The following is a 455,763-nucleotide window of genomic DNA, read 5'->3' on the forward strand; positions in this document are numbered from 1 at the left end:
TGTGCGTTCCGGAGTGCGCCTGGCGCGCCCCCCGCCGGTACTCGCGGTCGACGAGGCTGGTCGCCGGGGCGCCGACACCGACCTCGCCGCTGCGGACGAGGACCTTGTGGCTGATGAGGCCCTTCACCGGCTTCTGGACGTCCAGCACGTCGAGCTCGTAGCCGGGCCCGACGATGGTGCCCGCGTCGGCGTCCTGACCGCCCGACTCGGCATAGAGCGCGGTCGCTCCGAGGATGATCTCGGCGACCTGCCCCTCCGTCGCCTTTCCGACCGACTGCCCGTCGACGATCAGGCCGAGCACGCTCGACTCGGTCTCGAGTTCGGTGTAGCCGGTGAAGACCGTCTCGCCCTGCGACCGGAACGCGCTGTAGACCGAGAGATCGGCCAGAGCGGTCTTCTTCGCCTTCGCGTCAGCCTTGGCCCGGGCGCGCTGGTCGGCCATGAGCCGGTCGAAGGCGGTGCGATCGACGCTGAGGCCGGCCTCCTCCGCCATCTCGAGCGTCAGGTCGATGGGGAAGCCGTAGGTGTCGTGGAGCAGGAAGGCGGTGTCGCCCGCGAGCTCCTTCCGCCCCTCCTTCTGCGTGTTCGCGACGGCCGTGTCGAGGATGCTCGTGCCCGCGGTGAGCGTGCGGAGGAAGGTCTCCTCCTCCGCGTAGGCGAGCTGCGAGATCCGCTCGAACTCGGTCTCGACCTCGGGGTACGCCGCCTTCATCGCATCACGCGAGACCGGGAAGAGCTCGGGGAAGGTCGCGGTCTCGACGCCCAGGAGGCGCATCGCGCGCACTGTGCGGCGCAGCAGCCGGCGGAGGACGTACCCGCGGCCTTCGTTGGACGGCGTGACACCGTCGGCCATCAGCATCAGCGCGCTGCGGACGTGGTCGGCGACGACGCGCAGCCGCACGTCGTCGTCGTGCGCCTCGTTGCCGTAGGGCTTCTCGGCCAGCTCCGCCGCCCGGTCGAGCACCGGGCGCACCTGGTCGATCTCGTACATGTTGTCGACGCCCTGCTTGATGAAGGCGACGCGCTCGAGGCCCATACCGGTGTCGATGTTCTTCTTCGGCAGGTCGCCGAGGATCTCGAAGTCCTTCTTGCCGGTTCCCTCGCCGCGGAGGTACTGCATGAAGACGAGGTTCCAGATCTCGACATAGCGGTCGTCGTCGGTGGCGGGGCCGCCGTCGGCGCCGTACGCCGGGCCGCGGTCGAAGAAGATCTCCGAGCACGGGCCGGCGGGACCGGGCTGTCCGGTCGACCAGTAGTTGGTGTCCTTGCCGAGACCCTGGATGCGCTCGTCGGGGAGGCCCGAGACGCGACGCCAGATCTCACGCGCCTCGTCGTCCTCCTCGTAGACCGTCACCCAGAGGTCCGCCGGGTCGAACCCGAGGCCGCCGTCGTCCTCGGAGGTGGTGAGCAGATCCCAGGCGAAGGTGATCGCCTGCTCCTTGAAGTAGTCGCCGAAGGAGAAGTTGCCGCACATCTGGAAGAACGTGCCGTGCCGGGGCGTCTTGCCGACCTCGTCGATGTCGAGCGTCCGGATGCACTTCTGCACGCTCGTCGCCCGCGGGAAGGGCGCGGGCACGACCCCGGTCAGGTACGGCACGAACGGGACCATGCCGGCGACGGTGAAGAGAAGGGAGGGGTCGTCGCTGACGAGGGAGGCGGAGGGGACGACGGTGTGACCGCGCCGGGCGAAGAAGTCGAGCCAGCGGCGGTGGATTTCAGCAGTCTGCATGGGTTCCGGTCGGATCGTGGTGCGGGGGGTGTGCGGTGATCGGGGCGGACGCGAGGGGCGTCACTCGCCGTCGATGGCGGAACGGAGCTCCGCCTCGCGCTGGCGGTAGCCGTCGGAGACGGCGTCGGTGAAGTCGCGCGCCTTCCTGTCGAGCGAACTGAAGAACTCGCGACCCTTGGGCGTCTCGTTCACCTGGTGCGCGACGACGAAGCCGATGGCGACGCCGACGACGAGCCACAGGAAGCTCTTCATGCTGGTTCTCCCTCTCTGGATGACGTGCGCGCAGGTCCCGGCGCCGAGGCTCTCGGAGGGGGCGGCGCATTGATCGGCCGCGCCTCCTCGATCACCTCGGCAAGTCTAGTGCGGCGACCTTGAGCCCTTCCGGGACTTCGCCGACCGTCGGTCGCGAGCGCCCTTCGCCGGTGCGGCGGCGGCGAAGGCCGCTCTCACGGCGGCGCTGAAGCCGGCCAGTTTGATCAGAGGGCCCCCGACGGTCGCCGCGAACAGCGCGACCAGTGCGGAGACGTTGCCGGTGACGTCTGCCACGTTCCGCGTGATGACGTCGACCCGTGCGAGCTGCTTGTTCGTCTCCTGCAGGGTCGTCGCGGTCTCGTCGAGGATCGGCGTGATACCGTCGCTCGCCTCTTTGATCGCCTGGCGGGTCTGGTCGAGCACGCGCCCGAGTTTGAGCAGCGGGACGGCGATGAAGCCGACGAGGACGGCGAACACGGCCGCCGCGATCAGTCCCGCGATGTCTCCTCCGGACACGTCCGTCTCCCTTCATTCCGCCTTGGGCATACTCCGACCAGCGTAGCCCCGACGGGCGACCCCCGCGCGGCGCGCTCGCCCGGGTCGGCCCGGACATGCGAAACGGGGCCGCGGCCGAAGCCACGACCCCGTCCCGGAGTCTCGCGAGACCTCAGCGGGCCGCGTAGTACTCGACGACCAGCTGCACCTCACAGGTCACGGGGACCTCGGCGCGCTTGGGGCGACGGACCAGGCGGGCCTGGAGCTTGTCGAGCTCGACGTCGAGGTAGCCCGGGGTCTTCGGCAGGACGTCGACGTGACCGCCGGCCGCCGCGACCTGGAAGGGCTCGGTGCCCTCGGAGCGGGCCTTGACGTGGATGAGCTGGCCCGGCTTCACGCGGAAGGACGGACGGTCGACGAGCTTGCCGTCGACGAGGATATGACGGTGCACGACGAACTGGCGCGCCTGCGTGATGGTGCGGGCGAAGCCGGCACGGAGCACGAGGGCGTCGAGACGCATCTCGAGGAGCTCGACCAGGTTCTCACCGGTCAGGCCCTGGGTGCGGCGGGCCTCCTCGAAGGCGATGCGGAGCTGCTTCTCGCGGATGCCGTACTGGGCGCGCAGGCGCTGCTTCTCGCGCAGACGCACCGCGTAGTCGGAGTCGGCCTTGCGCTTGGTGCGGCCGTGCTCACCGGGGGCGTACGGGCGCTTCTCCATGTAGCGCGCGGCCTTCGGGGTGAGCGGGATGCCCAGGGCCCGCGACTCGCGGGTCTTGCTGCGGGAACGTGAAGACACGGTTTCCTTTCGGTGTTCTCTCTATCGGTCAGGGATGCGGGCACACGTGTTCGCCCGCAGAGAGAGGGATTGGTGCCGGGGACACCCGGCTACAGGGCTGGTCCCGTCGAGAGCGTGGTCACGGCAGCCGCACCACGAACACGCTTCTAGGCCCGTCGATTCTAGCAGATCGCGGTCAGCGCCCGCGCACGATGCGGCGCAGCTTGGCCAGGCGCGCGGAGACGTCGCGTTCGTTGCCGTGCTCGGTCGGCTCGTAGTAGGTCGCACCGGCCAGTTCGTCGGGAAGGTACTGCTGTTCCAGCACGCCGAGCGCGTCGTCGTGCGGGTACTTGTAGCCCTTGCCGTGCCCGAGCCGCTTGGCTCCCGCGTAGTGGGCGTCGCGCAGGTGCTTGGGCACCCGCCCGATCCTCCCGGCGCGGACGTCGGCGATCGCGGCGTCGAGCGCCCGGTAGGAGGCGTTCGACTTCGGCGCCGTGGCCAGGTGGACGACCGCCTGAGCCAGCGGGATCCGCCCCTCCGGCATGCCGATGTACTGCACGGCGTCGGCGGCGGCGATGGCGACGACCAGGGCCTGCGGGTCGGCCATGCCGATGTCCTCGGAGGCCAGGACGATGATCCGCCGGGCGATGAACCGCGGGTCCTCCCCCGCCTCGATCATGCGCGCGAGGTAGTGGAGGGAGGCGTCGACGTCGGAGCCGCGGACCGACTTGATGAACGCGCTGATGACGTCGTAGTGCTCGTCGCCGTTGCGGTCGTAGCGCAGCAGCGCTCGATCCACCGCCTGCGCCACGAGCTCGGCCGTGATCAGCGGCTTCTTATTCGAGGTGGCCGGCGTCGACGAGTCCGCCGTCACCGAGGCGGCCTCGAGCGCGGTCAGGGCCCGCCGGGCGTCGCCGCTGGCCAGTCGGATCAGAGCGGCCCGCGCCTCCGGATCGAGCTGGAAGCGGCCCGCGAGTCCGCGCTCGTCCGCCACCGCCCGATCGATGACGGTGCCGAGATCGTCGTCGCTGAGCGTCTCGAGCGTGAGGAGCAGGCTCCGCGACAGCAGGGGGGAGATCACCGAGAAGGACGGGTTCTCGGTCGTCGCCGCGACGAGGATCACCCAGCCGTTCTCGACGCCGGGGAGGAGCGCATCCTGCTGGGCCTTGGTGAAGCGGTGGATCTCGTCGAGGAAGAGCACCGTGGAGATGCCGTAGAGGTCTCGCGTCGAGAGCGCCTCCTCCATGACGAGCCGGACGTCCTTGACGCCGGCCGTGACGGCCGAGAGCTCGACGAAGCGGCGCCCCGACGAATGCGCGATCGCCTGGGCGAGCGTCGTCTTGCCGGTGCCCGGCGGGCCCCACAGGATGACGGACACCGATCCCGACTGCCCGGATTGGTCGGAGGCGAGAGCCACGAGCGGGGACCCCGGCTTCAGCAGGTGGCGCTGACCGGCGACCTCGTCGAGCGACTTCGGGCGCATGCGCACCGCGAGCGGAGTCGCTCCCGTCCGGAGCCCTGGTTGCACGTCGACCACGCGACAAGGCTAGTCGCAGCCGCTGACATCCCTCGGGAGAGCATGGCGCGGGAACGCCCGGCGCGACTTGGAACGCCAGGGACGCGGCCGATAGGGTTCTCCAAGATCCGCGGGTGCGTCCCCGCGCGACTCCCCCGCACGAACCGCCCGGAGGACATCGGTGGCACCCAGCAGGCAGAACGATCGCGAAGCCCGGCAGGCCCGGGAGCGGCTCCGCGCCTACCAGGCACGGCAGACGGTCCACGAGCGCAAGCTGCAGCGCCGGCGCCGCGACAACTGGATCGCCGGCATCGCGACGGTCGTGATCGTGGCGCTGGCCGTGGCGACGCAGCTCCTCTACTTCTCGGCCGGGCCGGGTGCCGCGAAGGCGTCGTCGTCCGCCTCCCCGTCCGCGACCCCGTCGTCCTCCCCCACGCCCTCGCCCGCGGCCACGGGGGCGAACTCGGGCAACGTGCCGTCGAAGACCATCGCGGGCGACCGCACCTGGTCCGGCACGCTCACGATCAACGGCATCCCGCTCGCGGTGTCCCTCGACGGCAAGGCCGCTCCTCAGGCGGTGTCGTCCACCATCGCGCTCACGCAGAAGAAGTTTTACGACGGCCTCAGCTGCCACCGGCTGACCACCGACGGCATCTGGGTGCTCCAGTGCGGCGACCCGGAGGGCGACGGCTCGGGCGGCCCCGGGTACTCCTACGGCCCGGTCGAGAACGCCCCGGCGAACGGGACCTACCCGGCCGGCACGCTCGCAATGGCCCGTCAGCCGAACAACGGGTACAGCCAGGGCAGCCAATTCTTCATCGTCTACAAGGACAGCCCCATCCCCTCGGACCCGGCCGGCGGGTACACCGTCATCGGGAGGGTGACGAGCGGGCTCGACAAGCTCGTCAGCACGGTCGCCGACAAGGGCGTCCAGGGAGGCGGGACCGACGGCAAGCCCGCGGTGAGCACCCGGATCGACAGCTTCACGCTGCAGTGATCGCGGGCTGTGCAATAGGCTGATCCCCGACGCCGGGCGCCCATCCCGCCCGGCCAGCGCAGCAGCAAGGTGAGGCTCTTGGCTACTTCTGATCAGCACCCCTGGGGTCGTGTCGACGAGACCGGGACCGTGTTCGTCCGCGAGGGCGACGGCGAGCGCGCCGTCGGCCAGTACCCCGATGGGACCCCGGAGGAGGCGATCGCCTACTTCGAGCGCAAGTACACGGATCTCGCGGGTCAGGTCTCCCTCCTCGAGCAGCGGGCCCGCCGCGGCGCCCCCGCGCAGGATGTCGCCAAGTCGGTCGCCAACCTCCGCAGCGCCGTCGAGGGCGCGAACGCCGTCGGCGATCTCGCGTCCCTCCTCAAGCGGCTCGACGCGCTCGGGGGCACGGTCGAGGAGCTCACGGAGCAGCAGAGCGCCGAGGCCCGTGCGGCTCTCGAGCAGGCTGTCGCGGAGCGCACCGCGATCGTGGAGGAGGCGGAGGCCCTCGCCGCCCAGGACCCGGCCCGGACCCAGTGGAAGCAGACGAGCGCTCAGCTCGACGCGCTCTTCGCGCGTTGGCAGTCGCACCAGCACGACGGCCCGCGGCTGCCCAAGAACGAGGCCAACGAGCTCTGGAAGCGCTTCCGCGCGGCGCGGTCGACGATCGAGCACAACCGCAAGGCGTTCTTCGCCGAGCTCGACAGCCAGCACCGCGACGTGCGCACACGCAAGACTCAGCTCATCGAGGAGGCCGAAGCGCTGATCCCGCGCGGCGCCGACGGGGTTCCCGAGTACCGCCGCTTGCTCGACCAGTGGAAGCTCGCCGGACGCGCCGGCAAGAAGAACGACGACGCCCTGTGGGCTCGTTTCAAGGCCGCCGGCGACGCGATCTACTCGGCCAAGGCCGAGGTCGACGCCCGCGACAACGAGGAGTACGAGGCCAACCTCACGGCCAAGCTCGCCCTTCTCGAGGAGGCGGAGCCGCTGCTCAAGGCCACGGACCGCGAGTCCGCCCGGGCGCAGCTCCTGTCCATCCAGGAGCGATGGGACGCGATCGGGCGTGTTCCGCGCGACCAGGTGCGGCCGATCGAGGACCGCCTGCGCCGGGTGGAGGCCGCCGTGCGTCGTCTGGACGAGGAGCACTGGGAGAAGAACAACCCCGAGAAGAAGGCACGCTCGGAGGGTCTGGCGAGCCAGCTCAACGCCGCGATCGCCAAGCTCGAGCAGGAGCTCGAGGAGGCGAAGGCGAGCGGTGACGCCCGCAAGGTGAAAGAGGCGCAGGAGGCGCTCGACGCCCGGCGCGTGTGGCTCGACGCCCTGCGCTGATCCGCGACTGAGGGCCTCACTGCCCCACAGCCCGCTGACCGTTCCCGGTTCTCCACCGGTCGTCCGGCCGGCTCCCACCGGAGCGCCGGCGGTCCGAGGCTGGAGGCATGACCACCGCTGCACTGCATCCGCCCCTCCTCGACAGCCACGCCATCCCGCTCGCCGAGCTGCTCTCCATGTGGCTCGACGGCGACGTCTACCGCGTCGGGGAACGGTTCTCGCCCCTCGACCTGCCCGAGACCGCCGAGATCCGCGCAGCGGCCTTCGCCGCTGACGCGCTGCACGAGGTCGTAGCCGATCGCGCCTCGGCCTCGTGGATCCACGGTGCGCGACCGACCTCGCCGCGCCGGTGGCAGGTGTGCGTGCTGCCCGGCCGGCGAGGTGGGCGCCTCCCTCCCTGGTACGACTCCCGGCAGCGCAATCTCGCCGCCGACGATGTCACTCAGGTCGCCGGCATCGCGGTCACCACTCCCCTGCGCACCGCCTTCGATCTCCTCGTCGACGCCGACCGGTTCGGCCGGAGCGAGTCGTGGGAGGTGCGGTGGCTGCTGCACCTCGACGACGCGACCCCGTTCACGCTCCGCCGGCTGCTCGGGCGCAGCCGCGTTCCCGGCATCGAGCGAGCGCGCGCGAGACTGGACCAGGTGGAGCTGGCACGGCTGCCCGGAGGCTCGGACCTCTCGGAGCGTCAGCCGCCGTTGACGCGATACACGTCGTAGACCGCGTCGATGCGCCGCACCGCGTTCAGGACGCGGTCCAGGTGCGTGGTGTCGCCCATCTCGAAGACGAAGCGGCTCAGCGCGAGTCGATCGCTCGACGTCGTCACCGTCGCAGACAGGATGTTCACGTGGTGCTCCGAGAGCACGCGGGTGACGTCGGAGAGCAGGCCGGACCGGTCGAGCGCCTCCACCTGGATCTGGACAAGGAAGACGCTCTTGGAGCTCGGAGCCCACTCGACCTCGATCATGCGATCGGGCTCCTGGAGCAGCGACTGGACGTTGTGGCAGTTCGCCTGGTGCACGGAGACTCCCTGTCCGCGCGTGATGAACCCCACGATCGGATCGCCCGGGACCGGCGTGCAGCACTTGGCCAGCTTGACCAGGATGTCGGGGGCTCCTCGCACCAGCACCCCCGAGTCGCTGTTCCGGAGCTGCTTGCGGGCCTTGACCGGGAATTCGATCTCGCCGTCCGACTCCACCTCGGTCTGCAGCGAGGCGACGATCTTCTCGATCACCGACTGGGTGGAGATGTGCCCCTCGCCGACGGCCGCGTACAGGGCGGAGACGTCGGGGTGCTTCAGCGACGAGGCGACCTCGACGAGCGCATCCTGGGTCATCAGCTTCTGCAGCGGGAGGTTCTGCTTGCGCATCGCGCGCGCGATCGCGTCCTTGCCCTGCTCGATGGCCTCGTCGCGCCGCTCCTTCGTGAACCACTGGCGGATCTTGTTCCGCGCGCGGGGGCTCTTGACGAAGTTCAACCAGTCCTGGCTGGGGCCCGAGTCCGGGTTCTTGGAGGTGAAGATCTCGACCACGTCGCCGGTCGACAGCGTGCTCTCGAGCGGGACGAGGCGTCCGTTGACCTTGGCGCCCATCGTCCGGTGGCCGACCTCGGTGTGCACAGCGTAGGCGAAGTCGACCGGCGTGGCGCCCGCCGGAAGGCCGATCACCCGGCCCTTCGGGGTGAAGACGTAGACCTCTTTGGCGCCGATCTCGAATCGGAGGGAGTCGAGGAACTCGCTCGGGTCGGCGGTCTCGGCCTGCCAGTCGGAGATGTGCGCGAGCCACGCGAGGTCGGTGTCCGTGTTCGACGGGCCGCCGGAGCTCTTTCCGGTCGTCTGCTCCTTGTACTTCCAGTGCGCCGCGACACCGAACTCGGCGCGCTGATGCATCTCCTCCGTCCGGATCTGGATCTCGACGGGCCGGCCCTGGGGGCCGATGACGGTCGTGTGGAGGGACTGGTACAGATTGAACTTCGGGGTCGCGATGTAGTCCTTGAAGCGCCCCGGCATCGGTGTCCAGCGGGCATGGATCTGGCCCAGGACCGCGTAGCAGTCGCGCACGGTGTTCACCAGCACCCGGATGCCCACGAGGTCGTAGATGTCGTCGAACTCGCGGCCGCGGACCACCATCTTCTGGTAGATCGAGTAGTACTGCTTCGGCCGGCCCACCACCTTGCCACGGATCTTGGCCGACTTGAGGTCGTCGTTGATGGCGTCGATCACCTGCTGCACGAGCCGTTCGCGCTCGGGCGTGCGCTGCTTCACGAGGCTCTCGATCTCGGCGTACAGCTTGGGGTACAGAACGGCGAACGACAGGTCCTCGAGTTCCCACTTGATCGCCTGGATGCCGAGGCGATGAGCGAGCGGCGCGTAGATCTCGAGGGTCTCCGTCGCCTTGCGGGTCGCCGACTCGGCGGGCACGAATCCCCAGGTCCGGGCGTTGTGGAGGCGGTCGGCCAGCTTGATGATCAGGACGCGGATGTCCTTCGACATCGCCACGATCATCTTCCGCACGGTCTCGGCCTGCGCGCTGTCCCCGTACTTGACCTTGTCGAGCTTGGTGACGCCGTCGACCAGCATGGCGATCTCGTCACCGAACTGGTCGCGCAGCTCGTCGAGCGTGTAAGCGGTGTCCTCGACGGTGTCGTGGAGGAGCGCCGCTGCGATGGTCTTGGCTCCGATGCCGAGGTCGGCGATGATCTGCGCGACCGCCACGGGGTGCGTGATGTAGGGCTCCCCCGACCGGCGCTTCTGGCCGGCGTGCGCCTTCTCGGCGACGGCGTACGCCCGCTCGATCAGCGAGAGATCCGCCTTCGGGTGGTGCATCCGCACGGTACGGATCAGCGTGTCGACGGCTCCCGCCGGCTGAGCGCGGGAGAAGATCCGGGGCACGAGGCGGCGCAGCGAGGCCGACTGCGGTGTCGTCGTGTCAACCATCTGCGCCTCCTGTCGTCTATTATCACCGTTCCCGATCACCGTTCGGTCACGGCGACGGCAAGCGGGCTAGACGATCGCTCCTGGCGTACCGTCGTCGCGGACGACCGGTGCGCCGATCGACTGCCAGGCGGCCATCCCGCCCGCGACGTTCGCGGCCGGATAGTCGGCCCGCGAGAGCGCATCGGTGACGAGGCGGGATCGGCCGCCGACGTGACACACGACGAGGATCTGCGCGTCCTCCGGCAGCTCGTCCTTGCGGAGCTCGAGTTCCCCGAGCGGGATGTGATGCGCACCGGGCGCATGCCCCGCCTGCCACTCGTGCGGCTCCCGCACGTCGAGCAGCCAGGCCTCTCCGGCCTCGACGAGCTCCCGGGCACGCGCGGCCGTGACCTCGTCCTCCGCCAGATAGGGGCTCATGCTCGGCCGGTCCCGCGTCCGCCTACTCGGCGGTCACGGCCTCCGGCTTCTGCACGGCGGCCTTGGGCCGGAGCGAGAGCACCTTCTGGTCGTGCTTGCGGATGGCGGCCTCACCCTCCCGGAACTGGGAGTACATCGGAGCCGCCAGGAAGATCGTCGAGTACGTGCCGACGATGATGCCGATCAGCAGGGCGAGAGAGATGTCGCGCAGCGTGGCCGCACCGAGCGCGTACGCCCCGATGAACAGGATGGAGGCGACGGGCAGCACGGCGACGACGGCGGTGTTGATCGACCGGACCAGCGTCTGGTTGACGGCGAGGTTCACGGCCTCCGGGAAGGTGCGGCGCGTGAGCTCGAGCTCCTCCCGGGTGTTCTCGCGGATCTTGTCGAACACCACGACGGTGTCGTAGAGCGAGTACCCGAGGATGGTGAGGAATCCGATCATCGTCGCCGGCGAGACCTCGAACCCGACGAGCGCGTAGATGCCCGCGGTGATGATGAGGTCGTGGAACAGCGAGACGATCGCCGCCGCCGACATCTTCCAGGTGCGGAAGTACAGTGCCATCGCGATGAACGCCAGCAGGAGGAACACCACGAGACCCTGGATCGACTGCTGGGTCACGTCCGCGCCCCACGAGGGGCCGATGAACGTCGAGGACACGTCGGACGACGAGACGCCGTAGGCCGAGGCGAGCGCGTCGCCGACGGACTTGGTCTGCGCCTCCGACAGCTGGTCCGTCTGGACCTGCACCGCATTGCTGCCCACGACGCTGACGTGCGAGACCGCATTCGGGACGACGCTCGTGACAGCGCCCTGCGCCTTGCCGGTGTCGGTGCTCGACACGTTGGTCACCTGGAACTGGGAACCGCCGCGGAACTCGATCGAGAAGTTGAACCCGCCCCGGACGATGGGGACCAGGATCGAGAGCGCGACCATGACGATCGCGATCGTGTACCAGATCTTCCGCTTGCCGACGAAGTCGAACGAGCGTGCGCCGGTGTAGAGGTCGTTACCGAACTTCGTGAGACGGCTGGCCATCAGGAGTCCTTCCCGTCGGAGGAGCGATCCGACGACGCGCTCGCGCCGGCCATCTCGGCGGCCTTGCGCTCGGCGATGGTCTGGCGGCGGACCGCCTCCTTGCCGCTCCGGGCCGCCTTGCCGGCGGGGACGGCCGCGGGGGTGGGAGCCCGGAAGCGCGCCGCGCCGCGATACACGGCGCCGAGCGCCTGCGGATCGAGACCGGACCACGGGCTGCCCGAGCTGAAGAAGCGCGTGCGTGCCAGGAGCTGGAGCGTCGGGTGGGTGAACAGCAGCACGACGATGACGTCGATGATCGTCGTGAGGCCGAGCGTGAAGGCGAAGCCGCGGACGTTCGCTGCCGCCAGCACGTAGAGCACGACCGCCGCGAGCAGGTTGGTGGCCTTGGAGGCGTAGATCGTGCGCCGCGCACGCGCCCAGCCCGCCTCGACGGCGGACTCCAGCCCTCGCCCGTCGCGCAACTCATCCCTGATCCGTTCGAAGTACACGATGAACGAGTCGGCCGTGAAGCCGATCGCGACGATCAGGCCGGCCACGCCCGCGAGCGACAGGCGGTAGTCGTAGTGCCATGACAGCAGCGAGATGGTCAGCCAGGTGAGGACACCCGCCACGACCAGCGAGAAGATCGTGACCAGACCGAGCAGGCGGTACTGGAAGAACGTGTAGATGGCGACGAGGATGAGGCCGATCAGGCCGGCGATCAGGCCGCTGAGGAGCTGCGACGTGCCCAGGGTGGCCGAGATGGTGTCCTGGCTCTGGACCTTGAAGCTGAACGGCAGCGCGCCGAACTTGAGCTGGTCGGCGAGGGCCTTCGCGCTCGCCTCGGTGAAGTTGCCGGTGATCTGCGGGCGGCCGTCGGTGATGGCGGCCTGCGTGGTGGGCGCCGAGATGACCTTGCCGTCGAGCACGATCGCGAACTGGTTCTGCGAGCCCTTCAGCGCGACGAGCCGGGTCGTCACATCGGCGAACTGCTTGGTGCCGGTGCCGTCGAAGATGATGTTGACGGCCCACTGGCCGGTCGTGACGCCCTGCGAGCTCTGCACGAGTCCCGCGTTGGCGTCCTTGATGTTCTGACCCTTGACCTCGACCGGACCGAGCAGGTACTTGGCGGTGCCGGCGTCGTCGCACGTGATGAGCGGCTTGTCGGTCGGCGCCGCGTTGGTGTTCTTGGCCGCGTCCGACTTGCACGAGAACGCGTCGAACTCCGCCTGCAGGGCGGGCGTCACCCAGGCCAGGTCGCTGCCGTTCGTGGGCTTGGTCGACGGCGTCGACGGGAGGCCGGGCGCCGGCGTCGGCGCGGGGGTCGACTTGCCGTCGGCGCCCACGACCTCGTTCGTCGGACCGCCGGAGATGAGCACGGGCCGGAAGTCTAGGCGCGCGCTCGACTTCACGCGGTCGAGCGTCGCCTGGTCCGGCTTACCGGGCAGCGACACGACGATGTTGCGCGAGCCCTCGGTGGAGATCTGCGCCTCGGAGACGCCCGAGGCGTCGATGCGCTGCCGGATGATCGAGACCGCCTGGTCGAGCTGCTGCTGCTGCACGCTCGCCCCGTTCTCCACCTGCGGAGCGAGGATGATCTGCGTGCCGCCTTCGAGGTCGAGGGCGAGCTTGGGCAGCCAGGTCGCGTTGCTGAACAGGACGCCGGCCGTGAGGGTGCCGAGGAGCACCACCACGATGACGCCGAGCCAGGTCAGCGAACGCCAGGCCTTCTTGACCGGAGTGGACTTTGCCACGAGGGACTCAGCTTTCTACGAGCGCGCGGGCGCGACAGGGCGCCTGAGCACAGGGGAACGGGTCAGTCGTCGCTCTTCGCGCCGGGCTTGGGCGAGGTCTCGTCGATCCGCTCGCCGTACTCGGGGTCGCCGTGGCGGATCGCGTGATCCTCGTTGAGCTCCGGGGCAGCCGGCGCGGCCTCGACCGCGGGCTCGGTGGACGTCTCGGCGACGGTCGGCTCGACGACGCGGGCGAGCACCTGACGGTGCACCTTGATGATGCTGCCCGGGCTCGTCTCGATCTCGGCGGTGTTGTCGTCCTCGTTGACGGACACCAGCGTGCCGTAGAGACCGAAGTTCGTCATGACCTCGGCGCCGGGGACCATCTTCGAGCGGGTCTCCTCCTGCTCCTTCCGGCGCTTCCGGCCGTTCCGCCACATGAAGAAGATGAGGGCCGCCAGGATGACGACCATCACAATGGTCAACGGATCAATCATGAAGTCTTGGAACCTTCCGGAGGGAGCTTGACGGGCCGAACGGCCTGTTGGATTATATGTCATCCAACAGGGACGGAGGCTGTGAGCCGGCCACCTGGGGGCTGTGCATCCCGAAGTGCCTCCAGGCCGCGGAGGTCGCGACCCGGCCGCGCGGCGTCCGCGTGAGCAGGCCGATCCGGACGAGGAACGGCTCCACGACCGACTCGATGGTCTCCGCCTCCTCGCCGACCGAGACCGCGAGGGTGTTGAGCCCGACCGGGCCGCCGCCGAAGCGCTCGAGGATCGCGTGCAGGACCGCGCGATCGAGGCGGTCGAGGCCGAGCGCGTCGACGTCGTACAGCTCGAGCGCGGCGCGAACCGCGTCGACGTCGGCGGCGCCGCCGTGGACCAGCGCGTAATCGCGCACTCGGCGGAGGAGACGGTTGGCGATGCGCGGGGTTCCGCGGCAGCGGCCGGCGATCTCGGCCAGCGCCTCCCGGTCGACGTCGAACTCGAGCATCGCCGCCGCCCGGGTCAGGACCTGGGTCAGCTCGCTCTCGTCGTAGAACTCCAGGTGCGCGGTGAAGCCGAACCGGTCGCGCAGCGGGTTCGGGAGGAGTCCCGAGCGCGTCGTCGCCCCGACCAGCGTGAACGGGGCCAGGTCGAGCGGGATGGAGGTGGCGCCCGCGCCCTTCCCGACCATGATGTCGATCCGGAAGTCCTCCATGGCGAGGTACAGCATCTCCTCCGCGGAGCGCGCCATGCGGTGGATCTCGTCGATGAAAAGCACCTCGCCGGGCGTCAGGGACGACAGCAGCGCCGCGAGATCGCCGGCGTGCTGGATCGCCGGGCCGCTCGACATGCGGAGGGCTCGTCCGCTCTCGTGAGCGACGATCATCGCCAGAGTCGTCTTGCCGAGACCGGGAGGACCGGAGAGGAGGATGTGGTCGGCCGTGCGGTCCTGCATCCGGGCGGCGGTCAGGAGGAGCTGCAGCTGACCGCGCACCTTCGCCTGCCCGACGAACTCCGACAGCGTGCGCGGGCGGAGTGCGCCCTCGAAGGCGAGCTCCGACTCGGACTCCAGCTCGGGAGCGGTGAGATCTTCGCCGGCGGCGCTCATCGGGCCGCCCCCTGCGCAGCCGGCCCGAGTCGCGCGAGCGTCAGCCGGAGGAGCGCCTGAACGGTGTCGCGGGAGCTCTCGTCGGTCTCGGCCACGACATCGGCCAGCGCCTCGGCGGCCACCTTCTCGGGCCAGCCGAGCCCGACGAGGGCGACGAGCACACTGTCGGGCACCGAGGAGCGGCCGCCTGTGGCCTTCTGCGCGCGAGCCGGCGAGCGGCGCGCGGTCGCGGCGAGCTTGCCCGCCAGCTGCACGACGATGAGCTTCGCCGTCTTCGGCCCGATGCCGGAGACCTTGCGGAACGGTGCGTCGTCGTCGGCGCCCACGGCCTCGGCGATCTGATCCGGGCTCAGGACCGACAGCACCCCGAGAGCCGACTTGGGGCCCACCCCGGAGACACCGGTGAGGAGCTCGAAGACCTGAAGCTGCTCGGCATCGGCGAAGCCGTAGAGCTGGAGGGAGTCCTCCCGGACGATCAACGAGGTGTGGAGGAACGCCTCATCTCCGACTCGGAGGGAGAGCACATGGTCGGGCGTCAGCTGGACGGCGAAGCCGACCCCGCCGACCTCGATCACGGCGGTGCCGCCGATCGCCGAGAGGACGGTGCCGCGCAGGGAGGAGATCACCGGCCTAGCCTACGGGGCGCCCCCGACGTCCGGCTGGAGCGCTCGGCGGCGCGCCACGCGGCCTGGGCGGGGGTCAGCGAGACGGGGCCGTCCGCGGCCTCCGGCCCCGGGGCGCCGGGCGGGGCCCCCCTCCACGCGTGGCAGATGGCGATCGCGAGAGCGTCGGCGGCGTCCGCGGGCTTGGGCGCCTCGGCCAGGCCGAGGATGCGCGCGACCATCGCCTGCACCTGCCTCTTGTCGGCCGAGCCGTACCCCGTGATGGCGGCCTTGACCTCGCTCGGCGTATGCAGGGCGACGCCGATCCCGCGGCGCGCGGCCGCGTGAAGCGCGACCCCGCTGACCTGCGCAACGCCCATCACCGTTCGCAGATTGTGCTGCGCGAACACGCGCTCGATGGCGACAGCGGAGGGACGGTGCTCGTCGAGCAGCTCGTCGATGCCGGTGCCGACGGCCAGGAGGCGCTGCTCGAGCGGCATCGACGGGGGCGTCCGGATGACCGTGACCGCGACGAGCACCGCGCGGCGGTCGGGGCGGACGTCGACGACTCCGACGCCGCAGCGCGTGAGACCCGGGTCGATGCCGAGCACCCGGATCGTCATGGCCGGTCGCCCGTTACTCGTCGTCTTCGTCGAGCTGCGCCTGGACCTCGGGAGAGATGTCGAGATTGGTGTAGACGTTCTGGACGTCGTCGGAGTCCTCGAGAGCGTCGATGAGCCGGAACACCTTGCGAGCGACTTCGGCGTCCGCCTCCACGTTGACGGTGGCGACGAACTCGGCGTCGGCCGAGTCGTAGTCGATGCCGGCCTCCTGCAGCGCGGTGCGCGCGGCCACGAGGTCGCTGGCCTCGGTCAGCACCTCGAAGCTCTCGCCACGGTCGGTGACCTCCTCGGCGCCGGCGTCGAGCACGGCCGCGAGGACGGTGTCCTCGTCGACGCCGTCGGCGTGGGGAACCACGATGACGCCCTTGCGGTGGAAGTTGTAGGCGACGCTCCCGGGGTCTGCCATCGTGCCGCCGTTGCGCGTCATCGCCGTTCGGACCTCGGCGGCGGCGCGGTTCTTGTTCTCGGTGAGGCACTCGATCAGGAGGGCGACGCCGCCCGGGCCGTAGCCCTCATACATGATGGTCGTGTAGTCGATCGACTCACCGGTCAGGCCGGCGCCGCGCTTGATGGCGCGGTCGATGTTGTCGTTCGGGACCGACGTCTTCTTGGCCTTCTGCACCGCGTCGACGAGCGTGGGGTTGCCCGACAGATCGGCGCCGCCCGTCTTGGCCGCCACCTCGATGTTTTTGATCAGCTTCGCGAACGACTTCGCGCGGCGCGCGTCGATGACGGCCTTCTTGTGCTTGGTCGTGGCCCACTTGGAATGCCCGGACACTGGTACTCCCTCGAGTTACGTCGTGAAAACTTGTCTATTGTACGCGCGCGGCCTCGCGGACCTTGGACAGGAAGTACTCGTGGAACCGGGTGTCGCCCGTGATCTCGGGGTGGAACGAGGTGCCCACGAGGTTGCCCTGCTCGACGGCGACCACCCGGCCGTGGACCGTGGCGAGCGGCGTGGCCCGCTCCCCCACCCGCTCCACGATCGGCGCCCGGATGAAGACGGCGTGGACCGGCGCGTCGCCGACGGCGGGGATGTCGAGGTCGGTCTCGAAGGAGTCGACCTGCGAGCCGAAGGCGTTCCTTCTGACCTCGACGTCGAGGCCGCCCAGCGTCTGCTGGCCGGCGATGCCGTCGAGAACCGTGTCCGCCAGCATGATGAGGCCGGCGCACGTGCCGTAGACCGGCAGGCCACCCGCGATCGCCTCGCGCAGCGGGGCCGCCAGGCCGAAAGCCCGCGAGAGCTTGTCCATCACGCTCGACTCGCCGCCCGGGATCACGAGACCGTCGATCTCGTCGAGTTCCCCGGGGCGGCGCACCGGCACGGCCTCGGCGCCGAGCCCGATCAGGACCGCGAGGTGCTCACGGAAGTCGCCCTGGAGGGCCAGCACGCCGACTCTCGGCGCCCGGCCCTCCACGACGGCGGCGTCGTGCCCGCTCACCAACCGCGCTCGGCGAGGCGGTGCGGCGCCGGGAGATCGGCGACGTTGATGCCGACCATGGCCTCGCCCAGCCCGCGCGACACCTCGGCGATGACGGACGGGTCGTCGTAGAAGGTGGTCGCCTTGACGATCGCGGCCGCGCGCTGCTCCGGGTTGCCGGACTTGAAGATGCCCGAGCCGACGAAGACGCCGTCGGCGCCCAGCTGCATCATCATCGCGGCGTCGGCCGGCGTGGCCACACCGCCCGCCGTGAAGAGGACGACCGGGAGCTTGCCGGTCTCGGCGACCTCGGCGACGAGCTCGTACGGCGCCTGCAGCTCCTTCGCGGCGACGTACAGCTCGTCCTTCGTCATGGAGCTGAGCGTGTTGATCTCGGAGGTGATCTTGCGGATGTGCTTCGTCGCCTCCGACACGTCGCCGGTACCGGCCTCGCCCTTCGAGCGGATCATCGCCGCGCCCTCGTTGATGCGGCGGAGCGCCTCACCGAGGTTCGTCGCACCGCACACGAACGGCACGGTGAACCGCCACTTGTCGATGTGGTTCACGTAGTCGGCGGGCGAGAGCACCTCGGACTCGTCGATGTAGTCGACGTCGAGGGCCTGCAGCACCTGGGCCTCGACGAAGTGGCCGATGCGCGCCTTCGCCATGACCGGGATGGAGACCTCGGCGATGATCGCCTCGATCAGGTCGGGGTCGCTCATCCGGGCGACGCCGCCCTGTGCGCGGATGTCCGCGGGCACGCGCTCGAGCGCCATCACGGCGACCGCGCCGGCGTCCTCGGCGATGCGGGCCTGCTCGGGTGTGACGACGTCCATGATGACGCCGCCCTTCAGCATCTCGGCCAGGCCCCGCTTGACCCGGCTCGAGCCGGTGGTGCCCTGTCCTGAATCCGTCATCGTCGTCCCTCTCGTCTGAACAGAAGTCTGTTTTGGCCTATGCCGAAGATAGCACCTCCCCGGATGGTCGCTAGACTCGGCCTCGATGGACCAGCCGAGCATCACGGGAACCACCGCTTCAGAGATCGCCGCGAGCGTGCGGGCGCTGCGGGAGCGCGGCGAGCTGACCCCGGGTGACGCCCTTCCGCCGGTCCGCGAGCTCGCCGTCCGGCTCGGCGTGAACCGGAACACCGCCGTGGCGGCGTACCGGCTGCTCTCCCAGGCGGGGCTCGTCATCGCCCGCGGCCGCGCCGGCACCGTCGTGGCGGGGAGGGAGACGGTCGCGCAGGAGGGGTTCTCCGCCGGCACCGTGCTGCGCGACATCGGCACGGGCAACCCGGACCCGCGACGCATCCCCGACCTCTCCCCCGCCCTGGCGCACGCGATCGGGCGCCCCGTGCTCTACGGAGAGCCGGTGATCGACCCCGCCCTCGAGGAGCGGGCGCTGAGCTGGGTCGGCGATGACCTCCCCGCTCGGCAGGTGCGGATCACCGTCACGAACGGCGCCGTCGACGCGGTCGAGCGACTCCTCGCGCAGGCGCTGCTCCGCGACGACGCGGTCGCGCTGGAGGACCCGTGCTTCCTGGCCAGCATCCACACCGTCCGCCTGGGCGGCTACCGCGCCGTCCCGGTTCCGGTGGACGCGGAAGGGATGACCGTCGACGGCCTGCGTGCCGCCCTCGACGCGGGCGTCCGCGCGATCATCTGCACGCCGCGTGCGCAGAACCCGACCGGCGCGTCGCTGTCGCCCGCGCGCGCCGCTGCGCTGCGCGCGCTGCTGGCCGACCACCCCTACGTTCTCATCATCGAGGACGACCACTTCTCCATGCTGTCGCGGCGCGGCTACGAGACGCTCATCGGCCCGGCCCACCGCCGCTTCGCACTGGTGCGGTCGGTGTCGAAGTCGCTCGGTCCGGACATGTGCCTCGCCGTCGCGGCCACCGATCCGGAGACGGCCGACCGCCTGGCGTTCCGGCTGAGCCCCGGAACGACGTGGGTGAGCCACATCCTGCAGCGGCTGGTGCTGGCGCAGCTGTCCGACGAGGCGGTGCTCGGCGAGGTGGAGGCGGCGGGCCGGCACTACGCCGAGCGGAACGCCTCCTTCGCGGCGCGGCTGACGAGCCTCGGGCTGCCGACCGAGCCGCGCGACGGGCTCAACCTCTGGGTCGAGCTCCCGGTGGAGGCGCGGCTCGTCGCCGACCGGCTCATGCGCCGCGGGTGGCTGGCCCGCACCGGCGACGAGTTTGTCCTCGGCGAGCACCGGTCCCCCTCCCGGCACCTCCGGCTGACCGTCCACGATCTCTCCGCGGAGGAGAGCGAGCGGCTCCTCGACGATCTCGCCGCGGCCGCCCTGGGCGGGTGATCCGGCCGCGGAATGAGAGGATCGAGGGATGAAGATCCTCTCGATCCAGTCCGCGGTCGCCTACGGTCACGTCGGCAACTCCGCCGCCGTCTTCCCGCTTCAGCGCATCGGCGTCGAGGTCCTGCCGGTCTACACGGTGAACTTCTCGAATCACACCGGGTACGGGGCCTGGCGCGGCCCGCTGATCGCGCCCGACGACGTGCGGGAGGTCATCACCGGCATCGAGGAGCGCGGGGTGCTCGGCGACATCGATGCCGTCCTGTCGGGCTACCAGGGCAGCGAGGGGATCGGCGACGTCATCGTCGAGGCCGTGGAGCGGGTGAAGGCGGCCAACCCGGACGCCGTCTACGCGTGCGACCCGGTGATGGGGAACGCGAAGTCGGGGTGCTTCGTGGCTCCCGCCATCCCGGTGCTCCTGCGCGAGCGGGTCGTCCCGATCGCCGACATCATCACGCCGAACCAGTTCGAGCTCGGCTTCCTCACCGAGACCTCGCCGGACACGCTCGAGTCGACCCTCGCGTCGGCCGACGCAGCGCGGGCGATGGGCCCGCGGACGGTCCTCGTCACGAGCGTCGAGCGCCCGGACGCGCCCGCCGACACCATCGAGATGCTGGCGGTCGACGACGCGGGCGCCTGGATCGTGCGGACACCGCGCCTCCCCATGAAGGCCAACGGCTCGGGGGATGTGACCGCGGCGCTCTTCACCGCCCACTACCTGGCCGACGGACAGGCCGAGTCCGCGCTCCGGAAGACCGTGTCGAGCGTGTGGGACCTCCTGGCGCGCACGCTCGAATCGGGCGAGCGCGAGCTGCAGCTCGTCGAATCGCAGGAGTTCTACGCCGCCCCGCGCGAGCAGTTCGCGGTCACGCAGGTGCGCTGACGCGGGAACCGTCGCTGCCGGGCTGCCGCGCTGTCGCGCCTCCGGCGCCTTGGGCGCTGCCGCGCCTCCCGCGCCTCCCGCGCCTCCCGCTCCTCCCGCGCCTCCCGCGTCTCCCTCCTCCTCGGCACATTCGTGCCGAATGTCGCCGTTGCGCCCGTCTTGGCCCACATTCAGCACGAATCTCGCGTCGATGTCCCTCGTCCCGCGCTGACGCGTCCAGACATTCGTGCCGAATGTTGCGCTCGCGCCCCGCTTCGTCGACATTCGGCACGAATCTCGTTCCCGTGAATCGGCGAGATTCGGCACGAATGTTGTGCTCGAGGCGGGGTTACGCCACATTCAGCACGAATGTCGCCCCGGGCGCGGCAGCACCACGGCGCGGCAGCACCACGGCGCGGCAGCACCACGGCGCGGCAGCGCTAAGCGGGGCGCGGCCAGGCTCCGGCGATGGAGGCGCGCACGTCGCCGAGAAGCTGCGGCAGCGCCTTCGTCTTGGCGATGATCGGGAGGAAGTTCGCGTCCTGGTTCCACCGGGGCACGATGTGCTGGTGGAGGTGCGCCGCGATCCCGGCTCCGGCGACCGCGCCCTGGTTCATGCCGATGTTGAAGCCGTCGTTGTTCGACACCTCCCGGATCACGCGCATCGCGGTCTGGGTGATCGAACCGATCTCGGCCACCTCCTCGGGCGTCGCCTCGTCGTAGGTGGCGATGTGGCGGTACGGGCAGACGAGCACGTGACCGCTGTTGTACGGGAAGAGGTTGAGCAGCGCGTAGGCGAGCTCGCCGCGGTGCACGATGAGGGCGTCCTCGTCGCTCAGGCTCGGTGCGACGCAGAACGGGCAGTCGTGCTTCGGGATCTGCTTGTCGGCCTCGATGTACACCATCCGGTGCGGTGTCCACAGGCGCTGGAACTCGTCCGGCACACCGACCAGGTACGACGGGTCGTCGACCCGCACGCCGGCCCCGGGCCCGTCGCCGTCGGCGCGGTGCCCGGGGTCGCCGTCGTAGCTGTCGAGGCTCAGGCGGGCCATGCCGTGTCGACGAGCTCGTGGCTGCGGATGCTCTCGACGATCCGCTCGATGGCCTCGTCGACGGTCACGCCGTTGCGCTGCGTCCCGTCGCGGAAGCGGAAGCTGACCGTTCCGGCAGAGGCGTCCTCCTCGCCGACGATGAGCTGGAACGGCACCTTCGCCTTCGTGTGGGTGCGGATCTTCTTCTGCATGCGGTCGCCCGAGTGGTCGACCTCGGCCCGGACACCCCGCGCGCGGAGGCGCGAGATCACGTCGTCGAGGAAGGTCCCGTACGCGTCGGCGACGGGGATGCCGACCACCTGGACGGGCGACAGCCACACCGGGAAGGCTCCGGCGTAGTGCTCGAGAAGGATAGCGAAGAACCGCTCGATCGACCCGAGCAGCGCCCGGTGGATCATGGCCGGCTGCTTGCGCGTGCCGTCGGCGGCGTTGTACTCGAGCTCGAACAGCTCCGGCTGGTTGAAGTCGAGCTGGACGGTCGAGAGCTGCCACGTGCGCCCGATCGCGTCGCGCGCCTGCACGGAGATCTTCGGACCGTAGAAGGCCGCGCCTCCCGGGTCGTCGACGAGCTCGAGGCCCGACTCGACGGCGACCTCGCGGAGGGTCTCGGTCGCGGTCTCCCAGCTCTCGTCGCTGCCGACGTACTTGTCGGGGTCCTTGGTGGAGAGCTCGAGGTAGAAGTCGGTCAGTCCGTAGCCGCGGAGGGTCTCGAGCACGAACTCGAGCTGACGGGCGACCTCGTCCCTGATCTGGTCGTCGGTCACGTAGATGTGGGCGTCGTCCTGCGTCAGCCCGCGCACACGGGTGAGGCCGGACAGCGTGCCCGACTTCTCGTACCGGTACACGGTGCCGAACTCGGCGAGGCGGAGCGGGAGCTCCCGGTAGCTGCGCCCGCGCGCGCGGAAGATCAGGTTGTGCATCGGGCAGTTCATCGGCTTGAGGTAGTAGTCCTGCCCCTGCCGGGTGATGTTGCCGTCGGCGTCGCGCTCCTCGTCGAGGTGCATGGGCGGGAACATGCCGTCCTTGTACCAGTTGAGGTGCTGACTGATCTCGTACAGGTGCGCCTTGGTGATGTGCGGCGTGTTCACCATCTCGTACCCGTTGGCGATGAGGCGCTCGCGCATGTAGTCCTCGATCTCCTTGCGGATGATCCCGCCCTTCGGGTGGAACACCGCGAGACCGGACCCGATCTCGTCCGGGAAGCTGAACAGGTCGAGCTCTGCGCCGAGCTTCCGGTGGTCGCGCTTGGCCGCCTCCTCCATGCGCACCTGATAGGCGCGGAGCTCGTCCTTCGTGGGCCACGCGGTGCCGTAGATGCGCTGCAGCTGCGGGTTCTTCTCGGAGCCGCGCCAATATGCGGCGGCGACGCGGGTGAGCGCCCAGCCGTTGCCGATCATGCGGGTGTTCGGGAGGTGCGGACCGCGGCAGAGGTCCTTCCACACCGTCTCGCCGGTCTTGGGGTCGACGTTGTCGTAGATCGTCAACTCGCCGGAGCTGACCTCGACGCTCTCATTGTCGCCTCCGTCGGATGCGGCGCCCTTGAGGCCGATGAGCTCGAGCTTGTACGGCTCGCCGGCCAGCTCGGCGCGGGCCTCGTCGTCGGTGACGACGCGGCGGACGAAGCGCTGGCCCGCGCGCACGATGCGCGCCATCTCCTTGTCGAGCACCTTCAGGTCTTCCGGCGTGAAGGCTTCGGCGACGTCGAAGTCGTAGTAGAAGCCGTCGGCGATCGGCGGACCGATGCCGAGCTTCGCCTCCGGGTTCACCGCTTGCACGGCCTGCGCGAGGACGTGGGCGGTGGAGTGGCGGAGGATGTTCAGCCCGTCGGGCGAGTCGATGGTGACCGGCTCGACGACGTCGGCGGTGGTGACGGTCGTCGCGAGGTCCTTCAGCTCGCCGTTGACGCGCATGGCGACAACGGAACGGTCGGTGAAGAGCTCGAAGCCGTCGGGCACCTGTCCACTCCTTGAGTCGTGACGGAAAAGGGATGGCTCAACTCTAGTCGGCGCGACGCCGGATGCCCGCCGCAGCGCGGGTCCACGACACTGTGGAGGGGCGCGAACCGCTGAGTCCCGAGCGGCGCTACGATTCCCGCACGGGTGCGCCTCGCGCACCGCCTCGTCCGAGCGAAGGAGCACCGATGAGCACCTCAGCCGCCACTCCGTCCCGCGGGCTCGAAGTCCGCTCCATCGACTACGTCCCGCTCTCCGAGCGCCACGGCAAGGTCTCGCACATCGGTCCGCTCTGGTTCATGAGCAACGCGCAGATCGCGACCCTTGCCACCGGGCTCATCAGCATCACGAGCGGCGGGAACCTGATCTGGTCGTTCATCGCGATCGTCCTCGGTATCCTCATCGGCACCTTCTTCATGGCCGCGCACTCGTCCCAGGGACCGCAGCTCGGCCTCCCACAGATGATCCAGTCGCGCCCCCAGTTCGGCTACGTGGGTGCTCTGCTCGTCTGGCTGTTCGCGTACATCCAGTACGCCGGTTTCAACATCTTCAACTCGGTGCTCGCTGGCGAGGCCGTCGGCGGCGCGATCAGCAAGGAACAGTCGACGAACCCGCTGTGGATCTGGGTCGTCACGATCGTCGCGGTCGTCATCGCGCTCGTCGGATACGACCTCATCCACACGTTCGAGCGCTATCTGATGTACGTGACGGTGGCGATGCTGATCCTGCTGACGATCTCGGCGATCGTGCACCTGCACATCCCGGCGTCGCAGTTCGACCTCTCCCACTTCAACGCGGTGGCGTTCTTCGGCCAGCTGGGTGTCGCCGCCGGCTACCAGATCTCGTGGGCGATCTATGTCTCGGACTACTCGCGGTACCTGCCGCCGACGACCTCCGCCAACAGAACCTTCCAGTGGACGTTCTGGGGCAGCGCGCTCGGCGGCATCTGGGTGATGTTCCTCGGCTCCTGGGTCGCCGTCTCAGCGAAGGACATCGGCACGAACACCGTCGAGGACCTCAAGCACGTGGCGGATCTGCTTTTTCCCGGCTTCGGCATCATCGCCCTGATCATCGCGGCCCTCGGCCTGGTGTCCGTCACCGCGCTGAACATGTACGGCGGGTCGCTCACGCTCATCTCGTCGATCGACAGCTTCGTGAAGGTGCGGCCCACGCTCACCATCCGGGTCATCACCCTCGCGGTGACGGCGGCGATCTCACTCGTTTTCGCGCTGTACGCGACCGAGAACTTCCTCGGCGACTTCAACGCATTCCTGTTGCTGATCCTCTACCTGTTCATCCCCTGGACGGCAGTGAACCTCACCGACTTCTTCATCGTCCGCAAGGGCCACTACGCGGTCGCCGAGATCTTCGAACCGAACGGCATCTACAAGCGCTGGGGATGGCCCGGAATCAGCGCCTACCTGCTCGGGTTCGTCGTCATGATCCCCTTCTTCGACGTCGCGGGCTTCTACGAGGGCCCGGTGTCCAAGGCTCTGGGCGGTGTCGACATCTCGCTCTTCATCGGGCTCCCGGTCGCTGCGGTCGCGTACTGGCTGATGACGCGGAACATCGACGTCGCCGCAGAGCAGGAGCTCGCCCGCAAGCAGGCGCGCGAGATCGAGGAGGCCGCGGCGCTGCACGAGCTGCCCTGACCCGCCCTGAGCCGCACTGCGGCCGCCAGATCATCTGACCCTCGCTCGACGGTCCCGCTCCCGAGCTCGCGTCCGGCGCGAGTCGAATCGCGGGTGGAAGCCACGCACCCATCACGGTATTGGGCATCGGCGAGCTGCCGAAGGTGCCAGAGCTGGTTGACAGGAGCGTAGGGAGTGTGATCGGGATCCTTCGGGACCTGCGTCCACAAATAACCAACGCGCGCAGTTGCGGTAGCCGTGTTCGGCGATCCGTCCGCATCCGGCCGTTACGCTGCAGCAATGACCGACAAGATCCGCGTCCACGTAGCCGACTCGCTCACCGATGACGACCTCGCCGCCATTGAGCGGCTCCTCCCGCAACTGTCGTCGACGGCGAGGTTCGACCGGGGCCGTGTCGAGTCGATGCTCAAGCACGACGGGACCGACCTCATCGTCGCCCGCGAGGGCGGCCGGATCGTCGGTATGACGACGCTTGCGTCGTTCCCGCTGCCGACCGGCGTCCGCGGCCATCTCGACGACGTCGTCGTGGACCGGGAGTTCCGCGGCCAAGGGATCGCACGGCTGCTGCTCGAGGCAGTGATCGACCTTGCACGGAAGCGAGGGCTGCGGACACTGGATCTCACGTCGCGACCTAGCCGCGCGTCCGCCATCCGGCTGTACGAGTCCGTCGGGTTCGAGCGACGAGATTCAATGCTGTTGCGGTACTCCGGCGAGCTGGCGTAGCCGAGCCCTACACTGACAACATCGCGCGAACGGGGGACAATGTCGCGGGCAATTTCGTGTGCAACGGCCACGGCGCTTCTCATTCTGCTCGCCCTGACAGCGTGTACCGGCACCGCCCACACCCCGATCTCCGTCCACAAGGTGATCCACCCGGCGTCGCCGACCGCGACGCCGCCCTTCACACCGACCGCAACACCCACGCCCGTCCCTACAGTTGCTGCGTGCCACGGCTGGGGATTCTGGGAACGCGACTACGAGAGCGAAGCGCAGCAGCCCGTGGACTGCGGTCCTATCCAGTACGCCACCGGAACGGTCCGTGTAGATGGCAAGGGTGTGCCGGTGGCGTACACCGTCGCACCCGGCGACATCTGGGAGTTCATCGCCAAGCGCTTCGATGTCGGCACGGCTTATCTGACCGCGATCAACGCGGTGCGGCGCGAGGACGTGACGCAGGTCTATGTCGGCGACACGATCAACCTCGACCCGGCGACGATCACGAGCGTCGGTGATGAGAACGGTGTCGTCTACCACCACCTCGACCGACTGCCCGATCCGCACGTGCCTCAGCAGTGAGAACGCAGCCGCACTCCGAGGCTGGAGGGCGGCTCGACTTCGCCGAGACCCTTAACCGGCTTTCACGCAGAGGATGTGATTTCCCGCGCGTTCACCCGGACCTGGCAGACTTCGCCGGACCGGCAGGAGACCGCTCCGGGGCGGAGCGTTCTGCTGATGGCCGACTCGTGATGGAGGCGGCACAGGCGTGACCGCCGGACCGAGCCGCTAGGGGGTGTGCCGCGGCGGTCACGTCCGCTACACACCGGCTTGCCTGTCGCCTGGCCGCGAATCGCCCGGACGACGAGACTCCCACTTCTCGGGAGACCATTCGGCGGAGGCTGGATCACGCGAGGGAGAACGATCCCGACACGCTGGGGCGCTCGGATGATGTGCTCCTACACTCGGCTCATGCAGACGCATGACGTGGTCGTGATCGGTGCCGGGTTGGCGGGCCTGCGGTGCGCTGTGGAACTAGCGGCCCGCGGCCGCGACGTGGTCGTGCTCGAGGCCGCGGATCGCGTCGGTGGGCGCCAACGAACCGACCGCGTCGACGGCTTCGCCCTTGACCGCGGGTTCCATGTCTTGAACACCGCGTATCCGGCCGTTCGCGCCGCAGTAGACGTCGACAGCCTCTCCGTCGCGGTGTTCCCGACCGCTGTCCGGGTGCGCCGCACGGACGGCTCGATGGCCGCGCTCGCGCATCCGCTCCGGCATCCCCGTCTACTCCCTGCCACGATCGCAAGCGGTCTTGTGACACCGCGTGACCTCGTGGGACTCGTCCGGTGGCTGGGGCCGATCGCCCTGCGGCCGCGCGCTGCGGTAGCTCGCCCCGACCGCACCATCGGCGAGGGCTGGGACGCCGCGGGCCTCACCGGAGCGCTGCGCACCGAGGTGCTGTCCCCCTTCTTCTCCGGAGTCCTCGCCGACTCGTCGGAATCGACGTCCGATACTTACGTGCGTCTGCTCGCCCGGTCATTCCTCCCCGCAGCTGCAGGACTGCCTCGAGAGGGCATCGCGGCGCTCCCGATCGCGCTCGCCTCGCGCGCACGCGCGGCGGGAGCCGACATCCGGCTCGGCCGCGCGGTGAGCCGGCTGCGGCGACGAGACGGTCACTGGGAGGTGGACGCCCACGGCGAAGGAGCTCTGCACGCGCGCGACGTCGTCGTGGCGGTGGGCGCGGAGGCGCTCGTGGGGCTCGTGAACGTGCGCGCCCCCTCCACCCGGGGATTGCAGACCTGGTGGTTCGCGACAGAGGAAGCCCCGGCGTCCGCGCTGCTGACGGTTGACGGCACTCGCGAAGGCCCGATCGTCAACGCACTGGCTGTCTCCGCCACGATCCCGGAGGCGGCACCCCGAGGCCGCCACCTGGTGCAGACCACCTGCCTGTGGGCACGCGACAGCGTGGCGAGCGAGGGCGACGTGCGCGCCCACCTCCTGCAGTTGTACGGGCCAGCGTCGGCGTCGTGGCAACTCCTCCGTCGCGATGACATCCCGCACGCTCTCCCCGCGCTGCCCCCGCCTCTGCGGCGCTCCTCCCCGGCTCGCATCGGTCCCGGACTGCATGTCGCGGGCGATCACCGCGAGTCACCGTCGATCCAGGGTGCGCTTCACTCGGGCCTGCGGGCGGCGAGATCAGTGCTGGCCGAGCCGCCGCGGGGTTGACGTGCCGACAGTCGACGGGCACGCCGCATGCGCGGTTTCACTCTTCTGACAGAGATGTCCGCGATTTCGAGCGGGCCAGCGGATGCCCTGGCATCATGATCGATTCACGCGCCCTGCTGTGTTCCCGTGAGTAACTCGCTGGTCATGATCCGCGCTGCGCGCCTCGCGGCGGCGATGATGGCATCGTCGGGCGCGTCCGTGGACGCCGCCGCTTGCACAGCGACGTTGATCGACAGCAGTGCCATGCGGAGCATCACGACAGCCTCAGCGGTGCGCGTCGGAAGAAGTTCACTCAGGAACTCTGCGATTTGAGACAAGCCGGCGCCGACGCGGGTCTCCTCGGGCCCGGCCAAGCCGGTCAGCAGACGAGGATTCGCGGCAAGGAATCGAATGCCCTGCAACTTCTCTTCGGTGAACGAATCCACCCAGCGCGCTACCGCGTCCGCCAGCAGATGAGGCGATGCTGGCTGCTCCCTGATCCAGGCAAGCAGTTCTTCTGCCTCGTTCCCGCGTTGGTCGAGGAGAGACTGCAAGATCGCCTCCTTGCCGTCGAAGTAGTAGTACAGCGACGCCTTATTGATACCCAGCTCATCCGCGATCTGCCGGAGCGACGTCGCCTCATATCCCTGCTCCGTGAACAGCCGCAAAGCCACCTGCTGCGCCGCCAGACGAGTCCGCGACCCGCGACCGCGCGCCCCGATCTGCTGTGTCTCGTTCATGGAGCCATTCTACCTACCAGCAGGTAGACAATCTACCAACCGGTAGGTACTCTACCGATGGCCGATGAAAGGGAGACCATGAGCGAGTACACCGTCATCCGCGACTACCCATACCCGACCGACGAAGTCTGGGCCGTTCTGACCGAGCCGGAGCAGGTCGCTCGATGGACCACGACCGGGCAGGGAGGACGAACCGAAGGCTTCGCGGCCGTTCCGGGCACGAAGTTCCGGTTCGTGGGAAAGCCGACCGTGGGCTGGGCGGGAGTGGTCTACTGCGAGGTGTTAGCCGTCGATGCCCCGCACTCCCTGCACTACACCTGGAAGGGCGACGAAGCCACCGGCGACCTCACCGACGTCACGTACCTCCTCGAAGAAACACGAGAGGGCACGAGGTTTACCTGGCATCACACCGGGTTCACCGGCGTCGGAGGCTTCGTGATGTCGAAGCTGCTCGCCAACGTGCGCAGGAAGATGCTCACCGACGGCGTGCCTCCCGTGCTGGAGACTTACCACCGGGCGCAAAAGCGACCGACGCGCTGAATGAAGCCCGCCACATGTCGGATTTGGGGCGACGCTCGGCGGGACATTCGCGCTATTGAACCCACCATCGGGCGGTCCAGTCCCACGTAGTCCGGTCCCGGGCGTCGATGCCACACTCTCTTCGACGGCGCACACGTACATGGAGGCGGCGAAGCGCAACGACTGCGGCATGACCCGCGCGCTTACGACATCTCACACGACGGCCTGGTGCGACGGCTCTAGGCTGCTTTCGTACACGTTCATTGGACGCTCCGGCGACGATGGCGTGGTTGTCCTCATCGGCGCGATTTCGCTAGCGGGCTGCGCCGCGTCCCCGGTCGCGGCCAAACCCAAGATCGATTCGCCGAGCGCGACTCCGACGCATCCCCCTGTGCTCTCAGACCCGCGCGATCGGATCGGTGAGAGCTGTGCCGTGCTCGCTATGGTTCAGACAGAGCTCGAAAACGCCTCCATGCAGCACGACAAGGGCACCCTCTCGGATGCTCAATTCGCTGCGATCGTCAACACCGCGCCTACGACGCTGAAGGCGCTGAGCATGCTTGCAACCCACGGGCTGGAGAGCCAGGTCGGCGGGCTCCTCGAGGACACGACAATCACGCCTCCAGTTGTGGAAGGAGCGGCGTTCAACCCGCACGGCGAGCCGTTCCAGCGCGACATGCTCCAGGCTGTCGCAGCCTGCAGCCAGAACGGAACGCCAATCGGCGTCCTTGAGGAGGGCAACGGTTAGTAGCGAGTTAGGCCGCGTTGTTGGCCCGGACGAGCGATCACAACATGCCGCAATGGAAAAACCCCCGGTCTCCCGGGGCTTTCTCTCTGTGGGCGATACTGGGATCGAACCAGTGACCTCTTCCGTGTCAGGGAAGCGCGCTACCGCTGCGCCAATCGCCCGAGCCTGATCGCGATGATCAGGATCGAGGTGGATACGGGATTCGAACCCGTGTATACGGCTTTGCAGGCCGCTGCCTCGCCTCTCGGCCAATCCACCGAACGCCACAACACGGATGCGTACCGTACCGTATTCGAGAAGCCCGGATCCGAAGATACCGGGCCCACTCGAGCGGATGACGAGACTCGAACTCGCGACCCTCACCTTGGCAAGGTGATGCGCTACCAACTGCGCTACATCCGCATTTCGCGCTGCAGTTCCCTGCGGCACTTGAACGACTTTAGCCGAAAGGATCGGCGATCACAAAACCGAACGGCGCATCCGGGTGTGTCGGCGCGCCTCCCCCTCACGATGTGCATTGGGCCCCTCCCGTCGGCTAGTATCGGAAGCCGCGGCCCGGTCTCCGGTCCGCAGGATGGGCGATTGGCGCAGTTGGTAGCGCGCTTCCTTCACACGGAAGAGGTCATCAGTTCGAGTCTGGTATCGCCCACCGCAGCCGGCCCCGGGTCTCCCGGGGCCTTTCCCTTTCCCCGGCGGTCGCCGAGTGCGCTTCGTCGGGACGTCTGCGGTTGCGCGCGCAGCCGCAGACGTCCCACAGCGACGCACTCGCGCACCGCACCGCACCGCACCGCACCGCCGCACTCGCAAGCGAACCTCGCTCGCCGACGCACGTCCTTCCACGGCGCCCACACGCATCACCGCCACCCGTACCGGGCCGCCAGCGCCTCCCGAACGACCGCGAACCGGCGTGCGTCGAGCGCCGCCGCCTCCCGGCGCATGCCGCTCTGCTGCACTCGGTAGACCCGGTCGAGGCGCACGAAGCTTGGCCGCGTCCTCCCGTCCCAGTCGCCCGAACCGATCGGCAGGTACTCGGGACGTCCCGGGTGCTCCTGACTCGTCAGCGCGACGGCGATCACGGAGCCGGCCGGTTCGGCGGCGACGACGAGAACGGGCCTGTCCTTGCCGCGGCCGTCGCCCTCTTCGTACGGGACCCACGTCCACACGATCTCCCCCGGATCCGCGTTCCCCCCGCGCCGCGGGCTGTACGACGTCCGGAGCCGACCCAGCCGACGCGGGTCGACCTGGACGGTCGCCCAGGTCCCGGAGCGCCCGGGCTCAACGAGGCCGGTCGGCCGCTGTCCGCCCCTGCGCCCGGGTCCCGGTCCGGCGACCCCGCGGCTGCGTCCGCGCCGGGGTGCCGGACGGAACAGGGCCGTCAGTGCTTGCAGGAATCCTCGAGCGCTCACCACGTCCGGAACGATAGCGGACACCGGTCAGCCCCACGGTGAACCGCAGCGCGAGAGCGAGCAGCGACGAGACGACGAAGGCGTAGAGCAGCACGGCGGTACCGGCGGTCCCCTGCGCGACGAACAGATCGAAGTTGCCGCTGTCGACCATGCCTCCTCCAGCGGCGAACAGGCCGATGTAGAGCAGCCCGACGAAACTGGCCGCGACGGTGATCACGCAGATCGTGAGCGCGGGACCGAATCGGGCGCGCGCCGCGAGGTCCACGAGCGTCGCACAGGCGAGGGCCGCGAGGGCGCCGAGGAGGAGCGACCAGCCCAGGGTGAGGACCCCCGAGGCCGGGGTGATCGCGACGAGACCCGAGAAGGCGCCGCAGAAGGCGCTGGCGACCGTCGGCCGCCGGAGGAGCACACGATCCACGAGCATCCACATGAGGGCGCCGCCCGCGGAGGCCAGGAACGCGTTGATGGCGATGAGCGGCGTGTACCGGTCCATCGCGCCCTCGGAGCCCACCACCAGCCCCAGCCAGCCGACCCACAGCAGGGCCCCGCCCACCGCCACGAGCGGGAGGCTGCGGATGCCTCCCGGCGCATGCTCGCCGCGCCCGCACGCCAGGACGACCCCGGCGGCCGACGCACCGGCCGCGATGACGGGAAGGGCGCCTCCGACGTCGACGACGCCGAGGACATCGACCGCCCAGCCGTCCGCCAGCGCGAACACGGCGTATGCGACGGGGAACAGCACGAGCACGCACCACAGTGCGACGAACAGCATCAGTGCGCGCAGAGTCAAGCGGGAGGCGAGGATGACGGCCACCACGGCCGCGACGAGCACACAGGCGGCGATGACATAGCCGGCGCGAGCTGCCGCGTAGGGATCGGCCGAGAGCGGGTGGAGGCCCGCAACGGTGGAGAGACCGGGGTCGGGCCGGCCGACGAGGTGCGGGATCAGTGGCGCGCCCGCGGCCATGCCGTAGCCGCCCAGCATGGCCAGCACGATCGTGACCGCCCCGCTCGCGAGGACAGCCCGGAACGACCGCCCGGCAGACTCCCGCCCGGCGAGGCCGCCCACGAACAGCGCGAGACCCAGGGCGGCGAGGATCGTCAGGGCGCCGCAGATGAACAGCAGCAGCGCGTCCATCTGGCTACCCGTCGCCGCACTCATGGCGCCTCCCCGCTCCGTCGCCCGGGCCGTCCGGCCGCCTGGGAGCCCGGAAGCCCGGGCCGTCGGATGCAAGCATCGCACGTGCCGGGCCCGCCACCCGGTTGCGACAGGAGGCGCGGCCGCCGCACGACGGGAGGGGCGCCGCCGCGGCGACGCCCCTCCCGGGAACCGTTGGACCGACCGACCGGTCAGACCGTCTCGAGCGAGTAGCCCTCCTCGCCGTGCACGACGGTGTCGACACCGGCCAGCTCGTCCTCGTTCTTGATGCGGAAGCCCATCGTCTTCTGGATGACCCAGCCGATGGCGTACGCCAGGACGAAGGAGTAGATCAGGACCGAGAAGGCGCCGATCGCCTGGACGCCGAGCTGCTGGAAGCTGCCGCCGTAGAGCAGGCTGGAGAACGCGCTCGTCGGCTCGCCCTTGCTGTTGTAGACGTGGGTGAAACCGAAGATGCCGATCCAGAGCGTGCCGATGATGCCGCCGACGAGGTGGATGCCGACCACGTCGAGCGAGTCGTCGAAGCCGAGCTTGAACTTGAGGTCGATGGCGAGGGCGCACACCGCACCGGCGACGAGGCCGAGGAGGATCGCGAAGCCGGGGGTCAGGATGTTACAGGCCGGCGTGATGGCGACGAGACCCGCGACCGCACCCGATGCGGCACCGATGGAGGTCGGCTTGCCGTCCTTGATCTTCTCGACGATCAGCCAGCCGATCGTCGCCGCGGCCGGGGCAGCGAGGGTGTTGATCCAGGCGATCGCCGCGACGCCGTCCACCGCGGCCTCGGAGCCGGCGTTGAATCCGAACCAGCCGAACCAGAGCAGGGCTGCGCCGAGGAGCGTCAGCGGCACGTTGTGCGGCTTCGACATGCCCTTCTGGAAGCCGACGCGCTTGCCGAGGACGAGGGCGAGAGCGAGGCCCGCGGCACCGGCGTTGATGTGCACCGCCGTGCCACCCGCGAAGTCGTTCACGTGGAGGACGGCCGGAGCCCAGCCGTCGGCGAGGTTGAACACCCAGTACGCGACCGGGAAGTAGACGATCGTCGCCCAGATCCCTGCGAAGACCATCCACGCGCCGAACTTGGCCCGGTCGGCGATGGCGCCCGAGATCAGGGCGACGGTGATGATGGCGAAGGTGGCCTGGAAGCCGGCGAAGGCGAGGCCGCCCAGATCCGGCGTGATCCCGTCCTTGCCCATGAGGCTCGAGAGGAACCAGTCTGGGGTTCCGAGCCAGTGCGGGATGGACGGCTTGCCGAAGGACAGGCCGTAGCCGTAGACGACCCAGAGGACGCCGATGAGCGCCATCGCGCCGAAGCTCATCATCATCATGGAGATGACGCTCTTCGCTCGGACCATGCCGCCGTAGAAGAAGGCGACGCCGGGAGTCATGAGAAGGACGAGGGCTGCGGCGACGAGGAGCCACAGGGCGTTGACCGTCCCTGTCGGCGCGTAGTCCGCTGCTGTGTGGAGCACCATGCGAATTGTCTACCTCTCTGTGCGGTCCCGGCTCCGGTGGCGACGACCGGTCGGGGGTCCGGGGGGTTCGGGGTGGAGCCAGTCTGATCGCGAGAGGTTTCGTCAGAACGATGCTCGTGTTTCACCCGTGTTACGCGTTCGCACGTCGTGTAAACACTGTGTTTCGCGGTGCCGGGAATGCGCGGCGCGAGTGATGTGCGCCTCCCTCGACCGGGGCTAGTCGTCGTGCGGCGGCAGTTCGCCCGCGGTCAGGGCGATCATGCGCGAGACGCTGCGGAGGTACTTCTTGCGGTAGCCGCCTCCGAGCATCTCCTCGTCGAAGACCTCGTTGAGGGGCACGCCGGTCTGCACGATCGGGATCTCGGCGTCGTACACGCGGTCGATGAAGGCGACGAGCCGCAGCGCAGCCATCTGGTCGTGGAGCACCTCCACGTCGGAGAGCCCGATGACGTCGATCCCGTCGAGCATCTTGATGTACCGCGACGGGTGGACGGTCGCGAGGTGGGCGATGAGGTCGCGGAAGGCATCGCTCGTCGCCGTCTCGCCGCGGTCCGCCAGCGCACGGAGGACGCGCTGGTACTCCGCCGGCTCGACCGTCAGCGCGCTGCCGGTCGTGTCGCGCCGCCGGTAGTCGAGCCCGTCGATGCGGATCGTCTGGAAGTGCGCGGACAGCGACTGGATCTCCCGCAGGAAGTCGCTCGCCGCGAAGCGCCCCTCCCCCAGCGCGTTCGGCGGCGTGTTCGACGTCGCGGCGATGCGGGTGCCGGAGGCGACGAGCTCGCCGAGCATCCGGGTCATCATCATGGTGTCGCCCGGGTCGTCGAGCTCGAACTCGTCGATGCAGATGAGGTCGGATCCGCGGAGCAGGTCGACGGCCCCCGCGTAGCCGAGCGCGCCGACGAGAGCGGTGTACTCGATGAACGTGCCGAAGTACTTGGTGCCCGGGGCCTCGTGCCACAGCGCGGCGAGGAGGTGCGTCTTGCCGACGCCGAACCCGCCGTCGAGGTACACGCCGGGCTTCATCGCCTCCACCTTGCGCCGGCTGCGGCTGAACAGGCCCGCCGGCCGCTGCGGCTCCCACGCCTTCGCGAACAGCTTGAGCGTGGCCACCGCCTCGGCCTGGGAGGGGTAATCGTGGTCGGGCCGGTACGACTCGAAGGTGGCGTGCTCGAACTGCGAAGGCGGGACCAGGCTGCCGGCGATCTCCGCCCCGGTGATCTGCGGGGAGCGGTCTGCCAGGCGCGGGAGGGCTCCGGTCTTCTCGATCGTCATAGCGGGGTGTGCACCTTTGTGTCGAAGTCTTAACCGGGCCGTTCTTCCCGTCTCGGGCTCCGCGTAGCCTGAGGAGGCGGCCCCGGAGTCGCAGGATTCCAGCCTATCCCGGAGGATGTAGAGCATGACCATCGCAGCTGATCCCTCACCCGACTTCGCCGCCTACGCCCACCCCGAACGACTCGTGAGCACCTCCTGGCTCGCCGACCACCTCGGCGAGCCCGGCCTCGTCGTCGTCGAGTCGGACGAGGACGTCCTGCTGTACGAAACCGGCCACATCCCCGGTTCCGTCAAGATCGACTGGCACACCGATCTCAACGACCCGGTCGTGCGCGACTACGTGAGCCCGGAGCGCTTCGCGGAGCTGCTCGGATCGAAGGGCATCGCGCGCGACACCACGGTCGTCATCTACGGCGACAAGAACAACTGGTGGGCGGCCTACGCGCTGTGGGTCTTCACGCTGTTCGGCCACGAGGACGTGCGCCTCCTCGACGGCGGCCGCGACAAGTGGATCGCGGAGGGACGCGAGCTGACCCGCGAGTCGCCGAGGCCGACGCCGGCCGACTATCCGGTGGTCGAGCGCGACGACCACACCGTGCGGGCGTTCAAGGAGGACGTGCTGGCCCACTTCGGGAAGCCGCTCATCGATGTCCGCTCGCCCGAGGAGTACAGCGGCGAGCGCACCGAGATCCCGGGCTACCCGACCGAGGGAGCGCTGCGGGCCGGGCACATCCCGTCGGCCGCGTCGGTGCCGTGGGCGCGGGCAGCCGCGCCGGATGCGACGTTCAAGCGCCGGCCGGAGCTCGAGGAGGTCTACCTGGGCGGTGCCGGACTCCGCCCCGGCGACGATGTGATCGCGTACTGCCGGATCGGAGAGCGGTCCAGCCACACCTGGTTCGTGCTGACGCACCTGCTCGGGTTCGAGAACGTGCGGAACTACGACGGCTCGTGGACCGAGTGGGGTTCGGCTGTCCGCGTGCCGATCGCCACGGGCACCGAGCCCGGGGAGGCGCCCGCCCCGCGCTGAGGCCGCCGGGGCGACGTAGGCTGGAGGGATGACCGACCTCACCGGCACGCTCGCCGAGATCCGCGACGATTTCCAGGCGCTGGAGCAGAACGACCGCCTCCAGCTCCTCCTGGAGTTCTCGGACGAGCTGCCGGAGCTCCCCGAGCGGTACCGGGAGCACCCGGACCTGTTCGAGCGCGTCGAGGAGTGCCAGGCGCCGGTGTTCATCTTCGTCGAGGTCGACGAGAACGACATTGTTCACCTGTTCGCGACCGCCCCGCGGGAGGCGCCGACGACTCGCGGTTTCGCGTCCATCCTGGTGCAGGGGCTCGACGGGCTGACGAGCGACGAGGTGCTGGCCGTCCCCGACGACTTCCCGCAGACGCTCGGGCTGACCGAGGCGGTCTCGCCGCTGCGGATCAGGGGCATGTCGGCCCTGCTGGGGCGGGCGAAGCGCCAGGTGCGAGAGAAGACAGCCGCCCGGGCGTAGTCCGGCCGTCAGCCGGCGGACGCGGGCTGCGCCGCCTCGGCGGGCACCGTGGCGTCGAGCCAGCTCCGGATGGCGGAGCGCCAGCCCGCCTCGTCGTAGTTCCAGAGCTTCGTGTGGAGCGCGACGGTGAAGGGCACGTAGGTGACGATGTCGCTGCGCACCTCGGCGAGCGCCCGGGAGGCGGCGTCCGGCACGAACCCGTCATCCGAGCTGTGGAGGAGGAGCGTCGGCCGATCGAGGTCGGCCGCGCGCGCCACGAAGTCCATGCTCTTCAGGTCGATGGGCGCGCCCTGGCCGGTGATCGGCCCGCTCCACGTGGCCTCGATGAGCCGCATGGCACCTCGCGTGATCGGGCTCGGGAGGCGCAGGAGGCCGGCCTGGAACTGCAGCGTGTCCACCCAGTCGATGACGGGCGACTCGAGCACGATGCCGGCCACGCTGTCGAGCCGCTCGGAGCGTGTGACGGTCTGCAGCACGACCGCGCCTCCCATCGACCAGCCCATGAGGACGATCCGGCGGGCGCCGTGCTCGAGCGCGTAGCCGATCGCGGCGTCGATGTCCCGCCACTCCGTGCCTCCCAGGCCGTAGCGCCGGTCGGCGCTGTCGGGAGCGTGCCCGTCGTTGCGGTACGACGCGAGGAGGGACGTGAACCCGGCGGCGTGGAACTCGGGGACGGCGCGCAGTCCCTCCTGCCGGGTGGCGCCCCACCCGTGCACCTGGATCGCCCAGCGTCCGTCGTCGGTGCCCTCGGGGGCCGGGAAGAGCCAGGCGGGCGCCTCTCCCAGGTCAGTCGGGACCGAGACGCTCGACACGGGGAGCCCGAGCTCCTCCGGGTCGAGGTGGTAGTAACCGCTGATCCGGGCGCGGCCGGGCCGGAGGTCTCCGTAGACGATCTCCTCCAGTTCCCGGGTGACGGTGCGCTCGCCGAGTTCCAGCAGGCCGCCCAGCCGCGCGTACCCGGTGTCGTGGCCGAAGAAGAGGCCGAACCGTCCGGGCATCGCCGCATCCGGCGTGCGCCGGAGCGTCACGGTGCCCGCGTCGCCGTCCACCCCGATGACGACCTGGTTCTGCGGACGGCGGCGCACCGGCGTGATCACGGTGCGCGCGACCCGTGCGGTCGCCCACGCGGTGCCCGCGGCCGCGGCGAGCGCGATCCCGGTGCCGACCAGGGCGGTGGTCGTGAAGGTCTTGCCGAGGGTCCGGCCGAGGGCCGCGCCGCTGTCAGTGGTCGCCATGATCGCATCGTAGCCGCGGCGCGGGGGGCCGCTCGTGGCGTCCTCAGGACATTCCCGGGCGGCGCGCCTTACATCCCGCTCACGTGAAAGGCTTCTAGTGTTCGTAGCGTGCCGACACCAACCTCCACCCCGCACCAGCCGGCGGTGTTCCGGTCGGCGCTGGAGTCGATCCGCGCCGCCGTCTCCCGCCCGGAGCTCGTGATCGAGGAGATCCCCGCGCCGGGCCAGCTGGCGCCCTACGCCGTCGCCCTCGCCGCGGACGTCCGGCCGGCGCGGCACGCCGCCGACTCCGACCTCGGCACGGGGCGCTTCGTGCTCCTGTACGACCCCGAGGAGCCCGAGGCCTGGGGCGGACCGTTCCGGGTCGTCTGCTTCGCCCAGGCGCCTCTGGAGACCGACATCGGGCTCGATCCATTCCTGGCCGACGTCGCCTGGTCGTGGCTCGTCGACGCGCTGGACGCCCGCGGGGCGCGGTACACCGCCGCGAGCGGCACGGCGACGAAGATCCTCTCCACCGGTTTCGGCGAGCTCGCCGCGCAGGGCGACGGCGCCCAGATCGAGCTCCGCGCCTCCTGGAGCCCGCAGGAGTCCGACCTCTCAGCCCACGTCGAGGGCTGGGGCGAGCTGCTGTGCATGCTGGCGGGGCTCCCGCCCGCAGAGGGGGTCAGCGTCCTCGGGAAACGGCCGGCGGCTCCCCAGGGGACGCCGCGTGCCTGAGCACACGGTCATCGACACGCGGGCGGGCTACCTCGCCGCCGTCGAGCGCATCGCGGGAGGCTCGGGTCCGGTCGCGGTCGACGCCGAGCGCGCAAGCGGCTTCAGGTACTCCCAGCGGGCGTACCTGATCCAGATGTTCCGGCGCGACGCGGGGACATTCCTGTTCGACCCTCCCGCGATCGGCCGCTTCGACGAGCTCGACGCCGCCATCCACGACGACGAGTGGGTGCTCCACGCCGCGACGCAGGACCTCACCTGCCTGCGGGAGGTCGGCCTCGACCCGGCGCGGATCTTCGACACCGAGCTCGCGGCCCGCCTCCTCGGGATGCCGCGCGTCGGCCTCGGCACCGTCGTCGAGGAGCTCCTCGGCATCCATCTCGCGAAGGAGCACAGCGCAGCCGACTGGTCGACGCGACCGCTGCCCGAGCCGTGGCTGAACTACGCCGCTCTCGATGTAGAGCTCCTGCCCGACCTCCGTGACGCCATGGAGGAGCTCCTCCAGCAGGCCGGGAAGGCCGAGATCGCCCGTCAGGAGTTCGCGGACGAGCTCACCCGGGAACTGGTCGTCGTCCGGAGCGAGCCGTGGCGGCGCCTCTCGGGCATCCACTCGATCCGCGGGCTGCGCAACCTCGCCGTCGCCCGCGAGCTCTGGCTCGCCCGCGATGCTCTCGCCCGGGAGCTCGACACCGCACCCGGTCGGCTCGTGCCCGACGCGTCGCTGACCGCCGCCGCGAAGGCCCTGCCGGATTCGAAGCGCGCGCTCGCCTCCCTCCGTGAGTTCACGGGTCGCGCCAGCCGCACCGAGCTCGACCGCTGGTGGGCGGCCATCGAGGCCGGCCGGAGCACCGACGACCTCCCCGTGCTGCGCGGCCCCGGGGACACGCTGCCGCCGCCGCGGTCGTGGTCCGACCGCAACCCGGAGGCCGACGCCCGGCTGAAGGCCGCCCGGGAGGCGATCTCGGCCCTGTCGGAAGAGCGCGCGATCCCCGTCGAGAACCTTCTGACCCCCGAGACGCTGCGCCGCGTTGCGTGGGCTCCCCCGGCCGAGGTCACCCCGGAGACGATCGCCCAAGCACTCCGCGCGCACGGCGCGAGACCCTGGCAGATTGAGGCAACCTCACAGGTGATCGCCCTCGCCTTTGTCGAAAGCACCCAAACGGCCGACGAGGCCCCGGAGGCCGCTTCGTAGGAAGGATCAAACGATTCCTTCCTTCACAGCCGTGTACCTAGGATCGTTCCCGACCTGATCACTGGGAGGCACTGTGGCCGATAAGACCGATGTCGTGTTCGTCGACGGAGTCCGCACTCCGTTCGGGCGGGCCGGCGAAAAAGGGCAGTACTGGAACACCCGAGCGGACGACCTCGCGGTCAAGGCCATCATCGGCCTGCTCGAGCGGAACCCGGCCGTGCCCAAGGAGCGGATCGACGACGTGGCCATCGCCGCCACGACGCAGCAGGGCGACCAGGGCCTGACCCTCGGGCGCACCGCGGCGCTGCTCGCCGGACTGCCCAAGTCGGTCCCCGGATTCGCCATCGACCGGATGTGCGCCGGGGCGATGACGAGCGTGACCACGCTCGGCTCCGGCATCGCGTTCGGCAGCTACGACCTCGTCATCGCGGGCGGCGTGGAGCACATGGGCCGTCACCCCATGGGCTTCGGGGCCGACCCCAACCCGCGCTTCCTGTCCGAGCGGATGGTCGCCGAGGACGCCCTCAACATGGGCATGACCGCGGAGCGCATCCACGACCGGTTCCCCGCCCTCACCAAGGAGCGCGCCGACCGGTTCGCGATGCGCAGCCAGCAGAAGGTCGCCGCCGCCTACGGCGAGAAGAAGCTCCAAGCAGACCTGGTGCCCGTCGCCATCCGCTCGGAGAACGGCTGGGGCCTCGCCACGCAGGACGAGGGCATGCGTCCGGAGACGACGATGGAGGGCCTCGCCACGCTGAAGACCCCGTTCCGCCCCCACGGCCGGGTCACCGCGGGCAACTCCTCCCCCCTCACCGACGGCGCGACCGCGAGCCTCCTCGCCTCCTCCGACGCCGTGAAGGAGTTCGGCCTGAAGCCGAAGATGCGCATGGTGAGCTTCGCGTTCGCCGGCGTCGAGCCGGAGATCATGGGCATCGGCCCGGTGCCCTCGACCGAGAAGGCGCTCCGCAAGGCCGGTCTGACCATCGACGACATCGGCCTGTTCGAGCTCAACGAGGCGTTCGCGATCCAGGTGCTGTCGTTCCTCGACCACTTCGGCATCGACGACGACGACCCTCGGGTCAACAAGTGGGGCGGAGCGATCGCCATCGGCCACCCGCTGGCCGCGAGCGGCGTGCGCCTCATGATCCAGCTCGCCCGCCAGTTCGAAGAGCACCCGGAGGTCCGCTACGGCGTCACCGCCATGTGCGTCGGCCTCGGCCAGGGCGGCACCGTGATCTGGGAGAACCCCAACTACGACAAGCGCGCCGCGCGGAAGGGCTGAACGACGTGACCGACTACAGCACCATCGACTTCAGCCCGCTCGAGGCGATCGCCGACGATGAGGTCGTCACGCACTCGCTCGTCAAGGACATCACCCTGCCGAGCGGCAAGACGCTCGCGCTCGTGACGCTCGACAACGGCCGAGACCACACACGACCCAACACGATGGGTCCCGCGACGCTGCTCGAGCTCGGCCGCACCTTCGACGAGCTCACAGCCCGCGCCAAGCGCGGCGAGATCGACGCGGTCGCCGTCACGGGCAAGCCTTTCATCCTCGCCGCGGGCGCGGACCTCAGCCGCGTGAACGAGATCCCGAGTCTGGAGGTCGCGAAGCTCCTCCCCCAGCTCGGCCACTACGTCCTGGGCAAGCTGGCGACGTTCGGCGTCCCGTCGTTCGTGTTCACGAACGGCCTCGCGCTGGGCGGTGGTGTCGAGATCGGCCTCAACGCCGACTACCGCACGATCGACCGCAACGCCGCTGCGTTCGCGCTGCCCGAGGTGTTCCTGGGGCTCATCCCGGGCTGGGGAGGCGCGACCATCCTCCCGAACCTGATCGGGATCGAGAACGCCCTCAAGGTCGTCGTCGAGAACCCGCTCAAGCAGAACCGGATGCTGAAGCCCCAGGAGGTCTTCGACCTCGGGATCGCCGACGCGATCTTCGACTCGGCCAACTTCCTCGAGGACTCGCTGCGCTGGGCCGACGGGGTCCTGACCGGCGACATCCAGGTCAAACGGCCCAACGAGCCCGGCAAGCTCGAGCGCATGGTCAAGTGGGACGCGGCCATCGGCATCGCCCGCAAGATGCTCGAGTCTCGCATCGGCACCGTCCCGAAGGCGCCGTACAAGGCGCTGGATCTCCTCAAGGCGGCGAAGTCCAACGACCGCGCGGCGTGCTTCGAGCTGGAGGACGAGGCGCTCGCCGAGCTCGTCTCCGGTGACCAGTTCCAGGCCTCCATCTACGCGTTCAACCTCGTGCAGAAGCGGGCCAAGCGACCCGCCGGCGCACCCGACAGGAAGCTCGCCAAGCGGGTCACGAAGATCGGCGTGATCGGCGCGGGGTACATGGCCAGCCAGTTCGCGCTGCTCTTCGTGCGCCGGCTCAAGGTCCCCGTGGTGATCACGGACCTCGACCAGGCCCACGTGGACAAGGGCGTGGCGTACATCCACGACGAGATCGGCAAGCTGCTCGAGAAGGGCCGCATCTCGCCCGACGAGTCCAACCGGCTCAAGGCCCTCGTCACCGGCACCACCGACAAGGCCGACTTCGCCGACTGCGACTGGGTCATCGAGGCCGTCTTCGAGGAGCTCGGCGTCAAGCAGGCCGTGTTCGAGGAGGTCGAGCAGTACCTCTCCGACGAGGCCGTCCTCGCTACCAACACCTCCTCGCTGTCCGTCGAGGAGATCGGGGCCCGGCTCAAGCACCCGGAGCGACTCGTGGGCTTCCACTTCTTCACCCCGGTCGCGGTCATGCCGCTCATCGAGGTCGTGAAGACGCCGAACACCGACGACGCGACGCTGTCCACGGCGATGGTGACCGCTGCGGCGCTCAAGAAGAACGCCGTGATCACGGCCGACACCCCCGGGTTCGTGGTCAACCGCGTGCTGGCGAAGATCCTCGGGGAGGCGATGCACGCCGTCGACGACGGAACCCCGTTCGAGACGGTGGACGAGGCCTTCCAGCCGCTGGGCCTGCCGATGGCGCCCTCGCAGCTGCTCGACCTGGTCGGGCTCACGGTCGGAGCGCACGTGCTCGACACGCATCACGCGGCGTTCCCCGACCGGTTCTATCGCAGCGAGAACCTCCACAAGCTCGCCGAATACGGCACGCTCCTCGAGAAGGACGCCAAGGGCAAGGTGAAGGGCCTCGACAAGGGAGCCGCGAAGATCGTCGCCGGTGGGAAGAATCCGTGGACCAAGGAGGAGATCCTCCGCAGCCTCGAGGACGGCCTCGCCGACGAGATCCACCGCATGCTGGTCGACGACCACGTCGTGGAGGCGCCCGAGGACATCGACCTCTGCATGATCCTCGGCGCCGGGTTCCCGTTCCAGATGGGCGGCATCACTCCCTACCTCGACCGGGTGGGAGCGTCGGAGCGCGTCTTCGGCGACACGTTCCACCACCCGCCGGTCAGGGGCGTGCGTCAGCCGTCGGAGGTCGCTGCTGCGCACTGACGCCGTCACCCGCTGACGCGACGACACGAATCCCCCGGGGCACGGCCCCCGGGGGATTCGTCGTCGAGCGGTGCGCCGGCTCAGCGGTTGAGCGGCGACATGTCGGCGTAGCGATCGCCGACGGGTGCCGCGACCTCATCCAGACGCTTCAGCTGCTCCGGGCTCAGCTCGAGCTCCGCCGCGGCCACGTTCTGCTCCAGGTTCTCGACCTTGGTCGTCCCCGGGATCGGCGCGATGTCGTCGCCCTTCGCCAGCAGCCACGCCAGGGCGACCTGACCGGGCTTCGCGCCCGCCTCCCGCGCCACGGCGTCCACCTGCTCGACGATGCGGATGTTCGCCTCCAGGTTGTCGCCCTCGAAGCGCGGGTTGAAGCGCCGGAAGTCGTCCTCGGAGAGCTGGTCGAGCGAGCGGATCGTGCCCGTGAGGAAACCGCGGCCGAGCGGCGAATACGGCACGAAGCCGATGCCGAGCTCGCGGACGGTCGGGAGGACCTGCGCCTCCGGGTCGCGCGTCCAGAGCGAGTACTCGGTCTGGACAGCCGTCACTGGGTGCACGGCGTCGGCCCGGCGGATGGTCGCGGGTGCCGCCTCCGAGAGGCCGTAGTGCCGGATCTTGCCCTCGTCGATCAGCTCCTTCAGCGCGCCGACGGTGTCCTCGATCGGCGTACCGGGGTCCATCCGGTGCTGGTAGTACAGGTCGATGTGGTCGGTCTGGAGGCGGCGGAGCGACCCCTCCACGGACAGGCGGACGTTCTCGGGCGACCCGTCGAGCCCGCGCTCGTCCTTCTGGCGGTGCAGGATCGTGCCGAACTTCGTCGCGATGACGACGCGGTCGCGGCGGCCACCGGCGAAGGCCTTGGCGAGCAGCTCCTCGTTCTTGTACGGGCCGTAGATCTCAGCGGTGTCGAAGAACGTGACACCGAGGTCCATGGCCCGGTGGATCGTCCGGATGGAGGCGGCGTCGTCCTGCCCGGCTCCGGTGTAGAAGGCGCTCATGCCCATGCAGCCGAGGCCGAGGCGCGAGACTTCGAGGTTCTCTTTTCCGAGGGTGATCGTTGTCAACGTCATACCGCCACGATATGCCCGTGCGCGGTCCGCCGCTCCCGCCCGCCCCTCCCCTGCACATTCGTGCCGAATGCTGTCCATCGCCCCCGCAGAGGCGACATTCGTGACGAATCTCGCCCAAGCCGGGGAGCGAGATTCGGCACGAATGCGGGGTATCGCTGCGGTGGAGGCGACATTCGGCACGAATGTCGGCTCACCGGGGGGAGGGAGAGAGTGGGTCAGGCGCCGCGCTTCTTGGCGTCGACGCCCTGGTCGGCGAGGTCGTCGGCGGGGAGGGGCCGGGCGATGGGGACCCGGCTGCCGAGCACCTGAGCAACGAGGTCGCGCGCGATCTTCTGGGGGGTCAGGCCGGCGTCCTCGAGGATCTCCGAGCGCGAAGCGTGGTCGATGAACTCGTCGGGCAGGCCGAGCTCGTCGACGGCGGTGTCGATGCCGGCGCCGCGGAGGTCTTGCCGGACCCGGGTGCCGATGCCGCCGACGCGGATGCCGTCCTCGATGGTGACCACGATGCGGTGCTCGGCGGCGAGATCGAGGATGCTGCGCGGGACGGGGACGACCCAGCGCGGGTCGACGACCGTCGCGCCGATGCCCTGCGCGGCGAGGCGCTCGGCGACCTTGAGGCCGAGCTCCGCCATCGGGCCGACGGTGACGAGGAGGACGTCCTTGCGGTCGTCCTCGTGGAGCACATCCACCCCGTCGTCCAGCCGTCGCACGGCGGGGATCTCGGGCTGCACCGCGCCCTTCGGGAAGCGGAGCACGGTGGGCCCGTCATCGACCGCGACAGCCTCCCCCAGCTCCTCGCGGAAGCGGGCGGCGTCGCGCGGCGCGGCGAGTCGGATCCCGGGGACCACCTGGAGGATCGCGAGATCCCAGATGCCGTGATGGCTCGGACCGTCCGGACCGGTCACGCCCGCCCGGTCGAGGACGAACGTCACGCCGGCCTTGTGCAGCGCCACGTCCATGAGGACCTGGTCGAACGCGCGGTTCATGAACGTCGCATAGATGGCGACGACCGGGTGGAGGCCGCCGAACGCCAGTCCCGCCGCGCTTGTCGCGGCGTGCTGCTCGGCGATGCCGACGTCGTGGACGCGGTCCGGGAACCGCTCGGCGAATTTGTGAAGCCCGGTCGGCCGCAGCATCGCGGCGGTGATGCCGACGATCTTCGGGTCCTTCTCGGCGAGCCGCACGATCTCGTCGGCGAAGACACCGGTCCAGGAGGGCTTGTGCGATTCCTCGAGCGGCTCCCCCGTCTCCGGGTCGATCTGGCCCACAGCGTGGAACTGGTCGGCCGCATCGCGGAGCGCCGGCTCGTACCCGCGGCCCTTCTGGGTGATCGCGTGGACGATCACGGGCGCGCCGTAGTTCTTCGCCTGCCGGAGTGCCTCCTCCATCGCTTCGATGTCGTGGCCGTGCACCGGACCGATGTACTTGATGTCGAGGTTCGAGTAGAGCGCCTCGTTGTTCGAGAAGCGGCTGAGGAATCCGTGCAGGCCGCCTCGCACGCCACGGTAGAAGGAGCGGCCCGGCGTCCCGAGCCGGTCGAACGCCCGCTGGCTCGACAGGTAGAGATTGCGATACGTGCGTCGCGTGCGAACCGTGTTGAGGAACCGGGCCATGCCGCCGATGGTCGGCGCGTAGGAGCGTCCGTTGTCATTCACGACGATGATCAACCGGCGGTTGTTGTCGTCGGTGATGTTGTTGAGGGCCTCCCACGTCATGCCGCCGGTGAGCGCACCGTCGCCGACCACGGCGATGACGTGGCGGTCGTTCTGGCCGGTCATCTGGAACGCCCGCGAGATCCCGTCGGCCCACGACAGCGAAGACGACGCGTGCGAGCTCTCGACGATGTCGTGCTCGGACTCGGAGCGCTGCGGGTAGCCGGCCAGGCCCCCGCGCTGGCGCAGCTGGGAGAAGTCCTGCCGGCCGGTCAGCAGCTTGTGCACGTACGACTGGTGACCCGTGTCGAACACCACCGCGTCGCGAGGCGAGTCGAAGACCCGGTGGATCGCGATCGTCGTCTCGACGACGCCGAGGTTCGGCCCCAGGTGGCCGCCCGTCTTCGCGACGTTGGCGACCAGGAAGGCACGCACCTCCGCGGCGAGCTGGACCAGTTCGCGGTCCGTCAGCCGGTCGAGGTCGCGGGGACCGTGGATGGTCTCGAGGATGCCCATAGCTTCGAGTGTAGGCGCGCTGCAATGAAGGGAGGCTCGGAACGTGCGGTTCCGAGCCTCCCCTTGACAGCCGCCTGCTTAGACGAGGCTCCGCAGCACGTACTGCAGGATGCCGCCGTTGCGGTAGTAGTCGGCCTCACCGGGTGTGTCGATGCGGACGACCGCGTCGAACTCGACGGTCTGCTTGCCGGCGGCCGAGTACTCGGTCGGTTCGGCGACGACGTGGACCGTCTTCGGCGTGGTCCCCTCGTTCAGCTGCTCGAGACCCGTGATCGAGAAGACCTCGGTGCCGTCGAGCCCGAGCGAGTCGGCCGACTCGCCGGCGGGGAACTGCAGCGGCACGACGCCCATGCCGATCAGGTTCGAGCGGTGGATGCGCTCGAAGCTCTCGGAGATCACCGCGCGGACACCGAGGAGGCTCGTGCCCTTCGCCGCCCAGTCGCGCGACGAGCCGGAGCCGTACTCCTTGCCGCCGAGGACGACGAGCGGGGTGCCCTGCGCCTGGTAGTTCTGGGAGGCGTCGTAGATGAAGGCCTGCGGCCCCTCCGGCTGCGTGAAGTCGCGGGTGTAGCCGCCCTCCACGCCGTCGAGCAGCTGGTTCCGGAGGCGGATGTTCGCAAAGGTCCCGCGGATCATGACCTCGTGGTTGCCGCGGCGCGAGCCGTAGGAGTTGAAGTCCTTGCGGTCGATCCCGTGCTCGGTCAGGTAGCGGCCGGCGGGGCTGTCGGCCTTGATCGAGCCGGCCGGCGAGATGTGGTCGGTCGTGACCGAGTCGCCGAGCTTGGCCAGCACGCGGGCGCCGGTGATGTCGGTGACCGGGTTCGGCTCGAGCGTCATGCCGTCGAAGTACGGGGGCTTCCGGACGTAGGTCGACTTCTCGTCCCACTCGAAGACCGAGCCGGTGGGCGTCGGGAGGGAGGTCCACCGCTCGTCGCCCTCGAACACGGAGGCGTACTCGTGGGTGAACATGCCCTCGTTGATCGACGAGTCGATGGTCTCCTGCACCTCGGTCGCGTCGGGCCAGATGTCCTTGAGGAAGACGTCGTTTCCGTCGGAGTCCTTGCCCAGCGGGTCCACCTCGAAGTCGAAGTTCATCGAACCGGCGAGCGCGTAGGCGATGACGAGCGGCGGGCTCGCCAGGTAGTTCATCTTCACGTCGGGGTTGATGCGGCCCTCGAAGTTGCGGTTGCCGGAGAGCACCGCGGTGACGGCCAGGTCGTTCTCGTTGACGGCCTGCGAGATCTCGTCGAGCAGCGGGCCCGAGTTGCCGATGCAGGTGGTGCAGCCGTAGCCGACCGTGTAGAAGCCGAGCGCCTCGAGGTCCTCGGTGAGGCCTGCCTTCTCGTAGTAGTCGGTCACGACCTTCGAGCCCGGGGCTAGCGTCGTCTTGACCCAGGGCTTCGCCTTCAGGCCCTTCGCCACGGCGTTCCGGGCGAGGAGGCCCGCCGCGAGCATCACGGACGGGTTCGAGGTGTTGGTGCACGACGTGATCGCCGCGATGGCGACGGCGCCGTGGTCGAGGACGAAGTCGCGCCCGTCGGCGAGCTTCACCTCGGTCGGGTTGGAGGCGGTCTTCGGCGCGTGGCTCCGGTGCGTGTGCACGTGGGTGCTGCGGGAGTCCTCCGGGGAGAGCTCGCCCGGGTCGGACGCGGGGAACGACTCCGAGATGGTCAGGTCGACGAGGTCGTGCGAGATGTCGGCGTAGTCGACGAGGTCCTGCTCGAACTGGTTCTTGGCGCGGCTCAGCTCGATGCGGTCCTGCGGGCGCTTCGGCCCCGCGATCGACGGGACGACGGTCGAGAGGTCGAGCTCGAGGTACTCGCTGAACTCCGGCTCGTGCTCCGGGTCGTGCCACAGCTTCTGAGCCTTGGAGTACTCCTCCACGAGCTTGACCTGCTCCTCGCTGCGGCCGGTGAGGCGCAGGTAGTCGAGGGTGACGTCGTCGATCGGGAACATCGCGGCCGTGGAGCCGAACTCGGGGCTCATGTTGCCGATGGTGGCGCGGTTGGCGAGCGGCACCTCCGCGACGCCGGCGCCGTAGAACTCGACGAACTTGCCGACGACGCCGTGCTTCCGGAGCATCTGAGTGATGGTCAGGACCACGTCGGTGGCGGTGACGCCGGCGGGGATCGCCCCGGTCAGCTTGAAGCCGACGACCTTCGGGATGAGCATCGACACGGGCTGGCCGAGCATCGCCGCCTCGGCCTCGATGCCGCCGACGCCCCAGCCGAGCACACCGAGGCCGTTGACCATGGTGGTGTGCGAGTCGGTGCCGACGCAGGTGTCGGGGTAGGCGAGCAGCTCGCCGCCCACCTCCCGGGTCATGGTGACCCGGGCGAGGTACTCGATGTTGACCTGGTGGACGATTCCGGTACCCGGCGGGACGACCTTGAAGTCGTCGAACGCGGTCTGGCCCCAGCGGAGGAACTGGTAGCGCTCCCCGTTGCGCTCGTACTCGATGTCCGTGTTGCGCTCGAGCGCGTCCGACCGGCCGAAGAGGTCGGCGATGACGGAGTGGTCGATGACCATCTCGGCCGGGGCCAGCGGGTTGATCTTGGCCGGGTCGCCGCCCAGGGCCGAGACCGCCTCGCGCATGGTGGCGAGGTCGACGATGCAGGGGACGCCGGTGAAGTCCTGCATGATGACGCGGGCCGGCGTGAACTGGATCTCGGTGTCGGGCTCGGCCGACGGGTCCCACGAGCCGAGCGCCTTGATGTGCTCGGCCGTGATGTTCGCGCCGTCCTCCGTGCGGAGCAGGTTCTCGAGGAGCACCTTCAGGCTGAACGGGAGCCTCCGGTACCCGTCGACGGAGTCGATCCGGAAGATCGTGTAGTCCTTCGACCCCACGCTGAGGGTGCTCTTCGCACCGAAGCTGTTCACTGCTGACACAATGCCCTCTCCTTCATCGGCAGGCGATGTTCGCGCACGCCTTGTCCATCCTCGTCGTCCGCCGGAGCGTTCTTCCAGCAAGGCAAGCCTAAGTCTTCCAGGCGGATATTTATCTCGACGTCAAGATAAATCTAGCACGGTCAGACCCGGTCGAAGACCAGTCCCCGCCGTTTCGCGAACCGGTAGAAGACCTCGATGCCGACCGCCCCCACGGCGCCCACCGCGATGCCCCAGAGAAGGGAGAGGTCGAGCTGCAGATGCATCATGAAGAACTCCGCCGTGGACGGCACGACGCACACCAGGGCGAAGACCCCGGCGACGGCGCCGAGGAGCGCCCAGCGCCAGGCGGTGAGCGGGCGCGTGAGCACGCCGAGGATCCAGAGCGACACGCAGAACAGGGCCACGGTCGTCACGCTGCGGGCCTCGTGCAGCGGGATCGACCGGTGCAGCGGGGCGTACGCCGCGATCGCCGTCGCCCCGGCGATGAGGCCCGTGGGGACCGAGTACCGGAGGATGCGGTGCAGCACGCCGGGCGTGTAGATGCGGCGGTTCGGCGCGAGCGCCAGGAAGAACGAGGGGATGCCGATGGCGAGCGTCGAGACGAGCGTCAGCTGGCGCGGCAGGAAGGGGAACGGCCACAGCAGGACTGCGCTCACGAGGGCGAGGAGGATCCCGTAGGTCGTCTTCGCCAGGAAGATGTTCGAGACGCGCTCCACGTTGGCGATCACGCGGCGTCCGGACGCGAGGACGTTCGGCAGCCGGTCGAACCGGTCGTCGAGGAGGACGACCCGCGAGACGGCCTTCGTGGCGGCCGTTCCGCTGCCCATGGCGATGCCGAGGTCGGCGTCCTTCACGGCCATCGCGTCGTTGACGCCGTCGCCCGTCATCGCGACGGTGCGGCCCGCCTCCTTGAGCAGTCGTACCGCCGCGCGCTTCTGGTCGGGGCTGACCCTCCCGAGCACGCTCGCCGAGGCCAGCGCTTCGGCGAGCTCCTCGTCGGTGTGCAGTGTCGACGCGTCGATGGTGGCACCCTCGAGCCCGAGCGAACCGGCGATGGCCGCGACGGTGACCGGGTTGTCGCCCGACATCACGACGACGCGGACGGACTGCTCGGCGAAGTACCGCAGGGTCTCCGGGGCCTCGGGACGCAGGTCCTCCCCCAGCACCACGAGGAGGGCCGGCTCGACGGGTGTCCCGCCGAGCGGCGCGTGAGCGCCCTCGGGGAGACCGCGCGGGGCCCGGCCGAGGGCGAGGACGCGCCTCCCGGTCGCGGCGATCGCCATCGCGCGCTCGAGCGGCTCCGGGTGTCCCTCGAGGACCCGCTCGGGTGCTCCGAGGACCCAGGAGGTCTCGGCACCGTCGACGGTCATCGTGAGGCCGCTGTACTTCGTGGCCGAGCTGAACGGGATGCGGCGGCCGACCCGGAACCGGTCGCTCCGGAACCGCGACCCGAGGATCCCCGAGGTGGCGTTGCCGGCGTCGTCGGCGCCGAAGGCGGCGAGCGCCGTCTCCGCGAGACGCGGGTCGACTCCCCCGGGGAGCTCCTCCACACCGTGGAGCGTCAGCTCGCCCGAGGTGAGGGTCCCGGTCTTGTCGAGGCACAGCACGTCGACGCGAGCCAGGACCTCCACGGCGGCCAGCTCCTGCACGAGGACCTTGCGCGAGGCGAGCTGGATCGCTGCGACGCCGAAGGCGAGGCTCGTGAGGAGGACCAGCCCCTCGGGGATCATGCCGACGACCGCGGCGACGGCATCGAGGAGGGCGCGCCGCCACCCGTCGCCCGCGAACAGCGTGGCGAACCCGCCGTAGGTGAAGACCCGCCCGACGAGCGTGATCAGGATGAGGGGACCGAGCAGCCACGAGAGGTAGACGAGGATGCGGTTGGTCGCCTCCCGGAGCTCGGAACGCACGAGCGAGTGCTTGCGGATCTCGCTGGTGAGACGGCTGGCGTACGAGTCGGCGCCGACCGCCGTCACGACGGCGAAGCCGGTTCCGCTCGCCACGTGCGAGCCCGACAGGAGGAGCGCCCCGTCGTCCTTGAAGACGGGGTCCGACTCGCCCGTCAGCATCGACTCGTCGAGGGACAGCCCGGTGCTCTCGACGACCGTGGCGTCCGCGGGGATCTGGTCGCCCGGGCGCAGGACGAGCAGGTCGTCGAGGACCACGTCCTCCAGGGCGACCGTGACCACCTCGCCGTCGCGCCGGACCCGGCTGTGCGGGGCCGCGAGCAGGGCGGCGCGGTCGAGCACGCGCTTCGCGCGGTACTCCTGCACGATGCCGATCAGCGCGTTGACGACGACGATTCCGAAGAAGAAGCCGTCGCGGAGGTCGCCGAGGAGGAGCACCACGACGAAGCACGCCGTCAGGATGCCGTTGAACAGCGTGAAGATGTTCTCGCGCAGGATGTCGGAGACCGACCGGGAGCTCGGCTGATGCTGGGTGTTGACCCGGCCGTCCTCACGGCGACGGGCGACCTCGGCGGTGCTCAGCCCCTCCCTGATCCCCTCGCTCAGCATCCGCCGTGACCCCGACTAGTCGCCGGCCCGGCCGGGGCCGGCCTCGGGTCTGGGCTTCGAACCCGGGTCCGGGAACTGCTGCTTCACGACGAACCAGGTCACGAGCAGCAGGGGCGCATAGAGCGGGACGCCCATCAGCAGCTTCGTGAGCGCGAGGGCGCTCGTCGCGGCGTCGGTGTGCGCGAGGTAGAGCGGAACCTGGACCAGCAGGCGCGCCGCGAAGAGCAGGAGCCAGAGGAAGGTCAGCGCCTGCATCACCCGGAACTTCGCGCGGATCGACCGCCATGCGACGCCGTCGCCCATGAGATACCCGGCTGCCAGTCCGATGATGGGCCAGCGGACGAGCATCGAGATGAGGAGCGCCGCGGCGTACGCCGCGTTCGTCCAGATGCCGAGGAGGAAGTTGTCCTCGCCGCGGCCCGTGATGAGCGCCAGGATGGCGGACAGCCCGACCCCGATGAGCCCGGCGATGGCCTGTGTCACCGGCGTGCGCCCGACGAGGCGCAGAGCGGTGAAGACCACCGCGACGAGCACGGACAGACCGATCGACAGCGGGACGCTCTGCGTGAACGTGAAGACGATGAGGAAGACGAGGCCCGGGAGGACCGTCTCGCAGAGCCCGCGGATGCCGCCGAGAGCGCCGAGGAGCGCCCGGCCCGTGGGGGCCTCGTCGCCGGCGAGCCGCCCCAGGGCGGAGCGACGGGCCGCGGCGGCGATGCTCTCGGAGAGACCTGCGGGAGGCACGCCCTCCGAGTCCCTCTGCGGCGGGGTCCGATCGTCCGTCATGGTGCGCCTCAGAGCGAGGAGTAGCCGCTGTCCGGACCGGTGGCCGGCGCCGCCGGCATGCGGAGCGGGATCAGATCGCGCGGAGGCATGGGCACCGACCCGCGGACGACGACGATGCTGCGGAACAGGTCCTCCACCAGGGCCGCCGCCTCCGGCTTCACGGCGGCGTCGCCCGCGATGACGCCGCGGAGGAACCAGCGCGGGCCGTCCACGCCGATGAACCGCGCGACACGGGTCTCGCCGGGGGCGCCCTGCGGTGCGGCGACCGGGATCTCGGCGACGAGTTCGGGGCCGAACGCGCCGTCGCGCTCGGTGACCCGGCCGCCCTGCCGCTGGACCTGGTCCGCGATCTGCTCGCGGATCTCATGCCAGAGACCGGTGGAGCGCGGCGCCGCGAACGGCTGGACCTGGAGGGTCGACCCGGCGTAGTCGAGCCCGACGGCCACCACCCGTTGCGACTCCTCCTCGACCTCGAGGCGGAGGTGCAGACCCTCGCGCGGCAGGATCTTGACGCCCCCGAGGTCGACGTACGGGCGGACCGCGTTGGCCTCGCTCTCGTCGAGCGGGCCCTCGGTGGCGCGGTCCTCGGGCGCCGACTTCTCGGTCGCTCCGGAGACGTCGCGTCCCTCCAGCTCGCCGGGGGTGGTGCTGTCGCTCACGCGTGTTCTCCTGACTGGGTCACTGTGTAGCCGGACGAGCCGAAGCCCGCGGTGCCGCGGTGGCTGTCCGGCAGGGCGTCGACGGGGATGAACCGGGCGCGCGTGACCGGCATGACGATCAGCTGGGCGATCCGGTCGCCGACGGCGATATCGTACGGCATCGACCTGTCCGTGTTCAGGAGGGTCACCCGGATCTCTCCGCGGTATCCCGCGTCGACCGTGCCCGGGGCGTTGACGATCGTGATGCCGTGCTTCATCGCCAGTCCGCTTCGCGGGACCACGAAGGCGGCGTACCCCTCCGGCAGCGCGATCGAGACGCCGGTCGGCATCGTGAAGCGCTCCCCCGGCCCGAGCGTGACGGCCTCGGCGGCACTCAGGTCGGCGCCGGCATCGCCCGGGTGGGCGTAGACGGGGAGGCGGGAGGCGATGATCGGCAGGTCGACGGAGTCGGTCACGTGTCGAGGCTAATGCAGAAGTCTGATCGAATAGGGGGCATGGACCTGTACCGCGAACGGCTCTGGGCGACTCCCTGGCTCTTCATCTCCACGCTGCTCGTCATCCCGGCGGTGATCCTGGTGTTCGCGCCGATCAACCTCGCGGTCGGGATCGTCCTCGGCATCGCGTTCTACGTCGCGTTCGTCGTCTTCCTGCTCGCCACCGCGCCGACGATCCGCGTGACGAAGGAGGAGCTCGTGGCGGGCCGTGCGAGCATCCCGCTCCGCTTCGTCGGGGAGCCTCGCGCCTTCCGCGGCGACGCCGCCGTGCTCGAGCGCGGCCAGCGGCTCGACGCCCGCGCGTGGCTCCTCATCCGCGGGTGGGTGAAGCCGGTCGTGAAGATCCCGGTCCTCGACGCGGACGACCCGACGCCGTACTGGCTCCTGTCAACAAGAAACCCGGACCGTCTGGTCCGGGTTCTCGATGAGGCCCGACTCGCGTCGTAGCCGTGCGGTGCTCGGGGTGCGCTGTTACGCGGCGCACTCCACGCAGATCGGTCCGAGCTTCGTCTCGTGGTCGATCTGGGAGCGGTGCTTGACCAGGAAGCAGTTCACGCAGGTGAACTCATCCGCCTGGGGGGGCAGCACGACGACGTCGAGGTCGAGGTCCGAGAGGTCGGCGCCGGGGAGCTCGTACCCGCCCGGGTTGTCGGCGTCCTCGACGTCGACCACCCCGGACATCTTGTCCGGAACTCGCTCCTTGAGGGCCTCGATCGACTCGGAGTCGTCCTCGGTCTTCCGCGGTGCGTCGTAATCCGTTGCCATGCCCATCCACTTCTCGTACGTAACGGCCGATTCTCGCAATCGGCGGCCATAGTTTGCATCAAGCGCACCCGAATAGCAAAACCATGGAGGTGCCTCTCAGCGACTGCTCGGTCATCAACTTCCGGCACGCCCTGCGTATTCCCCGTAAAGCCCCCTTTCTCGTGGCATCCTGACCGTCGTACGCACGAGCTCGGAAGGCATCCACATGCAGGATTTGAAGGTCATCGGGGTCGAGAACGGCGCGCTCGTCGCCGTCGGCGACGACGGTGAGCGATTCCGCATCGCCGTCGACGAGGCCTTGCAGTCGAAGGTCAGGCAGGTGAGGCAGCAGGCCTCCGCGCAGGGACCCAAGCTGTCCCCCCGCGAGATCCAGGCCCACATCCGCTCCGGCATGTCCGCGGAGGACGTCGCCGCGGTCACCGGCGCGCCGCTCGACTACGTTCAGCGCTTCGAGGGCCCGATCGTGGCCGAGCGCGAGCACATCGTCGCCAGCGCTCTCAGCGTGCCCGTCCACACTGCGGACAGCGTCGACCCGCTCGGCGAGGGCGACACGTTCGGCTCGGTCATCCGCGACCGCCTCGCCTCCCTGGGCGTCTCGGGAGAGCGGTGGGCGAGCTGGAAGGACAGCGAGACCGGCTGGATCGTCAAGCTCGAGTTCACCGCCGACACGATCGATCACGATGCGCGCTGGTCGTACGACGCGCGCAAGCACGCGCTCGCCCCGATCAACTCGGAGGCGACCACGCTCTCGCAGGCGGGTGAGCTGCGCGGAGGCGCCCTCATCCCGAGGCTGCGCGCCGTGCTCCCCCACGAGGGCGAGCCCGACACCTCCCGGTTCGACAGCGGCGCGTTCAGCTTCCCGGAGCCGATCGCCGACCTCGCCGGCCCCGAGATCACCATGCCCATCGAGCCACTGCCCCCGGCGCGACCGTTCTCCGGCAACAACTCGATCGCCCCGTCGGCCATCAAGCGCGCCGACGAGACGCCTCCGCGCGATCTGCACCAGACCGCCGACCTGCTGGAGGCGCTGCGCCGCCGCCGGGGCGAGCGGGAGGCGGCGAGCTACGAAGACGAGGCCGCACCGGCGCTGCACCCCTCCGCGCGTCCGGTCCGGATCCTGGATGAGCCGCTGACGCTGCCCGAACCCGAGGGCCGCCCTCAGCCGCCGCTCGACGAGCCGATCCTTCCGGCTCCCGCGCCCGCGGCCCCGCCGGCCACCCCGACATCGTCGCTCAACGATTCCGGACCGCAGCCGTCCAGCCGCAAGAAGGGCCGCGCGGCGATGCCGAGCTGGGACGAGATCGTGTTCGGCGCCCGGACGGACGACGACCTGGCCTGAGCCGCCCGCATTGCGTCAGGCGCTGCGCCTCAGGCCGCTGCGCCGAACCGCAGCAGGGGTACGCGCGTCTCCTCCGGGGTGAGCGAGCCGTGCTGCCCGATCATCGTGCGTCCGGTCCGCGCTGCGTCGCGGGAGTCGTAGTAGGCGATCCGCTTGCGCGCCGCCACCAGCACGTCGCCGATGCGCGGCCCGACCTCGGCGTCGATCACCGGGCCGAACCAGCCCGCCGCGATGGCCTCGGCGCGAGTGGCGACCCAGGAGCGGTCTCCCTCCACCTCGCGCCACCGGCCTGCGATGCGATCGACCTGCTCGGGTTGCTCGGCATAGAGATGGAGGAACCGGGGCTCGCCCGCGATCGCGGCCACCCCCTCCAGCAGGGACGGCGCGGTGTCGAACAGGACGTGCCCGCTCTCCGGCACGTCGACGATGCCGTGGTCGGCGGTGAGCAGTACAGCCTGCCTCGGGCCGAGCCCTCGAACGAAGGCCGCGACGAGCGAGTCCAGCGTCTCGAGCGCAGCGGTCCACTCGGGCGATTCCCATCCGCGGGCGTGCGCCAGCTGGTCGAGTTCGGCCACATAGAGATAGGTGAGCGCCGGCCCGCTCGTCCGCAGGACCTCGGCGCCGAGGTCGAAGCGATCCTGCATCGTCCGTCCGCCCGTGAACTCGGCTCCGCGCAGCACCGCGGCCGTGAATCCGGACCCCTCGTATTTCGGTAGCCCGATCGCCCGCGCGTGTACACCCTGCGCGGCCGCGTCCTCGAACACTGTCCGCGAGCGCTGCCAGCTCTCGGGCGGCATGAGGTCGTCCCAACCGCTCAGCTGGTTGGTCAGCCTGCCCGCGTCATCCCGGACGCGGTAGCCGACCATGCCGTGCCGGCCGGGGGAGGTGCCTGTCGTCAGGGTGGTGAGCGCCGCTGCGGTCGTGGTCGGGAAACCGGCGTCGATCGTCGTCGCCTTGCCGAGCAGCGGCGCCAAGGCGCGGGCATGGCCGGCGCGGGCCCTCAGGGCGGCCGCACCCAGGCCGTCGACCACGACGACGACGACGTGATCGAGCGCCGGGAGCCCCAGGTCGTTGCGCTCCCCGCTCAGAGCGGCGAGGGAGCTCGGCAGAACCGTGGCGAGGCTCACGGGCGTCGAGAACGCCGCCGGTAGCATGGAGGACATCCGGCCCAGTCTGTCACAGCCCCCTCTGTCGCAGCGGGGCCGGCCCTGCCGCCCCTCCCGAGAATGCACCCATGACACCACCAGACGACAAGGCCGCCGCAGGAACGACCGAGCGCATCGAGGACGTCGACGTCACGACCGAGATGCAGGGGTCCTTCCTCGAGTACGCCTACTCCGTCATCTACTCGCGCGCGCTCCCCGACGCCCGTGACGGACTGAAGCCGGTACAGCGCCGCATCCTCTACATGATGACCGAGATGGGCCTGCGCCCCGATCGCGGCCACGTGAAGTCGGCCCGCGTGACGGGCGAGGTCATGGGAAAGCTCCACCCCCACGGCGACAGTGCCATCTACGACGCGCTCGTCCGCATGGCGCAGGACTTCACCCTCCGCGTGCCCCTCGTCGACGGGCACGGCAACTTCGGCTCGCTCGACGACGGCCCGGCCGCCGCCCGCTACACGGAGGCACGCCTCGCGGCCGCAGCGCTCGCGCTCACCGAGGACCTCGACGAGGACGTCGTCGACTTCGTCCCGAACTACGACAACCAGCTGATGCAGCCGGACGTCCTCCCGGCCGCGTTCCCGAACCTCCTCGTCAACGGCGCGAGCGGCATCGCGGTGGGCATGGCGACCAACATGGCGCCCCACAACCTCATCGAGGTCGTCGGCGCTGCGCGGCACCTCCTCGAGAACCCCGAGGCGAGCCTGGACGACCTCATGGCCTACGTACCCGGGCCGGACCTCCCGAGCGGAGGGACCATCGTCGGCCTCGCGGGCGTCCGCGACGCCTACGCCACCGGCCGGGGCAGCTTCCGGATGCGCGCCAAGGTCTCCGTCGAGTCGATCACCGCGCGCAAGAGCGGCCTCGTGGTCACCGAGCTGCCGTACGGCGTCGGGCCCGAGCGCGTGATCGAGAAGATCAAGGACGGCGTCAACGGCAAGAAGCTCAGCGGCATCTCGGACGTCACCGACCTCTCCGACCGCCAGCACGGCCTGCGGCTCGTCATCGGCATCAAGACCGGCTTCAGCCCGGAGGCGGTGCTCGAGCAGCTCTACCGGCACACGCCGCTCGAAGAGGGGTTCGCGATCAACAACGTCGCGCTCGTCCAGGGCGGCCCGCAGACGCTCGGGCTGCGCGAGCTCCTGTCGGTCTACCTCGACCACCGCATCAGCGTCGTCACGCGGCGCTCGCAGTTCCGCCTCGCCCGCCGGAAGGAGCGCCTCCACCTGGTCGAGGGCCTCCTGATCGCCATCCTCGACATCGACGAGGTAATCCAGGTCATCCGGACCTCCGACGACACGGAGGCGGCGCGCACCCGCCTCATGCAGGTCTTCGACCTGAGCACGCTGCAGGCCGACTACATCCTCGAGCTGCGCCTGCGCCGCCTGACGCGGTTCTCGCGCATCGAGCTCGAGACGGAGCGCGACCAACTGCGCGCTGAGATCGCAGAACTGGAAGAGCTCCTCGGGAGCCGCAAGCGGATCGAACAGCTCGTCTCCGACGAGCTCGAGCAGGTCGCCCTGCGGTTCGGGACGCCCCGGCGAACCCTCCTGACCGAGGCGAAGCCCTCCATCGCCGGCACCTCGGCGCGCGCCAAGGCCGCGGCGGCGCAGCTGGAAGTGGCCGACGTCCCGACCCGGGTGTTCCTCTCGACGACCGGACGGATCCTGCGGGTCGACCTCCCGGCCGGGGCGGACGACGCCGCGCAGATCCCTGCGCCGGCGCGGCGGAGCAAGCACGACGCCGTCCTGTCGATCCTCGACACGACGAGCCGCGCCGAGATCGGCGCCGTCACGAGCAAGGGCCGCCTGATCCGGTTCTCGCCGGTCGACCTCCCGGCGGCACCGCCCAACTCCGTGCAGCTCGGGGCCGGTGTCCGCGTCGGCGACTACCTGGCGCTCGCCGACAAGAAGGAGCGGATCCTCGCCCTCGTCGCGCTCGACTCCGTGCGGACGATCGCCCTCGGCACCCGGCAGGGTGTCGTCAAGCGGGTCACGGCGGGCGACTGGGCGAACAAGCCCGAGTTCGAGATCATCTCGCTCAAGGCCGGCGACGAGGTCGTCGGGGCGACGACCGTGACCGACGACGACGAGCTCGTCTTCGTGGCCAGCGACTCGCAGCTCCTGCGGTTCGCCGCCTCCGCCGTGCGCCCGCAGGGTCGAGCCGCCGGCGGCATGGCCGGCATCAATCTCGCTGCGGGAGCGCGCGTGGTCTTCTTCGGGGCCGTCGCGCCGGGCGAGAAGGACGACGCCGTGGTGGTGACCATCGCGGTCAGCGACCAGACCCTCCCCGGGGCCGACCCCGGAAGCGGAAAGGTGAGCGACTTCGCCGAATTCCCGGCGAAGGGCCGCGCCACGGGCGGCGTCCGGTCGCAGCGCTTCCTCAAGGGCGAGGCCGAGCTGTCGCTCGCCTGGGCCGGCCCGGCACCGGCGCTGGCCGTGGGAGCGGACGGCGCCTCCCGCACCCTCCCCGAGGGGGGCAGCCGCCGCGACGGCTCGGGCACCCCGCTCGACATGGTGATCGGCTCCGTCGGACGCCGGATCGGCTGACCCCGTCCGCCGGATGCTGCGGCCGGCATCCGTCGCCTCCACCGGAGGAGAACTCGGCGCACCGGCACCCGGTCGTCCTCCCGAAGCCGCGGATACGGCTCATCGGGCGGGATTCTCCTCCCTGGGCCATGTCCGCTGCCGGCGCTCACCCGGCGCCCCTGCGCCGGTCTGCTGCGTGGGGAGCGGAGGACATCTCGCCCGACACGCGGGCGCGAAGCGCTTCGGGGAGGGAGTCCCGGCTCTCAGGGTGCAGAACCTCCTCCGTACGTGCGGGGCAGCGGGGTGGCCGTGCGGGGGTGCGGGAGTGGCGGAAGGGGCAAAGCCCCCACCGGGACGACCGGCGGCTCAGGCGTCGATGCGCGCCCGGCTGAGGTCGTCGGCTCCGGCGATGATGAACTCCTTGCGCGGCGCCACGTCGTTGCCCATCAGGAGCTCGAAAACGCGGTTGGCCGCCTCGGCGTCGGGCACCCGGACGCGCCGCAGGGTACGGTGCGCCCGGTCCATCGTGGTCGTCGCGAGCTGGTCCGCGTCCATCTCGCCGAGGCCCTTGTAGCGCTGGATCGGCTCCTGGTACTTCTTGCCGCGCTTCTTCAGGTCGGCGAGCACCGCCTGCAGCTCCGCCTCCGAGTACGTGTAGATCGTCTCGTTCGGCTTCGAGCCGGGGTTCTGCACGACGACGCGGTGGAGGGGCGGCACGGCGGCGAAGACCCGTCCCTCCTCGATCATCGGCCTCATGTACCGGAAGAAGAGCGTCAGCAGCAGGGTCCGGATGTGGGCGCCGTCGACGTCGGCGTCCGACATGATGATGACCTTGCCGTACCGCGCCGACGACAGGTCGAAGGTCCGGCCCGACCCCGCGCCGATCACCTGGATGATCGCGGCGCACTCGGCGTTGGAGAGCATGTCGGAGACGGACGCCTTCTGCACGTTCAGGATCTTCCCGCGGATCGGAAGCAGCGCCTGGTACTCGCTGTCGCGCGCCCGGCGCGCCGTGCCGAGGGCCGAGTCGCCCTCGACGATGAACAGCTCGCTGTTGGCTACGTCGCTCGAGCGGCAGTCGACGAGCTTGGCCGGGAGGGAGGAGGTCTCGAGCGCGTTCTTGCGGCGCTGCGTCTCCTTGTGGGCGCGCGCCGAGATCCGCGACTTCATCTCGGCGACCACCTTGTCGAGCACGAGCGCCGACTGCGCCTTGTCGTCGCGCTTCGGCGACCCGAAGCGCTCGGCCATCGACTTCTGCACGACCTGCGCGACGATGGCGCGCACCGCGGGCGTCCCGAGGATCTCCTTCGTCTGGCCCTCGAACTGCGGCTCCGGGAGGCGCACGGTCAGGACGGCGGTGAGGCCCGCCATCACGTCGTCCTTCTCGAGCTTGTCGGTTCCGACCTTGAGCCGTCGTGCGTTCTGCTCGACCTGCTGGCGCAGGAACTTCAGCATGCCCTGGTCGAAGCCGGCCTGGTGGCTGCCGCCCTTCGGGGTGGCGATGATGTTCACGAAGCTGCGCATGACGGTCTCATAACCGGTCCCCCAGCGCAGGGCGATGTCGACCTGGCACTGCCGCTCGAGCTCGGTGGGCAGCATCGCACCGCTCTCCGACAGGACGGGGACCGTCTCGGAGAACGTGCCCTCGCCGGTGAGCCTCCACGTCTCGGTGATGGGGCTGTCGGGGGCGAGGAAGTCGACGAACTCCGAGATGCCGCCCTCGTAGCGGAACGTCGTCGTGCCGGCGGGCTCGCCGCCCGCGACAGCGCGGCGGTCCTCGATGGTGATCGCGAGGCCGGGGACGAGGAACGCCGTCTGCCTAGCGCGCCCTATCAGGTCGTCGGTGGAGAACTCGGCGCCCTTGGTGAAGATCTGACGATCCGCCCAGTACCGGATGCGCGTGCCGGTCACGCCCTTGGCGACCTTCCCGACGACGCGGAGCTCGCTCCCGCTGACGAACGGCGTGAACGCCGCGTCGGGGCTGGGGCCGCCGGGGCCGTCGTCGAAGATGCCCGGCTCCCCCCGGTGGAACGACATCGCCCACGTCTTGCCGTCACGGTCGACCTCGACGTCGAGACGCTCGGACAGGGCGTTGACGACCGAGGCCCCGACGCCGTGGAGGCCGCCGGACGCGGCGTACGACCCGGAGCCGAACTTGCCGCCCGCGTGAAGCTTGGTGAAGACCACCTCGACGCCGCTCAGGCCGGTCTTGGGCTCGAGATCGACGGGGATGCCGCGGGCGCGGTCGCGCACCTCCACGCTGTCGTCCTCGTGCAGCACGACATCGATCGTCGTCCCGTGCCCGGCGAGCGCCTCATCGACCGAGTTGTCGATGATCTCCCAGAGGCAGTGCATGAGCCCGCGGGAGTCGGTAGAGCCGATGTACATGCCGGGACGCTTCCGGACGGCCTCGAGCCCCTCGAGCACCGAGAGGTGTCTTGCGGAATAGTCTGAGCTCGCCACGACTCAAGCGTAAGCGGCTCGGGCCGCACCCTCCGTCACGACACCCGACCGCCCCGCCCGGCTACGCGTTGAGCGAAATAGCAGCAAATGCGAGCCTGGTTGCCCGGATCCCGTGGTTCTATAGACGTACCGAGTTCACCGGTTGCGACTGAAAGGAGCATCACATGTCGACAGTAACCTCGGAGAACGGGGCCGTTGACGAGCTCGCATCGGGGCCGCAACTGACGGCCGCCGACCGCTGCGACAGCTGCGGCGCCCAGGCGTACATCCGCGTCGTGGTGAACAACGGCGAGCTCCTCTTCTGCGCGCACCACGGCAAGAAGCACCAGGAGAAGCTCTCCCAGATCGCCCACAGCTGGCACGACGAGACCGCTCGTCTCTTCGAAGAGCAGCGCGCGTAACGCGTCCGCGTCGCGAGAGGCGGGGCTGACCGGAGGATGACGACGAGCACAGGTGTGCGCAGGCACGCCCACATCGACCTGTCCGTCCTCCGCTCCGCCGCCTCCGCGTCGCTCCCCGACTGCGCCGCCGACCTCCGTGCCGACGCGTACGGGCACGGGCTCATCCCCGTCGCCCGTGCGCTGGCCGACGCGGGGGTCGGCGATTTCCTTGTCTCCCGCTTCGAGGACGCCGCGGCGATCGCCGACGAGGGCCTTCCTGCGGGGGTAGCCGTGGGACCCAGCCCGGACGCCACGCCGGTGCAGCGCCGGCTGATCGGTCCCGAACTCTTCGGCCTCGATCCCTCGCGTCCGTCTGCGCCCGTCATGCGACTGGAGGCGGAGGTGATCGCGGTGAAGCGCGTTCCCGCCCATCGCGGTGTCTCGTACGGGTACACCTACCGCACCTCGCGCCCCAGCACGCTCGTGCTCGTCGCGCTCGGCTATGCGGACGGGATCCTGCGCGTCGCGTCGAACCGAGCCCCCGTCAAGGTCGGCGAGACCATCGGCCGGATCACCGGCCGGATCGCGATGGACCAGTTCGTGGTCGACATCGGAGACGACTCGGCGCGCCCCGGCGACCCGGTCATCCTCTTCGGCGACCCCGCACGGGGCGAGCCCACCGTCCTCGACTGGGCCGACGCGCTCGGCGTCGCCGCCCCCGTAATCACCAGCCGCCTGGGCCGGCGCATCGAGAGGACGTACAGCGAGTGACCATCGTGGACGCCGTCGCCGAGCCGCTTCCCCGTGCGGTCGTCGATCTCGCCGCCATCCGGCACAACGTCGCGCACCTGGCGAAGCTCGTCGCTCCCGCGGAGACCATGTTCGCCGTGAAAGCCGATGCCTACGGTCACGGGCTCCTCCCGGTGGCCGAAGCCGGGCTCGCAGCCGGCGCGACCTCGCTCGCCGTCCTCGAGATCCCCGCGGGCCTGGTGCTGCGCGGCGCGGGCGTCACGGTGCCGATCCTGGCGTGGCTGCACGGCCAGGCCACCGATTGGCGCGCCGGAATCGAGGCCGACATCGAGCTCGGGATCTCAGCGGTGTGGCAGCTGGAGGCGATCGCCGCCTCCGGCGCGGACCGCCCGGCGGTCGTGCATCTCAAGGTCGACACCGGACTCAGCCGCAACGGGGCCACCCGGGAGGACTGGCCGGGCCTCGTGAGCAGAGCCCTGGAGCTCGAGCGCCAGGGCGTCATCCGGGTCCGCGCCGCCTGGTCGCATCTGGCAGACGCCTCCATCGCCGACGACGAGGCCGCGCTGGCCGAATTCCGCGACGCGGTGGCGGAGGCGGAGTCGCTCGGCGCGCGATTCGAGGCGCTTCACCTCGCCGCGAGTTCCGCCGGCATCCGGATGCCCGAGGCGAGATTCTCGTTCGTCCGGTTCGGGATCGCCGCCTACGGCTACTCCCCCTTCGACGACGTGTCCGGGGCCGAGCTGGGGCTCATCCCAGCCATGCGGCTCGAGGCCCCGGTCACCGACGTGCACGTCGGCGGGACGACGGCTGCCCGCATCGGCATCGGCTACGCGGACGGCGTCCCGACGCTGGGGCTGCCGAAGACGTGGGTGCTGCTGAACGGCCGGCGGGCCCGCGTCCTCGAGGTGGCCGCGGACCGCACGCTCGTCGACGTCGGCGAGCATCGCGTCGAGCTGGGCGATATCGCGATCCTGTTCGGTCCGGGGACCGACGGCGAGCCGACGGCCGAGCAGTATGCCGATTGGGCCGAGACGATCGCCGACGAGATGGTGACCGGTGTCGCCTCTCGGGTCCCCCGCGTCTACGTGAACTGAGGCGTCAGAGCGAGACGCCGAGGCGATCCGCGATCGCGCGTCGCGCATTGGTGGCGTAGCGGTCGACGCGCTCCGTCTGAGCCACCGGAGCGACCTCGCCACGCAGTGCCGTCGACAGGATGCGATCGGCCAGGACCGGGTTCATCGGGAGGATCGGCCCGTGCAGGTGCGTTCCGATCGATGATCCCACGCGTACGCCCTCGGTCGACCCGTCGTTGCCCGTGCCGCTGACGACGCGCCCGAGCGGGTCCGCACCGTCGAGCACGGTGCTGGCGGAGTGGTTCTCGAACCCGGCCAGCATCGTACCGTCGTCCATCCGCACCACCACCTCCCCGACATGCCGCTTCGATCCCAGCGCGGCGCGCGTGGGGAACACGCCGGCGCCCGCCAGCGTGTCGCCCTCGGGTGTCTCGATCTCGGCGCCGAGCAGCTGCCATCCCCCGGCGATCGCGAGGATCGGCACGCCCGCGTCGCGCCAGTCGCGCAGCCTCGGGGCGATCCGGAGGACGTCGGCGTGCACGGCGCGCTGCGACGACAGCGGTCCGGAGCCGATGTGGACGATGTCCACGCCGGCGGGCAGCTCGCCGCCCGGCGCGTACGGCACGACCTCCGCCTCGACGCCGCGCCAGCGGGCGCGCTCGGCGAGGGCCATGACGTTTCCCGCGTCGCCGTTGATCCCGAGCTCGCGCGGGTACAGGTGCAGGATGCGCAGCACGCTCATCGGTCGCCGCCCTCCAGGTCGAGGAACCCGAGGTGCTTCCGGATGAGCATCATCTGCTCGTAGTTGACGATCATCGTCTTCGTCCCGCTCGCGGGCTTGGGGAGGGCCAGGAAGGCCTGGAGAGCCGGCTTCAGCTCGGGCACCACCTGGTCGACCTCGATCCCGGCGTAGGCGAACCGGGTGGCGAACTGCCAGGCCTTCGTCCCCGAGACGACGTCGACGTGGGTGAGCTTCGACAGGTCGATGTCGTAGATCCACGACGGATCGGGCGTGCCCTCGTCGACGGCGACGAAGACCTGCTTGGGCGACTCGCTCAGGTAGTCGAGGTTGAGCTGGAGGCTGGGCGGATTCTTCATCATGATGATCTCGATGTCCTCATCGCCCACGCGCAGCGTCTCGCCGCGACCGTAGACGGTGCGCAGCGACCCCATGGCGGCCACCACGGCGGACGAGCGGAACCGGTCGCCCAGCAAGCGAGCGGCCATCGCCGTCGCACCCGCGGCGTCGACAGCGTAGTGCAGACCTCGAGCGGGCAGCCCGATGCGGACGCTCTCCTCCCCGATCGTGAGCTGGGCGCTCTGCACCTCGAGTTTGCTCACGACCACGGCCGGCGCGGGCAGCGAGCCCGCGGACGTCCCCGAGAGGTCCTTGACGTTGGCCAGGCCGTTCGGCGACGCCTCGATGATCGACGGCGCGACGGCGAAGGCGGTGACTTCTCGGCCCTGCGCGACGAGCTCGGCGCCGACTCGGGCCAGGCTGTCGTCGTCGGCGTTCACAACGACGAACTCACTGGAGCCCTCGGCGATCGACCGGAGCATCCCGATGACGCGGGTCGGCTCGAAGAACCGGTTGAGCTGGTCGATCTGAACGTTGAGCAGGAGGGAGGCGCGCGGCTTCAGAACGCGCGCGAGGTCCACCCCGTACGCCTCGTCGACCTCGATCACCCCGACGTCGCCGCGGACGAAGCCGTCGAGCGGGACATCGGCCAGGAGCGCCGACGCGATCCCCTGGGGGAGGTTGCCGCCGGACGGGTTGGTGAACACGTCCAGGCCGTGCTCGCGCAGGATCGCGGTGAGCATGTTCGTCGTGGTGGACTTGCCGTTGGACCCCGAGACGAACACGACACCGAGCGGCAGCCGGCTGACGGCGCGCTCGAGGAAGGCCGGGGCGATCGCGAGGGCCACCCTCCCGGGCACCGCCGAGCCGCCGCCGCGGAGCCGCAGCAGCCGGCGGGCGATACGGCCGGCGATGACCGCCAGTCGATACCGCACCGGGTTACTCGAGGTAGTCGCGGAGCGACTGCGAGCGGGACGGGTGGCGCAGCTTCGCCATCGTCTTCGACTCGATCTGGCGGATGCGCTCGCGGGTCACCCCGAACGTGTCGCCGATCTGGTCGAGCGTCTTCGGCATGCCGTCGCCGAGCCCGAAGCGCATCCGGATCACTCCGGCCTCGCGCTCCGAGAGCGAGTCGAGGAGGCTCTCCAGCTGCTTCTGCAGCATGGTGAAGCCCACGGCGTCGGCGGGGACGACCGCCTCGGTGTCCTCGATGAGGTCGCCGAACTCGCTGTCGCCGTCCTCGCCGAGCGGGGTGTGCAGCGAGATCGGCTCGCGGCCGTACTTCTGGACCTCGATGACCTTCTCCGGGGTCATGTCGAGTTCCTTCGACAGCTCCTCCGGGGTGGGCTCGCGGCCGAGGTCCTGCAGCATCTGCCGCTGGACACGGGCGAGCTTGTTGATGACCTCCACCATGTGCACGGGGATGCGGATGGTGCGGGCCTGGTCGGCCATGGCGCGGGTGATCGCCTGACGGATCCACCACGTCGCGTACGTCGAGAACTTGAAGCCCTTGGTGTAGTCGAACTTCTCCACCGCGCGGATCAGACCGAGGTTCCCCTCCTGGATCAGGTCGAGGAACTGCATGCCGCGGCCGGTGTAGCGCTTGGCGAGCGACACCACGAGCCGGAGGTTGGCGCCGAGGAGGTGGCTCTTGGCGCGCTGTCCGTCGCGCGCGACCCAGCGCAGCTCGCGCTCGAGCTCCTTGCTCAGGTTCGGCGTGTTCGCGAGCTTGTCCTCGGCGAAGAGGCCGGCCTCGATCCGCATGGCCAGCTCGACCTCCTCCGCCGCGTTCAGCAGCGGAACCTTGCCGATCTGCTTCAGGTAGTCCTTGACCGGGTCGGCCGTCGCACCGGTGATCGTGGTCGAGTAGACGGGGATGTCGTCGTCCTCATCGACCGCCCGCAGCACCAGCGCGTCCGTGGGGAGGGGCTCGGAGCCGGCGGCGACCGCCTCGACGGCGACCGGGGCCTTGCCGTCGGTTTCCGCGTCGTCGGAGTCCTCCGCGTCGGCGTCGTCGGCCTCGGCGTCCGCTTCGGTCTCGTCCTCGGCGACCGCGTCGTCGTCGACGACGACGTCCTCGTCGATCTCGACCTCGGCCTCGTCGTCGAGCACCTCGTCGTCCTCGGCGCCCTTCGCCTTCGTCGCGCCCTTGGCGGGCGCCTTCTTCGCGGCGGGGGCCTTCTTGGCCGCCGGCTTCTTCGCCGCCGGCCTCGTCGTCTTCGTCGTCGAGGTCTCCTCGACCTCGGCCGCCGCGACCTCCGCCTCGGGGGTCTTCGTTGCTGCACGGGTTGCCATGTGAACACCTTTCATACCAAGCGGCGGCCTTCAGATCCGGCGGCCCGGGCCTGGCTGAGGTTGCGTGCGGACATTACTAAGACCCATGTCAAGTCCTCGGGGGTTCGCCGGGCATCGTCGAATGCTCCGGCCCGAAGGACATGAACGGGTCCGGGTACCAATTATTGCACGTTCCGCGCGCACCCCCGACCAGTCGGCCGACCGCGGATCCGGCGGCGTGCCGCCCCCGGCGCCCGCTACTGCGCCCTGCGGCCGCCGCGCCTCCGCCACGTCTCCATGAGTGCAACCCAAGTCGGGGCCACCTCTATTCCCTCGTCCTCGCGCAGACGACGGCGGGTGCGCCTCCGCGCGTGGACGAGGAAGCCGACGCCGATGCCGATGATCACGTACTGGATCGCGAACGCCCAGCGGAAGTGGTCGAGGTCGTAGAGGGTCGCCGCGTCGCCTCCGCGGTTCTGGAGGTCGAGGGACACGCCGATGAGGAACATCATGACGAAGCTCGCGAGGAAGCCGCCGACGTTGACGATGCCGTTCGCCGATCCGAGGCTGTGGAGCGGGTTGAAGGTGCGGGCGAAGTCGAAGCCGATCAGCGACCCGGGGCCGCCGATCCCGATGGCGACGATGAGGACGATCACGAGCCACAGCGGCGGCGTGCCCGGCCAGAGGAGGACGACGGTCCAGACGACGCCCATCATGGCGACGATCCCGAGGACGAGGTTGCTCCGCCGCAGCGGGAATCGCGCCGTGAGGAGGCCCAGGATGGGACCCGCGATGAGACCGGCGACGACGAGCACGATGAGGAGGGACGCCGCCTCGGCCGGCTGGATGCCGAGCGCGAAGACGAGGAACGGGATGCCCCACATCAGGCTGAACACCGTCCCGGAGGACTGCGTGACGAAGTGCGACCAGAACCCGAGCTGGGTCCCGGGGCGCGCGAGGCTGATCCGCAGCTGCCGGATGGACTCGGCCCAGGTCGCGGGCCGCGGCCCCTCCGCCGAACCGGCCGGCCGGTCGGCGATCGACACGATGATGCCGACGAGCGCGAGCACCGAGAGGGAGGCGGCGGACAGGAACGCGGTCGTCCAGCCCGACTCGTGGAGGATGATCGCGAACGGCACGGCGGAGACCACCTGGCCGAGCTGGCCGATGTTGCCGATCCACTGGGACAGCTGGGGTACGAGCCTCCCCGTGAACCACGAGTTCGTGAGCCGCATGAGCGAGGTGAACACCGTCGCGTCGCCGGCTCCGACCAGGATGCGCCCGACGATCGCGACCGCGATCGTCGGCGAGAGCGCGACGGCGACCTGTCCGACGATCATGAGGGCCGTCCCGGCCACCATCAGGGCCCGCGAGCCGACCCGGTCGATCAGGACTCCGACCGGGATCTGCATCGCGGCGTAGACGATCAGCTGCACGACGGCCAGCGTCGAGAGCACGGAGGCCGACACGTGGAACCGGTCGGTGGCGGCGACGCCGGCCACACCGATCGTCGTCCGCTGCGTGACCGCGACGAGATAGGCGAAGACCCCGACCCCGAACACCACCCAGGATCGACGAGAATTCACTGATCGATCTTATGCCCCGGGCTCGGGATGCTCCCGACGGGCCGGCGTGGAGGTCGCGACGGCGGCGGCGCTCAGCGGTCGCCGCGCGGGTTCTCCTCGTCGCCGTGGCGCCGGAAGGCGAGGAAGTTCTCGAGCTCGGCGGCGATCTCGTCGGCCGAGGGGAGTTCGCCGTCGCTGTCGGTCAGCGGGGAGCGCAGCTGCGTGTCCTCCATGTAGGAGTCGTGCCGCTCCTCCAGCGTGCCGACCAGGCGGCCGAGTTCGGGGTTCCCCGCGACCTGCTCGTCGATGTTGGCGACGAACTCCCGGTCCTCCTGACGGAGACGGTCGGTCGGGAAGATGAGCCCCGTCGCGGCGCTGATGGAGTCGAGCGCTGCCACGGCGGCGGCCGGGTACTCGGTGTCGGCGAGATAGTGCGGCACGAGCAGGATGAACCCCGCCGTCGGATACGACAGCTGCTGGAGGCGGTACTCCAGGAGGTGCAGGGCGTTGGCCGGCACCTGCGTGTGCGGCTTCCAGATCGACATGCTCTCGATGAGGTCGCTGCGGTTGCCGCTCACCGTGACGCCGATGGGCCGGGTGTGGGGCACGGGCATGGGGATGGAGTGCACCCACGTCACCGTGCGGACCTTGAACCGCTCGATCAGGCCGAGCACCGCCTCCGTGAACGCCTCCCAGCGGAAGTCCGGCTCGAACCCGGAGAGGAAGAGGAACGGCTGGCGCAGCTCGTCGTAGGCGAGGTACAGCTTGAGCGTCTGCGGCTGGTAGTCGGTGAGGTGGTCCTGGTCGAAGTAGATGATGGGGCGCCGGGCGCGGTAGTCGAGCAGGATGTCGGCATCGAAGGTCGCGACCACCTCGTTGTCGAGGGTGCCGAGCAGATAGGTGCCGAGCTGGCTGACGCCGGAGCCGGCGTCCGCGAAGCCGGTCAGCCCCGCGACCAGGGGCAGTCCCTCGGGCACATGGAGTGCCGGTCCGAGCTCGAAAAGTTCCCCGGGGTCTCGCATACCTCAACTCTAAGACGGCGGCGCCGACGCGGGCTGACCTCGGCGCCCCGAACGGCACGCCCACAGCGAACACCCGGGGAGACCGAGCCGTTAGGGTCGGATCATGACCGTTCCCGCCCTCACGCTCTCCGCTTCTCTGCCCTCCTCGCCTGCTGCCGACGTGCTCGTGATCGCTGCGCGCGCCTCCCGCGGAGAGGCCGTGCCCGCCGCCTCGGCGGCGCTCTCCTCCGCGGCGCTCGAGGCCGTCGCCTCCGTGCTCGGGCAGATCGGTTTCGGGGGCGGGCGCGACGAGCTCGTCCGGCTGCCCGGAGGGGAGGCGCACCCACCGCTGGCCGTGATCGGCCTCTCCGAGGCGGTCGACGCCGACGCGTTCCGCTACGCCGCAGGAAGCGCGGTGCGCCAGCTGGCGGGCACCGGGAACGTCGCGATCGGACTGCCGGCCGGCAGCGAGGAGGAGCTCGGGGCCGTCCTCGAGGGTGCCGCGCTCGGCGCCTACGGCTACGCCGAGTACCGCGTGAAGAGCAAGGCCGGGGCGAAGACGCCCGTCGCCTCGATCACGGTGATCGGCACCTCCGCGGACGACGAGGCCCTCGTCGCCCGCGCTGTCGCGGTCGCCGAGGCGGCCTCGCTCGTCAAGGACCTCGTCAACATGCCGCCGCTCGACCTCTACCCGGCGACGTTCGCGGAGCGCGCCCGCACCGAAGCCGAGGCCGTCGGCGCGCGCGTCACTGTGTGGGACGAGGAGGAGCTGGCCGCCGACGGCTTCGGCGGCATCCTCGGCGTCGGCCAGGGGTCCACGCGGCCCCCGCGGCTGGTCAAGGTCGAATACGCGCCGACGGGCGCCTCCCGTCACCTGGCGCTCGTCGGGAAGGGCATCACCTTCGACTCCGGCGGCCTGTCGCTGAAGCCGGCGACCGGCATGGTGGGAATGAAGTACGACATGACGGGTGCGGCCACGGTCCTCGCCGTCGCGCTGGCGGCCGCGCGTCTCGCACTGCCCGTCCGCGTCACCGCGTGGCTCTGCCTGGCCGAGAACATGCCGTCCGGGTCCGCGATCCGCCCGAACGACGTGCTGCGGATCCGCGGCGGCCGCACGGTGGAGGTGCTCAACACCGATGCCGAAGGACGCCTCGTCATGGCCGACGGCCTCGTCGCGGCGAGCGAGGAGCGACCGGACGCGATCGTCGACGTCGCGACGCTGACCGGCGCCGCGATGGTGGCCCTCGGCACGCGCTACGCCGCCGTCATGGGGTCCGACGACCTCGTCGAGGACGTCATCGCGGCGGCGAAGGCCACGGGAGAGCTCCTCTGGCCCATGCCGCTGCCGGACGAGCTGCGCGCCACGATCGCCTCCGATGTGGCCGACATCGCCAATGCCAATCCGGGCAACACCGCTGGCGGCATGCTTCTCGCGGGCGTCTTCCTGCAGGAGTTCGTCGGGCGCACCGGGGAGGGCGACGACGCGCCCCGGATCCCGTGGGCGCACCTGGACATCGCCGGACCGGCCAAGGGACCGAACTCTCCCTACGGCTTCACGGGCAAGGGCCCGTCCGCGGTGAGCGTAAGGGCGCTCATCCGTTTGGCCGAGGACATTTCGCGGAAGTAGTAGGGTCGTATGGGCGAGAAATTCTCGTCCTGGGCGAGCAATCCTCGCCCGTCATCACCCTGCCGCGAGCCATCCCCTCGGGGCAGGAACGTGTCCTGAAGATGCGCGAGGGAGTTGCTGGGTGTCTGAGCAGAACTTTGACATTGTGGTGCTCGGCGGTGGGAGTGGAGGCTACGCAGCGGCGCTGCGTGCGGCCGAGCTCGGATTCACCGTCGGGATGGTCGAGAAGGACAAGGTCGGCGGCACCTGCCTGCACCGCGGCTGCGTCCCGACCAAGGCGCTGCTCCACGCGGCGGAGGTCGCGGACTACTCGCGCGAGTCGGCCAAGTACGGCATCGTGACGCAGCTGCAGGGCGTCGACATCAACGGCGTCTCCGAGTACCGCAAGGGCATCGTCGCGAAGAAGTACAAGGGCCTCCAGGGCCTCGTCAAGGCGCGCGGCATCACCGTCATCGAGGGCGAGGGGCGCCTCACCTCCCCCACCACCGTGCAGGTCGGCGACCAGACCGTCACGGGCAAGAACATCATCCTGGCGACCGGCTCCTACTCGCGCTCGCTGCCCGGCCTCGAGATCGGCGGCCGCGTGATCGCCAGCGAGCAGGCGCTCGAGCTCGACTTCGTTCCGCGCAAGGTGGCGGTGCTGGGCGGCGGCGTCATCGGCGTCGAGTTCGCCAGCGTCTGGAAGTCGTTCGGCGCCGAGGTCACGATCATCGAGGCCCTCCCCCACCTCGTCCCCAACGAGGACGAGTCGATCAGCAAGTCGCTCGAGCGCGCCTTCCGCCGCCGCGGCATCGACTACCGCCTGGGCGTCCGCTTCGCCGGCGTCACCCAGAACGAGAACGGCGTCGTCGTCTCGCTCGAGAACGGCGACACCGTCGAGGCCGAGCTGCTCCTCGTGGCCGTCGGCCGCGGCCCGCTGACCCAGAACCTCGGCTACGAGGAGGTCGGCGTCACCCTCGACCGCGGCTTCGTCATCACCGACGAGCGTCTCCGCACCTCCGTCCCGGGCGTCTACGCCGTCGGCGACATCGTCCCGGGCCTCCAGCTCGCGCACCGCGGCTTCCAGCAGGGCATCTTCGTCGCCGAGGAGATCGCGGGCCTCAACCCGATCGTCATCCCCGACGTCAACATCCCGAAGGTCACGTACTGCGACCCCGAGGTCGCGTCGATCGGCCTCACCGAGGCGAAGGCCGTCGAGCAGTACGGCGCCGACAAGGTCAAGAGCTACGACTACAGCCTGGCCGGGAACGCGAAGAGCGAGATCATCGGCACGAACGGGTCCGTCAAGGTCGTCCGCGTCGAGGACGGCCCCGTCGTCGGCGTGCACATGATCGGCGCCCGCGTCGGCGAGCTGATCGGCGAGGCGCAGCTCGCGGTCAACTGGGAGGCGTACCCGGAGGACATCGCCCCGCTCCTCCACGCGCACCCCACCCAGAACGAGTCGCTCGGCGAGGCCTTCCTGTACCTCTCCGGAAAGCCGCTCCACACCCTTTAGGTCGCAGCGGCCGCGCCCGACGGGCGCGGCCGCTCGTCCGACGGCCGCCTCCCCGTTCGCGGACGCGGCTGCAATAAGCTACTGAACGATCAGGTTTGAAGGAGAGAAGCTCATGAGCGAATCCGTCAGCCTCCCGGCGCTCGGCGAGAGCGTCACGGAAGGCACGGTCACCCGCTGGCTGAAGAACGTTGGCGACCGTGTCGAGGTGGACGAGCCCCTGCTCGAAGTCTCGACCGACAAGGTCGACACCGAGATCCCGTCGCCGATCGCCGGGGTCGTCGAGGCGATCCTGGTGCAGGAGGACGAGACGGTCGAGGTGGGCACCGCGCTCGTGACCATCGGCGACGGTTCCGGAGCCGGCGCCGAGGCGCCCGCTGCTCCCGCCGAGGAGGCGCCTGCCGCGCAGGAGGCCCCCGCCGCGCCCGCTGCTCCCGCTGCTCCCGCTCAGGAGGCTCCGGCCGCTCCCGCGCCCGCTCAGGAGGCGCCCGCCGCCACAGAGCCGGGCTACGCACCGCCCGCCGCTCCGGCACCCGCCGCACCCGCCCCGGCACCGCAGGCCGTGCCCGCTCAGGAAGCGCAGGCTCCGGCGCCCGCCGCTCCCGCTCCTGCGCCCGCCGCTCCCGCTCCTGCCGCTCCGGCCGCCGCTGCGCCCGCTCCCACGGCGCCCGCAGCTCCCGCCTCGTCGGGCGCGCACGCCGGCAACGCCGGCTACGTGACGCCGATCGTCCGCAAGCTCGCCCACGAGCAGGGCGTCGACCTCTCGACGGTCACCGGCACCGGCGTCGGCGGACGGATCCGCAAGGAGGACATCCTCTCCGCCGCGGCGCCCGCCCCGGCTGCTTCCGCTCCGGCCGTCTCCGCGGCCCCGAAGCTCGAGGTCTCGCCGCTGCGCGGGACGACGCAGCCGATGTCCCGCCTCCGCAAGGTCGTGGCCGAGCGCGCCGTCGTGTCGATGCAGTCGACCGCTCAGCTCACGACGGTCGTCGAGGTCGATGTCACGAAGGTGGCCGCGCTGCGCAACCGCGTGAAGGACGACTTCCAGGCGAAGACCGGCGTGAAGCTGTCCTTCCTGCCGTTCTTCGCGCTCGCGGCGGCCGAGGCGCTCAAGGCGTACCCGGTCATCAACGCGACCGTCGACGGCGACAGCATCGTCTACCCGGACCACGAGAACATCTCCATCGCGGTCGACACCGAGCGCGGCCTCCTCACCCCGGTCGTGCGGAACGCGTCCGACCTCGACGTGGCCGGTCTCGCCAAGGAGATCGCCGACCTCGCCGAGCGCACCCGCGACAACCGCCTGAAGCCGGACGAGCTCGCCGGCGGCACCTTCACCCTCACGAACACCGGTTCGCGGGGCGCCCTGTTCGACACCCCCGTGGTGTTCCTCCCCCAGGTCGCCATCCTCGGCACCGGCATCGTGACGAAGAAGCCCGTCGTCATCACCGCCGACGGAACCGACTCGATCGCCATCCGCTCGACCGTCTACCTGGCCCTGTCGTACGACCACCGCATCGTCGACGGCGCCGACGCCGCCCGCTTCCTCGTCGCGGTGAAGAACCGCCTCGAGAGCGGCGACTTCGAGGGCGACCTCGGTATCTGATCCCTCACGGGAAGATAGCGCGCACACGCCATCCGGCCTCGCTCCTCACCACGAGGAGCGAGGCCGGACCGCTTTTCGGCGTCCGCTCGCGGTCGGGAGCGACCGCGACGAGCGCCGCGTCCGCCCATCGGTCGACCAGGCTGATCGACGAGCCCGAGTAGTCGCGCGCGTCGGCGCCTCCCGGTTCTGTCAACTGCGCCGACTCCAGCGCGAGTGCTTCGCCGTCGTCGAGGAAGACCTCCGCCAGGCAGGACCGGTCCGGAGATCGCGCGGCGAAGCAGGCGTGCCGAGCTTGGAGAAGGGCCGCGGTCGCATCGACCGGGTCCGCGTCCGGTCCTGCGAGGTCGGTCCTTCCGTCGGACGGCCCGGGCCCGGGTGTGGCGTGCGGACTCGAGTCGCCGGGAACAGGGTCCGTCGATCGCGGCGTGGGAGGGCGGAAAGCGTCTGCGGATCCCGGAACGGATGATGCGGTCACAGCCGGCGAAGCCTCAGCCGCGGGCGGGCGGGAGGCATGTCCTCCGTCCGCTCGCTCGGACGGGACGAGCAACAGCACTGCGACGGCCCCGATGACCGGCACGGCGGCCGCGACCACGAGGCGCGGCCGTGCCTTGACCCACCCCGACACCCGGCTCCCGATCTGGGCTCCCGGGCGGCCGTCGAGGAACGCCAGGATGCGATTCGCACGGTCGCCCACCGGTGCGAGGGAGGCCGCGCTTCTCCGCCCCTCACGCCGCGGCGACGCCTGCTGGCCCGGCGCGGCCCGCGCTGCCGCCGTCTGCCCGTGCAGCGCCGCCGGCTCGGTCTGACCGAGCACCGCCTCCACGACCCGCTCCCAGGCGAGCGCGGGGGCCTCGATGCTCGAGAAGTCGGCGTCGAAACCCCATCCGGCGGCGACGAGGCCGCGCTCGACCGCCACGAGCAGCGTGCCTCCTCCTGAGCCGAGACCCGCGGCCGTCGCCTGCGCGCACAGCTCTCGCGCCAGGCTCCTGAAAGCCGAGACGTCGTCTGCCAGCGCGACCGGGTTCAGCGGGCGAAGGGCATCGCCGACGGCGATCGCCGGACAGCCGTTCTCTCGGAGATGGACCGTCCCGACCGCGGGAACCGCACCGCCCAGCCCCGCACCGTGGAGCGCGGCGAGCCCGCGCGCGACCCCGATCAGCACGGTGGCGACCTGGTCGGAGCGGATTCCCCCACGAATGAGGTCGTCCAGCCCGCCGCCCGCTGCGTACTCGGTTACGCGCGCACGAACGGCCGAATGGCCGCTGCGGGGTTCTTCGATCACGCCCAGCACGTGCTCGCTCCGAACGGCGGTCTGCTCAGGGGCCGCGCTTGGAGAACCACTCAGGCTCTCGCCTCCTTGCGGGCCGGGCGAAAGCTCGAGGAGGCTCGCGGCGTCGAGCCCAGCCCCCTCGACGAGCAGGCGCACACGCGACCGCGGGCACGGAAGCGGGCCGATGACGGTCCAGCCGCGCCGGCGGCACAGGGCGCGTGCGAGGCGATCGAGATTCGGGGATGACGCGGACACCCTCTGATCAGACCGCAGTGGCGGGCCGGAGCGGTCGACCTCGGCGAGATCTGTGCGATGCGGCCGCCGAACACGAGGTGTGGAGGCCGACTCGAATTAATAGACCGAGTACACATAAGCTGTGGGCATGACCATCTTCGACCAGAGCGGGCTCGGCGCAACCCCCGTGCCCTACCTCGACGGCCTCCGACGGCAGCGCGACCTGCACGCCGCCGTCGTCGCCGGCACCCGACCCGACACCGTGCTCCTCCTCGAGCACGAAGCCGTCTATACGGCCGGCAAGCGCACGGCGCCCGAGGAGCGCCCCACCGACGGCACCCCGGTGATCGACGTCGACCGCGGCGGGAAGATCACCTGGCACGGGCCGGGCCAGCTCGTCGGGTACCCGATCCTCCACCTCCGTGAGCCGATCGACGTCGTCGGGTACGTGCGCAGCCTCGAGGCCGTCCTGATCGACGCTCTCGGCGCGGTCGGCGTCCGCGGCGAACGCGTGGAGGGTCGCTCCGGAGTCTGGCTGCCGGCGTCGTCCACCGGTGCCGCGCAGGACGAGAAGATCGCCGCCATCGGCATCCGCGTGGCGGAGGGCGTGACCATGCACGGTTTCGCCCTCAACTGCTCGAACGACCTGGACGCCTACGACCGCATCGTCGCGTGCGGCATCCGCGACGCCGGAGTCACGACGATCTCCCGGGTGCTCGGGCGAACGGTGACGCCGGAGCAGATCGCTCCCCACGTCATCGCCGCCTTCGAGCGCGAGTTCGCTCCCGTCGGCGAGGGGGTGCCCGCATGAACGCCTCCGCGCCCGAGGGGCGCCGGATGCTCCGGCTCGAGGTCCGCAACGCCCAGACGCCGATCGAGCGCAAGCCCGAGTGGATCAAGACGAAGGCGAAGATGGGCCCCGAATACCGGCAGCTCCAGTCGCTCGTCAAGTCGGAGGACCTCCACACCGTGTGCCAGGAGGCCGGCTGCCCGAACATCTACGAGTGCTGGGAGGATCGCGAGGCCACCTTCCTCATCGGCGGCTCCCAGTGCACCCGCCGCTGCGACTTCTGCCAGATCGACACCGGCAAGCCGGCCGACCTCGACGTCGACGAGCCGCGGCGCGTCGGCGAATCCGTCCTCCGCATGGGACTGCGCTACGCCACCGTCACCGGCGTCGCCCGCGACGACCTGCCCGACGAGGGCTCCTGGCTCTACGCCGAGACGATCCGGGAGATCCACCGGCAGTCGCCGGGGACGGGCGTCGAGATCCTCGTCCCCGACTTCTCCGGGAACCCGGAGCACCTCGGTCGCGTGTTCGACGCCCGGCCGGAGGTCTTCGCCCACAACGTCGAGACGGTCCCGAGGATCTTCAAGCGCATCCGGCCGGCATTCCGCTACGAGCGCTCGCTGGACGTGATCACCCAGGGGCGCGAAGCCGGCCTGATCACGAAGTCGAACCTGATCCTCGGCATGGGCGAGGAGCGGGAGGAGATCAGCCAGGCCCTCCGGGATCTGCACGACGCCGGCTGCGACATCCTCACGATCACCCAGTACCTGAGGCCGAGCCCCCGGCACCTCCCGGTCGCTCGCTGGGTTCGCCCCGAGGAGTTCGTGGAGCTCAAGGAGGAGGCCGAGGAGGTCGGGTTCCTCGGCGTGCTGTCGGGGCCGCTGGTGCGGTCCTCCTACCGCGCCGGGCGTCTGTGGGCGCAGTCGATGCGGGCTAAGGGACGCCCGATCCCGGAGCACTTGCAGCAGCTGGCCGACGCCTCCCTGGGGTTCGCGCAAGCCGTGTCCTGACGCGGTCTAAGCACTCGGCTGGGCGGCCGCCCGGAGACCATGGATCGGTCCTCCCGGCGGCCGCCGAGCCGGTATCCTGGAGGCATGGCAAAGGACAAGTCCACCAAGGAGCCCGGCCGGCTGAAGCAGATGTGGCAGGTCTTCCAGATGACCCGCCGGTACGACGACCGCGCGCTCCTCTACATCCTCCTCGGACTGGTCCTGCCGATCATCGCCGGCGCCGTCGTCGCGGTGTTCCTGTCGGGCGGGAACGTCTTCACGATCGTGCTCTGGGTCCTCGCCGGAATCCTCGCGGGCGTGCTTCTCGCGCTCGTGATCCTCGGGCGCCGGGCCGAGCGCGCCGCCTACTCGCAGATCGAGGGCCAGCCGGGTGCCGTCGGCGCCGTGCTCCGTTCCTCCCTGCGACGCAGCTGGCGCGGCTCCGAGATGCCGGTCGCCGTCAACGGCAAGACGCAGGACGCCGTGTACCGCGCCACGGGCCGCGGCGGCGTCGTCCTCATCAGCGAGGGGCCGAAGTCGCGCACGAAGCGCATGCTCGACGAAGAGCGCCGCAAGGTCACGCGCGTGCTGCCGAACGTCCCGATCACGGTCATCAGCGTCGGCCCGGACGCCGACTCGGTCCCGCTGCACCGGATCCCGCGCACGCTCGCCAAGATCAAGCCGACGCTGACGAAGGCGGAGGTGCTCGCCATCAGCAACCGCCTCCAGTCGATGGAGAACCAGATGCCCATCCCGAAGGGCGTCGACCCGATGAAGGTGCGGGCTCAGCGGGCGCGCTGAACCCCCGTTTCTTCGCGCCCCCCGCGTCCCGTCAGGAGCGGATGAGCACCGTTCCGGCGATCTTGTCGTGGAAGCCGCGCTGGTCCGAATCCCAGACGAGGGCCGGGACGACCAGGCAGAGCAGCACGGTCCGCACCGCCGGGCGCCACACCCCGACCCATCCGCCCCGGAGCGCGACGACGCGCAAGCCGACGATGCGGTGCCCGACCGATCCGCCGATCGTCGGGATGAAGACGATCTGCATGAGGGCGAAGATCCCGATCGTCGCCCACGAGTCGTAGCGGAAGAACGCGAACGACAGGAACGACGCGATCGCCCAGTCGATCGCGATCGCCCCGGCGCGCCGGCCGAGCCGCCCCACCGAGCGCGGCCCCGCCTCCGGGAGCCCGAGCCGCTCACCCGGGTAGCGGCTGGGCGCGATGTCGCCGGAACGCGGTGAGGAGGGAGTCTGCGGCACGTCCCGAGTTTACCGGCGCCGGCTCCGGCCTCGCCGTGCGCTCCCGCATACGGGTCGGGGGGACCCGTAACATGCCGGAAACATTTGCGTCATGACCGGGAAACGGCCTCCCCCTACGGTGGAACCTGGGCCGCACGTGCAGTCCGTCACCCGCAAGCCATTGGGAGTCCTCCGTATGTTCCGTGATTCTTCCGAGGTGCTGAAGTTCATCAAGGACACCGACGTCAAGTTCCTTGATATCCGTTTCACCGATCTGCCCGGTGTTCAGCAGCACTTCAACATCCCCGCAGCGAGCGTCGACGAGGAGTTCTTCTCCGTCGGCCAGCTCTTCGACGGCTCGTCGATCCGCGGCTTCGCCTCCATCCACGAGTCGGACATGCAGCTGATCCCCGACGTGTCGACCGCGTACGTCGACCCGTTCCGGGCGGAGCGCACGCTCATCATGGTCTTCGACATCTACAACCCGCGGAACGGCGAGATCTACGCCAAGGACCCGCGCCAGGTCGCCAAGAAGGCGGAGAAGTACCTCGCCTCCACCGGCATCGCCGACACGGCCTTCTTCGCCCCGGAGGCGGAGTTCTACATCTTCGACGACGTGCGCTACGAGGTGAACCAGCACTCGAGCTTCTACTCGGTCGACTCGAGCGAGGGCGCCTGGAACAGCGGCCGCACCGAAGAGGGCGGCAACCTCGCCAACAAGACCCCGTACAAGGGCGGCTACTTCCCCGTCTCGCCGGTGGACCAGCACGCCGACCTGCGCGACGACATCGTGCTGAAGCTGATCGAGGCGGGCCTCGAGGTCGAGCGCTCGCACCACGAGGTCGGCACCGCCGGTCAGGGCGAGATCAACTACAAGTTCGACACGATGGTCCACGCCGCGGACGACATCCTCAAGTTCAAGTACATCGTCAAGAACACCGCTTCCGAGTGGGGCAAGACGGCGACCTTCATGCCGAAGCCGCTGTTCGGCGACAACGGCTCGGGCATGCACACCCACCAGTCGCTGTGGAACGACGGCAAGCCGCTGTTCTACGACGAGGCCGGCTACGGCGGCCTGTCGGACATCGCCCGCTGGTACATCGGCGGCCTCCTCAAGCACGCCCCGGCCGTCCTCGCCTTCACGAACCCGACGGTGAACTCCTTCCACCGCCTGGTCCCGGGCTTCGAGGCGCCGGTCAACCTGGTCTACTCGGCCGGCAACCGCTCCGCGTCGATCCGCATCCCGATCACGGGCTCCAACCCGAAGGCGAAGCGCATCGAGTTCCGCGCGCCCGACGCCTCCGGCAACCCGTACCTCGCGTTCGCCGCGCAGCTGATGGCGGGCCTCGACGGCATCAAGAACCGCATCGAGCCGCACGAGCCGGTCGACAAGGACCTCTACGAGCTCCCGCCGGAGGAGGCGAAGAACATCCCCCAGGTGCCGGCGTCGCTGTCGGAGGCCCTCGACGCGCTCGAGGCCGACCACGACTTCCTCACCGCGGGCGGCGTGTTCACCCCCGAGCTCATCGAGACCTGGATCGAGTACAAGCGCGAGAAGGAGATCAAGCCGCTCGCGCAGCGCCCGCACCCGTTCGAGTACGAGCTGTACTACGGCGTCTGATCGTCGGACTCCGTTCGCAAAGGGCCGCATCCCGCTGCGGGGTGCGGCCCTTCCGCGTCCCTCCCGAAGATTTTCTAGTCCGTGTCGATCTTTCCGTGCGCCGTTCGACACCATAGTGAGAGGGTGCTGACGGAGCACCCGCGGAGCTGAGGGAGCACCCCCATGAAGTACATGCTGATCATGCGAGGCACGGACGAGGCCAAGGCCGCCTACGAGGGGATGGACTTCACCGAAGTCATCGCCGCGATGGGCAAGTACAACGAGCAGCTCCTCGAGGCCGGGGTCCTGCTCTCCGGCGAGGGGCTCGCCGACGATGTCGAGACGACGGGCTTCGTCGTCGACTTCTCGACCACCCCTCCAGCCGTGACCGACGGACCCTACGGGGAGACGCACGAGTTGTTCAACGGCTTTTGGATCCTCGAGGTCAGCTCGAAGGATGAGGCGGCGGAGTGGGCGAGCCGCTGCCCGCTCGGCCCGGGGTCCAAGCTCGAGGTGCGCCGGGTCACCGATGAGAGCGACTTCGCGGCCTACGCCGACAACGAGTGGATCAAGAAGGAGGCCGAGTGGAGGGCGGCGGCCGAGAAGGCGTGAGGGGCGCCTCCCGGGGAGGGACGCTGCGATGACCGGGGTCTCGGCGAGGATCGACGCCGTGTGGCGGATCGACGGAGCGCGGGTGGTCGCCACCGTCGCCCGCGTGACCGGCGATGTCGGCCTCGCTGAGGATCTCGCCCAGGAGGCACTGGTCGAGGCACTCCGCACCTGGCCGTCGGCCGGCGTGCCGGACAACCCCGGAGCGTGGCTGACCGCGGTGGCGAAGCGCCGGGCGATCGACCACTGGCGACGCCGGGAGAGGCTGGACGAGCGCTACCGCGTTCTCGCGAGCGCACTGGTGGAGGCGGAGGAGGCTCCCTGGGAACCGATCGACGACGACGTGCTGCGCCTCGTCTTCACGGCCTGCCACCCCGCGCTGTCCCGCGAGGCGCAAGTGGCGCTGACCCTCCGCGTCGTCGCGGGTCTCAGCACCGAGGAGATCGCGCGGATGTTCCTCCTGCCGGTCGCCACGGTGCAACAGCGGATCGTGCGGGCCAAGAAGACCATCTCGGCGGCTCGCGTCCCTTTCTCGACGCCTGACCCGGCCGAGTGGAAGGAACGCCTGGCGGCCGTGCTGAGCGTCGTCTACCTCATCTTCACGGAGGGGTACTCCGCCACGACCGGAGCTGACTGGATGCGGACCGACCTCGCCCACGAGGCGCTGCGGCTCGGGCGGAAGGTGGCCGCGCTCCTCCCCCGCGAGCCGGAGGCCCACGGTCTCGTGGCGCTCATGGAGCTGCAGGCAGCACGCTTCGCCGCACGGACCCTGCCCGATGGAACTCCCGTCCTCCTCGCGGACCAGGACCGAGGGCGCTGGGACCGCTCGGGCATCGCGCGAGGTCGAGCGGCGCTCGCGCGCGCCGACCGGCTGGGCCGGGGGCGGGGGCCGTATTCGCTGCAGGCCGCGATCGCGGAGTGCCATGCGGTGGCGCCGAGCGTGGAGGCGACGGACTGGGCGAGGATCGTCGTGCTCTACGAAGCACTGGGGAGGATCGCCCCGAGCCCGGTCGTCGAACTCAACCGTGCCGCGGCGGTATCGATGGCGACCGGCCCGGCGAACGCGCTGCGGATCGTCGACGAGCTCGACGCGGCGGGCGCTCTGCGCGGATCGCACCTCCTGCCGAGCGTGCGGGGGGAGTTGCTGGCTCGTCTCGGGCGGACCACCGAGGCGGTCTCGGAGTTGACGACGGCCGCCTCCCTCGCGGGCAACGAGCGCGAGCGGGAGGTCCTGCTCGCGAAGGCGGAGGCACTCCGCGGCGACTGACCGCATGCGTGCGATCGCGCCCGTTCCCGCGGCGCATCGTCGGCGCTAGATTCGCCCCGTCGGAGCGAGGACGCTCCGCAAGCGAAGGAGTGGACCATGACGCGCTACCTGCTCATCTACCGGGGGGACCCGGAAGCACGAGCCTCGATGCCCCCGATGACGGAGGAGCAGATCGCCCAGGAGAACGCAGCCTGGAACGACTGGGCGGCGAAGGTGGGCTCGGGCATCATCGACTTCGGCACGCCGACCGAGGCCGTCTCGCCGGGAGCAGACCCTACGGTGGGCGGCTACAGCCTCATCGAGGCGGAGTCCGCGGAGCACGCCGACAGCCTCCTCGACGGGCACCCCCACCGCCTGCGCGGCGGCAGGATCGACGTCTACGAGTTGCAACCCGTCCCGGGCATGTGAGCGGGCCTCGCCGGCGCCGCGCGGCTTGACGTCAGCCGGTCGGCGCCGGCCGCTGCGGGAGACCGTAGAACGACCGCTCGAAGACGGCCCTGGCACGCCGCGTGACCGCGAGGTAGTCCTCCTCCAGCCGGCTCGCCGACCCCGGCGGGTACTCCATGAGGCGCGCGACGCCGTCGAGGGCGACGCGGTCGGAGGGCAGCACGTCGGCGGTCTTGGCGGTCCACAGCGTCATGGCCGAGCGCGTCCGCGACGCGAACACCCACGCGTCGCGCAGCTTGGCGGCGTCCTCAGCGCCGACGTAGCCGTGCGCCGCTGCCGCGGCGAGAGCGTCGAGCGTCGAGGGGGTGCGCAGCTCGGGCACGCCCGCCGCGTGCTCGAGCTGGATGAGCTGCACGAACCACTCGACGTCGCTGAGCGAGCCGCGGCCGAGCTTCAGGTGCCGCGAGGGGTCGGCGCCCTGAGGGAGGCGCTCGTTCTCGACGCGCGCCTTGATCCGCTTGACCTCGCGCACCTCCTGCTCGCCGATCGCCGCGGGGTAGCGCACCTCGTCGGCGAGCGTCCGGAAGTCGTCGAGCAGGGCGGTGTCGCCGGCCACTCCTCGCGCCCGGAGGAGCGCCTGCGCCTCCCAGGTCAACGACCAGCGCCGGTAGTAGGCGCGGTACGAGTCGAGGGACCGGGCCGGCGGTCCGTTCTTGCCCTCCGGCCGGAGCCCGATGTCGAGGTCGAGCGGCACGACGGGGTCCTCCGTGAGCCGGTTCAGCTCCGAGACGATGGCGAGCGCCGCGCGATTGGCCGCGTCGGGCTCCGCCTCGAGAGCGCGGAACACGTGCATGACGTCCGCGTCCGAGCCGAACCCGAGCTCGCGGCCCCCGAAGCGCCCCATCCCGATGACGGCGAACTCCAGGAGATGCGCGTCTCCGCGCGCGCCGCGGATGGCGGCGAGGACGCCCTCGATCGTGTTCTCGGTGACCGCCGTGAGCCCGTGCGCCAGCTCCTCGATGGAGGCGATGCCGAGGATCCCCGCGAAGGCCAGGCGGAGCACCTCCCGCCGCCGCATCGCGCGGATCGCGGACGCCGCGGTATCGGCCGACACATGGCGGGCGAGGATGGCGCTCGTCTCCTCCCTCAGGACCTCGAGGGTCCGCGGGCGGAGGTCGTCGTCGTCCTCGAGCCAGGCGACCGATTCCGGGATGCGTCCGAGCAGCTCGCCGGCGAAACGCGACCCGGACAGGACGCGGGTCAGGCGCTCGGCCGCGCCGGTCGAGTCGCGGAGCATGCGCAGGTACCAGTGGGTGGAGCCGAGGTCTTCGCTCAGGCGCCGGAAGGTGAGGAGGCCGTAGTCCGGGTCGGCGCCGTCGGCGAACCACTGCAGCATCACGGGCAGGAGGTGCCGCTGGATCGTGGCCCGCCGGGACACGCCCGCCGTCAACGCTCCGATGTGCGCGAGCGCTCCCCGCGGGTCGCGGAAGCCGATCGCTGCCAGTCGCGCTTCCGCCTGCGCGCTGGTGAGGGCGAAGTCCTCCGTGGGGGTCGCCGCCACGGCGCTCAGCAGGGGGCGGTAGAAGAGCCGCTCGTGCAACCCGCGGACGCGGTGCTTGATCTGGTTCCAGCGCTCGAGCAGCGCCTCGGCGCTCGTCGCGAGCCCCGTGGCGCGGGCGAGGATCCGCACGTCGCCCTCGGCGCGGGGCATGAGGTGCGTGCGCCGCAGGTGGCGCAGCTGGAGGCGGTGCTCCATGAGGCGCAGGGTGCGGTAGTCCTGCGAGAAGGAGGCGGCCTCCTCCCTCCCGATGTAGCCCTGAGCCGCCAGCGCGGCCAGTGCCGAAAGCGTGTCGCGCTGGCGCACCAGCTCATCGGTCTGCCCATGGACGAGCTGGAGCAGCTGGACGGTGAACTCGACGTCGCGGAGGCCGCCGGGACCGAGCTTCAGCTGATAGTGCACCTCATCGTCGGGGATGTGCTCCGAGACGCGCTCGCGCATGCGCTGGACCGACTCGACGAAGTTCTCGCGGGAGGCGCTGCTCCAGACCTTGGGCGAGAGGGCGCGGACGTACCGCTCGCCGAGCTCGAGATCGCCCGCGAGCGGTCGCGCCTTGAGCAGCGCCTGGAACTCCCAGCCCTTCGCCCACCGGTCGTAGTACGCGATGTGGGACTCGAGGGTCCGGACCAGTGCTCCGTCCTTGCCCTCGGGCCGCAGGTTGGGGTCGACCTCCCACAGGCCCGGCTCGAATGCCGGCTCGTGGATGCCGCGCATCGTCAGCATGGCGAGCCGCGTCGCGATGTCGACCGCCCGTCCGGCCTCGACCTGCCCCTCGACGCCCTCCGTGACGAAGATCACGTCGACATCGCTGACGTAGTTGAGCTCGCGGGCGCCGGCCTTGCCCATGCCGATCACCGAGAGGGGCGTCGCCCGCACCTCGTGCTCGGGGAAGCGCCCGGGGCCGGTGCCCATCGTCATCCGGCGCGCGACGGCGAGCGAGGCCTCGAGCGCTGCGGCCGCGAGGTCCGAGAGCGCCGCGGCGACGCCGTCGAACCCCGCCACCGGGTCGGGCTGCTCCAGGTCGAAACTGGCCAGCTGCACGAGGCGCCGCCGGTAGCGAACCCGCAGGGCCGTCCACTCGGCCTCGTCGCCGCGCTCGGCGACACCATCGACGGCTCCGACGGCGTCGAGCAGGTCCGCGCGCGCCTCGGCGGCGCTCGGGAGGGTCGTGATCGGGTAGTCGAGGGCGGCCAGCTCAGCCGGCTGCCGCAGGAAGAACTCCGCAGCACCCTCGGAGGCGCCGATCACCCGGAACAGCCGCTGAGCGTCGCGGCGCGACGGCACGTACCGCGAGGTCTGCACGGGCGCGTGACGCAGCAGACGGAGCGCCGACTGCAGCGCGGTGTCCGGATCGGCGGCGGCCGAGAGCGACGGGAGGAGCTCCTCCACCGCGAACCCGGTCAGTCCGGCGAGCTCGTCGAGCTCGGCGCGCACCGAGCTCAGCCCCACGAAGCCCGCCCGCGCCAGCGCGGTGAGGGAGAGTTGCTCGCGGGTCACGGGATCGGCGTCAGAGGATCTCGAGGTTGTTCCGGAGCTCGTACGGCGTCACCTGCGCGCGGTACTCCGCCCACTCCTTGCGCTTGTTGAGGAGCACGTAGTTGAACACCTGCTCCCCCAGCGTCTCGGCGACGAGCTCGGAGTCCTCCATGAGGGAGATGGCGTGGTCGAGGCTCGCGGGCAGCTGGCTGTAACCGAGCGCGCGGCGCTCCGCGTCGGACAGGGCCCAGACGTTGTCCTCGGCCTCCGGCGGCAGGTCGTACTGCCCCTCGATGCCCTTGAGGCCGGCCGCGAGCATGAGCGAGAACGCGAGATACGGGTTCGCGGCGGAGTCGATCGCACGGTACTCGACTCGCGAGCTCTGTCCCTTGTTGGGCTTATAGAGCGGGACGCGGACGAGAGCGGACCGGTTGTTGTGGCCCCAGCACACGAAGCTGGGCGCCTCGTCGCCGCCCCACAGGCGCTTGTACGAGTTGACGAACTGGTTGGTCACCGCGGTGATCTCGGGGGCGTGCCGCAGCAGCCCCGCGATGAAGTGCCGCCCGACCTTCGAGAGCTGGTACTGCGCGCCCGCCTCGAAGAAGGCGTTGGTGTCGCCCTCGAAGAGGGACATGTGGGTGTGCATCCCGCTGCCGGGGTGCCCGGAGAGGGGCTTCGGCATGAACGTCGCGTACACGCCCTGCTCGATCGCGACCTCTTTGATCACGGTGCGGAACGTCATGATGTTGTCCGCCGTCGTGAGCGCGTCCGCGTAGCGCAGATCGATCTCGTTCTGCCCGGGGCCGGCCTCATGGTGGCTGAACTCGACCGAGATGCCGAGGTCTTCGAGCATCCGCACCGAGCGGCGGCGGAAGTCGTGCGCCGTGCCGCCCGGGACGTTGTCGAAGTAGCCCGCCGAGTCGACCGGCTCCGGGCCATCCTCGCCGAACGCGGACGACTTCAGCAGGTAGAACTCGATCTCGGGGTGCGTGTAGAACGTGAATCCGCGGTCGGCGGCCTTCTCGAGCGTCCGCTTCAGGACGTTGCGCGGGTCGGAGACGGACGGCTGCCCGTCGGGCGTCGTGATGTCGCAGAACATGCGGGCGGTCGGGTCGACCTCGCCGCGCCACGGGAGGATCTGGAAGGTCGTGGGGTCCGGATGGGCGAGCAGGTCGGACTCGTAGGCGCGGGTCAGACCCTCGATGGCGGAGCCGTCGAAGCCGAGGCCCTCGCTGAACGCGCCCTCGACCTCCGCCGGCGCGATCGCGACCGACTTCAGAGTGCCGACGACGTCGGTGAACCACAGCCTCACGAACTTGACGCCACGCTCCTCGATCGTGCGAAGAACGAAGTCGCGCTGCTTGTCCATCCTGCCCCTTTCGTCAGCTCTCCCAGACTAGTGGCTGGAGGCGCGGGAACGTGGCCCGCGCCGCCGCGCTGCGCGGGCGGGCCGGCGCCGCCCGCGCGCCGAGCCGGGTCATAGACTGAGCCGCATGAGCGAGCAGTCACCGGTGCCCTCCGTCCACCCCGCGACGTCCTCGATGCAGGCGCTCAAGCGGGTCAGGACGCGCCACTTCCAGGCGGCGAAGGAGGAGGGGTCCCCGTTCACCGGCCTGACCAGCTACGACATGCTGACGGCGCAGATCTTCGACGAGGCCGGGATCGACTTCCTCCTGGTCGGCGACTCGGCCGGCAACAACGTCCTCGGGTACGACACGACCCTCCCCGTCACCGTCGACGACCTCATCCCGCTCACCCGCGCCGTGGCGAAGGCCGTCAAACGCGCCTTCGTCGTCGCCGACATGCCCTTCGGCTCGTACGAGACGGGCCCGCAGGAGGCGCTCCACACGGCCGTCCGCTTCATGAAGGAGACCGGCGCGCACGCGGTGAAGCTCGAGGGAGGCCGGCGCAGCGCCGAGCAGATCCGGCGGATCGTGGAGGCGGGCATCCCCGTCATGGCGCACATCGGCTTCACCCCGCAGAGCGAGCACGGCCTCGGAGGCCACCTCGTGCAGGGGCGCGGGGACGCCGCGGAGCAGGTCCTCGCCGACGCTCGTGCGGTGGAGGAAGCCGGCGCTTTCGCCGTCGTCCTCGAGATGGTGCCGGCCGAGGTCGCGAAGCGGGCGACCGAGGAGCTGCGCATCCCGACGATCGGGGTCGGCGCGGGCCCGCACGTGGACGGGCAGCTGCTCGTCTGGACCGACTGGGCCGGGTTCTCGACCGGCCGGATCCCCCGCTTCGTCAAGCAGTACGCCGATGTCAAGGGCGCCCTGTCGGAGGCCGCCCGCGCCTACAAGGCGGACGTGCAGGGCCGGGTGTTCCCCGGGCCCGAGCACAGCTTCTAGGAGCGGTCAGCGCCCTTCGGCGGCGTCCTCCTCCGCCCACTTCGCGCTGTTCTCGCGCAGCTTCTCGAGGGCGTGCTCGGCCTCGGCGCGGGTGTCGAACGGCCCGACGCGGTTCGGCGCGGGCGACAGAAAGCCCTGCTCGACCTCGCCGGTCTTCATGTTGTACCAGTACTTGTGCTCGGCGTCCTGAGTGATCCCGTAGTCGTTCTCGTCGGTCATAAGGTTGATCGTATGCCCAAGGATTCCGCCGGTCACCTGGTCCCCGGCCGCGTCACGCCCCAGCGCCCCGTGCCGGCCCGCATCCCGCGGCCGGAGTACGTCGGCCGCCCTGGCCCGGCGCCCTACACGCGCGGCGACGTGTACACCGCGGACGAGATCGAGCTCATCCGCGAGTCCGGCCGGATCGCCGCGCAGGCCATCGAGCTGGTCGGCCGGGCCGCGAAGCCGGGGGTGACCACCGAGGAGCTCGACGCGATCGGGCATCGGTTCCTCATCGACAACGACGCCTACCCCTCCACCCTCGGCTACCGGGGGTTCCCGAAGTCGATCTGCAGCTCCGTCAACGAGGTCGTCTGCCACGGCATCCCCGACGACACCGTGCTCGAGGACGGCGACATCGTGAACATCGACATCACCGCCTACAAGAACGGCTTCCACGGCGACAGCAACCAGACCTTCGTCGTCGGGACCGCCTCCGAGGAGGTTGCGCTCCTCGTCGAGCGGACTCGGGAGGCGCTCGGCCGCGGCATCAAGGCGGTCGCGCCCGGGCGTCAGGTCAACGTGATCGGCCGTGCCATCGAGTCGTACGCGAAGCGCTTCGGCTACGGGGTCGTCCGCGACTTCACGGGCCACGGCGTCGGCGCGGCGTTCCACACCGGCCTCATCATCCCCCACTACGACTCGGCGCCCGCGCACGACGACGTGATGGAGCCCGGGATGGTGTTCACGATCGAGCCGATGCTCACGCTCGGGACCCACGAGTGGGAGATGTGGGACGACGACTGGACGGTGGTCACGCGCGACCGGAGCATCACCGCCCAGTTCGAGCACACGCTCGTCGTCACCGAGCGCGGCGCGGAGGTCCTCACGCTGGCCTGACGCCGGGCCCGGGGTAGATTCGTGGCATGACTGCGCAGAAGCACGCGATCGGGATCGACATCGGCGGTACGGGCATCAAGGGGGCGCTGGTCGACCTCGCGACGGGCGAACTGGTCAGCGATCGCGTCAAGCTGCCCACTCCCGACGGCGGCGAACCCGACGACATCGTCGAGACCACGAAGGAGATCGTCGAGAAGCTCGCCGTCGAGGATGCGGACACGCCCGTGGGCATCTGCTTCCCGGCGATCGTCAGCCACGGCGTCACCCTCTCCGCGGCGAACATCTCGAAGAAGTGGATCGGCCTCGCGGCAGAGGCCCTGTTCGAGCACGCCCTCGCCCGCGACATCCACTTCGTGAACGACGCCGACGCCGCCGGCTACGCCGAGACGCGGTTCGGCGCGGCCAAGGGCCGGGACGGCCTCGTCATCATGACGACCCTCGGCACCGGCATCGGGTCGGCGCTCATCTACGACGGCGTCCTCATCCCGAACGCCGAACTCGGGCACATCGAGATCGAGGGTCATGACGCCGAGTCGCGCGCCGCCTACTCCGCGAAGGAGCGCGAGGACCTCAGCTGGGAGAAGTGGGCGAAGCGCCTCCAGAAGTACTACTCCGCCGTGGAGTTCCTGTTCACGCCCGACCTCTTCATCGTCGGCGGCGGCGTCTCCAAGAACTACGATCAGTTCCTCCCCCTGCTGAACCTCCGGACCCCGATCGTGCCGGCCGTGCACCGCAACAACGCCGGAATCCTGGGCGCCGCGGCTCTCGCGGTCCGCGGCGAGCGCCGCGATGCCGGCGAGCGCGGCCGGAGCGCGGAGGTCGGCACGCCGGACGACGCGCAGCCGGCGCCCGCGAGCTGAACGGTCGCCGCGTCAGCATCCCGCATGGATCACCGCCGGACGCGTTAGGGATGCGTTAGGACCGGCTTTCTCCCTCCCCGCGGGGTGTGGACTCTCTTCAGCCTCGGCCGACCGGTCGTGGCGTCCTGATGGTTGGAGAGAGTCGTGCTCGACATCGTCTACCTCCTCGTCGTGGCCGTGCTCGCGCTCGTCGTGGGCCTGGTCGGCCGGGGGGTCGAGAAGCTGTGATCGTCATCACCGTGATCGCCGCGCTGCTGGGGGTGGCCGCGATCGGCTATCTCGTGGTCGCGCTCGTGAAGCCGGAGCGGTTCTGATGGCGGGGTGGCTGTTCGTCGCCGAGTGCGCGACCCTCGTGCTCCTCCTCGCTCTCGCGTATCGTCCGCTCGGCGACTACATGGCCCGGGTGTTCACCTCGGAGCGGGACCTCGGCGTGGAGCGGGGCGTGTACCGGCTCATCGGCGTGGATCCGCGCTCGGAGCAGTCGTGGCCCGCCTACCTGCGCGGGGTGCTCGCCTTCTCGGTGGTCGGCGTGGTCGTCGTCTACGGGCTGCAGCGCCTCCAGCAGTTCCTCCCGTACGCGCTCGGGTTCCCGGCGGTGCCGGAGGGGACCGCGTTCAATACGGCCGTGTCGTTCGTGACCAACACGAACTGGCAGTCGTACTCCCCCGACGTCACGCTCGGCTATTCCGTCCAGGCGCTGGCCCTGGTGGTCCAGAACTTCGTGTCGGCAGCGGTGGGGATCGCGGTGGCTGTGGCGCTGGTGCGCGGGTTCGCGCGGAGGAACACCGGCACGATCGGCAATTTCTGGGTGGACCTCCTCCGCGCTGTGGTCCGCATCCTCCTGCCGCTGTCGGTCGTCGCCGCCATCGTGCTGATCGCGGGCGGCGCCATCCAGAACCTCAACGGGTTCACCCACCTGACCACCGTCGCCGGGTTGAAGCAGTCGATCCCCGGTGGCCCGGTCGCCTCCCAGGAGGCGATCAAGCTCCTCGGGACGAACGGCGGCGGGTTCTTCAACGTCAACTCGGCCCACCCGTTCGAGAACCCGACGGCGTGGACGAACCTGGTCGAGATCCTGCTCATCCTGCTCATCCCGTTCTCGCTCCCGCGGACCTTCGGCACGATGGTGGGCGACAAGCGCCAGGGCTACGCGATCCTGGCGACCATGGGCCTCCTGTTCACCGCCTCCCTCGTGGCCATGACGCTGTTCGAGGCCGCCGGCGGGTCGATGGAGGGCAAGGAGACCGTCTTCGGCATCTTCGGCTCGACGTTGTTCAACACGGCGAGCACCACCACCTCGACCGGTGCCGTCAACGCGATGCTCGACAGCTTCAGCCCGCTGGGCGGCATGATGGCGCTCATCAACATGATGCTCGGCGAGATCGTCCCGGGTGGCGTCGGCTCGGGTCTCTACGGGATCCTCGTCATCGCCGTCATCGCCGTGTTCATCGCCGGGCTCATGGTCGGGCGGACGCCCGAATACCTCGGGAAGAAGCTCGGGCCGCGCGAGATCAAGCTCGCCAGCCTGTACATCCTCACCACCCCCGCGCTCGTGCTGCTCGGGACGGGCCTCAGCTTCGCCCTCCCAGCGATCCGGGCGGACGTGGAGAAGACGTCCATCCTGAACCCCGGCCTGCACGGCTTCACGGAGGTGCTCTACGCCTTCACGTCCGCGGCCAACAACAACGGGTCGGCTTTCGCCGGGCTGACCGCCTCCACACCCTGGTTCAACACGGCGCTCGGGGTCGCGATGTTCCTCGGCCGCTTCGTCCCGATCGTGTTCGTGCTGGCGCTCGCCGGTTCGCTCGCACAGCAGGGACACGTGCCCGAGACGGCCGGGACGCTGCCCACCCACCGCCCACAGTTCGTCGGGCTCCTCGTCGGGACGATCATCCTCGTCTCCGCCCTCACCTACTTCCCCGTTCTCGCGCTGGGCCCCCTGGCGGAAGGACTGAACTGACATGACCACCACCACCCCGACCCTCCCCGAGCGGCAGGAGGCCGGCTCCAGCCGTGCCTTCAGCGGGCGACAGCTCGCCGCCGCCCTCCCCGGCGCCTTGCGCAAGCTCGACCCCCGCCAGATGTGGCGCAACCCCGTGATGTTCATCGTCGAGGTCGGCGCCGCGCTCACGACCGTCGTCGCCCTGGCCGAGCCCTTCCTGGGCGCGGGAGGCGCGGGCCCGGCAGGGCTCGGCTTCACCTGGAGCATCGCGATCTGGCTGTGGCTGACCGTCGTCTTCGCGAACCTCGCGGAATCCGTCGCGGAAGGCCGCGGGAAGGCGCAGGCCGCGACCCTCCGCAAGACCCGCTCGACGACGATCGCCCACCGCGTCACCGGTTACGACGAGAAGGGCGATCCGGACGCGCTGCAGGCGACGACATCGGAGGTCCCGTCGAGCGAGCTCCGGCTCGGCGACGTCGTCGTGGTGTCCGCGGGCGAGCCCATCCCGGGCGACGGCGACGTCATCCGCGGCATCGCGACCGTGGACGAGTCGGCGATCACCGGCGAGTCCGCGCCGGTCGTCCGGGAATCGGGCGGCGATCGGAGCGCCGTGACGGGCGGCACCCGGGTCCTGTCCGACCGCATCGTGGTCAAGATCACGAGCAAGCCCGGTGAGACCTTCGTGGACCGCATGATCAAGCTGGTGGAGGGGGCGGCCCGCCAGAAGACCCCGAACGAGATCGCGCTCAACATCCTCCTGGCGAGCCTGTCGATCATCTTCGTGATCGTCGTGCTCGTGCTCCAGCCGGTCGCCGGCTACTCGAACGCGTCGCCGACCGTCCCCGTGCTGATCGCGCTCCTCGTCTGCCTGATCCCCACGACGATCGGGGCGCTCATCTCGGCGATCGGCATCGCCGGCATGGACCGCCTGGTGCAGCACAACGTCCTGGCCATGTCCGGGCGGGCGGTGGAGGCGGCCGGCGACGTGTCCACGCTCCTCCTCGACAAGACCGGCACGATCACCTACGGCAACCGCCGCGCCAGCGAGTTCACGACCGTGGGACCGACCTCCAGCGACGAGCTGGTCCGTGCGGCGGCTCTCTCGTCGCTGAGCGACCCGACGCCCGAGGGCGTCTCGGTCGTCGAGCTGGCGCAGACGCTGGGCTACGAGCGCCCGGCGGCCGTCGCCGGCGAGATCGTGCCGTTCACGGCGCAGACGCGGATGAGCGGGCTCGACCTGCCGGACGGCTCGCAGGTGCGCAAGGGCGCGGCGAGCGCGGTCGTGACCTGGGTCCGCGAGCACACGGCGCCTCCGGCTGCAGCGCTCGGGCAGCTCGACGCCGAGGTCGAACGGATCTCCGAGTCCGGCGGCACCCCCCTCGCTGTAGCACTGCGGGACCCCGATGGCGCGGCACGCCTCCTCGGTGTCATCCACCTCAAGGACATCGTGAAGGAGGGGCTCGCCGACCGCTTCGCCGACCTCCGGCGGATGGGCATCCGCACGGTCATGGTGACCGGCGACAACCCGCTCACCGCCCGCGCCATCGCGGCGGAGGCCGGCGTCGACGACTTCCTGGCCGAGGCGAAGCCCGAGGACAAGCTCGAGCTCATCCGCCGGGAGCAGGAGGGCGGGCGCCTCGTCGCGATGACCGGGGACGGCACGAACGACGCGCCGGCCCTCGCGCAGGCGGACGTCGGGGTCGCCATGAACACCGGGACGTCGGCCGCGAAGGAGGCCGGCAACATGGTCGACCTCGACTCGGACCCGACGAAGCTCATCGACATCGTCCGCATCGGCAAGCAGCTGCTCATCACCCGAGGGGCGCTCACCACGTTCTCGATCGCGAACGACGTGGCGAAGTACTTCGCCATCATCCCGGCCATGTTCGTCGCGGTCTTCCCGGGCCTCGGGGCGCTGAACATCATGGGGCTGCACTCCCCCGCGTCCGCGATCCTGTCCGCCGTCATCTTCAACGCGATCATCATCGTGCTGCTCATCCCGCTCGCCCTGCGCGGAGTGCGCTACCGGCCGGCCGCCGCCTCCTCGTTGCTGAGCCGGAACCTCCTGATCTACGGACTCGGCGGGATCATCGCGCCGTTCATCGGCATCAAGCTGATCGACCTTCTCGTCTCCCTCATCCCGGGCTTCTGACCCGGCAGCGAAAGGATCCCCTCATGAACACGCTGCGAGGCGCCTGGCGGCAGTACTGGGTCGCCCTGCGGGCCCTGCTCGTCCTCACGGTCGCCCTCGGCATCGGCTACACGCTCGTCATCACGGGCGTCGGACAGCTCGCGCTCCCGGTCCAGGCCAACGGATCGCTGATCTCGTCGAGCGGAGCCCCCGCGTCCGCCGGGAAGGCCGTCGGCTCGGCGCTCATCGGACAGGCCTTCACCGACGCCAAGGGGCGTCCCCTTCCGCAGTGGTTCCAGTCGCGCCCCTCCGCGGCGACGACGGGCAGCGCGGCGGGATACGACGCGTCCGCCTCCTCGGGAAGCAACCTGGCCGCCTCCAACCCGGCCCAGGTGAAAGCCGTGAAGGAGCGCACGGCCGTGATCGAGAAGACCGACGGCGTGGCCGCGTCGGCCATCCCCGGTGACGCGGTGACCGCCTCCGGGTCGGGCCTCGACGCCCACATCTCGCCGGACTACGCGCTCCTGCAGGTGAAGCGGGTCGCCGACGCGCGCGGGCTCCCCGAGGCCACGGTCCGGAAGCTCGTCGAGTCTAGGATTCAGGGACGGGACCTCGGCTACCTCGGGGACCCGACCGTGAACGTACTCCAGCTGAACCTGGCCCTGGCCGGGCTGGACCGATAGAGCAGAGGGCGGCCAGATGCCTCGTGGTCACCTGCGGGTGATGCTCGGCGCCGCACCCGGCGTGGGGAAGACCTACGCCATGCTCGAGGAGGGCAAGCGGCTGAAGGCCCTCGGCAAGGACGTCGTCGTCGCGGTCGTCGAGACCCACGGGCGCGCCGCGACCGCGGCCATGCTCGAGGGACTCGACGTGGTCCCGCGGCGCGAGGTCGAGCACCGCGGGGTCACCCTCACCGAGCTCGACCTGGAGGCGGTTCTCGAGCGGGCGCCCGAGATCGCCCTCGTCGACGAGCTCGCCCACACGAACGCTCCCGGCTCCGAGCACGCGAAACGCTGGGAGGACGTCGACGCCATGCTGGCGGCCGGCATCGACGTCATGTCGACCGTCAACATCCAGCACATCGAGTCCCTCAACGACGTGGTCGAGCAGATCACGGGCGTCCAGCAGCGCGAGACCATCCCCGACGCCGTTCTCCGGCGCGCCGACCAGATCGAGGTGGTCGACCTCGCACCGCAGGCGCTGCGGGATCGGCTCGCCGAGGGTGTCGTCTACCCGGCCGCCCGGATCGACGCGGCGCTGTCGAACTACTTCCGGCTCGGCAACCTGACAGCCCTGCGCGAGCTCGCGCTCCTCTGGCTCGCGGACGAGGTCGACAGCGCTCTGCAGCAGTACCGCGCCGAGCACGGCATCGCCGGCAAGTGGGAGGCGCGCGAGCGCGTCGTCGTCGCGCTCACCGGCGGCCCGGAGGGCGAGACGCTCCTCCGCCGCGGCGCCCGGATCGCCGCCCGCAGCGCCGGGGGCGAACTCCTCGCGGTCCACGTCACCAACCAGGACGGCCTCCGCGAGGCGACGCCCGGAGCGCTGGCCGCCCAGCGGGCACTCGTCGAGCAGCTCGGCGGCAGCTACCACCAGGTGGTCGGCAGCGACGTGCCGCGTGCCCTCGTGGAGTTCGCGCGCGGGTCGAACGCCAGCCAGCTGGTCATCGGCGTCTCCCGCCGGAGCAGGCTCGCCGCCCTCCTGACCGGGCCCGGCATCGGCTCGACGGTCATCCGTGAGTCGGGCGACATCGACGTGCACATCGTCTCGCACGCCCGAGCGGGCGGCAGGTTCTCCCTCCCCCGGCCCCGTGGCGGCCTGACGGCCCGGCGCGTCGTCTACGGGTTCATCCTCGCGCTGGTCGGCGGGCCCCTCCTGACGCTGCTGCTCACCAGCGGACGGTCGCCGGAATCGATGACCGCCGACGTCCTCAGCTACCAGCTCCTCGTCGTCGTCGTGGCGCTCGTCGGCGGCATCTGGCCCGCTCTCTTCGCCGCGCTGCTCTCCGGCCTCACGCTCGACTTCTTCTTCGTGGAGCCGCTCTACACGATCACCGTTGGCCAGCCCCTCCACCTGGTCGCGCTCGTGCTGTACGTCGTGATCGCCGCTCTCGTCAGCCTGGTGGTCGACCAGGCGGCGAGACGTTCGAGAGCCGCCCAGCGCGCAGCCGCCGAGGCCGAACTGCTCGCCACGGTGGCGGGAGGCGTGATCCGCGGCGAGGACGCCCTGCAAGCGCTCGTGACCCGGACCCGGGAGGCGTTCGGCCTCACCGGCGTCCGCCTCCTCGACGGCGAGGAGGTGCTCTCGACCGACGGCGAGCCCGCCGACGCCGAGCGCACCCAGCGCGTCCCGGTCGGAACACGCGGGACCCTGGAGCTGTCGGGGCGCGACCTCGAGGCCGGGGACCGCCGGCTGCTCGCCGCGATCGTGGCCCAGCTCGACGCGGCGCTCGAGCACCGGGATCTGGCGGCGACCGCCTCCGAGCTCGGGCCGCTCGCGGAGGCCGACCGGGTCAGGAGCGCGCTGCTGGCCGCGGTCGGCCACGACCTCCGTCGCCCGCTCGCCGCGGCGACCGCCGCCGTGACCACGCTCCGCCAGGCCGACCTGCGCCTGAGTGACGACGACCGGGAGGCGCTCCTCGAGACCGCGGAGGAGAGCCTGGCGAACCTCGCCACCCTCGTCACGAACCTGCTCGACGTCAGCCGCGTGCAGGCGGGCGTCCTCGGGGTGTCGCTCGCGCCGACCGGGTTGGACGACGTGATCCCGCCGGCGCTCGACGAACTCGGCCTGGGACCCGCCGACGTGGAGCTCGATCTCAGCCCGGGTCTCCCGCCGCTCGTCGCCGACGGGGTGCTGCTCCAGCGCGTGATCGTGAACCTGCTCGGGAACGCCCTCCGGTTCAGCCCGGCCGGGAGCAGGCCCGTGATCGCGGCCAGCGAGTTCGGCGGAACCGTGCAGCTCCGCGTCATCGATCACGGCCCCGGCATCCCGGGCGACCGGCGGGAATCGGTCTTCGTGCCGTTCCAGCGCCTCGGGGACACGGACAACGACACCGGCATCGGACTCGGCCTCGCGCTCTCCAAGGGCTTCGTGGAGGGGATGGGCGGCACCCTGGAGGCGGAGGACACGCCGGGCGGCGGCCTCACGATGGTGGTGGCGCTCCCGGCAGCGCCCCACGACAGCGGGGATCGCGCCGAGGAGCAGGAGCAGCAGGAGCCGCAGAGGGAGCACGGATGAGGATCCTGATCGCCGACGACGACCAGCAGATCCTGCGCGCCCTGCGGATCCTGCTGACGGCCCGCGGGTACGAGGTGCTCACAGCCCGGACCGGCGCGGAGGCGCTCTCGCAGGCCGTCGAGCACCACCCCGACCTCGTCATGCTGGATCTGGGCATGCCCGAGCTCGACGGCATCGAGGTCATCGAGGGGCTGCGCGGCTGGTCCACCGTCCCCATCCTCGTGGTCTCGGGCCGGACGGGCTCCGCCGACAAGGTCGACGCGCTCGACGCGGGCGCCGACGACTATGTCACGAAGCCGTTCGCCGCCGACGAGCTGCTGGCCCGGATCCGCGCCCTCACGCGCCGCCAGGGCGGCCCCGCCGACGAACCGGCCGTGACGTTCGGGGACATCACCGTCGACCTCGCCGCGCACCAGGTGACGAGGCGTACCCCGGAAGGAACGGCGACCGTCCGGCTCACGCCGACCGAGTGGAGCATCCTCGAGGTGCTGGTCCGGAATCCCCGCCGGCTGGTGACGCGGCAGTCGCTCCTGACGGAGGTGTGGGGCCCGCAGTTCGTGGCCGACACCGGCTACCTGCGGCTCTACCTGGCGCAGCTGCGCAAGAAGCTCGAACCCGAGCCGTCGCGCCCGCGGTACCTCCTCACCGAGCCGGGCATGGGCTACCGGTTCAGCCCCGACGAGACCTAGCCGACGGCTGCGCGGCGGCCGAAGGGAATGGGCCGGCCGATACGCCGGGTTCTGTCCGGGTGCGTGTGGCACCGTGGACGGCCATCTATCTCGGGACGACGTTGCCGCCGCCCTCCAGCGGTCTACCCGGGAACTCGGCGAGCAGCCTCATCGTTCCCTGTCTGACCTTGCTCCGGGCGAGGTTTACCCAGCCGGCCGGGTCGCCCCGGCCGCTGGTGGTCTCTTACACCACCGTTTCACCCTTACCGGGGGCCGAAACCCCCGGCGGTCTACTCTCTGTTGCACTTTCTCGCGGGTTGCCCCGGGTGGGTGTTACCCACCGCCCTGCTCTGCGGAGCCCGGACGTTCCTCGGCGGCCCGCTCGCGCGGGCCGACGCGACCGTCTGGCCGACCCATTCCGGCCTCCACCCTAGCGCAGGGCGCTCCACGCCCTGCCGCCGGAGGCGTCGGTCAGAGCCCGGACTCCTCGTTGCGGATGAGGATCGCGCCGCTGTCCGGGCAGAGCACGACGTCGTCCGAGGCGGCTCGGCGGATGTCCGAGAGGTCCGACTCGGTGAGCTTCACGTTGGAGCCCATCGAGACACCGCGAAGGAGGAGCGCCGCGCCGACACCGTACCGAGCGCGCTGGCGCTCGTACAACGCGACGAGCTCAGCAGGGAGCGCAGCAGCGATCGTCTCCCGGTCTGTGGCGAGTGCCTTCCGCTGGGCGGCGACGCGGCCCGCCTCCTCATCGCGTGCCCGCTCGAGCGCGTCGATGCGCCCCGTCAGCTCCGACCGCTCGGCCTCCACGGCCGCGAGGGCCTCCTCGAGCTCCTCCACCCGCTCCATCACGGTCAGCTCGATCTCCTCGAGGTCGTCGCGCCGCTTCGCGAGCGAGGCGAGCTCGGACTCGAGAGCCTGGACGTCCTTCATCGAGGAGCTCTGCTGAACCCGGTCGGAGTCCCGCTTGATCCGGTTCTCGACGAGCTCGACGTCCGACTCGACGCGCTTCAGCTCGGCCCGGGCGTCCTCGAGCTCGCCGGTCGCCGTGATCCAGCGCGCCCGCAGAGCCTCCGCCTCCGGCGCGAGGCGGGAGAGCTCGGCCAGCTGCGGGAGATTCTTCGCGGTGTGGTCGAGCTGGGCGAGCCGGGTGTCGGCCGCCTGCAGGCGGAGGAGCTCGTTCTGGTCGGCGGGGCTGGCTTTCACGGTGTCTTCCTTCGGGGCGGACGGGCTAGTTGAGGACGGCGAAGTCCCACGGGTCGGTGCGCAGTTCGCTCACCGACACGGAGACTCCGGGAAGCGCGGCGCGGAGCTGGTCTGCGGCCACGTCGAGCCACAGCCACTCGCTCGCCCAGTGCGAGACGTCGAGGAGGGCCGGGCCGCCGCCGAGCAGCGCCTGCTCGCGCGCCTCCGAAGCCGGGTGGTGGCGCAGATCGGCGGTGATGTACACGTCGGCTCCCCGCACCGGATCGGTCGCCAAGAGGGAATCGCCGGCTCCGCCGCAGAGCGCGACGCGCGAGACGGGCTGGTGGAAGTCGCCCGAGGCCCGGACTCCGCCGGCCGTGGGAGGCAGCAGGTCGGCGAGTCGGCGAGCCAGCGCACCGAGCGTCACGGGCTGCGGCAGCGTCCCGACCCGGCCGATGCCGGTCACCCCGTCGGCCGCGGGCTGGATCGGCGTGGTGTCGGCCAGGCCCAGCTTGCCGGCGAGGACCGCGCTGGTGCCGTCGGCCACGACATCGGCGTTGGTGTGCGCCGCGTAGAGCGCGACATCGTGCTTGATCAGCCTGCTGAGCAGCGCCCCCTTGTAGCGGTCGGCAGCCACCGAGGTGATCCCGCGCAGGAGGAGCGGGTGGTGCGCCAGCAGCAGATCGGCGCGCGACTCCACCGCCTCGTCGACGGTCGCCGCGACGGCGTCGACCGCGAGCAGGATGCGCTCGACCGGGTGTTCCGGGTCGCCGGCGACGAGCCCGGGCGCGTCCCAGCTCTCGGACCCGGCGAGCGGCCAGAGCCGTTCGAGGGTCTCACGGACGGAATCGACGGTGTGCGGCACGGGATAGAGCCTACGTGAGTGCGTGCCCGGCCGCTCTCGTCCAGGCGCCGCCCGAGGACCGTTCGCCGCCGGTCAGCTTCGCGCGCGCTCCTGCCTGCGGACCGCGGGCAGCGCCGAGAGGAAAGCGGTCAGCAGCCCGAGCACGAGAGCCACGACGACGCCGATGTTGCTGGAGCCGATGCCCGAGCGCGGGTCGATCCCGGCGAACCGGAACAGGTAGCCCTCCCAGGCGAGCCAGGACAACGGCGAACTGACGAGCCCGAGCCCGATCGCGGACGCGACCACGAGCATGACGAGGTTCGGCCACCTCCAGTCCGGGTAGACGCCGCCGCGGCGCAGGAGCGACGGCTGATGGAACCGTCTCAGCCGCAGCATGGTCTCACCGGAGAAGATCCCGGCCCACGCGGCGACGGGCACGGCGAGCGCGGTCGGCACACCGCGGATGACGGTCGCGAGATCGGTCACGGTCAGCGCCAGGAGGATGCCGACGACGCCGATGGCCGCCGACGCGGTCGCGGTGCTCCAGCGCCTCCCGAGCCGGACACCCAGAGCATCGACGGTGAAGCCCGCAGAGTAGCTGGTCAGCACCAGGGCGGACACGAGGCTCAGCTCGACGGCGAGCAGGAGCGGGATCGGGTACCAGGCGGGAAGCCCCAGCCCCGCGATCGTGGCGACGGGGTCGCCGGCGAGGCGCCTGGCCAGGGACGGGTCGGAGGCAGCGAGCAGCCCCCCGTAGGAGACGAGCACGAACGGGGGCACGCCGGCCCCGAAGGTGGCCCACAGCATGGCGACGCCGCCCGAGGATCGCGGCCGCTGGTACCGCGCGACCTCGGCGCTGCTCATGGCCCACGCGAGCCCGACGTAGGTGAACACGAGCACGGCACCCGTGACGACATGGGTCCACAGCGAGTCGGGGACGGCGAGCGCCCGCGCCACGTCGACGTGCCTCCAGGTGGCGGCGATCATCAGTGCGATGAGCACCGCGGAGGCGATCGTCAGCACGAGCTGGACGCGGGCGACGAGCCCGTAGCCGAAGAAGGCGATCACTCCGGCGACGGCGATCGTCACGACGACGGCGACGATGGTGGCCGGGAGCCGGCCCGCGCCCCACCCCGCCGCGGCCCACACCGCGCCGGCGCCGGAACCCGCCAGCCAGAGCAGGAGTGCGCCCCAGAACAGCTTCGTGAGAAGGGCGAGGACGGCGGGCACGGCATTGCCCAGCAGACCGAATGTCGCGCGGGAGAGGACCATGGTCGGCTGGCCGCTCCATTTGCCCGCCAGGGTGCCGAGCCCGAGCGGGAGGAAGGACAGGCCGATCCCCACGAGAGTCGCGACGAGGAGCTGACGGAGACTCATCCCGAGCGAGAAGAGCGTCGCGCCGACACCGATGCTCACGAGCGACGAGGTCGCCGCGAACCACAGCCAGAACATCCGGGAGGCTCGCCCGACGCGCCGGTCGAGCGGTGTCGGCTCGAGATCGACCGTCTCTGCGACGAACACGGGAGGCGCGACCGCCTCGACGACCCGGGTGGCGCCCGTCGCGATCACCCGGCTGGTGGGCGCGGGGGCGCTCGACGCCGGTGCCGCCTCCTCCTCGGGCTGATCGTCGCGCTCAGCCTCGTCGTCGACGCGATGGCGCGGCTTGGCGGCGAGGAGGTCGTGGTCGTCGGCGACGGCGACGACCACGGGCTCCGCTTCGGGCGGTGTGACAGGCAGCTCGGGGAGCACCGGGATCGGCTCGCTGTCGCGGGGTGCGAGGTCAGCGGGAACGAGCCCGAGCGGCTCCGCCCGGGAGATCGGAGGGGCCTGCGGTTCCGGGTCCCGCTCCGGCTCGTCGTGCTCCTCCGGCTCGGCCGGCTTCTGGATCGGGATCGCGGCGGTGGCCACCCAGGGGCTGAACGTGGGCTCCGGACCGGAGGGGCGGCGGGGCACCGGGAGATCCTCCCAGCTGATGAGCTGGGTGGGCGGCCCCGGATCGGGCTCGTCGTCCTCCTCGAGCCGCGCCTCCGGCGCGGGCTCCGGCGATCCCTCCGCAGCCGCCTCGAGCCCGGTCTCCGCCGGGCGCGTGACGATGATCGGGATGGCCGACGTGATGCGGGCGACCTCCGCCTCGAGGGCGCTGGCGAGCTCGTCGTCGCTGTGCCGATCGTCGTCCCCGTGCCGGTCCATGACGCCAGCGTACGACGCGCGAACGAATCGGGCGTAGCGGGCGTCCGCCCGGTACCATCGACCTGATGAGCGAGACCATCCCCACCCCGTACGAGGATCTCCTGCGCGACGTCCTCGAGCATGGCGCCCACAAGTCCGACCGCACCGGGACGGGCACCCGGAGCGTCTTCGGTCGTCAGCTCCGCTTCGATCTCGCCGAGGGCTTCCCGCTCGTCACGACGAAGCGGGTGCATTTCAAGTCCATCGCCTACGAGCTGCTGTGGTTCCTCCGCGGTGAGGGCAACGTGCGCTGGCTGCAGGAGAACGGCGTGACCATCTGGGACGAGTGGGCCGACGAGAACGGCGACCTCGGGCCCGTCTACGGCGTCCAGTGGCGGTCGTGGCCGACGCCCGACGGGCGGCACATCGACCAGATCGAGCAGGTCATCGACACCCTCCGCACCGATCCCGACTCGCGACGGATCATCGTGTCCGCGTGGAATGTCGCGGACATCCCGGACATGGCGCTCGCTCCCTGCCACGCCTTCTTCCAGTTCTACGTGGCCGACGGCCGGCTCTCCTGCCAGCTGTACCAGCGCAGCGCCGACATGTTCCTCGGGGTGCCCTTCAACATCGCGAGCTACGCGCTGCTGACGCTGATGGTGGCACAGCAGGTCGGTCTCGAACCCGGCGAGTTCGTCTGGACGGGAGGCGACTGCCACATCTACGACAATCACCTCGACCAGGTCCGGGAGCAGCTGACCCGCGAGCCCTTCCCGTCGCCGACGCTGCGCATCCTCCGCCGGCCGGAGAGCATCTTCGACTACCGCTTCGAGGACTTCGAGGTCGAGGGGTACCGGCACCATCCGGCGATCCGCGCGGCCGTCGCCGTATGACGCCTGACGAGCGGGCCCGGTCTCAGCCGCGGCCCGCTGTCGCGCTCATCTGGGCGCAGGCGAAGGGACGCGTGATCGGTGCGGGCGGTGTCATGCCGTGGCACCTCCCCGAAGACCTCCGGCACTTCCGTCAGCTGACGGACGCGGAGCCGGTCGTCATGGGCCGCCGCACGTGGGAGTCCCTCCCGGACCGCTTCCGCCCCCTCCCGGGCCGTGTCAACATCGTGGTGACTAGGAAGCCGGATTGGGAGGCGCCCGGCGCCACGACCGCGCACTCCCTGCAGGCGGCACTCGACGCCGCCGCCCAGGCGGCCGGAAGCGCTACCGTCTGGGTCATGGGAGGCGCGGAGCTCTACTCCCAATCGCTCCCGCTGGCCGACCGCGTCGAACTCACCGAGATCGACCTCGTCGTGACCGGCGACACGTTCGCCCCCGAACTCGGCCCCGAGTGGTCCGCCGACCCGGCCCCGTGGCGGACCGCGGAGAGCGGCACGCGGTACCGGTTCCTCACCTACCGCCGGTGAGCGTCCTCAGCCGGTGAGGCCCGCCACCAGGTTCACCGTCGCAGCCACGATCACCGTGCCGAAGACGTACGACAACAGGGTGTGGTGGATGATCGTGCGGCGCAGGTGAGAGCTGGAGATGTCGGTGTCCGAGACCTGGAACGTCATGCCCAGGGTGAAGGACAGATAGGCGAAATCGCTGTACCGGGGCGGCTCCTTCTGGTTGAAGTCGATGCCGCCGTCCCGGCGGTAGTAGAGGCGTGCATACCGGAGCGTGTACACGGTGTGGACGAGCAGCCAGGAGAGAGCCACGCTGACGACCGCGAGAAGCGCCACGGCGAGCTGCTGGCCGCCCTTGAGATGGCGCGCGTCCACGAGCACGAAGACCACGGCGAGGACGCTCGCACCCGAGGCGAGGATGAGGATCAGGTCGGCGCCCCGGCGGCCCGGGTCCTCGCGGGTGGCATGCGTGCGGGTCTCGGCACTGTCGAGATTCCAGACGCTGGCCCAGACCCAGACGACATAGACGACGCACGCGGCCGCCCACCCGGCCACGAGGGCGCGGTGCAGGGCATCGAAGAACGCCGTGGTCACGCCGACGGCGATCCCGACGCCGAGGGCCACGTACATCCGGATCCAGGTTCGCGTCCGCCCGGGCTTCACTACGTCAGTCACAGGGGGGATGTTCGCACAGGCTGCAGCGCCGCACCCCGCACCGCGCCGGTACGATCGGAACGTGATCACGCCCGCCCAGCCTCTCGCCGACCTCGACACGGCCGCCCTGCGTGCCGCGCACGCCGACTTCTCCGCCGCCTACGACGAGCTGAAGGCCGCCGGCCTCGCGCTCGACATCACGCGCGGCAAGCCGTCCGCCGAGCAGCTCGACCTCTCGAACGACCTGCTCCGCCTGCCGGACGGCGAGTACCGGGACGCCGCGGGCACCGACCTCCGCAACTACGGCGGCCCGAACGGCTTGCCCGAGCTGCGCGCGATCTTCGCCGAGGCGCTCGGTGTCCCGGTGCCGCAGCTGCTCGCGCTCGGCAACTCGAGCCTGACCGTCATGCACGACACGATCGTCCAGGCGCTCCTCCACGGCGTCCCCGGCGGCGAGCTGCCGTGGGCGGGCCGCTCGATCGGCTTCCTCACGCCGGTGCCGGGCTACGACCGCCACTTCACCATCCTCGAGCGCTTCGGGATCCGGATGATACCGGTTCCGATGAACGACGACGGGCCCGACATCGAGACGGTCGCGTCCCTTCTCGCCGCCGACGACAGCATCAAGGGCATGTGGTGCGTGCCCGTCTACTCGAACCCCACCGGCGCGGTGTACAGCGAGGAGGTGGTGCGCGCTCTGGTGTCGCTGCCCGCCGCGCCGGACTTCCGCCTCTTCTGGGACAACGCCTACGTCGTGCACCACCTCTCGGATGAGCGCCCCGCGCCGATCGACGTGCTCGCGCTCGCGGCCGAGGCGGGCAACCCCGACCGCCCGCTCATCTTCGCCTCCACCTCGAAGGTGACCTTCCCCGGGTCCGGAGTGGCGTTCTTCGGCGCGTCCGAGACCAACGTCGCGTGGTTCCAGCACAACACCGCCGCCCAGAGCATCGGCCCCGACAAGATCAACCAGCTGCGGCACGTCCGCCTCCTGCGCGACCAGGAGGGGCTCGCCGCCCACATGGAGAGGCACCGCGCCATCCTGGAGCCGAAGTTCGCCGTGGTGGACGAGACGTTCCGCGAGCGACTGGCACCCTGGGAGGCCGGCAGCTGGAACGCGCCGAAGGGCGGCTACTTCGTCAGCCTCGACGTGCTCGACGGGTGCGCCAAGCGCGCCGTCCAGCTGGCCAAGGAGGCGGGCATCGCGGTCACCCCGGCGGGAGCCACCTTCCCCTACGGCGACGACCCCCGCGACGCGAACATCCGCATCGCGCCGACCTTCCCGCCGCTCGACGAGCTGCGCGCGGCGCTCCAAGGGCTCTGCACGGCCATCCTCCTCGCGGAGTCGGAGGCGCTCCTCGCCGAGCGCAACTGAGATGACGCCCGGCGCGGGCGCCGACTGGGTGGTGCGACCGAGCACCGAGGCGGACTGGATGGCTTACCGCGAGCTGCGATTCGAGATGCTCGCCGACACGCCGCTCGCCTACCTCGAGACGCTCGAGACGGCCCGGCGCCACGACGACGAGCACTGGAGGCGCCGAGCGGCCAACGCCTCGCCGTCGAGCCGGCTGTTCGCCGCCGTCGCCCCGGACGGCCGGTGGCTCGGCACCATGGGCGGCTATCACTCGGCGAGATCCCGCGAACCCCACCTCGTCGGCGTCTACGTCACGCCGTCCTTCCGCGGTCGCGAGCACGGCATGGCCGACGCGCTGCTCGACGCAGTGGTGGACTGGGCGAGCGAGAGGTCGGACCGGCTGATCCTCGAGGTGCACGAGCAGAACGCCGGCGCCATCCGGTACTACCAGCGGCGCGGTTTCTCCTTCACGGGACGCACGCTGCCGTACCCGCTCGATCGGAGCGCCCGCGAGCTCGAGATGGCGGTCGCGCTGCGCTGAGGTGCAGCGCCGGGAGCGAGCTCAGACCTCCCCGAAGCCCGTCTCCACGAGATCCGCGAGCGCGTCCACGGCGGACCGGCCAGCGGCGACGTCGTCGCTGGCGATCCGGGCGGTCGACCCGGCCGTGAGGCCGAGCGACATGATGCCGAGGAGGCTCTTGGCGTCCTTCCCGTTGACGGTCACGCGAGCCGGGAACGAGTTCGCCAGCTTGACGAACTCGGCGGCGGGCCGGGCGTGCAGACCCTCGGGGTTGCGCACGACGACCTCCCGCTCGTAGCCGCTCGAAGGGGACCCTGCCGGGGCGACGGGAGGTGCCGACGGTGCTCCGCCGCCCTCGCCCGACGCAGCAGCCGGCCGGCCCTCCGCGGGCACCCAGGCGTCGATCGCCCCGGCGGCCGCCGCGGCGACCTCGTCGAGCGAGGCGCCGGACTCGGCCGCCACCGCCGCTGCCACGCCGCCCTCCACGAAGGGGACGTCGAGCACGCGGACGCGGGCGCGCTGGTCGTCGTCCAGCATGTCGAGGACGGTCTCGGCGGTGAGCAGGGCGGAGCCGAGGTCGCTGACCACCGCGACACCGGCGCCCGCGTCCGCCTCCGACAGACCGGCCATCACCTTGGCGAAGCTGGTGCCGATGCCCCCGTCATCGGTCCCTCCCGCCGCGACCAGCCGGACCGACGACGCCATCTGGCCCGCGAGGGCGACGATGCCGGCGGCCAGCTGGTCGCTGTGCGAGACGAAGACGATCCCGACCCGCTCGGTCATCCCGCCGCCCCCGCCGCCGCGCGAAGCAGCAAGGCGGTGGACCGGGCGCCCGGGTCGAGGTGGCCGGCGGAACGCTCGCCGAGGTAGCTGGCGCGGCCCTTCCTGGCCACGAGCGGCACGGTGGCCTCGGCGCCGCGATCGGCCGCGTCTGCGGCGGCGGCGAGCACCTCCGCGTCGGCGGCGCCGGCGGACTCCGCCGCCGCCGCCGCCTCGACCGCCGGCGTCCAGGCGTCCACCATCGTCTTGTCGCCCAGTTCCGCCTTGCCGCGGGACACGATGCCGTCGCGTGCAGCCGTGAGCAGCGCCACCAGCGTCGACGCGTCGATCGCGGGGGCGTCGCCGACGGGCTCGGCGGCCTTCAGGAACGCCGTGCCGTAGAGCGGCCCGGAGGCGCCTCCCACGGTCGAGATCAGGGTCATCGCGACCGAACGCAGCACGGCGTTCGGCGTGGAGCCGTCGGGCAGCTTGCCGAGCGCCTCCACGGCGGCACGCAGGCCGCGATCCATGTTCTCGCCGTGGTCGCCGTCGCCGATCTCGCGATCGAGCGTGTTCAGCTCCTGCCGGTGCTCGGCGATGGAGTCCGCTGCCGCGGAGATCCACGACACCACCCAGTTCGTGTCCAGCGTCATCGACGCCTCCTTCCTGTCCTGTGACCGGTCGTTCAGATGCCCCAGCGGAGCGCGGCGGTGTGGACGGGGGCGTCCCACAGCTCCGTCAACTCGTCGTCCAGCTTGAGCAGCGAGATCGACGCCCCCTGCATCTCGAGCGACGTCACGTAGCTGCCCACCAGCGACCGCGACAGCGCGATGCCGCGCTCGTCGAGGATCTCCGCTGCGCGCCGGAACAGGATGTAGAGCTCCGACAGCGGCGTGCCGCCCATGCCGTTGACGAAGAGGAGCACGCTGTCGCCTGACGAGAACGGTAGGTCGGTGAGCACGGCCTCCATCATCCGGTCGACGAGACGGTCGGCGGGCTCGATCTTGATGCGCTCGCGTCCCGGCTCGCCGTGGATGCCGACGCCGAACTCGATCTCGTCCTCCGGCAGCACGAAGCCGGGCTGCCCGGCGTGCGGCACCGTGCCGTCGGTCAGCGCCAGACCGATCGAGCGGACGTTCGCGTTCACCCGCTCGGCGATCGCCGTGACCGCGTCGAGGTCGTCGCCGCGATCGGCGGCCGCGCCGGCGATCTTCTCGACGAGCACCGTTCCCGCCACGCCGCGCCTCCCGGCGGTGTACAGCGAGTCCTGGACGGCGACGTCGTCGTTCGTGACCACCGAGCGCACCGTGATGCCCTCGGCGCCTACCAGGTCGGCGGCCGTCTCGAAGTTCAAGACGTCGCCGGTGTAGTTCTTCACGATGTGCAGCACCCCGGCACCGCCGTCGGCCGCCTTGGTGGCCTCCACGATCGGCATCGGGGTCGGCGAGGTGAACACCTCGCCCGGGACCGCCGCGTCGAGCATCCCCTTGCCGACGAAACCGGCGTGCAGCGGCTCATGGCCGCTCCCCCCGCCGCTGACGAGGCCGACCTTGCCGCGGACCGGGCCATCGGCCCGGGAGACGAAGCGCGGATCCTGGGACACCGTGACGATGTCGGCGTGAGCTCGGCCGAAGCCCGCGAGGGACTCCGCCACGACGTCGGGAACGTCGTTGATGAGCTTCTTCATCGAAACCCTTCCTTCCACTTCTGTCAGTGCGTGGCCGCCACCCACTCGTCGAGCTTCGCGGCCGCAGCCCCGGAGTCGATCGCATCGGCGGCGACCGCCATGTGCGAGCGGAACCGATCCAGGATGGACACCTGGACCCTCGACGGGTCGGACGCGAGCTCGTACGAAACGAGCCCGGCCGCCGCGTTGAGCAACACGATGTCGCGCACGGGGCCCTCTTGGCCCGCGAGCACGGCACGCACGACTGCCGCGTTGTACGCGGCGTCCTTCCCGAGGAGATCGTCGATGCGTGCGCGGGGGATCCCCAGGTCGCGCGGGTCGATGTCGTGCTCGGTGACGAGGCCCCGTGAGACCTCCCAGACATGGCTGTGGCCGGTGGTCGACAGCTCGTCGAGCCCGTCGTCGCCCCGGAAGACGAGGGCGGTCGCCCCGCGCGTCTGGAACACGCCGACGATGAGCGGGATGCGGTCGAGGGTCGCTACCCCGACGGCCGACGCCTCCGGCCGCGCCGGGTTGCAGAGCGGCCCGAGATAGTTGAAGACGGTGGGCACCCCGAGCTGCGCGCGCACCGGGCCGGCGTTGCCGAACCCCGGATGGAACGCGCTTGCGAAGGCGAACGTGATCCCGGTCGACCGGAGCACCTCAGCCACACGCTCCGCGGGCAGAGTCAGGTCGATGCCGAGCGCCGCGAGCACGTCGGAGGAGCCCGACGACGAGCTCGCCGCGCGGTTGCCGTGCTTGATCACCGGCACCCCGGCCGACGCGGCCACGATGGAGGCGGTGGTCGACACGTTCACGGTGCCGAACCGGTCGCCGCCCGTGCCCACGATGTCGAGGGCCATCGGGTCCACGTCGAGCGGGACGGCGTGCTCCAGGATGGCGTCCCGGAAGCCGACGATCTCGTCGACGGTCTCGCCTTTCGCGCGCAGAGCGATGAGGAAGGCCGCCAGCTGGGCGTCGGTCGCCTCCCCCGTCATGACCTGGTCCATCGCCCAGGCGGCGTCCGCCACGCTCAGGTCGTCGCCGGCCAGCAGCGAGGTGAGCACGGCGGACCACGTGGGGGAATCGGTCATGACTCGATCCTACGGTGACCCGACACGCCACGGCGAGGGGCCTCCCGCGACGAAAATAAGGCTGACCTAACCGGAATCCGACGAGATTCGAGCCTCCTTGGTGAGAAAACCACGGGTTCTTTTCAGCCATAATGGGTTACGTGACGAGCACCTCCTTGAACCCTTCTGGTGGACTGGCCTCCGCGCCGAGCGCCCCGGCGATCAACCGGCCCAATGTGGTGGCCGTCGGCACGATCGTCTGGCTCGGCTCCGAGGTGATGTTCTTCGCGGGCCTCTTCGCGATCTACTTCACCCTCAAGTCCACCTCCCCCGCCCTCTGGGCCGCCGAGACCGCGCACCTCAACGTGCCCTATGCGGCGGTCAACACGACCGTCCTGGTGCTCAGCTCGGTCACCTGCCAGTTCGGTGTGTTCGCCGCCGAGCGGCTGCAGGCTCGTCGCGCCGGGGGCCTCTTCCAGTTCTGGAAGTGGGGCATGGTCGAGTGGTTCGCCCTGTCCTACATCATGGGCGCGATCTTCGTCTCCGGGCAGGTCCTCGAGTACGCCACCCTGGTCTCGGAGGGCATCTCGCTCAACGCCAACGCCTACGGGTCGGCGTTCTACCTCACCACCGGCTTCCACGCCCTCCACGTCACGGGCGGGCTCATCGCATTCCTCCTCGTCATCGGCCGCGCCTTCGCGGTCAAGTACTTCGGCCACAAGGAGGCGACGAGCGCCATCGTCGTCTCGTACTACTGGCACTTCGTCGACGTCGTGTGGATCGGACTGTTCGCGGTCATCTACATCATTCGCTAGAAACAGGAGCTGACCTCACCCCATGCGTCCCCGTTCCGGAACACACACCCGCAGCGCCGCGAAGAACCGCGCCAGGTCGTCGGCTGCCCGCACCAAGACGCCCCGCAAGACCGGCCGCCGCCACCCGCTGGCCACGATCGCCCTGCTGGCGGTCGGACTGGGCCTGACCGGAGGCGCGTACGCGACCTTCACGACGACCACGGCGTCCGCCGACCAGCCCCAGGCGCAGGTCGCCAGCCAGAGCTCGATCACCGAGGGCAACAAGCTCTTCCAGGCCAACTGCGCGACCTGCCACGGCCTGCAGGCGCAGGGGTCCTCCGTAGCGCCGAGCCTGATCGGCGTCGGCGCCGCGGCCGTCGACTTCCAGGTCGGCACCGGCCGCATGCCGATGCAGATGCAGGGCCCGCAGGCTCAGGAGAAGCCGGTCCAGTTCACCGACGCGGAGGTCAAGGCGCTCGCCGACTACGTCGCGTCGCTCGGCCCGGGCCCGTCGGTCCCCGAGCAGAAATACCTCGCCGGCGACGGCAACGCCGCCCGCGGCGCCGAGCTGTTCCGCGTCAACTGCGCCATGTGCCACAACGTGGCCGGCGCGGGCGGCGCGCTGACCGAGGGCAAGTACGCGCCGTCGCTCAAGGGCGTCAGCGCCAAGCACATCTACGAGGCCATGGTCACCGGCCCGCAGAACATGCCGGTGTTCAACGATCTGAACATCACGCCGCAGGGCAAGGCCGACATCATCACCTACCTCAAGTACATCCAGACCAACGCCTCCCCCGGCGGCTACGGCCTGGAGGACCTCGGCCCCGTCGCCGAGGGCCTGTTCCTCTGGATCTTCGGGCTGGGCGCCATCGTCGCCCTGACCGTCTGGATCACGGCCAAGTCCAACTGAGCCGGTACCGGGTAGAGACACAGCAAGAAGGAGAGCAATGGCACAGGACGACAACGGCGGGCACGAGCTGACGCCGGCCGGTTCGTCAGCCGTCGACGTGCACCGCACGGGCGACCCCGGCACCGCGGTGATCATCCGCGACGCCGTGGAGAACCCCGGCTTCCCGCCGCACCGCCCCCGGGTCACCGACCTCGACCCGCGCAAGGAGCGGCGCGCCGAGCGCACCGTCTACACGCTGTTCTACCTGTCCATCGCCGGGAGCGTCTGGGCGGTCGCCGCCTACATGGCGTTCCCGATCAACGACAGCGACCCGGGCTCCGTCCGGCTGAACAACCTGTTCATCGGCATCGGCATCGCCCTCGCGCTGCTCGCCATCGGCATCGGTGCGGTGCACTGGGGCAAGGCCCTCATGCACGAGAAGGAGGGCGTCGACCTCCGTCACCCGGTCCGGGGCAAGGAGGCGACGACCGAGCGCGCCGCCGAGATCTTCCGCCAGGCCGACGAGGAGTCCGGCTTCAGCCGCCGCACCCTCGTGCGCAACAGCCTCATCGGGGCGCTCATCGCGTTCCCGCTCCCCGCGGTCGTGCTCTTCCGCGGGCTGGCCCCGCAGGGCGAGGACCCGGCGGAGCTCCTCTCGAACACCTTCTGGAAGAAGGGCCTGCGGCTCACGCGCGATCCCTCCGGCACGCCGATCAAGGCGTCGGACGTCACGCTGGGCAGCGTCTTCCACGTCATCCCCGAAGGGCTCAACGAGTCCGAGAACAAACTGGAGGAGAAGGCCAAGGCCGCCGTGCTCCTCATGCGCCTCAAGCCCGAGGACCTGCACGTCTCCAAGGGTCGCGAGAACTGGAACTACGACGGGATCGTCGCCTACTCCAAGATCTGCACGCACGTCGGGTGCCCCGTGGCGCTCTACGAGCAGCAGACGCACCACCTGCTCTGCCCGTGCCACCAGTCGCAGTTCGACATCACGCATGAAGCGCAGGTCATCTTCGGACCGGCGAAGCGGCCTCTGCCGCAGCTGCCGATCACCGTCGACGCCGATGGCTACCTGGTCGCCCGCAGCGACTTCCACGAGCCCGTCGGCCCGAGCTTCTGGGAGCGTCATTGAGCACCACGACCGCCGCACCCGCGGCAACGACACCGGTCAAGAAGGGGGGGTTCACGGCAGCCGCCGCGAACTACCTCGAGGACCGCACCAGCATCTCGGGCGCCGTCAAGGAGTTCGGGCGCAAGATCTTCCCGGACCACTGGTCCTTCCTCCTCGGTGAGGTGGCGCTCTACAGCTTCGTCGTCATCCTGATCACTGGGACCTTCCTGACGTTCTTCTTCCAAGCGTCCATGGCCGAGGTCGTCTACAACGGCTCGTACGTCCCGCTCAAGGGCATCGAGATGTCCTCGGCGATGCAGTCCACGCTCAACATCTCCTTCGAGGTGCGCGGCGGCCTGCTCGTCCGTCAGATCCACCACTGGGCGGCGCTCCTCTTCGTGGCGGCCATCGGTCTCCACATGCTGCGCATCTTCTTCACGGGTGCGTTCCGGAAGCCGCGCGAGCTGAACTGGGTGATCGGCTTCGTGCTGTTCATCCTCGCGATGGGTGAGGGCTTCACCGGCTACTCCCTCCCCGACGACCTGCTGTCGGGCAACGGCCTCCGCATCATCGACGGTCTGATCAAGGGTCTTCCCGTCGTCGGCACCTGGATCTCGTTCCTCCTGTTCGGCGGCGAGTTCCCGGGCACCGCCATCGTGGGCCGCCTCTACACGCTGCACATCCTGCTGCTCCCGGCTCTCGTCGTCGCGTTCATCGCCCTGCACCTGATGTTCGTCGTGATCCACAAGCACACCCAGTACGCGGCCCCCGGTCGCACGCAGGGCAACGTGGTCGGCTACCCGGTCCTGCCGGTGTACGCCGCGAAGGCCGGCGGGTTCTTCTTCATCGTGTTCGGTGTCGTCGCGCTCATCGCGTCGCTCTTCACCATCAACCCGATCTGGAACTACGGGCCGTACGACCCCTCCCCGGTATCCGCCGGTACTCAGCCCGACTGGTACATCGGCTTCGCCGACGGCGCGCTCCGCCTGGTTCCGCCGGGCTGGGAGTTCGTCTGGCTGAACCGGACCTGGTCGTTCAACATCATCATCCCGGTCGCGATCCTCGGGCTGTTCATCCTCGTCGTCATGATCTACCCCTTCCTCGAGGCGTGGATCACCGGCGACAAGCGCGAGCACCACATCCTCGACCGTCCCCGCAACGCGGCCAACCGCACGGCCATCGGCGCCGCCGGCGTCACGTTCTACGCGGTCTTCTGGGCGGCGGCCAGCTCCGACCTGATGGCCACGCACTTCAAGCTGACCATGGAGGGTGTGATCCACACCCTTCAGGCGCTGCTCTTCGTCGGCCCGCTCGTGGCCTTCGTTGTCACCAAGCGCGTCTGCCTGGCGCTGCAGAAGAAGGACCGCTCGATCGCCCTCCACGGCTTCGAGACCGGCCGCATCGTCAAGCTCCCGGGCGGCGAGTTCATCGAGGTCCACGAGCAGCTCAGCGACTACGAGCGCTGGCGTCTGGTCTCGTACGAGGCATACGAGCCCCTGATGATCCGCCCGAATAAGCGCGGACGCATCACCGTCGGTAACCGTGTGCGTGCGGGTCTGTCGCGATGGTTCTTCGAGGACCGCATCGTCCCGCCCACCCGGGGCGAGCTCGAGTCGGGCCACGGCTCTCACTGAGTGTGACTCTCACAGAAGCGCCGGCGCGGATCATCGCGCCGGCGCTTCTGTGTTCCCCCCGCCCGCATCCCTCGGAGGACCCTGACCGTGGCCGCTGACCTCGACCGGCTCGCTGCATGGTTGCGCTGTCCGGTCTGCACGGCCGACCTCCGGCCCGTCGACCGGCTCACACTCGGCTGTGGCAACGGACACCGCCACGACGTCAACAAGCGCGGCTACGTCGCGCTCCTCGGCAGCGGAACGAGCCACGTCGGCGACACGGCGGACATGCTCGATGCACGCGAGCGCGTACTCGAGGGGGGCGCCTACTCCCCCATCGCCGCCGCAGTTTCTGCTGCCTGCTCGGGTGAGCACATCGTCGACGCAGGCGCCGGGACCGGCTACTACCTTCGTGCGGCCCTGCCAGGCCGACCGGGTGCTCACGGATTGGCGATGGACCTGTCCGCTCAGGCTGTGGCTCGTGCCGTGCGCTCCTCAGACCGCATCGACGGGCTCGTCGCCGACACGTGGCGCCCATTGCCGATACGCTCCGGCGTTGCCGATGTCGTGCTCGACGTGTTCGCCCCACGGAATCTTCCGGAGTTCCAGCGAGTTCTCCGGCCGGACGGTCGCCTCGTCGTCGTGGTGCCGCGCGCCGACCATCTCGGATCGCTGCGAGAGACGGGCACGATGCTCGACATCCCCTCCGACAAGGCAGATGACGTCATCCACGCCTCAGAGACGCTGTACGCCCTCCTCCGTCGCGAACACGTCGCCTACGACCTGCCGCTGACGGATGACCTCCGAACCGCTCTGATCGCCATGGGGCCGTCGGCTCGGCATGCTTCCCGACACACCGCGGAGCCCGTCACCGTGGGGAGCACGCGGGTCTCCGTCGACGTCCTGCTGTTCTCGCGGCGCTGACACGCATCGCTCCCGCCGCAGAAGAGTCCGCAGCGTTCCTTGTGCACAACGGCAAAGGGCCGCCTCCCGAGGGAGACGGCCCTGCAGTCGCTGGTGCGACTCAGCGAGCGAAGTAGCCGCGGTAGTACTCGTAGACCCAGCCCACGATGCAGACGACGCTGAACGCGACACCGATGAAGCAGATCCAGATCCCGACGGCGAGACCGAGCATCACGAGACCCGCGCCGAAGGCCAGAGAGACCGGCCACCAGCTCCACGGGCTGAAGTGACCCAGCTCCGGGTCGCCGTCGTCGATGTTGGCGTCGAGACGGTCCTCGGGCAGTTCGCCGCCCTGGGAGGCGTGCGAGCGGCCCACGTAGAACGCGATGAACGCGGCGAGAATCGCACTGAGGACGAGCGCCACCGTACCCACCCACTCCACGTTGCGGTGGAACGGGTCAATGAGGTTCCAGAGGGTGTAGACGATCGCAGACAGAACGAAGAACGCGGAGAGGATCCAGAAGAGGATCGCGTTGGTTCTCATCGGTTACCGCACCTCGTCATTCGCGATGTCGTGCACAGGAGCCTCCGGGGCGTCCTTCGCGGGACCGACGCCGATCGGGATGCCCGCCTCGGGGTGGTTGAGATCGAACGCCGGCGACTCCGAACGGATCCGGGGGATCGACGTGAAGTTGTGGCGGGGCGGCGGGCAGCTGGTGGCCCACTCGAGCGAGCGGCCGTAGCCCCACGGGTCGTTCACGGTGACCTTCGGCGCGTTGCGCGCTGTGAGGTACACGTTGACGAAGAACGGGATCATCGAGATCGCGAGGATGCCCGCGCCGATCGAGGAGACCTGGTTCATCCACGTGAAGCCGTCGCTCGGAAGGTAGGTGGCATAGCGTCGGGGCATGCCCACCACACCGAGCCAGTGCTGGATCAGGAAGGTGGTGTGGAACCCGATGAACAGCAGCCAGAAGTGCCACTTGCCGAGACGGTCGTTGAGCATCTTGCCCGTCCACTTCGGCCACCAGAAGTAGAAGCCGGCGAACATGGCGAACACCACGGTGCCGAAGACCACGTAGTGGAAGTGAGCGACCACGAAGTACGTGTCGGAGACGTGGAAGTCGAGCGGCGGGGAGGCGAGGATGACGCCGGTGAGACCGCCGAAGGTGAAGGTGATCAGGAAGCCGATCGACCAGAGCATCGGCGACTCGAAGGTCAGCGAGCCGCGCCACATCGTGCCGATCCAGTTGAAGATCTTCACACCGGTCGGAACCGCGATGAGCATCGTCATCAGGGAGAACCAGGGCAGCAGCACAGAGCCGGTCACATACATGTGGTGGGCCCAGACCGTGACGGACAGGGCCGCGATGGCGATCGTCGCGTAGATCAGCGTCTTGTACCCGAAGACCGGCTTGCGGCTGAAGACGGGGAAGATCTCCGAGACGATGCCGAAGAACGGCAGCGCGATGATGTACACCTCGGGGTGCCCGAAGAACCAGAAGAGGTGCTGCCAGAGCAGCGCGCCTCCGTTGGCCGCGTCGTAGACGTGCGCGTCGAAGACCCGGTCCGCCGCCAGCGCGAACAGTGCGGCCGCGAGGACGGGGAACGCCATGAGCACGAGGATCGAGGTGACCAGCGTGTTCCACGTGAAGATGGGCATGCGGAACATCGTCATGCCGGGGGCGCGCATCGTGATGATCGTCGTGATGAAGTTCACCGCGCCGAGGATCGTTCCGAAGCCGGAGAGACCGAGCCCGAGCACCCAGAGGTTGCCGCCGATGCCTGGAGAGAACGTCGTGCTCGAGAGCGGGGCGTAGGCGAACCAGCCGAACGATGCGGCTCCCTGCGGGGTGAGGAACCCGGCGACGGCGATCAGCGAGCCGAACGAGTAGAACCAGTAGGCGAGCGCGTTGAGCCGCGGAAACGCGACGTCGGGGGCCCCGATCTGCAGCGGCATGAGCACGTTGGCGAAACCGGCGAACAGCGGGGTCGCGAACATCAGCAGCATGATCGTGCCGTGCATGGTGAACAGCTGGTTGTACTGCTCCTTGGTCTGCACGACCTGCAGGCCCGGCTCGAACAGCTGCGCGCGGATGATCAGCGCCATCACGCCGCCGATCAGGAAGTACACGAACGACGAGATCAGGTACATGTACCCGATCGTCTTGTGGTCGGTCGAGGTGATGTAGTTGACGAAGATGTTGCCCTTGCGCTCGACACCGGAGGCGGTGAGGAACGAGGGCGCGGGCCGGGGGGCCGTCGTCGCGCCGGGTGCCGGTGCTGTTGTCGTCATCGCTGCGTCCTACTCGTTGCGCTGGTCACTTGCCGCCCTGCGGGGCGACCGTGCCGGGGAGGTTCTGGTTGCGGTCGTACTGCGAGCCGAGCTGCCCGTTGTAGCCCTGGTCGCGGAGGCTCTGGATGTGGGCGTCGTACTCCTGCTGCGACACGATCTTCACATTGAAGAGCATGGCCGAGTGGTACTCGCCGCAGAGCTCGGCGCACTTGCCGACGAAGGTCCCGGTGCGCCCGGTCGTCGAGAAGTACATGTAGTTGGTCTTGCCCGGGATGACGTCCTTCTTGTAGAGGAAGGCCGGAACCCAGAACGAGTGGATCACGTCGCGCGAGTCGAGCTGGATGGTGATCTTCTTGTTCTCGGGGAGGTAGAGGGTCGGGACCTTGCCCTCCTGGACCGCGCCGGGGGTCGCGCTGTTGTCGTCCGGCTGGACCTGGACACCCGGGTCGTACACGTTGTCGGAGACGTAGTTGAAGTCCCACGCCCACTGCTTGGCGTAGACCTGGATCTTGAGGTCGGGGTGGGCGTACGGCTGCTCGATCGCGTTCTGGTCGCGGGCGGTGAAGGCGAAGAAGCCCAGCACGAGGATCAGCGGGACGACCGTGTAGAAGATCTCGATCGGCATGTTGTACCGGAGCTGCACGGGGAGGCCGGTCTGGCCCTTGCGACGGCGGTAGACGATGACGGCCCAGAGCACGAGACCCCAGACGATGACGCCGACGATGAGCAGGACGATCCAGCTGGTCACCCACAGGCCGCTGATGCGCTCGGTGTGGTTCGTGACGGGCTGCTCGCCCTCGACGAAGCCCGGGAGGAATCCGTGCAGCTGGGCCTGCGTGCAGCCCGCGAGCGCCACGACGAGCGTCGCGGCGATCGGGATGGCAGCCCATCGGAGACGGCGATTGTGACGCACCGGTGACCTTTCGAGTGACTACTGGGACAGTTCACATCCAACTGTATGTGGCTGTCTCTACCCTACTCCGACTGACACCCGGTTCCGAACACAAAGGGCCGCCCCGAGAGGGGCGGCCCAGTGCGTCGGACTGTGTTATGGACGGGCTCAGTGGAAGCTGTCGCCGCAGGCGCAGGAACCGGTCGCGTTGGGGTTGTCGATCGTGAAGCCCTGCTTCTGGATGGTGTCCTCGAAGTCGATGGTGGCGCCGTCGAGATAGGGCACGCTCATCTTGTCGACGATGACCTCCACCCCGTCGAAGTCGACGGTCGCGTCCCCGTCGAGCATGCGCTCGTCGAAGTACAGCTGGTAGATCAGACCGGAGCATCCGCCGGGCTGGACGGCGACGCGGAGACGGAGGTCGTCGCGCCCCTCCTGCTCGAGCAGGCTCTTGACCTTGGCCGCCGCTTGGTCGGTCAGGCCGACGCCGTGAGCCTTGGTCGCGGTCAGCGTTGTGTCGGTCATGGGACTCCTCACAAGGAAATTCGTCGAGTCGGATCGGGATCCACTGACGATTGTACGTCGCGATCCCGCGAAATCGCTCAGGACAGCGTCCGCCCGTCCAGCCGCGCCAGGAGCAGTGCCTCGGCGAGCACCGCCCGCTTGAACACGCCGAGGTGGAGCGACTCGTTCGGGCTGTGCGCGCGCGTGTCCGGGTCCTCGACGCCCGTGACCAGGATCTGCGCTCCCGGGAACTCGCGGACGAGGTCGGCGATGAACGGGATCGAGCCGCCGATGCCGGTCTCGACCGCGTCCGCGCCCCACGCGTCGGCCATGGCCCGCTTCGCCTCGGTCGCCGCCCAACCCGCCGTGTCCACGAGGAAGGGGTCGCCGAGATCCACATCGTCGATGGCCACGTGGGCGCCGAAGGGCGCGTGGGCCCGGAGGTGCGCCTCCAGGGCCGCGTAGGCCTCGGCGGCCGGCTGGCCGGGGGCGATGCGGGCACTGACGCGCACGGCCACGCTGGGCAGGAGGGTGTTGGAGGCGTTGGCCACGCTCGGCGCGTCGATGCCGGTGACGGTCACCGTCGGCTTCGACCACAGCCGGGAGAGGATCGGGCCCGTGCCGATGCTCGAGACCCCGGGGAGCAGCGCGGCGTCCTCCCGCAGCTGCTCCTCGCCGAACTCGGGCGGCTCCGGAGCGTCGTCGTACGAGCTGAGGCCCTCGACGGCGACGGACCCCTCGTCGTCGTGGAGCGTCGCGAGGAGCTTCACCATCGCCAGCATGGCGTCCGGCGCCGCACCCCCGTACATGCCGGAGTGCGAGGCGTGCTCGAGGGTCGACACGGTCAGCTTGAAGGTCACGTTCCCGCGCAGGGACACGGTCAGGCCCGGGGTGTCGACATCCACGTTGTCGGAGTCGGCGACGATGATCACGTCGGCGGCGAGCGCCTCCTTGTTCTGCTCGAGGAACGCCGCGAAGGAGCGCGAGCCGAACTCCTCCTCGCCCTCGATGAAGACGGCGAGCCCCAGATCGAAGTCGGCGCCCAGCGCCTCGACGATCGCCCGCACGGAGGCGACGTGCGCCATCACTCCGGCCTTGTCGTCGGCCGCGCCCCGGCCGTACAGGCGGTCGCCGCGGACCGTGGGCTCGAACGGCGGCGTGTCCCAGCCCTCGTCCGCGCCCTGCGGCTGGACGTCGTGGTGGGCGTACAGCAGGACGGTCGGACGACCGCCTCGCGCCGGGCGGGAGGCGAGGACCGCGGGCTGGCCGAGCTCCTCCCCCGCGCCGATCGGCGCCCGCTTGATCTCGACCGAGTCGAACACCCCCGTCTCCTCGAGCAGCGCGGCGACCGCCTCGGCGCTCCTCACGACGTTCTGAGGGTCGAAGGCCGACCAGGACACCGAGGGGATCCGGACGAGACGGGACAGGTCGGCGATCGCCGACGGGAGTCCGGTCTCGACGGCCTCGCGGACGCGCGCGTCGACGGCCGCGGCCTCGGTGCCTTCGTGCTCGGAAAGGGTCTGCTGGGAGTCAGTCATGCGGGTAATCTTAAGCGGACCCCACGAACCGAAGGCTTGACGTTGGCGAAACGACAGAACCCGGCCGACGCGGCGCAGCCGCCCGTCGCCGAGACCCCGGAACAGACCGCTGCGCGGCTGTCGCAGGGCAAGGGCGCCCCCACGCCCTCGCGCCGCGAGCAGGAGGCCGCCCGCAAGCGGCCCCTGGTGCCGACCGACCGCAAGGAGGCGGCCCGCGCAGCGCGCCAGAAGCAGGCCGAGGCCCGTGAGAAGGCGCGCCTCGGCATGGCAGCCGGCGACGACCGCTACCTCACCGCTCGTGACCGCGGGCCGCAGCGCCGCTTCGTGCGCGACTACGTCGACGCGCGCTTCAGCATCGGCGAGTTCCTCATCCCGGTGATGCTCCTCGTCATCGTCCTGACGTTCCTCCCCTGGCAGGCCGTTCAGGTGTACGGCCTGTTCGCGCTCTGGGCGTTCTTCCTGATCGCGGTCATCGACTGCGTCCTGCTCGGCTTCCTCGTCACGCGCCGCGTCGGCGAGAAGTTCGGCAAGACGAAGGTCGAGCGCGGTCTCCGCTGGTATGCCGCGATGCGGGCGCTGCAGCTCCGGGTCATGCGCCTGCCCAAGCCGCAGGTCAAGCGCGGCCAGTACCCGAACTGACGTGGCGATCGTCGCCGCGGCCGACGGCTCCGCCCTCGGCAATCCCGGACCGGCCGGGTGGGCCTGGTTCGTCGACGACGCCCACTGGGCGGCCGGAGGCTGGCCCCACGGCACCAACAACCAGGGCGAGCTCATGGCGGTCATCGACCTCCTGGAGGCGACGGCCCATCTCGACGACGAGCTCCACATCTTCTGCGACAGCCAGTACGTCATCAACTCGGTGACGAAGTGGATGGCCGGCTGGAAGCGCAAGGGCTGGAGGAAGGCCGACGGCTCCCCCGTCCTCAACCGTGAGCTGCTCGAGCGGCTCGACCGCGAGCTGACCGGCCGCCGGTACCGGTTCGAGTGGGTCAAGGGCCACGCCGGGCACGAGCTCAACGAGGCAGCGGACCAGCGCGCCCGCGCGGTCGCGCTCGCCTACCAGAAGGGCGACCCGATCCCGATCGGACCGGGATGGCCCGGTGCCGCCCGCGCGGCGGTCGAGGACGCGGATGCGGCGGTCGGAGCCGGCGCACCAGCTGCCGCCACCACAGCTACCGCTGCCGACGCGACGCTGACCTTCGATCTGTTCGACGGCATCTCCGCGGACGAGAGCGACGAGGAGGTGGTCGCCCGGCTGGAGCGCGAGCTCCTCGACCCGGCCGTGCGGTCCGACGCGTCACGTCTCGCCGAGCTGCTCCACCCGGAGTTCGCGGAGATCGGCCGCTCCGGCCGTCTCTGGGGTCGCGACGCGATCATCGGCGAGCTGGCGGACGAGCCGCCCTCGGCCGTCGACCTCCAGGTCCTCGGCGTCGACCGGGTGTCGACCGACGCGCTCCTCCTGACCGCCCGCACCGTCGACCCGCGAGGCGGCGCGCTGCGCAGCTCGCTCTGGGTGCGGAACGGCAACCGGTGGCGGTTACGCTTCCACCAGGGCACGCCGGAGGCGTAGCAGCCCGCGGTTGATCTCCCTGGCCCAGAGCGGCCCGCGGTAGAGGAAGGCCGTGTAGCCCTGCACGAGCGTCGCACCCGCGTCGAGCCGTCGCTGGACGTCTTCCGCGGTCTCGACGCCCCCGACGGAGATGACGCAGAGCTCGGAAGGGACGTTCCGGCGGATCAGCGTCAGCACCTCGAGCGACCGCGCGGCGAGGGGCGCGCCCGAGAGGCCGCCCGCTCCAGCGGCCTCGACCACCGCGGGATCGGTGCGGAGACCGTCCCGCGAGATCGTCGTGTTGGTGGCGATGATGCCGGCGAGCCCGAGGCTCACGACGAGACGCGCGATCGCGACGACCTGCTCGTCGCTCAGGTCGGGCGCGATCTTGACCAGCAGCGGCGTGTCGCCCGCGGCGTCCTTGACGGCGGTCAGAAGGGGCGCGAGCAGCTCCTCCTCCTGGAGCCCGCGGAGGCCGGGAGTGTTCGGCGAGCTGACGTTCACGACCAGGTAGTCGGCGACGGGAGCCAGAGCGCGGGCGCTGGTCAGGTAGTCGGCCGTCGCGTCCTCCACGGCGACGACCCGACTCTTGCCGATGTTGACGCCGAGGACGGGGCGCAGCCTCGACCGGCGGACGGCGAGGAGGCGGTCGGCGGCTCGGCCCGCACCGCGGTTGTTGAAGCCCATGCGATTGATCACGGCGCGGTCGGGGATCAACCGGAACAGCCGGGGCTTGTCGTTGCCCGGCTGAGGGAGCGCCGTGATCGTGCCGACCTCCACGTGACCGAAGCCCAGCTCGCCCAGGCCGAGCACCGCCTCCCCGTCTTTGTCGAAGCCCGCCGCGACGCCGAACGGGGACGCGAACCGGAGACCGAGCGCCTCGACCGCCAGCGAGGGGTCGGGCGCGGTGAAGCGGCGAACGATGGCGCCGAGCCCGATCGCGGGGAGTGCGCGGATCACGAGGAACGCCAGATGGTGCGCCCGCTCGGGATCGAGCTTGGACAGGACGAGGGAGAAGAGTGCGCGATACATGCCGTGTCGAGAATACCGGGCGGGCGCCTCCCCATCCCATCATCGGGTCAGGACGGGGCGTCGACGGGCTCAGCCCGGTGCGCCACCCGCAGCGACTGGATCGCCTCCTCGAAGTCCTCGAGGGAATCGAACGCCTGGTAGACGCTGGCGAAACGCAGGTAGGCGACCTCGTCGAGCTCGCGGAGCTCGGGCAGGATCGCCAGGCCGATGTCGTTCGCCTCGATCTGGGAGGCGCCGGTCGACCGGATCGTCTCCTCCACCTTCTGCGCCAGCACGGCCAGGTCGGAGTCGGTCACCGGACGGCCCTGGCAGGCCTTCCGCACACCGAGGACGATCTTCTCGCGACTGAACGGCTCCACCACGCCGCTGCGCTTGATGACGCTGAGGCTCGCCGTCTCGGTCGTCGAAAAGCGCCTCCCGCACTCGGGGCACTGCCGGCGCCGCCGGATCGAGAGTCCGTCGTCGCTCGTCCGGGAGTCGATGACGCGGGAGTCGGGGTGGCGGCAGAACGGGCAGAACATGAGGGGATTCTACCGGCCGAGCCCGGATCTAGGCCGGGAAGCGGGCCGTGATCGCCTCGCCGTGCGCGGGGAGGTCCTCGGCGCTGGAGAGGGCGACGATCCGGTCGGCGACCTCACCCAGTGCCTCGCGGTCGTACCGGACCACCTGCTGCGGGCGGAGGAACGAGTAGGCGCCGAGACCGGGCGAGAATCTCGCCTGACCGCCGGTGGGGAGGACGTGGTTGGAGCCCGCGAGGTAATCGCCGAGGCTGACCGGCGAGGTCGGGCCGAGGAAGATGGCCCCCGCGTTGTGGATCAGGCCGAGCGTCGCATCCGGGTCCTCCGTCTGGATCTCGAGGTGCTCGGGACCGTAGGCGTCGCTGAACGCGGCGGCGGCCTCGAGGTCGTCGACCAGCACGAGCGCCGACTGGCGACCACCGAGAGCGGTCCGGACGCGTTCGGCATGCTTGGTGGCGGCGGCCACCGTCTCGAGCGCGGCCTCGACGCGGGACGCGAGCTCCGGGCTGTCGGTGACGAGCACGGAGGCGGCCGCCTCGTCGTGCTCGGCCTGGCTCACGAGATCGGCGGCCACGTAACCCGGGTCGGCCGAGGCATCGGCGATCACGAGGATCTCGGTCGTCCCGGCCTCCGAGTCGATCCCCGTCTGTCCGCGGACCACGCGCTTCGCCGCGGCGACATAGATGTTGCCCGGCCCGGTGATCACCTGGACCGGCTCGAGGCCCAGGTCTTCGACGCCGTACGCGAGCGCCCCGATCGCGCCCGCGCCGCCCATGGCGTAGACCTCGTCGATGCCGAGCAGACCGGCGGCGCCGAGGATCACGGGGTGCACCGCTCCCCCGAACTGGCGCTGCGGCGGGCTCGCCAGCGCGACCGAGGTCACGCCCGCGACCTGGGCCGGAACGGCGTTCATGACGACGCTCGACGGGTACACGGCCTTGCCGCCGGGCACGTACAACCCCGCCCGCTCGACCGGCTGCCAGCGCTGCACGATGGTCGCGCCCGGGCGGATGACCGTCTCCGCCGGAGGCGGCACCTGGACCGCGGTCGCGCGGCGGACCCGGTCGATCGCCTCCTCGAGGGCGGCGCGCACCGGGGCGGCCAGCGCCTCGACCGCGGCATCGATCTGCGACTGCGGAACGCGCACCGACTCGGGCACGACGCCGTCGAAGCGCCCTGCCTGCGCGGCCAGGGCGGACGCACCGCGTGCCCGGACGTCGTCGATCAGCTCGGCCGCGACGGCCATCGCCGCCCGCACGTCGACGACGGGACGGGGGACGAGGCGCTCGAAGGCCGCGCGAGTAGGCTGGACACCGCGGAGGTCGATGGTCTGGATCATCCCGACCAGCCTAACCGCTCCCGGAAACCCTCCCCCGAATGGTGTCACGGAACAGATGAACAGCGCAGCGCCGGACCGACCGACCGATCCCACGCCCGACCTCGCGGCCTTCCGGCAGGCGTTCCGCCGTCACGCCGCCGGCGTGGCGGTCATCACCGCTCAGGACGCCGCCGGCGCACCGGTCGGCTTCACGGCGACCTCACTCGCGTCGCTCGCCGCCGTGCCGCCGCTCGCGACGTTCAACATGGCGTTGTCCGCCTCCAGCTGGCCGGCGATCGCCGAGACCGAGCGCGTCGTCGTCCACATGCTCGGCGCCCGCAACAAGGCGGTCGCGGAGATCCTCTCGGCGGACAACACGCAGCGCTTCCTCGGAGACCACTGGTTCCGGGGTCCGCACGGGCTCCCCGTGCTGCGGGACGTCACCGCGTGGATGGTCGGCCGGATCGTCGAGCGCTTCCCGGTGCACAACAGCGCCGTCGTCGTCGTCCAGATCGAGCAGGGCGAGCTGGGACCCGAGGACGCGCCGCTCCTCTACCACGAGCGCCGCTACCACCGTCCCACCGAACTGGGCTGACGGGGACTGGGCTGACTCCGGACTGCGCTGCCGGCTAGACGAGGCAGTTCGGGCCGAGCAGTCCCTTGAGCTCGCCGTAGAGGTCGGGCGTCACGCGCACCTGGTGCCGAGGGAGCTCGTGCATGCGCATCACGCTGCCCTCGATGAGCCCCAGGCGCACCTCGCTGTCACCGCGGTGACGCAGGAAGATCTCATCGAGCTTGCGCACGACATCCGGCGTGGCCCGCTTGTTGGGCAGGGCGATCGTCAGGGTTCCGACATCGTCGACCTGACCGAGGTCGGGCGTCATGAGCGAGAAGGCGTGGAGGTTCATCCCGTCGTCTCGCAGGCTGACCCGCCCGCGCACCACCACGATCGCATCGCCCTGCAGCGCGTGGGAGTACTCCTGGTACGCCTTTCCCATGAACATCACGGTCAGTTCGCCGCCGAAGTCCTCGACCTGGATCATGCCGTACTGATTGCCGGAGGCCTTGGCCACCCGGTGCTGGACGCTCGTGACGAGCCCGGCGATGGTGACCGTCTCGCCGTCCTGGATGCTGTCCGACCCGACGAGGTCGGCGATGGAGGTGCTGGCCAGCTTCGCCAGGGCGAGCTCGAGACCCGCGAGCGGGTGGTCGGAGACGTACAGCCCGAGCATCTCCCGCTCGAAGGCGAGCTTGTCGCGCTTGGCCCACTCGGGTCGGTCGGGGATGTGATGCTGGGTCTGGCCCGGCTCGTCCTCGGCCCAGAGGCTGTCGAAGTCGAAGCCCACGTCCCCGTTGGCCTCGCTCCGCTTGATCTTGACGGCCGACTCGACCGCGTCTTCGTGGACCTCCACGAGGGCTCGGCGGGTGTGGCCGAGCGAGTCGAACGCACCCGCCTTGATCAGCGACTCGACCGTGCGCTTGTTCGCGGCGTGGATCGGGACCTTGGTGAGGAAGTCGTGGAACGACTCGAACCGGCCCTTGGCCTCGCGCGCCTCACGGACGCCCTCGACGACGTTCGCGCCCACGTTGCGGACGGCGCCCATGCCGAAGCGGATATCGGAGCCCACGGCGGCGAAGTAGAGGTTGGACTCGTTGACATCCGGCGGGAGCACCTTGATGCCCATCCGGCGGCACTCGTTGAGGTACAGCGCCATCTTGTCCTTCGAGTCGCCGACGCTCGTCAGGAGCGCCGCCATGTACTCGGCCGGGTAATGGGCCTTCAGGTAGGCCGTCCAGTACGAGATGACGCCATAGGCGGCCGAGTGCGCTTTGTTGAACGCGTAGTCGGAGAACGGGAGGAGGATCTCCCAGAGCTTGTTGACCGCCTCCATCGAGTAGCCGCGGTCGACCATGCCCTGCGAGAAGCCCTCGAACTGCTTGTCGAGCTCGGACTTCTTCTTCTTGCCCATCGCGCGGCGGAGGATGTCTGCTTGGCCCAGCGAGAACCCGGCGACCTTCTGCGCGATCGCCATCACCTGCTCCTGGTAGATGATGAGGCCGTAGCTGGTCGACAGGATCTCGGCCAGGGGCTCGGCGAGCTCCGGGTGGATGGGCGTGATCGCCTGCTGGCCGTTCTTGCGCAGCGCGTAGTTCGTGTGCGAGTTGGCGCCCATCGGACCCGGCCGGTAGAGCGCGATGAGGGCGGAGATGTCCTCGAAGTTGTCCGGCTTCATGAGGCGCAGCAGCGATCGCATGGGGCCGCCGTCGAGCTGGAACACGCCGAGCGTGTCGCCGCGGGACAGCAGCTCGTAGGCGGCGCGGTCATCGAGCTCGAGCTCTTCGAGGACGAGTTCCTCGCCCCGGTTGTCGCGGATGTTGTCGAGCGCGTCGTTGATGATCGTGAGGTTCCTGAGCCCCAGGAAGTCCATCTTGATCAGGCCGAGCGACTCGCATGCGGGATAGTCGAACTGCGTGACGATCTGGCCGTCCTGCTCCCGCTTCATGATCGGGATGACATCGATCAGCGGATCGGACGACATGATGACGCCCGCGGCGTGCACGCCCCACTGGCGCTTCAGGTTCTCGAGCCCGAGGGCGGTGTCGAAGACCGTCCGCGCCTCGGGGTCGCTCTCGACGACCGCGCGGATGTCGACGGCCTCCTTGTAGCGCGGGTGCTCCTTGTCGAAGATGCCCGTGAGCGGGATGTCCTTGCCCATGACGGGCGGCGGCATCGCCTTCGTCAGCTTCTCGCCCATCGAGAACGGGAACCCGAGGACGCGGCCGGAGTCTTTCAGAGCCTGCTTGGCCTTGATCGTGCCGTACGTGACGATCTGCGCGACCCGCTCCGAGCCGTACTTCTCGGTCACGTACTTGATGACCTCGCCCCGGCGGCGGTCGTCGAAGTCGACGTCGAAGTCGGGCATGGAGACGCGGTCGGGGTTGAGGAAGCGCTCGAAGATCAGACCGTGACGGAGGGGGTCGAGATCGGTGATCCGCATGGCGTACGCCGCCATGGACCCAGCGCCCGAGCCTCGGCCGGGCCCCACGCGGATGCCGTTGCGCTTCGACCAGTTGATGAAGTCGGCGACGACGAGGAAGTAGCCCGGGAAGCCCATCTGCGAGATGACGCCGATCTCGTAGTCGGCCTGCTTGCGGACCTCCTCCGTGATGCCGTTCGGGTAGCGCTCGGCGAGGCCCTTCTCGACCTCCTTGACGAACCACGTCTGCTCCGTCTCCCCCTCCGGCACGGGGAAGCGCGGCATGTAGTTCGCCGCGGTGTCGAACCGGACGTCGCACCGCTCCGCGATGGCGAGCGTGTTGTCGCAGGCCTCGGGATAGTCGCGGAAGAGCTGGCGCATCTGCTCCGGCGTCTTGAGGTAGAACTCGTCGGCGTCGAACTTGAAGCGGTTGGGGTCGTCGAGGGTCGAACCGGATTGCACGCAGAGCAGGGCGGCGTGGCTCTTCGCGTCGTCGGCGTGCGTGTAGTGGAGGTCGTTGGTCGCCACGAGAGGGAGGCCGAGATCCTTCGCCAGCCGGATCAGGTCGGTCATGACCCGGCGCTCGATGCCGAGCCCGTGATCCATGATCTCGGCGAAGAAGTTCTCTCGGCCGAAGATGTCGCGGTAGTCGGCGGCGGCCTGGCGCGCGAGCTCGTACTGGCCGAGGCGGAGCCTCGTCTGCACCTCACCCGAGGGGCAGCCGGTCGTGGCGATGATGCCCTTCGAGTACCGGCTCAGCAGGTCGCGATCCATCCGCGGCTTGAAGTAGTAGCCCTCGATGGAGGCGTACGACGAGAGCCGGAACAGGTTGTGCATGCCCTCGGTCGTGGCGGCGAGCAGCGTCATGTGGGTGTAAGCGCCCGAGCCGGAGACGTCGTCCTCGCCGCCGTCGCCCCAGCGGACGCGGGTCCGGTCGGTGCGGTGGGTGCCGGGGGTGAGGTAGGCCTCCGTGCCGATGATCGGCTTGATGCCCGCATCGGTGGCCGTCCGCCAGAAGTCGAACGCGCCGAACATGTTGCCGTGGTCGGTCACCGCGACGGCGGGCATGCCCTGCTGGACCGCCGCCTCGACCAGCGGTTTGACCCGCGCCGCGCCGTCGAGCATGGAGTACTCGCTGTGGACGTGGAGGTGGACGAACGAATCGGTCGAGGGCACTGCAACTCCGTGTTGTGGGTGTGGCTACCAGCCTACGTCGGACGGCCGACGCCGGTCGTCACGACGCCCGGAGGACGTCCAGTGCGTGCTGCAGATCGGCCGGGTAGCCGGTCGTGAACGTGACCCACTCCCCGGTCGCGGGGTGCTCGAACGCCAGCTGCACGGCGTGGAGCCACTGGCGGCTCAGTCCGAGGCGCGCCGAGAGCGTCGGATCGGCGCCGTACATGGCGTCGCCGACGCACGGGTGCCGCTGCGCCGCCATGTGCACCCGGATCTGGTGCGTGCGGCCGGTCTCCAGGTGGATCTCGAGGAGGCTCGCGGCGGGGAACGCCTCGATCGTCTCGTAATGCGTGACCGACGGCTTGCCCCCCGCGACGACCGCGAACTTCCAGTCGGAGCGGGGGTGCCTCCCGATCGGCGCGTCGATGGTGCCGCTCAGCGGGTCCGGGTGGCCCTGGACGACGGCATGATAGATCTTCTCCACCGTCCGGTCGTGGAACGCGCGTTTGAGCGCCGTGTACGCCCGCTCGGACTTCGCCACGACCATCAGCCCGCTGGTTCCGGCGTCGAGCCGGTGGACGATGCCCGCTCGTTCCGCGGCGCCGGATGTGGAGATGCGGAACCCGGCGGCCGCGAGAGCGCCGAGGACCGTCGGCCCTTCCCACCCGACGGACGGATGCGCGGCCACCCCGACCGGCTTGTCCACGACCACGATGTCATCGTCGTCGTGCACGATCGTGAGCTCGGGGACCGCGATCGGCACGATCTCGACATCGGCCTTCGGCTGCCACGACACCTCGAGCCACGACCCGGCGGTCAGGCGGTCGGACTTCCCGGCCTCGCGACCATCGACGAGGACGCCGCCGGCCTCCGCGACCTCGGCCGCGAAGGTCCGGGAGAACCCGAGGAGCTTGGCGAGGCCCGCGTCGACGCGCGCGCCGTCCAGCCCGTCAGGAATCGGGAGGGTGCGCGTCTGCATCTACGGCTTCGGGCTCTCGGGCCGCTCGGCGGCCTCGTCGGAGCGGGCGTCGTCGCCGTCATCGCCCGCACCGTCGTCGCCGTGGTCGTCGCCGTGCGTGCGGCTGCCGTCCAGCCCGACGCCGCGGATGGTGAGGATCAGGAACAGCGCCATGCTCGACACGATGGCGACGTCGGCGAGGTTGAAGATCGCCGGGAGGAGCGGGATCTGGAGGAAGTCGACGACATGCCCCACACCGAAACCGGGGGCCCGGAACAGCCGGTCCGTCAGGTTGCCGAGCAGGCCGCCGAGCAGGAGCCCGAACAGGATCGCCCACGCCGTGGAGCGGATGCGCGGCGCGTACCAGATGACGAACCCGAGCACACCCACGCCCACGATCGAGAAGATCCAGGTCGAGCCGCTGCCGATCGAGAAGGCGGCGCCGGCGTTCTTGACGAAGTGGAACTGGAGCAGCTGGCCGAGGACCTGGATCTGCTGGCCCTCGAACAGGTTCGACACGACCAGGACCTTGGCGATCTGGTCGACGAGGTACACGCAGAGCGCCACCACCGCCAGGATCACCAAGGCCCGGACGCTGACCTTGGACCGGGAGGGACTAGCCTCCAAAGCCGGGGAAGACCGGGGGCTGGCCCTGGCCCTGGGCGTTGCCGTCGTCGGAACCGCCGGCCGCGACCGGGGCCGGGACACCCGCGGCGGGACGCGCCTGCTGGCCCTGGCCGCCGAAGCCGGCCGGCTGCGACACCGGGGTGTCGAGCTCGCGCAGCTGGCCCTCGATGTAGCTCTTGAGACCCTTGCGGTAGTCGCGCTCGAAGGTGCGCAGCTCGTCGATGCGGCGCTCGAGCCCGGTGCGCTCCTGGTCGAGGGCGCTGATCTGGGCGCGCTGCTTCGACTCGGCCTCGGCGACGATGCGGGCGGCGGTGGCGTGGCCCTCGGCGATCAGCGCGTCGCGCTTCTCGACGCCCTCGCGCACGTGCTCCTCGTGGAGGCGGCGGGCGAGCTGGAGGAGGTTGTTGGTGGCGTTCGGGTCGTTCGGGTTGTCAGCGGGAGCCGCGTACGACGGAGCCGCCGCCTGCTGCGGCTGCTGCTTCGCCTCGGCGAGCTGCTGCTGCGTCTGCGAGAGTCGCTGCTTGAGCTCGTCGTTCTCGCGCTGAAGACGCTCGGTCTCGCCGTTGTCGGCCGGCGCGGTCGCGACGGCCGCGGGACCGGACTGACCGCCGCTGCGCTGCAACTCCGCGATGCGCGAGTCGGCCGCCACGAGCCGCTGCTTGAGCTCGTCGTTCTCCTGGCCCAGACGACGCAGTTCGACGACGACCTCGTCGAGGAAGTCGTCGACCTCGTCCTGGTCGTAGCCCTCGCGGAACTTCGTCGGCTGGAACCGCTTGTTGACTACATCTTCCGGAGTCAGCGCCATGGCAAGCCACCTTAGATCTTCTAAAACGAACAGAAAGTGCGTTCAGCCAACGCTAGCAAAGTGCGCACACTCCGCGCACTCCGCCGCACCTCGCGCGCCGGCTCTGCAACCCTATAACGGAGCGCCCAGCCGACACGCTCACGACTCTCAGCGGAATGCCAGTGTGATGTACAGGCCGATGATGACGGCGAGCATGGTGAGACTCCACCCGAAGTCGATCGCGACCGGGCCCATGGACAGCCGCGGGATGATCCGGCGGAAGAACCGGATCGGCGGGTCGGTCACGACATACGTCGACTCAGCGAGCACGAGACCGAACCCGCGGGGTCGCCACTGGCGCGCGAACACGCGGACGAGATCGAGCACGAACCGGGCCCAGAGCACGAAGAAGTAGATCAGGAGGAGGTAGTACGCGACGGTCGCGACGATCGAGACGACAAACACGATTCAAGTATGGACGAAAGCGCACTGCCCCCCGACGGGGACGGTGCGCTCACGGGGTTCCGGGGGCGGGCGCTCAGGCCTGAGCGAAGAAGGAGGCGTCGACCTCGGCGTCCTGGCCGCCGTGCTCGCCGGAGACGACGACGTGCGACGGGGAGAGGAGGAAGACCTTCGGGGTGACCCGCTCGATCTTGCCGTAGAGACCCTGCGAGAGGCCGCTGGCGAAGTCGATGAGGCGGCGGGCGTCGCCCTCGCTCATCTGAGAGAGGTTGATGATGACCGGGACACCCTCGCGGAACGACTCGGCGATCGCCTGGGCGTCGCGGTACTGGCGGGGGTGGACCGTGAGGATCTCGTTCATTTCCTGTACCGATGCATTCCGTGCGGTGGACGCCTTGCGCAGCGGCGTGACCGGAGCGCGGCCGGCCGCGGGAGCGACCGGGGCGGGGTGGGGGACGGCCTGGACCGGCGGCTGGGCGGGGGCCTCGCGGCGCGGCGCGTGCTGCACCGGCTCCTGAGGCTCCTCGTCGAACTCCAGCTCCTCGTCGGCGAGGCCGAGGTAGACCATCGTCTTCTTCAGCGGGTTGGCCATGCGCTTCCTCCGTCTTGACCAGTGCGCCGACGGGACGCCTCGCACTTCGGAACCTTGTTGGTTTCGAGATTAACGAGGTTGCGGCCGATTCCCGGTAATGGCGGTCCCGATCCGAAGGTGTGTCGCGCCCGCGGCGATCGCCTCGCGGTAGTCCTGGGACATTCCGGCGGAGATGGCCGTCGCCTCCGGGGCGATAGCGCGGACGCGCTCGCTTGCCGCGCGGACGCGCTCGAACGCGCGGGCGGGCTCCTCGTCGATGGGGGCGACGGCCATGAGACCGAGCAGGCGCAGCCCGGGCGTCGCGAGCACATGCTCGACGAGCGGTTCGAGGTCCCGGTCGGCCACGCCTCCCCTCGCGGGGTCGTCCGTGAGGTTGAGCTGGACGAACGCGTCGACCGTGCCCTCCTCGGAGCGGAGCGCGTCCACGAGGGACAGTCGGTCGACCGAGTGGATGACGCTCGCGTAGCGGCGCACCTGACGGGCCTTCTTGCTCTGCAGCTGCCCGACGAAGTGCCACGTCAGCGCGAGGTCGGCGAGCTCGGCAGCCTTCTCCTGCGCCTCCTGGTGCCGGTTCTCCCCCACGTCGCGCACCCCGAGCGCCGCGAGTTCGCGGACGAGCGATGCGGGGTGGAACTTCGTGACCACCACGCAGGTCACCTCCTCGGGCGAGCGGGCCGCCGCCCGTGCCGCGTCGGCGATGCCGGCACGGACGGCGGCGAGCCGCTCCGCGAGAGGGCTACTTGAGGAAGTCGGGGATGTCGAGGTCGTCATTCTCGTCGTCGAAAGCCGGGTCCTTCTGGGGTGCCGCTTCGGCGGCCGGGTGCTCCCCCGCGTGCCATGACTCGGTCTGGGGAGCCGCGACCTCGCCGGCCTCGACCGCGGCCGACGACTGCAGGGCCGCCTCCTCCGAGCCGGCCTCGACGAAGCTCGACCGGCGGCTGTCGTTCACCGCGGGACGGCTGTTCGGCTCGCCGCCGTCGAAGCCCGCCGCGATGACGGTCACGCGGACCTCGTCGCCCAGGGTGTCGTCGATGACCGCGCCGAAGATGATGTTCGCCTCCGGGTGCACCGCCTCCTGCACGAGCCGGGCGGCGTCGTTGATCTCGAAGATGCCGAGGTTCGATCCGCCCTGGATCGAGAGCAGGACGCCGTGCGCCCCGTCGATCGAGGCTTCGAGGAGGGGCGACGCCACCGCGAGCTCGGCCGCTTTGATGGCGCGGTCCGCGCCCCGGGACGAGCCGATGCCCATGAGAGCGCTGCCCGCGCCCTGCATGACCGACTTGACGTCGGCGAAGTCGAGGTTGATGAGACCGGGGGTCGTGATGAGGTCGGTGATGCCCTGGACACCGGCGAGGAGGACCTGGTCGGCGGTCGAGAACGCCTCCAGCATGCTGATGCCGCGATCGCTGATCTCGAGGAGACGGTCGTTCGGCACCACGATGAGGGTGTCGACCTCTTCCTTCAGCCGCTGCACGCCCGACTCGGCCTGCTGCTGGCGGCGCTTGCCCTCGAACGAGAACGGCTTGGTGACGACACCGATGGTCAGCGCGCCGATGGACTTCGCGATGCGGGCCACGACGGGTGCGCCGCCGGTTCCCGTGCCGCCGCCCTCTCCCGCGGTCACGAAGACCATGTCGGCGCCGGCGAGGGCCTCCTCGATCTCCTCGGCATGGTCCTCGGCGGCGCGGCGGCCGACCTCGGGATCGGCGCCGGCACCGAGGCCGCGGGTGATCTCGCGGCCGACGTCGAGCTTCACGTCGGCGTCGCTCATCAGCAGCGCCTGGGCGTCCGTGTTGATGGCGATGAACTCGACGCCGCGCAGGCCGAGCTCGATCATGCGGTTGACGGCGTTGACGCCGCCACCGCCGATGCCGACGACCTTGATCACGGCGAGGTAGTTCTGGTTTGCTGTCACGTCCGGCCTCCACGGGAACCTTCAACCTCAAGTCGAGGCTTAAAGTTATGCTGAGTATGCAATTCTCGATCTGACGGTATGCGCGCGGGCGCCCCCGCCGCGGCAGGCGCGGGGCGTGTCGGGAAACTGCACCGCATCGGGGTCATCCGGTCGTGACGCTGTGGGGCGAGGAGACGTCGTACCGGCTCGCCTTCGGGGCGCTCTTCAGCAGCGCTCCGAGGTCTGCCGCCTTGAGCTCGGAGTCCTCGGCACTCCCCCACACCACGGTCGCCGAGCGCCCTCGCAGCGTGAAGCTCACATCGTCCTTGGTCTTGGCGGTGATCGTGTCGACCTGCGAGAGCACGTCGGCGGGCAGCGCGCTCAGCACGCCGGCGGCCGCCGCGAACCCCGAGCCGGCGTTCGTCTCGGCCGACGCGCCCGAAGCCGCGATGAGGGGGTATCCCGCCGGCCGGCCGGCGCTGGAGGCGATCGGCACCTTCGCCGCGTCGACCAGGACGTACGCGCTCCCCTGCTGCACGACCCCGATCGCCTGACGCTCCACGACGCGGACCACGATCGAGTCCGGCGGCCGGCTCTCGATCGTGTAGCTGCGGATGAGCGGGAAGGCCGCGAGGTCCGCCGAGATCGCGGCCTGATCGAGCAGCGGCAGTGGAGTCCCGACCTGGTCGGAGAGCTTCTGCTCGATGGCGCCCGCGTCGAGCCGGGAGGTCCCCTCCACCCGGATGTGCCGGAGCGCGAGGAGCGGCGAGTACGCGATCAGGACGACACCGACCACGAGCGCGACCACGACACCGGCGGTGGCGAGCCACGCGATCCGGCGACGCCGCGACCGTCTCGTGAAGCGGCGCACCTCGCCGCGCTCGAGACGCCGGCGCTCCTTCCTGGCCGCCCGCAGGGCCCGCGCGATCTCCCGGTTGGTCGGCAGCTGCGGGATCTCGGCCGTGCCGTGACCGCGCGGCGGCGGGGCCGCGCCGGCATCGCGCGCCTCCTGCGGGATCGGGAGCGGGCCGGTCACCGTCTGCACCGCGCGGGGCGATGCGGCCGGCGGAGCGGGCGACGGCTCCTCCGCGCCCCCACGCCCGCCCGGCGCGGGCGAGGCCGCGGGCGACGGCGGAGGCGCCGGAGGCCGATCGAAACCCTGGGGACGCTTCACCGGCGCTGGTCCTACTCCGTGCGGGCCGCCGCACCGGCGTCGGCGGACGCGGCCGGCCCGGTGCGACGCAGCGAGTCGAGGAGCTGGGGGACGATCCGGTACACGTCGCCGCAGCCGAGAGTGATGACGAAGTCGCCCTCCCGGGCGATCCTCGCGGTGTGGTCGGCCGCCTCCTGCCAGTCGGCGATGAACGCGACGCGCTCGGGATGCTCGAACCGCTCGGCGACGAGGGCGCCGGTCACCCCGGGCTCCGGGTCCTCCCGGGCGCCGTAGACGTCGAGGACGACCGTCTCGTCGGCGTACCGCTCCAGCGTCTCCGCGAACTCCTTGGCGAACAGACGGGTCCGGCTGTAGAGGTGCGGCTGGTGGACGGCGATGATGCGGCCGTCGCCGACGACGGTCCGCGCGGCCGACAGGGCGGCGGCGACCTCGGTGGGGTGATGGGCGTAGTCGTCGTAGACGCTGACGCCGCCGATCGTGCCGTGCAGTTCGAAGCGGCGCTCGGTCCCTCCGAACTCGGCGATCGCGGCGAGCGAGCGCTCGGGATCGAAGCCGAGGCCCGTGAGCACAGCGAACGCGCCTCCCGCGTTGATCGCGTTGTGGCGGCCGGGGACCCGGAGTCGCGCGGCGTAGTCCTGGCCGTCGTAGCGGACGGCGAAGGAGACGGGGCCCTCGGTCACGATCGAGTGGACGCGCACGTCGGCGTTCTCGGCCTCGCCGAAGGTGATGATGCGCTTGTCCGGCGCCGCCTCGCGCAGGCGCCCGGTGACGTGGATCGCCCCCGGATCGTCCGACGAGACGGCGACGAAGTCGTCCGCCTCCCGGGCGAAAGTGACGAAGGCGTCCTCGAAGGCCTCCAGGGACCCGTAGTGATCGAGGTGGTCCGGGTCGACGTTCGTGATCAGCGCGACGGCCGTGTCGTAGAGGAGGAACGAGCCGTCCGACTCGTCGGCCTCGACGACGAACAGCTCTCCGCTGCCCGCCTGGGAGCTCTTCCCGAGGGAGGCGATGACGCCGCCGTTGACGAAGCTCGGGTCCTCGCCGAGGCCCAGGAGGCCGGTGATGATCATTCCCGTGGACGTGGTCTTGCCGTGCGCGCCGGCGACGGCCACGAGGCGCTTGCGGCTGATCAGCCAGGCGAGGGCCTGCGACCGGTGCAGCACCGGCAGCCCCTTGGCCAGAGCGAGCTGGTACTCGGGGTTGTCCTGCCAGAGGGCGCCGGTGACGACGAGGGTGTCGGCGTCGCCCACGTTGGCGGCGTCGTGCCCGATCGCGATCGTCGCGCCGAGCGCGCGGAGCGCGTCGATGTTGGAGGAGTGCCGGACGTCCGAGCCGGTGACCGGGTGGCCGGCCTCGAGGAAGAGCCGCGCGATCCCGCTCATGCCCGAACCGCCGATGCCCACGAAGTGCAGCCTCCCGAGCTCGTCGGGGAGGGGCATGCTGAGGTCGGGTTTGATCACGAGTACTGCTTTCGGTCGGGTGCGGGCTGCTCCATCAAGTATGACGCTACGCCCCGGTCAGGACGATCCGGCGAGGGCGCTCCGGATGAGGGCGACCATGCGGTCGGAGCCGTCGCGGACGCCCGCGGAAGCGGCGCGGCGCCCCATCTCGGCGACCCGGTCGCGGTCGGACAGCAAGGGCAGCAGGCCGGAGTCCACCCACCCGGGGAGGAACTCCGCGTCGTCGATCAGGAGGCCACCGCCCGCAGCCACGACGCCGGCGGCGTTGAAGCGCTGCTCGCCGTTGCCGATGGGGAACGGCACGTACACGGCCGGGATGCCGAGGGCGGCGAACTCGCTCACGGTCGCTGCTCCCGCTCGGGCGACCGCCAGATCGGTGAGCGCGAACGCCAGGTCCATGCGATCGCAATAGTCGATCAGGCGGTAGTGCTCCACGCCGGGGTCCGCCAGCTCGCCCCGGCCTCCTTGGATGTGCAGCACCTGCCAGCCCGCGGCCGTGAGCTCGGGGGCGCGGGCGGCGATCGTCTCGTTGATGCGCCGGGCACCCAGGGAGCCGCCGGTGACGAGCAGGGTCGGACGATCGCCGGCCAGCCCGAACTCGGCGAGGGCCGCGGGGCGCGCCGCGGACCGGTCGAGCTCCTCGATCTCCACGCGGAGGGGCATCCCGACGAAAGTGGCGTGCGGCAGGGGCGTTCCCTCGAACGCGACCCCGACCCAGCGGGTGTAGCGCGCACCGAGCCGGTTCGCGAGGCCCGGGCGCGCGTTCGCCTCGTGCTCGATCAGGGGCACGCCCTCCTTGCGCGCGGCCGAGTACGCCGGCGCGGAGGCGTAGCCGCCGAAGCCCACGACCGCGTCGATGCCCCTCTCGCGGATGAGCTGCCGGACCGTCGCCGTCGAGCGGCGGTACTCCCCCGGGAAGCGCAGCGCGGCGGCGTCGGGCCGGCGCGGGAACGGCAGCTTCGGGATCGTGGCGAGCTCGTAGCCGCGGGCGGGGACGAGCCGCGCCTCCAGCCCCTCCTTGGTGCCGAGGACGAGCACCTCCGAGGTCGGGTCGTCGCGGCGGAGCCGGTCGGCGACCGCGAGCAGGGGGTTCACGTGGCCGGCGGTGCCTCCGCCGGCGAGCAGATAGCGCGTCACCGCGCGACGCCCTTCGCGCGGCGCGCCTCCTTGGAACTGTGGCGGGCGAACGAGAGCACGATGCCGATGGCGACCATGGAGAAGATGATCGCAGTGCCTCCCCGGGAGATCAGTGGGAGCGGGACGCCGAGGACCGGGATCACGCCGAGGACCACCCCGATGTTCACGAACGCCTGGCCGATGATCCAGACCATGACCGCCGCCGTCGTCACGCGCGGGAACGGGTCGTCCGCGGCGTGGATGATGCGCAGGAACACGATCGCCAGGGTGACGAACAGGAGGAGCACCACGATCGCGCCGATGAGGCCGAGCTCCTCGCCGATGATCGCGAAGATGAAGTCGGTGTCGGCCGCGGGCAGCCACGACCACTTGGAGTGCGAGTTCCCGAGCCCGACGCCGAAGACTCCACCCGAGGCGAGGGCGTAGTAGCCGTTGTTGATCTGCCAATCGACGTCGGGGTTGGCGGCGCTGGTCCCGCCGAACATGGCGGCGATCCGGCCGAGGCGGCTTGCGCTCGAGATGGCCACGAAGAAGGCCAGGACCGCGACGCCCGAGAGCCCGACGACGAGGTAGCGGAGGCGCACGCCGGCGAAGTAGAGGCCGCCCAGCACGAACGCCGACATGATCATCGTCGTTCCGAGGTCGCCACCCAGGACCACCAGCCCGATCGCGGCGCCGGCGACCGGAACGACCGGCACCACGACGTGGCGCCAGTCGTGGAGCATGTCCCGCTTGCGGGAGAGCACGACACCGAGCCAGACGACGAGGGCGAGCTTGATCGCCTCCGACGGCTGGAGGGTCAGCGGTCCGACGCGGAGCCAGTTCCGGTTGCCGCCGATCTCCACGCCGAGGGGCGTGAGCAGGACGAGCACCTGGAGGAAGCAGGCCGCGCCGAGCAGGAACCACACCGTCCGCTGCCAGAACGCGAGGGAGAGCCGCGACACGAAGAGCATGAGCGGCAGGCCGATCAGCGCGAACGCCCCCTGCGACCAGAACGCGGCGAAGAAGTTGTTGCTGTCGTTGTGCGACTCCACCGCGGACGAGGAGAGGACCATCACGAGGCCGAACACGACGAGGAAGAGGGTCGTGCCGAGGAGCAGGAAGTAGTTGGCCGATTCGCTCGCCAGGGAGCGTCCCAGCGAGATCCGGGCGGTCAAGCCGGCCAGCCGGGAGGAGCGCGCCTCCGCGGATTCCGGCTCAGGCTCCGGAGCCGCCCTCCGGGTCCGTTCGGTCCGAGGCGGTGTCGCCGTCATCCGCCCCACCTCCCAAGAACTCGTTCACGGCCGCCTGGAACCTGCGCCCGCGTTCCGCATAGTCGGCGAACTGGTCCATCGATGCCGCGGCCGGGGCGAGCAGCACGGTGTCGCCCTCGCGGGCGAGGGCTCCGGCCAGCCGCACCGCCGTCGGCATGACCTCATCAGTCTCGTCGGCCTCGACCTCGCGAACGGGGAGCCCGGGGGCGTGTCGCTCGAATGCGGCCCGGAGGGCGGACCGGTCGGCGCCGATGATCACGGCGCCGCGGAGGCGCCCCACATGCTTGCTGACGAGCTCGTCGACGTCGACGCCCTTGAGGAGGCCACCGGCGACCCACACCACGGACGGATAGGCCCGGAGCGATGCGTCGGCCGCGTGGGGGTTCGTCGCCTTGGAGTCGTCGACCCAGCTGACGCCCGCCTCGACGCGGATCAGCTCGATCCGGTGCGCGTCGAGGCGGAACGCGGTGAGGACGTCCCGGATCACCTGCGGCGACACCCCGTAGGAACGGGCCAGTGCGCTCGCAGCGAGGATGTTGGCGACCACGTGGGGCGCCGCGAGCCCCGCCTCCTGGAGCTCGTCGAGCGTGGTCAGCTCGATGGCTGCGTGGGCGCGGTCCTCGAGGAACGCGCGGTCGCAGAGGATGCCGTCGACGATGCCGAAGTCGCTCGGACCCGGGACGTCGAGACCGAAGCCGATCGCGCGGGCGCCCTCGATGACCTCGGCCTCCTCGACCATGCGGAGGGTGTTGCGGTCGGCACGGTTGTAGACGCAGGCCACCTGGGTGTTCTCGTACACCTTCGCCTTCGCCGCGATATACGCCTCGAGCGAGCCGTGCCAGTCGAGGTGGTCGTCGGCGATGTTGAGGCACGCGGCGGAGTAGGGCGACAGCCGGCCGCCGGCGTTCCGTCCGACCCAGTGCAGCTGGTAGCTCGACAACTCGACCACGAGCACGTCGAACCCCTCGGGGTCGCGGATGGCGTCGAGGACGGGGACGCCGATGTTGCCGCAGGGCGCCACCCGGTATCCCGCCGCCAAGAGCATGGTCGCCGTGAGCTGGACGGTCGTCGTCTTGCCGTTGGTGCCTGTCACGCAGATCCAGTCGGCCGGATCGCCCACCTTGTCGCGCAGTCGCCAGGCGAGCTCGATGTCGCCCCACACGGCGACCTCCCGCTCGGCCGTCCAGAGGAGGAGGGGGTGATCCCAGTGGAATCCCGGTGAGACGACGACGAGCTCCGGCGAGAACTCGACCAGGCGCTCCGGCGGCGTGGACAGGTCCGGCGCGACGACGAGTTCGGCGCCGATCACCGACAGGAGCATCGTCCGCTCCTCGTCGGCACGCTCCGTCACCACGAGGACCTCGGCACCGAGCTCGGCCAGCGTGTCCGCGACCGCGAAACCCGTCACACCGAGCCCGTAGACCGCGACCCGGAGGCCTCGCCAGTCCGCGTGCCAGCTGGTCAGGGACCGGAGGCGCTCATCCGTCGCGGTCATGTCGCGAGCCATTCGAGGTAGAACGAGCCCACGCCCGCGGCGACCATGAGGCCGCCGATGATCCAGAACCGGACGACGACCGTCACCTCGGCCCACCCCTTCAGCTCGAAGTGGTGATGGATCGGGCTCATCAGGAAGATGCGCTTGCCGTGCGTGAGCTTGAAGTACGCGCGCTGCACGATGACCGAGCCGGCCTCGACGACGAAAAGGCCGCCGATGAGGACGAGGAGCAGCTCGGTCCGGCTGAGGATCGCCAGAGCCGCGACCGCGCCGCCGAGGGCGAGCGAGCCGGTGTCGCCGAGGAAGATCTGCGCCGGCGACGTGTTCCACCAGAGGAATCCGACGACCGCTCCGACGATCGCCGTGGCGACGATCGCGAGGTCGAACGGGTCGCGGACCTCGTAGCACTTCGCCACATTGGCCGGGTTGAGGCCGACGTTCGCACACGACTGGATCGACTGCCAGAAGCCGATGATGATGTAGGCGCCGATCGCGAGGATCGAGGCCCCGGACGCGAGGCCGTCGAGTCCGTCGGTCACGTTCACGCCGTTCGAGGTGGCGGCCACGATGAAGTTGATCCAGATGAGGTAGAGGCCGTAGCCCACGACCACCCCGATCAGCCCGAAGCGCGTGATGTCGCCGAAGTCGATCGGCAGGTCGCGGATGAACGAGACGCTCATCGTCGCCGGCGTGTAGCCGTTGCCGTTGGGGAACCGGATCGCGAGGAGCGCCCACACGGTCGCCACGACCACCTGACCGGCCACCTTGGCCCAGCCGGTGAGACCCAGACTGCGCTCGCGCCGCGTCTTCAGGAAGTCGTCGATGAAGCCGACGACACCGAGTCCGACCATGAGGAAGAGCACCAGCAGCGCGGAGACGCTCGTCTCGTCGCCGGTCAGGAGGAGCGCGGTGAAGTACCCGAACAGCGTCCCGAGGATGACGACGATGCCGCCCATCGTCGCGGTGCCGCGCTTCGCGTGGTGGCTCTGCGGACCGTCGTCGCGGATGAACTGGCCCCACTGGAGACGGCGGAACAACCGGATGAACAGCGGGGTCAGGAACAGCGTGAACGCCATGGACAGGGCACCGGAGGTCAGCAGCGCCCTCACGAGAAGGCCTCCCCCAACCGGTCGCCCAGGTGGCGCAGACCTGCGGAGTTCGAGGACTTCACCAGCACGATGTCGCCCGGGCGGAGCGCCCCGGAGAGGTGCTCGAACGCGGCGTCCTGGGTGTCGAAGTAGAGCGACTCGCCGTCCCACGAGCCTTCGTTGATGGCGGTGATGTGCATGCGGCGCGCCGACGGGCCGACCACCACGAGCTGGTCGATGCCCAGCCGGACGGCCAGCAGGCCGATGCGGTCGTGCTCCTCGCCCGAGAACTCGCCCAGCTCGCTCATCTCGCCGAGGACGGCGACGGTACGGCTCCCCGTGTCGGCGATCTGAGCCAGCGTCTTGAGCGCTGCGGCCATGGAATCGGGGCTCGCGTTGTACGCGTCGTTGATGACCGTGACCTCGTCGCCGCCCATGACCTCCATGCGCCACCGCTCGGCGGTGCGGACCGTCTGCAGAGCGGAGACGATGCGGTCGATGTCCACGCCGAGCGTGTGCGCGGCCGCCGCGGCGGCGAGGGCGTTCATGACGTGGTGCTCGCCGAGCACCTGGAAACGGACCGGGCGCGCCTCCCCGTCGGGCAGATGGAGCGTGAACGCCGTGCCGCGAGCGCCCGATACGACGTCCGTCGCCCGGACGTCTGCGCGCGGGTCGAGCCCGAACCACAGAACCCGGGCGACCGTCTTGTCGGCCATGGAGGCGACCCGCGGGTCGTCCCTGTTCAGCACGGCGACGTCGGACTCGAGCAGGTCGGCGACCATCTCGGTCTTGGCGCGCAGGGTCATCTCGATGCCGCCGAACTCACCGGCGTGCGCGAGGCCGACCTTGAGGACGATTCCGATGTCGGGCCGTGCCATCCGCACCAGGCGCGCGATCTCGCCGATGCCGCTCGCGCCCATCTCGGCGACGAGGAAGTCGGTCTCCTCGGTCACCTGGAGCATCGTCACGGGCGCACCGACCTCGTTGTTGAAGGAGGCGCGCGGCGCGATCGTCGAGCCGACCTGCTCGAGGATCGCACGGAGGAGGTTCTTGGTGGTCGTCTTGCCGTTCGACCCGGTCACGCCCACGACCTTGAGGCGGCCGAGCGCGCGGACGCGGGCGATGACCTCGGTGGCCAGGTCGCCGAGCGCGGTCACCGTGTCCTCGACGAGGAGCTGCGGAACCGGGAGGTCGAGAGCGTGGTCGACCACGATCAACGCGGCTCCCGCCTCCGCCGCCTGCGGCGCGAAGAGGTGCCCGTCGGTGAACTCGCCCGGCTTGGCGAAGAAGATGGTGCCCGGCTCCACCTCGCGCGAGTCGGTCGTGGAGAGGCCGCTCACGATCGTCTCCGGGGTCGCAGCGGTTCCGTCGAGCAGGAGCCGGCCGCGGGTCGCCGCGGCGATCTCGGCCAGGGTCAGCGCGATCACAGCCAGCCCGCCTCTCGGAGGGCGAGCTTGACGTCGTCGCGCGCCGAGTACGGGAGGCGCTCGCCGGCGACCTCCTGGTAGTTCTCGTGACCCGGCCCGGCGTAGAGGACGACGTCGCCCTCGCCGGCGAGCGACAGGGCCTTGCGGAACGCCGCACGCGGATCGGGGATCTCGTACAGCTCGAGCCCGGGGACCGCCGAACGGGCGCCCTCGAGGAGAGCCGCTCGGATCGCGGCAGGGTCTTCCCAGCGCGGGTGGAAGTCGGTGATGACGACGGCGTCCGAGCCGCGCGCGGCGATGGCGCCCATGTCGGTCCGCTTCGTGGTGTCGCGGTCGCCGTCCGCTCCGAACACCATGACGATGCGGCCGTCGGTCACCTTGCGGAGGGCGCTGAGCATCGACAGGAAGGCGTCGGGGCTGTGGCCGTAGTCGATGAACACGACCGGTCCGCGGTCGCCGGAGAGGCGCTCGGCACGGCCGGGGATGTACGCGTCGATCCCTCCGTCGCGCTCCAGGGCGGCGCCGATGGCGTCGAGGTCGTACCCCGACTCGACGAGCATCACGATCGCGAGGGCGGCGTTGGCGGCGTTGTAGGCGCCGAGCAGCGGGACGCTGGACTCGATCCGCCGTCCGTCCGGGCCCTCCAGCGAGAACGACGTGCGCGTGAGGGTCTCCTCCTGCACCGTCAGCCGCCACTCGGCGTCGGAAGCGGGCGAGCTCGACAGCGTCGCCACCGGGATGCGGGAGCGCTCGACGAGCGCGCGCCCCCAGTCGGAGTCGACGGTCACGACGCCGCGCCGGGCGCGGTCCGGCTGGAAGAGCTCGAGCTTCGCCGCGAAGTAGTCCTCCATGGCCGCGTAGTCGTCGAGATGGTCGTGGCTGAGGTTCGTGAAGCCGACGACGTCGAACACGATGCCGTCGACGCGGTGGCGGGTGAGGGCCTGCGCCGAGACCTCGATCGCGACGGCCCGGACGCCTCCCTCGCGCATGCGGGCGAGGAGCGCGTGGAGCTCGCTCGCCTCGGGCGTGGTGAGCTTGCTGGTGATCGCCGTGTCGCCGATGCGGCGCTCGGCGGTGGAGCTCAGGCCCGACACCACGCCGAGCTGGCCCAGGATCGCGTTCAGCAGGTAGACGACGCTCGTCTTGCCGTTGGTGCCGGTCACGCCGAACAGCGTCGCGGTGTTCTCGTCGGTGCGGTAGATCCAGCCGGAGACGGCCCCGAGAGCGGCGCGCGGGTCGGGCGTCACGATGACGGGGAGACTGGAGTCGGCAGCGAGGGCGGCTCCCTCCTCGTCGGTGAGCACGGCCACGGCGCCGTTCTCGGCGGCGGCGGACGCGTAACCGGCTCCGTGCGCGTTGCGCCCCGGCACGCCGACGTACAGGTCGCCGGGCTCGACCGCCGAGCTCGCAAGAGCCGCACCGGTCACCTCGACGCCGTCGAGGTCACCGCGCGCGTCGAGCCCGAACTCGGCGACCAGCTGGGCGAGCGGACGGGCGACGGGATGCTCGGGGCGCAGAGAGGAGGGCGCCGGTCCTGTCACGAGGCTCACTTTCCGTAGACGATGTCTCAGTAGTAGGGCGGATAGTCCGCCGGGCTCGACGTCGAAGGCTTCACCCGGTACGTCTTCAGCACCTGGCTCATGATCGTGTGGAACAGCGGAGCGGCGGCTGCCGACGAAGTAATGGTAGTCGGGTATCCGAGGTTGACCGAAACGACGTACTGGGGGTCGTCGACCGGGGCGACGCCCATCACGGACACGTAGTAGGAGGGCAGATACCCGCCTTTGCCGTCCGGCTGCTGGGCCGTTCCGGTCTTCGCCGCGACGCGGTAACCGGGGATCTGGAGCTGTTTCGCGAGCTCCCCCTTCGTCACCACGGACTCCATCATCCCGAGTGTCGTGGCGGCGGCCTGCGACGAGATCACCGGCACCGGAGTCGGCTTGGGGACCCCGGTCACGGTGCCGTCCGGCTGCTGGCACCCCTCGACGAGGCTGAGCGGGATACGGGTGCCCCCGTTGGCCAGCGCCTGGTACGCGTCGACCATCTGGAGCTGGGTGGCCGAGACGCCCTGCCCGAACATCGTGGCGTACTTGGTCTGGTCGTCCCACTCGGAGACGGGGTTGAGGATGCCCGAGGACTGACCCGGATACGGCAGGCCGGTCGCCTCGCCGATGCCGAACTTCTTCAGGAAGTCGTACCTCGTCTGGTCGCTCAGCGCGCGGCCCAGCTGCGACATGCCGGTGTTGGACGACATCATGAGCACCCCGGTCAGGGTGAGCGGCAGCGGTGCGTGGTAGCCCGAGTCGTGCAGGTCGGCGCCCTTGCCGGACTTCCACTCGTACGGCGCGAGGACCGGCGAGGCCGGTGTCGCCTTGCCCTGGTCGATGAGCATGGAGGCGGTGAGCGCCTTGAACGTGGAGCCCGGCTCGTAGGGCGTCGTGAACGGCAGGAGGCCCCAGTAGCCCGGATCGGTCGACGAGATGTCGTTCGGGTCGAGGGCGGGCCACTGCGCGATCGCCTTGATCTTCCCCGTCTTGGCCTCCGCCACCGTCACGAAGCCGAACTTCGAGCCCGTCGCGCCCACCTGCTGGGCGAGGGTCTGCTCGGCGAACCACTGGAGGTCGCCGTCGATCGTCAGCTTCAGCGTGCCGCCGTCCTTCGCCTCCTTCTGGACGACGGTGCTGCCGGGGATGGCGACGCCGTCGGCTCCGCGCTGGTACGTCTCGACGCCGTTCCGGCCCGCCAGGCAGCCGTTCTCGCTCTCCTCGAGGCCGGCATCGCCGCCCGAGGAGAGGAAGCCCAGCAGGTTCCCCGCGACGGCTCCGTTGGGATAGCTCCGCGCCTGCACCTTGCTGAAGGTCAGCCACGGGTACGGCAGCTTGTCGAGCCTGTCGAACGTGCCGACGTCCATGCCCGACTTGATGAGGACGTACTTCGACTTCGGGTCGGCCTTGAGCGCCCCGTCGATCAGCGCCGCGACGGCATCGCCGCCCTGGCCGGTGATCGCGCCGATCTTCGCGGCGGCCTCCAGCATCTTCGCGCGACCACCGGCGATCGCGTCGGACGGGGACGCCGCCGCCGTGTACTTGTAGATCGTCGTGGCGAGCACCGTGCCGTTCGCGTCGACGATGTCGCCGCGGTTACCGAGCAGCGGCGTCGAGACCTCCTTGGCGCGCACGGAGTCGTGCTGGAGCTCATCGGCGCGGACCACCTGGATGTCGACGAGTTTCGCACCGAGGATGCCGACGCTCGCGGCGACCGCCAGCACGGTCATGGCCGTCCGCCGCCGCAGCGTCTTCTTGGCGATCATGCCCGCATCCCGTCCGTCGTCAGTGCGTCACCGGGGTCGGCAGCGCTCCCTGCAACGGTACGGGCGCGGCGGTGGCGGGCGCGGTCGGCGCACCCGCGGTTGCGGAATTCTCAGCTTGGGATCCGGGTGTGGAGGAACCGTTCGCGGTGACGAGGGGGACTCCGGACAGCAACGCGTTGGGCACGAGATTGCCGGAACCGCCCGTGACGGGTCCGGCTGCACCGTTGGCGGCGATCGGGGCGCCGAGGACGGCGCCGTCGGACAGCCGCAGGTATGCCGGATTGCTGTTGCCCACCATTCCCAGCGCGTTGGCGTTCGCCGCGAGGTTCTGCGGCGACGAGACGCGGTTGAGGTCCTCCGACACGGCCTGGTACGAGCGCTGCAGCTGGGTCTGCTTCGCCTGCAGCGCGTCGAGCTGATACGCCCCCTGCGAGATGCCGATGCTCAGCAGGAGCTGCGCCACGACGACCGCGAGGATCGCCCCCACCGCGACGACTGCATAGAGCGCGCGAGGGCGGGCGCGGCGCTGTGCGCGCGACGGCACGACCTCGAGGTGCCCGCGCCGCGACTCCTCCCGCTCGATGGCGGGCGCGCCGGCGGCGGCCACGGCTGTCGCCGATCGTCCGCTCCACGCCGCGAGGGGCCTCCGTGGTGCCGTCGACTCCGCAAGACTCGTGCTCACGAGGCCCTCCTCACTCGTTCGGCGGCACGCAGGCGTACCGGGGTCGCGCGCGGGTTGCGCGCCTTCTCTTCGTCATCGGCCAGCTCGGCGCCCCTGATCAGCAGGGTCAGTTCCGGCTTGTGCTCGGGGAGTTCCACCGGGAGTCCGGCGGGTGCCGTGGAACTCGATCGCCGCGCCAGTTCCCGCTTCACGATGCGGTCTTCGAGCGACTGGTAGGACTCCACGACGATGCGGCCCCCGACGGCGAGGGCATCGATCGCTGCGGGGATGGCCCGCTCCAGAACCGCGAGCTCCTGGTTCACCTCGATGCGCAGTGCCTGGAACACGCGCTTCGCCGGGTGACCCTGCCGCTGAGCCGCCGCGGGCGTCGCCTTAGCGATGAGGTCGACGAGCTGTGCGGAGCGGGTCAGCGGTTCGTGCTGGCGCGCCTCCACGATGCGCCGGGCGTAGCGCGAGGCGAGCTTCTCCTCGCCGTAGTCGCGGAAGATCCGGCGCAGCTCGGCTTCGGAGTACTCGGCGAGGACCACCTCGGCGGTGAGCTCGCTCGTGCTGTCCATGCGCATGTCGAGCGGGGCGTCCTTCGAGTAGGAGAACCCCCGCTCCACCCGGTCGAGCTGGAGGGAGGAGACGCCGAGGTCGAACAGCACACCGTCCGCCTCGGCGAAGCCGAGGTCGTCGAGCGCCTCCCGGATGCCGTCGTACACGGTGTGGACGAGGTGCACCCGCTCGCCGAAGCGCGCCAGCCGCTCCCCCGCGATCGCCAGGGCCTCGGGGTCGCGGTCGAGGCCCACGAGCACCGCCTCCGGGAAGCGCTCGAGGACGCCGGCCGAGTGACCGCCCATGCCGAGAGTGGCGTCGACGAAGACGGCGCCGGGACGCCGGAGGGCGGGGGCGAGCAACTCGATGCAGCGCTCGAGGAGCACCGGGGTGTGGATGTCGTCGGTCATAGCCGTTCGGGATCCCGTCTCGCCTCCCTGATCCTGGATCCCCATCCATCCCGACCTGACACCGGGGAAGTGGTGTCAGGGCGTATGGCTGGGAGTCCGGGACCAGGGCTCGGCGCGACTAGAACAATCCCGGGATCACCTCCTCCTCCGTCGTGGCGAACGTGGCCTCCTGCTCCGCCAGGTAGGTCTCCCAGGCCTGTGCGTCCCAGATCTCCGCGCGGCTGCCCGCGCCGATCACGACGAGGTCGCGATCCAGTCCCGCGTACGAGCGCAGCGTCGGCGGGATGGTCACCCGGTTCTGCTTGTCCGGGACCTCCGCGCTCGCCCCCGAGAGGAACACGCGCAGGTAGTCGCGGGCCTGCTTGCTCGTCACCGGCGCCTGCCGGATCTTCTCGTGCAGTGCTTCGAACTCGCGCTGGGAGAAGACGTAGACGCAGTGCTCCTGGCCGCGGGTGAGGACGAGGCCGGAGGCGAGCTCATCCCGGAATTTGGCCGGCAGGATGATGCGCCCCTTGTCGTCGAGCTTGGGCGAATGGGTACCGAGGAACATCGGCTGCCACCCCCACTCTCCCGGCCCAGGTTGCGGTGTGCCTCCACTTTACTCCACTTTCATCCACAAAATCAGCCAGAGCGAGGCATTTGCCCCGAAAAGGGGTCAAAGAACCGCGAAAAGTCAGGGCGCAGCGCGGTGGAGGGAAATGGAGGAGGGAGTGCAGCGAGTGGAGTGCCCGAGGCAGCAAAAAAGGGCCGATCCGAAGATCGGCCCATCACGGGTGCCGGAGTGGAGAGAAGGGGAGGGCCCTCACGCGCCGCCGTCGGCGGCTCCGGCGTCAGCTCTGCTGGTCGTCGTTGCGCTTGTCCCACCGGTCGTTCATGCGGTCCATGAACCCGGACGGTCCGCGACCCGCCTTGGTGCGCCCCTGGGGCGCATCCGGGTCGACCGCGACCCGCTTGCCGGGAGCGATCGCGACGAGCACCCCGACGAACATGACCACGAATCCGAGGATGCCTACGAGCGGCTGCTGGACGAGCACGCCGGTCACGAGCACGCCGACGCCCACGACGGCGAGCAGGATGCCCAGCACGATCGAGCGATACGCGGGCCGCGCCCGCTTGCCTCCGACCTTCGCGACGAAGTCTGCGTCGTTCTGATAGAGGCTGCGCTCCATCTCTTCGAGGAGGCGCTGCTCATGTTCCGAAAGCGGCATCCGATTCCCCCTCTTTCTTGCGGGTAGAGGCGTTGGTGAAGCTGATTGTAGCCAAGGCACTCTGGCTAGGCTAGGCGTGTGTCTGAAAGCATCCGATTCGTCGACCTCATCCAGTCCAGAATCGATGGATTCTTCGATGCGCGTGCCTCCATTCTCGTCTCGATAGCAGACGAACTCTCGCCTGTGGCGGCTTTCTCAAGGGAATTTCTCAGCGGCGGCAAGCGATTCCGCGCCCTCTTCTGCTTCTGGGGCTGGCAGGCCGTGCGGAGCGACGACGACGCCGAGGACCAGCCCGTGGTGGCGGGCGGACCGCTCGACGCCGTGGTCTCGGCGGCGAGCGCGCTCGAGCTCTTCCACGCTGCGGCACTCGTGCACGACGACCTCATCGACAACTCGGACACCCGCCGCGGCGCCCCGTCGGCGCATCGCCGCTTCGAGCGGTTGCACGGAGACGAGGCCTGGCGGGGCTCCGGCGAGCAGTTCGGCCTCGGAGCCGCGACCCTCCTCGGCGACCTGCTCCTCATCCTCAGCGACGAGCTGTTCGACGAGGGGCTCGCCCAGGTCGTCAGCCCGGCCGCCCGGCGCGCGGCGCGGGCCGAGTTCAACCGCATGCGCCTGGAGGTGACGGCCGGCCAGTACCTCGACATCTTCGAGGAGATCGGGTGGGCCGCGCGCCCGGACGCGGAGCAGCTCCAGCAAGCGGAGCGCGTGATCGTCTACAAGTCGGCCAAGTACTCCATCGAGTCGCCCCTCCTGATCGGTGCGAGCCTCGCCGGGGCGAGCCCGGCGCAGCTCGAGGCCCTGCGCGGGTTCGGGCTCCCGCTCGGCGTCGCCTATCAGCTGCGGGACGACCTGCTCGGCGTCTTCGGGGACGCGGCGGTCACCGGCAAGCCCAGCGGAGACGATCTGCGCGAGGGGAAGCGCACCGTGCTGATCGCGCTCACGCGGGAGGCGCTCCCCTCCGGCGCGCGCGCCGCGCTCGACGAGCTGCTGGGCGATCCGGACCTCACCCCCGAGCAGATCCGCACGATGCAGGCGACGATCCGGGACTCCGGCGCCGTCGACCGCGTCGAGCGGATGATCGAGGAGAACGTGGAGCGCGCGCTCGCGGCACTGGACCGGGCGCCGATCGGCGCATCGGCCAAGGCGCAGCTGCGCTCGCTCGCGGTGACGGTCACCCGGCGCGCTGCCTGAACCGCACCGAGCTCAGGCGAGCGCCTGCGCCACCCTCCGGACCTCGGCCTTGCGGCCGGCGCGCAGCGCCTCGATGGGCGCGGTGCCGAGGCTCTCCTCCTCGGCCAGGAGCCAGTCGACGGCCTCCTCGTCGTCGAACCCGGAATCGGCGAGGACGACGAGGGTCCCGCGCAGCTCGCTCAGCGGCTGCCCGTCCTTGAGGAAGACGGCGGGGACCTTCAGCACGCCGTCGACGCGTTTGGCTCCGAGGTGCTTGTCCTCGATGAGACGGCGGACGCGGCTGACGCTGAGGCCGAGGAGGTCGACGAGGTCGGGGACGGTCAGCCACTTGGTGGTGGTCTGGAGGTGGTCGCTCACCCTTCCAGCGTGCCACGTCCGGCGGTCCCCGAGCGGAGAGGGCGATTGTTACGATCATGTAAACTCACGTCACATCGGTCACTTCCGTTGACTCCTCTCCCTCGGCGTGCGAGCGTGGAGTCGGTCGTGAGACTCGATTGGGGGTCGGAGATGGTCATCGTCGATGCAGGGTCGGCGCGGAGCCGGTCATCGGAGGGCCGCTCGCGCGCCCGGACGAGTCCCCTTCTCACGCTTCCCATCGCGGTGGTCGGAACCGTCGCCGTCGCGATGAACCTCGTGACACCGTCAGCCGCGGCTACCCGGGCGCCGGAGACGGAACGGAGCGACCGGACCGGTGACGCGGCGACCGCCGCTCCCTCCGAGATCACCTCGTCGATCGCGCGCACCGCGCAGACGAGCGCCGCCGAGACCGCGGTCGCTGCAGCACCGGCCCAGTACACCGTGCGACAGGGCGACACCGTCTCCGGTATCGCGGCGCGCTTCGGCCTGTCGACCGCGGGGATCCTGGCCGTCAACGGACTCAGCTGGAAGAGCCTCATCTTCCCCGGGCAGGTGCTGGCCCTGGCCGGCGCGTCGGCGCCGGCCACCACCGCGCCCGCCGCGCGTCCAGCCGCGGCCCAGGCTCCCGCCCCCGCTCCCGCCCCTTCGGGCACCGCCTACACGATCGTGCGCGGTGACACGGTCAGCGGGATCGCGGCGCGCTTCGGCGTTCCGGCCCGCGCCCTGCTCGCCGCCAACGGGCTGAGCAGCGGCAGCCTGATCTTCCCGGGCCAGCGACTCGCCATCCCGGGGATCACGACGGCGGCTGTGACCGTGGCTGCCCCGGTGTCCGCTCCGGCGCCTGCGCCCGCTCCCGCGCCCGCGGCGGCCGCTCCGGCGCCGCTGCCCGCGGCACCGCCCCCGGGCGCCGTGGTCACGCTGTCGGACGAGATGCGCGCCAACGCGCAGCTCATCGTCCGCGTCGCGCGACAGGAGGGGGTTCCCGACCAGGGCATCGTGGTCGCACTCGCCGCCGCAGCCCAGGAATCGGGCCTCCGGAACGTGCGCTACGGCGACCGCGACTCGCTCGGGTTGTTCCAGCAGCGGCCGAGCATGGGCTGGGGCACGCCGAAGCAGGTCCTCGACCCCATCCGCGCGACACAGGCCTTCTTCGGCGGTCCCGGCAACCCCAATCCGGGCCGCACGCGCGGACTCCTCGACATCGCCGGATGGCGCTCGATGAGCGTGACGCAGGCCGCTCAGGCCGTTCAGCGCTCGGCCTACCCCGACGCCTACGCCGCGTGGGAGGCCTCCGCGCGAGCCTGGCTCGGCCAGCTCGGCTGACCCCTGCCGACGCTCAGCGCGCCCCGCCCGGCGGCAGAAGATCACAGGCCGGTCACAGGCCGCGCGTCCACCGGTGTTTTGCAGGGATCGCGCACCCGCCCTTCCCTAGACTCGACACCGTGACCACCAGCCAGACCGACCCCATGATCGGCCGTCTCATCGACGGCCGGTACCAGGTGCGCTCGCGCATCGCCCGGGGCGGGATGGCGACCGTGTACCTCGCCACCGACCTCCGGCTCGAACGGCGGGTCGCGATCAAGATCATGCACGGCCACCTCGCCGACGACTCGACCTTCAAGAGCCGTTTCGTGCAGGAGGCCCGTTCGGCCGCCCGTCTCGCGCACCCCAACGTCGTCAACGTCTTCGACCAGGGCCAGGACTCCGACATGGCGTACCTCGTCATGGAGTACCTCCCGGGGATCACGCTGCGCGATCTCCTGAAGGACTACGGCAAGCTCACTCCCGAGCAGACCATCGACATCATGGAGGCGGTGCTCAGCGGCCTGGCCGCGGCGCACAAGGCGGGCATCGTGCACCGCGACCTCAAGCCCGAGAACGTGCTCCTCGCTGACGACGGCCGCATCAAGATCGGCGACTTCGGCCTCGCCCGCGCCGCGAGCGCGAATACCGCGACCGGTCAGGCGCTCCTCGGCACCATCGCCTACCTCTCCCCCGAGCTCGTCACGCGCGGCGTGGCGGACGCGCGCAGCGACATCTATGCCCTCGGCATCATGATGTTCGAGATGCTCACGGGCGAGCAGCCGTTCCAGGGCGAGCAGCCGATGCAGATCGCGTACCAGCACGCCAACGACGCGGTGCCGGCGCCGAGCAGTAAGAACCCCGCCGTCCCGGCCGAGCTGGACGAGCTGGTGCTCTGGGCGACCGAGAAGGATCCCGACCGCCGACCCCATGACGCCCGGGAGATGCTCGACCGGCTGATCGAGGCCGAGAAGGCCATCCGCGGTGAGGCGGTGCTCCAGCCGACCATGGTGCTGACTCCCGCGTTCGATCTCGACACCGGCGACACGCAGATCATCAACCCGGCCATCCGCCAGCAGGTGGCGGCCAGCACACCGACCGCCGCCGAGACCCTGGCCACCGCGGCCGGCCGCCGCCGGGCCAAGGGCTGGTGGCTCTTCGCGCTCGTGCTGGTGCTCGCGGCGGTCGCGGGAGGCACGGGGTGGTACTTCGGGTCGGGACCGGGATCCCTCGTCGACGTCCCGGCCCTCACCGGCAAGACCCCGGCCGCTGCTGCCGCGGAACTGACGCAGCTCGGACTGACGAGCAAGCAGGCCCCCGAGTACTCCGTCACGGTCCAGGCGGGCCTCGTCTCGAGCACCGATCCGGGTGCCGGCGTGCCCGCCGCCCGCGGCAGCGTGATCACCCTGCGCGTCTCCCAGGGCCCGAAGCCCGTCCAGATCCCTCCGCTCGCCGGCACACCGCTCGACACGGCGAAATCCGCGATCACGGGCGTGAACGCGAAGGTCGGCGACGTCGTCCAGCAGTTCGACGCCAAGGTGCCGAAGGACACGGTCATCTCGGCCACCAAGGCGAGCGACGGCAGCGACTTCTCGGGCGGAGGCCAGTACTTCGAGGGGTCCACCGTGAACCTCGTCGTGTCGGTCGGTCCGATCCCCGATGTCTCCGGCAAGTCGGTGGCCGACGCGACCAACACGCTCAAGAGCGTCGGCCTGCTCGCCGCCCCGGGACCGCAGAGCTATAGCGACTCCATCGACCAGGGCGACGTGATCTCTGCCCAGACGCAGCACACACCCGTCCGCCCTGGAGACACCCTCCTGCTCGAGACGTCGAAGGGCCCGGAGCCCGTGCCGGTGCCCGACGTGGTCGGCAAGACCTGGGATGTGGCCAAGAAGGCGTTGCAGGACGCCGGCTTCAAGCTCGACTACAACGCCATCGCCGACATCGCGCCATCGGCCTTCGTCGTCTCGAAGGTGACGCCGGGCGCCGGGACGTCCGCCCCCAAGGGGTCGAAGGTCACCGTCAACTTCCAGGGGTTCTGACGGCGGACGCCCCGGTCGCGTCAGGCGCGGCTGAGCTCCTCGGCGACGAGGAAGGCGAGCTCGAGCGACTGCATGTGGTTGAGCCGCGGGTCGCACAGCGACTCGTAGCGGGTCGCCAGCGTCTCCTCGTCGATGTGCTCGGAGCCGCCGAGGCACTCGGTCACGTCGTCGCCGGTGAGCTCGACGTGGATGCCGCCGGGGTTGGTGCCCGCGGCGCGGTGCGCCTCGAAGAACCCCTTAACCTCGTCGACGACGTCGTCGAAGCGACGCGTCTTGTACCCGGTCGGCGTGGTGAGACCGTTGCCGTGCATGGGGTCGGTCACCCACAGCGGCCGGGCGTCCGACGCCTTGATCGCCTCGAGCAGCGGCGGGAGCGCCTCCCGGATGGTGCCGGCGCCCATCCGCGTGATGAACGTGAGTCGGCCCGGTTCGCGCTCCGGGTCGAGCTTGTCGATGAGCCGGAGCATGTCGTCGCGCGACGTCGTCGGGCCGAGCTTCACGCCGATGGGGTTGCGCACGCGGGACAGGAAGTCGACGTGCGCGCCGTCGAGGTCGCGGGTCCGCTCGCCGATCCAGACGAAGTGGGCCGACGTGTTGTAGGGCGTGCCGGTCCGCGAGTCGATGCGCGTCATCGGCCGCTCGTAGTCCATGAGGAGCGCCTCATGGCTCGAGTAGAACTCGACGCGCTTCAGCTCGTCGAAGTCGGCGCCCGCCGCCTCCATGAATTTGATGGCGCGGTCGATCTCGCGCGCGAGGCCCTCGTACCGCTGGTTTGCCGGGTTGGCCGCGAAGCCGCGGTTCCAGCTGTGCACCTCGCGCAGGTCGGCGAAACCGCCCTGCGTGAACGCGCGGATGAGGTTCAGCGTGGAGGCGGCCGTGTGGTACCCCTTCACGAGGCGCCGCGGGTCGGCCTGGCGCGACTCGGGGGTGAAGTCGTAGCCGTTCACGATGTCGCCGCGGTACGCGGGCAGCGTCACCGAGCCGCGCGTCTCCGTCTCGCTGGAGCGCGGCTTGGCGAACTGACCGGCCATGCGGCCCATCTTGATGACGGGGACCGAGGCCCCGTACGTCAGAACGACGGCCATCTGGAGCACGGTCTTGACGCGATTGCGGATCTGGTCGGCCGTCGCCCCCGCGAAGGTCTCGGCGCAGTCACCGCCCTGGAGGAGGAACGCCTTGCCCTCGGCGGCCCGGGCGAGCCGGGTGCGGAGCTGGTCGACCTCGCCGGCGAACACCAGCGGGGGCAGCGTCGCGATCTCGGCCGAGGCCGCCGCGGCCGCCTCGGGGTCCGGCCACTGCGGCTGCTGCTTGATGGGGAGCGTGCGCCAATAGTCGAGACCCTCGATCACGGACTCGTCGGCGCGCACGACGCGCTCGCTGGTCTGTGGGAGCTGGGTCTCTAGCACTGGTCTTCCGCTCGTCTCGAGGCGCGCCGACACGTCGTCCGCGCGCCGGTGGATGGGATTCCGAGCCTACCGTGCCGGGACCCGAGGGGGTGACGGCGTTACGACGCGCGACCGGTCAGCTGCTGACGGCGGCGCGCTTCTCCTTGACGCTGCTCGCGTACACGTCCACGTACTCCTGCCGGCCGAGGCGGTGGAGCTCGTACATGATCTCGTCGGTGACGGAGCGGAGGATGAAGCGGTCGCCCTCCATGCCCGCGAAGCGGGAGAAGTCGAGCGGCTCGCCGATGATGATGCCGATGCGGCCGAGCTTCGGGAGGCGCCTCCCGATGGGCATGATCTCGGCCGTGTCGACCATGGCGACGGGGACGACCGGGACTCCGGCCTCGAGGATCATGCGCGCGACGCCCGTCCGGCCCCGGTAGAGCCTGCCGTCGGGGCTGCGGGTGCCCTCCGGATAGATGCCGAGGATCTCCCCGCGCGCGAGGACGGCGAGACCCGTGTTGAGCGACGCCTCCGAGGCCTTTCCGCCGGATCGGTCGATCGGCAGCTGCCCGGTCGCGTTCATGAAGGCCTTCGTGGCCCAGCCCTTCAGGCCCCGGCGGGTGAAGTAGTCGCTCTTGGCCAGGAACGACACGTGCCGGTCCACCTCGAGCGGGAGGAAGATCGAGTCGATGAAGGAGAGGTGGTTGCTGGCGAGGATCACGGCGCCGTCCCGCGGGACGTTCTCGAGCCCGACGACCCACGGCCGGAAGATGCCGCGGAGCAGCGGCCCCACGATCACGTACTTCATCAGCCAGTAGAACATCGTCTCGAAGCCTAACGCGCCGACAGCGTCAGAGGGAGGAGGAGTGCAGCCGGGCCAGGTCGGCGGCGCCGACCACCCCGGCGTCGTTCACGAGCTCGGCGATCGCGAACTCGGGCTCCGGGTGGAACCCTCGCGCCGGGAGGTTCTCGAGGAAGGCCTTCCGGATCGGGTCGAGGAGGAGCTCCCCCGCCTGGGCGACACCACCGCCGAAGACGAACAGCTGCGGGTCGAGGATGGCCCCGAGGCTGGCGCAGGCCTGGCCGAGCCAGTCGCCCAGCTGACGGAGCGCGGCAAGCGCGCCCGGATCGCCCTGGACGATCAGGGCGCTGATGTCGGCCCCGCTCAGTGTCCCTGTGGAGGCGCGGACGTCGGCGAGGTTCTGGCCGATGCCGCCGGCATCGGCCAGCTCGTTCGCCATGCGCTGCAGCGCACGGCCGGAGCCGTACTGCTCGATGCAGCCGTGCGCTCCGCAGCCGCAGGGCAGCCCGCCGGGGACGACGCGCATGTGACCGATCTCGGCGCCGGCGCCGAAGCCGCCCCGGAAGAGCCGGTCGCCGGTGACGATGGCACCCCCGACGCCGGTCCCGATCGTCAGGATCACCATGTCGGAGACGAGCCGACCCGCGCCGTAACGGAATTCGGCCCAGCCCGCGGCATTGGCGTCGTTCTCGATGAGGACGGGAAGGTCGAGACGCTTCTCGAGCTTCTCGCGGAACGGCTCGTGCCTCCAATTGATGTTCGGCGCGTAGTAGACGGTCGACTGGGCGGCGTCGATGAACCCCGCGGCCGCCACGCCCACACCGGCGATCTCCTCGGTGCCGGCGGCGAGCCGCTGCACCATCCCGACGACGGCGTTCTCGATCTCGGCCGGGCTGCTCGCGTCGGTCGGGACACGATCCTCGCGGACGATGCCGCCGAGCTCGTCGACCACCGCCCCCGCGATCTTGGTGCCGCCGATGTCGATCCCGATCGCGTGCACAGGCAGGCCTTTCCGGTGGGGAGGGGGTGGGTTGTCCGCGCCACGGCTGTCACGGGAGACCCCCGGCGAGACCATCTAGAGTGTAATCAACCGATCAGGCCGAAGCCATTCGGCCGCACCAGACCGCCGCCGGTACCGAGGGAGCTACCGTGAACCAGTTCGAGACACCAGCCGTCGTCCCCGCCGACCCCGACGCGAACGCGACCGATCTGCTCGTCGAGCGTGTCGCCGCCACTCCTGACCTGCCGCTGTTCAGCCTCCCCGAGGGAGACGGCTGGCGGGACGTCACGGCGGCCGAGTTCCACCGTCAGGTCGTGGCGCTCGCGAAGGGGCTCGTCGCCGCCGGCATCCAGCCCGGCGACAAGATCGGCCTCATGTCGAAGACGCGCTACGAGTGGACTCTGATCGACTTCGCGACCTGGTTCGCCGGCGCCGTGCTCGTGCCTGTGTACGAGACCTCATCGCCCGCGCAGATCCAGTGGAACCTGTCGGACTCGGGGGCCATCGCGGTGATCCTCGAAACCGCCGAGATGCACGCCCGGTTCGACGAGGTGCACCCCGATCTGCCGGAGATCCGGACGGTGTGGCAGCTGCACCTCGGCGACCTGGACAAGCTGGTCGCGGCCGGCGCCGGAGTACCGGACGAGGAGATCGAGCGCCGGCGGCGCATCGCCCGCGGCTCGGACATCGGCACGCTCATCTACACGTCGGGCTCGACCGGCCGCCCCAAGGGCTGCGTGCTCACGCACTCGAACTTCGTCGATCTCTCGCGCAACTCGGCTGTCGCCCTCGACGAGGTCGTGATGCAGCCGGGAGGCGCCTCCACCCTCCTCTTCATCACGACGGCGCACGTGTTCGCGCGGTTCATCGCGGTGCTCTGCGTGCACGGCGGCGTGAAGGTGGGGCATCAGGCCGACACCAAGCAGCTCCTCCCGGCGCTGGCGAGCTTCAAGCCCACGTTCCTCCTCGCCGTCCCGCGCGTGTTCGAGAAGGTGTACAACTCGGCCGAGCAGAAGGCCGAGTCGGGAGGCCGTGGGCGGATCTTCCGAGCGGCCGCCGAGGTCGCCGTCGAGCACTCGAAAGCCGTCGAGGCCGGGTCGGTGCCGTTCGGGCTCCGGCTCAAGTTCGCGCTCTACGACCGGCTCGTGTTCTCTAAGCTGCGCGCCGCGATGGGCGGCCGCGTCCGCTTCGCCGTCTCGGGGTCGGCGCCGCTCGGATCCCACCTCGGCCACTTCTTCCACAGCCTCGGCATCAAGGTGCTCGAGGGCTACGGACTGACGGAGACGACCGCGCCCGCCACGGTGAACCTGCCGGGCAAATTCAAGATCGGCACCGTCGGGCCGGCCCTGCCCGGCGTTGCGGTCCGGCTCGCCGACGACGGCGAGATCCAGATCAAGGGCATCGACGTCTTCAAGGAGTACTGGAACAACCCGGAGGCGACCGCTGCCGCTTTCGACGACGGCTGGTTCCGCACCGGCGACCTCGGCGCCTTCGACGCGGACGGCTTCCTCAGCATCACCGGCCGCAAGAAGGAGATCATCGTCACCGCCGGCGGCAAGAACGTCTCCCCCGCCGCTCTCGAGGACCCGATCCGCGCCAACCCGCTCGTCGGACAGGTGATCGTCGTCGGCGACCAGAAGCCGTTCATCTCGGCGCTCGTGACGCTCGACACCGAGATGCTGCCGACCTGGCTCGCCAACAACGGCGAGGACAAGGACATGACCCTCGCCGAGGCCTCCGTGAACCCCGCCGTGAACGCCGAGATCCAGAAGGCGATCGATGCCGCGAACGAGCGCGTCTCGCGGGCCGAGAGCATCCGCAAGTTCGTGATCCTCGCCACGGACCTCACCGAGGCGAGCGGGCACCTCACGCCGAAGCTCAGCATCAAGCGGAACGTCATCCTGTCGGACTTCGCCGACGTGATCGACGGTCTCTACAGCGGGAACGAGAAGACGCAGGGCATCTCGCTGGCTCACTGAGCGGCGCGTTCCCCGGCGGGTCGCTCGCTGATTCGTGCCGAATATCGGCGTGGCCGCCGCGACAGGCATGATTCGTGCCGAATGTCGGCGTGGCCGCCGCGACAGGCATGATTCGTGCCGAATGTCGGCCGCGCCACCCGTTGCGGCGGCCGCGATTCGTGCCGAATGTCGGCGTGGCCGTCGCTTCAGGCGACATTCGGCACGAATCTGCCCAGGCGCCTGAGGAAGGGAGCCCGATCGCCGAACAGGTCGGAAGCGGTGACGCGCACGACCCGCCAGCCCCGCTCCTCCAGGAGTTCGCGGCGTTCTATGTCGAGCCGCCACTGGCGGGCATCTGCGCGATGCCCGTCGCCCTCGTACTCGAACGCGAGCCGTCGGTCGGGAAGGGTCAGGTCCGGGTGGAGGGTCACCGTGCCGTCGCCGACGACGACAGGAGGATTGACCTCCAGCCCCTCCAACCCCAGGTCGCCGAGCAGGAGGCGCAGCAATGACTCAGGTCGGGAATCAGCGCCCCAGCGAATGCGCGACAGCGCCCACTCCCGGGAGCGCGCTCCCTTGGAATGACTGCACCGTTCCGACGCTGTCGCCAACTCGGCGACCGTTGCCAGTGCGGGCCGTCGCCGCGCACCGACGAGGTGGTCCCCCGCCGCGACGAGATCCTCGGGGCCGACGACCCCCGACAGCTGGACCCAGACCTCGGACGGTGCGCAGATCGGGAATCCACCCGCAGTAGCCCGCGACACCGCTTTGAGGCTGTGGCCCACGACCCCTCGTCCGCGCGGCGGACAGCGCGGGAACGGGACAGAAACGTGCAGGTCCTGCGCCTCCGTGGAGTGCGGGAGGGGCACACCGAGGAGCGCAGCAGCGGTCTGATGACTGAACAACGCCCCGCTCGGGAGCCGGTGCAGATACGCGCAGCACAGCTCGCTGACGCTCCGGGGCGCGACGGTGGAGTAGATGGCGTGGAATGGGCGGTGAAGGTCCGGAGCGCTGAGCCGCCAGGGGTCCACACCGGATTCCCGCGCCTGGGCGGAGGTGAATGGTGTGCCGATTAGGTGCGCCGGAAGGATCGATCGAGTCTGCATGGCATCATGGTCGGGGCATGCGCGTATTCGAGCCCCGAGCATCCCGCGAATTGTGGACAACCCGAGATTCCACAAGCAGCCGCTTCTCGACGCGTCGCACTTGCTTCGGGGCCCGCCCGCCGACATTCGGCACGAATGTCGCAAACCGATGCGACTACACCGACATTCGGCACGATTTTGGGTGAGGGCTGAGCGACCTCGGGGCGCGTCCGCGCCGACATTCGGCACGAATGTGGGCGAAGCGGAGTGCTAGCGCTACATTCGGCACGAATGCGCGGACTCGACTTCCGACCAGGGGGCCTGAGGCAAGGCGACATTCGGCACGAATGTCGGGCAAACGCCGCTCGCGGCCTGCATTCGGCACGAATGCAGGCCGAGGGGCGGCGCAGAGGGCGGCGCGGAGGGCGGCGCCGCCGCGTCAGCCCGCGTGGTCGCGCCAGGAGTGGTGCGGGTCGTACCCGAGCACGCGGCGCGCCTTGTCGATCGACAGGAGGGTGTCGTTGACCCCGAGGTCGCCCTTGAGCGGTACGCCGGGGAACACCTCCGCGACGAGTTCGGCGTTCGGGCGGGACATCACGGTGTCGGCGGCAGCGATGATGAAGCGATCGAAGCCGGTGGCGTCCCACTCGAGCGCGCGCTGGACGGCCTGAGCGCCGTCGCGTGCGTCGATGTATCCCCAGAGGTTCCACTTGCGCGCCCGCGGGTCGGCGTCGAAGCCGGGGAACTCGGCGTAGTCCTCCGGGTCCATGACGTTCGAGAACCGGAGCGCCACGATCTTGAGCGCCGGGTCCCAGCGGACGAGCTCGATCGCCATCGTCTCCTCGAGGTGCTTCACGAGCGAGTACGTCGACTCGGGACGCGCCGGGTAGTCCTCGTCCACGGGGATGTAGGGCGGTGGGACGTCGAACGGGAGGCCGAGGACCGTCTCGCTCGACGCGTAGACGATGTTGCGGATCCCCGCCCGCCGTGCAGCCTGGAACACGTTGTAGGTGACCCGGATGTTGTTGTGGAACGTCGCCACATCGCTCAGGATGCCGGGCGCCGGGATCGCCGCGAGATGGACGATCGCGTCGAAGCCCTCGTGCCGATCGTCGACGCCGAGGATCGCGTCGATCGTCTGCCCGAAGTCGGTGAGGTCGACGCGGATGAATCCCGGGCCCCGCTCCCCGGCCGCGTCGAGGGCGAGGACGTCGTGGCCCGCGGAGCGGAGCTCCCTGACGACCGTCCTGCCGAGTTTGCCTGATCCTCCGGTGACCGCGATGCGCATGCGGACCAGTGTACGGACGGCCGGCGATCCGTCCAGGGGGCGCCCCGGGAATCGGGGCGACCGCGTCAGAACCAGTCGGACTCGCGGACCTGCTTCATCGCCTCGCGGCGGGACTCCTTGTCGAGCCGGTCGAGGTACAGCCGCCCGTCCAGGTGGTCGGTCTCGTGCTGCAGCGCCTGGGCGAGCACGCCCGTACCGGACACCTCGACCTCGTTGCCGTCGAGGTCGATGCCGCGGACCTTCGCGAACGGGTACCGGGCCGTCTTGAACCACAGGCCCGGGACCGACAGGCAGCCCTCGTCCACCAGCTCCGGCTCGCCGGAGACCTCGACGAGCTCCGGGTTGATGACGTAGCCGACCTGACCGTCGACGTTGTAGCTGAACGCGCGCAGGTTCACCCCGATCTGCGGCGCCGCGACCCCGGCCCGCCCGGGAGGGAGCACACTGTCCACGAGGTCCTCGACGAGCCCGCGGACGCCCTCGTCGATCTCGCCGACGGGCTCGGACGGGGTCTTCAGCACGGGGTCGCCGAACAGGCGGATCTGGCGCTCGGTCACGGGGGAACTCCTCGGTGGTACGGGTGGTCGGGCGGGTCGGTATCGGGAGGCGCGGCTCAGTCGCGCTCGGCGGGCAGCCCCTCCACCACCAGCGCGGCGAGGGTCCGGGCCGAGAGCTTCGTCAACGGCTTGAGGTCCTTCCACGAGACGACGGAGCCCGCCGCGAGCTGCGGGTCGTACGGGACCCGCACGATCTCACGGACCCGGGAGCGGAAGTGCGCCTCGATCTCCTCGAGCTTCACGAGGTCGGTCGCGTGCGTCGCGGTGTTGAGGGCGACCACGGCGTTCCGGACGAGGTCGCCGTAGCCGTTCGCCTCGAGCCAGGTCAGCGTCTCGGAGGCGAGCCGCGCCTCGTCGACGCTGCCGCCCGAGACGATCACGATCTCGTCGGCGCGCTGGAGGGTCGCACGCATCACCGAGTGGACGATGCCGGTGCCGCAGTCCGTCAGGACGATCGAGTAGAACCTCGCGGCGAGGTCCGCCACGACGTTGTAATCGTTCTCGTCGAAAGCCTCGGAGAGCATCGGGTCGGTGTCGGAGGCCAGGATGTCGAGGCGGGTCTCGTCGCGCGACACGAGCGCGGAGAAGTCGGTGAACCCTCCGATGCTCGCAGCCTTGTGGACGACGTCGCGGACGGTCGAACGGGTCTGCCGGGGGACGCGCTCGCTGAGCGTTCCGCGGTCCGGGTTCGCGTCCATCGCGATGATGCGGTCCTCGCGGGCATCCGCGAGAGCCATGCCGAGCAACGTCGTGACCGTGGTCTTGCCGACGCCGCCTTTGCGGGTGAGCACCGGAACGAACCGGGCGCCTCCGTCGAGCGACCTCTGGATGCGGTGGTCGAGCTCCTTGCGCGCACGGACCTTCGCGGAGTCGCCGAGGTTGACCATCCGGAAGGTGGACCGGTAGACGAATCGCTGCCACGGCCCCTCGGGCGCCGGCCGCGTCTTGCGGTTGACCTCGAGGAGGCGGTCGGCCGTCAGCATCGCCGCCGGCTCGGGCTGCGTCGACGGTTCGCCGCGCAACCGGTCGCGGCGGGACCCGCCGAACGGCTCCGACACGGCCGAGCTCGCACCGGACGCACCCGACGCGCCCGACGCGCCCGACGCACCGCCCGTGCCGATCGGCCCGGTCGCCAGCCGCGAGGCGACGATCGCCACGGACGTGGTCGTCGGCTCCGTCGGCGACGCGACGAACCCGGGGTCGACCGGGACGTCGTCGATCGCGACGGCCGCCTCGTCGGCCGGGATCTCGGGCACCGGTGCGGGCGGGAGGTCGACGGCGATCGTCAGCGGGGTGTCCGGGTCGATCGTCGGGCGCGCCGGGCGGGGCGCCCCCGGGTCGTTCCGGGCGATACCGCCGCGGGCGTCGTCGCGCTCGTCCTCCGGCTGGTCTGACACGGTTCGGTTCTCCTTCGGGGACCGCCGCACGAGGGCGGCGGAGGCAGGCTAGGCGGGCGTGATCACGACGAGCAGGTCGCCGGCGTCGACCTGCTGGGTCTTCGGGATGGCGAGCCGTTCGATGGTACCGGCGATCGGAGCGGTGATCGCCGCCTCCATCTTCATGGCCTCGATCGACGCGACCGCCTGTCCGGCCGTGACGGTGTCGCCGGGTACGACGTGCAGCGTCACCACGCCGGAGAACGGCGCCGCGACCTGCCCCGGCTTCGCCGTGTCGGCCTTCTCGGCCGCCTTCGTCTCGACCACGATCCCGCGGTCGCGGACGAACACCGGGCGCAGCTGCCCGTTCAGCGTCGTCATGACGGTCCGCATGCCCTTGTCGTCGGCCTCGCCGATGGCCTCGAGACCGACATAGAGCCGGACGCCCTTGCTGAATTCGACCACGTGCTCGGCACCGGGCTTGAGCCCGTACAGGTAGTCGAGCGTGTCGACGACGGAGAGGTCGCCGAACAGCTCCCGGATCTGCTCCTGGATGCGCGTCGGCGCCGGGAACAGGAGGCGGTTGAGGGTCGCACGCCGCTCGGCGCTCGACCCCTCCAGGGCGGCGGCATCCGCAGCGGAGAGGTCCTCGACGCCGATCTTCACCGTCTTGCCGGCGAGCACCTTCGTGCGGAACGGCTCGGGCCACCCGCCCGGCAGCTCCCCGAGCTCGCCCGCCATGAAGCCGACGACCGAGTCCGGGATGTCGTAGTTCTGCGGGTTCTCGGCGAAGTCGTCCGGATCGGCGTGCACGGCGGCGAGGTGCAGGGCCAGGTCGCCGACGACCTTCGACGACGGCGTCACCTTCGGGATGCGCCCGAGGATGCGGTTGGCGGCCGCGTACATGTCCTCGACGAGCTCGAAGTCCTCGGCGAGGCCGAGCGCCTTCGCCTGCTGACGGAGGTTCGACAGCTGACCGCCCGGGATCTCGTGCTTGTACACGCGGCCGGTGGGCCCGGGGAGGCCGGACTCGAACGGGCGGTAGACCTGCCGCACAGCCTCCCAGTAGGGCTCGAGGTCCTCGACGGCGGCGAGCGAGATGCCCGTGTCGCGCTCGGTGTGCGCGAGCGCGGCGACGAGGGCCGAGGCGCTCGGCTGGCTGGTGGTGCCGGACATCGGCGCGCTGGCCACGTCGACGGCGTCGGCGCCGGCCCGGGAGGCCGCCAGCAGGGTGGCGAGCTGGCCGCCCGGGGTGTCGTGCGTGTGCACGTGCACCGGGAGGTCGAACCGCTCGCGGAACGCTCCGACCAGCTTCTCCGCGGCGCTGGGACGGAGCAGCCCGGCCATGTCCTTGATGGCGAGGATGTGCGCGCCCGAGTCCACGATCTGCTCAGCGAGGCGGAGGTAGTAGTCGAGGGTGTAGAGGTCCTCGGCGGGGTCGAGCAGGTCGCCCGTGTAGCAGACGGCGACCTCGGCGATCGCGGAGCCCGTGGCGAGCACCGACTCGATCGCCGGGCGCATCTGCGACACGTCGTTGAGCGCGTCGAAGATGCGGAAGATGTCGACGCCCGTCGCGGCGGCCTCACGCACGAACGCGTCGGTCACCTGGGTCGGGTACGGCGTGTACCCGACGGTGTTGCGCCCGCGCAGCAGCATCTGGATGTTGATGTTCGGCAGGGCCTCGCGCAGGGCGGCCAGCCGCTCCCACGGGTCCTCACCGAGGAAGCGGAGCGCGACGTCGTAGGTCGCGCCTCCCCACGCCTCCACCGAGAGCAGCTCCGGAGTCATCCGGGCGACGTACGGCGCGACCGCGAGCAGGTCGCGCGTGCGCACGCGCGTGGCCAGGAGGGACTGGTGGGCGTCGCGGAACGTCGTCTCGGTGACGGCCAGGGCCCTCTGCGCGCGCAGCGCCTCGGCGAAGCCCTTCGGACCGAGCTCGAGCAGACGCTGGCGCGAGCCGGCCGGAGCCGGGACCGACAGGTCGATCCGCGGCAGCTTCTCGGCCGGGTCGGCGGTCTCCGGGCGCGGGCCGTTCGGCTGGTTCACCGTCACGTCGGCGAGCCAGTTGAGCACCTTGGTGCCGCGGTCCTTGGAGGCGCGGCCCTTGAACAGCTCGGGGCGCTCCTCGATGAACGACGTCGAGACGTTGCCCGCGATGAAATCCGGGTCCTCCAGGACGGCCTGGAGGAACGGGATGTTCGTCGCGACACCGCGGACGCGGAACTCGGCCAGCGCACGCCGCGCACGCTGCACCGCCGACGGGAAGTCACGCCCGCGGCAGATGAGCTTCGCGAGCATGGAGTCGAAGTGCGGGCTGATCTGGGCGCCGGGGTTGATGGTCCCGCCGTCGAGGCGGATGCCGGCGCCGCCCGGCGACCGGTAGGTGGTGAGCTTGCCGGTGTCGGGGCGGAAGCCGGCGGTCGGGTCCTCGGTGGTGATGCGGCACTGGAGGGCCGCGCCGCGGATGTGGACGCTGTCCTGGCTGAGGCCGAGGTCGGCGAGGGTCTCGCCCGCGGCGATGCGCATCTGCGACTGCACGAGGTCGACGTCGGTGATCTCCTCGGTGACCGTGTGCTCGACCTGGATGCGCGGGTTCATCTCGATGAAGACGTGCTGGCCGGCGCGCTCGCCCGCCGTGTCGAGCAGGAACTCGACGGTGCCGGCGTTCTCGTAGCCGATCGACTTCGCGAAGGCGACCGCGTCGCGGTAGAGCGACTGCCGGATCTCCTCGGAGAGGTTGGGCGCCGGGGCGATCTCGACGACCTTCTGGTGACGGCGCTGGACGGAGCAGTCGCGCTCGAACAGGTGCATGGTCTCACCGGTCGAGTCGGCGAGGATCTGCACCTCGATGTGACGCGGACGGAGCACGGCCTGCTCCAGGAACATGGTGGGATCGCCGAAGGCGCTCCCCGCCTCGCGCATGGCCTCCTCGAGGGCGGGGCGCAGCTCCTCCTTGGTGGCGACCCGGCGCATGCCGCGTCCGCCGCCTCCCGCCACCGCCTTCGCGAAGATCGGGAAGCCGATCTCGTCGGCCTGCGCGAGCAGCTCGTCGATGTCCTGGGAGGGAGGGGTCGACTTCAGCACCGGGACGCCCGCGGCGATCGCGTGCTCCTTGGCCGTGACCTTGTTGCCGGCCATCTCGAGCACGCGAGCGGGCGGGCCGATGAAGGCGATCCCGGCCTGGCGCGCGGCCTCGGCGAGCTCGGGGTTCTCGGACAGGAAGCCGTAGCCGGGGTAGATGGCGTCGGCGCCCGACTCCTTGGCGACGCGGATGATCTCCTGCACGTCGAGGTAGGCCCGCACCGGGTGCCCGGGCTCGCCGATCTGGTAGGCCTCGTCCGCCTTCAGGCGGTGCATCGAGTTGCGATCCTCGTAAGGGAAGACGGCGACCGTCTTCGCTCCGAGCTCATACGCGGCGCGGAAGGCCCGGATGGCGATTTCTCCGCGGTTGGCAACGAGGATCTTACGAAACATGGGGACCTTTCGAGCGGGGGTCGGGACCACACAGCAAACGGTTAGGTTCTCTAAGACTAGTGAAGGTAACGTGAGTGTCGTGCACGTACTCAGCGTTAGCTCCCTCAAGGGCGGGGTCGGAAAGACCACCGTGACGCTCGGTCTCGCCTCCGCGGCCTTCGCCAAGGGGCTGCGCACCCTGGTCGTCGATCTCGATCCGCAGTCCGACGTCTCCACCGGGATGGACATCCAGATCGCCGGCCATCTCAACGTCGCCGACGTGCTCGCCTCCCCCAAGGAGAAGATCGTCCGCGCGGCCATCGCGCCCTCGGGCTGGACGAAGCGCAGCACCGACAAGGTCGATGTCATGATCGGCAGCCCGTCGGCGATCAACTTCGACGGCCCGCACCCCAGCATCCGCGACATCTGGAAGCTCGAGGAGGCACTCGCCAACGTCGAGCAGGACTACGACCTCGTCCTCATCGACTGCGCCCCCTCCCTCAACGCCCTGACGCGCACAGCGTGGGCGGCGAGCGACCGGGTCGCCGTCGTGACGGAGCCCGGCCTGTTCTCGGTGGCCGCGGCCGACCGGGCCCTCCGCGCGATCGAGGAGATCCGCCGAGGGTTGTCGCCGCGCCTCCAGCCGCTCGGCATCATCGTGAACCGCGCCCGCGTCCAGTCGCTCGAGCACCAGTTCCGCATCAAGGAGCTGCGCGACATGTTCGGGCCGCTCGTGCTGTCCCCCCAGCTGCCGGAGCGCACCTCCCTGCAGCAGGCGCAGGGTGCGGCCAAGCCGCTGCACGTGTGGCCGGGCGAGAGCGCCCAGGAGATGGCCCACAACTTCGACCTGCTCCTCGAGCGCGTCCTGCGGACCGCGCGTATCGGCGAGTACGCCACCCAGCCGACGGCTTAGGTCGTCGCGCTCCGGCCGTAGAGCGGTTGCTGCTGTCTCCGCTGAGCCGGCGGCGGGTTCCCTCCCCCTCGGCGGGATGGTTCGCGTCGGCCAGGGAGGATGATTCTCGTTCGGCCGGAGCGGTGCTCCTCCGAAGGCCGTGACACGCCGGAGGCCGGGAGCATTCTCCTCCCTCGCCGACCTCTGACCGCCGCCTGCGGCCTGTCGAGCACGGAGGAAGAATGCGCCCGAACGGCGGCTGGCGCGGTGATCGGAGGAAGTCTGGTCGCGCAGCGCGCCGACCATCCTCCGTACCCGGCCGAGGTTCGGCGCCGATCGTGGGAGTGACCTCCCGGCGCGGCAGGTCTAGGAGGCGCGAGTGCGCGCCGCGCGCCGAGCCGCGAGCTCGTCCATCGCGTCGGTCTGCGTGTCGAGCTCGACCAGGCTGGACTCCACCTCGCGGAGCACCTTGCCGACGGCGATGCCGAACACGCCTTGGCCCCGGCTCACGAGGTCGATGACCTCGTCGTCGGAGGTGCACAGGTAGACGCTCGCACCGTCGCTCATGAGCGTCGTCTGGGCGAGGTCGTTCACACCGGCCTCGCGCAGCTGGTTGACGGCCGTGCGGATCTGCTGGAGCGAGATGCCGGTGTCGAGGAGGCGCTTGACGAGCTTGAGGACGAGGATGTCGCGGAACCCGTAGAGACGCTGCGAGCCGGACCCGGCCGCACCGCGGACGGTCGGCTCGACGAGACCGGTGCGAGCCCAGTAGTCGAGCTGGCGGTAGGAGATGCCGGCCGCGCGCGCGGCGACGGCGCCCCGGTAGCCGTTCGCGTCGTCCATCTCGGGAAGACCGTCGGTGAAGAGCAGACCCAGGTCGTACCGGGCGGCGCCGTCGTCACGGCTCAATTCGCTCATGCTGTTCGCCTCTCGCCCGGATTCTGTGGTCGCGCCGATGAGGGCGCTTCATCAACGGTACCCATGTGGGGCGACGCGGGCAACGACATCGGCCCAATCGGGGTCGGCGTGTCGGAGCTGCGCCGGGCCGACCGTGGCCGCAGCGGCGGGCTCAGGGACGGATGCGCGCGAGTGCCGCGCGGATGATGCTCGCCCGGACCACGTCGAGCTGGTCCGCGATCTCGCGGGCGAGCTCGGCCGTCTGCGCCTTGCTGCTGACCGCGCCGCGGCGAGCGATCGGCACGAGCGCGGTCTCGATGAGCCCGATCTCCCGTTCGGCGGCCGCACGGAAGCCGCGGAGGTGCCGCGGTTCGATGCCGTTCCGACCGAGCTCGCCGAGGGCGCGGAGAACGGTCAGCGCCTCCTCGCCGTACACGTCGGCGGGGGCGATCAGCGAGGCGCTCACCGCCTCCTGCAGCAGCTCGGCGTCGGCTTCGGCCTCGCGCAGCAGCTCATCGCGCTGGAACCGGCGGCCCGCCGGGAGCATGGAGGGACCCGCCTGGCCGGAACCGGGCATCGGCGGCTCGAGGCCGGCATCGAGGTCGGCCAGGTACTTCTTGATGACCTTGAGCGGGAGATAGTGGTCGCGCTGCATCGCGAGCACGGTCCGGAGCCGCTCGACGTCGGCCGGCGAGAACTTGCGGTAGCCCGACGCGGTGCGGGAGGGGGCCACGAGTCCGCGCTCCTCGAGGAAGCGCAGCTTCGACGAGGACAGGTCAGGGAACTCCGGCGTCAGCCGGGCCAGCACCTGGCCGATGCTGAGCAGGGCGGGCGAGGCGGCCGATACCCTCGCAGCGGGCCGCGCCACTAGCCGTTCGCCGCGGCGGCGAGGTCTTGGCGGGAGGCGTAGAACGTGAGCCGGAACTTGCCGATCTGGACCTCGGCCGCGTCGGCGAGCAGGGCGCTCTCGATGCGGACGCCGTCGTAGTACGTGCCGTTCAGCGAGCCGAGGTCGCGCACCTCGAACGCCGTGCCGCGCCGGGTGAACTCGGCGTGCCGCCGGGAGACGGTGACGTCGTCGAGGAAGATGTCGGCGTTCGGATGGCGGCCGGCGGTCGTGACGTCGGCGTCGAGGAGGAAGCGGGCACCCGTGTTCGGGCCGCGCCGCACCACGAGCAGGGCGGAGCCCGACGGCAGCGCGGCGATCGCCTCCTGCTCCTCCGGGGAGATCTCGCCGGCGGGGTACATCTTCGACACGAAGTCCTCGCCGAAGCGGGCGGTCGTGTCCTCGTTCCCTGTCGCGGATTCACGCAGGGGGTTGTTCGCAGCGTCGTCCGCCGGACCGGGGAACTGGTTCTCGTCAGGCACCGTCAACCTCCTCTTGGTCCAGCGTATCGGATCGCCGGGCGCTGTCATCGGCCGGAAGCCGGATTACCCGTGCGGTTTCGACGATGTACACGACGCCGGCCCACCAGTAGAGGAAGGCGCCCCACAGGGCGAAGGCCCAGCCGACCGGCAGCGAGACGGGCGCGAGCGAGGCGAACGCCTCCCCCAGCATGAGCAGCGGGATCGCCCAGAACAGGCAGAAGGTGGCGACCTTGCCCAGGTGGTGCACGGGCAGCGGCCCGAACCCGTGATTGGCGAGGATCACGCCCAGCACCGCCAGCATGACGTCGCGCGCGACGATGATCGCGACCAGCCACCACGGGATGACCTCGCGCCACGCGAGCCCCACGAGCGCGGCGAAGATGTAGAGGCGGTCGGCCGCCGGGTCGAGGAGCTGCCCGAGCCGCGACACCTGGTGCAGGCGCCGGGCGAGATAGCCGTCGAGGAAGTCGGTGATGCTGGAGACGACGAGCACGAGGAGGGCGAAGCCGTCCTCGCCGACGACGATGAGCCAGAGGAACACCGGCACCAGCGCGAGCCGGAAGAAGCTGAGGACGTTCGGGATCGTCCAGACGCGGGCGCTGACAGTCGCGACCGGCGTCTCGACCGGCCCCCTCGCCTCCGGTCCGGAGGCTGTCCCACCATCCACGGGATACGAGTCTAGTGAGGTCCTAGGATGACGGGCGTGGAGCCCATCGCGATCTGCCTCGTCGTCCTCGCCGCGGCCTGCCTGCTCACCTGGGTGCTGTCGCTGATCACCGGCGAGCACTCCTGGGTCGACCGCATCTGGTCGGTCGTTCCCGTCGTGTACGTCTGGGTGTTCGCCGGTGCGGCCGGCCTCGGGGACGCGCGCCTCGACCTCGTCGCCGCGCTCGTCACCCTGTGGGGCGCCCGGCTGACGTTCAACTTCGCCCGCAAGGGCGGATACCGCCCGGGCGGCGAGGACTACCGCTGGGAGGTGCTGCGCGGCCGGATGCGGCCCGCCGCCTTCCAGGTGTTCAACCTCCTGTTCATCGTGATCTACCAGAACGTGCTCCTCCTGCTGATCGCCCTGCCGGCCTGGACCGCGTACCTCCATCGGTCTCCGTTCGGTCCGCTCGACGTCGTGCTCGCGATCGTGTTCCTCGCGTTGCTCCTCGGCGAGACCGTGGCCGATCAGCAGCAGTGGCGGTTCCAGCAGTGGAAGAAGCGGGAGGCCGCGGCCGGCCGCGTGCCGTCGCCGCGGTTCCTGCAGAGCGGGCTGTTCCGGTACTCGCGCCACCCCAACTTCTTCTTCGAGCAGGCGCAGTGGTGGGTGGTCTTCCTCTTCGGCTGCGTCGCGGCCGGCTCGCTCCTGCAGTGGACCGTCATCGGACCGCTTCTGCTCACCGGACTGTTCGTCGGCTCCACGGTCTTCACCGAGAGCATCTCGCGGTCGCGGTACCCGGAGTACGCCGCCTATCAGGCGCGAACCTCGCCGGTGGTCCCCTGGTTCCCCGGACGGGGGAAGGACGCGCGCATGTGGTCGGAGTCGAGGTAGTCGGCGACGCCGATCATGACCAGGCTGAAGACGATCTGCTCGGTCACCATCCAGAGCGGGTAGAGCCCGGGGATCGCGGCGATCACCAGGGTCACGACCGGGAAGATCTTCGAGAACAGGCGCAGCCGGGAGTAGGCCCAGTAGAACCCCTTGGAGGCGCGCCAGGCGAAGTAGAAGAGCGTCACGGTCATGCCGAGGACGACGACGGAGCGCATCCACACGGCGAAGGGCACCGACTGCCCCTCCCAGCGGAGCGTTACGGCGACCACGACGGCCGCCGTGCCGATGACGAGCTCGACGAGGAGCAGCCAGGCGATGACGATGAACGCCCGGCGCGTCTTCGGGTGCGTGCGGCCCTCCTCGGGCACGACGTAACCCGCGTTCCGGCCGCCGGCGATCCGGTCGAGCCGCGCGAGGAGACTTTCCATGACTTCACGGTAACCCGGGCTACGGTGTGAATATGTCGTGCATCCGGTTCAACACCCCCGCCCAGCGACAGGCGATGCGCGCCCACAGCCCGGCGCTGCTGACCGCCGAGCAGGCCGCCGCCCTGCACCCCTCACCCGAGGTCACGGAGAGCAAGCTCCGTCGGCTTCGGCTGCTGGCCGCAGCCGAAGACCCGAAGATCCGAGAGGCGGTGGCAGCCAGCCGCAACACCCCCGAGGATGTGCTGCTGGCGCTCTCCCAGGACCCCGACGAGGGCGTCCGCGGCTGCGTCGCCAAGAACGAGGCGACGCCGTGCGACATCCTGCGGACGCTCGCCGAGGACCGGTCGGAGACCGTCCGCGGCTGGGTCGCGGTCAACTACTTCGTGCCCGCTGACGTGATGGAGCGGCTGGCGAACGATCGCAGCCGGACGGTCCGCGGGCTCGTGGCCTGGAAGGCGTCTCTCGCCGCGGAGGCCGCGACGCCCGCGGCGGTCTGAGATGCCGGATCCGGCCAGCGTCCGCGTCGACTCCTGGGCGTGGGCGGTCCGGCTGTTCAAGACCCGTTCCGCCGCTTCCGACGCCTGCAAGGCCGGGCATCTCAAGGTGAACGGCGACCGCGCCAAACCGGCCCAGCCGGTGAAGGTCGGAGACGAGGTGCGCGCGTTCGTCGCGGGCACCGAGAAGATCTACATCGCGCGCCGCCTCATCGCGAAGCGGGTGAGCGCCTCCGCGGCGTCCGAGTGCTTCGAGGACCGCACGCCTCCCCCGCCGCCGAAGACGGAGGCCCCGGCGGCCGTCCAGCGCGAACGCGGATCCGGCCGGCCGACCAAGCGGGAACGCCGCCAGCTCGACCACCTGCGGGGCCGCTGATGGCCGTCGCCCGGGTCGGGATCTCGGGGTGGACCTACGCGCCGTGGCGGGGCGTGTTCTACCCGAAGGGGCTCGCCCACCGGCTGGAGCTCGAATACGCGTCGGAGCGGCTCGACTCGATCGAGATCAACGGGAGCTTCTACTCCCTCCAACGGCCCACGAGCTACCGGAACTGGGCGGCGCAGACGCCGGACGACTTCGTGTTCGCGGTGAAGGGCGGCCGGTACGTGACGCACATCCTGAGGCTGCGCAACGCCCGGACCGCGGTCGCCAACTTCCTCGCCTCGGGCGTGCTGGCGCTCGGCGGCAAGCTCGGGCCGCTGCTCTGGCAGCTGCCCCCGACGCTGCAATTCGACCCGGAGGCGGTCGACGCCTTCCTCGAGCTGCTGCCGGAGACCACGACCGCCGCCCTGGCCCTGGCGCGGGAGACGACTCTGGAGGAGGACCGAACGGATCTCTCGCCGGTGGCCGAGCGTCCGATCCGTCACGCGGTCGAGGTGCGGCACGCCAGTTTCGATGATCCGGCCTTCGTCGAGCTGGCGAAGCGGCACGGGGTCGCGATCGTCGTGGCGGACACGGCGGGCCGCTACCCCGTGATCCGTCAGGACACGGCCGATTTCGCCTATGTGCGCCTCCACGGCGACGTCGAGCTCTACACGAGCGGCTACACGGACGAGGCGCTCGACCGGTGGGCGGCGGACGCGCGCGACTGGCTCGATCGCGGGATGGACGTCTACGCCTACTTCGACAACGACGTGAAGGTGCGTGCGCCATACGACGCCATGGGGTTGCGGGAGCGACTGCTCCCCCGGTGACGCGGCGACCCGCTCCAGGAACCGGCGGAGGGTCAGCCCTCGAGAACGGCCAGGACGTTCCCCGCCGGGTCACGGAACCAGGCGATGTCAGGCCCCTGGTTGCGCGCCTTGCCGCGCGCGATCCCCTTCTCGTCCGTCGGGAAGTCCGCGTCGTCATAGATCTTGGTGGCGACACCCCGCTGGTGGAGCTCGTCGACCGCTGCATCGATGTCCGCCACGGCGAGGTTCAGGATCGTGAACTCCGCGGGCCGGTGGTTCGGCTTCGGGTAGACCAGGACGTGACCCCCGGCCGGGAGCACGATGTCGAGGTTGCCCATGGCACCGTCCGAGACGGTCAGGCCGAGGACGTCGCGATAGAAGGCGCGCGCCGCGTCGATGTCGTCCACGCTGAAGCCGCTGAAGATGTCGAGTGAGGTGACCATCGGCCCACTCTCCTCCCCCGGTCGCCGCGCTGTCTAGACGAAGCGGACGGCCTCCTGGAGGCGCGTGCGCAGTTCGAAGACGCGGTCGACGCTCTCGCGACCGGCGGATTCGGCGCCGTCCCTCAGGATGCGCGGCAGCAGCGACCGGCGGACGACGAGCGCCCCGGCCAGCCGCCCCCTCTGCACGATGTCGAACGGCAGAGCGAGGTCCTCGTCCGGGACGACGACGATCAGGCTTGTGAAGCGGACCCCGGCCTGCCGCCCGAAGCTGCGCGCGGCTGCCGCCAGGTCGCGGAGCGGCTCCTCGCCCGGCGGGATGCCGCCTCCGACGAGCTCGCCCTTCGACAGCTTGACCTCGCCGCCCCAGTCGGCCGACCGGATCGCGAAGAGCCCGGCGGGGCCCAGGACGATGTGGTCGAGCTTCGCGTCGGTGGACGGATGGACGGCGACATCGTTCCAGATCGTGAACCCCATGCCGAGTCCCGATACCGCGCGCGCCGTCGCCTCCTCGGCGAGCGCCTCGGCGAGGAGCTGCCGGAGTTCGCGCGGTGCCGAACGCACGAGCGCCGGGTCGTACGGGTCTGCGGGCTCGGCGCCGCGGCCGGCCCATTCGCGCATCAGGGCGAGGTAGCGTTCGCGGGCCCGCCCTCCCGGGTGACCGTAGCTGCGGGCGCGGACGGTCGGTCCCCTCCCACCGGCGCGGGAGGGGTGGACGGTGGCGCTGAACCCGCCGTCGGCCCCGCCGCCGGACACCGCGTCGACGGTGACCGCCTCGCCGCGGTCGTAGCGTGCTCGGTCCTCCGGGTCGCCGACGAGCTCCCACGCGGCCTGGACGGCCTGGAACTCGGCGGCCGAACCGCCCGTGTCCGGGTGCGTCCGGCGCAGGAGCCGGCGGTAGGCGCGACGGAGCTCCTCCTGGCTGACCGTGGAACGCACGCCCAGGACCTCGTAGGGGGTCGGCGCGGCCGGCGAGTCGCTCATGATGCTCTCGACGATAGCGGCACCGTCCGCGAGTTCGCCCGATTCCTCTTGTGTGCGGGCTCTGATTTCGGGCAGTCCCTAGGACAACCAGGCCCAGATCAGCAGCATGGTCACGAGGAACCCGCACGCGTAGTTGATCCAGAGGAAGCGCCGCCAGCCGCGATTGGCGGCGCTCGCGTGCTCGTCGTCGATGCGCGCGTAGGGCGCGGCGGCAGCGATGTACGGCAGCGCGAGGACGGCTGCCAGCGGGCCCGGCCACGGCGTGAAGAGCATGCCGATGCCCGCGAGCGCCCACGCGCCGATCGCGACCCGCACCGTGCTCGCGGCGCCGAGCACGGTGGCGATGGAGGCGATCCCCGCTTCCCGGTCCGGGACGACGTCCTGCACAGCCCCGAACGCGTGGCTGCCGATCCCCCACAGGAAGAAGGCGATGAGGATGATCCACAGGGACGGCGTGAAGACGGCCCCGGCGAGCACGAGACCGTACAGGGCGGGGCTCACGAAGTGGAAGCTCGACGTGACGGAGTCGAGGAACGGGACCTCTTTGAACCGCAGACCCTTCACGGAATACGCCAGCACCGCGAAGACCGAGAGCGCGAGCACGAGCCACGAGAGCCGGTCGCCCACGGCGACGAGGTAGACCAGGAACGGGACGTTGGTGACCGCGGCGGCGATGAGCGTCCTGCGGTGAGAGGACGGATCGAGAAGGGCGCCCTCCGCCCCTCCCTTCCGCGGGTTGCGCAGGTCGGACTCGTAGTCGAAGACGTCGTTCACGCCGTACATCGCGAGGTTGTACGGGATGAGGAAGTACAGCGTGCCGAGGACGAGGGTGAGATCGATCCGGCCCGTGGTGAGCAGGTAGGCGGCGGCGAACGGGTAGGCCGTGTTGATCCAGCTGACCGGCCGGGAGGCGAGCAGCAGCTGCCGGAACGGCGCGGGCGCGGCCGTCGCCGTCATGACCGCCTCCGCCGGAGCAGGAGCCAGACGCCCGGCAGGAGGAAGAGACCGGCGAGCGGATAGGCGAAGTCCTCCAGCGGGATGAGTCCCACGCGGAGCCCGCTGATGCGCGCCTCGGAATACGTCATGAGCCCCGCCCCGATCATGAGGTTGTCGAACACCGCGGTGAGGACGAGGACGACGACGGCCGAGACCGCCCAGGGCGCCCGCCAGCGACGCACCAGCGCCCTCCGGTCGCGCGAGGCACCCAGGGCCGCGGCGAGGACGGCCGCGGCGATGACCACGAAGACCAGATCGATGAGGAGGTACGTCATCCGGGTTCCCGCCGGTCGAGCGCCGCTCGGACGCCGGAGAGCAGCACGAGCGTCAGGTAGCACAGGAAGAGGAGGAAGAACGCCTCCTCGAGCGGCAGCTCCGGCGCCAGCTCGATTCCCGTCATGTAGGGCGAGCGCCCGCGCGCGAACACGCCCAGCCCGATCCCCGCCGCATCCCACAGCAGGAAGAACACCAGGCCGGCGCCGACCGCGAGGGAGGCGCGCCGGGCGTCCCTCCAGAACACGAGGCGGAAGCGAGCGTCGAGCAGCACCATGGACGTCAGCGCGACGAGGATCGCGCCGAGGTAGACGAATCTCACGACACGCTCTCCGGCAGCGGTGCGCGGAGCGGCTCGGGCAACCGGCCCGTGCTGGTGTCGCCGCGGAGCCGCTTCACGACGAGCTCGGCGCTGATCAGGCACATGGGGAGCCCGATTCCCGGGATCGTGGAGCACCCGGCGTAGTACAGGCCCTCGACGCGCCGGGAGGCGTCGCCGGCGCGGAAGAAGGCGCTCTGGCGCAGCGTGTGGGCGGGTCCGAGGGCGCCGCCGCTCCAGGCGTTGAAGTCGGAGGCGAAGTCGTCCGGCCCGACCGTCCGGCGGACCACGACCCGCTCGGCGAGGTCGGGGATGCCCGCCCACCCGGACACCTGGGCGATCGCTGCGTCGACGGTGGCCTCCACGATCCGGTCGCCGGCGCCGTCCACCCCTCCCTTGCCGAGCGAGACGTCGGCCGGGACGGGGATCAACAGGAACAGATTCTCCTCGCCCGGCGGGGCGACCGACGGGTCGGTCTCGCTCGGCTTGCAGACGTACAGGGAGGCGGGCTCCGGGATGCCGGGGTCGGCCCCGAAGATCCGCTCGAAGTCGGCGTGCCAGTCGGAGGTGAAGAACAGGTTGTGGTGGGTCAGCTCCGGGAGGCGCCCGCGCACGCCGAGCATGCCGAGGATCGCGCCCGGCCCCGGGTCGCGCTTCTCCCAGGCGGCGTCCGGGTGCGATCGCAGCCGCTGCGGCAGCAGGCGGGTCTCCGTGTGGTGCATGTCGGCGGCCGACACCACCGTGTCGGCGTCGACGGTCGCGCTGCGCTGGAACGCATCGCGGTACTCGACCCCGGCGACCCGCGGCCGGCGGCCTGTCTCGTCGACGCGGATCGCCGTGACCCGGGCACCGGTGACGATCTCGACGCCTTCCGCGACGGCGAGCGCGACGACGCGATCGATGAGGGCCGCGAAGCCCCCCATCGGGTACCGGACGCCGTCCTCGAGGTCGAGGTGGCTCATCAGGTGGTACATGCTCGGCGCCCGTTCGGGAGAGGTCCCGAGGAAGACGGCCGGATAGCCGAGGATCTGACGCAGGCGGGTGTCGCGGACGAAGCCGGCGACGAACCGGTCGAGGGACTGCAGGAGGAGGCGCACGAGGCGCCCGGCGCGGCGGAGCACGTCGCGACCGAGCAGCGGCCGCAGGTCGGCGAACGTGCTGTAGAGGAAGCGATCGACGGCGAGGCGGTACGTCTCACGGGCACTGGCGAGGTACCGGTCGAGAGCGGCCGCGCCTCCCGGCTCGACGGACTCGAACAGGGCCCGGTTGCCGTCGCCCTCCGCGCGGATGTCGAGGGGGTCCGAGGCGCCTTCCGGCCGTTCCGGGTCGGAGAAGACGCGGTAGCCGGGGTCGAGCGTGACGAGGTCCAGCTGCTCGGCGGTCGTGGTGCCGAGCAGCCGGAAGAAGTGGTCGAAGACCTCGGGCATCAGGTACCAGGAGGGGCCGGTGTCGAACCGGAAGCCGTCCGCCTCCCAGGAGCCGGCCCGCCCGCCGAGCACGTCCCGCTGCTCGAGGAGGGTGACCGCGTGACCCTCGCGGGCGAGCAGAGCCGCCGTGGCGAGACCCGCGATCCCGCCCCCGATGACGACGACGCGGCGAGCGGTCACCGGCGGCCCTCCGCGGACCCGGCGCCCATCGCGCGGCTCGCCATCGCGGACCGGGCGAGGATCGCGAGCTTCGTGCGCGTCGGGACGCTGACGCGGGTCGTCAGCAGTTCGGCGGCAGGGGTCTCCCGCACTCGGTCCGTCAGCTCCGCGAACAGGGCGTGCGCGGCGACGATCGCCCGGCGGCAGTTGTCCGGGAGGAGCGGGATCGCGTCGGCCGCGGCGCCCAGGTCGTACTCGATGTCGACGACGAGCGCGAGCTTCTGCCGCTCGGTCAGCCGTGCCGGGTCGATCCCCGGGAAGTAGCTACGGCCGAGTTGCGACCAGTCGACGGCCAGGTCGCGCAGGAAGTTGATCTTCTGGAAGGCCGAGCCGAGGCGTCGGGCGCCGTTCTCCAGCGTCCGCCGGGTGGAGTCGCGGACGGGACGGTCGGCCAGGAACACGGCGAGGCACATGAGGCCGACCACCTCGGCCGAGCCGTAAATGTAGTCCCCGAGCTCCTCGGCGGTGAAATCGACCGGCTCGAGGTCGCGGCGCATGGAGGCGAAGAACGGCCGCGTCAGCTCGGGGGTGATCCCCGCCGAGCGCGCCGTCGTCGCGAACGCGTGGACGACGACGTTCGCACTGTACCCGGTGCGCATGGCCCGTTCGGTGTCGTCCTCCAGGGCGTCGAGGAGCTCGCGCTGCTCGACGATGTCGAGACCGGCCTCTGCGGCGGCGCCGTCGACGATCTCGTCGGCGATCCGCACCAGGGCGTAGACGTCTTCGACGCGCGGGCGCACCGAGGCCGAGAGGAGCCGCGTCGCCATGCCGAAAGACGTGGAGTACTCGTGGATGATCGTGGCCGCGCTGTGGTGGGCCGCGGCCGAGTACAGCGCGAGATCGGTCGGCGCCGTGGTCGGCGCCTCCGCCTCCCGGGTCATGACAGCCTCCCGATGCACGAACGCGCGACGGCCGAGAGCTCGGCCACGAGGCTCCCCGGCAGCTCCGGATCGTCGAGCACGGCCTCGGCGGCCTCGACGTGCTCGGCGAGGAGGCGCTCGACGAAGCCGCGCGCGCCGCAGTCCTCGAGGGTGCGCGCCAGACGGTCGGCGTCACCCGCGCCCAGGTCCTCCCGGCCCAGGATCGGGGCGATCGCGGGCCAGACCGAGGTGCGCCGCGCGAACGCGATGAGCGAGGTCTCCTTGCCCTGGCGGAGGTCGCTCACGACGCTCTTCCCCGTCACATCCTCCTGGCCGAAGACGCCGAGCAGGTCGTCGCCCAGCTGGAAGGCGACGCCCACGAGGCGGCCGTACTCGCCGAGCACGGCCTCGACACCCGGGCCCGCCCCCGCGAGCACGGCGCCGGCGCGCAGGGGTGCGCCCACCGAGTACGCGGCGGTCTTGTGCTCCGTCATGGCGAGCACGTCGCGGAGCTCCGGGCGGTGGAGGCCGGCCGAGAACGCCACGTCGGAGAGCTCGCCCGCGGCGGTCACGAAGACGGCCTCGTCGAGGATCGCGATCAGGCGCGCGCGGACGGCGGAAGACGCCTCCACGGTGGCCGTCAGCGAGGCCGCGGCGTGCAGGAGGAGGTCGCCGGCGAGGATCGCGGCGGACTCGCCCCACAGCCGCGCGCGGGGCCCCGGGGCCCCGTCGGCGCGGGCCGCCGCGGCGAACGCCCCGGGGAGGTTGGGCCGGCCGCGGCGAACCGTGTCGCCGTCGATGACGTCGTCGTGGAGGAGGAAGGCGGTGTGGAGCAGCTCGTACGCCACGGCCAGGGTCACGGCGTCGTCGGTCGCCGTGCCGGCGAGCGCGCGATGGGCGGTGAGCAGGAGGCGCGGACGGATCCGTTTGCCCCCGTCCGCGGCGTCGCGTGCGCTCTGCCACAGGCGCGCGTAGTCGCTCCCGTATTTTCCGGCCAGACCCTCTCGCTCGGAGAAGAAGCGGCCGAGGCGGTCTTCGGCGAGCGCCAGGTCAGCCTCCACCCGTGCTCCGGCGGGATCGGGGACGGTCGTCGTCCCGGGGTGCAGCTGGGTCATCGACCCTCCCTTTGCGCTCAGCGAAAAGAATCTAGCTAAGTTAGCAAATAACTTAGCATGATTCTTACTTCGGGCATAGGATGCCCTCATGACATCGGCGAAGGACGACGCCCGGCGCGTCTCACACTCTCTCGTCGACCCCCGGGTGATCGATCCGCGTCAGGAACTGGTCCGGCACGACGACCTCGGCGAGGATGAACTCGCGGACATCATCGCACTCCTCACCTCCATCCGGGAATGGCGCGAGGCGGAACAGCGGCTCAACTTCGAGTCGCGCAGCCGCATGAAGCTCAACGAGACGGACATGAAGGCGCTCCGCTACATCATCGCCTCGGCGAACGCCGGCGTGACGGTCACCGCGGGGGTCCTCGCCGAGCATCTGCGGATCTCGACGGCGTCGACCACGAAGCTCCTCGACCGCCTCGAGAAGGCCGGTCATATCGAGAGACGGCCGCACCCGAGCGATCGACGTGCCGTCACCATCGCGATCACGCCGGAGACGCACCGCGAGATCCGGCGCACCATGGGCCTCCAGCACGCGCGCCGGTTCGAGGTGGCGCGGGCGCTCAACCCGGAGGAGCGGCGCATCGTGACCCGGTTCCTGCGCGACCTCAGCGCGACGACGCTGACCGCCTCCGCCGTGCCGGCGGACGACGACGAGGCGGTCACGCCCGAGCAGCTGCCCGCCGTTCTTCCGGCGGAGTGACCCCGGCGGCCTCCGCGGCCGCGACGATCCGGTTGGCCATGCCGTTGAACACGATCCCGTGGAACGGCAGGATCGCGAACCAGTACAGACGGCCGGCGAGGCCCCGGGGGAAGAAGACGGCCCGCTGCCGGTAGCGCGAGCCGGTGTCGCGCGCCTCAGCGCGCATCTCCAGCCAGGCTCCGCCGGGAACGCGCATCTCGGCGCGGAGGCGCAGCTCTCCCCCGTCCGGCCGGCGCTCGATCCGCTCCACCCGCCACCAGTCGAGCGCCTCCCCGGTCTGGAGCCGGTCGGCGTCGCGCCTCCCGCGGCGCAGGCCGACGCCGCCGACGAGCTTGTCCATCCAGCCCCGGAGCGCCCACGCCAGCGGGAACGAGTACCAGCCGCGCTCGCCCCCGATGCCCTCGATCACCCGGAAGACCTCCTCCGCCGGGGCGGAGCTGTCGCGCACCCGGACGTCGGTGTAGACGGTGTGACCCGACCAGTCCGGGTCGCTCGGCAGCGGGTCGCTCGGCGCGTCCGCCACCGAGGAGTTGAGCCAGCTCGTCTCGACGTCGCCGTCGCTCATCCGCTTCAGGGCGAGCCGCACGGCCTGGCGGTATCCGGTGAGCCCTCCCTCCGGCGGCGGGATGACCGCGTCGATGTCGTGCTCGCGCACCACGCAGTCGTACTGGAGGGACGCGATGATCGGGACCGCGAGGCTCCGCGGGATGGGCGTGACGAGGTTGACCCACTGCGACGCCAGCCACGGGGTGAACACGGGGAGGGAGGCGATGGCTCGCTGCGGCAGTCCCGCCTCCAGCGCGTAGGCGTTCAGCATCTGGCCGTAGCGGAGCACGTCGGGGCCGCCGATGTCGAAGGCGCGCGAGACGTCCGGCGGCAGGTCCGCCGCCTCGAGCAGATAGTGCAGGACGTCGCGGATGGCGATCGGCTGGATGAAGTTCCGCACCCAGCGCGGTGCGGGCATGTACGGGAGGACCTCGGTCAGGTGACGGATCATCTCGAACGACGCGGAGCCCGAGCCGATCACGACGCCGGCCTGAAGCACGACTGTGGGCACGCCCGAGGCGAGCAGGATCCGGCCGACCTCGACGCGCGAGCGGAGGTGCTGCGAGAGCGGGCCGTCCGGGTGGAGCGCGCCCAGGTAGACGATCCGGCGCACGCCATGAGCGGCCGCCTCCTCCGCCACCGTCCGGGCCGCGTCCCGCCTCCTCCGTCTCGAAGTCGCCGCGGGCGCGCATCGAGTGGACCAGGTAGTAGACGACGTCGACGCCCTCCATCGCGCGGGCGACCGAGGCCCGGTCGTGGAGGTCGCCCTGGACGATCTCCGCCTCCTGCGCCCACGGCACGTCCTGGAGCTTCTGAGGCGTGCGCGCCAGGACGCGCACGTCCCGGCCGCGCGCGAGGAGGCGCGGGACGAGGCGCCCTCCGATGTAGCCGGTGGCTCCGGTGACGAGGATGCGGGGGGCGCTCATGGGCCGAGACTACGCCGCCCGCCGAATACGGGGACGGCCGAATAGTCCTGTATGTTTCCCGCATGGGCAAGCTTGTGTACGCCGGCACGACCGAGATCGGATTCGAGGACAGAGTGCTGGCGCACCTCCAGATCGTGATCGGGCTGAAGCTCCGGCGCAAGGAGGGGTTCTTCTTCTCGTGGCGGGACGAGCAGGGCGTCGGGGACGGCCGCAGCGCGATCTGGATCGACCCCGGGACGCCGCTGCTGTTCCGCTACAGCGGGGGCCGCAGCCCGCGCATCAACAAGCAGTGGCTCGAGCAGCTGACGCTCTCCTCGAACAGCGCACAGGGCCTGCAGCTGACGGAGGAGATCGGCGCCCTCGGTGCCGATGAGGTCGACGCCGACTCGCCTCCCGGCCGCTGACGCGCAGCGTCGCCCCCACCGAACGCGGAAGGACCCCGCGCCCTTGCGGGCACGGGGTCCTTCGACGCGTCGGGAGTCCTAGCGCAGGTACTCGAGCAGCTCGGGGCAGCGGAGGCGCTTGAGGCTCCGCGTCTCGAGCTGGCGGACGCGCTCGCGGGTGATGCCGTAGACCTCGCCGACCTCGTCGAGCGTCATCGGCTTGTGGCCGTCGAGGCCGAAGCGCATGCGCACCACCTTGGCGTCGCGCGGGGGCAGCTCGCGCAGCCGCTCCTCCAGGTCGCGGTGACGGAACTCCATCTCGACCGCCTCCGGCGGCCCGGCGAAGTCGCCGTCCTCGATGAGGTCGCCGAGCTCGGCGCCCTCGTTCTCCCCGACGGGGACGGCGAGCGACACGGTCTCGGAGTCGCTCATCTGCAGCTTGTGCACCTCGGCCGGCTCGAGGTTCGAGGCCTCGGCCATCTCCTCCAGCGTGGGGGTGCGGCCGAGCTCACCGCCGAGGTCGCGGCGGATCCGGTCGAGCTTGTCGATCTTCTCCACGGTGTGCACCGGGATGCGGATGAGGCGGGCCGTGTCCGCGATGCCGCGGAGGATGGACTGCCGGATCCACCAGGTCGCGTAGGTGGAGAACTTGTTCCCCGTGCGGTAGTCGAACTTCTCGACCGCGCGGACGAGGCCGAGGTTGCCCTCCTGGATGAGGTCCATCACGGGCAGGCCGCGACCGGCGTAGCGCTTGGCGATGCTCACCACCAGGCGGAGGTTCGCCTCGATGAAGCGCTCGAAGGCGCGCTTGCCGTCATCGGCGAGGTACTGCAGCTCGCGCTTCTCGCGCGGGGTCAGACCGGGACGGACCGCGAGTCGCTCGCCGGCGAGGACACCCACCTCGATCCGCTTGGCGAGCGCCACCTCCTCGTCGGCCGTCAGCAGGCGCGTGCGCCCGATGGAGTTGAGGTAATCGCGAACCGGGTCGTTCGTCACTTCGAGCGTTGTCATCGTGTCATCCATTCAGCTCGTGCATCGTGTTGCTCTGGCTCGGATCGTGGGGTGCAACCCGACCAGTCGTGGTGCGGGTTCGTTAGCAAGAGTAAGCAGTCGGCCCCCGTCCCCAACAAGGGGTTGACACGCGGGTCGCGGATACGCTACGTCACCTCCTCAATCCCTTCGTCACGGATTTGTCAAGGTGCTGTCAGGGACTGCACACCGCCCGTACAGTCCGACGATGTGAGCACGCAGACTTCGAATTCATCGGTGAATCTGAAGACCATCAGGACGACCATCCCCGCGCGGATGGACCGGCTCCCCTGGTCGCGTTTCCACTGGCTGGTGGTGATCGGACTCGGGACGGTGTGGATCCTCGACGGACTCGAGGTCACCATCGTCGGGGCGATCGGGAGCCGGCTCACCGAGCCGAGCAGCGGACTCGGCCTCACCACCGCCCAGGTCGGTTACGCGGCGGCGGTCTATGTGGCGGGCGCCTGTCTCGGGGCGCTCTTCTTCGGCTATCTGACCGACCGCTTCGGCCGGAAGAAGCTGTTCATCATCACGCTCGGGCTGTACCTCCTGGCCACCGTGCTGACGGCCTTCTCGGTCGCGCCGTGGATGTTCTTCGTCTTCCGGTTCTTCACCGGCGCGGGGATCGGAGGCGAGTACGCCGCGATCAACTCGGCGATCGACGAGCTCATCCCGGCCCGGCGCCGCGGACTCGTCGACCTCGCCATCAACGGGTCGTACTGGCTGGGGACGGCGTTCGGCGCGGTGCTCACCGTCTTCCTCCTCGACACCTCTATCTTCGCGGCCAACATCGGGTGGCGGGTCGCCTTCGGTCTCGGCGCGGTGCTCGGCCTCGTCATCCTGCTGGTCCGCCGGAACGTGCCCGAGTCGCCCCGCTGGATGTTCATCCACGGCCGCGACGAGGACGCCGAGAAGCTCGTCGCCGAGATCGAGCACGGGGTGGAGGAGCAGACCCACGAGAAGCTCGCCGACATCCCCGAGCAGAAATCGATCGAGATCCACCAGCGCCGGTCGACCGGATTCGGCGAGATCGTCCGCGTCGCGCTGACCAAGTACCCGAAGCGCTTCGTCCTCGGCCTCTCGCTGTTCATCGGGCAGGCCTTCCTCTACAACGCCGTCTTCTTCACCTACGCGCTGGTGCTGACGAAGCTCCTCCACGTCCCGGACAACATCGCGCCGTGGTCGCTCGTCCCGATCGCCATCGGCAACTTCCTCGGACCGCTCCTGCTCGGGCGCCTGTTCGACAGCGTCGGGCGCCGGTTCATGATCACGCTCTGCTACATCGGCAGCGGCGTGCTCCTCGTCGGGACCGCGCTCCTCTTCGACGCGGGGGCGCTGAACGCCGTGACGCTGACCGCGTGCTGGATGGCGGTGTTCTTCCTCGCCTCTGCGGGCGCCTCCGCCGCGTACCTCACCGTGAGCGAGATCTTCCCGATGGAGACGCGGGCCATGGCGATCGCGTTCTTCTACGCCGTCGGCACCGGCCTCGGCGGCATCATCGGGCCGATCCTGTTCGGCAACCTGATCAGCGGCGGCATCCACGCCATCGCGATCGGGTACTACATCGGGGCCGGGCTCATGATCGCCGCCGGGCTCGTCGAGCTGTTCCTCGGCGTCGACGCGGAGGGCAAGTCGCTCGAGGACATCGCGTCGCCGCTGTCGGCCGAGACGCCCGTCCAGAGCAAGCGCTGAGGCGCCGATCGGAGCGGGCGGTGGCCGGGCGGCCGCCGCCCGCTCCGTCGTTCAGGCGGCTTCTGCCCGCTCCGGCCGGTGCTGGGAGCCGGACGACAGCAGCTCGAGGAGCGCGGGCTCCGGCACGCGCCCGCCGCTGACGTCGATGACCTCGCCGTTGCGGTAGCGGTCGAAGATGCGCGGATCGATATAGCTGTTCCGCGCGATGGCCGGCGTGTTCCCCAGAGCCGCGGCCGCCTCGTTGACGGCCGCGCTGATGCGCTTCTTGCGCTGCGCGTCGGACCCCGCCACACCCAGCTCGGCGAGGGCGCGCGCCGCGACGATCGTGCCGTGGAGGGTGCGGAAGTCCTTCGCGGTGAACTCGCCGCGAGTCTGCCGCCGGATGTACTCGTTGAGCGACGCCGGCCGGATGGTGTGCCAGGTGCCGTCCTTCCAGGAGAGCAGCCGGGACCGCTGGCCGCGGAGCGCCTGGATCTGACGCAGCAGCTCGGCCAGGTCGGCGTCGGTGATCGTGCTCGTCCAGCGCTGGGCCGATTTCGCTGGAAAGGTCAGCGTGATGTCGTCGTCCTCGATGCGCGCGTGGCGGCAGAGCAGGGTCGTGAGCCCTCGGCTGCCGTTGGCATGGAGGTACTCCTCGCTCCCGATGCGCACGCTGCCGAGGTCGATGATGCGGAAGGCTGCAGCCAGGATCCGGTCGCGTCCGAACCCCTCCTCGCGCAGGTCGAGCGTCACCTTGCGCCGGGCGGAGGTCAGCGTCTCGGCGAGCTGAGCGGCGCGCTCGAACTTCACGCGGTCCTGGTGGAGGCGCCACGAATCGTGATAGCGGTACTGTCGCCTCCCGGCGGCATCCGTGCCGACCGCTTGGATGTGCCCGCGGGCGTCCGGCGAGATCCACACGTCCTCCCACGCCGGAGGGAGGACCAGCGAGCGGATCCGCTCCAGCTCGCCCTCGTCGACGATCCGGTTGCCCGCCTCGTCCTCGTAGACCGGCCCCTTGTCGGTCATGCGGCGGTGGTAGCCGGGACCGGAGGGGTTGCTCCTGCGCAGCCGCGTCACGCGGGCTTCTTCGCCGTCTTCTTGGCCGCGGGCTTCGCGGCGGGCTTCTTGGCCGTGCTCTTCGCGGCGGCCGGCTTCGCGCTTCCCGACCGCGACGAGGAGTTCTTCTCGTCCGCCGCCTCGTCGCCGCCGGATCGCGTGGACCGGCTGCGCTCCACGGACCGCTGCAGCGCCTCCATCAGGTCGATCACCTCGCCGCCCCCCTTCTTCTGCTCGGCCTCCTCGCCGAAGGTCGCCGCGGTGTCGACGCTCTCGCCCTCCTCGAGCTTGGCGTCGATCAGCTTGCGCAGCTCGACCTGGTACTCGTCGGTGAACTTGTCCGGTTCGAAGTCGCCGGCGAAGCTCTCCATGAGGGCTGCGGAGAGCTGGAGCTCGCGGTCGCTGATCCGCGGGTCGCTGTCGAGCGCCGGGAAGTCGGCCGCGCGGATCTCGTCGTTCCAGAGCAGCGTCTGGAGCACGAGGACGTTCCCGCGCACCCGCAGCGCACCGAGCCGGGTCTTCTGACGCAGCGCGAACTCGACGATCGCAGTGCGGTCCTCGTCTTCGAGGGTCTTCCGCAGCAGGGCGTACGCCTTGAGGGACTTCGAATCGGGTTCGAGGTAGTAGCTGCGATCGAACATGATCGGATCGAGCTGCTCGTTCGGAACGAACTCGACCACGGTGATCTCGCGGCTGCGCTCGGCGGGCAGCGAGGCGAGGTCCTCCGGGGTGAGGATCACCGTCCGCTCGCCGTCGTCGTACGCCTTCGCGATGTGCTCGTACGGGATGACCTTGCCGTCGATCTCGCAGCGCCGCTGGTAGCGGATGCGCCCCCCATCGGCGTCGTGCACCTGGTGCAGCGGCACATCGTGGTCCTCGGTCGCGCTGTACACCTTCACCGGAACGTTCACCAGACCGAAGGTGATGGCGCCCGTCCATATCGCCCTCATGTGCCCATCGTGTCCGCGGAACCCCGTATTTTCAAGCATCGGACGCCGATCGGCGCCCTGCGCGCGCCGGCCGGCGACGTGCCCGGCGTACGGTGAACGCATGGCCGCCCAGGACACCGAGGACGTCGAGGTCGACGGACACCGCCTCACGCTGACCAACCTCGACAAGGTCATGTACCCGGAGACCGGGACCACCAAGGCCGACGTCATCGGCTACTACACCGCCGTGGCCGACGCCATGCTCCCGCACGTGCGCGATCGCATCGCGACCCGGAAGCGCTGGGTGCACGGGGTGGGGACGGCGGACCGTCCCGGCGAGGTGTTCTTCCAGAAGAACCTCGACCCCGCCTCCACCCCGGCGTGGGTCGCCCAGCACACCGTCCGGCACAAGGCGAGCACGAACAGCTACCCCCTGGTCAACGATCGCGCCACGCTCGTCTGGCTCGCCCAGATCGCCGCGCTCGAGATCCACGTGCCGCAGTGGCGGGTCGGGAGGGGCGGCCGCCACCTCCCTCCCGACCGGCTCGTGCTCGACCTCGATCCCGGGGAGGGCGTCGCGCTGACCGACTGCGCCGAGGTGGCGCGGCTCGCCCGCGCGATCCTCACCGACATGGGCCTCGAACCGTTCCCGGTGACCTCCGGGTCGAAGGGCATCCACCTGTACGCGCCGCTCGACGGCTCGCAGACGGCCGACCAGGTCGCGGCCGTCGCCCACGAGCTCGCGCGGGCGCTGGAGGCCGATCATCCCGACCTCGTCGTCAGCGATATGAAGAGGTCGCTCCGCGCCGGGAAGGTGCTCGTCGACTGGAGCCAGAACAACGGCGCCAAGACCACCGTCGCACCGTACTCGCTGCGCGGACGGCTGCGCCCGACGGTCGCGGCCCCCCGGACCTGGCGGGAGCTCGCCTCCCCGCAGCTCCGGCAGCTCGAGTACCCGGAGGTGCTCCAGCGACTGAAGCGCCGGGGCGATCTGCTCGCCGGGCTCGACGGCGAGCAGGCGGACCGGGGCAGCGTCGGTGCCGTGCGCGTGCCCGCGCCGCAGCCGAAGCCCGCGTCGCACCCGAAGCCCGCGTCGCACCCGAAGCCCGCGTCGCGCGCGACGGGGGCGCCCCCCTCCCCCATGCTCGCGACGCTCGGATCGGCCGCGGATGTCGGCGACGAGGACGAGTGGGCGTTCGAGATGAAGTGGGACGGCATCCGTGCGATCGCCGAGGTGCGTTCCGGGAACCTCCGCCTGACGACCCGCAACGGCAACGACGTCACCGTCGCCTACCCCGAGCTCGGCGATCTGGTCGAGCTGGCGGCGGGCCACGAGCTCGTGCTCGACGGCGAGATCGTCACGCTGAACGCGCAGGGACGGCCCGACTTCGGCATCCTCCAGACCCGCATGGGGCTCACCCGCCCGGCCGACGTGAAAGCGGCGGTGAAGCGGGCTCCTGTCCACTACCTGGCGTTCGACCTCCTGGAGGCCGACGGCGACGATCTGACGAAGGAGCCCTACGACGTGCGCCGCGCCCGGCTGACGGAGGTGCTCCGGCCACCGAAGAACGACGCCGTGCAGGTCCCTCCGGCGTTCGACGGCGACCTGAAGGACGCCATCGCCTCGAGCCGGACCCTCGACCTCGAGGGCGTCATGGCGAAGCGGCGCGACAGCACCTACACGCTCGGACGGCGGTCGCGCTCGTGGATCAAGATCAAGCACAAGAAGACCCAGGAGGTGGTCATCGGCGGCTGGACGCCCGGCAACGGCCGTCGCGCGAGCACGATCGGCGCGCTCCTCCTCGGGCTCCCGGACGGGGACGGTCTCCGCTACGTCGGCAAGGTCGGGACCGGTTTCAGCGACCGGGTGCTCGACGACCTCCTGACGAAGCTCTCCGCGCTCGAGCAGGACGCGCCTCCCCTCGCGCGGGTGCCGTCCGCCGACGCCCGCGGCGCGCACTGGACCCGTCCCGAGCTCGTCGGCGAGGTCGAGTTCGCCGAGTGGACCGGTCCCGGGAGGCTGCGTCAGCCCACGTGGCGCGGGCTCCGGCCCGACAAGCTGCCGGAGCAGGTCGTGCGGGAGGGATGAGCTCCGACGCTCAGAGCCGCGGTGCGTAGACCTTGAGCGCGGCACCCCGGACCGTCAGCCGCAGGCGCTTCGGCTCCCCCGGCGTGTCGACTGAAGCCTCCCCGTCGTGCGCATAGCCCGGATCGTCGGCGCGCGCTTCGATCGTGATCTCGTCGGTCGTGAAGGCGTCGAGAGCCGGCGGTCCCTGGAGGAACGGCATGCGCGCGGCGAACGAGTCGGTGCGGCCTCCGAATGCCAGGGCCAGCGCGCCCCGGGTCCGCGGGCGCCCGTCGGCGAACAGGATGCGGACGTCGAGCAGGTCGTCGTCGAGGCGCCGGCGCTCGATCGGCGCGACCGTGATCGGGTAGTACCGGTCGACTCCGACGAAAACCGACCAGACCTTGCGTCGCCGCCCGTCGATCTCCACGTCCAGCGGGTCCCTCCGGCGGACGACCCGGATGGCGGCCACCAGCGCGGCGAGCGGCTTGCCGAGCCGCCCCTCGCGCTTCTCGCGTTCGGCCACGAACGACGGGTAGATGCCCACGGAGGCGGTGTTGAGCACCGTGACCCGCTTCCCGGTGCCGAACTCGAGGTCGGCGACGTCCACGGCCCGGCCGGTCCCGTCGGCGAGCGCCGTCAGCGCGTCATCGACCCTGTCGAGCAGGAGCGCCTTGGCGAAATGGTTGAAGGTGCCTCCGGGGACGACGAGGAGCGGGAGACCCGCCTCCCGCGCCTGGTGAGCCATGGCGCCGACCGAGCCGTCTCCTCCCCATGCTCCGAGGATGCGCGGCGGGTCGGCGGAGGTCAGCTGCGTGCGGACGAGTTCCCCGATGTCGTCACCGTCGCGGAGGGCGTGCACGCGCGCCCGGGGAAGCCGCTCGGCGAGGATCGGGAGCGGGTCGGGGCGCCCGAGGCCGCGGCCGGACGCGGGGTTGACGACGATGAAGAGGCCCTCTCCGTCCGCGGAGGCGGGGAGCTCGATCACCTCCGAGGTCGGCGCCTCGCGGGGTCCCGGGCCGGTCGGGGCCGGTGCGAGCGCCTTGAGCGCCAGGGCGGCGCCCGCGCCGATGGCGGCTCCGCCGGCGACATCGGAGAGCCAGTGCGCCCCGGTGTGGAGGCGCGAGTAGCCGACCCCGGCCGCGATCGGCGCGAGCGCCGCGCCCGCCGCGGGCCACTCGAGCGCCACGCCCGTTGCGAAGGCGGCCGCGCTCGCGGTGTGCCCCGAGGGGAACGACGGCGAGGTCGGCGAGCGGTGGTGCCTGCGGCTGATCGGGATGGAGGTGAGGGCCGGGCGGTCGCCGCCCACCAGCCGCTTGCCGACGAGGTTCGCGATCAGGCTGGCGGCGCCGAGCGACGCGAGACCCCGCGCCGCGGCCCGCGGGCGGCCCATCACCGTCAGGACCGCAGCGACGGCGAACCAGAGCCTCCCGTGGTCGGCGATGCGCGTGAGGAGCAGCCAGAAGGAGTCGCTCCCTGGCCCCGTGCGCCGGGCGTTGATGCGCCGGGCGACGGCCTCGTCGGCGCGCTCGATCCGCTTCGGCAGAGGGATGCGCCGACGGCCGGCGAACGCCCCTCCCGCTCGGTGGCGGTGCCTGCTGCCTCTACGGTGCCCTGATGCGGCCATGCCGCCAATGTACGCGCCCGGTGCGCGGTAGGATCGTCGTCGTGAGCACGCACCTGACCGCACCCCGACCGATCGAGACCCGGCGCCCGCTCGAGGCCGACGACGAGCACGGCTCGCTGGTCCGCAGCCTCAGCACCACGATCCCCACGATGGTCGGCAACCCGCTCGTGACCGTGATCGTCCTCGTCTCGCTCGTGCTCGGCGTCTGGAGCCTGGTGGCGACGTGGACGGGCAACGCCGGCTCGTTCCTCCCCCTGTTCCAGGTGACGGTCGCGGCCACCGTGGTGTGCCTCAACGCGCTCTACGCGCGCCGCACCTTCAGCTACGTGATCACCCTCATCGGCGCGATCCTCTGGCTCTGGGTGTCGGTGACCCCGTTCGTGCCGTTCCTCCAGGTGCTCCTCCAGGCGCTCACCGTGACCATCATGGTCGCGGGCGTCGTGTTCTCCACCGCGGCGGTGCGGCTCAGCAAGCAGCCGCGCTTCTGAGCACCCCGCCCTCCCCGGAGAGCGCGGAGCTCGCGCCGGCGCGTCGCGGCCACGTCGTCGACCTCTCGCCGCTGCGGGACTCGCCGCCCTTCGCCCGGCTGTGGCTGGGAGGCGCGATCTCGGGCATCGGCGGCCAGATGACCGTCGTCGCCGTGGGGCTGCACATCTACGCGCTCACGCGCTCGACGCTCGCGGTCTCCTTCGTCGCCCTGTTCGCCCTGGTGCCGATGATCGTCTTCGGCCTGTACGGGGGCGTGCTCGCCGACGCGTTCGACCGCCGGCGCGTCGCCATCGTGACGGCTCTCGTGGCCTGGGCGTCGACGGCGGGGATCGCCGCCTTCGCCTGGCTGCACATCACCGTCGTCTGGCCCCTGTACGTCCTCACCACGCTGAACGCGGTGGCGACGGTCATGATCGGCGCGACGCGCCAGGCGATCACGCCGCGGCTGCTGCCCGCCCGGCTCCTTCCCGCGGCGAGCGCCCTGAACGGCATCAGCATGGGCGTGATGGTGACGGTCGGGCCGGCCCTGGCCGGCGTCCTGGTCGCGACCGTCGGCATCGCTTGGACCTACTCGGTCGACGTGGTGCTGTTCACCGCCGCTTTCCTCGGCATCTTCACGCTGCCCTCCATCGTCCCGGAGGGCGAGCGGCAGAGCGCCGGACTGCGCTCGGTCCTCGACGGTCTCCGGTTCCTGCGCACGGCACCGAACCTCTCGATGACCTTCGTGCTCGACGTGATCGCCATGACGCTCGGGCAGCCGCGCGCGCTGTTCCCGGCGGTCGGTGCCCTGCTGATCGGAGGGGGCGCTGTCACCGTGGGAATCCTGACGGCCGCCTTCGCGGTCGGCGTGCTGCTGTCCAGTGTCTTCTCCGGTCGCCTCGGCCATGTGCGCCGCCAGGGACTGGCGGTGGAGCGCTCCATCGTCGTCTACGGCGCGGCCATCCTCGGGTTCGGCGGCGTGCTGGCGGTGGCCGCGTTCACCGGGCCGTCCGCCGATCCGTCGCTCACCGGGGCGAACACCGCGGCCCTCGTGGCGGCGACCCTCCTGCTCGCGGTCGCCGGTGCGGCCGACAACATCAGCTCGATCTTCCGGATGACGATCCTGCAGGCCTCGGCTCCCGATGTGATGCGGGGTCGGCTGCAGGGCGTGTTCACGGTGGTGGTGACGGGCGGCCCGCGTCTCGGCGACCTCTACGTCGGCGTGCTCGCCCTGACCGGCGTGCTGTGGTTCCCGCCCCTCCTCGGCGGCCTGCTGATCGTCGCGCTGGTCTCGGCGATCGTGCGGGTCCAGGGGAGCTTCCGGCGGTACGACGCGCTGGCGCCGACTCCCTGAGGCGGAGGATCAGCGGGTCCGGATGCGCCGCGCCACTCGCGGATAGTCCACGACGATGCCGTCCGCGTCCACGGTGAGATCGGCCACGAAGCCGCCGTCCGGGCTCCGGTAACGGACGACGCCCCTCCCGGCCGCGGCGTCGAACGGCTCGCTGGAACTGTATACCTGGCGTGAGGCGCGGACCGCCAGCGACGGCAGGTCGACCCACGCGGCGACGATGGCGGTCTCGGGCAGGACGTCGTCGAGGGCGCCGAGCCGGCGGATCGGCATGGTGTTGGTCACCGGGCACAGCGCGAGGTCGCAGTCCAGCGCGTCCGCGAGCCTCGCGGCGTCCGGCTCCGGCAACCCGGGCGCCTCCATCGTCCGCTCGCCGAACCGGTCATCGCCCTGCGCGCTCTGCTCGCTCGACCAGCCGTTCCGGCCGTCGCGGACGAGTACGAGCCGACGGGTGAACCCTCGGCCCGACACTGTGACGTCGAGGCGCCGGGTCTCCCAGCCGGGTCCGGTCTCGAGCGCCCACGCCACGACGTAGTCGGTGGTGCGCGAGGTCCCGAGCGCGTCGAGCCGGTCGGCCGCGAGCGTGACCGTCGCCGCCTCGAGCCGCTCGGGATCCTCGTCGCCGATCCATTCCACGTGCCGAACCGCCCCGCGCATCGCGTCGCCTCTCCTCTGCGGATGGATGAGCGGTGCCCGCTGCCGCGGGCCCGCAGGAGGCACGATACGCGTGAGGCCGCCCGGCGGCACTGCCGGATCGGCTGCGTCGTCAGGCCACCCGGGCCCGCAGCGGGACCGGCGCCTCCGGGCCCGTGTACCGCGAGGACGGGCGCACGATCTTCCCGTCCGCGGCCTGTTCGAGGACGTGGGCCGTCCAGCCGACGACCCGGGCGGCGGCGAAGGTCGGTGTGAACAGCGAGCGCGGGATCCCGCACTGCTCCATGACGACGCCGGCGTAGAACTCGACGTTGGTGTGGAGCTCGCGGCCGGGCTTCAGCTCGGCGAGCACGTCGAGGATGCGCCGCTCCGCCTCCATCGCGAACGCCACCCGGGGGCCGCCGAGCTCCGCCGCGAAGTCGCGGAGCATCCGCGACCGTGGGTCCTCCGTCCGGTAGACCGCGTGGCCGAAGCCCATGACGCGGCCCCCGGACGCCACCGTGGCACGCGCCCACGCGTCGATCCGGTCCGGCGTGCCGATCTCGTCGAGCGCATCGAGCGCGCGGCTGGGCGCCCCTCCGTGAAGCGGACCGGACAGGGCGCCGAGAGCGCCGCAGACGGCGGCCGCGAGGTCCGCGCCCGTCGACGCGATCACGCGTGCGGAGAAGGTGGACGCGTTGAAGCCGTGGTCGATCGCCGCCGTCATGTAGGCGCTCAGTGCGCGTTCGTGGGGCTCGTCAGGGACGGCGCCGGTCAGGAGGTACAGGTAGTTCGCGACATGGCCGAGGTCCGCTCGTGCGGTGCGGGGCTCCTGCCCGGTCGCGTATGCGTGGAGCCGCGCGAGCAGCACGGGCGTGGCGGCAGCGATCCGGATGGCGGCATTCACCCGCGCCTCCGGGGCGGCGTCGTAGAGAGGTTGCAGGCCGTCCGTCGCCGCGAGCGCCGTCAATGCCATCCTGAGCGGGGCGAGGGAGTCGCCTCCCCTCGCGGTCCGCGCGATCCCGGGGAGGAGCCGCTCCACCTCATCGGGGATGCCCCGGGAGGCGGCTATCCGTTCGCGGAAACGGTCGAGTTCGGACAGGCCCGGCAGCTCTCCGAACAGCAGGAGGTACCACGACTCCTCGAACGTCCGCTCGCGGGCGAGGTCCACCGCGGAGTATTGGCGGTAATGGTAGAAGCCCTCGTGACCTCGGACATCGCCGAGTGCTGTCCGGGCGACGACCACATTGGTCAGCCCGCGGGGCACGTCGATCAGGGTGTCGTCCATGCGGGAGGCGTCGATGGTGTCCATGACGCTAGTGTGGGACTGGATCGAAGACTTAGTCAACGTTGATCGGATCAATATGGAGCCCCTTCCGCGCCTCACGGCCGAGCAGACCGCCGAGCGTCTCGGCGTGAAGCTCGAGACGCTGTACGCCTACGTCGCCCGGGGTCGCCTCGCCCGCCGGCGCACCGCCGAGGGCTCGACGTTCGATCCGCTCGAGGTCGAGCGCTTCGCCGCCGCCCGGCGACGTCGCCCGGCGGGCGAGGGGCACTCGGCCGGACGCCCCCTGATGGTGATCGACACGACGTTCGCGCTCATCGACGACGGCGACCTGTTCTTCCGCGGCCGACGGGCCGCCGACCTGGCGCACTCCCGGTTCGAGACGGTCGCCCGGTGGGCACTGACGGGGTCATGGGAGGAGGACGCCCGATTCACCGCCGGCGCGGGCGTCGAGACCGCCCGCGAGGTGGTGCGGGCATTGCCCGAGTCGAGCGGGGACCGCGATCGTCAGCTCGTCGCGGTCACGGCTCTCGCGGTCGCCGACCCGTTCCGGCACTCCCTCCGGGCGGACATCGTCGCGGGAGCCGCAGAGCGGATCGTGTCGGGAATGGTCGCGGTGCTGGACGACCGTGCTGCCGGGCACGCCGATGATCCGCTGGCCGTTTCGCTTTGGCACGCTCTCACCCGACGCCAGCCCTCCCCCGCGGAGAAGGCCGCGCTGAATGCGGCCCTCGTCCTCCTCATCGACCACGACATCGCGGTCTCGACGCTCGCCGCGCGCGCGGCCGCGTCGGCCCGAGCGGGTGCGTACGCGGTCGTGACCGCAGGGCTCGGGGCACTCGACTCACCCCTGCACGGCAACGCGAGCCGGGCGGCGCACCGGATGCTCGCCCGCGTGGCCGACGGCGACGATCCGGCGCGGGTCGTCGCCGACAGCGTCCTGACCGCGTCCGGTCCGGTTCCGGGCTTCGGCCATCCGCTCTACCCGGGCGGGGACCCGCGGGCTCGGACGCTTCTCGAGTTCCTCGCGGAGGTGCCGGGATCGGGCCGCGTGCTCTCGGCGGTCGACTCGGTTGCCGACCTGGTCGGCGAACGCACCGGGGCGCACCCCACCATCGACCTGGCTCTCGGAGCCCTCTCGCTCGCCGCCGGCATGCCGGACGACGCCGGAGAGGTGATCTTCGCAACCGGGAGGACCGTCGGCTGGATCGTGCACGCCCTCGACGAGTACCGGGAGCAGCCGCTCCGGCTCCGTCCGGTGGGCCGCTACACCGGGTGACGCACGGCCGCGATCAGCGCCGCAGCGCCTTGCGCGCGAGCGCGTTGCCGAGGAACTGCGCGGCCTGCACGAGGACGACGATCGTGATCACCGCCACCCAGGTGACCGCCCAGTCGTACCGCTGGTAGCCGTAGGAGATGGCGAAGTCGCCCAGGCCGCCGCCGCCGATGCTGCCCGCGATCGCCGACAGGTCGACGATCGCCACGAACACGAACGTGTAGCCCAGGATGAGCGGGCCGAGCGCCTCGGGGATCAGCAGCGTCGTGATGATCCGCCACGGGCTCGACCCCATGGCGCGCGCCGCCTCGATGACCCCGGGCTCGATCGTCACGAGGTTCTGCTCGACGATGCGCGAGATGCCGAACGTGGCCGCGATCGTCATGGGGAAGATCGCCGCGGGCGTCCCGAGGAAAGTGCCGAGCACCGCCTGTGTCAGGGGCGCGATCGCCGTCATGAAGATGATGAAGGGGATGGGCCGGATGAAGTTCACGACGACGTTCAGCACCGTCGACAGCGCGCGGTTCTCGAGCAGACCGCCCCGGCGCGTCGTGTAGAGCAGGACGCCGAGCGCCAGTCCGAGGACGCCGCCGATGATGAGCGTCGCGACCACCATCCACAGCGTCTGGCCGATGGCCTGCACGTACACCGGCCACAGGGTGCTCCAGTCGGTCACGCGGCCACCTCCTCCACCTCGGTGATGTCCCGGAGTTCGGCGATGAGGGCGTCGACGTCCCGGTCGGTGCCGATCAGCTCGAGCATCAGAGAGCCGAACGACCGGCCCTGGAGGGCGGAGATGCCGCCGTAGACGATCTCGAACCGGACGTTGTGGCGCCCCACCGCGTCCGAGAGCACGGAGCCGAGCCGGCCGTCGTCGTGGATCCGCGCCGAGACGATCCGCCCGGCGTGCTTCCCGCGCAGGCGCTCGATGTCGGAGGAGCCGGGCCGGTTGCGCAGGACGGTCCCCACGAAGCGCTGAGCCGTCGTCGATCGCGGCGCGGAGAACACCTCGAAGACGCTCCCCTGCTCGATCACCCGGCCGCCGTCGAGCACGGCGACGCGGTCCGCGATCGAGCGGACCACCTCCATCTCGTGCGTGATGACGACGATGGTCACCCCGAGCTCCTCGTTCACCCGCTTGAGCAGGGCCAGCACGTCGGCCGTCGTCTCCGGGTCGAGAGCGCTGGTCGCCTCGTCGGCGAGGAGGATGGCCGGGTTGGTCGCGAGCGCGCGGGCGATCCCCACCCGCTGCTTCTGACCGCCCGAGAGCTGGTCGGGATGATTCCATGCCTTGTCGGTCAGCCCGACGAAGGCGAGCAGCTCGGCGACCCGGCGCCTCCGGTCCGCCTTCGCCCAGCCCGCCACCTTCAGCGGGTACGCGATGTTGCCGAACACGGTGCGGGATTGGAACAGGTTGAACTGCTGGAAGATCATGCCGATGCCGGCGCGGACGGAGCGCAGCTCGCGCTCCGGGAGGTCGGTGATGTCGCGGCCGTCGACGATCACCGAGCCCGAGGTAGGATGCTCGAGCGCGTTGATCAGCCGGACCAGCGTGCTCTTGCCCGCGCCCGAGTAGCCGATGATGCCGAAGACCTCGCCCCGCTCGATCGTCAGATCGATGCCGTCGACGGCGGTCACCGTGGCGTCGCCCGAGCGGAAGCTCTTGACGACGCCCCGGAACTCGATGATCGCGCTCACCGCGGTTACTTCGCCTCCGCGATGGTCTTCTTCAAACCGTCGAGGATGCCGATCAGCTCGGCCTGCGGCTTCTGCACGATGACCGCCGTGTTCTTCGACTCCGCCAGGACGGCGTCGCTGACCGCCTTCGTGTGGTAAAGCTCCGCGACCTTGAGGAAGGTCTTGTTGCCCTTGTCCTTGTCGCGGGCGACGAAGGCGTTGATGTAGGGCTCGGCGGTCGAGGAGGCGGGGTCGTCCTGGAACAGCGCGGACTTCGGGTCGAGGCCGGCGGTGAGCGCGAAGTTGTTGTTGACGATCGCTCCGTCGGCCGAGCTCAGGGCGGGGGCCGTCTGCGCGGCGTCGACGGGAATGACGCTCACGCGGGAGGCGGACGCGTCGATGTCGGCCGGGGTGGCGAGCGTGTTGCCGCCGTTCTTCAGCTTCAGCAGCCCGGCCTTCTGCAGGACGAGGAGCGCGCGCGCCTGGTTCGTCGCGTCGTTGGGGATCGCGATCTTCGCGCCCTGAGGGATGGCGTCGACGCTCTTGTACTTCGTCGAATAGAGCGGCAGCGGCACGACCAGCGTGGAGGCGATGGGCACGAGGTCCTGCTTCGACTGCACGTCGTAGTCGGCCAGGAACTGAAGGTGCTGGAAGAGGTTGAGGTCGATCTGGCCGTCGGCGAGCGCCGGGTTCGCCTGCGTGTAGTCCCGGAAGCCGACCACCTGGATGTCGATGCCCTGCTTGGCGGCCTCGCGCTTGAGGATCGGCCAGTAGGGCGCCGCCTGCTCGGTGGTGCCGATCCGGACGGTGACCTTGCCGGCGGTCGCGGCGCCGCTCCCGGCGACGTTGACGACGACCAGGACGATGGCGACCACGGCCGCGACGACAGCGATCCCGAGGCCGACGAACCAGCCGGTGCGCGACCGCTTCGGCTTCTCCGGCAGGGCGGGGACGTCAGTGGGCGGGGTGCTGGCGGGCATGGCTGTGCCTCTCTTGTGAAGGGGGTGGGGTTCGGCCGGCGACGGTGGGCGGCCTCATCGAGCCTCGCCCACCGTCGCGGGGAGTTCAAAACCTGTTCCGAAATGTGACGGCGAGCGTAGGGTGGCGTCGTCAGAGCGGCCGCGACCGGCGGCCCGGCACGGAGCGGAGACGGCATGAGCGACATCAGCGACGACGACATCACCACCTCCTCCCCCGGCGGCGGCGAAGGACCCGCCGACGGCGGCGCGAACACGAGCGGCCACGACGGCGGGGCCGACGGCTCTGCGGGCGAAGGCACCGCGGACGGCGGCGCGAACCCCGGCGGTCACGACAGCGGGGCCGACGGGTCCGCTTGATGGGCAGGCACGGGCGCGGGCCGGGCGACCGGCCCGCGCTGTCGCGCTGCGTCCCGGTCGGGCGCGAGCTGTTCGCCGAGGAGTACTGGGGGCGGCGTCCCCTGTTCACGCGATCCGCCGACCTGGAGGCGGCCCGACGCGACGGCTTCGGAGACCTCTTCAGTGTGGAGGCGGTCGACGAGCTCGTCGCGGCGCGCGCCCTGCGCACCCCGTTCGTGCGCATGGCGAAGGAGGGCGAGGTGCTCCCTCCCTCCCGGTACACCGGTCCGGCGGGCTTCGGCGCCGAGGTGGGCGACCAGCTGGACTCGGCGCGGGTCCTCGCGGAGTTCGCCGCCGGGGCGACGCTCGTGCTGCAGGGCCTCCACCGCACGTGGGAGCCGATCGGCGACTTCGCCCGGCGACTCGCGGACGAGCTCGGTCACCCGTGCCAGGTCAACGCCTACATCACCCCCGCCTCATCGCGGGGGTTCGACCCGCACTACGACGTGCACGACGTCTTCGTGCTGCAGATCGCCGGGGAGAAGCACTGGCGCATCCACGAGCCGGTGCACACCGACCCTCTCCGCGGCCAGCCCTGGAACGACCACGCCGACGAGGTGGCGGCCCGGGCGGCGGAGGAGCCGGCGATCGACGAGGTGTTCCGGCCCGGCGACGTGCTCTACCTGCCCCGGGGCTGGATCCACTCGGCCGAGGCCCTGGGCGGCGTCTCGGTCCACCTCACCGTCGGGGTGGCCGCCTACACCCGGAGCGACATCATCGAGGAGGCGGTGAGCGTGGCCGCCGACACCGCGGCATTGCGCGGCTCGCTTCCGCTCGGTCTCGACCCTTCGGACCATCAGGCGCTCGCACCGATGGTCGGCGATGCCCTCGACGAGCTCGTCGAGGCCCTCTCCGACTCGTCGGCGAGGGCCCGCATCGCCGACGCCGTCTCGCAGCGACTCGCGCAGCGGCAGCGCTCGGATTCGCCGCCGGCGCCCCTGCGGCCCCTCGCCGCCGCGGCGGCCGCCGATGCCCTCGACGCGGGCACCGTAGTGTCTGTCCGCCCCTCGCTGCGCCCGCGGGTCACGGTGGAGGTGGAGACGGTCACCGTGCGCCTCCCTGGGAAGAACGTGGCGCTTCCCGTCGCGGCGCGTGCCGCCCTGGAGCGTCTGCTGGCAGGGCCTCCCGTCAGGGTGGGCGAGCTGCCGATCGACGACGGCTCCGCAGTGGTGATCGCCCGGCGACTCCTGCTGGAGGGTGTGCTCGTGATCTCGGCTCAGACGGTCTGAGGCTGAGGCGTGTCCTGGAGGATGCGCACCATGTTGCCGGACGGATCGCGGAACGCGCAGTCCCGCGGCCCCCACGGCTGCTCGATGGGCTCCTGGAGCACCTCGGCGCCGCTCGCCCGCACGCGCTCGAACGCGGCGTCGACGTCGTCGCTGGTGAAGACGATCGGGCTCATCGCGCCCTTCGCGACGAGCTCTTCGAGTGCGTCGCCGTCGGCCTGGGAGCGTCCGGCGTGCGGGTCGGACAGCACGATCTGCCCGGACGTGGCCTCGGGCGAGCCGAGGGTGATCCAGTGGTGGCCGCCGGATTCGACGTCGTTGACGACCTGGAGGCCGAGGGCGTCGCGGTAGAAGGCGAGCGCCTCCTGCGGGTCGAGGACGGTGATCTGTGCGAACTGAAGTGCGATGCTCATGACCGCCACTCTAGGAAGCGGACGACGGTCGGGCTTCTCGAAAACTGCTCGACCGGCGACCGGGCCGCTCTCGCTCAGCCCCTCGGCCGCGGCTCCTTCACCGGGCGGGTGCGCTGGCGCGCGATGCAGTCGGGCATGGCCGAGACCGCCGCGTGCTCGCGAGCGCGGTACTGGGAGGGGGTCATCCCGACCAGCTCCGTGAACTTGGAGCTGAACGACCCGAGGGACGTACAGCCGACGGTCATGCAGGCGTCGGTGACGCTCATCCCGCCACGGAGAAGTGCCATCGCCCGCTCGATCCGCCGGGTCATGAGGTAGCTGTACGGCGTCTCGCCGTAGGCCGCGCGGAAGCGGCGCGAGAAGTGCGCGGGCGACATGAAGGCGCGGGCCGCCATCGTCGGCACGTCGAGGGGCTTCGCGTACTCGCGATCGATGAGGTCGCGAGCGCGTCGCAGGTGGGCGAGTGTCTGCAGCTCCTCGGGGGACACGCGTCGAGCGTAACACCGGGGCGACCGCCGCACGACGGCTGCCGACGCGCCGCCGGGCTCTCGTCAGACGGCCATTCGCTCGGCGGCCGCCGGCTCGCGCTCGTCCGTCTCGACCAGCCGGATGAAGGCGCTGAGCTCGCCGAGCGCGGCGGGGGTGCGCGGGAGGAATTCGGTCAGCTCCGGGGAGTGGACGAGGTACGCCGCCCACTTGGCGCGCGAGACGGCGACGTTGAGCCGGTTCTTCATGAGGAGGAACGACGTGCCGCGCGGCACATCGGCCGCCGAGGACGCGGCGAGGCTCACGATGGCGATGACCGCCTCCTGCCCCTGGAACTTGTCGACCGTTCCCACCCGGACCTCCGGGAGGCCTGCCGCATCGAGTGCGGCACGGACCTCGGCGAGCTGGGCGTTGTAGGGCGTGACGACGATGACGTCGGCCTGACCGAGGGGTTCGTCGTCGCGGGCGCTCGACGGGTCGGACCAGGACCGCCCGATCAGGCCTCGGGCGAGTTCCACCACGACGGCGGCCTCTTCCGGCGATGCCGTCGACGCGCCGGCGTGCGTCACCGGGACCGGGTGCAGCCCCGGCTCGACGCCCGCGAGGAACCGCTCGGAGGCAGCGGGGTGGGCGCGCAGCCTCCCCTCGTACGCGAGCTCGGAGACCGCGGCGGCCAGAGCCGGGTGCATGCGGCGGGTCTCGGCGAGGAAGTAGCCGTACTCGGCGGGGAGGACCTCGTGCCCGTCGCTGACCCAGCCGAGGGCGGACCCGTCGACCGGCTCGGGGTGCGATCCCTGGCTCACCTGCGGCAGCTGCTGCGGGTCGCCCAGCAGGAGGAGGTTCCGCGCCGAGACGCCGACCGCGATGGTGGACGCCAGCGAGAACTGTCCGGCCTCGTCGACGACGAGCAGGTCGAGGGCGCCCCGCGGTACGCGAGCCGCGTTGGCGAAGTCCCACGCGGTGCCGCCGATGACGTACCCGGTCGCCTCGTTCGCGGCGGCGAACTCGAGCTGTCCATTCGCCGGGAGGGGCGTGAAGCGGTGCGGACTCGACGGCGCTTCCGGGTCGTCGGCCACCGGACCGCGCGTCCCTCCTCCCGGCGCCTTGCCGACGAGCGCGGGGTCGAGGCCGGCGGCGACGACCCGGTCGAGCAGGTTCTCGACCACGGCGTGCGACTGCGCCACGACGCCGACGCGCCACCCGTGCTCGGCGACCAGGCGGGCGATCACGTGCGCGCCGAGGTGGGACTTGCCCGTCCCGGGCGGCCCCTGCACAGCGAGATACGACGCGTCGAGGTCGAGCAGGCTCGCCACGACGGCTCGGACTCGGTCTGCTCCGTCGACGCCGCCCTCGGGGGCGAGCGCTCCCGAGCGCGTCCGCGGCGGCGTGCGCCGCAGCAGGTCGATCGTGGCGTCCACCGGCCACGTGTCGTGATGGCGCGCGATCAGGAGAGCCGTGCCCCATTCGCGGATGGCCTCGGCCAGACGCCGGGAGTCGGGCGGAGCCGCGGGCGTCAGAGCGCTCGGCAGATCGTCGTAGGGCGCGACGTCGGGCGGGAGCGTCTCGCGGACGACGACGGACCCGTCGTCGAGCGCGGCGATCACGGAGACCGTGCGGGCGGCGCGCGCGCCGGGCTGCGCCCGGGGCTGCCGGAACGGCCCGGGGTATTCGTACAGCAGGAACGGCCCGGCCCGCTCGGAGAGGCGGAGGGCGCTCCCCGGACCCCACGACCCGCTGAGGAGGAGCTCGCGGCGCTCGACGCGCTGGCCCTCGTCGAGGTACCAGTCGCGGAGGACGCGGGCGTGCTCGACCACGAGCACGTCGCGGGTGTCGGCCCACTCCTCGACCGGCTGGATCAGGCGGGCGAAGTGGCTCTGCCAGAAGCTCTTCTGCTCGCGGCGATGGAAGTCGATCGCGGCGGCAGCGAGCGCCATCGCCTCGCGGTCGACCGTCCGGTGCGGGTCGAGCGGATCTCCGGCGAAGGCAAGGAGCCCGGCTCGGAGCGGCGACTCGTCGGGAGCCACCTCGGGCTCCTCGATGGGCTGGGCGCCGATCGGCACGCCGTTCTCGCGCGCGCGTGCTATCAGCCAGTCGCGCAGTCGGAGCGTCGAGACGCAGTCGTAGCGGTTGTACTCGGCGAGCGCGTCGAGGAGCGGCTGTGCCTGGTCCTCCCGGCCGAGGGCGATGAGGTCACGCGCGTTCGCGTACTCGGTGATGGAGTCGGCACCGTTCGTCACCTCGCTCTCGCGCAGCTCGTCTCCCATGTAGAGCGGTTCGAGCTTCTTGATCGAGTACGACCGCGAGCCCACGCGCACCGCCTTGCGGACCAACGGGTAGAGGTCGACGAGGACGCTCTCGCGGAGAAGGGCGTCGACGTCCTCCTCACCGACGCCGTGCCGAGCGGCGATCGACAGGAGGTGTGTCTGCTCGTACGCGGCGTAGTGGTAGATGTGCATGCCCGGGTGCTGCCGCCGCCGCTCGCGCACGAAAGCGAGGAACGCCTCCAGGGCGACGCGCTCGGCGGCGAAGTCGTGGGCCCAGAAGGCGGTGAAGCGCTCCTCCTGGTCGACGAGCCCGAACAGGTAGTCGAGATTCCAGCGCTCGCCCGCACCCTCGGTGTAGAGCGGGTCGCCCTCGAAGTCGAAGAAGATGTCCCCGGGGTCGGGCTCCGGCAGCACGGCGAGGACGGGCGCGTTGAAGACCCGGACGGGCGGGGGCGATCCGGGCTCGGCGAGCAGCTGGAGCCGCGCCTGCTCCCGGAGGCCCTCGAGGGTGCCGTCGAGGACACCGTCGACCGGGCCCGTGGAGGCGGCGAGCGCGTCGATCGTGCCGAGGCCCGCGGCGACGAGATGCTCCCGCTGGGTGACGCGCATCCCCGCGACGAGCAGGACGTCGCGCGCCAGCTGGACCTCGGCGTCGCAGGTGTCGCAGCGACCGCAGACGGCGAAGCGCGCATCGCCCCAGGCAACCGCCCCCTCGTCACCGAGGTGCTCGGCGACGATCTCGAGCAGCCGGGCACGGCGCTTGCGGTAGACCGGCTCGATGTCGGCGAGCCGGTGCGTGCTCACCGAGCCGTCGCCGAGGAGCAGCTCGACCGTGTCGTCGACGTCGACGCCGACGCGCCGGAGCTGCTCGGCGTACGCGGCCAGCTGGAGCAGCGCCGTCACCCGGGCGCTGCGGGCGAGCTTGGAGTCTTGCACCCGGTACCGGCCGTCGGGCAGCCGGACGACGAAGTCGGCGAATCCGACGAACGACCCATCGAAGAAGGTCGCCTGGAACACCACATCGGCCCCGCGCGCGAACGCCTCCGCTGTGCGCGCCACGGCGTCGGCGAGGCTGTCGGCGGTCAGGCGCTCCGGGCGGTCGATCTCGGCGACCCCGGCGCCGAACCGTGCGCGGTACCCCTCGAGGATGCGGTGCTCGTGCTCGTCGCCCATGCGCGAGGAGCGGACGTACATCGGGTCGTCGATCTGCTCGGTCTTCTCGGCACGGCCGAGCTTGACGTCGGCCGACCGCAGGAAGGCGAACTCGCATTTCGACGCCTCGGTCAGGTCGCTGGCACTGGTGACGATCACACCGTCGAGGAGGAACACGGCGACCCCCTCTCGATCGGTCCGGCGAGCGGACCCGCCTGCCGGGCCCGCGATGCGAGCCTATCGGCGGCCACCGACACGGGATCGGGAGCCGAGGCGAGCGCGGAGGACGCTCAGCGCCCCTTGGCCGCCGCCTTCGCCGCCCGCTTGTGCTCCCGCACCCGGGTGAGCGATTCGGCGTCGACGATGTCGGCCACCGATCGGTAGCCGGGTGCACCGTAGTCGCCGGCGGCCTCCTGCCAGCCCGCGGCGGCCAGGCCCTTCTGCTTGCCGAGGAGGGCGAGGAAGATCTTCGCCTTCTGCTCGCCGAACCCGGGCAGCGCTCGGAGGCGGCGCAGGATCTCCGCGCCGTCCGGGTCGCCCTCCGTCCAGATGGCGGCGGTGTCCCCGTGCCAGTCGGCGACGATCGCGGCTGCGAGCGCTTGCACCCGCCCGGCCATGGATCCCGGGAACCGGTGCACCGCGGGCGGCTGCTTCATCACCTCGGCGAGCCGGTCCGGGTCGAGCCCGGCGACCGTCCGAGGGTCCAGCGCGCCGAGCCGGGAACGGAGCTTGGCCGGACCGGCGAACGCCGTCTCCATCGGGACCTGCTGGTCGAGAAGCATCCCGACCAGCAGCGCGAACGACGACTCGTCGAGCAGGGCGTCGGCCTCCGGGTCGCCCGTGATGTTCAGTGCCATGCCCTCATCGTGCCACCTCAGGGCGCGAGGAGCACCTTGCCGACCCGGCCGGGCTCGCCGCTGGCGGCGACGGCGTCCGCGATCCGCTCGAACGGATAGGTCGCCGCCACCGGGAGGGTGAGGGACCCGTCGAGCGCACGACCGATCAGCTCGGCGAAGAGCTGTCCGCGGAGCTCGGCCGGCATCTCACGGCTGACCACGCTGCCCCAGAACCCGGTGACGGTCACCTGCTTGAAGATGATGTCCCCGGAGGCGATCTCGAGTGTCGGCGACGCCATCGCTCCGAAGACGACGAGCTTGCCCTTCTCGGCGAGGACGGACACGATGTCCCCGGCGGCACTCCCTCCGACCGAGTCGACGCCGACGCGGATGGGCGCGCCTCCCGTGATCGCGGCCACGCGCTCGCGCCAGTCCTCCGCATCCGTGGCGACGATCCGCTCGATGCCCTGGGCCCGGAGCTCCTCCACGCCGGCGCTCCGGCGCACGAGTCCGACGACGTTCACTCCGCGGGCGGCGGCGAGCTGGGCGACCATCCGGCCGACCGCGCCGTTCGCCGCGTTCTGGATGAGCCACTCCCCTTCGCCGAGATCGAGCGAGTGGAGGAGGCTCAGCGCGCTGAACGGCATGGAGACCAGCTGGGCGGCGGCCTCGTCGGGGAGAGCGTCCGGAACCGGGATGAGCCCGGCCGCGCCGGCTACGAAGTACTCCGCCCACACGCCGAAGGTCCCGCCGGTCACCACGCGTGTTCCGACGGCCGGCGCTTCGACGCCCTCGCCGAGCGCGTCGACGACGCCGACGGCCTCGGTGCCAGCACCGGCGGGCAGTTCCGGCTTGAAGCCGTAGGTTCCGCGCACCGTCCAGAGGTCGTGGTTGTGGATGGGTGACAGGAGGGTGCGCACGCGCACCTGGCCCGGGCCCGGCTCGGGGAGGGGGCGCTCCTCCGCCCGCAGCACCACCGCGGGGTCGCCGAACTCGTGCTGCACCAGCGCCGTCATCGTCGTCGTGTTCGTCTCGCTCATGGTCAGTCCTCCGTGATGGTGATCGCGACGTCGATGTTGCCTCTCGTCGCATTCGAGTAGGGGCACACCTGGTGGGCGGCCTCGGTGAGGCTCTCCGCCGTGGCCCGGTCGACGCCCGGCAGGACCACCTCCAGGAGAACCGCCAGCTGGTAGCCGCCCTCGCCGTTCGGGCCGATCTGGACGCGGCCTCCGACGGCGGAGTCCTCGAGCTTCAGCTTGCGGCCGCGGGCCACCGCGTGGAGCGCGGAGTGGAAGCACGCGGCGTAGCCGGCGGCGAAGAGCTGCTCCGGGTTCGTGCCGAGCCCCGAGCCTCCCATCTCGGCGGGCACCGCGAGTCCCAGCTCGAAGGAGCCGTCGCTCGTCACGACCTTCCCGTCGCGGCCGGCTCCGGTGGAGAGTGCTTCTGCGGTGTAGAGGACGTTCATAGGACCCTTTCGTCGAGGTCGGAGGGGGGCGACGCCTGCGCGCTGACGGCGTGCATCGTCTCGGTCAGCCGGTGGAGCGTGGCGATGAGCTCGGCCGCGGCACGCTCGTCGGGCAGCCCCGTGCCCGCCGCGATCCGCCCGGGGATGTGAGCCAGCTCGGCGCGGAGGGCGAGCCCCCGCTCTCCGATCGTCACGGTCACGACGCGCTCGTCTCGCGAGCCGCGCTCGCGCCGGACGAGCCGCGCCTGCTCCATGCGGCGCAGGAGGGGCGACAGCGTCCCGGAGTCGAGCTGGAGGTGCTCCCCCAGCGAGCCGACGGTCTGATCGCCCTCGACCCAGAGGGTCACGAGGACGAGGTACTGCGGGTACGTGAGGCCCCAGGGCTCGAGCAGTGAACGGTACGCCTGCGTCGTGGCGCGCGTCGCGGAGTACAGCGAGAAGCACACCATCTCATCGGTCACCGGCATGAAACACATCATTGCACGCAACTTGGTTGTGCACAACTCACTGCGGAAAGATGTCGCTCGCGGTCACGGGCCGGGAACCCCGCCGAGCCCCGCACTCAGTCGGGCGCGGCCGCCAGCTGCACGCGGAGCGAATCCACCCGGGTGGCGATCGCGTCGTCGGCCGCCCAGCGCTGCGCGAGCCGGGAGAGGATCGCACCGAGCGCCTCCTCCGACAGCCCCCGGGAGAGACTGAGCCGGACGATCAGCTCCTCGGCCACCAGGCGCTGGTCCGGGTCGCCGGCAGCGAGATCGACCGCCTGCACGCCGAGCTCCGGGGCGATGGAGGCGCGGAAAGCCCCCACGACGAGCGGATCGGCCTGCGGGGGCAGCCACGACGCGCCCTGCGCCATCGCCCACACCGCGGGCCTCCGGACGACGAACTCGGTCTCCGAGGTGGGATCGAGGACGAGCAGCTCGACGCCCTCCGAGACGGCGGCGAGCGCCACCCGCCGGGCCCCGACGGGCACGGGGCGGGCGGACGGGTTCCAGTTCTGCAGGGCCGCCACCGAGGAGAAGACCGGCTGCACCGTGCGCCCGTCGGGGCCGGCGACCGTCACCAGGGAGAGCTCCTGGCTCTTGTCGACCGCGTGGCCGGCCGCCGTGGTCCCCTCCTCCCCCAGCTCCGCGATCAGCGGAACGAGGAGGCGAGCCCCGCGCAGCGCGTCGACCACGGCCTCCGGACCGGCCTGGCCGCGGCGGAACGCGGCGAGCGCCACCAGCAGTTCGGGAGGCGCGGCCCCGTCGTCGTCTCCGAACGGGTTGTCGTCGAACTCGCGACCGGCCCAGGGCTGACCCGCGGAATCCGCGGCGCGCGCCGCATCGGCCGCGAGGCTCGCGGCGAACCCGGCGAGCCGGTCCGCTCCGGACGCGGACGGCGCGCCGGGTCGGGGCCGCTCTCTCGCGCCCTCGGATCCCGCGTCAGCGCCCGGCGACATCCAGCGCCTCGGGGAGGGTGAACGCACCCGAATACAGCGCCTTGCCCACGATGGCGCCCTCGACGCCCAGCGGCACGAGCTCGCGCAGTGCGGCGATGTCGTCGAGGCTCGAGATTCCGCCCGAGGCGACCACCGGGCGGTCCGTCCGCTCCGTCACCTGCTTCAGGAGATCGATGTTGGGACCGCGGAGGGTGCCGTCCTTCGTGACGTCGGTGACGACGTAGCGGGCGCACCCGGCCTCCTCGAGCCGCTCGAGCACCTCCCAGAGGTCGCCGCCCTCCCGGGTCCAGCCGCGTGCGGCGAGCGTCGTTCCGCGCACGTCGAGTCCGACGGCGATCGCCTCGCCGTAGCGGCCGATCACGGTCGCGGCCCACTCGGGGTTCTCGAGCGCGGCCGTGCCCAGGTTGACGCGCGTCGCGCCCGCCTCGAGCGCCTGCTCGAGCGATTCGTCGTCCCGGATGCCCCCCGACAGCTCGATGTTGACGCCCTTGACCTGCTTGATGACGCGCCGCAGCAGGCCGCGGTTGTCGCCGCGCCCGAATGCCGCGTCGAGGTCGACGAGGTGGATCCACTCCGCTCCGGCCTCCGCCCACTCCGCGGCGGCATCGACCGGGTCGCCGTAGTTCGTCTCGCTGCCGGCCTCGCCCTGGGTGAGGCGCACGGCCTTCCCGTCCGCGACGTCGACCGCCGGGAGCAGGACGAGCCGGGGCGTGCTGATGAAATCGGTCACTGTGTGTCTTCCTCGAATCGGTGGGAGCGTGGCGGCCCGGGGCCGGGGATCCGGCGCCTAGAGCGCGGAGACCCAGTTGCGGAGCAGCCGGATCCCGGCCTGCCCGGACTTCTCGGGGTGGAACTGCGTCGCGCTGAGCGGCCCGTTCTCGACGGCCGCGACGAACCGGGACCCGTGCTGGGCCCAGGTGACGCGCGGCTTCGGGAAGGGCCCGCTCGCCTCGAGCGTCCACTCCCGAGCCGCGTACGAGTGCACGAAGTAGAAGCGCTCGTCGCGGATCCCGGCGAACAAGGCCGAGTCCTCGGGCGCTTCCACCGTGTTCCAGCCCATGTGGGGCACGACATCGGCGCGGATGAGGTCGACCGTCCCCGGCCACTCGCCGAGACCCTCGGTCTCGATGCCGTGCTCGACGCCGCGCTCGAACAGGACCTGCATGCCGACGCAGATGCCGAGGACGGGGCGGCCGCCCGCCAGGCGTCGGTCGATCACCTCGTCGCCGTGGGAGGCGCGGAGACTGTCGACGACCGCCGTGAACGCTCCGACCCCCGGGACGAGGAGTCCGTCGGCCTCGAGGGCACGACGGCGGTTCCCGGTCAGCTCGACGTCGGCTCCGGCCGTCTCCAGAGCCTTCACGGCGGAGTGGACATTCCCCGACCCGTAGTCGAAGACCACCACGCCGGGGCGCTTCCCGTCGGCCCGGAGGCCGGGGGCCGTGGTCACAGGGCGCCCTTCGTCGAGGGGATGCCGCGGACCAGGGGGTCGAGGGCCTTCGCCTGCCGGAACGCGCGCGCGAACGCCTTGAACTCCGCCTCGGCGATGTGGTGCGGATCACGGCCGCCGAGGACGGTGACGTGGGTCGTGATGGCGGCGTTGAACGAGATCGCCTCGAACACGTGGCGGACCATGGAGCCGGTGAAGTGACCGCCGATGAGGTGCAGCTCGAACCCGGCCGGCTCACCGGCGTGCACGAGGTAAGGGCGGCCCGAGATGTCGACGACGGCCTGCACGAGCGCCTCGTCGAGCGGGACGAGCGCGTCGCCGTAGCGCGAGATCCCCGACTTGTCGCCGAGCGCCTCCCGGATGGCCTTGCCGAGCACGATGCCGATGTCCTCGACGGTGTGGTGCACGTCGATGTCGGTGTCGCCCGAGGCCACGACGCGGAGGTCGGTCAGCGAGTGCTTCGCGAACGCCGTGAGGAGGTGGTCGTAGAACGGGACGCTGGTGCGGATCTCGCTCTCGCCGGTGCCGTCGAGGTCGAGGCTCAGCTCGATCTGCGACTCGCTGGTCGCCCGTTCGACCGTCGCGGTCCGATTCGTCATGCCTTCGATCCTATCGGCGCGTCGGCAGCCGCCCCCGAGGGCCGCCCGAGGGCGGCGAGCGCCTCGAGGAAGGCCGTCGTCTCCGCCTCGGTGCCGGCGGTCACCCGGAGGTGGTTCGGGATGCCGACGTCGCGGATGAGGATGCCCCGCTCGGCGAGCGCCTCGAACGTCGCGGCCGGGTCGTCCACGCCTCCGAACAGCACGAAGTTGCTGCCGCTCCGGTGGGGCTGGTAGCCGAGACGGGCGAGCTCGCTCACGAGACGGTCGCGCTGCGCCCGGATCTCGCCGACCATGGCCAGCATCTCGTCGGCGTGGGCCAGCGCGCCGAGGGCGGCCGCCTGGGTGATCGCCGACAGGTGGTACGGCAGCCGGACGAGCCGGAGGGCGTCGATCGCGGCCGGGTCGCCCGCCAGATAGCCGACGCGCGCTCCGGCGAACGCGAAGGCCTTGCTCATCGTCCGGGAGATGAGGAGGCGCGGCCGCCCGGGGAGGAGCGTCAGCGCGGAGGGCTCTCCGTCGGGCATGAACTCGGCGTACGCCTCGTCGACGATCACCATGCCGCGCGCGGCGTCGTAGGCCGCCTCCACAGTCTCGAGGCTGAGCGGCGTGCCCGTCGGGTTGTTGGGCGAGCAGAGGATCACGAGATCCGGGTCGAGGCGGATGATCTCCGCAGCCGCGGTGGCGGGCGAGAGCTCGTACTCGGCGTCGCGGCGGCCGGCCAGGTACCCGGTGCCGGTTCCGGAGGCGAGCAGCGGATACATCGAGTAGGTCGGCGCGAACCCGAGCAGCGTCCGGCCCGGGCCGCCGAAGGCCTGGAGGATGTGCTGCAGCACCTCGTTCGATCCGTTGGCCGCCCAGAGCTGCTCGGCGGTGAGACCGTGCCCGAGATAGCGCGCGAACGCCTCACGGAGCTCGGTGAACTCGCGGTCCGGATAGCGGTTGATTGTGCCGACCGCGGCGGCCACGCGGGCAACGATGTCGGCGGCCACATCGTCCGGCACGGGATGCGTGTTCTCGTTGACGTTGAGCGCGACGGGCACCGGACGCTGCGGCGCTCCGTACGGTGAGCGACCGCGCAGGTCATCTCGGATCGGCAGCTCGGAAAGCGAAGTCACCGTTCAATCGTAGCCAGCGCGACCTGGGTGGCTCCGCTGTGTGACGAGCCCGCCTACTTCTCGTATTTGGCGGGGATGGCCAGCTGCTGGCCGGGCGTCACCACCGCGCTCTGGAGGCCGTTGAGCGAGACCAGATCGGCGATGACGTCGCGAGGGTCGGCGCTCGGCGCAACGCGCTCGGCGACCGACCAGAGGGAGTCGCCGGACTGGACCGTGACGTAGTGGAAGGAGGCGTGGGTCTGCTCACCGCTCGCGATCGCTCCGCCGCCGTTGAGGGCGAAGACGAGAGCGCCGACGATCAGCGGGAGCGCGACGAGGGCGGACACGACGGCCCGGCCGCGCCGGGTGAGCCGCAGCCGGACGCGCGCTCCCTCGGGCAGCGGCGGCACCGCACGCAGCGTGGGAACCGACTCGCTCATCAGTACTGCACTCATGGCCGTGACCTCCTCAGATTTCGCGGATGCGAAGCTGTGTTCCGAATGTATCTTCGAATGTTCGAAACCGCAAGACCGTGATGGAGGAGCGGGACGACGCGACTCTGTCGCGACACACTCGAACATGTGTTTGTCTCGCCGCTGCATCGTGGATACAGTTTCGACTGTCTGAGGACATCAGACCAGGCACCACCGACATTCGAGCTCTGAGGCCGTCGGCAGGCCTGATCATCCTCCGATCGGGCGGGGCCACGAAGGGACGAGCGTGTCGAACGAGAACCAGGCGCAGCGGGGCGGGACGCGCCGGCGCAAGAACCTCAGCGAGAAGCAGCTGGCCATCCTGGAGGTCATCCAGCGCTCGGTGAGCCAGCGCGGCTATCCGCCGAGCATGCGCGAGATCGGCGACGCCGTCGGCCTGTCCTCGCTCTCCTCGGTGACCCACCAGCTCAACCAGCTCGAGCTCAGCGGCTACCTGCGCCGCGACCCGAATCGGCCGCGGGCCCTCGAGATCCTCATCGATCTCCCGGCCTCGTCGGCGCCGTCGCTCGACTACGAGAACCAGACCCCGGTCGGCGACGCGACGATGGTGCCGCTCGTGGGGCGGATCGCGGCGGGCGTCCCGATCACCGCCGAGCAGCAGGTCGACGAGGTGTTCCCCCTCCCCCGCCAGCTGGTCGGGAACGGCGAGCTCTTCATGCTGAAGGTGGTCGGGGAGTCGATGATCGACGCGGCCATCTGCGACGGGGACTGGGTCGTCATCCGCGCCCAGAACACCGCCGAGAACGGCGACATCGTCGCGGCGATGCTCGACGAGGAGGCCACCGTCAAGGTGTTCCGCCAGCGCGACGGCCACACCTGGCTGCTCCCCCGCAACTCCAACTTCGAGCCGATCCTCGGCGACTACGCGCAGGTTCTCGGCAAGGTCGTCGCCGTGCTCCGCGCCGTCTGACCCGCGGAGCAGAAGGGGCGCATCACCGCGAGGTGATGCGCCCCTTCTGCGTCATGCGACTCAGACGGTCGCCGCCGCCTTCTCGCGGATCGAGCGGGTCGCCTCCACGATGTTGCGGAGCGACGCGACGGTCTCGTCGTAGCCGCGGGTCTTCAGTCCGCAGTCCGGATTCACCCAGAGCTGGCGGCCCGGGATGGCGTCGAGTGCCGTCTCGAGGAGCTCGGTCACCTCGGCGACCGAGGGCACGCGCGGCGAGTGGATGTCGTAGACGCCCGGGCCGATCCCGTGCTCGAAGCCCGAGCGCTGGATGTCGTGCACCACCTCCATGCGGCTTCGCGCCGCCTCGATGCTCGTGACGTCGGCGTCGAGGTTCCGGATGGCGTCGATGACCACGCCGAACTCCGAGTAGCAGAGGTGGGTGTGGATCTGCGTCTCGTCGCGGACACCGGCGGTCGACAGGCGGAACGACCCGACCGACCAGTCGAGGTAGTCGTCCTGAGCGGCCTTCTTCAGCGGGAGCAGCTCGCGCAGTGCCGGCTCGTCCACCTGGACGACGCGGATTCCCGCGGCCTCGAGGTCCGCGATCTCGTCGCGCAGCGCGAGGGCGACCTGACGGGCGGTCTCGGCCAGCGGCTGGTCGTCGCGCACGAACGACCAGGCCAGGATGGTCACCGGGCCGGTGAGCATGCCCTTCACCGGCTTCTCCGTGAGCGACTGCGCGTAGGTCGACCAGTCGACGGTGATCGGCTTCGGCCGCGACACGTCGCCCCACAGGATCGACGGACGCGTGCAGCGCGAGCCGTACGACTGCACCCAGCCGTTCTTCGTCACGGCGAACCCGTCGAGGTTCTCGGCGAAGTACTGCACCATGTCGTTCCGCTCGGGCTCGCCGTGCACGACGACGTCGATGCCGAGCTCCTCCTGGAGGTCCACCACGCGCTTGATCTCGTCGCGCATGCGACCGAGGTACTCCGCCTCGCTGATCAGGCCCTTCGCGAGCTGCGCCCGCGCCCGGCGGATGTCGCCGGTCTGCGGGAACGATCCGATCGTGGTGGTCGGCAGGAACGGCAGGTGGAGCGCCTCCTCCTGGGCCTGGAGGCGCGCGGAGTAGTCGCCACGCCGGTAGTCGGCCTCGGTGAGGGCCGCCTCGCGCTCGCGCACCGACGGGACGCGGACGCCGGGCGCACCCGCGCGGTCGGCGAGCGCCTCCCGCGCGGCGCGCAGCTGCTCCTCGATCGCCTCATGCCCGTCGGTCAGACCGTGCGCGAGCGTCGCGACCTGGCCGACCTTCTGGTCGGCGAAGGCCAGCCAGCTCCGCAGGCGGGCGTCGAGCTCGGGCTCGTCCTCGATGTCGTGCGGGACGTGCAGGAGGGACGTGGAGGTGGAGACGGCCAGGTTCGGGCTGAGCGACAGCAGCTCGGTGAGCCGGCCGAACGCGGCGTCGAGGTCGCCGCGCCAGATGTTGTGTCCGTCGATGACGCCGCCGACGAGCGTCTTGGTGAGGAGCGACGTCGCCGTCCCGGCGTCGAGGCCCGACGGCACGGTGCCGCGGACGAGGTCGAGGGAGATCGCCTCGACCGGCGTGGAGGCGAGCGCCGGGAGGGCGTCGTCGAGCGAGCCGTACGGAGCGGCCACGAAGATCGCCGGACGAGCGGAGGCGGCGCCGAGCGCGTCGTAGGCCTGGCGGACGGCCGCGAGGACGGCTTCCCGCGGCTCGTCGATGCTCTCGCTGACGAGGGCCGGCTCGTCGAGCTGCACCCACGGCGCCCCGGCCTCCGCGAGGCGGGCGAGGAGCTCGCGGTAGACGGGAACCAGGTCGGCGAGACGCGACAGCGGTCGGAACCCCTCGGGCGCCTCGTCGCTCGGCTTGCTGAGCAGGAGGAACGTCACCGGGCCGACGAGGACGGGACGCGTCACGAAGCCCGCGGCCGCCGCCTCCTCGAACTCGCGGACGATGCGGTCGGACGCGAGCCGGAACTCCGTCTCCGGGCCGATCTCCGGCACGAGGTAGTGGTAGTTCGAGTCGAACCACTTGGTCATCTCGAGCGGCGCGCGCTCGCCCTCGCCCCGCGCGATGGTGAAGTACCCGGCGAGATCGATCGACCCGTCCGCAGAGGCCAGATCAGCGAACCGGGACGGAACCGCGCCGACGGCGACGGCCGCGTCGAGCACCTGGTCGTAGAAGCTGAAGCTCTCGGGGATGGAGGCGTCGTCGCGGCCGAGGCCAAGACCAGCCAGCCGCTCCCGCGTCGCCGCACGAAGCTCGGCCGCGGTCGCCTCCAGCTCGTCGGCGGTGGTGGAACCGGCCCAGAACGCCTCGACGGCCTTCTTGAGCTCGCGCCGGCGGCCGATGCGCGGGTAGCCGAGGATGGTGCCCGTCGGGAAGGCGGGGGTGGTGTCGGTCATGCTGTCTCACTCTCTGGGATGGTGCGGGTGGAGGCGGGAGCGGTCGCGGCGCTCGCGTTCGCGAGCACGCCCGCGCGTTCGAGCACCGCCAGCACCGCTTCGTGCTGATTGAACGTGTACAGGTGGAGTCCGGGAGCGCCGCCGTCGAGCAGCCGGCGGCCGAGCCGTGCGGCCCAGTCGATGCCGATCTCGCGGCGCCCCTCGTCGGTCGGCTCGACCTCGAGCTGGATCGCCAGATCGCTCGGAAGGTCCTCGCCGCTCAGCTCCAGCATGCGGCGCAGTCGGGCCGGCGACGTGACGGGCATGATGCCCGGGAGGATCGGGAAGGCGACGCCCGCCTCCTTGGCCCGCTGGGCGAAGTGGAGATAGTCCTCGGCGTGGAAGAAGAGCTGGGTGATCGCGAGATTCGCGCCCGCCGCCTGCTTGGCGAGCAGAGCGTCGATGTCCTGCTGGACCGAGTGCGAAGACGGGTGCCCGTTCGGGAAGGCGGCAACGGCGATCTGCACGTGCTCGCGCCGCGAGAGGACGGCCTGGGCGTGCAGCTGGGGCACGGTCAGCTCGCCGTACGGCTGCCGCTCCTTCTGAACGCGGTGGATCAGCTGGACGAGCTCGGCCGTCGTGCGGATGTCGCCGATGCCGTCCTCGCCGGGAGCGAGTCCCGCGGGCGGGTCTCCGCGCACGGCCAGGAAGCGGCGCACCCCGGCGTCGAGGAACTCGCGGATGAGGCGGTTCGTCTCGGCGTGCGACGAGCCGACGCAGGTCAGGTGCGCCATCGGACTGATGTCGGTGTGCTCGATGATGTGGCGGAGCACCTGAAGCGACGACGACCGCGACGAGCCCCCGGCACCGTACGTGACGGAGATGAAGTCGGGCCGCGCGGCGGCGAGCCGCTCGATCGTCGCGGGGAGCGCCGCCGCGGCGCGCTCGTTGCGCGGCGGGTACAGCTCGAACGAGAACCGTGCCTCGGTACAGCTCATGGATCCCTCGGATGGTCGGACAGCGTCACGGGCCCCGGCGCGCGCTGCACGGCGGGGGTTCGCGGGCGGGTGCCGGGCTCGGCTGTCGCACCACCGAGCGGTGGTCCCGCTGCGGTTGCCTGGAAATCTAGCAACAACGAAGGCCGGGCGGAATCGCCGGTGTCATGCTTCGACACACAGGATCCCGCCCGGCCTTCAGCCGTGCGGTCGACCGGCCCCGGTCAGACGGCGAACGGCTCGAACGCCGCCTGGTACTCCGGCTGGATCCGGGCCTTCACGCGGGTGCCCTGCTCCACGTACTCGGTGGAGAGGACCCGGCCCCGCTCGTGCAGGGCCGAGATCAGATCGCCGCGGTCGTACGGGACGACGACCTCCACCTCGACGGAGGGATCCGGGAGAAGGCGCGCGATCGCCGCGAGCACCTCGTCGATCCCCTCCCCGGTGCGGGCCGAGGCGAAGATCGCCCCCGGCTCGAGACCGCGGAGGATCAGCCGGTCGTCGGGCGAGATGAGGTCCGCCTTGTTGAACACGACGATCTCGGGGATGTCGCGCGCACCGACCTCGCCGATGACGTCGCGCACCGTGGCGAGCTGCGATGCCGGGTCGGGGTGGGAGCCGTCGACCACGTGGAGGATGACGTCGGAGTCGGCGACCTCCTCGAGGGTCGAGCGGAACGCCTCCACGAGCTGGTGCGGGAGGTTGCGCACGAAGCCCACCGTGTCGGCCAGCGTGTAGAGCCGGCCGTCGGCGGTCACCGAGCGGCGGACCGTCGCATCGAGCGTCGCGAAGAGCGCGTTCTCGACGAGGACGCCCGCCTTCGTCACCCGGTTCAGGAGGCTCGACTTGCCCGCGTTGGTGTAGCCCGCGATCGCCACGGAGGGCACCGAGTGCCGCGTGCGGTTGGCGCGCTTCGCCTCCCGCGCGGGCTTGAACCCGGCGATCTGCTTGCGCAGCTTCGCCATGCGCGAGTGGATGCGGCGCCGGTCGAGTTCGATCTTCGTCTCACCCGGTCCGCGCGAGCCCATGCCCGCGCCCGCCCCGCCGACCTGACCACCGGCCTGCCGCGACATCGACTCGCCCCAGCCGCGGAGGCGCGGGAGGAGGTACTCGAGCTGCGCGAGCTCGACCTGCGCCTTGCCCTCGCGGCTCTTCGCATGCTGGCTGAAGATGTCGAGGATGACGGCGGTCCGGTCGATCACCTTGACCTTGACCACGTCCTCCAGGGCGCGGCGCTGGCTCGGCGCCAGCTCGGTGTCGGCGATGACGGTGTCGGCCCCGAGCGCGGCGACGACGCCCGCGAGCTCCTCCGCTTTGCCGCGGCCGAGATACGTGCTCGGGTCCGGGTGCGGGCGGCGCTGCAGCAGCCCGTCGAGGACGGCGGCGCCCGCCGTCTCGGCGAGCGCGGCGAGCTCGCGCAGCGAGTTCTCCGCGTCCTGGAGGCTGCCCTGCGAGTACACGCCGATCAGCACGACGTTCTCGAGCCGCAGCTGCCGGTACTCGACCTCGGTGACGTCCTCGAGCTCGGTCGAGAGCCCGGAGACACGCCGGAGCGCGGCACGCTCCTCCCGGTCGAACTGGTCGCCGTCGTGCGATCCGCCGTCGGTGTCCGCGCCCTGCAGCGCCTGTGCTCCGGAGCCGAACAGCGTCAGGCTCGCACGGTTCTGCTGGGTCGCCAGGACCCGCGCGACCACGTCGTCAGCGCTTCGCTCCTGGATATCGGTCTTATCAGTCATTCAGTTCCCCTGTCCGGGTCACCCCTAGTTTGTCAGTTGGGTTGCGGATCTGTACGGTCCTCTTATGCCCAGCGGCGATCACTACTTCTCACCGGCGCCGGAAAGCGAGATGAACCTGCGGCCGTTCTCGGCGCGTCTGGCAGGTCAGACGTACGAACTCGTGACGGCGAACGGCATCTTCAGCCCCGAGCGCATCGACGCGGGTACGCGCGTGCTGCTGGACCATGTCCCCTCGGCACCGCCCGGCGGTCAGCTCCTCGACGTCGGCTGCGGCTGGGGGCCGCTCGCTCTCACACTTGCTCTCGAATCCCCTCACGCGACGGTCTGGGCCGTCGACGTCAACACCCGAGCGCTGGACGTGGTGCGCAAGAATGCGCACCTGCTCGGTCTCACCAATGTAAACCCGGTGCGGCCTCAGGATGTTCCCGCCGATATCGAATTCATGACGATCTGGTCGAACCCGCCGATCCGCGTCGGGAAGAACGAGCTGCACTCGATCCTCGAGACGTGGCTTCCGCGGCTGGCGCCCGACTCGGACGCATGGCTCGTCGTGCAGCGCAACCTGGGGAGCGACTCCCTCCAGCGCTGGATCCAGGCGACGTTCCCCGAGCTGACCACGACACGGGCGGCCACGGCGAAGGGATACCGCGTGCTGCGCGCACGCAGGCGCGCGGAAGCGGACTGACCCTTCTGGACGGAGGCTGCTGGGGGCAGGACCCTCAGGCCAGCTCGAGTGTTCCCGTGTAGACGAGCTCCGCGGGCCCCGAGAGGGCGACATGCTCGCCGTCCTCCGTGGGGAACATCCGCACGCCCACCGTTCCTCCGGGGACGTCGACGCGCCACTGGTCGGGCGCGGCCGAACCGGCCCAGTACCGGACGGCGAGGGCCGCGGCTGCCGCGCCGGTGCCGCACGAGAGCGTCTCCCCGCTGCCGCGCTCGTGGACGCGCATGCGGATCCGGCCGATGCCGTCTTTGACGAGCGGCTCGTGAGGCACGACGAACTCGACGTTCGCGCCGTGCTCGGGCGCCGGTTCGATGTGTGGGATGTAGGACAGGTCGGCGGCGTCGAGCTCGTCGTCGTCGGCGACGGCCACCACCACGTGCGGGTTGCCCATGTCGATGCCGAGCCCCGGACGCGCGACGGGGAGCTCCCTGGCGCGCACGAGGGGCTCACCCCCGGCCAGGTCCCAGCGGCCCAGGTCGACCTGGAACCCGGTGAGGTTCCGCTGGACGTCGCGGACGCCCGCGCGGGTCCCGATCGCGAGCGTCTCGCCGTCGGCGAGCTCCGCGAGGCCGGTCTCGAGCAGGTACCGGACGAAGACCCGGATGCCGTTCCCGCACATCTCGGCCGGGGAGCCGTCGGCGTTCGCATAGTCCATGAACCATTCGGCGGTCTCGTCCTCGGCGAGTGCCTCCGCCCCCTCCGGCAGGTGGCTGGACCGGACGGCCCGGATGACCCCGTCCGCACCCACGCCGAAGTGACGGTCGCAGATCTCCGCGATCTGGGAGGGGGTGAGCGGCCGGCGACCGTCGGGGTCGGAGTACAGCACGAAGTCGTTGCCGGTGCCCTGGCCCTTGGTGAAGTGGATGGTCGCCATCCCCTCAGCCTACCGACCGGAGTCCGGGCCGGCGCCGGTCACGGGGCCGGTGCCCGCGAGCCGGAGCGCCGTGAGCGCGGTGTCGACCAGCGCGGGGTCGTCGTAGGAGAGCCAGCGGATCCCCGGGTACCGCTTGAACCAGGAGACCTGGCGACGAGCGTACCGGCGCGTGAGCTGCTGAGTGGAGGCGATCGCCTCCCCACGGGACAGGTCGCCCCGGAGCTCGCCCAGAGCCTGCGCGTAGCCGATGGCGCGGCTCGCGGTCACGCCGCTTTCGAGGCCCCGGGGGATGAGCGCCTGCACCTCGTCCAGCAGCCCGTCGCGCCACATGCGTTCGACTCGCTCGTCGAGGCGGGCCACGAGCTCGGATCGCGGCGCATCGAGCCCGAGGACGACGGTCGGCCGGTGCCAGGGCTCGGGCTCGCCGGGGAGCGAGCCGCTCACCGGCTCACCGGTCAGTTCGGCCACCTCGAGGGCACGGACGATCCGGCGCCCGTTGGTCGAGCCGATGCGGCGCGCGGCGTCGGGGTCGATCTCGGCGAGCCGCCGGAAGAGCATTCCCGGGCCCTGCTCCTCGAGCTCCCGCTCGAGCCGGGCGCGCAGTTCCGGGTCCGTGCCCGGGAACCGGAAGTCGAAGACGACGCTCGAGACGTACAGGCCGGAGCCGCCGACGAGGATCGGGATGGCGCCCCTCGACAGGATGCCGCGGATCGCCGTCCGCGCCTCGGGCTGGTAGCGGGCGACCGTCGCCTCCTCGGTCACGTCGAGCACGTCGAACAGGTGGTGGGGCACGCCACGCCACTCGTCCGGCCCGATCTTCGCCGTGCCGATGTCCATGCCGCGGTACAGCTGCATGGCGTCGGCGTTGACCACCTCGGCGCCCTGACCTGTCTCGCGGAGCGCCGCGGCGAGGGCGAGGGAGAGATCGGTCTTGCCCGTGCCGGTGGGGCCGACGATCGCGACGAGCGGGAGGCCGTCCGCGGTCAGCGCTGACCGTCCGCGGGGTCGTAGATCGGCATCGTGCCGACGCCAGGCGAGGTCAGCGGCTGCCGCACTCGGAGAGTGGGCAGCCCTAGCGACACGCGGCCCGCGGGCTCGCTGCCTCCGGAGCCGTGCGCCGGTACCGCGCACGATTCGGCCGCGGCGCGATCCCAGGCGTCGCCGGCGCGGGTGCGCCGGACGACGAGGGGCGCCGCGTGGACCGAGTCGGCGATGAGGTGATGCGGGGCCGCCTGGGTCACCCGGACCGTGACGATGTCCCCAGGGCGCGGCACGTCGGAGCCGGCGGGCAGCTCGAAGTGCACGAGGCGGCTGTCCCGGGCACGGCCCGACATACGGTGCGTGTCCGAGTCCTTGCGGCCCTCCCCGTTGGCGACGAGCAGCTCGACCTCCCGCCCGATGAGCTTCTGGTTCTCCTCGAAGGAGATCCGCTCCTGGAGCGCGATCAGTCGCTCATAGCGCTCCTGGACGATCTCCTTCGGGATCTGGTCCGCCATCGTCGCGGCGGGCGTCCCGGGGCGGATCGAGTACTGGAAGGTGAAGGCGGAGGCGAAACGGGCCGCTTCGACCACCCGCAGGGTGTCCTGGAAATCCTCCTCGGTCTCTCCGGGGAAGCCCACGATGATGTCCGTGCTGATGGCGGCGTCGGGGAGCTTCGCGCGGACCCGGTCGAGGATCCCGAGGAACTTCTCGGAGCGATAGGAACGGCGCATGGAGCGGAGGATCCGATCGGACCCCGACTGCAGCGGCATGTGCAGCTGGGGCATGACGGAGGGCGTCTCGGCCATCGCGTCGATGACGTCGTCTGTGAACGCGGCCGGGTGCGGGCTCGTGAAGCGGATGCGCTCGAGGCCGTCGATCGCCCCGGCCGCCCGGAGAAGCTTGCTGAACGCCTGGCGGTCGCCGAACTCGACCCCGTACGAGTTGACGTTCTGGCCGAGCAGCGTGACCTCGATGGCGCCGTCGTCGACGAGGGCCTGGATCTCGGCCAGGATGTCGCCCGGGCGGCGGTCCTTCTCTTTGCCGCGGAGGGACGGGACGATGCAGAACGTGCAGGTGTTGTTGCAGCCGACGGAGATCGACACCCAGCCCGAGTAGGACGAGTCGCGCTTGGTGGGGAGGGTGGACGGGAACGTCTCGAGCGATTCGAGGATCTCGATCTCGGCGGCGTCGTTGTGGCGCGCCCGTTCGAGGAGGCTCGGCAGGGACCCCATGTTGTGGGTTCCGAACACGACGTCGACCCAGGGCGCCTTCTCGAGGATGACGTCCTTGTCCTTCTGCGCAAGGCAGCCGCCGACGGCGATCTGCATACCCTCGTGGCGACGCTTGACGCCGGCGAGGTGCCCGAGGTTGCCGTAGAGCTTGTTGTCGGCGTTCTCGCGGACCGCGCAGGTGTTGATGACGACGATGTCGGCTTCGGCGCCGTCGGCCGGGATGTAGCCGGCCGCTTCGAGCGAGCCGCTCAGCCGCTCGGAGTCGTGGACGTTCATCTGGCAGCCGTAGGTGCGCACCTCGTAGGTGCGGGCGCTGCCGTCGGGTCGCCGCGCCGCGGACGACGGTTCGATGACGCTGCGCTGTTCCAGGATGCTCATGATGGGTACGATTCTACGTTCGCTCGCGCGGCGGTGCCGACGAGCCGGGTCTGGCTGCACGGCGCCCCGGGAGGAGGGGCGCGGCGGTGGGGATCCCCGCTACTGAAACCGCACGCCCGAGGTCCCGCGGCCACGCCGCGTCGCGAACGCCGCCTCCATGGCCTGGCGGATGACGTCGGAGGCGTAGCCCTTTCGGGCCAGGAACCCGTGCAGTCGCCGTCGGGCCGTCTCGTCGTCGTACGACGACAGCTGACCGATCCGCTTGATCGCGAGCTCGGATGCACGCTCGAGCTCGTCGTCGTCACCGATGTCGGCGAGCGCGACCTCGATCAGCTCCGGATCGATGTGCCGCCGCTTCAGGTCCTGCTCGATGGCCGTTCGGCCGAGACCCTTGCGGCTGTGCTGGGTGAAGGCGAGGCTCGTGGCCAGGGACGCATCGTCGATGACGCCCATCGCCTCGAGCCGGTCGAGCTCGGGCCCGAACACGTCCGGCGCGATCTCGCGCCGGGTGAGGAGTTGTTCGAGCTCCCACCGCGACATGCCGCGCCTCGCGAGCTGACGGATCGTCAGGCCTGCTGCGCGCCGGGACTGCCGGTCGCTCTCGTCGTCGTCGGCCGACGTGGAGAACGGACCGGGAGAGTCCCCCGACGGCTCAGCCGGATCGGACGCCCGGTTTCGCGGACGGTCCTCGGCCCAGGTGTTGTTCCAGCCCGGCGACGCGTCCGAGGTGTCGGCCCCGAGCGACCTCGCGCTCCGCGACCGCGAGGACGGCACCACAGCGCCGGCCCGCTCGCCGACAGGCAGTTCGGCGACGGGTCTTTCGACCGCGGGTCCCTCGGCTGCTGCTCGCCGAGCGGACCCGCGGGCCGGATGCGCCCCTGAGCCGTCGCCGCGAACCTTCGCGGCGCGACTCAACGGCGTCACCGGAGCGAGTCGCTCGACGTCCTCCGCGCCGGAGGAACCGGACGGGTCGGACGGGAAACTCACCACCATCAGCGTGCCCTCCTCGAGTGGGCGCGGAGGCGCGGAACCCTGCGGGTCACGCGCCCTTGCGGGCCTGCAGCTTGTCTTCGATCGAGCCGACGTTGGACGGAGCAGCAGCCGCATCGGGGTCGGCGACGATTCCGAGCTTCACCTTGATCTTGTGCTCAATCTCGGCGGCGATGTCGGGGTTCGCGATCAGGAAGTTGCGCGAGTTCTCCTTGCCCTGGCCGAGCTGGTCGCCCTCGTACGTGTACCAGGCGCCCGACTTCTTGACCAGGCCGTGCTCCACGCCGAAGTCGAGCAGACTGCCCTCGCGGGAGATGCCGACGCCGTAGAGGATGTCGAACTCCGCCTGCTTGAAAGGCGGCGCCATCTTGTTCTTGACGACCTTGACACGGGTGCGGTTGCCGACCGCTTCGGTTCCGTCTTTCAGCGTTTCGATGCGGCGGATGTCGAGTCGAACCGACGCGTAGAACTTGAGCGCCTTACCGCCGGCCGTGGTCTCGGGGCTGCCGAAGAACACGCCGACCTTCTCGCGCAGCTGGTTGATGAAGATCATCGTGGTGTTCGTCGAGCTCAACGCTCCCGTGAGCTTGCGGAGCGCCTGCGACATCAGCCGGGCCTGGAGGCCCACGTGCGCGTCGCCCATCTCGCCCTCGATCTCGGCCCGGGGCACGAGCGCCGCGACCGAGTCGATGACGATGAGGTCGATCGAGCCGCTGCGCACCAGCATGTCGGCGATCTCGAGCGCCTGCTCGCCGGTGTCGGGCTGCGACACGAGCAGCGCGTCGATGTCGACGCCGAGCTTGCGGGCGTATTCCGGGTCGAGGGCGTGCTCGGCGTCGATGAAGGCGGCGATGCCGCCGGCGCGCTGCGCGTTCGCGATGGCGTGGAGCGTCAGCGTCGTCTTACCCGACGACTCCGGGCCGTAGATCTCGACGATGCGGCCGCGCGGGAGGCCGCCGATGCCGAGGGCGACATCGAGCGCGATGGAGCCGGTCGGGACGACCTCGACCGGGGCGCGCTCGTCGCTGCCCAGTCGCATGACCGAGCCCTTTCCGAACTGGCGGTCGATCTGCGCGAGAGCGGTCTCGAGCGCTTTCTCGCGGTCTGCGGGTGATGGCATTGCGGTTCCCCTTCTTCGGCTTCGCTTCGTGTCCGACTGTATGAGTGACGTCCGACACTCGAGTGCCGGGACGCGCAATGTGTGGACAAGCCGTTTTCGACTGCCGTTGTGAAGGAGTCTAGCCAGTTCCGAACATATCTTCGAGAGATCCGGACCGGCGTGTCGTCACCGCTTCGGCGCCGGCTTGCCCGCTCCGTACCAGTGCGACTGCGGCACGCCGGCCTCCCGGCACAGGGCGATCCAGACCTCTCGGGGCGCGAGACCCGCGGCGAGAGCCTCTCGCGCCGTCCGGCCGCCGAGCTCTCCGAGCACGAGGTCGTTCAGCAGCGCCTGACCGTACGTGCTGCCGAACTCGTCGGAGACCGCGCGCTGGAACTCGCTGAGCTTCATGACCACCCCTCCCGGGTGCAGACGTGAAGACGCCCCGCCGGAGCGGGGCGTCTTCGAGGACGTGGGAACGCGATCAGCGGGCGACCAGGTCGCCGTCCATCGCCGACACGAAGTCGTCCGGGACCGTGTCCGGGATGACCGGCTCGAGCCCCTCAAGGACCGCGATGCGGTCGCCGACCTCGCGCATGATCACCGACACCGGGGTGTCGAGCGCGTCGGCGACCGAGGCGAGGATCTCGCTCGACGCCTCCTTCTGGCCTCGCTCGACCTCGCTGAGGTAACCGAGGGCGACACTCGCCTTGCTGGCGACCTGGCGGAGCGTGCGGCCCTTCTGCAGGCGGAAGTCCCTGAGCACGTCGCCGATTTCCTGACGTACAAGAATCATTCGGAGCCTCCTTATCTCACCCTGCCGAACCTGTCTCGTTGGATGCACAGTACCGCATCCGTGGGGTTCACGATATCGGCGACGACTGGGCTTTTCTTGTGAACGCATCACGTGTAACCGAACCGAAACACGCTGTATTCCGCCGGTAATCCGGGGCCCTCCGGAGACCGTCGGAAGGGGTCCTCGGAGCGCCCTCAGCCGAATCGCGCGAGCTCGTCGACGAGCTCCGCGACGGCGCGCTCGACGGTGTCGTTCCGGATCGAGGCCCGGTCCCCGTCGAGTCGCAGCTCGACGGCGCGCACGCCGGCCGCGGAGGCGATCCCGACGTAGACGGTTCCCACCGGTCGGCCACCCTGCGGGTCGGGTCCGGCGACCCCGGTCGTCGCGACGCCGAGGTCGGCCGGCCGGCCGGCGACCGCGAGCCGCTCGCGCACACCGCGCGCGAGCTGCCGCGCGACCTCCGGATGGACGGGCCCCTCCGCCTCGAGAAGCGCGCTGTCGACGCCGAGCAGGGTGTGCTTGAGCTCCGTCGCATAGACGACGGCTCCCCCGAGGACGACCGCCGACGCTCCGGGCACCCTGGTCAGTTCGGCCGTGAGCTGTCCGCCCGTGAGCGACTCGGCCGCCGCGATCGTGAGGCCGCGGGCGGTGAGCTCGCGGACGAGAAGCACGGTGGCGTCGGCGTCGGCCGCGTCAGAGGGCGGCACGCTTGGCCCTCCGGCCTTTCCATGCCTGCCACAGGTAGTCCGCGCCCGTGACCACCGTCAGGATCACGGCGAGCGTCATGAGGACGCCGTTCACCCAGAAGATCCAGTCACCGAGCACCGTCCACAGCGGCACGAGGGCGAACGAGATGGCGACCGACTGCACGACGGTCTTGATCTTGCCGCCGCGGGAGGCGGCGATGACGCCCTGCCGGATGACTACGAAGCGGTACACGGTGATGCCGACCTCGCGCACGAGGATCACGATCGTGACCCACCACGGGAGCTCGCCGAGGATCGACAGCGCGATGAGCGCGCCCCCGGTGAGCACCTTGTCGGCGATCGGGTCGAGCAGCTTGCCGAGGTCGGTCACGAGGCCGTTCCGGCGCGCGAGGGCGCCGTCGACCCCGTCGGTGGCGATGGCGAGGATGAACAGCGCGGCGGCCGCCCAGCGGAGCCAGCCGTCCTGGCCGTCGTCGGCGAGGAGCATCCAGACGAACAGCGGGGCGAGCAGGATGCGGATCACCGTGATGGCGTTGGGCAGGTTCCAGTTGCTCACGCGCCTGGGGCCGCCGCCGGCGGACGCCGACGGGGGCGAGTCCGGGACGGACATCGCGGTCTCCTACTCCCTGCCGGTCAGCTGCCAGGCGTCCTCGTCGGAGTCGCCGTCGACCTCAGGATAGCCCTCCGTCATCGCCGCCACGGGGTCGTCGCCGTAGCGGTCCTCCTCGAGGTGGTGACCCGGTGCGTCGACCGCGGCGGCCGGTGCCTGCGGCGCCGGCGCCGGAGCGGGCGAACCGCCCGCCGAGTCTCCCCCGCGCAGCTTCGCGATCACCATCGGCAGCTGCTCGGCGGTGACGAGCACGTCGCGGGCCTTCGAGCCCTCGGACGGCCCCACGATCTCGCGCGACTCCAGGAGGTCCATGAGGCGGCCCGCCTTGGCGAAGCCGACGCGCAGCTTGCGCTGGAGCATGGAGGTCGACCCGAACTGCGAGGACACGACCAGCTCGGCCGCGGCCAGCAGCAGCTCGAGGTCGTCCCCGATGTCGGAGTCGATCTGCTTCTTCTCGGGGCCGGCGGTGACGTCCTGGCGGTATTCGGGCCGGGCCTGACGGGTGACGTGGTCGACGACCTTCTGGATCTCGGCCTCGTTGACCCAGGCGCCCTGCACCCGGATGGCCTTGGAGGCGCCCATCGGGAGGAACAGGCCGTCGCCCTGGCCGATGAGCTTGTCGGCGCCGGGCTGGTCGAGGATGACCCGGGAGTCGGTGACGCTCGTGACGGCGAAGGCGAGACGCGACGGCACGTTGGCCTTGATGAGGCCGGTGACGACGTCGACGGAGGGCCGCTGCGTCGCGAGCACCAGGTGGATGCCGGAGGCGCGAGCCAGCTGGGTGATGCGGACGATCGAGTCCTCCACATCGCGCGGCGCCACCATCATGAGGTCGGCGAGCTCGTCCACGACGACGAGGAGGTACGGGTACGGCTTCAGCTTCCGCTCGCTCCCAGCGGGCAGCACGATCTCGTCGTTGACGACGGCCTTGTTGAAGTCGTCGATGTGGCGGAACCCGAAGCTCGCGAGGTCGTCGTACCGCATGTCCATCTCCTTCACGACCCACTGCAGCGCCTCCGCCGCCTTCTTCGGGCTCGTGATGATGGGGGTGATGAGGTGCGGGACGCCGCCGTAGATGGTGAGCTCGACCCGCTTGGGGTCGATCAGGACCATCCGCACCTCCGACGGCTTGGCGCGCATCAGGAGGCTCGTGATCATCGAGTTGACGAAGCTCGACTTGCCCGAGCCGGTCGACCCGGCCACCAGGAGGTGCGGCATCTTGGCCAGGTTGGCGACGACGAACCCGCCGCCGACGTCCTTGCCGACGCCGATCGTCATCGGGTGGGTGCTCTTCGTGGCCGCCGGGGAGCGGAGGACGTCGCCCAGGGAGACGATCTCACGGTCGCTGTTCGGGATCTCGACGCCGATCGCGCTCTTGCCCGGGATCGGGGACAGGATGCGCACCTCGTTGCTCGCGACGGCGTACGAGAGATTCTTGCTGAGCGCGGTGACGCGCTCGACCTTGACGCCCGGGCCGAGCTCGATCTCGTACTGGGTGACCGTCGGCCCCCGGGAGTAGCCCGTGACCTTGGCGTCGACGCCGAACTGGGTGAGCACCTCGGTGATGGCGGCGACGATCTCGTCGTTGGCGCCGGAGCGCGTCTTGGCGGGCGTGCCGGCGGACAGCATGGAGGCGGACGGCAGGTTGTACGGGGTCGCCGGCTCGAGCGCCGCTGGCTGCTCGGCGGCGGCCTCGTCGTACTCAGCTCCCGCCTGGAAGCCGGGCAGCACGGCGGCGGCGGTCGGCGGCCCGGCGACGGCGGTCGGCGGCACCTCGCCGGTGAACCGCTGGAGCGCCGCCTCGGCGTGCGCAAGCTCGCCGAGCACCTCGGCGCCGTACCGGTCGCTGGAGGGATCGGGCTCGAGCGGCGTCGCGAACTCACCCTTGCCGCGGACCGGCTCGCCGAACACCTCGGTGAGGCTGTCGGGCGTGGGCGCCTCGAACTCCGGGTCCTCCTCGCGCTGCGAGGAGTTGCGGCGCCACCAGGGCAGCGCGGACTCGGCCGGACCGTCGTCGTCGATACCGTCGAGCTCGACCTGCTTGGTCTTCGCGCCCTTGGCCTGCTTGGCCTCCTTGCGCTCCTCGTCGGTGGGGAGCTGCGCGCCGAACAGGTACGCGTAAAGCTCGCGCACCCGTGCGCCGAGCTTGTTCGGGGGCGTCTTGGTGATGATGAAGAGGCTGAGCGCGAGGAGCACGATGATCACGGCGCCGGCCCCGTACGGGGTGATCACTAGCGAGAGAGGCGCGGCGATCAACCACCCGAGCACGCCTCCCGCCTGCGCGAGCGCCGTCATCCCGTCGCTCGGCGACGGGTGGGGGCTGAACAGATGGCACAGTCCCGAGACCATGAGCAGGAGGAGCCCGAGGCCGATCCCGATGCGCGTGTTGTCGTGCACGGAGCTGGGGTGGCGGAACAGCCACGCGGCGAAGAGCACCATCACGACGGGGAGCACGAACGAGACACGGCCGAAGAGGAGCCCGAACGAATACGAGTCGAGCATTCTCGCGATGCGGTCATTGATCAGGAACCACTCCACGACCGCACCGGCGATCGCCAGCAGGACGAGGAAGAACGGGAATCCGTCCCTCCGCTCCTCCTTGCTGAACTCCTCCGGCCCGAGCGCGCGGAACGCGGCGCCGGTGAGATGCGCCAGCCCCATCCAGGCCCGGACCAGGGGCGCGGGCCCCGCTTCTTCGGCCGGGTAGGCGACCGTCTTCTGCGTCGCCGTCTTCTGGGTCGCGGTCTTGGAGGCCGACCTGCCCGCGGTCGAGGCGCCGCGGCCGGAACCCCGGCCACGCGAATTCGACTTGGTGCTCGTAGCCATGGCGTCAACGGTAGCGGCGACCCCCGTCAGGGAGGCGTCACCGCGCCCGTGAACCGGCAAATCGGCCGCTCGCCGGGTCGCCCGTCAGCGAACCGACCGGACCATGGTGTCGGCGGTCCCGCGCGACGCCACGGTGACGTACCCCTCGCTGACATAGAGCCGCTGCGCGAAGTTGCCGTGATTGACGCTCAGGCTGAGCCGCGCCGCCCCGTGGGCGGGGGCGTGTGCGGCCAGCGCCTGCAACAGGGCACGGCCGACGCCCTGCGCGCGCCACTGGGGGTTCACGCCGAGCGTCAGCTCGGGGACGCCGACCGCGACGAACCCCGAGCCGGGCGCGTTCGCCGGGAAGAGACGCGCCCAGGCGGCGCCGATCGGGACGCCGTGCGCGTCCTCGGCGACGCAGCCGAAGTCGCCGGGGCGCATCCACCCGGACACGTAGCGCAGGACCGACGGATCCTCGAGCACGGCGACGCGAGGACGCGCGCGGACCGGATCCCAGTTGGCCGCCTCCACCAGCATGTCCGAGAGGACGCGCGCGTCCTCCCCGACGGCCGGCCGGATGCGGAACGCACTCATGGAGGAACGCTACGCCGGTCCGTGTTTCGGGCGGGTTACGGCCGATCGACGCCGGTGGGGCGCGCCCGCGCTACGCCTCGATGACGAGGGGCACGATCATCGGGCGGCGACGGTAGCTGGTGTTCACCCAGCGACCCACCGTCCGGCGCACCACCTGCGACAGCGCGTGCGAGTCGCGGACCCCGTTGTGCGCGGCGTCCGCGAGGGCCGCCGCCACCTTGGGCTTCACGTCGTCGAACACGGCGTCGTCCTCGGCGAAGCCGCGGGCGTGGATCTCGGGGCCCGTGACGATGCGGCCGGTGGCCGCCTCCACGACGACGATGATAGAGATGAAGCCCTCCTCGCCGAGGATCCGGCGGTCCTTGAGATCGGCATCGGTGATCTCGCCCACGCTCGAGCCGTCGACGTACACGAAGCCGACGTCGAGCTGGCCGACCACGCGGGCGACGCCGTCGCGGAGGTCGACGACGGTGCCGTCCTCGGCGAGGATCGTGTTGCGCTCCGGGACGCCGGTGTCCATGGCGAGCTTGGCGTTCGCCACGAGGTGGCGGTACTCGCCGTGGACCGGCATGACGTTGCGCGGCTTCAGGATGTTGTAGCAGTAGAGCAGCTCGCCCGCCGCGGCGTGGCCCGAGACGTGCACCTTGGCGTTCCCCTTGTGCACGACCGTGGCGCCGAGCTTCGTCAGGCCGTCGATGACCCGGTAGACCGCGTTCTCGTTGCCGGGGATCAGGCTGGAGGCGAGGATCACCGTGTCGCCCTGGCCGATCTCGATCTGGTGGTCGAGGTTGGCCATCCGCGCGAGCACCGCCATGGGCTCCCCCTGCGAGCCGGTCGACATGTAGACGATCTCGTCGTCGGGGAGGTCGGCGGCCTTCTTGTAGTCGATGAGGACGCCCTCGGGGACCTTGAGGTAGCCGAGCTCGGCGGCGATCGTCATGTTGCGCACCATCGAGCGGCCGAGGAGCGCCACCCGGCGGCCGTTCGCCGCCGCGGCGTCGAGCACCTGCTGGACCCGGTGCACGTGGCTCGAGAAGCTCGCGACGATGACGCGGCGGGGCGCCCGGGCGATCACGGTGTCGAGCACCGGCCCAATGGAGCGCTCGAGCGGCGTGAAGCCCGGAACGTCGGCGTTGGTCGAGTCGGCGAGGAAGAGGTCGACGCCCTGCTCGCCGAGACGGGCGAAGGCGCGCAGGTCCGTCAGCCGGTCATCGAGCGGGAGCTGGTCCATCTTGAAGTCGCCGGTGTGGAGCACGACGCCGGCGGGCGTGGTGATCGCGACCGCGAGGGCGTCCGGGATGGAGTGGTTCACGGCGACGAACTCGAGGGCGAACGGCCCGAGCTGCTCGTGCTGCCCCTCCTTCACCGTCAGCGTGTACGGCTGGATGCGGTGCTCCTTGAGCTTCGCCTCCACGAGCGCGAGCGTGAGGCCGGAGCCGATGAGGGGGATGTCGGCGCGCAGCTTGAGAAGGTACGGGACGGCGCCGATGTGGTCCTCGTGGCCGTGCGTCAGGACGACGCCCACGACGTCGTCCAGGCGGTCGCGGACCGGCGCGAAGTCGGGGAGGATGAGGTCGACGCCGGGCTGGTCCTGCTCCGGGAAGAGGACGCCGCAGTCGACGATCAGCAGCTTGCCCTCGTACTCGAAGACGGTCATGTTGCGGCCGATCTCGCCGAGGCCGCCCGTGGGGACGATGCGGAGCGTGCCGGGCTCGAGGGCCGGCGGCGCGGAGACGGGGTTGGGCATGTGCCCTCCTGGTTCCTGTGGTTCGGTGCGGACGCTCGTGCGCCCGCGATGGGTCCGGCCGCGTCGCGCGGCCGTCAGCGTGTGGTCCCGGCGATCTTCGGGAGGGCGCCCCCGGCGGCCGCGTTGCGGTCCGGCCGGAAGTTGGAGAAGTCGACGCCCGGGATGTCGCGGACGAGGTCCAGCTCGTCCTCGATCTGGGCCGCCTCCCACTCCTCCGGCCCGACCAGCGGGAGGCGCACGCGCGGGCTCCCGATGCGGCCGAGGCCGTGGAGGATGTACTTCGCCGCGACCGTGCCCGGCACGTGCGTCATGACGGCGCGGACGAGCGGCTCGAGCTTCTTGTGAGCGGCCGTCGCGGTGGCGAGGTCGCCCGCGTTGACCGCGTCGACGATCTGGCGGTACGGGGTCGGGGCGATGTTGGCGGTCACCCCGATGAGACCGGTGGCCCCGATCGAGAGGTGCGGCAGCACGTTGGCGTCGTCGCCGGAGAAGTAGAGCAGGTCGGTCTGGTTGAGCACCCGGCTCACCTCGCTGAAGTCGCCCTTGGCGTCCTTGATCGCGAGGACGTTGGGGTGCTTGGCGATGCGGAGGATGGTCTCGTAGCGGATCGGCACGCCCGTGCGGCCCGGGATGTCGTAGAGGATCACGGGGAGGTCGGTCGCGTCGGCGATCATCCGGAAGTGCGTGAGGATGCCCGCCTGGGTGGGCTTGTTGTAGTACGGCGTCACGACCATGACGCCGTCGGCACCGGCCTTCTCGCTCTGCCGGTACAGCTGGATCGCGTGAGCGGTCTCGTTGGAACCGCCTCCCGTGATGATCTTCGCTCGGCCGCTCGCGACCGCCTTGCCCACTTCGACGAGGCGCAGCTTCTCGGGGTCGGTGAGGGTCGAGGTCTCGCCGGTCGTCCCGGTGACGACGATCCCGTCGGCGCCGGCCGTGATCACGTCGTCGATGTGCTTCTCGACGCCGGCCCAGTCGACCTCGCCGTCGGCGGTGAACGGGGTCACCAGGGCGACGAGCACCTGGCCGAACGGGTTCGCGGGGGCAGCCATGGCTCAAGGCTAGCGGGAACCGGCCGTCATGTTCCGACACAATCCCGCGCCTCCCGAGGGAGCCGGGTACCGTCGTCCGCGATGAATCCGCTGGCCGCCGCAGGCGTACTCCTCGCGCTCGTCGCCGTTTCCACGGCGGCCGGGCTCCTCTGGCGCGCTCGCACGGGCCGCGCCCGTGCCGCCGCCGGCGACGAACGGGTGCACCCGCACGAGGTCGGCGCGGAACCGGCCGGGTTCGGAGGCCGGGCAACGCTCCTCCAGTTCTCGACCGAGTACTGCTCGCCGTGCCGGTCGACGGCCCGGGTGCTCGGATCGGCCGCCGCGGCGCGGCGCGGCGTCAGCCACGTCGAGGTCGACCTCGCGGACCGGCCGGAGCTCGCCGGACGCTTCTCGGTGCTCCAGACCCCCACCACCCTCGTCCTCGACGGCCACGGCGCCGTGCGCGCCCGGATCAGCGGTGCCGCGCGACCGGCCGACGTGGCATCCGTCCTCGACCGACTCCTCGGGAGCGACCATGTCCCTGCCTGACCCCACCCCGTCCCCCGCACCGGCCTCCGGCGCAGCCGCCGGAGCGCGCCGCGGCATCGACCCGCGATCCCCGCGGTTCGGCGCGGGGATCACGGCGGTCCTCCTGCTGATCGACGTCTTCCTCGCACTGGTCGGCGCGACCGCGGCGGCGGCGCTGCTCCTCCTCGCGATCGCCCTGCTGTTCGCGTGGGGTGCGTTCGCGGGCGTGCAGCGCCACCCGTACGGACTCCTCTACGGCGCTCTCCTCCGTCCTCGGCTGGCCCCGCCGACGGACCTGGAGGACCCGGCGCCCCCGACCTTCGCGCAGGGCGTGGGGCTCCTCGTGACCGGCGCCGGCCTCCTCCTCCACGTGGCCGGAGTCGCCGGCGCCCTCCCGGTGGCCGCCGCTCTCGCCTTCGTCGCCGCCTTCCTCAACGCGGTCTTCGGGTACTGCCTCGGCTGCCAGCTCTATCTCCTGCTCGTCCGCACCGGGCTCGTGCGCCGTCGCGCCGTCGGCTGAAACCGGGAATCCCCCGAGCGACCGCTGGACGTGTCGGGAGGCGTGGCTAGGGTGGATCCCGCCGGGCCGCTCCCCGCGGCCGCAGAACAGGAGAACCCCATGGCTGTCACGAGCGAGTCCACCACGATCTGGAGCGGCGACCTGAAGAGCGGCTCCGGGAAGGTCACTCTCGACTCCTCCCGGGCGGCGGCGCTCGACGTGAACTGGAAGGCCCGCTCCCAGGGCGGCGCCGAGGTCACCACCCCGGAGGAGCTCCTGGGGGCCGCGCACGCCGCGTGCTTCTCCATGGCCTTCTCGAACATCCTGAGCGGCTTCGGAGCGAAGCCCGAGACGATCCGGACCACCGCGGCCGTCACGTTCGACCCGGCCGAGGGCATCACGGGCAGCCACCTCACCGTAGCCGCGACCGTGCCCGGCCTCTCGCAGGAGGACTTCGACCGCCTCGCCGATGAGGCCAAGCGCACCTGCCCCGTCTCGCGCGCGCTGGTCGGCATTCCGATCACGCTCGACGCCACCCTGGACTGAGCGGTGCGGGTGCTCGTCGCCGGCGCGTCCGGCCTGATCGGCACCGAGCTGACCCGTCAGCTGGCGGCGGGCGGCCACGAGGTCGTGCGCCTCGTCCGGCGCGAGCCGGGGGGCGCGGACGAGATCCGGTGGGATCCCGCCGCGCACCGGCTCCCCGTCTCGGCGTTCGACGGCGTCGACGCGGTCGTCAACCTCTCGGGCGAGTCCCTGAGCCGGGTCCCGTGGACGGCGGCGCGCAAGCGACGGATCCTCTCGTCCCGCATCGAGGCGACGACGACGCTCGCCGAGAGCATGCGGGAGGCGCCGCGCCCGCCCGCCGTCTTCGTCAGCGGCTCGGCCGTGGGCTTCTACGGCTCCCGCCCCGGTGTCCGGCTCACCGAGGAGGTGCCCCGCGGAACCGGCTTCCTCGCCGACGTCACCGCGGCGTGGGAGGCGGCCGCCCGGCTGGCCCCGGACGGCACGAGGCTGGTGCTCGCCCGCACCGGCGTCGTGATCGGCCCGGGTGGTGCGATGAAGCCCCTGCTCCCGATCGCTCAGGCCGGCCTCGCGGGCCCGATCGGCAGCGGTCGCCAGCACTGGCCCTGGATCAGCCTCCACGATGAGGCGGCGGCGCTCGTCCACCTGCTCGGGTCGGAGCTCTCCGGTCCCGTGAATCTGGCGGGCCCCACACCGGCGACCGCGGGCGATGTCGTGGGGGCCCTCGCGGAGGCGCTGCACCGCCCCTACCTGCTGCCCCTCCCCTCCCCCGCCGTGAAGCTCGCCCTCGGGCAGGCGGGCCGGGAGCTCCTCCTGGCCGATCAGCAGGAGGTGCCGCAGAAGCTCACCGAGGACGGATTCGTGTTCCGCGACAAGACGGTCCGCGACGCGATGGCACGGCTGATCGAGGCGCGCCGCCGCTGACGGCGGGGGCGACCGTCAGCGCGCCCGCTTCTCGTCGTCGCGGTACAGGCGGATGGCCTGGCGCAGCGCCGCGCGAGCGCGGCGCCGGTCACCCGAGGCGTCGTAGGCGAGCCCGAGGCGGAACCAGGCGCGCCAGCTCCCGGGCGCCGCCTCGACCTCCGCCTTGTACTCGGGGAACTGGGCGTCGGCCGCGTCGCGCAGCGGTCGCCCGCTCGCCCGCGTGGGCAGATCCTCGACGGGCAGGCCGCCCTCGGCCTCGAGGATCCGGACCAGCTTCTCGGTGCGGGCGCCGAACAGCAGCTCGCGGCCGATCGCCCACCCGGCGATGACGGGAAGGACGAGCAGGGCAACGCCCATGGCGATGCCGACCGGCTGGCCGGTGACGATGAGGAGCACGGCGCGTTGGAGCGCGAGCACCAGGTACACCACCAGGAGCAGCGCCATCAGGAGCGCCGCGAGACGGTTGCGCACGGCGGCTACTGCTCGCGCACGGTGGGGCGCGGAGGCTCGCCCGACGGCTCGGCGATGCCCAGGTCGATCAGCTTGTCGAGCCCGACGACGACACCGCTGACCTCCGCTGCGGCCCGGAGGGCGAGGAGGATCCCCGCCTCGTAAGCGTGGGCGGAGATCGTGTCGTGGCGGATGGTCAGCTGCTCGCCGGCCCCGCCGAAGATCACCTGCTGCTGCGCACCGACCCCGAGCATCCGGAGGCTGTGGACCGGGACGCTCGCCACCTGCTGCCCGCGGGCGCGCTGGTCGGTGTGCGGCGCCTGGACCGGGCCGAGCCCGGCACGGGCCGCGCCGATGAGCTCGGCCGTCCGGACCGCCGTTCCCGACGGCGAGTCGATCTTGCCGGTCCCGTGCGTCTCGACGATCTCGACCGAGTCGAAGAAGCGCGCCGCCACCGTCGCGAACGCCGTGCCCAGGGCCGAGCCCAGGGAGAAGTTCGGGATGACGACCGCTCCGGAGCCGTCGCTCGACGCGACGCGCCGCTCGAGGTCGAGGATGCGGTCGGCGGACCAGCCCGAGGTGCCGATCAGCGCCTTCATACCGTGCTCCACGGCGAAGGCCACGATGCCGGGGCTCACGTGCGGGAGGGTCATGTCGACGAGCACGTCGGCGCCGAGCATCTCATCGAGCGACGACCGGGAGCCGAGACGGCCGACGAGCTCGAGGTCGTCGGACTCCTCGATCAGGCGGACGGCGACGCTCCCCAGCTTGCCGCCCGCACCGGCGACGGCCACGCGAATAGTCACCCGCCCAGCCTAACCCGCGGCCACCGCGCCGCCCGTCCCCCGGGATGCGAGAGCGGCGCGTTAATGTGGTGCGATGTGGTCTTTCGCTGATGTCGCCGTGACCGACGCTGTTGCGCACCGGATGCTGTCCGACTACTTCGCGGAGCGGTCCGCCGGCTTCCCGGCCGCGCAGGGCGCGTACCGCACCGCGTTCCCCGATCCGGGTCAGTTCGTCCCGCCGCGCGGCGTGTTCCTCCTGGCGTACGACGACGAGCAGGAGGCGGGCTGCGGCGGCATCCGGGAACTCGGGGCGGACACGGGGGATGCAGCGCCGGGGCGAGCGGCCGTCCGCTATGAGATCAAGCACCTCTGGGTGTCGCCGCGCTTCCGCGGGCGCGGCCTCGGGCGCGCCATCCTCTCGGAGCTGGAGCATCGAGCGAGAGGCTTCGGCGCGACCGAGGTCGTGCTCGACACGAACGCCAGCCTGGAGGCCGCGGGCCGGTTGTACCGCACCCACGGGTACGAGGAGATCGAGCCGTACAACGACAACCCGAATGCGACGGACTGGTTCCGCAAGATGCTCGCCTGACCGGCCGGGCACCCGGGCCGGACGACCCGCTGGCGTAGGCTGGGAGGGATGAACAGCGCAGTCGACCTCCCGCTCGGTCTGGCCGACCTCTCATTCGCGGCGTCGGGTGACGCGCTGGTCCGGCGCACGATCCTGCCGAGCGGCGTGCGGGTGCTCAGCGAGCAGGTGCCGGGCGCCCGCAGCGCGACGCTCGGCTGGTGGGTCGCGGTCGGATCGCGCGACGAGACGGAGGGACGCTCGGGCAGCCTCGGGTCGACGCACTTCCTCGAGCACCTTCTGTTCAAGGGCACGCCGACCCGGACCGCGCTCGACATCGCGATCTCGTTCGACTCGGTCGGCGGCGAGCACAACGCGATGACCGCCAAGGAGTACACCTGCTACTACGCCAAGGTGCAGGACCGCGACCTGGCCATGGCCGTGGAGGTCATCGGCGACATGCTGACCTCGTCCCTCCTCGACCCCGTCGAGTTCGAGAACGAGCGCGGTGTCATCCTCGAGGAGCTCTCGATGGCCGAGGACGACCCCGCCGACGTCGCCAGTGACCGGCTCTTCTCGGCGATCCTCGGCGACCACCCGCTCGGACGCCCGATCGGAGGGCGCCCGGACACGATCAGGGCCGCGACGCGCGACGCCGTCTGGGAGCACTACCGGCGGAACTACCGCCCGCAGGACCTCGTCATCACCGCTGCCGGGGCCGTCGACCACGACGGGCTCGTCGCCGGGGTCACCCGCGCCCTCGCCGCCGCCGGGTGGGACCCGGAGACACAGGCTGCGCCGGTCGAGCGCCGGCCGGCAGGCGCCGTGCCGGTCGAGCGCGGGGCCGCCGTCGTCACGGTGGAGCGCCCGACCGAACAGGCGAACCTCCTCGTCGGGGTCCCCGGGATCGTCGCCACCGACCCGCGGCGCACCACAATGAGCGTGCTGAACTCGGTCCTCGGCGGCGGCATGTCGAGCCGCCTGTTCCAGGAGGTCCGCGAGAAGCGCGGGCTCGCCTACTCGGTCTACTCGTTCTCGGGGGCCTACGCCGACGCGGGCGTCTTCGGGCTCTACGCCGGCTGCGCGCCGGCCAAGGCCCGCCAGGTGGCGGAGCTCATGCTGTCGGAGCTCCACCGCCTCGCCGACCACGGCGTCACCGCCGAGGAGCTGCGGCGCGCCGTCGGTCAGCTCTCCGGCGGAGCGGCGCTCGCCCTCGAGGACTCCGACACCCGGATGTCCCGGCTCGGACGCGCGGAGATCTCGCTCGGCGAGTTCGCCGACCTGGACGAGAGCCTCCGGCGCCTCCACCTCGTCACCGCCGACGACGTGCGCGACCTCGCCGCCGACCTCGCGGCACGGCCGGTCTCCATCTCCGCGGTCGGGAGCGTCACCGACGACGTGTTCGCCGGTCTCGCCCCCTGAGCCGCCTCCCGTTCCACCTCGAAAGGTCCTCGCGTTGCCCCACTACATCTACCTCGTGCGACACGGCGAGCAGCAGGATGCCGAGCACGGCCTCCCCGACGGCCCGCTGTCGCCGCGGGGGAAGCGCCAGGCCCAGCTCATCGCGGAGCGGCTGAGCGGCATCCCCTTCACGGGCATGTACCACTCCCCGCTGGTGCGCGCCGCGGAGACGGCCGCGATCATGAAGGAGCGCATGCCGGCGCTCGACCCGCAGCCCTCGAGCCTCCTGTTCGACTGCATCCCGTCCGGGCCGACGCCCGACATGCCGAAGGCGTTCGAGTCGTTCTTCGGGCCGGTGACGGAGGCCGAGATCGAGGCGGGGCGAGCCCAGATGGAGGATGCGGTCCACGAGTTCCTCACGCCCGCGATGGGCGATCGCCACGACCTGCTCGTGACGCACAACTTCGTGATCGGCTGGTTCGTGCGCCACGTGTTCGATGCGCCCGCCTGGCGCTGGCTGGGCCTCAATCAGGCGAACTGCGGCCTGACGATCATCCGGGTCCGGTCGGCGAAGCCGCCCGTGCTCGTCGTCCACAACGACCTCGGTCATCTCCCCGTCGAGCTGCGCACCGGACTGCCCGAGCTGCAGCCCGTCTGAGCGGCTCCCGCGCGGGCGCGCCGAATCCGGGCGTTCCGGCCGTCAGGCTTCGGCGAGGATGCGGTCGAGCGCGCGATGCAGCGCAGCGCCCGCGGCCACGGGGTCGCCGACGTAGCCGCCCGCGAGGGCGCCGTCGCGCGCAAGGATGAGGTCGTCGGCGGCGTCTCCGGGACGGGGATGCCCGATGGCGCGGAAGAGCTCCTCGATCCGCTTCGCGTACCAGTCGCGGTGGGCGGTCACGGCGAGACGGACCGGGTTCGTCTCGTCGGCGAACTGCGCTGCCGCGTTGATGAAGGGGTCTCCGCGGAAACCGGGACGCACCGCCTCCGCGTTGATGCTGTCGACGAGGGCGCGCGCGATGTCGCGCGGGTCGTCGTGGAGGCGCTCCTGCTCCGCGAACCAGTCGCGCACCTGGCGGTCGCGGCCCTCGACGTAGGCGATGATCAGGAGGTCCTTCGAGCGGAAGTGCTTGTAGAAGGTCGCCTTGGTCACGCGGGCGCCGGCGATGATGCGGTCGACGCCGACGGTGTGGATGCCCTCCTCGTAGAAGAGCTCGTCGGCGGTGGCGAGGATCTTGAGCTTCGACGGCGCCGGAGGGCGGATGGTCGCGCGGGCACTGACGACCATCCGCGGCTCCTTCTTCGGTGGAGGCGGCGACCGCCTCCGGTGTGCTTGGGGCCACCGGACCCGGCGCGGGGGAGACAGCCGGAGCCGGTGGTGGAATCAGTATATAGGTAGACAGACCCGTCTGTTTGTCCTCATTTCCTCAGAAAGCCCTGAGGAGGGCAAAGGAGAGGCGACCCGACGCGCCGCGCGGCCACGCCTCCGGCGTCGAGGCACGACGGAGGATGGGAGCTCTGCCCCTGCGAGGCGGGGTGAACTCGGCACGCGCCCCTCGGCCGCGCGGCGTCAGTCGGAGACGCGGTCGAGCTCGAGCATCTGCGCGCGCGTGAGCCGGATCGCCGCGGCGGCCATCAGCGCGTCGACCTGCTCGGGGCGGCTCGCGCTCGCCACGGGAGCAACGATCGTGCGCTTGGCGAGCAGCCACGCGATCGCGACACTGGCCGGCTGGACCCGGTGCTCGGCGGCGATGCGGTCGAGCACCGCCAGGACCGTGCGGCCGCGCCTGTTGACGTAGGCGGAGGCACGGACGCTGCGCGCATCGGCGGAGAGGTCGCTCTTCGAGCGGTACTTGCCCGTCAGGAAGCCGTTGGCCAGCGCGTAGTACGGCATGACCGCGAGCCCCTGAGCCGCGGCCACGATGCGCAGGGCGCTCTCGAACTCGGTGCGGTGCATCAGGTTGTACTGCGTCTGGATGGCGACGAACTTCGGCAGGCCCGAAGACGACAGGATGCGCGCCTCGATGAGCCGGTCGGCGCTGAAGTTCGACGCGGCGAGGTAGCGCACCTTACCGGTCTCGATCAGCCACTCGGCCGTCGCCAGGCTGTCCTCGAGCGGCACCTCGGGGTCGTCGTCGTGGAAGTACAGGAGGTCGATGCGGTCGGTCTGCAGCCGCTCGAGCGACGCCTCCACCGCTCGGACGATGCTCACCGAGCCGAGGCCCGGGTTCTCGTGGTGACGGCCGACCTTCGTGGAGAGGACGATCTGGTCGCGGTTGCCGCGCTCCTTCATCCAGCTGCCGATGAGGACCTCGCTGCGGCCTCCGACATAGCTGTCGGCCGTGTCGAGGAAGTTGCCGCCCTGGCTCACGAAGCGGTCGAGGATCGCCTGGGACGTGATGCCGTCGGCCGTCCAGCCGAAGACGCTCGCGCCGAGCGAGAGCGGGAACACCGTCAGCTCGGTCTCGCCGATGCGGCGGGGGGCGATGATCGACAGCGGGCCGGTGCGCTCCAGCGTGGGGTCGAAGTCGAGGACGCCCGTGGGAGGCGCGGGAGCGCGGGTCACCGCGGTCGCCGGCGTGCTCGGCGACTCGGCCGACCCGGTCGGGACGGCCGTCACCTCGTCGGGCGTCTCGACGGCCGGCGAGGAGCCCTCGGCCTGGTCGTCGGCGAGGGTCTTGACCGGCGTCGTCCGGAGTCCGACGGACTCGAGGAGGCGGAGGGGAAGGAGCTGTGGCATGTCGACCCCCTCACCTCGTGCAGTCATCGCTCGAATCGATTCGATCGGGTTGGATTCCCAGCGATACCTTGAGAGTACGGCATACCTCCGACGCCCTGAGGACGAAACGGGTGAACCGGCGGAGAAACCTAGATCACGATTCCATCACGATCGGCGGAGCACTCCGCGAGCGTGTTCGAGGACCGGTCCGTCGACCATCCCGCCGCGGAATCGGAACACCCCGCCGCCCGCCTCCTCGGCCGCGGCGAGCACCTCCTGCGCCCAGCGGAGTTGCTCCTCGGAGGGCCGGAAGGCGCGTCTGATCACCTCGACCTGGGAGGGATGGATGCACGCGGACGCGGCGAAACCGACCGCCGCCGCATCCTCGGCCTCGTCCGCCAGCCCGTCCAGATCGCCGATGTCGAGGTGCACGGTGTCGATCGCGGCCCGGCCGGCGGCCGCGGCCGCCAGGAGCACGGCCGAGCGCGCGGCGCGCGCCACGTCGCGGTACGTCCCGTCGGGCCGCCGGCTCGAGCTGCCTCCGATCGACGCGACGAGGTCCTCGGCGCCCCACATGAGCGCGATGACGCCGTCGTGCCGGGCCAGGTCGGGTGCCGCGAGCACGCCCGCCGCGGTCTCGCAGAGGGCGATCGTGTCGTAGTCGCGCAGACCGGCGAGGTCCGCCACGCGCTCGGCCTTCGGCAGCATGACGGCCCGATAGGGGGTCACGTCCAGCGCCGCGAGGTCGGCATCGTGGTCGTCCGTCCCCGCCGCGTTGACGCGCACGATGACCCGTTCCGGATCGAGCTCGGAGGCGGCGAGCGCCTCCCGGGCGGCCGTCCGCCGGGAGGGATCCACGGCGTCCTCCAGATCGAGGATCACCGCGTCGGCGCGTTCGAGCGCCTTCGCGTAGCGGTCGGGCCGGTCGGCCGGGCAGAAGAGCAGGGCCGGTCCCCACGGGAAGGCGCCGCCCGAGACGCCGGTCGCGGTCACAGCAGCGGCTCCGGCTCCCCCGCCTCGGCGACCTCGGGCGCGGAGGCCGCGGCCTCGCGGCACCACACCATCACCTGGCGCACAGCCGTGGCGACGACGGTGCCGTCCTGGTTGCGGCCGGTGTGCTCGAGCGTCACGATGCCCTGCCCGGGCCGCGAGGCGGAGAGCCGCTTGGCCCGCACGACCGTCTCGGAGTAGAGCGTGTCGCCGTGGTACAGCGGGTGCGGGAAGGACACCTCGCTGAACCCGAGGTTCGCCACGATCGTCCCCTGGGTCAGCTGGGTGACGGAGGCGCCGACGATGGTCGCGAGCGTGAACATCGAGTTCACGAGCCGCTCGCCGAACGGCTGGCGCGCCGACCACGCCGCGTCGAGGTGCAGCGCCTGCGTGTTCATCGTCAGGGTGGTGAAGAGGACATTGTCCGCCTCGGTCACCGTCCGGCCCGGGCGGTGGAGGTAGCGCACCTCCAGTTCGAACTCCTCGTAGTAGAGCCCGCGCTGCTCGATGTCCTTCATTCCGGCCTCCCCGGGTTGCTCACGGCGCCGGCTCCAGGGCGACCCGGAGGGGCGCGCCCGTCGCGGCGACGACCTCGTCGACGGTGACCCCGGGCGCCGTCTCGCGCAGCACGAGACCATCGGCCGTGACGTCGATCACCGCGAGGTCGGTGATGATGCGATCGACGCATCCGGTGCCCGTGAGCGGGAGGGTGCACTCGCGGAGGATCTTGGGGCGCCCCTCCTTGTCGACGTGCTCCATCATGACGATCAGCCGCTTGGCGCCGAAGACGAGGTCCATGGCCCCGCCCATTCCCTTCACCATCTTGCCGGGGATCATCCAGTTGGCGAGGTCGCCCTGCTCCGAGACCTCCATGGCGCCGAGCACGGCGAGGTCGACGTGACCGCCGCGCACCATCCCGAACGAGAGGGACGAGTCGAAGAAGGCGGCGCCCCGCTTCACGGTGACCGTCTCCTTGCCGGCGTTGATGAGGTCGGGGTCGACGTCGGCGTCGACGGGGTACGGACCGACGCCGAGCACCCCGTTCTCCGAGTGGAGGATCACCTCGACCCCCTCGGGGATGTAGTTCGGGATGAGGGTGGGCATCCCGATGCCGAGGTTGACGTACTGGCCGTTCTCGAGCTCGCGGGCCACCCGGGCCGCGAGCTCGGTGCGCGTGAGGCTCATCGGGTACTCCCGTCGGCTGCTTCCCGGACGGTGCGTCGCTCGATGCGCTTCTCCACCCCGGGCGCGTGCACGACCCGCTGGACGAAGATGCCCGGGCAGTGGATCGATCCGGGGTCGAGCTCGCCCGGCTCGACGAGCTCCTCGACCTCCGCGATCGTCACGCGCCCCGCCATCGCGGCCAGCGGGTTGAAGTTCATCGCCGCGGCGTGGAAGACGAGGTTGCCGTGGCGGTCGCCCACGGCGGCGTGCACCAGCGCGAAATCCGGGCGGAGCGACCGCTCGAGCACGTACTCCGCGTCGTCGAAGGTCCGCACCTCCTTGGGCTCGCTCGCGACGGCCACCGACCCGTCGGGCGCGTACCGGCGCGGCAGGCCGCCCTGGGCGATCTGCGTGCCGACGCCGGCGGGCGTGTAGAAGGCGGGGATGCCCGCGCCGCCGGCGCGAAGCTTCTCGGCGAGCGTGCCCTGCGGCGTGAGCTCCACCTCCAGCTCACCGGAGAGGAACTGGCGCGCGAACTCCTTGTTCTCACCGACGTAGGAGCTGATCATCTTGCGGATCCGGTGCTCGCCGAGCAGGAGCCCGAGCCCCCAGTCGTCGACCCCGCAGTTGTTGCTCACGACCTCGAGATCGGTCGTGCCGCTCTCCAGCAGCGCCGCGATCAGCGCGCTCGGGATCCCGCACAGCCCGAAGCCGCCGACGGCGAGCGCGGCGCCGCTCGGGATGTCGGCCACCGCCTCCGCCGCACTCGCCACCGTCTTGTCGATCACGTGCCCCTCCCTCAGGCCTCGAGACCCAGCGCGCCCGAGATGATCATGAGCTGCACCTCGCTCGTGCCCTCGCCGATCTCCAGGATCTTCGAGTCGCGGTAGTGACGGGCGACCGGGTTCTCGTTGAGGTAACCGTAGCCGCCGAAGATCTGGGTGGCATCCCTCGCGTTGTCCATGGCGGCCTCGCTGCCCATGAGCTTCGCGATCGACGCCTCCATCTTGAACGGCTGCCCGGCCATCAGCTTGAAGCACGCGTCGTAGTAGGCGAGCCGGGCGGCGTGCACCCGGGCCTGCATCCGCGCCAGCTTGAACGCGATGTGCTGGTTGGAGCCGATGGGGCGCCCGAACACGTTGCGCGACTTCGCGTAGCGGAGCGCCTCCTCGAGGCAGCCCTGGGCCGCCCCGGTGCAGAGCGCCGCGAACGCCACGCGGCCCTCGTCGAGGGTCGCGAGGAAGTTCGCATACCCGCGGCCGCGCTCGCCGAGCAGGTTCGCCTCGGGCACGTGCACATCGGTCAGGGTCAGCGGGTGCGTGTCGGAGGTGTGCCAGCCGACCTTGTCGTACACGGGCTCGGCGACGAAGCCGGGCGTGCCCGACGGGACGATGATCGCCGAGAGCTCCTTCTTCACCGAGCCGTCGGGCCGGGTGCTCTCGCCGGTCACCGCGGTGATCGTCACGAGCTTGGTGATCTCGGAGCCGGAGTTCGTGATGAACTGCTTGCTCCCGTTGATCACCCACTCGCCGTCGCGGAGCTCGGCTGTCGTCTTGGTGCCGGAGGCGTCCGAGCCGGCGTCCGCCTCCGTGAGCCCGAAGCCCGCGAGCGCCTCGCCGCGAGCGAGCATCGGCAGCCACTCCTGCTTCTGCTCCTCGGTCCCGCTGCGGTAAATCGGCATCGCGCCGAGGCCGACGCCCGCCTCGAGTGTGACGCCGATCGACTGGTCGACGCGTCCGAGCTGCTCGACGGCGAGGCAGAGCGACAGGTAGTCCTTGCCCTGGCCGCCGTACTCGACGGGGAACGGGAGGCCGAACAGGCCCATCCGCCCCATCTCGGCGATGATCTCGTACGGGAGGCTCCGCTTCGTGTCGTACTCGTACGCCGCGGGGGCGACGACGGTGTCGGCGAACTCCCGCACCTCGTCGCGCAGGCGGCGCTGCTCGGGGGTGAGCTCGAACCCGGCGACGTCGGTGTCGCCCGTTCCGCCGTCGGAGGGGCGGGTCATCTGCATGGTCATCGGTCTGGCATCCTTCGTTCGTGACGGGTGGCGTCGTGGCCGGGCTGTCAGCCCTGGGCCGGGGCGGCGGCCGGGGGTGCCGGCGCGGCCGCGTCCGCCGGGTGAGGCGGAGCGTCTGGGGTCTCGTCGTCCGCGTCGACGCGGGCGACGAGCTGGTCGAGTCTCACGAGGTCACCGGCGGCGACGTGCACGGTCACCGTGCCGGAGACGGGCGCGAGGAGGCGGTGCTCCATCTTCATCGCCTCCACGACGGCTACGGTCTCCCCCGCCTCGACGCGGCTTCCGCCGGCCACCGGGACGGCGACGACGGTGCCGGGCATGGGCGAGCGGAGCTCGGGATGGGCGGCCGCCTCGCCGCGGTCGAGGGCCGCGAGGCGTGTCGCGAGGCGCTCCTCCCGGGTCAGGAGGCGGAGCGCGCGGGCGCGGCCGTCGTGAGCGAGCCAGACGGTGCCGCCGTCGCGGACCACGTCGAACCGGGAGGTGACGCCGTCGAGGGCGAGGAGCGCCTCCGCCGGGCAGCCGTCGGCCCGGGGCGGCCTGAACGTCAGCCGCGCCGAGTGCGAGTCGTCGCCGACCGTCACGGTCGCCGCGTCGGGCCCGCCGAGGACCCGGACGGTCACGCCGTCCACGACGTACTCGACCGGCTTGGCGGATCCGACGCGCCACCCGCTCGGCACGGACCAGAGCGGGCCGGCCGTGCCGCGTCGCTCCTCCCAGCGTGCCGCGTGGGCGGCCAGAGCCGCGACGACGAGCTCTGCTCTCTCCGGCTCGCCGGGGTGGAGCTCGGAGTAGCGCCGGTCGATCAGGTTCGTGTCCATGCGGCCGGCACGGACATCGGGGTCGGTGACGAGGTCGCGCAGCCAGGCGACGTTGCTCACCCCTCCGAGGATGCTCGTCCCGCCGAGAGCCCGGTCGAGGCGGGTGAAAGCCGCCTCCCGGTCGGGCCCCCACGCGATGATCTTCGCGAGCATGGGGTCGTAGTCGGTCGCGATCGAGGTGCCGGCCGCGATTCCGCTGTCCACGCGCACGCCGTCGCCCTCCGGCTCTCGGAGGGCGAGGACGCGGCCCCCGCCCGGCAGGAACCCGCGCTCCGGGTCCTCGGCGTAGACGCGCGCCTCCACTGCGTGACCTGCGAGGCCCAGGTCGGCCTGGTCGAAGGCGAGCGGCTCCCCCGCCGCGATGCGCAGCTGCTGCTCGACCAGGTCGATGCCGCGCTCCCCGCGCAGCGTGGTCACCAGCTCGGTCACCGGGTGCTCGACCTGGAGGCGCGTGTTCATCTCCATGAAGAAGAACTCGTCGGGCGCCGCCGCAGAGACGAGGAACTCGACCGTTCCCGCGCCGACGTAGTCGACCGACGCGGCCACACGGCAGGCGGCCTCGCCGATCCGGCGCCGGGTGGCCGCATCGAGGAGCGGCGACGGCGCCTCCTCGACGACCTTCTGGTGCCGGCGCTGGAGGGAGCACTCGCGCTCGCCGAGGTGGACGACCGACCCGTGCCGGTCGGCGAGCACCTGGACCTCGATGTGCCGGGGCGCGTCGACGAGACGCTCGAGGAACAGCGTGTCGTCGCCGAAGGCCGCGGCCGCGACGCGTCTCGCCGCCCGGAGTCCCTCGGGCAGCTCGGCGGGGTCGCGCACGGCCTGCATGCCCTTGCCGCCGCCGCCGGCCGACGGCTTGATGAGCACGGGGAACCCGATGCGCTCGGCGGCCTCGATCAGCTGCTCGTCGGTGAGGCCCGGCTCGGCGATGCCCGGGATGGTCGGGACGCCGTGGCGCGAGACCTCCTGCTTGGCGGCGATCTTGTCGCCCATCACTTCGAGGGCGTGGACGCCCGGCCCGACGAAGACGACCCCGGCGCGGTCGCACGCCTCGGCGAGGGCCGGATTCTCGGAGAGGAAGCCGTAACCCGGATGCACCGCGTCCGCCCCGGTGGCGACCGCAGCGGCCACGACAGCCTCGGCGTCGAGGTAGCTCTCCCGGGCCGGGGCCGGCCCGAGGCGGACGGCGACATCGGCGAGCGCCACGTGGAGCGCATCGCGATCGGCGTCTGAGTAGACGGCCACCGAACGGATCCCGAGGCGGTGGAGCGTGCGGATGATGCGGCAGGCGATCTCGCCGCGGTTCGCGACGAGGACGGTGCCGAAGGGACGGGAGGAGGTCACGGGGATCACATCCGGAAGAGGCCGAAGGCCGTGTCGGGGAGCGGGCTGCGCGAGACGACGTCGAGGGCGAGGCCGAGCACGTCGCGGGTCTCGGCGGGGTCGATGACGCCGTCGTCCCACAGCCGGGCGGTCGAGTAGTAGGGGCTCCCCTGCTCCTCGTACTGGGCGGCGATCGGCGCGCGGAACGCGGCCTCGTCCTCGGCGCTCCACTCCTCGCCGCGCGCCTCCAGCTGGTCGCGCTTGACGGTGGCGAGCACGCTGGAGGCCTGCTGGCCGCCCATGACCGAGATCCGGGCGGCGGGCCACATCCACAGGAAGCGCGGCGAGTACGCCCGCCCGCACATCGAGTAGTTGCCGGCGCCGAACGAGCCGCCGATGACGACGGTGAGCTTGGGCACGCGCGCCGTGGCGACGGCCGTGACCATCTTGGCGCCGTTCTTGGCGATGCCGCCCGCCTCGTAGTCGCGCCCGACCATGAAGCCGGAGATGTTCTGGAGGAACAGCAGCGGGATCCCGCGCTGGTCGCACAGCTCGATGAAGTGCGCGCCCTTCAGCGCGGACTCGCTGAACAGCACGCCGTTGTTGGCGACGATGCCGACCGGGTGCCCGTGGATGTGCGCGAAGCCGGTGACCAGGGTCGTGCCGTATTCCGGTTTGAACTCGTGCAGCTCACTGCCGTCGACGAGCCGGGCGATCACCTCCCGGACGTCGTAGGGCGCCTGCACGTCGGTCGGGACGACACCGTACAGCTCGGCGGGGTCGACCGCCGGCTCGCGCGCCGGCAGCACCTCCCAGGCTGGCGTGCGGGTGGGAGGGAGCGTCGCGACGATGTCCCGGACGATGGCGAGGGCGTGCTCGTCGTCCTCGGCGAGGTGATCGACCACGCCGGAGGTGCGGGCGTGGAGGTCTCCCCCGCCGAGCTCCTCGGCGCTGACGATCTCGCCGATGGCGGCCTTCACGAGCGGCGGGCCGCCGAGGAAGATGGTCCCCTGATTCCGCACGATGACGGTCTCGTCGCTCATCGCGGGGACGTAGGCGCCGCCGGCCGTGCACGAGCCGAGCACGGCGGCGATCTGCGGGATCTTCGCGGCGGACAGGCGAGCCTGGTTGTAGAAGATGCGGCCGAAGTGGTCCCGGTCGGGGAAGACCTCGTCCTGCATGGGGAGGAAGGCGCCTCCCGAGTCGACGAGGTAGATGCAGGGGAGCCCGTTCTCGAGCGCGATCTCCTGGGCGCGGAGGTGCTTCTTCACCGTCATCGGGTAGTAGGTGCCGCCCTTGACGGTGGCGTCGTTGCAGACGATCATCACGTGGCGCCCGTGGACGAGCCCGATGCCCGCGATCACGCCGGCCGCGGGGCTCTCGTCGCCGTACATGCCGGTCGCGGCGAGCGGGGCGATCTCGAGGAACGGACTGCCGTCGTCGAGCAGCTCGTCGACACGGTTGCGCGGGAGGAGCTTCCCGCGCGCGACGTGCCTCTCGCGCGCCCGCTCGGGACCTCCGGCCGCGGCCTGATCGAGCCGTCGTCTCAGATCGTCGACCAGCGCTCGCTGCGCGGCCTCGTTCTCGGCGAACCGGTCCGCCGTGTCGGGTCCGGCCGCCTCGCTCATCAGGGTGGGCATCGCTTCCGCGTCCTCCGTGTCGCCGTCGACATCGGTTAGTGGTCACTAACTCGATTTTAGGTTAGTGTTCACTAACCGAAAAGTCCACCCCTTCCGGGTGCGATCCGGAAAGGATCCGGGAAAAGAGCCATGACCGACCTCGAACGGCCCACGCAGCGCAGCCAGGCCAAGGCCGACCGCCGAGTCGCCCTGCTCGGCGCCGCCGCCGGGATGTTCGCCGAGCGCGGCTTCAACGGCGTCTCGATCGAGGACCTCGGTTCGGCGGCCGGCGTGAGCGGTCCAGCCGTCTACCGGCACTTCCCCTCCAAGCAGGCGGTGCTCGCGGCACTCCTCGTCGGCGTCAGCGAGCGCCTTCTCGCCGGGGGCTCGGCGGTCGAGGCGGCATCGGCCGACCCCGCCTCGGCGCTCCGCGGCCTCATCGCCTTCCACGTCGACTTCGCGCTCGGCGAGCCCGACACCATCCGGGTCCAGGACCGCGACCTCGATGCCCTCCCCGACGCCGAGCGCCGGGAGGTGCGGCGACTCCAGCGTCGTTACATCGAGCTCTGGATGCGCGTGCTCGCGGCGCTTCAGCCCTCCCTCCCCGAGGAGGAGCTCCGGCTGCGGGTGCAGGCGACCTTCGGCCTCATCAACTCGACGCCGCACTCGGCCCGGGTCGGGGCCGCGCACATTCCCGGGGCGGTCGTGCGCCCGGTGCTCGAGCGCATGGCCTGGTCCGCGCTGACGTCGGGCTGAGGCGCCTCCGCGCGCTCGGCCGGAGCGCGCGCCACGAGGCATGTACGCGCTTGTCCGCGTCGACCGCGCCCCCTATCGTAGTGACATTCTCAATCTGAGCTTTGAAATATCTCTCGGGAAATGTGGTTGCTGGACGCATTCGGCCCCGCTCTCACGGCGATTGCCTTCCTCGCCATCGCATCCCTCCCGGTGGGCGCGGTATTGCTCGTCGCACCCCGCAGCTACGTACCGATGAGGAGGCACGTCAAAGTGCTTCCCTCCGGCATCGCAGCGAGTCGCTTCGGCGTCCATCTCCTCGCCGTGGTCCGCAGTTTCGAGAGCGGTGTGGCCGTCCTGCTGACCACGTTGGCCGGCGTGGCCTTTCCGCCCGAACGCGGCAATCCCTTCTCCGTGCTCGTCGGAGTCGCCGTCGTCGCCGTGACCGTCGGCACGGTGGTTCTCGGCGTGAACATCTTCAGCCTTCCGACACCGGTCACCGTCGGGGGCATGGCTGCACTGACCGCCGTGGCCGCCGCCTACAGCATCTATGGAATCGCACGGATCGAAAAGAAATCGGAGGCACGCTCATGACCTGTTTGCTTAGGGTCGGTACCGCACTGACAGGCGGCTGCATCATCACCGCCGCCTTCGCGGTGATCAGTCTGGTCTGGATCATGTTCTCGACGGGGCCGGGAGACGGACGCTCGACGGGCCTGTTCGGAGCGATCTTTTTCGAGGCGAGAGAGCGTGCCGACGGAGCGCTCGACGTCGGGGTGGGACTCGAGAACCCTGTCCCGCTGATCCTCGTGTTTGTCGTGACCAGCGCCTTCGTGCTCGCAGTGACGATCGTCATGGCGCGTTTGCGCGCCTACAAGCGAGAGCTCGGCCTCCCCGCGGCCGAATGAGATGAGGACGAGGATCCGTGTCGACGGCCGGGGAGCCCTGACCGCGGCGACACGGGCGGTCCGCCAGATCCTCTGGGCCGTCGTCCTGATCCTCACCAATGCCGGCGCGTGCGCCATCATCGCCGGCGCCACGGGCAGTGTCCCCCTCGCGACGCTGGCCCTCACGATGGTGGCGCACACCGGCTTGGGGTTGATCGGCAGCTACGCAGTCCACGAGGCAGCACATGTCCATGCCCTCGGCCGTTGGGCACCCGGGGTGTCCGGCGCGGTCGTGACCACGACGACCCTCCGGTTCTCCGTCACGCCGATGGGTTCGATCACGGGCAAGCAGATGACGCTCGTCGCCGTCGCCGGGCCGATCGCCGCCCTCTCCACCGGAATCGCCATCTGGGCTCTCATCCCCTCGTCCGGGATCCAGTACTGGTACTGGGCACACGCCCTGTTCCTCCTGCCGATCTTCAGCGACGGGAAAGCGATCATCGGGGGGATCAGCCGATGGTCCGAGACGATCGAGCTGGGACGGGAGGGAGGCCCCGCCGGGCTCCGATGACCCAGCCTCGGCTCAGCCGCCCGAGGGCGCTTCGAGCCCGTCACACGCATGGGCTAGAGTCCGAGGAACCGACACTGCGGCACGCCGGGGGCGTCCGACGGGAGGAGCGATGTGGGCGACGACACCCCTCGGCTGAGAGCGCACCATCGGGTGTTCCGGGCCTTCGGCATCGTCCTGGCCGTCCTCCTCGTGCTCCTCCTCGTCGCGGGCGGCTTCGGGGTCTGGACGGTCGCGCGGTCCTTCCCGCAGACCTCCGGCACGATCGACGTGCCGGGCCTCGGGGCACCCGTGACGGTATCGCGGGACGACGCCGGAGTGCCCACCGTCGTCGCCCGGAACGCGGACGACCTGTTCCGCGCGCAAGGGTTCGTGCACGCGCAGGACCGGTTCTGGGAGATGGACTTCCGCCGGCACGTGACGGCGGGCCGGCTCTCGGAGATGTTCGGCGCCTCCCAGGTGCCGACCGACACGTTCATCCGGACGCTCGGCTGGAGGAGGGTCGCCGAGCAGGAGGTGAAGCTGCTCGACAAGACCGCGTTGCGCTACTACCAGGACTACGCCGACGGGGTGAACGCCTATCTCGCCTCCCACCGGGGCGCAGAGCTGTCGGCGGAGTACGCCGTGCTCGGGCTGCAGAACCCGTCGTACCGTCCCGAGCCGTGGACGCCCGCCGACTCGGTCGCGTGGCTCAAGGCCATGGCCTGGGACCTCCGATCCAACCTAGACGAGGAGATCGACCGAGCCCTCCTCGCGACCAAGCTGAGCCCCGCGCAGATCGCGCAACTCCACCCGGCGTATCCGTACGCCGGCCACCCGACCATCACCGACGCCGGCGGGGGCTCGCCCCGCACGGTCACCCCGGACGCCGCGACGACGGCACGCGGAGCCTCCGCAGCAGGCTCGGGTTCGGCGGCGGGCTCGGGTTCGGCGGCGGCCCCCGGCGTCCCTCCCGCGGACTACGCCGCCAAGCTCGAGAAGGTGGCGGAGGCCGTCGACGCGCTCCCGCGGCTCATGGGCCCGTCGGGGAGCGACATCGGGTCGAACTCCTGGGTCGTCAGCGGAGCGCACACGGCCACCGGCAAGCCGCTCCTCGCCAACGACCCGCACCTCGGCGCGACCCTCCCGTCGGTCTGGTACCAGATGACCCTGCGCTGCGCCCGGGTGGGACCTGACTGCCCGTTCGACGTGAGCGGCTTCAGCTTCTCGGGTTTCCCCGGCGTCATCATCGGACACAACGACCGGATCTCGTGGGGCTTCACGAACCTCGGCCCCGACGTGGCCGACCTCTACATCGAGAAGGTGACCGGCGGCACGTACGAGTACGACGGCCAGCAGCTGCCGCTGATCGAACGCACCGAGACCATCCGGGTCGCCGGGGGTCCGGACGTGCGCATCACCGTGCGCTCCACTCGCCACGGGCCGATCGTCACCGACATCGGCGACGACTACGCCGCCATCGCCAAGGACCAGGCGGGCAAGCTGCAGATCCCTGCGCAGCAGTTCCAGATCTCGTTGCAGTGGACGGCTCTCACCCCCGGTCCGACCGCGGGAGCCATCTTCGCCTTCGACACCGCCCACGACTGGGCGAGCTTCCGGGAGGCGGCGCGCTCGTTCCAAGTCCCGTCGCAGAACCTCGTCTACGCGGACGTCGACGACAACATCGGCTACCAGGCCCCTGGCCTCATCCCCGTCCGGGCGGGAGGCGACGGGACGATGCCCGTCCCCGGGTGGACGAGCGGCTACGGCTGGGTGGGCTCGATCCCGTTCGACGAGCTGCCCTCCGTGCTGAACCCGCCGAGCGGCTACCTCGTCACGGCGAACAACGCGGCGGCGGGGGCCGGCTTCCCATCACTCGTCACGCGGGACTGGGACTACGGGTACCGCGCGAACCAGATCGAGTTGCGCCTCCAGAGTCTCTTCGCCGCGGGCAGGAAGGTCACGGCGGACGATCTCTCGTCGATCCAGGCCGACACTTACGACGCCGCCGCGGGCACCCTGGCGCCTCTGATCGTCGAACTCGGGAGCCGCGCCGACGGCTCGAGCGGCCTCCACCAGGCGGCCAAGCTCCTGAAGGCGTGGAATCACCACGACGATGCGGGAAGCGCGGCCGCCGCCTACTTCGCCGTCTTCTGGCGCACCCTGCTGGAGGACGCCTTCGCCCGCAAGCTCCCCGCGTCGGCGCCCCCCAGCGGAGGCGACCGCTGGTTCGCCGTCGTCGATTCGCTCGTCGGCCAGCCCGACTCGCCGTGGTGGACGGACCGCGGACTCGGCGTGACAGGCCGCGACGCGATGCTCGTCCACGTGGCGGACTCCGCCTGGGCGCAGGCCCGCGACCTGCTCGGCGGCGACCCGTCCTCGTGGCGCTGGGACCGCCTCCACACGCTGACCCTGCAGAACCAGAGCCTCGGCAAATCGGGCATCGGCCCGATCGAGTGGCTGCTGAATCGCGGGCCCTGGCACGTCGGCGGGGGCTCCTCCGTCGTGGACGCGACCGGCTGGGATGCGTCCGTGGGCTACGAGGTCAGCCGGGCCCCGTCGATGCGGATGGTCGTCGACCTCTCCGACTTCGACCGCAGCACCTGGGTGAACCTGACGGGGGCATCCGGGCACGCCTTCGACCCGCACTACACCGACCAGACCGACCTCTGGGCGACCGGTCGGACACGGCCCTGGGCGTTCAGCCCGGCAGCCGTCGCCCGCTCGGCCACGGACACGCTGACACTCCGGCCAGCGCGCTGAATCTCAGCGGCCGGCGGGCCAGTCGCGCTCGCCGCTCCCGACGTAGAGCTGCTGAGGGCGGCCGATCTTGGTGGCCGGGTCGAGGTTCATCTCGCGCCAGTGAGCGATCCAGCCGGGGAGCCGGCCGATCGCGAACAGCACGGTGAACATCCGCGTCGGGAAGCCCATGGCCTTGTAGATGACGCCCGTGTAGAAGTCCACGTTGGGGTACAGGCGACGGTCGATGAAGTACTGGTCGGCCAGAGCGACCTCCTCGAGCTCCTTCGCGATGTCGAGCAGCGGGTCGTGCACGCCCAGCGCGCCGAGCACCTCGTCGGCCGACTGCTTCACGAGCTTCGCGCGCGGGTCGAAGTTCTTGTAGACACGGTGGCCGAAGCCCATCAGCTTGACGCCGGACTCCTTGTTCTTGACCCGCTCGACGAACTTCTGGACGCTCTCGCCCGAGTCGCGGATGCCCGCGAGCATCTGCAGCACGGCCTCGTTGGCGCCGCCGTGGAGCGGGCCGTAGAGCGCGTTGATGCCGGCCGAGACCGACGCGAACAGGTTCGCCTGGGTCGAGCCGACGAGGCGCACGGTCGACGTGGACGCGTTCTGCTCGTGGTCCTCGTGGAGGATCAGGAGTCGCTCGAGGGCCCGTGACAGGACCGGGTCGACCACGTACGGCTCGGCGAGGGTGCCGAAGTTCAGGCGGAGGAAGTTGTCGACGAAGCTCAGCGAGTTGTCGGGGTACAGGAACGCCTGGCCGAGGCTCTTCTTGTGCGCGTAGGCCGCGATCACCGGGAGCTTCGCGAGGAGCCGGATCGTGGACAGCTCCACCTGCTCCGGGTCGGTGACCGAGAGCGAGTCCTGGTAGAAGGTCGACAGGGCCGACACCGCGCTCGACAGCACCGACATCGGGTGGGCGTCGTGCGGGAGGGCGCTGAAGAAGCTGCGCAGATCCTCGTGGAGGAGGGTGTGGCGGCGGATCCGCTCGTCGAATTCGGCTAGCTCTGACGGCGTCGGCAGCTCGCCGTGGATGAGGAGCCACGCGACCTCGAGGAACGTCGAGTTCTCGGCGACCTGCTCGATCGGGTACCCACGGTACCGCAGGATGCCGTTGTCACCGTCGATGTAGGTGATCGCCGAGCGAGTCGCCGCGGTGTTCACGAAGCCGTAGTCGAGGCTGGTGAGCCCGGTCTGGCGGGTGAGGGTCGAAAGGTCGATGCTCGATGCGCCGTCGGTGCTCGGCAGGATCGGGAACTCCGCGGTGCCGCCCGGGTAGGTGAGGGAGGCGACGGCTGCCTTCTCCGGGGAGGCCACGGCCGGCACGGCCGGGGCCGGGGCGGCGACCGGCGCGGCCGGGGTCGACCCGCCCTGCTCCGCCTGTGCCTTGTCGGTGCCGAGTCCGCTCACAACGCCTCCTGCTGGGGTTCATCGAGATGCACGCGCGCCGGACGTGGGCGCTGCAGATGTGCCGTGCTGGTACAGCCTAACGAACAGGCGCGGCAACTGTCGCATCGCGCAAACAGCCGGAGGATGCCTTAGAGAGACTCTCCAAATGCACGCAACCGCTCGGCAGCGGCGTCGATTCGCTCGTCGGGAGCCGTCAGCGACAGCCGGACGTGCTGGGGGAAGTGATCGCCGTAGAAGTGCCCGGGCCCCGCGATGATGCCGAGACCGGCGAGCCGGTCGATGCTCTCCCATGCGTCCCTCCCCTCGGTCGCCCAGAGGTAGAGGCCGCCCTCGCTGCGGTCGATGCGGAAGCCGGCCGCCTCGAGCGCCGGCTTCAGCACCTCCCGGCGGCGCAGGTAGCGCTCCTTCTGGACCTTCACGTGCTCGTCGTCGCCGAGCGCCACGACCATCGCCGCCTGGAGCGGCGAGGGCAGCATCATCCCGGCGTGCTTGCGGATGATGGTGAGCCGGTCGATGATCTCGCGGCAGCCCGCGACGAAGGCGGCGCGGTAACCGGCCAGGTTCGACTGCTTGCTGAGGGAGTACACCGCCAGCACGTCGCGGCGGTCCTCGCCGATGACGCGCGGGTCGAGGATGCTCGGCACGCGCTCGGTGTCCCACGGGGCGTCCCAGCCCAGCTCCGCGTAGCACTCGTCACTGGCGATGTACGCTCCGAGTTCCCGGGCCCTCGCCACCGCGGCACGGAGCTCGTCGACCGTGAGGATGCGCCCGTCCGGGTTGCCGGGGCTGTTCAGCCAGACCAGCCGCGTGGTGGCGGGCCACTCCGCCGGGTCGTCGGCGGCGACTGCCGAGGCACCGGCCATCGCCGCGCCGATCGCGTACGTCGGGTACGCCGCGCGCGGGTGGACGACGACATCGCCCTCGCCCAGGCCGAGGAAGAAGGGGAGGAAGGCCACCAGCTCCTTCGACCCGATCGTCGGCAGGACGTTGCCGACGGTCAGCCCGGAGACGCCGCGGCGGCGCTCGAACCAGGCGACGATCGCATCACGGAGCGCCGGCGTGCCGACGGTCTGCGGGTACGCGTGCGCGTCGGTCGCCTGGGCGAGCGCCTCCCGGATCAGCTCGGGGGTCGGGTCGACCGGCGACCCGATCGAGAGGTCGACCGCGCCGCCGGGGTGCGAGCGCGCCCGGTCGACGTACGGCCCCATCAGATCCCACGGGTAGTCGGGGAGCTGCTGGAGGGCCACCTCAGTGATCCTGCGGGGGCAGCGCTGCGACGAGCGGATGGTCCTTCGAGATCACGCCCACCTTGGCGGCGCCGCCCGGCGAGCCGATGTCGTCGAAGAACTCGACGTTCGCCTTGTAGTAGTCCTTCCACTCCTCAGGGAGGTCGTCCTCGTAGTAGATCGCCTCGACCGGGCAGACCGGCTCGCAGGCACCGCAGTCGACGCACTCGTCGGGGTGGATGTACAGGGACCGCTCGCCCTCGTAGATGCAGTCGACGGGGCACTCGTCGATGCAGGCCCGGTCTTTCACATCGACACACGGGAGGGCGATGACGTAGGTCACGGTGCTTCGGATCCCTTCGCGGAACGAGAGAGGTACTCGTCTAGCTTAGGCCGTCCCGGCGGGGCCGGACGCCCCGCGCTCCCCCGCCGCCGCGCTGCGGCGGGACGGGACGTCGGGCCACGCGACGACGACCGCCGCGATGAGGATGGGGCCCGCGAGCCAGAGCTGGCCGAGGAGATTGGCGGGGATCAGCACCGAGCCTCCCGGGCTCTGCTGGGCCAGCACGAGGACGATGGCGATCGTCCCGAGCGCGAAGAGCAGCGCGTTGAGGCGCGTCGAGCTGAGCAGCCGGAGCCCGGCGAGGATGGCCGTGAACGCGAGGAGCGAGCCGGTGAGACCGATCGGAAAGCCCACCCGGGGGCCCGGCGTGAGCTGGTGCGCGACCGTGCCGATCCCGCCGAGCACCACCCCCGCGACGACGAGCAGGATCCCGTTCACGATGCGGCCGACCATCCCCGAATCATATCCGGGCGGTCCCTCGGTCGGCTGGACAGCGGGCCGGACGTGATCTACGCTCGAATAAGTAAGGTTAGCCTTACCGAAATAATCCCGATCCCAGACAAGGTTCCGGCGTGCTCGCAAACTATCTGATCGGCCTCCGAGAAGGCCTCGAAATGGCGCTCATCGTCTCCATCCTCATCGCGTACGTGGTGAAGGTCGGCCGGCGCGACGTGCTGTCCAAGCTCTGGATCGGCGTCGGCGTCGCGCTCGTCGTGCCGCTCACGATCGGCGCGGTGCTGACGTGGGGCCCCTACGGGATGAGCTTCGAGGCCCAGGAGGTCGTCGGCGGCCTGCTCTCGCTCGTCGCCGTCGGCTTCGTCACCTGGATGATCTTCTGGATGGGCAAGACCGCACGCACGATGAAGTCGACCCTCCAGAACAAGCTCGACTCCGTTCTCGTCGGGGCCGGCTGGGGCGTCGTGCTGCTCGCCGTGCTCAGTGTGGGCCGCGAGGGCATCGAGACGGCGCTGTTCGTCTGGGCCACCGTCGACGGAGCGGGCGGGAGCTGGCAGCCGTTCGCGGGCGCACTCCTCGGCATGGCGACCGCAGCGGTGCTCGGCTTCCTCCTCTACCGCGGCATGGTCCGCATCAACCTGGGGTCGTTCTTCACCTGGACGAGCGCCTTCCTCATCGTCGTGGCCGCGGGCGTGTTCGCGTACGGCATCGGCGACCTCCAGGAGGCCGGCGTGCTCCCCGACGGAGCCCACGCCTATGACCTGAGCGGTCTCATCCCCACCTCCAGCTGGTACGGTACGGCGCTCGCGGGCGTCGTGAACTTCACGCCCTCCCCCACCTGGCTGCAGGTCATCGCGTGGGTCGGCTACGTCGGGGTCGTCGGTGCCTTCTACCTGCGCCAGCACCGCTCCGCCTCCCGCCCGGCGCCGGCGAAGGCCGCGGCCTCCGCGCCGCACCACGCGCCGGCCGCCTCCTAGGCGCCCGCGCCGCCGGCGAGCCGGCCAGACCCCTCCGTCCCTCCCTCCTCACCAGAAAGGGCAGCACCGCCATGCCCGGAACCCGTCCACTGACCTCCGTCGCCGGCGCTCTGCTCGGCTCGGCCGCGCTCGCGCTGGCTCTGACCGGCTGCGTCCCCAACAAGGCCACCGCCGAGGCGCAGGCGATCGCCGTCTCGATCGACGACACGACCTGCTCGGTCAAGACCGACACCGCGCCCGCCGGGCCGATCACGTTCCAGGTGACCAACTCCGGCACGGACGTGAACGAATTCGAGGTGCTCGCTGAGGACAAGCTGCGCATCGCCGGCGAGAAGGAGAACATCGGCCCGGGGACGACCGTCAACTACGTGGTCCAGCTCGCCGAGGGCAGCTATTTCACGGCCTGCAAGAAGGGGATGGCGGGCAGCGCCACCGGGCTCGCACCGTTCACGGTCACGAACGGGGCCGGAGACGCGAAGACCGCGGCGGGCAGCAAGGAGGTGCAGCAGGCCGTCGCCGACTACACCGCGTACGTGCGCGACCAGGCCGAGCAGTTGCTGGCCGCGACCCAGCAGTTCGCCGCCGCCTACGAGTCGGGAGACGACGACGCAGCCCGGACCCGGTACCCGGCGGCACGGACCTTCTACGAGCGGATCGAGCCCACCGCCGAGCAGTTCGGCGACATCGACCCGGCCCTCGACCTCCGTGAGGCCGACGTCGAGCAGGGCCAGGAGTGGACGGGCTGGCACCGGATCGAGAAGGACCTCTGGGCGCCGGCCGGCCACACCCCGTCGGACGCTGCCACCCGGAAGCAGCTCGGCGACCGCCTCGTCGCCGACACCCGGCGCCTGAGCGACCTCGTGCACGCGAAGAGCTTCGCCCTGACGCTCGACCAGATCTCGAACGGCGCGGCGAGCCTCATGGAGGAGGTCTCCCGCAGCAAGATCACCGGCGAGGAGGAGACGTACTCGCACACCGACCTCTGGGACTTCAAGGCCAACGTCGAGGGCGCCGACGTCGCGTACGGGACGGTCCGCGATCTCCTGGTGGCCAAGGGAGGCACGGCGAAAGCGACCGCTGCCACCCTCGATGCGGAGTTCGCGGCTATCGACGCGATGCTCGCGAAGTACGCCTCGGGCGACGGCTTCGTGCCGTACACGCAGCTCAGCACCACCCAGGTGAAAGAGCTCTCCGACCAGGTGAACGCGCTCAGCGAGCCGCTCAGCCGCCTGACCGCGCTGCTGGTGAAGTGAGCGTGGCGCGCCCGGAACAGGAGCCCGCGCCCGGCGTCTCCCGCCGCGGAATGCTCGGGCTGGCGGGTGCCGCCGTCGGGGCCGGTCTGGTGGGCTTCGGCGCGGGTGTGGCCGTCGACCGCGCAGCGAGCTCCTCGGCCTCGGGCGGAGCCGCCGTCTATCCGTTCTACGGCGAGCACCAGGCCGGGATCACCACGCCCGCGCAGGACCGCCTCCACTTCGCCGCGTTCGACGTCGCGCCGGGGCTCGATCGCGCCGGTCTCATCGGGCTGCTGAAGGACTGGACCGCGGCGGCGGCACGCATGACCCAGGGGCAGGCGGCCGGGAAGTACGGCCCCGCGTCGGGCCCGGCGGACCTGCCTCCGGACGACACCGGGGAGGCGCTCGACCTCGCCCCGGGCGGGCTCACGATCACGTTCGGCTTCGGTCCGACCCTGTTCACCGCAGCCGACGGCACCGACCGGTTCGGGATCGCGGCGCGCCGCCCCGCCGAGTTGGTCGACCTCCCCCGGTTCCCGGGCGACGCGCTGCTCGACGCGTACACCGGCGGCGACCTCTGCGTGCAGGCGTGCAGCGAGGACCCGCAGGTGGCCGTGCACGCGATCCGGAACCTGTCGCGCATCGCCTTCGGCCGGGCCGCGATCCGCTGGTCGCAGCTGGGGTTCGGCCGCACCTCCTCCACCTCCCGCAGTCAGTCGACGCCGCGCAACCTGTTCGGCTTCAAGGACGGCACCGCGAACGTCAAGGCGGAGGACGCGAAGGCCGTGGCCGAGCAGGTGTGGGCCTCCGGCGACGGCGCCTCCTGGATGGCGGGAGGGTCGTACCTGGTCGCCCGGAAGATCCGCATGGTCATCGAGACCTGGGATCGCCAGCAGCTCGGCGAGCAGGAGCGCATCATCGGCCGGGACAAGGGCGAGGGCGCGCCGCTCTCCGGCGGGACCGAGTTCAGCGAGCCCGACTTCCTCGCGCTCTCCTCCGCGGGCGGAACGAAGATCGACCCCGACTCGCACGTCCGTCTCGCGCATCCCTCCATGAACGGGGGCGCGCAGCTCTTGAGACGCGGGTACAACTTCGTCGACGGGAACGACGAGCTCGGCCGGCTCAACGCGGGGCTGTTCTTCATCGCCTTCCAGCGGGATCCGCGGAGCCAGTTCATCCCGATCCAGCAGCGCCTGGCGAAGAGCGACGCCATGAACGAGTACCTGAAGCACGTCGGCTCAGCGATCTTCGCCGTGCCTCCGGGTGTGAAACGGGGTTCTTACATCGGAGCCGGCCTGTTCGGCGCTTGACGACGGGCGTTCAGGGGGTGCCCACTCGGGTGTCCGCTCAGGGCGTGCTCGTCGCGGTTGAGCTGGGCGCCTCACCCTTCGTCACGGAATAGTTCGCCACCCAGCCGTTGTGACCGGAGTCGGTCACCACGACGAGGACGCCGTACGTGCCGTTCGTGAACGTGCCGGCGCTCCCCTGGTCCTGCGTCTGGAAGCCGCCCGCGAACTTCGCATCGGCCAGCTGCTTCTGGATGCTGTCGGCCGCCTCCGGACCGCTCACCTTCACCGTGACATTCCACACCTCGTGCTCGGGGGAGCCCACCGACGCACCCAGGATCACGGACCCCTTCGTCAGGGGGACGGCCGACGGGAAGTCGGAGGGCACGCTGGCGCCGCCGATGTTCACGTTGCCGCCGGTGAGGTCTTTGACGGCGGACTGGAAGCTGCATCCCGCCAGCGCGGGAGCCGCGCCGAGCAGGAGGACGGCGGAGAGCGAGACGACGGCGAGACGACGATGGCGGGGTGCGGTCACACCACGATCATCGCGCACGCCGCGCCCCGAGGGAACGGCCCGCGGCCCGGTCAGACCGTCGCGTCCTGACGCTTCAGCCGGGCGGCCGCGCGGCCGCGGGCGGTCGCGTCGAGCTCCACCTTGCGGATGCGGACCGCCTCCGGGGTGACCTCGACGCACTCGTCCTCGCGGGCGAACTCGAGCGACTCCTCCAGGGTGAGCTGGCGCGACGGCGTCATGGACTCGAACGTGTCGGCCGTGGAGGAGCGCATGTTGGTGAGCTTCTTCTCCTTGGTGATGTTGACGTCCATGTCGTCGGCGCGAGAGTTCTCGCCGATGACCATGCCCTCGTAGACCTCCTCGGTGGGATTCACGAAGAACGTCATACGCTCCTGGAGCTGGATGATGGCGTAGGGCGTGACGACGCCCGCGCGGTCGGCCACGATCGAGCCGTTGCTGCGGGTGACGATGGGGCCCGCCCACTCGTCGTAGCCGTGCGAGATCGCGTTGGCGATGCCCGTGCCGCGCGTGGTCGTCAGGAACTCGGTGCGGAATCCGATGAGGCCTCGGGACGGGACGATGAACTCCATGCGCACCCAGCCGGTGCCGTGGTTGGTCATGTTCTCCATGCGGCCCTTGCGCGCGGCGAGAAGCTGCGTGATCGCGCCGAGGTGCTCCTCCGGGATGTCGATCGTGAGGTGCTCGTACGGCTCGTGGGTCTTGCCGTCGACCTTGCGGGTGACGACCTGCGGCTTGCCGACGGTCAGCTCGTAGCCCTCGCGGCGCATCTGCTCGACGAGGATGGCGAGCGCGAGCTCGCCGCGACCCTGCACCTCCCAGGCGTCGGGACGGCCGATGTCGAGCACGCGGAGCGAGACGTTGCCGATCAGCTCGCGGTCGAGCCGGTCCTTCACCATGCGCGCCGTGAGCTTGTGCCCCTTCACCTTGCCGACCAGCGGCGAGGTGTTGGTTCCGATCGTCACCGAGATCGCCGGGTCGTCGACGTGGATCGCGGGCAGCGGACGGACGTCGTCCGGGTCGGCGAGCGTGTCGCCGATCATGATGTCGGCGAAGCCCGCCACCGCGACGATGTCGCCGGGACCGGCCGACTCGGCCGGGTAGCGGTCGAGCGCCTTCGTCATGAGCAGCTCGGTCACGCGCACGTTGTGCACGTCGCCGTCGTGACGCACCCAGGCGACGGTCTGACCCTTCTTGAGGGTGCCGTTGAAGATGCGGAGGAGCGCGAGCCGGCCGAGGAACGGCGACGCGTCGAGGTTGGTGACGTGGGCCTGGAGGGGCGCCTCCGGGTCGTAGCTCGGTGCCGGGATGTGCTCGAGGATGGCCTCGAAGAGCGGCTCGAGGTCGTTGTTGTCGGGCAGCTCGCCGTTGGCCGGCTGGGTGCGGCTCGCCGCGCCCGCGCGCCCCGATGCGTAGACGACGGGCACGTCGAGGATCGCGTCGAGGTCGAGGTCCGGGACGTCGTCGGAGAGGTCGCTGGCGAGACCGAGCAGGAGGTCCTGGCTCTCGCCCACGACCTCCTGGATGCGGGCATCGCCGCGGTCGGTCTTGTTAACGACGAGGATGACGGGGAGCTTCGCCTCGAGCGCCTTCCGCAGCACGAAGCGCGTCTGCGGCAGCGGCCCCTCGGACGCGTCGACGAGGAGCACGACGCCGTCGACCATCGACAGGCCGCGCTCGACCTCGCCGCCGAAGTCGGCGTGACCCGGGGTGTCGATCACGTTGATCGTGATCGGACCGTTCGGCGCGTGCTTGCCGTTGTACGAGATCGCCGTGTTCTTGGCGAGGATCGTGATGCCCTTCTCGCGCTCCAGCTCGTTGGAGTCCATGGCGCGCTCCTCCACGTGGGCGTGCGCGTCGAACGAGTTCGTCTGCTTGAGCATGGCGTCGACCAGCGTGGTCTTGCCGTGGTCGACGTGGGCCACGATCGCGACGTTGCGCAGATCGTCGCGGTGGGCGACGGCGTTCTCGGACATGCGTGAAGGCTCGACTCTCGTCAGAAAGGAAGAAGGGGAACGGTCCATTCTAGCGCAGCCCCGATCGGAGCCGCCTGGGGGCGCCTCCGATGCGCTCTCGTGGTGCCCTCGTGGTGCTGGTAGCGCCGCGATGCCGGTGGTGTGACCCGCCGGCGTCCCTCCCCCGACATTCGGCCCGAATCCCGAGTAAGTGGCACCTCCTCGCGACATTCGGCCCGAATACGGGCTGCTGCGCCGCGGCCCCGCCGTCCCCCACATTCAGCACGAATCCCGCGCATGAGACGCCTTTGCGCCACATTCATCACGAATCTGGGAGGCGGGCCCGGGGCGCCGCCTCGACATTCGGCACGAATGTCGAGAACGAGGCGCCGCCGAGCAGCATTCAGCACGAATCTCGGGAGGTTACAGCGGCGCGGAGCGCCACGCAGCGGCGCGCCTGGCCCACATTCGGCACGAATGTCGAGAAAGAGGCGCCGCCGAGCAGCATTCAGCACGAATGTGGGAGGAGCGCAGCGCGACGACGCCATCCCGGACACGCAGAACGGCGCCGTCCCGAAGGGCGGCGCCGTTCTGAAGCCCGAGTCGACGAGCCCTACAGCCCCTGGGCGACGGGAGGCTCCGGCTGCTGCACGACGCCCTCGTTCACGGGGACGACCTCGTCCGAGCCGGCCGCCAGGAGCTCGAGCCGCAGGGTGCGGCGCGCGCGCTGCTGGTCCGGGTCGGGCAGCGGGACCGCGGCGAGCAGGCGCTGCGTGTACGCCTCCTTCGGGTAGCGGAGGATCTCGTCTCGCGTGCCCACCTCGACCAGCTTGCCGTGGTGCATCACGGCGATCCGGTCGGCGAGCACGTCGATCACCGCGAGGTCGTGGGTGATGAACAGGCAGGCGAAGTTCATCTCCTTCTGCAGTTGCTGCATCAGGTCGAGCACGCGCGCCTGGACCGACACGTCGAGCGCCGAGGTCGGCTCGTCGGCGATCAGCACCTGCGGCTTGAGCGACAGGGCGCGCGCGATGCCGACGCGCTGCTTCTGGCCGCCGGAGAGCTCGTGCGGGAACCGGCTGCGGTACGCGCGCGGCAGTTCGACGGCGTCGAGGAGGCGGTCGACCTCCTTGGCGAGGTCGGCGCCCTTCAGCCCCTTGGCGAGCCGCAGCGGTTCGCCAATCGAGTCGGCGATCTGGAGGCGCGGGTTCAGCGACGACGACGGATCCTGGAACACGATGCCCACGTTGCGGTGCAGCTTGCGGATGTCGTCGCGCTTGGCGTTGCTGATGTCCTGCCCGGCGACGACGAGCTTGCCCGAGTGGATCGGGAGCAGGCCGATCGCGGCGCGGCCCAGCGTCGTCTTGCCGGAGCCCGACTCGCCCACCAGGCCGACGACCTCGCCCTCGTGGATCTTCAGGTCGATGTCGGACGCGGCGCGGAAGGCGGGGACGCGGCCGTGCTTCGGGTACTCGATGGCGACCTTGTCGAACTGCACCACGACCTGCCGGCTGTCGAGCTCCGCCTTCTCGTGCTCGGCGGCGGCCGCGCGCTCGTTGGCTCGGATGCGCTCGGCGAAGGCGGCGTCCGGGTTCTCCGTGCCGGCGGCGAGGGCCGCGGTGGTGTCGATCTCCTCGTCCTCGCGCTGGCCGAGGTGCGGCACGGCGTCGAGGAGCGCGATCGTGTACGGGTGCTTCGGCGCCTCGAAGACCTGCTTCACGGTGCCGCTCTCGACGATGTCGCCCTTGCGCATCACGACGATGTTGTCGGCCAGGTCGGCGACGACGCCCATGTCGTGGGTGATGAGCAGGATCGCGCTGTCGAGCCGGTCGCGGAGGCTGCGGAGGAGCTCCAGGATCTCGGCCTGCACGGTCACGTCGAGCGCGGTGGTCGGCTCGTCGGCGATGAGCAGCTTCGGGTCGCACGAGATCGACTGCGCGATCATGGCGCGCTGCCGCTGGCCGCCCGAGAGCTGGTGCGGGTAGGAGTTGAACGCCTTCTTCGGGTCGGGCAGCTCGACCATGTCGAGCAGTTCGAGAGCGCGCTCCTTCGCCTCGTGAGGCGACATCCCGAAGTGGATGCGGAGGGTCTCGACGATCTGGAAGCCGACCGTGTAGACGGGGTTCAGCGCCGTCATCGGCTCCTGGAAGATCACCGCCACCTGGCGGCCGCGGACCCGGCGCATCTGCTGGGGGCTGAGGCCCGTCAGCTCCCGACCGTCGAGCTTGATCGAGCCGCGCACGCGGGAGTTCTCCGGAAGGAGGTCGAGGATCGCCATCGAGCTCGCGCTCTTGCCGGACCCGGACTCGCCGACGATGGCGAGCACCTCCCCCGCCTTGATGGCGTAGTTCAGCTTCTTCGCCGCGGGGACCCAGATGCTGTCGACACCGAAGTCCACGGAGAGGTCGGTGACCTCCAGGACGGGGGCGCCGGTCACGACGCCGGCCTGACCGGTGGTTGCGGTCATGATTCGAGGTTCCTTTCGGGTGCGCGCTCCGGGCGGAGTGCTCCGGGACGGGATGAGAGCATGGAGCCATGCCCTACGTCCCCTCCCCCGAGCGCGAGGTTTACAACTCCCGGTTCAACCGGGTCCTGGCCGTCCTGATCTGGGCGGCGTCGGCCGCGCTCGCTGGCGGCCTCCTGGTGAGCGTCCACGACGCCCGGCTCCTGTACGTGGTCCCGTGCGGGCTGTTCGCGTACCTGGCCTGGGCCGCCCTGTGGCGTCCCCACCTGTCCTTCTCGGACGGGGGCATCACGGTCGTCAACGTCAGCCGCACGGTGAGCTTCCCCTGGGAGGCGCTCATCGCGGTCGACACGAAGTACGCTCTGACGCTCTACACGCCCGGCCGCAAGTGGCCCGTCTGGTCCGCCCCCGCTCCGGGCACGGCCAGCACGCTGCGTGCCACCCGGAACGAGACGAAGGGACGCGTCGGACGCCCGGGCGTCGAGGACACCCTCCGGCGCCCCGGCGACCTGCTGTCGACCGAGTCGGGCGTGGTCGCCGACGCGCTCCGCCGACGCTGGGAAAGCCTCCAGGCGGCCGGCGCGATCGAGCCGGGCGTTGCCGACGACGCGCCGGTCTCGGTGCGCTGGCACCTCGGGGAGCTGGCGGTGCTGGTCGTGCTGGCGGCCGGCACGGTCGCCGCCCTGCTCGCGGCCTGAGCCGGCCGCGAGCAGAACGGCGAACGGGGTCGTCACAGCACGTCCTCCGCGAGGGCGGCGCCCGTCCGGGGCGTCCCGTCGTCGCCTTCGCCCTCCTCCGGCTCCTGCTCGCGCATGCGGCGGAGGTTGAACCGGCGGTGGCGCGGGTCGAACGCGTCGCGCAGGCCGTCGCCGACGAAGTTGACGAGCAGCGCCAGGATGACGATGAAGGAGCCCGGCCACCAGAACAGCCACGGCCGCGTCTGGAACGCGGACTCGTTCGAGCTGATGAGCAGGCCCAGCGACACGTCCGGCGGACGGATGCCGTAGCCGAGGAAGGACAACGCCGTCTCGAGCAGGATCGCCGAGGCCATGATCAGGGTGGAGGCGACGATCACCACGCCGATCGCGTTCGGGAGGATGTGCTTGAAGATGATGCGCATGTCCGACGCGCCGGCGACGCGCGCCGCCTCCACGAACTCCCGCTCGCGGAGGGACAGGAACTCGCCGCGCACGAGTCGCGCGATGCCCATCCACGAGAAGAAGCCGAGCATGAGCGCGAGGAAGAACGCGCCGAGGCCGCCGTACATGTGCCCGACGACCGAGCCGATGACCAGGGCCGGGATGACGATGAAGACGTCGGTGATGCGCATGAGAATCGCGTCGATCACGCCGCGGAAGTACCCCGCGACGGCACCGACGACGACGCCCACGACGCTCGCGATGAGCCCGAGGACGACCATGACGAGCACCGAGTTCTGGATGCCGCGCATGGTGAGCGCGAAGTAGTCCTTGCCGATGCGGTCCTGGCCGAACGGGTGCTCCCACGTGGGCGCGCCCTGCGAGACCTGGTCGTTCAGCTCCTTGTAGTCGTACTTCCACCAGCCGTGGATCGGGCCGATGCCGATCGCCGAGATCGAGAACAGCACGATGAGGAGGAAGAGGATCGCGCTGGTGACGGCGACCTTGTTCGACAGGAATCGCTTCCAGATGAGCTTGCCCTGGCTGACCGGCGGAGCGGTCGGCGCCTGGAGCTCGTCGGCGATGATGGTGTCGGTCTGGGACATTATCGGACCCTCACTCTCGGGTCGAGTGCGGCGTACGCGAGGTCTGCCAGGAAGTTGAACAGGATGGCCATGGCCGCGATCACCAGGAAGTAGGCCATCACCGGGTTGAGGTCGCCACGGCTGAGGCCCAGGTTGAACAGGTTGCCCATGCCCGGGATCGCGAACACCTGCTCGGTGATGATCGCGCCTCCGAGGAGGGCGCCGACGTCGAACGCGACGAGCGTCGTGATCGGGATCAGCATGTTGCGGAAGGCGTGGCGCACGACGACCGTGCGCTCGGGGAGGCCCTTCGCGCGGGCGGTGCGGATGAAGTCCTGGTTGAGGACCTCGAGCATGCCGGCGCGCGAGTAGCGGGTGTACGAGGCGAACGAGATCAGGAGGAGCGCGATCGTCGGCAGCAGCAGGTGCGTGAACGTGTCGAGCCCGGTGACCCACATGTCGCCCTCGAGACCCGGCGTCGATGAGCCGACCGTGGCGATCGGGCGTCCGTTCGTGTCCTGGAAGTACGTCGGCCACGCCTGCATGAGGCGGTCGACGACGATCAGGAAGCCGGAGACGATCGTCACGATGACCGCGACCCGCATGTTCTGCCCGCGGTCGTAGCCGCCGACGAACCAGCCGATCGCAAGGCTCACCACGATGGCGATCACCGCGAGGATCACGATCGTCGCCACCGTCGAGATGTTGAACAGCGGCTGCAGGACGAAGTAGCAGACCAGCGAGACCGCACCGGTGATGGCGCCGCTGATGAGGGCGCGGCGGTTCTGCAGCCCGGAGATCAGCGCGACGGTGCCGATCACGACGGCCGCGATCAGGATGATCATCACGATCGGGCCGAGTCCCGGGTGGAGGAACCAGTTCGTCGCCGACATCAGCAGGAGGACGCCCGCGGTGGCGAGGAACGACACCCCGAAGGTGATCCCGCGCCGCCGGAGGTCGCCGCCGATCAGCGACTGCCAGATCAAGCCGGCCACCAACCCGATCAGCACGGCCACCCACCACGGGATCGTCGGGCTCGCGAGGAAGTTGTTGAAGCCGATCGCGACGAACTCCTTGAGGAGCACGGCCACGAGGAACGCCGGCAGCGAGTACAGGAAGAAGCTGAGGAACGTGACGACGTTGTCGAGTCCGCTGTACTGCCGGAGGGCCGTGACGATGCCGATCGTGATGCCCAGGAGGACCGCGAGGATCAGCGCGAGCGTGACGAGCTGCACGGTCGAGCCGAGCGCCTGCGGCAGGATGTCGACGACCTTCGCGTTCGAGATCGTGGAGCCCAGGTCGCACGCGTTCGCGAACGGGATGAGGCACTTGGCCGCACCGCCGAGCCAGAGCAACCACCGCAGCGGCGGCGCGACGTCGAGCTGCAGCAGTTGAACGCGAGCGTTGATGAGCTGCTGCTTGTTCGGGGAGTTGCTGGACCGCAGGTCCTGAAGCGGGTCGGCGCTGTAGGCCACCAGCATGTACATCAGGAACGACGCGGCGATGATGATGAGCACTGAGACGAGGAGGCGTCTCAGGATGAAACTCGCCATAGGTTCAAAACCTTCACTGACTACACGCGCCCATCGGGTTGCGGCGGGGGGTCGCCGGGCGCGTCTTTACGAGGGGAACGATCGGGTCTCGACCGCCACTACATGATACGGGGCGCCGACCGGTGGCCGGCGCCCCGCCGCAGGAGAGTGCCCGGGGATCCCCCGGGCACTCTCGCTGTCGGTGGTGTTACTTGGAGGTGGAGGAGGACTTGACCGTCCACTGCCAGAAGTTCCAGAACGGGCCGTTCTGGTTGCCGTTGTACTTCACGCCGTCGACGCGGGCGTTGACACCGAAGACACCGGGAGCCTGGAACAGCGGCAGACCGTAGCCCTCGGAGAAGGCGGTCTTGTCGATGTTCATCTCCAGCTTGGTCAGTTCGTTCTTGTCCAGCGTGGTCTGCGTCTTCACCGCGTCGTCGTTCGCCGCCGAGAAGCGGTTGTAGTTGCCGCCGCCGTTCGTGGTGAACAGCTGCGGGATCTGCGAGGTGCCGGCACCGGGGCTGATCCAGCCGAAGAGCGACGCGTCGTAGTCGCCACCCGGGAGGAGCTTGCTCCAGTCGGGCGAGCCGGCGTCGACGATCTTGAAGCCGGCCTTGGTGGCCGAGGCCTGGATGGCCTGGAACTCGTCGACGCGGTTCGGGTTCTTCGTGTTGTAGAGGATGCGGACGGTCGGGGTCGCGCCGGCGAGCAGAGCCTTGGCGCCCTCGATGTCGACCTTGCCGTACTTGTCGGAGCCGTTGGCCTTGATCGTGTTGCCGTACTCGGGCTGCTGGTTCGGCAGCCAGATCTGGGAGTCGAGGACCTTGGCCTTCGGGTTCACCGGGGTGACGATCGAATCGAGGATCTGCTGACGCGGGATCGTCTTGAGGAACGCCTCACGGACCTTCGGGTCCTGGAACGTCGGGGAGCCGAAGTTCAGGTCGAGGTGGTCGTACGACGCCTGGTCGCCGGTCAGCACCTTCGCGCTCGTCTGCTTCAGAGCGTTGAGCGTGTCGGCCGAGGCCTGCGGGTTGATGATGTCGACCTCACCGTTCTGCAGAGCGGTGACCTGGGCGTTGGCGTCCGGGATGATGCGGAAGATGACCTTGTCCACGTTCGGCTGGAGACCGCCGGCGTAGTACTTGTTCCGCTCCATCGTGATCGACTGGCCCGGGGTCCACGCGGCCGGCACGAACGCGCCGGAGGAGACCAGCAGGTCCTTGTCGGTCGGGAACGCCGTGATGTCGTAGCCCGTGTTGACGAAGTCAGCGGCCTTCTTCAGGGTGGGGTCCGGCTGCTGCGGGTTGGCCGGGTCGCCCTTCGGCAGGCTCTTCAGCAGCTTGGTGAGGTCGGCGGCCGACGAGAGGCCCGCCTTCTTCGCCACGATGTGCGCGGGCTGCGCGATCGGGTTGACGAGCTCCCAGTCCACGTACGGCTTGGCGTACTTGAGGGTGATCGTGCGGTTGTCGTTGCTGATCGTCGGGAAGTCGGTCGAGTCGACACCCGCGGTCGAGCCCGCGATCGCGAAGTACTGCGTGCCGCTCGTGACGTTGCCGTCGGCGTCGAACTTGGCCGAGTCGTAGTGACCGGAGGCGATCGCCCAGGCGAGGACCATGTCATCCGCGGTGATCGGCTGGCCGTCGGACCACTTGTCGTCCTTGTTCAGCGTGTACTTGACGGTCAGCGGGTTGTCCGAGGTCTTCTCGAAGGTTCCGAACTTGTCGTCGTGGACGATCTTGTAGTTGTTGTCGATGTACTGGAACCCGGTTCCGTACGATCCGTCGAGGTAGCCGACCTGTCCGTTGGTGTCCAGGTTGCCCTGCGGGGTCTGCGAGTTGAGCGACGTCAGGTCGTTCACCACGGCGACGGTGACCGTGCCGCCTTTGGCCGAGGTCGAGCCGCCGGTGCTCCCGGACGTGGTGCAGGCGGACAGGGCGAGGGCGGCGACGCCGGCGACGGCGACCGCGCTGACCGCGTACCTGACCCTTCTTCCGTTGATGTGCAATGTTCCTCCTGTGCGAAGTGTGCGTCGACACAGCCGTGCAAGGGCGCCTGGGCCGCGCTGGATAAGAATGACCCTAGGTATCGCTGGGGGTGATTGCAAAATGAGGCACGAAAACGTTACACAGTGGTAACTCAGTCGGCGGAATCTTGCGTCGAGCCGGTCGGGACGGCCGGATCCGACAGTGTGACGCAAGAATTCGTGCGGTTCCGGTGGCCTCCGGGGTGAACCGCAAGTTACACCCGAGGAGCCGGGGAGGACCCGCCTCCTGGCAGGATGCACTTATGAGCAGCGCGCCGGCTTGGACCGCCGGGACCCCGGTCGCCCGGGACTCCCGCCCCCGCCTGTGGTGGGAGATCGCGATCGTCCTCGGGCTCTCGCTCGGGCAGTCCGCGATCTACTCGATCGTGAACATCGTCGACCTCTCGACACGGCCCACGCCCCTCCACAATCAGACCGCCCAGGTGAACCCCTCCCAGTCGAGCCGGGAGGTGTTCGACTTCATCTACCAGGTGCTCGGCAACGGCTTCGACCTCTTCGCCGTCGCGCTCGTGATCTTCCTCCTCTGGCAGCCGGCCCTGAGCGGCTTCCGGCGCATCGGGCTCGACCTGACGAGGCCGGGGCGCGACCTCGGGCGCGGTCTGCTTCTCTTCCTCGTGATCGGGATCCCGGGCATCCTGTTCTACGCGCTGACCCGTCTGATCGGGATCACCGTGACCGTCCAGGCCTCCCCGCTGGACGCCCACTGGTGGACCGTGCCGGTGCTGATCTTCGCCGCCCTGCGCGCCGGCCTCCAGGAGGAGGTGATCGTCGTCGGCTGGCTCTTCACCCGGCTGCGCCAGCTGGGCTGGGGGACGTGGACGATCATCCTGTCGGCGGCGGTGCTGCGCGGGAGCTACCACCTCTACCAGGGGTTCGGTCCCTTCATCGGGAACGCCGTGATGGGGGTCGTCTTCGGCTGGGCCTACACGCGGTGGGGGCGGGTCATGCCGCTCGTGATCGCGCACACGATCATCGATATCGTCTCGTTCGTCGGCTACCCGCTCGCCGTCCACCTGTTCCCCGGCGTCTTCGCCTGACGCGCTCCTCCCCGCGCTGCCCCCCTGCATCGAGTCCCCCGAGAGTTCACGCGCCGGGCCGTTCCGGCCGAACTCTCGGGGGACTCGACAATGGGCGGGAGGCGACGGGAGTCCCTCCACCGAGTCCCCCGAGAGTTCGGGCTTCGGGCGGTTCCGGGCGCACTCTGGGGGAACTCGATAGTGGGCGGGGTCGAGGGAGGCGGGTCAGGCGAGGCGGGTCAGGCGAAGGCCTCGGGGGGCGGGCAGGCGCAGAACAGGTTGCGGTCACCCCAGGCCTGGTCGATCCGGCGGACCGGCGGCCAGTACTTGTTGCGCACGAGCCCGGGCACCGGGTAGACCGCGCGCTCGCGCGAGTACGGGTGCGACCAGTCGGAGGCGACGGCCGCCTCGGCCGTGTGCGGCGCGTTCCGGAGCGGATTGTCGTCGCTCGGCCAGTCCCCCGCTGCCACCGAGTCGGCCTCGGCCTTGATCGCGATCATGGCGGCCACGAACCGGTCGAGCTCGGCGAGGTCCTCGCTCTCGGTCGGCTCGACCATCAGGGTGCCGGCGACGGGGAACGACATGGTCGGCGCGTGGAAGCCGTAGTCGATGAGGCGCTTCGCCACGTCGTCGACGGTCACGCCGGTGCGCTCGGTAAGCGGACGCACGTCGAGGATGCACTCGTGCGCCACGAGCCCGTTGTCGCCCGCGTAGAGCACCGGGAAGTGGTCGCGCAACCGGGCCGCGACGTAGTTGGCCGCCAGCACCGCGGCGCCCGTCGCCTGCCGCAGCCCGTCCGCGCCCATCATGCGGACATAGGCCCAGCTGATCGGGAGGATGCTCGGGCTGCCGTACGGCGCCGACGAGACCGGTCCGCCGCCGTGCTCGACGCGACCCCCTCCCGCCGTGGCCGCCAGGTGGTGCGTCGCGTCCTGAGCGAGCGGGTGCCCGGGGAGGAACGGGGCGAGGTGCGCCTTCGCGGCGACCGGGCCGACCCCGGGTCCGCCGCCGCCGTGCGGGATGCAGAACGTCTTGTGCAGATTGAGGTGGCTGACGTCGCCGCCGAAGTCGCCGAACCGGGCGTAGCCGAGGAGGGCGTTCAGGTTCGCGCCGTCGACGTAGACCTGGCCGCCGGCCTCGTGCACCGCGCGGGTGATGTCGACGACGTCGTGCTCGTACACGCCGTGGGTCGACGGGTACGTGATCATGAGGGCCGCGAGGGTGTCGGCGTTCTCGGCGATCTTCGCGCGGAGGTCGTCGAGGTCGACGTTGCCGAGCTCGTCGGTCGCCACGACGACGACCCGCATGCCGGCGAGCACCGCCGAGGCGGCGTTCGTTCCGTGCGCCGACTGCGGGATGAGGCAGACCGTGCGCTGGTCGTCCCCGCGGGACCGGTGGTAGCCGCGGATCGCGAGGAGGCCGGCCAGCTCGCCCTGGCTGCCCGCGTTGGGCTGCAGCGACACGGTGTCGTAACCGGTGACGTCAGCGAGCCACGCCTCCAGCTGGTCGATGAGCTCGAGCGACCCGGCGACGTCGGCGGCAGGGGCGAACGGGTGGAGGGCCGCGAACTCGGGCCAGGTCACCGCCTCCATCTCGGTCGCCGCATTGAGCTTCATGGTGCAGGAGCCGAGCGGGATCATGCCGCGGTCGAGGGCGTAGTCCTTGTCCTGGAGGCGACGGAGGTACCGCATCATCGCCGTCTCGGAGTGGTGGGCGGAGAACACCGGGTGGGTGAGGTACTCCGACTCGCGGGTCAGCGTCGCGTCGAAGGAGGCGTCGGTCCCGACCTCGAGAACGGCCTCCCCCTCGACGGTGCCGCCGAGCACCGAGATGAGCGCGGCGAGCGGGAACACGCCGTCGGCCAGGTCGGCCGCCGACTCCTCGTCGAGGCTGAGCGAGACGAGCCCGGCGTCGGTGGCGTGCAGCAGGAGGCCGTGCTCGTGCGCGCGGGCGACGACCGTCGCCGCGTCGTCCACCTCCACCTGGAGGGTGTCGAAGAAGGAGCGCGAGACGACCTCGACGCCGGCGTCGCGCAGCGTCGTCGCGAGGGCCGCCGTGGCCAGGTGCACCCGGCGGCCGATCGCGCGAAGCCCGGCCGGACCGTGGTAGACCGCGTACATCGCGGCCATCACGGCGAGCAGGACCTGGGCGGTGCAGATGTTCGACGTCGCCTTCTCGCGGCGGATGTGCTGCTCGCGGGTCTGCAGCGTCAGACGGTAGGCCGGCTTGCCGACGGCGTCCTGCGAGACGCCGACCAGACGTCCCGGCAGCTGCCGCTCGAGTCCCTTGCGGACCGCCATGTACCCGGCGTGCGGGCCCCCGAAGCCCATCGGGACGCCGAAGCGCTGGCTGGTGCCCACGGCGACGTCGGCGCCGAGCTCGCCCGGAGAGCGCAGCTGCGTCAGGGCGAGGAGGTCGGCGGCGACGACCACGACGCCTCCCGCTGCCTTCACCGCGGCGATGGCCGCCTCCGGGTTCCAGACCCGTCCCGAAGCGCCGGGGTACTGCACGAACAGCCCGAACGCGTCGGACAGCTCGGGCGCGTCGGCAGCGGTGCCCGCGAGGTCGAGCACGACGAGCTCGATGCCGACGGCGTCGGCGCGGTTCCGCAGCAGGGCCATCGTCTGGGGGAACGTGTCGGCGTCGACCACGAACTTCGACGACGCGGCCCGGGAGGCGCGGCGCGCGAGGAGCATCCCCTCCACCACCGCGGTGCCCTCGTCGAGCATGGAGGCGTTCGCCGTGTCGAGCCCCGCGAGATCCGCGACCATCGTCTGGAAGTTGATGAGCGCCTCCAGGCGCCCCTGCGAGATCTCCGGCTGGTACGGCGTGTAGGCGGTGTACCAGCCCGGGTTCTCGAGCACGTTCCGCTTGATGACCGCCGGCGTGATGGTGCCGTAGTAGCCGAGCCCGATCAGGCTGCGGTTGACGGTGTTGCGCGAGGCGAGCGCGCGGAGCTCGCGCAGCGCGGCCCGCTCGCCGAGGGGTGCCGGGAGGACGGAGGCACGGTCGGCGTCGACCCGGATGGAGGCCGGGACGGCGGCGGAGACGAGGTCGTCGACGGTCTCGTAGCCGAGGGCGGAGAGCATGGTGCGCTGCGCGTCGTCATCGGTTCCGATGTGACGCGCGGGGAACAGGTCGGTCATGCGGTGCGGGTGCCTCACTCGCCGGTCAGGGCGGCGTACTCGTCGGAGCTGAGCAGGTTGTCGGGGAGGGCGGTGAAGGCGACCTTGACCAGCCAGCCCTCGCCGAAGGGGTCGGAGTTGACGAGCTCGGGCGAGTCCACGACGGCGGTGTTCGCCTCGGTGACCGTGCCGTCGAGCGGCGCGAACAGCTCGCCGACCGACTTCGTCGACTCGATCTCGCCGACGACGCGGCCGGCCGTCACGTCGCTGCCCACCTCGGGCAGCTCCACGAAGACCACGTCGCCCAGCTTCTCAGCGGCGTAGGAGGTGATGCCGACGGTCGCGACGTCGCCGTCGACACGAATCCACTCGTGCTCGGGCGTGTACTTGAGGTCCTGCTCTGCGGCCATGATCAGCCGTCCTTTCTGGGCGGGGTGGGCTTTCTGCGGTAGAAGGGGAGGGCGGTGACGGTGAACGGGAGGCGCGTCCCGCGCACGTCCACGCCGAGCTCGGTGCCCTCGCGGGCGAACCGCGGCTCGACGTAGGCCATGGCGATCGGCTTGCCGAGCGTCGGCGACAGGGCGCCGGAGGTGACGGCGCCGACCTCGGCCTCGCCTCCCGTCCCCTCGTCGTGCGCGAAGACGGGGTAGCCCGCGCGCGCGGCGCGGCGGCCGTCGCCGATGAGCCCGACCAGCACGCGGGCCTCCGGGTGCGGTCCCTCCTCGCTGGCGGCGCGGCCGATGAAGTCGGTGTCCTTCGCGAGGTTCACCACCCGCGCTAGACCGGCCTGGGCGGGCAGCGTGTCGCGGCCCAGCTCGTTGCCGTAGAGCGGCATGCCCGCCTCGAGGCGGAGCGTGTCGCGGCTGGCGAGACCGGCCGGGACGATGCCCTGCTCGGAGCCGGCCTCGAGCAGCGCATCCCAGAGCTCGCGGGCGTTGTCGGGGGCGACGTAGAGCTCGAAGCCGTCCTCGCCGGTGTAGCCGGTCCGGGCGATGAGCACCGGGTGGGTGCGGAACAGCGCCGGGAGCGACCAGTAGTACTTGAGCGCCGAGAGTCGCTCGCCGAAGTCCTCGCCGTCGAGCGCCCCGCCGTCGGCGGCGAACCCGTCGGTCGCGAGCAGCACGGACAGGCTCGCGGGCCCCTGGACGGCGATGAGCGCGATGTCGTCGGACTCGTCGTAGACCTCGGCGTCGAACGGGGCGGTGCGGTCGCGCAGCTCTGCGGCCACGACGTCGCGGTTGGAGGCGTTCGCCACGATCATGTAGCGGTCGTCGCCGGTGCGGTACACCACGAGGTCGTCCACGATGCCGCCCGAGCGGGACAGGAGCAGGCTGTACTTCGCCTGGTCGATCGCGAGGGCGGACAGTTTGCCGGCCAGCGCGTAGTCGAGAGCCGCACCGGCCTCCGGCCCGAGCACGACGATCTCAGCCATGTGCGACAGGTCGAACAGCCCGACCGCGGTGCGGACGGCGTGGTGCTCGGCGAGATCGGACGAGTAGCGCACCGGCATCTGCCAGCCCGCGAAGTCGGTGAAGGAGGCGCCCGCGGCCGTGTGCGCGTCGTGCAGCGGCGAGGTGCGGCCGCCGCCCGGTGCCGGGCTCTGCGGGGGCTGGCTCTGCTGCGAGGTCATGAGTTCTCCGATCGCCGGCCGTCGGCCGGGGGCTGTCGGAGCGGTCGCCCGCTCCGGGAGGAACTCCCCCTCTGTCATCCGGCCTGAGAGTTTCACCGCGGGCGCTCGGCGCGACGCGGCTTTCACCGTGGGCGAGGACGACGGCTGCCGTCCTGCTTTTCAGAGTGGCCAGTCCGATGCGGTACGCGTACCTGAGAGATTGTCGGGGAGGATTGCTCCTTCGGTGCCGCTCGGCTCACGCCTCGCGACTCTCCCGCATCGACCTCGATGGCCCGGTATTCAGTTGGATGGGCTCAGCATATCGGGTTCCGTCTCCGGGTGTGCGTTTGGTGTTCTGGTCATCCTGACACTAAGATGGCCGCAGGTTAGAGTCATCCTGACTCTTACCCCGGACCGGGAGGACGCCCTGATGGCACGGCACGAGCGTGAGAGCGCGATGCTCGCCGTGTCGACCGTCATCTTCTCGCTGCGCAACGACGAGACGACCTCGGGTGTGCCGCAGGTCTGGCTGCCGCTCGTCCGCCGGATCCGCGATCCCTTCGAGGGGTGCTGGGCCCTCCCCGGGGGTCCCCTGCGGGTCGGCGAAGACCTCGCCTTCGCCGCCGCACGCACGCTCGGCGACACCACCGGCCTCGCCCCGAGCTACCTCGAGCAGCTCTACGCCTTCGGAGACGCGGACCGATCGCCGGGCGCCGAGCGCGTGGTGTCCGTCGTCTACTGGGCGCTCGTCCGCAGCGAGGAGGCCGAGCGCGCGAGCGTGGGCGAGAACGTCCGCTGGTTCCCCGCCGACGACGTCCCCCGGCTCGCCTTCGACCACAACGTCATCGTCGAGTACGCGCTCTGGCGGCTGCGGACGAAGATGGAGTACTCCCGCATCGCGCACGCCTTCCTCGGCGAGCGCTTCACCCTGTCGCAGCTCCGCGAGGTGCACGAGGCCGTCCTCGGCCGGGCGCTCGACCCGGCCAACTTCCGGCGGACCATCGAGGCGTCGGGGGCCGTCGTCGCCACCGGCGAGTACCTCACGGGCACGCCGCACCGACCACCGCGGCTGTACCGCTACAACGACTCGATCGACCTCGCAGACGCGGGGCCGCTCCCCCGCCAGCAGCACCCGTTCGAAGGAAGAAGCGAATCATGACCATCGCCTCGGTCGACACCACCATCCGGCTGATCGCGGCCGGAACGCTCGACGGCGAGACCTGCACGCCCGAGCTCGCCGACGCGCCCTGGCGGTTCGACGCCGCGCCTCCCTCGTACGGACCCGGCGCATCCATGGCCGACCCGATCCCCGCGGACGCGCCCACCCAGCCGGCTCTGCCCGACGAGTACCGCACGGCGAGCGCCGACGAGCTCGCCGAGCGCATCCGCGCCGCGAAGGCGGCCCTCGGCGACCGGGTCGCCGTGATGGGCCACTTCTACCAGCGCGACGAGGTCGTCCAGTACGCCGACTTCGTCGGCGACTCGTTCCAGCTCGCCAACGCGGCGAAGGCCCGGCCCGAGGCGGAGACCATCGTGTTCTGCGGCGTCCACTTCATGGCCGAGACGGCCGACATCGTCTCGCGTCCCGAGCAGCGCGTGATCCTCCCGAACCTCGCCGCCGGCTGCTCGATGGCCGACATGGCCGACCTCGACTCGGTCGAGGAGTGCTGGGAGCAGCTCGAGGAGCTGTACGGCACCGAGCCGGACGCCGACGGGCGGGTGCCCGTCATCCCGGTCACCTACATGAACTCGTCGGCGGCGCTCAAGGCCTTCTGCGGTGAGCACGGCGGGATCGTGTGCACCTCCTCCAATGCCGCCACCGTGCTCGAGTGGGCCTTCGAGCGCGGGCAGCGGGTGCTGTTCTTCCCCGACCAGCACCTCGGCCGCAACACGGCGAAGGCGATGGGGGTCCCGCTCGAGCGGATGCCGCTGTGGAACCCGCGCAAGCCGCTCGGCGGGAGCGACGAGGCGACCCTCCAGGACGCCCGCGTCATCCTCTGGCACGGCTTCTGCTCGGTGCACAAGCGCTTCACGGTCGGTCAGATCGAGCACGCGCGGGCCGAGTTCCCCGGGGTGCGGGTGATCGTGCACCCCGAGTGCCCGATGGAGGTCGTGGACGCGGCCGACGAGTACGGCTCGACCGACTACATCGTCAAGGCCATCCAGGCGGCGCCCGCGGGCTCGACCTTCGCGATCGGGACCGAGATCAACCTCGTCCAGCGCCTCGCGGCGCAGTTCCCGCAGCACACGATCTTCTGCCTCGACTCGGTCGTGTGCCCGTGCTCGACCATGTACCGGATCCACCCGGGCTACCTCGCGTGGGTGCTCGAGTCGCTGGTGCGCGGCGAGGTCGTCAACCAGGTCGCGGTGGCCGACGAGGTCGCCGCCCCCGCCCGGATCGCGCTCGAGCGCATGCTCGCGGCCCGGCCGGACACGACGATGGCGGCCTGACATGGCCCGCGTCGTCGTCGTCGGCAGTGGAGTAGCCGGCACGACCGCCGCGCTGCGTGCGTCGGCCCGGCACGAGGTGACCCTGGTGACCAAGACCGACCCGGCCGAGGGCAGCACGCGCTATGCGCAGGGAGGGATCGCCGCTGCGGTCTTCGAGGACGACTCCGTCGAGGCCCACATAGCGGACACCCTGCGTGCGGGCGCCGGACTGAACGTGGCCGAGGCCGTCCGGGTGCTGTGCACCGACGGACCGGTCGCCGTGCGCGAGTTAATCGAGCTCGGCGCGCGCTTCGATACCGACGGCGGACACCTGGCGCGCGGGCTCGAGGCGGCCCACTCGGCATCCCGCATCCTCCATGCGGGCGGTGACGCCACCGGCGCCGAGCTCGAGCGCGCGTTGCTCTCGGCCGTCCGGGACGCGGATGTGACCGTGCTGGACCACGCCTTCCTGGTCGATGTCGTCGTGCGCGACGGCGCGGCAGCCGGGGTCTCCCTCCGGTTCGCCGACGGCGGCACGGTGACGCTCGACGCCGACGCGGTGATCCTCGCGACGGGAGGCTGGGGGCGCCTCTACCGGCACACGACCAACCCGGCCGTGGCCACCGCCGACGGCGTGGCTGCGGCTTGGCGCGCGGGCGCCGTGGTGGCGGACGCCGAGTTCACGCAGTTCCATCCGACCGCGCTCGCCGTGCCCGGCTCCTTCCTCATCTCGGAGGCGGTCCGCGGCGAGGGCGCCGTGCTCCGCGCCGCCGACGGCCACCGGTTCATGACCGACCTCCACCCCGACGCCGAGCTCGCGCCGCGCGACGTGGTCGCGCGCGGCATCGCCGTCGAGATGGCGGCACAGGGCGGCCGCCCGGTCGTGCTCGACGCGACGGCCCTCGGCGCGGAGTTCCTCTCCCGCCGGTTCCCCACCATCGACGCGGCGACCCGCGCGGCCGGCTTCGACTGGTCGCGGCAGCCGATCCCGGTGACCCCGGCGGCGCACTACGCGATGGGAGGGGTGGCCACCGACACGAGCGGCCGCACGACCCTCCCGGGCCTCTTCGCCGTCGGCGAGACGGCGTGCACGGGCGCGCACGGCGCGAACCGCCTGGCCTCGAACTCGCTGCTCGAGGGTCTCGTCTTCGCGCGGCGGGCCGTCGACGCGATCGGAGGCGGGTGGCCCGAGCCTCCGGCCTGGGTTCGGGAGGGACGCCAGGTGCGGGTGCCGCTCGACGGGGCGCCAGCGGTCGCGGGCACCCGGCCGACGCCCGTGGACCGCGCGGCGCTCCAGCGACTGATGTGGGATGCTGCGGGCGTCCACCGGCACCGCGACGGGCTCCAGCAGGCCGCTGCGGAACTGGCCGGACTCTCGGCGGCGGGCGGCACCGAGGACGCCAACCTGCTCAGCACCGCGCGCCTCGTGGTCGCGGCCGCCCTCTCGCGCGACGAGTCGCGGGGCGCGCACTTCCGCTCCGACGCCCCGATGACCGGCGACGGGGTCCCCGTCCACACCGTCCTGGTGCCGACGCGCGCCTCCACCGTGCCCGCTCCCCTGACCTCCCGCGAACCGACCGAGGTGACCCTCCCGTGCTGACCCGCCAGACCATCCACGACACCGTCCGTGCCGCGCTCGTCGAGGACGCTCCCTGGGGCGACCTCACGAGTTCGCTGCTGATCCCCGCCGACGCCGCGGCGACCGCCGCGCTCGTCGCCCGGGAGCCCGGCACGTTCGCGGGCGGCGAGGTGTTCGCCGCCGCGATGACGCTCACCGACCCGGACATCGCGGTGACCCTGGAAGTCGCCGACGGCGACCGGTTCGAGGCCGGCGCGACTCTTGCGACCGTGACCGGGCGCGCCCGGTCCGTCCTGCAGGGCGAGCGGGTCGCCCTCAACTTCGTCCAGCGGATGAGCGGCATCGCCACGCTGACCGCCGCCTTCGTCGCCGAGATCGCCCACACGTCGGCACGGATCGTCGACACCCGCAAGACCACGCCCGGCCTCCGCGCATTCGAGCGGCACGCGGTGCTCTGCGGCGGCGGCCACAACCACCGTTTCTCCCTGTCGGACGCGGTCATGGCGAAGGACAACCACCTCGCCGTCCTCACGGCGAGCTCCGGGCTCTCGGTGACCGAGGCGCTCCGGGAGGTGCGCCGGCAGCTGTCGCACACGACGCACCTCGAGGTCGAGGTCGACCGCATCGAGCAGATCGAGCCCGTCCTCGCTGCCGGGGTCGACACGATCATGCTCGACAACTTCGGGCTCGACGACCTGCGCCAGGGGGTGCGGCTCGTCGCCGGGCGCGCGATCGTCGAGGCGAGCGGCAACGTCAGCCTCGGCACCGTGCGCGCCATCGCCGAGACCGGCGTCGACGTGATCTCGGCCGGCGCGCTCACCCACAGCGTGCGCTCGCTCGATCTCGGACTCGACGTGGTGCTGCCGGGCCGATGAGCGGCGCGCCCCTCCTCTACCTGGACGCCGCGGCGACCTCACCGGTGCGCCGCGAGGTCCTGGAGGCGATGTGGCCGTACCTGACCGGGACGTTCGGCAACGCTTCCAGTCATCACGGCGTCGGGGAGGCGGCGGCGAAGGCCCTGTCGGCGGCGCGGGCCGAGGTGGCCCGCTTCCTCGGGTGCCGCGCCTCGGAGGTCACCTTCACCTCCGGGGGGACGGAGGCGGACAATCTGGCCGTCAAGGGCATCGCGCTCGCGACGCCCCGCGGACGGCATATCGTCACCACGCCGATCGAGCACGAGGCGGTGCTCGCCTCGGTGGACTACCTGGTGCGCGTGCACGGCTTCGAGGCGACCTTCGTCCCCGTCGGGAGGGACGGCCTGGTCGCGCCGGACGATTTCGCCGCCGCGCTTCGGCCCGGCACCACCCTCGCCGCGGTCATGCTCGCCAACAATGAGATCGGGACGATCGAACCGGTCGCCGAGCTCGCCGAGCTCGCCCACGAGCACTCAGTGCCGCTCTTCACGGACGCGGTGCAGGCGGCGGGCTGGCTGCCGCTCGACGTCAAGGACCTGGGCGTCGACGCGCTGAGCATCGCCGGCCACAAACTCGGAGCGCCGAAGGGCGTCGGTGCCCTGTACGTGCGCGGCCGCATCCCGCTCGAGCCCGTGCTGCACGGGGGCGGCCAGGAGCGCGGGCGACGCTCGGGGACCGAGAACGTCGCCGCAGCCGTCGGTCTCGCGACCGCTGTCCGACTCGCCGCTGCCGGCCGGGAGGAGGCTGCCCGCTCGGCAGCGCACGCGCGAGACGCCTTCATCGCCGCGGTGCTCGGATCCGTGCCGGAGGCCCGGCTCACCGGCCACGCGGCTGCGCGACTGCCGGGCACGGCGTCGTTCGTCTTCCCCGGGGTCAACGGGGAAGCGATCCTCCTCGAGCTGGAGCGACGCGGCGTCATCTCCTCCAGCGGCTCGGCGTGCGCCGCCGGCAGCGAGGACGCCTCCCACGTGCTCCTTGCGGCGGGATACGAGGAGGACGTCGCCCGGACGGCGGTGCGCTTCTCGTGGGGGGCGGACGTCGAGGAGGAGCGCCTCCTGGCCGTCGCTCCGCTCGTCGCCGAGGCGGTGCGCGCGGTCGCGTCGCTCGGCGCGTAGGCGCGGCGCGTCTCCGAGAGCGCAATACGCCCGGTCAGGAGTCGAATCAACCTCTGGACCGAGGGTCGGCGAGGGCCTACCGTGCCGGGCACATCGAGCCCGTCGCCGACGGGCCCAACCGGGAAGAGGCATCCCATGACCGACCGAACCCCCCACAACGAGCCGCGCGTCGTCGACGCGAACGGCTACGACGAGACGACCGGACGTCACGTCGACGGCACGACAGCGGACGGACGGCCGGTGGAGGCTGCGCCAGTGACGCGCGAGGAGCCCGTGACGCGGGCCGAGCCCGTGACGCGCGCCGAGCCCGTGACGCGCGCCGAGCCCGTGACGCGCGCCGAGCCCGTGACGCGCGCCGAGCCCGTGACGCGCGCCGAGCCGGTGACGCGCGCCGAGCCCGTCGCCCGCGAGGGCGTGGTGGCCCGCGACGGCGTGGTGGAGCGCGACGGCGTGACCCGCGAGGGCGTCGTCGCTGCGGACGGGGTCGTCGCCGCCGACGAGGTCGTGGCGCGGGAGCGCAGCGAGTTCGGCGGCATGCGCTTCGGGGTCGCCTTCTTCGGCTGGCTCACCGCCACCGGCATGGCCGTGCTCCTCACCGCCCTGATCGCCGCCCTCGGTGCGGCGGTCGGCCTCGGGACGGCGGGGGGCAACACCGACAAGGCGGTCAACCAGGCCAGCAGCAACGCCGCGACGGTCGGCATCGTCGGGGCGATCGCCCTGATCGTCGTGCTCTTCGTCTCGTACTTCTGCGGCGGCTACGTCGCGGGCCGCATGGCGCGGTTCAGCGGCGTCCGGCAGGGCGTGGCGGTCTGGCTCTGGGCCATCATCATCGCGGTCATCGTGGCCATCCTCACGCTGATCTTCGGCAGCCAGTTCAACATCCTCGGGAACCTCAACAGCTTCCCGCGGATCCCGCTCAACGAGGGGTCCGTGACGCTCACCGGCATCATCACAGCGGTGATCGTCGCGGCCGTCAGCCTGGTCGGCGCTATCCTCGGTGGCCTGGCGGGGATGCGCTACCACCGGCTGGTCGACCGCGTCGGCCTCGGGCGCGAGCCGCTCGCCCGCTAGCGGCCCGCGCGGCCCGCGCAGCCCGCGCAGCCCGGCGATCCGGCAGCGGAGGCGTTACGCCGACAGTGAACGGCTCGTCCGTTCACCGGCGGGACACCTCCGCTGTCGGCGGTCGCCGATAGAGTTGTCCGGTGACTGAGAACACCTCATCTGCGCTCCAGTCCCCCTCCCTCGCGTCCGCAGGGGGCTCCGCTGCGGCGGAACGGGCGGCCGCTCCGCGGATCGCCCCGCGCGACCAGCGCGTCATCTGGCTGCTCCTCGCGGCGACGTTCGTCGTCATCCTCAACGAGACGATCATGTCGGTCGCCATCCCGAAGCTGATGGACGACCTCCACGTCGACGCCCTCGCCGCGCAGTGGCTGTCCACCGCCTTCATGCTCACGATGGCCGTCGTCATCCCGATCACGGGCTTCCTGCTGCAGCGGTACACCACGCGCCAGGTGTTCATCGCCGCCATGTCCCTGTTCTCGCTCGGAACGCTGACCGCGGCCGTCTCCCCGGGCTTCGGCCTGCTCGTGGTGGCCCGCGTCATCCAGGCCTCGGGCACGGCGATCATGCTGCCGCTCCTCATGACCACCCTGATGACGCTCGTCCCGCCGGCCCTCCGCGGCCGCACCATGGGCAACGTGTCGATCGTCATCTCCGTCGCCCCCGCCGTGGGCCCGACGATCTCGGGCATCATCCTCAACTCGCTGCCCTGGCGGTGGATCTTCCTCATCGTGCTGCCCATCGCGCTCGTCATGCTGCTCATCGGCGTGAAGTTCGTCGAGAACGTCACCGAGACCCGCAAGAGCCGCATCGACGTGCTGTCCGTCATCCTCTCCGCCTTCGGATTCGGCGGGCTCGTCTACGGGCTCAGCCTCAGCGGCGCGTCCGGAGGGGCCGGGGGGTCGCCCCTCCTCCTCTGGGGATCGCTCGCGGTCGGCGTCCTCGCCCTGGCGGCCTTCATCCTCCGACAGCTCGCGCTCCAGCGGCATGACCGGGCGCTGCTCGACCTGCGCACGTTCCGCAGCCCGATCTTCACGCTCTCGATCGCTCTCATGGCCATCAGTACGGCGGCCCTCTTCGGAGTGATCATCGTGCTGCCGCTCTACCTGCAGCACGTGCTCCACCTCGACGTCCTCGCGACCGGGCTGCTCCTCCTCCCGGGCGGTCTGCTCATGGGACTCGTGGCGCCGTTCGTCGGCCGGCTCTACGACCGGTTCGGGCCGCGCCCGCTCGTCGTGCCCGGGTCGATCCTCGTCAGCCTGGTCCTGTGGGCGCTCACGATGGTCAGCGAGACGACCCCGGTCTTCCTCGTGCTGATCGCCCACGTCACGATGAGCCTCGGTCTGGCCCTCATGTTCACGCCGCTGTTCACCGCGGGGCTCGGCGCCGTGCCTCCCCACCTCTATTCGCACGGCAGCGCGATCCTCGGCACGATCCAGCAGGTGGGAGGCGCGGCCGGCACGGCCCTGCTCGTCGCCATCCTGTCGCTGCAGACCGCGTCGCTGACGGCGGGAGGCGCCTCCCTCGATGCGGCCACGGCGGGCGGGGTGCGCGCAGCGTTGTTCGCCGCGGCCGTGATCTCGCTGTTCGCCGTCGCGGGGTCGTTCTTCATGCGCAAGCCCGAGGACGCCCCCAGCGAGGTCGCGTTCGCGCACTGAGCCCGCCTCCCGCTGCGCCGCGGCCACAGTGTGACTGCGCTCCCGCGGGACGTCTGCGGTTGCGCGCGCACGCGCAGACGTCCCACAACGGCGCAGACGCGCCGATGGGCGCGGGATGCGGTGGTCACCGGGCCGGTGCGGTGCGACGATGGGAGCGCGACGATGCGAGGAGGGCCGCCATGTCCATCATCCACACCCCGGAGCCCGGCGAGGTCACCGGAGACGTCGCCGAGATCTACGCCGCCGATGAGCGCGACCTCGGCTACGTCGCCGAATACACGCGCGTGATGAGCGTGAACCCCGAGGCCTACCGCGCCTGGGAGCAGCTGGTGCGGGCGATCGTCGCCCAGCTCGGTCTCCGCCGCTATGAGCTCGTGACGCTCGCGGCGGCGCAGGGGACCCGCTCTCAGCACTGCCGCCTGGCGCACGGGCGCAAGACCCTGAAGCTCATGGACGAGCCCGAGCTCGAACGGATCGCGCGGGACTACCACGACGCCGGCCTCACCGAGGCCGAGGTGGCGATGATGGAGTACGCCGAGCGGATCAGCGAGGACTCCGCCTCCATGACGGAGGACGACGCGTCACGGCTGCACGAGCTCGGGTTCACCGACCGCGAGATCGTCGACATCACGCTCGCGGCGGCCGCGCGCAACTACTTCTCGCGGGCGATCCAGGCGCTCGGCGTCGCCGTGGAGGTGCCTCCCGGGATCGGCGACGACCTCCGCGGAGCGCTCCTGGCGCCGCTGTGACCTCCCGCGGACGAGCGGTCGCCGCGCTCGAGGGCCTGGCGATCGGGGACGCCCTCGGCATGCCGACCCAGTCGCTGTCGCGCGAGCGCATCGAGGCGGATCACGGCGCGATCACGGGCTTCGTGGCGCCCGGCCCGCACCAGCGGATCGCCGCGGGGATGCCCGCGGGGGCGATCACCGACGACACCGAGCAGGCCCTGCTCCTCGCGCGCCTCCTCATCGAGGGGGGAGGTCGCCTCGATCCGCACGGGTTCGCTGCGGCGCTGATCGACTGGGAGGCGCGCATGATCGAGCGCGGCTCCCTCGACCTCCTCGGCCCGAGCACGCGGGCCGCGCTCCAGCGACTGGAGGAGGATGAGCCACCCGAGGAGGCCGGGCGGTTCGGCGCGACGAACGGAGCCGCGATGCGGATCGCGCCGGTCGGGATCGCCACCCCGGTCGCGCCGCTCACCCTCTTCGTCGACGATGTCGTCTCGGCGAGCGCCCTCACCCACAACACCGGGCTGGGAATCGCTGCCGCGGCCGCCGTGGGCGCTGCCGTGAGCGCCGGCGTCGACGGAGCATCCACGCTGGAAGCGCTCGACGTCGCCGCGGCCGCCGCGCGCGAGGGCGCGACCCGCGGCCACTGGGTGGCCGGGGGCGACATCGCAGACCGGCTCGAGTGGGCTGTGCGCCATCTGCTCGGCCGCGACCCTGCGCAGCAGGACGACGCACTCGCGGGACTCGTCGGCACCTCGGTCGCCGCGCAGGAGTCCGTCGTGGCGGCGCTCGCCCTCGCCGGGATCTGCGACGACCCCTGGGAGGCGCTCTGCCGCGCGGCCGCGCTCGGGGGCGACACCGACACGATGGCGTCGATCGCCGGCGCCGTGCTCGGAGCGACCGGCGCGGACTGGCCGGCGGATGCGACGGCGACGGTGTCCCGGGTGAACGACCTGCGGCTCGAACCCGTCGCCGACGCCCTGCTCGAACTCAGGAGGAAGCATGGCTGAACCGCGGATGATCTACACGGGCACGGTCGTGGTCGACCTGCTGCTGCAGGTCGACCGGGTGCCCGAGCCCGGCAGCGACGTCATGGCGACGCCCGGAGGCCTCAGTCCGGGAGGCGGGTTCAATGTGATGGTCGCGGCCGCCCGCGACGGGCTCGAGGTCGTGTTCGCCGGCCGCTCCGGCACGGGGCCCTTCGGCGAGGTCGTGGCCGAGTCGCTGTGGAACGAAGGGATCACGGTCGCCCACCCGCCCCTCGAGGGCGTCGACAACGGCTACTGCGTCGTCCTCCTCGATGCCGCCGCGGAGCGGACGTTCGTGACGGTGCCGGGGGCGGAGGGCATGCTCAGCTCGGAGGACCTCGCCGGCATCGAGGTGCAGCCGGAGGACATCGTGTACGTCTCCGGCTACAGCCTCGCCCACGCCGGCTCCGGTCCGGCGGTCGCCGGATGGGTGGAGGGGCTGCCCGGTTCGACGACGGTCGTCTTCGATCCGTCGCCCCTGGTCGGCTCGCTCGACGAGGAGCTGCTCGAGGCGGTGCTCGCCCGGACGGACGTGCTGAGCGCGAACGCGCGGGAGGCGCGCATCCTGCGGCAGCACGCGCACCCGGGACCCACCGCCGGCGCGCTGCGCTCGATGCTGCGCGAGGGAGGGGTCGCGATCGTGCGCGACGGAGCCGCGGGTTGCTGGGTGGCCACCGGTGGGCCCGCGCCCGTTCACGTGCCCGCGTTCAGTACGACCCCGGTCGACACGACCGGCGCCGGGGACACCCACGGCGGTGTGCTCACCTCGGCGCTCGCGCGCGGGACCGAGCCGGTGGAGGCGGCGCGGCGAGCCAATGCCGCCGCCGCGCTCTCGGTGCTGAAGCGCGGTCCCGCGACAGCGCCGATGGCGCACGAGACGGACGAGGTTCTGGAACAGGGAGCGGTCCCCGGAGGCGGGCGATGACGAGGGCGGACGAGCGATGACGGTGTTCGCGGTGAAGCGCGTCTACGACGATCCGTCCCCCGACGACGGCTACCGGGTGCTCGTCGACCGGCTGTGGCCACGCGGGATGGCCAAGGAGCGAGCCCACGTCGACCTCTGGCTGAAGGAGGTGGCTCCCTCCACCGAGCTGCGCCAATGGTTCCACCACAGCACGGAGGGCGAGTCGTTCGACGAGTTCCGGCGCCGCTACGAGGCCGAACTCGCCGGAAACCCGGCGGTCGCGACGCTGCAGGCCCTCGCGGCCGACCACCAGCGTGTGACGCTCCTCGTTGGGGCGCGCGATCCCGAGCTCAACCACGGGAAGGTGCTCGAGGACTTCCTCGAGCACCTTCCGTGAGAACGCCCCGCGTCAGCCGGCCAGCGCCAGGGCGCCTTCCTCGGCCGGGGCCGGAGCCGGGTCCACCAGGAAGCGGGCGTACGCCGGCACGGTGAGGAAGGTGGGGAACTCGTCGCCGAGCGACACCTCGCGCAGCAGCTCGGCCGCGTCGGCGAACCGGTGGTCGTCGCCTCCCGCTGCCGTCAGCCGGGCGAGCTCGTCGTCGAGGGTCCGCGCGACGAGCTGCCGGTCGACCGCCGTGCCCTCCTCCGTCACGACCCGGTTGTCGATCCACTGGCGGAGGAGCGACCGCGAGATCTCGGCGGTCGCGGCGTCCTCCATCAGCCCGTCGATGGCGACCGCTCCGGTGCCCCGCAGCCACGCCTCGATGTAGCGCAGCGCGACCGACACCGTCGAGCGGACACCCGCATCCGTCACGGTGCCGCCCTCGGCGGTCACGAGGAGCAGATCGTCGGCGGTGACGCGCACGTCCGGGCGCTGACGGTCCACCTGGTTCGGCCGGTCGCCGAGCACGGCGTCGAACTCGGCGAGCGCGGTGGGGATCAGGTCGGGGTGCGCGACCCAGGTGCCGTCGAAGCCGTCGCCCGCCTCCCGGCTCTTGTCCTCGGCGACCTTCGCGAGCGCCCGTGCCGTCGCCTCCGGGTCGCGCCGGTTCGGGATGAAGGCGCTCATCCCTCCGATCGCGTGTGCTCCGCGCCGATGGCACGTGGCGACGAGCAGCTCCGTGTAGGCGCGCATGAAGGGGACGGTCATGGTGATGCGGTCCCGGTCGCCGAAGGCGAACCGCCGCCCGCGGCCCTGGAACGTCTTGATGATCGAGAAGATGTAGTCCCAGCGGCCCGCGTTGAGGCCGGCGCAGTGGTCGCGCAGCTCGTAGAGGATCTCGTCCATCTCGAACGCCGCCGGGATGGTCTCGATCAGCACGGTCGCGCGGACGGTGCCCACGGGCATCCCGATCCGCTGCTGCGCGAAGACGAAGATGTCGTTCCAGAGCCGCGCCTCCCGGTGCGACTCGAGCTTCGGCAGGTAGAAGTACGGGCCGCGGCCGCTGTCGACGAGCGCCTGGGCGTTGTGCCAGAAGTACAGCCCGAAGTCGGTGAGGGAGGCGCTGGCCGGGGAGGTGCGCCCCGCCCGGTCGGTGAAGGTGAGGTGCTTCTCCACGAGGTGCCACCCGCGGGGCCGCATGACGATCGTGGGGGTGTGCTCCTGCGGCGTGGTGACCCGGTACTCCTTGCCCTCGGGGCTCGTGTAGCCGAGCCGACCGCGGACGGCGTCGAACAGGGTGCTCTGGCCGCCGACGATGTTCTCCCAGGTGGGGCTGGTGGCGTCCTCCAGGTCGGCGAGCCACACCCGCGCGCCCGAGTTGAGGGCGTTGATCGCCATCTTGGGGTCGGTCGGGCCGGTGATCTCCACGCGGCGGTCCTCGAGCCCGGGGCCGGCGCCGGCGACGCGCCAGTCGTCGTCCTCGCGGATCGCGGCCGTCGCGCTGAGGAAGCGCGGGTCGCGGCCGTTGGCGGCCTCGGTGCGGCGGCGCTGGCGCTCGGCCAGCAACTCCTGGCGCCGGGCCGCGAAGGCCTGGTGCAGGTGGTCGACGAAGGCGATCGCCTCCGGCGTCAGGACGGTGTCGATGCCCGGCGTGCGGGGACCGGTGATCTCGATCATGGTCGTCTCTCCTTCGGACGGATCAGAACTGGTGCTCTTCGGTGGAACCGACCAGGGCGAGCGTGGCGCTGTCGGGGTTGAGCGCGGTCGCGATGCGGTCGAAATAGCCCGTGCCGACCTCCCGCTGGTGGCGGGTGGCGGTGTAGCCGGCGCTCTCCGAGGCGAATTCCGCCTCCTGCAGGTCGACGTAGGCGCTCATCTGGCGCTGCGCGTAGTCCTGGGCGAGCGTGAACATGGAGTAGTTGAGGGCGTGGAAGCCCGCCAGCGTGATGAACTGGAAGGCGTATCCCATGGCCGCCAGCTCGCGCTGGAACCGGGCGATGGTGGCGTCGTCGAGATGCTTCTTCCAGTTGAACGACGGCGAGCAGTTGTAGGCGAGTTTCTTTCCGGGGAATTCGGCGTGCACGGCCTCGGCGAAGCGGCGTGCGAGCTCCAGGTCCGGCTCGGCCGACTCGACCCAGAGGAGGTCGGCGTACGGCGCGTAGGCGAGCCCGCGGGCGATGACCGGCTCGATGCCGTTCCGCACCTCGTAGAAGCCCTCGGCCGTCCGCTCCCCGGTGAGGAAGGGGCGGTCGCGCTCGTCATGGTCGCTCGTCAGCAGGGTGGCGGCCAGCGCGTCGGTGCGGGCGATGACGATGGTCGGCACGTCGGCGACGTCGGCGGCCAGGCGGGCGGCGTTGAGCGTGCGGATGTGCTGACCGGTCGGGATGAGCACCTTGCCGCCCATGTGACCGCACTTCTTCTCGCTGGCGAGCTGATCCTCCCAGTGCACGCCCGCGGCGCCGGCCTGGATCATCCCGTGCATCAGCTCGTAGGCGTTCAGCGGACCGCCGAAACCCGCCTCGGCGTCGGCGACGATCGGCGCCATCCAGTCCGAGATCGCGCCGTCGGTGCCCTCCACCTGGCCGGCGCGCAGCAGCGCGTTGTTGATGCGGCGGACTACGGCCGGGACGGAGTTGGCCGGATACAGGCTCTGGTCGGGGTAGGTCTGGCCGGAGAGGTTCGCGTCTGCGGCGACCTGCCAGCCGGAGAGGTAGATCGCCTCGAGGCCCGCGCGGACCTGCTGGACGGCCTGGTTGCCGGTGAGCGCTCCGAGCGCCGCGACCCACTTCGCGTCGGGACCGGAGCCCTCGCGCTGGATGAGCTCCCAGAGCTTCTCGGCGCCGCGGCGGGCGAGCGTCTGCTCCTCCCGGACCGGCCCGCGGAGAGCGACGACGTCCTCCGCGGTGTAGTCGCGGCGGACGCCGGACCAGCGGGGATCGGCGTCCCACTCGAGGGCCAGCTCGGCGGCGGTCTGGACGGTGTCGCCGGGGCGTCCGGGGTGCGCTGCGGCGTCGGAGCGGTTCATGGTGGACCTCCATCGGTCGGATCGGTTGAGACGATCGTGCCCGGGCCGCAACCGCCTCGGAGCGGATCCGTCGACAGAAATTCCCGGGTTCTTCTGTTTGCCAGAACTTCGGCCGGGTGTCACGATGGCCTGCATGACCGACACCGTTGCCGGACTCGCCGACGAGGACACCGGCGCCGACGCCCTGACGCTCGGCCGCCGCGTGCGCGCCTTCCGGGTGCGGCGCGGTATGACCCTGGAGGCGCTGGCCGCCGCGATCGACCGGGCCCCCTCCCAGCTCTCCGCGATCGAGAACGGCAACCGCGAGCCGCGGCTGGCGCAGCTGCGAGCCATCGCGGCGGCACTCGACGTGACCGTCGACGACCTCCTCGCACCCGAACCGCCGGACGAGCGATCGGCACTCGAGATCGCTGTGGAGCGGGCTCAGCGGGGACCGGTCTTCGCCTCCCTCGGCATCGACCCGATGCGGGTCTCGAAAGCGCTCCCCGACTCGGCGCTGCAGGCCGTGCTGGCGCTGCACCAGGAGGTGGAGCGCCTCCACCGGGAGCGCGCGGCGACCCCTGAGGAGGCGCGGCGCGCGAACGCCGAGCTGCGCGCGACGATGCGCGCCCGGGACAACCACTTCTCGGAGCTCGAGTCGATCGCCGCCGGACTGCTCGCGGTCGTCGGGCACACCGGCGGTCCGGTCTCGCACCAGACCGTGACCGACATGGCCGACCACCTCGGCTACTCGCTGCACTACGTGGGCGACCTGCCGCACTCGACCCGGTCGGTCACCGACAAGCGCAACGGCCGCATCTACCTGCCGACCGAGCACAGCGCCTCCCGGGACTCGCGCTCGCCGATCCTCCAGGCTTTCGCGTCGCATCTGCTCGGTCACGACGAGCCCAGAAATTACGCCGACTTTCTGCGGCAGCGGGTCGAGACGAACTATCTGACCGCGGCGCTCCTCCTGCCGGAGAAGGACGCGGTCGCCTTCCTCACCGAGGCCAAGAACTTCCGGCGCATCTCGATGGAGGACCTCCGCGACGCGTTCGCGGTGTCGTACGAGACGGCCTGCCACCGGTTCACCAACCTCGCCACGGCGCGGCTCGGTATCCCGGTGCATTTCATGAAGGTGCACGAGTCGGGGACCATCATCAAGGCGTACGAGAACGACTCGGTCGCCTTCCCGTCGGACGCGCTCGGCGCGATCGAGGGCACGCCGGTCTGCCGCAGCTGGACGGCGCGGACGGTCTTCGACGTCGCCGACCGGTTCAGCCCGTACTACCAGTACACGGACACGCCGAGCGGGACCTTCTGGTGCACGTCGCGGATCGAGAAGGCGAAGGAGGGCGACTACTCGGTGAGTGTGGGGGTCCCGTTCGCGCACGTGAAGTGGTTCCGAGGGAGGGAGACGGCGAACCGTGCCGTCTCGCACTGCCCGGACGAGTCGTGCTGCCGCCGCGCGCCGTCGGCCCTCGCCGAGCGCTGGGAGGGGATGTCGTGGCCCGCGGCGCGGACGCCCACGTCGCTGCTCGCAGCCCTCCCGACCGGGACGTTCCCCGGGGTGGACGCGACCGAGGTCTACGACTTCCTCGAGCGCCACGCCCCCACGGCCTGACCGCCCCCTCTCGGCGCACCCCCCACCATCGAGTCCCCCAAGACTTCACGTTTTCGGCGCCCGACCCAGCACTCTGGGGGGACTCGATGGTGGGGCGGGGTCAGTCGAGGAGGAGCTCCCGGACCGCCACGCCGTACGGCTCGAGCGTCAGCGTCGGAGACGCCTCCCCGCCGAGAGTGCGCAGGCGGCCGGCGACCTCGGGCGTCACGGTGACGGGCCCCTCGTGCTCCGAGAGGAACACCACGAACCGGCGGCCGTCGGCGTGCACCAGCGAGTCCGCGAACACGAGCGGGTCGTCGAGCCGGACGTCGCGTTCGAGATCGGCCGCCGCGGCGAGCGCGTCGTACACCCGCCACGTCTCTTCGGGGTTGACGCGCCCCTGCGCCGAGGCGAAGAACTCGAGCGGGTAGGTGCACAGCACTGCCCGTCCGGCACCGTGCTCCTTCACCACGATCGCGGGGCGCCCCAGCGCGTCCACGGCGACGACTCTTCCCGAGGTCGCCGTGACCGGGAGGCGCGTGCGCCCGTTCTCTCCCCCGGCTGGTCGGAACGACAGCGCGGCTCCCGCAGGCAGGTTGCCGAACGCCTCCACGAACCGCAGTTCGACGAGCTCGTCGGTCACCGGCTCCGCGAGCCCGTACGCACTGTCCGGGCGCACCCCGAACAGCTCCTCGCTGCTCGTCCACCACGGGCCCCGCTGGACCGGGCTGTCACCGTGCGAGTAGGAGGCGTAGACCGTCGCACCCTGCTCGGCGAACCCGATGAGCTGCTGCCACGAGGAGGCGCAGAGCTGCTTCACCGACGGCAGCAGGTACAGCCCGTACCCCGCCGGAAGCCCGCCGTCCTCCTTCTCGCGGACGACCGCCACCGGGATGTGCGCCTCATGAGCGGCGACGTACGCCTGCTCGCCCGTCGCGACGATGTGCGCCCGCTCCGCCTCCTGGGTGAAGGGATAGTCGGCAGCGAGGTGCGACGGGACGACCAGCGCCGCGTCGACCGGAGCGCGCCGGGCCGAGGCCAGGTCGATCGCCGCCAGATCGGACGCGAACCGGGCGAGCTCCCGGAGGGGCGGCTTCGGGTTCCCGTGCCGATCGGTGATCCCGAAATGCATCTCGAAGGGGTGGTGCGAGTACGGGCGCTGGCCGGCGAGGTCGTCGTAGTCCGTGTTGTTCCACGCGATCCACCCGGTCGCCCCCGCGAGCAGCGTCGAGTAGAGCAGTTGCCGGTAGTAGGAGGCGGCGCCCGCGTCCGACACGAAGTCGCTCGACAACCCGAACTCCTCCATGATCACGGGGAGCCCATCGCCGGCGGCGAGCTCGGCGATGTACGCGGCCTTGAGGTGCTGGCGCACCTGGTCGGTCTCCATCCGGTAGACGTGCGGACCGATGAAGTCGGTGTACCGCGCCAGGTCACCGACGGAGAAGCCGTTGTCGTGACCGGTCGTCTCGATCCCCCAGGCGCCGTCGCCGACGGCCACCGGCTGCGTCCCTCCCCCGGCGCGCACCGCGTTCACGAGGAGGGACGCCCACGCGTCGACGACCGGGCGGGGCGCCTCCCCGCCGTAGATCGGCACCTCGTTGGTGAGGAGCCACCCGCCGACGGCCGGGTGCGCGGCGAACCGCGCAGTGAGCTCGCGCACATACCAGGCCTGCCGCCCCACGAACCACACGTCGCTGTACAGGTCCCGGCCTTCCCGCCAGGCGGGGTCCCAGTTCTCGCCCGACATGTGCCCGACGAGGAAGGTGGGCACGGTGGTCATGCCGACCTCGATGTGGGCGTCGAGGAAGTCCGCGAAGTTCGCCACGCACTGCTCGTCGAGAGAGTCGGGCGTCGGGTGGAAGTCCGGCCAGTAGAAGAACGAGCGAGTCATCGTGAGGCCGTGCTCGGCGAGCACCTGCAGCTCCTGGCGGACCACCTCCGGGTCGTACCGGGTCCACATGAGGGGGCCGCCGGTCCGGGACCAGAAGTTGGCGCCCAGCCAGACGACCGGGGCGTCTCCGACGGAGAGCACGGAGGAAGGACGGTCCATGATGCCTTTCGGGACGGTGGGGCGGCGCGCGGCGCGGCGCGGCGGGCTACTTGACGGCGCCGGCCGTGAGGCCCGCGACGAAGTTGCGCTGCAGCAGGAGGAAGGCGACGACGATCGGGATCGAGACCACCAGCGAGGCGGCCATGATCTGGTTCCAGTACACGTTCGTCTGGGTCGAGTACAGCTGCAGGCCCACGGCCAGGGTCCGGTTCTCGTCGGTCGTCATGACGGAGGCGAAGAGCACCTCGCCCCAGCTCGTCATGAACGAATAGATGGCGACGGCGATGAGCCCGGGACGGGCGGCCGGGAGCACCACGTGCCAGAGCGCGCCCATGGGGCCGGAGCCGTCGACCTTCGCCGCCTCGTCGAGATCGCGCGGGATGCCGTCGAAGTAGCCCGCGAGCATCCAGATCGAGAAGGGCAGCACGAACGTGAAGTACGTGATGATGAGGCCCCACCGGGTGCCGACGAGCTGGATCCCGACCGCCTGGTTGATGTTCACGAAGATCAGGAACAGCGGGAGGAGGAACAGCACGCCCGGGAACATCTGGGTCGACAGCACCGTCGTCGTGAACACGTTCCGCCCCTTGAAGCGGTAGCGCGACACGGCGTAGGCCGCGAAGACCGCGATGACGAGCGAGATGAGGGTCGCCGCGCTCGAGACGATGAGGCTGTTGACGAAGTACGACGCGAGCGGGACCGTCGTCCACATGTCGATGAATGGCTGGAACGTGATCGTCTGGGGCCACCAGGTGAAGGCGCTCTGCACCTCCGACAGCGGCTTCATCGACGACGTGACCATCACGTAGAGCGGCACGACCGTGAAGAGGGTCAGGAAGACGATCACGACCCAGCGGAAGATGTGCGAGGAGCGGGTCTCACGCATGGCGGTCCCTCCGGTTGACGACGATCAGGTAGGCGCCGGTCACGACCAGCAGGAACAGCAGCAGCAGCACGCTCATGGCGGCCCCCGAGCCGAAGTTCCAGGTGAGGAACGACGCGTTGTAGATGTGGAACGAGATGAGGTCGCCCGCGGCCGGCTGGGCGTTGCCGCCGAACAGCACGTAGGGCGTGTTGAAGTCGTTGAAGGTCCAGAGGAACATCACGAGGAGCAGCACCGCGTTGACCGGGCGCAGCATCGGGAGCGTGATCGAGCGCCACTGGCGGAACGGCTTCGCACCGTCGACCGCGGAGGCCTCGTAGACGTCGGACGGGATCGACTGCAGGCCCGCCATCAGCATGAGGAAAGCGAACGGCCAGAGCCTCCAGATGGCGACGATGACGATCGCCCAGAAGGCGTTGCCCCCGATCAGCCAGAACGGCTTGTCCCCGGGCAGGCCGAGGTTGTCGAAGAGGAAGTGGTTGATCGCGCCGGTGTCCTTCTGGAACATGAACTTCCAGGTGATGATGCCGGCGTAGAGCGGCAGCGCGTACGGCACGAGGAACAGGGTGCGGAAGATCGCGCGGCCGCGGAACCTCCCCTGGAGGGCGACGGCGGCGGCCATCCCGAAGAACCAGGAGAGGCCGACGACGAGGATCGTGAACCCGACCGTGACGAAGAACGAGCGGAGGAGCCCCGCGCCGATCGACGAGTTGAAGTCGAGCGCCACCATGTAGTTGTGCAGTCCGACGAACGGGGCCTCGCCCCAGTTCGCGATGAAGAACTTCGTCAGCTGCAGGAAGCTGATCCAGATGCCGGTGAGCATCGGGACGATGTGGATGAGGAGCTCGAACACCACGGCGGGCGCGAGCAGGACGAGCGGCAGCCACCAGCCCTTGGGGCGGCGCCGCTTCGGCTTGGCGGGGGCGGGGGCGGCCGGGGCGGTGCTCGCCGGGCCGCGGACGTCTGTCGTCGTCGACATGGGTCTCCTTCAGCTGGTCGGTGCCACGGGGCGCGACGCGGTGCCGCGCCGCGCCCCGTGCTGGTCGTGCGGCCGGCTCAGCCGCCCATCGACTGCTTGACCTGGTCCTGCGCGGTCTGCATCGCCGCCTTGATGTCGGCGTCGGAGACCGTGCCGCCGGTGGCGATCTTGGCGAACATGTCGTTCATCGCCTTCCCGACGGTGTTCTCGAACTGGTCCTCCGCCGGGACGAGCGGCAGCGGCTTCGCCATCTCGTTGTAGATCTTCTGGAACGTGGCCGCCTCGTCGGCGTTGTCCGTGAACTCCGCCTTGGCGCCCGCGAGCACCGGCAGCGTGGCGTACGGCTTGGCGAGCCTCGACTGCACCGAGGAGCTCGTCATGTACTTGACGAACTTGAGGGCCGCGTCCTTGTTCTTCGTGTTCTTGAACACCGACAGGTTGATGCCGGCCGGGAACGAGGCGATCTTCTTGCCGCCCTCCGGCGCCGGGAACGGGACGACCCCGTACTGGTCGCTCTTCATGCCGTTCTTGACGATGGAGGAGTCGGCGTTGTTCTGGCTGAGGATCATCGCGACCTTGCCGGTGGCGAAGTCGTTGACAGCCTGCACGCCGTTGTCGTATTGCGCGTTCGACGGGTTCACGACCTTGTCGGTCTGCATGAGGTCGAGGTAGCGCTTGATGCCGTCGACGTTGGCCTGCGAGGTGAACGTCGGGTTCCCCTTGCTGTCGAACCACTCGCCCCCGTTCTGCGAGCCGTTGATGAAGGCGAAGTGCACGTTCTCGGTGTAGCTGCCCGCGGCGAGGGAGAAGCCGTACTGCGTGCCGTTGGTGAGCTTCTTCGCCGCGGCGACGAGCTCCTCCCAGGTGGTGGGAGGCTGCACACCCGCGTCGCTGAACATCTTCTTGTTGTAGTAGAGGCCGTAAGCCAGTCCGTAGAGCGGGACGCTCGTGACGGGCTTGCCGGCGGCGCCGCCGGTGTCGAGCGCGGTCTTGACGAACTTGCTGCTTCCGCCGATCGCCTTCATGTTGGCGTCGTCGAAGGGCAGGAAGGCGCCGGTCGCCTGGAGGGAGGAGGCCCACGTGTTGCCGATGTTCAGCACGTCCGGGCCCTGGCCCGAGGTGACCGCGGTCTGGATGCGGGTCTGGAGGTCGTTCCAGCCGATGACCTCGAGCTTGACCTTGGTGCCGGTCTCCTTCGTGAACTCGTCGAGGACCGGCGTGAGGACCTGCTTGTCGTTGTCGAGGCTGGTGCCCTGGTTGCTGGCCCAGTACGTGAGCGTTCCCCCGCTCGACGACCCCGATCCCGAGCTGCTGCTGCAGCCCGCGACCACGAGCGAAACCGCTGCGGCGATGGCGGCCGCGGCGATGGCGCGTTTCCTCATTGTGACTCCTTCGTCTCTTGATGGGAGGGGCGCCTCCGTCGATCCTGATGCGCGACGGTGCGCTCCAGCGAGCATAAGTTAACCGGTTCAGTAAGCGCAACCGTTGAAATCGGCGCCTCCCCGGGTGTACGCCGCCGCGTCAGCCGGCGATCGCCGCGCCGCCGCGTCGCCCGACCGGGACGCTCGTCGCGCGCATGATGAGCTCGGACGCCCGCGCGTGCGAGACCTCCGGCACGACGCCCGCGAGCTGGTCGAGGAGCATGCGCGTGGCGCGCCTCCCCTGCTCCTCCGGGAACCGGTCGAGGGCCGTGATCGGCCGCGAGCCCAGGCGGCACAGCAACGAGTCGTCCCAGGAGACGATCGCGACATCGTCACGCGCCGCCCGGGTGAGAGCCGTCTGCACGCCGAGCGCGAGGAGGTCGTTGGAGGTGAGGACGGCGGTGATCCCGGGGTCCGCCGCGAGACGCTCCGCGGCGATCCGCTCGCCCTGCTCCATCGAGTAGTCGGAGGCGGCGAACGAGACGCGCATGCCGTGCTCCTCCGACCATCGGGACACCGCCGTGGCCCGGTCGACCTCGTGCTCGAACTCGGTGGGGCCCTGGATGTGCAGCACCCGCGTGTGGCCGAGGGAGGCGAGATGATCGACGAGCAGCCGTGCGTCGCCGGCGGCGTCGTACAGGAGCACGCGGCCGGGAGCGACCGAGTCGCGGTTGCCGTGCAGCACGAAGGCGAGCCCGAGCTCGTCGAGCAGCGGGAGGCGCGGATCGCCGTCCGTGATGTCGAACAGCATCACGCCGTCCACGCGGCGTTCGGCGCTCCAGCGCCGGTAGACCGCGGTGTCCTGCCCGACCGCGCCTCCCACCATCCGGAGGAGGAGCGACTGGTCGGTCTGGCCGAGCTCCGACTCGACGCCGGCGAGAAGGCTCATGTAGTACGGCTCGGTGCCGAGGAGCCCGGGATGGCGGCGGAGCACGATCCCGATGGCGTCGGCTCGGGCCAGCGAGAGAGCGCGCGCACTGGACGACGGGTGCCAGCCCAGCTCCTCCGCCAAAGCCAGGACGCGCTGCCGGGTCTGATCGCTCACCCCGGCCTGGCCGTTGAGGGCGTACGAGACCGACGCCTTCGACAGGCCGAGCCGCTCGGCGAGGCCGCCGATCGTCACGCGTTCCGTGGACATCCTCGTCTCCTTCCGGACGCGCCGCCGGACGGCGCGTCCCGGCGCCCTCGGGCGGGCGCCTGCCGCAGCATCGGGTCGCTGCGGGCACAACGTTACCGGGCACTGAAGCGGTTCAGCACCAGTGGAAGCCCGCGAATCGCCGAAGTCCGCCCGGGTTCGCCGCCGCCGGACGATCCGACCGGCCGGCCACGCGATTCCTGACGGTCGCGGCGGCCGCATCCCGGCAGAATGACAGGCAGCGCGGCACCGGGCCGGAGGGAGTCGATGGTGGGTTCGACGGTATTCGAGCGCGAGCGGCCCGCGGCGGCCGTCGTCTCGCACGCGCTGCGCGGGTCGCGCAACGCCGTCTTCTGGACCGAGGACGCCCCCGGCGACCACTATCCCCGGCTCACCGGCGACATCTCGTGCGACCTCGCGGTGGTCGGCGGCGGCTACACCGGGCTGTGGACGGCCCTCCTGGCCAAGCGGGCGGATCCGTCCGCGCGCGTCGTCCTCCTGGAGGGACGCAGGATCGGATGGGCCGCGTCGGGCCGCAACGGCGGCTTCTGCGAGGCGAGCCTCACGCACGGCGACGAGAACGGCCGGACCCGCTGGCCCGGCGAGTTCGAGAAGCTCCGGCGACTCGGGAGGGAGAACCTCGACGAGATCGAGCGCACCGTCGCCGAGCTGCGACTCGACGCGGGCTTCGAGCGCAACGGCGCGATCGACGTAGCGACCGAACCGCACCAGGTCGAGTGGCTGCGGGAGGAGGCCGACGGCGACGACGCCCGCTTCCTCGACCGGGAGGCGGTGCGAGCCCGGGTGGACTCCCCCACCTACCTCGGCGGCCTCTTCCATCCGCGCGACTCGGCGCTCGTGCACCCCGCGCGACTGGCCCGCGCGCTCGCCCGCGCCTGCGAGAGCGCGGGCGTCGAGCTGTTCGAGCACAGCCCGGTCGAGTCCATCGGCGACGGGACCACGCTCGAGACCCCGGACGCTGTGATCCGCGCGCGCCGGACCGCCCTGGCGACCAACGTCTTCCCCAGCCTCCTCAAGCGGAACCGCCTGGCCACCGTCCCGGTCTACGACTACGTGCTCATGACCGAGCCGCTCACGCCGGAGCAGCGCGCCTCCATCGGGTGGGAGGGGCGCGAGGGCGTCGGCGACTCCGCGAACCAGTTCCACTACTACCGGCTCACGCAGGACGACCGCATCCTGTTCGGCGGCTACGACGCCGTCTACCACTACGGCGGACGGGTGCGCAGCGCTTACGAGGAGCGGCCGGCGAGCTTCACCCGCCTGGCCTCGCACTTCTTCACGACCTTCCCGCAGCTGGAGGGCCTCCGCTTCACGCACCGCTGGGCCGGGGCCATCGACACCTGCAGCCGGTTCTGCGCCTTCTTCGGCACGGCGCGCGGCGGCCGCGTCGCATACGCGACCGGGTACACCGGGCTCGGCGTCGCGGCGACGCACTTCGGGGCCCGCGTGATGCTCGACCTGCTGGACGGCCGCGAAAGCGAGCGAACGGCCCTCGAGATGGTGCGGTCGCGCCCTGTGCCGTTCCCGCCCGAACCCGCGGCCGCGCTCGGGATCGGGCTCACGCGCTGGTCGCTCGACCGCGCCGATCATCGGGAGGGGCGGCGCAACCTCTTCCTGCGCGCTCTCGACGCGGCGGGCATGGGATTCGATTCGTAGCCGCCGTCGGTCTCAGCCCGAAGCGCCGCGGGCGAGCAGCGCCGCGTGCAGGGCGCCGACCGTCTCGCCGTCGTCGAGATCCATGCCGAGGAGCTCCTCGATGAGCGCGATCCGCTGGTAGAAGACGGAGCGCGAGAGGTGGCTCGCCGCGGCCGCCCTCGTGCGGTTGCCCGGGTGCGTCAGGTAGGCGCGAAGCACTTCCAGGAGGTCGCCGCCGGTCGCCAGGTCGTACTCGATCAGCGGGCCCAGCAGCTGCTCGGTGTGCTCGAGCATGCGGGGGTCGCCGCCGAACGCCGTCACCAGCCGCAGCAGGGGCCGGTGCTCGACGCGCTGCACGACCCGGGAGGCGCCCATCGCGCGCCTCGGGTCCGCGAGCGCTGAGAGCTCCGCGGCCTCCTCGAGGGACGCGAGCAGCCCCGGGATCCCGCGGGACTCGGAGCCCGCGGAGACGACGGGAGGCGCGTCGCGCCGCTCCTCCCCGCGGGCGCCCGACGACCGCACCCCTGGCCCCGCCGCCGCGGCGAGAGCGCCGAACAGCGCATCCGAGAAGGGACGGCCGGGTCGCGCCGCGAGCGCGACGACGACGGTCGACGGGAGCGCCGGGTGCACCCCCGCGAGAGCGTCGGCACCCCACGACCGCGCCGCGTCGGCCAGACGCCGCGCGACGTCGCCGATCGGTTCCGGGGGCAGCGCCGGCCGGAGGCGGACGGCGACGCCGACGACCGCTCGCCCGGTCACGGGGAATCCGGCGGCCTCGAACCGGGCCGCGAGCCCCCCTTCGCTGGCGAAGCGCCGGCCGAGCAGGGCGGCGAGGAGGGCCTCCTGGCTGCTCCGCACCCAGACGTCGTCCGGCTCAGCAAGCCGGCCGAGGGCGAGTGCGACGGCGGCCTGCTCGAGCACGGTCGACCTCCCCGCCGGATGCGGCCGGCCGGGCAGGGCGACGAGGTAGCCCCAGCGCCGGCCCCGGGCCTCGACCGGCACGATCGTCCAGTCGCCGTCGGCGGCGCCCGGCGCCGATCGCGCGGGAGACGGCTCGGCGCGATGCGCTGCTCGCGAGCGCTGCTCCCACCCGCCGAGCTCGGCCTCCTCGTCCGACAGTCCGTCGGCGGTGATCACCCGGTGACCGGTGTCCTCGAGCACCACCGGCGCCCCGAGGACGCGGGCGGCCTGTTCGACGATGAACTCGGCCGGGCTCCCGCGCAGGGCGAGCTGGGTGAACAGCGCGTGGAGCTCGTCGCGGGCCCGCAGCGCGGTCATCTGGTCGGCGATGATGCGGGAGTGCACCGCCTCGGTGACCGCCACGAAGCGGATCTCGCGATGGAGGACGACGAACGGCACGCCCGCGGCCTCGAGCTCTGCCACGAGCGCGGGAGGCGCCTGCCGCATCGGATCGCCGAGCTCGAGCACGAGCCCGGACACCCCGTCGTCGGCGAGCTGGCGGCCGAGCCTGCGGAGCGAGACGTCGTCCGACGGCCAGCCGACGCCCGTGGCGAGGAGGAGCTCTCCGCCGGAGACCAGCCGGGCGGCCGCGACCGTCTCGGCGACGTGCACCCAGCGCACCGGCGCGCCCAGTCCCTCCCGGCCGGCGACGACCTCGGGGAGGCCTTCGGCGAGCGCCTCCATGCGGAGGACCTCTCGCACGGTCGGCAGCACGGAGGCGGTCTTCTGACCCCCCATCGGACGATCTGTGTGGTCGCTGCCCAAGCCCCGACGATCTGGCATCACCGCGTGCCCCTTCGCTCTGTGATCATTGGGAGGAAAGCTTACTGTCCTCGCCGGGCAGAACGTCCGGCGAGCATCGAGGAGGAACTGTGGCCCTCATCCGTCATGTCATCGCGGGCGTCGCCGCCGGGGATCCGGTCCGCACCGGTCCGGTGTTCGACCCGGCCACCGGCGAGCAGCAGCACGAGGTCGTGCTCGCGAGCGCGGCCGAGACCGAGCAGGCGATCGCCGCCGCGCGCGCGGCCTTCCCGGCGTGGCGGGCGACCAGCCTCACCAAGCGTGCGGACGTGCTGTTCCGACTCCGCCATCTGCTCACCGAGCGCCGCGACGAGCTGGCCGCGATCGTCACCTCCGAGCACGGCAAGGTGCTCTCCGACGCGGCCGGCGAGATCGGGCGCGGCCTCGAGAACGTCGAGTTCGCCTCCGGCCTCATCGACAAGCTCAAGGGCGAGTACAGCGAGCAGGTCTCGACCGGCGTCGACGTGCACAGCGTCAAGCAGCCGGTCGGCGTCGTCGGCTGCATCACGCCGTTCAACTTCCCGGTGATGGTCCCGCTCTGGATGGTGGCGAGCGCCATCGCGTGCGGCAACACCGTCGTGCTGAAGCCGAGCGAGAAGGACCCGAGCGCCTCGGTGTTCCTGGCCGGCCTGTTCCGTGAGGCGGGTCTCCCGGACGGCGTCCTCAACGTGGTCCACGGGGACAAGGAGGCGGTCGACACGATCCTCGACTCCCCCGACGTCGCCGCGGTGAGCTTCGTCGGCTCGACCCCGATCGCCCGCTCGATCTACCAGCGCGCGAGCGCGAACGGGAAGCGCGTGCAGGCACTCGGCGGCGCGAAGAACCACATGGTCGTCCTGGAGGACGCGGACATCGACGCCGCCGCGGACGCCGCCGTCTCCGCGGCGTACGGCTCCGCGGGCGAGCGCTGCATGGCGGTCAGCGTCGTCGTCGCCGTCGGCGAGGTCGGGGATCGGCTGGTCCCCGCCATCCAGCGGCGCATCGGTGCGCTCCGCATCGGGCGCGGGACCGACCCGGCCAGCGAGATGGGGCCGCTCATCACCCGCGAGCACCGCGACAAGGTCGCCTCGTACGTGACGGGCGCCGCCGCCGAGGGCGCGACCGTGGTCGAGGACGGCACCCGGCGCTCGTTCGACGGAGACGGCTTCTTCGTCGGCGTCAGCCTCCTCGACCACGTGAAGCCCGGCATGAGGGCCTACGACGACGAGATCTTCGGCCCCGTGCTGTCCGTCGTGCGCGTCGACACCTTCGAGGAGGCCGTCGAGCTCGTGAACGACAACCCGTACGGCAACGGCGTCGCCCTGTTCACCCGCGACGGAGGCGCCGCCCGCCGGTTCGAGTTCGAGATCGAGGTCGGGATGGTCGGCATCAACGTGCCCATCCCGGTGCCGGTCGGGGCGTACTCTTTCGGCGGCTGGAAGAACTCGCTGTTCGGCGACTCGCACATCTACGGACCGGAGTCCTTCCACTTCTACACGCGGAGCAAGGTCGTGACCACGCGCTGGCCCGACCCCGTCCAGTCCCGCGTGAACCTCTCCTTCCCCGGCAACTCCTGATCGGAGCCATCATGACCGACACCCTCCCCGCCGCGGCCCGGACCGGCGCCGCCGAGCGCACCGGCTTCGCCGACCGGCACGGCGTCCAGCACCCCTTCGGCGACGCCGAGGCCGAGGCGCAGGTGCGCAGCGACGACCGCAGTCACGTGTTCCACTCCTGGAGCGCACAGGCGCAGATCGACCCGCTGCCGATCGCGGCCGGTGAGGGCTCCACGTTCTGGGACTACCAGGGCAACGCCTTCCTCGACTTCAGCTCGCAGCTCGTCAACCTCAACCTCGGGCACCAGCACCCCGACCTCGTCGCCGCTATCCAGCAGCAGGCCGGCCGGCTGGCGACGATCCAGCCGTCGATGGCGAACGACGTGCGCGGCGAGCTCGCCCGCCGCATCGCGGGCGTCGCGCCCGGCACGCTCGACTCGGTGTTCTTCACCAATGGAGGCGCGGACGCCAACGAGTACGCGGTCCGGCTCGCCCGGCGGGTGACCGGCCGCCGCAAGGTGCTGTCGATGTACCGCTCGTACCACGGCGGTACGGCCACGGCGATCGCGCTCACCGGCGACCCGCGCCGGTGGGCGAACGAGCCGAGCGACCCCTCCGTGGCGCACTTCTTCGGCCCGTACCCGTACCGGTCCGCGTTCCACTCGACGAGCCCCGAGGAGGAGACGGCCCGAGCCCTGGAGCACCTCGAGAACGTCATCGTGCTGGAGGGCGCCGCGACCGTCGCCGCGATCATCATCGAGACGATCGTCGGCACGAACGGCGTGCTCGTCCCTCCCCCGGGCTACCTCGCCGGTGTGCGCGAGCTGTGCGACCGGTACGGCATCGTCTACATCGCCGACGAGGTGATGGTCGGCTTCGGCCGCGTCGGCGAGTGGTTCGCCGTCGACGCCTTCGATGTCGTCCCCGACCTCATCACCTTCGCGAAGGGCGTCAACTCCGGGTACGTGCCGCTCGGCGGCGTCGTGATCTCGGACGCGATCGCCTCCTTCTTCGACGACGTGTCGTTCCAGGGCGGCCTGACGTACTCCGGTCACCCGCTCGCGTGCGCCGCCGGCGTGGCGACCTTCGACGTCTTCGAGCGCGACGGCATCCTCGAGCGCGTGCGCGACCTCGGCAGCCGGGTCGTCGAGCCGGAGATCACCTCCTGGCTCGACCGCCACCCGTCGCTCGGGGAGGTGCGCGGCCGCGGGCTGTTCTGGGCGCTGGAACTCGTGCGCGACCGCGAGACGCGGGAGCCGCTCGTCCCGTTCAACGCGACGGGTGCCGACGCGGCCCCGATGGCCGAGGTCGCCGCCGCCTGCAAGAAGGCCGGCGTATGGCCGTTCACCCACTTCAACCGCGTGCACATCGCGCCGCCGCTGATCATCGAGGAGGACGAGCTGCGCCGCGGCCTGGCGGCCATCGACGCCGCTCTGGCGGTCGCCGACCGCTACGCGCGCTGACCCGGGCCGATAGTGTGAGCAGATGAGTGAACCCGGAGACGGCCGCGTCGCGGTCTACATCGACTTCGACAACATCGTGATCTCGCGGTACGACCAGGTCCACGGACGCGGGTCGTACATGCGCGACCGCCCGAAGTCGAGCTCGGCCGCTCCGAAGGGCGCTTTCGCCGACAAACTGGAGGAGGCCCGCGTCGACCTCGGCGCGATCCTCGACTTCGACTCGTCCTTCGGGACGCTCGTGCTGACACGGGCCTACGCCGACTGGTCCTCGGCGGTCAACGCCGAGTACCGCGGCCAGCTCGTCGGGCGCGCCGTAGACCTGGTGCAGCTGTTCCCCGCGGCCGCCTACGCCAAGAACGGCGCCGACATCCGTCTGGCGGTCGACGCCGTCGAGGACCTGTTCCGCCTTCCGGAGCTCACGCACGTCGTGATCGTGGCCGGCGACTCCGACTACGTCCCGCTGGCCCAGCGCATCCGCCGCCTCGGCCGCTACGTCGTCGGCATCGGAGTCGCCGGATCCACGGCGAAATCGCTCGCGGCCGCCTGCGACGAGTTCGTCAGCTACGACGATCTCCCGGGCGTCGCCCGCGACGAAGCCGCCGACGCGGCGATCGCTCCCGAGGTCGAGGTCGAAGAGGCCGCTGAGGCCGCTGAGGCCGACGAGACCGCAGCCGCCGCGGTCGCAGAGCCTGCCGCGCCGACTGTCCCCGCGGCGAAGGACGGTGCGGCGCCGGCCGAAAAGCCCGCGACATCCGCCCGGAGGCGCTCCTCACGGAAGCCGAAAGAGGCGGCCGAGCCCGCCGCTGTCGTCGAGGCCTCCGACGAGACCCTCGACGAGCGCCAGCAGACGGCCACGCGCCTCCTCGCCCGCGCCATGCAGCTCGGGCACGAGAAGGACGACTCCGACTGGCTGAACAGCGGGACCGTCAAGAGCCAGATGAAGCGGATGGACCCGTCGTTCAGCGAGAAGGCGCTCGGGTACCGGTCGTTCAGCGACTTCGTGAAGTCCCGCGCCGACCTCGTCGAGCTCGACGACAGCACGACGGCCCAGCTCGTGCGCCTCGCGCCGACCAGGCCGCGCCGGGCGCGCCACAGCGGCCGGGCCACCGACCCGGTGAACTCCTGACCCGCGTCCCTCCTGGCTCGCGCTCCTCCTGACCCTCGTTCCTGCTGACACCAAGCGGGCACACAGCTTCGGCGGGTTGCATGCAGGCCATGGCACGACAGTGGATGGCGACGAATTGGGGCGGACCGGAGGACTGGGAGTTCGCGGAGGTCAAGACCCCCGCACCCGGCGCCGGTGAGGTGACGATCCGGGTGACCGCGGCGGGCGTGAACCCGGCCGACGCGAAGCACGTCCGGGCACCGCGTCCCGGCGTGACCCTCCCGGTGCCCATCGGCTACGAGGTCGCCGGGGTGATCTCGGCCCTCGGACCCGGCACCGAGATCGCATCGGGAGGCGGTGCTCCCGGCGACGAGGTCGTCGCCTTCCGCATCCAGGGCGGCTACGCGACCGAGGTGACCGTTCCCGCGAAAGATGTCTTCGCCAAGCCGCCGCGGCTCGCCGACGAGGAGGCGGCGAACCTCCTCCTGGCCGGGACGACCGCGGCACAGATGCTCCACGTCACCGACGTGCGTGCGGGCGAGACGATCCTCGTCCACGGCGCGTCCGGTGCGGTCGGCGTGAGCGTGCTGCAGCAGGCCGCCGAGCTCGGCGCCCGCGTCATCGGCACGGCGAGCGAGCGCAGCTTCGATCGGGTCCGCCGGTTCGGGGGCCTCCCCGTGGCCTACGATCCAGGGCTCGCCGAGCGCGTCCGCGAGGCCGCGCAGGGCCCGATCGCGGCCGCCCTCGACACGGTCGGAACCGCGGAAGCCGTCGATGTCTCGCTGGAGCTCGTGCCCGACCGCCTGCGGATCGTCACCATCGTCGCAGCGGACCGCGCGGAACAGGAGGGGTTCCACGCGGTCTTCGGCGCTCAGCCGGGGAGCCAGGCCTACCGCGACTCGGTGCGGGCCCGCCTCCTCCAGCTCGCCGGAGAGGGGCGGCTGCAGGTGCCCATCGCGCGGACCTATCCGCTGGCGCAGGCACCCGAGGCGCTGGCCTTCCTCGCCGAAGGGCACCCCGGCGGCAAGATCGCACTGCTGCCCTGAGCCCGCTCTGCTCGACCGCCTAGCGCTCCTCGAACGCGCCGCGCTCCGCGTCCGCCTCCGACATGACCACCATGCCGCCGGTGCGCTGACTGGTGTGGAGGAGCGCCTCCATCCACCGCTCGTTCAGCTTGGGCGGACGGCTGCCCGAGAAGACGAACGCCATCGGGATCTCGCGGCTGATCCAGAGGCTCATCCGGCCGCCGCCGTTCTCTGCGGGGATCTGCCAGTTCAGCAGGAAGCTCTCGTGCCGGCGGAGCTTCGTCACGATCGCCATCTTCACGTGCGACAGGGTGCGGTCGTCGAACTCGTACTCCTGGCCGCTGAAGCCGTAGACGAGACGGCCCATCAGGCCTCCTTCTTCCTCGCCCTGCTGGCTCGATAGCTGCCCTCCGGGACCTCCTGGCGGATCTCGGCACGCAGGGCGTCCTCGAGGAGGAGCCCGCCGTTGCTGTTCGCCCGCTCGGTGAGGATGGTCAGCCAGTCGCGGTTCAGCTCGGGGAGGTCCGAGCCCGAGAACACGAACTGAACCGAGATGGAGGGGTCGAGCCAGATCGAGCGGAGCGTTCCGCCCGGCGCCGTCGTGCGGTCGTTCCAGATCAGGAGGAACCCCTCCCGGCGCCGCAGCTTCGTGGAGATGACCGCCTGCAGGTGGGCCAGCACCCGGTCGTCGAACGTGAAGCCGTCCGCACCGTCGTAGATCAGGGTTCCCATGCGTCCTCCCGCACTCACTTTCGCGGTGCCGCCGCGCGTCGTCAAGTCGCGCGGCCCGCAAGCCGTAAAGTCCGGCCATGGACGCTCTCACGCGAACCATCAAAGCGGCCCTCCTCTACGAGGACGGCCGGACCCTCGACAGCGTCGTGGTCGTGCCGCTCATCGGAGGGTGTCCTCCGGGCGAGATCCGCGTCGCCACCACGTTCGCCGGCGCCCTCGCCTACGACGTGTACGAGCTGGCCGACGACGAGGAGTACTCGTCGATGCCGGCCTACCCGTACCGCTCCACCATTCCCCTGACGACCGCGGACCTCGACGACTGAGCCCGGGTAGCGTGGAGGGGTGACCCCTCCCGTCCCTCCGCCGCGCGCGCGCGGGAGCCGCCGTGGCCGCGCTCAGCGTCGGGACCCTCCTCAATCCGCTCAACTCGTCGATGATCGCCGTGGCGCTCGTGCCCCTCCAGCACTCGTTCCGGGTCGACGTGGCGACCGTCACCTGGGTCGTCACCTCGTTCTACCTCGCGTCGGCGGCGGGTCAGCCGCTGATGGGCCGCCTCGGCGACCGGTTCGGCCCGCGCCGTCTCTTCCTGTTCGGCATGCTCGTCGTCGCGGCGGCGTGCGTCGCCACGCCCTTCGCTGGCTCGTTCGCCGGGGTCTGCGCCGGGAGGGTCGCGCTCGCCATCGGGACGGCGACGGCGTTCCCCTCGGCCATCTCGATGCTGCGACCGATCGCGGCCTCCTCCGGCGTCGGCAGTCCGCGCCTGCTCGGGCGGATCCAGATCGCGAACACGTCGGGGGCCGCGATCGGGCCGGTCCTCGGGGGCGTGCTGCTCACGTTCCTCGGCTGGCAGGCGATCTTCTGGGTCAACGTGCCGATAGCGCTGCTCGCCTTCGTGGGCGTGCGGCTCGCCGCTCCGCGCGACCCCGAACGGGAGCGCACACCGCTCAGCCGTACCCTGGCCGAGTCCGACATCCCCGGCATCGTGCTGTTCATCGGCACGCTCACGGCACTGCTCGTCTTCCTCCTCGACCTGAAGCCGCAACCGCTGTGGGGGCTCCTCCCCGTCGCGGTGCTGTGCGGCGCGCTCTTCGTCTGGCGCGAGCTGCGCGCCCGGGTGCCGTTCCTCGATCTCCGGCTTCTCGCCCGCAACCGGCGCCTGATGCTCGTGTACCTGTCGTTCGCGCTGTTCAACGTCGTGTACTACTCGGCGTTCTTCGGTCTCCCCCAGTTCCTCCAGGAGCACGGCGGCTACCCGGCCGGGATCGCCGGGCTCCTGATGTTCCCCCTCGCCGCGGTGACGATCGTGGTCACCCCGCTCGCCGCGCGCTCAATCGAGGGCGTCGGGCTGCGTCCGACGCTCCTCGCCGGCGCGGTCGCTCTCGTCATCGGGGCCGCACTGCTCATCTTCGCCGCGGCGACGACGGCGGCCTGGGTGATCCTGCTGCTCACGGCGGCACTCGGCATCCCGTACTGCGTCGTGAGCATCGCCATGAACCAGGCGCTCTATGCCTCGGCCCGCCCGGAGGAGAGCGGCGTCGCCGCCGGGATCTTCCAGACCTCGCGCTACGTCGGCGCGATCGTCGCGACCACTGTTCTCGGACTGCTCTTCACGGGAGGTACGACTCCCGCGCAGTGGACCACCGCTGTCGTCGTCGCCACCGGCCTGGCCATCGTCCATCTCGCCCTTCTCGTCCTCGTCCGCCCCGGTGGCCGCGACGGGACGGCCGGTGCCACGGCGGCTGCGCGCTCGTAGACTCCGCGCATGGAGCTCTGGCTGGGAGGCGGCGCACTCGGCACGCAGCTGCTGCTGCTCGGCCTGGCGTTCGTGCTGACCGGCATCATCGGCATCGAGCGCGAGAGCCGGCTGAAGAGCGCCGGCCTGCGGACGCACATCCTGGTCGGCGTCGGCTCGGCGCTGTTCACGCTCATCTCGGCCTACGGATTCGTCTCGCTCGGGTTCGCGCCGAGCGATCCCGGCCGGATCGCCGCGCAGGTGGTGACCGGCATCGGCTTCCTGGGCGCGGGCGTCATCTTCGTCAACCGCGGCAACGTCGTCGGTCTGACCACCGCGGCGTCGGTCTGGGTCGCGGCCGGCATCGGCATGGCGTGCGGGGCGGGTCTGCCGCTGCTGGCCGTCGCGGGCACCGTCCTCCAACTCATCGCAGTGGGAACCATGCCGATGGCGGAGCGCGTGCTCCGTCGCACCGCGGGCGCGACCCTCACTGTGCGAGCGGCCCGCGACTCGGGCGCTCTTCAGGCCGTGCTCGAGCACTGCGCGGGATCGGGACTCCGGACGCGGATCGACCAGGTCGCGCGGGCGGCGGGCGGCGCGGACCTCGAGCTGACGCTGCGGATCCGCGGGCGGCGCACGGACACGGAGCGGCTCGCGACCGAGGTGGCGGGGCTGGACGGGGTGACGGCCGTGCGGGTCGGAGACCCGGCTCCCCGCTGATGCATCGGCGCATCACCGGGGAGCACACCGCGCCGGGTAGATTCGGGGGATGCAGGTGGTGGTGGCGACCTCTCACGGTGACGGCCGTCTGGTGGTCTCCCCCGCGACGCGGCCGATCGCCGGGCTGTGGCTGGGGCACGGCGCGGGCGGCGGCATCGAGGCACGCGATCTGGCGGAGCTGGCCGCTGGGCTCCCGGCGCGCGGGATCAGCGTGGTGCGCTACGAGCAGCCCTGGCGCGTGGCCTGCCGCCGTGTCGCCGCTCGTCCGGCGACGCTCGACGAGGCCTGGGTCGAGACGGCTCCCCGCGTCCGCGAGCTGATCGGAGACGCCCCGCTGGTCGCCGGGGGCCGGAGCGCCGGGGCGCGTGTCGCCTGCCGCACCGCGGCCCAGGTGGACGCCGCCGCGGTCGTCTGCCTCGCCTTCCCGCTGCACCCGCCCGGCCGACCGGAGAAGTCGCGTCTCGAGGAGTTGCTCACGCCCACCGTCCCGGTGCTGGTGCTCCAGGGAGAACGGGACACTTTCGGCAGCGCAGACACCGTGGCGAGGGAGGCGGCCGGTCGCTCCGGGATCCGCGTCGTCCCCGTCCCGGGGGCGGACCACGGGATGAAGGTGCTCGCCTCCTCTGCCGTGCCCCAGCAGGAGGCGCTCGACCTCGTCACCCGAGCGGTCGCCGACTTCGTCGCCGCGGTGGTGTGAGCCCGGTGGAACCCGCCCACCCAGATGGCCGCCTCCGACACCGTTCCGGCGCCCTCCTCCCCCGTCACCGCTTCGCGAACGGAGGGCATCCGCGCTCGCGCCGCCTGAACCGCCCTCCTTCCCCGCCGCACCCCGGCGTGTCGACCCGCACCTCCTCCCTCCCCGAGATCCCCGGCCCCAAACAGCCCGCTCCGGCGTATCGTTCGGCGCCATGAACCCCATCACTCCTTCGGACGGCGGCCGTCCCTCCCGTTCAGAACTCGCCGACTTCGCCGCGCGGCTCGAGGCGCTCGGCCCGCAGACCCCGGTGTTCCCTCGCACCATCGTCTCGATCGACGCCGGCCATCTGTTCCACAGCCTGGGCACGGGAGCCGACCTCACGCTCCCGTCGGGTGCAGCGACGGGCGACACCCTGTTCGCGCCGAACCTCAACCCGGCGTTCTTCTACTCCTGGGACGTCCACACCGGGCAACCGCCCGACTGGTTCCGCGTCACCGTCCGGTTCACACCCGCCGACTTCGGCATTCAGGCGACCAGCGCCTACCTCATCGAGTGGATCGTGCTCCCGTTCTTCCTCGACCCGGGTGCGGAACTCACTGCCCAGGTCTCCGTCGGGGGCGCACCGCAGACGGTGACGTTGAACGATCAGGCGGTCACGAGAGTCCGCATCGGCTCCGCGCCGATCCCGCCGGGCGAGACCCTCACCGCCGAGCTCATCCGGAGCAGCGCACAGGGCAGCTGGATCTGGCTGCGCACCGACATCGGATTCCCGCCGCTGACGAACGAGCCGTAACCGACCCGAACGGACCTCAGCTGGATCGCCCGAAGACGAAGACGCCCGCGGTCCCGACCGGCTGCACGAGGAGGTGCCAGCCCTTCGCCTTCATCGCGTCCGCCGTCTCTGTGAGGGTGGGGTCGACCGTGATGAAGTCGGAGTGGTACTCGTCGGCGATGCTGATCAAACGACTGGCCGACAGCGTGTTGTAGAGGAGGGGCCCCGGGGCGACGCACTGACTGAGGCCGCCGAGGTCTCCGATGCGCTTCTTCCACTCCCGCCAAGGCTTGCCGCCGTACGGGACGTCCTTGCAGTCGACGACGACGGCCCGCTGGGTGACGAGTTTCGTCCACTCGTTGCGGGGCGACGACACGATCACCTTGCCGGCCGGGACGGCCGCCCGCACCTGATCGCCCCACTGGATGAGCGCCTGATTGCTGATGAACCGGAAGTCCGGCCGCTTGATCGTGATCGCCCCGCTGCCCGCCGCCGTGAAGACGAACAGCAGCCCGAGGAGGAACGCCGAGAGACCCATGATGAAGGGACGGCTGACGCGTCGCCGGTAGCGGACACCGAGGATCGCCGACGCCGCGATGATCGCGATGACAGCCAGGAAGAGCGGGCTCGTGACTCCCATGACGTAGCGGAAGGGGCTCGTGAGGAATCCGGCGAGCGCCAGCGCCCAGAGGATGAGGCGGACGATGCTCCACCGCGTGAGCTCGGGCTTCAGGAGGGGCAGCAGAGCCCCCCAGATCGCGAACGGGAGCAGCACAACGCCGAGCCGGTACACGTTGACGCCCTGCGCGAGCGGACCGAGCACGGGGACGCTCAGCGCATCCGCGGCGAAACCGAGCCCGTAGCCCGCGATGGCGAGCCCGACGGTGACCAGCCAGGCGAGCCGCAGACGTCGCGGCAGCAGGAAGACGGACAGCGCCGCGAGCACGATGAGGCCGACCGTCGACATCAGTTCAGGGGCCGACCAGAGATGCGCGGCGCAGTGGTACGGGATGACCGTGTCGCAGATCTCGACGAAGTCGTGAAGGTTGGAGGCCACCGGCCGGAACAGCAGACCGAAGATGACGAAAGCAGTGGTCACCGCGATCGCCCCGACGAGGCGCCAGTCGATGCGCCGGGTGCGGACCACGTCGAGGACGGTGAACGCGCCCAGGATGATCGCGATCACGGCGCCTTCCTGAACGTGGACGATGGCGACGAGCACGGACACCACCCCGGCCAGCCAGCGACGATCGGTGAGCAGAGCCGCCACGGCGAGGTAGACCAGGCTCGCGCTCGTCACGGCCGGCAGCGCCTGCGCGATGACGAGCGAACCGGTGCCGCCGATCTCCCACGGCGTCTGCGAGATGAGGAAGGTGAAGCCGATGGCCACAGGCCACGCGGCACGGCGTGCGACCAGCATGGCCATGAGAGCGGTGGCGCCGCCGAAAGCGAGCAGTCCGACCGCCCAGAACAGGGCGTACGCCGTGGACAGATGACCCGACAGCTGTCCCAGATAGGTGACGATGTCGAAGAACCAGTGGGGCTGCGGCGAGCTCTCCATGAACCAGTCGTTCGCGAAGGCGCCGGGGATCGCCCAGCTCAGTCCCTCCGGGGACAGCACGAAGTGGTCGCCCCACCCGGCGATGTACCCGGCCGCCTGGTTGCCCCACACCTCGAGGGTTCCGAGGAGGACGGCCATGCTGATCGCGAGACCCAGGGGTCCACGGATGTAGCGGACCGTCGTGGTCATCCACGGAGCGGCCTTCACGCAACCACCTCGGGGCTCTGCTGGACGCTCAGGGCGCGCCGGGCACGGCGCAGGCGCAGCAGGCCGACCCCCATGTCCCAGGCGTCCGAGATCCGGACCGTCGACGGCTTCGGTGCGTGGTCCTTCGACAGCACGACCGGGACCTCGGCGATCGAGAGCCCCTGGAGTTCCGCGGCGTAGATGAGCTGGGTCGTGAACAGGAAGCCGGGCTCGGTGAAGAGCGACACGTTCTCACGGAGCCAGTCGCCGTCGGCGATGATGGTGCCCTGCGAGTCGCCGACCTCCGAGCCCAGGAGGGCGCGCCGGAACACGCGATAGCCGTAGGTGTACAGGTGGCGGTGGACGTGACGGTTGATCTGGGAGCCGGGGTGCGCCTTCGATCCGATGATGATGTGGGGCCGCGGGTCGAGCTTCCTCGCTTCGTCGACATCGGTGAAGTCGAAGGGGAGGTCGTCAGCAGTGAGGAGCACGAGCGGCGCGGTCGACATCTCGATGCCGACCCGCAGCGCGTTGCCCATGCCCTTCTCCGACTGAGCGAGGCGGAACCGGACGTGAGGGGTGTCCTTGGCCAGCTCCTGCGCCAGCGGCCAGGTGAGGTCGGTGGAGCCGTTCTCGACGAGGATGATCTCGGTCCGGCCGTGGGAGAGGTACGCGAGCCAGCGCTCGATGGTGCGGGCGAGGACCATCGAGCTGTTGTGCAGCGGGATGACGATCGAGAGGCCGACGTGGCGGTTCCACGGGTGATCATTCATAGGACGAGAGCTCCAGCAGGACTGGCTGCTCCGGATTGGGCACACAACGGGAACGTGTGAGCAGCCTGGGACATCCTATAGGGGTAGAACCGTGCCCCTATACCACGCCGCGCGTGGGCCATCCGAGCCTCGCGGCGACGACGCGGGCTCCTCGCGGACGAACGGACCAGCGGTGGTGGACGGTGGTCCGACGCCTCATTCGGCGGACCAGAGCTCCTCGGCCTCGAGGACCAGATCGATCATCTGACGCAGGAGACCTCCCATCGATGTCGACCTCAGCAGGGTGTACCTGTCGTACTCGCCCAGCGGGGCGATCGCCGCCAGTTGCCACACGGCTGCGACGGGATCGTCCGACAGCTCGATTCCGGCGTCCGACTGCGGCTCAGCGACGCGGGCGATCACGCGGCGGACAACCGCTTCGGCCTCGGTCCGCAGGGGCGCGAGCGCCTCCGACCACTCCAGGTCCGGCAGCATCGAGAGCTCGGCCCGGGGATACGGGTCGTCGTCAAGCCAGCGCTCGACCGTGAACCGCCGGGTCCCCGCGCCCACGATGAGCAGATCGTCGGCTCCCGCGGCGGCGCTCACAAGGCGCGCCATCGTCCCGACCGAGGCGCGCTGGTCGCCACCCCCGGCTTCTGGTCCCCGCTCGATGAGGACGACGCCGAACTCGAACCCCGGTTCGACCTCGTCGAGCAACCGGCCGACCATCGTGAGATACCGGGGCTCGAACACCCGAAGCGGAATGAGCACGCTGGGGAACAGCACTGATCCGAGCGGGAACATCGGTGAGGCGGCCATACTCCAGTCAAGCACCGCGGGCATAGAGTGAACAGGTGCCCCGACCGCGCCCCGAGACCCCAGGACCCGGACAGGAGTCTGTGTGGGACTACCCGCGGCCGCCGCGCATCGAGCGCGTCGCCGCGCCGGTCACGATCCGTCTGGGCGGGCAGCTCATCATCGACACCCGGGACGTCGTCCGGGTGCTCGAGACCAGCCATCCGCCGGTCTACTACCTCCCGATAGCCGACTTCGCGCCCGGCGCGCTGGTCGACGCCGACGGTTCGTCGTTCTGCGAGTTCAAGGGCACCGCACGATATCTCGACGTTCGCGGGGGAGGCGAGGTGCGGTCCGGTGCCGCGTGGAACTACCCGCATCCGTCGCCCGGGTTCGAGCTTCTCCGAGACCGCGTCGCCGTCTACGCCCAGCAGATGGACGAGTGCACGGTCGACGGCGAGGTCGTCACGCCGCAGCCCGGAGGCTTCTACGGCGGCTGGATCACGAGCGCCGTCGTCGGGCCCTTCAAGGGGTCGCCCGGGTCACACGGCTGGTGAGCGCCGGGGATACCCACACGGTGGAGCCGAACTCCGCTACGTCGCGCAAGGTGCGTAACGGTGAAGGAGCTCGACCTCGTCGCGCGCGGCTTCGGGAGGAGTTCCGCTCCAACACGCCGCAATGAGACGGTTAGGGGAGGCGAAGCGCGCGCTTCGAGAGTGAACTCTCCTCCGTAACCGACGCGCCCGGACCCCAGGACGTGGTCGAGCACTCCTCGCATCCCGACCCCCGACACGGGCCCTCTGACGAACCGCCTCTTCTCAAAGACGCGACTCGGCGTGGTGCGAGCTAAACGTTGAACCGGAACTCCACCACGTCCCCGTCCTGCATGACGTAGTCCTTGCCCTCCATGCGCGCCTTGCCGCGGGAGCGGGCCTCGGCGACGCTGCCCGCCTCCATCAGGTCGTCGAATGAGATGACCTCGGCCTTGATGAAGCCCTTTTCGAAGTCGGTGTGGATCACGCCGGCCGCCTGCGGGGCCTTCCACCCCTTGTGGATGGTCCAGGCGCGCGACTCCTTGGGGCCGGCGGTCAGGTAGGTCTGGAGCCCGAGCGTGTCGAAGCCGATGCGCGCGAGCTGGTCGAGGCCCGACTCCTCCTGACCGGTGGAGGCGAGGAGCTCGGCCGCGTCGTCCGCGTCGAGGTCGATGAGCTCGGACTCGAGCTTGGCGTCGAGGAAGACGGCCTGAGCGGGCGCCACGAGCGCGGCGAGCTCGGCGCGGCGGCTCTCGTCGGTGAGCACCTCCTCGTCGACGTTGAAGACGTAGATGAAGGGCTTCGCGGTCAGGAGGCCGAGCTCCTTCACCGGCTCGAGGTCGATGCTGGAGGTGGACAGCGGCTTCCCCGCGTTGAGGTACTCGATCGCGGCGCGAGCGGTCTCGAGGACGACCGGCTCGAGCTTGCGGCCCTTGACCTCCTTCTCGTAGCGCTGCTCGGCCTTCTCGAGGGTCTGCAGGTCGGCGAGGATCAGCTCGGTGTTGATCGTCTCCATGTCGCCTGCCGGGTCGGTCTTGCCCGCGACGTGCACCACATCGCTGTCGCTGAAGCCCCGGACGACCTGGGCGATGGCGTCGGCCTCGCGGATGTTGGCGAGGAACTTGTTGCCGAGGCCCTCCCCCTCGCTCGCTCCCTTGACGATGCCGGCGATGTCGACGAAGGAGACGGGGGCCGGAACGACGCGCTCACTGTGGAACAGCTCCGCCAGCTTGTCGAGCCGCGGGTCCGGCAGGTTCACCACGCCGACGTTGGGCTCGATGGTCGCGAACGGGTAGTTCGCCGCCAGAGCGTCGTTCTTCGTCAGTGCGTTGAACAGGGTGGACTTGCCCACGTTGGGCAGGCCGACGATACCGATAGTGAGAGCCACGGTCGTCCATTCTACGGGGGCGCCCGGTGAGCACCGGGGCGCCAGGGACCGGGGGTAGGTCGGGAGGGAGGCGGTCGCGGCAGCCGCGAGCGCCGGATCGGGGACGCGCGGGCCCTCCTCGCGGGCACCGTCGGTGGAGCGTGTCAGCATGACGGCGTGCCACTGGATTTCACCGCCATCGACTTCGAGACCGCGAACTCCTCCGCCGCGTCGGCGTGCTCGGTCGGGTTGATCAAGGTGAGGGACGGCAAGGTGGTGGACCGCGCGGGCTGGCTGATCCAGCCGCCGCCCGGTCACGACCAGTTCCAGGAATGGAATGTCCGCATCCACGGCATTCAGCCGCAGGACGTCGTCGGGGCGATGGGGTGGGTCGAGCAGCTCGCCGACCTGGTCGAGTTCGCCGAGGACGACCACCTGGTGGCGCACAACGCGGGCTTCGACATGGGCGTGATCCGCGCCGCGTGCGCGGCGACGATGGTGTCGTGCCCGGAGTACGCGTATCTGTGCAGCCTCCAGGTCGCGCGCCGCACCTACCACCTGGAGTCGTACCGGCTCCCGGTCGCGGCGATGGCCGCCGGCTTCGACGACTTCCACCACCACGACGCGCTCGCCGACGCGGAGGCCTGCGCCGCGATCGTCATCCACGCCGCGAAGCGTCACGAGGCCGCCACGGTCGCCGATCTCGCGGCGCTGACGGGCGCACGCCTCGGCCGCATCGGCGCGCCCGCGTTCGCGGCCTGACCACTCCTCCCCCGAGTTCTCCGGCCAGTCCGACCCCGCGCGTTCGGAGGGCCCGCGGCGCGCGTCCGGGCAGTGTCGGCGGCCCCTGACAGACTGACCGCATGGACATCCTCGCCCTGCTCCTCGGCCTCCTGATCGGCCTCGTCGTCGGTGCCGCGGGCGCCGGTCTCGCCGTCGTCGCGCTGCTGCGCTCCCGGTCCGCGGCCGAGCCCGCCGAGCCGGCCATCGACCCGGCGGTCGTCGCGGCCCGGCACGCGGCCGAACTCGCCGAGGTGCGGGCTGCTGAGGCAGCTGTGCAGGCCGAGATCCGCGCCGACCTCGCCGCCGCGTCCGCCCGCGTCGATGCGCTTCAGGCCCAGCTCCGTGATGCGCAGCAGCTGCAGCGAGAGACCGTCGAGCGCCACCGGGCCGAGCTGGAGGCGCAGCAGCAGCGCGAACGCGCCGAGAGCAAGGTACTGCAGGCCCTCGCCCCCGTGCGCGAGAGCCTGACCGACATGCAGCGCAAGGTGGTCGAGCTCGAGCAGCAGCGGAACCAGCAGCACGGTCAGCTGACCCAGCAGCTCCGCACGGCTGCCGAATCCGAGGAGAGGCTCCGCAGCACGGCCGAGGCGCTGGCGTCCGCGCTCCGTTCGAACAGCACCCGCGGCGTGTGGGGCGAGGCCCAGCTCCGCAGCGTCGTCGAGGCGGCGGGCCTCATCGAGCGCGTCGACTTCGACGTCCAGTCGAGCATCACGTCGGACTCCGGCGCGGGCCGTCCCGACATGATCGTGCACCTCCCGGGCGGCAAGAGCATCGCGCTCGACGCGAAGGTGCCGTTCAACGCCTACCTCGAGGCGAGCCAGATCCCGGCGACCGCGACGGGGTCCGAAGCCGCGCAGCGCACCGCGCTCCTCAAGCAGCACGTCAAGGCGGTGCGCGACCACATCACGACGCTCGGCAGCAAGGCCTACTGGACCGGCCTCGACTCCTCCCCCGAGCTCGTCATCGCCTTCATCCCGAGCGAGTCGCTGGTCTCGTCGGCGCTCGAGGCCGACCCGTCGATCATGGAGTTCGCCTTCGGGAAGCGGGTCGCCCTCGCCTCGCCGGTCACCCTCTGGTCGGTGCTCAAGACGGTCGCGTTCAGCTGGCAGCAGGATGTGCTCACGCAGGAGGCCAAGCAGCTGTTCGACCTGAGTCGCACGCTCTACACGCGTCTCTCGACGACCGCCTCCCACATCGAGAAGCTCGGCCGGTCGCTCGAGCGCACCGTCAAGGACTACAACGGCTTCGTCGGCTCGCTCGAGCGCCAGGTCTTCCCGGCGGCGCGCAAGCTCAACGCGCTCGACGAGTCCAAGGTCATCGGCGTGATCGAAGGCATCGAGGAGGCGCCCCGCGAGCTGACCGCGTACGAGCTCGTCAGCGAGCTCGAGCCGCGCGACATGCACGGCATCGACAAGCTCGCCCTCGACGAGGTCGCCCGCGCCAAGGCGTCCCGTGAAGGCTCCGCCTCCGACGGCGAGGACGAGCGCGAGTCCGCCTGACTCGATCAGAGCCGGATCGGTCGCCCGATCAGAGCTGGTCGGGCGACAGCCACTTCTCGGCGAGGTGGTCGGCGACCACGCGACGGATGGTTCCCGACTTCGAGCGGAGCACGATCGACTCGGTGCGGATGATCGGACCCTTCCGGCGCACGCCCTCCACCAAGCCGCCGTCGGTCACACCGGTCGCGACGAAGAACGTGTTGTCGCCCTTCACCAGGTCGTCCGCGTCATAGATGCGGTCCATGTCCAGCCCGGCCGCCTCGCCCTGAGCGCGCTCGGCGTCGTCCTTCGGCGCCAGCTTTCCCTGCATGAATCCGCCGAGCGCCTTGATCGCCGCCGCCGTCGTGATCCCCTCCGGGCTGCCCCCGATGCCCACGCACATGTCGATGCGCGACTCGTACCGGGCGGCGTTGATGCCGCCCGCGACATCCCCGTCCAGCAGCAGTCGCGTGCCCGCCCCGGCCGCGCGGATCTCCTCGATCAGGCCCTCGTGCCGCGGGCGGTCCAGCACGGCCACGCGGATCTCCCCGACCGGCTTGCCCTTCGCCTTCGCGAGCTCGCGGATGTTCTCACCGATCGGCTGAGACAGGTCGACCACGCCGCGACCCTCGGGGCCGGTCACGATCTTCGACATGTAGAAGACGCTGGATGCGTCGAGCATCGTCCCCCGATCGGACACCGCGATCACCGAGAGCGCGTTCTGGCGGCCGGCCGCCGTGAGCGAGGTGCCGTCGATCGGGTCCACCGCGATGTCGCAGGCCGGACCGCGGCCATTGCCGACGTGCTCCCCGTTGAACAGCATCGGGGCGTTGTCCTTCTCGCCCTCGCCGATGACGATGAGGCCGTCGAAGTTCACCGTCCCGAGGAACTTGCGCATCGCATCGACCGCCGCGCCGTCGGCCGCGTTCTTGTCGCCGCGGCCGATCCACGGCGTCGCCCGGATCGCCGCCGCCTCCGTCGCCCTCACCAGCTCCATCGCCAGGTTCCGGTCCGGGTGCAGGAACAGTGTCGCGGTGTCGGTGCTGGTCATGGTGGGTCCTCCCGGACGGAATTCGACATCGCCGCCGGCCTGACGGCTTCGCAGCCAGTGTATCGGCGCATGGATTCCGCGCCACGGACGGTCGGAGCAGCCCGGACCGGCCCCCGGCCGCCCGAGGCGGCGTCGGTATGATGAACGCGTTCGACACCCCGATCCCAAGGAGCTGCAATGCCCATCGCCACGCCGGACCAGTACGCAGAGATGCTCGACAGAGCGAAGGCCGGCGGCTTCGCCTACCCCGCGTTCAACGTTTCGTCGTCGCAGACGATCAACGCCGTCCTGCAGGGTCTGACCGAGGCCGGCAGCGACGGCATCATCCAGGTCACGACCGGGGGCGCCGACTACTTCGCCGGCCAGTCCGTCAAGGCCCGGGCGACCGGTGCGCTCGCGTTCGCCCGATTCGCCACGGAGGTCGCGAAGAACTACCCCATCACCGTCGCCCTGCACACCGACCACTGCCCGAAGAACGCGCTCGAGGACTTCGTGCTCCCGCTCATCGCCGCCTCCGAGGAGGAGGTGAAGGCCGGGCGCAACCCGATCTTCCAGTCCCACATGTGGGACGGCTCCGCGGTTCCGCTCGCCGAGAACCTCGAGATCGCGAAGGACATGATCAAGCGGACGAAGGCCATCAACGCCATCCTCGAGGTCGAGATCGGCGTCGTCGGCGGCGAGGAGGACGGCGTCCGCCACGAAGGGTCGAACGAGGCGCTCTACACCACCCTCGGCGATGTCGAGCAGGCGGTCGAGGCCCTCGGCCTGGGCGAGAACGGCCGCTACATGGCCGCCCTGACCTTCGGCAACGTGCACGGCGTCTACAAGCCGGGCAACGTGAAGCTGCGCCCGGAGCTCCTCAAGGAGATCCAGGACGGCCTCGCGGCCAAGTACGGCACGGGTCCGAAGCCGCTCGACCTGGTCTTCCACGGCGGGTCCGGGTCGACCGACGAGGAGATCGCCGAGGCCGTCCGCAACGGTGTCGTGAAGATGAACATCGACACGGACACCCAGTACGCGTTCACCCGCTCCATCGCGGGCTACATGTTCCAGAACTACGACGGCGTGCTCAAGGTCGACGGCGAGGTCGGCAACAAGAAGCTCTACGACCCGCGCGCGTGGGGCAAGGTGGCCGAGTCCGCCATGGCGAAGCGCGTCATCGAGGCGACCCAGCAGCTGGGATCCGCCGGACACTCGGGCAAGTAGTCGACGGTGGCGGCGGGGACCCCCGCCGCCACCCGCCCAGGGGCGACAGAAGAGGGGGCGGCCTGATGGCCGACGAGCAACCGCAGCCGAACGACCGGCCGCGGCCGCAGTACGGGGAGCTCGCGCCTCCGGGATGGGTGTGGCGTCCCCCGGCGGATCAGCACCGCCTCGACACCGACCGGCCGCTGCCCGACTCGGCGCCGGCCGGACCGGACTATCCGCCGGCGCACCCGGGTGCGACGGGAGCCCGGCCGCCCGTGACCGGATCGACGGGTAACTGGAACCTCACGCTCACGATCCTGCTGATCGTGTTCGGCTTCTTCGGGATGTCGTACTCGGTGATCCTCTTCCAGGCCGTGGTTCCCTCCATCCAGTTCCTGTACACGCAGAACCACCTCGGAAGCTACTCGCCGCCCGGATACGTCGGCGCCATCGTGACGGCCGGATCGATCGCGATGGCCCTCATCTGGATCGTCTCGACGGCGATCTCGGTCACGCTCCTCGCGCGACGCCGGCTGGCGTTCTACGTTCCCCTGATCGCCGGCGTGCTCGCCTTCGTGCTCGTCATCGCGCTGACCGGTCTCGTCGCGGCGTCCGACCCCACCCTGATGGAGCTGTACCGGCAGGGGACGGTGCCGCCGACCACACCCTAGCGGGCCGGCGGCAGCGGCCGGCGACCTCGACCGTCGCTCAGGCCGCGGCTCGGTCCCGCGCCTCGGCGAGGCCGTCCGCGAGCGGTGTCGTCGGCCGCCCGAGCAGGCGGCTGAGCGTGCCGTCCGTGTCGGCGAGCGCGCCCTCCCGGATGTTGCCGTCGAGGGCGACGACGAAGCCAACCGTTGCCTCGTCGAGACCGGCGCCCCGGAGGATCTCCGCGTGCTCCTCCGGCGTCACCGACCGATGGACCACCGGGCGTCCGACGAGCGCCGAGAGAGCGTCGGCGAGGTCGGCGAACGTCCAGGCCGCGTCGCCCGCGAGCTCGTAGACCGCGCCCTCGTGCCCGGGCGTCGTGAGCACGACGGCCGCGGCCTCCGCATAGTCCTTGCGGGAGGCGCTGGCCACCCGCCCGTCGCCGGTGCTCGAGACGACCTCACCGGTCGCGGCAGCGGTATCGAGCTGCCCGACGTAGTTCTCCGTGTACCAGTTGTTCCGGAGGATGGTCACGGGGAGGCCCGAAGCAGCCAGCAGCCGCTCGGTCTCGGCGTGCTCCGGCGCGAGGACGAGGTCCGTGTCGGTCGCGTGCGGCGCGCTCGTGTACACGATCCTGCCCACCCCGGCGGCCACGGCCGCCTCGATGGCGTTGCGATGCTGCGGGATGCGGTTGCCGACCTCCGAACCGGAGACGAGAAGCAGCTCGTCGGCGCCTTCGAACGCGCGGAGGAGCGTCTCGGGCCGCTCGAAGTCGATCACGGCCGTCTCCACACCGAGGGAGGCGAGAGAGGCGAGCCGGTCCGCGGATCGGCCGAGGGCGCGGATCCGGGAGGCGGGAACGCCCCGCTCGAGCAGGTGGTCGACGACGAGGCGTCCGAGCTGGCCGGTGGCCCCGGTGACGGCGATGGTCATGGTTGTTCCTTTCGGTCGGTCACCGGGTCGAACCCGGGGAGCCTCCACAACCTTCCCGGCGGGAGGTACCCACTTTTCGGTAAGTTACGTACATGCAAGACGGTTTCGGCTCCCTGAACGGCTACGGCTTCACCGATGGCGTGCTCCCGTCCGCGTGCCCGAGTCGGATCGTGCTGAACCACGTCACGAGCACTTGGGGTGTGCTCGTGCTCGTCGCCCTCTCCCAGAGCGAGCTGCGCTGGGGCGAGCTGCGCCGCACCGTGCAGGGCATCAGCGAGAAGATGCTCGCTCAGACGCTCCGGACGCTCGAGAAGGACGGCTTCGTGCTGCGGACCGCCCAGCCGACCGTCCCTCCCCGGGTCGACTACAGCCTGACCGAGCGGGGGCGAGAGCTCACCGAGCACCTCCTCCCCCTGATGCGGTGGATCGCGGAGAACGCCGACGACATCCTCGCCCCGAACGACGCCGCGCCGGCACCGCTCGGCTTCGTCACCGGCCACGCCTCCGCCACGGGGGTTCACCGCGAGGGCAACGAGGACTCGGTGTACACCTCACCCTGGTCGGCGTTCGTCGCCGACGGCGTCGGCGGACACGCAGCCGGCGAGGTCGCCTCGGCGACGGTGACGATCCGGCTCGCCGCCATGCTCGACGCGACGGAGGGACGGATCTCGGGTGAGGAGCGGCTGCGCGAGCTCATCGCGGTCGCCAACGCCGATCTCGCTCTGCGGGCCCGATTCGACCCCTCCCTCGACGGCATGGCGACGACGCTGGTCGGTCTCTTCTCCGACGGTAAGCAGACCTTCGTGGCGCACACCGGCGATTCCCGGGCGTACCGCCTCCGCTCCGGGAAGCTTGAGCTCGTCACCCGCGACGACTCGCTCGTGCAGGAGCTGGTCTCCTCGGGCGCACTCCAGGAGGCCGACGTGCGGCGTCACCCGCTCCGGTCGGTCGTGACGCACGTCCTCGGCGGTGCGGCGGACGATGCCCGCGCCGTGCACTTGACCGCTGCTCCCGCCCGCAGGGGCGACCGCTGGCTTCTCGCCAGCGACGGGCTGACCGACTACGTGCCGCCACCGGTGATCGCAGACGCGCTCACCGGCGGGACGGCACAGGAAGCCGCCGAGCGCTTGCTCGCGGAAGCCCTCCGTTACGACGCGCGCGACAACGTCTCGGTCGTCGTGGCCGATGTTGTCTCCCATAGGGAGGCTCCCGCATACTCCCCGGCGTTCGGAGGCTCCGCCGCTGCGGACCCAGCATCGTCGCGCGAGCTCTAGGCCCAGCGGCGCCGGCTCAGCGGCCGCGGCCGCCGAGGGCGCGGGCGTCCTGCTTGCCGGTGACGTCTTTGCGGAGCTCCTTCGGCAGGGAGAACATGAGGTCCTCCTCCGCCGTCTTCACCTCGGCGACGTCGGCGTAGCCCGCGTCGGCGAGGTCGGACAGCACCTCCTGGACGAGGACCTCGGGCACGGAGGCGCCGCTCGTCACACCGACCGTCTCGACGCCGTCGAGCCACTCCTGCCGGATCTCGTTGGCGTAGTCGACCCGGTACGCGGCCTTCGCTCGGTACTCGAGAGCCACCTCCACCAGGCGGACCGAGTTGGAGGAGTTCGCGGAACCGACGACGATCACGAGGTCGGCCTGCTCGGCGACCTTCTTGATGGCGACCTGGCGGTTCTGCGTGGCGTAGCAGATGTCGTCGCTGGGCGGATCCTGGAGGTTCGGGAAGCGCTCGCGCAGGCGTCGCACCGTCTCCATCGTCTCGTCGACGGACAGCGTGGTCTGCGACAGCCAGACGACCTTGTCGGGGTCGCGCACCACGACGCTGTCGACGTCGCCCGGGCCGTTGACGAGGGTTACGTGGTCGGGCGCCTCACCGGCGGTGCCCTCGACCTCCTCGTGGCCGGCGTGACCGATCAGGAGGATCTCGAAGTCGTCGCGGGCGAAGCGCACGGCCTCGCGGTGCACCTTGGTCACGAGCGGGCACGTGGCGTCGATCGCCTGGAGGCCCCGCTCCGCCGCGGAGTTCACGACTGCCGGCGAGACGCCGTGCGCCGAGAACACGACGTGGGCGCCGGGCGGGACCTCGTCGACCTCGTCGACGAAGATGGCGCCCTGCTGCTCGAGCTCCGACACGACGTGGACGTTGTGGACGATCTGCTTGCGCACGTAGACGGGCGCGCCGTAGAGGTCGAGCGCCTTCTCGACTGCGACGACCGCGCGGTCCACGCCGGCGCAGTAACCGCGCGGGGCGGCGAGCAGCACCCGCTTGTGTCCGACGACCGGGTTATCCTGAAGCCGACCTCGCGAGCCCGGCTCACGGCGCACCGGAATCCGCGGCATCGGGAGGCTGATGGTTGCGTCGCTCACCCTTCGATCCTACGTGAGCGCACTGGACGGTGAATGGGAGGTGCCGGTGAGCGAGACCGCCACGGTCACGATGAGCGCTGGGCCGCCGACCGCCGACGCGCCCTGGCCCGTCGCGCTGCTCAGCAGCAAGATCAAGGGCTGGATCGACCGCCTCGGGACCGCCTGGGTCGAGGGCGAGATCACCCAGTGGGGCGTCTCCGGCGGCAACGTCTACGGCAAGCTCAAAGACCTCACCGAGGACGCCACGATCAGCTTCACCATCTGGTCGTCGGTCAAGGCGCGCATCCCGGCCGATCTCAAGCAGGGCGACCGCGTGGTCGCGGCGATCAAGCCGAACTTCTGGGTCAAGGGCGGCACCCTGACCATGCAGGTCTACGACATGAAGCACGTGGGCCTCGGCGACCTGCTCGAGCGGCTGGAGCGGTTGCGGCAGCAGCTCGCCGCGGAGGGGCTGTTCGCGGCCGAGCGCAAGAAGCGCCTCCCGTTCCTCCCGCACACCATCGGTCTCGTCACCGGCAAGGACTCCGACGCCGAGAAGGACGTGCTCCGGAACGCGCAGCTGCGCTGGCCCCAGGTCCGGTTCCGGGTCGTCCACGCGGCCGTGCAGGGCGAGCGGACGGTGACGGAGGTGATCTCGGCGATCCGGACGCTCGACGGCGACCCGGAGGTCGAGGTGATCATCGTCGCGCGGGGCGGCGGCGACTTCCAGAACCTGCTCGGCTTCAGCGACGAGCGGCTGGTCCGTGCGGCAGCGGCCGCGACCACGCCGATCGTCAGCGCGATCGGGCACGAGGCCGACCGGCCGCTGCTCGACGAGGTGGCCGACCTGCGCGCCTCCACGCCCACCGACGCGGCGAAGCGCGTCGTGCCCGACGTCGCCGAGGAGCTCGCCCGGGTGCAGCAGGCCCGCGCGCGCATCGGCACGCGCCTCACCCACCTGATCGCCCACGAGATCGACCGCATCGGGCACCTCCGGACCCGGCCGGCCCTCGCCTCCCCCGCCTGGATCGTCGATCGCCGCGCCGAGGAGCTCACCCGCTACGTCGCACGCGGCACGGAGCTCGTCGGTCGCTGCGTCGAGCGCGAGACGACGCGGGTCGCCGAGCTCCGCGGTCAACTGCGCGCCCTGTCGCCGCAGGGCACGCTCGACCGCGGGTACGCCATCGTCCAGACGGCCGCCGGGCACGTGGTGACCGCGCCGGGGGAGGCACCAGCGGGCTCGGAGCTGCGCGTCACCGTCTCCGGCGGCGCCTTCGCCGCGGTGGCCGGCGCCCCGGTCACCTCACCCGCGCACCCGGAGGGGAAATAGAATGGTCGACATGCCCCCCACCGAGACGACTTCGGCCACGGACGCTCTCGGCGCCATCGGCGCCCTGAGCTACGAGGAGGCGCGCGACGAGCTCGTGCGGGTCGTCGGCGAGCTCGAGCAGGGCAACGCGACGCTCGAGGAGTCGATCGCGCTCTGGGAGCGGGGCGAGGCGCTCGCCCGGCACTGCGAGGAGTGGCTGATCGGTGCGAAGGCGCGCCTCGAGGCCGCGCGCGCCGGTGCGGCCGGGAGTGCGCCGGAGCCGCGGGCCGAATGAGTCCTCGCGACAAACCGCCGGCGATCGTCGCCGAGCTCGGCCGGCCGGAGACGCCGGAAGAGACCGCTGCGCGCAAGGCGAAGAACTCGGCCGATCACCGCAACCGCCAGACCGTCAACAACCTGGTGCTGTCGCTCCTGGCGACGCTCGCCCTGGTGGCCGTCATCGTGCTGATCGTCCCGCGCGGCAACCCCGTGGGCACGACGCCCGCGGTCGACTACGCCGCCGTCGCGCAGCAGGCGCAGGGCAGCGAGCCGGACCACCTCCTCGTCCCGAAGCTGCCGGCCGGCTGGAAGTCGAACAACGCCGAGCTCCGCACGAAGACCCCCGACAACGTCGACAACTGGTACGTCGGCCTCCTCACCCCGAAGGGCCAGTTCATCGGCATCACGCAGGGCTTCCGCGCCAACGACAGCTGGGTCGCCAACCAGGTGAACCGCTCGATGGCGAAAGGCACCCGCACGATCGACGGCATCACGTGGGATGTCTACGACAACCGCTCGTCGTCCGCCGATGCCGGGAACGTCGAGTACGCCCTCGTCACCACCGCCGGCCGCAGCACCGTCGTCGTCTTCGGCACCGCTGACGACGCCGAGTTCCGCACCGTCGCCTCGTCCCTGTCCGCCCAGCTCACCAGCCTCGGAGGTAAGTGATGCCCACCACCCGTCCCGGAAAAGTCTGGAACGCCATGCTCGCCGGCAACGAGCGCTTCGTCGCCGGAACGCCCGCGCACCCCCACCAGGACGTGCAGCGGCGCGAGTTCGTCGCCGCCGGCCAGGATCCCGTCGCGGCGATCTTCGGCTGCTCCGACTCGCGCCTCGCAGCCGAGATCATCTTCGACATGGGCCTCGGCGACGCGTTCGTGATCCGCAACGCGGGTCAGGTCGCCTCCGACTCCGCGATCGGCTCGCTCGAGTACGCCGTCGCCGTGCTCCACGTCCCGCTCATCCTGGTGCTCGGCCACGACAACTGCGGCGCCGTCGCCTCCGCGATCGCCTCCCAGGCTCCGGATGCCGCGCCGCTCCCTCCCCACATCGCCGATCTGATCGCGCCGATCGTCCCCGCCGTCCACCGGGTCGCCGCCTCCGGACCGGGCGAGCCCGTCTCCCCCGGCACCGTCGACGCCGCCGAGGTCGGGCGCGAGCACCTGCGCGACACCGTCGCCGACCTCCTCGCCAAGTCGGAGATCATCAGCACGGCGGTCGCCGACAACGTGCTGGCGATCGTGGGCGCCAACTACCGCCTCCAGGAGGGTCGGGTCATCCCCGACGTCGTCCTCGGCCTGGCCGAACCGGCCGCCGAGCCAGAGCCCGCGCACTGAGCGCGGGCATCAGAAAGGAAGAACACACCGTGGTGGACACCCAGGCGGACTCCGAGTTCCGCATCGAGCACGACACGATGGGCGAGGTGCGCGTCCCGAAGGACGCGCTCTACAGCGCGCAGACGCAGCGCGCCGTCGAGAACTTCCCCATCTCGGGGTCGGTGCTCGAGCCGGCCCAGATCGCCGCGCTGGCGCGCATCAAGAAGTCCGCGGCGCTCGCCAACGCGCGCCTCGGCGTGCTCGACCAGGACGTCGCCGAGGCGATCGCCGCCGCGGCCGACGAGGTCGTGACCGGTCGCTACAACGGCGAGTTCCCGATCGACGTGTACCAGACCGGGTCCGGCACCTCCTCGAACATGAACATGAACGAGGTCCTGGCGACGCTGGCATCGCGGCGGCTGGGCCGGCCGGTCCACCCGAACGACCAGGTCAACGCCTCGCAGTCGTCGAACGACGTGTTCCCGACCTCGGTGCACATCGCCGTCACCGGTGCGCTCATCGACGACCTCATCCCCGCGCTCGACCACCTCGCCGTGGCCCTCGAGGAGAAGGCGGAGCTCTGGGCGACCGCGGTCAAGAGCGGTCGCACCCACCTGATGGACGCCACGCCGGTCACGCTCGGCCAGGAGTTCGGCGGCTACGCGGCCCAGATCCGCTACGGCATCGAGCGCGTGCAGGCGGCCCTCACGCGCGTGGCCGAGGTCCCGCTCGGCGGAACCGCCGTCGGCACCGGCATCAACACCCCGCTCGGTTTCCCGCAGCTGGTGATCGAGCTCCTCCGCGCCGAGACCGAGCTGCCGATCACCGAGGCCCGCAACCACTTCGAGGCGCAGGCCAACCGCGACGCCCTGGTCGAGACCTCGGGCGCGCTCCGGACGATCGCCGTGTCGCTCACGAAGATCTCCAACGACCTGCGCTGGATGGGCTCGGGACCGAACACGGGCCTCGGCGAGCTCCACATCCCCGACCTGCAGCCGGGGTCCTCCATCATGCCGGGCAAGGTCAACCCGGTCATCCCGGAGGCCGTCCTCATGGTCGCCGCTCGGGTCGTCGGCAACGACGCGACCATCGCCTGGAGCGGCGCCTCCGGCCTGTTCGAGCTCAACGTGGCCATCCCGGTCATGGGCACCGCCCTGCTCGAGTCGGTCCGGCTGCTCACCCAGGCGAGCCGCGTGCTGGCCGACAAGACGGTCAGGGGCCTGGAGGCGAACCTCGAGCGGGCGCGCGCCCTCGCCGAGTCGAGCCCCTCCATCGTGACGCCCCTCAACCGTGTCATCGGCTACGAGGCCGCGGCGAAGGTCGCGAAGCACTCCGTGGCGAACGGCATGACGGTACGCGAGGCGGTGATCGACCTCGGCTTCGTCGAGCGCGGAGAGGTCACGCTCGAGCAGCTGGACAAGGCCCTCGACGTCCTCACCATGACGCACCCGGGCTGACCCGGCACCCGCGAACGCCTGCCAGGAGCGCCCCGGATCTTCCGATTCGGGGCGCTTCTTCGTGTGCCTGCCGGCATCGGAGGGGTGCAAGGCCGCGTAGCGGCGAGTCGTCGGGAAAGGGAGGAGTTCTCGAGCACGGGGACTCGAGAACTCCTCCCTTTCCGACACTGCAGCGGAGCAGGGCGCTAGGCCAGCTCGTTGCCCTCCAGCATCTCGGTGACCAGGGCCGCGATGGCGGAGCGCTCCGACCGCGTCAGGGTGATGTGGGCGAACAGCGGGTGACCCTTGAGCGTCTCGATGACGCTCGCGACGCCGTCGTGCCGCCCGACGCGGAGGTTGTCGCGCTGTGCGACGTCGTGCGTGAGGACCACTCGCGAGTTCTGGCCGATACGGCTGAGCACCGTGAGCAGCACGTTCCGTTCGAGCGACTGCGCCTCGTCGACGATCACGAAGGCGTCGTGGAGGGACCGCCCGCGGATGTGCGTCAGCGGGAGCACCTCGAGCATCCCCCGCTCGACGACCTCGTCGAGGACGTTCTGCGACACGAGCGCGCCGAGCGTGTCGAACACGGCCTGGCCCCACGGGTTCATCTTCTCGCCCTGGTCGCCGGGCAGGTAGCCGAGCTCCTGGCCGCCGACCGCGTAGAGGGGGCGGAAGACCATGATCTTCTTGTGCTGCTGCCGCTCGAGCACCGCCTCCAGGCCCGCGCACAGTGCGAGCGCCGATTTGCCCGTCCCGGCGCGGCCGCCGAGCGACAGGATGCCGATCTCCGGGTCGAGCAGGAGGTCGATGGCGAGCCGCTGCTCGGCCGACCGGCCGTGGAGGCCGAAGACGTCGCGGTCGCCGCGCACGAGCTTGACCTCGCGGTCGGCGACGACGCGCCCGAGGGCGGAGCCACGGTCGGAGTGGATGATGAGCCCGGTGTTCACCGGCATGCCCGCGACCAGGTCGCTGCGCATCCACTCGCTCTCGTACAGTCCGGCCATCTGGTCGCTGCCGAGCGTCACCTCCGCGAGCCCGGTCCAGCCGGAGTCGACCACCTGTTCGTGGCGGTACTCCTCGGCGGCGAGACCGATCGACGCGGCCTTGACGCGCATCGGGAGATCTTTGGAGACGACGGTGACGTCGAGTCCGTCGGCGGCGAGGTTGAGCGCGACGGCGAGGATGCGGGAGTCGTTGTCGCCGAGCTGCATGCCGCTCGGAAGGACGGACATGTTCGAGTGGTTGAGCTCCACCCGGAGGGAGCCGCCGTCGCCGACCGGGATCGGGAAGTCGAGGCGCTCGTGCTGCACCCGGAGATCGTCGAGGTTGCGCAGCGCCTGCCGCGCGAAGTACCCGATCTCGGGGTCGTTCCGCTTGCCCTCGAGCTCGCTGACCACGACGACCGGGATCACGACAGCATGCTCGGCGAACCGGAAGATCGCCTTCGGATCGGACAGCAGGACGGACGTGTCGAGCACGTATGTGCGCTCGAGCGTCCCCGTCGTACCGGGTGCCGATGCGTCCTGTCGGGTTGCTGATTCAGCCACGACCACTCCCACCCCGCCGCTCCCTCGGGAGCTGAGCGGATCACAATGGCGAGCCGGCCGCTGGGTCTCGAAACGAACTTATGTGGCCGTCTCGATCGGGCGCCGTGCCCGATGAGTCGACGCTACGCCCGGCCACCGACACGCAGCACCGCCGTGGCCGCGTGTCGTGTTTCGGGGAGGTGAACAATCGCCCCCAGTTGTGGGAGCTTGCGGACGCCCGCCGCGGGCTCAGGTGGCCGATGCGAAGGACGTGAAGGCTGCGCGCAGCATGTCGAACGTCTCCTCGCCCGTCCCCGCGTGGGCGCTGATCCGGACAGTCGTGGATCTCACCGACGCGGTCACGCCGTGGTTGAACAGGGAGGCGGCGAGCACCGTCAGTTCCTCGGGCTGCGGCTCGAGGACGACGATCCCGGCGCGCTCCGCCTGATCCCGCGAGGAGGCGACCGGTACGGCGAACTCGTCCGCCAGGTCGAGCACGCGCTCGACGCTGTCGGAGACCGCATCGGCGATGGCTGCCACGCCGACCTCGACGATCTCCTCGAGCGCCGCGGCGAAGCGCGCCTCCGCGACCGGGTCCGGATTGGAGATCGAGAACGCCGCGGCGCCGCGGACCGGATCCCGGACCTCGTCCCACGGCTGCTCGGCGCCCGACCCGGTCCACCCGCTGAAGACCGGGGTCAGGTGGTCGATGGCACGCTCGCTCAGCGCGAGGAAGCCCGTGCCCCAGCCCGCCCGGGTCCACTTCTGGCCGCCCGATACGACCACGTCGGCGACCTCGTACGGCGCATCCACGACGCCGAAGCCCTGGATCGCGTCGACGATGAGAAGGCGGTCGCCGATCACCTGACGGATGCCGTCGATGTCGGCGAGGTAGCCGGTCCGCGAGTCGACGAGGCTCACCATCACGGCGGCCGTGCTCGAGGTGAGCTGATCCCTGATGCGCGACGGCGTCACCTTCCCGTCGTCGGTCTCGAGCCAGACCGGCGTCACCACCCGAAGGGCATGGGAGGCGCGCTCGGCCGCGTAGGTGACGCTGGGGAACTCAGCGAGCGAGAGCAGCACCTCCCCTCCCGTCAGCCCGAATGCGGCGTGCATGAGTCCGCTGGAGGCGTTCGGCTGGAACACGATCTGATCGGGGGCGAACCCCGTCAGTGCGCCGACGGCGTCGCGCACTCGCTCGTCCTCGGAGCGCATGCGCTCGATGGTGCCGAATCGGGCGCGAGCGAGCGTCTCGTACTGCGCTGAGATCTCGGCGCGCACGGTCGCCGAGATCGGCCCCACCCGGCCGTAGTCGAGGTAGCCGGGTTCCTCGCCGAAGCCGCTGAGGTACTGGTCGAGCGTCGTCACCGCACCATTCTGTCAGGGGCGCAGGGTGCGTCAGCCGCCGTACCGGCGCTGCCGCCGCGAGTAGTCGCGGACCGCCCGCAGGAAGTCGACCTCGCGGAGGTCGGGACCGAGCGCCTCCACGAAGTAGAACTCGCTGTGCGCACTCTGCCACAGCATGAAGTCGCTGAGGCGCTGCTCGCCGGAGGTGCGGATCACCAGGTCGGGGTCGGGCTGGCCGCCGGTGTACAGGTGCTCGCCGATGAGGTCGGGGGTGAGGAGGTCGGCGAGCGTCTCGAGGCTGCCGCCCTCGGCGTGATGCGCGGCGACGATGCTGCGCATCGCGTCGGTGATCTCCTTGCGGCCCCCGTACCCGACGGCGAGGTTGATGTGCATCCCGGTGTGCCCGGCGGTGCGCGCCTCCGCCTCGCCGAGCGCCCGGACGAGCGTCTCGGGGAGCCCGGCGGTCGAGCCGACGTGCTTGACCCTCCAGTCGCCGGCGTGCGAGAGGTCCTCGGCGAGCTGCGCGATGATCTCGATGAGGTCGTCGAGCTCCGAGCTGTCGCGGTTGGTGAGATTGTCCGACGACAGCAGGTAGAGGGTCACGACCGCGATGCCCAGCTCGTCGCACCACTCGAGGAACTCGCGCATCTTCGCGGCACCGGCGCGGTGACCGTGGGCGACCGTGGTGAGGCCGGCCTGCCGCGCCCACCGGCGGTTGCCGTCGATGATCATGGCGACATGACGCGGGAGCGCGTCGCGGTTGAGATCGCGCTTCAGCCGCTTCTGGTAGAGCCCGTACAGCAGCCCGCGACCCGGCTCGCGCTTGTTCTGCGAGGTGCCGGCGTCGCCTGCTCCGGATCCGTCGCGTCTGCTCACGCTGCTACGTTAGCGCGGCCTTCCCGGACGCGGCTCACAGGCGCCGGACACCCGTCTCCCCTTACGCTTGGTCCATGGCGCCGCGAGACACCCCCGACCCCCGCGATCTCCGTTTCCGCGAGGGCGAAGACGTCGGCGAGCTCCTCCAGGAGCCGGCCGCGGAGCTCGACGGGGCGGATCGGGCCGTGCAGGCCGACGAGCGGGAGGCGCGCACCACCGGTCCGGAGATCCCCAACATCCCGCTGCTCGACGCCTCCCTCGCGAACCCCGCCGACGTCAAGCCGACCTGGCGCGGCTGGATCCACGCGGGCACCTTCCCGGCCACCATCGTGGCGGGCATCGTCCTCATCTGCCTGGCTCACGGCGCCCCCGCCAAGTGGGCGTCGGCGGTCTTCATGCTGACCTCGATGCTGCTGTTCGGAAACTCGGCGCTGTACCACCGCTTCAACTGGAAACCGCGCACGAAGATCGTCCTGAAGCGCATCGACCACGCGAACATCTTCCTGCTCATCGCCGGGACGTACACCCCGCTCGCCGTCCTCGCGCTGCCGCCGGAGAAGGGCGTGCTGCTGCTGTCGCTCGTCTGGGCCGGCGCCCTCGTCGGCATCGGGTTCCGCGTCTTCTGGATCCACGCGCCGCGATGGCTGTACGTCCCGCTCTACGTGCTCCTCGGCTGGGCGGCGATGATGGACATCGTCGACCTCGTGCACGCCAACGCCGCGATGATGGTGCTCGTGATCGTGGGCGGCGTGCTCTACACGATCGGCGCGGTGATCTACGGCATGAAGCGGCCGAATCCGTTCCCCGGCCGGTTCGGGTTCCACGAGATCTTCCACACGCTGACCGTGCTGGCGTTCCTGTGCCACTGGACGGCCACCCTGCTGATCGCCCTGCACCCCGCCTACAACGCGGGCTAGGAGCCGCGCCGGTCAGGAGCCCCCGCGCGTCAGGAGCTCGGGCGATCACCCGGCGAGCCCGCGTCGCCGTCGGCCGCGGCCTGTTCGGCGTCGAGCTTCTCGGCCACCTCGGCCCGGTAGCGGACGCGCCGGATCCGCCGCACCATGTCCAGCACGAGCAGGACGACGACGACGGCCAGCAGGAAGGTGATGACGAACCCCACGACGCCGGGCGTCACCTGGTCGTCGCTCGGCGCCCCGGTCGGGGTGGGCGCCGGGGTGGCGGCAAGCCGCACCGAGAGGTCCAGGAGGGCGTGACCGATCATCGGTGCGCCTCCCGTCGGGCGAACGGCTCGGTCCGGGCCATGGTGCGAGTCCACCTCCGCGTCGGGGCTGCGGGCCCGCGGCGGCGGGATTCACAGCTTTCTCTCTTAGTCTGGATCCCAGCCTACCGTCGCTCCCGACGGGGCCCCTCGACCCACCCACTCCCGGCGGAAGGCGGACCGGCACGCCATGGCGGTGCACGAATGACGGCGACCCGATCCCTCGATTCCCGCTACGGCCGCACCCCCGCGAGGCGCCGGCGCGACCGATGGCTGCTCGCCGGGGGCGCCGTGGCGGTGCTCGCCGTCGTCGTCGCCTGGGTTTTCTGGGCCGGCTGGGACAACAACCAGGCCGACCTCGAGACGACCGACACCGCCTACGTCATCCCCGACGCGCACCACGTGAAGATCAGTTTCACCATCAACGCGCCTCCGGGAACCCCCGTCACCTGCGCGCTGCAGGCGCTGAACGAGTCGTTCGCGATCGTGGGCTGGCGCATCGTCGAGTACCCGGGCGCCGACAGCCGGGTCACCACGCACACCGAGACGATCCGGACGATCGCGCAGCCGAACACGGGTTTGATTAACACCTGCTGGCTGACCTAGCATTATGCGGATACGCCCCGGCCTGAGGCCGGGGCGTCGACTTTACCACCGGCCCGTCACCCGGGTGACCGGACCGGCCGATCCGCCGAGGCGGCACCGCGCCGCAGGCGCAAAGGAGTTCATCATGTCCCAGGAGTCGCAGGTCACGTTTCTGACCCAGGACGCGTACGACCGGCTGTCCGCCGAACTGGAGGAGCTCAGCGGCAACGGCCGCACCGAGATCGCGAAGCGCATCGAGGCGGCCCGCGAGGAGGGCGACCTCAAGGAGAACGGCGGCTACCACGCCGCCAAGGAGGAGCAGGGCAAGATCGAGGCGCGCATCGTGCAGCTCACCACCCTGCTGCGCCACGCCCAGGTCGGCGCCGCTCCCGAGAGCCACGGCGTGGTCGAGCCCGGCACCGTCATCACGGCGACGATCGCCGGCGACGAGAGCGTCTTCCTCATCGGCAGCCGCGAGATCGCGGCCGGCACCGACCTCCCCGTCTACAGCGAGGCCAGCCCGCTCGGCGCCGCGATCCTCGGGCTCAAGGTCGGCGACAAGACCGAGTACACCGCGCCCAACGGTCGTCAGATCGCTGTGGAGATCTCCAAGGTCGACACGTTCGTCGGCTGAGCCTCCCCGACATCGCGACCGGACGGGTCGGCGCTTCGGCGCCGGCCCGTCTCGTCGTCCGGCTCAGTCGTCGTCGACGACCGGGTCGTACCCGGCCGCCCGCAGCGCACTGATCACCTGCTGACGATGCTCCGTGCCCCGGGTCTCGACGCTCACGTCGAGCTCGACCTGGCTGAGCTGCATGCCGCGCCCGTGGCGGGTGTGGAGCACCTCCACGACGTTCGCATTCACGCCCGCGAGCAGCTCGGCGATCCGGGCGAGCTGCCCCGGCCGGTCGGGCAGCATGATCGTGAGTTTGAGGTAGCGGTCGGAGGCGGCGAGGCCCTGGCCGATGATGCGCTGCATCAGGAGGGGGTCGATGTTGCCGCCGGAGAGGATGGCCACGGTGGTGCCGTCGGCCGGCACGAGGCCCGCGAGGATTGCCGCCACGCCGGCGGCGCCCGCGGGCTCGACCACGAGCTTCGCGCGCTCGAGGAGAACCAGGAGGGCGCGGGCGATGTCGTCCTCGCTGACGGTGACGACCGTGTCGACCGCGTCGCGGATGATCTCGAAGTTCAGCGCGCCCGGACGGCTCACCGCGATGCCGTCGGCGATCGTGCCCGTGATCGCGATGTCGGTGGGTGCTCCCGCCGCCAGCGACGGAGGGTAGGCGGCCGCGTTCGCCGCCTGCACGCCGATGACCCGGACGGACCGGCCCTCGCGCGCCGCTCGCTGCTTGATCGCGCTGGAGACGCCCGAGATGAGGCCACCGCCTCCGATGGGCACGACGACGGTCGCCACGTCAGGGACCTCGTCGAGGATCTCGAGGCCCAGCGTGCCCTGGCCGGCGATGACATCGGGGTGGTCGAAGGGAGGGATGAGAACGGCGCCGGTCTCGGCGGCGAAGTCGGCTGCCGCGCGGAGCGTCTCGTCGACGATCGAGCCGCTCAGCACCACGTCGGCCCCGTACGCCCGGGTCGCCTGGAACTTCGGGATCGCGACACCGACCGGCATGAAGATGGTGGCGTGGATGCCGAGCTCGCGCGCCGCGAAGGCGACCCCCTGGGCGTGGTTGCCCGCCGACGCGGCGACGACCCCGCGCTCGCGTTCCTCGGCGGTCAGCCGCGACATCCGGTGGTAGGCGCCGCGGATCTTGTACGACCCGGTCCGCTGGAGGTTCTCGCACTTCAAGAGCACCGGCGCTCCGAGCACGTCGGCGAGGAACCTTGAGGACTCCATGGGCGTCGGCTGAGCGACCCGGGCCACGATCCCGCGCGCGGCCTCGAAGTCGTCGAGGCTGGGCCCGGCGAACGGGGTGCGCGTGTGCGGGGTCACGGAAGCCACCCGCTCAGCCTACTCGCGGACGTATGCCGGGGCGTGTATGACGTCGGCCGCCGCGCTCCGCTCGCTCCGGCGTCAGCGGTGCTGGTCGCCGGGGTGCCGCCGGACGCCGCGCGGGACCGTCTCCCAGATCGCCCCGGGCGGTGGTGCCCACTGCTGCTCGGGCGCGGTGCGCCACTTCCCTGAGGACACGTAGTGCACCATCACGTTGAGCACGGCCACGAACGGCACGGCGAAGAGCGCGCCCGGGATGCCCGCGAGAAGGGAGCCCGCGGCCACCGAGAGCACGACCGCGAGCGGGTGGACCTTGACCGCCGTCCCCATGATGAGCGGCTGGAGGACATGCCCCTCCAGCTGCTGCACCGCCAGGACGCCGGCGAGCATGATGAGCGCGAACACCCAGCCCTTGAAGACGAGGGCGATGATCACCGCGAGCGCGCCGGTCACGACGGCGCCGACGACGGGGATGAACGAGCCGAGGAAGACGAGCACCGCGATCGGCCCGACGAGCGGGAGGCCCAGGAAGAACGCGACGAGGCCGATGCCGACCGCGTCGATGAACGCGACGAGCACCTGCACCTTGGCGAAGTTCCGGAGGGTCACCCAGCCGGCGCGACCGGCACCGTCGACCGCGGCGCGCGCCCGGCGCGGGAAGACCCGGACGATCCAGGCCCAGATCCCCTTGCCGTCGATGAGGATGAACAGCACGCTGAACAGCGTCAGCAGGGCCCCGGTGAGCACGTGCCCGACCGTCGACCCCACCGACAGGGCGCCCGAGATGAACACCTGGCTGTCCTGCTGGATCGACTGCCCGAGCGAGGCGAACGCCTGGTCGAGTTGCTCCTGCGTCAGGCCGATCGGCCCGGTCACCAGCCACTCGCGGAACCCGGTGAAGGCCGCAACGGACTGCTGCTGCAGCTCGGCGCTCTGCCGGGTCACCTGCCAGACCGCGACGTAGAACAGGCCGCCGACGATGACGAGGAGCGTGACCAGCACGGTGACGATGGCGAGCCACGCCGGCCAGCGGTGGCGGGTGAGGAAGTCCTTGAACGGGACGAGGAGCGCCGCGAGGAGCACCGCGACGAGCACGGGGATGACGATCAGCCGGAGCTGGACGATGAGGAACACGACGACGGCGATCGCAGCGCCGATCACGAGGAGCCGCCAGGACCACGCGCTCGCCAGCCGCACGCCCCGCGGGAGGGAAGCATCGATCGGCTCGACCGGCTCGCCGAGGTCGCGGCGGCGGCGCGGGAACCACGCGCGGGCGGAGGCTCGTCCGGGGGTGGTCTCGGCTGCAGAGGGGGTGGGCGCCGGCGCGCCGGGGCGCTCGAAGTCGGACATGCCGACAGTGTAGGGGCGGGCGCGCGGCGGGTCGTCGGACCGGAGGACGATTCCCGCGATCCCTCAGCCGGTGCGCCTCCTGGTCAGAGCTTGATCACGAGCGGCGGGTACTCGATGGAGGTGCTGAACCACTGCCAGGAACCGCCTCCCTTCTGCTGGACCGAGACCCAGGTGGTCTGGCCGGCGGGGACGCCGCGCAGGGCGACGACCACCGAGACGGTGCCCGACACGGTCCGGTTGCCTGTACCCGCTGCGCTCGTCCCCGGTCCTCCCGTGTAGGCGGCGACGGCCAGGTCGACACCGCCGGAGGTCGCGATGTGGAAGGAGACGATGTACGTCCCGGTGGCCGTGATCCCGTAGGCGGACGGGGTGAAGTGCACCGAGACGCCGGGGCCTCCGGCGAGCGTGTCGCGATAGCTGAATCCGGCGTACGGGGTGCCGGTGGTGTCGGTCTGGAGGATGTCCGGCGCGAGGAGGGTCAGGTTGGTGCGTCCCTCCCCCACCGTGTGGACGGGGCTGATCGTGTCGATCGGCCGGAACCAGGGGAAGGTGATGACGTCGTCCACCGTCAGGCGGGTGGCGACATCCGAGAGGGCGAGGGTCTTGTCGAACGTGGAGGGGTCGATGACGTCGGTGTGCTCGGCGTCCGCCCCCGAGAACTCGGTGGACATGCGCGCACTCTAGCCGTCGGGGGTGCCCGCGGGGAGGCTCGATCCGGCGCACCGCGACCGGTGCGGTCAGTCTCGAGCCGGATCGACCGCCGGAGTCACGGCCACCGGCGCACCGCCCACGGCGAGCCGGACCCTCTCCCCCGCCTGCGGCCGTTCGCGCGCGCCGTGCTGGAGCGACAGCTCGGTGCCGTCGTCGAGCCGCACACGGGTGCTGCGGTGCGCCCCGAGGAAGCTGGAGGTGACGACCGTAGCGGAGACGCCCTCTGCGGCGATCAGGACGTCCTCCGGCCGCAGATAGGCGGTGACCGGACCCTCCGGTGCCGCAGAGGCGAGCGGCACCGTCGTCCCCAGCGCGCGGAGCGACCCTGCGACGACGGTGCCCGGGACGCGGTTGGTGAGCCCGACGAACTCGGCCACGAAGGTCGACGCCGGCCGGTGGTAGAGCTCCTCCGGCGTGCCGATCTGCTCGATCGCCCCCGCCCGCATGACCGCGACGCGGTCGGCGACGGCGAGCGCCTCCTCCTGGTCGTGCGTCACGAAGAAGGTGGTGATGCCGAGCTCCGTCTGCAGGCGGCGGATCTCGTCGCGGAGCTGGACGCGTACCTTCGCGTCGAGCGCGGAGAGCGGCTCGTCGAGGAGGAGGACCCGGGGCTCGGTGACGAGGGCGCGGGCCAGCGCCACGCGCTGCTGCTGGCCCCCGGAGAGCTGGTGGGCGTAGCGGTCGCCGTGCCGGCCGAGACCGACGAGCTCGAGCGCCTCCCGGGCCCTCCGGCGTCGCTCGGCGGACGGGACCTTGCGCATCCGCAGCCCGAACTCGACGTTCTGCGCCGCTGTGAGGTGCGGGAACAGCGAGTAGGACTGGAACACCATGCCGAGGTCGCGCCGGTTCGCGGGCTCGTCGGTGACATCGTGACCGTCGATGACGATGCTGCCCGCGTCGACTCGCTCGAGACCGGCGAGCGCGCGGAGGGCCGTCGTCTTGCCGCAGCCGCTCGGCCCGAGGAGGGCGATGAACTCGCCCGGGGCCGCCGAGAGCGAGAAGCCGGCGAGCCCGGCGCCGCCGCCGAAGTCGCGGATGAGGTCGGTGAGCTCGACGGTCGAGCCGGTGCGGGAGGGGTGGAGGGAAGGGGCCTCGAGGGCGCTCATGTCAGCCTTTCGCGGGGCGCCGCCGGACGCTCATGATCCGGTCGACGACGAAGAGGAGGAGGAACGCGAACACCAGCGCGAGGAGGGCGAAGATGACCGCGACGAACGGGTCGGACTGCGAGACCAGCAGGAGCGAGGTCTGCAGATTGACCCGGGAGAGGAGGGAGGCGATCGTGAACTCGCCCAGCACCACGGCAACCGAGAGCGCCGACGCCGCGAGGATCCCCCGACGCAGGTTGGGGACGAGCACCCGGCCGAAGACGGTCCACCATCCCGCACCGAGTGACCGAGCGGCTTCGCTGAGCGTGACGAGGTCGACGCCCGCGACAGCGCTCTGGATGGCCCGGTAGCCGTAGGGGAGCACCGTGATGCCGTACGCGAAGGCCAGGGTCCACGCGCCCGATCCGAAGATCTCGGTCACGACCGCGTAGGTCGGGGCGAGCCCCACGACCATGACGATCGCGGGGATCATGATCGGGAGCAGGCAGACCGCCTCCAGCAGGCGCCGGAGCGCGGGGAACCGCAGCTCGACGAGCAGGATGGTCGGGAGGAGCACGACCAGCACGAGGGCGACCGTCACGGCGGCGAGCACGAGGGAGTTGCCGAGGCCCTGGTAGATCCGGTCGTAGCGGGTCGTCTCGCCGCTGAACACCGCGATCCAGCGGCTCGCGTCGTAGACACCCGGCTTCGCGGTGCGGAGCGTGAACTCGAGCATCGAGACCAGCGGGATGAGGAAGAACGCGGCAGCGAGCACGCCGATGACCGTCCGGACGACCGGACCTGGTCCGAGGCGCAGTCCCGGGCCGCGACGGGGCCGCCGCTGGAGCGCGCCGCTCATCGCTGCCACCTCGCCGTCCGGCGCACCAGCGCGGAGTAGGCCAGCATGACGACGACCATGACGAGCAGCATCCCGAGGGCCATCGACCCGGCCAGATTGGCGCGGCCGAGCACCGTCTCGCTGATGAGCGCCTGCCGGATCTGCAGCGACACGATGGTGTTGGCCTGCCCCACCAGCGCCGCTGCGGTCGCGTACGACGAGAAGGCGTTGGCGAACAGGAGGAGCAGGCTGCCGAGGAACGACGGGAGGAGGATCGGGCCGCCGACACGCCTCCAGTACGTCCAGCGGCTGCCGCCGAGCGTCGCCGTCGCCTCCAGCCACTGTGGCTTCAGCCCCTCGAGCGCCGGGAGGAACGTGATGACCATGAGGGGGATCTGGAAGTACAGGTACGGGAGGATCAGCCCCGGGACGGTGTAGAGCCAGACGCCGTTCGCGTACAGGTCGATGTGGAACACGTTCCGCAGCAGTACCGTCACGAGGCCCTGGGCGCCGATCGTCGCGATGAACGCGAAGGCGAGCATGACGCCGCCGAACTGCGCAAGGACGCTGCTCGCCGAGTCGACGACCGACCGGGTCGCGCCTCCCGGCCGCGAGCTCAGCAGCGCGAAGCACACGGCCGCGCCGGCGAGCGCGCCGACGACGGCGGTCACCGCCGAGAGCCAGAAGGCGCCGAAGAACGACGCGGCGATGGCGGGCTCGGCGAGTCCCGTCAGGTTGGCGACGGTGAACCGTCCGTCGCCGTCGAAGAAGCCGCTGCCGACGGCCACCGCCGTGGGGATGGCGAGGAACACGATGACGTAGAGGGCGAACGGCGTGAGGCCGAGCGCTGCGGCCAGACGCCCGCGGCGCCGCCGGGCCGGCGTGCGCCTCCCGGACGACGGCCGCCGCCGGGGGTCCGACGTGTCGGATCCCCCGGCGGCGGGCCGCTCGACCGCGGGCGCGGCGGCGCCCGCGATGGTCTCGGTCATCAGCCGACCGCGTTCGCCCAGGTGGAGTTGAGCAGCTGACCGGCCTTGGTGGCCTGCTCGTCGGTCATGACGGCGATCTTGTCGAGCTTGCCCGGGAAGTCCTTCGTGTCGAGGGTCTTCGCCTTCTCCATGGCGTCGACGCGCGCCGGGTAGGCGCCGCCCTTCAGCCACGCGTTCTGGGCGGCGTCGCTGTAGAGGTACTCCTCCCAGAGGCGCGCGGCGGCCGGGTGCGGCGCGTCCTTGTTGATGGCCTGGTTGTAGTAGCCGACGTAGGCGGTACCCGGAAGGACGACGTACTTCCAGTTCACGCCGCCCGACTTGATCGTGTCGGAGGTCGCGTAGCCCTTCTGGTTGAAGGACCAGTCGAGGAGCACGGGGGTCTCGCCGGACGCGATGGTGTTCGGCTTGCCGTCCGCCGCGTTCCAGTTGCCCGCCTGCTTCAGCTTCGAGAACCACTGGACGCCCGGGGTGAGGTCGTCGAGCGTGCCGCCGTTCTGCAGGGCCGCGTACGCGACCGCGCCGGCCGCTGCGGCCGCCTGGGTCGGGTTCCCGTTGAGCGCAACCGCACCCTTGAACTCCGGCTTCAGCAGGTCGGAGAAGCTCTTCGGGGGCGTCTTGATCTTGTTCGCGTCGTAGCCGACCGCCATCACGCCGTAGTAGCCGACCTTCCAGAGGCCGTCCTTCTCCTTCTGGGAGGCGGGGACGTCGTCCCAGCCGGCCGGCTTGTACGGCGCGAAGTACTGGGTGTTCGCGAGCGCGACCGACGATCCGATGTCGAACGTGTCCGGCGCGGTGTCCTGCCCCTTGAGCTTCTTGGCCGCGTCGATCTCCTCCTGGCTGGAGGCGCTGTCCTGGCTGGGGTTGATGGTGATCCCGTACTTCTTGGTGAAGCCGTCGAAGATCTCCTGGTAGTTGGCCCAGTCGCCGGGCGTCGCGATGATGTTCAGCGACCCCTCCTTCTTGGCGGCCGCGACGAGCGCGTCCATGCCGCCGGCGGACGCGGCGTCGGTCGCCGTGGCGACCTTCGCGGTGCCCGGAGTGGAGCTGGCGTCGGCGCCGCCGGAGCAGGCGGCGAGGGAGAGGGCGACCACGGTCGCCGCGGCGGCGAGGCCGGCGGCGCGTGCACGCTTGTTGATCACGGGTTTCCTCCAGTGCAAGGTGTGGTCCGGGCGGGGCGCCCGGACCGAGGACACCCTAGGAAGCGCCGACGACCGGGAGGCCTCGCGCCGGTGACACGGCGGTGAACGCCGCGTGTCGTACCGCGACGGGCACTGTCCGAGGCCGCCGGTAGTGTCGGAGCGTGGTCGAACAGGTCTCCCCCGCGCTCGCACGGCGCATCGCTCTCGCCGCTCAGGGCTTCGGCCGGCCCCGCCCGGCCGAGGTGGGCACGCGCCAGCTCAACGCCCTCGTCGATCGGCTGAGACTGCTGCAGATCGACTCGGTCAACGTCTTCGAGCGCAGCCACTACCTCCCGGCGTTCGCCCGGCTCGGGGCGTACGACAAGGCGCTGCTCGACCGGCTGACGGTCGATCCGCGCGGCCCGCACACCGAGTACTGGGCGCACGAGGCGGCCTTCCTCCGCAAGGAGGACTGGCCGCTCTTCCGCTGGCGCATGCGCGCCTACCGCGAGAAGTACGGATCCGGCGACTCGTGGTTCGCCGCGAACGAGAGCACGGTCGAGTGGCTCCGCTCGGAGCTCGCGGCGAACGGCCCGCTCGCTGCGAGCGAGATCGAGCACGACGCGAACCGCCGGACCGGTCCGTGGTGGGGCTGGTCGGAGGTCAAGCGCGCCCTCGAGCGCATGTTCCTCTTCGGCGAGGTCGCCATCGCCGGTCGGAGCCGCTTCCAGCGCCGCTACGCCCTCGTCGAGGACGTCCTGCCCGCCGCCGTCCTCGACCGCACGGTGGCCGACGCCGATGCCATCCGCGAGCTCATGCGCCGCTCCGCCGTGGCGCACGGCATCGGGACCGCCCGCGATCTCGCCGACTACTACCGGCTGAAGGGTCCCGCCGTCGGCACGGCGATCCGCGAGCTGGAGGAGGCCGGCGAGCTGGTCCCGGTGCGGGTCCCGGGCTGGGAGAGCGGCGGACGCCCGGCCCCGGTGTGGGTGCACCGCGACGCCCGGTTCCCGCGCCGCATGGAGGCCGCAGCTCTGCTCTCGCCGTTCGACCCGGTCGTCTGGTTCCGCGACCGGGCACTCCGGATGTTCGGGTTCCACTACCGGATCGAGATCTACACGCCCGCGCCGCAGCGCGTCTTCGGCTACTACTCCCTCCCGATCCTGATCGACGACGCGCTGGTCGGCCGGATCGACCTCAAGAGCGACCGGCAGGCGGGCGTGCTCCGCGTGCAGTCGGCCTGGACGGAGCACGGCGCACCGGGCGCCGTCGTGGAGCGCCTCCTCCCGCTCCTCGCCGAGACGGCGGCCTGGCAGGGTCTGGCGGAGGTCGAGGTCGCCGCGGGCGCCCGAGGAGATCTCGCTCCCGCCGTCGCGGACGCGCTGCGCACGGGGGTAAGGTGCGGGGCATGACGTCACCGCTGGACTACTTGGACGAGGCCGGGGCCGACGAGGCCGACTACGAGTCGCCGATGCGCGAGCTGTACGCGTACCGCGACGGCGACACCTGGCTCGACGGGGTCGTCACGGGCGTCAGACCCCACGGCGGGGTCGACGGCTGCACGCTCGTGCAGTTCGACGACCGGCTCTGGGTCCCCGCCCGCGAGGTCCGCGCCTCCAGCCATTATGTCGCCGTGCTGCTGAATCCCGACTCGGAGGTCTACAGCGAGGTCATCCAGTCGTACGTCGACGGGGCCCCGAAGGAGATCATCCGCGACGTGTCGATCATCGGCGACGGCGACAACGTGGGCACGGAGTGGCGCCTGATCGACGAGCCGCAGACGGGCACGCGGGTCCGTTACCGCTACACCGGCACGGCCGAGCTCGCGGAGCCCGACGACGAGGACGAGGAGCAGACCGCCTAGAAGGTGCTGCCCATCTTCTCGAGCCGCTCGACGCGGTCCGGGATGGGCGGGTGCGTCGCGAACAGCCGGCTCATCAGGCCGGGCTTCAGGGGATCCGCGATCCACAGGTGCGCCATCGAGCTGTTCTGCCTGCGCATCGGCCGCCCGTAGGCCTCGAGCTTCAGCAGCGCGTTCGCGAGAGCGTCGGGCTGCCGCGTCGTCATGGCTCCGGTCGCGTCGGCGAGGTACTCGCGCTGCCGGGACACGGCGAGCTGGACGAGGGTCGCGACGAGCGGAGCGATCACGGCGGCGATCAGCCCGAACACGAGCACCACGGGGTTCCCGCCCCCGTTGTTGTTGTTGCGGTTGCCGCCGAAGAAGGCCATGCGGAGGAAGATGTCGGCGATCAGGCCGATGGCCACCGTGAGACCGAACACGATCATGCCGAGGCGGATGTCGTAGTTGCGCACATGGCCGAGCTCGTGCGCCATGACGCCCTCGAGCTCGGCGTCGTCCATGATGGCGAGCAGGCCGGTCGTCGCGGCGACCGACGCGTGCTGCGGGTCGCGGCCGGTGGCGAACGCGTTCGGCGCGGGATCGTCGACGATGTAGACCGCGGGCATCGGGGTCCCCGTCGCGATCGAGAGGTTCTCGACGACGTTCCAGAGCCGAGGGTTGTCCTGCTTCGTGATCGGGACGGCCCCCGACATGCTGAGCGCCTGACTGCTCGCCATGAAGTACTGGAAGAGGGCGTAGAGGGTCGCCCCGACCAGCACGACGATGAAGATCGTCCAGCTCTGGTACAGGTAGGCGGCGAGCCATCCGAGCGCGCCGATGATGATCAGGAACAGCAGGATGATGAAGACGGTGTTGCGCTTGTTCCTGGCTATGGCCCGGTACATCGATGCCCTAGAACTGGACCCGCGGCGGCTCGGCGATGGCGGCCAGGTTCTCGACCTCGAAGAACTCGGCCTTGCTGAAGCCGAGGCGCCGCGCGAACAGGTTGTTCGGGAAGACGACGATCTTGGTGTTGAACTCGCGGACGCCGCCGTTGTAGAACCGGCGCGAGGCCTGGATCTTGTCCTCGGTGTCGACCAGGTCGGCCTGCAGCCGGAGGAAGTTCTGGCTGGCCTGCAGCTGCGGGTAGGCCTCGGCGACGGCGAAGATGCTCTTCAGCGCCGTCTGCATGTGGTTCTCGGCGACGGAGGCCTCGCCCGGGGTCTGAGCGGAGAGCGTCTCGGCGCGCGCCTGGGTGACCGACTCGAAGACGCCCTTCTCGTGCGCGGCGTAGCCCTTGACCGTCTCGATCAGGTTCGGGAGGAGGTCGGCGCGGCGCTTGAGCTGCACCGTGATGTCGCTCCACGCCTCGTCGACCCGGACCTTGAGGGTGACCAGGGAGTTGTAGGTCGCCCAGAGGTAGATCCCGATGATCGCGACGAGCACGACGACGATGATGACCGGGATGAGCCATTCCATGGCGGGAACTCCTTGTGTGGGCGCGGACGGCTTGCGCTTGGACAATCCTAACGGCGGCGGAGCGGACCCCCACCGCCTTCCCACCACTCTCGAAGCAACCACCGCGCGGGCGGACAGGAACGCTCCGCGGCCCCGCGAGTCGCCTGGTGCCGGTTCGCCTCCCGGGGCGAATAATGCATCTCATGACGGACACGGACGCGGCGATCGTGATCGAGGGCCTCGTGGTCCGGCGCGGCCGAGCGACCGTGATCGACGGCCTCGACCTGAGCGTGCCCCGCGGGCAGGTCGTGGGCCTGCTCGGCCCGAGCGGGAGCGGCAAGACGACCCTCATGCGGGCCATCGTCGGCGTCCAGAAGGTGAAGGCGGGCCGGGTGGAGGTGCTCGGCCAGCCCGCGGGCAGCACTCCGCTGCGCCACCGGGTCGGGTACGTGACCCAGGCGGCGAGCGTCTACGACGACCTCACGGTGCGCCAGAACCTCGACTACTTCCGGCACGTGCTCGGTGCGGGGAAGGAGGATGTCGACCGCGCGATCGCGGCGACCGACCTCGGCGATACGGCCGGCCGCCTCGTGTCCGCCCTGTCGGGCGGTCAGCGCAGTCGGGTCTCGCTCGCCGCCGCGCTCCTCGGCTCGCCGGACCTCCTCGTGCTCGACGAGCCGACCGTCGGGCTCGACCCGCTCCTCCGCGTGGAGCTCTGGGCGCTGTTCCACCGGCTGGCGGACGCGGGCACGAGCCTCCTGGTCTCGAGCCACGTCATGGACGAGGCGACCCGCTGCGACCGTCTGCTGCTGATGCGCGAGGGGGCCGTGATCGCCGACCAGACGCCGGAAGGGCTGCTCGCCGAGACAGGCGCCCCCGACGCGGAGAGCGCCTTCATCGCCCTGCTCCGGCGCCACCACCCGAGGCACGCGTTGCCGACGCCCGGAGAGGACGCGCGATGAACCCGACGCGGACGCTCGCCACGACCGGGCGGGTCCTCACTCAGATCCGGCACGACCCACGGACGATCGTGCTCCTCGTGGTCGTCCCGAGCCTCCTGATCGGGCTGGTCGCCTGGATCTTCACCGACACGCCCGTCTTCCAGACGATCGGCCCCGCGATCCTCGCCCTGTTCCCCTTCACCGTCATGTTCCTCGTGACCTCGATCACCACCCTGCGGGAGCGGCGGACGGGCACGCTCGAGCGCCTCCTGTCGATGCCGCTCGGCCGGGGCGACTTCATCATCGGGTACACGCTGGCCTTCGGGCTGCTCGCCGTGATCCAGGCCCTGGTGGCCTCGGGGTACGCGATCTGGGTGTGCGGGCTCGACGTCAAGGGCGACCCCTGGCTGCTCGTCGCCGTCGCCGTCGTCGACGCGATCCTCGGCAGCACTCTCGGCCTGTTCGCGAGCGCCTTCGCGCGCACCGAGTTCCAGGTGGTGCAGTTCATGCCGTTGCTGATCTTCCCGCAGATCCTCCTCGGCGGCATCTTCATCCCGCGCGACCAGCTGCCTGCGGGGCTGGAGACGGTCAGCGACTGGCTACCCCTCTCGCACGCGATCGACGCGCTCAACGCCGTCGCGACGGACTCGCACGACGCGGCCTACGTCGGCGGCCAGCTGCTCATCGTCGGCGCCTTCGCCGTGGCGGCCGTCGTACTCGGTGCGCTCACCCTGCAGCGCCGGACGGCGTGAGCTGGCGGCGCTCCGTCACCCGCCGAGCACGCGCTTGAGGTAGGCGTTCTCGAAGATCCGCTCGGGATCGAGGCGATCGCGGACCGCCCGGAAGTCGTCGAACCGCGGGTAGACGGTGCGCAGCGACTCGGCGTCGCGGTGGTGCAGCTTGCCCCAGTGCGGACGCCCCTCGAACGCCACCATGATGTCCTCGACCGCCCGGAAGTACTCCTCGGGGTTTTCCCGGTAATAGCGGTGCACGGCGATGTAGCCGCTCTCGCGGGCGTACGCCGTGGAAAGCCAGTTCTCGTCGGCGGCGGCGCTGCGCACCTCCATCGGGAACGAGATGCGCCAGCCGCGCCGCTCGATGAGCGCCTTGACGGCGCGCACCGCGTCGGGGACGGCGTCGCGCGGGACGGCGTACTCCATCTCGCGGAACCGGACGGTGCGGTTCGTCACGAAGACGCGCGGTGAGCGGTCGGTGAAGTCGCGGTTGCCGGTGAGCCGCTGAGCCAGGCGGTTGAACGGCGGGATGACGGCGGGCGCGACCGTCCCGAGAGCGCAGACGCCGCGATAGACGCCGTTCGCGAGAAGCTCGTCGTCGACCCACCGACCGAACGGCGGGAGGGGCTTGCGCGGGTCGGTGAGCGGCAGGCGCGTGTTCGTCTTGGTGAGCGCCGTCCCGGTGTGCGGGAACCAGTAGAACTCGAAATGATCCTCCCGGGCGGAGCGCTCCGTGTACGACTCGAGCACCGCCTCCAGCGGCTCGGGGCGCTCGACGGCGTGCAAGAGGAACGCGGGGACGCACTGGATCGTGAGGTCGACGATGATGCCCAGCGCGCCGAGCCCCACCCGGGCGGCGGGCAGGAGGTCGGCGTTCTCCTCCTCGCCGATGCGCAGGAGGCTGCCGTCGCCCGTCACGAGCGTCATGCCGACGATCTGCGTGGCGAGGCCGCCGAAGGCCCCGCCGGTGCCGTGCGTCCCCGTGGAGGTCGCTCCGGCGAGGCTCTGCCGGTCGATGTCGCCCATGTTCTGGAGCGCGAGCCCGTGCTGGCCGAGCAGCCGGGGCAGCTGATGGAGGCGCGTCCCGGCCGCCAGCGTCACGCGCGACCGGTCGAGGTCGAGGTCGACGATGCCCGTGAGCGCGTCCAGCTCGAGCAGGACCCCGGGCGCGGCGGCGATGCCCGTGAAGCTGTGGCCCGCTCCGACCGCTTTCACGCGCAGGTGTCTGGCCGCCGCGGCGGCGACGGACCGCTGGACGGCCTCGGCCGTCGCGGGGCGCTCGACGCGCTGGGGTCGGATCGCTTCGCTGCGGCTCCAGTTGCGCCAGACGCCGCCGTCCGCCGTCACAGGAAGTCCCTCCCCTCGCCGCGGTACGTCGGCACCTCGCCGATCACCGCCACGCGGCCGTCGACGGAGTCGACCAGCTGGAACGCGTTGACGTGCTCGCTGAGCTCGCCCGACTTGGTGTGCCGGAACCACACGCGGTCACCGACCCGGAGAACCGAGGCCGCCGCGCCTCGCACCGGCGTCTGCACCTCGCCCGCCATCTCGCGCGCGACCATCGTGAGTCCGGCCGGCCACACCGGCTTGGGCAGGCGATCCGGCCCGGGCGGCCCGGACGCGACCCACCCCCCGCCGAGGAGCGTGGCCGTCCGCTCGTCGGGGCGCCGGACCACGGGCAGGGCGAACGCGGCGGCGGGTGCCGGCCGGAACCCCCGGTACGTGTCGAAGAGGTGACCGCCGAACAGACCGCTCCCGGCCGCCAGCTCGGTGACCGACGGGTCGGATGCGGTGAACTCGAGGGATCCCGTCCCTCCCCCGTTGACGAAAGCGAGCTCGGCGATCGCGCGGACCGCGGCCACCGCCTCCCCCCGGCGCCCGAGCAGCTCCTCCCGGGAGCTCCGCTGCACCCGGCGGAGGGTCGCGCCCCAGGCGGGCCGCCCGGGCGGACGGTCTCCCTGGCCGGCGATCTGGGCCTCGTAGCCCATGATGCCGACGAGCGAGAACCCGGGCCGGCGGACGACCTCCTCGGCGAGCGCCCGGAGCTCGGCGGGCGCGTGGAGCGGCGAGCGGTAGACGCCGACATGGCCGAGGACCGGGGCGTCCCAGGACGAGTCGAGCTCCAGGCAGACGCGGATGGTCTCACGCGCGCCGGGCCGGGTCACGGCGTCGACCAGGTCGAGGTGGGCCACGGAGTCGACCATGAGCGTCACCCGCGAGGCGAGCTCCGGGGAGGCGGCGAGCCGGGCGATCGCCGAGCGGTCGGCGGTGGGATAGCCCACGACCACATCGGTGATGGGCTCGTGCCCGTCGTCCCCCTCGGCGAGCCACAGCGCCTCAGGCAGCGTGTAGGCGAGGACCCCGCGATAGCCCGGGAGCGCGAGCACGGCGTCGAGCACCGAGCGCACGCGGACCGACTTGGAGGCGACGCGGATGGGCTTGGCCGGCGCGGACCCGGACGCTGCAGCGCCGGCCGCCACCCGGCGGAGCATGTCGTGCGCGTTGTGCCGGAGCGCCGGCAGGTGGAGGACCGCGAGCGGCGGATCGAGCCGCGCCGTGGCGGCGGACAAGGCGGGCCAGTGGGCGTCCGGCGCGGTCCAGGTCCGGTCCCGCGGTGCGGGCGGGGTCGACAGGTCGAGAGCGGTCATCAGCGCACCGTCTTCACTCGGGCGACCGCGAGCGCGCCCGCGAACGCGAACAGGGCAGACAGCACGAACAGGCCCGCGAAACCGCCCAGCGCCGCGACGATCATCGCGCCGAACAGCGGCGCCACGGCCTGCGGGACCGCGAGTGCGATGTTCATGATGCCGAGATCCTTCCCGCGGTTCTCCGGATCGGGGAGCACCTGCGTGGCGAGCGCCTGGTCGACCGACAGGAAGCACCCGTAGCCGAGGCCGAGCAGTCCGGCGGCGACCATCGCGACCGGGAGAGCGGGGACGAACGCGAGCAGGAGGGCGGCCACGCCCTGCACCGCCGAGGAGAGGAAGACGAAGGCCTTGCGCCTCCCGAGCCGGTCGGAGAGCCGGCCGAGCACGAGCGACGCCACGATGACGAAGACCATGTAGATGAGGATCAGGATGAGGAGGTCGTCGTCGGCGTGCGCGTCGCGCAGGCCGAACTCGAGGAAGTACAGGAGGAGCGACGTGCCGAACGCGTTCCCGAGGTTCACGAGCACGCGGCTGAGCAGCGTCCAGCCGAAGTCCGGGTGCTCGCGCGGGCTGATCCACAGACCCTGCACCACGCCGCGCACGGTCATCGCCTCGCGCAGCTCGGCGGGGAGGACCGCGTCCGGCAGGGCGAGGAACGGGAGCACGAGCAGCACGAGGAGGACCGCCATCGCCGCGTAGCCGACCAGAGCGCCGACGAAGACATAGGTCACGAGAGCCACGCCCAGGATGATCCCGATCGCCTGAGGAGCGCTGATCCACCCCGAGACGAAACCGCGCTGCCCCACGGGAACCTGGTCGCTGATCGTCGCGGTCAGGGCCGCGGTGAGGATGCAGAACCCGGTCAGCGCCAGGCACCAGAACGCGCCGATCCCGACGATCGTCGTCTGGAGGCCCAGGAGCATCAACGAGAGCGCGAACACGAGAGCGCCCGCGGCGATCCACGGCCGTCGGCGCCCGAACCGGCTCGTCGTCCGGTCGGAGAGCGCACCGGTGAGCGGGTAGGCGACGATCGCGCAGACGCCGGAGAGGCCCGAGATGATGCCGAACGCCACCACGCTGTCGACCCACGAGGAGGAGCCGAGCTGCCGCTGCACCTGGTCCGGGAGGAGCTTCTGGATCGGGGCCAGCTGCGCCATCCACACGCCGAGCCAGGCGATCGCGAAGAAGGCGATCCAGCGGCCCGGCACCCTGCGGGTCGGTTCGGCGAAGACGGCCGGGGTCGAGGTGTCGGTCATCGGGAGCCGGCTTCCGTCGAGGGAGCCGCGGCGGCGGCTAGCGCGGAGGCGGGCGCGGCGAGCGCGGCGAGGGCGTCGGCCGCGAAGTCCAGCGCCGCCTCGGCCGCGTCGTCGTCGCGGGTGACGAGCCACGCCACCGTCAGCCCGTCGGTCAGGGTGACGAGGAGGCGCGCGATGTCGGCGACCGGGCGCCTCCATTCGCTGCCGCTCAGCCGCGCGGCCGTCTCGACGGCTTGCGCGGCCAGCTCGAAGTAGCGGTCGTACTGGCGCTTCGCGAGCGGGGCGAACCCGGGCTCCCGGAGCGCCCACTGGGTGAGCTCGAGCAGCGCCGTCTCGCGCTCGGGCGCAGCCCGGACGCCGTCGAAGTAGTGCTGCAGGCCGAGGCGCAGCACCTCCCGCAGCCCGGTCGGGCGCTCCCCCGGGCGGGGCAGCAGCACGGGCGCCAGGTCGGCCTGCTCGGAGGCGAGCGCGGCCTCGATCAGCTCGGCCATGAGCTCGTCCCGCGAGTCGAACACGTAGTGGAAGCTCGCGAGGGACATGCCCGCCTCGGCCACGATCCGGCGGGTCGTCGCTGCGGACACCCCGTCCTTCGCGACGACACGGAGGGCGGCCTGCACGAGCGCCGTGCGTCGTTCCGCTGCCGAGATGCGCGTCATCCGGACTCCTCGCTGTCACCGCGCGTCCTCGCGCGGAAGTGGGACAAGTGACCCAGTTGTCAGTATGCCGTAAATCCCCGTCACACGTTTGACAGGGACCCTCGGCACCCCCTGGAATGGGGGTGAATGCGGGGATTCAGCACGGACAGCTCACCGCCAGACCAGCGACGGGGATCGCTCGGGCTGGTGGCTCTGGCGATCGCGGCGGCCGGTCTCCTGCTCCTCCTCGGCGCCGTCGGACCCGCCGGTCCGCCCGCCTCGGCCGAGACCACGCCGTCGCCCCCCGCCGCCGATCTCGCGGCCACCGACCCGCCGACACCGGCGTCGCCGCCGCCCACCGCCGCACCGACCACTCTGGGCCCGCTCCCCACCGGGCTCGTCACACGCTTCCCTCTCGCGATCAGCGGCTCCGGCGTGACCGGCGACACCATCGACGTGTCCGGCGGGTCGTCGCCGGGCCCGACCGAGCAGTGCCAGGCCGTCGTCGCCGCCGACGGCAGCTGGACCTGCTCGCTCGGCGCCCTGCCCGACGGCCCGTCCGTCCCGGTCCGAGCGGTCTCGCGCGGGAGCGGGGAGGCGGACTCCGGCAAGGTGCAGGTGCTGCGGCCGCCGAGCATCGCCGTGCCCCCGGGCGGCCTGGCGACCTCAGGCGGCATCCGCGGCACGGCCTACCCGGGGGCGACGGTCACCGTGACGGCGGAGACGGGGGCGAGCTGCAGCTTCCCCGCCGACTCGACCGGTTCCTGGGGCTGTGTCCTGAGCGGCCTGGCGGATGGGCGCCACTCCGTCACCGCGCGCCAGGTCGCGCCCTTCTCCTCGCAGAGCTCCGCCCCCACCGCGGCCGTGCCCGTCCTCGTCGACGCGACCGCCCCGCCTGCGCCCGCGATCGGCGCGCCGAGCAGCGGCTCGGCCGTCGCGCCCGGTTCCGCGTTCATAGTTCGCGGGACGGGCGAGGAGGGAGACCGCATCACCGTCTACGCGAGCACGCAGGCCGGGACCGTCGTGGCTTGCACGGCCACGGTCGCCGGAGGCGCGTGGTCGTGCTCGGCGAACCTGCCGGCCGGCAAGTACCTGCTCTCCGCGCTCCAGCGGGATGCCGCGGGCAACGTCAGTCCGGGAAGCAACGGCGTCTCGCTGACCGCCGCCGCCCCCGCGCGGAGCACTCCGGCCTCCCCGTCGACCGCCGCACCCGCTCCGACGCCGTCGTCCGCACCGTCGAGCGCGGCGCCGGCGCCCGCACCGGCTCCCGCCGACCCGCCGGCGGCTTCGGCGCCGCACCCCGGGACCAAGAGCTGGATCGGCACCCCGTTCACCGTCGCCTCGGCTCCCGTGGTGAGCGCGGAGGCGATCCCCGGCTGGGTGCGCTCCGTCGCCCTCGCTCTGGCGGCGCTCCTCCTCCTGATCCTCCCGGCACGGCTGCTGTCCGCGGCGCTGGCGCGGAATCGCGAGCCGCGACGGACCCGGTCCCGCGGAACGCCGACGTTCTTCGGACGCAACCGTCCCCGCGATGCCGCGCCCTCGCTGTTCGCGCGATCGCAGCCGACGGTCGACGCGTCCGCGCCTCCCCCGGACCCGAACGGACCGGCCGCGGCGGACCCGTCGCAGCGCTGGCTGCTCCCCGTGGTCGGTGTGCTGGCCGCGACGCTCGTGACGCTCTCGACGTCGGTGCCGGACACGGGCGCCTACCTCCGTCTCCTGCTCGCCGTCCTCGTGGCGGTCGCCGCTGTGAACGCCGTGTGGGTGCTGTCGGCCCGTGTGATCGCACCGCGAGTCGGCTTGGAAGCGCCCCACGTCCGCGTGCGACCGGTGGCGCTCGCGATCGTCGCGGTCACCGCGCTCGGTTCGCGTCTCGTCGGACTCGAGCCCGCACTGCTCTTCGGCCTGGTGCTCGGGGTGGTGTTCGAGCCGCACGTCGGGCGCGCGCGTCGCGGGCACGTCGCCGCGGTCCAGGCCTGTTCGGTGGCCGCTCTCGGGGTGATCGCCTGGCTGACGGTCGGCCTGCTCCCCGCCCCGGCGGGCGTGGTCTCGGCGTTCCTCGTCGAGCTGGCGAACTCGCTCGCACTCCTCGGGCTCGGGTCCGCGGCGGTCGTCCTCCTGCCGTTCGGGTCGTTCTCGGGGAAGGCCATCGCGAGGTGGTCCCGGTGGTTCTGGCTCGCCCTGACCCTCGTCGTCTACACCCTGCTGTTCGCGCTGCTGCTGCCCGTCGCCTCCCTGGTGCAGGCCGGCGCCGGGCTCATCATCGTCGTCGTCGCCGCGGTCGTGTTCGCCGCGCTCAGCGTCTCCACGTGGCTGTGGGAGCGCTACGTCGAACCGGCGCGCTGACGCCGCTCAGACGGCCTCGACGTAGAACCAGTCGCGGCCTTCCCTGAGGAAGCGCGACACCTCGTGGAGCTGCCCGCGCTCGGCGCCCTTGAAGTAAGCCCGGAACTCGACCACTCCCTCCGTGTCGAAGGGGCCGCCCGCCTCCGTTCGCACGATGTCGAGGCGGTACCACACGAGCCCGCCGTCGAGTTCGAGAGCGGCCGGGCGAGCGGAGGGATGCCAGCTGCGGAGCAGGTACCCCGCGTCGCCGAGGGCGAAGGCGCTGAAGCGCGACCGCATCAACCGCTCAGCCGTCGGCGCGGGCTCGCCGCTGTGGAGCGGACCGCAGCAGAGGTCATAGGTCTCGCCGCTCAGGCACGGGCACCGGGAGGTCACCCTCCGAGCGTAGCCCGGGCGAGAAGAGACCCGGCCGGTGCCCGCGTCGGGGGATCTCGGGCACCGGCCGGGCCGGAGGACACCTCACCAGAAAGGGTGTCGGCAGCCATAGTGGACCGCCTGGATGCATGCGGGCTTCGGAGTGACTGAATGAGCTCTCACAACGCGGGAGGCGGTCGCGGGAACGCCGAAGCGGGGGCGGCAGTGTAGCGTTGTCCCTATGGAAGGTGTGCTCATCGGATTCATCTGGCTCGTCGTGATCGTCGGCGGGAGCCTCGCCACGGCGGCCGCCGTGCAGATGATCAAGTCGCCCTACCGCGACCGCTGACCCGCGGGCCCGTCGGGCCGCCTCCCGGTCGGAGTGGCCCCCATAGCCCAATTGGCAGAGGCAGGCGACTTAAAATCGCCCGAGTGTGGGTTCGAGTCCCACTGGGGGTACTGCCTACCCGCTGACGATCGACGCGCGACGCGACGCGTTTGCGGCCCTGCGGGACGCATGCGGCCGCGCGCGCAGTCGCACACGTCCCCAGCAACCGCAGGAGCGCGCGCTTGCCGGTGTCAGGCGCGCGGAGCTGCCGGCTGGCCGCGCTCGGATGAGCGAAAGCCCGGCGCCGCGGCGGCCCGGGACGGCCGAAGGCCCGGCCCCTGACCGGGACCGGGCCTTCGCGCTCGAGCGCCTTACTTCGCGGCGACCTCGGCGGGCTGCTTGCGCGTCGACGCCTTCGCCGGCTTCTCGACCGGCTTCGGGGTCTCTTCGACCGCCGGCGGCTTCGGCCGGGCGGCGAACTCTTCGAAGTACGCGCGCGGGTGCTGCACCGCGGTCAGCGACGCGATGTCGCGCCCGAGCCAGAAGTTGTTCCACCAGCCCCACAGCACGCGCCACTTGCGCTCCCAGGTCGGCATGGCCAGACCGTGGTACCCGCGGTGGGCGAACCAGCCGAGCACGCCCTTGATCGCGATCTTGCCGGACTGCAGCACGCCGATGCCGAGGCCGAGACCGGCGACCGCACCGAGGCTCTTGTGGTAGTACTGGCGCGGCAGCTCGCCGCGGAGCGTGGCGATGATGTTCTTCGCCATGAGCTTGCCCTGGCGGACGGCGTGCTGCGCGTTCGGCACGCAGTAGCCGCCGACACCGGCTCCGGTGAGGTCCGGGACGGCCGAGACGTCGCCCGCGCCCCAGGCGTCGGCGACGATCTCCTCCTCGGTGCCCACGCGCAGGTCGGCGCGGACCCGGAGGCGGCCGCGCTCCTCGATCGGGAGGTCGGTGTGACGGACGACCGTCGGGTTGGCCATGACACCCGCGGTCCAGACGATGAGGTCGCTCTCGAAGCTCTCACCGGTGGACAGCTCGATCTTGCCGTCGACCGCGCTCGTCAGCTGGGTCTCGAGGTGGATCTCGGCCCCGCGCTCGGCGAGGTTCTTGATCACCCAGTGGCTCGTCTTGAGCGAGACCTCGGGCATGATCCGGCCCATGGCCTCGATGAGGTGGAAGCGCGTCTCGTCGAAGGAGATCTCGGGGTAGTACTTGAGGAGGGCGCTCGCGAACGAACGGAGCTCGGCGAAGATCTCGATGCCCGCGAAGCCGCCGCCCACGACCACCGTCGTGAGGAGGCGCTCACGCTCCGGGCCGGCCGGCAGCCCGGCCGCCTTGTCGAAGTTGGTGAGCATCTTGTCGCGGATGTACACCGCCTCCTCGATGCCCTTGAGCCCGATGGCCTGGTCGGCGACGCCCGGGATGGGGAACGTGCGCGAGACAGCACCGGCGGTGACCACGACGATGTCGTACGGGAACTCGTACTCCTCGCCGATCGCCGGCTTGATCGTCGCCACCTTGCGCGCGTGGTCGATGTAGCTGACCTCGGCGTTGATGATCTCGGTCGTCTTGAGGTGACGACGGTGCGGCACGATCGCGTGACGCGGGTCGATGGACCCGGCTGCGACCTCCGGGAGGAACGGCTGGTACGTCATGTAGGGCAGCGGGTCGACCATGGTGACCTCGGCCTCGCCCTTGCGGAGCTGCTTCTCGAGCTTCCACGCGGTGTAGAAGCCGGCGTATCCGCCGCCGACGATCAGGATTTTGGGCACAGTGGTGGGTCTCCTCAACACGAAAAGTTTGGGTCTAACTTACTCCCTGCTGCCCATTCGCCTGAAATGCAGCCACGCGCCGACGCCGCCGAGGGCGGCGAGGGCGAGGAAGCCGGCGATCAGACTGAACGGGAGCCAGAACACGGTCAGGACGCCCCATTGCGGCCAGAGGAACAGATTCCATGGTACCGCGCGTTCGGGAGCGAGCTTCTTCGGGGCGGGTCCCGCCTCCGCGGTGGGCGCCGGGAGGGGCGTCGCGGTCGCGTCGGCCCGGCGATGCACGCGGATCCACTCGGCGAGGTCGCCCATCGGGTTGGCCGTCACGTGCGGGACGCCGGCGGTGACCGCGGCCTTCGCGTCGAGCAGCCCGTACCCGTAGACGGGGCTCGGCACAGCGCCCGGGGCAGGTCTCGCCGTCTTGATGATCCGCTCGATCACGTCGGGCGCCTTCAGCTCGGGGTGGGCGGCGCGCACGAGCGCCACGGCTCCGGCGACGAGCGGCGCCGCGCCGCTGGTGCCGGCCCACTGGACGTAGCCGCCGCCGGGGCTGGCGCCGACCAGCTGCTCACTCGGCGCCGACACCCCGATCGTGATGCCCTGCGCGGACGCGTCGAAGCTGGCCTTGCCCTGCCGGTCGACGCCGGCGACCGTGAGCACCCCCGGGATGGTCGCGGGCGCGCCGACCTCGCTCGTCCCGCTCCCCCGGTTGCCCGCGGCCGCGACCACCACCACGTCGTGGGCGAACGCGTACTGGAAGGCGTCGTCCCAGCTGGTCGGCCAGTCGAGCGTGTTGCGCGTGAGCGACATGTTGATCACGGAGGCGCCGTTGTCGACCGCCCAGCGCACGGCCTGGGCGATCTGGTCGTCGCTCGGGACGGCGCCCGCCGCATGGCCGAGGGCGATGGACGCCGTGAGGACGGAGGCCTCCGGCGCGGCCCCGAGCACCCCGTTGCCCGCGCTCGTGCCCCGGCCCGCGAGCAGCGACGCCACCCAGGTGCCGTGGTCGGCGTCCTCGCCGTCGCCGAGCGGCTTCTGCCCGTTCGGCGAGCCGACGCTCGAGACGTCGGTACCGCCGACGACCGCTCCCGCGAGGTCCGGCACGCTGCCGTCCACGCCGGTGTCGATCACCGCCACCTTGACCCCCGCGCCCCGCGTCGTCTGCCAGGCCTGCGTGAAGCCGTAATCGTTCAGCCAGTACTCGAGGTCTCTGACCTGGTCGGCCCGGGCCGGCGCCGCCGTGAACAGCGCACCGAGAGCGAGCGCGAGGGTCGTGCCCAGCGCGGTCGCCATCGCTGTCCGACGGGCGGCGGTGCGCCGCACGGTCGCTACTCCCCCGCCCCGATGCGGCACTCGCAGACAGCGGGCGACCAGGTGCCCCGCTCGAGCGCGAGGTCGCCGATCGGGTTGACCCCGGGACCGGCAGCGAGCGCGTGCGCGGCGAGAGCGTGGAGGCACTTCACCCGCACGGGCATGCCGCCCGCCGAGATGCCGTCGATCTCGTCGACGTGCGCTATCGACTCCCGGTCGGCGAGGTACTGCCTGTGCGCGGCCTCGTACTGCCCGCGCACCCCCGCGTCGGCGGCGAGCAGCTCGCTGAACTCCGCCATCACCTGCGTCGCCTCGAGGGCGGACATCGCGGCGGTCGCCGCCGGATGCGTCAGGTAGTAGAAGGTCGGGAACGGCGTCCCGTCGTCGAGACGCGGAGCCGTGGAGACCACCGTCGGCCGCCCGCACACGCAGCGCGCGGCGATGCCGACGACGTTCCTCGCAGGGCGGCCCAGCTGCTCGGAGACGACGGCGATGTCGTCGTCGGTCACGGGGTCGAACGGCGGTCTGGTCATGTGCGTGATTCTGTCCGGGGTGGTCGGGAGGGGTGTCGCCCCATTCTGCCCGATGCCGCCGACTACTTGCCGGGAGCGGGGGTGGAGGCGCCGCCCGGCTGAGCGGGCGCGCCGCCGGTTCCATCGAGCTGCTGGGGCGTCGCCTGCGTCAGGCCCGCGCCCATGACCGAGCCGAACAGCGTGCTCACCCAGTCGGTCCTCGTCTTCTGGAGCTTGGAGCTGACGGGCGTCTTGTCGCGGGAGGCGGCCGGTGGCCGGTCGTCGATCACGAGGTAGCTCACCTCGCCCGGCATGACGTAGTAGAGCCGGTCGCGCGCCTGCGCCCGGAGATAGCTGGGGTCGTTCCAGCGGGCGCGCTGGTCCTTCAGCGAATCCACCTGGGCCGAGAGCTCCCGCACGGCGCGCTGCTGGTCGGCGATCTGCTGGCGCTGGGCGAAGAAGGCCTGCACCGTCGGCGCGAGCACGACCACGGCGATCAGGAGGACGCCCATCATGACGAGCGAGAACGCCGAGAAGTGGACGCCCTGGAGCCAGCGTCCGGCTCCACTGGGCGCGGGGACGCCGGCCGGCGCGCGGCGCGTCCTCTCCTTGGGCATGTCCCTCCCGGGTGGCTCCTGTCGGGACCGGCCGGTCCCTCCTCCATCGTAGGCAGCGCGCTCCCGACGATCGGCAGGCGGAGCGGGCGCGCCCCGAAAGCGCCTGGCGAAAGCGCGTGCGACGGCGACGCACGCGGCTCAAGCGGCGGTGAGGAGGACGACCAGGCGGACGGCGCCGAGGACCGCCAGCACTCCCCCGCCGAGAGCGAAGGCGGCGCCGACGGCGCGTGCGTCGCGCGGCCGGAAGGTCCGGCCCGAATCGGAGTCGGCGAAGAAGCGGGCAGCCGCCTCCGGCCTCACCAGGGAGTAGACGCCCAGTCCCGCGAACAGGACGGCGAGCAGCAGGAAGAGCACGAGCGGGAGCAGTTCGTCGCCTGCGCCCCCGCTCTTCATGCGTTCATCCTGCCGCACCGCCGGCCGTCTCGGCACGCGAGACGCGGGAGGGCCCCGGCGATCGCCGGGGCCCTCCGGGTGTCAGGATGCTGTGCGGCTCAGCCCTGGAAACGCGGGAACGCGCTGCGGCCGGCGTACACGGCGGCGTCGCCCAGTTCCTCCTCGATGCGGAGGAGCTGGTTGTACTTCGCCACGCGCTCGGAGCGCGCCGGGGCACCGGTCTTGATCTGCCCGGCGTTGACGGCGACCGCGAGGTCGGCGATGGTGGTGTCCTCGGTCTCGCCCGAGCGGTGCGACAGCACGGCCGTCATGCCGCTTCGCTGCGCGAGCGACACGGCGTCGAGCGTCTCGGTGAGGGTGCCGATCTGGTTGACCTTCACGAGGATGCTGTTCGCCGCCTTCTGCGCGATGCCCTGGGCGAGACGCTTGGGGTTCGTGACGAAGAGGTCGTCGCCGACGAGCTGCAGCTTGCCGGCGAGCTCGGCGGTGAGGTGCGCCCAGCCCTCCCAGTCGTCCTCCGCCAGCGGGTCCTCGATCGACACGAGCGGGTAGCTGTTCGCGAGCTCCGTGTAGTAGGCGCTCATCTCGGCTGCCGAGCGCTCCTGGCCCTCGAAGCGGTAGACGCCGTTCTCGAAGAACTCGGTGGAGGCGACGTCGAGCCCGAGGGCGATGTCGCGGCCGACGGTGAAGCCGGCCTTCTCGATCGCCTCCGAGATGAGGTCGAGGGCCGCGCGGTTGTGCTCGAGCTCGGGGGCGAAGCCGCCCTCGTCGCCGAGGCCGGTGTTGAGGCCCTTGCTCTTCAGGAGCGACTTGAGCGAGTGGTAGGTCTCGACGCCCCAGCGGAGGCCCTCGGAGAACGTCTCGGCGCCGATCGGCAGCACCATGAACTCCTGGATGTCGACGCCGGTGTCGGCGTGGGCGCCGCCGTTGATGATGTTCATCATCGGGACGGGGAGGATGTGGGCGTTCGGGCCGCCGACGTAGCGGAACAGCGGCAGGTCGGCCGAGTCGGCCGCCGCGCGCGCGACGGCGAGGCTGACGCCGAGGATCGCGTTCGCGCCGAGGCGCTTCTTGTTATCGGTGCCGTCGAGCTCGATGAGGGCCTCGTCGACGAGGCGCTGGTCGGAGGCCTCGAAGCCCTCGATCGCCGGGCCCAGCTCGTCGAGGACGGCGTCGACCGCCTTCTCGACGCCCTTGCCGAGGTACCGGCCCTTGTCGCCGTCGCGGAGCTCGTAGGCCTCGAACGCGCCGGTGGAGGCTCCGGACGGGACGGCGGCGCGGCTGACGGTGCCGTCCTCCAGCAGGACCTCGACCTCGACGGTCGGGTTGCCGCGCGAGTCCAGGATCTCGCGAGCGCCTACAGCTTCGATTGCAGCCACAAGTGTCTCCTCAGTGGTCTTCCGTGGGGTTTCGTGGTCAGTCTAGTGAGGTCGGGGGAACGGCGTCTCCCGTGGCCGGATCCTTTCGGGAGGTGGCGGGATCGACGTCAGGAGCGCCTCCCCGGTCAGCCGAGCGGCTTGACCTCGAGCGCGGCCGCGTCCGCGGTGTCGGCGTTCACGAACGCGAATGACCGGTAGCCGGAGGCGGCCGCCCGGTCGAGCACCGCCTTCAGGTTCTTGGCGCGCCGGTCGAGGCGCACGCGCTTGCCGGAGGCGATGAGCTCGCTCTTGATCGCCGCGAGCCGATCGAGCGGCACGAGCGGGTCGAACACGAGGACGACGGAGTCGGCGGTCGCGTCGTCGGGGAGCTCGATGAGGTCGACCACGCGCTCGAAGCCGATGGAGAACCCGGCGGCCGGGACGTCGGTGCCGAGGAATCGGCCGATCATGCCGTCGTACCGGCCGCCGCCGCCGACCGAGCTGCCGGAGCCGGGGTGCGAGATCTCGAAGATGGTGCCCGTGTAGTACCCCATGCCGCGGACGAGCGTCGGATCGAAGCGGAGGCGCACCCCGGGCGGGAGGGTGTCGAGCGCGTGGGCGAGCGCCTCCAGATCGGCGACGGCGTCGGTGTCCATGCCCTCGGGGAGGATGCCCGTGATCGCCGCAACGGTGAGCTCGACGCCGCCGTCGGCCAGGTGCGGCTCGAGGTCGGCGAGGATCCCGCCGAGCACCGCGGCGGCATCGGCGCCGGCCTCCTCGAGCTCGGCGACGACGCCGTCCGCGCCGATCTTGTCGAGCTTGTCGATCGAGATGAGCACCTGCGGCCAGCGCGCCTCCGCGAAGCCGCAGTACTCGAGCAGCCCGTTCAGGATGCGGCGGTCGTTGATGCGGATGGTGCAGTCGGTGAGGCCGAGCGCCTCGAGGGCGGCCGCCGTCGCCGTGATCAGTTCGACCTCGGCCAGCTGCGAGCCCTCGCCGATGATGTCGATGTCGCACTGCACGAACTGGCGGTAGCGCCCCTTCTGCGGGCGCTCGGCCCGCCAGACCGGGGCGATCTGGATGCTCCGGAACACGGGCGGCAGCTCCGCTCGGTGGCTGGCGTAGAAGCGGGCGAGCGGCACGGTCAGGTCGAAGCGGAGGCCGAGGTCGGCGAGGGCCAGCAGGTCGCCCGACTCGCGGGCGGCGGCGAGGTCGTCGCCGTCGAGCCCGCGCTTAAGGATGCTGAACGACAGCTTCTCGTTGTCGCCGCCGAGGCCGGAGTGGAGGCGCTCGACGTCCTCGACGACGGGCGTCTCGATCTCGTCGAACCCGTGCGCGGCGAAGCTCCTCCGGATCACCCCGAGCGCGTGCTCCCGGCGGGCCTTGTCGGCGGGGAGGAAATCGCGCATGCCGCGGGGCGGGGTGATCGTCGAAGCCATGACCCCGATTGTCCCATGAGCCCGGTGTTCTCTCAGCGCACAGCGGAGGTGCCGGACACCGCCCGGGGGCATCGCCACGACGGTCCGCGGCGCCTTAACATACCGGCGTTGCCACCCTTATGCCCCGCCCTCGGGCCCGGCTCGGTGGTGTCCCGCAAGGACCTGGCATGAGTCGCATCCGTCCGACCACGGCGTTTGCTCGCTGTCAGACACACGGCCGACAACGCGTCCGCCCGGACCGGGAGCACGCCGCCGAGAGGCGCCCGTCTCACCCGAACGGCGAACCCGGACAGCCCGGCGCACGCGCTGTCGGCCCCTCCCGCCGGCCCGCGCTGCGGCGCGGAGGGCCCTCAGGCGCTTCGCGCCTCCTGCTCCCGGATCTCGCCCTGCAGCTCGCGGAGGGTCGATCGCAGGGCGCGCTCGGCGTCGAGACCCTGCGCCTTCGCCGAGGCAACGATCGCAAGGAGGAGCGGACCGAGCTCGTCCTCTCCGGTCACCTGGACGCCTCCCGACTGCGAGAGATCGAGCAGGCCGACCTTCTCGGCGCGGCCGAGGAGCTTGTCGGCCAGGGCGAGCGACGGCATGCCCTGCGGGATCCCGTCGAGCACGCTGGTGCGCGCGGGCTTCTCCTGCTTCTTGAGCTCGTCCCAGAAGCCGACGACGTCGTCGGCCGTCTCAGCCGCGCGGTCGCCGAACACGTGCGGGTGGCGGCCGACCATCTTCGCCGTCATGTGCGCGGCGACGTCCTGGATGTCGAAGTCCTCACCCGGCGTGTGCGCCGCGATGTCGGCGTGGAAGAGCACCTGGTACAGCACGTCGCCGAGCTCTTCGAGCATCTCGTCGCGATCCCCCGCCTCGATCGCCTCGATCAGCTCGTAGGTCTCCTCGACGAGGTACTGCACGAGCGACTCGTGCGTCTGATCGGCGTCCCACGGGCAGCCTCCCGGCGCCCGGAGCCGCGCCATCACGGCGACCAGCTCGTCCAGCCTCGTCGCCGCCTCCGGGACCACGACGGGTGCGCTCGCGTCGGACATCGGGACCTCCTCGCGTTCGGATGCGACCATCCTCTCACCGCGGCGTGTCGGTACACTGGCAGCTGGTGTGCCGGGAAGTCTGGTCGGCGATGACGACCCCGTGCGCGCGCGAGCGCGAGATTGGCAGCCGCCCATGAGCATCATCCGATCCGAGCGCACCGCGGCGGGGCTCCTGCTCGGGGCCGCGGCCCTCGGCCTCCTCCTCGCCAACACCGCGGCCGGTCCCGCCCTGCTGGCCGTCCAGCATGCCGAGCTGCACATCGGGGCGTTCCACCTCAGCGTCGGTCATTCCATCAGCGACGGCCTCCTCGCGATCTTCTTCTTCATCGTCGCGGTGGAGCTCAAGCACGAGCTCGTGGCGGGCGAGCTCAACTCGGTCCAGAAGGCCGTGCACCCCGCGATCGCCGCCGTCGCCGGCGTCATCGTCCCGGCACTCGTGTACCTGGGGATCACCGCCGGCACCGGACTCGGGTCCGGCTGGCCGATCCCCACCGCCACCGACATCGCGTTCGCCCTCGGCGTGCTCGCCGTGTTCGGGAGGGGCCTGCCCAACCGGCTGCGCGTCTTCCTGCTGGCGCTCGCGGTGCTCGACGACCTCATCGCCATCCTCATCATCGCGGTGTTCTTCACCACCGACCCGAACCTCGTCGAGCTTCTCCTGGCCGCGGTCGCGGTCGCCGTGTTCGGCTTCCTGAGCCGGTTGCTGCGGGGGCGGATGCGCTGGCCGATCGGAACGCTCATGGTGCTGATCGCCGCGCTCACCTGGTGGCTCGTCTACGACTCGGGGGTGCACGCGACCATCGCGGGCGTCGCGCTCGGCCTCGCCATGGCGCGCGGTCCGGCCGGCCGGGTGACGCACGCCCTCGAGCCCTGGTCGAACGGGTTCATCCTCCCGCTGTTCGCCTTCTCGGCCGCGCTCGTCGTCATCCCCGACGTGGCCCCCTCGCAGCTCTCCCCCGCGTTCTGGGCGATCCTCGTCGCGCTCCCGGTCGGCAAGATCGTCGGGATCACCATCGGCGGCTGGCTCGGCTCCCTGACGCGGCCCCGGGAGGAGCGCGGACGGATCTCCGTCCTCGCCCTCGTGACGATCGGCGCCCTCGGCGGCATCGGCTTCACCGTGTCCCTGCTCATGAACGAGCTCGCCTTCGCCGGGAGCGACGACGTGCGCGCCGAGGGGACGCTCGCCGTGCTGCTCGGCTCCTCCGTCGCCATCGTCGCCTCGGGCGTGCTCGTCAGCGTGCTGGCCCGGAGGAACCGCCGGCTCCACCCGCGGGCCTGAGGGTCGCTCTCGCGGGCGCAGACGGGGCGTACAGTCCCTCCATGGCCAGACGCGCGATCACCGCTTCCGTCGCGGGCGGACTCCTCGCGCTCGCGCTCGCGCTGACCGCGTGCACGGGAACCGCGCAGGTCCCCGAGACGCCCACGCCTCAGGTACCGACCGTCGGGAGCGCCCACCCCTCACCGGCAGCGACGGGAGGCGCGACCTCCTCCGCCGGCGCCCTCGCGCACGTCGTCGTCATCGTCGACGAGAACAAGCCGGCCTCGTCGATCATCGGGAACCCGCAAGCGCCGTACCTCGCCTCGCTGGCGTCGCAGGGTGCCGTCGCGACGCACTACTCGGCGATCACGCACCCGAGCCTCCCGAACTACCTCGCGCTGACCAGCGGCACCACAGCGGGCATCACCTCGGACTGCAACCCGCCCGGAGGGTCGTGCCTCGACACGGCGCCGAACCTCGCTCAGGCACTCGACCGAGCCGGCCGCAGCTGGAGGATGTACGCGGAGAGCATGCCGTCACCGTGCTCGCCCGCGAACACCGACGTGTACGCGGTCAAGCACAATCCCTTCCTGTACTTCCCGAGCGTGACGTCGGACTCGGCGTACTGCGCCTCCCATGACGTGCCGTACTCGCGGTTCGCCGCCGATCTGGCGTCGCCCTCGACGCTGCCCGACTTCTCCTTCATCAGCCCGGATCTGTGCCACGACATGCACGACTGCTCCGTGGCGACCGGTGACTCGTGGCTCGCCGCGAACGTCCCGCGGATTCTCGCGTCGCCGGCCTTCACCCGGGAGCGGTCGCTGCTCGTCGTCACCTTCGACGAGGGCGACTCGTCGGACAACGTCGTCCCGCTGATCTTCGCCGGCCCGGCAGCACGCCCGCATGCGAGCTCGTCCCAGCCGTTCAGTCACTATTCGTTGCTGCGGACGATCGAGGACCAGTGGGGTCTGCCGCCGCTCGGACCGAACGACGGAGCGGCCGCCGCGATGCCTGCGCTGCTCCGGTAGCGTCGCGTCAGCTGGCCGCCTCGGTGGCCGGTTCCGCGACCGGGAAGAGCGCCCCCAGAAGCGAGGCGACCCAGCCGATGAGTTCCGAGTCGGGCAGCGGTTCTCCGTTCACACGCGGCATCGGGACGGTGACGACCTTCGGCGCCGCGTGATACTTCGAACCGGGGTACATCCGCTGGAGGCGCACCTGCAGCGAGTCCGGCAGCTGCGCCGGGGCGAGCCGCAGGTTCGACCCCATCGCCACGACCTCGCCGAGCCCGGCCTTCTGCGCCGCGCGCCGCAGCCGTGACACCGCGATCAGGTTCGTCACGGGCTCGGGCGGCTGCCCGTAGCGATCGGTGAGCTCCTCGAGCACGAGGTCGATCTGCTCGTCCTTCGAGGTCGGCGAGCTCGCCGTCGAGAGCTTCTGGTACGCCTCCAGCCGGAGCCGCTCGCTGTCGACGTAGTCCTCGGGGATGTGCGCGTCGACGGGGAGCTCCAGGCGCAGCTCGGTCTGACCCTCGGCGACCTCGCCGCGGAACGTCAACACGGCCTCGCCGATCATGCGCAGGTAGAGATCGAAGCCGACGCCCGCGATGTGCCCGGACTGCTCGCCTCCGAGCAGGTTGCCGGCACCGCGGATCTCGAGGTCCTTGAGGGCGACCTGCATGCCCGATCCCAGGTCGTTGTTGGCGGCGATCGTCGAGAGACGGTCGTGGGCCGTCTCGCTCAGGGGCTTGTTCTCGTCCCAGAGGAAGTAGGCGTACGCGCGCTCGCGGCCGCGCCCGACGCGTCCGCGCAGCTGGTGCAGCTGGCTCAGGCCGTACTTGTCGGCGCGGTCGATGATGATCGTGTTCGCGTTGGCGATGTCGAGCCCGGTCTCGATGATGGTGGTCGAGACGAGCACGTCGAAGCGGCGCTCCCAGAAGTCGACGACGACCTGCTCCAGCGCGTGCTCGTTCATCTTGCCGTGCGCGACGCCGATCCGCGCCTCCGGGACCAGCTCGGCCAGCTTCGCGGCCATGCTCGAGATCGAGCCGACGCGGTTGTGCACGAAGAACACCTGGCCCTCGCGCAGCAGCTCGCGGCGGATCGCCGCAGCGACCTGCTTGTCGGAGTACGGACCGACGAAGGTGAGGATCGGGTGCCGGTCCTCGGGCGGGGTCGCCAGGGTCGACATCTCGCGGATGCCCGTGACGGCCATCTCGAGCGTCCGCGGGATCGGCGTCGCGCTCATCGCGAGGATGTCGACGTTGGTCTTGAGCTTCTTCAGCGCGTCCTTGTGCTCCACGCCGAACCGCTGCTCCTCGTCGATGATGACGAGGCCGAGGTCTTTGAACGACACCCCGTCGGCGAGGATGCGGTGGGTGCCGATCACGATGTCGACGGTGCCGTCGGCCATGCCGGCGAGCGTCTCGCGCGCCTCCTTGTCGGTCTGGAAGCGGCTGAGCTGACGCAGGTGCACCGGGAACCCGGCGAACCGCTCCTGGAAGGTCTCGGCGTGCTGCTTGACGAGGAGGGTCGTCGGCACGAGCACGGCGACCTGCTTGCCGTCCTGCACGGCCTTGAAGGCGGCCCGCACGGCGATCTCCGTCTTGCCGAATCCGACATCGCCCGAGATGAGGCGATCCATCGGGATCGGGCGCTCCATGTCGGCCTTGACCTCGTCGATCGTCTGCAGCTGATCGGGCGTCTCGGCGAAGGGGAAGGCCTCCTCCAGCTCGCGCTGCCACGGGGTGTCGGGCCCGAACGCGTGGCCCTTGCTCGCCATGCGCGCGGAGTAGAGCTTGACGAGCTCGACGGCGATGTCGCGCACGGCCCGGCGGGCACGGCCCTTGGCGGCCGCCCAGTCGCTGCCGCCCATCTTCGACAGCTGCGGCGCCTCCCCGCCGACGTAGCGGGTGAGGAGGTCGAGCTGGTCGGTGGGCACGTAGAGCTTGTCGCCGGGGTAGCCGCGCTTCGACGGCGCGTACTCGAGGACCAGGTACTCGCGCTTCGACTTGACGGCGTTGCGGCCGCCGCTCGACACCTCCCGCTGGGTGAGCTCGACGAACTTCCCGATGCCGTGGGTCTCGTGCACGACGTAGTCGCCCGGCTTGAGCTGCAGCGGGTCGACCACGTTCTTGCGGCGGGTGGCGAGCTTCTTGACCTGCCGCGAGTCGTACCCCACGGTGCGCCCGTAGAACTCGGCCTCACTGATGAGCGCGAGCTTCAGCTCGGGCACCTCGAAGCCGTGCTCGGCCGTGGCCCTCAGCAGGTAGGCGATGCCCGGTTCGGCCTCGACGGGGAACGAGTCGACCGACCGGGCCGGAAGTTCCGCCTCCGCCAGCACATCGGCTGCGCGTTCGACGAGCCCGGCGCCCTCCGCCACGACAGCGACCGACCAGCCCTCGCGCAGGCGGCCGCGCACGTGCTCGACGGCGCCCGACACGTTGCCCTGGAAGCTCGGGACCGTCTCGGCGTCGATGCGGATCTGGAGGTGCTCCTCGATCTCGCGATGCTCCGGCAGCACGTCGTCGGCCTGAAAAGCGCTGAGCGTCCACCACGGGTGGTCCGGGGCGGGCTCACCGGGCCGGCTGAACGTCACCGAGTCGCGCAGCTGCTGCAGCGTGAGGAAGTCGCCCGCGGCGAGATCGATCGGCGCGGCTGCGCCGACCGTCGCCGCGCTCCACGCCGCCGAGAGGAACTCGCGGTTGGTCTCGGCGAGGCTGACCGCCCGGGAGGCGACGCGCTCCGGCGAGAGGACGGCCACCGCCGCGCCGTCGGGCAGGTAGTGCGTGAGCGGCACGAGCCGGTCGACGAGCGCCGGGGCCAGCGACTCCATGCCCTCGACCGGGATGCCCTCGGCGATCTTGGCGAGCATCGAGGACAGGCTCGGGAACTCGTGCTCCATCTCGCGCGCCCGCTGGCGCACCGACTCGCTGAGCAGCAGCTCGCGGCTCGGCGGGAGGCTCACCGCGGCGATCGGCTCCGGGAGCGAGCGCTGGTCGGCCACCGAGAAGGCGCGGATCTGCTCGACCTCGTCGCCGAAGAAGTCGACCCGGTAGGGGTGGTCGGCGGTCGGCGGGAAGACGTCGAGGATGCCGCCGCGCACGGCGAACTCGCCGCGCCGCGTCACCATGTCGACGCGCGCGTAGGCGAGGTCGACGAGCTGCGATGCCAGCCCGCCGAGGTCGAACCCGCGAGCGCCGGCGGTGAGCTCGGCCGCCGCGTAGTCGGTGAGGTTGTCGGCCAGCGGCTGGAGCGCCGCGCGCACCGACGCGACGAGCACGAACGGCCGCGACCGGTCGCCTCCGGCCCACTCGGCGAGCCGCCGGAGCGCGGTGAGCCGCTTGCCGACGATCTCGGCGCTCGGGCTGAGCCGCTCATGCGGCAGCGTCTCCCACGCGGGGAACTCGACGATCTCGGCATCGGGGAGCACGCACGGCAGCGCGCCGCGGATCGACTCGGACTCGCGCCCGGTCGCCGTGATGAGCAGCAGCGCCTGCGCGCGCCCCTGCTCGGCGCGGCGGCCCAGCAGACCCGCCAGCAGCGGCGCGCTCATGCCGTCGACGAGGGAGAAGTCGGCGTCGCGGGTCGCGTACGCGAGCGCGTCGGCGAACGTGGAGGCGCGCGAGAGCGCGGCGATCAGCCCCTGGAGTATCACTCCGCCAAGTCTACGTCGCACGTCCGACAGGTCGACCGGGCGGCCGTCCGGGCTGCGTCAGATCCAGCCCTCGAGCGCCTTCATGAAGCCGTCGTGGTCGTCGCGGTTGATCACGTGGCCGGAGCCGGCGACCACGCGGACGTCGTAGCCGTCCTCCTTGAGGCGCTCGGCGAGCTCCGGCTTCACGAGGAACGAGTTGTCGGCCAGCATCACGAGCGACGGCACGGCCATCGTCACGGGGGCGCGCATCGTGCTGGGGCTCAGCACGACGGGGATCGCCGCGGGGTCGAACGCGCGGAACGACTCGACCTCGATCGCGACGTCGGCGGGGTGCCAGCGCGGGTTGCGCCGGGCGATCGCCGCCGCCGACTGACGCGCCAGGGTGCGCAGGAACGCCGGGGCGAGAAGCCGCTGGAACCAGCCCGCCGCGGGGCACGAGAAGGCGGGATCGATGTAGACCGCGCGCTTCGGCTGGAGGTGCTCCACGGCGAGGCTCGCGGTCAGTCCGCCCAGGGAGTGGCCGATGACGAGCTCGGGCCGGGCGGGGACGCTCTCGACGATGTCCTGCGCCATGAGCTCCGCGGTGTACTCCGACGCCCGGGGGCTGTGGCCGTGACCCCGGAGGTCGACGGCGACCACGTGATAGCCGCGATCGGCGAGCGCCGGGGCGACGCGCCGCCACGTGCGCGAGTCCGACATGACGCCGTGGACGAGGACCGCGTGGCGGTCGCCTTCGCCCCACTCGCGGGTGAACAACTGCATGCCCGAGACGGTACGCGTCGCGGCTGGTACGGAACCGTGCGTCGGCTACGCTCGGCCTGAGAGCGAGGCGTGAGTCCGGCGTGAGCGGTTCCGTCGGGGCCTCGCGTGGAGGGCGAACGATGACCGATCAACCGCCGAGCGCAGCGCCCGCACCGCAGCCGTTCCTGCCGCCGTACCCCGGACCGGGGTGGGCTCCGACGCCGGCGCTCGAGCGCCGCTCCAGTGGCCTGGGACTCGCCTCCATGTACCTCTCGCTGCCGCTCTTCGTGCTCTCGATCACCGCATCCGTCGTGGTGGGCATGAACATCGGGAGGCTCGCGACGCACAGCGCATCCGGCTTCCAGTTCAGCTCGTCGTCGCTCACTCCCGAGCAGGCGTCCGCGTTCGCGCCCATCGGACTGCTGATGGGGGCGCAGCTCCTGCTCGGCACGGCGATCGGCATCCTGGCGCTCGTCCTCGGGATCGTCGCCGTGTCGACGCGGCGCGGGCGGCCCTACGGCGTGGTGGGTGTCGTCGTGGCGGGGGCGGCACCCATCGTGTCGTTCGTGGTCTACGCGGCCCTCGCCGCGGCGACGCGCGGCACGGCCTGACCGGTCGGCCGCTCCGGGCGGCCGCACCCGCTCACCGGGCGGCGTGGAACCTGTTCTGGGCGGCCGTGAGTCCCTCGGCCGCGATCTGCTCGACCGCATCTGCCGCATCGGCGAGGAGGACCGGGAGGTTCTTGCGCTCCTCCGAGCCGAACGCCTTGAGGACGTGGTCGGCCGCGGCCTGGGAACCGGGAGGACGCCCGACGCCGACCCGCACCCGGGTGAAGTCACCGGTGCCGATCGCCTTGATGATGTCGCGGACGCCGTTGTGGCCGCCGTGGCCCCCGCCGTACTTCAGCCGGACCGTGTCGAACGGGATGTCGAGCTCGTCGTGGACGACGATGAGCCGGGAGGCGTCGAGCGAGTAGAACCGGAGCAGCTGCGACACCGGGCCGCCGGACACGTTCATGAACGTGTTCGGCTTCGCCAGGACGAAGCGAGGGCCGCCGGGGCTCAGCCGGCCCTCGGCGACCGTCGCGTTCGTCTTGTGCGTCTTGAAGGTCAGCCGACCGCGCTCGGCGAGCTCGTCGAGCACCATCTGACCCACGTTGTGACGCGTGGCCGCGTAGCCGGGCCCGGGATTGCCGAGCCCGACCACGAGCCAGGGGCCCTCCGTGTCGAGAGGACGGGGCATCGGAGGAGGTTACTCGGCGCTCTCGCCGGCCTCGGCCTCGGCCTCCGCGGCGGCCTCGGCGGCAGCGGTCTCCTCGTCCTCGGCGCGGGCGGACGCCGGCACCGCGATGTTGACGATGAGCAGCTCCTCGTCCTCGGCGAGGGTCGAGCCCTGCGGGAGCGCGAAGTCCTTGGCGAGGTACTGGGTGCCCTCGGGGGCGTCGGTGACGTCGAGCACGATGCGCTCGGGGATGTGGGTCGCCTCCGTCTCGAGACGGATGGTCGGCACCTCGAGCATGGCGATCGTGCCGGAGAACGGCTCGCCCTCGACGTGGACCGGCACCTCGACGACGACCTTCTCGCCGCGGCGGACCACGATGAGGTCGAGGTGCTCGACGACCTGCGACACCGGGTCCTTCTGGACGTCCTTCACGAGGGTGAGCTGGCTCTTGCCGGCGATGTCGAGGTCGAGGACCGCGTTCGCCTTGCGGAGGAGCAGCGAGACCTGGTGCGCCGGCACGGTCACGTGGACCGGGTCGGTGCCGTGGCCGTAGATCACCGCGGGGATCTTGCCGGCGGCGCGGATCTTGCGCGCCGCGCCCTTGCCGAAGCTGTCGCGCGTCTCCGCGACGACCTTGTTGGACTCGTCAGCCATGATGTTCTCCTTGCCGGCCGGGGCCGGCGGATCGGGCGAGTCGCTCGTGAGCGGCGCCTCGCAGTATGGGGTGTGTTCGACTCGAACGCATCGAAGTGCGCGAGGAAAGACTGCGTAGCCTGCTCCACCGCGTCGATAACGGATGCCGCGGGGCATCCCTCGCCGAAGTTCAGGTGTCGAGTCTACCCGATCGCGAGAGGCCGAGCGCGCCGGCGATCTGCTCCGCCAGCTCCTGGGGCGGCCGGCCGACGTCCAGGCGCAGACCGGTCTCGTCGGGCTGCAGCGGCTGGAGGGTCGCCAGCTGCGAGTCGAGGAGCGACACCGGCATGAAGTGCCCGGGCCGCTCGGACATCCGCGCGGCGAGCAGCTCGCGGGTGCCGTCCAGCTCCGCGAAGGCCGCTCCGGGCGCCTCCGCCCGGATGAGGTCGCGGTAAGTGCGCTTGAGCGCCGAGCACGCGACCACCACGCCCTTCGGCGCCGCCGACGCCAGCGTGCGGCCCACCTCGCGGAGCCAAGGGATGCGGTCCTCGTCGGTGAGCGGGACCCCTGAGGCCATCTTGGCGACGTTCGCCGGCGGGTGCAGGGCGTCCCCGTCGACGAAGGGCACTCCGAGCTCCCGCGCGAGCAGCTCGCCGACCGTGGTCTTGCCCGAGCCGGACACGCCCATCACCACCACCTGGACCCGCTCCACCCGTGACCCTCCCGCGCTGTCGCCGCTCACCAATCGTGCATCGAGCCGTCGAGCAGACGGTTCACCGGCAAGTATGCCGCCTGGTACGGGAAGGACTCGGCGAGCACCTCGTCGTAGTCGACGCCCAGGCCCGGCTCGTCACCCGGGCTCAGCATCCCGTCGGCGAACGAGTAGGTCGGCCGGAACAGCTCGTCGGTCTCCGGGCTGTGCTTCATGTACTCCTGGATCCCGAAGTTCGGGATGGCGACGCCCAGGATGTTCCGCGCCGACCGGTACATGCACCCCGACGAGGCCGGCTGGGCCGCCCGGCTGGAACGCCTGGGCGCCGCGGCGGACACCGACACGGCGACCTACGCCGGGCTTCTGGAGGCGCTCCGGGCACGTCGCCGGGTGTTCAAGGAGGCGGGAGGCACGGCGACCGACACCGGTGTGCGCGACGCGGGGTGCGAGCCGCTCGACGAAGCCGAGGCCTCGCGCATCCACCGCGCCGCCCTGGACGGGACCATGACGGCCGCCGAGGCCGTCGCCTACCGCCGCAACCTGCTCTACCGGCTCGCCGAGTTGTCGGCGGAGGACGGCCTCGTCATGCAGCTCCACCCCGGCGTGCTGCGCAACCACCACCGGCCGACCTTCGACGCGTACGGACCGGACACCGGCCACGACCTGCCCGCGGTCGGCGCCTTCACCGAGCCGCTGACGCCGATCCTGCGCGGCTTCGGCACCGACCCCGTGTTCCGGATCGTGCTGTTCACCGTCGACGAGACCGCGTTCTCCCGCGAGATCGGACCACTGGCCGGCTTCTACCCCTCGGTGTACGCCGGCGCCCCCTGGTGGTTCCTCGACACGCCCGATGCCATCCTGCGGTACCGCCGGGCCGTGACCGACAGCGCCGGGTTCGCCAAGACGAGCGGGTTCATCGACGGCACGCGCGCCTTCTGCAGCATCCCGGCACGCCACGACATGTCGCGGCGCGTCGACGCCTCCTATCTCGCGGGGCTCGTCGCCGAGCACCGGCTCGACGAGGAGGACGCCTTCGCGGTCGCGCGGCGGCTGGTCGACGACATCCCGCGGGCGACGTTCCGGCTCGGCTGACGGAACGGGCCGTCGGGGCATCACGGTACGCTGGAGGGACTGCTCGATTCTTGCCACCCGCGGGAGAGCTGACCCCCCGACTACATCCCCGTCGTGGCGGACGGCCCCCGTCCGTCGCGGCTACACGAAGGAGCATCACGTTGTCACAGGAAGCAACCGCCAATATCGGAGTCGTCGGTCTGGCGGTGATGGGCTCGAACCTGGCCCGCAACCTCGCCTCCCGCGAGGGCAACACGGTGGCGGTGTTCAACCGCACGTACGCCCGGACCGAGGAGCTGGTGAAGGCGCACCCGGAGGCCGGGTTCGTCTCGGCCGAGCAGATGGACGATTTCGTCGCCTCCCTCTCGAAGCCGCGCACCGCGATCATCATGGTGCAGGCCGGGAAGGGCACCGACGCGGTGATCGACCAGCTGGTGGAGCGGTTCGAGCCGGGCGACATCATCGTCGACGGCGGCAACGCGAACTTCCACGACACGATCGAGCGCGAGAAGCGCATCGCCCCCACGGGCATCCACTTCGTCGGCGCCGGGATCTCCGGCGGCGAGGAGGGCGCCCTGAACGGCCCGTCGATCATGCCGGGAGGCTCGGCCGAGTCGTACGAGACGCTCGGCCCGATCCTGGAGTCGATCGCCGCGGTCGCCGAGGGCGAGCCGTGCGTGACCCACGTGGGCACCGACGGCGCCGGTCACTTCGTGAAGATGATCCACAACGGCATCGAGTACGCCGACATGCAGCTGATCGCCGAGGCGTACGACCTGCTGCGCACGGTCGGCGGACTGTCGCCGGCCGAGATCGCGGACGTGTTCGCCGAGTGGAACAACGGCTATCTCGAGTCGTACCTGATCGAGATCACCGCGGAGGTGCTCCGCCAGGTCGACGCCGAGACCGGCAAGCCCTTCATCGACATCGTGCTCGACCAGGCCGGGTCCAAGGGCACCGGCGTGTGGACCGTGCAGAACGCCCTCGACCTCGGCGTCCCCGTCGGCGGCATTGCCGAAGCCGTGTTCGCCCGCGCCGTCTCCTCCAAGCCGGCGCAGCGCGCCGCCGTGCAGGCGACCCTGACATCGCGGCCCGAGGTGCAGAAGGCCGAAGACGTCGCCGCATTCGCCGACGACGTGTCCAAGGCGCTGTACGCCTCCAAGGTCGTCGCCTACGCGCAGGGCTTCGACGCGATCATCGCCGGCGCCGAGAAGTACGGGTGGGACATCCACAAGGACAAGATCGCGAAGATCTGGCGCGGCGGCTGCATCATCCGCGCCCAGTTCCTGAACCGCATCGCCGACGCCTACGACGAGAACCCCGACATCGCCACCCTGCTCGAGGCGCCGTACTTCGCCGACGCCGTCCGCGAGGGCGAGGCCGCCTGGCGCCGCATCGTCGCCACCGCCGCCCTCTCCGGAGTGCCCGTGCCCGGCTTCGGCGCCGCCCTGTCGTACTACGACTCGCTCGCCTCCACCCGCCTCCCCGCCGCCCTCGTGCAGGGTCAGCGCGACTTCTTCGGCGCGCACACCTACAAGCGCGTCGACAAGGACGGCACCTTCCACACCCTCTGGTCCGGCGACCGCACCGAGACCGAGTCCGAGGGCTCCTCGCACTGACGGAGCCCCGGTCGGCGCCCGCGTCGCGCTTGCGCAGCGCGACGCGGGCGCTCAGACTCAAGGGGTGACGTTCGAGGACCATCCCGAGCTCGCGGAGTACGAACCGCTCGGCGAGCGACCGCTGCGCGGCCGGACCATGACGGTGGCGACCCGGGTCTTCGTCGTGGTGGCGCTCGCGGCGCTGGTCCTGCCCGGCGTCCTGCTCACCGTGAACATCCAGAGCGCGACCGCCGCGTACACCTGCGAGGTCTACGCCAGGCATTACGTGCGCGACGCTCAGGGATCCGCGGCGCGGTTCGAGCTGACCGGACCGGCGGGGCCGGGCTGGCAGTGCTACGCGCTCAACACCGAGGGCGACTCGACGTGGGTGGCGCCGCTCGGGCTCATCCCCTCGGCGCCGCACGAACTCCCGTAGCCGCGCGCCCGCACCGGTCGCTCGCACATCGGTCGCTCCCGCATCCGCGGCTCCCGTATCCGCCGCTTCCGCATCCGCCGCTCGCGTATCCGCCGCTCCCGTATCCGCCGCTTCCGCATCCGCCGCTGCCGCATCGGTCGCTCCCACATCCGCCGCTCCCACATCCGCCGCTCCCGCATCCGCCGCTCCCGCATCCGCGGCTACCGTATCCGTCGCTCCCACATCCGCCTCTCCCGCATCCGCGGCTACCGTATCCGTCGCTCCCGCATCCGCGGCTCCCGCATCCGCGGCTCCCGCATCGGTCGCTAACGGAGGAAAACGGCCCCGGAACGGCCCCGGGCATCCTCCGTTCCCCGCGTACGCGGGGCAAACGCGCCCGATCATCCTCCCTACCCGACACAGCGCGGCTGGGCGGCTGCCCGAGGTCACGCAACGGCGAGTGCTGAGGGAGGATGAATCCGCTCCCGACGCGTCAGATGCGGCGAACGGAGGGGCTCGCAGCGGCAGCGTGCCGCCTAACCCTCCCTACTCGACGCGCTGGCGCCAGGCGGGAGCCCGGCAGCCACGCCAAGGCGAGCGCTGAGGGAGGATGAATCGACTCCCGAGGCCTCGGGCGCGGCGAACGGAGGGCGGTCGGCCCCGAGCGGCAGAATCATCCTCCGTTGCCGGCGCCGGGGGTCTCCGCCCACCGGCACCGCAGGGCCCGCGCCGGGCTAAGCGGCGCCGTCGAACATCGAGGTCACCGAGCCGTCGGTGAACACCTCGCGGATGGCGCTCGCGAGGAGCGGCGCGATCGAGAGCACCGTGAGGTTCTCCCACCGCTTGTGCTCCGGCAGCGGGAGGGTGTCGGTCACGACGACCTGGTCGATCGAGTCGCTCTGCAGCAGCTCGACCGCCGGGTCGCTGAACACGGCGTGCGTCGCGGCCACGACCACGCCGATCGCTCCGTTGGCCTTGAGCGCCTCGGCCGCCTTCACGATCGTGCGACCGGTGTCGATGAGGTCGTCGACGAGGAGGCAGACCCTCCCGCGGACGTCGCCGACGATCTCGTGGACGGAGACCTGGTTCGGCACGAGCGGGTCGCGGCGCTTGTGGATGATGGCGAGCGGCGCGCCGAGCTTGTCGCTCCAGATGTCGGCCACGCGCACGCGCCCCATGTCGGGCGACACGACGGTGAGCGTCTCCGGGTCGAGCTCGCGGCGCATGTGCTCGAGCAGCACCGGCATCGCGAAGAGGTGATCGACGGGACCGTCGAAGAAGCCCTGGATCTGCGCGGCGTGCAGATCGACCGACATGATGCGGTCGGCGCCGGCGGCCTTGAACAGGTCGGCGACGAGGCGCGCCGAGATCGGTTCGCGGCCGCGGCCCTTCTTGTCCTGACGGGCGTACGGGTAGAACGGGGCGACGACGGTGATGCGCTTCGCGGAGGCACGCTTGAGCGCGTCCACCATGATCAGCTGCTCCATGAGCCACTCGTTGATCGGGGAGGTGTGCGACTGGATCACGAAGGCGTCCGAGCCGCGCACGCTCTCGTCGAACCGGGCGTAGATCTCGCCGTTGGCGAAGGTGCGGGCGTCGGTGGGGACCAGCTCGCTGCCGAGGCACTCGGCGATCTCGTGCGCCAGTTGGGGATGTGCCCGACCGGAGATGAGGACGAGTCGCTTCTGACCGGTCGCGGTGATCCCTGACACTTATTCTCCGCTCTCTGCCGCGTCGGCCGCCTTCGCGGCCCTGTCGGCGTCGGTGCCCGGACGCTTCTCGGCGACCCAGCCTTCGATGTTGCGTTGCGGCGCGACCGTGATGGCGAGGGCTCCCGCCGGCACGTCCTTGCGGACGACCGTTCCTGCCCCCGTGTACGCTCCGTCACCCATCCTAACCGGCGCGACGAGCACGGTGTTCGTGCTGATCCGCACATCGGAGCCGATCTCGGTGCGGTGCTTGTTCACGCCGTCGTAGTTCGCGGTGATGACCCCGGCCCCGAGATTCCCGCGCGCGCCCACCTCGGCGTCGCCGACGTAGTTGAAGTGCGCGAGCTTCGTCCCCTCGCCGATCACTGCGTTCTTCGTCTCGCTGAAGGTGCCGATCTTGCCGCCGGCTCCGAGCACCGTGCCCGGGCGGAGGTACGAGAACGGCCCGACGGTCGCGCCCGCGCCGATGACCGACAGCGTCGCGTCGGCGCGCTTGACCGTCGCGCCCTCGCCGACCTCGCAGTCGAGCAGCGTGGTGTCGGGCCCGATGGTCGCGCCGGTCTTCACCACCGTCGCCCCGCGGATCTGGGTGCCGGGGAGGAGCGTCACATCGGGCGCGAGCTTCGCCTTCACATCGATCCAGGTGGTGGCCGGGTCCTGGACGGTGACGCCGGCGAGCTGCCAGGTCCGCACGAGGAGGGCGTTGAGCTTCGCGGCGGCGTCGCTGAGCTGGGCGCGGTCGTTGATGCCCTCGACGAGCCACGACTCCGGGACGGGGAGCGCGTCGACGTCGAACCCGGCCTCGCGGAGGAGGGCGATGACGTCGGTCAGGTACTTCTCGCCCTGCGCGTTGTCGGTCGAGACGAGCGCCAGCCGGTCGCGGAGGGCGGCCAGCCCGAACAGGTAGATGCCGGCGTTGATCTCGCCGATCCGCCGCTCGTCCTCGGTGGCGTCCTTGTGCTCCACGATGCGGTCGAGGTGCCCCTCCGGGGTGCGGACGATCCGGCCGTAGCCCGTCGCATCGGCCGGGAAGGACGACAGGATCGTCGCCGCGGCCTCGCCGGAGCGGTGCGCGGCGATGAGCTCGCGAAGGGTCGCGGCGTCGAGGAGGGGCACATCGCCGTTGACCACGAGGACGTCGCCGGCGAAGTCGGCCGGCAGCGCCTCCACCGCCTGCTCGACCGCGCGGCCGGTGCCCGGGACCTCGTCCTGGTCGACGATGACGGCCTCGGGCAGCTCCTGCGCGATCACCGCGGCGAGCCGGTCGCGCTCGTGGCGCACGACGGCCACGACGTGGGCCGCGTCCAGCTCCTTGGCGGTGGCGAGGACGTGCGCGACGATCGGGATGCCGCCGAGCTCGTGGAGGAGCTTCGGCGTCGCGGACTTCATCCGGGTGCCCTGACCCGCCGCGAGCACGACGATGGCGAGATTCTGGTCGGTCATGTCCCTCCCGGGTTCGTGTGTTCGCTCCGCCTCCAGGACTCGAACCTGGACCTAACAGCTCCAAAGGCTGTCGTGCTGCCATTACACCAAGGCGGAACACGCTCGCGCGCAGATGACAGTCTGCCAGACGGCCGCCGGGCGACCGCCCCGCCTCCGCCGGACGCACCGCGGTGCCCGCCGTGTCGCGCGGGTCAATAACATGGAGGAATGGCAGAGGCTCGCGACGAGGTGGACCGCATCGTCGACGCGTGGCTGCGCGAGCGTCCCGATCTCGACTTCTCGCCCCTCCAGGTGCTCTCGCGGGTGGACCGCCTGTCGCGCCACCTCGACCGGGCCCGGCGGGCCGCCTTCGAGCGCTCCGACCTCGATTCGTGGGAGTTCGACGTGCTCGCCGCGCTGCGTCGTGCGGGCAGCCCGTACCAGCTGAGCCCGAAGGCGCTGCTGCAGCAGACGCTCGTGTCATCCGGCACCATGACGAACCGGATCGACCGGCTGGTGGCTCGCGGACTCGTCGAGCGGCGGACCGACCCCAACGACGGCCGGGGCATCCTCGTCCAGATGACGGCTCAGGGCCTGACCCGGGTGGACGCCGCGATCACCCGCCTGGTGGATGCCGAAGCGGAGCTGCTCGAGGGGCTGTCGGCCGCCGACGCGGACCGGCTGTCGGCCCTCCTCCGCAAGCTGAGCCTGGGCTTCGACGCGACGGCCTGACCCGGCCGCCGTGGCGGTCCCCGGGCGCCGTCACGGGCGGCTCCCAGCAGACCGTTATCCCGCGTTCATAAAATCGTGGCGATGAGACTCTCCCGACTGACGCGGCTGCCGTCGCGCGTGAAGCGCGCCGCCCGCTACGAGATCCACGCCCACTGGAGGCGGCGCCCCATCGTCCTCGGGTCGGTCTTCTACGAGTCGTTCTCGGGCAACGGGATGCTCGACAACCCGGAGGCGCTGTTCCGCGAACTGCTCGCGGCGCCCGACCTCAAGCACTTGACGCACATCTGGGCGCTCTCCGACTTCGGGCAGTACCGCGCCGCCGTGGAGGAGTTCGCCGGCGACCCGCGGGTGCACTTCGTCAAGTACGGCTCCCCCGCCTACTTCCGCGCGCTCGCGACCAGCCAGTACCTCGTCAACAATGCGACGTTCCCGATCGATTTCGCCAAGCGTCCGGGGCAGATCTACCTCAACACGTGGCACGGCACCCCCCTCAAGCGCATGGGCTACGACATCGCCGACGGTGCCCTCGCCACGGCGAACATCATCCGGAACTTCGTGCAGGCCGACTACCTGCTGGCGGCCAACCCGTTCATGGCCGACCAGATGTACGAGCGCGGGTACAAGCTCACCGGCATCTACCGCGGGACCATCATCGAGGAGGGCTACCCGCGCATCGACCGCCAGCTCCTCGACGACGCCGGCCGCGCCGACGTGCGTCGCCGGCTCGTGGACGCCGGCCTCCCGATCGGCGACCGCAAGATCGTGCTGTACGCGCCGACCTGGAAGGGCGCCACGTTCGGCCGCCCCACCGACGACCTCGACGAGCTCATGGCGCACGTCGCCCGGATCGAGGAGCGCATCGACACGAGCCGGTACACGGTGCTTCTCAAGACGCATCAGACCGTGCACAAGCTGGCGGCCGAGCGCCCAGAGCTGAAGCGGATGCTCGTGCCGAACGAGCTCCCGACGAACCTCGTGCTCGGCGCGTCCGACATCCTCATCTCGGACTACTCGAGCATCTTCTTCGACTTCCTGCAGACCGGGCGCCCGATCGTCTTCTTCACCCCGGACCTCGCCGACTACGCGGGCACCCGCGGGCTCTACTTCGAACCCGAGGAGTGGCCCGGCCCGGTGCTCATGTCGGCCGGCGAGGTGGGCGACGCGCTCCACGGCATCGCCGAGAGCGGCGACGCCGTCCCGGAGGCGCACCGGGAGCGCTACCGGTCGATGCAGGAGCGCTTCACCCCGTACGAGGACGGCGAGGCGTCGAAGCGCGTCATCGACATCGTCTTCCGCGGCGAGCGCGACGGTCGCCGCCTCCGCACCGGGCTCGACGACGACGGCCGCGAGAAGATCCTCCTGTACCTGGGCGGGATGCGGCCGAACGGGATCACCACCTCCGCGCTCAACCTTCTGAACAACATCGACCACGAGCGCTACGACGTCTCCGCGTTCTTCGCCCAGAGCGGGTCGCGGGTCGTCATCGCCAAGCAGTCGCAGATCAACCCGGCCGTGCGCCAGTTCCCGCGGGTGGGCGGCATGAACGGGGCGAAGCTCCTCCACCTCGCCCGCCACGTCGAGTTCCGGCGGGGGCGGATCGCGCAGCACTCGGAGACCCCGGCGCAGAACGCCCTGTGGGACGACGAGTGGTACCGCTGCTTCGGCGACAGCCGGTTCGACTACGTGGTCGACTTCTCGGGGTACGGGCCGTTCTGGGCGACCCTCCTGCTGCACTCCCCCGCGGCGCAGCGGGCGATCTGGCTGCACAACGACCTCGCCTCGGACGCCCACCGCGAGGTGAACGGCCAGAAGCGGATGCTCCACAGCCTCACGCAGATCTTCACCCTCTACGGGCAGTACGACCACCTCGTGTCCGTGTCGCCGACCCTCTCCGCGATCAACCGCGAGTCGCTCTCGGAGTACGCCGCCCCGGCGAAGTTCGTCTCGGCGCTCAACACGGTCGACGCCGAGCACATCCTCGAGAACGCGCGGGCGGACCTCCACGAGCTCGCCTTCGACGAGGAGACCGGCACCCTCCCCGAGTGGGCTGAGCAGCTGCTCGGCGACGACGACGTGACCACGTTCGTCACGGTCGGGAGGCTCTCCCCGGAGAAGAACCAGGCGCGGCTCATCCGGGCGTTCGCCCCGGTGCACGCCGACAACCCGAACACGCGGCTCGTCGTCGTCGGCAGCGGGCCGCTCGAGGACGAGCTGCGCACCCTGATCTCCTCTCTGGGGCTGGAGCACGCGGTCTTCCTCACGGGCATGCAGCCGAACCCGCACGCGATCATGGCGCACGCCGACTGCTTCGTGCTCTCGAGCGACTACGAGGGCCAGCCGATGGTGATCCTGGAGGCGCTGGTCCTCGACCTGCCGATCGTCACGGTCGAGTTCGCCTCCGCCAAGAACGCGCTTCCCGCGGGCAGCGGCCTCGTCGTGCCGCAGACCGACGAGGGCGTCGCCACCGGGCTCCGCGCCTTCCTCGCGGGCGAGGTCCCGGCGAACCACTTCGACCACGAGGCGTACAACCGCAAGGCGGTCGGCGAGTTCTACCGCGCCATCGGCGCCGTGCCGGAGGCTGCGCCGGTCGAGCGCTGAGGGGCCGCGCGGTTCGTCCGCGCGCCCTCCCCCTCCCTGGTTCCGGGGCACATTCGTGCCGAATGCGGCCCCCGGGGCCCCGCTGGGCCGCATTCGTGACGAATGTGGCTTCCGGGCCTCAGCGCCGCATCACGCCCGGGCGACCAGCGCGCCCACGTCGACACGAGGCGGCAGCTCTCCGTACAGCGCGCCCCGCTCCGGTCCGAGGCGGGAGGCGACGAAAGCGTCGGCCACCGGCGCGGGCGCGTGGCGGATCAGCAGCGCGGCCTGCAACGACTGCGCGAGCGCGGCGACGAGCCCCCGGGCGGAGGCCTCGTCCGCAGCACGGACCCCCGCACGCAGTCCGTCGTGATGCTCGTCGAACACGCGGTGCTCGCCGCGGGCGGCCGCGAGCTCGGCGTCGAACGCCTCCCACGCCTCCGGCTCCCGGCGCAGGGCGCGGAGCACGTCGAGGGCGATCACGTTGCCCGATCCCTCCCAGACCGCCATGACCGGCTGCTCGCGGTAGCGGCGCGCGAGGGGGAAGGCCTCGGTGTACCCGTTCCCGCCGAGGCACTCGAGCGCCTCGGCGGCGTGCCCGGGGCCGCGCTTGCAGACCCAGTACTTGGCAGCCGCCGTCGCCAGCCGCCGGAAGGCGACCTCCGACTCGGACGCGTCGGCGTCGTGCGCCCGCGCGAGGCGGAGAGCGAGCGTCGTGGCCGCCTCCGACTCGAGCGCCAGGTCGGCGAGCACGGCCGTCATCGCGGGCAGGTCGACGAGCCGTGCCCCGAAGGCCGAGCGATGCCGCACGTGCCAGGCGGCCTCGGCCACGGCCTGACGCATCCCCGCGGCCGACCCGAGGACGCAGTCGAGCCGTGTGCGGTTCACCATCTCGAGGATCGTCCGGACGCCGCGTCCCTCCTCGCCGACGAGGTACCCGACCGTGTCCGCGAACTCCACCTCGGCGGAGGCGTTCGACCGGTTCCCGAGCTTGTCCTTCAGCCGCTGCAGCAGAAAGACGTTGCGGGTTCCGTCATCGAGGACGCGCGGCACCAGGAAGCAGCTGAGCCCCCGCGCGGTCTGAGCCAGCACGAGGAAGGCGTCGGACATCGGCGCCGAGCAGAACCATTTGTGACCGGTGATCAGCCACCGCCCGTCCCCGTCCGCGAGGGCCCGGGTGGTTCCGGCACGCACGTCCGATCCTCCCTGTTTCTCGGTCATCGCCATGCCGACGAGCGCCGAGGACTTCCCGGGGCGCAGGCGCCCGTCGTAGTCGCGGCTCAGGAGGCGCGGCAGCCACTCGGCCGTGAGGTCCGGGCTCGCGGCGAGCGCCGGCACCGCGGCGTGCGTCATCGACACCGGGCAGGCGTGCCCCGGCTCGACCTGCGCGAAGAGCATGAAGGCGGCGGCCCGGGCGACGTTCGCCCCCGGTCGCGGGTCCGCCCACGCGGAGGTGTGGGCTCCGGCGCCGACGGCGGCCGCGATGACCCGGTGGTAGCTCTCGTCGTACTCGACCTCGTCGATGCGGTTGCCCCAGCGGTCGAAGGCGCGCAGCTGCGGCTCCGCGACGTTCGCCCGCTCGGCGTCCTCCTGGAACGCGGCCGTGCCCACCAAGCGGCCGACCTCGCCCAGCGCCGGAACCGCCCACTCCGCCCCGAACCGCTCGACGCCCTCCCGCAGCGGCGCATGGGCGGCGAACTCGTCCACGTCGACACGCGGCGGCGGCTGGTTCACGACGACGTGGGTGGCCATGGCCCGTCAGTCTAGTGTCCGCGGCGCTCAGCCCTCGAGCCGCTCCGAGAGCTCGAGCCAGCGCGTCTCGGCGTCGGCGATCTCAGCCTCCAGCGCCCGCAGCTGCTCGGTCAGGGCGGCGAGCCCGACGTAGTCGCTCTGGTCGTGCCGCGCGAGCTCCTCGTGCTTCACGGCGACCTGGTCGCCCAGTTTCGCGAGCCTCCGGTCGAGGGCGGCCAGCTCCTTCTCGGCGGTCCGCAACGCGGCCCCGCTGAGCGCCGGGGACGCCGCAGCGGGCGTGCTCGACGGGGAGGCGGCGCTCGCGCTCGCCGGTGCCGTCCCGGCAGCGCTCTGAGCGGCCCGCAGCCGCAGGTACTCGTCGATCCCGCCCGGGAGGTGCCGCAGCGCGCCGTCCATGACCGCGTACTGCTGGTCCGTGACCCGCTCGATCAGATAGCGGTCGTGGGAGACGACGAGGAGCGTGCCCGGCCACGAGTCGAGGAGGTCCTCCATCGCCGCGAGCATGTCGGTGTCGAGGTCGTTCGTCGGTTCGTCGAGGATCAGCACGTTCGGCTCGTCCAGCAGGATGAGCAGCAGCTGGAGGCGCCGCCGCTGGCCCCCCGACAGGTCTTTCACCGGGGTGGAGAGCTGGGCGTTCGTGAAGCCGAGCCGTTCGAGCATCTGCCCGGGCGACACCTCCTTGCCGCCCGCCAGGTACGTGGTGCGCTTGTCGGCGACGACCGCGCTGACCCGCTGGTCGCGGATGTCGTCGAGCTCCGCCAGCTGCTGCGTCAGCGTCGCGATCTTGACGGTCTTGCCGCGCTTGACCGTCCCCGAGTCGGGCTTCACCGTCCCGGCGACGAGTCCGAGGAGCGTCGACTTGCCGGCGCCGTTCACACCGAGGATCCCCGTGCGCTCTCCGGGCGCGATGCGCCACTCGACCCGGTTCAGAACGGTCTTCGGCGGGTACGACACCGACACGTCGATGAGGTCGACGACATCCTTGCCGAGCCGCGCCGTCGCGAGCTTGGTCAGCTCGACGGCGTCGCGCGGCGGCGGCTCGTCGGCGATGAGCACGGCGGCCGCGTCCATCCGGAACTTCGGCTTGGACGTGCGGGCGGGCGCGCCCCGGCGGAGCCAGGCGAGCTCCTTGCGCATCAGGTTCTGGCGCTTCGTCTCGGCGACGGCCGCCATCCGGTCGCGCTCGACGCGCTGCAGGACGTACGCCGCGTACCCGCCCTCGAAGGGCTCGACGATCCCGTCGTGCACCTCCCAGGTCGCGGTCGACACCTCGTCGAGGAACCAGCGGTCGTGCGTCACGACGACGAGGGCGCCCGCTCCGCTGGGCCAGCGGGAGCGGAGGTGCCGCGCCAGCCAGGAGACGCCCTCCAGATCGAGGTGGTTGGTCGGCTCGTCGAGGAACAGGATGTCGTGGTCGTGCACGAGGAGCGCCGCTAGGGCCACGCGGCGCCTCTGGCCGCCCGAGAGCTCCCCGATCGTCGCCTCCCACCGGATGTCGGAGACGAGCCCGGCGAGGACGTCCCGCACGCGGGGATCGCCCGCCCAGAGGTGCTCCTCCCGGTCGCCGACGATGGCGCGACCCACGGTGAGCTGCGGAGGGAGCTCGTCCCGCTGGTCGAGCATCCCGACCGTCACGCCCCGGCGGCGGGTGACGCGGCCGGAGTCCGGCTCGAGGCGCCCCGAGAGCAGCGCCAGGAGGGTCGACTTGCCGTCGCCGTTGCGGCCCACGATCCCGATGCGGTCGCCCTCGGCGATGCCGACGGTCAGCGACTCGAACACGGTGCGCGTGGGGTATTCGAGGTGCAGGGATTCCGCGCCGAGGAGATGAGCCATGAGGCTCCCCAGCCTATCGCCGCGGCGCTCGCCCCCTTTACGGGGGAAGGAGGGAGCGGGATGCCGCGTGCGAGGATGGACCCGGATCGGCGCGCGAGCACCCGACCAGCCGCGCGGTCCGGCCGGATACGGGGGCGCGCGTGGCAGAGAGGGCGCCGGCAGAAGCGATGCCGGGAGCGGCGGGTCCGCCGCTCGTCGGGCGCGATCGCGCCCGGGAGACGGTGCTCCTGGTGGCCCACCGGGCCCAGGAGGGCAGCGGCGCGGTACTCGTCACCGGCGAGCCGGGAATGGGCAAGACCTCGCTGCTCGCGGATGCGGCCGAGCGGCTCGGAGACTGGACGGTGCTGCGGGTCCACGCCGACTCGTTCGAATCCGACCTGGCCTACGCGACCGTGGACACGCTGGTGCGAGCCCTCAACAACGCGATCGGTGCGGAGCCGGGACGGCAGGCTGTCCGGCCGCCCTCCCCGGGGGACGACCCGCTGACCGCGGGGCGGATCCTGCTCGATGCGGTCGACGCCGTGCCGGGGCCCGTGTGCCTCCTGCTCGACGACGCCCAGTGGGTCGACGAACCGTCGGCCCGGGCGCTCCGCTTCCTCGTGCGGCGGCTGTCCGACCGGCGCTTCCTCTTCGTCGCGGCCTCCCGCCCGCAGGCGAACTCCGTGATCTCGCTCGTCGACGACCTCGCCTCCACCACGGTGAACCACGCGCGGGTCGAGCTGACGCCGCTCACGGTCGCGGACACGCAGGAGCTCGCGCAGCAGCTGCTCGGCCACGCCGTGTCACGCCGGACGGCATCGCGTCTGACACAGGCGACGCAAGGCTCGCCCCTCCTGCTCAGCGTGCTGCTGGGACAGCTGCGCGACACCTTCGCTCAGGCGCTGCATCCGGCCGGGTGGGACCTCCCGACCACCGCGATCACCCCGCTGAGCACGGCGGTGGCCGCCTCGCTCGAGGGCGCCGCCCCTCCCGTCCGCCAGGCGGCCGAGATGGTGGCCGTGCTCTGCGACGCGCTGCCGCTGCCGCTCGCGGGGACGATCGCCTCCCGGCTCGGCTGGACCGTCGACATCCCCGGTGCGGTTTCGCGCGGCCTGGTGCTCGCCGAGCAGCGCGAAGGAGTGGTGTGGGTCGAGCCGGCGCACGCCATCCTCGCCGACGCGCTCGCGGCCGGCGTACCGCTCGACCGCCGGGTCGCCGTGCACCGGGTGGCGGCGGAGGTGCTGAGCGGCCATCGAGCGCTGCGGCACCGGGTGGAGGCGGCGGACCACGCCGACCCGACGCTCATCGACGAGCTGCTGACGGCCGCGCTCGCGAGCGCCGACCTCGGGCAGGGCGAGCAGGCGCTCAGCTATGCGCGCAACGCGGTCGACCTCGCCTCCGGGTCCGAGCTCGACCGCGCGCTCATCGAGCTCGGCCTCCTCGCTCTGCGCTTCCGGCTGCACGAGCGGATCCTCGATGTCCGGCCCGCGATCGAGGCGATGAGCCCCTCCCCCGCTCGCGACCTCGTCCTGCTCGAGCTCCGGACCCTGTCGCGCGACCTCCCCGGCGCGCTGAGCCTCGCGCTCGCGTTCGAGGCGAAACCGGCGACGACCCCGGACGAGCGGGCGATCAAGGCGCACGCCGCGGAGGCGCTGCCCAAGGTGCTCATGGCGACCGGCGACTTCGGCGGGGTCATCGATCACCTGGAGGCCTCCCGGGCGGCGATCGCCGACAGCCCGCGCCCGGAGGAGGTGGCGGACCCCGCGCTCCGGTGGCTCGCCCAGCCGCATGACGACCTGCTGCGCCTGCTCGGCTGGGCGGTGAACTCGGCCGCGCACAGCCGCCGGCCGGACCTCTTCGCACCGCTGACGCGCGAGCTCGACGACCTCCTCGCCGGACACGATTCCCCCGCCGCGGTCGACGCCCTGGTGACACGGTCGCGCGTGTTCATCATGGGCGGCGACCTCGAGCGGGCGCGCGCCGACCTCGCCCGCGCGGAGGCGCTGGCCCGGCGCTTCCCGTCGAGCTGGACCGCAGGCTTCGCGCGGACCATCTACGCGCACATCCTGTTCCTGTTCGGCGAGTGGGAGGAGTCGGTCACGCTCGCCGACACCGCCGTCGCACTGGCGCTCGACGAGACCGATCTCTCCTGCTGGCCGATCGCCCTCTGGACCTCGACCCTCGTGCGCGCGGGCCGCGGCCGGGCCGACGCCGTGGAGGAGCGCCTCCGCGCCGCCGAGCGCGCCGACCCGCGCATCGCCGGCTCGTACGACGGAGACCTCCCGTTCATCGCCCGCGCCGAACTCGCCCGCGCTCTGGGCCGGCCGGAGGAACAGCTGGCTGCGACCGACGCCGCCGAGTCCGCGCGGAACCGGGGCTCGACGCTGGGCTGGCTCACCTACCGCCTGGACGCCCTGGCCGCGCTCGGGAGGCCTGCAGAGGCCCGGGCCGCCTACGAGCGGTGCGCCGCGCCCGGGCCGTGGCTGCCGTACTACGGCTCGCTCCGCTGGCTCGAGGGCCGGGTGCTGGAGGCGGAGGGCCGGACCGAGGAGGCGATCGCCGCCTACATGGAGGACGTCGCCGACCCCGGTTCGCACCGGTTCCCCTTTCCGCACGCGGTGTCCGCCCTCGACGCCGGGCGGGTGCTCGCCGCGTCGAGCGCCGCCGGTGCTGCGGAGCGCGCCGCCGAGCACCTCCAGCAGGCCGCCACGATCTTCCGCGGCCTCGGTGCCGCGGGATACCTCGCGAGAGCGACCCTTCTCCTCGAGCAGCTCACGGCCGCTCCCTCAGCGGCCGAGCAGACGCGCGACCCGCTCGCCGTGCTGACCACGCGGGAGCGTCAGGTCGCCCATGCGCTGGCCGCCGGGATGACGAACAAGGAGATCGCCGAGCGGCTCTACGTCTCGGTCACCACCGTCAACTTCCACGTCCGGAACATCCTCGCGAAGCTCGGACTGCGGTCGCGGCGCGACCTGCGGAAGCTGGGGCTCCCGGGACGCCGGCCGGTCCGGAGCTGAACGAGGACTCGCCGGTCAGTCGCCCAGGATCCTCGCGCCGTGGACCGGCCCGATGGCCCGCACGGCCTTGATCCGGGAGGCGCTCAGGGCGATCTGGAGGTCGAGCGCCGAGTCGAGGTCGGCGGCCAGGAACGCGACGGTCGGTCCCGAGCCGGAGACCATCCCGGCCAGGGCGCCGTTCAGCTCGCCGAGCTCGAGCACGTCGGCGATCTGCGGCGCGAGATGGATGGCGGGCGCCTGCAGGTCGTTCGTCAGCGCCTCCGCGAGCATGGAGGGATCGCCCGCGCGCAGCGCCTGGAGCACGGCCGAGTCGACGGTCGGGGTGAGCTGTGCCGGAGCGATGTCGCGCGCGTGCCGCTCGCGGTGGCGGTCGAGCTCGCGGTAGACGTCGGGGGTGCTGAGCTCGGTCTCGGGAAGCGCGAGGACCCACTGGAACTGGCCGGTGGCGAGGGCCGGGCTCAGCCGGTCGCCGCGGCCCGTGCCGATGGCCGTGCCCCCGACGAGCGCGAACGGGACGTCGGCGCCGAGCCGTGCGGCGGCGCTGAGCAGCTCCTCCCGGCCGACGTCGGTGCCCCACAGGGCGTCGCACGCGACGAGGGTGGCGGCGGCGTCCGCCGAGCCACCGCCCATCCCGCCGGCGATCGGCACGTGCTTCTCGATCTCGAGGCGCACACCGCCGCGATGGCCCGTCTTCCGGGCGAGGAGCTTCGCGGCCTTCACCGCCAGGTTGGAGTCGTCGGTCGGGAGCGAGGAGGTGTCGATCGGACCGCTGAAGCTCACCGAGAAGTCATCGGCCGGGTACGCCCGCACGTCTTCGTAGAGCGACACGGCCTGGTAGGCGGTCGCGACGTCGTGGTAGCCGTCCTCCATCACCGCGCCGACCCGCATGAAGACGTTGATCTTGCCCGGTGCGCGCACGTGCACGCCGTCCGCGTCCCATCCGGCGTCCACCATGTCTCCAACCTACACATCCCGCGGGGCTCGGACCGCCCGTTCGCCGGGGGCGGGCGGTCACGAGCCGGAGGCGAGCCTCACGAAGTCGTCGAGACGGAGCTGCTCGCCGCGAAGGCTGGAGGCGATACCGGCCGCCTCGAGCGCGGCCTCAGCGGAAGCCGGGTCGCCGAACACCGAGGACAGCGACTGCCGCAGCGTCTTGCGACGCTGCTGGAAGGCCGCGTCGACGAGCGCGAAGGTGCGCTTCCTGAGGCTCTCGTCTCCGGCGCGCTCGTGCCGCTCGAAGCCCACGAGCACCGAGTCGACGTTGGGCACCGGCCAGAAGATCTGCCTGCTGACCGTTCCGGCGACGCGCCAGGTGCCGTACCAGGCGGCCTTGACGCTCGGCGCCCCGTAGACCTTCGATCCGGGCCCGGCCGCGATGCGGTGGCCGACCTCGGCCTGCACCATGACGACGCCGGAGCGCAACGACGGGAAGTGCTCGAGGAAGTGCAGGAGCACCGGCACCGAGACGTTGTACGGTAGGTTCGCCACGAGCCGCGCCGGGTCGGCCGGGAGCGAGGTCACGGTGAGGGCGTCCTGATGGATCACCGTCAGGCGCCGGGTCGCGTCGGCCGCGAGCTGGGCGACCGTCACCGGCAGTTGCTCGGCCAGACGGCCGTCGATCTCCACGGCGATCACCGCGGCTCCGGCCTCCAGCAGACCGAGCGTGAGAGAGCCGAGACCGGGACCGATCTCGACGACCGTGTCGCCCGCCTCCACCTCGGCGACCCGGACGATGCGGCGCACCGTGTTGGCGTCGATGACGAAGTTCTGGCCGAGCTTCTTGGTGGGGGTCACACCCGTCAGCTCGGCCAGGTCGCGGATCTCGGCCGGACCGAGGAGGCGCAGCTCGCTCACGCGATGATCCCGATCGGGCGCGTGGGCGGCGGCCCGACCGGCTCGCTGTCCCACCGGCCGTACACGAGCTCGGTGTTCGAAGTGATCTGCGCGGCGAGCGTCGCGGGGTCGGTGCCCATGACCTCTGCCATGGCCCGCAGCGTGTGCGGGATGAGGTACGGGGCGTTCGGGCGGCCGCGGAACGGCGTCGGGGTGAGGAAGGGCGCGTCCGTCTCGATCAGGACGAGGTCGCGCGGGGCGGCCTCCAGGGCGGAGCGCAGGTTGGGGGCGTTCTTGAACGTGACGTTCCCCGCGAAGGACATGTACCAGCCGTTCTCGGCGCAGATGCGCGCCAGCTCGACATCGCCCGAGAAGCAGTGGAACACCGTCCGCTCGGGGGCACCGACGCGCTTCAGCGTCGCCACCACGGCGGCGTGGGCGTCGCGGTCGTGGATCTGCAGCGCGATGCCGTGGCGCTTCGCGATCTCGATGTGCGCCTCGAAGGATCGGAACTGCGCGTCGCGCCGCGGCCCCTCCTCGGTGCGGAAGAAGTCGAGCCCGGTCTCGCCGACGGCGCGGACCCGGGGGCGGCCGGCGAGCTCGTCGATCACGGCGAGGGCGTCGTCGAGCTCGCCGCGCTCGTCGTAATCGGGGGCGTCGTTCGGGTGGAGCGCCACGGCGGCGAGCATCCGCGGCTCGACCGCGGCCATCTCGGCCGACCAGCGCGACGTCTCGACGTCGTTGCCGACCTGCACGACGCCGCGCACGCCGACGCTGGAGGCGCGGTCCAGCTGCTCCCGGTAGTCGAGCGGCTCGACGCCGTCCGCCATCTCGAGGTGCGTGTGGTTGTCGTACACGGGCACGACGAGGGCCTCCGGCAGGGGCGGGTAGGCGAGATCGCGCTCGTCCGTCACGTGGCGCTGCCGGATGAAGGCCGGGTCGGTCATGCGTTCGCGATCGCTTCGGCGTCGATCCGCGGGAACAGCGCCTCCAGGCCGTTCACCTCGGTGCCGGCGGGGAGGCGGCCCCACTGCCCGGCGGTGCGCAGCGGCTGATCCGTCAGGGCGCCCAGCTCGCCGGACGCGCCCAGCGCCTCCCAGAGCTTGTGCGTGGCGCGCGGGACCACCGGTGAGAGCAGGACGGCGAGCGCGCGAAGCCCCTCGGCGGCCGTGTACAGCACCGTGCCGAGACGGCCGCGGAGGGCGTCGTCCTTCGCGAGCGTCCACGGCTCCTGCGCGGTGATGTAGCCGTTGAGCTCGTCGACGATCGTCCACACCGCGCTGAGCGCGTCGTGGATCGCGAGGCGGCCGATGGCGGCGTCCGCGTCGGCCGCGGCCTGCGCGACGACGCGCTGCACGGCGAGATCCGCCTCCTCGTAGTCGGCGGCGGGAGGCACGATGCCCTCGAAGTACCGGGTCACCATCGCGATCACCCGCGAGGCCAGGTTGCCGAAACCGTTCGCGAGCTCGGCCTGGTAGCGCGCGGCGAGATCCTCCCAGCTGAACGAGCCGTCCTGCCCGAAGGCGATGGCGCGCATGAAGTAGTACCGGAAGGCGTCGGAGCCGAACGTGTCGGTGATCTGCGTCGGGGCGATGCCGGTCAGCTTCGACTTCGACATCTTCTCGCCGCCGACGAGGAGCCAGCCGTGGCCGAAGACGCGGTGCGGCACCTCGAGCCCGGCGGCCATCAGCATGGCGGGCCAGATCACCGCATGGAAGCGGAGGATGTCCTTCCCGACGAGATGCGTGGCCGGCCAGCGGCGCCCGAACGCGGCGTCGTCCTGCCCGTAGCCGACGGCGGTGACGTAGTTGAGCAGCGCGTCGAACCACACGTAGACGACGTGCGACTCGTCCCACGGGACCTTGATGCCCCAGTCGAAGCTCGAGCGCGAGATCGAGAGGTCGCTGAGGCCCTGCCGCACGAAGCTCACGACCTCGTTGCGCGCCGACTCCGGCTGCACGAACTCGGGGCGCTCCTCGTAGAGCGCGAGGAGGCGGTCGGCGAACTGGCTCATGCGGAAGAAGTAGTTCTTCTCCTGCAGCAGCTCGAGCGGCTTCGAGTGGATGGCGCACACCTTCTGGCCCTCGTACTCGCCGGTGCCGTCGACGATCTCGCTCTGCGGCTTGAACTCCTCGCAGCCGACGCAGTACAGCGCCTCGTACTCGCCCGCGTAGACGAAGCCGTCGTCGTAGAGCTTCTGGAGGAACTTCTGGACGTTGACCTCGTGCCGCTCGTCCGTCGTCCGGATGAAGTCGTCGTTCGCGATGTCGATCGTCTCGAGCAGCGGCAGCCACTCCTCGGTGACGAGCTTGTCGGCCCACTCCTTCGGGGTCGTGCCGTTCGCCGTGGCGGTGCGCAGGATCTTCTGGCCGTGCTCGTCGGTGCCGGTCAGCAGCCACGTGTCGTCGCCCGCCTGGCGGTGCCAGCGCGCGAGGACATCGGCCGCGACCTCCGTGTAGGCATGCCCGATGTGGGGGACGTCGTTCACGTAGAAGATCGGCGTGGTGATGTAGAACGAGGAGCCGTCGGACATGGTCCCTATCCTACGGGCGAGCACCGGCACGCCCGGCCGTGTTACCGGGGCGGCCGGGGTGCGCCTCCCCGGTGTCTTGCGTTGGTGTCTTGCGTTGGTGTCTTTCGTCGCCTCGTATGGTCTCGCGACGTCTCGCGTCGTCTCGTGTCGGTTTCTACATTCGTGCTGAATGTTGCTTCCAGGGCCGCCCGCGCCCACATTCGTGACGAATGTCGTCCCGCGCTTCGACCCCTCCCGGCCACATTCGTGCTGAATGTTGCTTCCGGGGGTGCCCGCGCCCACATTCGGCACGAATGTCGTCCCGCGCTTGGACCCCTCCCGGCCACATTCGTGCTGAATGTTGCTTCCGGGGGTGCCCGCGCCCACATTCGGCACGAATGTCGTCCCGCGCTTCGAACCCTCCCGGCCACATTCGTGCTGGATGTTGCTCCCGGGGGTGCCCGCGCCCAGATTCGGCACGAATGGAGGCGCGCAGCGAGCGACGGAGGCGCAGCCCCGCCGCGCGGTCAGCGGCGGCTGTCGAGCGCGGCCTGGTAGAGGTCGCGACGCCCGAGGCCCGTCGCCTCGGCCACCTCGGCGGCGGCGTCCTTGAGGCGCGTTCCGGAGGCGACGAGGGCGAGCACCTGGTCGAGGGCGGCTGCGGGGTCGGCGGCGCGCACCGGGGCGCCGGCGACGACGACAGCGATCTCGCCGCGCACGCCCTGGTCGGCCCACCCGGCGAGTTCGTCGAGCGGGCCGCGCCGCACCTCCTCGAAGAGCTTCGTCAGTTCGCGGCACACGACCGCCCGGCGGTCGCCACCGAAGGCGTCGGCCATGGCGTGGAGGGACGCCGCCAGCCGGTTGGGCGACTCGAAGAACACCATGGTGCGCCGTTCGCCGGCGAGAGCGCTCAGAGCCGACGCGCGCTCCCCCGGCTTCCTCGGGAGGAACCCCTCGAACGTGAACCGGTCGGTCGGCAGTCCCGACACGGCGAGCGCCGTCAGCACGGCCGACGGCCCGGGAAGGGCCGTGACGCCGACCCCAGCGGCCGCCGCGGCCTCCACCAGGTGGAAGCCCGGGTCGGACACGGTGGGCATGCCGGCGTCCGACAGCACCACGACATCGCCGTCGCGCGCGAGCTCGACCAGCTCCGCGGCGCGGTCGCGCTCGTTGTGGTCGTGGAGCGGGATCAGCCGCGGGCGGTTCGCGACTCCGAGCCCGGCCAAGAGGCGCTGGGCGACCCGGGTGTCCTCCGCGGCGACGACGGAGGCGTCGCCGAGCACCTCGACGAGCCGCCGGGAGGCGTCGCCGAGGTTTCCGATGGGCGTCGCCGCGAGGATGATCATGGGTTCAGTCTGTCAGGATGTCCTGGTGACCTTCCCGACCCCCGTCGACCAGGCGCCGCCCGCCGCGCACGCCGCGCCGCCGCCGCTCGGGAGCCGGCTGGACGAGTGGTGGGCGCGCGTGCTCGGCACTCCGAGCCGGCTGCGGCTCTGGTACTGGGGCGCGCCCGTCGCCGTGACCCTCCTCGCCGCGGTGCTGCGGCTGTGGAACCTCGGCGCGCCGCACCAGCTCGTCTTCGACGAGACGTTCTACGTGAAGGACTCGTGGTCGCTCCTCCACCTGGGTTACGAGGGGAGCTGGCCGGACAAGGCCGACCCGAAGTTCGCAGCGGGCCAGACGGACATCTTCAGCTCGGATCCGTCGTTCGTCGCGCACCCGCCGCTCGGCAAGTGGCTGATCGCGCTCGGGATGGCGGCCACCGGCGCCCAGAACTCGTTCGGGTGGCGCGTGTCCACGGCGATCGCCGGCATCATCGCTGTGCTGCTCGTATTCCTGATCGCCCGCAGGCTGTTCCGGTCGACGCTCATCGCGACGATCGCCGGGTTCCTCCTCGCCATCGACGGTCACGCCATCGTGATGAGCCGGGTCGCCCTGCTCGACAACTTCGTGATGCTCTTCGCCCTGCTGGCGTTCGGGTGCGTCCTCCTCGACCGCGAGTGGTCGGCGACGAGGCTCGCGCAGCGCGTCGCCGGGCAGCGCGCGGCGGGCAGGGACCCGTCCTGGGGCCCGGCCCTCTGGTGGCGGCCGTGGCTGATCGCCGCGGGCCTCCTCTGCGGGCTGTGCGCCGGCGTGAAATGGACCGGCTTCTACTTCCTCGCGTTCTTCGCCGTGTACGTGGTCGTCGTCGACATCGTCGCGCGCCGCCGCGAGAAGCTGCCGTTCTACATCACGGGCGGCCTCCTCAAGCAGGCCCCGGTCACCTTCGTCCTCATGGTCCCGATCGCCTTCGTCGCCTACGTGGCGACGTGGACCGGATGGCTCGTCACCTCCGGTGGCTACTACCGGCACTGGGCGCAGTCGGTGCACATGCAGTGGGGAGGCGCGCTCGCCTGGGTGCCGCTGTGGTTCCAGAACCTGTGGCACTACCAGACGGAGATGTACGGCTACAGCATCAACCTCCACACGCCGCATCCCTACCAGTCGAACCCGCTCACGTGGACGCTCATGCTGCGGCCGACGAGCATGTACTACGTCGGCACGATCCAGGGGCAGCTCGGGTGCCCGACGACGTCGTGCTCGTCGGCGATCACCTCCCTCGGGAACCCGCTCATCTGGTGGGCGGCGACGGCGGCCATGCTGTTCCTGGTGTATTGGCTCATCCGCTACCGCGATTGGCGCATCGGGCTCATCCTCACCGGGATCGCGGCGGGATGGCTCCCGTGGTGGCTGTACATGGCCCGCACCATCTTCACCTTCTACGCGATCGCCTTCGAGCCCTACCTGATCCTCGCGCTCACGGCGGTCATCGCGCTCGTGCTCGGGAGGCGCACCGACCCGAGACCGCGGCGCACCCGCGGAATCGTCTGGGTGGCCGTCTTCCTCGGCGCCGCGACGCTCGTCTCGGCCTTCTTCTGGCCGATCTGGATCGGCCAGACGGTCCCGTTCTGGTTCTGGCAGATCCACATGTGGCTCTCCAGCTGGGTGTGACGCCGCGCCGCGACCGCGGGTGAGGGCACTGTGCCGTGTCGGTCCCCGGTGGTAGACCGAGGGGTATGACCGATGCGGAAGAGCCCCTCCACCTTGTCCCCCTCCCCGGCAGCGAGCGCCCCGAGCGCACCGGCTTCCGCGCGCACGGCGGGCTCCCCGTCGAGGCCACGGTCGACGCCACCCTCGTCCTGCGCCGCCGGGCCGACCTCCCGGCCGAAGCGCTCGAGAACCCGCTGACGCCCGACGAGCTCGCCGAACGCTACGGCGCCTCCCCCGGCGACGTCGACCTGGTCCAGAGCACGCTCTCGGGCCTCGGCGTCACGATCGACGAGGTCGACAGCGCCTCCCGGCGCGTCCGGATCAGCGGTCCGGTCGGGCTCATGGCCCGGGTCTTCGGCACCGACCTGGCGGTCTCCACCCGCGAGGATGCGGAGGAGGGCGCCCCGACCTACCGGCAGCGCTCCGGCGGCCTGAGCATCCCCGCCGCCCTCGACGGCGTGGTGACGGCCGTCCTCGGACTCGACAACCGCCCTCAGGCCCGAGCCCAGTTCCGCCTCGCGAGGCCCTCCGCGGTCACGACGAGCTACACTCCCCCGCAGCTCGGCGAGGTGTACTCCTTCCCCGCGGGAACGGACGGGAGCGGTCAGACGATCGCCATCATCGAGCTCGGCGGCGGCTACGAGCAGTCCGACCTCGACACGTACTTCGCGGGCCTCGGCATCCCGACGCCGGCGGTGCGGGCGGTCGGGGTCGACGGCGCCGCGAACCAGCCCGGCAGCGACCCGAACGGAGCGGACGGGGAGGTCATGCTCGACATCGAGGTGGCGGGGGCGCTCGCGCCGCGGGCCCAGATCGTCGTCTACTTCGCACCCAACACCGACGCCGGATTCCTCGACGCGGTGAGCACCGCGGCGCATGCGAAGCCCACCCCCGCCGCGATCAGCATCAGCTGGGGCCAGGCGGAGGACCAGTGGACCGCCCAGGCGCGGATGGCCTTCGACCAGGCCCTCCAGGATGCGGCCGCCCTCGGTGTCACAACGACGGTCGCGGCGGGCGACGACGGCAGCACGGACCGCGTCACCGACGGCAAGCAGCACGTCGACTTCCCGGCGTCGTCGCCGCACGCGCTGGCCTGCGGCGGCACCCGGCTCGAAGCCGACCCGTCGACGGGTGCGGTGCAGAGCGAGGTCGTGTGGAACAACGGAGCGGGCAACGGCGCTACCGGAGGCGGGGTGAGCGCCGTGTTCCCTCTCCCGGCCTGGCAGACCGGTGTCGGCGTCCCCCCGGGTCCGGGAGGGACGGACGCGGGGGGAAACGCCAACGGACCCGGCGGTCGCGGCGTCCCTGACGTGTCCGCCGTCGCCGATCCGCAGACCGGCTACAAGGTCCGCGTGGACGGGCGTGACACGGTCATCGGAGGGACGAGCGCCGTCGCGCCCCTCTGGGCCGCGCTCGTCGCGCGGCTGGCGCAATCGACCGGCCGCCCGCTCGGGCTCGTCCAGCCGAAGCTCTACGACTCGATCCGCGCCGGCCAGGTCGCCGCGGGGTTCCGCGACATCACGAGCGGCGACAACGGCGCGTACGCGGCAGGCGCCGGATGGGACGCGTGCACCGGGCTCGGCGTCCCCGAGGGAACCGCGCTGGTGAGCACGGTCTGACGGGAGCCCCCTCCGGGAGCGGCCAGAATAGGAGGGTGACCCCCAGCCCCGCGCAGCCCCGTCCGCCGCTGGGCTGGCTCCCCGGGGTCGCGGTCGCGGGACTCGCGACCGCGCTCGCCTGGACGGTCCACTGGCTGCTGCCCGCCATCCCGCTGCTGACCGCCGCGGTCGTGCTGGGGATCGTCGTCGGTCAGCTCCCCGCCGCCCGTCCCGCCCTCGTCGGTCCACTCGCGGCCGGCCTGTCGGTCAGCTCCAAGCGCCTGATGCGGATCGGCGTCGTCCTCCTCGGCCTCAAGCTGAGCCTCGGCGACATCGCGCGCCTCGGCTGGGTGACCATCCTCAGCACGGTGCTCGTCGTGGTGATCGCGTTCGCCGGGACCTTCTGGATCGGACGGCTGATGCGCCTCCCCGGGCACGAGCCGCTCCTCCTCGCGACCGGGTTCTCCATCTGCGGCGCCTCGGCGATCGGCGCCATGAGCGGGGTGGTCAGGCCGAAGGACGAGGAGCAGGCCACGCCGGTGGCCCTCGTGACCCTGTGCGGAACGCTCGCGATCTTCGTGCTCCCTCTTCTGTGGCGCCCCCTCGGGCTGGACGCCGTGCAGTTCGGGCACTGGGTCGGCGCGGGCGTCCACGACGTCGGCCAGGTCGTCGCCACCGCGCAGATCGCCGGGCCGGCAGCGCTGGCGGTCGCGATCGTCGTCAAGCTGACCCGTGTGCTCACGCTGGCGCCGATGGTCGCGATCGCTTCCGTGGTCGAGCGCCGGCGCCACGTCGCGGGCGACCCGACGGTGAAGCGGCCTCCGATCGTCCCGCTCTTCGTCGCCGGATTCGTGGCAGCGGTGCTGCTGCGAACCTTCGTCCCGCTCCCTCCCGCCGTGACCGGTGCGGCCGACTCCCTCCAGACGGTCCTGCTGGCCATGGCCCTCTTCGGGCTCGGGACGGCGGTGCGGCTGCGAACGCTCCTGAGCAAGGGCTGGCGCGCGCTCGTCACCGGACTGGCATCGTGGGTGCTCATCGCGGCGCTCGCACTCGCGGCGGTCTGGCTGACCGCGGCCGCCGGCTGACGGGCACGTCCGGCCTGCGCCTACCCGTCGCTCAGGCGCGCGCGACGATATGGAAGACGTGCCAGTGCTTGGGACCCTCGAACGACATCCCGCGCCGGTCGTCCTCCACCAGCTCGAGCACCTCCATGCCGGCCAGCATCGACTCCACGCCGGCCCGGTCGTGGAAGTTCATGTGCGGGCGACCGAACCACTCGTCGTGGGGCCCGAACAGCTCACCGGCGAAGACGCCGCCGGGCACCAGTGCGTCGCGGATGTCGGCCCACAGGTAGGGGAAATGCTCCGGATCGCAGAACGGCAGCGCGAAGCCGGCGTAGACCAGCTCGGCCGGCGGGAGCTGTCTCAGCGCCTCGAACGTCGAGCGTCGCACGGTGACGCGGGCGGCCTCCTCGTCGGCGAGTCCCGCAACGACCCGTTGCTCCACGCCCGGGTCGGCGTCGACCGCGAGCACCTCCCACCCGTGCTTCGCCAGCTGCCGGGTCTCGACGCCGTCCCCGCAGCCGAGGTCGATCGCCCGTGCGGGCCGGTCGCCGAGCGCCTCCAACGCCCGGTCGAAGGTGGGACGCACCGTCCGCCCGCCCTGTTCCTCGTAGAACCGCGACCAGTCGAAGACCATGGCGCCGAGCCTACGCGCCGCCACCTCGGGATGGGGCGGAGGCTCGCGCGTCCGTCGGGTGACCCCGTCCGGTGCTCCCGGGCGGCGGGGAGGCGGTCTACCCTGGCTGCCATGGAGCTGGGCATCGGCGCGAGCGTGTGGTTCGAGGGCAGGCCGGGAGTCGTCATCGAGGGTCCGGACGAGGACGGCCAATTCGAGATCGAGTTCGTCGCGGGCGACGACCTCGACCGCGCCTGGTTCCTCCCGTCCGACAGACGGGTCACGCCACGGCGCTGACCGCCTACGCAATCATGTTGCGCAGATGAGCGGTTCAGCGCGGTTTTCCGGCGGAACGGGCGACGTACACTGGTGAAGTGACAGCGTACGTCTCGGCCTTCGATCTGTTCTCGATCGGCATCGGACCGTCGAGCTCGCACACCGTCGGCCCGCTCCGGGCGGCGCGGGCCTTCGCGGCCGAGCTCGACGAGACCGGCGCGCTCGACCGTGTCGACCAGGTCACCTGCACGCTCTACGGATCGCTCGGCTCGACCGGGATCGGGCACGGAACGCCCGACGCCGTGGTCGCCGGACTGCGCGGACTGGCCCCCGAGACGTGCCGTCCCGAGGATGTCCGCGGAGCGTGGTCCGAGTTGCGGGCCGGAGACACTCTGATGCTGGCCGGACGGCACCGGATCCCGCTGAGCAAGGACGACATCGCGTTCGAGCCGCGCACCCGCCTCCCCGGCCACCCCAACGCGTTGACGCTTCGCGCCTGGGGCCGCGACCGCGACGGCCGCCGCCAGCCGCTCCCCCTGCTCGAGCAGACGTACTATTCGATCGGGGGAGGCTTCATCCGCCGCGACGGCGAGGAGGCCGACCTGTCGGCTCGCGCCTCCCACCCGTACCCGTACTCGAGCGCGCAGGAGCTGATCGCCCTGTGCGAGCGCGACGGCGTGCCGATCTGCGAGGTCGCCCGGCGGAACGAGGTCGCCCTGCACGGCGAGGAGGCGGTGCGCGAGCGCCTCGACCTCATCTGGGAGGCCATGGCCGAGTGCGTCGCCCGCGGTCTCGACGGGGGCGGCGTGCTCCCGGGCGGCCTCGGCGTGAAGCGCCGGGCGGCGGCCATGCGCGAGCACCTGGAGCGCGTGCAGGACGAGCCGGGTCGCGCCACCTCCCTCGAATGGCTGCACGCCTTCGCCCTGGCCGTCAACGAGGAGAACGCCTCGGGCGGGAGGGTCGTCACCGCACCGACCAACGGCGCGGCCGGGATCGTCCCCGCCGTTGCCCACTACTACCTCCGCTTCGTCCCGGGGGCGTCGGCCGAGGGGATCCGCCAGTACCTCCTGACGGCCACGGCGATCGGTTCCCTCTTCAAGGCGAACGCGTCGATCTCCGGAGCGGAAGGCGGGTGCCAGGCCGAGGTCGGTTCGGCGTGCGCGATGGCGGCCGGGGCGCTCTGCGCCGTGCTCGGCGGGAGCCCCCGCCAGGTCGAGAACGCGGCCGAGATCGCCATGGAGCACCACCTCGGGCTGACCTGCGACCCGGTCGGCGGCCTGGTGCAGATCCCGTGCATCGAACGCAACGCGATCGCCTCCTCGACCGCCGTCTCGGCCGCGCGGCTCGCCCTCCACGGTGACGGCTCTCACCTCGTGTCGCTCGACACCGTCATCGAGACGATGCGGCAGACCGGGCTCGACATGTCGACCAAGTACAAGGAGACGAGCGAGGGCGGCCTCGCGGTCAACGTCATCGAGTGCTGATCGGCCCGGTGAGTGCTCGCTGAGTGTTGACTGCGAGCCGGATACAGATCTGTATCCAGTCCGGCGTGCGATCGTACGCTGACACCATGAGCCTTCTGGACATCCCCTTCCGCACCATCGACGGCGCGGAGACCTCGCTCGCCGAGCACCGCGGCAAGGTGATCCTCCTCGTCAACGTGGCCTCACGGTGCGGCTACTCGCCGCAGTACGAGACGCTGGAGGAGCTACAGGAGACGTACGGCGGCCGCGGCTTCACCGTCGTCGGTGTGCCCAGCAACCAGTTCCTGCAGGAGCTCGGCACGACCGAGGCGATCAAGGAGTACTGCTCGACGACTTGGGGCGTGACCTTCCCGATGACCGAGAAGATGCGGCTCAACGGCCGCTCCGCCCATCCCCTCTTCGTCGAGCTGAAGAAGGCGGAGGACGCCGAGGGCAAGGCGGGAAAGGTCCGCTGGAACTTCGAGAAGTTCCTGATCCTGCCCGACGGGTCGGTACGGCGCTTCCGCAGCAAGGTCGAGCCGGACGACCCGGCGATCGTGGCGCTCATCGAGGACTCGGTGGAGGCGGCCGCCTGAGACCCGGGTCCGGAGCCGTCAGGCCCGGCGGTACCAGCGGCCACCGACCCGCTCGGTCAGACGCCAGGGACCGATGGACGCGAGCGTCCCGATCCGTTGCACCACGTGCTCGGCGACACGGAGCGCCTCCCTCGGGTGGTCGGCGGTGAACCGGACGGTGAGGCGCGCCTCGCCCGCGACCACGTCGACGTTGGAGGCTTCGACCACCGCGAGCTCGCGCCCCGCTGCGACGGCCTCCGGCTCGACGCGCTCCGGCGCGACACCGGGCCCGAGCATGCCGACGGCGACGATCACGCGGAAGCTGGGCACAACCTGAGCCTACGCGTGTGGGTGCGGCATGATCCGCTCTCGGCGCGTACCCTGTCACGGATCGGGGATCGAGGGGAGGACCCGTGTACGAAGAAGGAACCACCGATGAGCTGGACCTGACGGACATCGGGAACGGCAGCGGCCTGAGCGAGGTCGAGCTGGCGGAACTGGCGGAGCTGCTCGAGCAGCGGCGGCGCGGCGATGTGGCCGAGGCGCAACGCCTGGCCGAGTCTCTGGGGAGCCTGCTGGCGTCGCGGTCGGAGTCGACCGCGGACGACGAGCACGATCCGGAGGGCCCGACGCTGTCGTCGGAGTGGAGCCGGTTGGAGGCTCTGCGCGCGGACGCCTCGCAGGACATGATCGCCGTCCGCGAGGCCCTGGAGCGCATCGACCTCGGGACGTACGGCGTGTGCGCACGGTGCTACCGGCCGATCGGGGTGGACCGGCTCCGAGCGCGACCGACCGCGCGGCTCTGCATCACCTGCGCGACGCTCGCGGAGAGCTGACGCTCGCCGGGAGGCGCCGCTCGGGGAGTGCTGCCCCCCGGGCGCACCGCGCCCCGTCGGTCACAGCACGCGCCCCGCACGGTAGACGGCCTCGGTGCGGCTGGACGCCCCGACCTTGCGCAGGATGCTGGACACGTGCACGCTCGCGGTCTTGGCGCTGATGAAGAGCCGCTCGCCGATCTGCTTGTTGCTGAGGCCCTGCTCGATGAGCGCGAGGACCTCCTCCTCTCGCTCGGTGAGCGCCACGCCCCCGCCGGCCGGCACCGGTGCGCGGGAGCCACGTTTGCGGATCAGCGCGTCTGCGGCGGCGGTCAGCAGTCCGATGCCGTGAGCCTCGGCGCTGTCGCGCGCGTCGAGGACGAACTGCTCGGCCTCTCCGCGCCGCCCGGTCGCGAAGGCCACCCGGGCGGCACGCAGGAGCGCATACGGGCGCAGGTGGACCGGTGCGATGGGCTCGTTCGCGGCCGCGATCGCGTGCGCCCAAGCGACAGCGGCCTCGTCGGCGAGGTCCGAGGCCGGCACGGAGTCGCGCGGTTCGACCGCCAGGCGCGCGGTGGCGAGCTCGGCGCGCGCCAGCGGTGCCCACACGCGGGCCGTCGGCCACTCCTCCCGGGTCGCGAGGAGACCGTCGAGGCGGCCGGCCTCGGCGGCGACGTCGATGCCGGATGATGCGGCGTCGCCCTCGGAGGCGAGCTCAGCGAGCGCGCGAGCGGCGATCGCGATGACGGGGAGGTCGTAGCCCGGCATGGTCAGGAACGGCGGCGAGCCGACACCGGAGGTCTCCTCCCACGCGCGCCGGTGGTCACCCACGCCGATCGCGACCTCGCCGACGGCCCGGGCGACGCCGAGCCGGGACTGCAGTTCGATGGGCGCCAGCGTCCGGAACGCGGCCCGGTTGCGCCGGATCAGGTCGTCCGCACCGGGGGCGTCGCCCGACCAGAGCAGGACACGGACCTGCTGCAGCCGGACGCAGAGCTCCGCCCGGGGGTCGAGGCACGTGACGGAGCCGAGCAGCTCGGCAGCGCGGTCGTATCGGCCGAGCGCGGCCATCGCCTCGGCCTGGTTCGCTGCCAGCCAGGCCCCCGCCGTGCGCTCGACCCCACGCTCACGGGCCCGCTCGAGACCCGTCGCGGCGACGCGGACCGCCTCGTCGTACCGCCCGAGCGCGCTGAGCGCGTCCGACGCGTTGACCGCGTAGCGCAGGAGCGGCGCCACCTCGTCGCCCGCGAGCCGGGCGGCCGTGTCGAGTTCGGCTAGTGCCTCGGCGATGCACCCGCACTCGATCAGCGAGCTGCCCAGGATGTTGTGCGCGACCGACCGCATGGCGGCCGGGGCCCCGTCGGCCTCGGCGACCGCCCGGGAGGCGGTCTCGATGGCGGGCTCGAACTCGCCCGCGATCATCTGGCGAGCGGCGAGTTCGGTGAGGAGGTGGGTCCGGAGGGCATCGCCGACCGGGAGCGATCCCGCTGGCACGAGCGCGAGCGCGTCACGGAGGAGTCCGTCGCTGCCCGGCCGGTTCAGGTTCGCCAGGTACTGCGCCTTGTCGCGCAGGAGTCGGGCACGCCGGGAGGGCGGGAGGTCGGCGCCGTGCCGCAGGGCCTCGTCGACGAGCGCGAGCGCCCGGTCGTTGTCGCCCGCGTTGCGCAGGGCGGAGGCGGTCAGCGCCATGACCGCGACCCGGTCGCGCCCGCTGAGCTCTTCCGGGGCGGGGACGCTGTCCCAGAGCTCGAGCATCCGGTCGCCCATGGCGGCCGCGGTCGCGTAAGCGTAGGCGGACTTGGCCTCGTCCATCGCCTCGACCGAGGCGGCGAAGGCGCGGGGCAGGTCGTGGGCGGCGAGCCAGTGCGACGAGAGCTGGACCGCGGAACGATGCGGTTCGGCCTCGAGCGCCTCCGCGAACCGGGCGTGGAACCGGCTGCGCTCCCCCGGCAGCAGGTCGGCGTGGATCGCCTCGCGCACCAGGGCGTGCCGGAAGGAGTACTCGACCGAGTCCGCGGCGAGGAGGTTGGCCGCGATCGCTTCGCGGGCGGCCGCGTCGAGCTCGTCGGCAGGTCCGTCGTAGACGGCCTCGAGCAGCTCGTGGCGGACGCAGGAGCCTCCGGCCGCGATGAGGCGGAGCAGGCGCTGTGCCGGATCGCTGAGTCGCTCGTACCGCGCGAGCAGCAGCTCGCGGAACGTCTCCGGCAGATCGTCGCCGGTGCGGAGGCCGTCGATGCCGACGAGCTCCTCCACGAAGAACGGAACGCCCTCGCTGAGGTCGTTGACCCGCTGGATCGACTCGGGATCGGGGCCATCGGGCCCCCCGCCGCCGATCAGCTGCTCCACGAGCGCGACGACCTGCTCCCGGCCGAGGCGCGACAGCTCCCACCGCGTCACCCGCCGGGTGCGATCGAGCTCGGGGAGGAACGACCGCAGCGGGTGCCCGCGGACCACCTCGTCGCTCCGGTACGTCAGCACGACGAGGATCCGGCCGCGCTCCACCATGCGGAGCACGAAGCGCAGCAGTTCGAGCGTCGAGCTGTCGGCCCAGTGCACGTCCTCGATGGCGAGGACGAGCGGCGCGTCATCGGAGATGTTCTCGAACAGGCGCGTCACCAGCTCGTAGAGCCGCTCCCGGCCCGTCCGCTGCGGCACGGCCTGCTCGTCGGCGAGCTCGGGAAGAAGGGCCGAGAGCACGCCGGCCGACGGCCCGGCGGCCTCGAGGACGGCCGGAAGGCCCCGCTCGTCGATGAGCCGGCGCAGCGCGGTCGCGAAGGGCGCGTACGGGGCGCCGTCGCTGCCGAGGTCGACGCAGCGGCCGAGCAGCACGGTCGCCACCCCCTCCAAACCGGTGAGGAACTCGGAGAGGAGCCGCGACTTGCCGATCCCGGCCTCGCCACCGATCACAACGGCACGCGGTCCACCCGCCGCGGCGAGCGCGAACTCGTCGCGCAAGGCCTCCAGATCGGCCTCGCGGCCGATCATCACGGGGCTCGTCGCCGGTGCTCGCATAGCCTCATCGTGCCACCGGCCACCGACATCCGGGACGCCCCGAAGGATCGCTTCGCCCAGGGCGGAACCCTCGCTCAGCAGCCCGCGTGCGCGAGCTCGCGCGCCGGCTCGGGCGCGACCTCGCGCGCCGGCTCGAGCGCGACCAGCACGGCGGAGGGAGCGTCCGCGATACCCGGGCCGACCGGGGCCCGGCGACCCGAGCCCTCTGCGCTCCGCAGCGCCTCCCGACGCTCCGCAGCGCGGCGCCGCAGCTCCGCCTCCCGCTCGATCTCGGCGAACGCCCTCGCGTTGATCCGGTTCGTCATGAACTCATCTGACAGCATCGTTCCATCCCCTCGTCTGCCTTATCCGATGACCTCAGACTCGTCTCTAAGGCGCCCCCGCCGCATCGGACGAATGCCCTATTCCGCACGACCGGGAGCCTTAGGGAGACGGAGGGATGCTGAGAGGATCGACGGGGGCTTTCGCCGGCCTGCGGCCCGGAGCATCCTGGCAGCATGGCAACCATCAACGAACCGCAGCCGCCGTACCGGGTCGGCTATTTCGTCGGCAGTCTCTCGGAGCACTCGGTGAACCGCACGCTCTCGCGCGCGCTCCTCCGCCTGGCTCCGTCCGAGCTGTCCTTCACCGAGATCCCGATCGGCCGCCTCCCCCTGTACAACCGCGACCTCGACGGCGACTTCCCGGAGGAGGCGCGCGAGTTCAAAGCGCTCATCGCCGAGCAGCAGGCGCTCCTGTTCATCACGCCGGAGTACAACCGGTCCATCCCGGGCGCGCTCAAGAACGCCATCGACTGGGCGAGCCGCCCCTACGGCGAGAACGTGATCGCCCGCAAGGCGACGGCGGTGATCGGCGCCTCGCCGGGGCAGATCGGGACGGCCGTCGGGCAGCAGCACCTGCGCAGCATCCTCAGCTTCCTCCAGGCCCCGCAGATGAATGCGCCCGAGGCCTACATCTGGATGCGCCCGGGCCTCATCGAGCCGGACGGGACCGTCACGGACGCGGGCACGGAGGCCTTCCTGCGCGGCTACATGAACGCCTTCTTCGAGTACATCGAGCGCGTGCTGACCGTCGTGCCCGCCGCTCAGTGAGCCCGGCATGAGACTCGCCGACGAGGTCGAACCGCGCAGCATCGAGCTGCGCACGCTCGCTCGCGCGGCGGGCGAGGACGGTCTCGTCGACCTCGCGGTCGAGGTGACGGACGGCCCCCGGCACTGGCGCCTCGACGGTCCCCTCCTCACCTCGGGCGAGACGGCGGATCTCGCTGCCTGGCTCGCCGGCATCGCCGAGGACACCACTGGCGCGCCGGACGACTGGTCGTCCGTCACGTTTACCGACCCGGCGCTGTCCGCGAGCGGGAGGCGCATCCCGGGAGGGACCGTCGAGCTGCGGGTCGCGGTCCTCCGGATGCGCACCGACAGCGACGCCGTGAGCGACGTCGTCATCGGCCTGCGGACGACCTCGCAGCGGGTGCTCGAGGCCGCCCGCGACCTGGCCGGGGAGCTCTCCTCGCTGGAGGCGTGACGGCGGATGGCGCCGCGCTCAGCGCCCTCCCTCGCGCTTGCGGTGCCGCTGCGCGATCGCCTGCTCGCCGTACGGATAGGCCTCGGCGTGGCGGGCGCTCGCCTCGTCGAGCAGGGTCCGCTGCTCGTCGCTCAACCGGACGTCGGCCGCGCCGAGGTTGTCCTCGAGCTGCTCGACCGTCCGCGCGCCGAGGATCACCGAGGTCACCGCCGGCCGATCCGAGAGCCAGCGGAGTGCGACCTGAGACATGCTGGCACCTGTCTGCTCCGACACGGTCTGCACCGCGTCGATGATCCGCCACGTCTGCGGGTCGGCGTTGCGCTCCTCCCACGCCTCCATGCCGCGCTTCGGGTTCTCACCGAGGCGCGTGGCGCCCGTCGGCGCCTCGTCGCGGCGGTACTTGCCGCTGAGCCAGCCACCGCCGAGCGGCGACCAGGGAAGCAGCCCCACTCCGCCGTCGAGTGCGGCGGGGACGATCTCGTGCTCGATGCCGCGCACGATGAGGCTGTACTGCGGCTGGAGCGTGACCGGGGGCGCCCAGCCGCGCGCCTTCGCCACCTCCACGGCCTTGGTCAGCTGCCAGCCGAGGTAGTTCGAGAAGCCGTAGTACGAGATCTTCCCGGCCGTGACGGCGTCGTCGAGGAAGCGCAGCGTCTCCTCGATCGGGGTGAGGGCGTCCCAGGCGTGCATCTGGTACAGGTCGATGTGGTCGACCCCGAGACGCCGGAGCGAGTGATCGAGCGCCGCGCGGAGATGCGTGCGCGACAGGCCCAGCTGGTTGGGTGAGCCTCCCATCGGGAAGCGCCCCTTCGTCGCGATCACGACCGACTCGCGGGCGCCGGGGTTGCGCGCCAGCCAGCGCCCGATGATCGACTCCGAGGCTCCGGACGAGTAGACGTCGGCCGTGTCGACCAGGTTGCCGCCCGCATCGAGGTAGCGCTCCAGGATGCGATGCGAGGTCCGCTCGTCGGCCTCCGCGCCGAAGGTCATCGTGCCGAGCGCGAATTCCGACACGATCGTGCCGCTGTTTCCGAGGTTCCGTAGGTCCATACCGGCGAAGGTAGCCCTGCGACGGCGGATCGCCTACCGTCGGTGCGGTGAAGCTCGTCATGATCTCGGACACGCACATCCCCAAGCGGGCCCGCGCCATCCCCGCGCCGCTGCTCGCCGCGATCGACGAGGGCGACGTCGTCATCCACGCCGGGGACTGGGTCGACACGGCCACGCTCGACCTCCTGGAGGCGCGGGCGCGGCGCGTGATCGGGGTGTGGGGCAACAACGACGGCCCGGACCTCCGCGGCCGGCTGCCCGAGGTCGCACGGGTCGAGCTGGAGGGCGTGCGGTTCGCCGTCGTGCACGAGACGGGCCCGGCCTCGGGGCGCGAGCAGCGCTGCGAGACGGCCTTCCCCGGGGTCGACGTGCTCGTGTTCGGGCACTCGCACATCCCGTGGGACACCGTGACGCCGGGAGGGATGCGCCTCCTGAACCCGGGCTCGCCCACAGACCGGAGGCGGCAGCCGGCCGGGACCTACCTGACCGCGGTCGTCGAGGAGGGACGGCTCGCCGACGTCACACTGGTCCAGCTGACCCCGCCGACGCGGCCGGCGCGGCCGTGAGGAATCCGTCGACGAGCAGCCCCCGGACGCCCGACAGGAGTTCGCGGGAGAGCGCCTCCTCGTCGACGTCGAGCAGGTCGGCGAGAGCCGCAGCGATCGCCGCCACCGAGAGCTCCCCGTCGCAAGCGCCGACCAGGGCCGCGAGCGCCGTGCCGGCGTCGACGACCCTGCCGAAGCCTCCGCCCTGACGCAGCAGGATCGCCGTCGGCGCGTCCGCGCCGGGCCAGAGGTGGCGCTCCTCCGTGACGTCGGGCGCAACGGTCGGCCGCAGCCTCCCGAGACCGTCGTCGTCGAGCCGCGACTGCAGGTCGTGCGCGGCCAGCGCCTCCGAGAGGTGCACCCCGAGTCCCGCTTCGTTCGCGCCGAGGGAGCCATGGAGGCGCTCGTACCGTGCCAGCGTCGGCTCGGCTCGGGGGCTGCGGCGCAACAGTACGTATCCGAACCCGACCGAGACCACGCCGCGATCCTCGAAGTCGTCGAGCCAGGCGCCGAGGAGCGAGTCGAACTCGGGCGTGCCGGCGCGCGTCCCGCCGTCGCGGATCCACGTCTCGGCGTAGCGGACGGCGTCCTCGACGTCGCGCTCGACGACCCAGGCGTCGAGCGGGACCGGCGCCGCCTCGACCCAGCCGCGAACGCGGTCGAGCCCGCTGACCGTCCGGCCGGGGGCCTCCCGGGACTTCCTGGACTCCCAGTTGCCCAGCAACTGGGCGATGCCTCCCGGCGTCAGGTGCTCTCCGCAGGCGGTGACGAAGCGCTCGACCAGTCCGTCGCCGACCATGCCGCCGTCGCGGTACTCGTACGCGGGGACCCCCTCCGTGCGCGGCGTGATCACGAAGGGCGGGTTCGAGACGATGTGGTCGAAGCGCTCGCCCGCGACCGGCTCGAAGAGGCTGCCGAGACGGAACTCGATCCCCTCCACGGCGTTCAGCCGCGCATTGAACGCCGCGAACGCCAGTGCTCGCTCCGAGATGTCGGTCGCGACGACCCGCTCGGCGTGCCGGGCGGCGTGCAGGGCCTGGATGCCGCACCCCGTGCCCAGGTCGAGCGCCGAGGCGACGGGGCGCTGCAGCATGATCCCGCTCAGGGTGAGGGAGGCGCCTCCCACCCCGAGCATGTGGTCCTCCGGGAGGGCGTGGCCGAGCGCCACCTCGCCGAGATCGGAGGCGATCCACCACTCGTCGTCGCCGAGCGCGTCGGCGAAGGCGTAGGGGCGGAGGTCGACGAGGGGGGCGACCGTGAGGTCGGTGGTGCCGGGTTCCGTCGAGGGCTCGGCCCGGGTTTCGGTGCCGGGCTCGGCGGGGGTTTCGATGCCGGACGCGGCCGCGGTCTCGACGAGCCGGAGTTCGACCGCTCCGGCGACGCCGAGCGAGGGGAAGGCCCGCGCCGCCTCCCTCCATCCGACCGGCCTGCCGAGCACGAACAGCGCGGCGAGGGTGCCGAGCGGGCCGGCCTCGCGCCTGGCGAGGGCGCGCTCAGCCGGGAGGCGCTGGCCCCGGTGGAGCGCCTCCGCCGCCTCCTCGCCCCACAGGGCGGTGACCCCGGCGACGCCGAATCCGGCGGCTTCGAGGTCGGAGCGGAGGGCGGCGATCAGGTCGGGCCGGTCGGCGGGTGAGCTCACCGCTCCATTCAAGCAGGAGCACAATGGGCCGTGTGATCCGCAAGAGAGTCATCGTGACGGGCCGCGTGCAGGGGGTCGGGTTCCGGTGGGGCGCCCGCGAGGCCGCGGAGCGGTTCGGCGTCGCCGGCTGGGCGCGCAACCGCCTGGACGGGACGGTCGAGGTGGAGGTCGAGGGCGAACCGGAGAGCGTGGACCGCATGCTCGGCTGGCTGCGCTCCGGGCCTCCCGGTGCGTCGGTGGAGATGGTCGACGTGACGGATGCGAAACCGGACGGGGACGACCGGTTCCGCATCCGTCAGACCGTCTGACCCGGAATCGGGCCGGCGCGGGCACAATGGACGCATGACCCGCGCAACGCTGCTCACCGTGACCACGCCCACCGGGACCACCGAGCCCGGAGACACCGGCTTCACCGTCTCAGACTTCGGTGCGCCGCAGGTGCGCATCACCGACCTCGCCGTAACGCGCGGCGACGGCGTCTTCGAGACGATCGCGGTGATCAAGGGCCACCCGCAGGCGCTCGAGCCGCACCTCGCGCGGCTCGCGCACTCCGCGGCCCTCCTCGACCTGCCCGAGCCCGCGCTCGACGTGTGGCGGCTCGCCGTGCACGAGGGGGTCGCCGACTACCTGAGCCGCAACGGCGTGACGCTCGACGGGGAGGGGGCCGAGCTGTTCGCGAAGCTGATCTACTCGCGGGGCGTGGAGGGCACCGGGCGCCCGAGCGGCTGGATCTTCGTCGACAAGGGCGAGGACTTCACCGCCGACCGGCAGGGCATCCGCGTGGTGTCGCTCGACCGGGGCTACCGGCACGACGTGGCCGAGACCTCCCCGTGGCTGCTCGCGGGCGCCAAGACCCTCTCCTATGCCGTCAACCGGGCGGCCCAGCGGGAGGCGGTGCGCCGCGGAGCGGACGACGTCCTGTTCGTCAGCTCGGACGGCTTCGCGCTCGAGGGCCCCACCTCGAACGTCGTAATCCGGACCGGTGACGTGGTCCGGACCCCTCAGACCGACCAGGGCATCCTCGCCGGAACGACCCAGGCCGACGTCTTTGCCTTCTTCGAGGCGCGCGGACTGACCACCGAGTACGGCCGCATCACCCTCGAGGAGGTGGCGGCCGCCGACGCGATCTGGCTGGTATCGAGCGTCCGCCTCGCCGGCCCGGTGACGTGGCTCGACGGGCGCGACTACCCCGTGGACCACGCGCTCACCGACGAGCTGAACGCCTACCTGCTGGCGCGGACCGACTGAGCCCGGCGGGTCCGTCGCGTCGCGTCCCCGTCCTTCCCTCCCTCCCTCCCGCCTTCCTCCCTCCCCTCGTCCCCGGCGCCCACATTCGTGCCGAATGTGCCTCACGCCGGGCGCGTCCCCCACATTCGGCACGAATCCCGCGCCCCCGAGGCGCCCCGCGTACTTCCCCTCCCGCGTCCCCGGCGCCCACATTCGTGCCGAATGTGCCTCACGGGGCGCGCGTCCCCCACATTCGGCACGAATGCGGGGCCACCCCGTCGTCCCCGGGCTCGAGATTCGTGCCGAATGTGCGTTACGGGGCGCGCGTCGCCTACATTCGGCACGAATCCCGCGCCCCGTGGGCGCCCCGAGGGCGCCGCCGAGGGCGCCGGGATTCGCGGAGGTCGGACCCACCGCTTAGGCTGTACGAACCGCTTCGGCAGGGCCGCCGGGCGGAGTGCCGCGGAGGGAGGGGCGATGACGGAGCACGTGCCACGGAGCATCGAGGTGATGCGCCAGCAGGCGCGCGACGAGCTGGCCGCCATCATCGAGCACCGCTGCCGCGCGGGCGAGGATCCGTGGCAGTTCATCCCGGACCTCCCGAGCGTCGACGAGCAGGTCGTCATCTCGCTGCGGTCCGGTGCCATCGAGCAATTCGACCTCGCCGAGGAGCAGTCGCGCGCGCACCACCCGTCTGCCGGGCGCGAGACGTTCGCCCGGTTCGAGTACGGTGTCCTCCGGCGGATCGCCCTGGAGCACCCCGAACTGAGCGAAGCCGTCTGGGGGATGCTCGACCGCGTCGAGCGCCGCTGAATCCCCCACGCCGCTCAGGCCATCGCGGCCGGGTCCGTGACCGGCAGCCGGCACACGAAGTCGCGGCAGAGGTAGCCCGTCGGGAGGCCGTCCCGCGACGCGCGCCCCTCGAACAGCTCGAACCCGTCCGCCGCGAAGGCCGCGGCCGCGGCATCGTCGACGACCGCCACCAACGGAGCCTCCTCGCGCCGCGCAGCGGCGAGCAGCCCCTGCGGGTCCGGCACATCCGCCTCCACCCCACCGCCGCCCCTCGGCACGACGACCACCAGCTGCACGACCTCCCCTGCCAGCCGCGACATGAGCGTCAGCGATGCCCCGAAAGCACTCGGCGAGTCGAGGGCCGGAGCGGCGACGAGCCGCATCGCCTCCCGGGCCGCCCGCTCGTAGCGCCGCTCCCCCGTCATCAGGTACAGGAGGTGCGACGCGGTCGCCATGGACGACAGCCCGGACGGGTAGGCGCCCTCCGACGGATCCACCCGCACCGCGAGCCCCGTCGCGGTGAGCACGGGGTCCGTTCCTCCGGGCGTCTCGAACGGGCACGCCTCCGCCGTGCGGGCCGCGTCGAGGCAGAGGTCGACGAGGTCGCGGGCCGCCGACGCCGCAGCGGGGTCTCCGTCGGCCGCGGCGAGCTCGAGGAGGCCCCAGGCCAGGCCCCCGTAGTCCTCGAGCGTGGCGCCCGCCTCCGACGCCCGGCCGTCGAGCGACACGCGAAGGAGCGTTCCGTCCTCACGGCGGTGGTGGTCGAGGAGGAAGAGCGCCGCCTCCCGCGCGGCCGCCAGCCAGGCGGGGCGGGCGAGGATCCGCGCCGCCCGCGCGAGGGCCGCGATCGCGAAGCCGTTCCACCCCGTCAGCACCTTGCCGTCGACGGGAGGCGCCTCCAGTCGCGCTCGCTCCGCGACACCGCTCGTGTAGTAGGCGCCCTCGACCCGTGCGCCGTCGATGGTGCTCTCCGAGTCCTGGGCCGAGCCGAAGCCGCCGCCGCGTCGCCGGAGCACCCCGAGGAGGAACCGCACGATCCCGTCGGCGGCCTCTTCGGCCCAGTCGGCGCCGGTCTGCTGCCACGCGGTCGAGTAAGCGTCGAGCAGCAGCGCGTTGTCGTACAGCATCCGCTCGTAGTGCGGCTCGCTCCAGTCGCGCCGCGTGGCGTAGCGGAAGAAGCCGCCGTCGACGGGGTCACGGAGGGGCGATGCGGCCATGCACTGGAGCGTCCGTAACCCGAGCGACCGCCCGCTCGGGCGCGTCAGAAGGAAGCCGAGCACGGGAGCGACGGGGAACTTCGGCGCGGTGCCGAACCCGCCGAACTCCGGGTCCTCCGCCCGCTCCAGGAGGCCGACGGCGGCATCGAGGTCGTGCATCGTCGGCAGATCGGACTGCTCCTGGGCCGCCCGGGAAGCCGCCGCCATCGCCTCGGCGACGGTCCCGGCGTCGCGGTCGACGTCGGTGCGGCGCTCCGTCCAGGCGTCCCAGACGGCGTCGAGCACCTGCCGGAACGACGCCCGGCCGCCCGTCGGCACAGGAGGGAAGTAGGTCCCGGCGAAGAAGGCGCGCCCGCTCGGCGTCGCGAACACGGTGAGCGGCCAGCCGAGGTTCCCGGTGAAGGCGCTCGCGGCGCTCAGGTAGGCCGCGTCGACCTCCGGGTGCTCCTCCCGGTCGACCTTGATCGCGACGAAGCGCGAGTTCAGCTCCGCGGCGAGTTGCGGGTCGCTGAAGCTCTCGCGGGCCATGACGTGGCACCAGTGGCAGGTGGCGTACCCGATCGACACGACGATCGGCACGTCGCGCCGGCGCGCCTCGGCGAAGGCCTCGGCTCCCCACGGGAACCAGTCGACGGGGTTGTCCGCGTGCGCGCGGAGGTACGGGCTGATCGCGTCGGCCAGGCGGTTCGGCATGCGCACACCCTACGACCGGCGCGGTCGCTCCGGCACCGGCCGGGTCTCCGAGCCGGGGCCGTCGGAGGCCGCTGGTAACGTGACGACCTATGGTTTCTCACGCACACACCCCGCTCCTGACCCTGAACAACGGCACGACCATCCCCCAGCTCGGCTTCGGAGTCTTCCGTGTAGACCCCGCCGAGACGACCCGGATCGTGACGGACGCGCTCGAGGTCGGGTACCGCCACATCGACACCGCGGCGATCTACGGCAACGAGGAGGGGGTCGGCCGGGCCCTCGCGGAGTCCGGCATCGCCCGCGACGAGCTGTTCGTCACGACGAAGCTCTGGAACGACCGCCAGACCGACGCGGAGGCGGCGTTCGACGAGTCGCTCGGCAAGCTCGGGCTCGACTACGTCGACCTGTACCTCATCCACTGGCCGACCCCGCAGAAGGACACCTTCGTGCAGGCGTGGCAGTCGCTGGAGAAGATCTACGCCTCCGGCCGCGCCAAGGCGATCGGCGTCTCCAACTTCCTCGTCCCGCACCTCGAGAAGCTGCTCGCGAACACCGACGTGGTGCCCGCCGTCAACCAGATCGAGCTCCATCCGGCGCACCAGCAGCCCGAGGTGACGGCGTTCTCGCGGGAGCACGGCATCGAAATCGAGGCCTGGGGGCCGCTCGGCCAGGGCAAGTACCCGCTCTTCGAGGCACCCGAGGTCGCCGGCCCGGCGGAGGCGCACGGCAAGACCCCGGCGCAGGTCGTGATCCGCTGGCACCTGCAGACCGGCAACATCGTGTTCCCCAAGTCCAACCGTCGCGAGCGGATGGCGGAGAACTTCGACGTCTTCGACTTCGAGCTCACCGCGGACGAGGTGGCCGCCATCACGGCCATGGAGCGCGAGGGCCGCGTCTCGGCGCACCCGGACGAGGTCAACTGAGCGCGGGGGCGCTCTCCCGCGCCCCGCGTTAGGCTCGCGATGTGAGAATCACGACGATCACCGGGAAGATCATCTACATCCTGGGCGGCGAAGCACTGATCCTGGTGCTGAATCTCTTCGTGTTCCAGCAGCTCGTCAACCCGACGATCGACGTGCTCATCGTCTTCCTGCTCAACGTCGCCTACGTGGCCCTCGGCGTCCGGACCTTCCGTGGTGCCGAGGAGAACCGCGACGACCCTCGCGCCTGGTGGCGCGCCACCGCCAAGCCCGCCGCCGGTTTCTGGATCGGCGGCGGCCTGGCGGCCGCGGCCTTCGTGTCGGCGGTCGGCGCGTTCGCCAGCAAGCCCGAGAACGCCTTCATCCCCGCGGTCGCCTTCATCGGCTACGCGGCCCTGGCGGCGTTCTACCTGCACTCGTCGGTGCGCCTCCAGACGATGGACACGGCTCCCTAGCGGACCGTCGCCTCCCGCTCGAACCGGGCCACCAGCTCGCGCTTGAGCACCTTGCCGCTGGGGCCGAGCGGCAGCACCTCCAGGATCTCGACGCGACGCGGGAACTTGTACGCCGCGACGTGCTCCTGGGCGAAGGCGATCAGCTCCTCCCCGCTGGCGTCGAATCCGGGCATCAGCGTGACCGCCGCCATCACCTCCTGGCCGTGCACCTCGTGCGCGACGCCGAACACCGCGACGAGCGCGACGGCCGGGTGGGCGGAGAGCACCTCCTCCACCTCGCGCGGGTACACGTTGTAGCCGTTGCGGAGGATCATGTCCTTCTTGCGATCGACGATCGTGATGTAGTCGTCCTCGCTCTTCGTGCCGAGGTCGCCGGTGCGGAACCAGCCGTCGACGACCGCCTCGGCGTTCGCCTCCGGGAGGTTCAGGTATCCCTTCATGAGGTTGTGACCGCGCACGACGATCTCGCCCAGCTCTCCGCGCGGAAGGAGCTCGATCCGGTCGTCGATCTCCGCATCGGCGATCTCGACGTCCACGCCCCAGATCGGCGTCCCCACCGTCCCGACCCGGGTCGGCATGCCTCGGTGGTTGAAGGTGGCGACGGGCGAGGTCTCCGTGAGGCCGTACCCCTCGTGGACGTCGATGCCGTACACCTCCTTCATCCGCTCGATCACCGCGACCGGGATGGCGGCGCCGCCGCTCATGCCGTAGCGGAGGGGCGGGCGCTCCGGGTTCGACTTGGCCGCCTCGAGGAGCGCGATGTACATGGTCGGCACGCCGGTCATGATCGTGCAGCCGTGCGCGTTGAGGAGCTGGAGAGCCGTCGCGCCGTCGAACTTGGGGACGAGGACGACCGCGGCGCCCGCCCGGAAGCCCATGTTCATGACGCAGGTCTGGCCGAAGGTGTGGAACAGGGGCAGGCACCCCAGGATGCGGTCCTCGGGGCCGATGTCGAGCGTCCCGGCGAGGAGCACGTTGACCTGCTCGATGAGCGAGAAGTGACAGCCCTCGGCGCCCTTCGGCTTGCCCGTCGTGCCGCTGGTGTACAGGATCGTGGCGGTGTCGATCGGGTCGCGCGGCACGTAGGTGGCGACGGGCTCCGCCTCCCGGGCGAGATCCTCGAGCCGCCGGAACGGCAGCTGGCCGAGCGCCTCATCGGGCACGAGCACCGAGAGGGTCTCGACCCCGGCGAGCGCCGCTCCCTTGGCGCCCTCGCCGAGCAGCGGGGCCGCGCAGATCAGAACCTTCGCCCCGGAGTCGCGGAGCACGTACTCGATCTCCTCCGCCTTGAGCAGGGCGTGGATCGGAACGACGACGGCGCCGAGCGCGAGCGTGGCGTAGTACGTGCGCGGGAAATCGGGCACGTTGGGGATGAGCAGGGCGACGCGGTCTCCCTCGCCGACGCCGAGATCGCGGAGGGCTCCCGCGTAGCGCCGGGTCTCCTCCCAGAGGGTGCCGTAGCGGATCTCGGCGCCGCCGAAGATCAGTGCGACATTGTCCGGCATGCGGTGGGCGGTCTCCGCGAGGATGCTCGCGACCGACATGGTGGCGAAGCCGTGGTGGTCACCGGCGTTCATAGGGGCTCCTTCGTCATCGTCGACTGGACCCGATCGGGTTGAGGGAAAGGTACGTCACCGCGGGCCGGACCGCCAGTCCCCCAAACCCGGGCACGGCGGGCGGAGGACCGGTAGACTGGAGGGCTCATGTCGACGCCCACGACCCTCCCCCGCATCTCGTTCCCGCCGGAGCTGCCCGTCAGCCGCAAACGGGACGAGATCGCCGCCGCGATCCGCGACAACCAGGTCGTCATCGTCGCGGGCGCGACCGGGTCGGGCAAGACGACCCAGCTGCCGAAGATCGCCCTCGAGCTCGGGCGCGAGAACATCGGTCACACCCAGCCGAGGCGTCTCGCCGCGCGGACCATCGCCGAGCGGATCGCGGAGGAGCTCGGGCAGGAGGTCGGCGAGCTCGTCGGGTACCAGGTGCGCTTCACCGACCGGGTGTCCGCCTCCACCCGGATCAAGCTCATGACCGACGGCATCCTGCTCAACGAACTGCGACGCGACCGGATGCTGCGGCGCTACGACACGATCATCATCGACGAGGCGCACGAGCGCAGCCTCAACATCGACTTCCTCCTCGGCTACCTGAGGCAGCTCCTCCCCAAGCGGCCCGACCTGAAGCTCATCATCACCTCGGCGACCATCGACCCGGAGAGCTTCGCCGCGCACTTCGCCGATGCCGACGGCAAGCCGGCCCCGATCGTGGAGGTGTCCGGACGCACCTACCCGGTCGAGCTCCGCTACCGGCCGCTCGTCGCAGAACAGCTCGACGACGAGGACGACGACCCGGACCCGTTGCCCGCGGTCGACCGCGACTACCTCCAGGGCATCAACGACGCCCTCGACGAGCTGGCCCGGGAGGCGCCGGGCGACGTCCTCGTCTTCCTCTCCGGCGAGAACGAGATCCGCGACGCGGCCGACGCGATCCGAGGGCGGAATCTGCCCGGCACAGAGGTCCTTCCGCTGTACGGGAGGCTGTCCTCGGCCGAGCAGCACCGCGTGTTCCAGCCCTCCGCGATGCCCGGTGTGCGGCGGCGGGTCGTCCTGGCGACGAACGTCGCCGAGACGAGCCTCACCGTGCCCGGCATCAAGTACGTCATCGACGCCGGGACGGCGCGGATCAGCCGCTACAGCACGCGCGCCAAGGTGCAGCGCCTCCCGATCGAGGCGATCTCGCAGGCGAGCGCGAACCAGCGCTCGGGCCGGTCGGGCCGGACCAGCGACGGCATCGCCATCCGGCTGTACTCGGAGGAGGACTTCGAGAAGCGTCCGGAGTTCACCGAGCCGGAGATCCTGCGGACCAACCTGGCGGCCGTCATCCTGCAGATGATCTCGCTCGGGCTCGGCGACATCGCGGCGTTCCCGTTCCTCACCCCGCCCGACTCGCGCGGCATCAAGGACGGCCTCGACCTGCTGGCGGAACTCGGCGCGATCCGCCGCGGCGACGACGGCGCGAACGAGCTCACCAAGGTCGGCAAGGCGCTCGCGCAGCTGCCCATCGACCCGCGGTTCGCCCGGATGGTCGTCGAGTCGAAGCGGCACGACGTTTCGCGCGAGGTCATGGCGATCGTCGCCGGGCTGACCATCCAGGACCCGCGCGAGCGCCCCGTCGAGCGGCGCGGGAGCGCGGACGAGCAGCACGCCCGGTTCGTCGACCCGACCAGCGACTTCCTGACCCTCCTCAACCTCTGGAACTATCTGGAGGAGAAGCAGAAGGAGCTCTCCTCCAGCGCCTTCCGCCGGCTGTGCAAGGCGGAGTACCTGAACTTCCTGCGGGTCCGCGAGTGGCAGGACGTCTACCGCCAGCTGCGTCAGCTCGCGAAGCCGCTGGGCCTCACGATGGGCGATCCCCGCGTGAATCCGGACGGGATCCATCGCTCGCTCCTCGCGGGCCTCCTGTCGCACATCGGTCTCAAAGACGTCCGCGAGACGGGCTCGGGCTCTCGCGGCGCCGGCCGGGGAGGCGTCCGCGGCCCGCGCCAGGCCGAGTACCTCGGCGCTCGCCAGACGCGTTTCGTGATCTTCCCAGGCTCGGCGCTCGCCAAGAAGCAGCCGAACGCCCTGATGAGCGCCGAGCTCGTCGAGACCTCGCGCCTGTTCGCGCGCATGAACGCGGCGATCGATCCCGCCTGGGCCGAGCAGATCGCCGGCGATCTGTGCAAACGGCAGTACAGCGAGCCCCACTGGGAGAAGAGCCAGGGCGCCGTCGTCGCGTACGAGCGCGTCACGCTGTTCGGTGTGCCGATCATCCCGCGGCGCCGGGTCCAGTACGCCCGGATCGACGCCGAGCTGTCGCGCGAACTCTTCATCCGGCACGCGCTCGTCGACGGCGAGTGGGACTCCCACCAGGCCTTCGACCGGGCCAACCGGAAGCTCCGCGACGAGCTCCGCGAACTGGAGGAGCGCACCCGGAGGCGCGACATCCTCAGCGACGACGAGGCCGTCTTCGAGTTCTACGACCGCCGCATCCCCGCCGACGTCGTCTCGACGCGCTCCTTCGAGGGTTGGTGGCGCAAGGCGCGCGCCGAGACCCCCGACCTCCTGACGATGACGGCCGAGGCGCTGCTCGATGACGACGCCGCCGAGATCGACGAGGAGGCGTTCCCTCCCGTCTGGCGCCAGGGCGACCAGCGGCTGACCCTCCGCTACCGGTTCGAGCCGGGAGCCGAGGACGACGGCGTGACGGTCCAGGTGCCCCTGCCGCTGCTCGCCGGGCTGGTCCCGGACGGCTTCGACTGGCAGGTCCCCGGCCTCCGGCACGAGCTCGTCACCGCGATGATCAAGTCGCTGCCCAAGGCGATCCGACGGCAGGTGGTGCCGGCGGCCGACTGGGCGCAGCGCCTCCTGACCGAGCTCTCGGGCGCAGAAGGGATGCGGGCCCACGCCGGCGGCCGTCCCGCCGCGTCGCTCGCCGATACGCTCGCGGCGACGATCTCGCGGCTCACGGGTTCGCGCGTCAGCGGCTCCGACTTCGATCTCGACCGCCTGCCGGCGCACCTCCGCCCGACCTTCCAGGTCGTCGGCGAGCGGGGGCGGCCGATGGCGAGCGGCAAGGAGCTGCGCGCCCTGCAGGACAGGTTGCGCTCCCGGGCGCGCGACTCCGTGGCGCGCGTGGCTGAGTCGCGCACCCCGAACGCGATCGAGCGCTCGGGGCTGACCACGTGGGATCTCGACGAGCTCCCGCGCTTCGTCGACTCGACGCACACCGGTCCGGGAGGCACGACCAACACGATCCGGGCCTACCCGGCGCTCGTCGACGACGGCACGAGCGTCAGCATCAGGCTGCTCGGAACGCCCGAGGAGCAGGCGCGGGCCATCCCGGGAGGCGTGCGCCGCCTCCTCCTGCTGAGCGTCCCCTCCCCCGTGGCGTACGTGCAGCAGCACCTGACGGCGAACGAGAAGCTGACGCTCGCGGCGAGCCCCTACCCCAACACGAAAGCGCTCTTCGACGACTGCCTGCTCGCCGTCGTCGACTCGGTGCTCTACCGGATGAAGCCCGACGGTGTGCTCTTCACGCGCGCCGAGTTCGAGGCGGTGCGCGACCGGGTGTCCGGCATCGTGATGGACTCGCTTTTCGACACGGTAGCCCTCGTCACACGGACGCTGACGGCGGCCCGGGCGGCCGAGAAGGCGATCTCCGGCGTGACCGCGCTCACGTACCTCCCGGCGCTGAACGACGCGAAAGGCCAGATCGCGGGGCTCGTGTACCCGGGGTTCGTGTCGGCGACCGGGCTCGAACAGCTCCGGCACCTCCCCCGGTACCTGAGCGGGATCACGCAGCGCATGCAGGCCCTCCCGACGAACCCCGGGAGGGACCGGGCCTGGCAGACGCAGGTCGAGACGGCGACGGCGCTCTACACCGACGCGGGAGGCCGCATCCCCCTTGCCCGCGACGCTTCGCCCGCGCTCGTGCACGCGCGGTGGATGCTGGAGGAGTTCCGCGTCTCGCTGTTCGCCCAGTCGCTCGGAACCGCCGAGACGGTCTCGCTGCAGCGCATCCGCAAGGTGCTCGGCGGCTGACGGCCTCGCTCCGCTCGGCGGCTGACGGCCTCGCTCCGCTCGGCGCCGCGGCTCAGACGCCGAGGTGGAAGCCGCCGTTCGAGTGGAGGAGCTGCCCGTTCACCCAGCCGCCGCTCGGCGACAGGAGGAACGCGACCAGGTCCGCCGTGTCCTGCGGCCGGCCGAGGCGCCCGAGCGCGGTCTCCGCGGCGAGCGCCTCGGCGAGGTCCGGCGTCATCCAGCCCGCGTCGATCGGCCCCGGGTTGACGAGGTTCGCCGTGATCCCGAGGTGGCCGAGCTCCACCGCGGCCGCCGTCACGATCCGGTCGAGCGCTCCCTTGCTGGCGCCGTAAGGGAGGTTGTGAGCCGTGTGATCGCTCGTCAGCGCCACGATGCGCCCGCAGCCGAAGCCGTCCGCGTACTGCTCGGCGAACGCCTTCACCAGCAGCCACGTGCCGCGAGTGTTGACCGCGAAGTGCCGGTCGAACGCCTCAACCGACGTGTCGAGCAGCCCGCTGTCTACCGAGTGCGCGTGACTCGCGACGACGGCTCTCACGGGGCCCAGTTCGGCGTTGACCCGTGCGAACGCCTCCTCGGGGGACGAAGGGTCGGCCAAGTCGAGCGAGACCGGCAGCGCTCGCGAACCGAAGCCGCGCACCTCGTCCGTCAGTCGATCGTGGGAGGCGCGGTCGGCTCCCCAGGGCATCTCGGCGTCGTAGCCGTCCCAGTACCCGAACGCGACGTCCCATCCGAGCGACGCCTGGTTCCGTACGATCGCGGCGCCGATCGAGTTCGGCCGGCTCGCTCCCGTGACGAAGACGACGGGTCGGGAGGAGCGGGCGCCGGTGTCCATCCGACGATTCTGCCAGAGGCGCTCCCGACGCGACGCGGCGCCGCCCGCCCCGGCCGCTCAGACCGGGCCGGGCGACGCCGCCCGCAGAAATCCGCTCAGAGCACCTTCGACAGGAACGCCTGCGTCCGCCGGTGCTGGGGGTTCGCCAGCACCTCGCGGGGATCGCCGGCCTCCACCACGACGCCGCCGTCCATGAAGACCAGCTCGTCGGCGACCTCGCGCGCGAAGCCCATCTCGTGCGTCACGACGATCATCGTCATGCCGCTCGCGGCGAGCCCCTTCATGACGTCGAGCACCTCGCCGACGAGTTCGGGGTCGAGCGCGGAGGTCGGCTCGTCGAACAGCATCAGCTTCGGGTCCATCGCGAGCGCGCGGGCGATCGCCACGCGCTGCTGCTGACCGCCGGAGAGCTGCGACGGGTAGTGGTCGGCCTTCTCCGCCAGCCCGACCCGCGCGAGAAGCTCCTTCGCCCGCTCGACGGCCCGCGCCTTCGGCAGGCCCTTCACCCGGATGGGCGCCTCGATGATGTTCTCGAGCGCGGTCATGTGCGGGAACAGGTTGAAGCGCTGGAAGACCATGCCGATCTCCTGCCGCTGCCGCGCCGCCTCCTTCGGCTTCAGCTCGTACAGCTTGTCGCCGTGCTGGCGGTACCCGACGACCTGACCGTCGACGGACAGCCGCCCGGCGTCGACCCGCTCCAGGTGGTTGATGCACCGGAGGAACGTCGACTTGCCCGATCCGCTCGGGCCGATGATGCACAGCACCTCGCCCGGGTTCACCTTGAGGTCGATGCTGCGGAGCACCTGGTTGGAGCCGAAGCTCTTGGAGACGCCCTCGGCCTTCACCATCGGGGTCACGGTCGTGTCGGTCATCCCTTGCCTCCCAGGTCGTTGCCGTCGGGTGCGCCCGCCGCCGGGAGGGCCCCGGTCGCCAGCGCGGGTTCGTTGCGGTCCGGGCGGCGTGCGTTGACACCGCGCGAGAACCGCTTCTCGAGGTAGTACTGGCCGATCATCAGGAGGGACGTGAACAGCAGGTACCAGAGGGACGCGACGATGAGCAGCGGGATGGGCGTGTAGGTGACCGCGGAGATGTCGCGCGCGACGCCGTAGAGGTCGGTGGTGAGCGGGATGGCTGCGACGAGCGAGGTCGTCTTCAGCATCGAGATCACCTCGTTGCCGGTCGGCGGGATGATCACGCGCATGGCCTGCGGGATGACGATCCGCGTCATGGTCTGCCACCAGGACATGCCGAGCGCGGTCGCAGCCTCCTCCTGGCCCTCGTCGACCGAGAGCAGGCCGGCTCGCACGATCTCGGCCATGTACGCGGCCTCGTTGAGCGCCAGTCCGACGATCGCGATGATGAAGGCGTTCTGCATGAACGCCAGGTCGAAGTGGGTGCCGATCTGCGTGAACGGGACGCCGAGGAACAGGCTGGGGTAGATCAGCGAGAACAGGCCCCAGAACACGAGCTGGACGTAGACCGGGGTGCCGCGGAAGATCCACAGGTACAGCCACGCGACCGATTTGACGACCGGGTTCGGCGACAGGCGCATGACGGCCAGGACCAGCCCGAGGACGATGCCGATGACCATCGAGTAGACGGTCAGCTGGAGGGTGACGAGTGCAGCGGCACTGATGCGCTTGTCGAAGACGTACTTGCCGACGTACTGCCAGCCATAGGCGCTGCGCTGGGAGGCGTCGATCACGAACCAGATGAGCAGCAGGATCAGCACGGCGGCGAAGACGATCCGCCACGGGTGCCGGAGCTTGACGGCCTTGATCGGTTCGGAGGTGGTGCGGGCGCCCGCCGGCGACGGGACGGATCCCGTCGCCGGCTGGGCCGGATTGCCCTGGGTCATGCGTGTCAGCCCTTCGAGGCGGCGTTGACCTCGGCGGTCGTGGCGGCGCCGTCGGCGACGCCCCACTTGTCGAGGATCTTCTTGTACGTGCCGTCGTCGATGAGGGCCTGCACGGCCTTCTGGAGGACCGGCGTCAGCTTCGACCCCTTCGCGACCGGGAGGCCGTAGGGCGCCTGGTCGAAGGTCTTTCCGGCGGCCTGGATCTTGCCGCTCGACTTCGAGATCGCGTACAGGGTGACGGGCGAGTCGGCGCTGAGCGCGTCGGCCTTGCCGAGGATGACCGCGTTGGTCGCGTCATCCTGGTTGTCGTAGCGGAGCGCCTGGATGGCGGGCTTGCCGGCGTCGGTGCACTTCTTGGACTTGGCGGGCACCTCGTCGGTGTCCTCGTAGGTGGTCGACTGGACGGCGACCTTCAGACCGCAGGCGTTGTCGGGGTCGACGGTCTTGCCCTTGGCGGACGCCCAGAGGATTCCGGCCGAGTAGTAGTTGACGAAGTCGACCTGCTTCTCGCGGTCGGTGGTGTCGGTGAACGACGACATGCCGTAGTCGTCCTTGCCGCCGCTGATGCTCGGGATGATGTTGTCGAACTTGGCGATCGCGAACTTCGTCTTCACCCCGAGCTTCGCGCCGATGGCGTTCGCCAGGTCGACCTCCCAGCCGACCGGGTTGCCGTTGTCGTCCTTGTACTCGTTCGGCGGGTACGTGTCGTCCATGCCGACGGTGATCGTCCCGGACGACTTGATGTTCTCGGGCAGCTGTGCGGCGAGGCTGTCGTCCTTCTTCACACTGGCGGCCGCGCTCGACGTCGAGCTGCCGGAGGGCGTGGAGTTGTCGACGCAACCGGTGAGCGCGAGCGCTGCCACGGCGGCGAAGGCGGCCACGGGGGCCACGATTCGGGTGCGCATAGGTCGTTGTCCTTCTTCCAAGGTGCAAGGTGTGCAGGTTATGCAGGGGTAAGGGGAGGATACCTCAGCGGATGCTGACGTCCTCAACACTAATTTGCGCGTGCTACGCCTCTTTTCCTGCACGTTTCGGGGACATTTCGCGGTTCTTTGCGCGGAATCCGTTGTGAACGCCCCGTTCGGGCACCGGATGCGCGCCCGGTGCCGCTCGCGTTAGGGTCGAGGCCGTGACAGAAACGAGACCCGGGATCGCGTCGACTGCGCGTGTCGTCGTCACCCGGCCCGACGACCCCCTCGCCGCTCCCCTCGTGGAGGAGCTGTCGCGCGAGTACGACGAGCGCTACGGACTCAACGACGGCATCCCCTCCTCGGCCGAGCTCTCGCGCTACCCCGCCGAGGTGTTCACGGCCGAGCGCGGAGGGACGTTCCTCCTTCTCGTCGACGATTCCGGGGCACCGGTGGCGGGAGGGGCGTTCATGCGCGAGGACGACGAGACGGTCGAGGTGAAGCGCGTCTGGACGCACTCCTCCTACCGCCGTCTCGGCCTGGCGCGCCGCGTCATGAGCGAGCTCGAGGCCGAGGCCGCGCGCCGCGGTGTGCGCACCGTCGTGCTGACGACGGGGGCGCGCCAGCCGGAGGCGGTCGCGCTCTACCTCTCGCTCGGTTACGAACCCCAGTTCGACCTCGACGGCGACTGGGAGGCGGTGTCGTACCTCAGCTTCCGCAAGCAGCTCGCTGACTGAGGCGTCGCCGGCGGCTGTCCGACGCCGCGCGACCCGTCAGGCGCCCAGCAGCCGCACCGACGAGCGGACGAGCGCGTCAGCATCGGCCCCGTTGCCGATCTCCGCGGCCAGCGCCGAATACACGGAGGCTGTTCCGGCCCCGGTCGGCGCTACACCGACGACTCCGAGCAGGTCCGCGGCGTGCAGCGCCTCGATGGCGAGCACGTCGCCCGCCAGGCTGAGCGAACGGGCCAGGAGGCGCAGCGCGAGCGGCGCGAACGACGAGTGGTCCTCCACGCCGGACAGCGTCGTGGAGGCGAGCGTCGCAGGCGCCGCGAGCTGACGCACCTCCGCCGCCGAGTCCGCCGCCGCATAGAGCAGGAGGCCCGGGACGCGTGTGCGTCCCTCCCTCCGGGCCGGCGCGAGCAGGAGAGACAGAGCGGCCGACCGGCGCTCGGAGGCGGCCACGACATGAGCGATCGCAAGCCGGAGGTTCTCTATGGCTAGCGCGAGCGGCAGCGCCTGGAAATTGCCGCCCGAGATCATCCGGCCGGACTCGACGTCGACGAGTGGGTTCTCACTGCGAGCAGCGAGCTCGCGATCGAGCTCGAAACGCAACCGGGCGACCGACTCGCGCAGGGCGCCATGCAGTTGCGGGGCTGTCCGGAAGCTGAGCGGGTCCTGCACCGAGAACACCCGGCCCGGCTCGAGAAGCGCGCTCTGCTCGAGCGCCGCGCGGATGGCCGCAGCCGAGTCGCGGGCTCCGGACCCGGCCCCCGCGTCCAGCACCGTTCCGCCGTACGGGCCCGGGTTTCCGGAGGAACCGGTCGCGCCGAGCGCCTCCAGCGACAGAGCCACGGCACGGTCCGCGGCGTCGGTCAGCAGCTCGGCTTCGCGCAGGGCGAGGCTGCCGACGCCGAGGCTGTACGCGTTGGAGCTGAGCGCGGCGAGCGCCTCGTGCGGGGCCAGCACGACGGGTGCCAAGCCGGCTTCCTGAAGCGCAGCGAGCGCGGGCACGCTGGCATCCTCGTCACGCGAACCGTGCCGGGCCAGCGCCACTCCGGTCCCGGTGACGAGCGCCGCCACCTCTGCCAGCGCCGTGAGGTCGGCCGCTCCGACCGAACCGCGCGAGCGGATCACCGGGACGACGTCGGCATTCAGGAGGGCGGCATAAGCGTCCGCCAGCTCGACGCGCACTCCAGCGCCGCCGCGGGCGAATCCCGCGAGCCGTGCAGCGATCACGGCCCGCGCCTCCCGCCGGGACAGCACCTCTCCGATGCCGCCCCGATGGTTGGCGATCGTGCGGGTCTGGAAGGCGTGGAACTCCTCCGGGTCGACGGCGTCGTCCCGTCCCGCTCCGAGCCTCCGGTTGAGCCCGTAGACCGGCTCGCCGGTGGCGATGGCCCGCTCGACCACGGCTCGGGAGGCGTCGATCACGGCTCGCGCGCCGTCGCCGAGTTCAACGGCGGCGCCGTCCGCGACCGCGGCGATGTCGGCGGCCGTCAGCGGCTGCGTCCCGAGCCGGACGGTCATCAGAAGTCCGCGAGGTTGCGGCGGAGGCCCCCGTCGCCCAGTTCCTCGCGGATCAGTCCGCGCCGGCGCAGCGCGGGGACGAGCGGGTCGAGCGTCCGGTGCACGTTCGCGGGGTGCACCTGCCCGGTGAAGAGGAACCCGTCGCCTCCCACCGCCTCCCCCAGCTCGCCGAGGTGGTCGGCGATCTCGTCGGCTGTTCCGATGATGGCGAGGTCCTTCTTGGCGCGGGCCTGCAGGATCTCTCGCAGGGTCGAGCCCTCCGGTGCGGAGCGCACGAAGTTGTCGAGCGTGCCGCGGTTGCTGTTGGTGGTGATCTCGGGGAGGGGCGCCTCCAGGTCGAAGGCCTTGAAGTCGACGCCGGTCAGGTACGAGATCGACTGCAGCTGCTCGTCGATGGCCGCCTGTGTGAGGGTCGCGCGCGCCTCCCGGACGCTCTCGGTCTCGGCGCGGTTGGCGGTGACGATCGGCTGCACGACGAAGAGGACCTTGATGTCGTCGGGGCGCCGGCCGTTCTCCGCGGCCACGTCGCGGATGCTGTCGCGGTACTCCTTCATCCGCTCCGGCGTGGAGGCGAGCGCGAGCACGACGTCGGAGTTCTTGCCAGCGAAATCCCGGCCGCGGCCGGACGCACCGGCCTGCACCATCACCGGCTCCTCAGGCGCCGGAGCCGTGTTGAGAGGCCCGCGCACCTTGAAGAAGCGTCCGTCGTGGTCGATGGTGTGCACTTTGCGGAAGTCCGCGAAGACGCCGTTCGCGGCGTCCTCGACGATCGCGTCGGGCTCCCAACTGCGCCAGAGTGCCCGGACGACGTCGACCCACTCGTCGGCGCGGTCGTAGCGCAGGTCGTGCTCGACCTGCTTGTCGAGGCCGTAGTTCTGCGCAGCGAGGTCGGAGCCGCTCGTCACCACGTTGAAGCCGAGCCGGCCGTGCGCGAAGTGCTGCAGCGTGCTGAGGAGGCGCGCCGCGGTGAACGGCTCGTAGAAGCTGGCGCTGAGCGTCGGAACGATGCCGATCCGGCTCGTGGCGCCGAGAAGGTACGGCACGAGCGGGAGGGGATCGTGCTTCGGCACGAACCGCGCCGCCGCGAGGTTCACCTCGGCGGTGCCGCCGTACGTGTCGGGCACGGCGACGCCGTCCTCGATGATGAACAGGTCGAGCCCGGCGCCCTCGAAGACGCGGGCCGCATCCTGGTAGACCTGCGGCTGCTTCCAGTCGTAGCCGATGCCGTAGGTCGGGTCTCCCCAGCCCTGCACGCCGAAGCCTGCGCCGAGGAACCAGCCGAAGTGGAGGAGTGCCATGTCGCCTTCCGTTGTCAGTCCCCGAGCCCGGCGGCGTCGAGCCAGACCGGGTCGAAGGCCTTGGTGAGATAGTTGATGCCGCCGTCGGGGGCGATCGCCACGACGGTCGAGCCGGCAGGCGCCTCCGACGCTACCCGCAACGCCGTCGCGACGGCGAGCCCGGAGGACGGCCCGAGGAGGAGCGCCTCCTCCGCCGCGAGCCGCCGCACCGTCCGGTAGACCTCGCGGTCGTCGATGGTGCGGATCTCGTCGACCGCCGCCGGGTCGAACGTCTGGGGCCAGAAGTCGCGCGGCCACGCCGTGCCGACGCCGTCGACCAGGATGCGGCCCGGCAGGTCGCCGCCGTAGGTCGATCCCTGCGGGTTCGCGCCGATGACCCGGACGGCCCCGGCCGAGGCCTCGCGCAGGTAGCGGCCGGTTCCGCTGACCGTCCCTCCCGTGCCGATGGAGGCGACGAAGTGGGTGACCGCACCGCCGGTCTGGCGCCAGATCTCCGGGCCGGTCCCGCGGTAGTGCGCCTCCGGGTTCGCACGGTTGGCGAACTGCGTGGGGCGCCACGAACCCGGGATATCGGCGGCGATCGCGTCGGCCAGGGCACGCGGGTTCGCGGCATCGTCGGGGCCGGCGTCCCAGTCGGCCTCGACCAGGCGGGCGCCGTACGCGAGGAGGACCTTCCGCTTCTCGTCAGAGATGTCGGCGGCGTGGACGATGACGACGGGGTGGCCGGTGAGCCGTCCGATGAGGGCGAGACCGATGCCGGTGTTGCCGCTCGTCGCCTCCACGATCGTCGCCCCGGGCGCCAGGTCGCCGGCGGCCTCGGCGGAGCGGATCATGTTGAGCGCGATCCTGTCCTTGGAGGAGCCGCCCGGGTTCCGGTTCTCGAGCTTCACGAGCACCCGGGAGGGCAGGCCGTCGCTCAGAGACCGGAGCTGGACGAGCGGGGTGTTGCCGATGAGCTCGGCGACCGAGTCGCACACGCCGGCCGCCGGCGCGGTGCCGGGGGTCGGTGGAGGTGGGACGTCGATCATGGTCATGCAGAGACGATAGGCGCACCGGGGCGCGGCCCCTAGTGCGTTGCGGTGTATTACAGGCGAGCCTAGGCGCTTCGGGGGCGGGAGGCGTTACCCGCCTGTCTCCACCGGCCGGGCCGGGTCGTTCGACCAGGCGGAGAAGGATCCGGGGTAGAGCGCGGGTTCCGGGAAGCCGGCCGCCACGAGCGCGAGGACCTCGTGCGCGGCGGTGACGCCGGAGCCGCAGTACACCCCGATGCGGGCCTCGGGGGTGACGCCGAGGTCGGCGAAGCGCGTTGCGAGCGCCTCCGCGGAGAGGTGCCTGCCGTCGGGCGCCAGGTTGGCCGTCGTGGGCGCGCTCACGGCTCCGGGGATGTGGCCGGCGCGCGGGTCGATGGGCTCCACCTCGCCGCGGAAGCGCTCGCCGGCGCGGGCGTCGAGGAGGATCCCGTCGGTCGCGAGCGAGGCGGCCCCGTCGGCGTCGAGGGTCGGGAGCGACCCGTACGCGAGCTCGACCCGTCCCGGCCGCGGGGGCACGGTCTCGCGTTCGAGGGCACCGCCGGCCGCGACCCACGCGGAGAGTCCGCCGTCGAGCACGCGCACGGTGCCGGTGAAGCCGGCGTAGCGCAGCAGCCACCACAGCCGGGCCGCGGAGGTACCGGAGACGTCGTCGTACGCGACGACGTCGTCGCCCGCGTTCAGTCCCCAGCGGCGTGCAGCGGCCTGGAACACGGGGAGCGGGGGAAGCGGGTGACGGCCGTCGGTCGGCGCTCCGTGCCCCGCGAGTTCCGTGTCGAGGTCGACGTAGACGGCGCCCGGGATGTGGCCGCGCGCGAACTCGTCGGGACCGGGAGGGCCGCCGAGCTTCCACCGCACGTCCAGCACGCGCGGGGGTCGCGCGGACCGGACTGCGGTGGCGAGCTCGGCGGCCGAGATGAGCGGCGAGGTCACCGGCCGGTGGACGCCTTGGCGTTCGACTCGTACGAGGTGTTGGTGGACTCGAAGAAGTTCACCAGCTCGAGCGTGTCGTTGGCGGTGGCCATCCACTTGGCGGGGTTCGACACCTTGTACTCGGCCTCGAAGCCGAGCTCCTCGAGGCGCCGGTCGGCCAGGTACTTCACGTACTGGTTGATGTAGTTGGCGTTGAGGCCGAGGATGCCGCCCGGGAGGAGGTCGCGGTTGTACTGCTCCTCCATCTCGACCGCGTCGAGGATCATCTGGCGGATCTCGTTAGCGAACTCGGGCGTCTGGAGGTCGGGGTTCTCCTCGAGCACCGTCAGGATCAGGTTGATACCGAACTTGAGGTGCAGCGACTCGTCGCGCACCACCCAGTCGATCAGCGATCCGAAGTTGCGCAGCAGGTTCCGTTGGCGGAACGACAGCGCCACCATGAAGCCCGAGTAGAACCAGATCCCCTCGAGGATGACGTTGTACGCCACGAGGTTGCGGATGAAGTCCTGCTTGCCCTCGGTCGTGGTGATGTCGAGCGCCTGCTCGGTCATCCGCTTGATGAAGCGGACCTCGAACTCCTCCTTGCGGGCCATCGACGGGATGTCGACGTGGGAGTTGTAGGCCTGCTCGCGGTCGATCGGGAACGTCTCGAGGACGTACTCGAACGACATGCAGTGGTTGGCCTCCTCCCACATCTGCTTCGCGAGGTAGAGGTGCGCCTCGGCCGCGTTGATGTAGGGGTAGACGCCGAACGCCAGAGCCTTGTTGACCAGCAGCTCGTTCGGGTTGAAGTAGCTCATCAGGAAGGTGACCGCGTGACGCTCCTCGTCGGTCATCCGCTTGAAGTCGGCGATGTCCTCCCCGAGCTGGATCTCGTTCGGGAACCACGTGTTCGCGACCGCCTGGTCGTACAGGTCCATCGCCCACTGGTACTTCACGGGCTTGAGCAGCAGGCCCTCTTCGATCCCCGTTCCCAGGATCCCCATGTCTCTCTTCTCCTTCTACTGACTCAGTCGGCTCGGGTTACTGGCAGGACTCGCACTGGAGGTCGTCCATCGGGTCGACCGGCACGTAGTAGTCCTCGATCTTGGTGCTGTTCACTTGTTCTCACCACCCGAGGTGCTTCCGGAGGTCAGGCCGCCGAAGCCGAAGCCGCGACGAGCGGGGGCGGCGGCCGGAGCGGTCTCGGTCACCGCGGGAGCGGCGGCCGCTGCGGGCGCAGCAGGCGCCCCGGCGCCGACCGACGCGAAGCCCTTGCGGCCGCCCGAGATCTCCTCGGCCTTGTTGACCTTGACCGTCGACTGCTCGGCCTGGTGACGCGGCTTCATGTGGAGGTAGTACGTCGTCTTGACGCCCTTCTCCCAGGCGGCGTAGTAGATGTCCATCATGTCGCCGAGGTCGCGCGTCTCGAGGTACATGTTGCGGCTGATCGCCTGGTCGATCCACTTCTGGGCGCGGGCCGCGACCTCGATGAAGGCGTACGGCGAGAGCTGGAAGCTCGTCTTGAACGCGGCCTTCACGTCGTCCGGGATCTCGGCGATGTTCTGGATGTCGCCCTGCGAGCGCAGGATCGCCTCGCGGACGTCCTGCCAGAGGCCGCGCTCCTGCAGCGTCGCCACCAGGTTGCGGTTGACCTCGAGGAACTTGCCCGACGAGGTCGACCGGCTGAAGATCTGCGAGAACTGCGGGTCGAAGCCGGGCGTCGTGCCGGCGACGAGGCCGATGGACGCGGTGGGGGCGATCGCCATGAGGGTCGCGTTGCGCATGCCGCCCTTGACCTTCTCGCGCAGGCGGTCCCAGTCGAGTCGGATGGTGCGGTCGACCGTGATCGGCGTTCCGCGGTCGGCCTCGGTGAGCGCGATCGAGTCGTAGGGCACGAGGCCCTTCGACCAGCGCGAGCCCTCGAAGTTCGGGTAGGCGCCGCGCTCGCGCGCCAGGTCGGCGCTCTCGTCGATGGCCGCGTACGAGACGTGCTCCATGATCTCGTCGATCAGGGCGTACGCCTCCTCGCTCTCGTAGCTGAAGCCGAGGCGCTCGACGATGTCGGTGAAGCCCATGACGCCGAGCCCGATCGCGCGGTTCTGCTGGTTGGAGAAGTCGGCCTCGGGAACGCTCGACACCGTGATGTCGATGAGGTTGTCGAGCTGGCGGACGGCCTGGCGGGCGCTCGCCTCGATCCGCTCCCAGTCCATCTTCCCGTCGATGAGGTGGCGCGACAGGTTGATCGACGCGAGGTTGCACACCGAGACGTTGTCGCGGTCCTGCGGCAGCGTGATCTCGGTGCACAGGTTGGAGAGGTGGATCGTGCCCGTGTTGTTGTTGAGGGCGCGGTTGTTGATGGTGTCCTTCCACGTCAGCCACGGGTGGCTGGTGGTCTGGAGGCTCATCAGGATGTCCTTGAACTGCGCGCGGGCGCTGATCTTCTTGAACATGCGCAGGCGGCCGGCCTCGGCCTCGGCGACGTAGTGCGCGTACCGCTCCGAGAACGCCTTGCCGTACAGCTCGTTGAGGTCGGCGACCTCCAGCGGGTCGAAGAGGTACCAGTCCTCGTCGTTCTGGACGCGCTTCATGAACTCGTCGCTGATCCAGACGGCGGTGTTGGCGGTGCGGGTGCGGCGGTACGGGTCGCCCGAGTTCTGGCGGAGGTCGAGGAACTCGGGGAAGTCGAGGTGCCAGTTCTCCATGTAGAAGCAGAGAGCGCCGAACTTCTTGCCGCCGCGGCTGACCGCGCGGAGCACCGAGTCGATCGTGTGCATGAACGGGATCGGGCCGGTGGAGGTGGTGTTGTTCGAGCGGATCGGCGAGCCCTGGGCACGGAGCTTCGTGACCGACAGGCCGATGCCTCCGGTGCCCTTCGTCAGCCACATGACGTCGCGGACGGACTTGGCGATGTGCTCGATGTCGTCCTGCATCTCCATGACGAAGCAGTTGGAGAGCTGCGGGTAGGCGGTGCCCGCGTTGACCAGCGTGGAGCCGGCGGCGAGGTACTCGAGCTTCGACATCTTCTCGTAGAAGGCGAGAGCGTGGCTCGTGGGGTCGGCCTCGTTGAGGGACAGGCCCATCGCGATGCGCATCCAGAAGTACTGCGGCACCTCGAGCGAGTCGCCGTTGCGGGCCTTGATGCCGTACCGGTTGTTGAGGGTGACGACGCCGATGTACTTCAGCAGCTCGTCGCGCGACGGGTCGAGGTGGGCGGCCAGGCGGTCGAGGTCGAAGGCGGTGGTGAAGCGGCCGTCGAGAAGGGTCTCGGAGACGCCGCGCTCGATGTAGCCGCGGAAGTGGCTGGTGTGGAGCTCGACGAGCTCCTCGTGGGTCTCATAGTCGCCGAGGACGCGCTTGTAGATCGTCTTGAGCAGGAGGCGCGCGGCGACGGTGTCGAACGCGGGGTCGTCCTTGACGTTCTGGAGGGCGACCTGGATGACCGCCTCGTCGAGCTGCTGCGTCGTGATGCCGTCGAACAGGGTGAGCTCGAGCTCGCTCGCGATCTGCGTCACCCACGTGATGTTCTCATCCAGACCCTGAGCGGCGTGCTCGATGGCCAGGTTGATCTTGTTGGCGTCGTACGGCTCGCGCTCGCCGTTGCGCTTGACGACTGTGATTCCCACTGTCTCTCCCTCTTCGCTGTGCCGTTCCGGACGGCGGCCGCGCCGTGCTTCGACGGCGGAAAACCCCGCGGAATCCAGTCTGTCGGCGCCCTCTGACAGCCGACCGGCCTTCCGTGTTCGACCACTATATAGCGGGCCACCGACAATCTCATGCCCCCACATCTAGTGGGCGTGTCGTCCACAGCTGTGGACAAGTTCTGCACAATTTCCACACCCCGCACTCGGGGTACACGCCTCCCCTCACCCCTCGGGAATCGCGCCTCCCGACCGCTAGTGTTGAAGATCGTGAGCACGTACTCGAGCCTGCTGAAGACGCCCGGCGTCGCGCGCATCATCGCCGCGCAGCTCACCGCGCGCTTCCCGTTCGGCATGCTCTCGCTCGCGTTCCTCCTCCACATCGAGCGCGTCCACCACAGCTACACGGCCGCCGGTCTCGTGCTCGGGGCGATGTCGATCGGGCAGGCGATCGCGGGCCCGATGACGAGCCGCCTCATGGGCGTGCTCGGGATGCGCCTCGTCCTCTGGGTCAGCCTCGTGCTCTGCGCGACCGGCGTGGCCGCGATCGGGCTGTTCGTCATGCCCGTCGAGCTCACCATGGCGATCGCGTTCGTCGCGGGCGTGTGCACGCCTCCGATCCAGCCGGCCGTGCGGACGATCTACCCCAAGATGGTCAACTCCCGGCAGCTGACGCCGCTGTTCTCGCTCGACGCGTCCGCCCAGGAGATCATCTGGATCGCGGGCCCGGTGGTCATCACCTTCGTCTCCACCCAGATCGGGACGGTCGAGGGCATCCTGATGGCGGTCGCGATCATGCTGCTCGGCGGGGCGTGGTTCATCGCCTCGCCCGAGGTCGGCCGGGTGCGCATCCCGCGCAGCAAGCGGCGCTTCGGGGTCGTGCTGACCCGGCCGCCCGTGCTGCTGGCCACCGTGGTCGGCTTCCTCCTCATCGGCGCGTGCGCCGCCGTGGAGGCGGGGGTCGTCGCGAACTTCGGCCAGGGCTCCCCGCTCGGCGGCGTCGTGCTCGCCATCTGGTCGATGGGGTCGCTCGTCGGCGGCCTGCTGTTCGGCCACATCCCGATCGGGCCCTGGGCGACCGCGCGCCGGATGCTGATCGTCTTCGCCGGCATCGCACTGTCCGTCTTCACTCTGTGGTCGTGGTGGGGGCTGTCGCTCACCCTGCTGATCTCGGGATTCGGAATCGCTCCCGCGCTGGCTGTCCTCTTCGCCATCGTGTCGGCGAGCGTCAAGTTCTCCGACACCGCGGAGGCGTACGGCTGGGTGGGCACCGGACAGCTGATCGGGGCTGCGCTCGGCTCCGCCCTCGCGGGTTTCCTCATCGACGGCTTCGGCGCCGTGGGGGCCTTCTACGCCGCCGGGGCGTTCGCTCTCGTCGGTTTCGTCGTGGCGGCCCTCGCCCACGGCGTGCACCCCGACCTCCGCGGGCGGGACGCCTCCCCCATCCCCGACACCGAGCCGGTGCCGGTGCAGCCGTCCTGAGCGCGGAGGGCCCGCGAGCCGCGCGGTGCTCAGGGCACCCTCAGCGCACGACGCCCCATCGAGGTGCTCGTTGATGCTGTCGACACGCCGTGACCGGCAGCAACTGCGAGCACCTCGTGGGTCGCCTGTGGATAGTTTTCAGGAGCCGCCCCGGAAAGCTGCCAGGGTGTGCGGATGGCACAGCAGCACCACCTCCACCTGATCGATGGCGCGATGTCGCCGTTCACCGTGGCAAGGGCCCGGCAAGCAGGGATATCGGTCGCGCGATTGCGCTCGACGACACTCGTAAGGCCCGCCCGACCGGACCGACGAGGTGCTCGTAAGTGCTGCCGACACGCCGCGGAGGAGCGCATCTACGAGCACCTCGAGGGAGGAACGAGGGGCGCATCTCGCGGAGCGAAAGGAGCGAGCCGCAGCCCTCTACCAGCGCGGGTGCACCGTGGCCCGGAAGTACCGGTCGTACAGCTCGTGCACCGCGGCGTCGAAGCCCTCGGGGAGGCGCACCTCGGCCGCCCCGGCATTGGCGCGGGCCTGCTCGGGCGAGCGCGCTCCGGGAATGACCGTGGTCACCCCCTGCTGGCCGATGATCCAGGCGAGGGCGGCCTGCGCGGGGGTCACACCGTCGGGGACGAGGGCGGCGAACTCTCGCGCCGCGCGAACCCCCTGCTCGTAGTCGACGCCCGAGAAGGTCTCGCCGACGTCGAAGGCCTCGCCGTGGCGGTTGTAGCTGCGGTGGTCGTCGGCCCCGAACGTCGTCTGCTCGGTGTAGCGGCCGCTGAGGAGGCCGGACGCGAGCGGCACGCGGGCGATGATGCCGACACCGGCCTCGCGCGCGGCGGGCAGGACCTCGTCGAGCGGCTTCAGCCGGAAAGCGTTGAAGATGATCTGAACGGTCGCGGTGCCCGGGCGCGCGATCGCGGCGAGCGCCTCCGCGCAGGTCTCGACGCTGACCCCGTAGGCGGCGATCGCCCCGTCCGCGACCAGCGTGTCGAGCGCGTCGTAGACGGCGTCGGTGCTGAAGACGGGAGTGGGAGGGCAGTGCAGCTGGACGAGGTCGAGCCGCTCGACGCCGAGGTTGCGGCGCGAGCGGTCCGTCCATTCGCGGAACTTGGGGAGGGTGAAGTTCGCGGGGTCCTGCGCCTCACGGCGGCCCATCTTCGTGGCGACGGTGAGCGGGACCTCCGGATGCTCCGTCAGGAACCGCCCGATGAGCTGCTCGCTCCGGCCGTCGCCGTACACGTCGGCCGTGTCGAAGAAGGTCACCCCGGACTCGACGGCCGCTTCCAGGACGGCGAGCGCGGAGTCCTCCGTGACGTCGCCCCAGTCGGCTCCGAGCTGCCAGGTGCCGAGTCCGACGACCGACACATCGCGGCCGGTCCCTCCGAGGATGCGCTGTTCCATGCCTCCACCCTAGGCTCGCCGGCGCGACACGGGGAGGCGCAAACCAGCACGCCCCCACCGCCCCGCGCCCGCGCCGCACCCGAGCCGATGCGGCACCTCACACCGCGGCTTCGCTGACCTCCTGGTTCCGGTAGTGCCCCGCGATCATCGCGACGATCCCGACGACCGCCCAACCGAGCAGCACCAGCCACGCGAACGCACTGTCGGCGTCGGGGAAGTACGACAGGTCGCGCAGCAGCGTGACGGACGCGCCGGGGACGAACCACTGCCCCACCGCACCCCACGGCCCGACGATGAACTGGAGGGGCTGAGCGGCCGCCGAGAGCGGGTTGCCGACGAGCACGGTCAGCACGGCCCCGACCGCGATGCCGACCCGGCCGATGAGCGCGTTCATCCCGACGATGAAGGCGGCCGTGGCGAGCATCGACAGTCCGACGGCGACCGAGTTGAGCCAATAGTCGCCCTGGAGGATGCCGAACCAGCCCTGCAGCACCCCGGTCACCGCGAGGCCGCCGACCACGGCGTAGACGAGGACGGCCGCGAGCCTCCGCCAGCTGCCCGCGACCAGGATGGAGATGAGGATGCCGCCCAGCATGCCGCCGAGCACGAGGGGGAACGACGCGGCGGCGAGACCGAGACCTCGAGGATCGCTGGAGGCGAGCGGGACGACGTCGGTCACGGGGACCGTGATGGTCGGTGCGCGGGCTCCGGCGGGAGCGTGCCCCGCCGCGACCGCCTGCTGCACAGCGGCGTCGGCCTGCTGCTGGGCCTGCGCCTGGATCCGGCCCGCGAGCTGCGTGAACAGCTGACTGACCGCGGCACCGTTCGCCGAGGCCGTGAGCACTTCCGGCTTCTGGCCGACGACGATCGCGCCGTAGACGTCCCGGGTGCGGATGAGGTGCTCGGCGTCGGCCTTGGACGCCACCGTCGTGATGTCGAAGGCTCCGGGAGCCGCTTTGTCGAGCTGAGTGCGCACAGCCGAGACGGAAGCGGAATCCCCCGCGATCGCCACCGGGAGGTCCTTGACCGACGACGTGATGGTGGGCCACAGGAAGGCGATGAGGATGACGAGCACCGCCGCTGCGGCCCCCAGCGCCAGCAGGACGGTGCGGCTCCACGGGGTGTGGGGCGTCGGTGCTCCCGACGCCGGGGCGACGCCGGTGCGGGACGGTTCTACAGGTGCTGACGTTGTGGTCATGGCGCGCCTCCAATAAAAACGAATACTCGTTCTTTATCTTCTCCCTCGCCTTCGGCTACTGTCAAGAACGAACATTCTTTTTCGCGCGGGACGCACGAGAGGAGCCGGCATGCCGAAGGTCACCGAGGAGCACCGCGCCGCACGGCGGCACGAGATCGCGAGCGCCGCCCTGCGCTGCTTCGCCCGCGCCGGCTTCCAGCAGACGTCGATGGCCGACATCATCGCCGAGTCGGGCCTGTCGGCCGGAGCGATCTACGGGCACTACAAGAACAAGGAGGAGCTCGTCGAGCTCGCCGTGTCGGAGGTGCTGGACGCCCGGTTCCTCGATGTGGCCGAGGCGCGGATCTCGGAACCCGTCCTCTCCCCCGCCGCGGTCGTCCGGCGGATCCTCGACGGCCTCACCGAGCAGCTCGGCGAACTCCAGCTGCTCATCCAGGTCTGGGGTCAGGTACCCATCAACCCGCGGCTCGGCGAGATGGCCTCACGGATCGGCAACCGCGTGCTGGACATGCTGACCGGGTACCTGTCCGAGTGGTACGAGAAGCGCCTCCTTATGCCGCCGGTCGAAGCGCAGGCGCGCGCGCGGGCGGACGCCCCGCTCTTCGTCGGCATCGTCCAGGGGTTCGTCACGCAGTCGGTCCTGTTCCGGGAGTTCGACCGCGAGGGCTATCTGGAGGCGGTGGAGCGCTTCGTGAGCCTCCCGGCCACCACGGCGGAGTGAGCCGGCCGATCAGGTCGAGCAGCGCCTCCACGTCGCGCGGCCGCGGACGGCTCAGCCAGACGTCGATGGCCCCGATGATGCCGTCGGCGAGGTACCGCGCGATCGCCTCGCGCTCCTTCTCATCGCGCGCGGGCACGACGAGGCTGTGCTGGTCGAGCAACAGGTCGATCGAGCCCTGGAAGTGCTCGCTGAGCATGCGATGCAGGCTGGCGGGCCCCCGCGGCCCTCGAGTACGCCGCCAAGGGCGTGCGCGTCGTGGCCGTCGGCCCCGGCTTCATCCGCACACCGCTGGTCGCCGCCAACCTGGACGCCGACACGCTCGCCTTCCTCGAGGGCAAGCACGCGCTCGGGCGCCTCGGCGAGCCGGAGGAGGTCGCCTCCCTGGTCGCCTTCCTCGCCTCCGATGCCGCCAGCTTCATCACGGGCAGCTACCACCTCGTCGACGGCGGCTACACCGCGCAATAGAGGCCGCGGGCCCGGCGCGAATCCGCCCTGCCGTGCCCGGTCGCGCTCCCGTACGCTGAGGAGGGTGACCGAGCACGACACCGCCCCCGCTCCCGCCTCGACCGACCCGCTGCCGGAAGACCTGCTCCAGCGGATCCGCGCTCGCGCGGCGGGGTACGACCGGGACAACGCCTTCTTCAGCGACGACTTCGCCGAGCTCGTCGACTCGGGCTATCTGAAGGCCCTCGTCCCGAAGAGGCTGGGCGGTCTGGGGCTCGGTCTCGAACAGACCGCCCGGCTCCAGGTCCGCCTCGCGGGCGCCGCGCCCGCCACCGCGCTCGCGGTCAACATGCACCTCGTCTGGACCGGCGTCGCCAAGACCCTCCTCGACCGCGGCGACGACTCGCTCGAGTTCGTCCTGCGGGAGGCGGGCGAGGGCGACGTGTTCGCCTTCGGGCTGAGCGAGGCCGGCAACGACCTCGTGCTGTTCGGCTCGACCACGGAGGCGCGGCCGCAGCCCGACGGCTCGTACACCTTCCACGGGCGCAAGATCTTCACGTCCCTGTCGCCCGCGTGGACGAAGCTCGGCACGATGGGTCTCGACAGCGAGAGCGAGGACGCCCCGAAGATCGTCTACGGGTTCGTCGAGCGCTCGGGAGGCGGCTTCGAGATCCGCGAGGACTGGGACACGCTGGGCATGCGCGCCACGCAGAGCAACACCACGATCCTCGACGGGGCGCGCGCCGCAGCCGACCGCATCGTCCGGCGCTTGCCGCCCGGCCCCAACCCCGATCCGCTGGTGTTCGCGATCTTCGCGAACTTCGAGATCCTCCTGGCCTCCGTGTACACCGGGATCGGTGCGCGAGCCCTGGACCTCGCCGTCGAGGCCGCGCACCGGCGGACCAGCCTCAAGAACGACGGCCGTTCCTACGCCTCCGACCCGGACATCCGGTGGCGCGTGGCGGAGGCCGCGATCGATCAGGACGCGCTCCTCCCCCAGCTCGACGCCCTCGCCCGCGACGTCGACTCGCTGGCCGACCACGGCGCTCTGTGGTTCCCGAAGCTGGTCGGGCTGAAGATCCGGGCCACCGAGACCGCCCGGCGCGTCGTCGACCAGGCGATCCGGGTATCGGGAGGGTCGACCTTGTTCTCATCGAGCGAGCTCGGGAGGCTGTACCGCGACGTTCTCGCGGGCATCTTCCACCCCTCCGACGCCGAGTCCGCGCACAACACGGTGGCCAACGCGTGGCTCGGTCCGGTGGAGGACGAGAGCGAGGAGCCGCGGCGATGAAGGAGATCGGAGCTCGTCATTTCGAGGAACGGCTGGCCCGCGGCGCCGAGCAGGCCCGTGAGGCCGGACTGGACGGCCTGCTGATCTCTCCCGGACCCGACCTCGCCTACTTCGCGGACTACCTCCCTCCCTCGACCGAGCGGATCACGCTGCTCGTCGTGCCGGCGCGCGGCGAGCCGGCGATGCTCGTCCCGGTGCTCGAGCACGACAGCGCGGCGGCGACTCGGGCGGCGGGGTCCATCCAACTGCTGGACTGGTCCGACGGGCAGGACGAGTACGAGCCGGCGGCGGCGCTCGTGAAGCCCGACGGGAGGTACGCCGTCTCGGACAACACCTGGGCGCTGCACCTTCTGGCACTGCAAGAGCGGCTCCCGGGAACGCGGTTCGAGCCCGTCACCCGCGTGCTGCCGATGCTACGCGCCGTCAAGACGCCCGACGAGATCGACCGGCTGGCCGCCGCCGGCGCAGCGGCCGACGCCGCGTTCGAGGACGTGCTCCGCCTCCCGTTCGCCGGGCGCACGGAGGCCGCCATCGCGGCCGAGCTCGACCGGCTGCTGCGCGAGCACGGCCACAGCCAGGTCGACTTCACCATCGTGGCCTCCGGCCCGAACGGAGCGAACCCCCACCACGACGCCGGCTCCCGGCTGATCGAGGAGGGGGACACCGTCGTCCTCGACTTCGGCGGCATCATGGACGGCTACGGCTCGGACACAACCCGCACCGTGCACGTCGGAGAGCCGTCGGACGCGGAGCGCGAGGTCTTCGATGTCGTCCAGCACGCTCAGCAGGCGGCTTTCGAGGCGGTCGCCGTCGGCGTGCCCTGCCAGGAGATCGACCGCGTGGCACGGAATGTCATCGCCGAGGCCGGCTACGGCGAGTTCTTCATCCACCGGGTCGGGCACGGCATCGGCATGACGACGCACGAGCCGCCCTACCTGGTCGCCGGCGAGGAGCGCGCGATCGAGGCGGGGATGTGCTTCTCCATCGAGCCGGGCATCTATCTGCCGGGCCGTTTCGGCGTCCGGATCGAGGACATCGTCGTCGCCGCCGAGGACGGCGCCCATCGGCTCAACAACTCCAGTCGCGAACTGCACCTGGTGCAGTGACGGCCGCACCGTCCGTCCGTGACGCGGAGCGCCGGCAGGCGCTCCGACGCATGAAGGTGCTGGCCGCCGGCCTGCTCGTGGTCGCTGCCGTGATCTTCGCGATCGCGTTCGCCCTCGAGGGCGCCGTGCCGTGGCTCGGGTACGTGCGAGCCGCCGCAGAGGGGGCCATGGTCGGCGCGCTCGCCGACTGGTTCGCCGTGACCGCACTGTTCCGTCGGCCGCTCGGCCTCCCCATCCCGCACACCGCGATCATCCCCAACCGCAAGGACGAGATCGGCGAGAGCCTGGGTGAGTTCGTGGAGACGAACTTCCTGTCCGATCAGGTGGTCGCCTCCCGTCTCGCCGCACTCGACCTGTCGGGCGCGGTCGCCGGCTGGCTCGCCGAACCGGAGAATGCGAGGCGCGTGATCGCGGAAGGGTCGACGGCCCTCGTCGGCCTGGTCGACCTCCTCGACGACGAGCGCATGCGCGACGCGGTCGAGTCGGTGGTGCGCACCCACGTCATCGAGCCCGAGTGGGCGCCGCAGCTCGGCCGGGCCGGCGCGCGGGCGCTCGACTCGGGCGCCCAGCGGGAGGCGGTCGACCTCCTCGTCGAACGGCTCGACGACTGGCTGGAGGCGAACCCGGAGGCGCTCACCCACCTGGTCGCGGGGCGCCTCCCGTCGTGGGTGCCCGCTTTCGTCGAGCGTCTCGTCGACGATTCGGTGCGGGCCCAGCTGCGCCGGTTCCTCCGCGACGTGCGGGCCGACCCGGACCACAGGGCTCGCGCAGCCCTCGACTCGTACCTGCACGAGCTGATGGAGCGCCTCCAGCACGACCCCGCCACCATCGATCGCGTGGAGTCGGCGAAACGCCACGCCTTCGACGACCCCCGGATCCGCGAGCTCGCCTCGTCGGCCTGGTCGGCAGCCCGCGCTGCCGCTCTCCAGGCTCTCGGCGATCCCGGAAGCGGCCTGCGCTCGGGTCTGGAGGCGGGACTCGCCGACGCCGCCGCCCGCGTCGCCGCGGACCCGGAGCTCCGGGCGTCGCTGAACGCCCGGCTCACCGACGCCGCGGTGCACCTCGTGACGACCTACCGTCACGACATCGCGGGAGTCATCTCCGAGACGGTGCGCGGCTGGGACCCGGCGGAGACGACGGAGAAGATCGAGACCCAGGTCGGCCGGGACCTGCAGTTCATCCGGATCAACGGCACGGTCGTCGGCGCACTCGCCGGGCTCGCGATCTACGCGGTCGCGACGGCCGCGGCAGCGCTGCTCTGAGCGGAGGGGGTCAGGCTCGGCGGAGTGCGCGGCGGCGTGCGAAGGGCAGCGCGAGCAGCCGCCATCCGACGAGGAACACCCCGAGGACGATGGCGGCGACCAGGATGAACGAGGGCTCGACGCCCTGGCCGGCGGAGGTGCGGATGAGCATGCCCAGCGCGACGGTCATCAGCCAGATCGGGATGCCCGGCCAGACGATCGCGAGCGGCCGCTTCCACGCCCAGGTGACCGCCCACCCGGCGATGAGGCCGACGAGGAAGGGCCACAGGGTGGTCAGCACGCCGGAGGCGCTCGCCGATTCGCCGTGGCTGCGGCGCCCGACGAGGACGAAGACGGTGACGAGGGCCGCATCGATCACGAAAGCGATGAGCGCGGTCCTCCAGGGTTTCACGGGGTCCAGGCTAATCGCACGCTCCCGTGCGTTGGCTGGGCGGCAGCACAAGAGATACCAAGCGCGATGCGTTCTCGGGCGGCCGTGCCTCCCTCATTAGACTGACCTCGAGCCCGTCGCCGCGCCCCGGCCGCGGGCGCCCCGCGCCCGACCCTGGAGCCCTCGTTGCCGAACTTCGACTTCCTCGCCCAGCCTGCCCTCCCGCGCCCGGACGTCACGCCGGACGACGCGGTCGCGATCGCCGCCTCCCGCTTCGGCCTCGACGGGCGCATCACCGAGCTCGGGAGCAATCAGGACCGCAACTTCCTCATCGACACGGGCGAGGGACGCTTCGTTCTGAAGCTCGCCAACCCGGTGTTCTCCGAGGAGGAACTGCTCGCGCAGAACGCCGCCCTGGAGGCGCTGGCCGGGTCGGGCATCCGCATCCCCGAGGTCATCCGCTCGCTCGAAGGAGACGAGCTCGTGCCCGTCGACGTCCGCGGCCGCGTGCTCCTCGCGCGCGTGCTCCGCTATCTCGACGGCGACCCGCTGACCGGCGTCGAGCGCCCCACGCGGGAGCAGCTCCGCACCCTCGGCGCGCTCGCCGGCCGGGTCGCCGCGGGCCTCGCGCGCCTCGACCACCCGGGGCTCGAGCGCAGCACCCAGTGGGACGCGCGGATCGGCGGCCAGGTCGTCGATCTGCTCCTCGACTTCGTCGACCAGCCCGCGAAGAAGAGCGTCGTGCGCGCCGCGTCCGACGAGGCGCTCGCCCGGCTCGAACCGCTCCGCTCGCGGCTCCGGGTGCAGGCGGTGCACGGCGACGTCACTGACGACAACATCGTCCTCGGCGACGACGGCCCGGGCGTCATCGACTTCGGCGACGTCTCCGCCGGCTGGCTGGCCGCCGAGCTGGCCGCGACGGTGACGAGCGCACTCCACCACGTCCCCGACGAGCCGCTCGCCGTCCTCGACGTCATCGAGGCGTTCCACGCGGAGGCGCCGCTCGACGACGCCGACATCGAGGCGCTCTGGCCCCTGGTCGTGCTGCGCGGAGCCGTCCTGGTCGTGAGCGGCGAGCAGCAGGTCGCCCTCGAGGCCGACAACGTCTACGCCGACGAGAACCGCGCCCACGAGTGGGTCGCCTTCGACGTCGCCCGCCGCCTCGACGTCGACGAGGTCGCGGCACTGATCCGGATGAGACTGGCCGGCATCGGGCGTGCAGGTGCGGACGCCGGGCGCGGAATCGGACGCGTCGTCGCGCTGGAGAGCACCGCCTCCCACGTGTCGGATCTATCCGTCACCGCGCGCGACCTCGATGCGGGAGCGTGGCTGGACCGTGACGTCGAGGAGGAGGTCCTCCGACGTGTCGCGCACGAGCACGGGCACGCTCTGACGCGCTACGGGGAGGCACGCCTCACGCGCGCCACGGTCGACCGCTCCTCCCCCACACCGATCATCGCGCTCGGGGTCACGCTCGAGGCACCCACAGGCGTCGAGGTGGTCGCCCCGTTCGCCGGCGAGCTGACCCTCGTCGGGGGCTCGTGGCTGCTCAGCGGCGACGACGTCGACCTCTGGCTCGACGGACTCGCCCGGCCGCTCACGACCGCGTCCGTCCGAGCCGGCGAGCCCCTCGGCTCAGCGGTGCGGCTGACCGTGCAGCTCAGCCGCCTGCGCGGGCACCGGCCGCCCGCGTTCGTCACGCCGTCCCTCCCCTGGAGCGAGTGGAGGGAGCTCTCGCCCGACCCGTCCGCCCTCTTCGGCGTCGACCTGGCCGTGAGCGCGTCCGACCCGGAAGAGGTCCTCGGCCGCCGCGACGCGTCTTTCGCGCGCGTGCAGGAGCACTACTTCGCACACCCGCCGCTCATCGAACGAGGCTGGCGGCACCACCTCGTCGATACCCGGTCGCAGACCTACATCGACATGGTCAACAACGTGACGCAGATCGGCCACGGGCATCCGCGGCTGGTGGAGGCGGTCCGCGACCAGTGGGCGCGTCTCAACACCAACTCGCGCTTCCACTACGAGGAGCTGTCGCGGTTCACGGAGCGGCTCGTCGAGCTGGCCCCGGACGGGCTCGACACCGTGTTCCTGGTGAACAGCGGTAGCGAGGCCGTCGACCTCGCCCTGCGGCTCGCGCAGACGCACACCCGACGGAAGACCATCCTCGCCGTGACGGAGGCCTACCACGGCTGGACGGTCGGCTCCGACGCGGTCTCCTCTTCGCTCGGCGACAACCCGCGGGCGCTCGAAACGCGGCCCGACTGGGTGAAGCTCGTCGCCGCACCCAACTCGCTGCGCGGCAGGCACACCGGACCCGACGCGGGTCCCGCCTACCTGGCCGATCTCGACGCCGACCTGGCCGCGCTCGACGCGGCCGGCACCGAGGTGGCCGGCTACATCGCCGAGCCCGTGTTCGGCAATGCGGGCGGCCTCATGCTGCCCGACGGCTATCTCGCTGGCGTCTACGAGCGCATCCGGGCGCGCGGCGGCGTGTGCATCGCCGACGAGGTGCAGGTCGGCTACGGGAGGCTGGGCCACTACTTCTGGGGTTCCGAGCAGCAGGGCGTCATCCCCGACGTCATCACCATCGCGAAAGCGATGGGCAACGGTCAGCCGCTCGGGGCCGTCATCACGCGGCGCGAGATCGCCGAGTCCTTCGCCGCCGAGGGAAGCTTCTTCTCCTCGGCCGGAGGAAGCCCCGTCAGCTCCGTCGTCGGGCTGACCGTGCTCGACGTGATGCGCGACGAGCAGCTGCAGCGGAACGCCGCGGTCGTCGGAGACCACCTGGCGGCGCGCCTCCGGGAGCTGGGTGAGCGCCACCCGCTCGTCGGGGCTGTCCACGGGATGGGCCTCTACCTCGGCATGGAGCTCGTTCTCGACCGCGAGACCCTCGCGCCCGCGACCGCGGAGGCCGCACTCGTGTGCGACCGGATGCTCGCCGAGGGAGTCATCGTGCAGCCGACCGGCGACTTCAAGAACGTGCTCAAGATCAAGCCGCCGCTCTGCATCACGCGGGAGAGCGCCGACCGCTTCGCCGACGCGCTCGACTTGGTTCTCGCGACGCTGTAGGCGGCTCGAACGCTGCACCGGCTACGGCCTCGGGCGGTGTCCCGTATCGTCGTCCCGTGCTCGCAACCTTCCTGACCGGCCTCGGCTCCGGCGCCTCCCTCATCGTCGCCATCGGGGCGCAGAACGCCTTCGTCCTCCGGCAGGGACTCCGTCGCAGCCACGTCCTCCCCATCGTCGTCATCTGCGTCCTCAGCGACGCCGTGCTCATCGCAGCGGGTGTCGCCGGCATCGGAGTGCTCGTCAAACAGGCGCCGCTCGCGCTCGAGATCGTGCGCTGGGCCGGGTTCGCGTTCCTCCTCGGGTACGCCGTCTTCGCCGCGCGCCGGGCGCTCCGTCCCGAATCGCTGCAGACGGCCGGAGCCGTCGCCGGTTCGCTGGCCGCCGCCATCGCGACCTGCCTGGCCATCACCTGGCTCAACCCGCACGTGTACCTCGACACGGTGCTGCTGCTGGGCTCGCTGTCGGCCTCGCACGGCGACCCGGGGAGGTGGGTGTTCGGGCTCGGGGCGGCGACCGCGAGCCTCCTGTGGTTCAGCCTCCTCGGGTTCGGCGCGCGGCTAGCTGCGCCGGTTTTCGCGAAACCGGTGGCGTGGCGGGTGCTCGATGCGGGGATCGCGGTGCTGATGGTGGTGCTGGCGGTGCTGCTGGTCGTGTGAGCCTGCGCGGACCGGGCCGAGACAGGGAAAGCAGAAGGGCCGCCCGATCGGGCGGCCCTTCTGTGCGAGTTCGGGTCACGATGTGACTCGGTGGAGCTAAGGAGATTCGAACTCCTGACCTCTTCGATGCGAACGAAGCGCGCTACCAACTGCGCCATAGCCCCGAGGAACTGCTTAGAAACAATAGCACCCCGCTCCCGCCGATTCGAAATCGAGGGCGGCTCAGGGAGGGGGTGCCGTGGGGACGGGTCGCTTCGGGAGGGGGCCGCAATCGACACGCCGCGGCGGCGGGGTTAACGGAGGACATTCTGGGGTTTTGGGTCGCTGGTGTCCTCCGTTGGCGACGAGGCGCGGCGGGCCGAGCCGGGCCGCGGCGGGCGGGGGCTGGGGATCCAGACGGGGGTGCGTCGTCCGGGGCGTGGGTGTCACGAAGGGGGGAACCCAGGGTGACACGCCGGGGTGGAGCGGATGAGGGAGGGCGAACGGTCGACTGGCTGGGACTTCTTCCTCCGTTGCCCGCGAGGGCGCGGCGGAGCGGCGCGGAGCGGAGCGTCAGCTCGCGGCGCGGCGGCGGCGGAGGACGGCGTCAAGGTCCATGGGGCCGGTCTCGAGCTCGTCGAGGATGCCCATGCTGGCGAAGCGGCTCGGTGCCGGGGCCGGCGCTGCGATCGGAGCGGGACGGCCCGGCGCTGTGTCGCGTTCGGCCACCGCTCCCTCCTCATCGTGCCGCTGCTCCGCCCCCGAAGGCACCGCGGCCACGGGCCGGAGCGGCACGGCCGGGGCCGGGGCCGCCTGGGCCGCACGGCGCTCGAACTCGCTGCGCGCGGCCGCTCGGCGGAGTTCCGCGGCGGCGTCGACCGACGCCATCGCCGCGGCGGCGACGGTGCCGGGCGAGAGGTGGAGGGGCTTCGGCAGCGGCTGCGGCGTCCAGCTCTGACGCAGGCGCTCCTGGACGGGAAGCTCGTGCTGCGCGTGGTCGTAGAGATCCGGGGAGGCGGGGGCCGCCGGAACGAAGGGGGTCGCCGCCGGCACGGTGCCCCGCGCCCGCGCCAGCCGCACGAGCATCGCCGTGGAGCCGACGACGGCAGCGGCGGAAACCACGAGGATCGGCCAAGCGCCCGACGCTCGCAGTGCGATGCCGGCCACGAGCCCGGTCGCGCCCGCCAGGAGCACGAAGGTGGAGAGGGCCCGCGCCCGCCGGAGTCGGCGGCGACGCTGAGGCGAGAGCACGGGACGGGCAGCGGACGCCGCGATCACGCGCGCACGCTGGGCCGCGGCCGCGCGTGCGGCGCGCTCGAGGGCGATGGCGTGCGCGGCTGCACGCTCCGCCTCTTCGGCGGCGAGCCTGCGCTCCTCCGCCAGGGCCTGTTCGCGGCGAGCGTGCGCTGCCGCCTCGGCCCGCGCCTCCGCGAGCCGCTTCTCCTCCGAGCGGCGGAGGATGCGCTGCTGCTCGGCGACTGTGCGGGCGGTCGCCTCCACGCGCACGGCCTCGGGCAGCTCGCTCGTCTCGGCGAGGATGCGCAGGGTCTGCTGCAGCCGGACGGCGTTCCGTTCGGTCGTCACGAACTCACGCCGTCTCAGCCAGACGGGGACCAGATAGGCCAGCCAGAGTGCAGCCGCGATGGCCACGATCACTCCGCCGCCCATCACATCCCCGTTCATGCCTCCACGGTAGGGGCGGGAGCGCCGGGCCACCGGCAAGCCGGGGGTGTGTTTCGCGATCCAGAATTCTCTCAGGAGGCTCGGACCGTGCGCTCGGCCGGCGCGAGGCGGAGCCGCGTCAGCGGTGCCGGGCGACGGGAAGCGGGATGGAGGCGGCCGCCCGGTCGTCCGGGGAGACCACGGCCGCGTCGGACGGGGCCTCGCCGTCGAGCCAGCGGCGGAGCACGCCCTGCGGGAGCTCCTCCGAGACGAGCCCGAAGCAGAAGTGGTCGCGCCAGTCGCCGTTGATGTGGATGTACCGCCTCCTCAGCCCCTCGTACCGGAAGCCGAGCTTCTCGACGACGCGCAGGCTGGGCGCGTTCTCGGGCCGGATGCAGATCTCCATGCGATGCAGACCCAACTGGTAGAAGCAGTAGTCCGTCGCGAGGGCGACCGCCGTCGGCGTGATGTTCTTGCCCGCGAACTCCTCCGCGATCCAGTACCCGATGGTCGCGCTCGAGAGCGAGCCGTAGCTGATCGACGACACGTTCAGCTGGCCGGCGAGCCTCCCGTCGTACTCCACGATGAACGGGAGGCCGTGGCCGGCGCGGGCGTTGGCGAGCAGCGACCGGATGCTGGCGCGGGTGTCGAACGAGCCCGGGGCGTACGGGCTGGTCGCCTCCCACTGGCGCAGCCAGGAGCGGTTGTCGAGGAGCGACCGCTCCAGGGCCCGCGCGTCGCGCAGGCGGATCGGCCGCAACCCCACACGGCCCTCCGACAGGGTCGGGATCACGATGGCCACGGACTCCTCCTGACGGGGCCTAGTGGTCCTCGACGCGGATCGTCGAGATGGGGCCGGTCGGGTCGGCCGGCATCTCCTCGACGATCTCGCCGGGCTTGTCGTCGAGCTCTGCGGCGAACTCGCGGAGCCACGGGCGGAGCTCGGGCCCGAGGTCCTCCCGGTCGACCGCGAGCTGCACGATGGCCTTGATGTAGTCGAGTCGGTCGCCCGTGTCGTAACGGCGGCCGCGGAACACCACACCGTACACGCCGCCGGTCCAGTCCGGCGCCTCGGCCATCGACTGGAGCGCGTCGGTCAGCTGGATCTCTCCCCCGCGGCCCGGCTTGGTGCGCTCGAGGACATCGAACACCTCCGGACGCAGGATGTAGCGGCCGATGACCGCGTAGTTCGACGGCGCGTGCTCGGCGTCCGGCTTCTCGACGAGCCCCGTGATGCGCACGACGTCGTCCTCGTCGGTGGGCTCGACCGCGGCGGCGCCGTAGAGGTGGATGGACTCGGGCGGGACCTCGAGCAGAGCGACGACGCTCGTGTGCCGCTGGGCCTGGACGGTGAGCATCCGCTTGAGCAGATCGTCCCTCGCATCGATGATGTCGTCACCGAGGAGCACGGCGAACGGCTCGCGCCCGACGTGCATCTGGGCGCGCAGCACGGCGTGACCGAGGCCCATCGGGTCGCCCTGCCGCACGTAGTGCATGTCGGCCAGCACGCTCGAGTAGTTCACCTTCTGGAGGCGCGCGGTGTCGCCCTTCTTGGTCAGGGCGTCCTCGAGCTCCGCATTGCGGTCGAAGTGGTTCTCGAGCGCGTTCTTGTTGCGGCCGGTGACCATCAGGACGTCGTGCAGGCCGGCGTCGACCGCCTCCTCCACCACGTACTGGATGGCGGGCTTGTCCACGACGGGGAGCATCTCCTTCGGCATCGCCTTCGTCGCCGGGAGGAACCGTGTTCCGAGCCCGGCGGCGGGGATCACTGCTTTCGTCACTCTGTCGTGGTTCACCATGCCGCCTACAGTATCCGCATTGCGGTCCCGTCACGGCCCCATCTTCTAGGATTGCCCCATGGATTCGGATACCGCCGCCCATCGCAAGCGCGCACTGCGCGCCGAGCTCCGGGAGCGACGGCAGAACCTCACCAGCACAGAGCGTGCGGCTGCGAGCGCGGGCATCACCCGCAATCTCGTCGACCTCACCACCGACCTCTCCGCGCGCTCCGTCGCCTGCTACCTCTCCACCTCCATCGAGCCGGACACCCGGCCGTTTGTGAACTGGGCCCGCGCCCAGGGGATCCGGGTGCTCCTCCCGATCTCCCGCGAGGACGGCCTCCTCGACTGGACCACCGGCGACGGGGAGACCGAGACCGAGGGCCTCTTCGGGCTCCCGGAGGCGGTCGGAGATCTCCTCGGCCCGATCGCCATCAACGACGTCGACCTCATCATCATCCCGGCGGCTGCGGTCGGAGCGGACGGGCTCCGCATGGGCTGGGGCCGCGGCTATTTCGACAAGACGCTCGGCAGCATGGAAAAATGTCCTCCGGTGTACGCCGTGCTCTTCGACGGCGAGCTCGTGGACGAGGTCCCGCGCGAGCGGCACGACCAGCCGGTCGACGGCGCGGTCACGCCGACGCGGATCGTCCAGTTCTCCTGACTGCGCGGCGCCAAGACCCGAGACGAGCGGAAGACGATGCCCACCTACTCCTACGCGTGCCGCGACTGCGGCCACGCCTTCGACATCCAGCAGGCCTTCACCGATGATGCGCTCACCGTCTGCCCGAACTGCGGCGGGTCGCTCCGCAAGGTGTTCGGGACCGTCGGGGTGACCTTCAACGGCTCCGGCTTCTACCGCACCGACTCGCGCGGGGGTACGAAGGCGGGAGGGAGCGGCTCGGGTTCCGCCGCGGCCCCGTCGGGAGGCGGTGCGTCCGGCTCCGGATCGGGCTCGTCGGGTTCGGGCTCGGGCTCGGGCTCGTCGTCCGGCTCGGGTTCGTCCGGCTCCGGCTCCTCTAGTTCGTCGTCGGCCTCATCCGGGTCGGCGGCCTAAGCGTCCGGCACCACCCCTCCTGCCTCGAAAGGGATCGGTCATGCTCAAAGGGTTCAGGGAGTTCATCCTCCGCGGGAATGTGATCGACCTGGCGGTCGCGGTCGTCATCGGCGCCGCGTTCACCGCCATCGTCACCTCCATCGTTACCAACCTGATCAACCCCCTGATCGGCGCCTTCTTCAAGGCGAGCTCGCTCGACCACGCAATGGTGGTGACGCTCAACGGTTCCGAGATCAAGTTCGGCGCGGTGCTCGGCGCGATCATCAACTTCCTGATCGTCGCCGTCGTGGTGTACTTCGCGTTCGTCCTCCCGATCAACACGATCAAGTCGCGGGCCGAGCGCCTCCGCAAGAAGGGCGTCGTCGAGCCCGGCGCTCCCGTGACCGAGCTGGACCTCCTCACCGAGATCCGCGACCTCCTGTCGGCGCAGCAGGCGCCCCCGGCCGCCTCGGGCCGGCACGCCGACCCCACCGTCTGAGGCGCGCGCCGCCCCTTCGCGGCGCGACTGCGCCCTCCCGGGACAACTGCGCTCGCGCGCGCACGCGCCTACGTCCCACGACGCCGCAGCCGCCGCCGCACCGAGCGCCGAGCGCAGAGGCGCTGACGCGGCCGCGCTGCGCGCTGCGCGCTCGCCGCGCGACTGCGGCCTCCCGAGACAACTGCGCTCGCGCGCGCAGGCGCATGCGTCCCACGACACCGCAGCCGCCGACTCACCGAGCGCCGAAGCGCCAACGCCGGCGCCGCGCTGCGCGCGCTCGCGGCGCGACTGCGGCCTCCCGAGACAGCTGCGCTCGCGCGCGCACGCGCATACGTCCCACGACACCGCAGCCGCCGACGCACCGAGCGCCGAGCGCCGAGCGCCGAGCGCCGGGCGCCGAGCGCCGAGGCGCTGACGCGGGCGCCGCGCTGCGCGCTCGCGGCGGGGTTGCGCCCTCCCGGGACAGCTGCGCTCGCGCGCGCAAGCGCATGCGTCCCACGACGCCGCACTCGCCGGCGCACCGAGCGCCGAAGCGCTGACGCGGGCGCTGCACCGCGCTGCGCGCGCTCGCGGCGCGACTGCGGCCTCCCGAGACCACTGCGCTTGCGCGCGCAGGCGCATGCCTCCACGACGCCGCACT

At 71.0% G+C, this 455,763-nt stretch carries 415 protein-coding genes, 7 tRNA genes, 1 other RNA gene, 3 pseudogenes and 2 riboswitches (1 of these 428 only partly in view); of the genes and pseudogenes, 172 read left to right on the forward strand and 254 right to left on the reverse strand.

Annotation, left to right across the window (positions count from 1 at the left end):
- From alaS to FPT20_RS08780, 5 genes are all read right to left on the reverse strand, one after another.
- Positions 1–1,729, reverse strand: the 5' portion of a protein-coding gene (gene alaS / locus FPT20_RS08760) for an alanine--tRNA ligase (protein ID WP_158864464.1). The gene continues 929 nt to the left of window position 1, outside the view; only the first 1,729 of its 2,658 coding nucleotides appear in the window; its start codon is at positions 1,727–1,729; the stop codon falls past the left edge of the window.
- A 60-nt stretch (positions 1,730–1,789) separates the two neighbouring features.
- Positions 1,790–1,981 carry a hypothetical protein gene (locus FPT20_RS08765; RefSeq protein ID WP_158864466.1) on the reverse strand — a complete coding sequence of 64 codons (192 nt, stop codon included), beginning with the start codon at positions 1,979–1,981 and terminating at the stop codon, positions 1,790–1,792.
- A 105-nt stretch (positions 1,982–2,086) separates the two neighbouring features.
- A complete protein-coding gene (locus FPT20_RS08770) occupies positions 2,087–2,497 on the reverse strand; it encodes a DUF948 domain-containing protein (protein ID WP_158864468.1) in 411 nt (136 codons plus the stop codon).
- Positions 2,498–2,648: 151 nt separating this feature from the next.
- The gene (gene rpsD / locus FPT20_RS08775; RefSeq protein ID WP_158864470.1) at positions 2,649–3,272 is read right to left on the reverse strand and encodes a 30S ribosomal protein S4; all 624 of its coding nucleotides are present in this window, start codon (positions 3,270–3,272) and stop codon (positions 2,649–2,651) included.
- 175 nt (positions 3,273–3,447) lie between these two features.
- On the reverse strand, positions 3,448–4,788 hold the full coding sequence (locus FPT20_RS08780; protein ID WP_158864472.1) for a replication-associated recombination protein A: 1,341 nt from the start codon (positions 4,786–4,788) through the stop codon (positions 3,448–3,450).
- A 160-nt stretch (positions 4,789–4,948) separates the two neighbouring features.
- Here FPT20_RS08780 and FPT20_RS08785 point away from each other — a divergent pair, with 160 nt between their 5' ends.
- The 3 genes from FPT20_RS08785 to FPT20_RS08795 all read left to right on the forward strand — a co-directional run bounded on the left by FPT20_RS08785 (position 4,949) and on the right by FPT20_RS08795 (position 7,791).
- The gene (locus tag FPT20_RS08785) at positions 4,949–5,764 is read left to right on the forward strand and encodes a peptidylprolyl isomerase (protein WP_158864474.1); all 816 of its coding nucleotides are present in this window, start codon (positions 4,949–4,951) and stop codon (positions 5,762–5,764) included.
- A 78-nt stretch (positions 5,765–5,842) separates the two neighbouring features.
- On the forward strand, positions 5,843–7,072 hold the full coding sequence (locus FPT20_RS08790; RefSeq protein WP_199245727.1) for a DUF349 domain-containing protein: 1,230 nt from the start codon (positions 5,843–5,845) through the stop codon (positions 7,070–7,072).
- Between the two features lie 107 nt (positions 7,073–7,179).
- Positions 7,180–7,791, forward strand: coding sequence for a type IV toxin-antitoxin system AbiEi family antitoxin (locus tag FPT20_RS08795; protein ID WP_158864475.1), 612 nt, complete (start codon positions 7,180–7,182; stop codon positions 7,789–7,791).
- On the opposite strand, the gene FPT20_RS08800 is transcribed toward FPT20_RS08795, so the two are convergent.
- The 11 genes from FPT20_RS08800 to pdxS all read right to left on the reverse strand — a co-directional run bounded on the left by FPT20_RS08800 (position 7,761) and on the right by pdxS (position 18,334).
- A complete protein-coding gene (locus FPT20_RS08800) occupies positions 7,761–10,007 on the reverse strand; it encodes a RelA/SpoT family protein (RefSeq protein WP_158864476.1) in 2,247 nt (748 codons plus the stop codon). The two genes, FPT20_RS08795 and FPT20_RS08800, sit on opposite strands and share 31 nt — an antisense overlap.
- A 66-nt stretch (positions 10,008–10,073) precedes the next feature.
- Positions 10,074–10,424, reverse strand: coding sequence for a rhodanese-like domain-containing protein (locus FPT20_RS08805; protein WP_158864477.1), 351 nt, complete (start codon positions 10,422–10,424; stop codon positions 10,074–10,076).
- Positions 10,425–10,446: 22 nt separating this feature from the next.
- The gene (gene secF, locus FPT20_RS08810) at positions 10,447–11,463 is read right to left on the reverse strand and encodes a protein translocase subunit SecF (RefSeq protein ID WP_158864478.1); all 1,017 of its coding nucleotides are present in this window, start codon (positions 11,461–11,463) and stop codon (positions 10,447–10,449) included.
- Positions 11,463–13,196, reverse strand: a complete 1,734-nt coding sequence (gene secD / locus FPT20_RS08815; protein WP_158864479.1) for a protein translocase subunit SecD — start codon at positions 13,194–13,196, stop codon at positions 11,463–11,465. Before secD ends, secF begins: the two co-directional genes overlap by 1 nt.
- 62 nt (positions 13,197–13,258) lie before the next feature.
- Entirely contained in the window at positions 13,259–13,672 is a 414-nt protein-coding gene (yajC, locus tag FPT20_RS08820; RefSeq protein ID WP_158864480.1) for a preprotein translocase subunit YajC, read from the reverse strand.
- Between the two features lie 52 nt (positions 13,673–13,724).
- A complete protein-coding gene (gene ruvB / locus FPT20_RS08825) occupies positions 13,725–14,771 on the reverse strand; it encodes a Holliday junction branch migration DNA helicase RuvB (RefSeq protein ID WP_158864481.1) in 1,047 nt (348 codons plus the stop codon).
- Entirely contained in the window at positions 14,768–15,397 is a 630-nt protein-coding gene (ruvA, locus tag FPT20_RS08830) for a Holliday junction branch migration protein RuvA (RefSeq protein WP_158864483.1), read from the reverse strand. Before ruvA ends, ruvB begins: the two co-directional genes overlap by 4 nt.
- Entirely contained in the window at positions 15,394–15,990 is a 597-nt protein-coding gene (gene ruvC, locus FPT20_RS08835) for a crossover junction endodeoxyribonuclease RuvC (RefSeq protein ID WP_199245995.1), read from the reverse strand. Before ruvC ends, ruvA begins: the two co-directional genes overlap by 4 nt.
- A gap of 19 nt (positions 15,991–16,009) precedes the next feature.
- Positions 16,010–16,774, reverse strand: coding sequence for a YebC/PmpR family DNA-binding transcriptional regulator (locus tag FPT20_RS08840; RefSeq protein ID WP_158864487.1), 765 nt, complete (start codon positions 16,772–16,774; stop codon positions 16,010–16,012).
- A gap of 34 nt (positions 16,775–16,808) precedes the next feature.
- On the reverse strand, positions 16,809–17,438 hold the full coding sequence (pdxT, locus tag FPT20_RS08845) for a pyridoxal 5'-phosphate synthase glutaminase subunit PdxT (protein ID WP_233265453.1): 630 nt from the start codon (positions 17,436–17,438) through the stop codon (positions 16,809–16,811).
- Positions 17,435–18,334 (reverse strand): pyridoxal 5'-phosphate synthase lyase subunit PdxS, encoded by a 900-nt coding sequence (gene pdxS, locus FPT20_RS08850; protein ID WP_158864489.1) that lies wholly within the window; start codon positions 18,332–18,334, stop codon positions 17,435–17,437. The genes pdxT and pdxS overlap by 4 nt, the downstream gene beginning before the upstream one ends.
- Positions 18,335–18,419: 85 nt before the next feature.
- On the opposite strand from pdxS, the gene FPT20_RS08855 reads away from it, so the two are divergent.
- Positions 18,420–19,736: an aminotransferase class I/II-fold pyridoxal phosphate-dependent enzyme gene (locus tag FPT20_RS08855; RefSeq protein WP_158864491.1), complete on the forward strand. Its 1,317-nt coding sequence runs from the start codon at positions 18,420–18,422 to the stop codon at positions 19,734–19,736.
- A gap of 28 nt (positions 19,737–19,764) precedes the next feature.
- On the forward strand, positions 19,765–20,616 hold the full coding sequence (pdxY, locus tag FPT20_RS08860) for a pyridoxal kinase PdxY (RefSeq protein WP_158864493.1): 852 nt from the start codon (positions 19,765–19,767) through the stop codon (positions 20,614–20,616).
- A gap of 419 nt (positions 20,617–21,035) precedes the next feature.
- Here the strand turns inward: pdxY and FPT20_RS08865 are convergent, their stop codons facing one another.
- Both FPT20_RS08865 and thrS read right to left on the reverse strand, forming a co-directional pair.
- Positions 21,036–21,647 (reverse strand): HIT family protein, encoded by a 612-nt coding sequence (locus tag FPT20_RS08865; protein ID WP_158864495.1) that lies wholly within the window; start codon positions 21,645–21,647, stop codon positions 21,036–21,038.
- Entirely contained in the window at positions 21,635–23,557 is a 1,923-nt protein-coding gene (thrS, locus tag FPT20_RS08870; RefSeq protein WP_442786504.1) for a threonine--tRNA ligase, read from the reverse strand. The genes FPT20_RS08865 and thrS overlap by 13 nt, the downstream gene beginning before the upstream one ends.
- A gap of 230 nt (positions 23,558–23,787) precedes the next feature.
- Between thrS and FPT20_RS08875 the strand changes: the two genes are divergently transcribed.
- The 4 genes from FPT20_RS08875 (at position 23,788) to FPT20_RS08890 (ending at position 28,191) form a co-directional block, all read left to right on the forward strand.
- Positions 23,788–25,251, forward strand: coding sequence for a purine-cytosine permease family protein (locus FPT20_RS08875; RefSeq protein ID WP_158864499.1), 1,464 nt, complete (start codon positions 23,788–23,790; stop codon positions 25,249–25,251).
- A gap of 279 nt (positions 25,252–25,530) precedes the next feature.
- The gene (locus FPT20_RS08880; RefSeq protein WP_158864501.1) at positions 25,531–25,974 is read left to right on the forward strand and encodes a GNAT family N-acetyltransferase; all 444 of its coding nucleotides are present in this window, start codon (positions 25,531–25,533) and stop codon (positions 25,972–25,974) included.
- A gap of 339 nt (positions 25,975–26,313) precedes the next feature.
- Positions 26,314–26,547: a LysM peptidoglycan-binding domain-containing protein gene (locus FPT20_RS08885; protein WP_158864503.1), complete on the forward strand. Its 234-nt coding sequence runs from the start codon at positions 26,314–26,316 to the stop codon at positions 26,545–26,547.
- A 390-nt stretch (positions 26,548–26,937) separates the two neighbouring features.
- Positions 26,938–28,191, forward strand: coding sequence for an FAD-dependent oxidoreductase (locus FPT20_RS08890; RefSeq protein WP_158864505.1), 1,254 nt, complete (start codon positions 26,938–26,940; stop codon positions 28,189–28,191).
- 104 nt (positions 28,192–28,295) lie between these two features.
- Here the strand turns inward: FPT20_RS08890 and FPT20_RS08895 are convergent, their stop codons facing one another.
- Positions 28,296–28,910 (reverse strand): TetR/AcrR family transcriptional regulator, encoded by a 615-nt coding sequence (locus tag FPT20_RS08895; protein WP_158864507.1) that lies wholly within the window; start codon positions 28,908–28,910, stop codon positions 28,296–28,298.
- A gap of 57 nt (positions 28,911–28,967) precedes the next feature.
- On the opposite strand from FPT20_RS08895, the gene FPT20_RS08900 reads away from it, so the two are divergent.
- Together FPT20_RS08900 and FPT20_RS08905 are read left to right on the forward strand one after the other, a co-directional pair.
- Positions 28,968–29,450: an SRPBCC family protein gene (locus FPT20_RS08900; RefSeq protein WP_199245729.1), complete on the forward strand. Its 483-nt coding sequence runs from the start codon at positions 28,968–28,970 to the stop codon at positions 29,448–29,450.
- Positions 29,451–29,619: 169 nt separating this feature from the next.
- Positions 29,620–30,177 (forward strand): hypothetical protein, encoded by a 558-nt coding sequence (locus FPT20_RS08905; RefSeq protein ID WP_158864509.1) that lies wholly within the window; start codon positions 29,620–29,622, stop codon positions 30,175–30,177.
- 89 nt (positions 30,178–30,266) lie between these two features.
- On the opposite strand, the gene FPT20_RS08910 is transcribed toward FPT20_RS08905, so the two are convergent.
- The 3 genes from FPT20_RS08910 to FPT20_RS08920 form a co-directional block, all read right to left on the reverse strand.
- Positions 30,267–30,338, reverse strand: a tRNA-Val gene (locus FPT20_RS08910).
- Between the two features lie 26 nt (positions 30,339–30,364).
- Positions 30,365–30,435: transfer RNA gene (locus FPT20_RS08915), tRNA-Cys, on the reverse strand.
- Positions 30,436–30,506: 71 nt separating this feature from the next.
- Positions 30,507–30,579 (reverse strand) — tRNA-Gly (locus FPT20_RS08920).
- Between the two features lie 174 nt (positions 30,580–30,753).
- Between FPT20_RS08920 and FPT20_RS08925 the strand changes: the two genes are divergently transcribed.
- Positions 30,754–30,826, forward strand: a tRNA-Val gene (locus tag FPT20_RS08925).
- A 205-nt stretch (positions 30,827–31,031) separates the two neighbouring features.
- Here FPT20_RS08925 and FPT20_RS17970 read toward each other — a convergent pair.
- The 4 genes from FPT20_RS17970 to zapE form a co-directional block, all read right to left on the reverse strand.
- The gene (locus tag FPT20_RS17970; RefSeq protein WP_233265454.1) at positions 31,032–31,340 is read right to left on the reverse strand and encodes a type II toxin-antitoxin system PemK/MazF family toxin; all 309 of its coding nucleotides are present in this window, start codon (positions 31,338–31,340) and stop codon (positions 31,032–31,034) included.
- A gap of 112 nt (positions 31,341–31,452) precedes the next feature.
- A complete protein-coding gene (locus FPT20_RS08935; RefSeq protein WP_158864511.1) occupies positions 31,453–32,745 on the reverse strand; it encodes an ammonium transporter in 1,293 nt (430 codons plus the stop codon).
- 188 nt (positions 32,746–32,933) lie between these two features.
- Entirely contained in the window at positions 32,934–34,217 is a 1,284-nt protein-coding gene (locus FPT20_RS08940; RefSeq protein WP_158864513.1) for an ammonium transporter, read from the reverse strand.
- A 216-nt stretch (positions 34,218–34,433) separates the two neighbouring features.
- A complete protein-coding gene (gene zapE, locus FPT20_RS08945; protein ID WP_158864515.1) occupies positions 34,434–35,489 on the reverse strand; it encodes a cell division protein ZapE in 1,056 nt (351 codons plus the stop codon).
- Between the two features lie 124 nt (positions 35,490–35,613).
- Here zapE and FPT20_RS08950 point away from each other — a divergent pair, with 124 nt between their 5' ends.
- Together FPT20_RS08950 and FPT20_RS08955 are read left to right on the forward strand one after the other, a co-directional pair.
- Positions 35,614–36,516, forward strand: coding sequence for a sulfurtransferase (locus tag FPT20_RS08950; protein ID WP_158864517.1), 903 nt, complete (start codon positions 35,614–35,616; stop codon positions 36,514–36,516).
- Positions 36,517–36,544: 28 nt separating this feature from the next.
- Complete coding sequence (locus FPT20_RS08955; protein ID WP_158864519.1) at positions 36,545–36,985, forward strand: SufE family protein; 441 nt, start codon at positions 36,545–36,547, stop codon at positions 36,983–36,985.
- Between the two features lie 8 nt (positions 36,986–36,993).
- On the opposite strand, the gene FPT20_RS08960 is transcribed toward FPT20_RS08955, so the two are convergent.
- Complete coding sequence (locus FPT20_RS08960; protein WP_158864522.1) at positions 36,994–38,220, reverse strand: alpha/beta hydrolase family protein; 1,227 nt, start codon at positions 38,218–38,220, stop codon at positions 36,994–36,996.
- A gap of 108 nt (positions 38,221–38,328) precedes the next feature.
- Between FPT20_RS08960 and FPT20_RS08965 the strand changes: the two genes are divergently transcribed.
- The 4 genes from FPT20_RS08965 (at position 38,329) to FPT20_RS08980 (ending at position 43,579) form a co-directional block, all read left to right on the forward strand.
- Positions 38,329–38,937, forward strand: coding sequence for a DUF3000 domain-containing protein (locus FPT20_RS08965; RefSeq protein ID WP_158864524.1), 609 nt, complete (start codon positions 38,329–38,331; stop codon positions 38,935–38,937).
- Positions 38,930–40,126 (forward strand): HRDC domain-containing protein, encoded by a 1,197-nt coding sequence (locus tag FPT20_RS08970; protein WP_158864526.1) that lies wholly within the window; start codon positions 38,930–38,932, stop codon positions 40,124–40,126. Before FPT20_RS08965 ends, FPT20_RS08970 begins: the two co-directional genes overlap by 8 nt.
- Before the next feature lie 73 nt (positions 40,127–40,199).
- The gene (locus FPT20_RS08975) at positions 40,200–41,408 is read left to right on the forward strand and encodes a thiolase family protein (protein WP_199245731.1); all 1,209 of its coding nucleotides are present in this window, start codon (positions 40,200–40,202) and stop codon (positions 41,406–41,408) included.
- 5 nt (positions 41,409–41,413) lie between these two features.
- The gene (locus FPT20_RS08980) at positions 41,414–43,579 is read left to right on the forward strand and encodes a 3-hydroxyacyl-CoA dehydrogenase NAD-binding domain-containing protein (protein WP_158864528.1); all 2,166 of its coding nucleotides are present in this window, start codon (positions 41,414–41,416) and stop codon (positions 43,577–43,579) included.
- Between the two features lie 80 nt (positions 43,580–43,659).
- Here FPT20_RS08980 and FPT20_RS08985 read toward each other — a convergent pair whose 3' ends face one another.
- The 7 genes from FPT20_RS08985 to dut all read right to left on the reverse strand — a co-directional run bounded on the left by FPT20_RS08985 (position 43,660) and on the right by dut (position 54,119).
- Positions 43,660–44,640, reverse strand: coding sequence for an aldo/keto reductase (locus tag FPT20_RS08985; RefSeq protein ID WP_158867988.1), 981 nt, complete (start codon positions 44,638–44,640; stop codon positions 43,660–43,662).
- A gap of 221 nt (positions 44,641–44,861) precedes the next feature.
- Positions 44,862–46,814, reverse strand: coding sequence for a 1-deoxy-D-xylulose-5-phosphate synthase (dxs, locus tag FPT20_RS08990; RefSeq protein ID WP_158864530.1), 1,953 nt, complete (start codon positions 46,812–46,814; stop codon positions 44,862–44,864).
- 78 nt (positions 46,815–46,892) lie between these two features.
- Positions 46,893–49,703, reverse strand: a complete 2,811-nt coding sequence (gene acnA / locus FPT20_RS08995) for an aconitate hydratase AcnA (RefSeq protein ID WP_158864532.1) — start codon at positions 49,701–49,703, stop codon at positions 46,893–46,895.
- A gap of 140 nt (positions 49,704–49,843) precedes the next feature.
- Positions 49,844–52,219: an HAD-IC family P-type ATPase gene (locus FPT20_RS09000; protein ID WP_158864534.1), complete on the reverse strand. Its 2,376-nt coding sequence runs from the start codon at positions 52,217–52,219 to the stop codon at positions 49,844–49,846.
- 15 nt (positions 52,220–52,234) lie between these two features.
- Positions 52,235–53,005 carry a DUF3159 domain-containing protein gene (locus FPT20_RS09005; RefSeq protein ID WP_158864536.1) on the reverse strand — a complete coding sequence of 257 codons (771 nt, stop codon included), beginning with the start codon at positions 53,003–53,005 and terminating at the stop codon, positions 52,235–52,237.
- Positions 53,006–53,013: 8 nt separating this feature from the next.
- A complete protein-coding gene (locus tag FPT20_RS09010) occupies positions 53,014–53,664 on the reverse strand; it encodes a DUF3710 domain-containing protein (protein WP_442786481.1) in 651 nt (216 codons plus the stop codon).
- Positions 53,661–54,119: a dUTP diphosphatase gene (gene dut, locus FPT20_RS09015; protein ID WP_158864538.1), complete on the reverse strand. Its 459-nt coding sequence runs from the start codon at positions 54,117–54,119 to the stop codon at positions 53,661–53,663. Before dut ends, FPT20_RS09010 begins: the two co-directional genes overlap by 4 nt.
- A 39-nt stretch (positions 54,120–54,158) precedes the next feature.
- On the opposite strand from dut, the gene FPT20_RS09020 reads away from it, so the two are divergent.
- Positions 54,159–54,605 (forward strand): DUF3093 domain-containing protein, encoded by a 447-nt coding sequence (locus FPT20_RS09020; RefSeq protein ID WP_158864540.1) that lies wholly within the window; start codon positions 54,159–54,161, stop codon positions 54,603–54,605.
- A 24-nt stretch (positions 54,606–54,629) separates the two neighbouring features.
- Here the strand turns inward: FPT20_RS09020 and FPT20_RS09025 are convergent, their stop codons facing one another.
- Positions 54,630–54,923 carry a DUF4193 domain-containing protein gene (locus FPT20_RS09025; RefSeq protein WP_026307201.1) on the reverse strand — a complete coding sequence of 98 codons (294 nt, stop codon included), beginning with the start codon at positions 54,921–54,923 and terminating at the stop codon, positions 54,630–54,632.
- A gap of 205 nt (positions 54,924–55,128) precedes the next feature.
- On the opposite strand from FPT20_RS09025, the gene sepH reads away from it, so the two are divergent.
- On the forward strand, positions 55,129–56,262 hold the full coding sequence (gene sepH / locus FPT20_RS09030; protein WP_158864542.1) for a septation protein SepH: 1,134 nt from the start codon (positions 55,129–55,131) through the stop codon (positions 56,260–56,262).
- 29 nt (positions 56,263–56,291) lie between these two features.
- Here sepH and FPT20_RS09035 read toward each other — a convergent pair whose 3' ends face one another.
- Positions 56,292–57,416, reverse strand: coding sequence for an alkaline phosphatase family protein (locus FPT20_RS09035; RefSeq protein ID WP_158867992.1), 1,125 nt, complete (start codon positions 57,414–57,416; stop codon positions 56,292–56,294).
- Positions 57,417–57,496: 80 nt separating this feature from the next.
- Between FPT20_RS09035 and FPT20_RS09040 the strand changes: the two genes are divergently transcribed.
- Positions 57,497–59,974 carry a DNA gyrase/topoisomerase IV subunit A gene (locus FPT20_RS09040; RefSeq protein WP_158864543.1) on the forward strand — a complete coding sequence of 826 codons (2,478 nt, stop codon included), beginning with the start codon at positions 57,497–57,499 and terminating at the stop codon, positions 59,972–59,974.
- A gap of 345 nt (positions 59,975–60,319) precedes the next feature.
- Here the strand turns inward: FPT20_RS09040 and FPT20_RS09045 are convergent, their stop codons facing one another.
- Complete coding sequence (locus tag FPT20_RS09045) at positions 60,320–62,416, reverse strand: DNA gyrase/topoisomerase IV subunit B (protein ID WP_158864545.1); 2,097 nt, start codon at positions 62,414–62,416, stop codon at positions 60,320–60,322.
- Between the two features lie 164 nt (positions 62,417–62,580).
- On the opposite strand from FPT20_RS09045, the gene FPT20_RS09050 reads away from it, so the two are divergent.
- The 3 genes from FPT20_RS09050 to alr are packed head-to-tail and all read left to right on the forward strand — an operon-like array spanning position 62,581 to position 64,640.
- Positions 62,581–62,817: a DUF7455 domain-containing protein gene (locus tag FPT20_RS09050; RefSeq protein WP_121261337.1), complete on the forward strand. Its 237-nt coding sequence runs from the start codon at positions 62,581–62,583 to the stop codon at positions 62,815–62,817.
- A 36-nt stretch (positions 62,818–62,853) separates the two neighbouring features.
- Positions 62,854–63,567: an alanine racemase C-terminal domain-containing protein gene (locus tag FPT20_RS09055; RefSeq protein ID WP_233265456.1), complete on the forward strand. Its 714-nt coding sequence runs from the start codon at positions 62,854–62,856 to the stop codon at positions 63,565–63,567.
- Positions 63,564–64,640 (forward strand): alanine racemase, encoded by a 1,077-nt coding sequence (alr, locus tag FPT20_RS09060; RefSeq protein ID WP_158864547.1) that lies wholly within the window; start codon positions 63,564–63,566, stop codon positions 64,638–64,640. The genes FPT20_RS09055 and alr overlap by 4 nt, the downstream gene beginning before the upstream one ends.
- A gap of 4 nt (positions 64,641–64,644) precedes the next feature.
- Here alr and FPT20_RS09065 read toward each other — a convergent pair whose 3' ends face one another.
- From FPT20_RS09065 to FPT20_RS09085, 5 genes are all read right to left on the reverse strand, one after another.
- Positions 64,645–65,361, reverse strand: coding sequence for a type 1 glutamine amidotransferase (locus tag FPT20_RS09065; RefSeq protein WP_158864549.1), 717 nt, complete (start codon positions 65,359–65,361; stop codon positions 64,645–64,647).
- Positions 65,358–66,632, reverse strand: a complete 1,275-nt coding sequence (locus tag FPT20_RS09070; protein WP_158864551.1) for a MurT ligase domain-containing protein — start codon at positions 66,630–66,632, stop codon at positions 65,358–65,360. The genes FPT20_RS09065 and FPT20_RS09070 overlap by 4 nt, the downstream gene beginning before the upstream one ends.
- Before the next feature lie 4 nt (positions 66,633–66,636).
- Entirely contained in the window at positions 66,637–67,992 is a 1,356-nt protein-coding gene (locus FPT20_RS09075) for an RNA polymerase sigma factor (RefSeq protein WP_158864553.1), read from the reverse strand.
- A 236-nt stretch (positions 67,993–68,228) separates the two neighbouring features.
- On the reverse strand, positions 68,229–69,557 hold the full coding sequence (locus tag FPT20_RS09080) for an MFS transporter (protein WP_158864555.1): 1,329 nt from the start codon (positions 69,555–69,557) through the stop codon (positions 68,229–68,231).
- 71 nt (positions 69,558–69,628) lie between these two features.
- On the reverse strand, positions 69,629–70,558 hold the full coding sequence (locus FPT20_RS09085) for a proteasome assembly chaperone family protein (RefSeq protein WP_158864557.1): 930 nt from the start codon (positions 70,556–70,558) through the stop codon (positions 69,629–69,631).
- A gap of 103 nt (positions 70,559–70,661) precedes the next feature.
- Here FPT20_RS09085 and FPT20_RS09090 point away from each other — a divergent pair, with 103 nt between their 5' ends.
- The 3 genes from FPT20_RS09090 to sucB all read left to right on the forward strand — a co-directional run bounded on the left by FPT20_RS09090 (position 70,662) and on the right by sucB (position 75,259).
- Positions 70,662–72,164: a leucyl aminopeptidase gene (locus FPT20_RS09090; RefSeq protein WP_158864559.1), complete on the forward strand. Its 1,503-nt coding sequence runs from the start codon at positions 70,662–70,664 to the stop codon at positions 72,162–72,164.
- Positions 72,165–72,285: 121 nt separating this feature from the next.
- Positions 72,286–73,659: a dihydrolipoyl dehydrogenase gene (gene lpdA, locus FPT20_RS09095; protein ID WP_158864561.1), complete on the forward strand. Its 1,374-nt coding sequence runs from the start codon at positions 72,286–72,288 to the stop codon at positions 73,657–73,659.
- 112 nt (positions 73,660–73,771) lie between these two features.
- Positions 73,772–75,259, forward strand: coding sequence for a 2-oxoglutarate dehydrogenase, E2 component, dihydrolipoamide succinyltransferase (gene sucB / locus FPT20_RS09100; protein ID WP_158864563.1), 1,488 nt, complete (start codon positions 73,772–73,774; stop codon positions 75,257–75,259).
- A 4-nt stretch (positions 75,260–75,263) separates the two neighbouring features.
- Here sucB and FPT20_RS09105 read toward each other — a convergent pair whose 3' ends face one another.
- On the reverse strand, positions 75,264–76,541 hold the full coding sequence (locus FPT20_RS09105) for a hypothetical protein (protein ID WP_158864565.1): 1,278 nt from the start codon (positions 76,539–76,541) through the stop codon (positions 75,264–75,266).
- 370 nt (positions 76,542–76,911) lie between these two features.
- Here FPT20_RS09105 and lipB point away from each other — a divergent pair, with 370 nt between their 5' ends.
- The 3 genes from lipB (at position 76,912) to FPT20_RS09120 (ending at position 79,343) form a co-directional block, all read left to right on the forward strand.
- Entirely contained in the window at positions 76,912–77,574 is a 663-nt protein-coding gene (lipB, locus tag FPT20_RS09110; RefSeq protein ID WP_158864567.1) for a lipoyl(octanoyl) transferase LipB, read from the forward strand.
- The gene (gene lipA, locus FPT20_RS09115; RefSeq protein ID WP_199245735.1) at positions 77,571–78,563 is read left to right on the forward strand and encodes a lipoyl synthase; all 993 of its coding nucleotides are present in this window, start codon (positions 77,571–77,573) and stop codon (positions 78,561–78,563) included. The genes lipB and lipA overlap by 4 nt, the downstream gene beginning before the upstream one ends.
- 84 nt (positions 78,564–78,647) lie before the next feature.
- Positions 78,648–79,343 carry a DUF4191 domain-containing protein gene (locus FPT20_RS09120; protein WP_158864569.1) on the forward strand — a complete coding sequence of 232 codons (696 nt, stop codon included), beginning with the start codon at positions 78,648–78,650 and terminating at the stop codon, positions 79,341–79,343.
- A 31-nt stretch (positions 79,344–79,374) separates the two neighbouring features.
- Here FPT20_RS09120 and FPT20_RS09125 read toward each other — a convergent pair whose 3' ends face one another.
- Entirely contained in the window at positions 79,375–79,800 is a 426-nt protein-coding gene (locus tag FPT20_RS09125) for an RDD family protein (RefSeq protein WP_158864571.1), read from the reverse strand.
- A 175-nt stretch (positions 79,801–79,975) separates the two neighbouring features.
- On the opposite strand from FPT20_RS09125, the gene glnA (FPT20_RS09130) reads away from it, so the two are divergent.
- From glnA (FPT20_RS09130) to FPT20_RS09145, 4 genes are all read left to right on the forward strand, one after another.
- Positions 79,976–81,400, forward strand: coding sequence for a type I glutamate--ammonia ligase (glnA, locus tag FPT20_RS09130; RefSeq protein ID WP_158864573.1), 1,425 nt, complete (start codon positions 79,976–79,978; stop codon positions 81,398–81,400).
- Positions 81,401–81,562: 162 nt separating this feature from the next.
- Positions 81,563–81,991 carry a YciI family protein gene (locus tag FPT20_RS09135; RefSeq protein ID WP_158864575.1) on the forward strand — a complete coding sequence of 143 codons (429 nt, stop codon included), beginning with the start codon at positions 81,563–81,565 and terminating at the stop codon, positions 81,989–81,991.
- A gap of 28 nt (positions 81,992–82,019) precedes the next feature.
- Positions 82,020–83,255 (forward strand): RNA polymerase sigma factor, encoded by a 1,236-nt coding sequence (locus FPT20_RS09140; protein ID WP_158864577.1) that lies wholly within the window; start codon positions 82,020–82,022, stop codon positions 83,253–83,255.
- Positions 83,256–83,351: 96 nt separating this feature from the next.
- Positions 83,352–83,663, forward strand: coding sequence for a hypothetical protein (locus FPT20_RS09145; RefSeq protein ID WP_158864579.1), 312 nt, complete (start codon positions 83,352–83,354; stop codon positions 83,661–83,663).
- 31 nt (positions 83,664–83,694) lie between these two features.
- Here FPT20_RS09145 and FPT20_RS09150 read toward each other — a convergent pair whose 3' ends face one another.
- Both FPT20_RS09150 and glnA (FPT20_RS09155) read right to left on the reverse strand, forming a co-directional pair.
- A complete protein-coding gene (locus tag FPT20_RS09150; RefSeq protein ID WP_158864581.1) occupies positions 83,695–86,697 on the reverse strand; it encodes a bifunctional [glutamine synthetase] adenylyltransferase/[glutamine synthetase]-adenylyl-L-tyrosine phosphorylase in 3,003 nt (1,000 codons plus the stop codon).
- Between the two features lie 10 nt (positions 86,698–86,707).
- Positions 86,708–88,045 carry a type I glutamate--ammonia ligase gene (gene glnA / locus FPT20_RS09155; protein ID WP_158864583.1) on the reverse strand — a complete coding sequence of 446 codons (1,338 nt, stop codon included), beginning with the start codon at positions 88,043–88,045 and terminating at the stop codon, positions 86,708–86,710.
- 124 nt (positions 88,046–88,169) lie between these two features.
- Between glnA (FPT20_RS09155) and panB the strand changes: the two genes are divergently transcribed.
- The gene (panB, locus tag FPT20_RS09160) at positions 88,170–89,021 is read left to right on the forward strand and encodes a 3-methyl-2-oxobutanoate hydroxymethyltransferase (protein ID WP_158864585.1); all 852 of its coding nucleotides are present in this window, start codon (positions 88,170–88,172) and stop codon (positions 89,019–89,021) included.
- 6 nt (positions 89,022–89,027) lie between these two features.
- Here panB and FPT20_RS09165 read toward each other — a convergent pair whose 3' ends face one another.
- The gene (locus FPT20_RS09165; protein WP_158864587.1) at positions 89,028–89,240 is read right to left on the reverse strand and encodes an SPOR domain-containing protein; all 213 of its coding nucleotides are present in this window, start codon (positions 89,238–89,240) and stop codon (positions 89,028–89,030) included.
- Positions 89,241–89,252: 12 nt separating this feature from the next.
- Here FPT20_RS09165 and map point away from each other — a divergent pair, with 12 nt between their 5' ends.
- The 8 genes from map (at position 89,253) to FPT20_RS09205 (ending at position 98,975) form a co-directional block, all read left to right on the forward strand.
- Complete coding sequence (gene map / locus FPT20_RS09170; protein WP_158864589.1) at positions 89,253–90,119, forward strand: type I methionyl aminopeptidase; 867 nt, start codon at positions 89,253–89,255, stop codon at positions 90,117–90,119.
- A 26-nt stretch (positions 90,120–90,145) separates the two neighbouring features.
- Positions 90,146–90,979, forward strand: coding sequence for a polyphosphate--glucose phosphotransferase (gene ppgK, locus FPT20_RS09175; protein WP_158864591.1), 834 nt, complete (start codon positions 90,146–90,148; stop codon positions 90,977–90,979).
- Positions 90,980–91,203: 224 nt separating this feature from the next.
- A complete protein-coding gene (locus tag FPT20_RS09180; protein WP_158864593.1) occupies positions 91,204–91,293 on the forward strand; it encodes a potassium-transporting ATPase subunit F in 90 nt (29 codons plus the stop codon).
- Positions 91,293–92,939 (forward strand): potassium-transporting ATPase subunit KdpA, encoded by a 1,647-nt coding sequence (kdpA, locus tag FPT20_RS09185; protein WP_158864595.1) that lies wholly within the window; start codon positions 91,293–91,295, stop codon positions 92,937–92,939. Before FPT20_RS09180 ends, kdpA begins: the two co-directional genes overlap by 1 nt.
- Before the next feature lies 1 nt (position 92,940).
- Entirely contained in the window at positions 92,941–95,073 is a 2,133-nt protein-coding gene (gene kdpB / locus FPT20_RS09190; RefSeq protein ID WP_158864597.1) for a potassium-transporting ATPase subunit KdpB, read from the forward strand.
- A gap of 23 nt (positions 95,074–95,096) precedes the next feature.
- Positions 95,097–95,735, forward strand: a complete 639-nt coding sequence (gene kdpC / locus FPT20_RS09195; RefSeq protein ID WP_158864599.1) for a potassium-transporting ATPase subunit KdpC — start codon at positions 95,097–95,099, stop codon at positions 95,733–95,735.
- Between the two features lie 16 nt (positions 95,736–95,751).
- Positions 95,752–98,286, forward strand: coding sequence for an ATP-binding protein (locus tag FPT20_RS09200; protein WP_158864601.1), 2,535 nt, complete (start codon positions 95,752–95,754; stop codon positions 98,284–98,286).
- Complete coding sequence (locus tag FPT20_RS09205; RefSeq protein WP_158864603.1) at positions 98,283–98,975, forward strand: response regulator; 693 nt, start codon at positions 98,283–98,285, stop codon at positions 98,973–98,975. The genes FPT20_RS09200 and FPT20_RS09205 overlap by 4 nt, the downstream gene beginning before the upstream one ends.
- Before the next feature lie 24 nt (positions 98,976–98,999).
- Here the strand turns inward: FPT20_RS09205 and rnpB are convergent.
- The 4 genes from rnpB to FPT20_RS09225 form a co-directional block, all read right to left on the reverse strand.
- Positions 99,000–99,370, reverse strand: an RNA gene (rnpB, locus tag FPT20_RS09210) — RNase P RNA component class A.
- A 55-nt stretch (positions 99,371–99,425) separates the two neighbouring features.
- Entirely contained in the window at positions 99,426–100,160 is a 735-nt protein-coding gene (locus FPT20_RS09215; protein ID WP_158864605.1) for a zinc ribbon domain-containing protein, read from the reverse strand.
- Between the two features lie 25 nt (positions 100,161–100,185).
- Entirely contained in the window at positions 100,186–101,004 is an 819-nt protein-coding gene (locus FPT20_RS09220) for a Nif3-like dinuclear metal center hexameric protein (RefSeq protein WP_158864607.1), read from the reverse strand.
- A 72-nt stretch (positions 101,005–101,076) separates the two neighbouring features.
- Positions 101,077–103,173, reverse strand: a complete 2,097-nt coding sequence (locus FPT20_RS09225) for a cytosine permease (protein ID WP_158864609.1) — start codon at positions 103,171–103,173, stop codon at positions 101,077–101,079.
- 65 nt (positions 103,174–103,238) lie between these two features.
- Here FPT20_RS09225 and FPT20_RS09230 point away from each other — a divergent pair, with 65 nt between their 5' ends.
- Positions 103,239–104,048 carry a thymidylate synthase gene (locus FPT20_RS09230; protein ID WP_158864611.1) on the forward strand — a complete coding sequence of 270 codons (810 nt, stop codon included), beginning with the start codon at positions 103,239–103,241 and terminating at the stop codon, positions 104,046–104,048.
- Positions 104,045–104,572: a dihydrofolate reductase gene (locus FPT20_RS09235; protein ID WP_158864613.1), complete on the forward strand. Its 528-nt coding sequence runs from the start codon at positions 104,045–104,047 to the stop codon at positions 104,570–104,572. The genes FPT20_RS09230 and FPT20_RS09235 overlap by 4 nt, the downstream gene beginning before the upstream one ends.
- A gap of 6 nt (positions 104,573–104,578) precedes the next feature.
- On the opposite strand, the gene FPT20_RS09240 is transcribed toward FPT20_RS09235, so the two are convergent.
- Entirely contained in the window at positions 104,579–105,226 is a 648-nt protein-coding gene (locus FPT20_RS09240) for a DUF1345 domain-containing protein (RefSeq protein ID WP_233265457.1), read from the reverse strand.
- Between the two features lie 64 nt (positions 105,227–105,290).
- On the opposite strand from FPT20_RS09240, the gene FPT20_RS09245 reads away from it, so the two are divergent.
- Together FPT20_RS09245 and FPT20_RS09250 are read left to right on the forward strand one after the other, a co-directional pair.
- Positions 105,291–106,577: an aminotransferase class I/II-fold pyridoxal phosphate-dependent enzyme gene (locus FPT20_RS09245; RefSeq protein WP_442786505.1), complete on the forward strand. Its 1,287-nt coding sequence runs from the start codon at positions 105,291–105,293 to the stop codon at positions 106,575–106,577.
- A 1-nt stretch (position 106,578) separates the two neighbouring features.
- Complete coding sequence (locus FPT20_RS09250; RefSeq protein ID WP_158864617.1) at positions 106,579–107,097, forward strand: GNAT family N-acetyltransferase; 519 nt, start codon at positions 106,579–106,581, stop codon at positions 107,095–107,097.
- Between the two features lie 21 nt (positions 107,098–107,118).
- On the opposite strand, the gene dhaM is transcribed toward FPT20_RS09250, so the two are convergent.
- Genes dhaM through trpD form a run of 4 tightly spaced genes read right to left on the reverse strand, consistent with a single transcriptional unit; the run spans position 107,119 to position 110,595 of the window.
- Complete coding sequence (gene dhaM, locus FPT20_RS09255; RefSeq protein ID WP_158864619.1) at positions 107,119–107,859, reverse strand: dihydroxyacetone kinase phosphoryl donor subunit DhaM; 741 nt, start codon at positions 107,857–107,859, stop codon at positions 107,119–107,121.
- Positions 107,856–108,488 (reverse strand): dihydroxyacetone kinase subunit DhaL, encoded by a 633-nt coding sequence (dhaL, locus tag FPT20_RS09260; RefSeq protein ID WP_158864621.1) that lies wholly within the window; start codon positions 108,486–108,488, stop codon positions 107,856–107,858. The genes dhaM and dhaL overlap by 4 nt, the downstream gene beginning before the upstream one ends.
- A 32-nt stretch (positions 108,489–108,520) precedes the next feature.
- Positions 108,521–109,522, reverse strand: coding sequence for a dihydroxyacetone kinase subunit DhaK (gene dhaK, locus FPT20_RS09265; RefSeq protein ID WP_158864623.1), 1,002 nt, complete (start codon positions 109,520–109,522; stop codon positions 108,521–108,523).
- Positions 109,523–109,545: 23 nt separating this feature from the next.
- Entirely contained in the window at positions 109,546–110,595 is a 1,050-nt protein-coding gene (gene trpD, locus FPT20_RS09270) for an anthranilate phosphoribosyltransferase (RefSeq protein ID WP_158864625.1), read from the reverse strand.
- Between the two features lie 131 nt (positions 110,596–110,726).
- Here trpD and ctaE point away from each other — a divergent pair, with 131 nt between their 5' ends.
- The 5 genes from ctaE (at position 110,727) to FPT20_RS09295 (ending at position 115,905) form a co-directional block, all read left to right on the forward strand.
- Positions 110,727–111,389, forward strand: a complete 663-nt coding sequence (ctaE, locus tag FPT20_RS09275; protein WP_199245737.1) for an aa3-type cytochrome oxidase subunit III — start codon at positions 110,727–110,729, stop codon at positions 111,387–111,389.
- Positions 111,390–111,411: 22 nt separating this feature from the next.
- Positions 111,412–112,278 carry a cytochrome bc1 complex diheme cytochrome c subunit gene (qcrC, locus tag FPT20_RS09280; protein ID WP_158864627.1) on the forward strand — a complete coding sequence of 289 codons (867 nt, stop codon included), beginning with the start codon at positions 111,412–111,414 and terminating at the stop codon, positions 112,276–112,278.
- Positions 112,279–112,315: 37 nt separating this feature from the next.
- On the forward strand, positions 112,316–113,389 hold the full coding sequence (qcrA, locus tag FPT20_RS09285) for a cytochrome bc1 complex Rieske iron-sulfur subunit (RefSeq protein WP_158864629.1): 1,074 nt from the start codon (positions 112,316–112,318) through the stop codon (positions 113,387–113,389).
- On the forward strand, positions 113,386–115,002 hold the full coding sequence (qcrB, locus tag FPT20_RS09290) for a cytochrome bc1 complex cytochrome b subunit (RefSeq protein ID WP_158864631.1): 1,617 nt from the start codon (positions 113,386–113,388) through the stop codon (positions 115,000–115,002). Before qcrA ends, qcrB begins: the two co-directional genes overlap by 4 nt.
- Before the next feature lie 87 nt (positions 115,003–115,089).
- A complete protein-coding gene (locus tag FPT20_RS09295) occupies positions 115,090–115,905 on the forward strand; it encodes a putative RNA methyltransferase (RefSeq protein ID WP_158864633.1) in 816 nt (271 codons plus the stop codon).
- 100 nt (positions 115,906–116,005) lie between these two features.
- Here the strand turns inward: FPT20_RS09295 and FPT20_RS09300 are convergent, their stop codons facing one another.
- From FPT20_RS09300 to FPT20_RS09320, 5 genes are all read right to left on the reverse strand, one after another.
- Entirely contained in the window at positions 116,006–116,428 is a 423-nt protein-coding gene (locus tag FPT20_RS09300; RefSeq protein WP_158864635.1) for a cytochrome c oxidase subunit 4, read from the reverse strand.
- Between the two features lie 3 nt (positions 116,429–116,431).
- Positions 116,432–118,180 (reverse strand): aa3-type cytochrome oxidase subunit I, encoded by a 1,749-nt coding sequence (gene ctaD, locus FPT20_RS09305; RefSeq protein ID WP_158864637.1) that lies wholly within the window; start codon positions 118,178–118,180, stop codon positions 116,432–116,434.
- Between the two features lie 25 nt (positions 118,181–118,205).
- Positions 118,206–119,093, reverse strand: a complete 888-nt coding sequence (gene ctaC, locus FPT20_RS09310; protein WP_158864639.1) for an aa3-type cytochrome oxidase subunit II — start codon at positions 119,091–119,093, stop codon at positions 118,206–118,208.
- 147 nt (positions 119,094–119,240) lie between these two features.
- A complete protein-coding gene (erpA, locus tag FPT20_RS09315; RefSeq protein ID WP_158864640.1) occupies positions 119,241–119,597 on the reverse strand; it encodes an iron-sulfur cluster insertion protein ErpA in 357 nt (118 codons plus the stop codon).
- Positions 119,598–119,674: 77 nt separating this feature from the next.
- Complete coding sequence (locus tag FPT20_RS09320; protein ID WP_158864642.1) at positions 119,675–121,114, reverse strand: dipeptidase; 1,440 nt, start codon at positions 121,112–121,114, stop codon at positions 119,675–119,677.
- 42 nt (positions 121,115–121,156) lie between these two features.
- Between FPT20_RS09320 and FPT20_RS09325 the strand changes: the two genes are divergently transcribed.
- Together FPT20_RS09325 and FPT20_RS09330 are read left to right on the forward strand one after the other, a co-directional pair.
- A complete protein-coding gene (locus tag FPT20_RS09325; protein WP_158864644.1) occupies positions 121,157–121,753 on the forward strand; it encodes a DUF3043 domain-containing protein in 597 nt (198 codons plus the stop codon).
- Between the two features lies 1 nt (position 121,754).
- Positions 121,755–122,684, forward strand: a complete 930-nt coding sequence (locus tag FPT20_RS09330; RefSeq protein WP_158864646.1) for a ribonuclease HI family protein — start codon at positions 121,755–121,757, stop codon at positions 122,682–122,684.
- Here the strand turns inward: FPT20_RS09330 and FPT20_RS09335 are convergent.
- Genes FPT20_RS09335 through hisD form a run of 3 tightly spaced genes read right to left on the reverse strand, consistent with a single transcriptional unit; the run spans position 122,652 to position 125,552 of the window.
- The gene (locus tag FPT20_RS09335) at positions 122,652–123,695 is read right to left on the reverse strand and encodes a quinone-dependent dihydroorotate dehydrogenase (protein ID WP_158864649.1); all 1,044 of its coding nucleotides are present in this window, start codon (positions 123,693–123,695) and stop codon (positions 122,652–122,654) included. The genes FPT20_RS09330 and FPT20_RS09335 overlap by 33 nt on opposite strands.
- Before the next feature lie 47 nt (positions 123,696–123,742).
- Positions 123,743–124,216 carry a transcriptional regulator NrdR gene (gene nrdR / locus FPT20_RS09340; protein ID WP_158864651.1) on the reverse strand — a complete coding sequence of 158 codons (474 nt, stop codon included), beginning with the start codon at positions 124,214–124,216 and terminating at the stop codon, positions 123,743–123,745.
- Between the two features lie 28 nt (positions 124,217–124,244).
- Complete coding sequence (gene hisD, locus FPT20_RS09345; RefSeq protein WP_158864653.1) at positions 124,245–125,552, reverse strand: histidinol dehydrogenase; 1,308 nt, start codon at positions 125,550–125,552, stop codon at positions 124,245–124,247.
- Between the two features lie 55 nt (positions 125,553–125,607).
- Between hisD and FPT20_RS09350 the strand changes: the two genes are divergently transcribed.
- Positions 125,608–126,126, forward strand: coding sequence for a flavin reductase family protein (locus FPT20_RS09350; RefSeq protein WP_158864654.1), 519 nt, complete (start codon positions 125,608–125,610; stop codon positions 126,124–126,126).
- Positions 126,127–126,160: 34 nt separating this feature from the next.
- Here the strand turns inward: FPT20_RS09350 and dnaE are convergent, their stop codons facing one another.
- The 21 genes from dnaE to FPT20_RS09455 form a co-directional block, all read right to left on the reverse strand.
- On the reverse strand, positions 126,161–129,634 hold the full coding sequence (gene dnaE, locus FPT20_RS09355; RefSeq protein ID WP_233265631.1) for a DNA polymerase III subunit alpha: 3,474 nt from the start codon (positions 129,632–129,634) through the stop codon (positions 126,161–126,163).
- A 109-nt stretch (positions 129,635–129,743) separates the two neighbouring features.
- Positions 129,744–130,664, reverse strand: coding sequence for an RluA family pseudouridine synthase (locus FPT20_RS09360; RefSeq protein WP_158864658.1), 921 nt, complete (start codon positions 130,662–130,664; stop codon positions 129,744–129,746).
- A complete protein-coding gene (gene lspA, locus FPT20_RS09365) occupies positions 130,665–131,225 on the reverse strand; it encodes a signal peptidase II (RefSeq protein ID WP_233265632.1) in 561 nt (186 codons plus the stop codon). It lies immediately after the preceding gene.
- 34 nt (positions 131,226–131,259) lie between these two features.
- A complete protein-coding gene (locus FPT20_RS09370; RefSeq protein ID WP_158864662.1) occupies positions 131,260–132,075 on the reverse strand; it encodes a DivIVA domain-containing protein in 816 nt (271 codons plus the stop codon).
- Between the two features lie 147 nt (positions 132,076–132,222).
- Positions 132,223–132,519, reverse strand: a complete 297-nt coding sequence (locus FPT20_RS09375; protein ID WP_158864664.1) for a YggT family protein — start codon at positions 132,517–132,519, stop codon at positions 132,223–132,225.
- Between the two features lie 73 nt (positions 132,520–132,592).
- Positions 132,593–133,108, reverse strand: coding sequence for a cell division protein SepF (locus FPT20_RS09380; RefSeq protein ID WP_158864666.1), 516 nt, complete (start codon positions 133,106–133,108; stop codon positions 132,593–132,595).
- A 69-nt stretch (positions 133,109–133,177) separates the two neighbouring features.
- Positions 133,178–133,879 carry a YggS family pyridoxal phosphate-dependent enzyme gene (locus FPT20_RS09385; protein WP_158864668.1) on the reverse strand — a complete coding sequence of 234 codons (702 nt, stop codon included), beginning with the start codon at positions 133,877–133,879 and terminating at the stop codon, positions 133,178–133,180.
- A complete protein-coding gene (gene ftsZ / locus FPT20_RS09390) occupies positions 133,845–135,023 on the reverse strand; it encodes a cell division protein FtsZ (protein ID WP_158864670.1) in 1,179 nt (392 codons plus the stop codon). The genes FPT20_RS09385 and ftsZ overlap by 35 nt, the downstream gene beginning before the upstream one ends.
- 142 nt (positions 135,024–135,165) lie before the next feature.
- Positions 135,166–136,038: an FtsQ-type POTRA domain-containing protein gene (locus FPT20_RS09395; protein ID WP_233265460.1), complete on the reverse strand. Its 873-nt coding sequence runs from the start codon at positions 136,036–136,038 to the stop codon at positions 135,166–135,168.
- Positions 136,039–136,187: 149 nt separating this feature from the next.
- Positions 136,188–137,636 carry a UDP-N-acetylmuramate--L-alanine ligase gene (gene murC, locus FPT20_RS09400; protein WP_199245739.1) on the reverse strand — a complete coding sequence of 483 codons (1,449 nt, stop codon included), beginning with the start codon at positions 137,634–137,636 and terminating at the stop codon, positions 136,188–136,190.
- A 57-nt stretch (positions 137,637–137,693) separates the two neighbouring features.
- Positions 137,694–138,773, reverse strand: coding sequence for a UDP-N-acetylglucosamine--N-acetylmuramyl-(pentapeptide) pyrophosphoryl-undecaprenol N-acetylglucosamine transferase (locus FPT20_RS09405; RefSeq protein ID WP_158864674.1), 1,080 nt, complete (start codon positions 138,771–138,773; stop codon positions 137,694–137,696).
- Entirely contained in the window at positions 138,770–139,930 is a 1,161-nt protein-coding gene (ftsW, locus tag FPT20_RS09410) for a putative lipid II flippase FtsW (RefSeq protein WP_233265461.1), read from the reverse strand. Before ftsW ends, FPT20_RS09405 begins: the two co-directional genes overlap by 4 nt.
- Before the next feature lie 40 nt (positions 139,931–139,970).
- A complete protein-coding gene (murD, locus tag FPT20_RS09415) occupies positions 139,971–141,521 on the reverse strand; it encodes a UDP-N-acetylmuramoyl-L-alanine--D-glutamate ligase (RefSeq protein WP_158864679.1) in 1,551 nt (516 codons plus the stop codon).
- On the reverse strand, positions 141,518–142,630 hold the full coding sequence (gene mraY, locus FPT20_RS09420; protein ID WP_158864681.1) for a phospho-N-acetylmuramoyl-pentapeptide-transferase: 1,113 nt from the start codon (positions 142,628–142,630) through the stop codon (positions 141,518–141,520). Before mraY ends, murD begins: the two co-directional genes overlap by 4 nt.
- Positions 142,627–144,036: a UDP-N-acetylmuramoyl-tripeptide--D-alanyl-D-alanine ligase gene (locus FPT20_RS09425; RefSeq protein WP_158864683.1), complete on the reverse strand. Its 1,410-nt coding sequence runs from the start codon at positions 144,034–144,036 to the stop codon at positions 142,627–142,629. The genes mraY and FPT20_RS09425 overlap by 4 nt, the downstream gene beginning before the upstream one ends.
- The gene (locus tag FPT20_RS09430; RefSeq protein ID WP_158864685.1) at positions 144,033–145,577 is read right to left on the reverse strand and encodes a Mur ligase family protein; all 1,545 of its coding nucleotides are present in this window, start codon (positions 145,575–145,577) and stop codon (positions 144,033–144,035) included. Before FPT20_RS09430 ends, FPT20_RS09425 begins: the two co-directional genes overlap by 4 nt.
- Positions 145,578–145,603: 26 nt before the next feature.
- Positions 145,604–147,346, reverse strand: a complete 1,743-nt coding sequence (locus tag FPT20_RS09435; RefSeq protein WP_158864687.1) for a peptidoglycan D,D-transpeptidase FtsI family protein — start codon at positions 147,344–147,346, stop codon at positions 145,604–145,606.
- A 19-nt stretch (positions 147,347–147,365) separates the two neighbouring features.
- Positions 147,366–148,028, reverse strand: coding sequence for a hypothetical protein (locus FPT20_RS09440; RefSeq protein ID WP_233265462.1), 663 nt, complete (start codon positions 148,026–148,028; stop codon positions 147,366–147,368).
- Positions 148,025–148,975: a 16S rRNA (cytosine(1402)-N(4))-methyltransferase RsmH gene (rsmH, locus tag FPT20_RS09445; protein WP_158864689.1), complete on the reverse strand. Its 951-nt coding sequence runs from the start codon at positions 148,973–148,975 to the stop codon at positions 148,025–148,027. Before rsmH ends, FPT20_RS09440 begins: the two co-directional genes overlap by 4 nt.
- 118 nt (positions 148,976–149,093) lie before the next feature.
- On the reverse strand, positions 149,094–149,525 hold the full coding sequence (mraZ, locus tag FPT20_RS09450) for a division/cell wall cluster transcriptional repressor MraZ (protein ID WP_158864691.1): 432 nt from the start codon (positions 149,523–149,525) through the stop codon (positions 149,094–149,096).
- A 280-nt stretch (positions 149,526–149,805) separates the two neighbouring features.
- Positions 149,806–150,183 carry a DUF3040 domain-containing protein gene (locus FPT20_RS09455; protein ID WP_158864693.1) on the reverse strand — a complete coding sequence of 126 codons (378 nt, stop codon included), beginning with the start codon at positions 150,181–150,183 and terminating at the stop codon, positions 149,806–149,808.
- A 78-nt stretch (positions 150,184–150,261) separates the two neighbouring features.
- Between FPT20_RS09455 and FPT20_RS09460 the strand changes: the two genes are divergently transcribed.
- Complete coding sequence (locus FPT20_RS09460; protein ID WP_158864695.1) at positions 150,262–151,377, forward strand: polyprenyl synthetase family protein; 1,116 nt, start codon at positions 150,262–150,264, stop codon at positions 151,375–151,377.
- A 12-nt stretch (positions 151,378–151,389) separates the two neighbouring features.
- Here FPT20_RS09460 and FPT20_RS09465 read toward each other — a convergent pair whose 3' ends face one another.
- On the reverse strand, positions 151,390–151,734 hold the full coding sequence (locus FPT20_RS09465; RefSeq protein WP_158864697.1) for an Rv2175c family DNA-binding protein: 345 nt from the start codon (positions 151,732–151,734) through the stop codon (positions 151,390–151,392).
- A gap of 150 nt (positions 151,735–151,884) precedes the next feature.
- Between FPT20_RS09465 and FPT20_RS09470 the strand changes: the two genes are divergently transcribed.
- Both FPT20_RS09470 and pknB read left to right on the forward strand, forming a co-directional pair.
- Positions 151,885–153,057 carry a LysM peptidoglycan-binding domain-containing protein gene (locus FPT20_RS09470; RefSeq protein ID WP_158868004.1) on the forward strand — a complete coding sequence of 391 codons (1,173 nt, stop codon included), beginning with the start codon at positions 151,885–151,887 and terminating at the stop codon, positions 153,055–153,057.
- Between the two features lie 119 nt (positions 153,058–153,176).
- Positions 153,177–155,078, forward strand: a complete 1,902-nt coding sequence (gene pknB, locus FPT20_RS09475; RefSeq protein WP_158864699.1) for a Stk1 family PASTA domain-containing Ser/Thr kinase — start codon at positions 153,177–153,179, stop codon at positions 155,076–155,078.
- A gap of 20 nt (positions 155,079–155,098) precedes the next feature.
- On the opposite strand, the gene FPT20_RS09480 is transcribed toward pknB, so the two are convergent.
- The 3 genes from FPT20_RS09480 to FPT20_RS09490 form a co-directional block, all read right to left on the reverse strand.
- The gene (locus FPT20_RS09480; protein ID WP_158868006.1) at positions 155,099–156,427 is read right to left on the reverse strand and encodes a class II 3-deoxy-7-phosphoheptulonate synthase; all 1,329 of its coding nucleotides are present in this window, start codon (positions 156,425–156,427) and stop codon (positions 155,099–155,101) included.
- Between the two features lie 172 nt (positions 156,428–156,599).
- The gene (locus FPT20_RS09485; protein WP_158864701.1) at positions 156,600–157,289 is read right to left on the reverse strand and encodes a lysophospholipid acyltransferase family protein; all 690 of its coding nucleotides are present in this window, start codon (positions 157,287–157,289) and stop codon (positions 156,600–156,602) included.
- Between the two features lie 28 nt (positions 157,290–157,317).
- Complete coding sequence (locus tag FPT20_RS09490; RefSeq protein ID WP_158864703.1) at positions 157,318–158,268, reverse strand: ROK family glucokinase; 951 nt, start codon at positions 158,266–158,268, stop codon at positions 157,318–157,320.
- A gap of 149 nt (positions 158,269–158,417) precedes the next feature.
- On the opposite strand from FPT20_RS09490, the gene FPT20_RS09495 reads away from it, so the two are divergent.
- Positions 158,418–160,247 (forward strand): AMP-dependent synthetase/ligase, encoded by a 1,830-nt coding sequence (locus FPT20_RS09495; RefSeq protein ID WP_158864705.1) that lies wholly within the window; start codon positions 158,418–158,420, stop codon positions 160,245–160,247.
- A gap of 185 nt (positions 160,248–160,432) precedes the next feature.
- Here the strand turns inward: FPT20_RS09495 and FPT20_RS09500 are convergent, their stop codons facing one another.
- The 5 genes from FPT20_RS09500 to FPT20_RS09520 form a co-directional block, all read right to left on the reverse strand.
- Positions 160,433–161,011, reverse strand: coding sequence for a hypothetical protein (locus FPT20_RS09500; RefSeq protein WP_158864707.1), 579 nt, complete (start codon positions 161,009–161,011; stop codon positions 160,433–160,435).
- A 739-nt stretch (positions 161,012–161,750) separates the two neighbouring features.
- Complete coding sequence (locus tag FPT20_RS09505) at positions 161,751–162,599, reverse strand: NAD-dependent epimerase/dehydratase family protein (RefSeq protein WP_158864709.1); 849 nt, start codon at positions 162,597–162,599, stop codon at positions 161,751–161,753.
- A 65-nt stretch (positions 162,600–162,664) separates the two neighbouring features.
- Positions 162,665–163,156 (reverse strand): peptide deformylase, encoded by a 492-nt coding sequence (gene def, locus FPT20_RS09510; RefSeq protein WP_158864711.1) that lies wholly within the window; start codon positions 163,154–163,156, stop codon positions 162,665–162,667.
- A gap of 56 nt (positions 163,157–163,212) precedes the next feature.
- Positions 163,213–164,553, reverse strand: coding sequence for a nucleotide-binding protein (locus tag FPT20_RS09515; protein ID WP_442786482.1), 1,341 nt, complete (start codon positions 164,551–164,553; stop codon positions 163,213–163,215).
- A gap of 48 nt (positions 164,554–164,601) precedes the next feature.
- Positions 164,602–168,006, reverse strand: a complete 3,405-nt coding sequence (locus tag FPT20_RS09520; RefSeq protein WP_158864715.1) for a pyruvate carboxylase — start codon at positions 168,004–168,006, stop codon at positions 164,602–164,604.
- Positions 168,007–168,085: 79 nt separating this feature from the next.
- Here FPT20_RS09520 and FPT20_RS09525 point away from each other — a divergent pair, with 79 nt between their 5' ends.
- Positions 168,086–168,898, forward strand: coding sequence for a ParA family protein (locus FPT20_RS09525; RefSeq protein WP_158864717.1), 813 nt, complete (start codon positions 168,086–168,088; stop codon positions 168,896–168,898).
- A 345-nt stretch (positions 168,899–169,243) separates the two neighbouring features.
- Here the strand turns inward: FPT20_RS09525 and FPT20_RS09530 are convergent, their stop codons facing one another.
- The 4 genes from FPT20_RS09530 to FPT20_RS09545 all read right to left on the reverse strand — a co-directional run bounded on the left by FPT20_RS09530 (position 169,244) and on the right by FPT20_RS09545 (position 171,725).
- On the reverse strand, positions 169,244–169,795 hold the full coding sequence (locus FPT20_RS09530; RefSeq protein ID WP_158864719.1) for a MerR family transcriptional regulator: 552 nt from the start codon (positions 169,793–169,795) through the stop codon (positions 169,244–169,246).
- Positions 169,796–169,946: 151 nt separating this feature from the next.
- A complete protein-coding gene (gene ftsR / locus FPT20_RS09535) occupies positions 169,947–170,642 on the reverse strand; it encodes a transcriptional regulator FtsR (RefSeq protein ID WP_158864721.1) in 696 nt (231 codons plus the stop codon).
- On the reverse strand, positions 170,642–171,088 hold the full coding sequence (locus FPT20_RS09540) for an FHA domain-containing protein (RefSeq protein WP_158868008.1): 447 nt from the start codon (positions 171,086–171,088) through the stop codon (positions 170,642–170,644). Before FPT20_RS09540 ends, ftsR begins: the two co-directional genes overlap by 1 nt.
- Before the next feature lie 46 nt (positions 171,089–171,134).
- Positions 171,135–171,725 (reverse strand): CDP-alcohol phosphatidyltransferase family protein, encoded by a 591-nt coding sequence (locus FPT20_RS09545; protein ID WP_233265635.1) that lies wholly within the window; start codon positions 171,723–171,725, stop codon positions 171,135–171,137.
- A 111-nt stretch (positions 171,726–171,836) separates the two neighbouring features.
- Between FPT20_RS09545 and FPT20_RS09550 the strand changes: the two genes are divergently transcribed.
- Entirely contained in the window at positions 171,837–172,679 is an 843-nt protein-coding gene (locus tag FPT20_RS09550) for a DUF1295 domain-containing protein (protein WP_158864725.1), read from the forward strand.
- Here FPT20_RS09550 and FPT20_RS09555 read toward each other — a convergent pair.
- Complete coding sequence (locus FPT20_RS09555) at positions 172,601–173,107, reverse strand: hypothetical protein (protein ID WP_158864727.1); 507 nt, start codon at positions 173,105–173,107, stop codon at positions 172,601–172,603. The two genes, FPT20_RS09550 and FPT20_RS09555, sit on opposite strands and share 79 nt — an antisense overlap.
- 32 nt (positions 173,108–173,139) lie before the next feature.
- Here FPT20_RS09555 and FPT20_RS09560 point away from each other — a divergent pair, with 32 nt between their 5' ends.
- Genes FPT20_RS09560 through FPT20_RS09570 form a run of 3 tightly spaced genes read left to right on the forward strand, consistent with a single transcriptional unit; the run spans position 173,140 to position 174,792 of the window.
- The gene (locus tag FPT20_RS09560) at positions 173,140–173,604 is read left to right on the forward strand and encodes a hypothetical protein (protein ID WP_158864729.1); all 465 of its coding nucleotides are present in this window, start codon (positions 173,140–173,142) and stop codon (positions 173,602–173,604) included.
- 1 nt (position 173,605) lies between these two features.
- On the forward strand, positions 173,606–173,977 hold the full coding sequence (locus FPT20_RS09565; RefSeq protein WP_158864731.1) for an RNA-binding S4 domain-containing protein: 372 nt from the start codon (positions 173,606–173,608) through the stop codon (positions 173,975–173,977).
- A complete protein-coding gene (locus tag FPT20_RS09570; RefSeq protein WP_158864733.1) occupies positions 173,977–174,792 on the forward strand; it encodes a DUF72 domain-containing protein in 816 nt (271 codons plus the stop codon). The genes FPT20_RS09565 and FPT20_RS09570 overlap by 1 nt, the downstream gene beginning before the upstream one ends.
- Before the next feature lie 32 nt (positions 174,793–174,824).
- On the opposite strand, the gene FPT20_RS09575 is transcribed toward FPT20_RS09570, so the two are convergent.
- From FPT20_RS09575 to FPT20_RS09610, 8 genes are all read right to left on the reverse strand, one after another.
- The gene (locus tag FPT20_RS09575) at positions 174,825–175,214 is read right to left on the reverse strand and encodes a VOC family protein (RefSeq protein ID WP_158864734.1); all 390 of its coding nucleotides are present in this window, start codon (positions 175,212–175,214) and stop codon (positions 174,825–174,827) included.
- A gap of 33 nt (positions 175,215–175,247) precedes the next feature.
- The gene (locus FPT20_RS09580) at positions 175,248–176,195 is read right to left on the reverse strand and encodes a J domain-containing protein (RefSeq protein ID WP_158864736.1); all 948 of its coding nucleotides are present in this window, start codon (positions 176,193–176,195) and stop codon (positions 175,248–175,250) included.
- A gap of 78 nt (positions 176,196–176,273) precedes the next feature.
- Entirely contained in the window at positions 176,274–177,152 is an 879-nt protein-coding gene (locus FPT20_RS09585; protein WP_158864738.1) for a prenyltransferase, read from the reverse strand.
- Complete coding sequence (locus tag FPT20_RS09590; protein ID WP_158864740.1) at positions 177,149–177,466, reverse strand: lycopene cyclase domain-containing protein; 318 nt, start codon at positions 177,464–177,466, stop codon at positions 177,149–177,151. Before FPT20_RS09590 ends, FPT20_RS09585 begins: the two co-directional genes overlap by 4 nt.
- The gene (locus FPT20_RS09595) at positions 177,463–177,786 is read right to left on the reverse strand and encodes a lycopene cyclase domain-containing protein (RefSeq protein ID WP_233265463.1); all 324 of its coding nucleotides are present in this window, start codon (positions 177,784–177,786) and stop codon (positions 177,463–177,465) included. Before FPT20_RS09595 ends, FPT20_RS09590 begins: the two co-directional genes overlap by 4 nt.
- On the reverse strand, positions 177,783–179,390 hold the full coding sequence (gene crtI / locus FPT20_RS09600; RefSeq protein ID WP_158864742.1) for a phytoene desaturase family protein: 1,608 nt from the start codon (positions 179,388–179,390) through the stop codon (positions 177,783–177,785). The genes FPT20_RS09595 and crtI overlap by 4 nt, the downstream gene beginning before the upstream one ends.
- Positions 179,387–180,310, reverse strand: coding sequence for a phytoene/squalene synthase family protein (locus tag FPT20_RS09605; protein ID WP_158864744.1), 924 nt, complete (start codon positions 180,308–180,310; stop codon positions 179,387–179,389). Before FPT20_RS09605 ends, crtI begins: the two co-directional genes overlap by 4 nt.
- Entirely contained in the window at positions 180,307–181,404 is a 1,098-nt protein-coding gene (locus tag FPT20_RS09610; protein ID WP_158864746.1) for a polyprenyl synthetase family protein, read from the reverse strand. The genes FPT20_RS09605 and FPT20_RS09610 overlap by 4 nt, the downstream gene beginning before the upstream one ends.
- An 88-nt stretch (positions 181,405–181,492) precedes the next feature.
- Between FPT20_RS09610 and FPT20_RS09615 the strand changes: the two genes are divergently transcribed.
- Positions 181,493–182,110 (forward strand): MarR family transcriptional regulator, encoded by a 618-nt coding sequence (locus tag FPT20_RS09615; RefSeq protein ID WP_158864748.1) that lies wholly within the window; start codon positions 181,493–181,495, stop codon positions 182,108–182,110.
- Here the strand turns inward: FPT20_RS09615 and FPT20_RS09620 are convergent.
- Positions 182,070–183,582 (reverse strand): annotated as a pseudogene (locus tag FPT20_RS09620) (SDR family oxidoreductase). The gene FPT20_RS09615 and the pseudogene FPT20_RS09620 sit on opposite strands and share 41 nt — an antisense overlap.
- Before the next feature lie 62 nt (positions 183,583–183,644).
- Here FPT20_RS09620 and FPT20_RS09625 point away from each other — a divergent pair.
- Positions 183,645–183,986 (forward strand): DUF7882 family protein, encoded by a 342-nt coding sequence (locus FPT20_RS09625; RefSeq protein ID WP_158864750.1) that lies wholly within the window; start codon positions 183,645–183,647, stop codon positions 183,984–183,986.
- A 78-nt stretch (positions 183,987–184,064) separates the two neighbouring features.
- Here the strand turns inward: FPT20_RS09625 and FPT20_RS09630 are convergent, their stop codons facing one another.
- Entirely contained in the window at positions 184,065–184,976 is a 912-nt protein-coding gene (locus tag FPT20_RS09630; protein ID WP_158864752.1) for a sigma-70 family RNA polymerase sigma factor, read from the reverse strand.
- A gap of 294 nt (positions 184,977–185,270) precedes the next feature.
- Here FPT20_RS09630 and FPT20_RS09635 point away from each other — a divergent pair, with 294 nt between their 5' ends.
- Complete coding sequence (locus FPT20_RS09635; protein ID WP_158868010.1) at positions 185,271–186,686, forward strand: MFS transporter; 1,416 nt, start codon at positions 185,271–185,273, stop codon at positions 186,684–186,686.
- A 51-nt stretch (positions 186,687–186,737) separates the two neighbouring features.
- Here the strand turns inward: FPT20_RS09635 and FPT20_RS09640 are convergent, their stop codons facing one another.
- Together FPT20_RS09640 and ku are read right to left on the reverse strand one after the other, a co-directional pair.
- Positions 186,738–187,742, reverse strand: coding sequence for a DNA topoisomerase IB (locus FPT20_RS09640; RefSeq protein WP_158864754.1), 1,005 nt, complete (start codon positions 187,740–187,742; stop codon positions 186,738–186,740).
- Positions 187,739–188,671 (reverse strand): non-homologous end joining protein Ku, encoded by a 933-nt coding sequence (ku, locus tag FPT20_RS09645; protein WP_158864756.1) that lies wholly within the window; start codon positions 188,669–188,671, stop codon positions 187,739–187,741. The genes FPT20_RS09640 and ku overlap by 4 nt, the downstream gene beginning before the upstream one ends.
- 100 nt (positions 188,672–188,771) lie before the next feature.
- Between ku and ligD the strand changes: the two genes are divergently transcribed.
- On the forward strand, positions 188,772–190,739 hold the full coding sequence (gene ligD / locus FPT20_RS09650; RefSeq protein ID WP_158864758.1) for a non-homologous end-joining DNA ligase: 1,968 nt from the start codon (positions 188,772–188,774) through the stop codon (positions 190,737–190,739).
- A gap of 10 nt (positions 190,740–190,749) precedes the next feature.
- Here ligD and FPT20_RS09655 read toward each other — a convergent pair whose 3' ends face one another.
- Complete coding sequence (locus FPT20_RS09655) at positions 190,750–192,342, reverse strand: bifunctional phosphatase PAP2/diacylglycerol kinase family protein (protein ID WP_158864760.1); 1,593 nt, start codon at positions 192,340–192,342, stop codon at positions 190,750–190,752.
- Positions 192,343–192,383: 41 nt separating this feature from the next.
- Between FPT20_RS09655 and FPT20_RS09660 the strand changes: the two genes are divergently transcribed.
- Together FPT20_RS09660 and FPT20_RS09665 are read left to right on the forward strand one after the other, a co-directional pair.
- Positions 192,384–192,830, forward strand: coding sequence for a hypothetical protein (locus tag FPT20_RS09660; RefSeq protein ID WP_158864762.1), 447 nt, complete (start codon positions 192,384–192,386; stop codon positions 192,828–192,830).
- Positions 192,827–194,164 carry an MFS transporter gene (locus FPT20_RS09665; protein ID WP_199245997.1) on the forward strand — a complete coding sequence of 446 codons (1,338 nt, stop codon included), beginning with the start codon at positions 192,827–192,829 and terminating at the stop codon, positions 194,162–194,164. The genes FPT20_RS09660 and FPT20_RS09665 overlap by 4 nt, the downstream gene beginning before the upstream one ends.
- 9 nt (positions 194,165–194,173) lie before the next feature.
- Here the strand turns inward: FPT20_RS09665 and FPT20_RS09670 are convergent, their stop codons facing one another.
- A complete protein-coding gene (locus FPT20_RS09670; protein WP_158864764.1) occupies positions 194,174–194,797 on the reverse strand; it encodes a putative glycolipid-binding domain-containing protein in 624 nt (207 codons plus the stop codon).
- 130 nt (positions 194,798–194,927) lie between these two features.
- On the reverse strand, positions 194,928–196,106 hold the full coding sequence (locus tag FPT20_RS09675; RefSeq protein ID WP_233265464.1) for a citrate/2-methylcitrate synthase: 1,179 nt from the start codon (positions 196,104–196,106) through the stop codon (positions 194,928–194,930).
- A 52-nt stretch (positions 196,107–196,158) separates the two neighbouring features.
- Here FPT20_RS09675 and FPT20_RS09680 point away from each other — a divergent pair, with 52 nt between their 5' ends.
- Positions 196,159–197,358 carry a citrate/2-methylcitrate synthase gene (locus FPT20_RS09680; RefSeq protein ID WP_158864766.1) on the forward strand — a complete coding sequence of 400 codons (1,200 nt, stop codon included), beginning with the start codon at positions 196,159–196,161 and terminating at the stop codon, positions 197,356–197,358.
- A 13-nt stretch (positions 197,359–197,371) separates the two neighbouring features.
- On the opposite strand, the gene FPT20_RS09685 is transcribed toward FPT20_RS09680, so the two are convergent.
- From FPT20_RS09685 to FPT20_RS09695, 3 genes are read right to left on the reverse strand one after another with little or no spacing between them, the layout of a single operon-like run.
- Entirely contained in the window at positions 197,372–198,031 is a 660-nt protein-coding gene (locus FPT20_RS09685; RefSeq protein WP_158864768.1) for a methionine ABC transporter permease, read from the reverse strand.
- Positions 198,028–199,053: a methionine ABC transporter ATP-binding protein gene (locus FPT20_RS09690; protein ID WP_158864770.1), complete on the reverse strand. Its 1,026-nt coding sequence runs from the start codon at positions 199,051–199,053 to the stop codon at positions 198,028–198,030. Before FPT20_RS09690 ends, FPT20_RS09685 begins: the two co-directional genes overlap by 4 nt.
- 5 nt (positions 199,054–199,058) lie before the next feature.
- A complete protein-coding gene (locus tag FPT20_RS09695; protein ID WP_158864772.1) occupies positions 199,059–200,012 on the reverse strand; it encodes a MetQ/NlpA family ABC transporter substrate-binding protein in 954 nt (317 codons plus the stop codon).
- A 174-nt stretch (positions 200,013–200,186) separates the two neighbouring features.
- On the opposite strand from FPT20_RS09695, the gene FPT20_RS09700 reads away from it, so the two are divergent.
- Both FPT20_RS09700 and FPT20_RS09705 read left to right on the forward strand, forming a co-directional pair.
- The gene (locus FPT20_RS09700; RefSeq protein ID WP_158864774.1) at positions 200,187–200,369 is read left to right on the forward strand and encodes a hypothetical protein; all 183 of its coding nucleotides are present in this window, start codon (positions 200,187–200,189) and stop codon (positions 200,367–200,369) included.
- On the forward strand, positions 200,369–201,637 hold the full coding sequence (locus tag FPT20_RS09705; RefSeq protein WP_158864776.1) for a cupin domain-containing protein: 1,269 nt from the start codon (positions 200,369–200,371) through the stop codon (positions 201,635–201,637). The genes FPT20_RS09700 and FPT20_RS09705 overlap by 1 nt, the downstream gene beginning before the upstream one ends.
- On the opposite strand, the gene FPT20_RS09710 is transcribed toward FPT20_RS09705, so the two are convergent.
- From FPT20_RS09710 to FPT20_RS09770, 13 genes are all read right to left on the reverse strand, one after another.
- A complete protein-coding gene (locus FPT20_RS09710) occupies positions 201,625–202,047 on the reverse strand; it encodes a VOC family protein (RefSeq protein ID WP_158864778.1) in 423 nt (140 codons plus the stop codon). The genes FPT20_RS09705 and FPT20_RS09710 overlap by 13 nt on opposite strands.
- 74 nt (positions 202,048–202,121) lie before the next feature.
- Entirely contained in the window at positions 202,122–202,535 is a 414-nt protein-coding gene (locus FPT20_RS09715) for a helix-turn-helix transcriptional regulator (protein ID WP_158864780.1), read from the reverse strand.
- A gap of 63 nt (positions 202,536–202,598) precedes the next feature.
- On the reverse strand, positions 202,599–206,126 hold the full coding sequence (locus FPT20_RS09720; RefSeq protein WP_158864782.1) for a TM0106 family RecB-like putative nuclease: 3,528 nt from the start codon (positions 206,124–206,126) through the stop codon (positions 202,599–202,601).
- A gap of 113 nt (positions 206,127–206,239) precedes the next feature.
- Positions 206,240–206,806 carry an HhH-GPD-type base excision DNA repair protein gene (locus FPT20_RS09725; protein ID WP_158864784.1) on the reverse strand — a complete coding sequence of 189 codons (567 nt, stop codon included), beginning with the start codon at positions 206,804–206,806 and terminating at the stop codon, positions 206,240–206,242.
- Positions 206,807–206,823: 17 nt separating this feature from the next.
- Positions 206,824–207,801 carry a zinc-binding dehydrogenase gene (locus FPT20_RS09730; RefSeq protein ID WP_158868016.1) on the reverse strand — a complete coding sequence of 326 codons (978 nt, stop codon included), beginning with the start codon at positions 207,799–207,801 and terminating at the stop codon, positions 206,824–206,826.
- Positions 207,802–207,827: 26 nt separating this feature from the next.
- Positions 207,828–208,250, reverse strand: a complete 423-nt coding sequence (locus FPT20_RS09735; RefSeq protein ID WP_158864786.1) for an organic hydroperoxide resistance protein — start codon at positions 208,248–208,250, stop codon at positions 207,828–207,830.
- Positions 208,247–208,717 carry a MarR family winged helix-turn-helix transcriptional regulator gene (locus FPT20_RS09740; protein ID WP_199245740.1) on the reverse strand — a complete coding sequence of 157 codons (471 nt, stop codon included), beginning with the start codon at positions 208,715–208,717 and terminating at the stop codon, positions 208,247–208,249. The genes FPT20_RS09735 and FPT20_RS09740 overlap by 4 nt, the downstream gene beginning before the upstream one ends.
- Before the next feature lie 95 nt (positions 208,718–208,812).
- A complete protein-coding gene (locus tag FPT20_RS09745) occupies positions 208,813–209,691 on the reverse strand; it encodes an SseB family protein (RefSeq protein WP_158864788.1) in 879 nt (292 codons plus the stop codon).
- A complete protein-coding gene (gene priA, locus FPT20_RS09750; protein ID WP_158864790.1) occupies positions 209,675–210,421 on the reverse strand; it encodes a bifunctional 1-(5-phosphoribosyl)-5-((5-phosphoribosylamino)methylideneamino)imidazole-4-carboxamide isomerase/phosphoribosylanthranilate isomerase PriA in 747 nt (248 codons plus the stop codon). Before priA ends, FPT20_RS09745 begins: the two co-directional genes overlap by 17 nt.
- A 57-nt stretch (positions 210,422–210,478) precedes the next feature.
- Positions 210,479–211,141 (reverse strand): imidazole glycerol phosphate synthase subunit HisH, encoded by a 663-nt coding sequence (gene hisH, locus FPT20_RS09755; protein WP_158864792.1) that lies wholly within the window; start codon positions 211,139–211,141, stop codon positions 210,479–210,481.
- Positions 211,138–211,740: an imidazoleglycerol-phosphate dehydratase HisB gene (hisB, locus tag FPT20_RS09760; protein ID WP_158864794.1), complete on the reverse strand. Its 603-nt coding sequence runs from the start codon at positions 211,738–211,740 to the stop codon at positions 211,138–211,140. The genes hisH and hisB overlap by 4 nt, the downstream gene beginning before the upstream one ends.
- Positions 211,737–212,855 (reverse strand): histidinol-phosphate transaminase, encoded by a 1,119-nt coding sequence (locus FPT20_RS09765; protein WP_158864796.1) that lies wholly within the window; start codon positions 212,853–212,855, stop codon positions 211,737–211,739. The genes hisB and FPT20_RS09765 overlap by 4 nt, the downstream gene beginning before the upstream one ends.
- Positions 212,856–212,908: 53 nt before the next feature.
- The gene (locus FPT20_RS09770; protein ID WP_442786483.1) at positions 212,909–213,289 is read right to left on the reverse strand and encodes a LysM peptidoglycan-binding domain-containing protein; all 381 of its coding nucleotides are present in this window, start codon (positions 213,287–213,289) and stop codon (positions 212,909–212,911) included.
- A gap of 265 nt (positions 213,290–213,554) precedes the next feature.
- On the opposite strand from FPT20_RS09770, the gene lexA reads away from it, so the two are divergent.
- Positions 213,555–214,238 (forward strand): transcriptional repressor LexA, encoded by a 684-nt coding sequence (gene lexA, locus FPT20_RS09775; protein ID WP_158864798.1) that lies wholly within the window; start codon positions 213,555–213,557, stop codon positions 214,236–214,238.
- A gap of 60 nt (positions 214,239–214,298) precedes the next feature.
- Here the strand turns inward: lexA and metE are convergent, their stop codons facing one another.
- The 3 genes from metE to hflX form a co-directional block, all read right to left on the reverse strand.
- Positions 214,299–216,644, reverse strand: a complete 2,346-nt coding sequence (metE, locus tag FPT20_RS09780) for a 5-methyltetrahydropteroyltriglutamate--homocysteine S-methyltransferase (protein WP_158864800.1) — start codon at positions 216,642–216,644, stop codon at positions 214,299–214,301.
- Positions 216,641–217,621 (reverse strand): methylenetetrahydrofolate reductase, encoded by a 981-nt coding sequence (locus FPT20_RS09785; RefSeq protein ID WP_158864802.1) that lies wholly within the window; start codon positions 217,619–217,621, stop codon positions 216,641–216,643. The genes metE and FPT20_RS09785 overlap by 4 nt, the downstream gene beginning before the upstream one ends.
- A gap of 221 nt (positions 217,622–217,842) precedes the next feature.
- The gene (gene hflX / locus FPT20_RS09790) at positions 217,843–219,354 is read right to left on the reverse strand and encodes a GTPase HflX (RefSeq protein WP_158864805.1); all 1,512 of its coding nucleotides are present in this window, start codon (positions 219,352–219,354) and stop codon (positions 217,843–217,845) included.
- 64 nt (positions 219,355–219,418) lie between these two features.
- Here hflX and FPT20_RS09795 point away from each other — a divergent pair, with 64 nt between their 5' ends.
- Positions 219,419–220,039 carry a class I SAM-dependent methyltransferase gene (locus tag FPT20_RS09795; RefSeq protein ID WP_442786484.1) on the forward strand — a complete coding sequence of 207 codons (621 nt, stop codon included), beginning with the start codon at positions 219,419–219,421 and terminating at the stop codon, positions 220,037–220,039.
- A 34-nt stretch (positions 220,040–220,073) separates the two neighbouring features.
- Here the strand turns inward: FPT20_RS09795 and dapF are convergent, their stop codons facing one another.
- The 13 genes from dapF to dapA form a co-directional block, all read right to left on the reverse strand.
- A complete protein-coding gene (gene dapF, locus FPT20_RS09800; protein WP_158864807.1) occupies positions 220,074–220,952 on the reverse strand; it encodes a diaminopimelate epimerase in 879 nt (292 codons plus the stop codon).
- 9 nt (positions 220,953–220,961) lie between these two features.
- Positions 220,962–221,939, reverse strand: coding sequence for a tRNA (adenosine(37)-N6)-dimethylallyltransferase MiaA (miaA, locus tag FPT20_RS09805; RefSeq protein WP_158868024.1), 978 nt, complete (start codon positions 221,937–221,939; stop codon positions 220,962–220,964).
- A complete protein-coding gene (miaB, locus tag FPT20_RS09810) occupies positions 221,936–223,543 on the reverse strand; it encodes a tRNA (N6-isopentenyl adenosine(37)-C2)-methylthiotransferase MiaB (RefSeq protein ID WP_158864809.1) in 1,608 nt (535 codons plus the stop codon). Before miaB ends, miaA begins: the two co-directional genes overlap by 4 nt.
- 99 nt (positions 223,544–223,642) lie before the next feature.
- A complete protein-coding gene (locus FPT20_RS09815) occupies positions 223,643–224,536 on the reverse strand; it encodes a regulatory protein RecX (protein ID WP_233265465.1) in 894 nt (297 codons plus the stop codon).
- Positions 224,537–224,582: 46 nt separating this feature from the next.
- Positions 224,583–225,653 carry a recombinase RecA gene (recA, locus tag FPT20_RS09820; RefSeq protein ID WP_158864811.1) on the reverse strand — a complete coding sequence of 357 codons (1,071 nt, stop codon included), beginning with the start codon at positions 225,651–225,653 and terminating at the stop codon, positions 224,583–224,585.
- Between the two features lie 165 nt (positions 225,654–225,818).
- Positions 225,819–226,043 (reverse strand): DUF3046 domain-containing protein, encoded by a 225-nt coding sequence (locus FPT20_RS09825; protein ID WP_158864813.1) that lies wholly within the window; start codon positions 226,041–226,043, stop codon positions 225,819–225,821.
- Between the two features lie 73 nt (positions 226,044–226,116).
- Positions 226,117–226,428 carry a helix-turn-helix domain-containing protein gene (locus FPT20_RS09830; RefSeq protein ID WP_158864815.1) on the reverse strand — a complete coding sequence of 104 codons (312 nt, stop codon included), beginning with the start codon at positions 226,426–226,428 and terminating at the stop codon, positions 226,117–226,119.
- A gap of 194 nt (positions 226,429–226,622) precedes the next feature.
- The gene (locus FPT20_RS09835; protein ID WP_158868028.1) at positions 226,623–227,099 is read right to left on the reverse strand and encodes a CinA family protein; all 477 of its coding nucleotides are present in this window, start codon (positions 227,097–227,099) and stop codon (positions 226,623–226,625) included.
- Positions 227,100–227,121: 22 nt separating this feature from the next.
- Complete coding sequence (gene pgsA, locus FPT20_RS09840) at positions 227,122–227,745, reverse strand: CDP-diacylglycerol--glycerol-3-phosphate 3-phosphatidyltransferase (protein WP_158864817.1); 624 nt, start codon at positions 227,743–227,745, stop codon at positions 227,122–227,124.
- Positions 227,746–227,754: 9 nt separating this feature from the next.
- Positions 227,755–230,571, reverse strand: a complete 2,817-nt coding sequence (locus FPT20_RS09845) for an FtsK/SpoIIIE family DNA translocase (protein ID WP_158864819.1) — start codon at positions 230,569–230,571, stop codon at positions 227,755–227,757.
- An 84-nt stretch (positions 230,572–230,655) separates the two neighbouring features.
- Positions 230,656–231,147 (reverse strand): GNAT family N-acetyltransferase, encoded by a 492-nt coding sequence (locus FPT20_RS09850; RefSeq protein WP_158864821.1) that lies wholly within the window; start codon positions 231,145–231,147, stop codon positions 230,656–230,658.
- A 70-nt stretch (positions 231,148–231,217) separates the two neighbouring features.
- Positions 231,218–232,894 (reverse strand): ribonuclease J, encoded by a 1,677-nt coding sequence (locus FPT20_RS09855; RefSeq protein WP_158864823.1) that lies wholly within the window; start codon positions 232,892–232,894, stop codon positions 231,218–231,220.
- 74 nt (positions 232,895–232,968) lie between these two features.
- Positions 232,969–233,946: a 4-hydroxy-tetrahydrodipicolinate synthase gene (gene dapA, locus FPT20_RS09860; RefSeq protein WP_158864825.1), complete on the reverse strand. Its 978-nt coding sequence runs from the start codon at positions 233,944–233,946 to the stop codon at positions 232,969–232,971.
- Positions 233,947–234,027: 81 nt separating this feature from the next.
- Between dapA and FPT20_RS09865 the strand changes: the two genes are divergently transcribed.
- The 4 genes from FPT20_RS09865 (at position 234,028) to FPT20_RS09880 (ending at position 236,398) form a co-directional block, all read left to right on the forward strand.
- Positions 234,028–234,474, forward strand: coding sequence for a TlpA family protein disulfide reductase (locus FPT20_RS09865; protein WP_158864827.1), 447 nt, complete (start codon positions 234,028–234,030; stop codon positions 234,472–234,474).
- Positions 234,461–234,973 carry a DUF4395 domain-containing protein gene (locus tag FPT20_RS09870; protein ID WP_158864829.1) on the forward strand — a complete coding sequence of 171 codons (513 nt, stop codon included), beginning with the start codon at positions 234,461–234,463 and terminating at the stop codon, positions 234,971–234,973. Before FPT20_RS09865 ends, FPT20_RS09870 begins: the two co-directional genes overlap by 14 nt.
- Before the next feature lie 99 nt (positions 234,974–235,072).
- The gene (locus FPT20_RS09875; protein WP_158864831.1) at positions 235,073–235,498 is read left to right on the forward strand and encodes an OsmC family peroxiredoxin; all 426 of its coding nucleotides are present in this window, start codon (positions 235,073–235,075) and stop codon (positions 235,496–235,498) included.
- Between the two features lie 3 nt (positions 235,499–235,501).
- Positions 235,502–236,398: a TIGR01777 family oxidoreductase gene (locus FPT20_RS09880; protein ID WP_158864833.1), complete on the forward strand. Its 897-nt coding sequence runs from the start codon at positions 235,502–235,504 to the stop codon at positions 236,396–236,398.
- A 15-nt stretch (positions 236,399–236,413) separates the two neighbouring features.
- On the opposite strand, the gene FPT20_RS09885 is transcribed toward FPT20_RS09880, so the two are convergent.
- Together FPT20_RS09885 and dapB are read right to left on the reverse strand one after the other, a co-directional pair.
- On the reverse strand, positions 236,414–236,842 hold the full coding sequence (locus tag FPT20_RS09885; protein WP_158868030.1) for a tetratricopeptide repeat protein: 429 nt from the start codon (positions 236,840–236,842) through the stop codon (positions 236,414–236,416).
- Positions 236,843–236,874: 32 nt separating this feature from the next.
- The gene (dapB, locus tag FPT20_RS09890; RefSeq protein WP_158864835.1) at positions 236,875–237,654 is read right to left on the reverse strand and encodes a 4-hydroxy-tetrahydrodipicolinate reductase; all 780 of its coding nucleotides are present in this window, start codon (positions 237,652–237,654) and stop codon (positions 236,875–236,877) included.
- Between the two features lie 73 nt (positions 237,655–237,727).
- Between dapB and FPT20_RS09895 the strand changes: the two genes are divergently transcribed.
- The 3 genes from FPT20_RS09895 to FPT20_RS09905 are packed head-to-tail and all read left to right on the forward strand — an operon-like array spanning position 237,728 to position 240,257.
- Entirely contained in the window at positions 237,728–238,222 is a 495-nt protein-coding gene (locus FPT20_RS09895; RefSeq protein ID WP_158864837.1) for a GNAT family N-acetyltransferase, read from the forward strand.
- A 48-nt stretch (positions 238,223–238,270) separates the two neighbouring features.
- Entirely contained in the window at positions 238,271–239,620 is a 1,350-nt protein-coding gene (locus FPT20_RS09900) for a M16 family metallopeptidase (RefSeq protein ID WP_158864839.1), read from the forward strand.
- Positions 239,621–239,654: 34 nt separating this feature from the next.
- Positions 239,655–240,257 (forward strand): histidine phosphatase family protein, encoded by a 603-nt coding sequence (locus FPT20_RS09905; RefSeq protein WP_158864841.1) that lies wholly within the window; start codon positions 239,655–239,657, stop codon positions 240,255–240,257.
- A gap of 42 nt (positions 240,258–240,299) precedes the next feature.
- Here FPT20_RS09905 and FPT20_RS09910 read toward each other — a convergent pair whose 3' ends face one another.
- The 9 genes from FPT20_RS09910 to FPT20_RS09950 all read right to left on the reverse strand — a co-directional run bounded on the left by FPT20_RS09910 (position 240,300) and on the right by FPT20_RS09950 (position 250,270).
- Positions 240,300–240,884: a TetR/AcrR family transcriptional regulator gene (locus FPT20_RS09910; RefSeq protein WP_158864843.1), complete on the reverse strand. Its 585-nt coding sequence runs from the start codon at positions 240,882–240,884 to the stop codon at positions 240,300–240,302.
- A 282-nt stretch (positions 240,885–241,166) separates the two neighbouring features.
- The gene (locus FPT20_RS09915) at positions 241,167–242,336 is read right to left on the reverse strand and encodes an aldo/keto reductase (RefSeq protein WP_233265466.1); all 1,170 of its coding nucleotides are present in this window, start codon (positions 242,334–242,336) and stop codon (positions 241,167–241,169) included.
- Positions 242,337–242,480: 144 nt separating this feature from the next.
- Complete coding sequence (locus tag FPT20_RS09920) at positions 242,481–243,308, reverse strand: HpcH/HpaI aldolase/citrate lyase family protein (RefSeq protein WP_158864845.1); 828 nt, start codon at positions 243,306–243,308, stop codon at positions 242,481–242,483.
- Positions 243,305–243,823, reverse strand: coding sequence for a MaoC family dehydratase (locus tag FPT20_RS09925; RefSeq protein ID WP_158864847.1), 519 nt, complete (start codon positions 243,821–243,823; stop codon positions 243,305–243,307). The genes FPT20_RS09920 and FPT20_RS09925 overlap by 4 nt, the downstream gene beginning before the upstream one ends.
- A 19-nt stretch (positions 243,824–243,842) precedes the next feature.
- Entirely contained in the window at positions 243,843–244,490 is a 648-nt protein-coding gene (locus FPT20_RS09930) for a CoA transferase subunit B (protein ID WP_158864849.1), read from the reverse strand.
- On the reverse strand, positions 244,487–245,257 hold the full coding sequence (locus FPT20_RS09935) for a CoA transferase subunit A (RefSeq protein WP_158864851.1): 771 nt from the start codon (positions 245,255–245,257) through the stop codon (positions 244,487–244,489). Before FPT20_RS09935 ends, FPT20_RS09930 begins: the two co-directional genes overlap by 4 nt.
- Positions 245,258–245,268: 11 nt before the next feature.
- Positions 245,269–246,483, reverse strand: coding sequence for an acyl-CoA dehydrogenase family protein (locus tag FPT20_RS09940; protein ID WP_233265637.1), 1,215 nt, complete (start codon positions 246,481–246,483; stop codon positions 245,269–245,271).
- A gap of 53 nt (positions 246,484–246,536) precedes the next feature.
- Positions 246,537–248,660 carry an ATP-binding protein gene (locus tag FPT20_RS09945; RefSeq protein WP_199245742.1) on the reverse strand — a complete coding sequence of 708 codons (2,124 nt, stop codon included), beginning with the start codon at positions 248,658–248,660 and terminating at the stop codon, positions 246,537–246,539.
- Positions 248,657–250,270, reverse strand: a complete 1,614-nt coding sequence (locus tag FPT20_RS09950) for a carboxyl transferase domain-containing protein (RefSeq protein WP_158864855.1) — start codon at positions 250,268–250,270, stop codon at positions 248,657–248,659. The genes FPT20_RS09945 and FPT20_RS09950 overlap by 4 nt, the downstream gene beginning before the upstream one ends.
- A gap of 129 nt (positions 250,271–250,399) precedes the next feature.
- Between FPT20_RS09950 and FPT20_RS09955 the strand changes: the two genes are divergently transcribed.
- From FPT20_RS09955 to FPT20_RS09975, 5 genes are all read left to right on the forward strand, one after another.
- Entirely contained in the window at positions 250,400–251,005 is a 606-nt protein-coding gene (locus FPT20_RS09955; protein WP_158864857.1) for an SACE_7040 family transcriptional regulator, read from the forward strand.
- A gap of 126 nt (positions 251,006–251,131) precedes the next feature.
- Positions 251,132–251,575, forward strand: coding sequence for a hypothetical protein (locus FPT20_RS09960; RefSeq protein WP_158864859.1), 444 nt, complete (start codon positions 251,132–251,134; stop codon positions 251,573–251,575).
- Positions 251,572–251,889: a hypothetical protein gene (locus FPT20_RS09965; RefSeq protein WP_158864861.1), complete on the forward strand. Its 318-nt coding sequence runs from the start codon at positions 251,572–251,574 to the stop codon at positions 251,887–251,889. Before FPT20_RS09960 ends, FPT20_RS09965 begins: the two co-directional genes overlap by 4 nt.
- A 1-nt stretch (position 251,890) precedes the next feature.
- On the forward strand, positions 251,891–252,439 hold the full coding sequence (locus FPT20_RS09970) for a hypothetical protein (RefSeq protein ID WP_158864863.1): 549 nt from the start codon (positions 251,891–251,893) through the stop codon (positions 252,437–252,439).
- A gap of 111 nt (positions 252,440–252,550) precedes the next feature.
- Positions 252,551–255,178 carry a penicillin acylase family protein gene (locus tag FPT20_RS09975; RefSeq protein ID WP_158864865.1) on the forward strand — a complete coding sequence of 876 codons (2,628 nt, stop codon included), beginning with the start codon at positions 252,551–252,553 and terminating at the stop codon, positions 255,176–255,178.
- Positions 255,179–255,181: 3 nt separating this feature from the next.
- Here the strand turns inward: FPT20_RS09975 and FPT20_RS09980 are convergent, their stop codons facing one another.
- The 4 genes from FPT20_RS09980 to FPT20_RS09995 form a co-directional block, all read right to left on the reverse strand.
- Positions 255,182–256,486 carry a citrate synthase gene (locus FPT20_RS09980; RefSeq protein WP_442786506.1) on the reverse strand — a complete coding sequence of 435 codons (1,305 nt, stop codon included), beginning with the start codon at positions 256,484–256,486 and terminating at the stop codon, positions 255,182–255,184.
- A gap of 212 nt (positions 256,487–256,698) precedes the next feature.
- On the reverse strand, positions 256,699–257,817 hold the full coding sequence (gene dapC, locus FPT20_RS09985) for a succinyldiaminopimelate transaminase (RefSeq protein ID WP_158864867.1): 1,119 nt from the start codon (positions 257,815–257,817) through the stop codon (positions 256,699–256,701).
- A 1-nt stretch (position 257,818) separates the two neighbouring features.
- Complete coding sequence (gene fdxA / locus FPT20_RS09990) at positions 257,819–258,139, reverse strand: ferredoxin (RefSeq protein WP_158864869.1); 321 nt, start codon at positions 258,137–258,139, stop codon at positions 257,819–257,821.
- A 45-nt stretch (positions 258,140–258,184) separates the two neighbouring features.
- Complete coding sequence (locus FPT20_RS09995) at positions 258,185–258,592, reverse strand: hypothetical protein (RefSeq protein ID WP_158864871.1); 408 nt, start codon at positions 258,590–258,592, stop codon at positions 258,185–258,187.
- 119 nt (positions 258,593–258,711) lie between these two features.
- Here FPT20_RS09995 and efeU point away from each other — a divergent pair, with 119 nt between their 5' ends.
- The 3 genes from efeU (at position 258,712) to efeB (ending at position 262,114) form a co-directional block, all read left to right on the forward strand.
- Positions 258,712–259,572: an iron uptake transporter permease EfeU gene (gene efeU / locus FPT20_RS10000; protein ID WP_158864873.1), complete on the forward strand. Its 861-nt coding sequence runs from the start codon at positions 258,712–258,714 to the stop codon at positions 259,570–259,572.
- Positions 259,573–259,643: 71 nt separating this feature from the next.
- Positions 259,644–260,825, forward strand: coding sequence for an iron uptake system protein EfeO (gene efeO, locus FPT20_RS10005; RefSeq protein ID WP_158864875.1), 1,182 nt, complete (start codon positions 259,644–259,646; stop codon positions 260,823–260,825).
- Positions 260,826–260,827: 2 nt separating this feature from the next.
- Positions 260,828–262,114 carry an iron uptake transporter deferrochelatase/peroxidase subunit gene (gene efeB / locus FPT20_RS10010; RefSeq protein WP_267902718.1) on the forward strand — a complete coding sequence of 429 codons (1,287 nt, stop codon included), beginning with the start codon at positions 260,828–260,830 and terminating at the stop codon, positions 262,112–262,114.
- 37 nt (positions 262,115–262,151) lie between these two features.
- Here the strand turns inward: efeB and FPT20_RS10015 are convergent, their stop codons facing one another.
- The 3 genes from FPT20_RS10015 to FPT20_RS10025 all read right to left on the reverse strand — a co-directional run bounded on the left by FPT20_RS10015 (position 262,152) and on the right by FPT20_RS10025 (position 267,044).
- The gene (locus FPT20_RS10015) at positions 262,152–262,625 is read right to left on the reverse strand and encodes a hypothetical protein (protein ID WP_158864878.1); all 474 of its coding nucleotides are present in this window, start codon (positions 262,623–262,625) and stop codon (positions 262,152–262,154) included.
- A gap of 50 nt (positions 262,626–262,675) precedes the next feature.
- Entirely contained in the window at positions 262,676–264,598 is a 1,923-nt protein-coding gene (gene typA / locus FPT20_RS10020) for a translational GTPase TypA (RefSeq protein WP_158864880.1), read from the reverse strand.
- Positions 264,599–265,190: 592 nt separating this feature from the next.
- A complete protein-coding gene (locus FPT20_RS10025) occupies positions 265,191–267,044 on the reverse strand; it encodes an ABC transporter ATP-binding protein (RefSeq protein WP_158864882.1) in 1,854 nt (617 codons plus the stop codon).
- 68 nt (positions 267,045–267,112) lie between these two features.
- Here FPT20_RS10025 and FPT20_RS10030 point away from each other — a divergent pair, with 68 nt between their 5' ends.
- Positions 267,113–267,739, forward strand: a complete 627-nt coding sequence (locus FPT20_RS10030) for a PH domain-containing protein (protein WP_158864884.1) — start codon at positions 267,113–267,115, stop codon at positions 267,737–267,739.
- A gap of 32 nt (positions 267,740–267,771) precedes the next feature.
- Here FPT20_RS10030 and FPT20_RS10035 read toward each other — a convergent pair whose 3' ends face one another.
- From FPT20_RS10035 to FPT20_RS10045, 3 genes are all read right to left on the reverse strand, one after another.
- Positions 267,772–268,785 (reverse strand): ABC transporter permease, encoded by a 1,014-nt coding sequence (locus FPT20_RS10035; protein ID WP_158864886.1) that lies wholly within the window; start codon positions 268,783–268,785, stop codon positions 267,772–267,774.
- Entirely contained in the window at positions 268,785–270,317 is a 1,533-nt protein-coding gene (locus FPT20_RS10040; RefSeq protein ID WP_158864888.1) for an ABC transporter permease, read from the reverse strand. Before FPT20_RS10040 ends, FPT20_RS10035 begins: the two co-directional genes overlap by 1 nt.
- Positions 270,318–270,504: 187 nt before the next feature.
- Positions 270,505–272,301: an ABC transporter family substrate-binding protein gene (locus FPT20_RS10045; protein WP_158864890.1), complete on the reverse strand. Its 1,797-nt coding sequence runs from the start codon at positions 272,299–272,301 to the stop codon at positions 270,505–270,507.
- 281 nt (positions 272,302–272,582) lie between these two features.
- On the opposite strand from FPT20_RS10045, the gene FPT20_RS10050 reads away from it, so the two are divergent.
- Positions 272,583–273,377, forward strand: coding sequence for a CPBP family intramembrane glutamic endopeptidase (locus tag FPT20_RS10050; RefSeq protein WP_158864892.1), 795 nt, complete (start codon positions 272,583–272,585; stop codon positions 273,375–273,377).
- A gap of 218 nt (positions 273,378–273,595) precedes the next feature.
- On the opposite strand, the gene gcvP is transcribed toward FPT20_RS10050, so the two are convergent.
- From gcvP to gcvT, 3 genes are read right to left on the reverse strand one after another with little or no spacing between them, the layout of a single operon-like run.
- Positions 273,596–276,502: an aminomethyl-transferring glycine dehydrogenase gene (gene gcvP / locus FPT20_RS10055; RefSeq protein ID WP_158864894.1), complete on the reverse strand. Its 2,907-nt coding sequence runs from the start codon at positions 276,500–276,502 to the stop codon at positions 273,596–273,598.
- A 14-nt stretch (positions 276,503–276,516) separates the two neighbouring features.
- Positions 276,517–276,891 carry a glycine cleavage system protein GcvH gene (gcvH, locus tag FPT20_RS10060; RefSeq protein WP_158864896.1) on the reverse strand — a complete coding sequence of 125 codons (375 nt, stop codon included), beginning with the start codon at positions 276,889–276,891 and terminating at the stop codon, positions 276,517–276,519.
- Positions 276,892–276,893: 2 nt separating this feature from the next.
- A complete protein-coding gene (gene gcvT, locus FPT20_RS10065) occupies positions 276,894–278,111 on the reverse strand; it encodes a glycine cleavage system aminomethyltransferase GcvT (protein ID WP_158864898.1) in 1,218 nt (405 codons plus the stop codon).
- A 64-nt stretch (positions 278,112–278,175) separates the two neighbouring features.
- Positions 278,176–278,279: riboswitch (glycine riboswitch) on the reverse strand.
- 1 nt (position 278,280) lies between these two features.
- Positions 278,281–278,377: riboswitch (glycine riboswitch) on the reverse strand.
- A 143-nt stretch (positions 278,378–278,520) separates the two neighbouring features.
- Here gcvT and FPT20_RS10070 point away from each other — a divergent pair.
- The 11 genes from FPT20_RS10070 to FPT20_RS10120 all read left to right on the forward strand — a co-directional run bounded on the left by FPT20_RS10070 (position 278,521) and on the right by FPT20_RS10120 (position 289,902).
- Positions 278,521–279,249: an NUDIX hydrolase gene (locus tag FPT20_RS10070; protein WP_233265467.1), complete on the forward strand. Its 729-nt coding sequence runs from the start codon at positions 278,521–278,523 to the stop codon at positions 279,247–279,249.
- Positions 279,246–280,541: a quinolinate synthase NadA gene (gene nadA, locus FPT20_RS10075; protein ID WP_158864900.1), complete on the forward strand. Its 1,296-nt coding sequence runs from the start codon at positions 279,246–279,248 to the stop codon at positions 280,539–280,541. Before FPT20_RS10070 ends, nadA begins: the two co-directional genes overlap by 4 nt.
- 1 nt (position 280,542) lies before the next feature.
- Positions 280,543–282,120, forward strand: a complete 1,578-nt coding sequence (nadB, locus tag FPT20_RS10080; RefSeq protein ID WP_158864902.1) for an L-aspartate oxidase — start codon at positions 280,543–280,545, stop codon at positions 282,118–282,120.
- Positions 282,114–282,974, forward strand: coding sequence for a carboxylating nicotinate-nucleotide diphosphorylase (nadC, locus tag FPT20_RS10085; protein ID WP_158864904.1), 861 nt, complete (start codon positions 282,114–282,116; stop codon positions 282,972–282,974). The genes nadB and nadC overlap by 7 nt, the downstream gene beginning before the upstream one ends.
- Positions 282,971–284,128: a cysteine desulfurase family protein gene (locus tag FPT20_RS10090; protein ID WP_158864906.1), complete on the forward strand. Its 1,158-nt coding sequence runs from the start codon at positions 282,971–282,973 to the stop codon at positions 284,126–284,128. Before nadC ends, FPT20_RS10090 begins: the two co-directional genes overlap by 4 nt.
- A 135-nt stretch (positions 284,129–284,263) precedes the next feature.
- Positions 284,264–285,199, forward strand: a complete 936-nt coding sequence (locus FPT20_RS10095) for a hypothetical protein (protein ID WP_325064784.1) — start codon at positions 284,264–284,266, stop codon at positions 285,197–285,199.
- 131 nt (positions 285,200–285,330) lie between these two features.
- Positions 285,331–286,845: an MDR family MFS transporter gene (locus tag FPT20_RS10100; protein WP_158864908.1), complete on the forward strand. Its 1,515-nt coding sequence runs from the start codon at positions 285,331–285,333 to the stop codon at positions 286,843–286,845.
- 179 nt (positions 286,846–287,024) lie between these two features.
- Positions 287,025–287,594: a carboxymuconolactone decarboxylase family protein gene (locus FPT20_RS10105; RefSeq protein ID WP_158864910.1), complete on the forward strand. Its 570-nt coding sequence runs from the start codon at positions 287,025–287,027 to the stop codon at positions 287,592–287,594.
- The gene (locus FPT20_RS10110; RefSeq protein WP_158864912.1) at positions 287,591–288,583 is read left to right on the forward strand and encodes an ADP-ribosylglycohydrolase family protein; all 993 of its coding nucleotides are present in this window, start codon (positions 287,591–287,593) and stop codon (positions 288,581–288,583) included. Before FPT20_RS10105 ends, FPT20_RS10110 begins: the two co-directional genes overlap by 4 nt.
- Positions 288,576–289,526, forward strand: a complete 951-nt coding sequence (locus FPT20_RS10115) for a PfkB family carbohydrate kinase (RefSeq protein WP_158864914.1) — start codon at positions 288,576–288,578, stop codon at positions 289,524–289,526. The genes FPT20_RS10110 and FPT20_RS10115 overlap by 8 nt, the downstream gene beginning before the upstream one ends.
- Positions 289,527–289,542: 16 nt before the next feature.
- Positions 289,543–289,902, forward strand: coding sequence for a DUF488 domain-containing protein (locus FPT20_RS10120; protein WP_158864916.1), 360 nt, complete (start codon positions 289,543–289,545; stop codon positions 289,900–289,902).
- A gap of 12 nt (positions 289,903–289,914) precedes the next feature.
- Here the strand turns inward: FPT20_RS10120 and aceB are convergent, their stop codons facing one another.
- Both aceB and aceA read right to left on the reverse strand, forming a co-directional pair.
- Positions 289,915–291,564, reverse strand: a complete 1,650-nt coding sequence (aceB, locus tag FPT20_RS10125) for a malate synthase A (RefSeq protein ID WP_158864918.1) — start codon at positions 291,562–291,564, stop codon at positions 289,915–289,917.
- Positions 291,565–291,586: 22 nt separating this feature from the next.
- On the reverse strand, positions 291,587–292,912 hold the full coding sequence (gene aceA, locus FPT20_RS10130) for an isocitrate lyase (RefSeq protein ID WP_158864920.1): 1,326 nt from the start codon (positions 292,910–292,912) through the stop codon (positions 291,587–291,589).
- Positions 292,913–293,036: 124 nt separating this feature from the next.
- On the opposite strand from aceA, the gene FPT20_RS10135 reads away from it, so the two are divergent.
- A complete protein-coding gene (locus FPT20_RS10135; RefSeq protein ID WP_158864922.1) occupies positions 293,037–294,515 on the forward strand; it encodes a helix-turn-helix transcriptional regulator in 1,479 nt (492 codons plus the stop codon).
- A gap of 100 nt (positions 294,516–294,615) precedes the next feature.
- On the opposite strand, the gene FPT20_RS10140 is transcribed toward FPT20_RS10135, so the two are convergent.
- From FPT20_RS10140 to FPT20_RS10160, 5 genes are all read right to left on the reverse strand, one after another.
- Positions 294,616–296,544 carry a cellulase family glycosylhydrolase gene (locus tag FPT20_RS10140; protein WP_158864924.1) on the reverse strand — a complete coding sequence of 643 codons (1,929 nt, stop codon included), beginning with the start codon at positions 296,542–296,544 and terminating at the stop codon, positions 294,616–294,618.
- Positions 296,545–296,590: 46 nt separating this feature from the next.
- Positions 296,591–297,430, reverse strand: a complete 840-nt coding sequence (locus tag FPT20_RS10145; RefSeq protein WP_158864926.1) for a carbohydrate ABC transporter permease — start codon at positions 297,428–297,430, stop codon at positions 296,591–296,593.
- The gene (locus FPT20_RS10150) at positions 297,423–298,406 is read right to left on the reverse strand and encodes a carbohydrate ABC transporter permease (protein ID WP_158864928.1); all 984 of its coding nucleotides are present in this window, start codon (positions 298,404–298,406) and stop codon (positions 297,423–297,425) included. Before FPT20_RS10150 ends, FPT20_RS10145 begins: the two co-directional genes overlap by 8 nt.
- 77 nt (positions 298,407–298,483) lie before the next feature.
- Positions 298,484–299,788, reverse strand: a complete 1,305-nt coding sequence (locus FPT20_RS10155) for an ABC transporter substrate-binding protein (RefSeq protein WP_158864930.1) — start codon at positions 299,786–299,788, stop codon at positions 298,484–298,486.
- 139 nt (positions 299,789–299,927) lie between these two features.
- Positions 299,928–300,965, reverse strand: coding sequence for a LacI family DNA-binding transcriptional regulator (locus tag FPT20_RS10160; RefSeq protein WP_158864932.1), 1,038 nt, complete (start codon positions 300,963–300,965; stop codon positions 299,928–299,930).
- A gap of 267 nt (positions 300,966–301,232) precedes the next feature.
- Here FPT20_RS10160 and FPT20_RS10165 point away from each other — a divergent pair, with 267 nt between their 5' ends.
- Complete coding sequence (locus tag FPT20_RS10165) at positions 301,233–302,639, forward strand: NAD(P)/FAD-dependent oxidoreductase (RefSeq protein ID WP_158868042.1); 1,407 nt, start codon at positions 301,233–301,235, stop codon at positions 302,637–302,639.
- 12 nt (positions 302,640–302,651) lie between these two features.
- On the opposite strand, the gene FPT20_RS10170 is transcribed toward FPT20_RS10165, so the two are convergent.
- Positions 302,652–304,316, reverse strand: coding sequence for a PucR family transcriptional regulator (locus tag FPT20_RS10170; RefSeq protein ID WP_158864934.1), 1,665 nt, complete (start codon positions 304,314–304,316; stop codon positions 302,652–302,654).
- A gap of 134 nt (positions 304,317–304,450) precedes the next feature.
- Here FPT20_RS10170 and FPT20_RS10175 point away from each other — a divergent pair, with 134 nt between their 5' ends.
- From FPT20_RS10175 to FPT20_RS10190, 4 genes are all read left to right on the forward strand, one after another.
- A complete protein-coding gene (locus tag FPT20_RS10175) occupies positions 304,451–305,935 on the forward strand; it encodes a CoA-acylating methylmalonate-semialdehyde dehydrogenase (RefSeq protein ID WP_158864937.1) in 1,485 nt (494 codons plus the stop codon).
- Positions 305,936–305,946: 11 nt separating this feature from the next.
- Positions 305,947–307,377 carry an aspartate aminotransferase family protein gene (locus tag FPT20_RS10180; RefSeq protein WP_158864939.1) on the forward strand — a complete coding sequence of 477 codons (1,431 nt, stop codon included), beginning with the start codon at positions 305,947–305,949 and terminating at the stop codon, positions 307,375–307,377.
- A gap of 22 nt (positions 307,378–307,399) precedes the next feature.
- Positions 307,400–308,503 (forward strand): NYN domain-containing protein, encoded by a 1,104-nt coding sequence (locus FPT20_RS10185; RefSeq protein ID WP_158864941.1) that lies wholly within the window; start codon positions 307,400–307,402, stop codon positions 308,501–308,503.
- Positions 308,504–308,592: 89 nt separating this feature from the next.
- Positions 308,593–309,528 carry a quinone oxidoreductase family protein gene (locus FPT20_RS10190; protein ID WP_158864943.1) on the forward strand — a complete coding sequence of 312 codons (936 nt, stop codon included), beginning with the start codon at positions 308,593–308,595 and terminating at the stop codon, positions 309,526–309,528.
- Positions 309,529–309,547: 19 nt separating this feature from the next.
- Here FPT20_RS10190 and FPT20_RS10195 read toward each other — a convergent pair whose 3' ends face one another.
- Both FPT20_RS10195 and FPT20_RS10200 read right to left on the reverse strand, forming a co-directional pair.
- Positions 309,548–309,874: a DUF7882 family protein gene (locus FPT20_RS10195; protein ID WP_158864945.1), complete on the reverse strand. Its 327-nt coding sequence runs from the start codon at positions 309,872–309,874 to the stop codon at positions 309,548–309,550.
- A complete protein-coding gene (locus FPT20_RS10200) occupies positions 309,874–310,239 on the reverse strand; it encodes a DUF7882 family protein (protein WP_158864947.1) in 366 nt (121 codons plus the stop codon). The genes FPT20_RS10195 and FPT20_RS10200 overlap by 1 nt, the downstream gene beginning before the upstream one ends.
- A gap of 77 nt (positions 310,240–310,316) precedes the next feature.
- Here FPT20_RS10200 and FPT20_RS10205 point away from each other — a divergent pair, with 77 nt between their 5' ends.
- The 5 genes from FPT20_RS10205 (at position 310,317) to FPT20_RS10225 (ending at position 314,181) form a co-directional block, all read left to right on the forward strand.
- On the forward strand, positions 310,317–310,562 hold the full coding sequence (locus FPT20_RS10205) for a hypothetical protein (protein WP_158864949.1): 246 nt from the start codon (positions 310,317–310,319) through the stop codon (positions 310,560–310,562).
- A gap of 62 nt (positions 310,563–310,624) precedes the next feature.
- Entirely contained in the window at positions 310,625–311,992 is a 1,368-nt protein-coding gene (locus FPT20_RS10210; RefSeq protein ID WP_158864951.1) for an MFS transporter, read from the forward strand.
- Between the two features lie 9 nt (positions 311,993–312,001).
- On the forward strand, positions 312,002–312,691 hold the full coding sequence (locus FPT20_RS10215; RefSeq protein WP_158864953.1) for an MgtC/SapB family protein: 690 nt from the start codon (positions 312,002–312,004) through the stop codon (positions 312,689–312,691).
- A gap of 49 nt (positions 312,692–312,740) precedes the next feature.
- Positions 312,741–313,388 carry an alpha/beta hydrolase family protein gene (locus FPT20_RS10220; RefSeq protein ID WP_158864955.1) on the forward strand — a complete coding sequence of 216 codons (648 nt, stop codon included), beginning with the start codon at positions 312,741–312,743 and terminating at the stop codon, positions 313,386–313,388.
- Positions 313,389–313,599: 211 nt separating this feature from the next.
- Positions 313,600–314,181, forward strand: a complete 582-nt coding sequence (locus tag FPT20_RS10225; protein ID WP_158864957.1) for a hypothetical protein — start codon at positions 313,600–313,602, stop codon at positions 314,179–314,181.
- Positions 314,182–314,197: 16 nt separating this feature from the next.
- On the opposite strand, the gene FPT20_RS10230 is transcribed toward FPT20_RS10225, so the two are convergent.
- From FPT20_RS10230 to FPT20_RS10240, 3 genes are all read right to left on the reverse strand, one after another.
- The gene (locus FPT20_RS10230) at positions 314,198–315,928 is read right to left on the reverse strand and encodes a DUF6798 domain-containing protein (protein ID WP_158864959.1); all 1,731 of its coding nucleotides are present in this window, start codon (positions 315,926–315,928) and stop codon (positions 314,198–314,200) included.
- Complete coding sequence (locus FPT20_RS10235) at positions 315,925–316,680, reverse strand: glycosyltransferase family 2 protein (protein ID WP_158864961.1); 756 nt, start codon at positions 316,678–316,680, stop codon at positions 315,925–315,927. The genes FPT20_RS10230 and FPT20_RS10235 overlap by 4 nt, the downstream gene beginning before the upstream one ends.
- A 195-nt stretch (positions 316,681–316,875) precedes the next feature.
- The gene (locus tag FPT20_RS10240; protein ID WP_199246010.1) at positions 316,876–317,463 is read right to left on the reverse strand and encodes an LON peptidase substrate-binding domain-containing protein; all 588 of its coding nucleotides are present in this window, start codon (positions 317,461–317,463) and stop codon (positions 316,876–316,878) included.
- A gap of 50 nt (positions 317,464–317,513) precedes the next feature.
- On the opposite strand from FPT20_RS10240, the gene FPT20_RS10245 reads away from it, so the two are divergent.
- Positions 317,514–318,011, forward strand: coding sequence for a DUF427 domain-containing protein (locus FPT20_RS10245; protein ID WP_158864963.1), 498 nt, complete (start codon positions 317,514–317,516; stop codon positions 318,009–318,011).
- 289 nt (positions 318,012–318,300) lie between these two features.
- On the opposite strand, the gene ychF is transcribed toward FPT20_RS10245, so the two are convergent.
- Positions 318,301–319,374, reverse strand: coding sequence for a redox-regulated ATPase YchF (gene ychF / locus FPT20_RS10250; protein WP_158864965.1), 1,074 nt, complete (start codon positions 319,372–319,374; stop codon positions 318,301–318,303).
- Between the two features lie 156 nt (positions 319,375–319,530).
- Here ychF and FPT20_RS10255 point away from each other — a divergent pair, with 156 nt between their 5' ends.
- Positions 319,531–320,115: an exonuclease domain-containing protein gene (locus FPT20_RS10255; protein ID WP_158864967.1), complete on the forward strand. Its 585-nt coding sequence runs from the start codon at positions 319,531–319,533 to the stop codon at positions 320,113–320,115.
- 101 nt (positions 320,116–320,216) lie between these two features.
- On the forward strand, positions 320,217–321,635 hold the full coding sequence (rmuC, locus tag FPT20_RS10260; RefSeq protein ID WP_158864969.1) for a DNA recombination protein RmuC: 1,419 nt from the start codon (positions 320,217–320,219) through the stop codon (positions 321,633–321,635).
- Between the two features lie 28 nt (positions 321,636–321,663).
- Here rmuC and glpX read toward each other — a convergent pair whose 3' ends face one another.
- Positions 321,664–322,665, reverse strand: a complete 1,002-nt coding sequence (glpX, locus tag FPT20_RS10265) for a class II fructose-bisphosphatase (RefSeq protein ID WP_158864971.1) — start codon at positions 322,663–322,665, stop codon at positions 321,664–321,666.
- A gap of 177 nt (positions 322,666–322,842) precedes the next feature.
- Here glpX and fbaA point away from each other — a divergent pair, with 177 nt between their 5' ends.
- On the forward strand, positions 322,843–323,871 hold the full coding sequence (gene fbaA, locus FPT20_RS10270) for a class II fructose-bisphosphate aldolase (RefSeq protein WP_158864973.1): 1,029 nt from the start codon (positions 322,843–322,845) through the stop codon (positions 323,869–323,871).
- 65 nt (positions 323,872–323,936) lie between these two features.
- Positions 323,937–324,524: a DUF6264 family protein gene (locus FPT20_RS10275; RefSeq protein ID WP_158864975.1), complete on the forward strand. Its 588-nt coding sequence runs from the start codon at positions 323,937–323,939 to the stop codon at positions 324,522–324,524.
- Positions 324,525–324,561: 37 nt separating this feature from the next.
- On the opposite strand, the gene FPT20_RS10280 is transcribed toward FPT20_RS10275, so the two are convergent.
- Positions 324,562–325,431 carry an SDR family oxidoreductase gene (locus FPT20_RS10280; protein WP_158864977.1) on the reverse strand — a complete coding sequence of 290 codons (870 nt, stop codon included), beginning with the start codon at positions 325,429–325,431 and terminating at the stop codon, positions 324,562–324,564.
- Between the two features lie 92 nt (positions 325,432–325,523).
- On the opposite strand from FPT20_RS10280, the pseudogene FPT20_RS17975 reads away from it, so the two are divergent.
- Together FPT20_RS17975 and FPT20_RS17980 are read left to right on the forward strand one after the other, a co-directional pair.
- Positions 325,524–325,898, forward strand: a pseudogene (locus tag FPT20_RS17975) (winged helix-turn-helix transcriptional regulator); the annotation flags it as partial.
- Complete coding sequence (locus FPT20_RS17980; RefSeq protein WP_442786507.1) at positions 325,878–326,705, forward strand: PP2C family protein-serine/threonine phosphatase; 828 nt, start codon at positions 325,878–325,880, stop codon at positions 326,703–326,705. The pseudogene FPT20_RS17975 and the gene FPT20_RS17980, both read left to right, overlap by 21 nt.
- 16 nt (positions 326,706–326,721) lie before the next feature.
- Here FPT20_RS17980 and FPT20_RS10290 read toward each other — a convergent pair whose 3' ends face one another.
- Entirely contained in the window at positions 326,722–327,768 is a 1,047-nt protein-coding gene (locus FPT20_RS10290; RefSeq protein ID WP_158868046.1) for a 4-hydroxy-3-methylbut-2-enyl diphosphate reductase, read from the reverse strand.
- Positions 327,769–327,841: 73 nt separating this feature from the next.
- On the opposite strand from FPT20_RS10290, the gene xseA reads away from it, so the two are divergent.
- Genes xseA through FPT20_RS10315 form a run of 5 tightly spaced genes read left to right on the forward strand, consistent with a single transcriptional unit; the run spans position 327,842 to position 332,135 of the window.
- The gene (gene xseA, locus FPT20_RS10295) at positions 327,842–329,104 is read left to right on the forward strand and encodes an exodeoxyribonuclease VII large subunit (protein ID WP_158868048.1); all 1,263 of its coding nucleotides are present in this window, start codon (positions 327,842–327,844) and stop codon (positions 329,102–329,104) included.
- A 10-nt stretch (positions 329,105–329,114) separates the two neighbouring features.
- Positions 329,115–329,378, forward strand: a complete 264-nt coding sequence (locus FPT20_RS10300; RefSeq protein ID WP_158864981.1) for an exodeoxyribonuclease VII small subunit — start codon at positions 329,115–329,117, stop codon at positions 329,376–329,378.
- Complete coding sequence (locus tag FPT20_RS10305; protein ID WP_158864983.1) at positions 329,375–330,031, forward strand: DUF4245 domain-containing protein; 657 nt, start codon at positions 329,375–329,377, stop codon at positions 330,029–330,031. Before FPT20_RS10300 ends, FPT20_RS10305 begins: the two co-directional genes overlap by 4 nt.
- A complete protein-coding gene (locus tag FPT20_RS10310) occupies positions 330,031–330,699 on the forward strand; it encodes a carbonic anhydrase (RefSeq protein WP_158864986.1) in 669 nt (222 codons plus the stop codon). The genes FPT20_RS10305 and FPT20_RS10310 overlap by 1 nt, the downstream gene beginning before the upstream one ends.
- 29 nt (positions 330,700–330,728) lie before the next feature.
- The gene (locus FPT20_RS10315; RefSeq protein WP_158864988.1) at positions 330,729–332,135 is read left to right on the forward strand and encodes a class II fumarate hydratase; all 1,407 of its coding nucleotides are present in this window, start codon (positions 330,729–330,731) and stop codon (positions 332,133–332,135) included.
- A gap of 185 nt (positions 332,136–332,320) precedes the next feature.
- Here the strand turns inward: FPT20_RS10315 and FPT20_RS10320 are convergent, their stop codons facing one another.
- From FPT20_RS10320 to FPT20_RS10330, 3 genes are all read right to left on the reverse strand, one after another.
- Positions 332,321–333,664: a PhoH family protein gene (locus tag FPT20_RS10320; protein WP_233265468.1), complete on the reverse strand. Its 1,344-nt coding sequence runs from the start codon at positions 333,662–333,664 to the stop codon at positions 332,321–332,323.
- Between the two features lie 228 nt (positions 333,665–333,892).
- On the reverse strand, positions 333,893–335,011 hold the full coding sequence (locus FPT20_RS10325; protein ID WP_158864990.1) for an aminotransferase class V-fold PLP-dependent enzyme: 1,119 nt from the start codon (positions 335,009–335,011) through the stop codon (positions 333,893–333,895).
- A gap of 30 nt (positions 335,012–335,041) precedes the next feature.
- Positions 335,042–335,794: an isoprenyl transferase gene (locus FPT20_RS10330; RefSeq protein ID WP_199246013.1), complete on the reverse strand. Its 753-nt coding sequence runs from the start codon at positions 335,792–335,794 to the stop codon at positions 335,042–335,044.
- Between the two features lie 146 nt (positions 335,795–335,940).
- On the opposite strand from FPT20_RS10330, the gene trhA reads away from it, so the two are divergent.
- Positions 335,941–336,783: a PAQR family membrane homeostasis protein TrhA gene (gene trhA, locus FPT20_RS10335; protein WP_158864994.1), complete on the forward strand. Its 843-nt coding sequence runs from the start codon at positions 335,941–335,943 to the stop codon at positions 336,781–336,783.
- A gap of 29 nt (positions 336,784–336,812) precedes the next feature.
- On the opposite strand, the gene FPT20_RS10340 is transcribed toward trhA, so the two are convergent.
- A complete protein-coding gene (locus FPT20_RS10340) occupies positions 336,813–337,088 on the reverse strand; it encodes a hypothetical protein (RefSeq protein WP_158864996.1) in 276 nt (91 codons plus the stop codon).
- A gap of 201 nt (positions 337,089–337,289) precedes the next feature.
- On the opposite strand from FPT20_RS10340, the gene FPT20_RS10345 reads away from it, so the two are divergent.
- Both FPT20_RS10345 and greA read left to right on the forward strand, forming a co-directional pair.
- Positions 337,290–337,691 carry a DUF4307 domain-containing protein gene (locus FPT20_RS10345; RefSeq protein WP_158864998.1) on the forward strand — a complete coding sequence of 134 codons (402 nt, stop codon included), beginning with the start codon at positions 337,290–337,292 and terminating at the stop codon, positions 337,689–337,691.
- A 124-nt stretch (positions 337,692–337,815) separates the two neighbouring features.
- Complete coding sequence (gene greA / locus FPT20_RS10350) at positions 337,816–338,304, forward strand: transcription elongation factor GreA (RefSeq protein ID WP_158865000.1); 489 nt, start codon at positions 337,816–337,818, stop codon at positions 338,302–338,304.
- A gap of 63 nt (positions 338,305–338,367) precedes the next feature.
- Here the strand turns inward: greA and ilvA are convergent, their stop codons facing one another.
- The 7 genes from ilvA to FPT20_RS10385 all read right to left on the reverse strand — a co-directional run bounded on the left by ilvA (position 338,368) and on the right by FPT20_RS10385 (position 345,730).
- On the reverse strand, positions 338,368–339,627 hold the full coding sequence (gene ilvA, locus FPT20_RS10355; protein ID WP_158865002.1) for a threonine ammonia-lyase: 1,260 nt from the start codon (positions 339,625–339,627) through the stop codon (positions 338,368–338,370).
- A 72-nt stretch (positions 339,628–339,699) separates the two neighbouring features.
- The gene (locus tag FPT20_RS10360; RefSeq protein WP_158865004.1) at positions 339,700–340,968 is read right to left on the reverse strand and encodes an AI-2E family transporter; all 1,269 of its coding nucleotides are present in this window, start codon (positions 340,966–340,968) and stop codon (positions 339,700–339,702) included.
- 83 nt (positions 340,969–341,051) lie between these two features.
- Complete coding sequence (locus FPT20_RS10365) at positions 341,052–341,639, reverse strand: hypothetical protein (protein WP_158865006.1); 588 nt, start codon at positions 341,637–341,639, stop codon at positions 341,052–341,054.
- Positions 341,640–341,705: 66 nt separating this feature from the next.
- Positions 341,706–342,785 carry an ABC transporter ATP-binding protein gene (locus FPT20_RS10370; RefSeq protein ID WP_158865008.1) on the reverse strand — a complete coding sequence of 360 codons (1,080 nt, stop codon included), beginning with the start codon at positions 342,783–342,785 and terminating at the stop codon, positions 341,706–341,708.
- A 1-nt stretch (position 342,786) separates the two neighbouring features.
- Positions 342,787–343,632 (reverse strand): ABC transporter permease subunit, encoded by an 846-nt coding sequence (locus tag FPT20_RS10375; RefSeq protein WP_158865010.1) that lies wholly within the window; start codon positions 343,630–343,632, stop codon positions 342,787–342,789.
- Complete coding sequence (locus FPT20_RS10380) at positions 343,620–344,612, reverse strand: ABC transporter permease (protein WP_158868052.1); 993 nt, start codon at positions 344,610–344,612, stop codon at positions 343,620–343,622. Before FPT20_RS10380 ends, FPT20_RS10375 begins: the two co-directional genes overlap by 13 nt.
- Positions 344,591–345,730 carry an ABC transporter substrate-binding protein gene (locus FPT20_RS10385; protein ID WP_158865012.1) on the reverse strand — a complete coding sequence of 380 codons (1,140 nt, stop codon included), beginning with the start codon at positions 345,728–345,730 and terminating at the stop codon, positions 344,591–344,593. The genes FPT20_RS10380 and FPT20_RS10385 overlap by 22 nt, the downstream gene beginning before the upstream one ends.
- A 161-nt stretch (positions 345,731–345,891) precedes the next feature.
- Between FPT20_RS10385 and FPT20_RS10390 the strand changes: the two genes are divergently transcribed.
- Complete coding sequence (locus FPT20_RS10390) at positions 345,892–347,121, forward strand: winged helix-turn-helix domain-containing protein (RefSeq protein ID WP_158865014.1); 1,230 nt, start codon at positions 345,892–345,894, stop codon at positions 347,119–347,121.
- Complete coding sequence (locus tag FPT20_RS10395) at positions 347,118–347,573, forward strand: hypothetical protein (protein WP_158865016.1); 456 nt, start codon at positions 347,118–347,120, stop codon at positions 347,571–347,573. The genes FPT20_RS10390 and FPT20_RS10395 overlap by 4 nt, the downstream gene beginning before the upstream one ends.
- On the opposite strand, the gene FPT20_RS10400 is transcribed toward FPT20_RS10395, so the two are convergent.
- The gene (locus FPT20_RS10400) at positions 347,570–348,454 is read right to left on the reverse strand and encodes a M48 family metalloprotease (protein ID WP_158865018.1); all 885 of its coding nucleotides are present in this window, start codon (positions 348,452–348,454) and stop codon (positions 347,570–347,572) included. The two genes, FPT20_RS10395 and FPT20_RS10400, sit on opposite strands and share 4 nt — an antisense overlap.
- Positions 348,455–348,461: 7 nt before the next feature.
- Positions 348,462–349,028, reverse strand: coding sequence for a LemA family protein (locus FPT20_RS10405; protein ID WP_158865020.1), 567 nt, complete (start codon positions 349,026–349,028; stop codon positions 348,462–348,464).
- Between the two features lie 182 nt (positions 349,029–349,210).
- On the opposite strand from FPT20_RS10405, the gene FPT20_RS10410 reads away from it, so the two are divergent.
- Positions 349,211–349,969 carry an ABC transporter ATP-binding protein gene (locus tag FPT20_RS10410; protein ID WP_233265470.1) on the forward strand — a complete coding sequence of 253 codons (759 nt, stop codon included), beginning with the start codon at positions 349,211–349,213 and terminating at the stop codon, positions 349,967–349,969.
- Positions 349,966–350,700: an ABC transporter permease gene (locus FPT20_RS10415; RefSeq protein WP_158865024.1), complete on the forward strand. Its 735-nt coding sequence runs from the start codon at positions 349,966–349,968 to the stop codon at positions 350,698–350,700. Before FPT20_RS10410 ends, FPT20_RS10415 begins: the two co-directional genes overlap by 4 nt.
- 15 nt (positions 350,701–350,715) lie before the next feature.
- Here FPT20_RS10415 and FPT20_RS10420 read toward each other — a convergent pair whose 3' ends face one another.
- Genes FPT20_RS10420 through FPT20_RS10435 form a run of 4 tightly spaced genes read right to left on the reverse strand, consistent with a single transcriptional unit; the run spans position 350,716 to position 355,242 of the window.
- Positions 350,716–352,029 (reverse strand): D-arabinono-1,4-lactone oxidase, encoded by a 1,314-nt coding sequence (locus tag FPT20_RS10420; protein WP_158865026.1) that lies wholly within the window; start codon positions 352,027–352,029, stop codon positions 350,716–350,718.
- On the reverse strand, positions 352,026–353,330 hold the full coding sequence (locus FPT20_RS10425; RefSeq protein ID WP_158865028.1) for an alanine racemase: 1,305 nt from the start codon (positions 353,328–353,330) through the stop codon (positions 352,026–352,028). The genes FPT20_RS10420 and FPT20_RS10425 overlap by 4 nt, the downstream gene beginning before the upstream one ends.
- Positions 353,330–354,586, reverse strand: coding sequence for an MFS transporter (locus FPT20_RS10430; protein WP_158865030.1), 1,257 nt, complete (start codon positions 354,584–354,586; stop codon positions 353,330–353,332). The genes FPT20_RS10425 and FPT20_RS10430 overlap by 1 nt, the downstream gene beginning before the upstream one ends.
- Positions 354,583–355,242, reverse strand: coding sequence for a TetR/AcrR family transcriptional regulator (locus FPT20_RS10435; protein WP_158865032.1), 660 nt, complete (start codon positions 355,240–355,242; stop codon positions 354,583–354,585). The genes FPT20_RS10430 and FPT20_RS10435 overlap by 4 nt, the downstream gene beginning before the upstream one ends.
- Before the next feature lie 186 nt (positions 355,243–355,428).
- On the opposite strand from FPT20_RS10435, the gene FPT20_RS10440 reads away from it, so the two are divergent.
- Complete coding sequence (locus FPT20_RS10440) at positions 355,429–357,564, forward strand: Ig-like domain-containing protein (protein WP_158865034.1); 2,136 nt, start codon at positions 355,429–355,431, stop codon at positions 357,562–357,564.
- A 6-nt stretch (positions 357,565–357,570) separates the two neighbouring features.
- Here the strand turns inward: FPT20_RS10440 and FPT20_RS10445 are convergent, their stop codons facing one another.
- The gene (locus FPT20_RS10445) at positions 357,571–357,939 is read right to left on the reverse strand and encodes a YchJ family protein (RefSeq protein WP_158865036.1); all 369 of its coding nucleotides are present in this window, start codon (positions 357,937–357,939) and stop codon (positions 357,571–357,573) included.
- 364 nt (positions 357,940–358,303) lie between these two features.
- Here FPT20_RS10445 and FPT20_RS10450 point away from each other — a divergent pair.
- Positions 358,304–358,377, forward strand: a tRNA-Leu gene (locus FPT20_RS10450).
- 240 nt (positions 358,378–358,617) lie between these two features.
- Here FPT20_RS10450 and FPT20_RS10455 read toward each other — a convergent pair.
- The 8 genes from FPT20_RS10455 to FPT20_RS10490 all read right to left on the reverse strand — a co-directional run bounded on the left by FPT20_RS10455 (position 358,618) and on the right by FPT20_RS10490 (position 366,685).
- Complete coding sequence (locus FPT20_RS10455) at positions 358,618–360,024, reverse strand: NAD(P)/FAD-dependent oxidoreductase (RefSeq protein ID WP_158865038.1); 1,407 nt, start codon at positions 360,022–360,024, stop codon at positions 358,618–358,620.
- 39 nt (positions 360,025–360,063) lie between these two features.
- Positions 360,064–361,314, reverse strand: a complete 1,251-nt coding sequence (locus tag FPT20_RS10460) for a S8 family serine peptidase (protein ID WP_158865040.1) — start codon at positions 361,312–361,314, stop codon at positions 360,064–360,066.
- A gap of 35 nt (positions 361,315–361,349) precedes the next feature.
- The gene (locus tag FPT20_RS10465; RefSeq protein ID WP_158865042.1) at positions 361,350–361,865 is read right to left on the reverse strand and encodes a DUF501 domain-containing protein; all 516 of its coding nucleotides are present in this window, start codon (positions 361,863–361,865) and stop codon (positions 361,350–361,352) included.
- A 62-nt stretch (positions 361,866–361,927) separates the two neighbouring features.
- Positions 361,928–362,461 carry an FtsB family cell division protein gene (locus tag FPT20_RS10470; RefSeq protein WP_158865044.1) on the reverse strand — a complete coding sequence of 178 codons (534 nt, stop codon included), beginning with the start codon at positions 362,459–362,461 and terminating at the stop codon, positions 361,928–361,930.
- A gap of 138 nt (positions 362,462–362,599) precedes the next feature.
- Positions 362,600–362,854, reverse strand: coding sequence for a hypothetical protein (locus FPT20_RS10475; RefSeq protein ID WP_158865046.1), 255 nt, complete (start codon positions 362,852–362,854; stop codon positions 362,600–362,602).
- Between the two features lie 98 nt (positions 362,855–362,952).
- Entirely contained in the window at positions 362,953–364,233 is a 1,281-nt protein-coding gene (gene eno / locus FPT20_RS10480) for a phosphopyruvate hydratase (protein WP_158865048.1), read from the reverse strand.
- A 125-nt stretch (positions 364,234–364,358) separates the two neighbouring features.
- Complete coding sequence (gene hisS / locus FPT20_RS10485; protein WP_158865049.1) at positions 364,359–365,651, reverse strand: histidine--tRNA ligase; 1,293 nt, start codon at positions 365,649–365,651, stop codon at positions 364,359–364,361.
- 350 nt (positions 365,652–366,001) lie between these two features.
- Positions 366,002–366,685 (reverse strand): MazG family protein, encoded by a 684-nt coding sequence (locus FPT20_RS10490; protein ID WP_158865051.1) that lies wholly within the window; start codon positions 366,683–366,685, stop codon positions 366,002–366,004.
- Positions 366,686–366,818: 133 nt separating this feature from the next.
- Here FPT20_RS10490 and FPT20_RS10495 point away from each other — a divergent pair, with 133 nt between their 5' ends.
- Complete coding sequence (locus tag FPT20_RS10495) at positions 366,819–367,964, forward strand: Na+/H+ antiporter NhaA (protein ID WP_158865053.1); 1,146 nt, start codon at positions 366,819–366,821, stop codon at positions 367,962–367,964.
- Between the two features lie 41 nt (positions 367,965–368,005).
- Positions 368,006–368,971 (forward strand): alkaline phosphatase family protein, encoded by a 966-nt coding sequence (locus tag FPT20_RS10500; protein ID WP_158865055.1) that lies wholly within the window; start codon positions 368,006–368,008, stop codon positions 368,969–368,971.
- Positions 368,972–368,978: 7 nt separating this feature from the next.
- On the opposite strand, the gene mfd is transcribed toward FPT20_RS10500, so the two are convergent.
- The gene (gene mfd, locus FPT20_RS10505; RefSeq protein WP_158865057.1) at positions 368,979–372,596 is read right to left on the reverse strand and encodes a transcription-repair coupling factor; all 3,618 of its coding nucleotides are present in this window, start codon (positions 372,594–372,596) and stop codon (positions 368,979–368,981) included.
- Positions 372,597–372,653: 57 nt separating this feature from the next.
- Positions 372,654–373,358, reverse strand: a complete 705-nt coding sequence (locus tag FPT20_RS10510; RefSeq protein WP_158865059.1) for an alpha/beta fold hydrolase — start codon at positions 373,356–373,358, stop codon at positions 372,654–372,656.
- A gap of 119 nt (positions 373,359–373,477) precedes the next feature.
- On the opposite strand from FPT20_RS10510, the gene FPT20_RS10515 reads away from it, so the two are divergent.
- Positions 373,478–373,948, forward strand: coding sequence for a hypothetical protein (locus FPT20_RS10515; protein ID WP_158865061.1), 471 nt, complete (start codon positions 373,478–373,480; stop codon positions 373,946–373,948).
- Between the two features lie 31 nt (positions 373,949–373,979).
- Here the strand turns inward: FPT20_RS10515 and pth are convergent, their stop codons facing one another.
- The 4 genes from pth to FPT20_RS10535 form a co-directional block, all read right to left on the reverse strand.
- Positions 373,980–374,579, reverse strand: coding sequence for an aminoacyl-tRNA hydrolase (gene pth / locus FPT20_RS10520; protein WP_158865063.1), 600 nt, complete (start codon positions 374,577–374,579; stop codon positions 373,980–373,982).
- 9 nt (positions 374,580–374,588) lie between these two features.
- Entirely contained in the window at positions 374,589–375,212 is a 624-nt protein-coding gene (locus FPT20_RS10525; protein WP_158865065.1) for a 50S ribosomal protein L25/general stress protein Ctc, read from the reverse strand.
- A gap of 169 nt (positions 375,213–375,381) precedes the next feature.
- Positions 375,382–375,933 carry a gluconokinase gene (locus FPT20_RS10530; RefSeq protein WP_233265471.1) on the reverse strand — a complete coding sequence of 184 codons (552 nt, stop codon included), beginning with the start codon at positions 375,931–375,933 and terminating at the stop codon, positions 375,382–375,384.
- Complete coding sequence (locus FPT20_RS10535; protein WP_325064785.1) at positions 375,930–376,118, reverse strand: hypothetical protein; 189 nt, start codon at positions 376,116–376,118, stop codon at positions 375,930–375,932. The genes FPT20_RS10530 and FPT20_RS10535 overlap by 4 nt, the downstream gene beginning before the upstream one ends.
- Here FPT20_RS10535 and FPT20_RS10540 point away from each other — a divergent pair.
- From FPT20_RS10540 to FPT20_RS10550, 3 genes are all read left to right on the forward strand, one after another.
- Positions 376,117–376,995, forward strand: a complete 879-nt coding sequence (locus tag FPT20_RS10540; protein WP_325064786.1) for a glucuronate isomerase — start codon at positions 376,117–376,119, stop codon at positions 376,993–376,995. The two genes, FPT20_RS10535 and FPT20_RS10540, sit on opposite strands and share 2 nt — an antisense overlap.
- A gap of 140 nt (positions 376,996–377,135) precedes the next feature.
- Positions 377,136–378,593 carry an NADP-dependent phosphogluconate dehydrogenase gene (gndA, locus tag FPT20_RS10545; RefSeq protein WP_442786485.1) on the forward strand — a complete coding sequence of 486 codons (1,458 nt, stop codon included), beginning with the start codon at positions 377,136–377,138 and terminating at the stop codon, positions 378,591–378,593.
- Positions 378,594–378,657: 64 nt separating this feature from the next.
- Complete coding sequence (locus tag FPT20_RS10550) at positions 378,658–379,008, forward strand: hypothetical protein (RefSeq protein WP_158865067.1); 351 nt, start codon at positions 378,658–378,660, stop codon at positions 379,006–379,008.
- Positions 379,009–379,721: 713 nt separating this feature from the next.
- Here FPT20_RS10550 and FPT20_RS10555 read toward each other — a convergent pair.
- The 3 genes from FPT20_RS10555 to FPT20_RS10565 form a co-directional block, all read right to left on the reverse strand.
- A complete protein-coding gene (locus FPT20_RS10555; protein WP_158865069.1) occupies positions 379,722–380,699 on the reverse strand; it encodes a ribose-phosphate diphosphokinase in 978 nt (325 codons plus the stop codon).
- Positions 380,700–382,139 carry a bifunctional UDP-N-acetylglucosamine diphosphorylase/glucosamine-1-phosphate N-acetyltransferase GlmU gene (glmU, locus tag FPT20_RS10560; RefSeq protein WP_158865071.1) on the reverse strand — a complete coding sequence of 480 codons (1,440 nt, stop codon included), beginning with the start codon at positions 382,137–382,139 and terminating at the stop codon, positions 380,700–380,702.
- A gap of 24 nt (positions 382,140–382,163) precedes the next feature.
- Positions 382,164–382,235 (reverse strand) — tRNA-Gln (locus tag FPT20_RS10565).
- A 111-nt stretch (positions 382,236–382,346) separates the two neighbouring features.
- On the opposite strand from FPT20_RS10565, the gene FPT20_RS10570 reads away from it, so the two are divergent.
- Both FPT20_RS10570 and FPT20_RS10575 read left to right on the forward strand, forming a co-directional pair.
- Positions 382,347–382,850 (forward strand): MarR family winged helix-turn-helix transcriptional regulator, encoded by a 504-nt coding sequence (locus tag FPT20_RS10570; protein WP_158865073.1) that lies wholly within the window; start codon positions 382,347–382,349, stop codon positions 382,848–382,850.
- Positions 382,851–382,931: 81 nt separating this feature from the next.
- Positions 382,932–385,448, forward strand: coding sequence for a glycosyltransferase (locus tag FPT20_RS10575; RefSeq protein WP_158865075.1), 2,517 nt, complete (start codon positions 382,932–382,934; stop codon positions 385,446–385,448).
- 129 nt (positions 385,449–385,577) lie between these two features.
- Here the strand turns inward: FPT20_RS10575 and FPT20_RS10580 are convergent, their stop codons facing one another.
- Positions 385,578–387,179 carry an acyl-CoA dehydrogenase family protein gene (locus FPT20_RS10580; protein ID WP_158865077.1) on the reverse strand — a complete coding sequence of 534 codons (1,602 nt, stop codon included), beginning with the start codon at positions 387,177–387,179 and terminating at the stop codon, positions 385,578–385,580.
- Between the two features lie 27 nt (positions 387,180–387,206).
- A complete protein-coding gene (locus FPT20_RS10585; RefSeq protein WP_158865079.1) occupies positions 387,207–389,012 on the reverse strand; it encodes an ABC-F family ATP-binding cassette domain-containing protein in 1,806 nt (601 codons plus the stop codon).
- Positions 389,013–389,152: 140 nt separating this feature from the next.
- On the opposite strand from FPT20_RS10585, the gene FPT20_RS10590 reads away from it, so the two are divergent.
- A complete protein-coding gene (locus FPT20_RS10590) occupies positions 389,153–392,008 on the forward strand; it encodes a helix-turn-helix transcriptional regulator (RefSeq protein WP_233265472.1) in 2,856 nt (951 codons plus the stop codon).
- Between the two features lie 15 nt (positions 392,009–392,023).
- Here FPT20_RS10590 and FPT20_RS10595 read toward each other — a convergent pair whose 3' ends face one another.
- The 5 genes from FPT20_RS10595 to rsmI form a co-directional block, all read right to left on the reverse strand.
- A complete protein-coding gene (locus FPT20_RS10595; RefSeq protein WP_158865081.1) occupies positions 392,024–392,962 on the reverse strand; it encodes a 4-(cytidine 5'-diphospho)-2-C-methyl-D-erythritol kinase in 939 nt (312 codons plus the stop codon).
- Positions 392,963–393,019: 57 nt separating this feature from the next.
- Positions 393,020–393,862: a 16S rRNA (adenine(1518)-N(6)/adenine(1519)-N(6))-dimethyltransferase RsmA gene (rsmA, locus tag FPT20_RS10600; RefSeq protein ID WP_158865083.1), complete on the reverse strand. Its 843-nt coding sequence runs from the start codon at positions 393,860–393,862 to the stop codon at positions 393,020–393,022.
- Entirely contained in the window at positions 393,859–394,788 is a 930-nt protein-coding gene (locus FPT20_RS10605; protein ID WP_158865085.1) for a TatD family hydrolase, read from the reverse strand. The genes rsmA and FPT20_RS10605 overlap by 4 nt, the downstream gene beginning before the upstream one ends.
- Entirely contained in the window at positions 394,785–396,374 is a 1,590-nt protein-coding gene (gene metG, locus FPT20_RS10610) for a methionine--tRNA ligase (protein WP_158865087.1), read from the reverse strand. Before metG ends, FPT20_RS10605 begins: the two co-directional genes overlap by 4 nt.
- Before the next feature lie 506 nt (positions 396,375–396,880).
- The gene (rsmI, locus tag FPT20_RS10615; protein ID WP_158865089.1) at positions 396,881–397,699 is read right to left on the reverse strand and encodes a 16S rRNA (cytidine(1402)-2'-O)-methyltransferase; all 819 of its coding nucleotides are present in this window, start codon (positions 397,697–397,699) and stop codon (positions 396,881–396,883) included.
- Between the two features lie 25 nt (positions 397,700–397,724).
- Between rsmI and FPT20_RS10620 the strand changes: the two genes are divergently transcribed.
- The 3 genes from FPT20_RS10620 to FPT20_RS10630 all read left to right on the forward strand — a co-directional run bounded on the left by FPT20_RS10620 (position 397,725) and on the right by FPT20_RS10630 (position 402,066).
- Positions 397,725–399,344, forward strand: coding sequence for a dolichyl-phosphate-mannose--protein mannosyltransferase (locus FPT20_RS10620; RefSeq protein WP_233265473.1), 1,620 nt, complete (start codon positions 397,725–397,727; stop codon positions 399,342–399,344).
- Positions 399,345–399,409: 65 nt separating this feature from the next.
- Positions 399,410–401,002 (forward strand): S53 family peptidase, encoded by a 1,593-nt coding sequence (locus FPT20_RS10625; protein ID WP_158865093.1) that lies wholly within the window; start codon positions 399,410–399,412, stop codon positions 401,000–401,002.
- A 35-nt stretch (positions 401,003–401,037) separates the two neighbouring features.
- Positions 401,038–402,066, forward strand: coding sequence for a YeiH family protein (locus FPT20_RS10630; RefSeq protein ID WP_233265474.1), 1,029 nt, complete (start codon positions 401,038–401,040; stop codon positions 402,064–402,066).
- A 31-nt stretch (positions 402,067–402,097) separates the two neighbouring features.
- Here FPT20_RS10630 and FPT20_RS10635 read toward each other — a convergent pair whose 3' ends face one another.
- On the reverse strand, positions 402,098–402,679 hold the full coding sequence (locus tag FPT20_RS10635; RefSeq protein ID WP_158865097.1) for a class I SAM-dependent methyltransferase: 582 nt from the start codon (positions 402,677–402,679) through the stop codon (positions 402,098–402,100).
- Between the two features lie 111 nt (positions 402,680–402,790).
- On the opposite strand from FPT20_RS10635, the gene FPT20_RS10640 reads away from it, so the two are divergent.
- From FPT20_RS10640 to FPT20_RS10650, 3 genes are all read left to right on the forward strand, one after another.
- Positions 402,791–402,955: a hypothetical protein gene (locus tag FPT20_RS10640; protein ID WP_158865099.1), complete on the forward strand. Its 165-nt coding sequence runs from the start codon at positions 402,791–402,793 to the stop codon at positions 402,953–402,955.
- A gap of 77 nt (positions 402,956–403,032) precedes the next feature.
- On the forward strand, positions 403,033–404,418 hold the full coding sequence (locus FPT20_RS10645; RefSeq protein ID WP_158865101.1) for an L-serine ammonia-lyase: 1,386 nt from the start codon (positions 403,033–403,035) through the stop codon (positions 404,416–404,418).
- Between the two features lie 86 nt (positions 404,419–404,504).
- Positions 404,505–404,993: a glutathione peroxidase gene (locus FPT20_RS10650; protein ID WP_158865103.1), complete on the forward strand. Its 489-nt coding sequence runs from the start codon at positions 404,505–404,507 to the stop codon at positions 404,991–404,993.
- Between the two features lie 18 nt (positions 404,994–405,011).
- Here FPT20_RS10650 and FPT20_RS10655 read toward each other — a convergent pair whose 3' ends face one another.
- Positions 405,012–405,302, reverse strand: a complete 291-nt coding sequence (locus FPT20_RS10655; protein WP_158865105.1) for a hypothetical protein — start codon at positions 405,300–405,302, stop codon at positions 405,012–405,014.
- Positions 405,303–405,385: 83 nt separating this feature from the next.
- Here FPT20_RS10655 and FPT20_RS10660 point away from each other — a divergent pair, with 83 nt between their 5' ends.
- The gene (locus FPT20_RS10660) at positions 405,386–405,808 is read left to right on the forward strand and encodes a TraR/DksA family transcriptional regulator (RefSeq protein ID WP_158865107.1); all 423 of its coding nucleotides are present in this window, start codon (positions 405,386–405,388) and stop codon (positions 405,806–405,808) included.
- A gap of 60 nt (positions 405,809–405,868) precedes the next feature.
- Here FPT20_RS10660 and FPT20_RS18155 read toward each other — a convergent pair whose 3' ends face one another.
- Positions 405,869–408,799 (reverse strand): helix-turn-helix transcriptional regulator, encoded by a 2,931-nt coding sequence (locus tag FPT20_RS18155; RefSeq protein ID WP_158865109.1) that lies wholly within the window; start codon positions 408,797–408,799, stop codon positions 405,869–405,871.
- 74 nt (positions 408,800–408,873) lie between these two features.
- Positions 408,874–409,104, reverse strand: coding sequence for a hypothetical protein (locus tag FPT20_RS10670; protein WP_158865111.1), 231 nt, complete (start codon positions 409,102–409,104; stop codon positions 408,874–408,876).
- Positions 409,105–409,296: 192 nt separating this feature from the next.
- On the opposite strand from FPT20_RS10670, the gene FPT20_RS10675 reads away from it, so the two are divergent.
- Both FPT20_RS10675 and FPT20_RS10680 read left to right on the forward strand, forming a co-directional pair.
- Positions 409,297–409,890 carry an NADPH-dependent FMN reductase gene (locus FPT20_RS10675; protein WP_158865113.1) on the forward strand — a complete coding sequence of 198 codons (594 nt, stop codon included), beginning with the start codon at positions 409,297–409,299 and terminating at the stop codon, positions 409,888–409,890.
- Between the two features lie 7 nt (positions 409,891–409,897).
- Positions 409,898–410,323: a WapI family immunity protein gene (locus FPT20_RS10680; protein WP_158865115.1), complete on the forward strand. Its 426-nt coding sequence runs from the start codon at positions 409,898–409,900 to the stop codon at positions 410,321–410,323.
- 18 nt (positions 410,324–410,341) lie between these two features.
- Here the strand turns inward: FPT20_RS10680 and FPT20_RS10685 are convergent, their stop codons facing one another.
- Complete coding sequence (locus FPT20_RS10685) at positions 410,342–411,373, reverse strand: aldo/keto reductase (protein ID WP_158865117.1); 1,032 nt, start codon at positions 411,371–411,373, stop codon at positions 410,342–410,344.
- Between the two features lie 47 nt (positions 411,374–411,420).
- Here FPT20_RS10685 and FPT20_RS10690 point away from each other — a divergent pair, with 47 nt between their 5' ends.
- Complete coding sequence (locus FPT20_RS10690; protein WP_158865119.1) at positions 411,421–411,939, forward strand: metallophosphoesterase family protein; 519 nt, start codon at positions 411,421–411,423, stop codon at positions 411,937–411,939.
- Here FPT20_RS10690 and FPT20_RS10695 read toward each other — a convergent pair.
- Positions 411,893–413,557 carry a DUF7059 domain-containing protein gene (locus FPT20_RS10695; protein WP_158865121.1) on the reverse strand — a complete coding sequence of 555 codons (1,665 nt, stop codon included), beginning with the start codon at positions 413,555–413,557 and terminating at the stop codon, positions 411,893–411,895. The two genes, FPT20_RS10690 and FPT20_RS10695, sit on opposite strands and share 47 nt — an antisense overlap.
- Before the next feature lie 23 nt (positions 413,558–413,580).
- Between FPT20_RS10695 and FPT20_RS10700 the strand changes: the two genes are divergently transcribed.
- The 3 genes from FPT20_RS10700 to FPT20_RS10710 all read left to right on the forward strand — a co-directional run bounded on the left by FPT20_RS10700 (position 413,581) and on the right by FPT20_RS10710 (position 415,597).
- Positions 413,581–413,865, forward strand: coding sequence for an acylphosphatase (locus FPT20_RS10700; RefSeq protein WP_199245746.1), 285 nt, complete (start codon positions 413,581–413,583; stop codon positions 413,863–413,865).
- Between the two features lie 34 nt (positions 413,866–413,899).
- Complete coding sequence (locus tag FPT20_RS10705) at positions 413,900–414,805, forward strand: aminodeoxychorismate lyase (RefSeq protein WP_158865125.1); 906 nt, start codon at positions 413,900–413,902, stop codon at positions 414,803–414,805.
- A gap of 456 nt (positions 414,806–415,261) precedes the next feature.
- Positions 415,262–415,597, forward strand: a complete 336-nt coding sequence (locus tag FPT20_RS10710) for a hypothetical protein (protein ID WP_158865127.1) — start codon at positions 415,262–415,264, stop codon at positions 415,595–415,597.
- 14 nt (positions 415,598–415,611) lie between these two features.
- On the opposite strand, the gene FPT20_RS10715 is transcribed toward FPT20_RS10710, so the two are convergent.
- Positions 415,612–417,486: a thioredoxin domain-containing protein gene (locus FPT20_RS10715; protein WP_158865129.1), complete on the reverse strand. Its 1,875-nt coding sequence runs from the start codon at positions 417,484–417,486 to the stop codon at positions 415,612–415,614.
- A gap of 89 nt (positions 417,487–417,575) precedes the next feature.
- On the opposite strand from FPT20_RS10715, the gene FPT20_RS10720 reads away from it, so the two are divergent.
- Together FPT20_RS10720 and FPT20_RS10725 are read left to right on the forward strand one after the other, a co-directional pair.
- Positions 417,576–418,409, forward strand: a complete 834-nt coding sequence (locus FPT20_RS10720) for an aldo/keto reductase (RefSeq protein WP_158865131.1) — start codon at positions 417,576–417,578, stop codon at positions 418,407–418,409.
- 41 nt (positions 418,410–418,450) lie between these two features.
- Positions 418,451–418,861: a hypothetical protein gene (locus FPT20_RS10725; RefSeq protein WP_158865133.1), complete on the forward strand. Its 411-nt coding sequence runs from the start codon at positions 418,451–418,453 to the stop codon at positions 418,859–418,861.
- Here FPT20_RS10725 and FPT20_RS10730 read toward each other — a convergent pair.
- A complete protein-coding gene (locus FPT20_RS10730; protein WP_158865135.1) occupies positions 418,858–420,438 on the reverse strand; it encodes a long-chain-fatty-acid--CoA ligase in 1,581 nt (526 codons plus the stop codon). The genes FPT20_RS10725 and FPT20_RS10730 overlap by 4 nt on opposite strands.
- Positions 420,439–420,564: 126 nt before the next feature.
- Here FPT20_RS10730 and hrpA point away from each other — a divergent pair, with 126 nt between their 5' ends.
- On the forward strand, positions 420,565–424,443 hold the full coding sequence (hrpA, locus tag FPT20_RS10735; protein WP_158865137.1) for an ATP-dependent RNA helicase HrpA: 3,879 nt from the start codon (positions 420,565–420,567) through the stop codon (positions 424,441–424,443).
- A gap of 52 nt (positions 424,444–424,495) precedes the next feature.
- Here hrpA and FPT20_RS10740 read toward each other — a convergent pair whose 3' ends face one another.
- The 4 genes from FPT20_RS10740 to FPT20_RS10755 form a co-directional block, all read right to left on the reverse strand.
- On the reverse strand, positions 424,496–425,275 hold the full coding sequence (locus tag FPT20_RS10740; RefSeq protein ID WP_158865139.1) for an SDR family oxidoreductase: 780 nt from the start codon (positions 425,273–425,275) through the stop codon (positions 424,496–424,498).
- A 95-nt stretch (positions 425,276–425,370) separates the two neighbouring features.
- On the reverse strand, positions 425,371–426,147 hold the full coding sequence (locus FPT20_RS10745) for an amino acid ABC transporter ATP-binding protein (protein ID WP_325064787.1): 777 nt from the start codon (positions 426,145–426,147) through the stop codon (positions 425,371–425,373).
- Positions 426,144–427,133: an amino acid ABC transporter permease gene (locus FPT20_RS10750; RefSeq protein ID WP_158865141.1), complete on the reverse strand. Its 990-nt coding sequence runs from the start codon at positions 427,131–427,133 to the stop codon at positions 426,144–426,146. The genes FPT20_RS10745 and FPT20_RS10750 overlap by 4 nt, the downstream gene beginning before the upstream one ends.
- Before the next feature lie 5 nt (positions 427,134–427,138).
- The gene (locus FPT20_RS10755) at positions 427,139–428,038 is read right to left on the reverse strand and encodes an ABC transporter substrate-binding protein (RefSeq protein ID WP_233265475.1); all 900 of its coding nucleotides are present in this window, start codon (positions 428,036–428,038) and stop codon (positions 427,139–427,141) included.
- 224 nt (positions 428,039–428,262) lie between these two features.
- Between FPT20_RS10755 and FPT20_RS10760 the strand changes: the two genes are divergently transcribed.
- The gene (locus FPT20_RS10760; RefSeq protein ID WP_233265476.1) at positions 428,263–428,778 is read left to right on the forward strand and encodes a GNAT family N-acetyltransferase; all 516 of its coding nucleotides are present in this window, start codon (positions 428,263–428,265) and stop codon (positions 428,776–428,778) included.
- 36 nt (positions 428,779–428,814) lie between these two features.
- Here the strand turns inward: FPT20_RS10760 and FPT20_RS10765 are convergent, their stop codons facing one another.
- The 6 genes from FPT20_RS10765 to FPT20_RS10795 all read right to left on the reverse strand — a co-directional run bounded on the left by FPT20_RS10765 (position 428,815) and on the right by FPT20_RS10795 (position 437,154).
- A complete protein-coding gene (locus tag FPT20_RS10765; protein WP_158865143.1) occupies positions 428,815–430,290 on the reverse strand; it encodes an aromatic amino acid lyase in 1,476 nt (491 codons plus the stop codon).
- The gene (locus FPT20_RS10770) at positions 430,290–431,588 is read right to left on the reverse strand and encodes an NtaA/DmoA family FMN-dependent monooxygenase (protein WP_158865145.1); all 1,299 of its coding nucleotides are present in this window, start codon (positions 431,586–431,588) and stop codon (positions 430,290–430,292) included. The genes FPT20_RS10765 and FPT20_RS10770 overlap by 1 nt, the downstream gene beginning before the upstream one ends.
- A 14-nt stretch (positions 431,589–431,602) precedes the next feature.
- Positions 431,603–432,622, reverse strand: a complete 1,020-nt coding sequence (locus FPT20_RS10775) for a PLP-dependent cysteine synthase family protein (protein WP_158865147.1) — start codon at positions 432,620–432,622, stop codon at positions 431,603–431,605.
- 87 nt (positions 432,623–432,709) lie between these two features.
- Entirely contained in the window at positions 432,710–433,549 is an 840-nt protein-coding gene (locus FPT20_RS10780) for a sulfurtransferase (protein WP_158865149.1), read from the reverse strand.
- Complete coding sequence (locus FPT20_RS10785) at positions 433,546–434,535, reverse strand: ribonucleotide-diphosphate reductase subunit beta (RefSeq protein ID WP_158865151.1); 990 nt, start codon at positions 434,533–434,535, stop codon at positions 433,546–433,548. Before FPT20_RS10785 ends, FPT20_RS10780 begins: the two co-directional genes overlap by 4 nt.
- Positions 434,536–434,646: 111 nt before the next feature.
- Positions 434,647–437,154: a ribonucleoside-diphosphate reductase subunit alpha gene (locus FPT20_RS10795; protein ID WP_158865153.1), complete on the reverse strand. Its 2,508-nt coding sequence runs from the start codon at positions 437,152–437,154 to the stop codon at positions 434,647–434,649.
- Between the two features lie 285 nt (positions 437,155–437,439).
- Here FPT20_RS10795 and FPT20_RS10800 point away from each other — a divergent pair, with 285 nt between their 5' ends.
- A complete protein-coding gene (locus FPT20_RS10800) occupies positions 437,440–438,651 on the forward strand; it encodes an MFS transporter (RefSeq protein WP_158865155.1) in 1,212 nt (403 codons plus the stop codon).
- 420 nt (positions 438,652–439,071) lie between these two features.
- On the opposite strand, the gene FPT20_RS10805 is transcribed toward FPT20_RS10800, so the two are convergent.
- Together FPT20_RS10805 and FPT20_RS10810 are read right to left on the reverse strand one after the other, a co-directional pair.
- Positions 439,072–440,052 carry an aldo/keto reductase gene (locus FPT20_RS10805; protein WP_158865157.1) on the reverse strand — a complete coding sequence of 327 codons (981 nt, stop codon included), beginning with the start codon at positions 440,050–440,052 and terminating at the stop codon, positions 439,072–439,074.
- Between the two features lie 97 nt (positions 440,053–440,149).
- Positions 440,150–441,250, reverse strand: a complete 1,101-nt coding sequence (locus tag FPT20_RS10810; RefSeq protein WP_158865159.1) for an ABC transporter permease — start codon at positions 441,248–441,250, stop codon at positions 440,150–440,152.
- A gap of 109 nt (positions 441,251–441,359) precedes the next feature.
- Between FPT20_RS10810 and FPT20_RS10815 the strand changes: the two genes are divergently transcribed.
- The 5 genes and pseudogenes from FPT20_RS10815 to FPT20_RS10835 all read left to right on the forward strand — a co-directional run bounded on the left by FPT20_RS10815 (position 441,360) and on the right by FPT20_RS10835 (position 446,074).
- Positions 441,360–441,971, forward strand: a complete 612-nt coding sequence (locus tag FPT20_RS10815) for a TetR/AcrR family transcriptional regulator (RefSeq protein WP_158865161.1) — start codon at positions 441,360–441,362, stop codon at positions 441,969–441,971.
- Between the two features lie 219 nt (positions 441,972–442,190).
- Positions 442,191–442,436, forward strand: a pseudogene (locus FPT20_RS10820) (SDR family NAD(P)-dependent oxidoreductase); the annotation flags it as partial.
- Positions 442,437–442,500: 64 nt separating this feature from the next.
- Complete coding sequence (locus FPT20_RS10825; protein WP_158865163.1) at positions 442,501–443,706, forward strand: acyl-CoA dehydrogenase family protein; 1,206 nt, start codon at positions 442,501–442,503, stop codon at positions 443,704–443,706.
- Entirely contained in the window at positions 443,703–444,812 is a 1,110-nt protein-coding gene (locus tag FPT20_RS10830; protein WP_158865165.1) for an aminopeptidase P family protein, read from the forward strand. The genes FPT20_RS10825 and FPT20_RS10830 overlap by 4 nt, the downstream gene beginning before the upstream one ends.
- A complete protein-coding gene (locus FPT20_RS10835; protein ID WP_442786486.1) occupies positions 444,809–446,074 on the forward strand; it encodes a DUF445 domain-containing protein in 1,266 nt (421 codons plus the stop codon). The genes FPT20_RS10830 and FPT20_RS10835 overlap by 4 nt, the downstream gene beginning before the upstream one ends.
- Positions 446,075–446,084: 10 nt before the next feature.
- Here the strand turns inward: FPT20_RS10835 and FPT20_RS10840 are convergent, their stop codons facing one another.
- The gene (locus tag FPT20_RS10840; RefSeq protein ID WP_442786487.1) at positions 446,085–446,465 is read right to left on the reverse strand and encodes a DUF3054 domain-containing protein; all 381 of its coding nucleotides are present in this window, start codon (positions 446,463–446,465) and stop codon (positions 446,085–446,087) included.
- Positions 446,466–446,630: 165 nt separating this feature from the next.
- Here FPT20_RS10840 and FPT20_RS10845 point away from each other — a divergent pair, with 165 nt between their 5' ends.
- Entirely contained in the window at positions 446,631–449,513 is a 2,883-nt protein-coding gene (locus tag FPT20_RS10845; protein ID WP_158865167.1) for an aminotransferase, read from the forward strand.
- A gap of 56 nt (positions 449,514–449,569) precedes the next feature.
- Complete coding sequence (locus FPT20_RS10850; RefSeq protein ID WP_158865169.1) at positions 449,570–450,169, forward strand: LysE/ArgO family amino acid transporter; 600 nt, start codon at positions 449,570–449,572, stop codon at positions 450,167–450,169.
- Positions 450,170–450,260: 91 nt separating this feature from the next.
- Here FPT20_RS10850 and FPT20_RS10855 read toward each other — a convergent pair.
- The 4 genes from FPT20_RS10855 to galU all read right to left on the reverse strand — a co-directional run bounded on the left by FPT20_RS10855 (position 450,261) and on the right by galU (position 453,609).
- Positions 450,261–450,333, reverse strand: a tRNA-Ala gene (locus FPT20_RS10855).
- Positions 450,334–450,721: 388 nt separating this feature from the next.
- A complete protein-coding gene (locus FPT20_RS10860) occupies positions 450,722–451,831 on the reverse strand; it encodes a hypothetical protein (protein WP_158865172.1) in 1,110 nt (369 codons plus the stop codon).
- Positions 451,832–451,949: 118 nt separating this feature from the next.
- On the reverse strand, positions 451,950–452,612 hold the full coding sequence (locus tag FPT20_RS10865; protein WP_158865174.1) for a GNAT family N-acetyltransferase: 663 nt from the start codon (positions 452,610–452,612) through the stop codon (positions 451,950–451,952).
- A gap of 19 nt (positions 452,613–452,631) precedes the next feature.
- Positions 452,632–453,609, reverse strand: coding sequence for a UTP--glucose-1-phosphate uridylyltransferase GalU (galU, locus tag FPT20_RS10870; protein WP_158865176.1), 978 nt, complete (start codon positions 453,607–453,609; stop codon positions 452,632–452,634).
- Between the two features lie 58 nt (positions 453,610–453,667).
- Between galU and FPT20_RS10875 the strand changes: the two genes are divergently transcribed.
- The 3 genes from FPT20_RS10875 to mscL are packed head-to-tail and all read left to right on the forward strand — an operon-like array spanning position 453,668 to position 455,123.
- Entirely contained in the window at positions 453,668–454,252 is a 585-nt protein-coding gene (locus tag FPT20_RS10875; RefSeq protein WP_158865178.1) for a 5-formyltetrahydrofolate cyclo-ligase, read from the forward strand.
- A 36-nt stretch (positions 454,253–454,288) separates the two neighbouring features.
- Positions 454,289–454,645: an FmdB family zinc ribbon protein gene (locus FPT20_RS10880; protein ID WP_158865180.1), complete on the forward strand. Its 357-nt coding sequence runs from the start codon at positions 454,289–454,291 to the stop codon at positions 454,643–454,645.
- Positions 454,646–454,685: 40 nt separating this feature from the next.
- Entirely contained in the window at positions 454,686–455,123 is a 438-nt protein-coding gene (mscL, locus tag FPT20_RS10885; protein WP_158865182.1) for a large conductance mechanosensitive channel protein MscL, read from the forward strand.
- The last annotated feature ends 640 nt before the right edge of the window (positions 455,124–455,763 follow it).

The organism is Leifsonia sp. AG29, assembly GCF_009765225.1.
In the GTDB taxonomy this organism is placed as follows: domain Bacteria; phylum Actinomycetota; class Actinomycetes; order Actinomycetales; family Microbacteriaceae; genus Leifsonia.

Excerpts from the sequence above, each read along its gene's own strand:
- FPT20_RS10400 (WP_158865018.1), bottom strand. The coding sequence starts at position 348,454 with ATGTACCGGGCCATAGCCAGGAACAAGCGCAACACCGTCTTCATCATC.
- FPT20_RS10860 (WP_158865172.1), bottom strand. The coding sequence starts at position 451,831 with ATGAACGGGGATGTGATGGGCGGCGGAGTGATCGTGGCCATCGCGGCT.
- FPT20_RS09065 (WP_158864549.1), bottom strand. The coding sequence starts at position 65,361 with ATGAGCGTGCTGCGCATCCTGCACCTGTACCCGCGCGAGCTCGGGATC.
- FPT20_RS09675 (WP_233265464.1), bottom strand. The coding sequence starts at position 196,106 with ATGGACACCATCGACGCCTCCCGCATGGACGACACCCTGATCGACGTG.
- FPT20_RS10680 (WP_158865115.1), top strand. The coding sequence starts at position 409,898 with ATGAGACTCGCCGACGAGGTCGAACCGCGCAGCATCGAGCTGCGCACG.
- FPT20_RS09250 (WP_158864617.1), top strand. The coding sequence starts at position 106,579 with ATGACGCCCGGCGCGGGCGCCGACTGGGTGGTGCGACCGAGCACCGAG.
- FPT20_RS10500 (WP_158865055.1), top strand. The coding sequence starts at position 368,006 with ATGGCCAGACGCGCGATCACCGCTTCCGTCGCGGGCGGACTCCTCGCG.
- FPT20_RS10135 (WP_158864922.1), top strand. The coding sequence starts at position 293,037 with ATGGCCTGCATGACCGACACCGTTGCCGGACTCGCCGACGAGGACACC.
- FPT20_RS09000 (WP_158864534.1), bottom strand. The coding sequence starts at position 52,219 with ATGCTGAGCGAGGGGATCAGGGAGGGGCTGAGCACCGCCGAGGTCGCC.
- FPT20_RS10640 (WP_158865099.1), top strand. The coding sequence starts at position 402,791 with ATGGAGCTGGGCATCGGCGCGAGCGTGTGGTTCGAGGGCAGGCCGGGA.
- FPT20_RS09520 (WP_158864715.1), bottom strand. The coding sequence starts at position 168,006 with ATGTTTCGTAAGATCCTCGTTGCCAACCGCGGAGAAATCGCCATCCGG.
- FPT20_RS09875 (WP_158864831.1), top strand. The coding sequence starts at position 235,073 with ATGGCTGTCACGAGCGAGTCCACCACGATCTGGAGCGGCGACCTGAAG.
- dhaK (WP_158864623.1), bottom strand. The coding sequence starts at position 109,522 with ATGAAGAAGCTCATCAACGACGTTCCCGACGTCGTGGCGGAGTCCCTC.
- FPT20_RS09565 (WP_158864731.1), top strand. The coding sequence starts at position 173,606 with ATGCCGGATCCGGCCAGCGTCCGCGTCGACTCCTGGGCGTGGGCGGTC.
- FPT20_RS10765 (WP_158865143.1), bottom strand. The coding sequence starts at position 430,290 with ATGACCGTCCGGCTCGGGACGCAGCCGCTGACGGCCGCCGACATCGCC.
- FPT20_RS09955 (WP_158864857.1), top strand. The coding sequence starts at position 250,400 with ATGACCGACCTCGAACGGCCCACGCAGCGCAGCCAGGCCAAGGCCGAC.
- erpA (WP_158864640.1), bottom strand. The coding sequence starts at position 119,597 with ATGACCGACACAACGCTGACCGCGACCAAGGCTCACGGCGTCGGCCTG.
- FPT20_RS10875 (WP_158865178.1), top strand. The coding sequence starts at position 453,668 with ATGGATTCGGATACCGCCGCCCATCGCAAGCGCGCACTGCGCGCCGAG.
- FPT20_RS10425 (WP_158865028.1), bottom strand. The coding sequence starts at position 353,330 with ATGACCGCTCTCGACCTGTCGACCCCGCCCGCACCGCGGGACCGGACC.
- FPT20_RS10730 (WP_158865135.1), bottom strand. The coding sequence starts at position 420,438 with ATGAACGCCGGTGACCACCACGGCTTCGCCACCATGTCGGTCGCGAGC.
- lipB (WP_158864567.1), top strand. The coding sequence starts at position 76,912 with ATGACCATCTTCGACCAGAGCGGGCTCGGCGCAACCCCCGTGCCCTAC.
- FPT20_RS09165 (WP_158864587.1), bottom strand. The coding sequence starts at position 89,240 with ATGACCGACGAGAACGACTACGGGATCACTCAGGACGCCGAGCACAAG.
- FPT20_RS10115 (WP_158864914.1), top strand. The coding sequence starts at position 288,576 with ATGGCTGAACCGCGGATGATCTACACGGGCACGGTCGTGGTCGACCTG.
- FPT20_RS10605 (WP_158865085.1), bottom strand. The coding sequence starts at position 394,788 with ATGACCGACCCGGCCTTCATCCGGCAGCGCCACGTGACGGACGAGCGC.
- FPT20_RS09900 (WP_158864839.1), top strand. The coding sequence starts at position 238,271 with ATGAACAGCGCAGTCGACCTCCCGCTCGGTCTGGCCGACCTCTCATTC.
- zapE (WP_158864515.1), bottom strand. The coding sequence starts at position 35,489 with ATGACGATCGAGAAGACCGGAGCCCTCCCGCGCCTGGCAGACCGCTCC.
- FPT20_RS10770 (WP_158865145.1), bottom strand. The coding sequence starts at position 431,588 with ATGGCACTCCTCCACTTCGGCTGGTTCCTCGGCGCAGGCTTCGGCGTG.
- FPT20_RS10205 (WP_158864949.1), top strand. The coding sequence starts at position 310,317 with ATGGACGCTCTCACGCGAACCATCAAAGCGGCCCTCCTCTACGAGGAC.
- FPT20_RS08900 (WP_199245729.1), top strand. The coding sequence starts at position 28,968 with ATGGCCGATGAAAGGGAGACCATGAGCGAGTACACCGTCATCCGCGAC.
- rsmH (WP_158864689.1), bottom strand. The coding sequence starts at position 148,975 with ATGACCGACGACATCCACACCCCGGTGCTCCTCGAGCGCTGCATCGAG.
- FPT20_RS09695 (WP_158864772.1), bottom strand. The coding sequence starts at position 200,012 with ATGCCCGCCAGCACCCCGCCCACTGACGTCCCCGCCCTGCCGGAGAAG.
- FPT20_RS10435 (WP_158865032.1), bottom strand. The coding sequence starts at position 355,242 with ATGACGCGCATCTCGGCAGCGGAACGACGCACGGCGCTCGTGCAGGCC.
- FPT20_RS10240 (WP_199246010.1), bottom strand. The coding sequence starts at position 317,463 with ATGTTCCCGCTCGGATCAGTGCTGTTCCCCAGCGTGCTCATTCCGCTT.
- FPT20_RS09050 (WP_121261337.1), top strand. The coding sequence starts at position 62,581 with ATGTCGACAGTAACCTCGGAGAACGGGGCCGTTGACGAGCTCGCATCG.
- FPT20_RS10155 (WP_158864930.1), bottom strand. The coding sequence starts at position 299,788 with ATGAGGAAACGCGCCATCGCCGCGGCCGCCATCGCCGCAGCGGTTTCG.
- dnaE (WP_233265631.1), bottom strand. The coding sequence starts at position 129,634 with ATGCTCGACGGCGCGGCGCGGGTCAAACCGCTGGTCGAGGCGGCGGTC.
- FPT20_RS10675 (WP_158865113.1), top strand. The coding sequence starts at position 409,297 with ATGGCAACCATCAACGAACCGCAGCCGCCGTACCGGGTCGGCTATTTC.
- FPT20_RS10570 (WP_158865073.1), top strand. The coding sequence starts at position 382,347 with ATGGCAGAGGCTCGCGACGAGGTGGACCGCATCGTCGACGCGTGGCTG.
- FPT20_RS09350 (WP_158864654.1), top strand. The coding sequence starts at position 125,608 with ATGAACAGCGCAGCGCCGGACCGACCGACCGATCCCACGCCCGACCTC.
- FPT20_RS10465 (WP_158865042.1), bottom strand. The coding sequence starts at position 361,865 with ATGACCAGACCGCCGTTCGACCCCGTGACCGACGACGACATCGCCGTC.
- FPT20_RS08855 (WP_158864491.1), top strand. The coding sequence starts at position 18,420 with ATGGACCAGCCGAGCATCACGGGAACCACCGCTTCAGAGATCGCCGCG.
- FPT20_RS09235 (WP_158864613.1), top strand. The coding sequence starts at position 104,045 with ATGACGCCTGACGAGCGGGCCCGGTCTCAGCCGCGGCCCGCTGTCGCG.
- hisS (WP_158865049.1), bottom strand. The coding sequence starts at position 365,651 with ATGGCTTCGACGATCACCCCGCCCCGCGGCATGCGCGATTTCCTCCCC.
- lipA (WP_199245735.1), top strand. The coding sequence starts at position 77,571 with ATGAACGCCTCCGCGCCCGAGGGGCGCCGGATGCTCCGGCTCGAGGTC.
- pdxS (WP_158864489.1), bottom strand. The coding sequence starts at position 18,334 with ATGACGGATTCAGGACAGGGCACCACCGGCTCGAGCCGGGTCAAGCGG.
- hflX (WP_158864805.1), bottom strand. The coding sequence starts at position 219,354 with ATGACTGATAAGACCGATATCCAGGAGCGAAGCGCTGACGACGTGGTC.
- FPT20_RS09815 (WP_233265465.1), bottom strand. The coding sequence starts at position 224,536 with ATGGTGGTGAGTTTCCCGTCCGACCCGTCCGGTTCCTCCGGCGCGGAG.
- FPT20_RS09825 (WP_158864813.1), bottom strand. The coding sequence starts at position 226,043 with ATGAAGCTCAGCGAGTTCCAGCGCGCGGTCTCCGACGAGTTCGGCAGC.
- recA (WP_158864811.1), bottom strand. The coding sequence starts at position 225,653 with ATGCCATCACCCGCAGACCGCGAGAAAGCGCTCGAGACCGCTCTCGCG.
- FPT20_RS09735 (WP_158864786.1), bottom strand. The coding sequence starts at position 208,250 with ATGAACGTCCTCTACACCGCAGAAGCACTCTCCACCGGAGCCGGCCGC.
- FPT20_RS09610 (WP_158864746.1), bottom strand. The coding sequence starts at position 181,404 with ATGACCCAGCTGCACCCCGGGACGACGACCGTCCCCGATCCCGCCGGA.
- FPT20_RS09090 (WP_158864559.1), top strand. The coding sequence starts at position 70,662 with ATGACCGTTCCCGCCCTCACGCTCTCCGCTTCTCTGCCCTCCTCGCCT.
- pth (WP_158865063.1), bottom strand. The coding sequence starts at position 374,579 with ATGCCCCGTCCTCTCGACACGGAGGGCCCCTGGCTCGTGGTCGGGCTC.
- FPT20_RS09930 (WP_158864849.1), bottom strand. The coding sequence starts at position 244,490 with ATGAGCCTCACGCGCACCGAGCTCGCGGCCCGGGTGGCCCGCGAGCTC.
- mraZ (WP_158864691.1), bottom strand. The coding sequence starts at position 149,525 with ATGTTCCTCGGTACCCATTCGCCCAAGCTCGACGACAAGGGGCGCATC.
- glnA (WP_158864573.1), top strand. The coding sequence starts at position 79,976 with ATGTTCCGTGATTCTTCCGAGGTGCTGAAGTTCATCAAGGACACCGAC.
- FPT20_RS10625 (WP_158865093.1), top strand. The coding sequence starts at position 399,410 with ATGACCGATGCGGAAGAGCCCCTCCACCTTGTCCCCCTCCCCGGCAGC.
- kdpA (WP_158864595.1), top strand. The coding sequence starts at position 91,293 with ATGGCGGGGTGGCTGTTCGTCGCCGAGTGCGCGACCCTCGTGCTCCTC.
- ku (WP_158864756.1), bottom strand. The coding sequence starts at position 188,671 with ATGAGGGCGATATGGACGGGCGCCATCACCTTCGGTCTGGTGAACGTT.
- gcvT (WP_158864898.1), bottom strand. The coding sequence starts at position 278,111 with ATGACCTCGCAGCAGAGCCAGCCCCCGCAGAGCCCGGCACCGGGCGGC.
- FPT20_RS08955 (WP_158864519.1), top strand. The coding sequence starts at position 36,545 with ATGACCGACCTCACCGGCACGCTCGCCGAGATCCGCGACGATTTCCAG.
- dhaL (WP_158864621.1), bottom strand. The coding sequence starts at position 108,488 with ATGACGCTGGACACGAACTGGGTGGTGTCGTGGATCTCCGCGGCAGCG.
- sucB (WP_158864563.1), top strand. The coding sequence starts at position 73,772 with ATGAGCGAATCCGTCAGCCTCCCGGCGCTCGGCGAGAGCGTCACGGAA.
- FPT20_RS09570 (WP_158864733.1), top strand. The coding sequence starts at position 173,977 with ATGGCCGTCGCCCGGGTCGGGATCTCGGGGTGGACCTACGCGCCGTGG.
- map (WP_158864589.1), top strand. The coding sequence starts at position 89,253 with ATGCCCAAGGATTCCGCCGGTCACCTGGTCCCCGGCCGCGTCACGCCC.
- ctaE (WP_199245737.1), top strand. The coding sequence starts at position 110,727 with ATGGGTTACGTGACGAGCACCTCCTTGAACCCTTCTGGTGGACTGGCC.
- FPT20_RS10025 (WP_158864882.1), bottom strand. The coding sequence starts at position 267,044 with ATGACCGCAACCACCGGTCAGGCCGGCGTCGTGACCGGCGCCCCCGTC.
- FPT20_RS10650 (WP_158865103.1), top strand. The coding sequence starts at position 404,505 with ATGAGCCTTCTGGACATCCCCTTCCGCACCATCGACGGCGCGGAGACC.
- hisD (WP_158864653.1), bottom strand. The coding sequence starts at position 125,552 with ATGATCCAGACCATCGACCTCCGCGGTGTCCAGCCTACTCGCGCGGCC.
- FPT20_RS10030 (WP_158864884.1), top strand. The coding sequence starts at position 267,113 with ATGCCCTACGTCCCCTCCCCCGAGCGCGAGGTTTACAACTCCCGGTTC.
- metG (WP_158865087.1), bottom strand. The coding sequence starts at position 396,374 with ATGTCCGACGGCTCCTCGTTCTACATCACCACGCCGATCTTCTACGTG.
- FPT20_RS10635 (WP_158865097.1), bottom strand. The coding sequence starts at position 402,679 with ATGGTCTTCGACTGGTCGCGGTTCTACGAGGAACAGGGCGGGCGGACG.
- FPT20_RS09605 (WP_158864744.1), bottom strand. The coding sequence starts at position 180,310 with ATGACCCGGGAGGCGGAGGCGCCGACCACGGCGCCGACCGATCTCGCG.
- secF (WP_158864478.1), bottom strand. The coding sequence starts at position 11,463 with ATGGCCAGCCGTCTCACGAAGTTCGGTAACGACCTCTACACCGGCGCA.
- FPT20_RS10105 (WP_158864910.1), top strand. The coding sequence starts at position 287,025 with ATGTCCATCATCCACACCCCGGAGCCCGGCGAGGTCACCGGAGACGTC.
- FPT20_RS10310 (WP_158864986.1), top strand. The coding sequence starts at position 330,031 with ATGCCCACCACCCGTCCCGGAAAAGTCTGGAACGCCATGCTCGCCGGC.
- FPT20_RS10585 (WP_158865079.1), bottom strand. The coding sequence starts at position 389,012 with ATGGCTCATCTCCTCGGCGCGGAATCCCTGCACCTCGAATACCCCACG.
- FPT20_RS09140 (WP_158864577.1), top strand. The coding sequence starts at position 82,020 with ATGACCGGGGTCTCGGCGAGGATCGACGCCGTGTGGCGGATCGACGGA.
- FPT20_RS18155 (WP_158865109.1), bottom strand. The coding sequence starts at position 408,799 with ATGCGAGCACCGGCGACGAGCCCCGTGATGATCGGCCGCGAGGCCGAT.
- FPT20_RS09530 (WP_158864719.1), bottom strand. The coding sequence starts at position 169,795 with ATGAGCGAATTGAGCCGTGACGACGGCGCCGCCCGGTACGACCTGGGT.
- FPT20_RS09680 (WP_158864766.1), top strand. The coding sequence starts at position 196,159 with ATGGAGCCCCTTCCGCGCCTCACGGCCGAGCAGACCGCCGAGCGTCTC.
- FPT20_RS10510 (WP_158865059.1), bottom strand. The coding sequence starts at position 373,358 with ATGCAGTTGTTCACCCGCGAGTGGGGCGAAGGCGACCGCCACGCGGTC.
- FPT20_RS09370 (WP_158864662.1), bottom strand. The coding sequence starts at position 132,075 with ATGGCGCTGACTCCGGAAGATGTAGTCAACAAGCGGTTCCAGCCGACG.
- FPT20_RS10815 (WP_158865161.1), top strand. The coding sequence starts at position 441,360 with ATGCCGAAGGTCACCGAGGAGCACCGCGCCGCACGGCGGCACGAGATC.
- FPT20_RS09615 (WP_158864748.1), top strand. The coding sequence starts at position 181,493 with ATGACATCGGCGAAGGACGACGCCCGGCGCGTCTCACACTCTCTCGTC.
- FPT20_RS10805 (WP_158865157.1), bottom strand. The coding sequence starts at position 440,052 with ATGGAACAGCGCATCCTCGGAGGGACCGGCCGCGATGTGTCGGTCGTC.
- pgsA (WP_158864817.1), bottom strand. The coding sequence starts at position 227,745 with ATGTCCGTCCCGGACTCGCCCCCGTCGGCGTCCGCCGGCGGCGGCCCC.
- FPT20_RS09710 (WP_158864778.1), bottom strand. The coding sequence starts at position 202,047 with ATGAGCATCGCACTTCAGTTCGCACAGATCACCGTCCTCGACCCGCAG.
- FPT20_RS09700 (WP_158864774.1), top strand. The coding sequence starts at position 200,187 with ATGAGCGACATCAGCGACGACGACATCACCACCTCCTCCCCCGGCGGC.
- FPT20_RS09555 (WP_158864727.1), bottom strand. The coding sequence starts at position 173,107 with ATGGAAAGTCTCCTCGCGCGGCTCGACCGGATCGCCGGCGGCCGGAAC.
- FPT20_RS10035 (WP_158864886.1), bottom strand. The coding sequence starts at position 268,785 with ATGTCCCAGACCGACACCATCATCGCCGACGAGCTCCAGGCGCCGACC.
- hisB (WP_158864794.1), bottom strand. The coding sequence starts at position 211,740 with ATGACGAATCGGACCGCGACGGTCGAACGGGCGACCAGCGAGTCGCAG.
- FPT20_RS09075 (WP_158864553.1), bottom strand. The coding sequence starts at position 67,992 with ATGGCAACCCGTGCAGCAACGAAGACCCCCGAGGCGGAGGTCGCGGCG.
- dxs (WP_158864530.1), bottom strand. The coding sequence starts at position 46,814 with ATGGGCATCCTCGAGACCATCCACGGTCCCCGCGACCTCGACCGGCTG.
- FPT20_RS10290 (WP_158868046.1), bottom strand. The coding sequence starts at position 327,768 with ATGCCGCGGATTCCGGTGCGCCGTGAGCCGGGCTCGCGAGGTCGGCTT.
- FPT20_RS09435 (WP_158864687.1), bottom strand. The coding sequence starts at position 147,346 with ATGATCGCCAAGAAGACGCTGCGGCGGCGGACGGCCATGACCGTGCTG.
- murD (WP_158864679.1), bottom strand. The coding sequence starts at position 141,521 with ATGACCGCGACGGATGAGCGCCTCCGGTCCCTGACCAGCTGGCACGCG.
- FPT20_RS10410 (WP_233265470.1), top strand. The coding sequence starts at position 349,211 with ATGACGGACACGGACGCGGCGATCGTGATCGAGGGCCTCGTGGTCCGG.
- FPT20_RS09915 (WP_233265466.1), bottom strand. The coding sequence starts at position 242,336 with ATGCCACAGCTCCTTCCCCTCCGCCTCCTCGAGTCCGTCGGACTCCGG.
- FPT20_RS10195 (WP_158864945.1), bottom strand. The coding sequence starts at position 309,874 with ATGGGCCGTCTCGTCTACGGCTTCAGCGGCCAGGAGTACGAGTTCGAC.
- FPT20_RS08895 (WP_158864507.1), bottom strand. The coding sequence starts at position 28,910 with ATGAACGAGACACAGCAGATCGGGGCGCGCGGTCGCGGGTCGCGGACT.
- FPT20_RS10880 (WP_158865180.1), top strand. The coding sequence starts at position 454,289 with ATGCCCACCTACTCCTACGCGTGCCGCGACTGCGGCCACGCCTTCGAC.
- FPT20_RS09850 (WP_158864821.1), bottom strand. The coding sequence starts at position 231,147 with ATGAGTGCGTTCCGCATCCGGCCGGCCGTCGGGGAGGACGCGCGCGTC.
- FPT20_RS10160 (WP_158864932.1), bottom strand. The coding sequence starts at position 300,965 with ATGTCCACGGAACGCGTGACGATCGGCGGCCTCGCCGAGCGGCTCGGC.
- metE (WP_158864800.1), bottom strand. The coding sequence starts at position 216,644 with ATGACCGACACCACCCCCGCCTTCCCGACGGGCACCATCCTCGGCTAC.
- FPT20_RS09145 (WP_158864579.1), top strand. The coding sequence starts at position 83,352 with ATGACGCGCTACCTGCTCATCTACCGGGGGGACCCGGAAGCACGAGCC.
- FPT20_RS09745 (WP_158864788.1), bottom strand. The coding sequence starts at position 209,691 with ATGTCGCCGGGCGCTGACGCGGGATCCGAGGGCGCGAGAGAGCGGCCC.
- glnA (WP_158864583.1), bottom strand. The coding sequence starts at position 88,045 with ATGGACAAGCAGCGCGACTTCGTTCTTCGCACGATCGAGGAGCGTGGC.
- rmuC (WP_158864969.1), top strand. The coding sequence starts at position 320,217 with ATGGACATCCTCGCCCTGCTCCTCGGCCTCCTGATCGGCCTCGTCGTC.
- FPT20_RS10755 (WP_233265475.1), bottom strand. The coding sequence starts at position 428,038 with ATGCGCACCCGAATCGTGGCCCCCGTGGCCGCCTTCGCCGCCGTGGCA.
- miaB (WP_158864809.1), bottom strand. The coding sequence starts at position 223,543 with ATGAGCATCCTGGAACAGCGCAGCGTCATCGAACCGTCGTCCGCGGCG.
- FPT20_RS10145 (WP_158864926.1), bottom strand. The coding sequence starts at position 297,430 with ATGCGTGAGACCCGCTCCTCGCACATCTTCCGCTGGGTCGTGATCGTC.
- FPT20_RS09035 (WP_158867992.1), bottom strand. The coding sequence starts at position 57,416 with ATGCTACCGGCGGCGTTCTCGACGCCCGTGAGCCTCGCCACGGTTCTG.
- FPT20_RS09865 (WP_158864827.1), top strand. The coding sequence starts at position 234,028 with ATGAATCCGCTGGCCGCCGCAGGCGTACTCCTCGCGCTCGTCGCCGTT.
- rsmI (WP_158865089.1), bottom strand. The coding sequence starts at position 397,699 with ATGATCATCCTCGCGGCGACGCCCATCGGAAACCTCGGCGACGCCTCC.
- FPT20_RS08880 (WP_158864501.1), top strand. The coding sequence starts at position 25,531 with ATGACCGACAAGATCCGCGTCCACGTAGCCGACTCGCTCACCGATGAC.
- ruvB (WP_158864481.1), bottom strand. The coding sequence starts at position 14,771 with ATGAGCGCCGCCGGCGAAGATCTCACCGCTCCCGAGCTGGAGTCCGAG.
- FPT20_RS09830 (WP_158864815.1), bottom strand. The coding sequence starts at position 226,428 with ATGATTCTTGTACGTCAGGAAATCGGCGACGTGCTCAGGGACTTCCGC.
- FPT20_RS10475 (WP_158865046.1), bottom strand. The coding sequence starts at position 362,854 with ATGAAGAGCGGGGGCGCAGGCGACGAACTGCTCCCGCTCGTGCTCTTC.
- FPT20_RS08765 (WP_158864466.1), bottom strand. The coding sequence starts at position 1,981 with ATGAAGAGCTTCCTGTGGCTCGTCGTCGGCGTCGCCATCGGCTTCGTC.
- FPT20_RS09485 (WP_158864701.1), bottom strand. The coding sequence starts at position 157,289 with ATGTTCTACTGGCTGATGAAGTACGTGATCGTGGGGCCGCTGCTCCGC.
- FPT20_RS08875 (WP_158864499.1), top strand. The coding sequence starts at position 23,788 with ATGAGCACCTCAGCCGCCACTCCGTCCCGCGGGCTCGAAGTCCGCTCC.
- FPT20_RS09040 (WP_158864543.1), top strand. The coding sequence starts at position 57,497 with ATGACACCACCAGACGACAAGGCCGCCGCAGGAACGACCGAGCGCATC.
- FPT20_RS09705 (WP_158864776.1), top strand. The coding sequence starts at position 200,369 with ATGGGCAGGCACGGGCGCGGGCCGGGCGACCGGCCCGCGCTGTCGCGC.
- hrpA (WP_158865137.1), top strand. The coding sequence starts at position 420,565 with ATGTCGACGCCCACGACCCTCCCCCGCATCTCGTTCCCGCCGGAGCTG.
- FPT20_RS10150 (WP_158864928.1), bottom strand. The coding sequence starts at position 298,406 with ATGTCGACGACGACAGACGTCCGCGGCCCGGCGAGCACCGCCCCGGCC.
- yajC (WP_158864480.1), bottom strand. The coding sequence starts at position 13,672 with ATGATTGATCCGTTGACCATTGTGATGGTCGTCATCCTGGCGGCCCTC.
- FPT20_RS09740 (WP_199245740.1), bottom strand. The coding sequence starts at position 208,717 with ATGCCGGTGACCGATGAGATGGTGTGCTTCTCGCTGTACTCCGCGACG.
- FPT20_RS09885 (WP_158868030.1), bottom strand. The coding sequence starts at position 236,842 with ATGGCGCTGCTCCTGGTGGTGTACCTGGTGCTCGCGCTCCAACGCGCC.
- FPT20_RS09335 (WP_158864649.1), bottom strand. The coding sequence starts at position 123,695 with ATGTATCGCGCACTCTTCTCCCTCGTCCTGTCCAAGCTCGATCCCGAG.
- efeO (WP_158864875.1), top strand. The coding sequence starts at position 259,644 with ATGCCCGGAACCCGTCCACTGACCTCCGTCGCCGGCGCTCTGCTCGGC.
- nadA (WP_158864900.1), top strand. The coding sequence starts at position 279,246 with ATGACCATCGCCTCGGTCGACACCACCATCCGGCTGATCGCGGCCGGA.
- FPT20_RS10495 (WP_158865053.1), top strand. The coding sequence starts at position 366,819 with ATGAGCATCATCCGATCCGAGCGCACCGCGGCGGGGCTCCTGCTCGGG.
- FPT20_RS09770 (WP_442786483.1), bottom strand. The coding sequence starts at position 213,289 with ATGAGTGCAGTACTGATGAGCGAGTCGGTTCCCACGCTGCGTGCGGTG.
- FPT20_RS10200 (WP_158864947.1), bottom strand. The coding sequence starts at position 310,239 with ATGGGAACCCTGATCTACGACGGTGCGGACGGCTTCACGTTCGACGAC.
- sepH (WP_158864542.1), top strand. The coding sequence starts at position 55,129 with ATGCAGGATTTGAAGGTCATCGGGGTCGAGAACGGCGCGCTCGTCGCC.
- FPT20_RS10710 (WP_158865127.1), top strand. The coding sequence starts at position 415,262 with ATGACGGAGCACGTGCCACGGAGCATCGAGGTGATGCGCCAGCAGGCG.
- FPT20_RS09320 (WP_158864642.1), bottom strand. The coding sequence starts at position 121,114 with ATGACTGACTCCCAGCAGACCCTTTCCGAGCACGAAGGCACCGAGGCC.
- FPT20_RS10415 (WP_158865024.1), top strand. The coding sequence starts at position 349,966 with ATGAACCCGACGCGGACGCTCGCCACGACCGGGCGGGTCCTCACTCAG.
- FPT20_RS10170 (WP_158864934.1), bottom strand. The coding sequence starts at position 304,316 with ATGGGGGGTCAGAAGACCGCCTCCGTGCTGCCGACCGTGCGAGAGGTC.
- FPT20_RS09855 (WP_158864823.1), bottom strand. The coding sequence starts at position 232,894 with ATGCCCAACCCCGTCTCCGCGCCGCCGGCCCTCGAGCCCGGCACGCTC.
- FPT20_RS08960 (WP_158864522.1), bottom strand. The coding sequence starts at position 38,220 with ATGGCGACCACTGACAGCGGCGCGGCCCTCGGCCGGACCCTCGGCAAG.
- FPT20_RS10190 (WP_158864943.1), top strand. The coding sequence starts at position 308,593 with ATGGCACGACAGTGGATGGCGACGAATTGGGGCGGACCGGAGGACTGG.
- FPT20_RS09385 (WP_158864668.1), bottom strand. The coding sequence starts at position 133,879 with ATGACGACCTCGACATCCCCGACTTCCTCAAGTAGCCCTCTCGCGGAG.
- FPT20_RS09360 (WP_158864658.1), bottom strand. The coding sequence starts at position 130,664 with ATGCAGACGCGCACCCTCCCGATTCCTGACGGGCTGGACGGCGCGCGC.
- FPT20_RS09625 (WP_158864750.1), top strand. The coding sequence starts at position 183,645 with ATGGGCAAGCTTGTGTACGCCGGCACGACCGAGATCGGATTCGAGGAC.
- FPT20_RS10090 (WP_158864906.1), top strand. The coding sequence starts at position 282,971 with ATGAGCGGCGCGCCCCTCCTCTACCTGGACGCCGCGGCGACCTCACCG.
- FPT20_RS10595 (WP_158865081.1), bottom strand. The coding sequence starts at position 392,962 with ATGGTGGACGCCGGATGGGACGCGGACGGCGTGCACGTGCGCGCACCG.
- FPT20_RS09020 (WP_158864540.1), top strand. The coding sequence starts at position 54,159 with ATGGACCTGTACCGCGAACGGCTCTGGGCGACTCCCTGGCTCTTCATC.
- qcrC (WP_158864627.1), top strand. The coding sequence starts at position 111,412 with ATGCGTCCCCGTTCCGGAACACACACCCGCAGCGCCGCGAAGAACCGC.
- FPT20_RS10345 (WP_158864998.1), top strand. The coding sequence starts at position 337,290 with ATGACGGCGACCCGATCCCTCGATTCCCGCTACGGCCGCACCCCCGCG.
- FPT20_RS10365 (WP_158865006.1), bottom strand. The coding sequence starts at position 341,639 with ATGTCCACCGAGTTCTCGGGGGCGGACGCCGAGCACACCGACGTCATC.
- FPT20_RS09300 (WP_158864635.1), bottom strand. The coding sequence starts at position 116,428 with ATGAGAACCAACGCGATCCTCTTCTGGATCCTCTCCGCGTTCTTCGTT.
- FPT20_RS10685 (WP_158865117.1), bottom strand. The coding sequence starts at position 411,373 with ATGGACCTACGGAACCTCGGAAACAGCGGCACGATCGTGTCGGAATTC.
- aceA (WP_158864920.1), bottom strand. The coding sequence starts at position 292,912 with ATGAACCGCTCCGACGCCGCAGCGCACCCCGGACGCCCCGGCGACACC.
- FPT20_RS10180 (WP_158864939.1), top strand. The coding sequence starts at position 305,947 with ATGACCGACACCCTCCCCGCCGCGGCCCGGACCGGCGCCGCCGAGCGC.
- FPT20_RS09085 (WP_158864557.1), bottom strand. The coding sequence starts at position 70,558 with ATGCGAGACCCCGGGGAACTTTTCGAGCTCGGACCGGCACTCCATGTG.
- FPT20_RS10715 (WP_158865129.1), bottom strand. The coding sequence starts at position 417,486 with ATGCCGAACCGCCTGGCCGACGCGATCAGCCCGTACCTCCGCGCGCAC.
- FPT20_RS09635 (WP_158868010.1), top strand. The coding sequence starts at position 185,271 with ATGGACCGGCTCCCCTGGTCGCGTTTCCACTGGCTGGTGGTGATCGGA.
- FPT20_RS10525 (WP_158865065.1), bottom strand. The coding sequence starts at position 375,212 with ATGGCTGACGAGTCCAACAAGGTCGTCGCGGAGACGCGCGACAGCTTC.
- FPT20_RS09585 (WP_158864738.1), bottom strand. The coding sequence starts at position 177,152 with ATGACGGCGACGGCCGCGCCCGCGCCGTTCCGGCAGCTGCTGCTCGCC.
- FPT20_RS09655 (WP_158864760.1), bottom strand. The coding sequence starts at position 192,342 with ATGGCCGCATCAGGGCACCGTAGAGGCAGCAGGCACCGCCACCGAGCG.
- FPT20_RS08935 (WP_158864511.1), bottom strand. The coding sequence starts at position 32,745 with ATGAGTGCGGCGACGGGTAGCCAGATGGACGCGCTGCTGCTGTTCATC.
- FPT20_RS10395 (WP_158865016.1), top strand. The coding sequence starts at position 347,118 with ATGACGTCACCGCTGGACTACTTGGACGAGGCCGGGGCCGACGAGGCC.
- galU (WP_158865176.1), bottom strand. The coding sequence starts at position 453,609 with ATGGTGAACCACGACAGAGTGACGAAAGCAGTGATCCCCGCCGCCGGG.
- FPT20_RS08800 (WP_158864476.1), bottom strand. The coding sequence starts at position 10,007 with ATGGTTGACACGACGACACCGCAGTCGGCCTCGCTGCGCCGCCTCGTG.
- FPT20_RS10185 (WP_158864941.1), top strand. The coding sequence starts at position 307,400 with ATGAGTGAACCCGGAGACGGCCGCGTCGCGGTCTACATCGACTTCGAC.
- FPT20_RS10720 (WP_158865131.1), top strand. The coding sequence starts at position 417,576 with ATGGTTTCTCACGCACACACCCCGCTCCTGACCCTGAACAACGGCACG.
- FPT20_RS09135 (WP_158864575.1), top strand. The coding sequence starts at position 81,563 with ATGAAGTACATGCTGATCATGCGAGGCACGGACGAGGCCAAGGCCGCC.
- panB (WP_158864585.1), top strand. The coding sequence starts at position 88,170 with ATGAGCGAGCAGTCACCGGTGCCCTCCGTCCACCCCGCGACGTCCTCG.
- mscL (WP_158865182.1), top strand. The coding sequence starts at position 454,686 with ATGCTCAAAGGGTTCAGGGAGTTCATCCTCCGCGGGAATGTGATCGAC.
- FPT20_RS10040 (WP_158864888.1), bottom strand. The coding sequence starts at position 270,317 with ATGGCGAGTTTCATCCTGAGACGCCTCCTCGTCTCAGTGCTCATCATC.
- FPT20_RS10750 (WP_158865141.1), bottom strand. The coding sequence starts at position 427,133 with ATGACCCAGGGCAATCCGGCCCAGCCGGCGACGGGATCCGTCCCGTCG.
- FPT20_RS09505 (WP_158864709.1), bottom strand. The coding sequence starts at position 162,599 with ATGCGCATCGCGGTCACCGGAGGATCAGGCAAACTCGGCAGGACGGTC.
- FPT20_RS10575 (WP_158865075.1), top strand. The coding sequence starts at position 382,932 with ATGAGACTCTCCCGACTGACGCGGCTGCCGTCGCGCGTGAAGCGCGCC.
- FPT20_RS08890 (WP_158864505.1), top strand. The coding sequence starts at position 26,938 with ATGCAGACGCATGACGTGGTCGTGATCGGTGCCGGGTTGGCGGGCCTG.
- FPT20_RS10280 (WP_158864977.1), bottom strand. The coding sequence starts at position 325,431 with ATGACCATCGCCGTCACCGGGGCCACCGGCCAGCTCGGACGCCTCGTC.
- gcvH (WP_158864896.1), bottom strand. The coding sequence starts at position 276,891 with ATGGCCGCAGAGCAGGACCTCAAGTACACGCCCGAGCACGAGTGGATT.
- FPT20_RS09055 (WP_233265456.1), top strand. The coding sequence starts at position 62,854 with ATGACGACGAGCACAGGTGTGCGCAGGCACGCCCACATCGACCTGTCC.
- FPT20_RS09205 (WP_158864603.1), top strand. The coding sequence starts at position 98,283 with ATGAGGATCCTGATCGCCGACGACGACCAGCAGATCCTGCGCGCCCTG.
- FPT20_RS10460 (WP_158865040.1), bottom strand. The coding sequence starts at position 361,314 with ATGGCGACCGCGCTGGGCACGACCCTCGCGCTCGCTCTCGGTGCGCTG.
- FPT20_RS09965 (WP_158864861.1), top strand. The coding sequence starts at position 251,572 with ATGACCTGTTTGCTTAGGGTCGGTACCGCACTGACAGGCGGCTGCATC.
- FPT20_RS10670 (WP_158865111.1), bottom strand. The coding sequence starts at position 409,104 with ATGACGAACCGGATCAACGCGAGGGCGTTCGCCGAGATCGAGCGGGAG.
- FPT20_RS09785 (WP_158864802.1), bottom strand. The coding sequence starts at position 217,621 with ATGAGCTGTACCGAGGCACGGTTCTCGTTCGAGCTGTACCCGCCGCGC.
- FPT20_RS08805 (WP_158864477.1), bottom strand. The coding sequence starts at position 10,424 with ATGAGCCCCTATCTGGCGGAGGACGAGGTCACGGCCGCGCGTGCCCGG.
- aceB (WP_158864918.1), bottom strand. The coding sequence starts at position 291,564 with ATGATCGAGATCACCGGTCCCCGCACGCCGGGCATCGACACCGTCCTG.
- FPT20_RS10580 (WP_158865077.1), bottom strand. The coding sequence starts at position 387,179 with ATGGCCACCCACGTCGTCGTGAACCAGCCGCCGCCGCGTGTCGACGTG.
- typA (WP_158864880.1), bottom strand. The coding sequence starts at position 264,598 with ATGTCCGAGAACGCCGTCGCCCACCGCGACGATCTGCGCAACGTCGCG.
- dapF (WP_158864807.1), bottom strand. The coding sequence starts at position 220,952 with ATGGCGACCATCCACTTCACCAAGGGCCAGGGCACCGGCAACGACTTC.
- ctaD (WP_158864637.1), bottom strand. The coding sequence starts at position 118,180 with ATGACGACAACAGCACCGGCACCCGGCGCGACGACGGCCCCCCGGCCC.
- FPT20_RS09870 (WP_158864829.1), top strand. The coding sequence starts at position 234,461 with ATGTCCCTGCCTGACCCCACCCCGTCCCCCGCACCGGCCTCCGGCGCA.
- FPT20_RS09550 (WP_158864725.1), top strand. The coding sequence starts at position 171,837 with ATGACGGGCGTGGAGCCCATCGCGATCTGCCTCGTCGTCCTCGCCGCG.
- FPT20_RS09895 (WP_158864837.1), top strand. The coding sequence starts at position 237,728 with ATGTGGTCTTTCGCTGATGTCGCCGTGACCGACGCTGTTGCGCACCGG.
- greA (WP_158865000.1), top strand. The coding sequence starts at position 337,816 with ATGTCCCAGGAGTCGCAGGTCACGTTTCTGACCCAGGACGCGTACGAC.
- FPT20_RS10050 (WP_158864892.1), top strand. The coding sequence starts at position 272,583 with ATGAGCAGCGCGCCGGCTTGGACCGCCGGGACCCCGGTCGCCCGGGAC.
- ppgK (WP_158864591.1), top strand. The coding sequence starts at position 90,146 with ATGACTGCGCAGAAGCACGCGATCGGGATCGACATCGGCGGTACGGGC.
- FPT20_RS09230 (WP_158864611.1), top strand. The coding sequence starts at position 103,239 with ATGAGCGAGACCATCCCCACCCCGTACGAGGATCTCCTGCGCGACGTC.
- FPT20_RS09470 (WP_158868004.1), top strand. The coding sequence starts at position 151,885 with ATGGTCATCGTCGATGCAGGGTCGGCGCGGAGCCGGTCATCGGAGGGC.
- FPT20_RS10225 (WP_158864957.1), top strand. The coding sequence starts at position 313,600 with ATGAACCCCATCACTCCTTCGGACGGCGGCCGTCCCTCCCGTTCAGAA.
- FPT20_RS09580 (WP_158864736.1), bottom strand. The coding sequence starts at position 176,195 with ATGAGCGACTCGCCGGCCGCGCCGACCCCCTACGAGGTCCTGGGCGTG.
- dhaM (WP_158864619.1), bottom strand. The coding sequence starts at position 107,859 with ATGACCGAGCGGGTCGGGATCGTCTTCGTCTCGCACAGCGACCAGCTG.
- FPT20_RS08940 (WP_158864513.1), bottom strand. The coding sequence starts at position 34,217 with ATGGTGCTCCACACAGCAGCGGACTACGCGCCGACAGGGACGGTCAAC.
- FPT20_RS10120 (WP_158864916.1), top strand. The coding sequence starts at position 289,543 with ATGACGGTGTTCGCGGTGAAGCGCGTCTACGACGATCCGTCCCCCGAC.
- FPT20_RS10305 (WP_158864983.1), top strand. The coding sequence starts at position 329,375 with ATGAGTCCTCGCGACAAACCGCCGGCGATCGTCGCCGAGCTCGGCCGG.
- kdpC (WP_158864599.1), top strand. The coding sequence starts at position 95,097 with ATGAACACGCTGCGAGGCGCCTGGCGGCAGTACTGGGTCGCCCTGCGG.
- FPT20_RS09590 (WP_158864740.1), bottom strand. The coding sequence starts at position 177,466 with ATGACGTACCTCCTCATCGATCTGGTCTTCGTGGTCATCGCCGCGGCC.
- kdpB (WP_158864597.1), top strand. The coding sequence starts at position 92,941 with ATGACCACCACCACCCCGACCCTCCCCGAGCGGCAGGAGGCCGGCTCC.
- FPT20_RS10705 (WP_158865125.1), top strand. The coding sequence starts at position 413,900 with ATGACCCGCGCAACGCTGCTCACCGTGACCACGCCCACCGGGACCACC.
- FPT20_RS10300 (WP_158864981.1), top strand. The coding sequence starts at position 329,115 with ATGCCCCCCACCGAGACGACTTCGGCCACGGACGCTCTCGGCGCCATC.
- FPT20_RS09225 (WP_158864609.1), bottom strand. The coding sequence starts at position 103,173 with ATGGACCGGCACGGGGACGACGATCGGCACAGCGACGACGAGCTCGCC.
- FPT20_RS09925 (WP_158864847.1), bottom strand. The coding sequence starts at position 243,823 with ATGAAGGACATCGAGCAGCGCGGGCTCTACTACGAGGAGTTCGAACTG.
- nrdR (WP_158864651.1), bottom strand. The coding sequence starts at position 124,216 with ATGTTCTGCCCGTTCTGCCGCCACCCCGACTCCCGCGTCATCGACTCC.
- FPT20_RS10070 (WP_233265467.1), top strand. The coding sequence starts at position 278,521 with ATGGCACGGCACGAGCGTGAGAGCGCGATGCTCGCCGTGTCGACCGTC.
- qcrA (WP_158864629.1), top strand. The coding sequence starts at position 112,316 with ATGGCACAGGACGACAACGGCGGGCACGAGCTGACGCCGGCCGGTTCG.
- FPT20_RS10470 (WP_158865044.1), bottom strand. The coding sequence starts at position 362,461 with ATGCCCAAGGAGAGGACGCGCCGCGCGCCGGCCGGCGTCCCCGCGCCC.
- FPT20_RS10535 (WP_325064785.1), bottom strand. The coding sequence starts at position 376,118 with ATGAAGCACAGCCCGGAGACCGACGAGCTGTTCCGGCCGACCTACTCG.
- FPT20_RS08950 (WP_158864517.1), top strand. The coding sequence starts at position 35,614 with ATGACCATCGCAGCTGATCCCTCACCCGACTTCGCCGCCTACGCCCAC.
- dapA (WP_158864825.1), bottom strand. The coding sequence starts at position 233,946 with ATGGCTGCCCCCGCGAACCCGTTCGGCCAGGTGCTCGTCGCCCTGGTG.
- FPT20_RS10405 (WP_158865020.1), bottom strand. The coding sequence starts at position 349,028 with ATGGAATGGCTCATCCCGGTCATCATCGTCGTCGTGCTCGTCGCGATC.
- FPT20_RS10745 (WP_325064787.1), bottom strand. The coding sequence starts at position 426,147 with ATGACCGACACGACCGTGACCCCGATGGTGAAGGCCGAGGGCGTCTCC.
- FPT20_RS09795 (WP_442786484.1), top strand. The coding sequence starts at position 219,419 with ATGCCCAGCGGCGATCACTACTTCTCACCGGCGCCGGAAAGCGAGATG.
- FPT20_RS09725 (WP_158864784.1), bottom strand. The coding sequence starts at position 206,806 with ATGGCACTGAACATCACGGGCGACCCGGAGGCCGACGCCCTGCTCGAC.
- gcvP (WP_158864894.1), bottom strand. The coding sequence starts at position 276,502 with ATGACCGACCTGTTCCCCGCGCGTCACATCGGAACCGATGACGACGCG.
- FPT20_RS09630 (WP_158864752.1), bottom strand. The coding sequence starts at position 184,976 with ATGACAACGCTCGAAGTGACGAACGACCCGGTTCGCGATTACCTCAAC.
- FPT20_RS09970 (WP_158864863.1), top strand. The coding sequence starts at position 251,891 with ATGAGGACGAGGATCCGTGTCGACGGCCGGGGAGCCCTGACCGCGGCG.
- FPT20_RS10275 (WP_158864975.1), top strand. The coding sequence starts at position 323,937 with ATGGCCGACGAGCAACCGCAGCCGAACGACCGGCCGCGGCCGCAGTAC.
- FPT20_RS10515 (WP_158865061.1), top strand. The coding sequence starts at position 373,478 with ATGACCGATCAACCGCCGAGCGCAGCGCCCGCACCGCAGCCGTTCCTG.
- pdxY (WP_158864493.1), top strand. The coding sequence starts at position 19,765 with ATGAAGATCCTCTCGATCCAGTCCGCGGTCGCCTACGGTCACGTCGGC.
- fbaA (WP_158864973.1), top strand. The coding sequence starts at position 322,843 with ATGCCCATCGCCACGCCGGACCAGTACGCAGAGATGCTCGACAGAGCG.
- FPT20_RS09940 (WP_233265637.1), bottom strand. The coding sequence starts at position 246,483 with ATGCAGATGACCCGCCCCTCCGACGGCGGAACGGGCGACACCGACGTC.
- FPT20_RS10370 (WP_158865008.1), bottom strand. The coding sequence starts at position 342,785 with ATGAGCGCCCTCGAGGCCCCTTCCCTCCACCCCTCCCGCACCGGCTCG.
- FPT20_RS10220 (WP_158864955.1), top strand. The coding sequence starts at position 312,741 with ATGCAGGTGGTGGTGGCGACCTCTCACGGTGACGGCCGTCTGGTGGTC.
- FPT20_RS09730 (WP_158868016.1), bottom strand. The coding sequence starts at position 207,801 with ATGACGGCGCTGGTGCAGCACGAGTTCGGCGACCCCGCGGTGGTGCTG.
- FPT20_RS09200 (WP_158864601.1), top strand. The coding sequence starts at position 95,752 with ATGCCTCGTGGTCACCTGCGGGTGATGCTCGGCGCCGCACCCGGCGTG.
- FPT20_RS10540 (WP_325064786.1), top strand. The coding sequence starts at position 376,117 with ATGTACTCCTGGATCCCGAAGTTCGGGATGGCGACGCCCAGGATGTTC.
- thrS (WP_442786504.1), bottom strand. The coding sequence starts at position 23,557 with ATGCGCGTCAACGGCGAGCTGAAGGACCTCGCGACGACCGTCACCACC.
- glmU (WP_158865071.1), bottom strand. The coding sequence starts at position 382,139 with ATGACCGACCAGAATCTCGCCATCGTCGTGCTCGCGGCGGGTCAGGGC.
- FPT20_RS09575 (WP_158864734.1), bottom strand. The coding sequence starts at position 175,214 with ATGGTCACCTCACTCGACATCTTCAGCGGCTTCAGCGTGGACGACATC.
- FPT20_RS10095 (WP_325064784.1), top strand. The coding sequence starts at position 284,264 with ATGACCGACCGAACCCCCCACAACGAGCCGCGCGTCGTCGACGCGAAC.
- FPT20_RS09120 (WP_158864569.1), top strand. The coding sequence starts at position 78,648 with ATGGCAAAGGACAAGTCCACCAAGGAGCCCGGCCGGCTGAAGCAGATG.
- FPT20_RS09005 (WP_158864536.1), bottom strand. The coding sequence starts at position 53,005 with ATGACGGACGATCGGACCCCGCCGCAGAGGGACTCGGAGGGCGTGCCT.
- FPT20_RS09995 (WP_158864871.1), bottom strand. The coding sequence starts at position 258,592 with ATGGTCGGCCGCATCGTGAACGGGATCCTGCTCGTCGTCGCGGGGGTG.
- FPT20_RS09560 (WP_158864729.1), top strand. The coding sequence starts at position 173,140 with ATGTCGTGCATCCGGTTCAACACCCCCGCCCAGCGACAGGCGATGCGC.
- FPT20_RS09910 (WP_158864843.1), bottom strand. The coding sequence starts at position 240,884 with ATGGTCGTCAGTGCCCGCGCGACCATCCGCCCTCCGGCGCCGTCGAAG.
- FPT20_RS10140 (WP_158864924.1), bottom strand. The coding sequence starts at position 296,544 with ATGGACCGTCCTTCCTCCGTGCTCTCCGTCGGAGACGCCCCGGTCGTC.
- FPT20_RS10785 (WP_158865151.1), bottom strand. The coding sequence starts at position 434,535 with ATGGGGATCCTGGGAACGGGGATCGAAGAGGGCCTGCTGCTCAAGCCC.
- FPT20_RS10830 (WP_158865165.1), top strand. The coding sequence starts at position 443,703 with ATGAAGGAGATCGGAGCTCGTCATTTCGAGGAACGGCTGGCCCGCGGC.
- FPT20_RS10490 (WP_158865051.1), bottom strand. The coding sequence starts at position 366,685 with ATGTCCGACGCGAGCGCACCCGTCGTGGTCCCGGAGGCGGCGACGAGG.
- nadB (WP_158864902.1), top strand. The coding sequence starts at position 280,543 with ATGGCCCGCGTCGTCGTCGTCGGCAGTGGAGTAGCCGGCACGACCGCC.
- ligD (WP_158864758.1), top strand. The coding sequence starts at position 188,772 with ATGGCCGCCCAGGACACCGAGGACGTCGAGGTCGACGGACACCGCCTC.
- FPT20_RS10810 (WP_158865159.1), bottom strand. The coding sequence starts at position 441,250 with ATGACCACAACGTCAGCACCTGTAGAACCGTCCCGCACCGGCGTCGCC.
- FPT20_RS10430 (WP_158865030.1), bottom strand. The coding sequence starts at position 354,586 with ATGACCGACACCTCGACCCCGGCCGTCTTCGCCGAACCGACCCGCAGG.
- FPT20_RS10740 (WP_158865139.1), bottom strand. The coding sequence starts at position 425,275 with ATGGACACCGGCGCCCGCTCCTCCCGACCCGTCGTCTTCGTCACGGGA.
- FPT20_RS10340 (WP_158864996.1), bottom strand. The coding sequence starts at position 337,088 with ATGATCGGTCACGCCCTCCTGGACCTCTCGGTGCGGCTTGCCGCCACC.
- FPT20_RS09845 (WP_158864819.1), bottom strand. The coding sequence starts at position 230,571 with ATGGCTACGAGCACCAAGTCGAATTCGCGTGGCCGGGGTTCCGGCCGC.
- FPT20_RS09455 (WP_158864693.1), bottom strand. The coding sequence starts at position 150,183 with ATGCCGCTTTCGGAACATGAGCAGCGCCTCCTCGAAGAGATGGAGCGC.
- glpX (WP_158864971.1), bottom strand. The coding sequence starts at position 322,665 with ATGACCAGCACCGACACCGCGACACTGTTCCTGCACCCGGACCGGAAC.
- FPT20_RS10700 (WP_199245746.1), top strand. The coding sequence starts at position 413,581 with ATGGGCCGTGTGATCCGCAAGAGAGTCATCGTGACGGGCCGCGTGCAG.
- trpD (WP_158864625.1), bottom strand. The coding sequence starts at position 110,595 with ATGACCGATTCCCCCACGTGGTCCGCCGTGCTCACCTCGCTGCTGGCC.
- trhA (WP_158864994.1), top strand. The coding sequence starts at position 335,941 with ATGGCGCCGCGAGACACCCCCGACCCCCGCGATCTCCGTTTCCGCGAG.
- FPT20_RS08795 (WP_158864475.1), top strand. The coding sequence starts at position 7,180 with ATGACCACCGCTGCACTGCATCCGCCCCTCCTCGACAGCCACGCCATC.
- FPT20_RS08865 (WP_158864495.1), bottom strand. The coding sequence starts at position 21,647 with ATGGCCCGCCTGAGCCTCGACAGCTACGACGGCGACCCCGGGCACCGC.
- FPT20_RS09025 (WP_026307201.1), bottom strand. The coding sequence starts at position 54,923 with ATGGCAACGGATTACGACGCACCGCGGAAGACCGAGGACGACTCCGAG.
- FPT20_RS10215 (WP_158864953.1), top strand. The coding sequence starts at position 312,002 with ATGGAGCTCTGGCTGGGAGGCGGCGCACTCGGCACGCAGCTGCTGCTG.
- FPT20_RS09950 (WP_158864855.1), bottom strand. The coding sequence starts at position 250,270 with ATGCCCACCCTGATGAGCGAGGCGGCCGGACCCGACACGGCGGACCGG.
- FPT20_RS10360 (WP_158865004.1), bottom strand. The coding sequence starts at position 340,968 with ATGTCCGACTTCGAGCGCCCCGGCGCGCCGGCGCCCACCCCCTCTGCA.
- FPT20_RS08905 (WP_158864509.1), top strand. The coding sequence starts at position 29,620 with ATGACCCGCGCGCTTACGACATCTCACACGACGGCCTGGTGCGACGGC.
- FPT20_RS10775 (WP_158865147.1), bottom strand. The coding sequence starts at position 432,622 with ATGACCATGATCGACGTCCCACCTCCACCGACCCCCGGCACCGCGCCG.
- FPT20_RS09380 (WP_158864666.1), bottom strand. The coding sequence starts at position 133,108 with ATGGCCAACCCGCTGAAGAAGACGATGGTCTACCTCGGCCTCGCCGAC.
- FPT20_RS10235 (WP_158864961.1), bottom strand. The coding sequence starts at position 316,680 with ATGAATGATCACCCGTGGAACCGCCACGTCGGCCTCTCGATCGTCATC.